The sequence below is a fragment of the Sodalis sp. RH20 genome (genome assembly GCF_047324205.1).
Classification (GTDB): Bacteria; Pseudomonadota; Gammaproteobacteria; order Enterobacterales; family Enterobacteriaceae; genus Acerihabitans.
Window position 1 is genome coordinate 2,131,781 of record NZ_CP178733.1, and the last position, 461,373, is coordinate 2,593,153.

The window sequence follows — 461,373 nt, forward strand, 5'->3', positions numbered from 1 at the left end:
AAAGCGGCTGTTTAAAAGGTTGAGCCATATCATTGCCTCCAGTTGGGGTGTTCGGCATCCAGTATATCTTCCAGCGCCCGGATGCGCGCCTGCATGCGCGCCGCCTGTGCGTTGAGTTCGGCCAGGCGGCGGCTGTCCTGCGCCTGCAATGCCGAACCCTGCCTGCGGCGGCTGTTGTAATGCAGCCACAGCCATATCGGCGCCACGAACAGGATGAAAATGGTCAGCGGAATGGCAAGCACAATCGACACGGCTTCCATGATGGCTCCTTTAAGTGGCTTTTATTATTCGCTTTGGTTCATTTTGGCCTTCAGCGCCGCCAGCTGGGCGCTGATTTCATCATCCGCCCGCAATTCGGCGAACTGTTGGTCCAGCGATTTCTGCTTGCCGAAACCGACGCTTTCCGCTTCCGCTTCCATATGATCGATGCGCCGCTCAAACTGCTCGAAGCGGGCCATGGCCTCATCAATCTTGCCGCTGTCCAGCTGGCGGCGGATATCGCGCGACGAGGCCGCGGCCTGGTGGCGCAGGGTCAGGGTTTTCTGGCGGGCGCGGGTTTCCGCGAGCTTATTTTCCAGCTCGCCGATTTCGCGTTTCATGCGATCGAGGGTTTCCTCGATAACCGCAACATCCTGGCGCAGGGTGGCGATAATGGTCGTCAGGCGCTGTTTTTCCATCAGCGCGGCGCGCGCCAGATCTTCTTTGTCTTTGGCCAGCGCAAGCTCGGCTTTGCCCTGCCAGTCGGCCTGCTGGGTTTCAGCCTGGTCGATGCGCCGCAGCAATTGTTTCTTTTCCGCCAGCGCCTGAGCGGAAGTGGTGCGTACCTCGACCAGGGTGTCTTCCATTTCCTGGATCATCAGGCGCACCAGTTTTTCCGGATCTTCCGCTTTATCCAACAGTGCGTTGATGTTGGCATTCACAATATCGGTAAAACGAGAAAAAATACCCATAGCTTGATCCTCTATAAACAGTCATGGCCGAAAGATGTCGTCATCCTTCACCACCCTATCATTACAATTACCGTGCCAAGAGCGCTGATAATTTAATTTATTGATTTAAAATAACTTTTAAAATTGACGGCGCCGATGCGTCAGTTATAGTGAATATTATTACCAATTATTGGCGAAATTAACCATGACCGAGACCCATGATAATCTGCTGGGGCAATCCAATAATTTCCTCGAGGTGCTGGAGCAGGTGTCCCGCTTGGCGCGCCTGACCAAGCCGGTGCTGGTGATAGGCGAACGGGGCACCGGCAAAGAGCTGATTGCCCGGCGGCTGCACTACCTGTCGCCGCGCTGGCAAGGCCCGTTTATCTCCCTGAACTGCGCCGCGCTCAATGAAAACCTGCTGGATTCGGAATTATTCGGCCATGAAGCCGGGGCGTTTACCGGCGCGCAAAAACGTCACCAGGGGCGTTTTGAACGCGCCGACGGCGGTACCCTGTTTCTTGATGAACTGGCCACCGCGCCCATGCTGGTGCAGGAAAAATTGCTGCGGGTGATTGAATACGGCGAGCTGGAACGCGTCGGCGGCAGCCGGCCGCTGCAGGTGGATGTGCGGCTGGTCTGCGCCACCAACGCCGACCTGCCCCGCCTGGCGAAAACGGGCGGCTTTCGCGCCGATCTGCTGGACAGGCTGGCGTTCGACGTGGTGGCGCTGCCCCCGCTGCGCGAACGGCCGCAGGATATCATGGTGATGGCCGAGCATTTCGCCATCCAGATGTGCCGGGAAATAGGGCTGCCCCTGTTCCCCGGCTTTACCGCCCGTGCGCGCCGCACCCTGCTGGATTATGGCTGGCCGGGCAATGTGCGCGAACTGAAAAACGTCGTCGAGCGATCTATTTACCGCCATGACACCACCGAACGGCCGCTGGACGCCATCCTGCTGGATCCGTTTGCGTCGGTAACGCCGCCGGCGGAGACGGCCGTCCCGGCGGCGGACGAACCGGCGTCCCTGCCGCTGGATTTGAAGCGCACCCTGGATCAGCAGGAGCGACTATGGGTGGAGCGCGCCCTGGCGCAAGCCCGTTATAACCAGCGCCAGGCAGCGGACCTGCTGGCGCTGACCTATCACCAGCTGCGCGGCATGATGAAAAAACACGGCATCAGGGTGGGCGGCGGGGAGTAACGATCAGGCAAAAAAAAAGCCAGCACCCAAGCTGGCTAAAATAATACTGGAAGCAATGTGAGCAATGTCGTGCTGACAACCGGCAAACGAGGCCTGTCGGTTGACAGCAAAACGATGATAATAGTTATCACTATCGTCTGTAAAGCATTTTGTTGATAATTATTCTCATTACCATACTATTATTGGGGTTCTTTTCGCCGCCTTGGCGCTTTTTAACCCGTTGCGTCAGCTATATTCGCGCCATGAATTGGGTGTCAAGGCAGAGTAAGGTAAACTGGGATCATTGCCCCATGAGATGTAAGTCGTATATGCGAATTAAATGGTTTTCCTGGCAGGCGTGTTTTGTGCCGGCATGGCGGCGCGCGTGGCGCCGGCATAGGGTGTCCCTGCGGTTACTGCCGTGGGCGCTCTTATTGACGCTGGGCGGCCAGTTCGCCGCGGCGGCGCCGCCGGATATACGTCAGAGCGGTTTTGTTTATTGCGTCAACGGACTGCTGAACACCTTTAATCCCCAGATGGCCAGCAGCGGATTAACGGTGGATACCCTTTCCGCCCAGCTCTACGATCGCCTGCTGGCCGTGGACCCCTACACCTACCGGCTGATACCGGAGCTGGCGCAAAGCTGGGAAGTGCTGGATAACGGCGCCACCTATCGCTTCCACCTGCGCAAAAACGTGCCCTTCCAGCATACCGCCTGGTTTACCCCGACCCGCGTGCTGAACGCCGACGACGTGGTATTCAGCTTTGCGCGCATGTTCGACCAGCGCCATCCTTATCATGACATCAACGGCGGCGCTTATCCCTACTTCGACAGCCTGCAGTTCCCCGACTCGGTGCACAGCGTGGTGAAGCTGGATAACGATACGGTGGAGTTCCGCCTGAACGCGCCGGACGCCTCGTTCCTGTGGCATATCGCCACCCACTACGCCCCGGTGCTGTCACAGGAGTACGCCGAACAGCTGAGCAAAGCCGGCCGCCAGGAGCAAATCGACCGCCAGCCGGTGGGCACCGGTCCTTTTATGCTGAACGAATACCGGGCGGGCCAGTATATTCGCCTGGTACGCAACGACCATTACTGGAAAGGGCTGCCGCGCATGGCGCAGGTGGTCATCGACCTGGGGGCCGGCGGCATCGGCCGGTTGTCTAAACTGTTAACCGGCGAATGCGACGTGCTGGCGTATCCGGCCGCCAGCCAGCTGACCATCCTGCGCGACGATCCGCGCCTGCGCCTGACGCTGCGCCCGGGGATGAATATCGCCTACCTGGCGTTCAACACCGCCAAACCGCCGCTGGACGATGCGCGGGTGCGCCATGCCATCGCGCTGTCCATCAACAACCAGCGCCTGATGCAATCGATTTATTACGGCACCGCGGAGACCGCGGCCTCGATTTTGCCCCGCGCCTCCTGGGCTTACGACAACGATGCCAAGGTGACTGAATATGACCCGGATAAGGCGCGCGCGATCCTGCGCTCCCTGGGCAAAGAGCGCCTGGAGATGAGTTTATGGGTGCCGACCGCCTCGCAGTCCTATAACCCCAGTCCGCTGAAAACCGCCGAGCTGATCCAGGCCGATTTGGCGCAGGTAGGCATTACGCTTACCATCGTGCCGGTGGAGGGCCGGTTCCAGGAAGCGCGGCTGATGGCCAACAATCATGACCTGACCCTGGCCGGCTGGTCTACCGACAGTAACGATCCGGACAGTTTCTTCCGGCCGCTGCTCAGTTGCGCCGCCATTCGCTCCCAAACCAACTACGCGCACTGGTGCCAGCCGCAGTTTGATAATTTGCTGCGCGCGGCGCTGCTGTCGCAGCAACTGTCGGGACGGATGGACACCTATCGCAACGTGCAGAAAATGCTGGAGCAGGAGCTGCCGGTGCTGCCGCTGGCGTCTTCACTGCGCCTGCAGGCTTATCGCTATGATATCAAGGGACTGGTGCTCAGCCCCTTCGGCAACGCTTCCTTTGCCGGGGTATACCGGGAAGATAACGAGGAAAAGAAACCATGATTATCTTTACCCTGCGCCGGCTGGTGCTGCTGCTGATCACCCTGATCCTGCTGACGCTGGTCGCCTTCAGCCTGAGCTATTTTACCCCGCACGCGCCGCTTGGCGGCGCGGCGCTGACCGACGCCTATCTCTATTATTTCAACAGCCTGCTGCACGGGAATTTCGGCGTGTCGAGCATTAACGGCCAGCCCATCGGCGAACAGCTGCGCGACGTGTTCCCGGCGACGCTTGAGCTGTGCATCCTGGCGTTTATCCTGGCGCTGATGGTGGGTATTCCGCTCGGCATTATCGCCGGCGTAACGCGTAATAAATGGCAGGATGCGGGCATCAGCGTTTTCGCGCTCCTGGGTCTGTCGATGCCGGTGTTCTGGCTGGCCCTGCTGCTGACGCTGTTTTTTGCCCTGCACCTTGGCTGGCTGCCGGTTTCCGGGCGTTACGACCTGCTTTACCAGGTCAGGCCGGTCACCGGTTTCGCCCTGCTCGACGCGTGGCTGTCCGATTCCCCCTACCGCCATGAAATGCTGACCAGCGCCCTGCGGCACATGGTCTTGCCTATCACCGCCCTGGCGGTGGCGCCCACCACCGAGGTCATCCGGCTGATGCGAGTCAGCACCGCCGACGTGTTCGGCAGCAATTATGTCAAAGCGGCGGCGACCCGCGGGCTGACCCTGTTCACCATTATTCGCCGCCACGTCCTGCATAACGCGCTGCCGCCGATTATTCCCAAGCTGGGCCTGCAGTTTTCCACCATGCTGACCCTGGCGATGATAACCGAGGTGGTATTCAGCTGGCCGGGTCTTGGGCGCTGGCTGGTCAACGCCATCCGCCAGCAGGATTACGCCGCCATCTCGGCCGGGGTGATGGTGGTGGGGACGCTGGTTATCTGCGTCAATGTGCTGGCCGACGTGGTAGGCGCGCTGGCGAACCCGCTGCGCCATAAGGAATGGTATGCTCTCAGATAATATTTACCGCGAAAAACGCATGCCCAGCCCGCTGCGCCATATCTGGCGCATATTTTATCATGACGCCCTGTCGATGATCGGCTTCTATGGGTTTCTCGCCCTGCTGTTATTATGCCTGTTTGGTACGGTGGCGGCGCCCTACGCGCTCGATCAGCAGTTTCTCGGCTACCAACTGCTGCCGCCGTCCTGGTCGCGTTATGGCGATGTGTCGTTTTTCCTCGGCACCGATGACCTGGGGCGCGACGTGTTAAGCCGTCTGCTGACCGGCACCGCGCCCACCTTCGGCTCGGCGCTGGTGGTGACCATCGCCGCCTCGGTATTTGGCGTCACGCTCGGCGTGCTGGCGGGCATCACCCGCGGCCTGCGCTCGGCGGTGCTCAATCATGTGCTGGACACCTTGCTGTCGATTCCTTCGCTGCTGCTGGCCATCGTGGTGGTGGCGTTTCTCGGCCCCAGGCTGGAGCATGCGATGCTGGCGGTATGGCTGGCCCTGTTGCCGCGCGTCGTGCGCACGGTCTATGACGCGGTGCATGACGAACTGGACAAGGAGTACGTGCTGGCGGTGCGCATCGACGGCGCGTCGATGATGCATATCCTGCGCTACGCGGTGCTGCCGAATATCGCCAGCGTCCTGGTATCTGAATTTACCCGCTGCCTGTCGATGGCGATACTCGATATCGCCGCGCTGGGATTTCTCGACCTCGGCGCCCAACTGCCCTCCCCGGAATGGGGCGCGATGATGGGCGATACCCTGGAACTGGTCTATGTCGCCCCCTGGACGGTGATGCTGCCGGGCGGCGCCATCATGGCCAGCGTGCTGATCGTCAATATCGTGGGCGACGGTCTGCGCCGCGCCATGATCTCGGGGGTGGAATAATGCCGTTACTGGATATCCGTAATTTAACCATTGAATTCATGACCGCCGAAGGGCCGGTCAAAGCCGTCGACCGGGTGAGTTTTACCCTGACGGAGGGCGAGGTGCGCGGCCTGGTGGGCGAGTCCGGCTCCGGCAAGAGCCTGATTGCCAAAGCCATCTGCGGCGTCACCAAGGATAACTGGCGCGTCACGGCGGACCGGTTCCGTTTTGACGATATCGACCTGTTGCAGTTGACGCCGCGCCAGCGCCGGCGGCTGGTCGGACATAACGTCTCGATGATTTTCCAGGAGCCGCAGTCCTGCCTCGACCCCTCGGAAACCATTGGCCGCCAGCTGAGCCAGGCCGTACCGGGCTGGACCTATAAAGGCACCTGGTGGCGACGGCCCGGCTGGCGCAAACGCCGCGCCATCGAGCTGCTGCACCGGGTCGGCATCAAGGATCACAAGGATATCATGGGCAGCTACCCCTACGAGCTGACGGAGGGGGAATGCCAGAAGGTCATGATCGCCATCGCCCTGGCCAACCAGCCCAGGCTGCTGATTGCCGACGAGCCGACCAACGCCATGGAGCCCACCACCCAGGCGCAGATATTCCGCCTGCTGGCGGGGCTGAACCAGAATAACAACACCACCATCCTGCTGATAAGCCATGATATTCAGATGATGAGCAAATGGGCCAACCGGATCAACGTGCTGTACTGCGGCCAGACGGTGGAAAGCGCCACCTGCGAGGAGCTGATCGCCGCGCCGCATCATCCCTATACCCAGGCGCTGATGCGCGCCATCCCCGATTTCGGCCGCTCCATGCCGCCTAAAAGCCGGCTGAACACCCTGCCCGGCGGCATACCGTCCCTGGAAAACCTGCCCATCGGCTGCCGCCTGGGGCCGCGCTGTCCCTACGCCCAGAAAACCTGTATCCAAATGCCGCCCCTGGTGCCGGTGAAAAACCATTGGTTCGCCTGCCATTTTCCGCTCAACATGGAGGGGCAATAAGCATGGAAACCCTGCTGGAAGCGCGCAACCTGACTAAAACCTTCCGCTATCGCACCGGACTCTTTACCCGCCATCAGGTCGAGGCGGTTAAACCCATCAGCTTTATCCTGCGCGAGGGCCAGACGCTGGCGATTATCGGCGAAAACGGCTCCGGAAAATCGACGCTTGCCAAAATGCTGGCCGGCACGCTGGCGCCCACCGCCGGCGAGCTGTTTATCGACGATCACCCCCTGACCTTCGGCGATTACCGCTACCGCAGCCAACGCATCCGTATGATTTTCCAGGACGCCAGCAACGCCCTCAATCCCCGGCAGCGTATCGGGCAACTGCTTGACGTGCCGCTGCGGCTGAATACCGATCTTCCCGCGTCCGAGCGCGAGCGCGCCATAGACAAAACCCTGCGCCAGGTTGGTCTGCGTCCCGATCACGCGTTTTATTACCCGCATATGCTGGCGCCGGGGCAAAAACAGCGCGTTGGCCTGGCGCGGGCGCTGATCCTGCAGCCTAAGGTTATCGTGGCGGACGAGGCCCTGGCTTCGCTTGATATGTCGATGCGCTCGCAAATCATCAACCTGATGCTGGAACTGCAGGCCAAACACGGCATCGCCTATATTTATGTTACCCAGCATCTGGGTATGATGAAGCATATCAGCGACCAGATTATGGTGATGCAAAACGGCGAGGTGGTGGAACGCGGCAATACCGCCGATGTTTTGGCCGCGCCGCTCCATGACCTGACCAAACGCCTGATAACCAGCCATTTCGGCGAAGCGCTGACCGCCGACGCCTGGCGGCGCGACGGGGTTATCGCCTGATCGCGCACCTGGCCTGCGCACGCCGGGGCGCGTCACGTCACGCTGGCACCGGCGGGGTCTACACCTCCCCCGGCGATATATGTTACACTTCGCCGGTTTATCAACGTCGAAACGCAGCGTCGCCGGCGTCATGCCATAAAGACGCGGCGCGCGCATGTAATAATGATCACAAGGATTAATGCTATGGGTTTTCTTACCGGTAAGCGCATTCTGGTCACTGGCGTGGCCAGCACCCGTTCTATCGCATTCGGTATCGCTCAGGCGATGCACCGTGAAGGCGCCGAACTGGCGTTCACTTACCAGAACGACAAGCTGAAGTCGCGGGTGGAAGGTTTTGCCGCCGAACTCGGCTCCAGCATCGTACTGCCCTGCGACGTGGCCGAAGACGCCAGCATCGAGGCGCTGTTTGCCGAGCTGGCCAACGTATGGCCAAATTTTGACGGTTTTGTGCACGCCATCGCCTTTGCCCCCGGCGACCAGCTGGACGGCGACTATGTCAACGCCGTCACCCGCGAAGGCTTCGCCATCGCCCACGATATCAGTTCCTACAGCTTTGTCGCCATGGCGAAAGCCTGCCGCCCTATGCTGAACCCGAATTCCGCGCTGGTGACCCTCACCTACCTGGGTGCCGAACGCGCCATTCCCAACTACAACGTCATGGGACTGGCCAAGGCATCCCTGGAAGCCAACACCCGTTATATGGCCAATGCCATGGGCCCGCAGGGCATCCGCGTCAACGCCATATCCGCCGGCCCCATCCGCACCCTCGCGGCATCCGGCATTAAAAACTTCAAGAAAATGCTGGCCCACTGCGAATCGGTCACGCCGATCCGCCGCGTGGTCACCATTGAGGACGTGGGCAATACCGCCGCGTTCCTGTGCTCCGATCTCTCCTCAGGCATCACCGGTGAAGTGATCCACGTGGACGGCGGTTTCAGCATCGCCGCCATGGGCGAACTCGACGCCGAATAAAACCAGGCCCATTCTATGGCATGGCATGCCGTAAGGTTTGTGTCGCCTCGTGCGAGGGGTCGCGGGCGGCGTGCTTGTAAGGTTTATGTCGCCCCGGCGAGGGTTTCGCGGGCGGCGTGCTTGTAAGGTTTATGTCGCCCCGGCGAGGGTTTCGCTTGCCATGCGTTGAGCTGTATATGTAACGCCGGGTGCCGGCAAGCGACAAGGCGGCCGTTTCGCGGCGGCCTCCTTGACCTCCGCGCGCCCGGCAGGTCGCGCGTCGCTGCGCGATGCCTTCCGTCACCCATGCCCCCGTTATGCACCGGCCCGGTTTGCGCTCCCAGCGCAACCGGGCCTTTCGCCGCTCCCGGCGGCTCATGCCGGGGTCACAGGCAACGTCAGCGCGCTTTATGCCGGGACCTGCGTCGCTGTTGGCAATGCACATTAAGAAGCGATAGCAGCGCTGTTGCTTAGGATCGGATCGGGCGTCAAGATACGGTTAACTATTATGAAAGGCCATTGGCATAGCGAAATATCAGGCCCACAAGTGAGACATAAATATTCACCTCATAGCACTCAGCACCCACCTCTTAGTTCTTAGTTCTTAGTTCTTAGTTCTTAGTTCTTAGCTATTGGATATTGGCATTTAGCCGTTGGGAATTAATATTCTGCCCCTGGCGATTGGGTAAAATCAGAACTGTTTTTTCCCGGTAGGTGCATACCCCATATAACCTCAAAGCGCTATTTTGCCAACAGGCGATGGTGTTGTGCCGGCATAGAGTGCGCCGGCAGCGCACATCTCGGCTGGATAAGCCGCCGGGAGCGGCGAAAGCCCGGTTGCGCCGGGAGCGCTACCGGGCGGTCCAATAGCCGGGATACGGCGCTGCCGGGGACCGCGCAGCGGCGCACGATCTGCCGGACGCGGGAAAATCAAAAAGGGTGGCGCGCACCACCCTTTTTGTCGCTTGCCGGCACCCGGCGATATATAGATCAACCGAACGCATGGCAAGCGAAATCCTCACCTGACTACCATAAAGCCCGGCCGCAAGCCGCCAGCGAAATCCTCGCCTGACTACCATAAAGCCCGGCCGCAAGCCGCCAGCGACACCCCCACCACCGTGCCCTAATTGCGTTGCGCCAGCCACTCCCGCGCAAACTCAAACAACGTCCTCGCCAGCGGCGTCGCCCGCCCGGCCTCCGTAATCACAATCGCGCTCTGGCGCTTCATCGCCGGCAGGCTTATCAGGGCCGAACGCAACTCAGGCGTCATCCCCGGCAACAAATGCCCGCGCGGCATCATCCCGCAGCCCAAGCCGGCGAACACCCCCTGCAACAACTGGAAAATCGACGCGCTCTCCAGCCGGATATGCGGCCGCAGCCCGCCGGCGCGAAAATGCTCGTCAAGATAACGCCGGAAATAACGACTCGGCTCGGCCAAACACAATGGCAACGCCGCCACCTCCGCAAGCGTCAGGGTACGCCCCTCGGCCAACTGCGGAAAATGCCGTGGATGGAATACCAGCTCAACGCCGCGATCGGCAATGGCGGCCACCTGATAATGCAGCTCGGCCAGCAGCCCCAGTTCAAAAAAACCGATCCCAATATCCACGCTATGATTGGTCAGCGCCTCCAGCAACGGATCGGCGCTCAGCACCGTCACCTGGAACTCCAGCGCGGGATACTTCAGACGCGCATCATACAGCAGCTGCGCCAGCGGAATACCGCACTGCGGCACGATACCGATACGCAACGTCCCCTCCAGCCCCTGCTTAAGAGACTCCACGTCCAGCTTCAGCCCCTGGTACACCGACACGATTTCCCGCGCCCATGTCAGCACCCGCTCCCCCTCGGCGGTAAAGCCCTGAAAACTGTTGCCGCGGTGGATCAGGGCCACGCCCAATTCACGCTCCAGATTTTTCAGACGGGCGGACAGCGTGGGCTGGCTGACAAAACTGGCCTCGGCGGCGCGGCCGAAATGGCGTTCACGCTCAAGGTTACATAAATAGATAAGCTGTTTAATATCCATAGATTCTGACTGGCGGGGGCGCAGGAAACCAGTATAACATCATCGCGCCCGATGCCATGCCGGAACAGGCCGCGCCGGCGGCCCGCCTCCGGCAATAGCACCGGACGGCCCTCAGGTATTCACGCCCAGCGAGGTCTTGACGTCCTGGGCGATTTTTTCCACCTGCGGCCCATAAATAACCTGGACATCGTTAGCGCTGACGCGCTTCACGCCGCTGGCGCCGGTCAGCATCAGCGTGCGGTCGATCACCAGGCGCATATCCTTCACCCGCACCCGCAGACGGGTAAAACAACAATCGACGTCAGCGATGTTCGGCTGGCCGCCCAAGCCGGTGATAATATTCCCGGCGCGCTCATCGGCGCTCACCGCCTTACGCGCCGGTTCCTCCACTTCCTCGGCCTCGCGTCCCGGCGTTTCCACCCGCATGCGGATGATGACCAGCCGGAAAATATAATAATAAAGAGGAAAGTAGATTACCCCCAGCATCACCGGATACCACCAGTGGGTTTTCGCCCCGCCCAGAATGCCGAAAACCACCAGATCGATGGCGCCGCCCTGCACGTTGCCGATCATCACCTGCAGTATATCCATCAGCATAAACGACAGGCCGCTCAGCGCGGCGTGCAGCAAGTACAGCACTGGCGACACGAAGATAAAGCAAAACTCCAGCGGTTCGGTAATGCCGGTGGTGAACGACGCCAGCATGCCCGCCATCATCAGCGCCTTGACGCGTTTTTTATGTTCGGGACGTGCGCAGTGATACATCGCCAGGGCCGCGCCGGGCAGGCCGAACATCATTACCGGGATCTTGCCCTGCGCCAGGAAACGGGTGGCGTCGCGCACCACCTGATCGCTCAGCAGCCCGGGATGGGTCAGCGCGGTATTAAAGATATTCAGCGCGCCGACGATGGTCTGGTTATCCACCGTCGTCATGCCGCCGATGGGGGTAAAACGCACGGTCTCGTTAAGAATATGATGCAGGCCGGTCGGGATCAGCAGGCGTTCGCCGAAGCCATATAAGAACATACCGTACTGGCCGCTTTTGCCAATCAGCTGGCCGACCCAGGCAATGCCCGCGCCCACGGTGGGCCAGATAAACGACAGGCCGAGCCCCACCAGCGGCAACACCACCACCGTCACGATAGGTACAAACCGGCGGCCGCCGAAAAAACCGATCGCCGTCGGCAATACCTGGGTATAAAAACGATTATGCAGCGCCACGGTGATAAGCCCGGCGATCACCCCGCCCAACACGCTCATGTTATAGGTAAAAATACCCAGCATCGGAATAAATTCGGCGGAATAGACCAACGCCGCATTCTGGGCCATGCCGTGCGCGGTCAAGGCCGGCACCGTTGTGGTGGCGGCGGTCAGGCCCTGTGCCGCCAGGCTGGCGCTGACGCCGACATGCATGGCGATAAACCCGATCACGGCGGCGAACGCCGCGGTGGGTTTTTCCGCCTTGGCAAGGCCAATGGCGCTGGCCACGGCGAAAAACAGCGGCAGATTGGCGAACACGGCGCCCGCCACCTGGCGGATAAACCCGATAACCAGTTGCGGATAATGCAGATTGGCGAACGCCTCGCCGGTAACCGCCGGATTCTGCATTGCCGCCGCCAGCCCGAGGAAAATACCGGCGGCGGCGATAACCGAAATCGGCATCATTAACGCTTTGCCAAATCCGTGGATTTGGCTGGCTAGGTCTTTCATACGGGGTAATCTCGTTGTGTCATCAAGAGGTTAATTATGCGTCAACCTGCGCCGCCGTCAGCCCGCAACGCGGCCCGATGAGCGGAATTTAGAGCGGGATCACAAATAACCACCCCCTGACCGCCCCCGCGATCGCCATAGTTCCGCTCTATGCTGCGATAACCGCATTCGATTAGACGCAACATACCGAACCGCTTAAACTTAACTTCATAAGAGCAAGGCGTTAAAGATTATTTAACATTCAGCCCGTATCATTCACCTGCGAATACCCATAATGAAATTTAAACCTGCGATAAAACCCTATACCGGCGCCGCGGGCGGCTGGGGCTCCCTGGAAGCCACCACCCGTTATGTCTTCGACAGTAAACAAGCCTTTAAAAATATCCGTAACCTGTTGCGGGTCAATAAATCCAAAGGGTTCGACTGTCCCGGCTGCGCCTGGGGCGACGACAATACCAGTACCTTCAGTTTTTGTGAAAACGGCGCCAAGGCGGTCAGTTGGGAAGCCACGCGCAAAGGGCTGGACGCGGCTTTTTTTGCCCAACACAGTGTCAGCGCCCTGTATCGGCAAAGCGATTATTTCCTCGAATACCAGGGCCGGCTGACCCAGCCGCTGCGTTACGATGCCCAGACCGATCGTTACGCGCCGGTAAGCTGGGAAGACGCGTTTGCCCTGATAGCGCAGCATCTGCGCGCACTGGACCATCCCAATCAGCTGGAGCTTTACACCTCCGGGCGCGCCAGTAATGAAGCCTCCTATCTTTACCAGCTGTTCGGCCGCATGTTCGGCACCAACAATTTTCCCGACTGCTCCAATATGTGCCACGAGGCCAGCGGCACCGGCCTGAAACACAGTATCGGCGTCGGCAAGGGCACCATCCACCTCAATGACTTCGAGCAGGCGGACGCCATTTTTGTCTTTGGCCAGAATCCGGGCACCAACCATCCGCGCATGCTGCACAGCCTGCGCCACGCCGCCGACCGCGGCGCCAGTATCGTCACGTTCAATACCCTGCGCGAACGCGGCCTGGAACGCTTTGCCGACCCGCAAAACCCGTTGGAACTGCTGACGCCCAAATCAGGACGCATCAGCTCGCGCTATTTCCAGCCCAACCTGGGCGGTGATATGGCGGCGGTGCGCGGCATGGTCAAGGCATTGCTGGAAACCCATCGCCGGCGCCTGGCGGACAACCAGCCGGGGCTGTTTGCCGCTGACTTTATCCAGGCGCATACCCAGGGTGTAGAAGCCTACCTGGCGGCGGTGGACGCCACCACGTGGGAGCACATTACCCGCCAGTCCGGCCTGAGTGAACAGCAGTTGCGGGAAGCGGCGGACATCTACCGCCGGGCCGAACGGGTGATCTGCACCTGGGCGATGGGCGTGACCCAGCATAAACATTCGGTGGCCACCGTACGGGAAATCGTCAACCTGCAGCTGTTGTTCGGCCAGTTGGGCAAGCCGGGTGCCGGCCTGTGCCCGGTACGCGGCCACAGCAATGTGCAGGGCAACCGCACCATGGGCATTGATGAAAAGCCCTCCGCCGCCATGCTCGACAGCCTGGCGGCGCATTTTGACTTCACGCCGCCGCGCGCGCCCGGCCACAGCACCGTCGAGGCGCTGGAAGCCATGCTGCGCGGCGAAATTAGGGTGCTGATTGCGCTCGGCGGCAACCTGGCGGCGGCGGCGCCCGATACCGCGCGCACCGAGCAGGCGATCCGGCGCTGCGCCCTGACGGTGCATATCGCCACCAAACTCAACCGCAGCCATCTGATTACCGGCGCCGACGCGCTGATCCTGCCGACCCTGGGCCGTACCGAACGGGATATGCAGGCCACCGGCAGCCAGTACGTCACGGTGGAAGATTCCTTTAGCATGGTGCATGCCTCGGAAGGGGTAAACCCGCCGATCTCCGGGCTGCAGCGCTCGGAAACCGCCATTGTCGCCGGCATCGCCCACGCGGTACTCGGCGGCGAAAAACTCGACTGGCCGCGGCTGGCGGGCGATTATAATCTGATCCGCGATCATATCGAGGCCACCCTGCCCGGGTTTGCCGATTTTAACCGCCGCTGCGAACAACCGGGGGGCTTTTACCTGGGCAACGCCGCCGCCGAACTGCGTTTCAACACTCCCGACGGCAAGGCGCATTTCAGCGCCGCCGCACTGCCGGACACGCTGTTCCCGCAAATCGGCGCACGGACGGCGCCTTTTACCTTACAGACCCTGCGTTCGCACGACCAGTACAACACCACCATTTACGGTATGGACGATCGTTATCGCGGCGTTTACGGCCAGCGGGACGTGGTGTTTGTCAATCCGGAGGATCTGGCGACGCTGGGACTGGCCGACGGCGACCGGGTGGATATCGAAACGCTATGGCACGACGGCGTCGACCGTAAAGTCTGCGGATTCAAGGCGATAAGCTACGATATCCCGCGCGGCAACCTCGCCGCCTATTATCCCGAAACCAATCCGCTGGTGCCGCTGTCAAGCTTTGGCGACGGCACCCATACCCCGACCTCCAAATCGGTGCCGGTGCGTTTGGTACGCAGCCCGGTGGCCGCCGACGCGCGCATTATTTAATCCCGTTTTCGCCGCTCAACCCGCCCGCCGTCCGCGCGGGCGGCTTTTTTCATCGGCAAGCGGGTGGTTATACTTGCCGCCGCCGGCCGATTCGCGTAAAACTGTCTGCCGTTATTGAAGCCTTTTTACCTTCTTATTTCTGGACATTATGTTTCAAGATAACCCGCTGCTCGCACAGCTAAAACAGCAACTTCACTCTCAGACGCCGCGTGTCGAAGGCGTGGTCAAAGGCACTGAGAAAGGGTTTGGCTTCCTTGAAGTCGATGCTCAAAAAAGCTATTTCATTCCGCCGCCGTTCATGAAAAAAGTCATGCACGGCGATCGGATCACCGCCACTGTGCGCTCTGAAAAAGACCGGGAAATTGTCGAGCCGGAAGAACTGGTGGAGCCGTTCCTGTCGCGCTTTGTCGGCCGCGTCCAGCTCAAGGACGACCGCCTGTCCATCGTGCCGAACCATCCGCTGATCCGTGAAGTCATCCCCTGCCGACCGGTGCGCGGCGTGGAGCATGCGTTCCAGACCGGCGATTGGGCGGTGGCGGAAATGCGCCGCCACCCGCTTAAGGGCGACCGGCAATTTTATGCCGAGATCACCCAACTGGTGACCGTCGGCGACGACCATTTCGCCCCCTGGTGGGTCACCCTCGCCCGGCATAACCTGGAGCGCGAGGCGCCGCCGATGCCCGCAGGGCTGGTGCTGGACGACGACAACCTGCCGCGCGAAGATTTAACCGCGCTGGATTTTATCACCATCGACAGCGCCAGCACCGAAGATATGGATGACGCGCTGTACGTCGAGGCGGGCGAAGGCGACGCGCTGGTGATGACTATCGCCATCGCCGATCCGACGGCCTATGTCAAGGCCGATAGCAAGCTTGACCTGATTGCCCGGGAACGCGCGTTCACCAATTATCTGCCGGGATTCAATATCCCGATGCTGCCGCGCGATCTGTCCGATAATGTCTGTTCGCTGCGTCCCAACGAACGCCGTCCCGTGCTGGCCTGCCGCGTGGTCATTAACGGCGATGGCTCGCTTGGCGACGAACCGCGCTTTTTTGCCGCCTGGATCGAATCCAAGGGCAAGCTGGCCTATGACGATGTCTCCGACTGGCTGGAAGCGGAAGGCAACAGCGCATGGCAGCCCGGCAATCCGGCCATCGCCGGACAGCTCCGGTTGCTGCAGCGCGCCTGTCTGGCCCGCGCCGCCTGGCGCCAGGCCCATGCGCTGGTCTTCAAGGATCGTCCCGATTATCGTTTTATCCTTGATGGTAAAGGCGACGTATTGTCCATACAGATTGAACCGCGGCGCATCGCCAACCGCATGGTCGAGGAAGCGATGATCGCCGCCAACGTCTGCGCCGCGCGCGTGCTGCGCGACGGCCTGGGTTATGGTGTGTACAACGTGCATAACGGCTTTGACGAGACCCTGGTGGAGCAGGCGGTGGCGATCCTTGCCGCCAATGATGTCGAGGCCGACGCCGCCACCCTGCTGACGCTGCCGGGCTTTTGCGCCCTGCGCCGCCGGCTGGACGCCATGCCGACCTCCTACCTTGACAGCCGCGTGCGCCGTTTCCAGACCTACGCGGAAATCAGCACCGAACCCGGCCCGCATTTCGGCCTGGGGCTGGACGCCTATGCCACCTGGACATCGCCTATCCGTAAATACGGCGATATGATCAACCATCGCCTGCTAAAGGCGTTGATAAGCCAGGGCAGCGCCGCGCGGCCGTCGGAAGAGATTACCGTGCAGATGTCCGAACGCCGCCGGTTAAACCGCATGGCGGAGCGCGATGTGGGCGACTGGCTCTATGCCCGCTACCTGGCGGATAAAGCCGGCGGCGATACCCACTATAGCGCTGAAATCATCGATGTCTCGCGCGGCGGCATGCGCGTGCGGCTTATTGAGAACGGCGCGGTGGCGTTTATCCCGGCGCCCTTTATCCACAGCGTGCGCGATGAACTGGTGTGCAGCCAGGAAACCGGCACCGTGCAGGTAAAGGGCGAGGAGCGCTACCGCCAGGGAGACACCATTGAGGTGACCGTGGCGGAAGTGCGCCAGGAAACCCGTTCGGTGATAGCCCGCCCGGTTTGATGGCGTAATAATTCAGGGAGGCTTACGCCTCCCCGGTTGGTTTGATAAACAGATGGGACGGGCAGTATTTGCCGTTAGATGTCAGTGATCCAGCCATGCATGGCGGGAGCGATCCAGTCACCCGTGTCGTTATTTTTTTGCGTCCATCTACCCATAGGATGTTCCACGCGGCCACCCTTACCATTTTCATCTGCAATCCATTTACCAAACGGGTCCTCTATTTTCCCAAAAATATCAGTCTTAATGAATTTCCTGACACTGTGAAAACCATTTTTGGGGTCTTGCTGTAAATTAGCAGGTATAAGATCACCCGGTTTTTCATTGTTCAGATATAGGAAAAGTAATAGGGGTCCCGTAAAACTTAAAGTACCTGTATATCTCACCAGCGCTCGTTCCCGCTTAAGGCCCCATGTGATATTCGCAAAATCGGCATCATCGCTGAATAAATTTCTATTATAATTACTCAATGCTTCCAGTCGTTTATTTTTCTCTGTTTCATCTAACAGATTTAATGCTTCTAACTTGGCTGATCCATTCAATTTTTCTTGCGTACGTAAAACTTCCCTAACTTTTATTTGTGCGGTTAGACTGTTGTCGCCAGAATAACCACTCCAAAAATGCTTAAAAAAATCCATGAATTTTGTTTTATTAGGTCCCAATGTAAACTCTTTGCCTGTGTAAACAGCTTTTATTGCTTCCAAGAGAAAATCGATATCCTTGGCGTCTTTAAGGGCAGCAATAACACCGTTGATTACACCCACCTCAAAATCGTCATCAGACGTAGTCACACTATCATATTTGAAGAGTGAATCTACCGCAGGTTGCCCAAACTGATTATCAATTAATATGTCGCCCAAAGATTCGCTCAAAGCAATGTCAACATCCATATAGATACCGCCAAAATCCCTGAGTACGGACAAGCGCAAAACATCAGACGCCGCTGCGTAATTCTTATAGGGGGTATCCGCGCATTCTCTTAAAATTATAGCTTCAAGTTCATAGGGTGCCGAGTACCTCAAAATCTCAACACGAGCAAAGATCGCTGATGTTAATCCGACGGTCATCAGTTCCGAGTGCGTGCGCTTAGGATTATCAACCCATAGCTTAATGACATAATCAGGATTTAAGTCTACATTTCGTACAAGATTTATCATCGCTTCATAAGGAAAAGGTGCGTCACCCAACCAAATATGATGGATAATTTTTGGGATAACAAAACAGAGTGGATTGTTACTAAGGTCAAGATGTTGCAGCGAACCTGCGGATTGTGGTTTTATTTTAATGAAGTTATCCGCTAAATATAACTCTTCCAATGATGATCCCGACGCAATTGCGGGAAACGTCATAAGCCTGTTATGGCTGGCTTTAAGTATCTTCAATGTATCTGGAAAAGAAGGCAATGTTTTCAGTACATTATTACCGACATTGAGCTCTTCGATATGCGGTGGTAAAACCGGCAGACTGGTTAAGTTAAGACCGCTTAAATTCAACTTCACGCTGCCCGTCTCGATGCAGTTTTTTATTATGTCAGCCGCTATATCGCGACGTTCCCCAAAGCCGTTCCGGGCTTCACTTTTCCACAGGTTCAGTGCCTGATAATAATCGCCCTTCTCGCCAAAATCAGTGCTTTCATGCCGTAATGGAAATAATTCATTGGAGATATATGATAAGGTAATCAACTTTTTTATCCATAAAAAAATAAAAAGAAAAAAGTCCATTAAAAATCGGCTTTCTGTTTATGATAAAAGAATGCAGGTAATAAATAATGTTACTCTTACTATACTTGCGCAGTAGATTTAAAATCCGGCAGATAATAACAAAATCCATCACGAATATTTCAATATAATATAAACAAGGTGGATTTAAGTACCTGGGTTTTATTCTCAAACCGACACTCGCACCACCCGGCTAAACGGAATGTGGGCGACTCGCCTGCGCCTGTATACGGCTAACACCGGAAAAAACGTTGTCGTATCTCCGGCATTTTATTTTGCCCCATAAGCAAAAACCCCTACTCGTTGGGTGTCCAACTTTCGGGGTTCACTTCACCTGCGGGGATTTTTATTTGCTACTGCTCATCGTCAGCGTTATCTTTCGGCGGCATTGGATTTCAGCGCGGCCTGCGCGGCCAGTTCTTCATCCATCAGGCTGACATGGCCTTTTCTCACGCGTTTGGAATACAGCGCGGTGATAATCGGCACGAGTATTGAGGTAACAATCACCGAGGTGGCCACCAGCGCGGTTGCCGCCGGCGCCATCGGCTTAAAGGCCGGCACCATTTCGGCAATCAGCACCGGCGTGGCCACCGCGGCCCCGGCGGAACTGGAGGCGGCAATACCCGCGGTACCGTCGCCGCCGCCGATAAACTTATCGGCCAGGATCAGCGGAATACCGGTGATGATAATCACCGAAACGCCCAGCAGCACGCCCAGCAGGCCGGTTTGCGCGATGACGTTCAGGTTAATGGTATTGCCGAGTGCGAAGGCGAAGAACGGGATCAGCGTCTGCACCGCTTTGCTGAAGAAATCCCGCAGCTCCGGGTCCAGGTTGCCCAGGGCAAACCCAATCAGGAACGGCAGCACCGCGCCGACGAACACATGCGGCTCGAAAGAAGCGATACCGGCGGTGCCCAAAATAATCATGGTCATCAACGGGCCGGATTCCAGCGACATCAGGACAAATGCCCCCGACTCTTCCTTAGTGCCGTATTGCTGCATTATGGAGGCGTACAGCCCGCCATTGGTCATATCCATGGAGGCGACCAGCGCCAGGGTGGATAAGCCGGCAAAGAAGCCGATTTCCACGCCGTTGGCCGGCAGTAAACGTGACGCTACCGCGGCGACCACCCAGGCAACGGCGATTTTGGTTACCACCAGCGTACCGGATTTACGCAAAACGGTGCCGGTGGCGCTGAGTTTAATTGACGCTCCCATGCAGAAAAACCACACCGCCAGAATAGGCACGGTGCCGGAGATCAGGCCGTTGGTAAATGATCCGAAATATTTACCCGCGTCCGGGGCAAAAGTATGACATAACGCGCCGATAAATAACGGCACGAGCATCATACCACCAGGGATTTTGTCAATTGCACGTTTGATTTGCATCGTGATTCCACCTAAGTTCGAAGTATTCCCATGAGTCGTAGGGCGCCGTTCCGTGGCCATGCCCCATTCATTGACGGGGTCAGTTGAGCGTTAAAGTAACCGGTTACATCCTGTAATACAGTGATCTGGAGCATAAAATGAAACAATGTTTCTTTTTTAAAAGAAGATCATTTTAATTGAATGGATATAAGGTTTCAAAATGAGATGAAGATCACGTTTCCGCCATCGTTCTGGTAAAGATAACTATCTGCCAGCCGGCGCGGCAAGGCGTTGCGCCTGGTGGCGCGGGTTTCCCGGGCTAAGTGTAGACAACGGCGCGGCGCTGCGCATCAATAACACCAGGGAGGGGAAAGCATGACACCTGACAAAAAGCCTGAGGAGAGTATTTAGCCGAAGTGAAAAATAATGCGGATTATATACGTATATAAAACAATAATTATTATATTAATTAATTTAAATACAATAATGATAACACCCACTCCGCCAATGGTTAATTAATCACCAGGGACCAAGCGGGTGTCGTAAAGCAGGGCTATTGACCGTAATAGGCATTCTTGCCATGTTTACGCAGATAATGCTTATCCAGTAATTCCGGCTGCATGGCCGGCAGTTGCGGCGTCAACTGACGCGAGAAAATACCCATATAGGCCACCTCCTCCAACACCACGGCGTTATGCACCGCCGTATCAGCATCTTTGCCCCAGGCGAACGGACCGTGGGAGTTGACCAGCACGGCCGGGATGGCGGTGGGTTCGATGGCGCGCGTTTTAAACGTTTCGACAATCACGCGGCCGGTTTCCCATTCATAACGTCCCTGGATTTCCGCCTCCGTCATCAAACGGGTGCAGGGGATGGCGCCATAAAAATAATCCGCATGGGTGGTGCCCCAGGCGGGGATATCCAGGCCGGACTGGGCCCAGATGGTGGCATGGCGGGAGTGGGTATGGACAATGCCGCCGATGCCGGCGAACTCAAGATAAAGCACCCGGTGGGTATCGGTGTCCGATGACGGCTTTTTGCCGCCTTCGACCACGCGCCCGGTCTCCAGCTCCACCACCACCATATCGTCGCGGGTCATGGCTTCATAACCGACGCCGGAGGGTTTGATCACCATTAGCCCCTGCCCGCGATCGACCGCGCTGACATTGCCCCAGGTGAAGGTCACCAGATGATGGCGCGGCAAAGCCAGATTGGCCGCCAGAACCTGTTCTTTTAATTCGTTAAGCATTGTGTTGTCCTCAGAAACGCCATGAGGACATTGTCCCGGCAGCCGGACGCCACCGGTATGGTCAAAACGGCTGAAGATCCGGTTGTCTTCTGCTATTGCCCCGTTTTAGCGTGCCCTGACCGGTCCGCTTTCGGCCCCGTCATAGCGAATGACTTTATTTATAGCAATACAAGCTAAACAACCGAGTCGGTACTATAATAAATACTTATTATTGACACCTATGGAGAAGTTGACGATGACGAATAATTCAACAAAACGTATTGCCGCCGCAGTATTAGCGGTCACCCTCGCCTTGTCGCTAAGTTCCTGCTCAAACTGGTCAAAACGTGACCGTAACACCGCCATCGGCGCGGGCGCCGGCGCCCTGGGCGGCGCGGTGCTCACCAATGGCAGCGGACTGGGCACGGTAGGCGGCGCCGCGGTCGGCGGTATTATCGGCCATCAGGTTCATTAATACCCTCACGGACGGGTAAAGCTTCATCCCCCATTGAGGGACGCGTTCCCGGCGCCGTCGGCGCCGGTATGACCGCCGTAGTCAGGCGCGCGTGCTTGGCGTGCCCCTCGCCACCCGCCGGCATCACATGCCGCCGCGCATCACCGTCATCCGCCGATGCTAGCCTCCGGCCAGTTTTACCTTCAGTCCCTTCGCTTCCAGCAATTGTTTTAACAACTCCCGCTTATCGCCCTGGATTTCGATAACCCCTTGTTTAACCGCGCCGCCGCAGCCGCATTTTTTCTTCAGCTCGGCGGCAAGCAGGGCCAGGGCGTTATCGTCCCCCGCAAGCCCGGTGATCAGGCAAACGCCCTTGCCTTTCCTGCCGCTGGTCTGGCGCTGGATACGTACGATACCGTCCCCGGCGGGGCGCGGAGCGGTCTGTGGCGGGTCGTCGATGCGCCCGCGGTCGGTGGAATAAACCAACCGGCTGTTGTCGTCCATCAGGCTTCTCCCGTTTGCAATTGGCGTAAAATGGCCTGCAGCGCGGCGGCCGGATCGGCGGCCTGGGTTATGGGGCGGCCGATGACCATATAATCCACCCCGGCGCGCCGGGCCTGCAGTGGCGTCATGATGCGCCGCTGATCGGAGGCGTCGCTGCCCTGCGGGCGTATGCCCGGCGTCACCAGGCGAAAATCGCGGCCGAAACGGGCTTTAAACGCCGCCGCCTCCATGGCCGAACAAACCACACCGTCCAGATGGCAGCGTTGCGTCAGCTCGGCCAGGCGCCCGGCATAGTCGGCGGCGGTATAAGGAATGCCCAGGCCGGCCAGATCCGCATCGGCCATGCTGGTCAGCACGGTGACGGCGATAAGCAGCGGCGCCTGGTCGCCATAGGGCGCAAGCGCCGCTTTGGCCGCGCTCATCATGCGTTCGCCGCCGCAGGCGTGGACATTTACCATCCACACGCCGAGCTCCGCCGCCGCCGCCACTGCCTTGGCCACGGTATTGGGGATGTCATGAAATTTCAGGTCGAGAAAAACATCAAATCCCCGGCGCCGCAGTTCACGCACCAGCTCGGGGCCAAACCGGGTAAACATTTCCTTGCCGATTTTCAGGCGGCACTCGTGGGGGGAAACCTGGTCGGCAAAGGAGAGCGCCTGCCTACGGTCGGCATAATCCAGGGCGACGATCACCGGCGAGGGGGTTGATATAAGATCGCTTGTCATGACGAGAACCTTTAATAATGCCTTAGCGGGGCAGCCTTGATTTATGGCGATATGTTACCTGCCGCCGGGGCAAATGCCTAGCCGTCAGCCGGCTTATTGCTCGTCGAGGCCGCGAATCGGCTTGATGGAGGCCCAGGATTTACAGGAAGGGCAATGCCAGTAAAGGCTGTGGGAGGTAAAACCGCATTTTATGCAGCGATAGCGGGGTTTGGTGCGGATTTGCTCGCCGACCATATCGCGCAGCACCTGCAGGCTCTCCTTGGCCCGGCCGTCTTCCGCCTCGTTAAGATGGAAATCCATCAAGCGGTGGAACATGCGCATGGTGGGGTGCTCGCGCAGCTGTTGGTTGATATAGATCTGGGTGACCTCGGTGCCATCGTTTTGCTCAATGACGTCGGCCAGCAGCAGCTCAGCCGCCGCGCCGGTATTGAGCTCGACGCAGCGCCGCAGGTAATCGGCCCAGGCCTGCGGCTGATCCAGATGCTGGTAGCAGGTCTGGAGGATCGGCAGGGTTTCGCTGACCATCTCTTTATCCTGATCCAGCACCCGTTGCAATACGGCCACCGCCGCCGGGTAATCCTCCCGCGCCATGAAAATACGCGCCATCATGATGGACACCCGCGCACAGTTCTTATCGGCCGCCGCGCCTTTTTTCAGCAACGCCATGGCTTTGTCCAGATCGTCGCTGCCCATGGCCTGCAGGGCCAGTTCGCAATAAAAATGGGCAACTTCGATGCGCTGGTGATCCTTACCCAGCTTGACCAGCTTTTCGGCCGTTTCTATGGCTTTGGTCCATTCGCTGGTGGCCTGGTAGATTTGCAGTAGTTGCTGCAAGGCGCCGGTGCGGAAATCCTCTTCCTCGATAAGCTGGTTGAACATTTCCTCGGCGCGATCGTAAAAACCCGCCGCCATGTAATCCCGGCCCAGTTGCTGGATGGCCAGCAGGCGCTGTTCAAAACTCAGGGCGGTACTTTCCATCAACGCCTGGTGAATACGGATGGCGCGATCCACTTCGCCGCGCGAGCGGAACAGGTTGCCCAGCGTCAGATGGGCCTCCACGGCGTTACTGTCTTCCTTGAGCATATCCAGGAACAGGTCCACCGCCTTATCCTGCTGGTTGGACAGCAGGAAATTGACCCCGGCGACATATTCGCGCGACAGGCGGTTGGCATCCTGTTGTTTATCCTGCTGCGCGCTCCTGCGCCCCATGTACCAGCCGTATGCGGCCGCCACGGGCAACAACAGAAACAGCAGCTCAAGCATAACCGGTTATTCCTTCGCGGCTGTGGGTACGGTCGTGGCGATGTCGGCGCCGGCCGCCGGCCGCTGCTCCAGACGCTTGATTTTGCGATCGGCGCGCAACAAGGCCAGACGCACGCGCAGGTAAAACAGGCCGCAGATCACCCAGCCGAGGATAAATCCCATCGCAAACAGGACCGTCAGCAACGTAGATACCCGGTATTGCCCCTGGGCCAGTAAATAATTAAAGGTAACGACCTGATCGTTATGGGCTCCAAAGGTGAAAGAAATAATAAAAATCACCAGAACCAGCAAAAATATCAGAGCATATTTCACATTTTTTCCCGCAAACCACGTTATTCGGATGGGCCGCGTCCATAAACCGGCGCCAAGATGGTATAAATTAGCATTTCCCGCGTTACGAAGGAAATGCTGTAGACAACATAACGGCATTATCTGTTGCCGACCTTCCTGGAAACCGTCTGCGCCTGCCCGATTCATGAAGCCGGTCTTAAAACTATAGGTGCCGCCGGCAGAAAACCCAACCGCAAGATCATGCACAGCTTGTTATTTATTCAGTTATGCATAAAAATGTAAGCATGAAAGGGACCCGTTGGAGAACGCCGCATGTCCAGACAAGACGAACAGCGTTTATTGGTTAAAATTGCGACGTTATATTACACGGAAAATAAAAAACAGGCGGATATCGCCGCCGCCCTCCATTTGTCGCAATCCTTCGTTTCCCGCGCCATCACCCGCTGCATCAAGGACGGCGTGGTGAAAATCAGCGTGGTGCAACCGCCGAATATGTTTATGGGCCTGGAGTCGGCCATCCAGCAGCGCTACGGCATCGACCAGGCCATCGTGGTGGATGTGCCCGATAACGCCGGGGCGCAGCAAATCAAGCAGGCCATCGGTTCCGCCGCGGCGCATTATATGCAGACCAGCATCCGGCCGGACGACCTGGTGGGCATTTCGTCGTGGAGCAGCACGCTGCGGGAAATGGTGGACAACCTTCATCCTCTGGCGGTCAAGGCGAGCGGCGTTATCCAACTGCTGGGCGGTGTCGGCCCCAACGGCAACGTTCAGGCCACCCTGCTCACCCAGCTGTTGGCCGATCAGCTCAACTGCAAGGCCTATCTTTTGCCGGCGCAAAGTATCGAGCGCTCGGTGGAGGACCGTATGCGGCTGGTCAACAGTAGCGAGGTGGCGGATGTGGTGGCTAAGTTCGGCGAGGTGGACGTGGCGCTGGTCGGCATCGGCGCCCTGGAGCCGTCGCAGCTGTTGATGAATTCCGGCAACTATTATCACGAAAAGATGCTGCGCCTGCTGGCGGAGCGCGGCGCGGTGGGCGATATCTGCCTGCATTATTTCAACGCCCGGGGCGAGGCGGTGCTCGAGGACGACGAGGATCCTGTCATCGGCATGCCGCTGCCGCAGGTGCGGCAATGCTCGCGGGTGGTGGCGCTGGCCGGCGGACAGGAAAAGGTCGCCGCGATTAAGGGCGCGCTGGAAGGACGGTATATCGATGTGCTGATAACGGATCGCCTGGTGGCGGAACAGCTGGTATAGCCCGCGGGCGCGTCATTGCCCCGTGGCCCGATGTGTGTAAATATTCCCGGTAACTTTCTGTTGTGGTGCCGCCGCCATGCTTTCTGTTCCCTTTCCCGTTATTACTGTATCCGCGCTGCTTTTCTTACTGGCACTGACGCTGTTTCCTAAAAAACAACGCCACGGCGGTACGCTACGTTTCCTGGTTGCCTGCATAGTCCTCCTGTCTGTAAGTACGCTGCGCTGGGAATATCATTCCGCCATGCTGAGGAATATCCAGTCGGGGCTGGCGCTGCTTTTGCCGCCTGTCGCCTGGCACAGCTTCATCTCAATGACTGAAATCAACAGGCAACGTCATTGGCTACTGCTGTTCGTCCCTGCTACCCTCGCCTTTTTTATCAGGATATTCTGGCCGGCAGCGACAGATTTTATCTTGTTTATGCTATTTGCCGGCTACGGATGCAGCTTGTTGCGTATGGCATGGCAGGGAGAGCATAACTTCACGCTGAGCCGACTGGGCGAGTCATCGCATACCACAAGGATGGCTTTTTTCGCCGGCTGCTTCCTGTGCCTATCCGCGCTGACAGATCTTGCGGTGTCATTTGACTTCAGCATCACCGGCGGCAAACAGGCTCCTGTTATGGTTGTTATTTTTCAGGTCATGCTGCTGCCGCTTATCGGGGCTGCCATTGTCAGTGCAAGAAGTACGGCGGCGCTATCCGGATCGGCTGCCCGGGAAGCAACGCCACCCGCACGCGCCGAGTTACCCGCGGGAGAACTGGCGGGACTATATCGCCTGCTGGAGAAACAGGTGCGTGAATCGCAAATCTACCTCAATCCCGATCTCACACTCAGTCTTCTGGCCAGGAAAACAGGGGTGCCCGCGCGGCAGCTTTCAGGTGCGGTAAATGCGATAAGTCAGTGCAACGTATCGCAGTGGATCAACGGTTTCAGGGTTGAACGGGCAAAGGAACTGCTGCTAAGCACCCCGATGCCCGTTACGGATATCATGCTGGAGTCAGGATTTATGACTAAATCTAATTTTAACCGCGAATTTCAGCGGGTTTCCGGCGTGTCTCCTACGGTGTTTCGCCAGCGGGCGCATGATAATCAAGCGACGCATTGAGAAATGCACTGATCTTACCCACCAGCGCCTGATGAATACCAGACCTGCTTGCTCCGCTACCGTCCCGGCAGACGATGCCATCGCCAGGGGATTCTTCATTGATAAGCGTTTCAGCGCCGGGCTTGCACAACGACATAAAACTGAAATGGGTAGCCCCATCAATGATGTCGAATTGTCTCCATTGCGGACGCATTGCGGCGGCAAGGTACCCTGATTCCTCTTCGGCTGGCAACGCCGCCAGCTGGTCCATCTGGGCCGCGAGGATCAGGACAGGCAGGCTAATATCATGCAGACTGCGGGGGGTAAACCCGGGGGCCAGTCCGAGATCGAGAGACACGACGGCTCTGATTCTTGCATCCCGGTGATCTGCAGATAATTTTTCCTGCGACAACGCTTCATCGATGCCCAGCTTGTCCGTTAACCGGCAGTCGCCCCGTTGTGGGTGTTGCCGGCAGTCGTGCAAAAACCGGGCAGGGTCAAAGCGTGCCCCCGCCAGCGACATGACGGTCCATCCTCCCAGGGAATGCCCCAACGCGGCAATCCGGTCTTTGTCCGTTGCCCCGAACAGTCCGGGAGAGTGAATGACTAGGTCGATAACCGCACTAAGATCGCGCGGACGCCGCCACAGCTGTTTAGCGTCTGCAGGATTCTGATTAAAGGTGGTGGTCCCCGGATGATCCGGGGCGGCGACAATATATCCCTGCGCCGCCATGGCCGCGGCAATCCAGGACAAATTCCGCCAGTTGCCATTGTAACCGTGTGAAATAACCAGGAGAGGGTGTGCGCCTGGCGCGGGCGGCGCATCGCGGATGACGGCAACGCCGATGAAAGCGGGATTATCCCCGGCCGATTCCGTTATTCCCGCGGAAGAAACCGGATACCACACCGCCACATTCAGCGCGTCCCCCTTCTGGTCCGACAACGGTAGCTGACGAAAGCCCGGGGCTGCTTGCACCTGTATACACAACAGCAAAGCAGACAATAAAAGAAACCCTCTGATGAACATCATTAATGACCCTGCGGTGATGAATTGTGCCGCAGTTATATTATGAAGTTCGGTATCAGGGCGCCCCGGAACACGATCGAGGTCGTGAATTCTGATTATTTTATTACCCTTTCCTAACGTCCGGCCATCGCCGGGCCTCCCTGCCCAGCCGGTGGTGAGTTAGGGTCTGGCATGCCAGTAACACTCTATGCCCAAATACTTGGTAAAGGCTTCATGCAGCACCGCCGCGGTGGCCGAATGGTTCATGGCCACATGGTGCTCGAAGCCCTGCTCGCAAATATGGCGCAGCAACGGTTCCATGGCCGGAATTTGTACCACCGCGCGACAGCCGACGGTATCAAGCGGATCGTTCACCACCGAGCCTTCACCGACGTAAGCCCGGACCTTACCGGTAAAATCATCCGACGACAGACGGAAATAGGTCAAGGGGCCGGCCTTCATGCGCCCATGCACCGCGCCGCAGGTATTTTCGCAGCCGACGGTGGTGCCGATAATGTCCGCCGTGCCCATGGCCGGGTTTTCCAGGCTTTCACTGGGGAAGTTGCCGCAGTGGAACAGCACGCATTTGTCCTGCTCATCGCCGAAGTTATTATTCCAGTCGGCGATGGAGGCGGGCGACAGCGAACAGCTGGCCAGCGCGTACATCGACAGCGCCCCCATCACGTCCACTTCGCAGGCGCTGGGCATCAACTGCCCCGACATGACGCTCATGATGGAGCACACGTTGATGCCGAGATTTTCCTGCAACGACGTCCAGCACTGGATGGCGGTGGTGTCGATATCATTCGCCTGCACCCATTCGCTTATCACCACGAACAGCTTCGCCATGGTATGCAGTTTTTCCGGGGGAATGGCCCCGGTATCCGCGTTGTCTTTTAACAGCGCCAGCTTTTCTCCCACCCGCAGGTCGTTATCGGCCAGGTTGCCGACGCGGGTAAAAATTTCGGATAAATCCAGCGTTTCCACCGAGACGTTCATGCGCTCCAGCAATTTTTCACTGTAGCGCACGGTGTTGAAGGCGGCGGGACGCGCGCCGATGGCGCCGATACGCACGCCTTTCATGGCGTGTACCAGCCGGCAAAGCTGGGTAAACTGACGCAGGTCCTGGGCAAACGCGTCGCCCGCCACGGTACAGACATGGCGTTGGGTCAGGGTAAACGGAATGCCGCACTGGCGCAGGTTGTTGCACAGCGAAATCTTGCCGCAGAAACTGTCGCGCCGGGTTGCCAGTCCCATTTTATCCAGACTGTCCTGCTCGGCCTGGATCAGCACCGGCACGGTCAGCCCCGACAGGCGAATCGCGTCCGCCACCGCTTTTTCGTCGCCGAAGTTGGGCAGCAGCACCACCACGCCGTGAATGTCGTCGCGTCGCTGGCGAAACAGCTGCGCGCAGGCCTTGGCGTCCTGCCAGGTTTCCACTCCGCCCAGTTTGCTTTGGGTTTCGTCCAGCCAGACGATATTGATGCCCAAGCGCTCGAATACCGCCGCCGCGTCGCGACGCGCCTCCGTCACCAGATAGCTGGGAAAAAATCCCCGATTGCCGACGATCACGGCCAGGGTCAGATTTTCAATTATTTTTGTCGACATTGCTTTACTCCAGATAGGGTTAGTCCGGCTGATAACGGGCGCGCGCGACGGCCGTTTGCCAGAGGATATAGTTCTCGCGCATCTCCGCGGTCTCGGCGCGCGGTTCGATGTATTCCACTTCACGGGGCAACGCCGCGATATGTTGGTTATCAGGCCACCAGCCCAGCGTCCTGCCCGCCAGATAGGCGGCGCCCAGCGCCGATACCTCGGCGTTCAGATTGCGGATCAGCCGGCGCTGCAATAAATCGGCCTGGAACTGCATCAGCCAGCGGTTTTGCGTGGCGCCGCCGTCCACCCGCAAGGCCGGCAGCCGTCTTCCGGCGGCCCGTTCCATGGCAAAAAACACATCGGCGACCTGATAGGCGATGGATTCCAGCCCGGCCCGCGCCAGGACGTCCGGCGTGGCGGCATCGGTCAGCCCGCAGATCAGGCCGCGCGCCCGGCTGTCCCAGTAGGGCGCGCCCAGGCCGGACAGCGCCGGGACAAAAAACACGCCCTGGTTGCCCGCCGGGCTTAAGGCCATCTCGGACAGCCGCGTCAGCGACGTCACGCCGAGCAGTTGCGCCACCCAGGAAAGCCCGGCGCCGGTGTGGGTAATATTGCCTTCGAGCGCATACCGGATTTCGCCGTCATGCCAGGCCACGGTGGCGCTTAACCCTTCCCCACCGGCGCCGACGGCGTCCACCGCCAGCATCAGGGATGAGCCGGTGCCATAGGTGGCCTTGACGTCGCCGGCCTGGTTGCCGCCCTGGCCATAGAGCGCGGCGTGGGAATCGCCGATCAGGGCAGCGACGGGAATGCCTTGCGCCAGTCCGGGTACCTGTCCGGCGCGGGTATGGCCGTGCACCGCCGCCGAAGGTTTAACCGCCGGCAGGCAGGCGGCGGGTATCGAAAAAATCGCCAGCAGCCTTTCATCCCAGCGGCGCTCGTGGATATTGAATAATTGGGTGCGGGAAGCGTTGGCGTAATCAGTGCTGAACGCCAGGCCGCCGGTCAGTTGCCAGTTCAGCCAGGCATCCACCGTGCCGACGCACAGTTCTCCGCGGGCGGCGCGTTCCACGCCTTGCGGCAACGCGGCCAGCATGCCGCGGATTTTCGCGGCGGGGAACAGCGGGTCGATGGGCAACCCTGTGAGCTGGTAAATCAGCGATGCGTGTTCGCTTGCGGCCAGCTCGCGGCAAAAATCCTGCGAGCGCCGGCACTGCCAGCTGACGACCGGCGTCAGGGGCTCGCCGGAGGCCCGCTCCCAAATCATCACCGACTCGCGCTGATTGCTGACGGCCACCGCGCTTACCAGCGCGTCGGGGACCTGCGCCAGGCAAGCGGCCACCGCCTGGCAGACCGCCTGCCAGATGGCAATGGGATCCTGTTCGGCCCAGCCCGGCCGGGGATGGTAAAGAACCAGGGGAACCGCCGCCTTAGCGAGGATCGCCCCCGCGCGATCGACGGCAATCGCCTTGGCGTTGGTGGTGCCCTCGTCAATGGCGAGGATGATGGGCGTCGTCATCGTCAGGCCCCCCGGCACACGCGCAGGGCGGTGCGCACCACGCCCGCGGCGTCAAAACCGTGATGGGCGCGCATCGCCGCCCGGTCCGCCGCGATGGCGTACTCGCCGTCGCCAATGCCCAGGCGCACCAGCGGAATGGCGCAGCCCGCCTCGGCCAGCACCTCTGCCACCAGGCTGCCGAGGCCGCCGTTGATATTGTGCTCTTCAAGCGTAATCACCCGTTGACTCTCTTTTAACAGCGCCAGGAGTTGGCGAGTATCGCACGGGCGAATCGAGGATACGTTGACGACCGCGGCAGAAATGCCCTGCTCCGCCAGCAGACCGGCGGCCTCCACCGCCTCGTGCACCGTCGAGCCCATGGCCACCAGCGCCACGTCGCCGCCGTGTTGCAGCATGTCGATTTGTCCCGGTTTAAAACGGTAACCGGCATCGTGCAGCGCGGGCAGCGCTTTGCCGTCAAGACGGATATAGACCGGCCCGACGTAAGACAGGGCATAATCGATAATCTGGCGGCATTCCTCAGGGGACGACGGCGCAAAGATCTGGATATTGCCGAAACCGCGCAGCACCGCGATATCATCGATACTATGATGGGTGCTGGCCAGCGGCCCATAGCTGGCGCCGGCGTTAAGCCCGAACAGCTTGACGTTGCAGTTGTTATAGCAGACATCGATTTTGACCTGCTCGTTGGCGCGGGAAATCAGGAACGGCGCGGCGTTGCAGGTCACGGCAATCTTGCCGCCGATGGACAGCCCCACCGCGGTGCCCACCATGGTTTGCTCGGCGATGCCGACGTTGACGATGCGATCCGGGAACCGCGCGATAAACGGGCCGATCTTGGCCGTGGAGGTGGAATCCGCCAGCACCGGCACCACGTCCATGCCATTGTCTACCGCCTTGATTAGCTGCTCCACCATCACGCTTGCCAAATGTTCTGCATTACTCATCTTTTAATTCCTCCAACGCCTGAGTGATTTCATCCCCTTTGAATACGCGGTGATGCCATTCGGCCCGTCCCTGCGTAAAAGAGATACCCGCGCCCTTTTCGGTATTGGCGATCACCACGTTAGGCTTGCCGTTGGCCGGCAGGTTTTCCAGCGTATCCACGACTGATTGCATATCGTTGCCGGCGCATTCGGTCACGTTCAGGCCGAAGGCCAGCCACTTGTCGGCCAGGGGATCGGTATTCATGATCGAGCACGTCAGGCCCGCCAGCTGCAGTTTGTTTTTATCGTTGATAATGACCAGGTTATCCAGGCCGTAATGGGCGGCCACCAGCGCCGCTTCCCAGTTGCTGCCCTCGGCCAGTTCGCCGTCGCCGGTCAGCGCGAACACTTTCCTGGCGCTATGGTCGCGTTTGGCCGCCAGGGCGATGCCCACGGCCACCGGCAGGCCGTGGCCGAGCGCGCCGGTATTGAGTTCGATGCCGGGCGTCTTATGGCGCACCGGGTGGCCGGGCAAATGGGAATTGGCATGCTGATAGGTCGGCAGCCAATCGATGGGGAAATAGCCGGCTTCGGCCAACGTGCAGTAATAACCGCCAACGCCGTGGCCCTTTGACTGGATATAGATATCCCGCGCGGGATCGTCCAGCCTGTCGGGCGCGCAGTTCAGCACGCGGAAATAAAGCGCCGTCAGGATTTCCACCTCGGAGAGGTCGGCGCCGGTATGGCCGCCGGCCGGGCTTCCGGCGTTCAACGCTACGATGCGGCGGCGAATCTGACGCGCCTTCTTGACCAGTTCATCGACTGATAATGAATAAGGGTTCATCACGTTACCTCTCTTTCGCTTAAAGCGAATTTTTACGCATAAAAGAATATTTATTCGAATAAGCCAAAAAAAACGCTACCCGCCGCGATGCGGGCGTAGCGTTATTCAGGCGCGCCCTCTTTAATGATTTTTTGCGAGACAATGGCCGCCTTGCGCTGCATGCGGTTTTGCATCTGATCGATAATCACCGCCACGATAATGACCATGCCCTTGATGACCATTTGCCAGAATTCACTGACGCCCATCATCACCAGGCCGTCCGCCAGGATGCCGATGACAAAGGCGCCGATCAGGGTGCCCACGATGGTGCCGCGCCCGCCGGCCAGGGATGTGCCGCCCAGGACCACCGCCGCGATGGCGTTCATTTCAAACGCGGTGCCGGTGGCGGGATGGCTGGCCACCAGCTGCGAGGACACCACGATCCCCGCCACGGCGGCGCACAGCCCCGAGATGGTGTACACCCAGACCTTGACCTGCTTGACCTTGATGCCGGACAGCTCGGCGGCGCGCTCGTTATCGCCGATGGCGTACACATGGCGGCCGAACGGCAGTCGGCGGGCGATATAGGCAATCGCCAGCGCCAGCACAAACATCATCCAGATGCTGTAGGGCACGCCGAACAGCGTTCCTGCGCCGATAAGATCAAATCCGGTGTTGCCCAGGCGCGGGTTGCCGTCAAGTCCCGGAAAGGTTTCGCCGTTGGAGAGCAGCATCGCCGCGCCGCGCACGATGTACATGGTGCCCAGGGTGCAGATAAAGGGCGCGACGTTATAGCGGGTGATAATCCAGCCGTTAATGGCGCCGATAAGGCCCCCCAGGAGCAGTACCGCCGGGACGATCACCCAGACGCTGGGAAATATGGCGATGCCGAACATCGGCAATACGATGCCCTGGGTCAGCATCCAGCCGGCGAACATGCCGCACAGGCCGAGGGTGGCGCCGATGGACAGATCAATGCCGGCGGTGATGATGACAAACGTGATGCCGAGCGCCAAAAAGGCGTTAATCGAGATGTGTTTCATCATGATGATGATGCTGCCGGTCTCGAGAAATCCGGGCACCGTGGTGGTAAAAAACCCCAGGATCAGGAATAACGCGATAAAAGTGCGCAATTTAAGCAGCAGCAGCAGCATATTTTCGCGCGAGCGAAAACGCCGGGTGCCCGTCAGGGGCGCTAATGTCGCGGTGTTGGTTGCTTTCATATCAAAACCCTTTTGCACTCGCCGAGACCAATGCCGATTCCTGGGCCGATTGACGCTCGACATTGGCCGTCAATTTACCGTTCGACATCACCAGAATACGGTCGGAGACCGCCATGATTTCTTTCAAATCCGAGGTGGAGAACAAAATGCCGATGCCCTTCTCCGACAACGCCACCATCATCTCGAACACATCCGCCTTGGCGCCCACGTCGATGCCGCGGGTGGGTTCGTCCAGCAGCAGCAGTTTCGGGTTGGTCAAAAGCGAGCGTCCGATCACCACCTTTTGCTGATTGCCGCCGCTCAGCGCCTGGATCTCCACATCCGGCGACGAGACCTTGATTGACAGATTGCCGATGGTGGTGGCCACCGCCTGCTGCTCCTGCTGGCGCATGATGCTGAAACCGTGCTGCAAGCGGCGCCACAGGCTGGCAATGGTCAGGTTGACCGCGACGCTCGAGGCCGGGAAAATGCCGGTTTTTTTGCGATCTTCCGGCACCAGGCTCATGCCGAGCTTGATACGGTTGGCGGTGGGCATACGCGTCGACACCGGCAAATCCCCCAGCCAGATTTTGCCCAGATAGTTTTTTTCCGTGCCGAGCAGGCATTCAAACAGCTCGGTGCGGCCGGCGCCCATCAGACCGTAAATGCCGACGATTTCGCCGGCGCGCACGCTAAAGGACACGTCGTTGACCACGGGATGCCCGGCATCGTTAACGCTGGTAATATGATCGACCTGCAACACCGGCAGGCCAAAAATGCGGCCCGGCTTGAGAAATGTTGTGACAGGGTCACCTCCCAGCATTTCCCGCACGATCCAGGGCACGTCGATTTCGCTGACCCGCGCCTCGGCCTGGAAACGCCCGTCGCGCAGAATGGTGATGTAATCGCCGATGGTCATCAGCTCTTCCAGGCGGTGGGAGATATAGATAATCGTCACCCCCTGGCGCGTCAGCTCGCGGATCACCCGGAACAGCACGTTGACTTCGGTTTTGCTTAACGCCGAAGTGGGTTCGTCAAGGATCAGAATATCCGCCTGTTCCGCCAGCGCCTTGGCAATCTCCACCATTTGCTGCTGGCCGACCTTCAGGTTGGCCACCAGTTCGCGCGGCGAGATCGGTTGATCTAGCCGATTCATCAGCTCGGCGGCAATGCGCTCCTGCCCGGCCTGATCGATGGGCCATAATCCCTTCTGATGCTCGCGTCCGAGAAAAATATTCTCCGCCACGTTCAGGTTTTCCGAGAGGTTCAGCTCCTGATGCACCATGCCGATCCCCTTGGCCGCCGCGTCCCGGGTATTACCGAAGCTTACCGGCTCGCCGTTAAGCAGCATCTGGCCGGAGGTAGGCTGCTGCACGCCGGCCAGTACGTTCATCAGGGTTGATTTACCGGCGCCGTTTTCGCCGATAATCACATTCACCTTGCCGCGATAGACGTTGTAGTCCACGTTATCCAGCGCCAGCGTGCCGGGATAAAGCATGGTGATGCCCTTGGCGCGCAGGATAATGTCCGGTGTCTCGCTCATTGTGCCGTCCCCCGTTTAAGCTCCAGCGCCACGGCGTCATCAATACTGTCCGCGCGCAGTGTCACCGCCGCCAGCACGTCCACCTGCTGCCCCACCCAGCCGCCATCCACCGCCGGCAGGCCGCTTAACGCCTGCTTATTGAGCGCCTTGGCCACCTGGGCAAACTGCACCTGGTTTTTAAAATCCTCAAAACGAAGAAAACCGGCGGCATCGCGCACGGCGTTGCCCCTGATAATCGGTCCCAACTGCAGGGTAACCGGCTCGTTGTTAACGCTAAGCGTCAGCTTGCGTTCCAGGCCGTCGGCATCCACCGCGGTCACCTTGCCGCTGAACCGGGTATAGACGCTCTTGCCGTCGACGCCCTTCACCTGCCCCTGGGCCTGCTTGAGCGCCGTCCAGTCAAGTGCCTGGGCGTGCGCGGCCGGCAGCACCTTCGGCGCCCAGAAGGCCTGCGCGATTTGCGCCGGCGTCTGGTTGGAATAATCCGGCCCGGCCGACGGATCGGCGGGGATAACAGGTTTGCCGTTACTGTCCAGACCGACCACGTCACAGGCCGTCAGCAGCAGCAGGATCACACATCCTATTCCCGTCTTGCGTAATGCGTTGAGCTGCATGTCGTCTCCCAATCAAGGGGCCGTCCGGCCCCTTGCCACAGGTGATTAGTTTTTCAGGCTAAAGGTCTTCAGGTTTTTGGCGTTGGTCTCGTCGATCAGCACGCAATCCATCAGTTGCTTCTCTTCTTTACCGGCTTTGCCGGTCTTCAGGTACACATCCGCCTGTTCCACCGCCATTTCGGCCTGCGCCGCGGCCGGCTGCAGCACCGTGGCCTTGATATTGCCCTTGGCGATTATCGAGTCGCGTACATAATCGCTGCCGTCAAAACCCACCAGGATCACGTCCTTGCGCCCGGCGGCCTTCAGCGCGGCTTCGGCGCCCAATGCCATGGTATCGTTGCCGGAGATCACGCCGGTAATATCCGGATTGGCCTGCAAAATGGATTCCATCCGGCTGAAAGCCTCGGTCTGGCTCCAGTTGGCGGTTTGCTGCGCCACCATCTTCAGCCCGGTATATTCGTCAATCACATCGTGGTAGCCCTGCGAACGCACGTGGGCATTGGTATCGGATTCCTTGCCCAGCAGTTCCACATACTTGCCTTTGCCGTTCATCAGCTTGACGAACTTCTCCGCGCCCAGCTGCGCGCCCTGGTAGTTATTGGACACGATCTGCGCCACCGCCACGCCGGTGGCATTGATTTCACGATCGATCAGGAAGGCGGGAATACCGGCCGCCTTGGCCTTTTTCAACGGCCCGATAGTGGCGTCGGACCCGGCGTTATCCAGCACGATTGCCTTGGCCTTACGGGCGATGGCGGTTTCAATCAGCTGGTTCTGCTTGCTGACGTCATCGTCATGGGACGCCACCAGCGTGGTATATCCCAGCTCGGTGGCCTTGGCCGAGGCGGCATCGGCTTCCGCCTTGAAGAACGGGTTATCATGGGACGGGGTAATGATGGCAATCAGGCCTTTATCCGCGGCGAAGGACGCCATGGATAATGACAAGAGGACGGCGGCAACGCAGGGTTTCAGTAGGAAGGTGTTCATTGTTGTTCTCCTGGATGAATACACGTGAATATATATTCACTTTTGATTTTATATTCAACTGGAGTGTGGCAAGTCCCCGCGATAATGTCCATTACGATTGTTGGGAATAGCGAGTGCTGTCACAAAAAGCAACAAGATGATTACATCGGATGCGGGGAAATGAAAACATGCCGCTGGGGTCGAATCGGGCGTGGTTCCCCCGCCCGCCCGCGACCTCGTGGCGCGCCAGGCTGGCCGGCACGGGACGGCATGCGATGAGGCTTATGTTTTTCCCGGTAGGGGTGCGTTTGCGAGAACGCGCCGCTGGGGCGGAAGCCGGCTACGCGCGGGATTTAATATCCCGCGCCTCGTCGATTTTCGGCGTCAGCGGGCCAATCCAGCGCTGCACCAGCCAGCAGGCTAGCGTTATCATCAGCCAGCTCAGCACGGTTCCCATGACCAAATCCCGCGGCCAATGCATCCCCAGGATCAGCCGGCTGCACATGACCGCCACCGCCCAGATCATGATAATCGCCACCGAGGCGAAATGCCGGCGCGGCCACAGCAGCCCCAGCGCCAGCAGCGCCCAGCTGGCGGCGAAAATCGTATGCCCGGAAGGGAAGGCAAAACCGGTATCATGCTGCCAGTGCTTACGCAGCCACGGCGGGATCTGCTCCTCGTTCTGCAGCTCCTTTTTCACCCATTGCGCGCGCGCTTTAGGCGGGAGCGAATAAAACGCCCGATCGTCGATGGCGAAGGCGTTCTCCAGCCACAGCACATAGGGCCGCGGCTCCTGCACCCGCTCCTTGATAACCGTTTTCAGGCCCTGGCCCGCTAAAATCGTCACGCCCAGGATACAGGCCAGTGCGAGGGCGGGCTTTAAGCGAAAGCGCAGGCACCAGAGAAACCAGCCCAGCAGCAGCGCGCTGGTAACCATGCCCCACGGCGCGCTGACGGTTTGGGTTATCCAGAACATACCCCGCCACCAGCCGGCCTCATCGCCGGGATGCCACTGCCAGCCACTGACCCAGACCAAAAGTGGTATTATCATAAGTATTACCGCGCCCAGGCCGGTGCGTTTCGCTATTTCAAACATAAAGATAATTTTCCGTTAAATGTCTTACCGCTGAACAGTTTAACGTCAGGGCGGCGGCAATTTTCCTAATAAGAACGATCGGTCGGTAAGCAATTGTGACAATCTAATGACTATTTTGCCAGCAAACAGGATTTTCAACCGTCAGTTTTCGGTAAATTTATGGCAAAATGCACTATTAATGAATCTTCGCGCACTCGACCGCACCATGCTTGGTCAGACGGCATCATCGAGAGTGAGATGAGCGACGATAAAGAAGTTTTGGAGAGCAACATGCAGCTTAAACGTGTGGCAGAAGCCAAACTGCCGACACCCTGGGGCGATTTCCTGATGGTGGGATTCGAGGAATTAGCGACCGGACACGATCACCTGGCATTGGTTTTCGGTGATATTACCGGCGTGGAACCGGTGCTGGCGCGGGTGCACTCCGAGTGCCTCACCGGCGACGCCTTGTTTAGCCTGCGCTGCGACTGCGGCTTTCAGCTTGAGGCCGCGTTAACCCACATTGCCGAGGAAGGCCGCGGCATTTTGCTCTATCACCGCCAGGAAGGCCGTAACATCGGCTTACTGAATAAAATACGCGCCTATGCGCTCCAGGATAAAGGCGCCGATACCGTTGAGGCCAATCACCAGTTGGGCTTTGCCGCCGACGAGCGGGATTTCACCCTGTGCGCCGATATGTTCAAACTGCTGGGCGTGGAATCGGTACGTTTGCTGACCAACAATCCGCAAAAGGTGGAAATCCTTACGGAGGCGGGCATTAACATTACCGAGCGCGTGCCGCTTATCGTCGGGCGCAACCCGGAAAATGAACGCTACCTGAACACCAAAGCGACCAAAATGGGTCATTTGCTGGATATTAAATAACGCCCCGCGGATGATGGGGCCGCGCCATCCGGCGCGCCCCTGGAGCCTGATTATGAGATCGGCCACCCGAATCCGGGCCCATGATTAAGGTATATTACTCTCTTTAAATACAGGGTTATAAACCATGAAGTTCAGTACCATGAACGACAGCGAAATCATTGCCGATCTCTGCTGCCGGATTAAGGATGCGCGCATTGAGCAGCGCCTGTCGCAAATTGATCTGGCGGAGCGTTCCGGGTTGGGCATCGCCACCATTAAGCGCGCCGAAATGGGCGGTTCGGTCACGCTCAGCACGCTTATCTGCATTCTGCGCGGCCTCAATCGCCTGCATCAGCTGGAAGGGGTGCTGTTCGACACCGAAGTGCGCGCCTTTAACGCCCAGGTCAGCGGCGAAAAAGCGAACACGCCGCTGCGGATCCGCAAAAAAGCCGCAACCGTGGATGAGGCGGACAAACCCCTGGTGGAAAAAAGCGCGGATGCCTCTGCCGTCGACTGGTATATCTCCGCCGCCGAAAACAATATCCTGTGGTGAACCCCGGCCCTCCCGGCGGCGGGAGCACCTATCGCGGCGGTCATCGCCGCCTTCCCCGGCCCTGAGGCCGCAATGCCCGTGGCGGACCCGGACGCGGCCATCCTTGCCGCCGGGTTCAGCTGATTTCATGCCCCGCGCTATTCACATAACACAACCTTGATCGCCAGTCCGCCGCGCGATGTTTCGCGGTATTTGGCGTTCATGTCCTTGCCGGTTTCATACATGGTCTCGATAACCTTATCCAGCGACACGCGCGGTTCCGTGGTGCGCCGCACCGCCATGCGCGCGGCGTTAATCGCCTTCATCGCCACAATGGCGTTACGCTCGATACAGGGTACCTGCACCTGGCCCGCCACCGGATCGCACGTCAGGCCGAGGTTATGCTCCATGCCGATTTCCGCCGCGATGCACACCTGTTCCGGACTGCCGCCCAGCAGCTCCGCCAGCCCCGCCGCCGCCATCGAGCAGGCCACCCCGATTTCACCCTGGCACCCTACTTCGGCGCCGGAAATGGACGCGTTCATTTTATACAGCGCGCCGACCACGCCGGAGGCCAGGAAATAGCGCAGGTACGCCTCCGGGGTCACCGGCTGGATAAAATGATCATAATAGGCCAGCACCGCTGGGATAATGCCGCAGGCGCCATTGGTCGGCGCGGTAACCACCCGCCCGCCGGCGGCGTTTTCCTCGGCCACCGCCATGGCGAACATATTGACCCAGTCCATGGCGTTCATCGGATCGCTGGAGAAACGATCATTGGTAAACAGCAGCCGGTGCAGGCTGGAGGCGCGGCGCGGCACCCGGATCGGCCCCGGCAGCACGCCCTCGGTATTCATGCCGCGCTGCATGGCGTTTTGCATGGTGAGCCATACCGCGCCGAAATAGTGTTCGATCTCCTCCCGGGTATGTAGGGCCAGTTCGTTCTTCATCACCACCGCCGAGAGCGACAGGCAATTATCGCGACAGTGGCGCAACAGGTTCTGCGCCGAAAAGAAAGGAAACGGCACCGCCTGCTCGGATGGGATCTTTTTGCCGAAGTTTTCCCGATCGACCACAAACCCGCCGCCGATGGAATAATAGGTTTTGCTGTAAACCAGCGCATTTTGCCGGTAGGCATTGAACATCATGCCGTTTTCATGCAACGGCAGGTTCTCATCGCGAAACACAATGGCCGAGGCCACGGCAAAATCCACTTCGTGGCCGTCCGCCAGGGGCAGCCGCCCACGCTGCCGCACTTGCTGGATAAACTGCGGGATGGCATCCACGTCAACCGTATCGGGCGCCTTGCCGGCCAGGCCCATGATGATGGCGATATCAGTATGATGTCCCCGGCCGGTTAATGACAGGGAACCATAGACGTCCGCGCCGAGGCGGTCGATCGAGGAAAGCAGCCCCTGCGCCTGCAAATCATCGGTAAACATTTTCCCGGCTTTCATCGGGCCGACGGTGTGCGAACTGGAAGGACCGATGCCTATCTTGAAAATATCAAAAATGCTAACCATAACCCTGTCCTTATTATGCGGCGCCGAAGGTTTTCCATCGACATCCTCGGCGCGAAAAGCGGACCGGGCCCGAAGGACCCGGCTTGGCCATCAGCCCATCAGGCTATAGATAATCGCCGACATGGCGATCAGGCCCATAAACACCACAAATACGTTGCTGAAGTGGCCGCTGTATTTTTTCATCGCCGGTACTTTCTGGATGGCGTACATCGGCATCAAGAACAACAGCATGGCGATAACCGGACCGCCAAGGGTTTCAATCATGCCGAGGATGCTGGGGTTAAGCGTCGCCACCAGCCAGGTGGTCAGCAGCATAAAGATGCCGGTGATGCGGTTAAGCTTTTCTTCGGAGGCGGTTTTGCCACGGCTGCGTAATGCTTTGATCATCATGCCGTTGAAGCCTTCGCGGGCGCCGAGGTAGTGGCCAAGAAAGGATTTGCTGATAGCGACCGTGGCGATAATCGGCGCCATCCATGCAATCAGCGGGTTGTTAAAATGATTGGCCAGGTAGGACAGGATGGAAATATTCTGCGCCTTGGCTTCCATCAGATCGGCGGTGGACAGGCTGAGCGCGCAGCTAAACACAAAAAACATCACCGTTACTACCATCATCACATGGCTGCAGGCCAGGATGCGGGAACATTTTTTCTCCGCGCCCACGCCATATTCCTGACGCTTGGCTACCGCAAACGAGGAGATAATCGGCGAATGGTTAAACGAGAAGACCATGACCGGGATCGCCAGCCATAGCGTGGTCATCAGACCATGGCCGGTGGCGGCGCCGGCAACGAACGCGTTATCGAATATGGCGGCGCTCCAGTTGGGAATAAGATAAAGCGCCAGCAACATCAATGCCGCGACAAAAGGGAAAACCAGGATACTCATCGCTTTGACGATCATGTCTTTGCCGAAGCGCACAATGGTCATCAGCCCGACAATTAATATCAGCGATAATATCGCCCGCGGCGGCGCCACCAAATGGAGCTGGTGGGTAATAAAGCTGTTAACGGTATTGGTGATGGCGACGCCATACACCAGACAAATAGGATATATTGCAAAAAAATACAGCAAGGTGATTAATTTACCCGCACCCACGCCAAAATGTTCTTCAACAACTTCAGTTATATCCTCGCCGCCATTTTTACCTGATAATACAAAGCGGCATAATCCGCGATGGGCATAAAAGGTCATGGGAAAGGCGAGAATCGCCATAATAATGAGCGGCAACAGCCCGCCGATGCCCGCATTAATAGGTAAAAACAGCACGCCCGCGCCGATGGCCGTGCCGTACAGGCCCAACATCCACATGGTGTCGCTTCTGCGCCAGCTGGAGGCGGAGGACGCCTCCAGCACCGATGCGCTTTCCGTGATGCTATTCATTATAGTGTTCTCCTCAGGGAACGATGAAATAAAAATGCCGCGAATATGTTAAAGATATTGCGCTAAGGTTAAAAATAACCACTCATGAAAATAGATTTTTATTTTCATTCGCAGGCGCTATCTTTCAGTGGCGGCATTCTATATCAAATGGAATTAATAATAACCCTGTAGGGATCACAAAATTGCAGGTATTAATTGAGAGGATAAAAAACGGTATTTAAATTAAAATGTCAATATTAATACTTTATCACCGGCGCGCTGTAAGGGTGCTAATTTGATACTTTATATGCCAACATAATAACAGAATAACCTTGTCAGGCCAATAAATAAAATAATTAAGTCTGGCGAGAAAAATAAATATGCCGGGGAAATAATATACCCGGCATCGCCAATGTCACGCAGATTCTGTCGTTTATTCGCATCGCGTCCTGTCCAGCGCGCTTCCCGCCGCCCTGGCGAGTGGCGGGAAGCGCCGGGAGATTACAACATTTTGCGGATCACGTAGTTTAAAATGCCGTCATGGCGGAAGTAGGTCAGCTCATTGCCGGTATCGATGCGGCAACGTGCCGGCACCACTTCAATACGTCCGTCGGCATAGGTAATGCGCACCGGTACCGTTTGGCCCGGCGCGAGTTCGTCCAGTCCGCTGATGCTGATGCTTTCGTCGCCGGTCAGGCCCAGCGTTTTCCGGGTAACCCCCGCCGGGAATTCAAGCGGTAAAATGCCCATGCCGATCAGGTTGGAGCGGTGGATACGCTCGAACGACTCGGCAAGCACCACCCGTATACCCAACAGCCGGGGCCCCTTGGCGGCCCAGTCGCGGCTGGAGCCGGAGCCGTACTCTTTCCCGGCGATAATCGCCAGCGGCACCTGTTCCTGCTGGTAACGCATGGCGGCATCGTAAATCGCCAGCTCCTCGCCTGACGGGATATGGCGGGTAATCCCCCCTTCTACGCCCGGCACCATCTCATTGCGGATGCGGATATTGGCGAAGGTGCCGCGCGCCATCACTTCGTAATTACCGCGCCGGGAGCCGTAGGAATTAAAGTTACCGGCTTCGACGCCGTTCTCGCGCAGGTACAGGCCGGCCGGGCTGTCCACCTTGATATTGCCCGCGGGCGATATATGATCGGTGGTCACGGAATCGCCCAGCATGGCCAAGATTCTGGCATGGGTGATATTTTCCACGGGCTTCGGCTGATGCTGCATATCGTCAAAAAACGGCGTCAGGCGGATATAGGTGGAATCCGGCTGCCAGTCGTAGGTCGGCGTGCGGTTGACCTCAATATTTTGCCATTGCGCGTTGCCGTTAAAGACCGCGCTGTATTCCTTGTGGAACATGGCGCTGTTGACCAGCGCTACCGCATCGGCGATTTCCGCCGAGCTGGGCCAGATATCCTTGAGATATACCGGTTGTCCCTGCGGGTCGGTGCCGAGCGGATCTTCGCTCAGGTTCACCTGCATGTTGCCGGCCAGGGCATAGGCCACCACCAGCGGCGGTGAAGCCAGCCAGTTGGTTTTCACCAGCGGATGGATGCGCCCCTCGAAGTTGCGGTTGCCGGAAAGCACCGCTCCCACCGTCAGGTCGCCGGATTTAATCGCCGCCTCGATGGATTCCTTTAACGGACCGGAATTACCGATACAGGTGGTGCAGCCGTAGCCCACCAGGTTGAAGCCCAGGCGATCCAGATAAGGCGTCAGGCCGGCGGCGGCGAGGTAATCGGTCACCACTTTGGAACCGGGGGCCAGGGACGTCTTGACCCAGGGCTTGGTCCGCAATCCCTTGTTGACCGCGTTGCGGGCCAGCAGGCCGGCGGCCATCAGGATATTGGCGTTGGACGTATTGGTACAGGAGGTAATGGCGGCAATCACCACCGCGCCCTGGTGCAGTTCATGCTGTTGTCCATCCAGTTCAAAGGTCTGGAAATCAGGATGGTGGGTGCGCCGGGTAAAATCCAGTTCGTCGCTGGCGCGAAACGCGGCGGGCACGCCCGGCAGCGCCACCCGGTCCTGCGGACGCTTCGGTCCGGCAAGGCTTGCCACTACGCTTCCCATATCAAGCGTCAGGGTGCTGGTAAAGCGGGGTTCGTCGCCGTGGTGGCGCCATAATCCCTGCTGCTTGCTGTAGGCTTCCACCAGGGCGATTTGCTCCTCGGAGCGGCCGGTCAGGCGCAGGTAATCCAGGGTAATGGCATCCACAGGGAAGAAACCGCAGGTGGCGCCGTATTCCGGCGCCATGTTGGCGATGGTGGCCCGGTCCGCCAGCGGCAGTACGTCCAGTCCGTCGCCGTAGAATTCGACGAATTTGCCCACCACGCCGTGTTTGCGCAGCATTTGGGTGACGGTAAGCACCAGGTCGGTGGCGGTGATGCCTTCATTGAGTTTGCCGATAAGTTTAAACCCGACCACATCGGGGATCAGCATCGAGACCGGCTGGCCCAGCATGGCCGCCTCCGCCTCAATGCCGCCTACGCCCCAGCCCAGCACGCCCAGGCCGTTGACCATGGTGGTGTGCGAGTCGGTGCCGACCAGGGTGTCGGGAAACGCCACCGCCTCGCCATCCTGCTCTTCATGCCAGACGGTGAGCGCCAAATATTCCAGGTTGACCTGGTGGCAGATGCCGTTTTCAGGCGGCACCACGCGAAAACGGCTGAACGCCTGTTGTCCCCAGCGCAGGAATTTATAGCGCTCGAGGTTGCGTTCCATTTCCAATTGGTTATTTTCGGCAAAGGCGCGATCGTCGCCATAGCTGTCGACGGTGACCGAGTGGTCGATAACCAGATCCACCGGCGAGAGCGGATTGACCTTATCGACGTCGCCGCCAAGGCGCTTTACCGCTTCGCGCATCGCCGCGAGGTCTACCACCGCCGGAACGCCGGTAAAATCCTGCATCAGCACCCGCGCCGGACGGTAGGCGATTTCACCGTCCGCGTGCGCGTGCTCAAGCCAGCCCGCCAGGGCGCGCAGATCCGCTTCGGTGACGATGTCGTCATCCTGGTTGCGCAGCAGGTTTTCCAGCAGGACCTTCATGGATTTGGGCAGCCGGTCGAGGTTGCCCAGCTGTTGGGCGGCGCGCGGCAGGCTGTAATAGCGGTAGGTTTTATCACGTATGACCAGTTGATCCTTACTGGCTTCTCGAATCGTTGTCGACATAGCTCTCCTCCAGACTTTTACTTCATTATAGTCATAACCCTATCCAGGTTGAGGCATTGCAGTAAACAATTTACAAGAATTACGCAACTTTTTCATAACATAAAGTGTGTTCACCGATGCGGTCATGCCGGTGCCGGCACCGGCGCGTCACTTTACCGGTAATTTAATATCCTTGAACATCGCTTCGATTTCTTCATTGGAGCGCAGGGCCACCGCCGTATCCACGACGTCGCGGGTGAGATGCGGCGCGAAGCGCTGGATAAAATCATACATGTAGCTGCGCAGGAAGGTGCTGCGGCGAAAGCCGATTTTGGTGGTACTGAGGGCAAACATGGCGTCGGCGTTGATTTTTACCAGATCGGGGTCGGCCTCGCTGCTGACCGCCATGTTGGCGATGACGCCAACGCCCAGGCCCATGCGGACGTAGGTTTTAATCACGTCGGCATCGGTGGCGGTAAAGACGATGCGCGGCGTGAGCCCGGCGCGGTTGAAGGCGGTATCCAGTTCCGAGCGGCCGGTAAACCCAAAGGTGTAGGTGACCAGGGGGAACGCGGCCAGTTCTTCAATGGTGATCTGGTCTTTGCCCGCCAGCGGATGGGTGGGCAGTACCACGATGGCGCGGTTCCAATGGTAGCAGGGCAGCATGACCAGGTCGTCGTAGAGGTGGAGCGCTTCGGTGGCGATGGCGAAATCCGCGATGCCTTTGGAGACCGCTTCGGCGATTTGCGTCGGCGAGCCTTGATGCATGTGCAGGGAAACGCGGGGGTAGCGTTCGATGAACCCTTTGATCACATCCGGAAGCGCGTAGCGCGCCTGCGTGTGGGTGGTGGCGACATAGAGCGAGCCTTTATCCGGATACGTATGTTCGCCCGCCACCGCCTTGATGGCGTCGACCTTGGAGAGGACTTCGCGGGCAATGCGGATGATTTCCTGTCCGGCCGGCGTAACCTGGGTGAGGTGTTTGCCGCTGCGGGCGAAGATCTGTACCCCGAGTTCGTCTTCCAGCATCCGTACCTGTTTGCTGATGCCGGGCTGGGAGGTGTACAGCCCCTCGGCGGTGGAGGAGACATTAAGGTTGTGGTTCACGACTTCAACAATATAGCGAAGTTGCTGCAATTTCATTTTTGTCATCCTGGCATAAATTTGGCGCAAGCGTTACTTGTCAGCGGCGCGGCCTGGGGGCGGTTTTTTTCCCCGGCGTCAGCGGGAAAGCTAATCTTGCAATTAATACTATTTAATCATAAAAAATCGCTATATATAACTTATTTATAAGACATAAAAAAACCAACCCGTAGGTTGGTTGATGATTGCCGGCCCGATTCGGCCCCACTGGCACGCTCTCCCTTGAACACGCCTGCATTAAGCGCAGTGTTGGCGGGCCTACCGCGCCATGGGGCGCTCGGTCGGGCGGGAACACCACGCCCGATTCGGCCCCATTGGCACGGTCTCCCTTGAACACGTCTGCTTTAAGCGCAGTGTTGGCGGGCCTACCGCGCCGTGGGGCTCGGTTTGGCGGGAACACCACGCCCGATTCGACCCCATTGGCACGGTCTCCCTTGAACACGTCTGCTTTAAGCGCAGTGTTGGCGGGCCTACCGCGCCGTGGGGCTCGGTTTGGCGGGGACACCACGCCCGATTCGGCCCCATTGGCACGCTCTCCCTTGAACACGCCTGCATTAAGCTCTGTGTTGGCGGGCCTACCGCGCCATGGGGCGCTCGGTCGGGCGGGAACACCACGCCCGATTCGGCCCCACTGGCACGCTCTCCCTTGGACACGTCTGCATTAAGCGCAGTGTTGGCGGGCCTACCGCGCCATGGGGCGTTCGGTCGGGCGGGAACACCATGCCCGATTCGACCCCACTGGCACGGTCTCCCTTTAACACGTCTGCTTTGAGTTCGGCGTTGGCGGGCCTAGCGCGCCGTGGGGCGCTCGGTCGGGCGGGAACACCACGCCCGATTCGACCCCATCGGCACGCTCTCCCTTGAACACGTCTGCATTAAGCTCTGTGTTGGCGGGCCTGGCGCGCCGCGGGGCGCTCGGTCGGGCGGGAACACCACGCCCGATTCGGCCCCACTGGCACGGTCTCCCTTGAACACGTCTGCATTAAGCTCTGTGTTGGCGGGCCTGGCGCATGGCTACTTTTTGGTGACCTGCCATTTGCCGTCGATGTAGAACGCCGTCCAGCCGGTGGCCTTGCCGTCTTTTTCGGAAGAAACGTACTGTTGTTTGGTCTTGCGGCTAAAGCGCACCATGGCTTTGTTGCCCTCGGGGTCTTTTGCCGGCGCGTCGGCCAGGTAGCGCAGTTTTTCCGGCAGGCGATCTTTGAAGCGCGCCAGTTCCTCCACCAGCGGTGCCCGGGTTTCACGTGATTTCGGGAACGTGTTGGCCGCAAGGAATACGCCAGCCGCGCCGTCACGCAGGACAAAATAAGCGTCCGATTTTTCACACTGCAGCTCAGGCAGCGGCACCGGATCTTCTTTTGGCGGCGCAACATCGCCGTTGCGCAGGATTTTGCGGGTGTTTTTGCATTCCTCGTTGGTACAGGCCATGTATTTGCCGAAGCGTCCCAGTTTTAAATGCATATCGGAGCCGCATTTTTCACACTCGACCACCGGGCCGTCGTAGCCCTTGATCCTGAATTCGCCTTGCTCGATTTCATAGCCGTCGCAAAGCGGATTGTTGCCGCAGACGTGCAGCTTGCGGCCGTTGTCAATCAGGTAGCTGTCCATGGCCATGCCGCATTTAGGGCAGCGGCGACGGGCGCGCAGAGCGTTGGTTTCGGCATCCTCGCCTTCCAGCAGATTGAGGGTTTCCGATTCCGGGATCAGATTAATGGTAGTCTTGCAGCGTTCTTTCGGCGGCAGTGAATACCCCGAACATCCCAAGAACACGCCGGTACTGGCGGTGCGGATGCCCATTTTGCGCCCGCAGGTGGGACAATCGATGCTGGTCATCACCATTTGGTTGAGGCGCATGCCGCCCTCTTCCGGATCTTTTTCCGCCTTTTCGAGCTGTTCGCTGAACTCCCTGAAGAATGAGTCCAGCACGGCTTTCCACTCGGCTTCGTTATTGGCCACCTGGTCGAGTTTGTCTTCCATGCGGGCGGTAAAGTCGTAGTTCATCAGTTCCCGGAAATTTTCTTCCAGGCGGTCGGTGACGATTTCGCCCATTTTTTCGGCGTAGAAACGGCGGTTTTCTACCTGTACATACCCGCGATCCTGGATGGTGGAGATGATGGACACATAGGTCGACGGCCGGCCGATGCCGCGTTTTTCCAGTTCCTTGACCAGGGACGCTTCGCTGTAGCGCGCGGGCGGCTTGGTGAAGTGCTGGCTGGGCAGTAATTTTTCCAGCCCGAGCGTCTGGCCCACGCTAACCGGCGGCAGGGTGCGATCTTCATCCCCTTTGCGCAGCGCGGGCATGACCTTGGTCCAGCCGTCGAAGCGCAGGATGCGGCCCTTGGCGCGCAGTTGGTAATCCGCCGCTTTGACCGTCAGGGTGGTGGAATCGTACTGCGCCGGCATCATCTGGCAGGCGACAAATTGGCGCCAGATCAGCTGATACAGCTTTTGCGCGTCCACTTCCATATCTTTTAGCTGTTCGGCCAGATTATTGACATCGGAAGGACGGATCGCTTCATGCGCTTCCTGGGAATTTTCCTTGCTGGCGTATTCATTGGCCTGCTTAGGCAGATATTTGGCGCCGAACTGTGCGCCGATGTAATCGCGCGCCATGGCCAGCGCGTCCTGGCTCAGGTTGGTGGAGTCGGTACGCATATAGGTAATATGCCCCGCTTCGTACAGGCGCTGGGCCAGCATCATGGTTTTTTTGACGCCGTAACCCAGGCGGGTGCTGGCGGCTTGTTGCAATGTCGAGGTGGTAAAGGGCGCGCCGGCCTTGCTGCTGGTGGGCTTGTCCTCACGGTCGGCGATAACATACTGCGCGTTTTCCAACTGCTTGACGGCGGCTTGGGTCTGCGCCTGGTTGACCGGCTTAAAGGGCTTGTCGCCATGATGGGTGACCTGCATCTGCAGTTGCGCCTTGTCCGACACCTTGAGGTCGGCGTGCAGTTCCCAATACTCTTCCGGCACGAAGGCTTTTATCTCGCGTTCGCGTTCGACCACCAGGCGTACCGCGACCGACTGCACGCGTCCGGCGGACAGGCCGCGGGCCAGTTTTTTCCACAGCAGCGGCGAGACCATGTAGCCCACCACGCGGTCCATAAAACGCCTGGCCTGCTGGGCGTTGACCCGGTCGATATTCAGCTCGCCTGGTTTTTTAAACGCCGCCGTAATGGCATTGCGGGTGATTTCATTAAATACCACCCGGCTAAAACGCTTGTCATCGCCGCCGATCACTTCCCGCAGGTGCCAGGCGATGGCTTCCCCTTCGCGGTCAAGGTCGGTTGCGAGATAGATATGGTCGGCGTTTTGCGCCAGCGCTTTGAGCTCGTTGACCACTTTTTCTTTGCCGGGGAGGATCTCGTAATGCGCTTTCCAGCCGTGGTAAGGATCAATGCCCATGCGATTGACCAGTGCGGTTTGCGCGTCGCTTTTCACTTTTTTCGTTTTGGTGGCGTCGGCGCTTTTTTTAGTGGCGGAACCGCTGGTGGGCAAATCACGGATGTGACCGACGCTCGATTTAACGACGTAGTCATTGCCTAAATATTTATTAATCGTTTTGGCTTTAGCCGGTGATTCAACGATAACGAGAGCTTTACCCATGTTTACCTTTACCTGAATGATTTCTTCTGTAATTAAGAAGCATTTTGTGCGCCAGACCCTGGCTGGGCATTTACTAATTTTATATTGCGGCAGCGCCGTCAAAAATCAACCTCTGTTCAGCCAGTCTGCTTTTTCGCCTTTGCCATGAGATTAACCTATTGAAAAATAAAATTAATTTATCAATACTTTCATTGAATATTGATAAATCAACTATTGATTGGGATGCGGTTATCCCCGCCAGTTGATGAAGGCCCACACTCTACATGATAAAAAAGTTGGTGCAACTTATTAGCGGCGCAAAAAATTTCCCGGGCGGCAAAAGCGTTTAAAAAGCCCGTTCGACGAATAAACCTTAGTCTGTTTGCAGCCAAACACAACCGGGGATTACAATAGGCCGGAAGACATCTAAGGAGTAATAGGTATGTACGCTAACACCACCCCCATTGATCGCAACAGCCTGCTTATTGAGGCTAACCGGATTATTCGCGCGCATGATGAATATATGCACGGCATGGAGGCCACCGAGGTAGAACAGAAAGGCGGCGTGCTGATTTTCCGCGGTGAATTCTTTTTCGATCAGGATGGATTACCCACCCGTAAAACCACGGCAGTGTTCAATATGTTTAAACATCTCGCCGTGGTGTTGTCAGAAAAGTATCACCTGGAGGAATAAATGACCCACGCCCGGGCCGGTTTCCCGTTCCCGGGCGGGCGCAAACCGCCGGACATACCCGCCCTCGGGGCGGGGAGCCGTCACAGCAGGGGTTTTTGGCCCCGTTGCCATAAATGCAACAGGCGCTGCTCGATACTTAACGCCGCACTGTCGGTAAAACGCGCAAGCAAACGTTTACGCCGCGTGAAACGCACGCTAATGACCTCATGGTTGGCCATTTCGGCAATCAGCAGATCATCGCTGGTGCCGATGCCGTCAACCAGACCATTTTCCCGCGCCTGGGTGCCGTACCAGTGCTCGCCGGTCGCCACCGCTTCAATATCAAGCGTGGGGCGCATGTCATGGACAAACTGCTTGAAGAGCTGATGCGTTTCGTTCAGATCCTGCTGGAACTTTTCCCGTCCTTCCGGCGAGTTTTCACCAAACAGGGTCAGGGTCCGCTTATAGGCCCCGGCGGTGTGCAGTTCCATGTCGATATCATTGCGCTTGAGCAGCCGGTTGAAGTTAGGAATCTGGGCCACGACGCCTATGGAACCGACAATGGCGAAAGGCGCGGCGATAATGCGATCGGCGACGCAGGCCATCATATAACCGCCGCTGGCGGCCACCTTATCCACCGCTACCGTCAGGCGGATGCCGCGATCGCGCAGGCGCTGCAGCTGCGAGGCGGCCAGGCCGTAGCCATGCACCACCCCGCCGGGGCTTTCGAGGCGCAGCAGCACCTCATCTTCCGGTTTCGCCACCGCCAGCACCGCGGACACTTCCTCGCGCAGCGAAGCGACCTCGCCGGCATCCATGCTGCCTTTGAAATCCAGTACGTACAAACAGGATTTCTGCGGCGTTTTTTCGCCATGCTTTGCGCGCGCGCGCGCCAGTTTCGCCTCGCCTTTTTCCTGCTTCTTATGCCGCTTGTGCCAGATACGCTGTTCGGCCTCGCCCATGCGCGCCAGCTGCATTTCGCGCTGCATCTCACGATACTGTTTACCCAGATCCGTTATCTGGATTTCGCCCTTGCGCCGGCGCTGCCGCTGACGCAATCCCATGACCAGCAGCAAAATCGCGCCGAAGGCCAGCACCACGGTGATGGTTTTTGCCAGGAAGAGTCCATAAAGAGTAATAAATTCCACGCTGTCGCCTTGCTGAATGTGTTTTCCGTTGCGGTCTATTCTAGCTAAGGCGCGGGTATACGTCGCCGGGAAAATCAGAATATTACGTAGGTTTACGTATATTAAGTCGGTAAACCGTTAACGATTGAAATGAGGTCAGGTTTCAGGCATAAAATGAGAGACCGTCGGGTAAAAAGAGCGCTAATATCACCTCCAGGGTGACGGGTTAGCAAAGGAGCGTCCCTTGTACTACCAGCCCAAACATGACTTATTGGCCGGCCGCATCATTATGGTGACCGGGGCCGGCGACGGCATCGGCCGTGAGGCGGCGCTGACTTACGCCCGCCACGGCGCCAGGCTATTGCTGCTGGGGCGCACCGAAGCCAAGCTGGCGGCGGTGGCGGGATTGATTGCCGGTGAAGGCGGCCAGCCGGCGCGGGTTATCCCCTTTGACCTGGCGGTGGCCGGAGCGGAGGATTACGCCTTGCTGGGCCAGCGGCTCGCGGCCGACTTTCCGCGCCTGGACGGCCTGCTGAACAATGCCGGCCTGTTAGGCGAAATCGTGCCGATGGCGCAGCAGTCCCCCGCCAGTTGGCAGCAGGTGATGGCGGTCAACGTGAACGCCGCCTTTATGCTGACCCAGGCGATGCTGCCGCTGTTATTGCAGGCGTCCCGGCCTTCCCTGATATTCAGCAGTTCCAGCGTCGGGCGCCAGGGACGGGCCAACTGGGGAGTGTACGCTGTCTCCAAATTCGCCACCGAAGGCATGATGCAGGTGCTGGCGGACGAATATCCCGCGGCTACCCTGCGGGTTAACTGCATCAACCCCGGCGGCACCCGTACCGGTATGCGCGCCAGCGCCTTTCCGGATGAAAATGCCGATCGCCTCAAGACCCCCGCCGAGATTATGCCCATCTACCTTTATTTAATGGGGGATGACAGCCGCCGCAAAACCGGGATCAGTTTCGATGCCCAGCCGGACCGTGCACCGGGCCCGGCGTAATCATACAGGACCAGCAAATGAGTGAAGACAGGCACCAGCAGCGCCAGCAGCGTTTAAAAGAACAGGTGGATGCCCGTATTGCCGCGGCCACGGAGCAGCGCGGCATCGTCATTGTGTTTACCGGCAACGGCAAAGGCAAGACCACCGCCGGCTTTGGCACCGTGACCCGGGCGATAGGCCACGGCATGCGCGCCGGCGTGATCCAGTTTATCAAGGGGCAGTGGCCGAACGGCGAAAGAAACCTGCTTGAGCAGCATGGGGTTGAATTCCAGGTAATGGCCACCGGTTTTACCTGGAATACCCAGAACCGGGTCACCGATCGGGCCGCGGCCCAAGAGGTCTGGCGCCACGGCCTGCGCATGCTGGCGGACGACAGCCTGGATCTGGTGCTGCTCGACGAGCTGACCTATATGATCACGTACGATTATGTGGATTTACCCGAAGTGATAGCGGCGCTGAACCATCGCCCGCCGCGGCAGACGGTGATCATCACCGGCCGCGCCTGCCACCGCGAACTGCTGGAGCTGGCGGATACGGTCAGCGAGCTGCGCCCGGTGAAACATGCGTTCGACGCGGGCATCAAGGCGCAACAGGGCGTGGACTGGTGAGGCGGCTGCGGGCCTGGCCCGGTCAATCAGACGGGGCCAGGCCGCGGCGGGATGGCGACCGGGAAGATGCATTGCGCGCCGCGGCCGGCCAAGCCGGCGTTTGGCGCGGGCGCCTGGACGGGCTTATTTGGTGCCGGAGTTGCGCTTGCTGCTCTGGCCGCCGCGCCGGGTAGGCGTGACCGTGCTGTGGCGTTTCACCGCCCGGCGGATTTGGTTGGCCTTCATACGGCGGCGCTCTTTCTCCACCGGCACTTTGGTGACGGTTTCCGGCGCCAGTTCCACCAGTTCGCGCAGATAGTTGATTTCACCCAGCGGCAGTTCAGTCCAGCCGCCGCGCGGCAAGCCTTTGGGCAGGGGAATGGCGCCGTAGCGGGTGCGAATCAGCCGGCTGACCTGCACGCCCACCGCTTCCCATAAACGCCGCACTTCGCGGTTGCGCCCTTCGGTCAGGGTCACGTTGTACCACTGGTTCAGCCCTTCCCCGCCCTGGAAGCTCAGGGTACGGAACGCGCCCGTGCCGTCTTCCAGGGTGACGCCTTTGGTCAGCAGCCGCAGTTTCTCGTCGTCCACCTGGCCGAAGACCCGTACCGCGTATTCGCGCTCCACTTCCCGGCTCGGGTGCATCAGGCGATTGGCCAGCTCCCCGTCGGTGGTGAATAACAGCAGGCCGGAAGTATTGATATCCAGACGCCCAACCGCTATCCAGCGCGAGCCGTTGAGTTTAGGCAAACGGTCGAATACCGTCGGCCGGCCGTCGGGATCCCGCCGGGTGCAAAGTTCGCCTTCGGGTTTGTAATAGGCCAGAATCCGGCACACCGCCTCTTCTGACGCGGTGATGGAAACCACCCGGCCATCGACGCGGATTTTCATGGAACTCACGGCGTCGACCCGATCGCCCAGCGTGGCGATTTTGCCGTCAACGCTGACGCGGCCTTGTTCAATCAGGGATTCAACTTCACGGCGGGAACCATGCCCGGCGCGGGCCAGGACTTTTTGCAGCTTTTCGCTCATTGAGCAACCTCGGCTGTCGCCTTCACAGGCGTCGAATGGTGGCTTTCGCCATAATTTAGTAAGCTTATCAGTAACTTAACTGAAAGATAGGGGGCTATTTTACACTATGGTCCCGCGGATCACAATCCATAGTTTACGGTAACGGGGGCGGCGGTGTAAAAACGCCGCCGGCCGGCCGTTAAAGGAAGGGGGAAACATCCCCGACGCCTTCACGCACCACCACCGGCGTGTCGTCGGTCAAATCGATTACCGTGGTCGGCTGCTGGCCGAGAAAACCGCCGTGAATCACCAGATCCACCTGTTTGCCCAGATGATCCTTGATCATTTCCGGGTCCGATTCCGCAAAATCGTTGCCGGGCAGCATCAGGGTGGTGGACATCATCGGCTCGTCCATGGTTTCGAGCAACGCCAGGGCAATGGGGTTGCTCGGCACGCGCAGACCGATGGTCTTGCGCTTGTCGTTCATCAGCCGCCGGGGGACTTCCTTGGTGGCTTTGAGAATAAAGGTATATTTGCCCGGCGTATTGTTTTTCATCAGACGGAACGCCTGGTTATCCACATGGGCATAGGTGGACAGTTCGGACAGGTCGCGGCAGACCAGGGTAAAATTATGGTTGCCGTCCAGCTGCCGGATGCGGCAGATGCGTTCCATGGCGGTTTTATCCTCCAGACGGCAGCCGAGGGCGTAGCCGGAATCGGTGGGGTAGACAATAACCGCGCCCTTGCGCAGCAGATCGACGGTTTGGTTAATTAACCGCGGCTGCGGGTTTTCCGGATGAATGGTAAAAAACTGACTCATTGTGACTCCTTATATAGTCTGGCGGGAGAACACCCCCGGCATACCGCGATTATCCTTCTGACAAGCCTTCTGCTACCGCCGACCGGCCGACCGGCCAATCGCGCCATATCGGCTCCACGCCGCCCGGCAGCCAAAGTTTACGGCCAAGCTCGATCCAGGCGCAGGGCTGGTGAAAATCGGATCCCTGGGAGGCCAGCAGCCCGCGCTCGCGCGCATACCCCGCCAGCGCGGTTTTTTCCTGCGGCGACTGCTGGCACATGGCCACTTCGATACCGTCGCCGCCCGCGTCGGTAACATGGTCCAGCAGGCGTTTAAGCCATTTGGTCGACAGCTGGTAGCGGCCGGGATGGGCCAGCACCGCCTGTCCGCCCGCCTGGTGGATGGCGCCGACCGCTTCCTCGATTGTACACCACTGCGGCGGCACATAGCCGGTTTTACCCTTGGACAGGTATTTTTTGAATACCTTGGTCACGTTATCGGCGGCGCCGATGCTGACCAGGTAACGGGCGAAATGGCCGCGCGTGACCAGTTCATCCTGGGCCAAACGGCTGGCGCCCAGCCAGGCGTCGTGAATACCGGCGCGTTCCAGCCGCTCGGCGATGGCATGGGCCCGGGCCAGGCGCCTTTCCCGCTGGGCGCGCAGCAGCCCGTCCATGGCCGGATGCGCGTCATCGATACCGAGGCCGACAATATGGATCTCATGGTTTTGCCACTGGGTAGAGACTTCCACTCCGGCCACCAGCGTGAGGGGCAGCGCGCCGTCGTCGATCGCCTGCCGCGCCCCGGCGAGGCCGGCCACGGTATCGTGATCGGTCACGGCCAGCACGTCGACGCCCATGGCCACGGCGCGCGCCACCAGATCCGCCGGCGAAAGCTGGCCGTCGGAGGCGGTGGTATGGCTGTGCAGATCGTATAGGGTCAGCAACGATGATTTAACGTAGATCTCAGTCAACGATAGGCTACCTTCCAAAATGAATGTTCCTATCATAACGTCAAATGCCCGTGAATCGAACCTGTTAAATATTTAACTGTTTTTAAGCGGTGACTGTTGACATTTCATTGCTGAACTAGTTTACTAGTACACATTAAGACAACCAATGAGAATCTGACGATGATAACCTTAACCGTGGTAACGCTTCGCTGGTGGCGCACTTCCCTTTAGCGGGTGGTGTTATCATGCGTCGCTGTCGTCGGACAGAGCAAGATCCCTACTAACCCGCCTTTCAAGCGGGTTTTTTTATGGGCGATAATCAGGGAACACACTATGCAAGCCACACAACCTCAATTAGAACTGCTGCAGGCCACCGCCACTTATCGCGACGATCCTACCGCGATGTTCAACCAGCTTTGCGGCGCCCGGCCGGCCACCTTGCTGCTGGAATCGGCCGAAATCGATAATAAGCAAAACCTGCAAAGCCTGATGGTGCTTGACAGCGCCATGCGCATTACCGCCCTCGGCCAGCGGGTTACGCTGCAGGCGCTGACCGCCAACGGCGCGGCGCTGCTGCCGCTGCTGGACGCCGCGCTGCCGGCCGGGGTTGAGGTGAACGCCCATCCCAGCGGCCGCGAGCTGGTGTTTCCGTCCGTCGGCAACGACATGGATGAGGATGCGCGGCTGCGCGGCCTGTCGGTATTCGATTGCCTGCGCCTGCTGCTGACCCTGGTGCCGGCGCCGGCGGATCAGCCGGATGCCCTGTTCCTCGGCGGCCTGTTCGCCTATGACCTGGTGGCGGGTTTTGAAACGCTGCCCGCGGTCAGCCAGGGGCAGCGCTGTCCGGATTTTTGCTTCTACCTGGCGGAAACCCTGCTGGTACTTGATCATCAGCAGCGCACCTGCCGGCTGCAGGGCAGCCTGTTCACTCCTCTGGCCGGCGAAAAACGCCGTCTACAGGCGCGCATCGAGCAGTTGCAGCATCAGTTGCAGCAGGCGCCGGGGCCGATCCCCCACCAGGTGATCGACAGCATGACCCTGGAAACCGATCGCAGCGACGAGGAGTTCGGCCGCATCGTGACCAGCATGCAGCAGGCGATCCGCGCGGGGGAAATCTTCCAGGTGGTGCCTTCACGGCGTTTTTCGCTGCCCTGCCCGTCGCCGCTGGCCGCCTACCATACTCTGAAAGAGAGCAATCCCAGCCCTTATATGTTTTTTATGCAGGATAACGATTTTACCCTGTTCGGCGCCTCGCCGGAAAGTTCGCTGAAATACGATGCCGCCAACCGGCAGATAGAAATTTATCCCATTGCAGGTTCCCGTCCGCGCGGGCGCAGGCCGGACGGCACGCTGGATCGCGATCTGGACAGCCGTATCGAGCTTGAAATGCGCACCGATCATAAAGAACTGGCCGAACACCTGATGCTGGTCGACCTGGCGCGCAATGATCTGGCGCGCATCTGCGAACCCGGCAGCCGCTATGTCGCCGATTTGACCAAGGTCGATCGCTACTCCTTTATCATGCACCTGGTTTCGCGGGTGGTCGGCACCCTGCGCGCCGATCTTGACGCGCTGCACGCCTACCGCGCCTGTATGAACATGGGCACGCTGAGCGGCGCGCCCAAAGTGCGCGCCATGCAGCTGATTGCCAAGGCCGAAGGCACGCGGCGCGGCAGCTACGGCGGCGCCATCGGCTATTTTACCGGCAGCGGCCTGCTGGATACCTGTATCGTTATCCGTTCGGCCTATGTCGAGGACGGCATCGCCACCGTACAGGCCGGCGCCGGCGTGGTGCTGGACTCGGTGCCGCAGGCGGAAGCCGACGAAAGCCGCAATAAAGCGCGCGCGGTGCTGCGCGCCATCGCCACCGCACATCATGCCAGGGAGGTGTTCTGATGGCTGATATCCTGTTACTCGATAATATCGACTCCTTTACCTACAACCTGGTGGATCAGCTGCGCGCCACCGGCCACCGGGTGATGGTGTACCGCAATCAACTGCCGGCGCAGACCATCATCGGCCATCTGATGGCCATGGATAATCCCATACTGATGCTTTCCCCCGGTCCCGGCACCCCCGCCGCCGCCGGCTGCATGCCGCAGTTGCTTACGCGGCTGCGCGGGCAGATGCCGATTATCGGCATCTGCCTCGGCCACCAAGCGATTGTGGAAGCCTACGGCGGCTACGTCGGCCAGGCCGGGGAAATCCTGCACGGCAAGGCGTCCCTTATCACCCATGATGGCGCCGGCATGTTCGCCGGCATGCCGAACCCGCTGCCGGTGGCGCGCTACCACTCGCTGGTGGGCAGCGAAATCCCGGCGGGACTGACGGTCAATGCGCACTTTAACGAGATGGTGATGGCGGTGCGTCATGACGCCGATCGCGTCTGCGGTTTTCAATTTCATCCCGAATCCATCCTGACCACCCAGGGCGCGCGGTTGCTTAACCAAACCCTGGACTGGGCGCTGGCCTGAACGATAGGAACCTGATCATGCAACAGATATTGGAAAAACTTTACCGCGCCGAGCGCATCAGCCGCCAGGAAAGTGAACAGCTTTTTAGCCAGATTATCCAGGGCGGGCTGGAACCGTCGCAGCTGGCGGCGGCGCTGATCAGCATGAAAATCCGCGGCGAGCATCCGGATGAAATTGCCGGCGCGGCCACCGCCCTGCTGGCGGACGCCCTGCCGTTCCCGCGCCCTGATTATCCTTTTGCCGATATCGTCGGCACCGGCGGCGACGGCAGCAACAGCATCAATATTTCCACCGCCAGCGCCTTTGTCGCCGCCGCTTGCGGCGCACGGGTGGCCAAGCACGGCAACCGCAGCGTGTCCAGCCGTTCGGGTTCCTCGGACCTGCTGGCGGCCTTCGGCATCCGGCTGGATATGCCGGCGCAAGCGTCGCGCCAGGCGCTTGACGAGCTGGGAGTATGCTTTTTGTACGCGCCCCAGTACCACACCGGTTTTCGCCATGCCATGCCGGTGCGCCAGCAGTTGAAAACCCGCACGCTGTTTAACGTGCTCGGGCCGTTGATTAACCCCGCCCGTCCCCCGCTGGCGCTGATCGGGGTCTACAGCCCGGAGCTGGTGCTGCCCATCGCCCAAACGCTGCGGGTGCTGGGCTATCAGCGCGCAGCGGTAGTCCATGGCGGCGGCATGGATGAAGTGGCGCTGCACGCGCCGACGCAGGTGGCCGAACTCAATGAGGGCGAGATCGCCAGCTATCAATTGACGCCGGAGGATTTCGGCCTGCGGGAACAGTCAATGGACGCCCTGCTGGGCGGCTCGCCGGAAGAAAATCGTGACATTTTGGCGCGGTTGTTACAAGGTAAAGGCGAACATGCCCATGAATTCGCCGTTGCCGCCAATGTCGCCTTGTTATTAAAACTATTCGGCCAGGAGAATCTGCGCGAAAATACCCAACAGGCGCTGGCGGCCATCCGCGGCGGCGGCGCCTATGAACGTGTTGTCGCGTTGGCGGCCAGAGGATAAGACATGCAGGATACGGTACTGACAAACATTGTCGCTGATAAAAAAGTATGGCTGGCCGAGCGTAAGCAACGCCAGCCGCTGGACGGGTTCATCGACGACGTGCGCCCCAGCACGCGCAGCTTCTATCATGCCCTCCAGGGTTCGCGCACCGTGTTTATCCTCGAGTGCAAAAAAGCATCGCCGTCCAAGGGCCTGATCCGCGAGGATTTTGACCCGGCCGCCATCGCCGGCGTGTACAAACACTACGCCGCCGCCATCTCGTGCCTGACCGACGAAAAATACTTCCAGGGCAGCTTTGATTTCCTGCGCCAGATTAGCCAAGTAGTACCCCAGCCGGTGCTGTGCAAGGATTTCATCATCGATCCCTACCAGGTTTACCTGGCGCGTTATCATCAGGCGGACGCTATTCTGCTGATGCTGTCGGTGCTGGACGACGACACCTACCGTCAGTTGGCCGCCCTGGCGCACAGCCTGGAAATGGGCGTGCTCACCGAGGCGATAACCGAAGAGGAGTGCCGGCGCGCCCAGGCGCTCGGCGCCCGGGTGGTGGGCATTAACAATCGCGATCTGCGCGATTTATCCATCGATTTAAACCGTACCCGCCGCCTGGCGCCCCTGCTGCCGGGAGTGACGGTGATAAGCGAATCCGGCATTACCGCCTATCGCCACGTCAGGGAACTGAGCCATTTCGCCAACGGCTTCCTGATCGGCAGCGCGTTGATGGCGGAACCGGATCTGGACGGCGCGGTGCGCCGGGTATTGCTCGGCGAGAATAAGGTCTGCGGACTGACGCGTCCCGAGGATGCCAGGGCGGCATATGACGCCGGCGCGCTCTATGGCGGCCTGATTTTTGCCGCCTCGTCGCCAAGGCGTGTGGATATCCCCCGCGCCCGCGCGGTGATGGCCGGCGCGCCGCTGCGCTACGTCGGCGTATTCCGCGACGCCCCCATCGAGGAGGTGGCAGGCAGCGCCGCCGCGCTGGCGCTGCATGCCGTGCAGCTGCACGGCGACGAGGACCAGGCCTATATAAGCGCCCTGCGTCTGGCGCTGCCTTCCGCCTGCCGTATCTGGAAAGCCCTGGATATGCGGACCCATGCGCCGGCGCGGGATTTTAGCGCGGTGGATCGTTATCTGTTCGATAATGGCGGCGGCAGCGGTAAACCCTTTGACTGGTCGCTGCTGGACGGACTGCGTCTGGATAACGTCATGCTCGCCGGCGGGCTGGCGGCGGATAACTGCGTGGCCGCCGCGCAATTAGGCTGCGTTGGGCTGGACTTCAACTCCGGCGTTGAAAGCGCCCCGGGTATTAAAGATCACCATAAACTGGCTACGGTATTTCAGACGCTGCGCGCCTATTAATCGATTGCCCAGATCAACAAGAGACAGGAACGCATGACACTATTAAATCCCTATTTCGGCGAATTCGGCGGCATGTATGTGCCGCAGATCCTGGTACCGGCGCTGCTGCAACTGGAGGACGCCTTTGTCAGCGCGCAAAGCGACCCGGCATTCCAGGCGGAATTCAGCGATTTGTTAACTAATTATGCCGGCCGCCCCACGCCGTTGACCCTGTGCCGTAACCTGACCGCGGGCACCAAGACCAAACTGTATCTTAAGCGCGAGGATCTGCTGCACGGCGGCGCGCACAAAACCAACCAGGTGCTCGGCCAGGCCCTGCTCGCCAAGCGCATGGGAAAAACCGAAATCATCGCCGAAACCGGCGCCGGTCAGCATGGCGTGGCTTCGGCGCTGGCCTCCGCGCTGCTGGGGCTGAAATGCCGCATTTATATGGGCGCCAAGGATATTCAGCGCCAGGAGCCCAACGTGTTCCGCATGCGTCTGATGGGCGCGGAAGTGATCCCGGTGCACAGCGGCTCCTCGACGCTAAAGGACGCCTGCAACGAAGCGCTGCGCGACTGGTCCGGCAGCTATGAGCGCGCCCACTATATGCTGGGCACCGCCGCCGGTCCGCATCCGTTCCCCACCATCGTGCGCGAATTCCAGCGCATGATTGGCGAGGAAACCAAGGCGCAGATGCAGGAACGGGAGCATTGCCTGCCTGACGCGGTGCTGGCCTGCGTCGGCGGCGGGTCCAACGCCATCGGCATGTTCGCCGATTTTATCGATGAGCCGTCGGTACGTCTGATCGGCGTCGAGCCGGGCGGCCTGGGCATCGAGACCGGCCAGCACGGCGCGTCGCTCAAACACGGCCGCATCGGCATCTATTTCGGCATGAAGTCGCCGATGATGCAATCCTCCGACGGGCAGATAGAGGAATCCTATTCCATTTCCGCCGGCCTGGATTTCCCTTCCGTGGGTCCGCAGCATGCCTATCTGGACAGTATCGGCCGCGCGGAATACGTCTCGGCGACCGATGAGGAGGCCCTGGATGCGTTCAAGGCCCTGTCGCGCCATGAAGGCATCATCCCGGCGCTGGAATCCTCACACGCGCTGGCGCACGCGCTGAAAATGATCAAGGCGGAGCCGGACAAGGAGCAGATCCTGGTGGTCAATCTCTCGGGCCGCGGCGATAAGGATATTTTTACCGTGTACGATATATTAAAAGCGCGAGGAGAAATGTAATGGAACGCTATCAGCAACTGTTTACCACGCTGCACAGCCGTAAAGAAGGCGCCTTCGTGCCCTTCGTCACGCTGGGCGATCCTAATCCCGGCCTGTCGCTGAAAATTATCGATACCTTAATCGAGGCCGGGGCCGACGCCCTGGAACTGGGCATCCCGTTTTCCGACCCGCTGGCGGACGGCCCGACCATCCAGAACGCCACCCTGCGGGCATTTGCCGCCGGGGTGACGCCGGATCAGTGTTTCGAACTGCTGGCCACTGTCCGGCAGAAATACCCCGCCATACCCATCGGCCTGCTGATGTACGCCAACCTGGTGTTTAACAAAGGTATCGATGCGTTTTATGCCCGCTGCGCCGAGGTTGGCGTGGATTCGGTGCTGGTGGCCGACGTGCCGCTGGAAGAGAGCCTGCCGTTCCGTACCGCCGCCATGCGCCACGGCGTGGCGCCTATCTTTATCTGCCCGCCCAACGCCGATAAAGACCTGCTGCGTGAAATCGCCTCCCACGGCCGGGCTTACACCTATTTATTATCCCGCGCAGGCGTAACCGGCAGTGAAAACCAGGGCCATGTGCCGCTGGCCCATCTGGTGACGACGCTTACCGAGTTCCATGCCGCGCCCGCGCTGCAGGGTTTCGGTATTTCCGAGCCGTCGCAGGTGCGCGACGCGCTGGCGGCGGGCGCGGCCGGGGCCATTTCCGGCTCGGCCATCGTCAAGATTATCGAGCGCAACCTGGAAGACCCGGCCGCCATGCTGACGCAGTTAAGCACCTTCGTCAGTAAAATGAAGGCCGCCACGCGCGGTTGATTTGAAAAAAATCATTTTATCCACAACACTCTAATGGCGGCGTATCAATTACGCCGCCATCCTGTAAGATGCGGGTGATATATTATAATAAATAATTCAAATCCAAGGAGAAAAAATGAAAAACTGGAAATCCCTTACGACACTTGCAGCAACCGCAATCGTCGCGGCCGTGCTGGCCGGCTGCGCGCCGACCGCCAAGACCGAAGGCACCGGCGGGTATATTGACGACACCGTGATCACGACCAAAGTGAAAACGCAGTTGCTTGCCGATGACCATTTAAAGGGCACCGAAATCAACGTCGAAACCTTTAAGGGCCGGGTGCAGTTAAGCGGTTTCGCCAGCTCGATGGCCGACGCCAACCGCGCCGTGACCATTACCCGCGGCGTCAAGGGCGTGCGTTCGGTGGAAAACGACATCAGTATCAAATAATCCCGTTGCCGGCGGCGCGCACGCGTCGCCGGCACGGTTTCAGATCCGGACCCTCGTTTTAGAAGCGATAGCCGACGCCGAACATAAATACCCAGGGATCGATTTGCGTATGCACTGATTGCTGCTGGCCGCCGGCCTTGAAACGCACGTCGGTGTCGATATCCATATACCATACCGACATATTCACCAGCCAGTTTTCATTGACGTTATAATCCAGCCCCGCCTGGCCGGCGATGCCCCAGGAGTGCTTGACGCTTAAATCGCTCAGTCCGGCGTCCTGCCCGGTTTGGTTAAAGTGCGCGTCGTAGAAGGTGGTATAGTTGATGCCCACCCCGAGGTATGGCCGCAGTTTATCCGGGGCGTCGCCAAAATAATACTGCGCCATCAGGCTTGGCGGCAGTTGTTTAACCGAGGCGATGTCGCCGGTGCTTTTCAGCCCGACATGGTGCTTGAAGGGCGTTGCCGCCAGCAGCTCCACGCCGATATTGTCGGTGACCAGATAACTGAACGTCAGGCCGAGCTGGGTGTTGTTACCCACGTTAAACTCGCCCATCCCCAGCACGTTATCCGAACTTTCACTCGGCCGTACCGTGGCGCTGCCCGCGCGAACAATAATATCACCCGCCTGATGCGCCTGCGCCGTTGCCGACAGCAGCGCGGCCGCCGCCGCCAAGCCCATAACACACTTGTTCATGTCCCGCTCCTTGTTGAGATAATGCCTTTGCCACGCAAAGTTGATTCAGTTCACAAATGTTACTTTGGCACATCGTAGGGTAAATTTGAGCTGAACCTTGTTTATCATGTTTTATACCAAGGGATTGACTTGATTGAGATTGATCCAAATCAACCAGGACCGAAACAGGACAAAAAAAATACTTTGGCCCGGGCAGTTGCTTTCCCGCGCACCGGGCGTAAGTTAACAGACAGGCAAATCTGATTCGGCGCCGTGGAGTCGGCGGGTGACACGATGAGCGATAACAGTAATCCCTGCATGAGCTGCGGCGCGTGTTGCGCGTGGTTCCGCGTATCCTTTTATTGGGCCGAGGGCGATGACGGCGGCGGCCCGGTGCCCCATGCCTTAACTGAACCCCTTACCCCTTTCTTACGTTGCATGCGCGGCACCAACGAGCGGACGCCGCGTTGCCATGCCCTGGCGGGCGAGGTGGGTAAAGCGGTCCGTTGCACCATTTATGCCGGTCGTCCCTCGCCCTGCCGAGAGTTTGCCATGGCCGGCGACGGCGGGCGGCCCAACGACGCCTGCGATCGCGCCAGGGCGCATTACGGCCTGCCGCCGCTCGCAGCGCCCGCGCAGACGCTTATTAGGGTGGAAAATCAGCATCATCATGTCGCGGGGTGCCCTCCGGGGCATTAACAGGGTAGAATACCGGGCTGATAATTTAGAACGTTCTGCCAAGGAGCTCTACATGCCAATTATGGCAAGTACCCTGTATCGCGACATGTTGAATTTTACCCGTAACCAGTTTACCAGCATCATCCTGCTGGCCCTGCTGGCGGCGCTGATTAGCGTGGTGCTCGGCCATGCCTTATCGCCCAGTAGCGATCAGCTGGTCATCCTGAGCGCCGACGGTCCCGACATGGCCGACTCATCCAGCCTCAGCCTGCAGGAACTGGTGCAGCAAATGACGCCTGAACAGCAAAAAGTGCTGCTGAAAGCCTCTGCGGCGGGCACTTTCGCCGGTCTGGTGGGCAACGTCATCCTGGCCGGGGCGCTGTTGACCATGATTCGCCTGGTATCCGACCGGCAGCCGGTCAGCGTGCTGCGCGCCATCGGGCTGTCCGCGCCCATCCTGCCCCGCCTGCTGTTATTGGTATTTATTACCACGCTGCTGGTGCAACTCGGGCTATTATTGATTGTGATACCGGGGATCCTGATTGCCATAGCGTTCAGCATGGCGCCGGTGATTGCCGCCAGCGACAATCTGGGCGTATTCAAGTCGATGCGCCTGAGTAGTAAACTGGCTTTCGCCAATGTACGGCTGGTTGCCCCGGCGGTGCTGGTATGGCTGCTGGCCAAGGCGGCGGTATTATTGCTGGCGGCACAGTTTACCCAGGTGTCGTCGCTGGTGGCCGCGGTGCTGCTTAACGGCTTAAGTAATATTATTTCCGCACTGTTGCTGATTTACCTGTATCGCCTGTATATGTTGCTGCGCCAGGCCTGAAACCAAGCCGGCGTCACTTAACCAACCACGGATTTTTTTATGAAGCAGTTTCTGGATTTTCTGCCGTTAGTGGTGTTCTTTGTCTTTTATAAGCTGTACGACATTTATATTGCCTCCGGCGCGCTGATTGCCGCGTCGGCGCTGGTGCTGATTTATACCTGGATCCGCTACCGGAAAGTGGAAAAAGTCACCTTGCTGACGTTTATCATGGTTGCCATCTTCGGCTCACTGACGATGTATTACCATAACGCCGAATTCATCAAATGGAAGGTCACGGTCATTTACGGCCTGTTCGCCATTGCGCTGCTGGTCAGCCAGTTCATGCTGGGCAAGCCGCTGATTCAGCGCATGCTTGGCAAGGAACTGACCCTGCCCGAGCGCGTCTGGAACAATCTTAATATTGCCTGGGCGCTGTTTTTCCTGGGCTGCGGCGCGGCGAATATCTATATCGCCTTCTGGCTGCCGCAAAACGTTTGGGTGAATTTCAAGGTGTTCGGCCTGACCGGCCTGACGCTGGTATTCACCCTGTTAAGCGGAGTGTATGTCTATCGTCATATGACGGAAGACCAGAAAAACTCCCGTTGATCCCCCGGTCCGCCGCGGGGCGGACCGATGTCAAACCAAGCGGAACCCCTGATGAGCGACAATCCTTTTTTACCTTCCGGCGAGCTGGTGCTGCGCACGCTGGCCATGCCCGCCGACACCAATGCCAACGGTGATATTTTTGGCGGCTGGCTGATGTCGCAAATGGATATGGGCGGCGCTATCCTCGCCAAGGAAATAGCCGAGGGCCGAGTGGTCACGGTGCGCGTCGACGGCATGACGTTTTTGAAACCGGTGGCGGTGGGGGACGTGGTCTGTTGTTACGCCCGCTGTACCGGCACGGGCAACAGTTCGCTGAGCATTAACGTGGAAGTCTGGATCAAAAAAGTCTCTTCCGCCCCCATCGGCCAGCGCTACCGCGCCACCGAAGCGGCTTTCACCTATGTCGCGGTGGACGACGAAGGCAAGGCGCGTCCCCTGCCCGACGGCAAGCGCCACTTCGCCCCCGGCGGCGCTTAGCCGCCCGTTTTGCCCCAGGCGGCGGCCCGTGCTGGGCCTTGCGCGTACACCGCGGCCCGGCCTAGCTGCTGCTGACGCCCGACAGCTTAAACTCGATGGTCGTGGTCTGGTTTTTGCCCGGTTTGCCGCTCTGGTAGCGCCAGCGCCGGATCACCTGGCGAATTTCGCGCTCGAACATATTGCGCGGCGTGGCGGAAATGATACGCAGGTTTTCCACCTGGCCGCTATCATCGACATCAAACTGGATCTTCACCGTTCCCTCGATGCCCAATGCCCTGGCGCGCTCAGGGTAGCCCGGTTCCGGGCGGCTGATGGCTTTCGGGCCGGTATCGGCCACCGGTGCGGACGGCGCCGGCGCGGGCGCCGGAGCGGCACGTACGGGCGCCTCACGGGGTGGAGCGGCGAGCGGTGTCGGTTCGGCGCGCGGCTCGGTCACCTTGGGCCTGGGTTTAGCCGCTTCTTTATGCACCGGCTTGGGCTTGGGCAGGGGTTTCGGCTGCTGTACCGGCGCGGGAGGCTCAGGCGCGGGGATGGGATCCGGTTCGCGCACAGGCTCCGGGGCGGGTTCGGGCGCAGCCGTCGGCTCAACCTCGGGCGGTTCCACCGGCGGCTGCGGCGGCGCGGCCACCGGCTCAGGCTCCGGCGCCACCAGCGTAACGCTCATCGGCTGCTCAACCGCGGTCGGCGCGGTTATCTGGTTTACCGACGTATACAGCAATCCCGCCACCAGCGAGGTATGCAGCCCTGCGGACAAGACAAACGGCCACGAAAATCGACGGGTCGGTTTCAAAATTATCAACGCCATATCAACAAAAGTTTCAGTAAAGGTGAAGTTTAAATGCAAATAGCAATCATATTCAATAACTCAAAACAAACTCTTGCCAGGTTAACAGGATAAACCGGCAATTATCCCTGTCTGAACAACCGTCAGCGGCCAGGAAAATTTTTTCATTGCGCCGCGGGGTTCAATGTCTTAACGTAAATTACTTGAAATGAATCCATTCCTTTGGGAGTAATGCCCTTGCTCTATGTTATCTATGCTGAAGACGTGCCCGGATCCCTGGAAAAACGCCAATCCGTACGCGCCACTCATGTCGCCCGGCTGCAACTGCTACGCGATGAGGGTCGTTTACTGACGGCGGGCGCGCTGCCGGCGATAGACAGTAACGAACCCGGGGCGGCGGGATTCAGCGGCTCCACCATTATTGCTGAATTCGATTCCCTCGAAGCGGCGCAGGCATGGGCGGATGCCGACCCGTATGTCGCCGCGGGTGTTTATAAGCAGGTGCAGGTTAAACCCTACCGTAAAACCTTCTGATTATTACCCTATTGCATCCCGGCGCCGCCACGCGGCCCGGGCGTGAAATAACGCTGATTGCCCGCTAGGTTAATTTACCCGGCGGCAAAACCCATCAATCATTATCCATGCTTATCATTTATCCTCTCTATTAAGGAGGCTGCGCCAACGGATTTACCGGCAAACAACGCCATTATTTTCTCTGTTGGCCAGACCTGGATATCGCCGGGGCTATATATAATGCGTGCCAACCCCTGCCGTCGGTGAATTTGCTTTTCCCTTAATGCTATTTTTTTTCTGCCGCCTATTTTGGTCGCCTCTTTATTATTTCGCTTGTTACTTAACGCCAACTAATACTTAACGGCAATTAATGAGCGTAACGGCTATTAACCCCTTAAAATTGATAGAAATTACCGTGATCGTCCCGGCATATCATTATCATTTAGGAATTATCTTAGTATAAAAAATAACCAACATTTAATCAGACTCTTACCGGCCAAGACAGCATAAATATTCAGTTAATACGCGCCAGGGCGCCAATATCCGGTTTGTAGGCGCCGGCAATTTCTAATACTTTGGAATTGCTGTACTCCCCGTTAAGAAGTTAACAACCGGAGGTAAGTATGTTGAAGAAAATCTTTATGGCACTACTTGTTATGTCCGCCGCCGGCACCGGTACTGCTTTTGCAGCCGGCGCCGCGGGAACCACGGAAGCGGCTACGCAAAGCGCTTCCGGTGCCGCGACGGTCACCGATCCGGGATTGGTTTCCGGCTCGGTGGCCGCCATGGCATCCGCCAGCGACCCGGAAGGCACTGGGACGTCTACGTCGACGTCGACATCAACGACCACCGCCACACAGTGACAGAGACATCATAAGGAAAGGGATAATCCTGATTAAAACCGTAATAAGGAACTCAAATACGGTAAACCGGCCAAAAGCCGGTTTTTTTATCGCTGTTATTTAGCGCGGATCACAGACCATAAGACGTTACGGAAAAGAGCAACGAACGGCGCTGCTGTTTCAACTGAAGATGCCGCAAACGCGTCAGATGCCGATAGGTGCGGGACTGTGCTTCCACCCACTGGCTACGCCGGCGCTGCGCCTGCCTTAACATGCGCCAGCGGCTGACTTCATTTCTGCTTCTTTTCATGGCACGAACGGACTCTTACCGGATAATAAGGGCGCCATTATAAACCATTTTCCCGGACTGCCAAGGCTGTAACGCCGGCGCGGCGGACTGGTAAAGGGCGCGCGCGGGGCGAAAAAATTTCCTCTTTTCGCCCCGTATGCGTACACTCATGCTTAACGCCTTGCGAACAGGATTTTTCGCCTCTATGACAACTTTTTATACTGTAATCAACTGGCTAATAGTATTCGGCTATTGGTTGCTGATCGCAGGTGTCACCCTGCGGGTGTTAATGAAGCGGCGCGCGGTCCCCTCCGCAATGGCCTGGTTATTGGTTATCTATATCCTTCCCCTGGTGGGCATCATCACCTACCTGCTGTTCGGTGAACTCAACCTGGGCAAGCGCCGCGCGGAACGGGCCAAGGCCATGTGGCCGTCCACGGCCAAGTGGATGCATGACCTCAAGCAGTGCACGCGGATTTTCGCCACCGAAAACAGCGAAGTCGCCCGCTCCCTGTTCAAGCTGTGCGAGTTACGCCAGGGTATGGGCGGACTGAAAGGCAACCAGCTGCAGCTGCTTACCGGTACCGACGCCACCCTTAAAGCCTTGATCAGGGATATCGGACTGGCGCAGACTAATATCGAGATGGTGTTTTATATCTGGCAGGCCGGCGGCCAGGTGGACCAGGTGGCGGAGGCGCTGATGGCGGCCGCCAGGCGCGGCGTGCGCTGCCGTGTGATGCTCGATTCCGCCGGCAGCGTCGCGTTTTTCCGCACCCCCTACCCGGCCATGATGCGTAACGCCGGCGTCGAGGTGGTGGAAACGCTGCACGTCAGCCTGCTGCGCGTCTTTCTGCGGCGCATGGATTTGCGTCAGCACCGCAAGATGGTGCTGATTGATAACTATATTTCGTACACCGGCAGCATGAACATGGTCGATCCGCGCTATTTCAAGCAGGATGCCGGCGTCGGGCAATGGATCGACCTGATGGCCAGGATGGAAGGCCCGGTGACGACCGCCATGGGCATTATCTATTCCTGCGACTGGGAAATCGAGACCGGTGAGCGGGTGCTCCCACCGCCGCCCGATGTCAATATCATGCCGTTTGAACAGGCGACGGGACATACTATCCAGGTCATTGCCTCCGGCCCCGGTTTCCCGGAAGGCATGATCCACCAGGCCCTGCTGACCTCGATTTATTCCTCGCGGCAGCAGTTAATCATGACCACGCCCTATCTGGTGCCGAGCGACGATCTGCTGCACGCCATTTGCACCGCGGCCCAGCGCGGCGTGGACGTGCATATCGTGGTGCCGCGCGATAACGACTCCCTGCTGGTCGGCTGGGCCAGCCGGGCCTTTTTCGCCGAACTGCTGGAAGCGGGCGTCAATATCCATCAGTTCGAGGGTGGCCTGCTGCATACCAAAAGCGTACTGGTGGACGGCCAGCTCAGCCTGGTCGGCACCGTCAATCTCGACATGCGCAGCCTGTGGCTCAATTTTGAAATTACCCTGGTGATTGACGATGATGACTTCGGCAGCGACCTGGCGCGGGTCCAGGAGGATTATATCGCCCGCTCCCGGCTTATCGACCCGCAGGTCTGGGCCAAACGCCCCTACTGGCAACGCATTGTCGAGCGCCTGTTCTACTTTTTCAGTCCATTGCTGTAAATTTAGCGAAGGCCATGATGTAATAGCGCCATGCAACGCCCTTGATGCCTCCGTGATACCCACACAGGACCCCGGTTATGGATTTGGACAATCGCCTGACAGATGATGAAACGCTGGAGCAGGCTTATGATATTTTTCTTGAACTGGCGCCGGATAACCTTGATCAGGCCGATCTGATTCTTTTTAATCTGCAGTTTGAACAACGCGGCGCGGCTGAGCTGTTTGACCCGTCGGAAGAATGGCACGAGCAGGTGGATTTTGATCTCAATCCGGATTTTTTCGCTGAAGTGGTTATCGGCCTGGCGGATGAAGACGGACAGGAGGTCAACGACGTTTTTGCGCGCATGCTGATCTGCCGCGATAAAGCGGAAAAAATCTGCCATATCCTCTGGAAAGAATAACTTCACAAGTGCCGCATGACATGCCAGGTCCGTTCTAGGCTGGGGGATTTCTGTTGCCGTGGCGGGGGTTATGCCGCTGCGATAGGGTTTATGTTGCCGTGGCGGAGGTTATGCCGCCGCGATAGGGTTTATGTTGCCGTGGCGGAGGTTATGCCGCCGCGATAGGGTTTATGTTGTTGTGGCGGAGGTTATGCCGCTGCGATAAGGTTTATGTTGCCGTGGCGGAGGTTATGCCGCTGCGATAGGGTTTATGTTGCCGTGGCGGAGGTTATGCCGCTGCGATAAGGTTTATGTTGCCGTGGCGGAGGTTTCGCTTGCCGTGCGTTCGGTGGTTATATGCAGTGCCGGGTGCCGGCAAGAGACAAAGAGGCCGTACCGCGACGGCCTCCTTGACCTCCGCGCGCCCGGCAGGTCGCGCGTCGCTGCGCGATGCCTTCCGCCGCCCATGCCCCCGTGATGCACCGGCCCGGTTAGCGCTCCCGGCGCCACCGGGCCTTTCGCCGCTCCCGGCGGCTCATGCCGGGGGCACTGGCGCCGTCAGCGCGCTTTATGCCGGGACATATGTCGCTGTTGGCAATGTATTTTCTGAAGCGATAGCGGCGCTTTTGCTTGGATAGAGTTTGGCGTCGGGATAGGATTGACGGTTATGGGATGCAACGCGTATGGAAAAAAGCAGCTGGCACAGCGAAAAGCAGGTCATACAGACATGGAGTCATGCAGTAAGGCGTGAGAGCCGTCATGTAATAAGGCAGTAAGGCATTCATCATTCAGTTTTAAGTTTTAATAGTAAGCATTAGCCATTAGCCATTAGCCATTAGCCATTAGCCATTAGCCATTAGCCATTAGCCATTAGCCATTAGCCATTAGATTGTAGACTTTAGCCCAAATTGGATGCTGATATTTTTCCCGGTAAACGCATACCGCTGAGAACCCTAAAACATTAATTTACTCACAGACGATGGTGTTGACGTGGTGCCGGCATAGAGTGCGCCGGCGGCGCGCATCGCGGCTGGATGAGCCGCCGGGAGCGGCGAAAGCAAAGGGCGCGCCGGGAGCGCGTCCCGTGCGGTCCAAAAGACGGGATGGGTGATGCCGGGAACCGCGCAGCGGCGCACGGTCTGCCGGACGCGCGGAAGTCAAGAAGGGTGGCGCGAACCACCCTTCTTGTCGCTTGCCGGCACCGGGCAAGACATAAAACAACCTAACGCACGGCAAGCGAAACCCTCGCCGCAGCGGTATAAGTCTCCCCCAACCACCAGCGAAACCCTCGCCGCAGCGGCATAAGTCTCCCCCAACCACCAGCGAAACCCTCGCCGCAGCGGCATAAGTCTCCCCCAACCACCAGCGAAACCCTCGCCGCAGCGGCATAAGTCTCCCCCCAACCACCAGCGAAACCCTCGCCGCAGCGGCATAAGTCTCTCCCACAAACGCCAGCAAAACCTCCGCCAAGGCGACGCAAACCGCCGGCGAAATCCTCTCCGCGGCGACATAAACGTGGCGACATCCATCCGGCGCTCCAAAATCACCAGACCATATCATTGGTACGCCCGCTGGCACCCTGCTGGCGAAAAGTGGGTTTTATTCCCGATTATTGCGCCAGTTGGCTCACATCCACCTTAATGCAGGAGCACGCATGCCGAAAACTGCCCTGCAGTATCGGCCGCGTCACCGCGCACGCCTCGCCGGCAATCGGGCACCGGGTACGGAACACACACCCCGACGGCGGATTGATCGGCGACGGCAAATCCCCTTCCAGCAGTTGAATGGCCTTATTACGTTCCTTATCCGGATCCGGTATCGGCACCGCCGACATCAACGCCTTGGTGTAGGGATGCTGAGGATTATGATACACCTGATCATACGTACCCAACTCCACCGCGTGGCCCAGGTACATCACCAGCACCCGATCGGAAATATGCTTCACCACCGCCAGATCGTGGGCGATAAAGATCAGCGACAGCCCCATCTCACGCTGCAGCTGCTGCAATAAATTCACCACCTGCGCCTGGATCGACACGTCCAGCGCCGACACCGGCTCGTCGCAAATCACCAGCTTGGGTTCAAGTATCAGCGCGCGGGCGATGCCGATACGCTGACACTGCCCGCCGGAAAACTCATGCGGATACCGATTGATAAGATTCGGCAACAGCCCCACCTTCAGCATCATGTTGCGCACCTTGTCTTTCACCAACTGGCGCGGCATCTTCGGATGATAGGTATGCAACGGCTCGGCGATGATATCGCCGATGGTCATGCGCGGATTAAGCGAGGCCAGCGGGTCCTGGAAAATCATCTGGATATCGTTACGCGTCTCGCGCCACTCATCGCTGCTCATCCCCTGCAATTCCTTGCCCAGCCAGGCGATACGCCCGCTGGTGGATTTCACCAGGCCAATCAGCGCCCGGGCAAAGGTCGATTTGCCACAGCCCGACTCGCCCACCACCCCCAGCGTTTCTCCCTCGTACAGCCGCAGGGACACGCCGTCGACCGCCTTTAGGCTCTTGGCCGGTTGCCAGAACCACTGTTTATCGCCTTTCACCTCGAAATACACTTTCAGGTTTTCGACATCCAGCAGCACCTTTTTATGTTCGTCCATGGCATTCATACCAATTCCTCCAGGGGCTTATAGCAGGCGCGCAGACGCTCCGTGGCGAACCGCTCAAGGGGCGGCATGTTGACGCAGATATCCATGGCGTAAGGACAGCGCGGCTGGAACGGACAGCCCTCCGGCAAACGCAGCAGATTGGGCGGATTGCCGGGAATGGTCACCATCATGGTGGAACCGTCGGCATCCAGCCGTGGCACCGCCGACAGCAGGCCGATGGAATAAGGATGGCTGGGCTGGTAAAAAATATCGCGCGCCGTACCGTATTCCATGGTACGGCCCGCGTACATCACCAGCACGCGATCGCAGATGCCGGCCACCACACCCAAATCGTGGGTAATCATAATGATGGCGGTGTTAAACTCGCGTTTCAGATCGTTTAGCAAGGTCATGATCTGCGCCTGGACGGTGACATCCAGCGCGGTGGTGGGCTCATCGGCTATCAGCAGTTTCGGCCGGCACAGCAGCGCCATGGCGATCATCACCCGCTGACGCATGCCGCCGGAAAACTCATGGGGATACATCCGCATCCGCTTGCGCGCCTCGGGCATTTTTACCGCGTCGAGCATACGCACCGACTCTTCAAACGCCTCATGTTTGCTGATTTTTTTATGCATCAACAGTACTTCAATCAGCTGTTCGCCCACCCGCATATAAGGATTAAGCGACGTCATCGGATCCTGGAAAATCATCGAGATTTCCGAGGCGCGCAGTTTGTTCAGCTGCTTCTCCGGCAGGTTGAGAATTTCACGGCCATTAAAGGCGGCGGAGCCCTCAATACGCCCGTTGGCGGCCAGCAGTCCCATCAGGGCAAACGCGGTCTGAGACTTACCCGAGCCGGACTCGCCGACAATACCCAGCGTTTCCCCGGCCCGCAGGGTAAAGTTCAGGTCGTTAACCGCGGTCACATCGCCGTCGGCGGTGGCGAAGGTCACGCGCAAATCCTTAACGGTCAGCAATGCCGGCGCGGACGCTGCCGACGCCAGGGAGGGCGTCGGCGTTTTTGGGTCGATTATGCTCATCACGGCACTCCTTAACGATCTTTCGGGTCGAGGGCATCACGCAGGCCATCGCCGATAAAATTAAAACAAAACAGCGTCACCACCAGGAAAAAGGCGGGAAACATCAGCAGCCAGGGCGACACTTCCATGGAATTGGCGCCGTCGCTTAACAAGGCGCCCCAGCTGCTCAGCGGCTCCTGCGTGCCCAGCCCCAGGAAACTGAGGAACGACTCGAACAGGATCATGCTCGGCACCAGCAGGGACGCATAAACCACCACCACGCCCAGCACGTTGGGGACGATATGGCGCAGGATAATATTGCGGGTACGCACTCCGCTGACCACCGCGGCCTCGATAAACTCCTTGCGTTTCAGCCCCAGGGTCTGGCCGCGCACGATACGCGCCATATCCAGCCAGGACACCATGCCGATGGCGATAAAGATCAAAAAGATATTGCGGCCGAAAAAAGTCACCAGCAGGATAACGAAAAACATAAACGGAAAAGAGTTGAGGATTTCCAGCAGGCGCATCATCACCGAGTCGGTTTTACCGCCGAGATAGCCGGACAGCGCACCGTAAAGCGTGCCCAGGATCACCGCCACCAGCGCGGCGGCGACGCCGACCATCAAGGAAATCCGTCCGCCGATGGCCACGCGCACCAGCAGATCGCGGCCGGAGGAATCGGTGCCGAAATAATGCGCGGATTCCATACTCGGCGCGGCCGACATCATGGCAAAGTCGGTATCGTCGTAACTGAATTGCGCCAGGGAAGGCGCCAGGGCGACAAACACCACGATCAGCGCCAGAACGATAAGGCTGGTTAGCGCGGCCTTGTTATGGATAAAACGCCGGCGGGCGTCCTGCCAAAGGCTACGGCCTTCCACTTGCAGCGTTTCGCTGAGTTTCTCCAGAGCCTCGCTATTTTTGTTACCAATCATCATGTGCGTGCTCCAGCTTAATAACGTATTTTCGGGTCGATAACCGCGTACAGCACATCGACAATCGCATTAAATAAAATCGTCAGCGCCCCGACCAGGATGGTCAGGCTTAACACCAGCGAATAATCACGGTTCAGCGCGCCGTTGACAAACAGCTGGCCGATCCCCGGCAGTCCGAAGATGGTTTCTATTACCATGGAGCCGGTAATGATGCCGACAAACGCCGGTCCCATATAAGAAATGACCGGCAGCAGCGCGGGTTTGAGGGCGTGGCTGAAAATAATGCGCCGCATGGGCAGTCCCTTGGCCCGGGCGGTGCGGATAAAGTTGGAGTGCAGCACCTCAATCATCGAGCCACGGGTGATACGGGCGATGCTGGCGATATAGGCCAGCGACAGGGCAATCATCGGCAGCAGCACAAACCTGGGCGCGCCGCCGTTCCAGCCGCCGCCCGGCAGCCATTTAAGCGTAATGGCGAAGATAAGCACCAGCAGCGGCGCCACCACAAAGCTGGGTATGACGACGCCGGTCATGGCAAAACCCATGGCCAGGTAATCCCATTTGGTATTTTGCCGCAGCGCCGCCATGACGCCGGCGAATACCCCCACCACCATCGCCAGTATAAACGCCGCCAGGCCTAGCTTGGCCGAGACGGGAAAAGAATTGGCCACCAAATCGTTAACCGAATAGTCTTTATATTTGAACGACGGGCCGAAATCACCGTGCGCCAGTTGGACCAGATACGCGCCGTACTGCTTTATCATCGGATCGTTGAGATGGTACCTGGCTTCGATGTTGGCCATCACTTCCGGCGGCAGGCCGCGCTCGCCGGTAAACGGACTCCCGGGCGCCAGCCGCATCATGAAAAATGAAATGGTGATCAATATGAATAGCGTCGGAATCGCTTCAAGCAACCGGCGGATAATAAACTTTAACATGCCCAATACCTATAACGTGCATTTATTCAAATCGTTCACTTGAACAGGAAAAACAGGGCACGGCCCGTGAAGACCCTGCCCTGTTGTCATCCATTACGCCTGGTTAATGTTTGATGATGTAAAGGTCTTTTACATACACATTATCCAGCGGATCTTTACCGGTATATCCACCAACATAAGGTTTCACCAGCCGGGCGTTCACATAGTAATACACCGGAACGATGGCGGAATCCTTATCCAGTTGCTGTTCAGCCTGCTGATACAAGGTTGTGCGCGCATCATCGCTCTTGGCGTCGACGGCGTCGGCAATCAGCTTATCAAAGGCCGGGCTGGAGTAATGGGCGGTATTGCTCGAACCATTGGTCAGCATAATGTTCAGGAAGGTGGTGGGTTCGTTGTAATCGGCACACCAGCCGGCGCGGGATACATCAAAGGTCCCCTGGTGACGGGTATCGAGGAAGGTTTTCCATTCCTGGTTTACCAACTTGACTTCCACGCCCAGGTTCTTTTTCCATATCGACGCAACGGCAATCGCCAGTTTCTTATGCAGATCGGAGGTATTGTACAATAAATCGAAGGTCAGCGGCTTATCCTTGGTGTAGCCGGCCTGCTCCAGCAGCTTACGCGCTTCGGCATTACGTTTGTCCTGGCTCCAGCCAAACCACTCCGGCGGGGTCAGCTTGGCGCCGTCGGTATACGGAGGCGTAAAACCAAAGGCGGGCAAGTCGCCCTGGGCTTTGACCTTGTTAACGATAATATCGCGATCCAGCGCCAGTTTCAGCGCGGTGCGCACGCGCACATCGGTAAAGGGTGCCTTTTGGTTATTGATTTCATAATAATAGGTACACAGATACGGATCGACATGCACTTCTTTCGGGATTTCGCGTTTCAGCTTCTGGAATAATTCGATCGGCAGATTGTTATAGGTCATATCGGATTCGCCGGCGCGATAGCGGTTCACGTCGGTTACTTCCGAGGAAATCGGCAGGTAGGTCACCTGGTTGATCACCGTCTTGGCATTATTCCAATAGGACGGGCTACGCTCCAGCACCAGACGCTCGTTGACGACCCAATCCTTTACTTTATACGCGCCGTTGCCGACCCAATTGGCGGGCTGGGTCCATTTTTCACCAAACTGCTCCACCACCTTTTGCGGCACCGGCGACATGGCGGGGTTGCTCAGTAATTTAGGAAAATAAGGCACCGGCTGGCTCAGGGTCACTTCCAGCGTCTTATCGTCCACGGCCTTAACGCCCAGGGTATCGGGTTTCATTTTGCCGGCAATGATTTCATCGATATTCACGATATGGGCGTACTGCGGATAGCTTTCATACGGCGACGCGGTCTGCGGGTCGGCCAGGCGACGCCAGCTATAGACAAAATCCTGCGCCGTCACCGGATCGCCGTTGGACCATTTGGCGTCTTTGCGCAGATGGAAGATCCAGACTTTCGAGTCCTTGGTCTCCCAGCTTTCGGCGGCGCCCGGCTGCGTATGGCCGTACAGGTCGTTAATGGTCAGCCCTTCCAGCACATCGCGGTTGATATTGGATTCCGGCACCCCTTCTATCTTATGGGGATCGAGGGACTGTATTTCGGCGCCGTTGCCGCGCACCAATTCCTGTTTGTCGCTAAGCTGCACGCCGGCGGGAACGTCCGCGGCGAAAGAGGATCCTACCGACACGACGCCCAGTGCGGCAATGATGCCCGCCGCCAGCAGTGTCTTTTTCGTGATGTTGGTCATTATCAGTGCACTCCAGTTTTTTATTATTGCGTGGCCCCGGCTTTGCGGCACGCAGGTTCCCGTTAAACGGGTATGACAACTCCCACGCCAATTATGGTGAACGAAACCACAAGGCAAAGAAGCGGTATTCCTTATTGGTGAAGGCTATAAAGGAAACAAGCCGGCGCGGCGCCGGCAAAAACAGCAATCGGGTGGGACACAGGCCTGGCAAGAAGTTATTTACAGTTATCATGGCATCAAAAAATATCAGCCTTACATGGAAAAATAATTATTATTTAATCATTTGTTACATAAAAACACATAAGGTCAATTTATGGCCTGTAAAGAGAATAAACGCCTAATGATGCGTGAATAAACACTAATAACATCTGAGTAGCATTGTGACAAGACCCTTTGCCGCTTAGGCTGAAAAAAAATCCGGAAAATTCCGATAAAACCCGCTATCGTTTTGAAATAAAGCACGATTAATTTCCCATTATGCCGACAAAATCCCATTGCGCAGTTAATATACGCTGATGCTTTATGGTGCATTTTGGCCAATTCCGTGCATGTTTTGTCCTATTTTGATGCTGACAGTTATGAGCATCGCTGCGCGGGGTTAGGCAGGCAATGTTAAGGTGGATTTTTCTGGCGGCCTGCCGTTTTGCTTTCTCCCCCGGCGGTAAATCGCTATTTGGGGCGAATTTTGCAGCCAGTTTGTTAATTAATTGTAATCGTATTTATCCCGACATTTCATCGGTTAACGTAATTAAGGCACCTGTGTAACTTTTGCGGCTATCCCTCCCTGCTGAATGGAGTCAGCATACATAATTTGTGATATGTATCACATATAACTGCGGTAATACTCTTTAAGATCCCTTTAACGCAAAGCCGGGTAAGCATAAAAAAGCGGCAATTTAACTGAATTTTTTGTTAAAGTAGGTGATTGAAGAAACTCATTAAGTAAAAAGCTCATTGTGCCAATGCATATCCCTGATTGGGCAGATAGACTAACTGATATAATATTAGTCATATATATCTTTGTGGGCGAGGCGGGCAGGCTTTTTACTTAAAGAGTTTAACAATCTAACCCAAAATTTTAACATTTATTAGGAGAGCATTATGGCTGTTACTAATGTCGCTGAACTTAATACGCTGGTAGAACGCGTCAAAAAAGCCCAGCGCGAATATGCCAATTTTACCCAGGAGCAGGTGGATAAAATTTTCCGCGCCGCCGCCCTGGCCGCCGCCGATGCGCGCATCCCCCTCGCCAAGATGGCCGTAGCCGAATCCGGTATGGGCATCGTCGAAGATAAAGTGATTAAAAACCATTTTGCCTCCGAATATATTTACAACGCCTATAAAGATGAAAAAACCTGCGGCATCCTGGCCCAGGACGATACGTTCGGCACTATCACCATCGCCGAACCCATCGGTATCATCTGCGGTATCGTGCCCACCACCAACCCGACATCGACGGCTATCTTCAAGGCGTTAATCTGTCTGAAGACCCGCAACGGCATCATTTTCTCGCCGCATCCGCGCGCCAAGAACGCCACCAACCGCGCGGCGGAAATCGTGCTTAAGGCCGCAGTCGCCGCCGGTGCGCCGAAAGACATCATCGGCTGGATAGACGAGCCGACCGTGGAATTATCCAACCAGCTTATGCATCATCCGCTGGTCAACTTGATCCTCGCCACCGGTGGTCCGGGCATGGTCAAGGCCGCCTACAGCTCCGGCAAGCCTGCCATCGGCGTCGGTGCCGGCAACACCCCGGTCGTGGTGGATGAAACCGCGGACATCAAACGCGTGGTAGCCTCCATCCTGATGTCGAAGACCTTCGATAACGGCGTCATCTGCGCCTCCGAACAGTCGGTTATCGTGGTCGACGAAATCTATGACGCCGTACGCGAACGTTTCGCCAGCCATGGCGGCTATATGCTGCGCGGCGAGGAACTGAAAGCCGTTCAGGGCATCATCCTGAAAAACGGCGCGCTTAACGCGGCCATTGTCGGCCAGGCGGCATCGAAGATTGCCGATATGGCCGGCATCAAAGTGCCGGGCAACACCAAGGTGCTGATCGGTGAAGTGACCGTCGTGGACGACTCAGAACCCTTCGCCCATGAAAAACTGTCGCCGATGCTGGCCATGTACCGCGCCAAGAATTTCGAAGACGCCGTGATCAAAGCGGAAAAATTGGTGGAGATGGGCGGCATCGGCCATACCTCTTGTCTGTACACCGACCAGGATAACCAGCCTGAACGCGTGAATTTTTTCGGCGACAAGATGAAGACCGCGCGCATCCTGATCAACACCCCGGCCTCCCAAGGGGGTATCGGCGACCTCTATAACTTCAAGCTGGCGCCGTCCCTGACGCTGGGTTGTGGTTCCTGGGGCGGGAACTCGATCTCCGAGAACGTCGGGGTCAAGCATCTCATCAACAAGAAAACCGTGGCCAAGCGAGCTGAAAATATGATGTGGCATAAGCTTCCTAAATCCATCTATTTCCGTCGTGGTTCATTGCCGATCGCCCTGGACGAAGTGGCCAGCGACGGCGCAAAACGCGCCTTTATCGTCACCGACCGCTATCTGTTCAACAACGGCTATGCCGACCAGATTACCTCGGTGCTGAAAAACCACGGCATTGAAACCGAAGTGTTCTTCGAGGTTGAGGCCGATCCGACCCTGAGCATCGTGCGCAAGGGCGCCGAGCAGATGATGTCGTTTAAACCCGATGTCATCATTGCCCTCGGCGGCGGCTCGCCGATGGATGCCGCCAAGATCATGTGGGTGATGTACGAACATCCGGGCACCCCGTTCGAAGAGCTGGCGCTGCGCTTTATGGATATCCGTAAACGTATCTACAAGTTCCCGAAAATGGGCGTAAAAGCCAGGATGATTGCGGTTACCACCACCTCGGGCACCGGTTCGGAAGTTACACCGTTCGCCGTGGTCACCGATGACGCCACCGGCCAGAAATACCCGCTGGCGGATTATGCCCTGGTGCCGGATATGGCGATTGTCGACGCCAACCTGGTGATGAACATGCCTAAATCCCTGTGCGCCTTCGGCGGCCTGGATGCGGTAACCCATGCGCTGGAAGCCTATGTGTCCATTATGGCCACCGAGTTTTCCGATGGCCAGGCGCTGCAGGCCATTAAGCTGCTTAAAGAATACCTGCCGGCCAGCTATCATGAAGGCGCCAAGAACCCGGTGGCCCGTGAACGCGTGCATAACGCCGCCACCATCGCCGGTATCGCGTTTGCCAACGCCTTCCTCGGCGTATGTCACTCCATGGCCCATAAACTGGGGTCGGAATTCCACATTCCCCATGGCCTGGCCAATGCTATGCTGATCTCCAACGTGATCCGCTACAACGCCAACGACAACCCGACCAAGCAGGCCGCGTTCAGTCAGTACGACCGTCCGCAGGCACGCCGTCGCTACGCCGAAGTGGCGGACCATCTGGGCCTGAGCAAACCGGGCGACCGTACCGCGCAGAAGATCGAGAATCTGCTCGCCTGGCTTGACGAAATCAAGGCAGACCTGGGCATCCCGACCTCTATTCGCGAAGCCGGCGTGCTGGAAGCAGACTTCCTGGCAAAAGTCGACAAGCTGTCGGAAGATGCGTTCGATGACCAATGTACCGGCGCCAACCCGCGTTATCCGCTGATTGCCGAACTCAAGCAAATCCTGATGGATACCTACTACGGCCGTAAATTCGTCGAACCCTTTGAAAACGCCGTCGCGGCGGCCAATGCGCCCGCCCCTGTCGGTAATATCAAAGCGACGATAAATGACGTCGTGAAATCCGAGAAGAAAGGCAAGAAAGTCACCAGCTGATACTGCTGATGCCTGTTAGTCCCCCGTTCCGGCGGGGGAAACGCCAAAAAGCCCCGTAAGGGGCTTTTTTGTGTCCGCAGCGCTATCACTGCGCCCCCGCCTGGGGATGCGCGCTACGGCCCGCCTGGGCCGTTTAACGCGCTATCGCAACGCCAGCGCCGTACGGGGTATTCATAACTCCGGGTGCCCTTGCCTGCCTTTTGCCGTCCCCGGCGCGTCCCACCGCCCAGTCCTCAATACCGTTCCCGGCTTTCGCCGGCAACGCCGCCACTCGTAGACAAAGACCGCTGAAGGCCCCTAAAGGCCCCGACACGGGATTCCCGGGCCTGGGCGCGGCCGACGCCCAGGCCCGGCCATTGGCAGCCGCTGCGCGCCGCCTGGGCGGTTTAAGCGCGCGGGCTGCCTGCCTGGCGGGTTCGCCGCCGGTCGGGACCGGCGCGAACCTAAGCCGACGGCGTCAGGCGCGTGTAACCTGGCACGGACACATCCTGTTCCAGCGCCTGTTTGTAATGTTTGCGGCAAACGGAGACATAACGCTCATCCCCGCCGATAACCACTTGTTGCCCATCATGCACGGGCTTGCCCTCGTCATTTAGCCGCAATACCCGGTTCGCCTTGCGACCGCAATAGCAGATAGTTTTCAGTTCAATCAATTTATCCGCCCAGGCAAGAAGATATTGACTGCCGGGAAACAATTCCGCGCGAAAATCCGTTCTTAAGCCGTAGCAGAGCACCGGAATATCGAGCTGGTCCACGACATCGGACAACCCGTTAACCTGTTCCCGGGTTAAAAACTGGCTTTCGTCGACTAACACGCAGTGCAACGGCTCAAGCTGATGCGCCTGCGTGATGACGGCCAGTAAATCGGTATCGGGGCGGTATAGCTCGGCCGGCGAGGAAAGGCCGATACGGGAACGGACCTGCCCGCGCGCGAAGCGATTATCTATTTCCGCGGTAAATACCAGCGTACGCATGCCCCGTTCCTGATAATTATAGGAAGATTGCAGCAGCGCCGTCGATTTACCCGCATTCATCGCAGAATAATAAAAATATAGTTGAGCCATCAGCCCCATACCCCGGTGAAAAATCATGACATAATTAATATGACCATAAGTGTATCATATTCTTTAACACAAAGGCCCACCCCGCCCCGCGTCGGATTCACTCCCCCCGCCCTGCGCGGCGGTTAGCCGGGCTGGGTCTAATAAGGCACCCCCGCCGCAATGAATAAAAATAGTGTAATTTTATTGAATCATTTACAGGCTACTTTACCATTCACCCTCCGGTCATTTGCCAGGCGCGCTTACCCCGGCGCCAGGTCGGACCTTCATTAACCGGCGGAGGTTAATGGGGGGCTTATAACCCTGCTATTTCCCCCTGATATAAACATGGCTCATAATGAAACGTCTTGTGCAATATGCGCTCCATAAAGTGCAGTAGGGGAAAAACGCAACATGGCGAATCAATTTGTCGTTACTCGCCCCAAGCCTTATATTTACTGTCGTTTGGCTGCGGTGGTTTAAAAAAAAGATTATTTTTTACTTTACTTACAAACTAGCTATTGCAGAAAAGAAACTACCGCTCTATTATTACCCCGACGCCCCATTTATATTATTCGAGATTAGGACAATGAGCGAAGCACTTAAAATTCTTAACAACATCCGAACTCTGCGTGCGCAAGCGAGAGAATGTACCCTGGAGACTCTGGAAGAAATGCTGGAGAAACTTGAGGTCGTTGTCAACGAACGCCGTGAGGAAGACAGCCAAGCACAGGCTGAAATCGAAGAACGCACCCGCAAATTACAGCAATATCGTGAAATGCTGATTGCCGACGGTATCGATCCGAATGAATTGCTGCAAACCATGAGCGCTTCTAAAGCAACGGGTAAAACCAAGCGTGCGGCACGTCCGGCTAAATATCAGTACACCGATGAAAACGGTGAAATCAAAACCTGGACCGGCCAAGGCCGTACGCCTGCCGTCATCAAGAAGTCTATTGAAGATGAAGGCAAGACGCTGGACGATTTCCTGCTTTAATCCAAATTACCGCTATTATAAATACCCGTTTGAATACTCAGCGGGTGTTTTTTTTACCGGTAAGCAAACCTCAGCTCATAATGTGCATAAATTATGAGCAGCATTATTAGCATAAGAAACATTTGGCGTTCGATCCGGGTGCCAGGCAATTTGTCCTTTACTGCCGCCGCCGGTGGAGTGATTAACCGTTAGCGGGCAGCGCTCACAAAAAGGCGACCTGAAGGTCGCCTTTTTGACATTAATCGCAACATCCCCCTAAAGTCATTGGTGATAATAATCACGATACCAATTGACAAAATGTTGTATTCCTTCCGCTACCTCCGTCTGCGGTTTAAAACCAATGGCTGCGTACAACGCCGCGGTATCCGCGCTGGTTTCAAGCACATCGCCGGGCTGCATCGGCAATAAATTCATCTCGGCCTTAATGCCCAGCGCATTTTCCAGCGCCTTGATGTATTCCATCAATTGGACCGGTTGACTATTGCCGATATTATATACGCGATACGGCGCGGAACTGGTGGCGGGAGACCCGGTTTCCACCGTCCATTGGCTGTCCGCCGTGGGAATGACATCCTGCAAACGGATAATGGCTTCCGCGATATCGTCTATATAAGTGAAATCACGCCGCATCTCGCCGCGGTTATACACATCGATAGGTCTGCCGGCAAGCATGGCTTCGGTAAATTTAAACAATGCCATATCCGGCCGGCCCCAGGGGCCGTATACGGTAAAAAAACGCAGACCCGTGGTTGGCAGTTGATAAAGATGTGAATAAGTATGAGACATTAACTCATTGGCTTTTTTCGTCGCCGCGTACAATGACACCGGATGATCCACCGTATCGTCAGTGGAAAACGGCATTTTACGATTCAGGCCATATACCGAGCTGGATGAGGCATAAAGCAAATGCCCGACGCCATTGTGACGGCACCCTTCCAGTATATTCAGATGGCCGATAAGGTTGGAGTCCGCGTACGCCAGGGGGTTTTCCAGCGAATAACGCACTCCCGCCTGCGCGCCCAAATGGATCACGCGTTCGAACCCTTCCCCGGCGAATAGGGACGCCATTCCCTGGCGGTCGGCTAAATCCAGCCGATGAAAGGTAAAGGCGGTGTCGCCCTGCAATTGCAGCAGCCGCGATTGCTTAAGGCGGACGTCGTAATAGTCGTTCAGGTTATCAATGCCGATGACCTGATGGCCGTCAGCAAGCAGGCGCCTGCTGACGTGATAACCAATAAAACCCGCGGCGCCGGTGACCAAAAATTTCATGGGGCCCCTCTTACTTATAAGACGCGAGCGAAGCCCCACGACCTATGGCGTAATACGTGAAACCACGGCTGGCCAGGCGTTCCGGATCGTACAGGTTGCGTCCATCGAAAATGACCGGCTGCTTTAACGCCGATTTCAGCATATCAAAGTCAGGCGCGCGGAAATTTTGCCATTCGGTACAGATAACCAGGGCATCAGCTCCCTGCAGCGCGGCTTCCTTGGTGCCCATTAGCTTCAGGTCGGCACGGTGGCCGTAGATGCGCTGGGTTTCGTCCATCGCTTCCGGGTCAAAAGCCTGTACCTGCGCCCCGGCCTGCCATAGCGCTTCCATTAATACCCGGCTGGAGGCTTCGCGCATATCGTCGGTGTTGGGCTTGAAGGAGAGGCCCCACAAGGCAAACGTTTTGCCCTCGAGATTGTCGCCGAAATGACGCTTGATAAACTGCGGCAGCTTATCCTTTTGCTGGTAGTTAACGTCTTCCACCGCCTGCAGCAGTTTGGGCTGGTAGCCGATATGCTCGGCGGTGCGGATCAGCGCCTGCACGTCTTTAGGGAAGCACGAACCGCCGTAGCCGCACCCAGGGTAGATAAAGTGATAGCCGATACGCGGATCCGAGCCAATGCCCTGGCGCACTTTCTCGATATCCGCGCCCAGCAGCTCCGCCAGGTTGGAGATCTCGTTCATAAAGCTGATCTTGGTGGCCAGCATGCAGTTAGCCGCATATTTGGTTAATTCCGCACTGCGGATATCCATCAGGATCATACGGTCATGATTGCGGTTGAACGGTTCGTAAAGTTCACGCAGCAGTTCAACCACGTCATCGTTATCGGTACCGACCACGATACGCTCGGGACGCATACAGTCGGCCACCGCGGCGCCTTCCTTAAGGAACTCGGGATTGGAGACCACGTCGAAAGTCAGCTTGCTGCCGCGCGCCTGTAGGGTTTCCTGCATAACGGCGCGAACTTTATCCGCCGTGCCGACAGGTACGGTGGACTTGTCCAGCACCACTTTATGATCGTCCATATACTGGGCAATGGTCCGGGCCACCGCGGTGACGTATTGCAGATCCGCCGAGCCGTCCTCGTCGGGAGGGGTGCCCACCGCGATAAACTGCATGATGCCGTGGCTAACGCCGGCCTTGGCGTCGGTGGTGAACTGCAGCCGGCCTGATTCGTAGTTCTGCTGCACCAGCGGGGTCAGCCCTGGTTCATAGATGGGGATGTTGCCGTTTTTCAGATTCTCGACTCTACGCGCGTCGACATCGACGCAAAGCACGTCGTGACCCACTTCAGCCAGTACCGCCGCTTGCACCAAACCAACATAACCGATACCAAACACAGTCACTTTCATGTTGAAATTCCTGGTAAAAAAATGCGCTCAAAAAAAAATCAATCCACGATGGTTTCTTTTAGCCATTGGGTAAATTCTTTGCCCAGGCTTTCATGACGAATGCCATATTCGACGAAGGCTTCCATGTAACCCAGTTTATTGCCGCAGTCGTGGCTCAGCCCCTTCAGGTGATAGGCTTCCACCGTTTCTTTTTCCATCAGCATGGCGATGGCGTCGGTGAGCTGGATTTCATTGCCGGCTCCCGGAGGCGTTTTAGCCAGCAGCGGCCAGATATCGGCGGACAACACATAACGGCCCACCACCGACAGGTTGGACGGCGCGTCCTCGGCGGCGGGTTTTTCCACCACGTTGACCATCGGCGCGCTTTCGCCGGGTTTCAATTCTTTGCCCTGGATATCCACCACGCCGTAGTTGGTTACGTCTTCCACCGGTTCAACCATGATCTGGCTGCGGCCCGTTTCGGCGAAGCGCGCCAGCATTTCGCTGAGATTTTCGGTTTTCAGGTTGGATTCGTATTCGTCGATAATGACGTCCGGCAGGATAACCGCCACCGGTTCGTCGCCCACCAGCGGATGGGCGCACATAACCGCATGTCCCAGCCCTTTCGCCAGGCCCTGGCGCACTTGCATGATGGTGACGTGGGGCGGGCAGATGGCCTGGATTTCAGCCAGCAGCTGGCGCTTAACGCGTTTTTCCAGCATGGCTTCCAGCTCAAAGCTGGTATCAAAATGGTTTTCGATGGAATTTTTAGAAGAATGGGTGACCAGGATAATTTCGTTAATGCCGGCAGCGATACATTCGTTGACAACATATTGAATCAGGGGCTTATCGACTAAAGGTAGCATTTCTTTCGGTATAGCCTTGGTCGCCGGCAACATACGCGTTCCCAAACCGGCCACAGGAATCACCGCTTTTCTTACTTTGGTATTAATTGCAGACATCAACCACCTCTCTCTTATCATCAAGATAATAAATTTTTTATCTAATTTTAAACCTATCAAGTATATCAGTTTACGAAGAAGGTGCCTGATGAAAGGAGGGGTTTGTGAAGAAATTAGGACAATTACCCATTTTAGAACGGGTTATAAATTAATAACTTGGCTGGTCAAATAAACGGCAACCTGCAACGCATGCCGCAGGATGCGATTATTCCGTGGACAGCATTAACCGTAATCTGCCGCCCGCGCCCCAGACCTGGCACTGCCAGGCGTCGCAATGCTGGCTCACCTGGTTTAAATAGGCGCCGCTCATCGTGCCCAGCGGCACCCCGCTATTGAGCTGGATTTGCTGCTCATTGGCGCTGAGGGTGGCGTTCAACCCCGCCGATACCAGAATCAGGTTATTCAGGCCGCGGTGGTAGTACCCCACCAGCAGGGGAAACTGTCCGTCCAGGTTGGCCTTGCGCAGCAGTTGGTTCACCTGTTTCAACAGGGTGGTAAGCTCCGGCAGGCGATGGGCGCGATTGGCCAGATGCGCCTGCAGCAGCCCGTTAAACAAGGCGCGCAGCAGCAAGGCGGCCAAAACGCCTTTTTCCTCCGCCCGTGTCACATCCAGGCAATAGAAGGCCAAATCGTGCTCGGATAAGGCGGCGATATCCAGCACCAGTCCAGGCTGCTCGGCCATGGTAAGCTGCCGGTAGGTCACCCGGCAGCGGGCAATATTCTGCTGCACCGGCGGCTGCAATTGCTTGAGCAGCTTAGCGGCGGCGCCGGGGTGCTGGCTTAAGGCGTCCCAGTCCTGGAACAGTTGCTCTTCTTCGTCCACCTGCGAGGTAAACATATCGGGGTAAAGGCAGCCAAGCACGGTTTCCCGCAGACGGACAAAATCATCAAGGGGCTTGAGCAGCACATCCTGCACCCCAAGCCGCAGGACCTTGGCGATATCGGTCATCTGATCGGTACCGGAAACCACCAATACCGGCGTGGCGGCATCCACCGAGCGGAAACGCTCCACAAACGTCAGGCCGTTCATTTCGGCCATTTCAAGATCGCAGATTACCAGGTCCGGTTTAGTGATAGGCAGCATGCTCAGCGCTTCGCCGCCATGGGATGCTTCATGAACAACGGCCCCCAGCGATTGAAGAAATTGCGTCAGTACGGAGCGAAAAACAGCCTCGTCCTCAACAACTAAAATTTGTTTGTTTACTAACGGCTTCGCCATCAAAAACCTCTTTTTCCAATCAGCTTAACAGCGGCTCAAGCAGACCACTTTTACTTTTAAGAAATCTCAGGGGCTGATTAGTGTGTTGCTTATAATTTATGCGTTCCTGCGTTTGAACAGCAATCGGCTACATTGGTTACCGACCTATCCCCTGATACCCCATTCAACAAGCCGGATAACCTTCTCGACGGCGTTAAAATGATGTTGCTTAAGTAAGGAGCGTAGTAGTCATTAGGTAAAAATGCACCCTTTCCGGGCAAAATGATGGCGGTTTCGGCATATTTTGACAAGGATAAATAGCCTTTTCGTTGTAAAACCATATGCTTTTTTGTTCAAAATCATTGATTTTTTGCCTTGGCTTGAGGTATGGCATAAAATAGCGTCTTTACAGTCCGCGCGCCGTACCCGGCGCCGGATCTGACCGTTAGCAATGGTAATACAAGGCGGCTTTGCCGTCGTGACAAGAGGTGTTGTGGATATTCTTTGCCCATGCGATAGCGGCCTGCCTCCGGACCAGTGTTGCGCTGCGTTTATCAGCGGCGCCCGCCCGCCCCGGACGCCGGGCCAGTTAATGCGATCGCGTTATACCGCGTTCACGCAACGTAACGTCGATTACCTGATTGCCACCTGGCATCCGGACTGCGAAGCGGCGCGCTGGCGCGCTGAATTAACCGCCCAATGCGCGGTAACGCAATGGCGCGGGCTTGTGGTCAAGGCGGAATCCGCCGGCCGGGACGCGCAGGAGGGCTATGTTGAATTCATCGCCCGCTTTTTTGATGAGCAGCGGCAGCGGCCGGGCTTTATCCATGAACGTTCACGCTTTGTCCGCATGGACGATCGCTGGTATTATGTCGACGGCCTGCATAAGCAGCCCGCCAGAAACGAGCCCTGCCCCTGCGGCTCGGGTAACAAATACAAGAAGTGTTGTGGACGCTGACCCGGCCGGTTCGTTCCGGTATGCTTTTCATGACATATCATCGGCTTCGACAGGATCAGCAAGTTAATGCAGTCGCAAACTATACAAAGAAAAATTTTACGCACCATTTGCCCGGATGAAAAAGGCCTGATCGCGCAAATCACCAGTATTTGTTTCAGCCATCATTTAAACATCGTGCAAAATAACGAATACGTTGATCATCGCAGCGGGCGTTTTTTTATGCGCACCGAGCTGGAAGGCGTATTTGACGACGCGCGGCTGCTGGCCGACCTAGATCGGGTTTTACCGGCCGGCACGGTGCGCGAGCTGAACCAGGCCGGGCGGCGCCGCATCGTGGTCCTGGTGACCAAGGAGGCGCACTGCCTGGGCGATTTGCTGATGAAAAGCACCTACGGCGGGCTGGATGTGGACATCGCCGCGGTGATCGGTAATCACGAGACGCTGCGCACGCTGGTGGAGCGGTTTGAAATTCCCTTTCATCTGGTCAGCCACGAAGGGTTTACCCGCGAAGAGCACGATGCGCGCATGGCGGAGCAGATCGATGGCTACCACCCTGATTATGTGGTCCTGGCCAAGTATATGCGCGTGCTGACGCCTACGTTTGTGCGCCGCTATCCCAACCAGCTTATCAATATTCACCATTCGTTCCTGCCCGCCTTTATCGGCGCGCGGCCCTATCACCAGGCTTACGAGCGCGGCGTAAAGATCATTGGCGCCACCGCCCATTACGTGAACGATAATCTGGACGAGGGGCCTATTATCAGCCAGGACGTGATTAACGTCGATCATACCTATACCGCGGAGGATATGATGCGCGCCGGCCGCGACGTCGAGAAAAACGTCCTGAGCCGGGCATTGTACCGGGTGTTGGCGCAGCGGGTCTTTGTTTACGGTAACCGCACCATTATCTTGTGAGGGGTTCCAGGGCGGTTTTGCCGCCTTGTGCCGAAAAAAACGGCAAGTGAATCATTTAACGCAAGTTTGTTCTTTACAGTGCCGTCTTATTTGATATGATGCGCCCCGCTTGACCAGATATTCATTTCTGAGCCAGGTGGGGTTCCCGAGCGGCCAAAGGGAGCAGACTGTAAATCTGCCGTCACTGACTTCGAAGGTTCGAATCCTTCCCCCACCACCATCTGCATACGCCGCATACATTCCCACAGCACCCAGGATTACCGACTTCCCGTTGGGGAAGGATGAGAACCTTCGGCCAAGGTTCGAGCCGAGCGCAGCGAGACAACGATGCGCCAGCATCGGCCCGCAGGGTGAGGAGCGCAGCGACGAATATTCCTTCCCCCACCACCATCTGCATACGCCGCATACATTCCCACAGCACCCAGGATTACAGACTTCCCGTTGGGGGGAGGATGAGAACCTTCGACCAAGGTTCGAGCCGAGCGCAGCGAGACAACGATGCGCCAGCATCGGCCCGCAGGGTGAGGAGCGCAGCGACGAATCATCCTTCCCCCACCACCATCTGCATACGCCTCATTATTTCCCACAGCACCCAGGATTACAGACTTCCCGTTGGGGGGAGGATGAGAACCTTCGACCAAGGTTCGAGCCGAGCGCAGCGAGACAACGATGCGCCAGCATCGGCCCGCAGGGTGAGGAGCGCAGCGACGAATATTCCTTCCCCCACCACCATCTTGTATACGCCTCGTTATTTCCCAAAGCACCCAGGATTACCGACTTCCCGTTGGGGGGAGGATGAAACCTTCGCCAGGTTCGCCATCGTTTATAACCGTTTTTTTTTCTGCTACCATCACGTATCACTTCCTTGATGGCGCACAAAATGAAGTTTGTCTCCTTTAACATCAACGGGCTACGGGCCAGGCCCCATCAGCTCGAGGCCATTATCGAGCAGCATCAGCCCGACGTTATCGGCTTGCAGGAAACCAAAGTGCATGACGATATGTTCCCGCTGGAAGAGGTCTCCCGCCACGGCTACCACGTCTATTACCATGGCCAAAAAGGCCACTACGGCGTGGCGCTGCTGTGCCGCGAACAGCCGCTGGCGCTGCGCCGCGGGTTCGCGACGGACGAGGCCGACGCCCAGCGCCGCATTATCATGGCCGATTTCGCTACCCCGAAAGGCATCCTGACGCTGGTCAACGGCTACTTCCCCCAAGGGGAAAGCCGCGATCATCCGGTTAAGTTTCCCGCCAAGCAGCGTTTCTACCAGGATCTGCAACACTACGTTGAACAACACCACAATGCGCAATCCCTGTTGCTGATCATGGGCGATCTGAATATCAGTCCCACCGACCTGGATATCGGTATCGGCGAGGAAAGCCGCAAACGCTGGCTGCGCACCGGCAAATGCTCATTTTTGCCTGAAGAGCGGGAATGGCTGGGACGTCTGCAGACCTGGGGCCTGGTTGATACTTTCCGCCAGCAATTTCCCGACAGCGCCGACCGGTTCTCCTGGTTCGATTACCGCTCGCGCGGCTTTGATGAAAATCGCGGGCTGCGCATCGATCTGCTGCTGGCGTCGCCGTTGCTGGCGCAGACCTGCACGGCCACCGGCATCGACTATGCTATCCGCGCCATGGAAAAACCGTCCGATCATGCGCCGGTCTGGGCGGATTTCACGCTGTGATTGCGCCGTCCCCGGTCATTGAGGTGGTGGCGGCCATTATCGAGCGCGACGGCCGCATTTTGGTGGCGCGGCGGGATGCCCGACGCGATCAGCCGGGCCTGTGGGAATTTCCCGGCGGCAAACAGGAGGCGGGGGAAAGCCAGCAGCAGGCGCTGCGGCGCGAGTTACAAGAGGAGTTGTCTATCGACGCCCTAATCGGCGCGTATATCGGCAGCGAACGCCTTACGCTGCCCGACCGCCATATCCAGCTGTACGCCTGGCACGTGACGGCTTTTAGCGGCAGGATATCGTTACACTGTCACAGTGAAATTGCCTGGCTTCCACCGGCGGTTGCCGCCACCTATGCGCTGGCGCCTGCGGATGGGCCGCTGTTACAGGCTTTTATACGTATACGCAGGCAATAAGGCGCGCGGCCAACGCCGGGCACAGGTATTTTTATGGCCATGCCGGCAAAAAAAATGTGACGTCGTCACAAAATGCCTCAGGCGGCGCCCGCCTGGGGTTTTGGCGTACCGCGGGGCGCGCGCCGGAAGGTTTTTTTGCCTGTCGCGCCGGTATTTCCCTTAGCAGCGGCAGGCGGCAGGCCGCGCAGTGACGGCGGCGCCGGCTGCTGTCGCGCCTGCTGGATAAGACTTTGCAGGGTAGCGGTCAGGGGCTGCATAAAATCCTCATAGCGGCACTGTTTTTCGCTGATTTTGGTCAGGGTCGCCTCCCAATGCGCGGTCATATCCGGGCTGGCGGCGCTGGGCGGCAGGGCATGGATCAGGCCGCGTCCCGTGGGGGTCGAGAGGATATTTCGCCCTTTTTTCACTAAAAACCCGCGGGTAAACAGCAGCTCGATAATGCCGGCGCGGGTGGCCTCGGTGCCCAGCCCGTCGGTGGCCCGCAGGATTTTTTTCAATTCCTTATCCTGCACAAACCGCGCGATACCGGTCATGGCGGACAACAGCGTCGCATCGTTGAACGGCCTCGGCGGCTGGGTCTCGCGGGACACCACTTCCCCCGACTCGCACAGCAGTTCATCCCCTTTCGCCACCACCGGCAGCGGCGTGCCGTCATTTTCCTCGTCGCGCTCCTTGCCGCCCAGCAGCGTGCGCCATCCTGCTTCCGCCAGAAAGCGCGCTTTGGCGACAAACTTGCCGCCGGCAATATCCAGATTGATCACGCAGCGGCGAAACATCGCATCGGCGCAAAACTGCATCAAATATTGCCGGGCCACCAGCGCATACACCTTATGCTCGTTCTCGGTGAGCGTCGTTTTGCCACCGCGGGCGGTGGGAATGATGGCATGATGCGCGTCCACCTTTTTATCATCCCAGGCGCGGTTTTTCTGGTCTTTATCCAGTGTTGCCTGCGTCATGAGGTCCGGCTGGTGGGCCTGGATGGCGTTAAGCACCGCCTGGCGCCCGGCAAAATGTTCTTCCGGCAGGTAACGGCAGTCCGAACGGGGATAGGTAATCAGCTTATGGGTCTCGTACAGGCGCTGGCAGACATCCAACACCTGCTGGGCGCTAAGTCCATAGCGCCTGGCCGCCTCGATTTGCAGGGTTGACAACGAGAACGGCAGCGGCGGCGCCTCGGCTTCCCGCTTATCCTGATACAGGGTTACGCGCGCCGGCTGGCCGGCGATACGGGTAACCACATGATCGGCCAGGGCGCGATGCAGCAGGCGTCCTTCCTCGTCCTGATAGGATTCGCAGGCCTCGCTGGGCACCCACAGGGCGACAAAGCGTTCTTGTGACGGTGTCACAATATGCGCCTTAACCTCAAAAAAAGTTTTCGGCACAAAGTTCTCGATTTCCTCATCGCGCTTGACCACCAGCCCCAGCACCGGCGTCTGCACACGACCTACGGATAATACGCCTTGATAGCCGGCGTTGCGGCCCAGGAGGGTATAAGCGCGGGTCATATTGATGCCGTAAAGCCAATCGGCGCGGGCGCGCGCCAGCGCGGAAACGCACAGCGGAATAAATTCGCGGTTTTCGCGCAGACGGGAAATAGCCTTGCTGACCGCCTGCGGATTGAGATCGTTGACCAGACAGCGTTTGGCATTGCGACGTTTATCCCCGCTCAGCGCCAGATAATCCAGCACCTCATCCACCAGCAGTTGGCCCTCGCGGTCCGGATCGCCGGCGTGGATCACTTCCGCGGCGTCGGCCAGCAGCTTTTTCACCACATTTAGCTGTTTTTGCACCGATGGCCGCGGCTGCAGCCGCCATTTTTGCGGCACGATAGGTAAATCGGCCAGCGACCAGCGGGCATAGCGGCTGTCATACGCGTCGGGCTGCGCCTGCTCAAGCAGATGACCGATACACCAGGTCACCACATGGTCCGGTCCGCAGGCTATATAGCCGTCTCCCCGGCGGTGGGGCTGCGGCAGGACATCGGCAATCGCCCGGGCCAGGCTGGGTTTTTCAGCAATAAAAAGCTGCATCGCGCACCCTCTATTTTACTCTTACACAGGCCGCCAGGGCCGGATCTACGGGCATCAGGATACCACTGTTGGCCAGGCCGCGCCACGCGCCGCCGGCGCGCGGCGCGGGCACATCGCGCAACGCCGGCCCGCCGGGAACGGCTAGAAGTGACGCACGAACGGCTCCGTATCCGGCGCCAGGATAGTGGTGGAGGCTTTCAACTGCGGGGTACCCAAATACAAAAAGCCGACGATCTCATCCTGTTCACGGCAGCCGAACGCCTGTTTCACAGCCGGCGCCGTCGCCCACAGGCCGGTGCGCCAGATGCCGTTGAAGCCTTGCGCCAGGGCGGCCATCTGCATCGCCTGCACTGCGCATCCCGCCGAAATGACCTGCTCCCATCGTGGAACTTTGGTCTGGGTATCGCACCAGGCCAGTACGGCGATAATCATCGGCGCCCTGAACGGCGCCTGCCGGGCTTTTTCAACGCCCTTTTCGTCCAGCCCGGCCTCAAGTGCCGACTGGTGCAGCAGTTCGCTAAAACGCGTACGCCCTTCCCCGTCGATGATGACAAAGCGCCACGGCTGCAGCGCGCCATGATCCGGGGCGCGCATGCCGGCGCGGATAATATTATCCAGGACGTCGCCGGCGGGCGCCGGCTCGGCAAGTCGTGACGCCGAACGCCGGTTTAACAAAAGTTCTAATGCATCCATTACCTTACTCCTGATGGTGGGCACGACCGCTACGGTAACATATGCCCTTGGTTGGAAACAGTATGACGCTTTTTAAGCGGATTTTTTCTTATCTTTAATGCTGACTTTTAGCGGGGGGATCTTTAGGATACCTGACAACACACTCTCATCGGCATCGTGACGACTATTCAGCCATCGTAACGTTGATGGTTAAACGTTGCTGAGTTGATTTTAGATTATGATTCCTGCACACGTAGTTTTTATGGAGCACACATGCGCACATTGTGGCGAATAATATCCGGCCCCTTCAGATGGTGCTGGCGTTTGTTAAATTTCATCCGCGAATTTATCCTGAACCTGTTTCTTATTTTCATTATTGTCGTCTGCGTAGGTATTTACCTGCAATTGCACCGGTCGGCGCCGGAGCCGGGCAAAGGCGCCTTACTGGTGGATCTTACCGGGGTGGTGGTCGAAAAGCCGTCGGTCAATAATAAATTACGGCAAATCGGCCGTGAATTACTGGGCGCATCCAGTAACCGTTTGCAGGAAAACTCATTGTTTGACGTGGTGGATATGCTGCGCCAGGCAAAATCCGATGGCAACATTACCGGCCTGGTGCTTTCGCTGAAGGATTTCGCCGGCGCGGACCAGGCCTCGCTGCAGTATATCGGTAAGGCGCTGCGCGAATTCCGCGACTCTGGCAAGCCGATCTATGCCGCCGGCGACAGCTACAACCAGGCGCAGTACTACCTGGCCAGCTTCGCCAATAAAATCTACCTTACGCCCCAGGGCGCGGTGGATCTTCATGGTCTGGCCACCAATAATCTGTATTACAAATCACTGCTGGATAAATTGAAGGTCAATACCCATATTTTCCGGGTCGGCACCTATAAATCCGCCGTGGAGCCGTTCCTGCGCGATGATATGTCCCCCGCCGCCCGTGACGCCGACAGCCGCTGGCTCGGCCAGTTATGGCAGCACTATGTAGATACCGTGGCCGCAAACCGCCAGATCACGTCTGATCAGCTGTTCCCCGGCGCCCAGGCGATGGTGGCCGGCCTGCGGTCCGTCGACGGCGATACGGCGCAGTTCGCGCTGGCGAATAAGTGGGTCGATACCGTGGCCTCCCGTGTGGCCATCGAAGCGGAAATGACCAAGGCCTTTGGCTGGAACAAGCAAAAAAACGCGTTTAACGCCGTCAGTATTTATGATTACCAGACGCCGCGGCAACCGCAAAAAGGCGGCCAGATTGCGGTGATTTTCGCCAACGGCGCCATTATCGACGGCCCGGAAACCCCGGGGTCGGTCGGCGGCGACACGACCGCCGGCCAGATCCGCGACGCCAGGCTGGATCCCGATGTCAAGGCCATCGTCTTGCGGGTTAACAGTCCCGGCGGCAGCGTCAGCGCCTCCGAGATGATCCGTTCCGAGCTCGAGGCGGCGCGCGGCGCGGGTAAACCGGTGGTGGTTTCCATGGGCGGCATGGCCGCATCCGGCGGTTACTGGATTTCCACCCCGGCCAACTACATCATCGCCAGTCCCAGCACCCTCACCGGCTCGATCGGTATTTTCGGCGTTATCAACACCTTCGAGGATTCCCTGGGCAGCATAGGCGTCCATACCGATGGCGTCGCCACCTCGCCATTGGCCGATCTGTCGATGACCAAGGCGCTGCCGCCGGAATTTTCGCAGATGATGCAGCTCAACATCGAGAACGGCTACAAGAACTTTATTACGCTTGTGGGCAAGGCGCGGAACAAATCTCCCGAGGAGGTCGATAAGATTGCCCAGGGTCATGTCTGGGTCGGCAGCGATGCCAAGACCAACGGCCTGGTCGATCAGTTGGGGGATTTTGACGACGCGGTGGCGAAAGCGGCCGAACTGGCGAAATTACAGCAATACTACCTGAACTGGTATCTGGATGAGCCGAGCCTGCTTGATATGGTCATGTCGCAAACCAGCGCCGCGGTTTATGCGCATCTGCCCGTCATGATCCAGGCGTTCCTGCCGGCGCCGGCCGCGCAGGTTTCCGCCCTGTTTTCCACCCAGGCCAACGCGTTTCCGAAATTGAACGACCCCCAGAACCGTTACGCCTATTGCCTTACCTGCGGTGACGTCCAATAACCTGGCCGCCCCAACCGATGCCAGCCCCGTCCGGGGCTGGTGTTATTGCCTGCAGGACGTATAATTAGCGTATTATCCCGTCAACGCCTGTCCCTTCATGTCAAAAAAATCCATTTATGTTGCGTATACCGGCGGCACCATTGGTATGCAACGTTCCGAAAACGGTTATATCCCGGTCTCGGGGCATCTGCAGCGTCAGCTGGCCCTGATGCCGGAATTCTATCGCCCGGAAATGCCCGATTTCACCGTGCATGAATACACGCCGCTGATCGACTCCTCCGATATGACGCCCGACGATTGGCAACATATCGCCCAGGATGTCGCGGAAAATTATCATCGCTATGATGGGTTTGTTATTTTACACGGCACGGACACCATGGCGTTCACCGCCTCCGCGCTGTCGTTTATGCTGGAAAACCTGAATAAGCCGGTGATCGTCACCGGATCGCAGATCCCGCTGGAGGAACTGCGATCCGACGGCCAGACCAATCTGCTCAACGCGCTGTACCTGGCGGCCAACTATCCCGTAAATGAAGTCAGCCTGTTTTTTAACAATAAGATGTTTCGCGGCAACCGCGCCACCAAAGCCCACGCCGACGGTTTCGACGCGTTTGCCTCACCCAATTTGCCGCCGCTGCTGGAAGCGGGCATCCATATACGCCGCATGGCCTCCCCGCTGCCGCCCGGGGGCGACGGCGTGCTTATCAGTCATCCGATCACGCCGCAGCCGGTCGGGGTGGTCACGCTTTATCCCGGCATTTCCGCCGATGTGGTGGGCAATTTTTTACGCCAGCCGGTGAAAGCGCTGATCCTGCGCTCCTACGGCGTGGGCAACGCCCCGCAGCACCCGGCGCTGCTGGATGAATTGCGCCAGGCGGTGGCGCGCGGAAGCATCGTGGTCAACCTGACCCAATGTTTTTCCGGCCGGGTCGATATGGGCGGCTACGCTACCGGCAACGCCCTGGCGCGGGCCGGCGTTATCAGCGGATTTGATATGACCGTCGAGGCCACCCTGACCAAACTGCACTTTTTATTGAGCCAGTCGCTGCCGGCCGCCGATATTTGCCGTCTGATGCAGCAAAACCTGCGCGGGGAGTTAACCGTTAAAGAGTGAACGGGAGAGATCTATGAACAGCGCCTTACTGTTGATCGATTTACAAAATGATTTTTGCCCGGGCGGCGCGCTGGCGGTCGCCGAGGGAGACGCGGTGATAAGCGTCGCCAACCAGGCGATGGCCTTTTGCCGCCGGTCGGGTTTCCCGGTGGCGGCCTCGCTGGACTGGCATCCACGCCAGCACGGCAGTTTTGCGGTCAACGCCGGCGCCCGGGTGGGCGATACCGGCATGCTGGACGGTCTCAGCCAGGTATGGTGGCCGGTGCACTGCGTACAGGATACCCCCGGGGCGCAGTTGCACCCGCAGTTGCATCAGCAATGGATTGATAAGAAGATCCTCAAGGGCCGCCAGCCCGAGATAGACAGCTACAGCGCGTTTTTTGATAACGGCCATCGCCAGCAGACCGAGCTGGATGACTGGCTGCGCGCGCTGGATATCACCCATCTGACGGTGATGGGGCTGGCGACCGACTATTGCGTAAAGTTCACCGTGCTTGACGCGCTGTCGCTGGGCTATCGCACCGACGTGCTCACCGAAGGATGCCGCGGCGTCAACCTGGACGCCGGCGACAGCCAAAGGGCGCTGGAGGAAATGCGCCGCCACGGCGCCAGGCTGGTGACCCTGGATGAGATGATGCGCGGCGTCTGAGCGCGAAGCGGCGCCGGCGAAGGATAGGCGTTTCCCGGCATGGTGACGCGGCCGCGCCTGCCGGGATGGCCGCGCTATTCGGGCTTGATACGCGCCACCGGTCGCCCGGTCAGCTCCTCAAGCAGCTCGCGCTTGCTTTTCATCACGATTTGCCCGTCGGTGCCGATGCTCATATGCTCCGGCTGATGATTATGACGCGCCTGCCACAGCATCACCATTTGCAGGCAGTTATCCTTTTGTTCGGCGGTCAGGGGAACGCCGTCGGGCCATTTGCCCAGTTCCACCGCCGTTTTCAGGCGCTGGTAGATGTCAGGCGTCAGGTTAGCCAGTAGCGCATCAACGTCCACGATTTATTCCTTATCATAAGAATAATTAGCTGAATCGATAAAGCTTGCCTCCGCCGGCAGCGATACGCGCGGGTGTGTTACGTGCGAATCAGCCGTCGATTTCTTCGCCATTTTCCTGGTCCTTAAAACGCAGCGAAGCGGAGTTAACGCAAAAACGGGCGCCGCCGGGCTGCGGCCCGTCCGGGAATACGTGCCCAAGATGGGCATCGCAATTGCCGCAGCGGATCTCCACGCGATGCATACCATGGGAGTTGTCGTCCAGATAACGGATGGCGGACTCGTTAACCGGCTCGTAAAAACTCGGCCAGCCGCAGCCGGAGTCATATTTGGTTGCAGAAAAAAACAGCGGCGCGTTGCAGCACAGGCAGTGGTACTGGCCGGTGCGCTTATTTTCCAGCAACTTACCGCTATAAGGCGGCTCGGTGCCCCGCTCCTGCGTGACGTGGCGCTGCATATCGGTCAGATGGTCGGGGACGATGCGATCGGGATCATTTTTAGCCATACGTGCGATTCTCAGGCGGTGAATGAATGATAAGGGTTTTGAACCGGCTTATTATAACAAATAATTAACAACACCGGGATGATTTTTAGCTTAAACTAGAGGGCGAGAAACGACGTGAGCGGTAAGTGTGATGCATATCACATTTAGCTGCCAGGTGCAGTTTAAATGGCGGGCTACGGCCCCCATCTTATTCGTAGCTGTGCGGGCGGCGGAACGGACAATTTACGTTCAAATGGTGTGATTACGTTTGATTTGCAGCAATAATTGACACGATTCCGCTTGACGCTGCGCGAGGTTTTTGTAAGTTTACAAGTAACCTTTTATTCACTAATAATTAGCTGGTGGAATATATGACTATCAAAGTAGGTATCAACGGTTTTGGCCGTATCGGCCGTATTGTTTTCCGTGCTGCGCAGGAACGTGACGATGTCGAAATCGTCGCCATCAATGACCTGTTAGACGCCGACTATATGGCTTACATGCTGAAGTATGATTCAACTCACGGTCGTTTCGACGGTACCGTGGAAGTGAAAGACGGCCATCTGGTTGTAAACGGCAAAACCATCCGTGTTACCGCTGAGAGAGATCCGGCTAACCTGAAATGGGGTGACGTTGGCGTTGACGTGGTTGCAGAAGCCACCGGCATCTTCCTGACCGACGAAACCGCCCGCAAGCACATCACCGCCGGCGCCAAGAAAGTGGTCCTGACGGGCCCTTCCAAGGACAATACCCCGATGTTCGTCATGGGCGTGAACCATAAATCCTATGATGGCCAGGATATCGTGTCCAACGCTTCCTGTACCACCAACTGCCTGGCGCCGCTGGCCAAAGTCCTTAACGATAAATTCGGTATCGTTGAAGCGCTGATGACCACCGTACACGCCACCACCGCAACGCAGAAAACCGTCGACGGCCCGTCCCATAAAGACTGGCGCGGCGGCCGCGGCGCGTCCCAGAACATCATTCCGTCCTCAACCGGCGCCGCCAAGGCCGTGGGTAAAGTTATCCCCGAGCTGAACGGTAAACTGACCGGCATGTCCTTCCGTGTTCCGACCCCGAACGTTTCCGTTGTCGATTTAACCGCGCGCATTGAAAAAAGCGCAACGTATGAAGAAATCTGCGCAGCGATGAAAGCAGCGTCCGAAGGCGAACTGAAAGGCGTAATGGGCTACACCGATGAAGACGTGGTTTCCACCGATTTCAACGGCGAAAAACTGACGTCGGTATTTGACGCCAAAGCCGGCATCGCGCTGAACAAGAATTTTGTAAAATTGGTAGCCTGGTACGATAACGAAACGGGTTATTCCAATAAAGTACTGGATCTGATTTCCCATATCGCCAAGTAATCATTGTCGATAAAGAACGGCTTATGGGGCGACAGCAATGTCGCCCTTTTTATTTGATTCCAATGCTTAACTTCACAAGGCTCATGTATGCATAACTCTGTTTTTGCGTTACCCGTCAAAGAGCAGCTCTCATCCTCCATCAGCTTGCGTCAGATGGATGAACTGCCGGTTATCGTCATCGATCATCCGCGCGTCAAGGCGGCGGTTACCCTGCAGGGCGCCCATTTGGTGGCCTGGCAGCCCGCAGGCGAAGAACCGGTGCTGTGGTTAAGCGACAGCAGCGAATTCAAGGATGGCGTGGCCATTCGCGGCGGCGTGCCCGTCTGCTGGCCCTGGTTCGGCAAGGTAGCCAGTCCCAACCATGGTTTTGCGCGTATCCTGCCCTGGCATCTCGACGTCCATCAGGAAAACGATCAGCAGGTCACTCTGTCCCTCAGCCTGCACGACAGCGCCGTTACCGAGCAATACTGGCCGAAACCCTTTACCCTGACCGCGACATTTGTCCTGGGCCGCACCTGCAGCATCGAACTGGAAGCCAAAGGCGATTTCCAGAACACCGCCGCCCTGCACAGCTATTTTAATATCAAGGATATTAACGACGTCAGCGTAAGCGGACTGGGCAACAGCTATATCGACAAGGTGAACGGCGGCGTTACCGCGCAACAGCAGGGCGACGTCACGTTCAGCGACGAAGTGGATCGGGTATATACCCACCCGCAGGACATCAGCCTGATTAATGACCGGGGCAATAAACGCGTCATCGAAATCCATCATCACCACTACAGCGACGTGGTAGCCTGGAATCCCGGCGCGGAATTGGCGAAAAAAATCAGCGATATCACGGACGAGGGCTATAAAACCTATGTTTGCGTGGAAACCGCACGCGTCAATAAACCGCTGGTAGCCACGCCGGCCGCCCCCGCGCGCCTGGCGACGGTTATCAGCCTACGTAAAGCCTGACCGCGGCTTACGGCCCCATGGCGGCCAGGGCCGCCCACGCTAAACTGCAGCGAACCTGTTACCGGGAAAGCGTGCCGGTGGGGCCGGGCCGGTCCTCTCGGGTCGTCGCTAAGATCAGACGATATCCAGATGGGTTTTGCGCTGGGGCGCGGGAAACGCGCGATCCAATTCATCAAGGTGCGCCGCGCTCAATACCACCTCCAGCGCCCTGGCATTCTCCTTCACATGCGCCCGGCTTCCCGCCTTGGGAATAGCAATCACCCCCGGACGCCGTATCACCCATGCCAGTAACACCTGGGCCGGCGTAAGCGCCAGTTCGCCGGCGATACGCTGTACCGCCTGATTGTCCATCAACCCGTTACGCAGCTTGCCGGCCTGCGCCAGCGGACAGTATGCCATCACCGGCATTCCCCGTTCCTGGCACCACGGCAGCAGATCGTACTCAATACCGCGCGAGGCCAGATGGTACAACACCTGATCCGTCATACAGGCATCGCCGCCCGGCAGCGACCACAGTTCCTCCATATCCGCCACGTCCAGGTTCGACACGCCCCAACGTTTGATCTTTCCCGCCTGGCGCAGCGTCTCCATGGCGGCGATGGTATCGGACAACGGAATGCCGCCGCGCCAGTGCAATAAATACAGATCAAGATAATCGGTTTGCAGACGGCGCAGGCTGTTTTCGCATGCCGCCTGCGCCTTGGCGCCACCGGCATTCTGCGGATAGACCTTCGACACCAGGAACACCTCTTCGCGCCGGCCCTGTATCGCCCGGCCCACCACGCGCTCCGCGCCACCGTCGGCGTACATTTCGGCGGTATCAATCAGGCTCAGCCCCAGGTCGAGTCCATACTGCAACGCGCGCGTCTCAGCCTGGATATCGCTGGACCGTTCGCCCATATACCAGGTGCCCTGACCTATCGCGGGCAGGGTATGCCCATCGGGAAAAATCACCTGTTTACTGGCCATAGTTCCTCCTGTTGTATAAAACACCGCGGGCGCACCTGATTGGTGCGCCCGCGCATAAATGCACCCCAATGAAGCATGGTGCGCACCATTTAAAAGCGGTAGGTCATCCCTACCCCGATAAGCGTCGTCGCGCTGGCATTCACCATCGGACTATCTTTCACTTCATCGCTCAACCGGGTATAGCGCGCCATCAGCGAGGCATTCCAGTTTTCGTTCAACGCGTAAACCGCCGTCAGCTCCAGGTACGGCGACCATCCGTCGTCGGCCTGGTATTCCGCTAAGCCGCTGCGCCTGGATTCATGCCGGCTGACGCCATAATAGTAATCGTTCTGGTTATCGCTTGCCCAGTTGGCGCCGATGCCGGGCAACAGGGTCAACCGGTCGAATGTAAAAGGATAAAGATAAGCGAGATCGGCGGTAAATCCATCGCTGTTATCCAGGATATCGCCCAGATAGGATGCGCGAACTATGCCCCATTGCGCCGTATACTTATAGCGCAGCCCCGCCATGGCGGTTCCGCGCCGCTTATCCAACTGCTTCATATAGCCGTAATCATTGTCGCTGGGCTTGAAGCCGAACGGCGAATATTCGGCCGTCAGCGACAGCTGGTTCTGCGCATCCTTCCACAGATAATAGCCGGCGCTCAGGCCTTGCAGGTAGACGCTGTCCCCGTCATAGTTAATGATGGGAAACGGGATTGTTCTGTCGTCGGCGCCTTTATAAGGGCTGGTGGCGTGCAGCGCGGATGCGCCCACGGACCAGGTGCCGGCCATTGCCACCGGGGCGCAGAGGCCCAGGGCTACCGCGAGACTCAGTAAGGATAATGGGTGAGTTTTCACAATGGATGCTTCCCGTAGTGTTAAAAAAACGAACAAACCGCAATATAAACGTGAAGTGTAAAGTAAACCAACGCCGTTTGCCGATTATTTACAGAAAAGAACAATTAACGTCTAAATTATATCCTAATTTTATATACACTATGCCAAAATCGGTCCACAGCCCTACAGGCCGCGCCACACAGGGCTTTGGTAAAAAAACGTTAACTGAGTCATTGATATATCTTAAAAAAAGCGGTAACACATAAATGACATTTGCCAGATGCCAACTAAACTTTATTATAGAGAAAGGTTTTTCCTGAGAGCGGTAACAATAAAGTGCAAACAAAGTTGGCATAGTGGTTGCTGTACTTAGGAGAGATCGATTTTTTCAGGAGCACTAAATACTTATCCTAGCTCCTTTTTAACCTGTGCTAATAACGAAGGACGGGCATCGCTATGAACATATTTGACCAGTATCGTCAGCGCTACGAAGCTGCCAAGGACGAAGAGTTCACACTGCAGGAATTCCTTACCATCTGCCGCCAGGATCGCAGCGCATTCGCCAACGCGGCGGAAAGACTGTTAATGGCCATCGGTGAGCCGGTCATGGTCGACACCGCCCAGGAGCCACCGCTTTCCCGACTGTTTTCCAACCGCGTTATAGCACGCTACCCCGCCTTTGAAGAATTTTACGGCATGGAAGAGGCTATTGAGCAAATCGTGTCATATCTCAGGCACGCGGCCCAGGGACTGGAAGAAAAGAAACAGATCCTGTACCTGCTCGGACCGGTTGGCGGCGGTAAATCTTCCCTGGCCGAGCGTCTCAAGGCGCTGATGCAGCGGGTGCCCATCTACATCCTGAGCGCCAACGGCGAGCGCAGCCCGGTCAACGATCATCCGTTATGCCTGTTCAACCCGCAGGAAGACGCCAACATCCTCGAAAAAGAGTATAGCGTGCCGCGCCGCTATCTCGGCACCATCATGTCGCCGTGGGCGGCCAAACGCCTGCACGAGTTCGGCGGTGATATCACCCGTTTTAAAGTGGTCAAGGTCTGGCCGTCCATTCTAGAGCAGATAGCCATCGCCAAGACCGAGCCGGGCGATGAGAACAACCAGGACATCTCCGCCCTGGTAGGTAAAGTCGATATCCGTAAACTGGAGGACCACGCCCAGAACGATCCCGACGCCTATGGCTATTCCGGCGCCCTTTGCCGCTCCAACCAGGGCATCATGGAATTCGTCGAAATGTTCAAGGCGCCGATCAAGGTGCTGCATCCCCTGCTGACCGCCACCCAGGAAGGGAACTATAACGGTACCGAAGGTATCGCCGCGCTGCCGTTCAACGGCATCATTCTCGCCCACTCCAACGAATCGGAATGGGTGCAGTTCCGCAACAATAAAAACAACGAGGCGTTCCTTGACCGTGTCTACATCGTCAAAGTGCCTTATTGCCTGCGGGTTTCGCAGGAAATCAAGATCTACGAAAAACTGTTGGTCAATAGTGAGCTGTCGGAGTCGCCCTGCGCGCCGGGCACGCTGGAAACGCTGGCCCGTTTCTCCATTCTTTCACGGCTGAAAGAACCGGAAAACTCCAGTATCTACTCCAAAATGCGCATCTATGACGGCGAGAGCCTGAAAGATACCGACCCGAAGGCAAAATCCTATCAGGAATACCGTGATTACGCGGGGGTCGACGAAGGCATGAACGGCTTATCCACCCGCTTCGCCTTTAAAATCTTGTCGCGGGTATTCAACTTTGATCACGGCGAGGTAGCGGCTAACCCGGTACACTTATTTTATATCCTGGAACAGCAAATTGAACGCGAGCAGTTTCCGCAGGATATTGCCGAAAAATATCTCGAACATCTCAAGGGTTATTTGATTCCTAAATATGCCGAGTTTATCGGTAAGGAGATTCAAACCGCTTATCTCGAATCCTATTCCGAATATGGTCAAAATATATTTGACCGGTACGTGTCCTATGCCGATTTCTGGATCCAGGACCAGGAATACCGCGATCCAGATACCGGCCAGTTATTCGATCGGGAAGCACTGAATGCGGAATTGGAAAAAATTGAAAAACCGGCGGGCATCAGCAACCCGAAAGATTTCCGTAACGAAATCGTCAACTTCGTGCTGCGGGCCCGCGCCAACAATAACGGACGTAATCCTAACTGGACCAGTTATGAAAAATTGCGCACCGTTATTGAGAAAAAAATGTTCTCCAACACCGAAGAGTTGTTGCCTGTTATTTCATTTAATGCGAAAACATCTACCGATGAGCAGAAAAAACATGACGACTTTGTGGATCGCATGATGGAAAAGGGTTATACCCGCAAACAGGTGCGCCTGTTATGTGAATGGTATCTGCGGGTGAGGAAATCGTCTTGATCGCAGTAGCCGACATTGTCGTCACGCCGCCGCATTTGTGCTGCGGCGTGGCTGGCCGTAGTGGCTTATTGTCGAGGATTTCGGCATAAGTAAAGCTGGTGGACAATGTCGCCCGGAGGAAATATATGGCCTACTTTATTGACCGACGACTTAACGGCAAGAACAAAAGCATGGTGAACCGCCAGCGCTTTTTACGCCGCTATAAGTCGCAAATCAAACAGTCGATTGCCGGGGCCATCAACAAGCGTTCGGTTACCGATATAGAAAGCGGGGAATCGGTGTCGATTCCCAATACTGATATCAATGAGCCTATTTTCCATCAGGGACGTGGGGGCATGCGCCATCGGGTGCATCCCGGCAACGATCACTTTATCCAGAACGACCGCATTGAGCGTCCGCCCGCGGGCGGGGGCGGCGGCAGCGGCCAGGGCAATGCCAGCCAGGACGGCGAAGGCGAGGATGAATTCGTCTTTCAAATCTCGAAAGACGAATACCTCGACCTGCTGTTTGAGGACCTGGCGCTGCCCAATCTGCAAAAAAACCAGCATAAGCAGCTGAATGAGTACAAGACGCACCGTTCCGGCTATACGTCCACCGGCGTGCCGGCCAATATCAGCGTGGTGCGTTCGCTGCAAAACTCCTTAGTGCGGCGCACCGCCATGACCGCCGGCAAACGCCGCAGCATCCGGGAGCTCGAGGAGGAGCTGGCCATGCTCGCCAACAGCGAGCCGGCCCAATTGCTGGAGGAGGAGCGGATCCATAAGGAGATAGCGGAGCTGCGGCAGAAAATCGCCCGGGTGCCGTTTATCGATACTTTTGATTTGCGATATAAAAATTTCGAAAGGCGCGCCGAACCGTCAAGCCAGGCGGTTATGTTCTGTCTGATGGATGTGTCGGGTTCGATGGATCAGGCCACCAAGGATATGGCGAAGCGGTTTTATATCCTGCTGTATCTGTTTCTCAGCCGGACCTATAAAAACGTCGACGTGGTCTACATCCGTCATCACACCCAGGCCAAGGAAGTGGATGAGCATGAGTTTTTCTACTCCCAGGAAACCGGCGGCACCATTGTCTCCAGCGCGCTGAAGCTGATGGAAGAGGTGGTGAAGGAACGTTATGACCCCGCGCAGTGGAATATCTACGCCGCGCAGGCCTCCGACGGCGATAACTGGGCGGACGATTCGCCGCTGTGCCACGAACTGCTGGCCGGCAAGCTATTGCCGATGGTGCGGTATTATAGCTATATCGAGATCACCCGCCGGGCGCATCAAACCCTGTGGCGGGAATATGAAGATCTGCAGGCCAAATATGACAATTTTGCCATGCAGCATATCCGCGATCAGGAAGATATCTATCCGGTATTCAGGGAATTGTTCCATAAACAGGTTAACGAAAGATAAACGCAACTGTAGGTAAATCAGCCAGACTGCGGTTTTATTCTGGCTGATTTAGGTTTTGCCCCGCCCCGTTGCCACAACGCCCGTTGCCAGGCGTAGCTCCCGCCTCAGTGATGCCCTTCGCGGTAGATTTCGATGCGATCCCGGCCGTTTTGTTTCGCCAGATATAACGCGTTGTCGGCTTTTTTAATTAAGCGCTCATAATCGGGATGGCCGTCGAATATGCACAGGCCGACGCTCACCGTCAGGGTGATATTGCCACCGTCCGCCGGCTGGACCGGCCGCTCCGCGATGCGGTTGCGAATAGTGTTCAGTATGGAAACCGCCTGGCTTTCGGACGTTTCCACAAACAGCAGCATAAATTCCTCCCCGCCGTAACGAAAAACATAATCGCTGCTGCGTACGCTCTCATAGAGGGTCACTGCAATTTTTTTCAGCGCCGCATCCCCGGCATCATGACCAAAGCTGTCGTTAATGCTTTTGAAATAGTCGACATCCAGTATGGCGATGACAAACGGCGTGCCGGAGCGCATCGCCAGGGCGATTTCCCGGCGCAGTATGGTGGGAATAAAGCGCCGGTTCAGCAGATTGGTCAGGGGATCTTTGCCATTTTCAAATTTCGCCAGCTCGTCGAACAGCGTCGCCAGCAGCGTGCTGATCTGCTTTACCTGGTTACGCACGGTGCGAAGCAGGGTGTGGCGCAGTTCCGCTACCGCCACCCGATCGGCGCTGTAGGAGGCAATAAACGCGTCGGCGCCGGCCAACAATCCCTCGATGGCGGCGACTTCGTCAACGGATTCAAACACGTGCCGTCCTTTGTGCTGAAACCACAGCCCGAATTCCGCGTCTGCCAGCGGCACGATCTCCGCCAGGGGAAGACCGGTGGCGATGTTGTAGATAAACTGGTTTTCCCAGTTCAGCAACGCCGCAAGCTGGCGCTCCCGTTCGACATGGACGTTGTCGAGAATGGAGAATAAGCGGAAATTCTCCTTGTCCTTGGTGGTATTTTCATGGGACCGGGAATACGCCGTGGTCATGACTTCGATAGCCATATCCATAGCCAGGGATGAAAAGCGCATGGCGTCGTAACATAAGGCCAAATCGGTAATATCGCGCCGCAGAAGGATATAAAGGGATCTTTTGGCACGGCGGGCGCCGCGCGCCACCAGATCAATGGGGATGCCGATGCGGGCATGCACGTCGCCGACCTTACGCTGGACGCTGATCAATGCCGGCAGATCGGCGGCGGAACTGCTCAATACCGCCTTTAGCCATTGAACCAGCGTGGCATGCAGACGATCCTTGACCTGCTGGCTGGAAAGAAATAGTCGGGCGCTATCATCCCCCAGCATATAATCGTAAAAATCGTCCACCAATAAATCAATATCTTCATTTTTCAATGAAATTAATAGCTTATGTGCGGCCTCGCTGGTGATGGCAATCAAATCCTGCCATTCCTTCACGATCAGCATGTCGTAATATTGCCCGTCAAATTTCATCGGAATTTTTATTCAGTAATTCATTATCAGCGGTAATTTATAGTAACATGAATGAAAAACCCAGGCATGCGCCATAGCATGGGCGCTCCATTCAGACCCCATTGTCCAGCCGCCGGCCGATGTCGATGATTATCCCGGCACGGCCATGGCATAAAACCCTTTGCGTCGATTTTTAGCCATTATCCCGCGTATTGGACGTGAAATGCCTAAAAACAGCCTTTTGGCAAAAAACGGCTTTGTGGTTGGCGTGAAAGGAGGTAGTTTGAAAGCCCCCTCCATGCATAAACAGCGGCACCCATCACCGCCCGGCAATATTGTCTGGAACAGTAGCCTCATATTTCCGTTCAGGATGAGCGGGAGCCGGCGAAAACAATAAAGGAGAGTTAGGTTGGACAGCAGCACCATCATCAGTTTATTTATTATTGGCTCTATTTTAGTGGGCGGCAGCATCCTGCTGAGTTCCCTCTCTTCCCGTTTGGGTATTCCAATCCTGGTTATTTTCCTGGCCATCGGCATGTTGGCCGGGGTGGACGGTATCGGCGGCATCGGTTTCGATAATTATCCGGTCGCCTACCTCATCAGCAACCTGGCGCTGGCGGTGATATTACTCGACGGCGGCATGCGCACCCGCGCCACCTCGTTTCGCGTGGCGCTGTGGCCCGCGCTGTCGCTGGCGACTGTGGGCGTACTGATTACCGCCGGACTGACCGGCATGGTGGCGGCCTGGCTATTTCACCTCAACCTGATAGAAGGGTTGTTGCTCGGCGCCATCGTCGGTTCCACCGACGCCGCCGCGGTATTCTCGCTGCTGGGCGACAAAGGCCTGAACGAGCGCGTCAACGCCACGCTTGAAATTGAGTCCGGCAGCAATGATCCCATGGCGGTGTTTTTGACCATTACGCTTATCTCGATGATCCAGGGACATGAATCCCATTTAAGCTGGATGTTCCTGGTGCATTTGATCCAGCAGTTCGGCCTGGGGATGTTGTTCGGCCTGGGCGGCGGCTGGCTGCTGCTGCAAACCATTAACCGAATTTCCCTGGCCCCGGGACTGTATCCGCTGCTGGCGGTAAGCGGCGGCATCATGATTTTCTCCCTGACCACGGCGCTGGAAGGCAGCGGCATCCTGGCGGTCTATCTCTGCGGCTTTTTATTAGGCAACCGGCCGATCCGCAACCGACACGGTATTTTGCAAACCTTCGACGGCATGGCCTGGTTAAGCCAGATCGGCATGTTTTTGGTGCTGGGGTTGTTGGTGACGCCCAGCGATTTGTGGATGATTGCGGTGCCGGCGCTGATCTTGTCGCTCTGGCTGATGCTGGTCGCCCGTCCGTTATCCATTTGGGTCGGGTTGCTGCCCTTTCGCAACTTTACCGCCCGGGAGCGGGTATTTCTCTCCTGGGTGGGCCTGCGCGGCGCCGTACCGATCATCCTGGCGGTATTCCCGATGATGGCCGGCCTGGACCACGCGCGCCTGTATTTTAACGTCGCGTTTTTTATCGTATTGATTTCACTTTTGCTGCAGGGAACGTCGCTGGGTTTTGCCGCCAGGCTGGCTAAGGTGGTGGTGCCGCCCACCGCCAAGCCTATCAACCGGGTGGGCATGGATATCCATCCCGAAAATCCCTGGGAACAGTTTATTTACCAGCTTAATGAGGATAACTGGTGTGTCGGCGCCGCGCTGCGCGATATGAAAATGCCCAAGCACACCCGTATCGCCGCGTTGTTTCGCGATAACGTGATGTTGCACCCCACCGGCAACACCCGGTTGAAAGAGGGCGATGTACTGTGCGTTATCGGCCGGGAACGGGATTTGCCGGCGCTGGGCAGGCTGTTCAGCCAGTCGCCGCCGGTGGCGTTGGATCAGCGTTTTTTCGGCGATTTTATTCTCGAGGCCAATGCCAGGCTGGAAGACGTGGCGGCCATCTATGGCCTCGATCTGCATGAGAAAGTGGAACATGAGCTGACGCTGGGCGCCTTTGTGATGCAATTATTGGGCGGCGGCGAACCGGTGGTGGGCGATAACGTCGTCTCGGAAGGATTGGTGTGGACCATCGCCGAAAAAGACGATCAGAAAGTGAGTAAAATCGGTATTAAAATCGCCGAAGAGCAGGTTTAACGGCGCCGCGGCAACGCAAAAACGTCGCCATCTGCCCGGATGGGCCGGTGCCAGCGCCGTCGGCACGGCGGACGGGGGCGTCAATCCAGGGATTCGGTGGCGGCGTAGATTTTGGTCAGCACCTGCATGGCAACCTGGATATCCTGTTCGGTCACGTTTTCCAAGATCTCCTTACCGATGGCATCGGCTTCCATGCGCACTTTTTCGTACAATGCCTTGCCTTCGGCGGTGACCACCAGCAATTTCTTGCGCCGGTCCTGGGCGGTGGGAATGCGCTGAACCAAATCCAGCTTCACCAGGCGGTCTATCATGGAGACGATAGTGGCGCCTTCGACGCCGAGGATCAGCGCCAGTTCGCTTTGCGACAGCGGCGACTGCGCGCCGGCTATCGCCGCCACCGCCACCCAGCTGGCCTGGCTGAGCCCGAGATATTTCAAACGCCGGTCAATCGCCATGCGCAATGCCCTGGAAGTCAAATGCAACAATTTGGAAAAACTTTTATATTCCGTTTTCATAAAGGCGGGTAACAACATCAGAAACAATGTGACAAAAATTATCATATATTAGCCTGGATGACCATTTTTCCTCTTTCCTTGCCCGCCGGCTGCCCCTATTCTTAAGCTCGTTCTTAATATGTGGTTATAGATGCGAAAATTTCTGCTGCTGTTGCTGTCATTAGTATTGCTGGGTCCGCTGGGTATCGATCTCTATTTGCCCGTGATCCCGGGCATCGCCAAAGGACTGGGTACTCCGGAGTCCCTGATCCAGTCCACTATCCCGCTGTTTATCCTGGTCATGGGCGTCGGTCAGCTGCTTACCGGCCCCCTGGTGGATTATTTCGGCCGCCGGCCCATGGCGCTGGCGGGCGTGGCGCTGTACGGCCTGGGGGCCGCCATGGCGGCCCTGGCCCAACTGCCCGCGGTGTTCCTGTGCTCGCGGGTGTTGCAGGGCCTGGCGGTATGCTGTACCACCGTCGCCTTGTTCAGCTGCGTGCGCGACCGGCTCAACGGCGACGACGCGGCCCGCGCCTTCAGCTTCCTGAACGGCACGCTGAATATCGTGCCGGCGCTGGCCCCGCTGGCCGGCGGGCTGCTGGCCGAGTGGTTCGGCTGGCGCGCGCCCTTCTGGGCGCTGACTGCTTATGCCCTGGTGGTGCTGGCGTTGATTGCCCGGGGATTGCCGGAAACGCGCCCGGGCAATACCCTGCGCCGCCTGGGCCTGCCGGTGAACGCCTATCTGGCGATCCTCGGTCAGCGGCGGTTTCGGGTGTTTTCCCTGGTCAATACCGGCGCCATGGCGATGGCGCTGACCTATGTGTCGCTTTCATCCCAGGTGCTGATGGGGGTGGCCCACTTGACGCCGCTGCAGTTTTCGCTGGCCTTCGGCGCCAATGGGGGCTGGATTATGCTGGTCAGCGTCATCGCCAACCGGGTGATCCGCAAAGCGGGCCGCCCCGCCTGCCTGACCATCGGTACCCTGCTGATGGGTCTGGGCAGCCTGACGTTACTGACCAGCGTCGCCTGGACGCCGCTGATATGGCAAACCCACTGGCTGAGCTATATGCTGCCGGTGGCGATAGCCTGTTCCGGACTGGCCTTTCTGTTGGGCCCCGCCGCCAGCTACGCGCTGGAGCCGTATCCCGACCAGGCGGGCGTGGCGGCCGCGCTGAACGGCTTTGTCCAGATGGCGGGCGCGGCCGCCATCAGCCTGGCGTTTATCGCCCTGCCGCTGCCGCCGCGCCTGTCGCTGTCGTTGGTGATGTTATTGGGCGCGGTATTTGCCGGCCTCGCCCGCCTGCATACCCGGCGCTTGTCGGGGAGGCTGACGTCATTGCAGCAATAGCACCGGCGGCGGCGGCCCCGCCGCGCGCTCGTCAGGCCATTTTCGGCTCCACGCCCGCCCTGAAATTGCCGTCATAGCGGGCGACCGATAAATCGTCATAGGGAATCTCCGGCCGCGCGCCGCTGATGATATCCGCCAGCAGCCGCCCCGACCCGCAGGCCATGGTCCAGCCGAGCGTGCCGTGTCCGGTGTTGAGATACAGGTTTTTCACCGGCGTGGCCCCGACGATGGGCGTGCCGTCCGGCGTCATCGGGCGTAGTCCGGTCCAGAATGTGGCCTGCTCGATATGGCCGCCGAACGGAAAAAGATCGCGCACCACCATTTCCAGCGTATCGCGCCGGGCTTTTTCCAGGCCGGTGTTGAAACCGACGATTTCCGCCATGCCGCCCACCCGGATACGCCGATCAAAGCGGGTGACGGCTATTTTATAGGTTTCATCCAGGACCGTGGATACCGGCGCGCCCTGTTCATCGGCCAGGGGGATGGTCAGCGAATAGCCCTTCAGCGGATAGACGGGTATGTCGATCAGATCGCGCAGCATGGCGGTGGAATACGAACCCAGCGCCATCACATACGCATCGGCCTGCAGCAGCTCGCCGTCGCAGACGACCCCGGCCACCAGGTTGCCGGTGCGCATCAGGCCGGTAATAGTGCAATTATACTGAAATTCAACGCCCTGCGCGGCGGCCATGGCGGCCAGACGCTGGGTAAACAGCTGGCAATCGCCGGTTTCATCGTTAGGCAACCGCAGCCCGCCGCTAAGCTTATGGGCCACGCCCGCCAGCGCCGGTTCGACGTCGGCCAACTGATGGGCTTCCAGCAGGGCGAAAGGGACGCCTTCATCGCGCAGCACGGCGATATCCCTGGCGGCGGCGGCATACTGCTGGTCGGTGCGAAACAGCTGCAGCGTGCCGCCCTGGCGGCCTTCATAGGCGATACCGGTTTCGTCGCGCAGCGCCTTGAGGCAATCACGGCTGTATTCCGCCAGGCGCACCATGCGGCTTTTATTAATATAATAATGGTGGCTGTCGCAGTTACGCAGCATTTGCCACATCCAGCGCAACTGGTGATCGCTGGCTTTCAGCCGGATAGCCAGCGGCGCATGGCGCTGAAACATCCATTTTATAGCCTTTAACGGTACGCCCGGCGCGGCCCATGGCGCGGCATAACCGGGGGAAATCTGTCCGGCGTTGCCGGCGCTGGTTTCCTGCGCCGGTCCGGGCTGCCGGTCAAGCACCCGCACTTCATGCCCCGCCCGGGCAAGATACCACGCGCTTGCCACGCCGATAACGCCACTACCCAGAATGATGACCCGCATGATTATCCAATCCTATGGCGCCCATTGCGCAGCACAATAATAATGTAGTAGGGGAGAAAAAACGGTTAACCGGCCAGCGTTTCCTTGGCCGGCGCAAGCCGCGACATTGCTGTTAGCCCATCCTAAAATACTCAGCCGTGGGGTTATTTCAAGGGCAATACGCCATTAACCGGGGATAATCGCGCCGGGATTAAATTTGGCGCGGCGCCTGCGTCATTTTCATCTTGCACTAGGATTAATTATAAGCCAGCATGATGAAGTGCTGTCTGTAACGATGAGGTGCGCTGATGACGATTTCTCTTGACGAAAGTTTTAAGGATACCACTTGTCTTAGCGATGGACCCGACTGGACATTTGAGCTGCTGCAGGATTATCTGGACGAGATCGACCGGGTGGCGAAGCTTTATCGGCTGGACACCTACCCCCACCAGATAGAAGTGATCACTTCCGAGCAAATGATGGACGCCTATTCCAGCGTCGGCATGCCGATTAATTATACCCATTGGTCGTTCGGCAAAAAATTTATCGAGACTGAACAACGTTACAAGCAGGGCCAGCAAGGGTTGGCGTATGAAATTGTCATTAACTCCAACCCTTGTATTGCCTATTTGATGGAAGAAAACACCATGACCATGCAGGCGCTGGTCATGGCGCATGCGTGTTACGGCCATAATTCTTTTTTCAAAAATAACTATTTATTCCGCAGTTGGACCGATGCCAGCTCCATCGTCGATTATCTCATCTTCGCCCGCGGCTATATTACCAAATGCGAGGAACGCTACGGCGTCGAGCAGGTGGAGCAACTGCTCGATTCCTGCCATGCGCTGATGAACCACGGCGTCGATCGTTATAAACGTCCGCAGAAAATCTCGCTGCAGGAAGAAAAATCGCGGCAAAAGAGCCGCGAGGAATATTTGCAAAGCCAGGTTAACGAACTGTGGCGCACCCTGCCCCGGCGCGAAAAAGAAGAGTTGCCGGCCCAGGCCAGCCGCTATCCCCATGAGCCGCAGGAAAACCTGCTGTACTTTATGGAGAAAAACGCCCCGCTGCTCGAGCCCTGGCAGCGTGAGATCCTGCGCATCGTGCGCAAGGTCAGCCAATATTTTTATCCGCAGAAACAAACCCAGGTAATGAACGAAGGCTGGGCCACCTTCTGGCACTACACCATTCTTAACCATCTCTATGATGAGAAAAAAGTCACCGATCGTTTTATGCTGGAGTTTCTGCACAGCCACACCAACGTCGTCTACCAGCCGCCCTATAACAGTCCGTATTACAGCGGCATCAACCCTTATGCGTTAGGGTTCGCCATGTTCCAGGATATCAAACGCATCTGCCAGTCGCCGACGGACGAAGATAAGCACTGGTTCCCGGATATCGCCGGCAGCGACTGGCTGGAGACCTTGCATTTCGCCATGCATAATTTCAAGGATGAGAGTTTTATCAGCCAGTTCCTGTCGCCGAAAATCATGCGCGATTTCCGTTTGTTTACGGTATTGGATGACGACCACAATAATTATCTGGAAATTGCCGCCATTCATAACGAGGAGGGCTACCGGGCCATACGCCAGGAGCTTTCATCGCAATATAACCTGAGCAACCTGGAGCCGGATATCCAGATTTGGAATGTCGATCTGCGCGGCGACCGCTCGTTGACACTGCGCTATACGCCGCAAAACCGCGCGCCGCTGGCTAAAAGCCGGCGCGAAGTGATGAAGCATATTCATCGGCTGTGGAGTTTTGATGTCTATATGGAACAGGTCAATGACGATGGCAATATTGAGTTGATTGAACGCTGTCCGCCGCGGTCTATACCGCTGTGATGGCATGGGCGCCGTCTTGTAGAGGCGCCGCGTTTCCAATAGCGCGGCTACGCTTTATCGTCTGTATTCTTTTCCCATAACATTCCAAACGCATACCGACGCGTGCGCGCCGGCCGGAAACGGTTCTGCGGGCCTGTCAGGCGTTGAGGTTAACGCCTGAATTCGGCGATATCGCGCGGAATGGCGGACTGCATGCTGCTCCAGATGACGCCGCTTTCATTACCGTAATGGCGGACCAGATCGATAACCTGATCGTACAGGCCGTCGCGGCACAGCGCCGCCAGATGCGTGTAAAAGTTACGCGCCAGCTCGCGGGCCTGGGGATTGGAGAAATAATAACGTCCCACCCGCAGGTACATGCCTTTCAGGCCGTTCAGGATCAGGCCATATATAGGATTGCCCGACGCATAGGCCAGCTCGTGGAAAATACGGTAATCCATTTCGGTGAAGGCATCCGCCTGATCCTCCAGGTCTTTCGCCTGGGCCAGCACGTTCTGCGCCTTATCCGGATAAAAGCGTATCGCCATGCGGATAAAGATCGAGGCGATATTGGTGCGCACCGACAATAAATTATCAATCAGCTGCGGCACGCTGTCATGGTCCAGGCGGGCCAGGGTTTCCAGGATATTCAACCCGGAGGTTTCCCAGACATTATTCACCCGGGTGGGCTTGCCGTGCTGGATTGTCAGCCAGCCGTCACGCGCCAGCCGCTGCAGCACTTCCCGCAGGGTGGTGCGCGTAACGCCTATCACATCGGACAGTTCGCGCTCCGCGGGCAGGATTGAACCTGGCGGGAAATGATTGTTCCAAATACTCTCAATCAGATACTCCTCCGCAAAACCGGCAGGACTCTGCGCCTTAATGACCATAATGTTATGTTCCGTAGCAGCATGCGTATGTGAGCTAAAAACGGCCTAATGATATCAGAACGCGTGAACCCGATATACAGCGTTAAGGGATAGTAACAGCAAAACCCTGCCATATCCGGCAATAAAATGTCATGTCCGCCGCATTACCGGCGGGGTTTTCCTCCCACTGCGCATAACGGCCTTATTCGGCATGATTCCGCTGCGGCGATTCCCGCGCAGGCGGCACGACAAAATAGCAGCGGAAAAAGCAGAACACCATCAGATTGAATAAAAGGGAAACAAGTATGATATCAAGTGGCATATTCCTAAAAAAGAGGCTGGCTTCTGGCTTTAATTGATTTAAACTGCCTGTTTAAAAGCAACCAACCGGCCTGGATAATAATGTATGTTGCAATTCTTTAACCGCTGCTCAAGAGGGCGTGGTGCCTGGGTATTGCTGGCGCTTACCGCCTTCGCCCTGGAGCTGGTGGCGCTTTATTTTCAGCATGTCATGTTATTAAAACCCTGTGTACTGTGCATTTACCAGCGCTGCGCGCTGTTCGGCATTATGGGTGCCGGCATCGTCGGCGCCGTCGCGCCGTCGACGCCCCTGCGCTACGGTGCGCTAATTATTTGGCTCTACAGCGCCTGGGAAGGCCTGATGCTGGCGATGAAGCATACGGATATCCAGCTTAATCCCTCGCCGTTTGTCACCTGTGATTTTTTTGTCAGCTTCCCCTCCTGGCTGCCCTTGGATAAATGGCTGCCGTCCGTATTCAGCGCCACCGGTGATTGCGCGGTCAGACAATGGCATTTTATGTCCCTGGAGATGCCGCAGTGGATGATCGTGATTTTTGGCGCTTATCTCCTGGTCGGCGTGCTGGTCCTGATCGCCCAGCCGTTTCGCCCCAAAAAACGCGACCTGTTTAACCGTTAACCGGAAATCGACCGCCGCGCCTTCAGCTCTTCAGGCAAAACGGTGAAGAGGCCTCAATAATCACGTAGAGGGCGCCATGACAAAGACGCCCTGAGCATCGCCCGATGGCGCGCAGGGACGTGCGGCGGCGTTTTATGAGCTGCGCCATGCCGGCGATGGCTGTTGTTACGTAAACCTGAGAGGGGGAACGAAATAAGTAAAAGTGAAATCGTACAAAAACACAGCGATTTCACTCGTGTCCGACCCCCTCGCCCGCTACTCTCCCTCCAGGTTTGCCCACATCGCCCCGCGGGGAGTCGCTCATGCCCGATACAGCCAAAAAAATTCAGTGGATTAATTCCCTTAAGGGGATCTGCATTCTGCTGGTGGTATTAAATCATGTCATTACCACCAGCTATATTCCCTCGCTCGCGCTGATTGACGCGCACCTATTTCTCACCCGCGCCTGGGTGGCGGTTAACCATTATCTGGTGCCGTTGCGCATGCCGGCGTTTTTCTTTATTTCCGGGCTGCTGGCCGCTGACAGCGTGATCAACCGCTCCTGGCATGAGGTGGCGACCAAGAAAGCGGTCAATCTCTTTTATCTTTACCTGCTATGGTGCGCCGTACAATGGCTATGCGTGAGTTTCATCAACCGCGAGCTGGCGTTTGACGACTGGCGGCTGATGGCGCATAACGCCGCCTACGCGGCCTCCACCGGCCAATTTCTGCTGTATGTGGCGACCGCGATGTCCAGCCCCTGGTATCTGTACGCCCTGGCCATGTATTTTGTCGTCTGCAAACTGTGGCGACGTCACTGGCTGGCGCTGCTTATCCTGGGCGCGCTGCTGAATTACGCCTGCGTCCTGGGGATGGTGCCGTGGTGGGGGCCGGCAAGCGTGGCGCAAAACGGGATTTTCTTTTTTACCGGCTGTTTCCTGGGCGCACGCATCGTCGCCCTGCTGGCCGAGAGCCGCTCGCGGCGGATACTGTTGGCATCCCTTGCCGTCTTGGCGCTGATTCACGCGGTGCTTGCCATGGATAAGAGCCTGTTTACCAGCGCGCTGGCGGTGTGTATCGCCATACTGTGCTGCCAGTGGGTGAACCGTAACTGGTCATGGCATAACGAAGCGTTGCGGATGCTTAACTGGATAGGCAAAAATACGCTGCAGATCTATGTGCTGCATAAACTGCTGACCGAGCTGCTGGCCGTACCCATGCTGGGCGCGCTGGCGCGTTACCACGCGTTTGACCATCGCCTGTTCTCGCTGTTTTGGCTGGCGGCGTATCCGCTGGCGGCAACCGCGTTATGCACCGCGGGCGCGATCGGCATCTGGTGGGCGCTTAACCGCGGCGTCGGACGCGTACTGTTCCAATACCCGTCGCTGATGCGCGCGGAAAAGGCCCTGGGCTAAGCCCGCGCCGGGCGGCAGCTTAACGCGCCCAGGCCGGTTTGTTCAGGATATGGTCCTGCCAGTCGGTAACCTCGCTTTCCCGCACCGCGATATAACGCACCGAAATGCGTTCGCCGTGCATGGCGGCCTTGGAGCCGGTGATCAGCGGATGCCACTGCGGCAGGGGCTTGCCTTCCTCCTGCAGCCGATAGGCGCAGGTGGGCGGCAGCCAGTCAAAGGTGAGGAGATTTTCGCGCGTCAGCTTGATGCAATCCGGTTCATATTCAAAGCGCGTGTCGTAATGACGGCACTGGCAGGTCTTGATATTCAGCTGGTTGCAGGCCACGTTGGTGAAATAGACTTCCTCGGTGTCATCGTCAATCAGCTTATGCAGGCAGCACCGGCCGCAACCGTCGCATAACGATTCCCATTCATCGTCGGTCATCTCGGCCAGGGTTTTTTCTTGCCAAAAGGGGCGGCTTGTCATAATGGTATCCGGTTAAACGACGGGCAGCTATTTTAGATGCCGGCTTGCCGTGACGCAAGGCGGCGATGAAATCAGATTCAGATAACCCGGGTTTCCAGGGCCAGCTCGTTAAGCGTCACGGTAAGCCGGTCGCCGGACTGCAGCTTTGCCACGCCCTGCGGCGTGCCGGTCAGGATAATATCGCCGGGGCGCAGGGTAAAAAAACGGCTCATATAGGCGATAAGCGGCAGTATGGGCGTGATCATATCCCGCGTGTTGCCCTGCTGGCGCACGTCGTCATTCACCTTAAGCGTCAGCGTAGCCTGCTGCGCATCGCCAAACTCCGCCACCGGGATAAAGCCGGAAATCGGGCAGGAACCGTCAAAGCCTTTGGCTTTTTCCCAGGGTTGCCCGGCTTTCTTGAATTTGGCCTGCAGCTCCCTGAGCGTCAGGTCGAGCGCCACACCATAGCCGGCGATGGCGCGGGCCACATGGGCCTCATCGGCGTGCTTGAGCGGCATGCCGATCAGGACCGCGAGTTCCACCTCATGGTGCACTTCCCCCCAATCGGCGGGAATGGCGATGGGTTGGTGGATATCGCACAAGGCGGTCTCGGGTTTGATAAACAGCACCGGCTCGGTGGGCGTGGCGCTGCCCATCTCCTTGATATGGTCGGAATAGTTGCTGCCGACGCAGACCACCTTACTCACCGGAAAATCCAGTAACGCGCCTTGCCAATCGCGATGTTGATACATGTCCACAGTCTCCTGCCGGTAAATGATGAGTCGATTACATAGTAGTTTCCGCTATTATCATACCCCAGTCGCCGCAAACCTTCACGGCGGTCGTTATTGACCCAGGGCATCCGCCAGCGTGCCGATACTGAGGGCAAAATAATAAGAGCGGTTCCAGCGCATCAGGGTGCGGAAATTATCATAGACCAGGAACGCCCGGCTTTGATTGTCGTCCGGGATAATCACCCAGGCGCGCTGCGCCGAAGCCGGCAGGGGACTGCCGTCGGCCAGGCGTATGCCCTGCCCGCTCCAGGCGTCCACCGTTTGCGCCTGCGTGTCCTTCAGTCCGGCAGCCTGCGCCGGGAACCCCGCCGGCAGGCGGACCTCTTGCCCCCATCCCTGCCCCGGCTTCCATCCTTCCGTGGCCAGATAATTGGCGGTGGAGGCAAACACGTCCATCACATTATTCCAGATATCTATTTTGCCGTCGCCGTCGCCGTCGGCGCCATAGCGCAGGTAGGAACTGGGCATAAACTGGCTCTGCCCCATGGCGCCGGCCCACGAGCCTTTCAGCTCACCGACGCCGATGTCGTTTTGCTCCAGGATACGCAGTGCGGCGAACAATTCACTTTTAAAGAACTTTTCACGCCGGCCCTCAAACGCCAGGGTAGACAGGGCGGAGACGACATCCTCACGTCCCTGAATCTTGCCGAAGCCGCTTTCCATGCCCCACAACGCCACGATAAAGCGCGCCGGCACGCCGTAACGGGCGCTGATGGTCGCCAGCTGCGGCTGGTAGTCCCGGTATTGGGTCCGCGCCTGTTCTATCTTCCAGGCCGGCAGCACGCGCTGCAGGTACTCATCCAGAGTGACTTTATTTTCCAGCTGGTTCCGATCGGAGCTGATGACCCGATCGACAAAGTGCGTTTGCGCAAAGGCCTGGTTCACGACGCCGGCATTAATGCCCTGGGCCAGCGCCTCGGTTTTTAACTGCTCCAGATAGGCGGGAAACTCGGCCGGATCGCGGCTCTGTTGCGAGAGCAGGGTTTTGCCGCCCTGGGCGTCGGCCGCGGGCTTTGCCGCCGGCTGCGGCGCCACGGCCGCCTGCCCGGCGTTGGCGGCATGGGGATGATGACTGCAACCGGCCAGCATAAGGCTGCTAACCAGGAGAGGGATGGCGGATAATTTCATAAGGCTATTTCCTTAGCGCGATATTTTTACGCGGAGCCGCCCGCGCAGCCGAGATATTACAGGAACGTTATAATGCCATCATGGCGCATTCGCCATTAAATAGTGGATCAATGAACAGTTATTTTGCGCGGGCGTTATGATGCTGCGCCAGTAAATTTTCAACAGGCGGGGGTAATTGCAGATAAAAACCCTGATCGACCAGGCTTTGTTTGACTTTATTTATATCCGCCGCGACCAGTTTTTTGCTACCATTTAGTGGGAATAACATTGATAGCACCGGTTTACCGAATCGGGCCATGAGGTCGGGCGGCACCCGGGAAAAGTCATCTTTTTTTTCGATATAAAGATAAGTTTGATCTTGTTTGGTACTTCTGTAGATCACACAAAACATATTTTTTACCTGGTTAACATGGTTTAGTGTCTTGCCTGTATATAGCAGTAACTATAACATGCATGCAGTGCTTCGGAATATCGCTTACCGGTAGCTTACCGGGAAAATACATGAGTCAAGACTGAGTCAGGATAGATGTCACAGACGCCCATTGAGTTAAAAGGCAGTAGTTTTACCTTATCGGTAATTCATGTTCATGACGCCCAACCTGAGGATATTCGTCAGGCATTACAGGAAAAAATCGAACAGGCACCTGCTTTTTTGAAGGATGCGCCGGTGGTAATCAATGTTTCCACCCTGACGCGGGACACCGACTGGGAAGCGTTGCGCCAGACCATCCTGTCCACCGGCCTGCATGTGGTCGGCGTCAGCGGATGCAAGGATGACCGGCTGAAAAAAGCCATTGTGCGTAGCGGCTTGCCGCTGTTGAACGAGGGCAAGGCGCCCAAACTCGCCGAAAAGGCGGCGCCTGCCCTACCGGCGACGGCCTTGAAGACCCGGCGCATCGACAGCCCGGTGCGTTCCGGTCAACAGATTTATGCGCGCGATTGCGATTTGATCGTCACCAGCAGCGTCAGCGCCGGCGCCGAACTTATTGCCGACGGCAATATCCATATTTATGGCATGATGCGAGGCAGGGCGTTAGCGGGTGCGTCGGGAGATGCGCAGTGCCAGATTTTCTGCACCCACCTCTCCCCGGAACTTGTTTCCATTGCCGGTCAGTATTGGTTAAGCGATCAGATCCCGGCTGAATACGCGGGTAAAGCCGCCCGTCTCAGCCTGCAAGATAATACGCTTACCATTCAACCTTTAAATTAAGCCCTTGACAAGGAATCCATTATGGCACGCATTATAGTTGTTACTTCGGGCAAAGGGGGCGTTGGCAAAACCACATCAAGCGCGGCCATTGCTACCGGATTGGCCCGGAAAGGTAAAAAAACCGTGGTGATCGATTTTGATATCGGTTTACGCAATCTGGACCTTATCATGGGCTGCGAGCGGCGCGTGGTGTATGATTTTGTTAATGTCATCCAGGGCGACGCCACGCTGAACCAGGCGCTGATCAAAGATAAGCGCACCGATAACCTGTATATCCTGCCGGCGTCGCAAACCCGGGATAAAGATGCGCTGACGCGCGAGGGCGTGGAAAAGATCCTCAACGACCTCGGCGAAATGAATTTTGATTTTGTGGTCTGCGATTCGCCGGCCGGCATCGAAACCGGCGCGTTAATGGCGCTGTATTTCGCCGATGAGGCCATTATCACCACCAACCCGGAAGTGTCGTCGGTGCGCGACTCGGACCGTATCCTGGGGATACTGTCGTCAAAGTCCCGGCGCGCTGAGAATGGCCAGGACCCGATTAAGGAACATCTGCTGCTGACCCGCTATAACCCCGGTCGCGTAAACCGTGGCGATATGCTGAGCATGGAAGATGTGATTGAAATACTGCGCATTCCCCTGCTGGGCGTCATCCCCGAGGATCAGTCCGTATTACGGGCCTCCAATCAGGGTGAGCCGGTAATACTCGATGCTGAATCTGATGCCGGCCAAGCCTATTCAGACACGGTTGACCGCCTGTTAGGAGAAGAACGTCCCTTCCGCTTCATTGAAGAAGAGAAGAAGGGTTTCTTAAAACGCCTGTTTGGGGGATAAACCATGGCATTACTCGATTTTTTTCTCTCCCGTAAAAAAACGACAGCCAATATAGCCAAGGAACGGCTGCAGATTATCGTTGCGGAACGCCGGCGGGGCGATAGCGAGCCTCATTATTTGCCGCAGTTGAAACGCGATATTCTCGAGGTCATTTGCCGATATGTGCAGATCGATCCGGAAATGGTCTCCGTGCAGCTTGAGCAGCGGGAAGGCGATATTTCCATCCTCGAGCTGAACGTAACGCTGCCGGAAGCGGAAGAAACGCCGAAATGATCACCAGCCAATAATCCCCCTGCCGGTGCAGGGGGAAAAGAGCGCCTGGGGATTTATAATGCCGCGGGCAGGTCGGTGGTTGCCGCCTCACCGTCGAGTATTGCGCGTAACCGCGCGCCAAACAGCGTTTCCCGCCAGCCGCTGAGCAATTCCGGCGTGCGCTGCCCCGGGGTCAGCCGCCAATGCCAGGTGAGTAATTGATTGATTTGCCTGCGCGACGCCAGCAGTTCCACGCTTAATCCGGATTCCGCGCTGGCAATGGCGATATGTTCCTTAATGGTTTTAAACAGCGCGCGATAGCCGGGTTTATCGATGAGATTAACCACCGGCTCCGGCAGCTGATCTTCCGTCATGGCCGCCGCCTCCTCCACCAGGGCGAGGAGCATTTTGCCGTGATAACGGATTTCCGGCCCGCTTAACCCCAGTTTGTCCAGTTCGCCCAGCGATCCCGGCATATAACGCGCCACCTGCCATAAATTTTCTTCCCGTACGACGAAGTTCACCGCCATATCCCGCTCGCGCGCTTTGCGCAGGCGCCAGGAGGCCAATTTTTGCAGGCACGCCAGTTGCCGGGTGCGCAACTGCCAGGCATTGCCGATATCGCGATAAGCCAGTTCCGGATCGACGATTTCCTGGCGCCGCTGGCATAAGGCGTCGCACTCCTGCCTGGCCGCGTCGGTCCAGCCCGCCGCTTCGGTTTCCCGGATCAGCTGATCGGCCATCGGCAATAGCCAGAACACGTCGGCCGCGGCGTAATCGCATTGCCTGGCGCTTAGCGGCCGCGCCAGCCAGTCGGTGCGGGATTCGCTTTTATCCAGCACCACCTGCTGGTAATCCGCCACCAGCGCGGCAAAGCCGCAGGACAGCGGGCGGCCGTTGAACGCGGCCAGCACCTGGGTATCAAGCATGGGCACCGGCATCTGATCAAAGGAATGCAGGAAAACTTCCAGGTCCTCGCTGCAGGCATGCAGAATTTTCACCACCCCCCGGTCGGCCAGCAGTTCCCGGAACGATTGCCATTGCGAAATAGCCAGGGGGTCGATGAGCGATAACGTGTCACCATCAAATAGCTGGATTAAACCCAACTGCGGATAGTAGGTGCGGGTGCGGACAAATTCGGTATCCAGCGCCACCCGATCGTGCTGGCGGGCAAGCGCGCATATCCTTTGTAAATCTTCATCGCGGGTAATTAATTGGTAATTGGACACAGAGTTCTCTTACTGTCAGTCATGGCGGCAAAAAGCGTTTATCCGTGCTCGACGCGTAATTGCTTGCGCAGAATTTTGCCTACATTGGATTTGGGTAACTCAGCGCGGAATTCCACCAGTTTTGGCACCTTATAGCCGGTCAGGTACAAACGGCAGTGGGCAATGAGTTCCTCGCGGGTCAGGGAAGGCTCTTTTTTCACCACGAAAATTTTTACCGCTTCGCCGGTGTCATCGCTGGGCACGCCTATCGCCGCCGCCTCAAGCACTTTCGGATGCCGGACCACCGCATCCTCTATTTCATTGGGGTAGACATTGAAGCCGGACACCAGGATCATATCCTTCTTGCGATCCACGATGCGCACGAAGCCTTGTTGATCCACTGTAACGATATCGCCGGTAGAAAGCCAGCCGTCTTTCAGCGTCTCGGCGGTGGCTTGCGGCTGGCGCCAATAGCCCGCCATGACCTGCGGTCCCTTGATCAGCAGCTCCCCGGGCGCGCCGGGCGGCACGTTATTGCCGGCCCCATCCACCAGGCGGATATCGGTGGAGGGCACCGGCAGGCCGATGCTGCCGCTGAAACGGTTCAAATCATAGGGATTGCCGGTCACCAGCGGCGAGCATTCGGTCAAGCCATACCCCTCCAGCAGGTGCTTACCGGTCAGCGCATGCCAGTCATCCGCCACCGGTTGCTGCAGCGCCATCCCCCCGCCCACCGACAAATGCAGCGAGGCAAAATCCAGGCGACGGAACGCCGCGTTATGCAACAGGGCGTTGAACAACGTATTCACCCCGGAAATCGCCGTAAAATGGTGACGCCGCATGGCGTCGACCAGGGAGGCGATATCGCGCGGGTCGGTAATCAGCAGGTTACAGCCGCCCATTTCCACAAACAGCAGGCAATTTATCATCAGGGCGAAGATATGGTACAGCGGCAGGGCGGTGACCATCATTTCGCGCCCCAGGGTCAAAATAGGCCCGTAGGCGGCTTTCGCCTGCTCGAGGTTGGCGAGGATATTGCGGTGGGTGAGCATGGCGCCTTTCGACGCGCCGGTGGTGCCGCCGGTGTATTGCAGGAAGGCCAGCGAGTCGCCGTTGATAATGGGCGGGCTGAACTCCAGCCGATGCCCCTGCGCCAGGGCGCGGCGATAGGAAACCGCCTGCGGCAGGCGGTATGGCGGCACTTTGCGCTTAAGGTGTTTTACCGCCGCGTTGACCAGCGTGCGCTTCAACAGCGGGAAATGATCGCCCAGGCGCGTGAGTATCACATGGCGAATGGCAACCTCCGCCAGCACCTTCTCCAGGGTATGGGCGAAATTGTCCACGATAACGATGGCCGCCGCGCCGCTATCGTTAAGCTGGTGACGCAGTTCGTCCGGGGTGTAAAGCGGATTGACGTTCACCACCACCATGCCGGCGCGCAGGACGCCGAACAGCGCCACCGGGTATTGCAGGAGGTTGGGCATCATCAGGGCTACGCGATCCCCTGGCTGCAGGCCAATGACCCGCTGCAGGTAAGCGGCAAACGCCAGGCTGAGCGCGTCGAGCTGGCGAAATGTCAGGGTCTCCCCCAGGTTGATAAATGCCGGCAAATCGGCAAAACGGCGCGCCGCGTTGGCGAACAGAACGGCGATAGATCGGTAATGATCGGGATCGATATCCGTCGGGACATCGGCAGGGTAACGCCCGGTCCATATCCGCGCCATGCCCTGCCCTGTATTATCAATAGCCGATGTGCTCATCGCCGCCCCATATTGCCTGGATTCTTATCTGTAATGGTAATGGAACTGGGCAATCGGGTGGAAATCGATATCAGGATTGAGCGTTTCGTCACTATTCGGTCAGTACGGTTTCAACCTGGGCATTGCCGTAACCGTAGCCGTAGCCGTAGCCGACGCCCCACTCCGGCCCCCAGCCGCGGCCGTAGCGGCCGCCCCAGCCCCACGGGGACATCGGCGGCCCCATCGGCGCCACCACCTGTTGCGTCAGCTGCCAGCGTTTATATCCGTCCGCGCGCACCACTACAAAGGTATACTCCGCCTTGTCGACGGCGCCCTTTTCCGTGCCGGTGATTGGGCCGACCACGGTGACCCACTGGTGAGTAAAGTCCATCGGTTCCAGGAAGCCGTTGATATAGGCCACCACCCTGCCGGTAGAGACTTGGTGCAGCCTGGGCCGCGCCGAATCATCCAGCGGCACAGAGGCTATTTCCAGCCGGGTGCGTCCGTTGAGATTGGTGACTTTAACCACTTTGCCGCCGAAACGGGCTTCCTGACCGACATACAGGGACGGCGCGTTAAGCACGCGCACCAGATCCTGCTGGGGGGTGGGCGAGGTGCCGCGCACGGCGTCCGGCACCGTGGCGCAGCCGGACAGCATCATGACCACGGCCAGGGCCGGCCAGGTAAAACGACGGCGCTGCGCGCTGCGGACAGTAGTTTGCTTAAACATCTTGCGCTAGATTCCTCATACCTTTAACGGTATACATGGGTTATTACTTTGACCCGTGGCGGCGGCATAAGTTGCTCTTTATTCGCGTCCCGGCAGCTTTTTCCACGTCACTTCATTGCGCAGATAGGTCGGCGCCTGCAATTCCACCGCCAAGGCCTCGCCCTGGCTTAAGCGTAGCACCGCCAGCGGCAACATATCCACGGCCGACGGCAGCAGGGTCTGGCCGTCCACGAGCTGCATGGCCGGCGGCGCGATAAGTCCGGGATAGGTTTGCCAGCCGGTGCCGGCCGTTGCCCACTGGCCGGCCAGTTCGGCGGCTTGCGGCGCCAGCTGATCGGGTTTAACCACTTTTTCGCCCGCTTCGCCCAACCATGCGCCGCTGTCGCCGCGCTGGTACTGCGCCCAGTAGACCTCGCCCATGCGGGCATCGATGGCGCACAGCACGCGGCTGATGCCGCACCGGCGCCAGGCGCCCTGCGCCAGCGCCGCCAGGGTCGACACGCCGATCATCGGCAGCCCGGCGCCAAGCGCCAGGCCCTGGGCGATGCCGATGCCGATGCGCACGCCGGTAAAGCTGCCGGGGCCGCGCCCATAAGCCAGGGCATCAAGCTGCGCCAGCTCGATGCCGGCCTCGGCCAGCAGGCTGTCGACCATCGGCAGAATGCGCCGGGTGTGCTCGCGGGGGGAAATTTCAAAACGTTCGCTGATTTCACCGTTGATCCAAAGCGCCGCGGAACAGGCTTCAGTTGCGGTATCGAGAGCTAAAATTCGCGTAGACATGCCAAACCTCAGGCGGGTGTAAAAGAGTGGTGCCGGACCGGGCGGGTATTGTAGCATACCCGCTGGGGCAAAGGGATACGGGATGCCTGCGGGGGCGAGGGGCAATATACGCCACCGGTCAGCGGTGTTGCAAAAAGTCGATGGCGCGCTGCAGCGAGCGGGTGCGCGGCGCCGGCGGCAGGCTGTTGAGGAAAATCTGGCCATAGGGCCGGGTCACCAGCCGCTGATCGCAGATGATCAGCACGCCCCGGTCGTCGCTGTCGCGGATAAGCCTGCCCACCCCCTGCTTTAGGGCGATGACCGCCTCGGGGATCTGCACCTCGGCAAAGGGATCGCCGCCGCGCAGCTGGCAATCCTCGGTGCGCGCCTTAAGCAACGGGTCATCCGGGGCGGTAAAGGGCAACTTGTCGATAATCACGCAAGACAGCGTATCGCCGCGCACGTCCACCCCTTCCCAAAAACTGTTGGTCGCCACCAGCAGCGCGTTGCCGGCGGTAACAAACTGCTGCAGCAGCTGGCGTTTGCCGGTCTCGCCCTGCAATAGCACCGGCAGGGTCAGCGTGGCGCGAAACTCCGCCGCCAGATCCCGCATCATCTGGTGAGAGGTGCACAGGAAAAAGCAACGCCCCCGATTGGCGATAATCACCGGCGCCAGCATCCGCGCCAGCTGCACCGCCGCCCCGCGCTGGTTCGGCTCCGGCAGGAAGCGCGGCACGCACAGCAGCGCCTGGGTCGCGTAATCAAACGGGCTGGGCAGCAGCAAGGTTTTTGCGTCTTCCAGGCCGATCCGCCGGGTAAAATGCTCCAGGCGATCGTTGACCGACAGGGTGGCGGAGGTAAAGATCCAGGTGCCCTCTTTTTCGCTCATCACCTCACGAAAGCGGGTCGAAACCGATAACGGCGTCAACGCCAGCACAAAGTGCCGGGCATTGCATTCATACCAATAGCTGAAACCCGGTTCCTGGGTATTCTTCAGACGCTTGAGCCGCGCGCGGTACAGGCTGGCGCGTTCAAAAGCGGCATCAAGCAGCGCCGACCGTCCCAGCGCCAGCTTCGCCACGTCGTGGCATAATTCCAGTGCGTCATCAAGCAACAGCAGCGCGCGCTGCAGCGAAGGCTGGGTCAGCACGTCGCGCAGGTTGCCGCGAAAACCCGGTTCGCCCAGCGCCAGCCGGAAATCCTGGGTGCGGAAGGTAAGCTGATCGGCGCTCTTTTGCAATTGGGCCATATCGCGCACGTCGGTGCGGTAGGCAAGCGTCATATCGCGCGCCAGATCCATGAGTTGACGGCTGGTGAGCTGCTGGCCGAAATACTGGCTGGCGATATCCGGCATCTGGTGCGCTTCGTCGAAAATCATCACCTCGCCGGTGGGGATAAGCTCGCCGAAACCGCCTTCCTTAACCACCATATCCGCCAGGAACAGGTGATGGTTTACCACGATCACGTCGGCCTCCATGGCTTTACGGCGCGCCTTGACCACAAAACACTCTTTGTAGAGCGGGCAATCGCCGCCCAGGCAGTTGTCGTTGGTGCTGGTGACCAGCGGCCATACCGGGCTGTCTTCGGCGATGCCGCCGCAGTTGGCCACGTCGCCATCCACCGTCTGCGACGACCAGTTGCGTACGCCCGCCAGCTCCGCCAGGGTTTCCGGCGCCATGCCGACCCCGCCGGCGAGCTGCTGCTCCATGCGCTCAAGGCACAAATAGTTGGAGCGTCCCTTCAGCAGGGCGACCTGACCCTGGTACGCCAGCGCCGCCGCCACTTTGGGCAGGTCGCGGGCATACAGCTGATCCTGCAGCGCCTTGGAGCCGGTGGAGATGATAACCTTGCGTTTTGAACGCAGCGCCGGCACCAAATACGCATACGTCTTGCCGGTCCCGGTGCCGGCCTCCACCACCAGCGGCTGTTTTGTGTCGATGGCCTGCGCTATCGCCTCGGCCATCAGGCGTTGCGACTCGCGCGGTTTAAATCCGGTGATGGCCTTGGCCAACGCGCCCTGCGGCGCAAAATCATCTGTCACGCTGTCTCTCTGTCATTCGGTTGCTGTCGGATTATGCCAAGGCCGGCGGTTGTCCACCACCTTCTTTGCTTAAAACGACACTATGTTATGCTGGCGGTTTACATGATGGCTTTAAGGCGAACAGTATGACCATTGAACGAATCGATCCCGGCGCGCGCATGTCCGAAGCGGTTGTCCACAACCAGACGGTATATTACACCAGCGTGCCGGAAAACCTGGATGGCGACGCCACCGCGCAAACCGCCGAGGCGCTGGCGATTATCGACCGGCTGCTAAAGCGGGTGGGTTCCAATAAAACGCGGCTGCTGGATGTGACCGTGTTCCTGGCCGACGGCGATGATTTCGCCGCCATGAACGCCGCCTGGAACGCCTGGGTGGTGCCGGGGAGCGCGCCGGTGCGCTGTACCGTCGAGGCGCGGCTGATGAACCCGCGCTACAAAGTGGAAATCAAGGTCATCGCGGCGATCTGACCGGCGCGCCGGTACCCGTGCGGCCGGCGGGGACGTTTACAGCGCCCCGTCCTCGTCGTCGTCGTCCTGTTCCAGGGCGGCGTTGCGGGCGTCGCGTTCATCGGCGTTGCGCTCGGCATAGGAACGATCGTCGTCTTCGTCGTCATCCCAGCGAATTGATACCCGTTCACCTGTATGGGTGGCGCGGATTTCATTGGATACCAGCCGGATGGCCTCGCCGCTGCTCATGCCGTCGGCCATCAGGGCCTGGATGCGCTCAACGGCCTGCTGCTGCTGTTCGTGATTTAACGCTGGCATATCGGTCAGCATGCGTGTTCTCCAGAGGGCGGGTCGATGCGTTATTATCTCACGCCGCCGCCCGCGATGCCAATCAATGCGCTTTATGTTCAGCCATGAAGCCGATATCATGCTGTTCGCACCTGCCAGGCGCTTATTGCCGGCAGACTGGACTGGATTACCTGGATCATAGTGTCGATATGTTGCCACAGCTGACTGCCTTACCCTATCACCGCGACGCCATTACCGCCCTGTTCGCCCCCCGCGCCGCCCGGCCCTGGTCGATGCTGCTGCACTCGGGCCATGCCGACCATCCGGACAGCCGCTTCGATATCATGGTCGCCGACCCGGTGGCGACGCTGACCACCCGCGGCGCCGTTACGGTGATTTCCCGCGACGGTCAATCGCATATGAGCGGCGGCGACCCGTTTATGCTGGTGCAACAGCAGGTGGACAGTATGGGGATGCGTCCGGAAGCCCGGGACGATCTCCCTTTCCTGGGCGGCGCGCTGGGCCTGTTCGGCTACGATCTCGGCCGGCGCATTGAAACTCTGCCTGCCCATGCCCAACAGGATTTAACGCTGCCGGATATGGCCGTCGGCCTGTATGACTGGGCGGTGATTGCCGACCATCGCCTTGGCCGCCTGACCCTGGTGAGCTACCGCGATCCGGAGGCGCTGAAGCGGGATTTGCTGGCGCCGCCGGCACCCGAACCCGACCGGCCCTTTCGTTTAAACAGCGGCTGGCAGGCCAATATGACCCGGGGCGAGTATGGCGAAAAATTCCGCCGCATCCAGGAACATCTTTTGGCGGGTGATTGTTACCAGGTCTGTCTGGCACAACGCTTCAGCGCGGCGTTCGCGGGCGATGAATGGCAGGCGTTCCGTCATCTGCTGGAGCATAACGCCGCGCCGTTTTCCGCTTTTTTGCGCCTGCCCGGCCAGGCGGTGCTGAGCCTGTCGCCGGAGCGGTTCCTGCGGGTAAACGCGGGACAGATCCAAACGCGGCCCATCAAGGGCACGCTGCCGCGCCTGGCGGATGCGGAGCAAGATCGGCTGCAAGGGCAAAAACTGGCGGCATCGCCAAAAGACCGGGCGGAAAACCTGATGATCGTGGATTTGCTGCGCAACGATATCGGACGGGTCGCCGTCCCCGGCAGCGTCCGGGTGCCGGAACTGTTTAAAATCGAGGCCTTTCCGGCAGTCCATCATATGGTCAGCACCATTACCGCGCGGCTGCCCCCCCATCGTACGCCTTGCGATCTGGTGCGCGCCTGTTTTCCCGGCGGGTCCATCACCGGCGCCCCCAAAATCAAGGCCATGACGTTAATCGACCAGCTCGAACCGCAGCGCCGTAATGCCTGGTGCGGCAGCATCGGCTACCTGAGCCGCTGCGCCACCCTGGACACCAATATCGCCATCCGCACGCTGCTCACGGAACAAGGGCGCATCTATTGCTGGGCGGGCGGCGGCATCGTCGCCGACAGTTGCGAGGAAGCGGAATACCAGGAAACCCTGGACAAGGTCGCCAAGATACTGCCGCTGCTGCTGGAGCTAAATCGCCCATGAACAGCACTGACAACACCCTGACGCTTACGGATTTCATCACCCGTTTCCAACTGCAGTTGCCGCAGCCCAGCGAGCCGGCGCGCAACCAGCGCCGGGCGGCGGTATTGATACCCATCATCTGCCATCACCAGCCGACGGTGCTGTTGACGCGCCGATCGGCGACACTGCGCAAGCATGCCGGCCAGGTGGCCTTCCCCGGCGGGGCGGCGGATAAGGAAGACGCGTCCTTAATCGCCACCGCGCTGCGCGAGGCCCACGAAGAAGTGGCCATCCCGGCCTCGTCGGTCAGGGTCCTGGGGCAACTGCCGCCGGTGGACAGCAGCAGCGGTTTCCAGGTCACGCCCATCGTCGGCCTGCTGGCGGCCGGCACCCGTTTCCGGGCCAGCCGCGACGAGGTGGCGGACATGTTTGAAATGCCCCTGCACCAGGCGTTATCCCTGGCCAGCTATACTCCCCTGCAAATACAGCGCCGCGCCAAAAACCTGCAGGTTTATTTTTCCTGGTATCAAAGCCATATGGTCTGGGGCATGACCGCGCAGATTTTGTATCGGCTGGGCCAACACATCCATCTTTAACGCACGTTCCTTCGTTCCCGGCCGCCGGTTGGGCCGCCGCTATCCCTACCAACCCGCGCCGTGATGGTCATCGCGCCCCGGCAATAAAAGACTTCCCAACGCGATGAAAACCGTTACAATCTCCTATCTTTGCCATATTTGCGAAATATAACTCCATATTAATAATTAAACATAGTCATTTATATAGGTTGTATATCTCATTATTTCTGACGACAAAAAACCGTCTCAGGCACGCACGTGAAAAGAGATGATCCACGGGCAACGGCTTGCTTTCAGATTAGCCATAACCAGCATGACGCCAGGCCGCCCCGGGGTAGAGGGCCGCTTCGTATCGGTCGTCAAACGCAAAGGAAGCGCTTTTTTGGATTAGTTTTTATCATGCGAAAGCGCAAGCCTAACCCGGCATGAGTCATTACAATTAACTGCATTACCCACGGGTATGCGTATTTTATCAGTTCTGAGGAGAGTCAACGTGATAAGCGTTTTCGATATGTTTAAAATCGGCATCGGCCCGTCCAGTTCCCATACCGTGGGTCCAATGAAAGCCGGTAAACAGTTCGTGGACGATCTCGTCGATAAACGGCTGCTCAATGATGTCACGCGCATCGCCGTGGATGTTTACGGTTCGTTATCGCTGACGGGCAAGGGACACCATACCGACATCGCCATTATCCTGGGCCTGGCGGGCAACCGTCCCGATACGGTGGATATCGACGCCGCGCCGGCCTTTATCCGCGACGTTGAGCAACGCCAGCGCCTGATGCTGGCCGGCGGGCCGCACGAAGTGGATTTTCCCCGCGAAGGCGGCATGGTATTCCACGGTTCCTACCTGTCATTGCATGAAAACGCCATGCGCATTCACGCCTTCGCCGGCGAACAGGTCATCTACAGCCAGACGTATTATTCCGTCGGCGGCGGTTTTATCGTTGATGAGGCCCATTTCGGCCAGCCGGTTATCGACCAGATCGCCGTGCCCCACCCTTTCGCCAGCGCCCAGCAGCTGCTCGACCAGTGCAAACAGACCGGTCTGTCGCTGTCGGGGCTGGTGATGCTTAATGAACTGGCGCTGCATAGCCGCGCCGATATCGGCAATTACTTCGCCGATATTTGGCAGACCATGCGCGCCTGCATCGATCGCGGGCTGAATACCGAAGGCGTATTGCCCGGCCCGCTGCGGGTGCCCAGGCGCGCATCGGCGCTCAGGCGCATGCTGGTCTCCACGGATAAGCTCTCCAGCGATCCGATGGTGGCGATTGACTGGGTGAATATGTTCGCGCTGGCGGTCAATGAAGAAAACGCCGCCGGCGGAAGGGTGGTCACCGCGCCGACCAACGGCGCCTGCGGCATCGTGCCGGCGGTGCTGGCTTATTACGATCATTTTATCGATCCGGTCACGCCCGAGGTCTACCTGCGTTATTTCCTGGCCTGCGGCGCCATCGGCATTCTTTATAAGCTGAACGCCTCCATTTCCGGCGCCGAGGTCGGCTGCCAGGGTGAAGTGGGCGTCGCCTGCTCCATGGCGGCGGCGGGACTGACGGAATTGATGGGCGGCAGTCCCGAGCAGGTCTGCGTGGCGGCGGAAATCGGCATGGAACATAATCTGGGGCTGACCTGCGATCCGGTGGCCGGCCAGGTACAGGTCCCCTGCATCGAACGCAACGCCATCGCCTCTGTCAAGGCCATCAACGCCTCGCGCATGGCGCTGCGGCGCACCAGCGCGCCGCGGGTGTCGCTGGATAAGGTGATTGAAACCATGTACGAAACCGGCAAGGACATGAACGCCAAATACCGCGAAACCTCGCGCGGCGGCCTGGCCATCAAGGTCCAGTGCGATTGATCGCATCACCCACACCCTGCTGGCCCGCTAACGCGGAACATAAAGCAGACGTGTTCAAGGAAAAACGTGCCAATGAGGTCGAATCGGGCATGGTCTTTTCGCCCGACCGAGCACCCCATAGCATGTAGGCCCGCCAACGCCGGACTCAAGGCAGACGTGTTCAAGGGAGAGCGTGCCAATGGGGTCGAATCGGGCGTGGTTTTCCCGCCCGACCGAGGCCCCATGGCATGCTAGGCCCGCCAACACCGGACTCAAGGCAGACGTGTTCAAGGGAGAGCGTGCCAATGGGGTCGAATCGGGCGTGGTTTTCCCGCCCGACCGAGGCCCCATGGCATGCTAGGCCCGCCAACGCCGGACTCAAGGCAGACGTGTTCAAGGGAGAGCGTGCCAATGGGGTCGAATCGGGCGTGGTTTTCCCGCCCGACCGAGGCCCCATGGCATGCTAGGCCCGCCAACGCCGGACTCAAGGCAGACGTGTTCAAGGGAGAGCGTGCCAATGGGGTCGAATCGGGCGTGGTTTTCCCGCCCGACCGAGGCCCCATGGCATGCTAGGCCCGCCAACGCCGATGCCGCATAAAACCTGTTAAAGGGAGAGCGGGTCACGTGTTTACTGTTCCTCTTCCTCCACCGGCGGCGCTATCCGTTCGATACGCACCAGCTCGATACGGTATTCCAGCATCTGCAAAATCGTAAACCGCCACTGGCCCAGCTCGATAACCTCACCCACCACCGGCAGCTGATCCCGCTCGGCCAGCAGCAATCCCGCCAGTGAAGCGACATTCTCGTGACCGCGGGTGAGTTCATTATCGTCCAACGCCTGACCCAAAGCGTGCAAATCAGTACCACCCTTTACCAGCCAGGCGTCCTCCTGCGCCACAATATCCGGCGTTTCGTCCTCATCCGGAAACTCGCCGGCAATGGCTTCCAGCACATCCAGCGGCGTTACCAGCCCCTGGATCACGCCAAATTCATTCGACACCACCACCAGGCTACCCCGCGCCCGGCGCAATACCCCCAGCAGGTTCAGCACATCCAGGGTTTCCGGCACCACGATGGCCGGATTCTGCGCGGCATACCCCTGCACATCTTCGCCTTTATCCAACGCCACCATCAGGTCCTTGGCGCGGACCACGCCGATCAACTGGTCCAGCTCGCCGTCGCACACGGGAAACATACTGTGCGGCGTGGCCAAAAGCGTAGCGCGCAGCTCCTCCACCGGACGCCGGCAATCCACCCAGGAGATTTCGTTGCGCGGCGTCATCACGCTGCGCAACGAACGCGACGCCAGGGACAACACGCCGGTAATCATATAACGCTCCTCGTCGGCAAACTCCGCCTTAGGTTCGTTTGGCATCTCCTGCGCCCCCTCCTCGCGCAGCCTGGGCCCGCCCATCAAACGTAAAATGGCTTCGGCGGTGCGCTGGCGAATCGGCCCGCGCGCCTGGTTTTTAACAAAATTGCGCCGGGCTATCTGATTAAACAGCTCAATAAGCACCGAGAAACCGATGGCCGCGTACAAATAACCTTTGGGGATGTGGAAGCCAAAGCCCTCGGCTATCAGGCTCAGGCCTATCATCAGCAAAAAACTCAGGCACAGCACCACGACGGTGGGATGGGCATTTACAAAACGGGTCAAGGCCTTGGACGCCAGCAGCATAATGCCCATGGCGATAACCACGGCGGTCATCATCACCGGCAGGTTGTTGACCATGCCGACCGCGGTGATCACCGCATCCAGGGAAAATACCGCGTCCAGGATAACAATTTGCACCACCACCGCCCAGAAACTGGCGTAACCGCGGTTGGCGTCATGCTGCACATCCTGGTTCTCCAGCCGTTCATGCAGCTCAGTGGTGGCTTTGAACAGTAAAAACAATCCGCCCAGCAGCAAAATCAGATCCCGGCCTGAAAAGCTGAACATGCCCACGCTCAGCAACGGTTTGGTCAGCGTAACCATCCACGAGATCAACGACAGCAGCCCCAAACGCATCAGCAGCGCCAGCGCCAGGCCGATAACCCGGGCTTTGTCCCGCTTTTTCGGCGCGACCTTCTCGGCCAGGATAGCGATAAATACCAGGTTATCGATACCCAGCACAATTTCCAGCAGTATCAACGTCAGCAGACCCACCCACAGCGTCGGGTCCATTAAGAATTCCATTGGGCGCTCCAGATCGACAGTCCATTAAAACGGCGCAATAAAACACCGCGGCAGCACGCGTGGGCAAGCGGCGTCATGTCCGCAAAGACCGTAGAACGCGCGGCGTTTTCCCACAGAGAGGACACAGGGATGACGGGTTGGATTCCCGGCGGTACGGGAAGGTGCGACCCGCGGCTGGCGCAACATGCCGGCGGAGCCTGGACGGGTAAAGGAGAAAACCATACATCAGGGGTGACGTTTTTTCGGTGACAGTCCATAGGGGGGGCTGTGGCCCATCGCTCCTTATCGATAAGTAAGACATTCAACTCTATCAGGTAACTTTGCAGGCGCATAAAACTATTTTTGTCTGCAAGTTGTCATGCATGTCTTCTACACTGATTTGTGAGCTCATTGTTTTCCTCATGCACAAATAACTGAGCGCCGTCACAATTTTTATTTTTTTACACACTAAAATAAATCGCGTTTAACCGCTATTGATTCACATCTTCACATGAATCGTTTCAACACACACAGCGGACATCAAACAGGGTGGCGAATAAAAATACCCTGGCTAAGAAGTTAAAACCGCCCGTGCTCACTGGTAGCAAACACGCCAGGCGGTCTGACTGCTTAACCCAATTAGTTAACAGAGGAGGTATCAGTGAGTATTGCTATCATAATTGGCACTCACGGGTCAGCAGCCGAGCAGTTGCTTAAAACGGCTGAAATGATATTGGGCGCGCAAGAAAACGTCGCCTGGATAGATTTTGTTCCCGGGGAGAATGCTGAAACACTGATTGAAAAATATACCGCGCGCCTTGCGCAACTTGATACCCAGGAAGGTGTGTTATTTCTGGTTGATACCTGGGGTGGCAGCCCGTTCAACGCCGCCAGCCGCATTGTGGTCGATAAGGAGAATTACGAAGTCGTCACCGGCGTTAATATTCCCATGTTGGCGGAAACCTTTATGGCGCGTGATGACAAGCCGGGTTTTGCCGCGCTGGTGAACATCGCCGTCGAAACCGGACGCGCCGGCGTCAAGGCCCTCAAAGCGCCCGAACCGCAGACGGCGGCCACCCCCGCGCCGGTTGCCGCGCCGACCCCTGCCGCCAAACCGCATCCCAATGCCGGCGGTCATATGACCATCGGTCTGGCGCGCATCGATGATCGTCTGATCCATGGCCAGGTCGCCACCCGCTGGACCAAGGAAACCAACGTTAAACGCATTATCGTGGTCAGCGATGAAGTTGCCGCCGATACCGTGCGCAAAACGTTATTGACCCAGGTCGCTCCTCCAGGCGTCACCGCGCATGTGGTGGACGTGGACAAGGCCATCCGCGTTTACAACAACCCGGCTTATGCCAAGGATCGCGTGATGTTGTTGTTTACCAACCCCACCGACGTTGAGCGCGTCGTGGAAGGCGGCGTCAAAATCACCACGGTAAATATCGGCGGCATGGCGTTTCGCCAGGGTAAAACCCAGGTTAACAATGCCGTATCGGTTGATGAGAAAGATATCGCCGCGTTTCGTAAGTTAAACGATCGGGGAATTGAGCTTGAAGTGCGTAAGGTCTCATCGGATTCGCCGCTGAAGATGATGGATTTGATAAATAAACTCGGTAAATAAATTCGCCGGAAAAACTAACACCTACGAGCGTATCACTTTCCTGAAAAAAAGATTTACCGCTCTCTTACGTTTGTCAGAGGAGAAGTACAATGGAGATCACCACGCTTCAGATTGTGCTGATTTTTATAGTGGCCTGTATCGCAGGCATGGGTTCAATACTCGATGAGTTTCAGTTCCACCGTCCGCTGGTGGCATGTACGTTAATCGGCCTCGTGCTGGGTGATATGAAGACCGGTATCATCATCGGCGGTACGCTGGAGATGATTGCCCTGGGTTGGATGAACATCGGTGCCGCCGTGGCGCCCGATGCCGCGCTGGCCTCCATTATTTCCACCATCCTGGTCATTGCCGGCAATCAAAGCGTGGGTGCCGGCATCGCGCTGGCTATCCCGCTGGCTGCCGCCGGCCAGGTACTGACCATTATCGTACGTACCATTACCGTGGCCTTCCAGCATGCCGCTGACAAAGCCGCGGAAAACGGCAACCTCAGCGCCCTGAGCTGGATCCACGTCGGCGCGTTGCTGTTGCAGGCCATGCGTATCGCCATTCCGGCCGTGATCGTCGGTGTTTCCGTCGGTACCGACGCCGTCCACGCCATGCTCAGTTCCATCCCGGAAGTCGTGACCAACGGCCTGAACATCGCCGGCGGCATGATCGTGGTAGTAGGTTACGCGATGGTCATCAACATGATGCGTGCCGGCTACCTGATGCCTTTCTTCTATCTTGGTTTCGTCACCGCGGCTTTCACCAACTTCAACCTGGTTTCCCTGGGTGTGATTGGCGTGGTCATGGCTGTCCTGTATATCCAGTTGAGTCCGAAATATAACCAGACCAACGGCGGAAACGGCGGCGGCGCCAGGGGCGTTAACGATCTTGATAATGAACTTGATTAATAGGTGAGCGAAATGGTCGATATAACAACTGCTCCAAAGAAACTGACTCCCGGCGATGTGCGTGCTGTCTTTATTCGCTCGAACCTTTTCCAGGGATCATGGAACTTTGAACGTATGCAGGCGCTGGGTTTTTGCTTCTCGATGGTGCCGGTAATCCGTCGCCTGTATCCTGAGAACAATGACGATCGCAAACAGGCGATTAAACGTCACCTGGAATTCTTTAACACCCATCCGTACGTGGCGGCGCCGGTATTAGGCGTAACCATGGCAATGGAAGAACAGCGCGCCAACGGCGCTCCCATCGACGATGCGGCCATCAACGGCCTGAAAGTGGGCCTGATGGGACCGCTGGCGGGCGTGGGCGACCCCATCTTCTGGGGTACCGTACGTCCGGTGTTCGCCGCGCTGGGTGCCGGCATCGCCATGAGCGGCAGTCTGCTTGGCCCCCTCCTGTTCTTTATCCTGTTTAACGCCGTGCGTCTGGCAACCCGTTATTACGGCGTGGCCTACGGCTACAAAAAAGGCGTGGATATCGTTAACGATATGGGCGGCGGTTTCCTGCAGAAGCTGACGGAGGGCGCCTCGATACTGGGGCTGTTTGTCATGGGGGCGCTGGTGAATAAGTGGACCCATGTGAATATTCCCATGGTGGTGTCGCGTATCACCGGTCCGGACGGCCAGACCACGGTGACCACCGTGCAAAGCATCCTCAATCAGCTGATGCCGGGCCTGGTGCCGCTGCTGCTGACCTTCGGGTGTATGTGGCTGCTGCGCCGCAAGGTCAATGCGCTGTGGATTATCGTCGGCTTCTTCGCCATCGGTATCTTCGGCTACTGGATAGGCCTGCTGGGACTGTAATCGTAGTGATGCACACGTGGTAATGCGCAACCGGGGGCCATCCCCCGGTTTTTTTATTTTTCGCAAGGAGTCAGGATGTCTGTTACCGATATTGTCCTGCTGGTTATCATCACGCTGGCATTGGCGTTCGCCCTTTACGACGAGTTTGTCGTAGCCGGCATGCTTAAGGGCAAAACCCGGCTGAAAATCGGGCTTAAGCGCCAAAGCCGTATCGATGGACTGATATTTATCGGCCTGGTGCTGATTCTGGTGTACCAGAACATCACTAATAAAGGTACGGTTTTTACCACCACTTTATTATTAATCCTGGCATTTATGGCGACCTATCTTGCCTATATCCGCCGGCCAAAACTCATTTTCAAAACCGCGGGTTTTTATTATGCCAATGTTTTTATCCGCTATGACCGGATTAAAAATATGAACTTATCCGAAGATGGTTTTCTGGCTATAGATTTGGAGAAAAGAAGGTTATTGATCCAGGTTCAGCATCTTGATGATCTTGAAAGGATTTATAATCAATTCATGGAAAATAATTAACGTAATAACAACCTATAATATAAGGTTATCACCGCCGATGGCCTTACTGCGATGGGCCATGGCGAAATTTTTAACCTTACAATGTATGCTATTAAATAACCCCAAGGTTGATGTTTTTATAGGTATGCGATAAATAAGCGTATGCAAAAATGCTATTTTATTTTTGTGGTTGTTATACGGTAAATACGATGTTATGGTTTTGCGGTCATTAGGGAGTAGCCGGTTTCCACCATAGCAGGCGGAAATGCCCGTATCAACATACTCGTTATACGCCGCTCAACCGGCGTAAACGTGGTGCGGGCGACCAGGACGGTCGGCGAGACTATAGACACGACGAACCATCGTGGGGTTGGGATGATGGGGAAGCGTGTATATTGGCTCCCAGCCGAGGCCTGATTATGATGAACCTGTCCGCGACCCTGATCCTTGCATTCGGCATGTCCATGGATGCCTTTGCCGCCTCCATCGGCAAAGGGGCCGCCCTGCATAATCCCCCCCTGCGTGAAGCGTTGCGCACCGGACTGATTTTCGGCGCTATCGAAACCGTTACGCCGCTGATCGGCTGGTCGCTGGGGCTGATGGCCAGCCGCTATATTCTGGCGTGGGATCATTGGGTGGCGTTTATCCTGCTGGGCTGCCTGGGCATGCGCATGGTGGCCGGCGGTTGGCGCCGTCAAACAGAGACCGCGCCGCGCCTGGGCCAGCATAGCCTGAGGGTGCTGGCGACCACCGCTTTCGCCACCAGCCTGGACGCCATGGCGGTGGGCGTGGGGCTGGCCTTCCTGGAAGTCAATATCCTGCATACCGCGATGATTATCGGCCTGGCCACCATGATCATGGCCACCCTGGGCATGCTGCTTGGCCGCTTTATCGGCCCATGGCTCGGCAAAAAAGCGGAAATTATCGGCGGCGCCATCCTGATCGGCATCGGCTGCAATATCCTGTATGCCCATTACGCCCAGGCCGCCCTGCCCGGCCTGTAGGGGCAGGTCTCAATCCTCCCGCCGCCAGGCGCGGATGATAAAATCGGTTTCGCAGGCAAACCGCCCCAGTCCGGCTAAGCGCGTCATGACCTCGGGCGTGGCGCGCCAGGCAAACGGGGTCATTTGCAGCAAACTGGCTGCGGCCTCGCCGGTCATCTCCATATCATAGCTCAGGCGGTGCGTCGCAAGCGCGGTGAAGCCGGCGAAATGCTCATCCTTTAACGGATGCAGCATGACCTGGGGATAGATGCGGGCTTTAAGCTGATAAAGATGCCGGGGTCCGGGCGCGACGGTGACCACCAGCCCGCCGGGCTTTATGACGCGATACATTTCAGCGGGATTGCAGGGCGCGTAAATACGCAATATGCCGCCGAGCGAACCGTCGATAAACGGCAGGCGCTGGGTGGACGCAACGCAAAACCGCGCCTGCGGGTAACGCTTCGCCGCCAGGCGCACCGCCGTTTTAGCGATATCCAGCCCATACACCCGCCCGCCTCCCGGACGTTGCGCCAGCGTCGCCGCAAGCGCCTGCGTATAATAACCTTCGCCACAGCCGATATCCAGCCAGTCGCCGCCCGGCGCCCACGGCAGTTCGTCGACCAGCGCCATAACCCGATCGCGCATCGGCTGGTAATAACCGGCATCAAGAAACGCGCGGCGCGACTGCATCATCTCCTGGTTATCACCCGGCGCCTTGCTGCGCTTGAACTGCACCGGCAGCAGATTGACATAGCCTTCGCGGGCGCAGTCATAGCGGTGCCGCTGCGCGCAGGACCAGTAATTATCGGCGCGCGTGAGCGGCAGGTGGCAAAGGGGGCATTGATAGCAGGGCATAACCGGTTCCGGACGTAAACGCAATCAGGTGCGCATCTTACCGTAAATCCGGCGCGCCGGCAGCGGGAATGTCATGCCGGCGCCTCAGGAGGCGCCGGAGCCCGGCCTCGATGCGGTCACCAGGCGATTGTTGTCTTCCGGCAAGGCGTCGGGCTCCACATTCATGATGCGCAGCACCTCAGCCATAATGGTGCTGAAGACGGGCGCCGACACCGCGCCGCCATAATACTTACCCGCCTGGGGATTATTGATCACCACCACCAGCGCGAAACGCGGGCGGCTGGCCGGCGCGATCCCGGCGGTATAGGCGATATACTTATCAATATAACGGCCGTCGGGGCCGATTTTTTTAGCGGTGCCGGTCTTCACCGCCACCCGGTATCCCCTGACGGCGGCTTTAACGCCGCCGCCGCCCGGCAGGGCAACGCTTTCCATCATATGTTTCACCTCATGCACCAACGCCGGGTCCATGACGCGCTGGCCGACCACCGGCGGGTCGATACGGGTAATGGACAAGGGCCGGTAAACGCCGTCGCTGGCGATGGTGGCGTAGACCCGCGCCAGTTGCACCGGGGTGACCATCAGGCCATAGCCAAACGAGAACGTCGCCCGATCCAGTTCGCCCCAACGCATACGATGCGGCATCAGGCCGGCGCTTTCACCGGTCAGGCCGAGGTCGGTGGGCTGGCCCAGGCCGAAAGCGCGATAGGTATTGAGCAAGGCGGTAACCGGCATTGCCAGCGCCATGCGCGAGACGCCGACATCGCTGGATTTTTGCAGGATGCCGGTCAGGGTTAACTGCGGATAAAACGCCACATCCCGGATCAGATGGCCGTCAAGCGTATAGGGATGGGTATCGAGCAGCGTGTCTGGCTTGACGATGCCCTGCTTGAGCGCCGTCATCACCACCATCGGCTTTACCGTCGATCCCGGTTCGAAAATATCGCTGATGGCGCGATTGCGAAAATCGTCTTCGCCGGCCCCGGCGCGGTTATTGGGATTAAAGGTGGGATAGCTGGCCATGGCCAGGATTTCGCCGGTATTGACATCCACCAGCACCGAGGCGCCGGAATCCGCCTTATTGAAAGCCACCGCGTTGCTTAACGCCTCCTCGGTTTCACGCTGCAGCCGCAGGTCGATGCTCAGCGCCACGTTATGCGCGGGCGAGCTGTCGGTGGAGGAAAGGGTTTCCACCACGCGGCCAAACCGGTCCTTGCGCACCACCCGCTGTCCGGCCACGCCGGTCAGCAGGCGGTTGAAACTTTTTTCGATACCCTCGATCCCCTGATCGTCGATATTGGTAAAACCCACCAGATTGGCCGCCGTCTCCCCCGCCGGATAAAAGCGTCTGGACTCTTCTTTGCAATAGATGCCGGGCAGCTTCAGTTGCTTGATATAATCGGCGACGTTGGGTTCGATCTGACGCGCCAGGTAGATAAAGCGCATATGGGGATCGTGATTGATCCGGGCGGACATCTCGTTGAAAGGCAGGTTAACCGTCTGCGCCAGCGCCTGCCAGCGGGAGGACGCCGTCACCCCGCCCTTTTGCGCCACTTCGTTCGGGTCGGCCCAGATGGCGTCAACGGGTACGCTGACCGCCAGCGGCTGGCCGTTGCGATCGGTTATCATCCCCCTGGGTATCGGCGTCTGCTCCACGCGCAGCGAGCGCATGTTCTGCTGCGCCACCAGATTGTCCGGTTTGATCACCTGCAGCCAGCCGATGCGCATCAGCAACACGGCCAGTATGGCCGAAATACCGATACACATCAGACCAAACCGCCATTGAATAAAATTCTGCTTACCCTGACCCGGCTTCGTTTTCACACTGCTCTCTTATACGGCTATTTTTATTATCAGACGCATTAAAACCTATTCGCCGGAGCATGCGCGCAAAAACAATGCTACAAGGCTTGCTAATTTGCAACAAAGCGCAAATTTCCCTCTCGCCAGCCACCGATTGTTGCTTTGTTACAAACACCGGCGCCAGGAACGGATAAAATTACGCTACTCTATGTTTTCAGCGCGGGACATTATCGCAGGACATTATGACAGCTTATTCTCCCCTCATTGACGGCATCGCCGGCGTAAAACATGGTTTTGGCGATAAAGCCCATCTGATGCCGGAAAGGTTGCTGCCCTGGCAGGATACCCTGGCGGTAAAAAAACAGGTGCATGGTATTCAAATCCGCGAGGTTACGGGACCGGGCGAGCAGTGCGGCGAGGCGGACGGCGTGGTGACTTCCACTCCCGGCGTACTGCTGAGTGTACTGACCGCCGATTGCCTGCCGCTGCTGTTCGCCCGCCGCGACGGCAAAAAGATCGGCGCGCTGCACGCCGGCTGGCGCGGGCTGGTGGCGGGCATCATTGAACAATTCGCCGCCATGCTGCTGGCCAGGGACGATAATCCGGCGGAGTGGGTGGCGGCCATCGGTCCGTCGGCCCGCCCGTGCTGCTACGAGGTCGGCGAGAGCCTGGTGGCGGATTTTTTAGCGCGCCTGCCGATACCCGGCGCTATCGTGACGCCGGCGTACCGGCGTCTGGATTTGGCCGCTATCGCCCGGTATAAGCTTATGGCGGCGGGATTCCAGGCGGTGGACGATATCGGGCATTGCACGATTTGCGCCACGTGCGCGAACGGGGACGGAATGACGCAGGCAGGCACGCGCTTCGCGTATACCAGTTTTCGTCGCAACAGCGTAAAGCGCGCCATCGACCCCGCCTATCCGACCATCAGCGGCCGCAATCAGCATTCGGGATTGGTGATTTTGCCCGGTTGAAGACGTGATTCATTCTTCGGCACCCGACAGCCAGCGTCGCGGGGCGGCACAGGTACGGAAAACAGGAACAGAGGGAAGTGCGGGGAAGATGTCGGGCAAGAATGAAACACCCTGCCAGTGGGGCACTGGCAGGGGGAATTACATGTTATCCATCGGCCAAATGGCCAATTGCTGCCGAAGCGGCGTGGATTACAGAGCAGTTACATTAACTGCTGAAGGGCCTTTCTGACCATCCTGGATTTCGAATTCTACGTTCTGGCCTTCGGCCAGAGTTTTGAAGCCGTTACCCTGAATAGCGGAGAAGTGAACAAACACATCTTTGCTACCATCGGCCGGAGTGATAAAACCAAAACCTTTAGACTCGTTGAACCACTTCACTTGACCTTTGATCTTTGCCATCTTGCATATTTCCTTTGGAGTGTTTAAATCGCCCTGAGGCGAGACAGAGACAAACTGGAGTCGTTACTGCTTGAGGCACTAAGATTAGGATCGGCAGAGAAGCGGTATGCAACGATATCGTCTTTACGCAAAACTTCTTTACTGAAAATGCCATTCATATACAGAACTGTACCTCGTTTTACCCAAATGCGTTATCACATACTCTGTTATCAATGGCAAGCCATTTTTGAGCAGGGCCGGATATGTCGCACATAATTAAATCGTTCAGTAGCATTGGGAAGGTTATCAGCGCATCCAATAGTTGAAAATTTCGCCCATTCGATTACGAGGTTAACCACCGCGATGATTTCTGTACCATTTATCGATAACCTTAGCGCAAACACTTGTCAACGTCCAATGCAATATTCAAGAATAACTATTCATTTACTTAGAAAAGAAAACAAGAGGCATGGCTCACATTTTTTCAGATTTGCTTATACCCTAATCTGCTATCCATGGAATAAAATTTACACTGCGGGTTTTACCGAAACGGGATCCGCAACATGCCCGCCGGGCTGCGGCGCGGCGACCATGGCGGAAACGATGCGCCATCAGTGATCCCCAATATTGTGCAGCGCCGCCGGCGCGCAATCACGCCGGCGTTTAACCCGCCATTGCCGCGAGCGCGCCAGGGTTAATTTATCGCCATGACGGCAAACAGGTAAATCGGTTAACTCGGCCGCTAATAGAAACTTATTAATATAGGAAAAGGGTTTAACCAGATTTTTTTTAATATATTTTATATGACTAGCGTCATTATAATGAAATAAATAACAGGATAATGTGGATCCGGGACGGGTGTTAACCCGGGCGCGGACGTCCGGTGATATCCACCGCCGCCCGGCGGTCGCGGCTATTTTCCCCGGGCGTTTAGCGCCGGGATTATATCCCGGCGGCTAGGGCATTGTTACAGCGCTATTTTCCCACCGATTTTCAGCGCACGGAAATGCGGGTCTTTAATGCCCGCGTTTAATAAAGCCTGCTCCAGCTCCAGCGGCGGTTCATCCAGCGCTTCGTCCGCCAGTTCAAATACTCCCCAGTGGATGGGGATCACCCGCGGACAGTGCAATTGCTGATAGACGTCTACCGCGCCGGCGGGACTCATATGGCTCTCGCCCATGAACCATTCTGGTGCATAGGCGCCGATCGGCAAGGCGGCGACGCTAAAGGGTCCGAGCCGCGCGCCGATTTCAGCCAGGCCCGGACTGTAGCCGCTGTCGCCGGAAAAATAAAAACGCCAGTCTTTGGTTTCCACTACCCAGCCGCACCACAGGCTGCGATTGTGATCTTTCAGGGTACGCTGGCTCCAGTGCCGCGCGGGAACGCTGTGCAAGCGGATGCCATGGCTATCGACGCTGTCCCACCAGTCGCACTGTTTCACCGTGCGCACGCCGCGTTTACGCAACCAGTCGCCCATGCCCAGCGGCGCCATGACCTGTATCGCCGGAAAACGCTTGAGCAGCTTTTTTAGGGTGCCTTTATCGAGATGATCATAATGGTTATGAGAATAGAGGATCATCTCAATGGGCGGTAAGCCGGCAATGTCCACCGGCGCCGGTGTTCTCCGGCGGGGTCCGATAAAGGGCAGCGGCGAGGCGCGATTGCCCAGGGCCGGATCGATAAGCAAATAGCGGCCCGCCGCGCGCACCATCAGGCAGGCATGTCCCAGCCACCATACGGCGTCCTCTTTGCCGCTGAAATCGGCAGGTTGCCACCAGCGCGCGATAAACCCCGGATAGCCGTCCCTGGGGGGTTTGGGCAGGCCTTGTTTTTTTCTCTCGTCCTGCCACTTCCTGTAGGCGCCGGGGGTTCTGGTCCCCGGTTCGATATTACGGAAACCTTCCGGGGTGTGGTGGGGTTTTGCGGCGTCATACCAGGGATTTTTCTTCGTCATCGTGTTCTCGATTCTCCCATTGGACGCTAGCCAACGGCAAAAATGCGCAGATTACCGGATTATGTGATGGCCGCCACCGCTGCGCCGGGCAGGATGGCATAGAATAGGCAAAAATTAGCGTTCGGCGATAAAATCTTTAAATAGAATGGGTTCGCCTGCCGGCAGCGCCTTGGCGCCGTTGTCGGAATTACCCGCCTGACCCAGGCGCAGCAGCAGTTCGGTCTGTTTTTTCTGCTGTTCAAGCAATTCATTGAGCAGCGCGATCTGTTCGTTGGCCCTGACGCTTGCGCGATTAAGGTAAAACCAGACCACCAGGCAAATAATAAAAAAAACCAATGCAATCGCCATCGAGGCGATATTAATGCTATCAAATCCAAATACGTTCATAAAGTGACCTTGCCACTGAAAAAACCAGAAGCTATCTTATCACTCCGCGGCCTTCATTGTACCCCGCAAGTCAAAATTGCCGCCCTCTTCGCCCCGCTTACCAGGGCATCCACTTGGTCACCAGGCATATGCCGCTGAAAAAATCACCGCCCTGATCGCAAAAACTGTTGAGGGCCGATAACCACAGCAGCAGGCAAAGCAGTAAAATGACCAGTATTGATATTGAAGTGTTTTTTTTCAAAACCCACGTCCTGTACCGTCGCAATACAAATATTCTAGCCAGCAAAACTTAAACGAATGATAACCACAGGGATTTCATTATCAGAATAATGATTTATAAAGCGGATGATATGGGTGGAAGAAAATAGGGTGCCAAGGATGTACCCCGGCAGACCCGCATCAGATTACGGACGCGCCGTCCGGTCAAACTTCAGATCGATAAGCGCGATCGCCTTTTCGATAGCCCGGCGGGTCACCGGATCCTGCGCGCCCGGGTGGGTGGCAAAATCAATATTTTTCAATTGGCCCGACATCTTTTCCCGGATCTCAACGGGTGCGATGACATCGATAACATCCAGTATCTGCTTGATAACCAACTGGCAGGCAACTAAATCGGAGACCAGTTCCTGGTTTTCCGAAAAGGGTTGGGACATGATTACGCCTCTCTGCGCTGGACCGCCGGTTAAAACGGATAGTGTTGATAGCCGATTTGCTGGGAGATATTCCGCGCCGCATCGTGCAGCATCTTCACATAATCGCTTTTACTCTCTTCCGAGAAGCGGATGGTCGGGAAGGATATACTCAAGCCGGCAATCACCACGCCGAAGCGATCAAAGATAGGCACCGCAATACAGCGCAGCCCCTCTTCCTGCTCTTCATTATCCTCGCCGAAGCCCTGTTCACGCACCAGATCCAATTCCGGCAGCAAAGCCGCGGCATTGGCGGCGGTACGCTGGGTGCTGCGATTAAACACCACGCCGGAAAGAATTTCCCGCGCCTCGTCCCGGTCGCGCCAGGCCAGCAGCACTTTGCCGATAGCGGTACTGTAAAGCGGATTGCGGCGACCGACCCGGGAGTACATGCGCAGGTTATACATGGAGTCGATTTTGTGGATATAGACAATGCTGTCCTCATCCAGCGAACCCAGGTGAATGGTTTCGCGGGTTAAGTTGGACAGCACGCGCATCTGGATATCGGCAATGCGAATCAAATCCACATTCTGCAAGGCCTTGGCGCCCAGCTCAAACAGCTTGAGGGTCAGAGAATATTTTTCCGACTCGCCTTCCTGCGACACGTAGCCAAGGGATTTCATCGTCTGCAAAAAACGATAGACCGTGCTTTTGGACATCATGACGCGCTGTGAAAGCTCGGTAATACCGATTTCCCGTTCTTCGCCCAAGGCTTGTAAAATGCCAAATACCTTTAATACAGACGATACGGAGTCGGGCTGTCTGTCTAAATCTGCTATCGCCATGGTGATAAAAGTCCTGATAATTGTTTTGTTTTAAAAAAAATAGAACATGATTTTTATTATAAAGGCAAGGCTGCAATTAACGCAATCACCATTGTCTTTGCAGGATGTTTTTAACCGGGCATGAACGTTTTATTACATTTATCCGAGTGCGCGGCGGTCGCCGATCCCCTGTTTAATGCTAGGATAATGCTTTTAACGGGATGTTAATCCTTCATGACCCAGAACTCTGCCGACGGCCTGCCTGTCCCACAACGTTACGGCGCAATATTAACCATCATCATCAGCATCAGCCTTGCCGTTCTGGACGGCGCCATCGCCAACGTGGCCCTGCCGACCATTGCCCGTGAACTGCACGCCAGCCCCGCCGCGTCGATTTGGGTGATTAACGCCTACCAGTTGTCCATCATCATGACGCTGCTGTCCTTCGCTACCCTGGGGGATATTTACGGCTACCGGCGGGTCTATCAATGCGGGCTGGCGGTATTTACCCTGATGTCGATGGTCTGCGCCCTGTCGGACAATCTCTGGATGCTGATTGGCGCCCGCGTGCTGCAAGGACTGGGCGCCGCGGCGCTGATGAGCATCAATACCGCCTTAATACGCATAATTTATCCCTCGCGCCTGCTGGGGCGCGGCATGGCCATTAATACGCTGGTGGTGGCGGTATCCACCGCCGCCGGTCCGACCGTGGCCGCCGGGGTGTTATCCATCGCCTCCTGGCAATGGCTGTTCGCCATTAACGTGCCTATCGGCCTGCTGGCGTTTTACCTGGGCCGGCGGTTCCTGCCGGTCAACGCGCTGAAAAACCGCGGACAGCGGTTTAACTGGTTCAGCGCCCTGTTGAACGCCCTGACCTTCGGACTGCTGCTCTCGGCGCTCGGGGGATTTTCACAACGCGTCGGCGGCCAATGGATACTGCTCGAGCTGGCCCTGGCGGCCGTCATCGGCGTGTTTTTTGTCCGGCACCAGCTGCGGCAGCCTTGGCCGCTGCTGCCGGTGGACCTGTTTCGCATCCCGTTGTTCGCGCTGTCGATGGGAACCTCTATTTGTTCTTTTTGCGCCCAAATGCTGGCTATGGTGTCCCTGCCCTTTTATCTGCAAAGCGTGTTGAACCGCAGCGAAGTGGCGACCGGGCTGCTGCTGACGCCCTGGCCGCTGGCCACCATGCTGCTGGCCCTGGTGGCCGGAAGGCTGATAGGCCGCGTACATTCGGGTCTGCTGGGGGCCATCGGCCTGGGCGCCTTTGCCCTGGGCCTGTTTTCGCTGGCCTGGTTGCCCGCCATGCCCGGGGATGGGGAAATCATCTGGCGGATGATGCTGTGCGGCGCCGGTTTTGGTTTATTCCAGTCGCCCAATAACCATACCATCATCACCTCGGCGCCGCGCAATCGCAGCGGCGGGGCCAGCGGCATGCTCGGCACCGCCCGGCTGTTCGGCCAAACCTCCGGCGCGGCGCTGGTGGCGCTGATGTTTAATCTGTTCGGCGCCACCGGCACTCACGCGGCGCTGGTGCTGGCCGGGTGCTTTGCGACGGCGGCGGCGCTGGTGAGCGCGCTGCGCATTAAGCAGGGCAACCCTCAGCGCCAGGAAGACGACAGCTTCTCCGGCGCCGACTAGTCCGCCCCGCCGTTATTTGAGATAGGTACCGGCCCGCAGCGCCTCGATACGCTTATCCAGCGGCGGGTGGGACATAAACAGCTCGCTGAACGAGTTGGTTTTGCCATTGATGCAAAACGCCAGCATGCTGCTTTCCTCCTGGGGCTCATAGCTGGTTTTTAAGCGCTGCAGCGCGGCAATCATTTTCTCGCGCCCGACCAGTCTTGCCGAACCGGCGTCGGCATGGAACTCGCGATGGCGGGAGAACCACAGGGTGATAATGCTCGCCAGTACGCCAAACACCAGTTCCAGCACCATGGACACGGCAAAATAAATCATCGGGTTGCCGTTGCTGCTTTCGCCTTCATCACGATTGGACGACAGGAAGCCCGCCGCCAATTGGGCCAGGATGCGCGAGACAAAGATCACGAAGGTATTCACCACGCCCTGGATAAGCGTCATGGTCACCATGTCGCCGTTGGCCACGTGGCTGATTTCATGGGCGATGACCGCCTCTGCCTCGTCGCGGCTCATATTTTGCAGCAGGCCGGTACTGACCGCCACCAGCGAGGCATCACGCCGGGCGCCGGTAGCAAAGGCGTTGATGTCCGGCGCCGGGTAGATAGCCACCTGCGGCATGGCGATGCCGGCCTGTTGCGACTGCCGCCGGACCATCTCCAGCAGCCAGCGTTCGGTCTCGTTGCGGGGCTGTTCAATAACCTCCCCGCCGACTGACCGCAGCGCCATCCATTTCGACATCAGCAGCGAAACCAGCGCGCCGCCAAAACCGAATAAACCCGCCATGATCATTAACCCGGTCACGCTGGAAGATTGTATCCCCGTCAGGCTCAGTACCAGACCGAATACCAGCATCACAGCCAGGTTGGTGAGTAGAAAGAGAGCGATACGCATCATAAGAAGGTGATTCCTTGAAAATAACGCCCATTGCGTTAGCCTTGATGGTATGGGCTTCCCTGGCGTTTTCAAGCATTGCGTGGCATTAAGTGCCTAAAAAGACATAACTTTACATTTTGTTAAGCTTTTTCCCGCCCGTATGCCGGTCATAAAAAAGGCGCCGTTAAGGCGCCTTGATAATCGACTCTATGTTACGTTACTTGACGGCAGCCGGCTGCGTTGCCGGTTGTGCGCTTTCGGCCTTAGCCAGATCCAATGCGATATGCACGGACTCGTCCAGGTAGGGATCGGGTTCGTGGTAATCCTTAGGGATAGCGTCCAGCGTCTTCACCGGTTTTTTACCCTGCCGCACCAGGCGTTCGTTGGTGCGCTGCAACCGTATGGCATCGTCCTCGTGATTTTCTTTCTCACGCTGTACCAGATTAAGGGAAACGATATTGCGCTTATCCTTCAAGGCGTGGAAACGGGCGATGTCCTGAGCGATATACTGGAATTCAGGATCGGCGGCAATCCTTTCCTGATGCGCTTTCAACAGCTCGGAGGAGAAAGGTTTCAGGTCACCGGTCTTGGTGAACGTGGCCGCCTTGATGCTGTCCCAGGGCAACGCGTTATCTTCAAATTTTTCACCGGTTTCAATCGTCTCGTCGCCGGTGGGCATGATGATGTCCGGCACCACCCCTTTACGCTGGGTGCTGCCGCCGTTAACCCGGTAGAACTTCTGGATGGTGTACTGGATGGAGCCCAGCGCCGGCCAGTCCGGGCGCAGCATCTGATCGTAGATCCGGTTCAGGGAGCGGTATTGCTGTACCGTGCCCTTGCCGAACGTCGGCTCGCCGACGATCAGCGCCCGGCCGTAATCCTGCATGGCGGCGGCAAAGATTTCCGATGCCGACGCGCTGAAACGATCGACCAGCACCACCAGGGGGCCTTTGTAATAAACAATGCCGTCGTTGTCGCTGTCCTCGCGGATTTTGCCGTTATTGTCGCGCACCTGCACCACCGGGCCGCTGGGAATAAACAACCCGGACAGGGAGACGGCCTCGGTCAGGGCTCCGCCGCCGTTGGTACGCAAATCGATGATGACGCTGCTGACGTTCTGTTTTTGCAGTTTCTGCAGCTGTACCTTGACGTCGTCGGTCAGGCCGACATAAAAACCGGGTATATCCAGTACGCCGACTTTTTGACCGCCCACCTCTTTGATGGTGAGTTTCACCGCGCGGTCCTCAAGACGGATACGCTCGCGGGTGACGGTGACGATGCGGGTCTTGGTGCCCTTGCCCGCCGGCAGTATTTCCAGACGGACCTTGCTGCCCTTCGGACCTTTGATCAGGGACACCACGTCGTCGAGCCGCCAGCCTATGACATCCACCATCGGCTTGCCGGTCTGGCCGACGCCCACCACGCGATCGCCGACGGTGATGGTTTTACTCTTCGCCGCCGGCCCGCCCGGCACCAGCGAATTAATCACCGTGTAATCGTCGTCCATTTGCAGCACCGCGCCAATGCCCTCCAGGGACAGGCTCATCTCGGTGTTGAACTGTTCGGTATTGCGCGGCGAAAGATAATTGGTATGAGGATCGATTTCATGGGCGAAGGCGTTCATGACCAGCTGGAACACATCTTCACTGTTGCTCTGCGCCAGGCGGCGGATGGCGAATTGATAACGTTTGGTCAGCACATCGCGGATTTCGTTATCATCCTTGCCGGTGAGCTTAAGGCTCAGCTGATCGTATTTAACCTTGGCGTCCCAGAGCTTATTTAGCTCCGCTTCGTTTTGCGGCCAGGGCGCCTTGCTGCGATCGAGCTCTATGGTATCGTTGCCGGTGAAATCCATCGGTTTGGCCAACTGGGCCAGGGCATATTCATAGCGTTCAAAACGCCGCTTCTGCGCCAGGTTGTAGAGTGCGTACGGCACGTCCAGCTTACCGCTTTTCAGTTCATCATCCAGCTGGTTTTTCTTATCCGCGAACTGCGCGATGTCGGAGGCCAGCAAGACATTATGGCTGTAATCCAGCATGTTGAGGTAGCGGTCGAAAATCTTGGCCGAAAACGCATCATCCAGATCAAACTGGCGATAATGGGATCGGGTGAAACGTGCGGTGACGCGTTCGCTGACGGTCTCTTGTTGCGCTTCTTCGTGAAGCTGGGGAATCTGGTCGGCGCGGGTGATTTTATTATCATTCGCCGATGCCGATCCCGCCAGTAACAACCCTGCAATTGCAGTTACTCTGACAAATTTGTTCATGCCCTGGTCGGCCTCCGTATCAGAACTGCAGGTGTTCTGCGCGCACAATCAAAGCCATCCCGGAAGAAAGCTGCACACGTACCCCTTCTTTGGCAATTTCCATAACCGTTGCTTCCATGGGATCTTTGCCCACCTTGACTTTGATTGCCTGGCCGATATGCAATTTTGATATATCGGTAACCGGTACCTGGCGCGCCGGAGCGGCCTGTTTAACCGGTTGTGATGCCCGGACGTTCTTAGCGTCGGTCTTGGCATCGCTCTTGGGACGATTGGCTGGGCGCGGCCTGCGCGGCGCGGCGGCGTCCTGGCCTTTTTTGGCTGCGGCGGCCTCGTTGGCCGGCGCGGCGCGGCGCGGTGCCGGCGCTTCGCCATTTTCGCGTTTTTTCGCCTGCTGGGCGGCACGTTGCTGCTGGACCCGTGCCTTGGCTTCCTCAAGCTGTTTGCGGGCATGTTCTACATGCTGCGCTTCCAATTCGCCACAGGGATTACCGTCAAGATCGACACGCTGGGCACCGAGTTTGATGCCGTACAGGTAACGCCAGCTTGATGTATAAAGCCGTAAAGCGGAACGCAACTGCGTCTTGCTCAGGCTGTCCTCCCCCTGGATGCGCGCGACCAGATCGGCAAAAATACCAATCTTCAATGGCCGTGCCTCGCCCTCGGCGGTGAAACAAAGCGGAAACCGCTCGGCCAGAAAGGCGATGACTTCTTTATTACTGTTCAACTTGGGTTGATTTTCCATGAATTTTCCTGATTACAACGGGTTTGCCAACCAGCGCAGGCATGAACAGGCGTCATTATAATGACGCCATCGGCAAATGCCACGTTATCTGTCTATCAATATAAAGTATTATTGATAAAACGTCGCAGATCGGTGTGCTCCAACTGCTGACAAAGCCGTTCCACCAAGGCTTTCAGCCCATCCTCGTCGTCCTGGTCGAAGCGATGGTAAATCGTGCTATCGATGTCCAGTACCCCAACCACGCGGCCGTCGAGGGTAATCGGCAACACGATTTCGGCATTACTGGCGGCGTCGCAGGCGATATGTCCGGGGAAGGCGTGTACGTCATCTACCCGCTGGATCCTGTTTTGCGCCACCGCGGTGCCGCAGACGCCCTTGCCCACCGGTATGCGCACACAGGCCACTTTACCCTGAAAAGGGCCCAGCACCAGTGTATCACCGTCAAGCAGATAAAAACCCGCCCAATTAACGCCATCAAGATGTTCGAAGAGCAATGCGCTGCAGTTGGCCATCGCCGCGATAAAATGCGTCTCGCCCTCGATCAGCGACGACATATTTTGTAGTAATTCAGCATAGCATTGTTGTTTTTTCATATTAAAACCAATAAATGAGCTAATCTTTCAAATGCCGGCCGTCAGGACCGGTCGCAATACCTTAAGCAATAAATGCCCACGGCCACAAGATTAACCCGTTATGACTTCACAAAGCCAGTATCCGCAGGTATGTTTGCGCAAACCTATCCGGCACTATCATGCCGGTGGCGATTGCCGTTTGATGGAATAAGAAAGGCAGGCATGATGGCGCGTAACCCCGCGAAGCGTCCCGGAATATGAAAATACAGCACATCCATTGCGCTCTCCCCCAGGGCCGCGATCAGCGCTGCGCCCAATGCGACGCGTTATTCATCCTGCCGGAATTAAGCCAATATCAGGATGCGTTCTGCCCGCGCTGCCGGGCAAAGGTGGCGGTGGGCAACGAGTGGGCCATTAACCGGCTGGCGGCCATGGCGGCGACCATGCTGCTGCTGATGCCGTTTGCCTACGCCGATGCACTGATTCGTGTGCGCCTGCTGGGAACCGCCATCAGCGCCAACCTGCTGCACGGCATCTGGCAGATGGCGATGCAGGGGGATCCCATCACCGCCAGCATGGTGGCCTTCTGCACCATCGGCGCGCCTTGCACGCTGGTGTTTTCCCTGCTGTACCTGTATTTCGGCCAACGGCTGGGCATGAACCTGCGCCCGGTGCTGCTGATGCTCAACCGGCTTAAAGAATGGGTGATGCTGGATATTTACCTGATAGGCATGGGGGTGGCGGCCATTAAGGTCAAGGATTATGCCGCCGTGACCACCGGCCTGGCGCTGCCGGCGTTTATCGCGCTGACGCTGTTAAGTATCATGACGCTGACGCATTTGAATATCGGCCAGTTATGGGAACGGTTTTATCCGCAGCCGGCGCGGCTGGCGTTTCGTACCAATACCGCGGCCCTCAGGGTTTGCCTGGCCTGTAATTTTACCGGCTTAGCCGATGTGCGCGGGCGCTGTCCGCGCTGTCACGTGCCCTTGCGCGCGAGGCGGCGCCACAGCCTGCAAAAATCCTGGTCGGCGCTGATTGCGGCGATGGTGCTGCTTATTCCCGCCAACCTGCTGCCGATTTCGATTATCTATATTAACGGCAGCCGCAACGAAAGCACCATCATGGCCGGCATCATTTCGCTGGCGGCGGACAATATCCCGGTGGCGGCCGTGGTGTTTATCGCCAGTATCCTGGTGCCGTTCATTAAAGTCGTGGTGCTGCTGACCTTATTAATCACGATTCATTTCAATGTCCGGCACGGCTTGAAAACACGTATTCGGTTATTACGTTTCGTGACCTGGATCGGGCGCTGGTCAATGCTGGATTTATTCGTTATCTCCATCACCATGTCGCTGGTGGATCGCGATCAGTTATTGGCCTTTACCATGGGACCGGCGGCGTTTTATTTTGGCGCCGCCGTTATTTTGACAATTCTTGCTGTCGAGTGGTTAGACAGCCGTTTGATATGGGATGCACATGCAACAAACGCCGACTACACCGACTAGCGCGGCCGTCAGGAATAAACGCCGCATATCGCCGTTCTGGCTGCTGCCTTTCATCGCCCTGCTGATTGCCGGCTGGCTGGTCTACAGCACCATCCAGGAACGCGGCTCCACCGTGACCATTGATTTTGTGTCCGCCGACGGTATTGTCGCCGGCCGCACCCCGGTACGCTATCAGGGCGTGGAAGTCGGCACCGTGCAAAATATCAAGCTGAGCGACGATTTGAAAAGCATCCGGGTCGAGGTCAGCATCAAGCGCGATATGCGCGACGCGTTGCGCAAAGGCACCCAGTTTTGGCTGGTGACCCCAAAGGCGTCGCTGGCAGGGATTTCGGGACTGGATGCGCTGGTCGGCGGTAATTATATCGGCATGATGCCGGGCAAAGGCGAAGAGGAAAATCATTTTATCGCCCTCGATACCCAGCCCAAGTACCGGGTGAATACCGGGGAACTGCTGGTGCATCTGCATGCGGATAACCTGGGTTCGCTTAATACCGGCTCGCTGGTGTATTACCGCAAGCTGCCGGTGGGAAAAGTCTATGACTACGATGTTTCCCGCGACCAAGGCGGCGTCAATATCGATGTATTGATTGACAGGCGCTTTACCGATCTGGTGAAAAAGGAAAGCCGCTTCTGGAACGTTTCCGGCCTGAAGGCCGATGTGGATTTCCATGGTGCCAAACTGGAGATGGAAAGCGTGGCGGCGCTGGTGAACGGCGCCATCGCCTTTGACTCCCCCGCCCAGGGCGAACAGGCCCGGTCCGACGACAATTATATCCTCTATCCCGACCTGTCCCACAGCCAGCGCGGCGTGATAATCACCCTCGACCTGCCTGATGGACAGAATCTCAGCGAGGGCCATACCCCGCTGCTATACCAAGGGCTGGAGGTGGGGACCCTGACCAAACTGACGCTGGGGAAAGATAAAAAAGTCACCGGCGAACTGACCATCAATCCGTCCATTGTCGATTTAATGCGCAGCGGCACTCGTATCGAAATGCATACGCCGCAGTTGTCGTTGAACAACACCAATCTCAGCAGCCTGCTTAGCGGCGTAACGCTGGAACTGGTGCCGGGCGGCGGCGAGCCGCAGCAGCATTTTACCCTGCTCGACAGCAATCATATGCTATTGCAGGAACCCGGCGTGCGCACCTTTAGCCTGACCGCGCCGCAAAGTTACGGCATCGACAGCGGCCAGCCGCTGACACTGCACGGCATCCCGGTCGGTAAAGTGGTGAGCCGCAAGCTGGTCGACAATCAGGTCGTGTTCGAGGCGGCGATCAAACCCGACTATGCGGATCTATTGCATAAAAACACCAAATTTATCGTTAACAGCCGGGTCGACGTGAAGTTCGGACTGGACGGCGTGCGGGTGCTCGGCACCAGCGCCCAGGAATGGCTGGACGGCGGCATCGTGGTCATTCCGGGCAACCAGGGGGCGCCGCTGGACCAGTATCCCCTTTATGGCAACCGGGAAATGGCGGAACAGGGTATTCAGGGCGACAAGCCCGCCCCGACGCTGACACTCACCGCCGATAGCCTGCCCGATATCCAGACCGGCTCCATTGTGATGTACCGCAAGTTCCAGGTGGGCGAAATCATCGACGTACGCCCGACGGCGAAAAGCTTCGATGTCGATGTCTATATCCATCCCCAGTATCGCAAATTACTGACGCCCAATAGTATTTTTTGGGCCGAGGGCGGCGCGCGCATGCAGATTAACGGCAGCGGCATTACCGTGCAGGCCTCGCCGCTCGACCGTGCGCTGAAAGGCGCCATCAGCTTCGATAACCTCGATGGCGCGGTGCTGGCGAAAGGCGCGCCGCGTAAACTGTATGGTTCGGAGAACGCCGCCCGCGCGGTAGGCAGCCAGATCGTCCTGCGCACCTATGATGCCAGTAAGCTGTCCCCGGGCATGCCCATCCGTTATCTGGGGATCGATATCGGCCAGTTGGAAACGTTAAAACTGTCCACCGAAAACAGCGAGGTTATGGCCCAGGCCGTGCTTTATCCGGAATATGTGCAAACCTTCGCCCGGGTGGGAACGCATTTTTCCGTGGTCACCCCGGAGATTTCCGCCGCCGGCGTCAATCATCTGGAAACGCTGCTGCAGCCCTATATCAACGTCGAGCCCGGCCGCGGCCAGGCGACGCGTAATTTCGAGCTGCAGCAGGCCACGATTACCGACTCACGTTACCTGGACGGCTTAAATGTCGTGGTCGACACTCCCGAGGCCGGCTCATTGCAAATCGGCACCCCGGTATTATACCGCGGCATCGAGGTGGGCACCGTAACCAATCTGTCGCTGGGTTCGCTGGCGGATCGGGTTTATGTCGCCCTGCGGATCAGTAAGCAATACCAGCATCTGGTGCGCAATAATTCGGTATTTTGGCTGGCATCCGGATATGATCTTAAATTCGGTCTCACCGGCGGCTCGGTAAAAAGCGGCACCTTCCAGCAGTTTATTCGCGGCGGCATTGCTTTCGCCACCCCGCCGACGACGCCGCTGGCGCCAAAAGCCGCCACCGGTAAGCATTTCGTCCTCAGCGAGGAAGAGCCTAAAGAATGGCATGAATGGGGCACCGCCATTCCTCCGCAGGGTTAAACAGCGCCGGTTGCGCTTGGAATAAGGTCAGAGTGCGCAAGAGACCGGAACGGGTGTGATGGGTAATAAGGCTAAAGGCGCCTTTACGATTATCCCGTCATACCCGCGCTTGCTGGTTTGCCCTCTTCCCATCGGGCGCGCGCTTTTAGCGTTTTGTGCGATCTTGGCTATGCTTAATACGTAGCTTGCCTCAGGAATGACCCTGGCGAGACAGCGTAGAAGGGCTAAAAATATGACCAAGACTACTGTCAAAATAGGAAGTTTCGAAGTCGACGACGCCGAACTCTCCGCCGGAGCGGATCGCAATGTCCAAAATCTCCTGCGCATTCCCTGTAAATCCGACCCCGATCTCTGCAAACAGCTTGACGGTTGGGATGAACATACCAGCATCCCCGCGATCCTCGACGGAAAAGAACAGGTGCTGTTCCGGCAACATTACGATCATGATAATGATGCCTGGATTATGCGCCTGGAATAATACGATCAACCCCGCTGCACGGGCGGGCTATTCCCGCCGGGATACACCGTCGCCAGGGTTATACCCCTTTGCCGACCACTATCCCTCCTTCGCTATTGTTGTGCCCCCGCTGCAGACCCAGGGCGTAGATGCGCGCCCCATTATCTGCCGCAGCTGGGCTATACTTCACGCTTACCAGAGATAAACCGGCAACAGGCCGGATGGCATTGTGTAAAGGGCTACCCGTCATGTATGCATTAATGATTTTTATCTGTTACCTGGGACAGGATTGTGAGGAAGTCTTCATTGGCGCCTATCGCAGCGAGACGCAATGTTTGTCGATCATGCGGGAACAGCGGTTGCGTTACGGCGGGTGTTATCCCATCGAACGGTTTATTGACGGCATCTGGCTGCCGGCCAGTGAATATGCCGATTTTTAAGCGGCAAAAAAAAAGTCAGCCCGAAGGCTGACGACTAAAGACAGTCAGGGAATATGTTACTGAGGGTTGAGTGCTATTCTACCGATCCCGGCCAACGCGGCAACCTATCGCTACGATAGCCGCGGGCGCCACGAACGGCCGCCTATGGGTATGTTTTATCAGCGCTACAGGAATACGTTATGATCAACAGTTTGGCTGAATTGGAACAGGTGCGCAGGGAATGTAAAAAAATGGTCACCCGCCGCGCCGGTTTATCCGCCGGAGCCGCGGTTATCCCCATCCCAGGTTTCGATATCGGCACCGATGTGTCGCTGCTGATGGCGCTGCTGCCGGCCATTAACGAGAAATTCGGCCTGTCGCCCACCCAGATTGAGCAATTGCATCCCAACCGCAAAAAATACACCCTGGTGGCGATCACCGGTATTGGCAGCCGGCTTATCGGCAGCACCGTCACCCGTGAGCTGGTAAAAATGGTGCTTAAACGAGTGGGTGTGCGGGTGGCCACCAAGTCGGTGGCCCGTTATGTGCCGATTATCGGCCAGGCCGCCGCCGCGGGATTGAGTTTCAGCGCCATGAAAGTCCTCGGCAACGCCCATATTGAGGATTGCTATGAGGTATTGAAACAGGTGCTGGAGACGCAGCCCGTGGAAAAGGCGGATTTTATCACACGGGTCAATACCCGTGTCGCCGGACCGGGCTCAGATAGACAGTAATGGCTTATGGTAACGTTTTACGATATTTGCCCACTCCATGCTGGCGACGGGCACATTTTCACCGGTAAACATGCTCTTCGCCTCGTTTACTGGTCCAATCAATTCATCGAGAACCACACCTATGCGACGCGAAGGGTGGATTTGTCCCTCTATCAAATAGGCGGTTGAGATACTTTTAACCCGGAAAAAACGATCGGGCTGGTAGATATGCTCGAGACCCACCATCTGATTATTATCGCCTCTGATTACCAAGGGTATCGCCTGCCGGGCGTTTTCAATTTTATAATACACAATGGCCTGCCTGCGTTGGTCGCCCGCCAATCCTTGCCGATCGGCGCTGGCGGTTATTAACCTGGCAAAATTATCCCCGGGCGCGACGGTCAGAAAGGTAGGATAATTGGTGACTATATCCCCTGGGGCGATGATATCCGCCCAGGGAATGCTCTCGGTTGCCGGATACTGTCCCACCGCCAGATAGCTTCCCTCTTGCCTGGGAAAAGGGTGTTGCAGAGCACCGGTTAAATCCTCGTAAAGTAACCGGTCCGTCTGCGCCCACCTCTCCAGCGGTACCTGATGCCACAGATTTTCATTGATGCTGCTTTTGGCGCGCGAAAAACCCGTCAGATCCAACAGCAGGTTATTGTATTTATATATTTTTATGCCATTGGCCTCCAACGACCACAAATGCAATGCGATGGTCTGGCTTACCGACAGGGTTTGATAGACAGCCTGATATTGCGCGTAATCCAGGGGAGCCTGGGTAAGGGGAATACCCATTTCAGGGAACAATAGCGCTTCGCTTCCCGGATCGCCATAACGCGAGATATGCGCCGTACACTCCACGCCATAAAGAGAATGAGTCACCAGGGTATCGACGCTGGCCTGTTGGTTCCAGAGTCTTGCCGCCCGGCCCGCGCCACGGCCGCTCAGACCGGTATGCAGAATATTTTTTAAGCGCGTCGCCGCCGCTACGGGCACGGCCTCTAACCTGTTACCTTGCGCCAGAATATATTTTATCCCGAAGCGGTCGCCGGTTTGCGGATTGATCCTGACATAGACCGGCTGGCCAAGATAACGATCACCCCCCAGCCTGACGATCGGGATATCACGCTCGAATCCCGCCAGGCGCCCGGTTTCAAAATGTTCGATACCGGCGGGCAGCGCGTCGCTCAGCGCACTGCCGTCCAGTTTCAGCATCAGCTTTTCCATGGTCGGGCTATGGCCGCGCAGTAATTTGGCGGCAAGACGTACCTGCAGCACTGACGCTTTACCCAGCATGCCCGCCATTTCAATACCGGGGTCTAAAGACCGGGCCAAAGCCAGCAGCATGCTGGTCAATGCCTTGCGGTCAAGCTCTTCGGCCAAGGTGGCCATGGCCACGTTGGCAAAGGATCGCAACCCCGCGCCCAAGGCTATTTTCAGGCTATTTCCACCTGCGAAGCCGGCCATCCCCACACGCATTGAGGCCAGGCCGCCCATCCCCGCTTTTGTCAGTATCCGTGATGACAACGCTGCGGATTGCCCCGCCAGTGGGATGAAATTCAGGCCGTCCACAACGCAGGAGATTAGGGCCTCCTCCTGCCGGTGCGGGTTCCATTCGACACAATGATAAAATGGAATAAACGACAGCAGGAAACGTCTGAATGCTTCATGCGTGGTTTCCTCATATCCCCGGGTATAGAGCTGTGCGGCCAGTTTTTTTCTATGCTGCTTCACCAGTCTTTCGCTAACCGCGGCCAACGTTTCTTCAGGGGTTTTATAGAGGCCTTGCGCATTTTCACCGGCGTAGATATTAAGCCGATAATTTTTATCCCCCCCGGCCAGATTTTTTTTCATCAAAGAATAATAATTTTGCTTATCACGATCGATGCGTCTGATCCAATAGCCCGATTCATCGCGCCCCAACGCAAAAATCCGTTCCTCGCCGTTGCTGGCGGCCAGCAAAAGTTCGATGCCCGGCAAAAGCGGCACAGCAGGTTTCGCCCCGACGATAAAATATTCTACCGGCAGGCCGGTCTGGGGATTAAGCTCGGAAAAATCCGCTCCCGCCCGGCGGATTGTCGACATGGTGAAAAATTGCAGCTCCGGCGCCGGCAGCGACGTGACGGCATCCAGGATCAGCAAACGGTCGATAATGGCGAATTTATCGGCAATATCCTGGTTTTGCGCCGCGAAAATCTTATTAAGGTCAGGAAGATTCTCCAAAGACTTAGCGCTCTGGCGGCTGGCGGCCCCGGGCGGACAGGCGTAGCCGCCGGGATAGCTTTTGTAAACGGCCACCCTGCGCGCAGATTCATCCTTCGTCTGGCCGCCACAATGTTTTGTTAAGAGGTCCCCGGCCAGCTCCGTGCGCGACTTATATCCACTTATAGCGTCGCCGAACTGTTTAAACGGATTAACCGCTTTTTCCCTGGCTTTGCCGGATGAAAAAAAAAGCATCAGCGCATCTTGTTGGGTAGCAGCCGCGCGCACATCAATCCTACGGGCGGCATCCCTGTCTTCATCCAGCCTGGCGCTCAGATAGTGCATCAGCGCGGGGAACGTAAAAAGATCAATCAGACCGGCGGACAGCGATCCCATCATCATCAGCGCCGATAATGTGCAGCCGATTTCGATGACTTCGGCCGCCGCCATATCGCCGATGTCCACCGTGCTTTTAGCGGCAAAAGTAAGTCCGATATGCAGATAACACCAGTCCAGCGTGCCGAATACAAGCGCATGCGGGGGGATATCCTCCCGGAAAAAAAATAATGTCGGCAGGACCGGCGCAACAATATGATCGATAAGGTAACGATAACAGGGTGATTCACCGGTTGCCGCCGAACCGGCCGAAGCCGCCCCGTCGCCATTGAATAAGGCAAGCATGCTGTTAATGACGCCGCGACCGGCCTCCATATTTAAACCTGCTGAACCAAAGGCCGGATCCCGTGCCCCGGACGCCAGGAGACCCAGCATCTTCCGGGCCATGAAGCTTTCGATATCCGCCCCGAATATATTTTCCGCCATCCAGTCACTCACCACCTTGCTCATGGCGTTTCTGGTCAGCCTTTCACCCGGAGAAGCGCCGTAGAGACCGGAATCCAGCAACAAAACATAGGCGATCCTGGCCCTTCCATCGGGTGTGGCGATAAGAAAACGCGCCGTTTGGGCCACGAGATTCATTGCCGGAGGGAGTTGAGGGTTGCCGGTAGCCATGGCATGCCCTGAAAGCTTATCCAGTAACCTGGCTATATTTTCATTTTGCCGCCTCAAGTCGATGATAGGTTTATTATTCGACCAGCCCTTATTACGCTGTTCAATATACCGTGCCGCACGGATATCCTCCGCAGTATGAGGATCCGGCCCTTCTCCGGTCAGAGGTAAATCACGCCGCACCCTGGTTTCGGTATATTCCGGCGACACATCGGTTGCCTGGGGCATTTTATACCCCGCCAGCGCGTTTTTCCCCGCGGCATCCTCCGGCGGCGCGCCGGATGATTGATGCGGGCGCGCCAGCAAACCATAGGCATAAAGCAGTCTCGCGCCGATGTTTTTCACAGAGTTATTTGCGTACGCTGCGGGCGGCGCGACCCATAAGCTGGAATCATTACGCGCGAAATCTAATACGCCGAAAAGCATTTCGGCACTTTGCCGCTGGCGGGAGGTGATGTCATTGGACAATAATAATTGATTAATAGCCGGCTGATTTGCTTGTCGATGAACTGTGAATAATCCCATTCGATTTCCTTATTAAATAAACAGCATGCCTTTTGAAGTTATTAACAAGTGATATATCTAGAATGTAATATTGTGCATTACGTGCTCGCCGGTGCGATAAGTCGCCGTATCGCTAGCGCTGGGTTATGGGAAATACCTGACATTAAGCCGACCCCTTTAAACATTGGTTACAATAAACGTAAAATAGCGTTAAGCCTGTTCGGCTCGGGGTTAAGGCGCGCCAGGCAGGTCAAAATGAATGGTTTTGCCGGTAAAAAGATTTTTGGCGGCGGCCACTGGCTGGCTAATTTCTCGCAACACTACCGCCACACGTTTGGCCGGATACATCTCACCACCGACCAATGTTACGCTGCTAACACTTTCTACGCGGAAAAACGACCGCGGCGCATAGAGATATTCCTGCTCGGTGACGACGGTACTGGCTATGGGATAAGGCAGCGGAAGGCACGTGGCACCGTCTTTGATTTTATAATAAATCAATGTCTGTACCTGATTTTCCGCCGCTTCTTCGGCGGTCTGTTCGGTAAACAAGCGTGCATAGGTATCCTGCGAGGAGACGCTCATCAATGCCGGAAAATTAGTCACAATTTCGCCCGGCCCCAGACTGTCGCCCCAGGGATTAACCTGATTGGCTTGGTACTCAGCCACGCGCAAATATTCACCGGCCTGGCGAGGCAGCGGGCTGGCAATCGCGTCCAGCAAGCCCATAAATACCATTTTCTCCGCATGATCCCAGCGTGATACCGGATGGTTTTGATGCAGATGAACATTGATTTCGGCGTTGATCGGGGACAGCCCTATTTGCGCCAGATTTTTTTGTCCATCGTGATAACGGGTTTTATCGCCTTCTATCAGGCTCCATACCCGCATGGCCAGTTTTTGGTTGTTAGGCAGGGCGTTAAACATCTCGATATAGGCCTTGCGTTCCAACGGCGTTTGCTGCAATGGGATGCCATGCTCGGGAAACAGGATGGTCTCAGCCTCGCGGGAGCCATAGCTTTCAATTTGAAGATATTGCGGATTAGGATACTGCGGCAATGACATCACGATTAAATCATCATAGCTGAGCTGCGTATTCCACACTCTTGCCGCCCTGCCGCTCCCTTTACCGCCTAGCCCTTCCTGCAATATATTTTTAAGGTTCACCGCCGCTTTTTTCGGTACCCTAACCAGTTCATTCTTGCGCGTCAGCGTATATTTTATGCCGCTCGCCTCCCCCGACCGGGAATCAACCAGGAGATAAATGGTTTTGCGCCGGTAAGTATCGCCGTTTAACGGGATGATGGGGAAATAGCGCTGGGTTCCTTTCAACCGTGCGGTTTTATAAACAACGGGCTTTACCGCGTTACCGCCGGCATGTGCGAGCACGTCTAGTTTTGGCAGGATGGGCGCAATGTCTGGCATAAACCCGGCGACGGTTTTTAACGCGACAACAAGCCGCCGGTTCACTGCCGCCCCGGCATGGAACATGACCTCCACCATGGCGGGATCGGCAAAGCGGGCTAAGTCCACCGCCAGGCTGATAAGCGCCTTTTGGCTCAGTTCGCCGGCGGCGGGCACCATGGCGTGGCGGACAAAATGTCGGGCACCGGCGGTTAACGCTTCGGTCAGGGACATCCTGGCCGCATAACTGGCCAGGCTGATACGCACCGCTCCGGCGGTCCCTATGCCGCCCTTCAGGGCCATACGGGAAACCAACGATCCCGCCTTACCCAGTAATGGCATCAGGCTGAAAACATCAAACAGGCAGGGAACTACCGCTTCCCTCGACTGGGCGATAATTCCGGAAATACAATCATGCAACGGTACTAAAGACGTTATCCCCTGCAGCACCTTTTCCTGAGTGGTGGCGTCGTAACCGCCTTTATCCAGTTGCAGTCGCAGATCATCCTGCGCCAGCCTGGACAAACTCAGAATTAAATCATCCAGTTGTTGCCCTATTTTTTTTAATATCGCGGCCTCGCTGGCGCCCGCGATGATTTTCAGGACATAATCCTGGTCTTTACGCGGCGTGATGTCATCCAGTAACGCATAATAATGACGCGGGTCGCGGTCGATGCGTTTTAAGCCGTAGGAAGTATCGCGTCGGTCAAGCGCAAAAATGTGTTCATCAGCGCCAGTAGTGGAGAACAATACCGCGCTTGCCGATAATGGAATGATATAAGTACTACGTGGAATGGTATGCGCTCCCAACACGCCTCGATATTGGTCATAAGCGGAAAAATGCGCGCTAGCCACCTTAACGGTGTTATTTTTAAGCAGTTGCAAATCCGTTGGGGACAGCGTGGCAAAGGCTTCCGCCAGCGTCAGCACGTCCACCGCGCGGAAACAGTCGACGATATGTTGATTTTGTTTACGAAACAGCTCATTAATATCAGGCAATAACTCAATGAGAGGATTAGCACCCGCGCTATTTTTTAAACAGCTATACTCATCGTGATTATTTTTATAGCTCTCCACATCAACGGCGTAATGACCGGTAGCCTCAGGCGCGCAGCGCTGATGTAAAATATCTTCGGCTAATTGGGTACGGGTGCGATAACCCCGCATGGCCTCGCTGAATTGGTTGAATGGATTATTACGTTCCTTTAGCAACCGGCTATCGTCGAAGAACTGCTCCACCGCCAGCCGCCTGACGGCGGGGTCGTCCATAACATACCTATCGTTTACCGGTTTGCCGTCAACAGTTTTATTTACCAGGAAATAAATGCAGGCGGGACGGATGAAAAAGCGGATCAGGCCGGGCGAAACCGTATCGGAAAGCAGCATGGCCTCCAGGGCTAAGCCTAAGGATGACAGCGCCTGTCTAGACCATTGCCCCACGTCAAGATGCATTTCCTGAGCAAATTGCGTGCCTGCGTGCAGGTAGACCCAATCAATATCCCCGATATCATTCATCTTTCCGGCGGCATTATCCGCCGGCAAGTCAAGCGTGGGCATAACAGGCACGATGATGTGGCTGAAAATATACTTGACCGAGGCCACCGTCAGGGTTTTAAACATCGCAAAATGCTGATCAATCTTACGGTTTAATCCAGCAATATCAATCGCACGACGGGGTTTTTCGCCATATTTCCCCGCCCCGGCATTAAGAATAATCTGCGCGATAAAATTATCCACCGTACCGTTGAGCACATTGCCGGCAACCCAGCTTTTTACCTGCCTCAATTGATAGTCAACGCTGAGATTTTCCCCCGGTTGGGCGCCAAACTCACCGGTATTACGCAATAATACCCGGGTTAATCCCGCTAAGCATTCTCCGGGCAGTGGCAGGCAATCGATCACCCGGTTTATCAGTGATTCTATTTGCGCGCCATCGTCCTTTCCCTGCCGGGAGACGACCTGCAAATAATTGGCGACATTTTCATTTTGTTTCGCCAGCGACGGCCTGTGTGCGGCTTTACGGCCCGCCGGCTGGCATTTGCCGCCAGGAAAAGATACCGCGCCGGTGTCTGTGCGGGCGGGGACGGCTAAGGTTGTAACAGACATTGCGTTGGCATCCACAGGATAATGAGCAGTGCTGTTCATCCTGTCCGGACGCGATAAGGCGTCATGATAGGCTCCCGGCACGGCGATAAACCGAGATGCGCTAGAGGCGTTACCATCAACCCTAGGGGTATCAGGCAGCATAGAGTGAGACAAGTACAAATAACGCAGCAGGTTATGCCCCAGCGTGGATTTGGATTTGCTGGGTCGGATGAACTGGTGGGCCGGTACTGGGTCGGTATTATTCAAAGATTTGATGGCGCTGAATAATTTCTTGGTTTCTACAATACCTTCATTGGTGGTTTCATTTTTTAGCAATTCATTTAACGATGTAATTGTTTCGGCGTTATTAGATATATACATATTAATCCTGAATAATGAGGAAAAATAGAAGAATGGCCATTATCACATAACTATTGGCGCTCATTAGAAATATCACACAAGCCAGTATTACAATAGTTATTCACCGAGACATAAAGCCATTTTGTCTATTTTTATAATCACTCAGTTTATTTTAATAATTATATATTCATCAAACAAATTGCATCAGCACCCTGGGAATTAACCCTTCACTTTATTCCGTTGTCCAGGCGTGCCTGAGCCGGGGAAATTCCGATCAACCACAAGCACGCCGCCTGTCCGCCTTAGCAGGCTTAATAGGGATGACGTGGCAAATTAACCTCGTGCCGGGCATCACGGCGCAATAGGAATTAAGTACCGATCGCGGGCGGCTAGCGGTAGATTGTGGCATGCCGCTTAAGTCCGCGCAGGAGGTGTTTCGCCTGGCATAGCGCGGTGTTTTAGTCAGCAGCTTCGTTACGCTGGTTAAAGTGCGAGAGCAATCGCGTTTTGGCACGCCGGATTTCATCGGCGTCGGCATACATGACCGGTATGCTCTCCTGTGCGCGGTAATTTTCGGCGCCGATTTTGCTTATCAGAGTTATGGTTAATAACTCACCGTTACTGGTTTTCTCGGTGGTAAATTCCACTGTTTTATCCTAAGTCGCGTTATTTTGTCTTGCCCATTATAGCACCGCTGTTTGGTAATACCGCACAGGTTCCCGTCTTACATTCACCCAACGGCTCAGCGGCAGCGCCGGAGAAGGTCGTTAAGGGATGCGGCGCGCCCGTTCAAAACCGGGTAATGAAGCGGGTCAATCCTTACGGACGGTCATCATCATGCCATATGCCGGTGCGTAATGTCGCCGCAGAAAACTCCACATTGCGCCCGCGCCAGGGCAATGCCTGTCGCATACGCCAGGCGCTGACCAGTTTAAAACACCAGTAGCGCTCCGCGCCCTGTACATTCTCGCCGCTTGCCAACTGCCAGACGATCCGGGTTTCTCCCTGCAGATGCAAAATATCCCCCTGGGCAAAATCGATAAATACCAGCGCCGCGCGCGGTTGCGCCAGTAAATTACCCAGCGTGTTCATATAACGGTTGCCGCGAAAATCCGGGATCCACAGCGTTTCGTCGTCCAGATAAATAAATCCCGGCTTGCCGCCGCGATGTGAGATGTCCACCCCGCCCTCCGCCAGCTCAACGTGTGCGGCGCTGGCGACAAAGCAGGTATCGGCCTGCGCGATAAGGGTTCTGGCATCCTGGTCCAGAGCGCCGAGGCGCTCGATGGGGAAAAGGCGCGCGGGCGCGGGGTACAGCTCGCGTCGCTGGATATATTGCGGGCAATTGCCGAAGCTCTGGCGCGCAATAATCTCAATGCGGTTTTTATCCGTGCGCCCGACGAAACCGTTAACACGATTGCGGCGGCGATTGCTGAAATCCAGCCCAAGCGCGCCGACTGGCCGGCCGGTTTGCAGCGCGGCCTGGGCGGGATCGTCCAACCGGCGCGGAGAACTGATACGCAAATGCGTAGCGTCCGGCGCGCGCACGAACCCTTTCGGACCGCTAAATACCGTGGCAACCGGCCAGTCATGATCATCAAGCGTCGCGACAAACAGGTATGGCAGCGCGGCAAAAAATTCGCGGTGTTGCTCGGGCATGGTGGAATAAATGCCGCCGCTGACGGCGGCAAAGCCGGCCAGCGCCTGGGCGCGCAATTCGTCGGGATGAAACATGCTCACTCCTCCTGGGCGGTTTGCGGCAGCGGCAGCGACGGCATGGCGAAGAAACCTGGCAGCGCGGCGATGCGGGTGATCCAACGTCGGATTGCCGGATAGGGCGCCAGCGAAATGCCGCCTTCCGGCGCCGCGGCCACGTAGCTGTAGCAGGCCAAATCGCCGATGGTGGGCTGGTCGGTGGCCAAAAACGCCCGTTTAGCCAGATGTCGTTCCATCTGCGGTAGAAAACGCCCGCTGATGGCCAGCGCCGCCGGATAATCCTCAGGCGCGGCAAATTGCACCACCATCCGGCTGGAGCCGGGACCATAGCGTACTTCCCCGGCGGCCCTGGACAACCATACCTGTACCTGCGCCGCCGCCAGGGCCTCCTCGGGCAACCAGTGGCTGCCCGGCGCGTAGCGTTTTACCAGGTACACCATAATGGCATTGCTGTCTGTCAGGATCTTATCCCCATCAATCAATACCGGAATCTGGCCAACCGGATTCAGGCGCTGGAAATCGACGGTGCGCCGTAGGGCGGCCGGGGCGTCGATAACATCATAAGAAAGCTTAAGCATACCTAGCAGCAAGGCCACGCGATGGCAGTGCCCGGAATGCGGGGTAGCGTAAAGTTGCAACGTTGGCATAAATACCTCCTGATGTGGTCTCTCCAGAATACTCTTGCGTTATGTGGAAAGAATGCGGGAATATGGCAATTGATAATTTCATTTATCGGAATAATTTATGGACCGGTTAGATGAACTGACTATTTTTGTGGCGGTAATCCAGCACGGCAGTCTGGCCGGCGCGGCCCGTAAGCTGCACCGCTCCGCACCGGCGATAACCCGTGCCATTGCCGCGCTGGAGCAACGGTTCGGCGCCAGATTGGTGGAGCGCACCACGCGGCGGCTGGCGCCGACCGAGGCCGGCCTGCGGCTGGCGGAGCGCGCCCGCGCGCTGTTGAACGATTACCAGGACGCGGTAATGGATACCGCGGAAATTCAGCTCACCGGTTTGCTGCGCATCACCTCTCCGGTACAGTTCGGCCGCCGGCATGTGGCGCCGGTGGTACTGTCCTTTCTTGAACGTTATCCGCATATCCAGATTGAGATGCTGCTGAACGACCGTAATCTCGATATGATCGATGAAGGGCTTGATGTGGCGATACGCATCGGCCATTTGCAGGATTCATCCAAAGTCGCGCGCAGGCTGGGCGAAGTCACACGGGTGATTGTAGCCAGCCCGGCGTATCTGGCCCGGTGCGGGGAGCCACGGGAACCTGGGCAGTTGGCCGATCACGACACTATCGTCGGCACCCTACGCCCCGTTTTGCGTGAATGGCGCTTCGGCCCGCATGAAAATAGCGACCGGGTAAGGTTAGCGCCGCGCCTGCTGCTCAATGATATAGAAACACAGCTGCTGGCGGCGCGCGCCGGTAAGGGCATTACCCGGCTGCTGTCTTACCAGGTGGCGGACGACCTGGCTGCCGGTACCCTGGTCCGGTTGCTGGCTGGATATGAACCTTTGCCGCTGCCGGTCCAGCTGGTGGCGAATAATGTGCAGCGCATGCCGCCAAAAGTCCGTGCGTTTTGGGATTATGCTTATCAGCAGCTCAGCCAATTGGGACCGATACAGCCGCAGGGAATGTAACCGCCGCCCCCCAGGCTGACAGATGATGCGGATCACGCCAGGCGGAAATGCGCATCAAAAAGGGGCCTACTTATGCAGACTGGCCGCAAACCTCGGCCAGTGCCATTTCCTCTGGTTCAATCATAGGGGATGCGCTTTAATTCCTTCACTCTCTCCTCGTTAAGTTTAGTGACGCATTCATTAGTAAAAACCTTATACGGATTACTATTTTTCTCGGCAACATGGGCCACCAGCTTGCAGTGATTCTCCCGGTAATTTAGCCAATCCCGCTGCGCCGCTAAAAATACGGCCTGGTATTCTTTTTTTACCTGCGCTTCGTTGGCGAAAACGTCGCGGATGCGTTTTTTCGCTGCGGCATATTCTCGGTTAAGCGCTTTCTCGGCGGCCACACGGTTATCCAACGCACAGATATATACCTCAGAATCGCTGTTTTTCTTCGAACAATCAGCCGCCGCATGCGCTGCCCCGCTTAAGCATGTGAAACAAACGATCGTTCCCATTACACATTTTCGTTCCATTTCAACCTCGATATTACTGATATTTCCTGAGGTAATTCGCGCGCTGGCGACCCTTTTCATAAACCTTTAGCTGATCGTTAGTTTCAATGAAATGAATTAAAGCTTTAATATCATTACCCATACAGGCTTTCATTGTTCTTTCGAAGCCCAGGCCCTGATATACAAAATCGACGGCGATGTCTCTGATAGCCGGTTTCAGCGCCTCCCAGGCGGTTCTTGCGGGGAAGCGCGCCGTTTTATATTCATAAATCGCTTTGGCCCGCAAAACATATGCCGGGTATACTATCTCGAACAAGCGAGCCTGCGCCTCGCGGCTAATAACGCCGCATTCTTTTTTATGTTTGAGTACAAATTGCTGCGCGGACACCCCCTGAAGCAAATTGGCACGCGAGATTATTTCTGCCCGGTCGGCGGGAATGCCCGCACGGATTAACTCTGCAAAAATCGTTTTCTTGTTGCGGCCGCCCATATCGTAGCCGCGGCCCAGGGTCACACCGGAAACACCCTGGGGCCAATGCAGCTGCCGGCTAAAATAGAGACTGGAGGGATCATCATTGCCTTCGGCGTCAAATGTCACCTGCCCGGCGCTGACCGTCAGGCGCCCAGAATCAGCATGTCCGCTTTCCTGGCCTGTCGCTGTTGGCGAGTCAGGTGAACGACCCGCGGATAATTCTTTTAGCGTTTTGCCGGTTGAAGTGATCATCCCGTCAGGATGAGGGGGAGACGTGGTCTGAAAACGCTTCATCGCCCGGATGGTTTCATGATTGCAAGCGCCATCATTCCTGATTGAAAACCCGTTGGCTTGCAGCAGAGTTTGCACTGCCGCCACTTCTGCCGGATTATTCACTCCCCCATGACCAACGGACCCTGATATACGCATCATCACCTCCATTTGACTGCTGCAATTATCGGATTTAGTTCCAATGTACTTAATGGCCGTGGCAGATACATCCCTAAATGTATTTTTCTACAAACCCGTTTCAGAAGCATTGATGAATAAACCGAATTTTTATATTTCCCCGGTTAATGTCCATCATCAATAATTCCGTTAATATTCACATGAATTACGGATCATTTAAAAACATGGTTACAGATTTCATGGCGACGTTGTTTATTGCGTCTTATTCACTATCATCGCGCGGAAGAAGACAACGGGGCTACGAGCAATACTGGCAGCGCCAGGTCCTTTGACCCAACCGTGCCTGAATCCCTGCGCTGCCCATGATCAAGCGCGGCTGTGGTGGAAAAAAGTCAACGCCGTCGCTGCCTAGAGAGGGTTGAATGCCAGAACCCTCAAGGCAGTTTGGCGAGCCGCACGGTTTATCCCGCAAACAAAATAAATTCGAGCGGCCCCACTATGCCAACATGGGCAACACTGTTTTACTATGCCGCGGGTTGATTCGGTGTATTAATATTTTGGTCGCAGGCTGCCTGCCGCAAGACAACATCCCGTAAGACCTGACTATTTTTTATACATAAAGTATAAATATTTCCCTTAAGTCGCATATTTGCCACTAATAAAATTATTTAATGAATTACTATGCACTCAAAATAAAAATCCGACAAAAAATTTTAATTTACAAGGGCTATGTGTGACTTTAATTTTTAATAAAAAATAGAAATATAAATCGGAAGGGTTAGCATCTGATTTGTATGATAATTATACGAAAAAAAAATTATAATTACACGATTTTATAGGGGAAATTAATTTTAATGCAAATTTCCCCTCGCAATAGGGCTATACTTAAAACATTAAGAAACATAATCATTACTCACTTTACATATGAACTTCATATGGGATGAGGAAAAGGAATCTTGAACGCTAAAACACCATCATTGCGCTAAATCGTCATACTACTAAAACGGTCACCTGTCAGCTCGCGCCACGGACACCTGCGTGAGAGCTGAGTTATGCGGTAAGCGTTGTTTTACGAAGAATGAAACAACCCTCAATAACGCCATGGCCCTGTGCTACGCCAAGCGCTGGCGTGTATTATACAAACAGTTGTTGCTGATAAATAGGATCATTGTGATTTTAAGGAGACAACAGAATGGATAGCAAAGAAATTTGTAAACATATTCATGATTTTAACTTCTCTTATTTATACCTGGCGCAACTCCTGATAAATCAGGACAAGGCCCTGGCAATGTTCCGCCTGGGTATTGATGACGCCATGGCTGATACGCTGAAAAATTTGCTGCCCTCCCAGATGACCAAATTATCGGAAGCCAGCCAGCTGTTATGCTTGTTTCGTTTCGATGAGCCTCAAACCATCAGATTGTTAACATGGGATTCCCGGGTGGACGACCTGCAACAACTTCATACGGGTATTTTACTGTCTGGGTCGTTAATAAAACATACAAGCGCAAAAATAATACCGTTGCCCCATAAAAAAGTACATCCATAATGAGCAAAAGCATTGTCCAGGAAGCAAAAGATATCCAGATAGCCATAGCACTTATTACCCTGGGCGCCAGGCTACAAATGCTCGAATGTGAAACGCAGATAAGCCGCGCAAGATTAGTCAACTTATATAAAGAGTTGCGCGGTAACTCGCCGCCCAAAGGGATGCTGCCATTTTCTACCGACTGGTATATGACATGGGAGCAGAATATGCACTCATCCACATTTTATAATATATTTCAGGTATTAAAGAAAAACGGTGACGCCGGCGATCTCGTGACAATTATCCAGGCTTACGGTTTATATCTTGAACAATGCCCGCTGTTGGATAATGAACCACCGCTTCTGAGCATAACCCGAGCCTGGATTTTGGTACGATTTATGAATAGCGGCATGCTGCAATTAACGTCGTGTAATCATTGCCATGGCAAATTTATTACCTATGCCCATCATCCAATTAATGGATTTGTCTGCAGCTTTTGTCAACCACCGTCGCGTGCGGTAAGAAAACGGCAAAGCATTTCGGCCTTGCCGATGGTACAGTACTAAATGCGTGCCAAATCGTCACATTCAATCATTCTTAATGAGAAGCATAAAGGCTATTTTAAATGGCCTTTTCCTTCTCTTCATAAAATCAAACAGGCCGGTCATTTCCCTTCAGGCCATTGTTATATATGTTAAGCTGTTAAATGCCGTTGATATTGACGTCATGTGAATTTTCAGGATTGGTTGCAGAAGATTCCGCGTCTATCAGGCTTAAAACACCAGGCTATTTATATTATGGGTGCATATCTCCTGCATCGGCCTCATGCACCCTTTCATTCACTGCCGTTTACAGCAATCCATACCCGTTTGCCAAGCCGTCTCGCCCCCCTTTACCGATCCCAGTTTGTCATCAATATCCAGCCTCCGGTTCCGTTTGATTGCTGAAGACGACTGAAACTGATAAACCACGTCGCTTCTTTCCATAAAAAAAGATCGAACACTCTTCACGCTGTTAAAAAAACTATAAATACAGTAAGTTAAATAGATCAATTGAAAAGGTGTCTACAAAATGGCTACCGTAAATCATGACGATGGCCGCCTTGCCTATACTCAACATTATTGAGGATGCCAAGGTTGTTCAGGCGGACGGTACGAATTATTATCTATGACACGCTTCTCCCAAACTAACTTGCCGAACCTAGTAACTCCCCTCCCGTAACATGCTCTGTACGTGATGATTCATAGGTAAGCGGATGACGAACTCGCCTTGCCGTTCGACATTGACCTGACGATGCTGACTGCCGTGCCCATCATACTGATTTGGCAATATAGGGAACCGTTATGGAACCATTGAGTCACGCTCTGTCATTATACAGCCTCACACATGTTTCTCTTTTTGCATTATTAGCGGGTTGTTTTTGCAGGCTAATCTTGTCGGCCGGGCCGTCGGGTCCGGCTATTTTTTGACACCCAGGCAGGTTCCGTTTGCGGTGTTCTTCCATCAGCGAGTGACGGGCCGGCAGAATGCCGCAGGTGACCCACCCGGATTACGTGAAGCTGTTTTCAGCGTAGGGCAACAGTGATCCTACCCAGCAATAACGGACACAGCCCTAAGCGAGAATCTTTCGTTCCTATTGTTCCGGGCTTAGCCAACCATTGGCACTGTGCCGACGGTATCGGCCAGTGGCAACGCTTGCTTGCGAAATTCGGGTGTGTATTAATTACGTGGCTTATTTTTAACAGCTGTCGATTTCGTCATGGATCACCTCCGTCAATGAGTTTACCCCACTTAACAGCGTGTCCGTCAAATCTGGGTAGGATCAGTTTAGACCGGATATCAGTTTTCGGACAAATGTCGGGCAACTTCGGATGTTCAAATCTTATTCATATAAATCAATGACATAAAAAAAGAGCGAATACTATTCACGTTGATGAAAATACAATAAATACAATAAGTTAAATAGATTATATCAAGAAGTGTCTACAAAATGGCTACCGTAAATCATGACGGTGGCCGCCTTGCCTACACTCAACGGCAAATCAGCAACTAGGCGGTCAAATATCGCGGTTACCAACAGTGAAATTGGTAGGCCTTGATGGCACGTCAATATCTTTCGCTCAGTTGGTTAGCACAGCTTAGGCTTAACCTTGGGTACCAGGCGGTCATGTCCCCTCAGTAAGGGCTACGGCAACGCATACTCGTCTTATCTTATTGATAAATATGTGATTAATAATGATAAGAAATTATGTTCCAGTACCCTACTCCCATAGCCGCATTTTCACTTGATAGGCTATATGCTATCATTGCGCTATACGATAAAGGAGGTGCCCATGAAATCAATATCCTATGAAGAATTTCAGCAAAACCTTCCCTACTGGCTGGCCTATTTACGCGATGGCGGAGAATTATCCGTCAAGCAGGCAGCGCAAAAAGCTGTTAAACCTTCTGCTAATGATGCTACCTCTGACCGAGGCAAAGACATAGCTATTTCATCTACGTCAGTTGGAGTGATGCATAGTAGAAAATTATCGTTTAAGGATGCGCTTGAGACCACAAGAACCCGGCATGCTAATACCATAAAGATTCTGGGTGATAAATAATGGATTTTGATTTTCTGACGCAAGAACAAGTGATTGAAATCCAATTTTTGACGCTGCCGCAATCAGGCCAACCGGATATCAATAAACTTGCCGGGGCGTTAAACCGCGTCGAGACTTTACATTATTATGAAAATTGCGATGACGTCTTTAAATTGGCCGCCATGTATTTGATCGGCATCGCTAAAGCGCATGCGTTTAATGATGCTAATAAAAGAACTGCGTTCCAGGCGACATCCGTATTTCTATTGATGAACGGCATTGAATTAAATGAATCACTTTATCTGGTGAAGCTGACTCTTTTTGCTGCTATGGATCAGGCCAATATAGAGGAAACTACCTTTGCTTTACGTTTGCTGTCTAATTATATGAACGAATTGCTGGAAGAAAATATTGATAACTATGCTGAGTAGTTTCACTGGTGTTATGGCTAATAATATAGTGCGGATTAAAGAAACGCTGCAAAGGTAAGTCTTCTCCGCTAACAAATTACCGAATACTATTATTATCCAATAAAGTACTTAAAAATCATGACTTGACATAACTAAATAATTAAGTGCCTACAAAATGGCTACACAATCTATCAGGGATTTTTATACCTGAAAATAGCTGGTAGCCATTCCATAAGATTCACGCGACTGCCAACGTCATCCTTTCCGCCCATTCGTCAGTACTCATCGCTTCACCAGTACTTCTAATGATCACATCATCTTCAATCGAATCGATGATGAAGGTTCGAAAACGTCGAGCTTTGTGACAATAACCTTCCAAGTAATAGCCATCAAATTTTTTAACATCCACTTCACGAAAACTATATTCACCTTTTGAGTTTGTATAGTTGAAAGCAATTTGCGCAATATCTTCGTCGATTAATGATTGCGAATGCTTGCGAGTCGGCGCGTTCGGTGATTTGGTGGATTTTCTGCGTTTTGTTGCCAGCGGTTCTTTCAAGTCTTTAACGTTCGGACTTATCTCTTTATCGGCGTAAGACACAGGCTGCGCTTGGCTTGGCTGAGGCCGCGATATGCTGGATTTCTGAATCGCTACGGGTAATCTAGACACTTCCGAGCCGTTGATGATACTGCTGTTCATATTCATTCGGCGACATTTGATCGCTTGAACCATGCCGACGCCACTGTTATAAAACATTTCGATGTAATCAAAAATATCGCTGCGGGCTTCTTCCCGCGTTCCATAGATCTTTTTCTTTATCCGCTCACGCTTTAAAAGCTGGAAAAAACTTTCTGCAACTGCATTGTCGTGGCAGTTGCCGCGTCGGCTCATGCTGCCTTCCAGACCATGTGACTTCAGGAATGACTGCCACTCATGGCTTGTATACTGACTGCCTTGGTCAGAATGTACCAGTACCTGTTTTCGTGGACTACGGCGCCACAGTGCCATCAGCAAAGCATTCAGAACGATATCTTTCGTCATTCGGGATTGCATCGACCAGCCAATGATTTTGCGGGAGAACAGATCGACGATCACTGCAAGATACAACCAGCCTTCATGCGTCCTGATATACGTAATATCTGTCACCCAGCGCTCATTCGGTGCCATCGGATTAAATTGCCGCTGGAGTCTTTTAGGCGTCACAATGCTTGCTTCGCCCTTGTACGATCTTGGACTGCGATAACCGACCTGAGCTTTTATTCCAGCGCCGTGCATCAAACGCCAGACCCGGTTTGCACCACACCGCTCACCCGTATCGCGCAGATCTAGGTGGATCTTGCGATAGCCATATACACATCCAGATTCAAGCCAAAACTGCTTAATCAGCCCGGTCAGCTTCTGGTCTGTGTGGTATCGCCGTGAATGTGGTTGCTGAAGCCAAGCATAAAAACCACTCGGATGAACATCCAGAACGCGGCAGAGCAAACGAACCGGAAAGTCACGACTGTTGTCACGAATAAAGACGTACCTCAGTCGGACAGCTTTGCGAAGTACGCCGCGGCTTTTTTTAATATATCTCGTTCATCAGTAACCCGTTTCAGTTCTTTCTGGAGCCGTCAGATCTCAACTTGAGCATCAGACTGGTCTTGATTTACCTAAGAATCTGGGCCGTACTTCTTTATCCACGCATAAAGACTGTGTGTGGTGATATCGAGGCGTGTTGCCACGCTTAAAACGGAATGGCCACGACCCCCGACCATCTGGAAGACGCGATCCATCTCAACCCATTAGCCGGTTTGAATGACTACAAAGTGTCTACAGCGCGTCATAGTGGGTAGAATACGGTAGAACAGGATGGGCTTAAGTGACTGATTTATTAGATAAGTAGTTGATTACCCTACCCTTATAAAAAAAGACCGAATACGATTCCTATATTCGGTCTAGGGAAATGGCTCTTGGGAGAGAGCCGTGCGCTAAAAGTTGGCATTAATGTAAGCTGTTTAGCCTTACACTTGATGAGTATAGAGACGCACAGGGATTTTTCCATCGCCGGCCTCGCATTACCGGCGCTATTGTTTCACCAAATGATAACTTTGTGATATCAAGCACACTTATAATTATTAACATATTAAACTATAAGCTCACTATACATATCCCTGCCCCGCAGCCGGCAAGTGGGTCCTATCCCGGCATCTCAGCCCGGTGCGTTGCACAATTGGCCGGCGCGCTCGACAAACGGCGCGATGCTCATCTTGTGCCCCGGATTAGCAGGGTCGTCCAGCAGGATGGCGTCAATGGGCGTCGCGTTGACCTGGCCGCTGGCCATGGCACGGGTGGCCGGTTCATTGAGGGGATACTGCATCAGGGTGCTCATATTCAGCGCAAACAGCGAGCCGTCCGGGCGGCAGAGCAATTGCACCTCTTCTTTGGTAAAGGCCCATTGCTTGCCGAACTGAAACTTGCTGACGGTGATAATTTGCGCCGCGCTGACCGCCTGGGCGGTAAAGGCTAACAGCAATAACGCGATACTCCGGGTTTTCATGTTTTATCCTACTATTGGACCTGACGCCTGGGCGGCGCCAGGATGTGATCAGGGTTCAAGCGTGGCGAAAATACTCACCAAAATCAGTACCAGATTACCAAGAATCATCTCCGCAAGCGTCAGCAAGGTCAAGATACGAATAGCCGCGGGATGGTGGCGCGCCATGGCGGGAACCACGGCATAACGATTGGTTACCGCCAGGATCACCATCACCGCCACCACGGCTATTTTTATCAGCAGCAGCCGCTGGTACGGCGCCGACCCATCGAGCGGCCAATGGCCCAGAACCAGCGCGGTATTGACGATACCGGTGAAAATGACCAGCGCCACCGCAGCATGTCCGCTGCGCGAAAAACGAATCAGCGCGCGCAGCGCGTCCGGACGCGCCGTCTCGCGTAGCAGCGGCAGACAAAACAGCAGCGGCAGCAGCCCGCCCAGCCACCAGGCGGCGGAAAACAGATGCGCCATTTGATTGAGCCGCTGCATGACGCCGCGCAGTCCCTCGCTCATCGCCGTGTGGCCCACCAGCGCCAGGCTTGCCAGCAGGCCGGCCATGGCGGCGAGCAATGCCCGCTGCCTGATGGCGGTCATCGGCCCATGGCCCGCGGCCAACACCGCCGCCAGCGCGATAGCCATATGCCACAGCCAGACAGTGCCGAAGGCAGTGCCGAGCACCGCCGCCCAGATGGCGGGGGAAAGGGTTTGCGTCCAGCCGTCCCCCATTTGCCCGGCTTGCAACCCCAGCAGGACAACCGCCGACGCCAGGGCGACCCAGGCCAGAACGCGCAAGGGCGCGCCCAGGGATGCGCGCAGGCCGGCGCGCAGTGCGGGCGGCGCCAGGTACTCGCAAAACAGGGCGGTACCGAACGCCTGCATCACCGCCGCGATATGGAGATAGCGGCAGGCGGAATAGCACTCCGCCAGGCTTAGCATCTATTTAACGCTGAATTGATAATTGCCTTGGGTTTTATGACTGTCCACCGATACCACATGCCATTGCACTTGATACTCGCCGGCGGCCAGGGGCTTTTCAATGGGCACGATGACCTGCTTAGGGTTGGCGGGGTCGACCTTGATGGCGCCGGTGGGGATGACGGTGTTGCCGGGGCCGGTTAGCGTCAGGCCGCTGAAGCCAGGCTCGATGCCCTCGCTGAAGGTGAGCGTTAACGCCTGCGGCGCGGCGGTCATGGTGGCGTTGGCCGCCGGATATTGCGTTTTCAGGTGCGCATGCGCCTGGGCCTGTTGCGATCCCAACAAAGTCAGGGCAGTGACTAACAGCGTCAACAGGGGCGCGGTAAAAGGTTGGCTTGACATCGATGTCGTTTCCTAAGACTGAACGGGTATCCTGTCGGTTAAACCGACGCTTGGCGGTCCACCGCGGGAGCATTGCCGGTTATTCGTTTATTCTTGGGAAACAAAAAACCCGGCGCTGCTACCGGTTTGCCTGGACGCAAACTGATGATAACGGCAGCCGGGGCTGAAGTCGAGCAAACCACTGTCCGCGCGGGGATTTACATCGGCGCGGCCGTATTGTCGCCACCGTTCATTTTTTTCAAATCCTGATCGATAAAGAACAGTCCGCTGTTATTGGTATCCACCAGCGCCAGCTTGTCGAGGATGGATTTAAACAATTTTTCTTCTTCGTGCTGTTCGGAGACGTACCACTGCAGGAAGTTAAACGTCGAATAGTCCTGGGAGATCATCGCCGCATGGACCAGTTCGTTGATTTTCACCGTGATCATCTGCTCATGTTCATAGGTGCGCTTAAACAGCTCGGCCAATGAGGTAAAACCGGTTGGCGGCGCCTCGATTGCGCCCAGCACCGGCATGGTGCCGGTATCGTTGAGATAGTCGAACAGGCGGCGCATATGGTCCATCTCTTCCAGAGATTGGGTCTTGAGAAAGGCCGATGCGCCTTCGTAGCCCTTATCACTGCACCAGGCGCTCATTTGCAGATAAAGATTGGCGGAAAAAAATTCCAGATTGAGTTGCTCGTTAAGCTTTATTGCCATTTCTTGTTTTAGCATGGGCAGGCTTCCTTATGATGATTACGCCAATACGAATATAAACATTATGCCCAAATGCTAACAAAAATTACACTATAATTTAACCAATGAGTAATTTAATATTTTTTATGTATTAAATTCATAAGGTTATTTATTTTTATAATGAGATTTTTTCTATAAAATCATTATTTATTAATGGTAGTGATAGGTATTCTTATTTGTATTATGAATACGCCAGGCCATTATTTCGGACAATGATAGCCATATTATTGCGTCGGCTGTTAATACAAACGATTATTATTTGTATCGCTGTCCCGCCGACCCTTGCGTTTTGCCGCGCAGTACCTTATTTTTAGCAGCATTGACCTTACAAGCGGCAGGAGGCGGTATGCAATATAATCTGGCCACACTGGGCAGCGAGGCGATGGACAAGATCAATGTCGATCTGGCCGCGTCCGGCGTGGCGTTCAAGGAGCGGTACAATATGCCGGTGGTCGCCGAGCATGTGGAACGGGAACAGCCGGAGCCTTTGCGCGCTTATTTTCGCGAACGGGTGGCCTTTTATCGCCAGGCGTCGCTGAATTTTTCCCGTTTGCCATATGAGCCACGAAAATAATTCGCCAATGGCCTATACTGGACTGGCAATGCCCCGGCACGTACCTGAACCAACGGCCGGAAGGCAAGCAGGCGCCGCGCGCCACGCCCGCGCTGCATGGCTTGCCGGCCCGCGCGGCGCTGTCCGCCGTGCGGCAAAATAGCACAAAATGACTTGATTATCAGTGCCAACAGGCAGTTAATCATTTCTACATTTCCGGTTCTTTTACAGAGAGGTAAATATGAGTAAGGGAATGGATCGTAAGAAAGACACCAAAAAGAAACCGCTGAAATCGCCGGAAGAAAAACGCGCCGACAAGCGTAACAGAAAGACCCAGCCTGATATCGTGTAAGGCTAACCCATATTAAACCCGCATCTGATGCGGGTTTTTTGTCGGCGCTATTCAGGGCATAATGGCTTTTTTATTTAGCCTTGGACAGGTAACGTCATGTCTTTTCGTGTTATCGATACCGAAACCTGCGGACTGGACGGCGGCGTCGTGGAAGTCGCCTCGGTGGACGTTGTTGACGGCCGGTTATGCAATGCCATGAGCGATCTGGTCAACCCCGACCGGCCCATCGGCTACGAGGCCATGGCCATCCACCATATCACCGAAGCCATGGTCGAGGATAAGCCGCGTATCGCCAAGGTGATTGGCCGCTATCACGGCAGCCCGTATTACGTGGCGCATAACGCCGCATTCGACCAGCGCATGTTGCCGGAAATGCATGGTCAATGGATCTGCACGGTCAAGCTTGCGCGCAAGCTCTATCCGGGTTTGAAATACAGCAACCAGTACCTGCGCTATGCGCTGGGTCTCGAGGTCGCCGTGCCGGAGGGTCTCTATCCCCATCGCGCCCTGTATGATTGTTACGTCACCGCGGCCCTGCTGGTGAAAATCATCGGGGATTCCGGCTGGAGCGCCGAGCAAATGGCGGCCTTAAGCAATGAAACCACCCTGCTTACGACGTTAAAATTCGGCAAATACCGGGGCCAGCCGATGGAACGGATCGCGCGCGAGGACCCCGGCTATTTGAAATGGATGCTCAACAACCTCAAGGACCTGTCGGCGGATATGCGTTACAGCATTAACCATTACCTGAAGCAGTCCTCAGACGCAGCGCATCAATAAATGAAATGCGCCGCCTGAGAGGCTTTCGCCGCCGTTTTATGCCGCCGGCGGCGCCTTGTCCGTCAGGGACAGGATAAAGGTATACTCCATGGCAATACCTTCGTAGCCTTTGAAACGCCCGGATTTGCCGCCGTGGCCGGAGTCCATGTCGGTACACAGCAGCAGCAGATTGTCGTTGGTCTTCACCGCCCGGAGTTTCGCCACCCATTTGGCCGGCTCCCAATACTGCACCTGGGAGTCATGTAAACCGGTGGTGACCAGCAGATGCGGGTAAGGCTGGGCGCTGACCCGATCATACGGACTGTAGCGCTTGATATAGTCGTAGTATTCTTTTTCCTGCGGATTGCCCCACTCGTCATATTCTCCGGTGGTCAGCGGTATGCTGTCATCAAGCATGGTGGTCACGACATCCACGAAGGGCACCTGGGCCACCACGCCTTTAAACAGATCCGGCGCCATATTGATCACCGCGCCCATCAGCAGGCCACCGGCGCTGCCGCCCATGGCAAAGGCTTGTTTTTCGTCCCCATAGCCGTTAGCCAGCAGATGCCGGCTGACGTCGATAAAGTCGTTAAAGGTGTTGAGCTTGTTGAAGAGCTTGCCGTCTTCATACCACTGCTGGCCTAATTCACCGCCGCCGCGGATATGCGCCAGGGCGAAGACGAATCCGCGGTCAAGCAGGCTCAGCCGGCTGGCGCTGAAATCGGGATCCATGCTGCTGCCGTAGGAACCATAGCCGTAGACCAGCAGCGGATTTTGCCCGCGCTGGAACAGATCCTTGCGATAGACCAGCGACACCGGCACCTCGACGCCGTCGCGGGCGGGAACCCATAGCCGCTCGCTGCGGTAGTGCTCGGCGTCGAAATTTTTCACCTGCGACTGTTTCAGCAGCCTGCGCTCCCCGGTATCCATATTCAGCTCAAACAGCGTGGTCGGCGTGGTCATGGAGGAATAACCATAGCGCAGCCACGCGCTGTGCGGATCGGGATTGTAGGCCAGCCAGGTAACATAGGTGGGGTCGTCAAAGGCGATGCCCTTCTCCTCCCCGGTCTGCCAATGCATCTGCCGCAAGCTGGTCAGGCCCTGGTGACGTTCCTCCACCACCAGCCAATCGCTGAATAAGGTAAAGTTTTCCAATACCACATCGTCCCTGGCCGGGATCACCGTTTGCCACAATTTCTCATCTCCCGTTTCGCAGCGGTAAAGGGCAAAATTCTTGCCTTCGCGGTTGGAGCGGACGTAAAAATGGCCCTGGAAGTGATCCAGCGAATACTCATGGTCATGGCGGCGGGTCAGGAATACCTGCGGGCTGGCCTGGGGATCGTCGGCGTCCAGCAGCAGGATCTCGCCCGATGTAGTGCTGCCCAGCGCAATAATAATATAACGTTCCGACGTGGTTTTATGCACGCTGACATAAAATGTGTCGTCTTTTTCCTCATACACCAGCTCATCCTGCGCCGGCGAGGTGCCGACCCGGTGACGGTAGACCTGGTAGGGCAGCAGCGTTTTTTTATGCTTGCGCACGTAGTAGAGGATCTGTGAATCGCTGGTCCATTCAAAACCCGACGAGGCATCCTCGAGCACTTCCGGATACCACGAATCGCGGGCCAGGTTCTTGAAACGAATACCGTACAGGCGCCGTGACAGAAAATCCTCCGCCGCCGCCATGATGGCGTTATCCGGACTGATCTCAAGCGACCCCATGGTATAGAACTCGCTTTGCGCCGCGCGCTTGTTGCCGTCAAGCAGGATCTCCCATTCGGCCGTTTCGGGCAGATCGGCGCGCTGGCGGGTATAGATGGCGTACTCATTGCCTTGCTCATAGCGGCTCTGGTAACGATAACCGCGCCGGACGTAGGGTACCGAGCGATCCTGCGGCGGTATGCGCTCCACCATTTCGGTAAATAAGCGGTGGCGCAACTCCTCATGGCCCTCCATCATGGCTTGGCCATAGGTATTCTCTTGGGCCAGGTAGTCCAGCACGGCCGGGTCTTCACGTTTGTCGTCGCGCAGCCAGTAATAATCATCGACGCGTGTCTCACCATGCACGGTCAGGTTATGCGGTCTTTTTTCAGCTATTGGGGGAAATCTCATACGCACCCTTCCTTATTTCTCATAAGAAACAGAGTGGCACGAATATGCCGGGTTGCCAAGCGCAGCCGATTTTATCGCCTGCGCCGGCAACGGGGGGTCAGCGTGGCGGGACGGCGGTTATCTGGGCTTTAAGCTGTTGTTCGAGGCCGGTTTTTACGTCATCAGGAATTTTCAGCGCCAGCGCCAGCGCATCCATATAGCTTCTTTCCATAAAATGATCGACGTCGACCACCGCGCAGCTGAGGTAATAGATCTCCAGGGCCTCGTCCTCGCTGTGAATATCCTGCGCCAGGCGCGCCGGGTCCAGCGGCTGGGCGATGGCGTCCTGGACCAGATGCTCCACATCCTCGCCCAGTCCCAACTGCTGCAGGTTGTCCCGAATGGCCCGTTGCTCATGGTCGTCGATGTGGCCGTCGGCCTTGGCGGCAAAGACCAGGGCCGTCACCAGCCGCTGCGTGCGACGGTCAATGGGCGTGGGAGGCTGGGTAAACTGCGCATCGTGCTGATGGGTTTCGCGCACGCGTTTTTTATATTGGTCCCACAGCACCGCGCCTATCGCGGCGCCGCCGCCGATAAATAGGGCGTTCTTGCCCACCGCGCCCATCATCTTGCGTGACGATTTATTGGCCACCAGCAGGCCGGCCAGCCCGCCAAGCGCTCCGGGCGCCAGCAGGCCCGCCAGGTTGCCGCCCTGATCCCCCGGCCCGCCCTTTTGCTGGACCAGGGTCTGGATTTTCTGCAGCCACTGATTCATTGCCGTTCCCCTTTAGGTGGTGTATGCCGGACGGTGCCCGGCGCCACATGTCCTAACCTAGCGGATATTGTGTCAAGTTGTTAAAAGGGTTTGCAAAGATAGCGTGGCCGCCGATGTCCGGACGCGCATTTCACGCCGCGCGTCCGGCAGGGAGTGTTATTGCTGGAGGGAATAACTTATTTCACCTTTTTCACAATCAAGGTTCACAGCATAGGCGCGATCGGCGGTTTGCCCGCGAATTTTCAGCGGCGCCTGCCAGTTGTCGCCGTTGCCGGTGATATCCTCGGGGTTGACCTGGGCGACAATGGTATCGCCGCCCAGGGCCTTTTTATCGTCGTCGGTGTGGGGAAAGCGATTCTGGGTGTAGTCCTGTTTAATCAGCTCCGCCACCTGGGGGGCGTTGAGATCGGGACAGGCCGCAACCTTATACGTCTTCCCGGGCTGGCTTTTTTTGGCCGGTTCCTTCGCCGTCGGCGTTTTATTATCGGCGGCGGCCGGCGCGGCTTCCGCCTTGGCCTTCTCCGCCGGGGCCTTTTTAGCCGGCGCCGGTTTATCGGCGGCCGGGGGCTCCTCCGGCTGTTTTTTAACCGGGGCGGCGGCCGGCGGCGTTGCCGGGGCCGGCGCGGCGTCATTAGCCGGCGGTGTCTGTGCCGGAGCGGCGTTATTCGCCGGCGCCGGGGCGGCGGTGCCCGGTTGCGTATTCTGCGTTTGTCCGGCGGGCTGCTGAGTGGTGGACGCGCCTTCCGTGGACGTTTGCGAGGCGGCGGCCTGCCCAGCCGCCTGCGGTGTTTGATCTTCCGCGGCCGCGAGTGACGGCAGCAACATGCCGATGACGATGACGCCTAACAGGCCGATTCCCGTTTTATGCATAAAACCTCCACTTGTTCTGATTATCCGTTCTCAAGGTATTGAATGATAATAGCCGGTTAAAATTACGTTGAGAACGGGAATTATACGAACTATAACAAAAGCCGGGCGTTTTTGGCGGCGTCCAGGCCGATTCCCACGTCCTGCACTCCCCTCTTCGTACCGGCGCTGCTGCACGCGCAATCGTTTTCGTTTATACTGCGCGCAATTTTTATCAGGTCAGGGGAAAGCGGATGTTAATCATAGGCACGGCGTTACGTCCCGGCGCCACGCGGGTCATGCTGCTGGGCAGCGGTGAACTGGGCAAAGAGGTGGCGATTGAGTGTCAACGGCTTGGCGTCGAGGTGATTGCCGTCGATCGTTATGCGAACGCCCCGGCGATGCATGTCGCCCATCGCGCGCACGTCATCAATATGCTGGACGGCGATGCGCTCAGGGCGGTGATTGAACTGGAACGGCCCGATTTTATCGTGCCGGAAATCGAAGCCATCGCCACCGACATGCTGGTAGCCCTTGAACATGAGGGCCATCATGTGGTGCCCTGCGCGCAGGCCACGCGCCTGACCATGAACCGCGAGGGCATCCGCCGCCTGGCGGCGGAAACGCTGGACCTGCCCACTTCCGCCTACCGTTTTGCCGCCGACCGCGCCGGGCTGGACCAGGCGGTATCGGCCATCGGCTATCCTTTGATTATCAAACCGGTGATGAGTTCGTCGGGTAAAGGCCAGAGCCTGGTGCGCGACGCCGCCGGCCTGGACGCGGCCTGGGACTATGCGCAGCAGGGCGGCCGCGCCGGCGGCGGCAAGGTGATTGTCGAGGGCCTGGTCCCCTTTGATTTTGAAATTACCCTGCTTACCGTCAGCGCCGTCGATGGTATCCATTTCTGCGATCCCATCGGTCATCGCCAGGAGGACGGCGATTACCGGGAATCCTGGCAGCCGCAGCACATGAGCGCGGTGGCGTTGCAACGGGCGCGGGATATCGCACAACAGGTCGTGACCGCCCTGGGCGGCCGCGGATTGTTCGGCGTTGAGCTGTTTGTGCGCGGCGACGAGGTGATATTCAGCGAAGTGTCGCCGCGTCCGCATGATACCGGCATGGTGACCCTTATCTCCCAGGATCTGTCCGAATTCGCCCTGCATGTGCGCGCCTTCCTCGGCCTGCCCGTCGGCGCGATCCGCCAGTACGGCCCGGCGGCGTCGGCGGTTATCCTGCCGGAGCTGACCAGCAGCGACGTGCGTTTCAGCGGCCTGGAGCAGGCGCTGAAAGCGCAAACGCAGATCAGGCTGTTCGGCAAGCCGGAAATCGGCGGCAAGCGCCGTCTTGGCGTGGCCCTGGCCATGGCGCAGACGGTGGAAGAGGCGGTAAAGGATGCCAAAGCCTGTGCCGCGGCGGTCAAGGTCAGCGGCTGATGCGCCAGGCCTGAACCAAAAAAAAGCTCCTCTTGCGAAGGAGCCCTTATTACCTGCCTGAATGGCGGGAGCGGATGCGCGCCGGCTTAAAGCTTGGCGCCGGCCACCGCTTCTTTAGCCAGTTCGGTGATGCGCGCATAATCGCCCGCTTCCAGCGCATCGTTAGGCACCAGCCAGGAACCGCCGATACACAGCACGCTTTTCAGCGCCAGGTAATCACGGTAGTTCTTCGGTGAAATGCCGCCGGTGGGGCAGAAACGCACCTGCGAGAACGGACCGGCAATCGCTTGCAACGCCTTAACGCCGCCGTTGGCCTCGGCCGGGAAAAATTTGAACTCGCGCAGGCCGTAATCCATACCGAGCATCAGTTCGGAAACAGTGGCGATACCCGGGATCAGCGGAATGGTGCCCGCGACGGCCGCTTTCAGCAAGGGTTCGGTCAGGCCAGGGCTGATGGCGAACTGCGCGCCGGCAGCGGTCACTTCCGCCAACTGCTCCACATTGGTCACGGTGCCCGCGCCAACGATGGCCTCGGGAACTTCTTTGGCGATGGCGCGGATGGCGTCCATCGCGCAGGGGGTGCGCAACGTGACTTCCAGTACGCGCACGCCGCCGGCGACCAGCGCTTTGGCTAAAGGAACCGCGTGTTCCAGCTTATTGATAACGATAACGGGTACTACCGGGCCTGAGGTCAGGATAGTTTCCGCGCTTGTTTTCCAATGCTTCATGACTTGCTGTCTCCGTATGAACATCATCACCGCGTGTTTAAGGCGTGGCACGCCAAAACACCGGGCTAAAAATTACCGGCGCGGGATCAACCCGGCACCGGTGGGGAATGCGGTGTTATTCAAACTCGTTCCAGGAACGGCCGTCCCGGGTAATCATGGCCACCGAGGCCACCGGCCCCCAGGTGCCCGCCTGGTAAGGCTTGGGCGCGTCATTGTCGGACGCCCAGGCTTCCATAATGGAATCCACCCAGGTCCAGGCCTCTTCCACTTCGTCGCGGCGCACAAACAGCGCCTGGATGCCGCGCATGGTTTCCAGCAGCAGCCGTTCGTAGGCATCCGCCAGATGTTCCTGGTTAAAGGTTTCACTGAAACTCAAATCCAGCTTGGTGGTTTGCAGGCGATGCTTATGATCCAGCCCCGGCACCTTATTGAGGATTTGGATATCCATGCCCTCGTCCGGTTGCAGGCGGATGGTCAGCTTGTTCTGCGGCAATTCCTGGTAGGAGTCGCGGAACAGATTCAGCGCCGGGTTCTTGAAATACACCACCACTTCGGAACATTTGGTCGGCAAACGCTTGCCGGTGCGCAAATAGAACGGCACGCCCGCCCAGCGCCAGTTGTCGATATCCACCCGGATAGACACAAAGGTCTCGGTATGGCTGGCCTTGTTGGCGCCCTCCTCCTCCAGGTAGCCCGGCACTTTCTTGCCCTGTACAAACCCTGCGGTATACTGGCCGCGCACCGTGGTATCGCGCACATTGGTGTGATCGATAGGCCGCAGGGAACGCAATACCTTCACTTTTTCGTCGCGGATGCGATCGGTGGTCAGATCGGATGGCGGCGACATGGCGATCATGGTCAGGATCTGCAGCAGATGGCTTTGGATCATGTCGCGCATCTGGCCGGCTTTATCGAAATAGCCCCAGCGACCCTCGATGCCCACTTCTTCCGCCACGGTGATCTGGACATGGTCGATAGTCCGGTTGTCCCAATTGCTGGCGAACAGGGAATTGGCAAACCGCAGCGCCAGCAGGTTGAGCACCGTTTCTTTACCGAGATAATGGTCGATGCGGTAAACCTGGCACTCTTTGAAATATTCCGCCACCTGATCGTTAATCACGCGCGAAGAGGCCAGATCGGTACCCAGCGGTTTTTCCATCACCACCCGGCTCGGCTCTTTATTCAGGCCGGCCTGGCCCAGGCCCTGGCAGATGGCGCCAAAGGTATTGGGCGGCATGGCAAAATAGTTAATGGTCACCCGGGCCTGCTGGTCGAGTTTTTCACCCAGCCGGTTGAAGTGCTTGGTCTCGTTAACGTCAAGGTTACAGAAATCCAGGCGGCCGCTGAGCGTTTTCCAGAGCTTCTCGTCGATGGTTTCCTTCATGAAGGTTTCCAACGCTTCGCGTACCACCTTGGTATAGGCTTTCACGTCCCAGTCAGCACGGCCAACGCCGATAATGCGCGTCTCCGGATGAATGGAGCCGGCTTTCTCCAGCTGATATAGCGAGGGCAGCAGTTTGCGCCGTGCCAGATCGCCTTTGGTGCCGAAAATCACCAGATCGCATGCCTGGGCTATGGATGTTACCGCCATGTTCCTCTCCTCGTACAGGATGTTTGTAATTTTATTACATTTTAAATGGTTTTATTTTGATGCCGGCCAAAAGAATGCCAAAAAAACCGCGTGTAAACGCTTTTTTTCACCATTAATCACACCATATCCGCCATGAAAATGTAATTTATTAACAGTTTTGTCAATACATTACACTTCTGAAAGTTAGACACAGCTCATAGTCTGGCAAAAAACCTGCCGTGCCGGTCAGATTAACTGCCTTTGCACCGCGCGTCGTAGTATATTTCATCAAATCGGTAATGATTTCTCCTTTGTGTGAAATCGGTTAAACCCATGAGCTATTAACTTATGAACATGCTGGAAAAAATTAACAGCCATATGGAATTGCTGAGTAAATCCGAGCGTAAAGTGGCGGACGTGATCCTGGCCTCGCCCCAGACCGCCATCCATTCCAGCATTGCCATACTGGCCAGGATGGCCGACGTCAGCGAGCCTACCGTCAATCGTTTTTGCCGCCGCCTGGATACCAAAGGCTATCCTGATTTTAAATTACATCTCGCCCAGAGTCTGGCTAATGGTACACCTTATGTAAACCGTAATGTCGATGAGAACGACGGGGTCGATTCCTATACTGTAAAAATTTTTGAATCCACCATGGCCAGCCTGGAACAGGTCAAAACCCGTCTGGACATCAGCGCCGTCAACCGGGCGGTGGATTTGCTGACCCAGGCGAAAAAGATTTCCTTCTTTGGCCTGGGCGCGTCCGCGGCGGTCGCCCATGACGCCATGAATAAATTTTTCCGCTTTAATATTCCCATCGTGTATTCCGAGGATATCGTCATGCAGCGCATGAGCTGCATGAATTCCAGCGAAGGCGATGTCGTGGTGCTGATATCCCATACCGGCCGGACAAAAATGCTGGTGGACCTGGCGCGGCTGGCGCGGGAGAATGACGCTACCGTTATCGCCATCACCTCCGAATACTCGCCCCTGGCCCATGAAGCCACGCTAACCCTGGCCCTTGATGTGCCGGAGGATACCGATGTCTTTATGCCCATGATATCGCGTATTGCCCAATTAACCCTGATAGATGTCCTGGCCACCGGGTTTACCTTGCGCCGGGGTGCGAAATTCAGGGATAACTTGAAGCGGGTCAAGGAAGCTTTACGGGAATCGCGCTTTGATAAAGCCGATTCAGCAGCGTATAAATTTGATTAATATCGTAAGATATGAACAATAACCCCTCATGGCAGCCCAGGCTACACCGGGCCGGTTCAAAGATGGGGAACGTCTCAACACAGCCGGACTGGCGGCAACGGGCGGCGATATCCAACCGCTGCCTGATAGTACCGCCGGTTTCGATGTTTTCGCTACACCAATAATGCCCAAGTCAACGGAGTTATCCATGTCCAGACGGCTCAGAAGAACCAAGATTGTAACCACCCTGGGGCCAGCCACTGACCGCGACAATAATCTGGAAAAAATTATTGCCGCCGGCGCCAATGTGGTTCGCCTTAATTTTTCCCACGGTACGGCGGAAGATCATTTCAATCGGGCCAACAAAGTACGTGAAATCGCCGCCAAGCTGGGACGACACGTGGCCATACTCGGCGATTTGCAGGGGCCTAAGATTCGCGTATCGACGTTCAGGGAAGGCAAGGTGTTCCTGAGCGTGGGCGATAAGTTTCTCCTTGATGCCAACTTGGGCATCGGCGAAGGCGATCGGGAAAGCGTAGGCATCGATTATAAAGGCCTGCCCGGTGACGTGGTGCCCGGCGATGTCCTGCTGCTCGACGATGGCCGCGTACAGCTAAAGGTGCGTGAAGTCCAGGGCATGAAGGTCTTTACCGAGGTGACCGTCGGCGGTCCGTTGTCCAATAACAAGGGCATCAATAAAATGGGCGGCGGCCTCTCGGCGCCGGCACTGACCGAAAAAGACAAGGCCGACATCATCACCGCCGCTAAAATCGGCGTGGATTACCTGGCGGTCTCCTTCCCGCGCACCGGCGAGGATTTGAACTATGCGCGCCGCCTGGCCCGCGACGCCGGCTGCAATGCCAAGATCGTCTCCAAGGTAGAGCGCGCCGAGGCGGTGGCAAGCGACGAGGCCATGGATGATATTATCCTCGCCTCCGACGTGGTGATGGTGGCACGCGGTGATCTGGGGGTGGAAATCGGCGATCCGGAACTGGTCGGCATCCAGAAAAAATTGATCCGGCGCGCCCGCAAGCTCAATCGCGCGGTGATTACCGCCACCCAGATGATGGAATCGATGATCACCAACCCGATGCCGACCCGCGCCGAAGTGATGGACGTGGCCAACGCGGTGCTGGACGGCACCGATGCGGTAATGCTCTCCGCCGAAACCGCGGCCGGGCAGTATCCGGCGGAAACGGTGGCGGCCATGGCGCGGGTGTGCCTGGGCGCCGAAAAAATCCCCAGTATCAATGTGTCCAAACATCGCCTGGACGTGCAGTTTGATAATATTGAAGAAGCGATTGCCATGTCCAGCATGTACGCGGCCAATCATCTCAAGGGGGTCAGCGCCATTATCACCATGACCGAATCCGGCCGCACGCCCCTGATGATGTCGCGCATCAGCTCAGGCCTGCCTATTTTTGCCCTGTCCCGGCACGAGCATACGCTCAATCTTACCGCGCTCTATCGCGGCGTCACGCCGGTATATTTTGACAGCGACGGCGACGGCGTGGCCGCGGCCACCCATGCCGCCAACCTGCTGCGGGATAAAGGCTTCCTGATGTCGGGCGATCTGGTCATCATCACCCAGGGTGATGTGATGAGCATGGTGGGCACCACCAATACCAGCCGCATCCTGCTGGTGGAGTAATACCAGCCGCCCCTTGGCATGCTATGCCCGCCAACCCCGAGCTCAACGCGGACGGGTTAAGGGAGAGCGTGCCGATGGGGTCGAATCGGGCGTGGTATTCCCGCCCGACCGAGCGCCCCATGGTGCGGTAGGCCCGCCAACCCCGAGCTCGACGCGGACGGGTTAAGGGAGAGCGTGCCGATGGGGTCGAATCGGGCGTGGTATTCCCGCCCGACCGAGCGCCCCATGGTGCGGTAGGCCCGCCAACCCCGAACTCAACGCAGACGGGTTAAGAGAGAGCGTGCCGATGGGGTCGAATCGGGCGTGGTATTCCCGCCCGACCGAGCGCCCCATGGTGCGGTAGGCCCGTCAACACCGCGCTTACAGCAGTCGTGTTTAAGGGAGAACGTGCCTATGGGGTCTTTTTTCTTGCCTGTTCTGGGCAATTAACGCTTATAGGGATCTTTATCGCCGGGCTTGCGCGTTTTCAGTAGTTTAAGGATCCAGGTATATTGCTCCGGATTCGGCCCCACCAGGTTTTCCACTTCCTCGTTCATCCGCCGGGCAATATAGCGATCGTCCTGGCCGGCAATATCGTCCATTGGCGGACGAACATAAATATCCAGCTGGCTGGTCTTACTGTTGTACACCGGAAATAGCGGGATTACCGCCGCCCGACAGATTTTCATCAAACGGCCGATTGCCGGCAGCGTCGCTTTATAAGTGGCGAAAAAATCCACGAACTCGCTATGCTCAGGCCCATGATCCTGGTCCGGCAGGTAATACCCCCACCACCCCTGCCGCACCGAGCTGACAAAAGGCTTAACCCCGTCGTTGCGCGCATGCAGCCGCCCGCCGAAACGGCGCCGCACCCGATTCCACATATAGTCCACCAGTTCGTTGCGCTGGTTATGGAACATACCGGCGACCTTCTGCCCGCGCGCCGACATCAGCATGGCCGGCACATCCACCGCCCAGCCGTGCGGCACCAGGAAAATAATATTGCGCTGCTGCGCCGTAGCCTGCGCAATGATCTCCTCGTGGTGCCAATGAACCCGGCTTGACAACCTGTCGGGATTGCGGCAAGCCAGCTCGGCCATCAGCACCGTGGATTGCGGTACCGTGGCGAACATATCGTCAATGATTTTTTCCCGCGCCGGTTCGCTCAGCTCGGGCATGCAGTACAGTAAATTGGCCCGGGCGCGATGGCGCGCGCCTTTGGCGAGTTTACCCACCATCCGGCCGATGCCGCCCAATACCGGATCGCGTAAACGCGGCGGGATAAAGGTCGCGCCGGCGATTAAGCCGATACCGCACCAGACGCCCCAGTAGCGCGGGTGATAGAACTCGGTTTTAAATTGCGGAATGAATTCAACGGCGGTGATCTTGTTATCGTTTTCCATGCAACTCTCTTTGCTTTCAATCGCCCTGACGGTCGAAAACCCGTGCTGTCGATTGATGAGGCGGGCTCTATGTCCCTTCTTGGCATAATGTAGCGGTAATCATAAACATAAAACGGCAGCCGATCATCTATCGGCTGCCGTTAAGATAACATATCAGTCGAATTGAAGCTGCGGCATGGCTTGCCTGACCTGCGCCAGATAGTCCAGGCGCTCTTTGCCGCTCAGGCCTTCGGTAACCGGCAGCTTGGCGGTCAGCGGATTGACCGCCTGCTGGTTGACCCAGATTTCATAATGCAGATGCGGCCCGGTGGAACGCCCGGTATTGCCGGAGAGCGCAATGCGATCGCCACGTTTCACCTTCTGGCCCGGCTTCACCAGCAATTTCTTTAAATGCATATAGCGGGTGGTATATTGGCGCCCGTGCCGTATGGCCACGTAATTGCCGGCGCCGTCGCCGTTTTTGCTGACCACCACTTCGCCGTCGCCCACCGCCAGCACCGGCGTGCCCACCGGCATGGCGAAATCCACGCCGCGGTGCGGAGCGATATGCCCGGTGACGGGATTCAGGCGCCGGGGATTGAAGTTAGAGGATACGCGGAACTGCTTCATGGTGGGAAAACGCATAAACCCGCGCGCCAGGCCGGCGCCGTCGTTGTTGTAAAATTTACCGTCCTCGGCGCGGAAGGAATAATAATCCTTGCCGCCGGTGTTGATGCGCACGGCCACCAGTTCGCTTTGCTCACTGCGCCCGTCGAGCATTTCCCGGGAGGTCAGCACGGCGAACTTATCCCCTTTTTGCAGCTTGCGAAAATCGAGCTGCCACTGCATAGCCTTAATGACCGCGCTGACTTCGGCGTTTGACAATCCCGAGGCGCGGGCGCTGTTGACAAAGCTGCCGTTGAGCTGGCCTGTCAGCGCTATATTTTTCCACTCGCCGGCCAGATTGGCCACGCTTTGTTTAAAACCGCCGTCAATACGGTCATAGGTGCGGGTTTCCCGGCGCGACATTTCCCAGGTCAGGCGCTGCAGTTCACCGGCGTCGTTCAGGGTCCAGGAAATTTGCTGGCCGATCTTCAGATTACGCAGATCGGGAAACTGCTGGGCCAGTTGGCCGATATCGGACATATCGATGCCATACTGCGTCAAAATACTGCCCAGGGTATCGCCGGTGGACACCACATATTCATGGACGCCCGTTTCATCCGTCACCTTCTCGTCCAGTTCATCTTCCGGCGGCACGTCGTCGTCGTTATCGGCGGCGGATTGATCGATAGGCTCGCTGGCCTCGGGGGCCAGAGTGCGGGCCGGCGCGTCGACCACCGGCGCGGGCCGGCTGACGGTGGGTTCCATAACAGGGGAATAGACGTATGGCCGCCATACCGCCACGGCCAGGGTAACCACGGTGAGCGACCCCAGCATGACGCGGTGGGGTCGGGGCAGATTATTATACGCCAGCGTGATAGAGCGAAGTATCTGCTGCACTTATTACTATCCTCATGAGTTCTTCTCCAGGCAGCTCACGTACTGGTTCGTCAATTGCAGCAGGAAGTCAATGTAGCTTGCCTTGCCCAATGCGATACCAGTCCCCAGCGGGTCGAGGGTGCCGATACGCACGCTCGTTCCCTGGGCCACAGCGTTGATAACGGCTGGCCTGAATTGTGGCTCAGCAAATATGCACACGGCCTTTTGCTCAACCAACTGTGTTCGAATATGGTGTAATGCCTGGGCGCCCGGTTGGATTTCGGGATTAACGGTGAAATACCCCAAAGGGGTCAGGCCATAGTGTTGTTCGAAATAGCCATAGGCATCGTGAAACACGAAATACCCTTCTCCGCTTACCGGCGCTAGCATTGTAGCGATATTTTTGTCATTTTTTGTCAATGCCGCGGTGAAAAACAGCAGATTCGCGTCCAATTGTGATTTTTTTTCGGGCATCAGCCGCAATAATTGGTCGTGGATGGCGAAAGCGGCCTGTTTGGCAATCTCCGGCGACATCCACAGATGCATATTATATTCGCCGTGATGGTGGTCGTCCGCGTGGGCCGAATCCGCCGGGTCGTCGTGCTCCGCACCTTTTATCAGCAGCGGGCGGACAGACGGCAGCGTGGACAGCAACAGGTTTTTGTCCGCCGGCAAGGCCGCCGCCGGCTTACTCATAAAGGCTTCCAGTTCCGGACCGACCCAGACCAGCAGGGAGGCGTTCTGGATACGTTTGATGTCGGAGGGCCGCAGCGCATAGTCATGAGGCGACGCGCCATCGGGCAACAGGACATCGGTCGGCATCACGCCGTCGCCGATGGCGGAGGCTATAAATCCCAGCGGCCTGATGGAGGCGACGATATTAGCCCAGGCCGGGGCACTGGTCGCGGCAAGCGTCAATACGCCGGCCAGCAGCAGGCGTGGGAATTTTTTACTGCGGGAATTCATAGCGATAATTCTCTTCGGCAACGGTTGGGGGTGTGATATTATAACATTTTGGCTGTTTCGCAACTGTAATTCACATGACCAATCTGGTAACGCTTGACGGTATTTCCGTCTCCTTCGGGCAAAAATACGTCTTGAGTCACATCTCTTTAACGCTGCGCGCCGGCCGTATCCTGACCTTAATGGGTCCGAACGGCGCCGGGAAATCCACGCTGGTGCGGGTAGTGCTCGGCCTGATCGCGCCCACGGCGGGCGCCTTGTCGCGTACGGCCCGGCTGCGCATCGGCTATGTGCCGCAAAAAATCCATCTTGACGTCACGCTGCCGCTGACGGTCGGCCGCTTTATGCGCCTGCGGCCCGGGGTCGGCAAAGACGATGTGCTACCCGCGCTGGCGCAGGTCCAGGCCGCTCATTTGCTGGAACAGCCGATGCAGAAATTATCCGGCGGGGAAATGCAGCGGGTGCTGCTGGCGCGCGCGCTGCTCAATAAACCGCAGTTGCTGGTGTTGGATGAACCGACCCAGGGCGTGGACGTGAGCGGCCAGGTGGCGTTATACGATTTGATCGACCAAATTCGCCACAGGTTTGGCTGCGGAGTGCTGATGGTCTCCCATGATTTGCATCTGGTCATGGCGAAGACCGACGAGGTCTTATGCCTGAACCAGCATATTTGCTGCTCCGGCTCGCCGGAAACGGTCTCCGCCCATCCGGAATTTATCGCCATGTTCGGTTATCACGGCGTCGAACAGCTGGCCGTTTACCGGCATCACCATAATCATGCCCACGATCTGCAGGGCCAGGTAGTGCGCCGGCGTGAGGACGGCCCGTTATGATTGAACTGCTGCTGCCCGGCTGGCTGGCCGGCGTATTGCTGGCCATGGCGGCCGGTCCCCTGGGGTCGTTTGTCGTCTGGCGCAAGATGTCCTATTTTGGCGACACGCTGGCCCATGCGTCGCTGCTTGGCGTCGCCTTCGGCCTGCTGCTGAATATCAATCCTTTCTACGCCGTCATCGCCGTGACGCTGGTGCTGGCGCTGATACTGGTATGGCTTGAGCGTTATCCTCAGCTGGCCATCGACACTGTGCTGGGCATCATGGCCCACAGCGCCCTGTCACTGGGGCTGGTGGTGGTAAGCCTGATGTCGAATGTACGAGTGGACCTGATGGCCTATCTGTTCGGCGATCTGCTGTCGGTGACCCTGTCGGATATTTTACTGATTGCCGCCGGCGTGGCGGTAGTGCTGATACTCCTGGCCTGGCAGTGGCGGGCGCTGCTGTCGGTGACCATCAGTCCGGAACTGGCCCATGTGGATGGGATTTCCCTGCCGCGGGTAAAACTCTTACTGATGCTGGTCACCGCCCTGACTATCGGCCTGGCGATGAAGTTTGTCGGCGCGCTGATCATCACCTCGCTGTTGATTATCCCGGCCGCCGCCGCGCGCCGTTTTTCCCGCACGCCGGAACAGATGGCGTTACTGGCGGTAGTGGCCGGCATGATTGCGGTGACCGGCGGATTGACGCTATCGGCGTGGTATGACACGCCGGCGGGGCCATCGGTGGTGTTGTGCGCGTCGGTATTGTTTGGGTTGAGCTTGTTGAGTCGGCAGAGGGTGTAGCGCCAACCAACGGCTGATTAATAGCAAATAGGTGCCAGCGGCGGCGGCAATCAAACAACCCATACGGTAAACTGAGCGTTGTCCATGGATGTTGCTTAACGATAGGAGATACACGTGATTATCGCCCAGGTAACAGACATTCATGCGGCCCAGGACAATGATAACCTGTCCCGGCTTGACCGCGCCCTTGCATGGCTGGACTTGATCAAACCCGACGGTTTGGTCCTCACTGGCGACCTGGTTGATGATGACTGGATCGACGGCTACACCGCGATTGCCGCCCGTCTGGGTAATCGGGCCTATCCTGCATTTATCCTGCCGGGTAATTCCGATAACCGCACCTCGATGCGGGCCATTTTCGGCTGTGCTTGCTGGGCCGACGATGCCGCTGGCGCACTGCATTTTGTGGCGGATATCGAGGGTGTTCGCCTTATCGGCCTTGACTCAACGGCTAAGGGAACGTCAGCGGGAAGCGTGGATGAACATCTTCCCTGGTTGGAAAAAACGCTATTATCTGAGGGGCCGGCAACGTCAATGTTGTTTTTGCACCATCATGTATTTGCGAGCGGCATCCCGCCTATGGATCAAATCATGTGCCACGGGTCGGTGGCATTGGGTGAGTTTTTGCGAAGACAACCGCGACGCCCCGTCGCGATAGCGACAGGTCATGTTCATCGACCTGTCGCGGGTACACTGGCGGGAATACCCGCCTATATCTGCGGACCCATTTGTCCCGCAAATCCTATGTGGTTTGGCGCGAAAACCGTCCCACCGGCTAACGACCCGCCCGCGCTCATGATCCATCGCTGGGTAAACGGTACCCTGGTTAGCCATCATATTTCCGTTTGAGTCCGTGAATTGGGTGCGTCTGCTTTCATTTTGCGTGCTCACGCCCATAGCCGATTCCATGCGATATGCGTCATTCTCCTTATAAAGCAGCCGGTTATAGGACTGAGAGCAGAAGTCAGCACGCAGCATAAAATTGCTTATTAAGCCGTTGCTTAGTCGTTGATATTGATTTTGCTTCTGACCTTGAACGTGCTTTTGACCTTAGACCGGCATCAAGCGCGCTGACGGCACGGTGCACGACCGGACGAGCCGCAGGGATGCGGCGAGAGCTAAGGCCCGCGCCGGGAGCGCGTGCCTTGTGGTCCAAAGGGCGTGAACCGGGACGGAAGGCACCGCGCAGCGGCGCGCGACCTGCCGGAAGCCCGGGGGTCGAGGGGGCCGGGGCGACTGCCGGCCCATCGTCGATTGCCCGCACGGGGCAATATATAACACCGCGACCTGTGGCAAGCGAAACTTTCCTCACTGTCGAAAAAGCATGTGCCCCACACGGCAAGAGAAACTCACCCAGCCGTCATTAAAAACATGTGCCCCACACCGGAAGCGAAACTTACTCAGCGTTCAAAAGGCGCCGACCCACACAACAAGCAAAGCAACGCCGCCTGTACCGTCGACGATTAATGCCTCTCTAAAGCTCCCCGCGCACTATGCCAAAATGCTTATACGCAAACGCCGTCGCAATTCTCCCCCGCGGCGTGCGCTGGATAAACCCCTGCTGGATCAAAAACGGCTCGATCACATCCTCGATGGTTTCCCGCTCCTCGCCGATAGCCGCCGCCAGGTTATCCAGCCCCACCGGGCCGCCGATAAACTTATCAATAATCGCCAGCAGCAGCTTACGGTCCATAAAATCGAAACCTTCGGTATCGACATTGAGCAAATTCAGGGCGTTGACCGCCACATCATCGGTAATATTGCCCTCGGCGCGAACCTCGGCAAAATCCCTTACCCGCCGCAGCAGGCGATTGGCGATACGGGGCGTGCCGCGGGCGCGTTTGGCAATTTCATGGGACCCGGCCTCCGTGATGCTAAGCTCCAGGCATTGGGCGCTGCGTTTGACGATATGCTGCAAATCCGCCACCTGGTAAAATTCCAGACGCTGGACAATGCCGAAGCGATCGCGCAGCGGGGATGTGAGGGAACCGGCGCGGGTGGTGGCGCCCACCAGGGTAAAGGGCGGCAGCTCGATTTTAATCGATCGGGCGGCAGGCCCGTCGCCTATCATGATATCCAGCTGGTAATCTTCCATCGCCGGGTAGAGTACCTCTTCCACCACCGGCGACAGGCGATGAATCTCATCGATAAACAGGACATCATGCGGCTCAAGATTGGTGAGCATGGCCGCCAGGTCGCCCGGTTTTTCCAGTACCGGGCCGGAGGTAGTGCGCAGGTTAACGCCCATCTCGTTGGCGACGATATGCGCCAGGGTGGTCTTCCCCAGCCCCGGCGGGCCGAAAATCAGCAGATGATCGAGCGCGTCGCCGCGCATTTTGGCCGCCTGGATAAAGATTTCCATCTGCTCGCGCACGTGGGGCTGCCCGATATAATCTTCCAGGGTTTTCGGCCGGATGGCCCGGTCGATAATCTCTTCTTCTATCACCACGCCGGCGGAAATCAAACGGTCTGCTTCAATCATCCTCTACCTCACAGCGCGGCGCGCAGGGCGTCGCGGATCATCGATTCGCAATCGGCATCCGGCCGGGCCACTTTACTGACCATGCGGCTGGCCTCCTGAGGCTTATAACCCAGGGAAACCAATGCCGCAACCGCTTCCGCTTCCGGATCGGTATCCGGCTTGCCGCTGGCCGGCGCGGTAAGCGGCATATCGCTGCCGCCGCCCAGGGCAAACAGTTCGCCGTTCATGCCCTTAAAGCGATCTTTCATTTCCACCACCAGCCGTTCGGCGGTTTTGGTGCCGACGCCGGGTAATTTGACCAGCGCGTTGATTTCCTGCCGTTCAACGGTGTTGACGAACTGCTGGGCCGACATGCCGGAAAGGATGGCCAGCGCCAGCTTGGGGCCGACGCCGTTCACTTTGATCAGCTCGCGAAACAACGCGCGTTCCTGTTTGTTGGTGAAGCCAAACAGCAGTTGGGCATCTTCCCGCACGATAAAATGCGTATAAATGATCGCTTCCACGCCGGTTTCGGGCAGCGCATAAAAACAGGTCATGGGCATATGGATTTCATAACCCACGCCGTGGATCTCAAGCAGCACCAGCGGTGGTTGTTTTTCCAGGATGATGCCTCTAAGACGTCCGATCACAGTAACCTTCCTTTCAGGGCTTATTTGTCATATGGCGATGGCATGTTTATAACATAATAAAGGCTGGATGAATATCCAGCCGGTTCGGGCCGGGGGCGGCTTTACCCCAGGCGGCCCCGGGAAAGATTAAGGCGGCTGTTGCCTAAGCGCAGCGCGTTCTGGTTGACATGGCAGTGAGTAATGGCAATCGCCAGGGCGTCGGCGGCATCCGCCTGGGGGCTGGCGGATAATTTGAGCAATACGCGCACCATATGCTGTACCTGGCTTTTGTCCGCCGAGCCGGTGCCGACCACCGTTTGTTTCACCTGGCGCGCGGCGTATTCAAACACCGGCAGCTCATGGTTCATCGCCGCCACGATGGCGACGCCGCGCGCCTGGCCGAGCTTGAGCGCCGAGTCGGCGTTTTTCGCCATAAACACCTGTTCGATGGCGAAAAAATCCGGCTGGAACTGGGTGATGATTTCGCTGACGCCGGCATAAATGAGCTTTAGCCGGGTGGGCAGGTCATCCACCTTGGTGCGGATACACCCGCTGCCAAGATAGGTGAGCACCCGTCCCTGCTGGCGTAAAATGCCGTAACCGGTGATGCGGGAACCCGGGTCGATACCGAGGATAATCGTCATATCCGGGCACCGCCCAGGCTGCCGTCACACCGGAAGTCCGTCACAGCGTTGCCGCCACCTCGTCGGAGATTTCGCCGTTATGGTAGACTTCCTGGACGTCGTCGGAGTCTTCCAGCAGGTCAATCAGCCTGAGCAGCTTGGGCGCGGTTTCCTCGTCCAAATCGGCCTTGGTGGAAGGGATTAACCCCACCTCGGAAGAATCGGCGTGTAATCCGGCGGCCTCCAGGGCGTCCTTGACCCGGCCGAAATCTTCCGGCGTGGTGTAGACATCGATAGCGCCGTCGTCGTAGGTCACCACATCTTCCGCGCCGGCTTCCAGCGCCGCGTCCATCACCTGATCTTCCGTCAGGCCCGGGGCATAGGAAATCACGCCTTTTTTGGTGAACAGGTAGGAGACCGACCCGTCGGTGCCCAGATTGCCGCCGGTCTTGGTAAACGCGTGGCGGACCTCGGCCACGGTGCGATTACGGTTGTCGCTCAGGCACTCCACCATGACCGCCGTACCGCCGGGACCGTAACCTTCGTACACAATGGTTTCCATTTGCGTATCGTCGTCGCCGCCGACGCCGCGCGCGATGGCGCGGTTAAGCGTGTCGCGCGTCATATTATTCGCCAGCGCCTTATCCACCGCGGCGCGCAGGCGCGGGTTGGATCCCACGTCGCCGCCGCCCAGGCGCGCGGCGGTCACCAGCTCGCGAATGATTTTGGTAAAAATCTTGCCACGTTTACTGTCCTGAGCCGCTTTACGATGCTTGGTGTTGGCCCACTTACTATGACCTGCCATAACTCTCTCCGAAATAAGCCTTCTCAGGCCGGATAAATAACAAATTCTTCAATCGCCTGCCGATTGCTCCAGGATTTGGTCAGTAAGGCCGCCTCGGCGGCCGGCAGCCAGCGGTAAGCCAGATGTTCGCTGATTGCGGGTACCCGTTCAGAGGGTAACGTTAAACTGAACCAATATTCTGTATTGCGCGTCACTCCCGGCGCATATCGGTGGCGCAAATGACTGAAAATTTCAAATTCGATACAACGCTCGCAGTCCCGCAGTTCAAGATGCTCGGCGTCGATATCGATGCCGGTCTCTTCCCTGACCTCGCGCCTGGCGGCGGCGGCCGGCGATTCACCGTCCTCAAGGCTGCCGGTCACCGACTGCCAGAACTGCGGGTCATCCCGCCGCTGCAACATCAATACCCGGCCGCTGTCGCCGGCGTAAATAACGATCAGCACCGATACCGGGCGTTTCCAGACCATTATTGCTGCCCGCGTTCCGCCGCTTCCTTGCCCTTGCCAATGACGGCAATAGACAATTCCGCCAGGGCGGCGGGGTTGCCGAAGCTCGGCGCGTCGGTCATCGGATCGGCGGCCGCGGTGGTCTTGGGAAAAGCGATAACGTCACGGATATTGTCGGTGCCGGTCAGCAGCATCACCAGGCGATCAAGGCCGAAGGCCAGGCCGGCATGGGGCGGCGTGCCGTATTTCAGCGCATCGAGCAGGAAACCGAATTTTTCCCGCTGTTCATGCTCGGTGATGCCGAGAATGCCGAACACCGTCTGCTGCATTTCGCTGCGATGGATACGCACCGAGCCGCCGCCGACCTCATAGCCGTTCAACACCATGTCGTAGGCGTTGGCGACGGCGTCCAGCGGCGCGGCCGCAAGCGCGTCGGGATCCATGGCCAGCGGCGCGGTAAAGGGATGGTGCATGGCCGCCAGGCCGCCCTCGTCGTCTTCTTCGAACATTGGGAAATCGATCACCCACAGCGGCGCCCAGCGCGTCTCGTCGGTCAGTTGCAGGTCGCGGCCCAGCTTCAGGCGCAGCGCGCCCAGCGCGTCGGTGGTGATTTTATAACGATCCGCGCCGAAGAACAGGATATCGCCGTCCTGCGCGCCGGTGCGGGCGAGGAGGGATTCAAGCACGGCGGCGTCGAGGAATTTGGCCACCGGGCTCTGTATTCCGTCGAGACCCTGGTCGCGCTTATTGACCTTGATGTAGGCCAGGCCGCGGGCGCCGTAGATTTCAATAAACTTGCCGTATTCGTCGATCTGCTTGCGGCTCAGCTGGCCGCCGCCGGGAACGCGCAGCGCCGCCACCCGGCCTTTGCTGTCGTTGGCGGGGCCGGAGAATACCTTGAACTCAAGGTCTTTCACCAGGTCGGCGACGTCGACGATTTCCATGGGGTTGCGCAGATCGGGTTTATCGGACCCAAAGCGGCGCATCGCCTCGGCATAGGTCATCACCGGGAACGCGCCCAGATCGACGCCTTTGATTTCCTGCCACAGGGTGCACACCAGACGCTCCATGACCTCGCGCACCTGTCCGGCGCTCATGAAGGAGGTTTCCACATCGATCTGGGTAAATTCGGGCTGGCGGTCGGCGCGCAAATCTTCATCGCGAAAGCATTTCACGATTTGGTAATAGCGATCAAAACCGGACATCATCAATAACTGCTTGAACAGCTGCGGCGACTGCGGCAGCGCATAAAACTTGCCTTTGTGCACCCGGCTGGGCACCAGGTAGTCGCGCGCGCCTTCCGGCGTGGCCTTGGTCAGCATCGGGGTTTCGATATCCAGGAAGCCCTCGCCGTCCATAAAACGCCGCACGACGCTGGTGATACGCGCGCGCGCCTTCAGGCGCTGCGCCATTTCCGGACGGCGCAGGTCCAGGTAGCGATATTTCAGCCGCTGCTCTTCGGTATTGGTTTGATTTGAATCGAGAGGCAGGGGTTCGGAGCGGTTGATGATGGTAAGCTGCGTCGCCAGCACTTCCACCGCGCCGGTGGCCATCTCTTTATTAATCTGGCTGTCGGGACGCGCCCGTACGATGCCGGTCAGCTGGATGCAAAATTCGTTGCGCAATTCGGCCGCGCGGCTGAACGCCTCCTGGCGATCGGGGTCGAAAAAAACCTGCGCCAGCCCCTCGCGATCCCGCATGTCGATAAAAATCAGACCGCCGAGGTCCCGGCGGCGGTTAACCCAGCCGCACAATGTCACTTCCTGGCCTACATGGGACAAATTGATCTGTCCGCAATATACAGTACGCATAACGATATCCTTGATTTTCAGCCCGTGCCGTCCCGCTCGGTAAAGCGGGCCAGGGCTGTTATTCATTAATGACGAAAGTGGCGGCGATGCATCGGTATTTTGCCGGCGTTCGAAAGGCGGCCATTATAAAGGAAATTCACCCGCAGGATAAGCCCGTCAGCACCCTGCGCGCCCCGGCTGGCTAAATAATTATTCATTAACATATTTATTAACAAAAATTCACCCTTGGGCGCTGTCATCCCCCCACCCGGATAACATACCCTCTTGCGGTGGCGATATGAACAGGCTGCGGCCTGGATCGAGGGTATTGTTATCAACCGGAGATATTTTATGCTTAAACTCGACCCCGCGCGCACCGCGCTGGTACTGATTGATCTGCAGCAAGGGATCCTGCCGTTTGCCGGCGGTCCATACAGCGGTGAACAGGTGGTGGCGAAAGCCGCCTCCCTGGCCGCGCGCTTTCGCGCCGCCGGCGCGCCGGTGTTCCTGGTGCGTGTCGGCTGGTCGCCGGATTTTGGCGATGCGCCGAAACAAACGGTGGATGCGCCCACGGGGGCAAGAAGCCTGCCGGAAGACTGGTGGGAATTCCCCGAACAGTTGGGCGTGCAGGACAGCGATATCCGCATCCAAAAACGCCAGTGGGGCGCATTCTACGGCACGGATTTGGATTTGCAGCTGCGCCGGCGCGGCATCGGCACCGTGGTGCTGGGGGGCATCGCCACTAATATCGGCGTGGAATCCACCGCGCGCAATGCCTGGGAAATGGGCTACGAGCTGGTGCTGGTGGAGGATGCCTGCAGCGCCCATAACCAGGAGCAGCACGACGGCAGCATGCAAAACATTTTCCCGCGCATTAGCCGGGTGCGCTCCACCGACGACGTTCTGGCCGCCTTCTAGCCTGTGCGGGGATACCGCGCCGGTACACCGGCGCAGGCTGGCGCCCGGACGGCCCGGTGCCCGCTCCAGCGTTTATCTTTCAGGCTATCAGGGGGATGGCCCGGCCATCCCCCTGATAGGCGAAAATAGGGAATGTATTGCTGACGGTGAGGAAAACTGGCCGCTTACGACATTGACGCCTGTTACCGCGTTGCGATTTTTACAGGCCAGCAAAAAATGGACTCTAAATGTAGCCTTTTTATATATTGGCTTTTTTTGTGCCGGAGATGTGGCACATCAATACCGCAGGCGTAGCTGCGGCGCTCGCAATAGCTACAGTAATTGCCGATGGCTTGGCCATAGGGGATATATTCCCTTTTCCCAGCGGTGAACACGCGGTATTACGCGGTCGCATTATCATCTTTTTTTCTCTCCGTGGTTAATAAATAGGCCGGGACAGGATTATCCATAAATTCGATTTTTCTCTATAATCCGTAAACCCAGCGACAACATGTTCTTGCCGGGTATGGCTGGGCGCCACGTTAAACGGCAGTTGGTCATGCAACGGGTTCCCCGTCCGGACGTTCCTGTTTTCCTGCTGTCGCAGCGTACGTATTGCCAGGGCGCCGGTGACTTTTCTGATGCCGATAAAAAAGTGCCCATGGCAAACGCGATGGCGAAGGGAATACGGGTTTTACCCGTGGCGTTATCGCCAATAATAACATTGAGGCGCTCCTCAAGTTGCAATTCCAATAATTCAAAGCATTTAAAATTTCTTAAAAAAGAGATTTAATTTTCATCGGACAATCCATTATGTCGTGTTTATTTTTATTATGCAGTAGTGTTGTATTAACGGCCATGGTAAAAATAGCAGCCTCGCTGCGCTCGGTATTAGCCCGTCCCCGGCGCGCGGGCAGCATAAATACGGGGCACCGTGCAGCTATAGCATTCATCTGTTATTATTAATATGCTAAGATATTTTATCAACCGCTTACGCTAAGGATGATTAACCCTCATGTTTATCGGCTTGCCGCAATGGCAACATAGCGCGTGGAACGCCATCGGCATTACCGGCCTGGCGGAGTATGCCCGTTATTTTAACTGCGTCGAGGGTAATACCACGCTGTATGCCCTGCCCGATCCGGCGCGGGTTTATGACTGGCACGCCATGACCACCGACGGTTTTCGCTTTTGCTTCAAGTTTCCCGCGGCTATCAGCCACCAGGGCGGCTTGCGCGATTTCCGCGCGCCGCTGGCGCAATTTTACCAGGTACTGGATCCCTTGGCCGGACGCATCGGCCAGTATTGGCTGCAGTTGCCTGCCGCCTTCGGCCCGGCGCAACTCGGCGACCTGTGGGCATTTCTCGATGCCTTGTCCGGCGCGTTCAGCTATGGCGTGGAAGTGCGCCACCCGCTGTTTTTCGCCAAGGGCGACGACGAACGGCGCCTTAACCGGGGATTGCAACAGCGCGGCGTCAGCCGGGTGATCCTCGACAGCCGCCCGGTGCATCAGGGCGCCGGCACCTCGCCCGCAATGCTGGCGGCGCGGCGGCAAAAGCCCAAGGTGCCGGTACATGCCGTGCTGACCGGCGATCGGCCGCTGGTGCGGTTTATCGGCAACGACGATATCGACGACAGCGCGCGGCTGTTTCAACCCTGGCTGGATAAACTGGCGTTATGGTCGCAAAGCCGCACCCCTTTTCTGTTTATCCATACGCCGGACATCGGCCACGCGCCGCGCCTGGCCCAACAAGTGTGGCCGTCCCTGGCGGCCAGGATCGGCGGACTCGGGCCGATCCCTCCCTGGCCGCAGCAGGACGCGTTGTTTTAACCTTGGCAAAACCGTTATTTTAAGCAGGATTTTAACGACAGCGCTGCACGGGCGGGATATTATTTGCCCGCTGCTCGTTTTCTGGGAAATGGAGTTAGAGATGGTGAGTGCGCTTTACGTGGTTTTCGGCGCCATGTTATTGATTAAATTATCATTGGATGTCGTTAAACTGCGAACGTTATATCGCGTGGCCTACGGCGACGGTGGATTTTATGAACTGCAGACGGCGATCCGCGTGCACGGCAATGCGGTGGAATATATCCCCATCGGTCTGGTGCTGCTGGTGATCATGGAAATGAACGGTACGCCGAACTGGACCCTGCATCTGTGCGGGCTGATGCTGATGGCAGGCAGAATCATGCACTCTCTGGGCCTGCGCCAGCGGGAATTCAGCTGGCGCCGCACCGGCATGAGCGCCACTTATGCGTCGCTTATCATGATGGTGTTGCTCAACCTCTGGTATCTGCCCTGGGAGCTGGTTTTCAGTTGGCGTTAAACCGCCGGCGGCATAGGGCGCGCAGACACATGCTTTGTGCCGCTAATCTGTTAGAATAACGGCTTACCCTGAACAACCCCGATATTCCGATGACAAACCACGATAATCTTTTCTGCGCGCCCATTGCCAAATTGGGCGACTGGACCTTTGACGAGCGGGTAGCCGAGGTTTTCCCGGATATGATCCAGCGCTCGGTCCCCGGCTACTCCAACATTATTGCCATGATCGGCATGCTGGCCGGACGATTCGCCACCCCCGGGTCGCAGGTGTATGACCTCGGCTGCGCGCTGGGCGCCGCCACCCTGTCCATGCGCCGCAACATCACCGCCGACGATTGCCGTATTATCGCCGTGGATAATTCCGCCGCCATGGTGGAGCGCTGCCGCCGGCATATCGAGTCGTTTCGCGCCGCGACGGCGGTCACGGTTATCGAAGCCGATATCCGCGACGTGCCGATTACCAACGCGTCGCTGGTGGTGCTGAACTTCACGCTGCAATTCCTTGAGCCGGCGGATCGCCAACGGGTGCTCGACCACGTGTTTGCCGGGCTTAACCCCGGCGGCGCCGTGGTGCTGTCCGAAAAGTTAAGTTTTACCGACGCGGGCATCGGCGAACTGCTGTTCAACATGCATCATGACTTTAAGCGGGCCAACGGCTACAGCGAACTGGAAATCAGTCAAAAGCGCAGCATGCTGGAAAACGTCATGCTCACCGACACGGTGGAAACCCATAAGGAAAGGCTGCGCCAGGCCGGTTTCGGCCATGCCGAGGTCTGGTTCCAGTGCTTTAATTTCGGTTCTTTGATCGCCGTGAAACCGGAGAACGCGGCGTGACGGATTTTGGTGATTTTTATCAGCTGATTGCCAAAGGCCCGCTGAGCCATTGGCTGAATACCCTGCCCGCGCAGCTGAGCGCCTGGCAGCATGACGCGCTGCACGGCAAGTTCCGCCAGTGGTTTAACGCCGTCGAGCGCCTGCCCCTGCTGACGCCCCGGCGCCTGGACCTGCTGCGCGGCGTGACGGCGCAGGGCGAAGCGCCGCTGCCCCCGGGGCAAAAAGAGGGCGTCGAGTCCTTATTGCGCCAGTTGATGCCCTGGCGTAAAGGTCCCTTTTCCCTTTACGATATCGAGATCGATACCGAATGGCGTTCGGACTGGAAATGGGAACGGGTCGCGCCGCATATCAGCCCGCTGGCCGGACGCGTTATCCTGGATGTGGGCTGCGGCAGCGGTTATCACCTGTGGCGCGCGGTCGGCGCGGGGGCGCAGCTGGCGGTGGGCATTGACCCGATGCAGCTGTTCCTCTGCCAGTTCGAGGCGGTGCGTAAACTGCTGGGCGGGGATCAGCGCGCCCATCTGCTGCCGCTGGGGATCGAGCAATTACCCGATCTGGCGGCCTTCGACACGGTATTTTCCATGGGGGTGCTGTACCACCGGCGCTCGCCGCTGGATCATCTGCTGCAGCTTAAGAACCAATTGGTCAGCGGCGGCGAGCTGGTATTGGAAACCCTGGTGGTCGAAGGCGACGACAGGCAGGTACTGGTGCCGGGGGAACGTTACGCCCAGATGCGCAACGTCTTTTTTATTCCTTCCCCCGGCGCGCTGATGTTATGGCTGGAAAAATGCGGCTTTGAACAGGTACGGCTGGCGGATATGTCGCTGACCACCACCAACGAACAGCGGCGCACCGCCTGGATGACCAGCGAATCGCTGGCCGATTTCCTGCATCCCGACGACCCCAGGCTGACGGTCGAAGGCTACCCCGCCCCGCTGCGCGCCGTGGTGATTGCCCGCAAGCCCTGACGTTGCCGCGCCGCGGATAAAAAAAAGCCCCAAGAAAGAGTCCGGGGCTTGGTACTTGCAAGCATCACGTGGGTTAGTTCGTGTGCGCGGCAAAATCAGCGGTCAGGCCGGCCGGTGCGCGGATGAAGGTGTTGACAGCGCATGCTTCATCGCCGCCACCATATCGCCGTCGACGCAATAGCGGGTAAATTCATCCGTTTCATTGTCGACGCTCATGCTTACACCCGCTTTGCGGTAACGCATCCCGGAAGCAACCACCTGTCTTGCGGAACTGTGCAGTTCACGGATGCCGATTTGCTGGAACTTATGCAAATTGGTCAATCGCACGCCAGCGCCTGCCATAATGATTGGACCACGGCTTTGGGCGTTCAGTTCCCTTAATAATGCTAAACCTGTTTCGGCGCTCTGCTGCTGGCCGGAGGTCAGGATGCGCGCCACCCCGAGATCGGTTAACTGCTGCAGGGCCTGGTAGGGGTTGATACACATATCGAAAGCGCGGTGAAAGGTCACCGCCACGCCGGTACATTGCGCCATGATGCGCCGCATGCGCGGCAAATCGATATGCCCCTCCTCGTCCAGCACGCCGACCACCACGCCGGGAAATCCCATGGCGCGTATGGCCGCTAAATCGTTAAGCATGCTGTCAAACTCAATTTCGCTGTAGCAAAAATCCCCGCCCCGCGGCCTCACCATGGGATGAACGGGCAGCGCCAGCCGCTCCCTCGCCAGCCGGAGCGTGCCGTGCGACGGCGTCAGCCCCCCTTCTTTCGGGGCCGAGCACAGCTCGATTCTGTCCGCTCCCGCTTGCTCCGCCGTTATTGCGCACTCAAGGCTATAGCAGCAGACTTCCAGTTTAGGCATTGTATACTCCTTATAGACGCCCCAGGATAACAGGCATTTAAAACACGGGCCTATGGCAGTCGCGATAATTTCTTATTTATCACCCAAGGAAATAACTATGGCATTCAACTTTGACGAAAGTATCGACCGACGTCACAGCGACAGTTATAAATGGCAAAAGTATCGCGATCGGGACGTGATCCCCCTGTGGGTAGCGGACACCGACTTTCGTTCGCCACCTTGTATTATCGAAGCATTGCACGCGCGCGTCGAGCACGGCGTATTTGGTTACGGCGCACCTCCCGCGGAGCTTGCCGCGCTGTTTGTCGAGCGCATGCTCACGCGTTATCAATGGCGCGTCAAACCCGAATGGTTGGTTTTTTTGCCGGGATTGGTAAGCGGCCTTAACCTGGCGGTACGCGCGCTGACGCAGGCGGATAGCAGCGTGGTGATTCCCGCGCCGATATATCCGCCGTTCCGCGCGGCGGCGCGCGGCGCGGAACGGGGACAGCGCCTGGCGCCGATGGTCCTGGCGGAGGAACGCTGGCGGGTGGATCTGGCGGCGATCGAACCGGAGATGGATGGATCGGAGCAATTGCTGATGTTATGCAATCCGCATAATCCGGGCGGCACCGTCTACCGGCGCGAGGAGCTGGCGCAGCACCTGGCGTTTGCGCAGCGCCACGATCTCCTGGTGTGTTCCGACGAGATTCACTGCGATCTGCTGTTGGAACCGGGCGTGGCGCATATCCCGTTCGGATCGCTCGGCGAGGATGCCGAACAGCGCTCCATCACCCTGATGTCGCCATCCAAGTCGTTTAATATCGCCGGCCTCGGCGCCTCGCTGGCCATTATCCCCAATGCGCGGCTGCGTATGAAATTTATCGCCCAGCGCAGCGGCATTGTGCCGAATGTGGATGTGCTGGCATATGTCGCCGCCACCGCCGCCTGGCGCGACGGCCAACCCTGGCTGGAGGAACAGCTCGACTACCTGCGCGGTAACCGCGATTGGCTGGCCGCGCGCATCAATACCCTGCCGGGGTTAAGCATGGCGGCGCCGGAAGCCACCTATCTGGCCTGGATCGATGCCGGCCGGCTTGGGGTGGACAATCCCCAGCGGTTTTTCGAGCAGGCGGGCGTCGGTCTTTCCCCCGGCGCGGATTTTGGCGATCCCCGGTTTGTCCGGCTGAATTTCGGCTGCCCCCGCGCTCTGCTGGTGCAGGCCGTGGAACGCATGGCACGGGCGGTGCAGGCGCTTGGCTAACGGCGCCCGTCCGCCTCATCGCTCACGATGGCGCGCAGGCTGTAGGGGTGGAACTTAATCGTGACCTGCCCATCGGTGACCGCCAGCGTCGGATTGGGCAACCGTTCTCCCGCCCCCGCCGGCGCGCTGTGTTTCAGGCTGATGTCGGGCGCCCCCAGGGCGGAATCGGCCAGCAGCGCCAGCGCCCGCCGCGCCAGCGTTTCCGGCGGTCCGGGCAGGACAATTTCGATATGCTCCCAGCCTTCATGGGGATAACGGCGCGGCCCCGGCCAGGGCAGTTCCACGCAGCCGATGCGCAGTGGCCCGACGGCGAGGGGCGACGGCAGCGCCAGCAGCGCGATGGCGCGACCATTGACGTCGTTTTTTTTCAGGCACTGGCCGCACTGCCGCCAGCCGTCGAACCAGCGCTGCGCCGTGGCGTCCTCATGGCAACGCAGCGCGATATGATCGACATAATGGTCGGCCAATTCCAGATGAAGGCGCGCGGCCAGCGCCGACAGCCGCTGTTCAAAATAGGTCAAATCAGTGACAAGATCCGCTAATTGCGGCACGGCGGTCCAATGCATCCTCATTCCCTTAATTAAAGTAGGACTAAAATTAACGCACCAAAATAACGCAGGCTAAGAAATATCTTATTTTGATACATAACTTAATGTTTCTTTAATGATGTTTACCAAAAACACTTTTTTATATTAACTTACCCGCTTGACGGCATGCGTAAGCGCCGCTGATGTCATTTATTAGCAATGAACTTTAAATGCTCAGTATTATCTTAAAGCGCTTTTGATGGATTGTATACGCCAGGTAATTACGTTATTTTCGAGATCGGTATTATTCTGAGTATATAATTATGATGTTATTAACATTGTGCATAATACTTGTTGTTATTGCGGTATTTTCAATACTTCAACATTTACGCACCCGGAATCGCAATCAGTTAGGCGCATCCAGAAAATCACGCAATCGTTAGCCCCCGCTTGCCCCACCGCGGGGTGAATCGCCTTGTTGCTGACCTTCTATCCAGCCCCCGCCCCACGTTAACTTGACACTGACCAGGCCGGTCATACTGACTCGACGCGCCGTTTATGGTATAAGCGGTGTTTCTTTTACTTTTCGACACGCGCCCGGCGGTTAGCCCCCCGCCGCGGCGCGCGGTCGGCTTATCAGGTAGCCGGAAACACGGGGAGGCGTTCCCCCCGCGTCCAGCGTTAGTAAGAAAGGTAATACGGTGAATATTCAGGCTCTTCTTTCAGACAAAGTCAGTCAGGCGTTGACGGCGGCCGGCGCGCCCGCGGCAAGCGAAGCGCAGGTGCGCCAGTCCGCCAAGGCGCAGTTCGGCGATTATCAGGCCAACGGCGTGATGTCGGTCGCCAAAGCCCTCGGCATGCCGCCGCGCCAGCTGGCGGAAAAGGTGGTTTCGCTGCTGGATCTTGGCGGCATTGCGGCGAAGATCGACATCGCGGGCCCCGGCTTTATCAATATTTTCCTGGACCGGGAATGGCTCGCGCGCCAGGTCGAGGCCGCGCTGGATTCCCCGCGGCTTAATATTACCCCCGTGCAACCCCAAACCATCGTGGTGGATTACTCCGCGCCGAACGTGGCCAAGGAAATGCATGTCGGCCATCTGCGTTCCACCATTATCGGCGATGCGGCGGTGCGCACGCTGGAGTTTCTCGGCCATAGGGTGATCCGCGCCAATCACGTGGGCGACTGGGGTACTCAGTTCGGCATGTTGATAGCCTATCTGGAAAGGATACAGTCGCGCGGCGAGCCGGAGATGCAGTTATCCAGCCTGGAAGAATTTTACCGCGCGGCGAAAAAAACCTATGACGAAGACGCCGATTTCGCCGAGCGCGCCCGCGGTTACGTGGTCAAACTGCAGGGCGGCGATGAATACTGCCGGCAAATGTGGCGCAAGCTGGTGGATATCACCATGGCGCAAAACCAGCAGGTCTACGATCGCCTGAACGTGACCCTTACCCGCAAGGACGTCATGGGCGAGAGCCTGTATAACGACATGCTGCCGGGCATTGTCGCCGACCTGAAAGCCAAGGGGCTGGCGGTGGAAAGCGACGGCGCCACCGTGGTCTATCTGGAAGAGTTCAGGACCAAGGAAGGCGAGCCGATGGGGGTCATCATCCAGAAGAAGGACGGCGCCTACCTCTATACCACCACCGATATCGCCTGCGCCAAATACCGTTACGAAACGCTGAAGGCCGACCGGGTGCTGTATTATATCGATTCCCGCCAGCACCAGCATTTGATGCAGGCCTGGGCCATCGTGCGCAAAGCCGGTTATGTGCCCCCGTCGGTTCCGTTGGAACACCATATGTTCGGCATGATGCTCGGCAAGGACGGCAAACCGTTTAAGACCCGCGCCGGCGGCACCATTAAGCTTGCCGATTTACTGGATGAAGCGCTGGAACGCGCCCGCCGGCTGATTGCCGAGAAAAATCCGGCCATGTCGCCGGACGAGCTGGAAACCCTGGCGCGGGTGGTGGGCATTGGCGCGGTAAAATACGCCGATTTGTCCAAGAGCCGCACGACCGACTATATCTTCGACTGGGACAATATGCTGGCCTTCGAGGGCAACACCGCGCCCTATATGCAATATGCCTATACGCGGGTGGCGTCGGTATTCAAACGCAGCGGACTGGATGAAAGCCAGCTGACGTCGCCGGTCCGGCTGGAGCAAGAAGAGGAAACGCTGCTGGCGGCGCGCCTGCTGCAGTTCGAGGAAGCCATCACCGTCTTGGCCCGCGACGGCACGCCTCATGTCATGTGCACCTATCTTTACGATCTGGCCGGATTGTTCTCCAGTTTCTACGAGCATTGCCCAATCCTGAACGCCGATAATGGCGGCGTTATGCAAAGCCGCCTGAAGCTGGCGCTGCTGACGTCACGCACCCTGAAGCAGGGCTTGGAGATGCTGGGCATCCAGACCGTCGAGCGGATGTAGCCGCGGGCGAACCCACGCCGCGCGGCGGGCATCATCGGCAATCGCGACGCCGCCGCCGGCGTACTTGGCGTGGCTCACAGGGATGTGAGCCACGCCCCTGTGAACAGCGTTAAACACCCAGGATCTCAGCGCAAGCTGGAGTCAGCTGACCGAGCGGGCAAAATCCCTGATACGAAACCCCAGCGCCGCCAGGGTGGCGAAATACGCCACCACGCCCACCGCCACCACCAGCGCCAGACGCAGCAGCCTGGCCAGCATCGTACCCTGCGCCCAGTCGGGCATCACCCACAGCATGCCCAGCAGCGCTGCCGCCATCACCACCACCGCGATGATCAGGCGCACCAAAAACGGCAACCAGCCCGGCTGGGGCTGGAACATGTCTTTCTTGCGCAATTGCCAGTACAGCAAACCGGCGTTCAGGCAGGCGGCCAGGCCGATGGACAGCGACAGCCCGGCATGCTTGAGCGGGCCGATAAACACCAGGTTCATCAGCTGCGTCATGATTAACGTCACGATCGCCACCTTGACCGGCGTCTTGATATCCTGGCGCGAATAAAACCCCGGCGCCAGTACCTTCACCATGATAAGGCCGATAAGCCCCACCGCGTACGCCATCAGCGCCCGTTGCGTCATGGCGGCGTCGAAAGCCGAGAAGCGTCCGTACTGGAACAACGATACGGTAAGCGCTTTCGCCAGGATCCCGAGCGCCACGGCGCTGGGCAGCGCCAGCACAAAACACAGCCGCAGCCCCCAGTCCATCAGGCGGGAATATTCGTCATGGTTGCCGCTGGAAAAACTGCGCGCCAGCGAAGGCAGCAAAATGGTTCCCAGCGCCACGCCCAGCACGCCGGATGGGAATTCCATCAGCCGATCGGCGTAATACATCCAGGAGACCGAGCCGGAGACCAGGAAGGAAGCGAAAATAGTATTGATAATCAATGAAATCTGGCTAACGGATACCCCGAGGATCGCCGGCCCCATCAGGCGCAGCACCCGCCAGACCCCCGCATCCTTAAACTGGATGCGCGGCATCACCAGCATGCCGATTTTTTTCAGGTGCGGCAGCTGATAGCCGAGCTGCAGCACGCCGCCCACCACCACCGCCCAGGCCAGGGCCAGCACCGGCGGATGGAAGTGCGGAGCGGCGAACAGCGCAAAACCGATCATGCTGACGTTAAGCAGCGTCGGGGCAAACGCCGGCACCGAGAAACGGTTCCAGGTATTGAGGATGGCGCCCACCAGCGACGCCAGCGAAATCAGCAGGATATAAGGGAAGGTAATGCGCAGCAGGGACGAGGTCAGGATAAATTTATCCGGCGAATCGGTGAATCCCGGCGCGGTGACCATGATAACCCAGGGTGCGGCCAGCATGCCGGCCAGCGTCACCAAGGCCAGCGCCAGGGTCAGCAGGCCGGCGATATAAGCAATAAAAGTACGGGTGGCTTCCTCGCCCTGCTGGGTTTTATATTCCGCCAGTATCGGCACGAACGCCTGGGAAAAGGCCCCCTCGGCGAAAATACGCCGCAGCAGGTTGGGCAGCTTAAAGGCGACAAAAAACGCATCCGTCGCCATACCGGCGCCGAAAATGCGGGCGACGATCGCATCGCGGGCAAAACCCAGCACCCGCGAGAACATGGTCATGGAACTGACAGCAGCCAGTGATTTCAATAAATTCATGGAGTTATTTTTCTACAGCGTCCGGATGCCGGAGTGAAGGGAACAACATCGCCCCCGCCGGCGCCCTGATCCTTTTATAAGTGCGCCTAGTCTACCCTGACTTCAGGAAATCGCTACTGCGAGTTGTTACGCGGCGTAAGTCCGCCCGCGGCAACCCGGAACCCCGGACCGGCGCGGACGGCAGATATTCCCCGTTCCCGGGGCAAGACCGCGTTATAACTTCAGCACCAGGTGATGGACGCCCCCATCGAGCGGCGCACGCGCCTGACGATCGCTAAGCGCCAGAGGCGCGTCGTTAAGTATCGCCTCGCTCACCCCGCGCGGATGCAGGCCGCTATTGGTGACTTCGATGGTGAAACGGGTGTCCAGCACCAGCACCTCGGCGTCGAAGCCCGGCCAGCCGGAAGGCAGGCACGGATTGATAATCAATACGTCGCCTTCCCGGCGAATACCGAGAATGCCTTCCACGCCGGCACGGTACATCCAGCCGGCCGAGCCGGTATACCAGGTCCAGCCGCCGCGGCCGACATGGGGCGCCACGGAGTAGACATCGGCGGCGATAACATAAGGCTCGACTTTGTAACGCGCCACCTGTTGCGGCGTGCGGGCATGATTGATGGGATTGAGCAAGGCAAACAGCTCATGCGCCTTATCGCCCTGCTCCAACCCGGCGAACGCCAGGATGGCCCACATGGCGGCATGGGTATATTGGCCGCCATTTTCACGCAATCCCGGCGGGTAGCCCTTGATATAACCCGGGTCGTGGGTGGTCTTATCGAACGGCGGCGTAAACAGCAGCGCCAGCTTATCCTCGCGACGGATCAACAAACGATCCAGCGCGGCCATGGCCGTCGCCGCGCGCGTGGGGTCCGCTTCCCCTGAAAGCACGGACCAGGTCTGGGCGATGGAGTCAATGCGGCATTCATCGTTATCCTTGCTGCCGAGCCAGGTGCCGTCGTCAAAGGTTGCCCGCCGATACCACTCGCCGTCCCAGGCGTCGCGCTCGATCGACTGGCGCACGGATTCCTTGTGCGCCTGCCAGCGCGCCGCGCGTTCAGGCTCGCGGGCCGCAACCCATGGCATGAACAAAGTCAGGGTGCGGATCAGCAGCCAGCCCAGCCAGACGCTTTCCCCTTTGCCCCCTTCGCCGACCCGGTTCATGCCGTCGTTCCAGTCGCCGGTGCCCATCAGGGGCAGACCGTGCGCGCCGGTAAGTTCCAGGCACTGCTCCATGGCCTGTACGCAATGCCGGTAGAGCGTCGCGCTCTCGGCGGCCACCATCGGCTGGAAGAAGGCGTCGTGTTCGCCCTCCGCCAGGAGTGGCCCCTCAAGATAGGGCAGCACTTCGTCCAGCACCGCTTCGTCGCGGCTGCAGTTGATATAAGTGGCGACGGCGAACGACAGCCATACCCGGTCATCGGAAATGCGGGTGCGCACGCCCTGGCCGGAGTGAGGCAGCCACCAGTGCTGTACATCGCCTTCCATAAATTGCCGGCCGGCGGCGCGCAGTAAATGTCCGCGCGTTTGTTGCGGCTGCGCGAAGGTCAGCGCCATGCCGTCCTGCAGCTGATCGCGGAAACCATAGGCCCCGCTGGCCTGATAAAAGCCGGAGCGGGCCTGGATACGGCAGGCCTGGGTTTGGTACAGCAGCCAGCCGTTAAGCATGATATCCATAGCCGGATCGGGCGTGGTCACCTGTATCGATCCCAGCCGCTGTTGCCAGTGGCCGGTCACTTCCGCCAGCACCGCGTCCAGATCGGCGGCGCGATAGCGTTCGATTAAGCGGCGGGCGCTTTCGGCCGAGTCGCTCTGGCCGATAAACCAGACCACCTCTATGCTTTGATCTACCCCAACCTCGATATGGGTTTGCAATACCGTGCAGGGATCAAAGCCCGCGCCGCAGGCGCCGCTCAGGCGACCACCGTTGACCAGCGCGGCGGGCGCCGCCATGGCGCCGTTGCGGCCGAGAAACTCGGTACGGTCCGCGCTGAACGCGTCCTGACGGCCGTCGAGGTCGGCAAACGCCACCCGGTTCTGGAAGGCGGTGCTCCATGAATTACGCACCAGCACCGCGCCGGTGCTTTCGTCATGCTCGCTGATGATAAACGGCCCGGACGCGCTGCGCGAAGTGCCCAGTACCCATTCCACATAGGCGGAGACGGACAGGTGCAGCGTTTGATCGCTCAGGTTACGAATGGTCAGCCGGGAGATCTTGATGGAATCCTCCAGCGGCACATACTGAAGCAGCGTTACCGCCGCCTCGAGGGTATTGTGTTCGAAGCGGGAGTAGCCGAAACCGTGGTGGGCGAGATAGCGACCGCCATCATTGATGGGATGCGCCGTGGGACTCCATAAGGCGCCGGTGACCTCGTTGCGGATATAGATGGCCTCGCCGCCGCTGTCCGCCACCGCATCGTTCAGCCAGGGCGTAAGCTGGTTTTCGCGGCTGTTTTGCGCCCAGGTATAACCGCTGCCCCGGGCCGACACCTGGAATCCGAAGTCCGGATTGGCAATCACATTGATCCAGGGCGCCGGCGGGCAGGTTTGCGCGTCAATCACAGTGACATATTCACGCCCCTGCCTGGCGAACCCGCCGGTGCCGTTGAAGAACGCCAGGTCCGCGGGCACGGGCAACGCGCCGGGCGTCGGCAGGCGCATCTTGCGCTGCGGCAGCAGGGAGACCTGCGGCAGTTCCAGCGAAGCCAGCTGCGAGCCGATGCTGCCGCGCCGCGCCAGCAGCGCCACCCGGGCGACGGACTGCAGCAGCATACGCGCTTCCTGGCTTATCAGATCCGCGCGCAGGGTATAGACGCCGCCGCGCGAGGCATCGCCGGTGTAACGCGGGTGGGACTGGCTGCTGCGCACCGCCGTCTCAATGGCGATTTGCAGATCCTGCAAATAGGACGAGGCGTGTTCATTAATAATCACCACGTCGACGCTGAGCAACTTCATATGCCAATATTCATGGGCGCGCAGCAGTTGCTTAACCTGGGCGATATCCTGGATATCGTCGATACGTAGCAAGACGATGGGGAGATCGCCGGAAATGGACAAGGGCCACAGGCCCGACTGGACGCCGGAACCGCGGATAATCGAGGCGGAAGGCGCGCGGAAACGCGAATCGGCATACAGCAACGGCGCGGCCAGGCGCTGGAAGTCGGCCGCTTCCTCGGCGTTGATATCCAGATGGCGCAACTGTACCTGCGCCTGGGTCCAGGCCAGCGTTTTCGCCCGTTTGTAAGCGCTGCGGTCGTGGTGCTTATCAATGAGCTTCATCAGCTCTTCTTCAGAAGAGGCCACCAGCGTCCAGTAGGTTACCCTGACCGAGGTGCCCGCCGGAATACGGACCTGTCGCCGCAGGGAGAAAATCGGATCCAGCACCGTGCCGACCGTATTGGACAACGGCTGCCGTCCCAGCACCGCGTCGGCATAGGTGGGCGACGAACCCTTGCCGATAAACCGCGCCCGGTCGGTTTCATACTGTGCGTCGGACAGGCTTTCGCCCTCCACAATAGCCAGATGCGCCGCCCAGACGTGGGGTTCCTGCGGGGTTCGGGTCCTGCGCGTGGCGACCAGGGCGGTAAATTCCGGCAGATAGCGCGTCTGCACAAACATTTTGGCAAACGCCGGATGGGCGGTATCGACATTCGCCGGCGCCAGCACAATCTCCGCATACGAGGTCAATTCAACTTCGCGGGTGCGGCGGCCGCTGTTGGTCAGCATGACGCGACGCACCTCGCCGTCATCCTCGCCGGACACCAGCACGTTAAGCGTGGTGGTCAACGTGCGGTCATGGTGGATAAAGGTGGCGTCGTCCTCGCTGAAGATCACCTGGTTGAAAGACTTCCCTTTCAACGCCCGCACGCGGCGTTCGCTCAGCGAATCCGTTCCCTGGATTTGCAGACCGGCCGACCAGATCTTGCCGCTGCGCAGATCGCGGAAACGAATAAATGAACGGCTGTCGTCGCGGGTGACATCCTCGCGCCAGCGGGTAATGGCGATATTGCCCCAGCGGCTGTAGCCGCCGCCGGAGACGGTCAGCATAACGGCGTAATGACCGTTGGAGACCAGATGGGTCACCGGCGCGCCGGCGGGCAACGCGGAATACCGGCGCTGCGTAAGATACTCGTGGCCGGATTTGACCACCGCTTTTTTCACTTCTTCGGCATGCGGTTTGGTCAGGGCGACTTCCCTTGGCATGCGTTCTTGCAACAGCAGCTCGCTGGCCTGGATCATCGGCTCGCGATGGAAACGCGCGCGCATGGCGCCGTCGAGCAGGGCGTTATCCAGCGCCACGATAGTCATGCCCTGATGATGGGCCATATAGCTGCGCACGATAGCCACTTTCTGGTTATCAGGCAGCCTTGCGGCGGTAAAGTCCAGCGCTTCGTAAAAGCCATAATCGCCGCGCGCCCCGATCTTCGCCAGCCGCCGGTAATTAAGCAGTGCGCCGCGCGCATCCACCATCGACGCCAGGCCGGTGGCATAGGGGGCGATAACCTGGTTTTGCGCCAGGCCGCGCTGCAGCCCCAGCCCCGGCACGCCAAAGTTGGAATATTGATAGGTTAAATCCAAATCGCGCGCGTTATAGGCGGATTCCGAGACGCCCCAGGGAATTTTCAGCATGCGGCCATAGGCCTGCTGATGGGCCACCACCACCCGGTTGGTCTGCTCCAGCAACGTGCCGGCGGCGGCGCGCATCACCAGGGACGGCATCAAATATTCAAACATCGACCCGGACCAGGAGATCAGCGCCGCGCCTTTACCGGACTGAATGGCGGCGCGGCTGAGGCGGAACCAGTGGCGCGTGGGAATGTCGCCCTTGGCGATGGCGAACAGGCTGGCCAGGCGGGCTTCGGACGCCAGTAAATCATAACAGCTGCTGTCGAGCTGGTTATCGGTGAAGGAGTAACCGATGGAGAGCAGTTTGCGCTCGTCATCCACCAAAAAGCGGAAATCCATGCCCAGCGCCAGCGCCCTGGCGCGATCCGCCAGTTGCTGCAGGCGTTCGTTATAGCTGTCCGCCGCCAACAGGCGATCGGCGTTAAGTCCGGCGATGCTGGTTCTCATCGCCTCCAGCCAGAACATCAGCCCCGGTTCCGGCGCGTCGTCGTGCGAGGCGTCATCAGTCGGTTCCGCCTCGGGGGATACGGCCAGATCGTTCATTAAACCGCAGGCCTCCTCGCTAAGCGTGGCGAGCGTGGGCAGCAAGGTATTATCGGGCTGCTGCCGCGCCAACTGGGCGGCGATTTCATCCAGCAGGGCGTCGAGCGGCAAGCCGTCGATTTCAGGCGCTTTTTTTAACGCCCTGCGGATTAACAACAGATGATCCATGGCGCCGGCGCGCCAGCCCGGCGCCACCGGCGCGCAGCGCCATTCTTCGCAGGCGTTGGCCAGGGCGATCAGGTGACCGGCCAGGTTGCCGCTATCCACCGACGATACGTAGGCCGGGGCCAGCGCCTCGAGATTGCGGGTCTCATACCAGTTGAAAAAGTGGCCGCGATAACGCTGCAGCTTATCCAGCGACGCGAAGGTTTCTTCCAGCCGGTCAAGCGTCGCCCCGGTGGACGCCCAGCCGAAATCGCGGGCCGACACCGTGGACAGCAAATACAGCCCGATATTGGTGGGCGAGGTACGATGGGCCACCACCGGCCTGGGTTCTTCCTGGAAATTATCCGGCGGCAGCATATTATCCACCGGGGTAACGAAGGTTTCAAAAAAGCGCCAGGTCCGGCGGCCAATCAGGCGCAGCGTCTGAATTTCCTTATCGTTCAACGCCACTTGCGGCGCAATCACCGGCTCCCGGCTGGCCCATAACGCCATGACGGGCGACAACAGCCATAAAAGGGCGAACACGGCGACAAGCGGCCAGTTCCACGGCGCCAGCGCCAGCGCCAGGGCCGCCATCAGCAGTCCCAGCAGGATGCCGGCGGACATTTGCCGGCAAAACCCGCCCAACCCCAGGCGCGGGCTGCCGCCGGTCTGGGCCGACGTGGTCCATTCCAGCAGCTTGCGATGGCTGAAAAATACCCGTGATAATGAACGCACAATGGCGTCCAGCATATGCCAGGCGTTGTCGGCTAAAAACACGATCTGCATCAGGATGCGCAGCAGCGCATAGCGCAAATCGATGGCGACGTTATGTAAATGCTTGTGCAGCGGGATACGCCGCCGGCGCGGCAGCAGATCGCAGAAAATCGGCAATAGCGATGGCACGGCGAAGGCAGCAATCAGCGTCAGTACGCCCAGCGCGGCCGCGGCCGGCGGCAGCAGCCAGCACCAACCCAGGGCCAGCAGGCTGAACGGCGCCAGCAGCGAACGGCGCAGGTTGTCGATCATCTTCCAGCGGCCGACGGCGGGCACCGGGCTGATGCCGTTGCGCCCGTTTATGATCCAGGGCAATAACTGCCAGTCGCCGCGCGTCCAGCGGTGCTGTCTTTTCGCCACCACGTCGTAGCGCGCCGGCGAGTCTTCCACCAGTTCCACATCCGAGGCCAGGCCGGCGCGGGCGTAGATACCCTCAAACAGATCGTGGCTAAGCAGGGTATTTTCCGGAATGCGCGCGTCAAGCGCGGCGTCGAATGCATCGACGTCGTAAATGCCCTTGCCGGTATAAGATCCCTCGCCGAACAAATCCTGATAGACATCCGAGACCGCCGAGGCATAGGGATCCATGCCGCCCGGCCCCGAGAAGACGCGCTGGTAGATAGAGCCGTCGTTGCCTAGCGGCAGGGACGGCGTAATGCGCGGCTGCAGGATGCCATAGCCGCTGACGATGCGCTTTTTGCCGGCATCGAATTTCGGCCGGTTCAGCGGGTGAGCCATTTTCCCCACCAGCAGCAGCGCGGTTTCACGCGGCAGCCGGGTATCGGCGTCCAGGGTGATCACATAGCGCACCCCTTCCGGCACCTGGCTGCCCGGCTGGAAGCTGGTATCACGCGCGCCGCGCAGCAAACGGTTCAGTTCGTGCAGTTTGCCGCGTTTACGTTCCCATCCCATCCAGCAGGATTCGCGTTCGTTATACAGGCGGCGACGGTGCAACAGCAAAAAACGCGCGCCGGCGGGTCCGGGGCCATGACGCTGGTTCAGCCGGTCGATGCCTTCCCTGGCGCAGGCGATAAGCTCCGCGTCCCCGGGCAGCGTTTCCAGCGGGGCATCCAGGCTATCGGAGAGCAGCGCAAAAGTGAGATCGCCTTCGCCGCTGGCCAGGTAGTGGACTTCCAGCCGCTCGATTTGCTCGGTGATGTCCTCCTGGTCAGTGAGCAGCACCGGCACGACGATCATGGTGCGCAACGCCGTCGGCACCCCGTCGGTTAACGCCAGGCCGGCCAGGGGCGACGCGCCGAGGCGCCAGTTGACCAGCCGGTTGACCAGCGCGCTGGCGGCATCGCTCAGGGCCGGCAGCGCCAGGATAATAAAGACCGCCAGGGCGCCAGCGCCGAGGCCGGCAGCCAAGAGCTTGCTCCCCGCCCATGCGGCCAGCAGCAGGCTTAACAGGATAATCGCCCCGCCGTAGCCGGCGATGCCAGGTTCAATGGCCATACGGCTGATGCGTAAGCGCCATGGCGGTTTAAAATCGATAGACTGCTCAAAGCGTCTGCGTCCGCCGGCAATCAGGTGATAACCAGGATCGCCGACGCGGGCGGCCTCGAGAGGATCGTTCTGGCTGGCCGCGGCTTCATGAGCGGCCGCCAGGACCTTATCCGCGATATCCAGCTCACTGTAGGACGATCCGCGCGACAACTGCTCGATGGCGCTGCGGTAAAGATTGCGGGTGGTAAAATTCATCTCGTCAAAGGCGCTGTGCCGGCGTAAACGTTCATCCACCAGGCTGATGCTTTCAAACAGCGTCGCCCAGTCGATATCCGAAATCAGGCGCATGCTGGTGATGATATTGCGCACCGTGACGTTGGAGGCGCCCAGGCGCTGCTGGGCGTTTTGCACAATCGATTCGATGGAACTGTCCTGCTGGTGAAGCTTTTCTTCCAGCCAGGCCAGGGACGGGGTGGTGCGGGGATCCTGGTTGCGCAGGCGTTTCGCCAGCTGCGCGGCAAAATGCTCATTAAGCGGCAAGGTATAGGCGGATAAATGCGCCGCCTCCATCGCCGCCTGGGCATTGCCTTTGGCCAGCAGCTTATTGGCCAGGTCCTCGGCCTCCTGCCGGGCCTGGCGCCCCTCGCTCATCTGATCCGCCAGCCGCCGCAGGTTCTCGATAAGCACGATGCGCAGGGTGATGGCCACCGCCCAGAGTTCACCGATGGTGAGCGGCTGTACCCGCTGGTAGGCGGCGATAAAACGCTTGAGGTTTTCCGGATCGAAATGACTGTCGGTATGGGCGATAAACGCCCATGCCACGCCGAAGACCCGCGGGTAACCGGCAAACGGCCCCTGCGCCAGCTTTGGCAGCAGCCGGTAGAAACTCGGCGGCAGATCTTCGCGGATTTCACGGATCTGAGCCTCGACCAGATGATAGTTATCCAGCAGCCACTCGGCGGCCGGCACCACGGTATGGCCTTTTTCCAGTTCCAGCGCGCTGGCGCGGTAGGCCGCCAGCAACACCGCGGCATTATCATTAAGGCGCTGGCGCAGCGGCGAGACGGTCGGCGGGCGGTCGGCGATCGCCTGGGCGGCCGCCAGGCTTTCCGCGTGCTGCTCAAGGCGTTCAACACCAAATAATTCTTTCCTGACCGGGGCAGGATCGTTCCACGGTGACGAGGCTTCACGAAAACGGTAGATCCCAGCAAGCAAATTTTTCATAGCAGCCTTAACCTGCGGCTTCATGCCACAGGCATTACGAAAATGTTATCGGTGCCAAATACGGCGTTATATCGCCAGCGCGCCAACTCGTTGCCGTTATCCATGACACGGCGAAATCCACCTTGCCATGGCGGCGATACAAACCCTGGAAAGAGGCGCTATGCGTCGCGCCTGGAATGAGACGCCCTTAAGGCTAAATAGGTATGTAGGAACTTATTGGGAGGCGCGTAAACGCCCCCCGGCCCGCCGCATTGCAGCGCGCCGATATCGGGTTCTCTGACTATGGACCATAAAGGTCATTTGCGCCAATAACCTGATGCAATTATGCCTGGGCCGTCATGACAATCGTTGCAAACAGGCTATGACGCTATGTCCCGTCCCGGAAGGGGTTCGGACGGACCGGCGGGAACGAGGGTTTAACCGGCCGGCAGGCGCTCTATCCAGGCCTGAGCCATCAGCGCCTGTTCGCCGCTGGTTTCAGGCTGGGTTTGATGGGACACCGCCGCGATAAAATGCGCCACCGCCCCGGTAAAACCACGCTGGGTCAGGATCGATTGCCAGGCGGGCACCGGCAGTTCGCTGATGACGCCCTGGCTTTCGCTGCGCCACGCGCGCATCTCCTCGACGCGGTACACCGCGCCGGCGGTCACCGCGATCACCGTTTCGCTCTGGCTGCCGGCCTGGCGATGCATACTGGTGGTGACGGCGCAGCCCCGGTGCATAAAATGATGCTCGGCGTACAACATCTGTCCGGCGGCGTTATCCCGCAGAATGCCGCCGGTCAGTCGGGGCCCGCCGGCGGCGTCATTGGCCGCAGCGGCGTGATCCCGCGCGCCGTCGGCAAGCCAGAGCGCGGTATCCACCACGTGCAGATAATCGTCCAGCAGCGTGAAGCCCATCGCTTCGGGACCGACGTTGTCCAGACGGTGTTTATCCATGCGGAGGGAGGCGGGCTGCTGCATCTGTTGTTTCAGCCTGAGGTAGAGCGGCGCGAAACGGCGGTTAAATCCTACCATCAGCGCCCGTTGTTTCCTGGCCGCCAGGGCGACCAGCCGTTCCGCCTGCTCAAGCGTTGCGGCCAGCGGCTTATCCACATAGACGTGCAGGCCCCGTTCCAGTAAATGGCTAACCACGGCAAAATGGCTGGCGGTGCTGGTATGCACGAACGCCGCGTCGCAGCGCTGCGCCAGGGCGTCCAGGCTGGGAAAGCTTTCGATGCGGTAAGCCGCGCACAGCGTGCGCGCCTTGGCCTGGTTGGGGGAAAACGCCCCGGCCACCTCCCAGTCCCCCGCCTGGCACAACAGCGGCAGGTAGACCTTTTGCGCGATGCCGCCGAGTCCGACAATCCCGATACGTAATGTCATAATGTCAATACCCCTGAAAAACGCTTACCGCCCGGGCTTCCAGGCGGCATAGGTCAGTGCCGTCAATATATGGTCGCGCCATTGCCCGTCGATCAGCAGGTAATCCTTGGCATATCCTTCCCGCTCGAACCCCAGGCGGGCCAGTAGATTACCGCTGCGCTGGTTGTGCGGCATATAGTTAGCCATGATACGGTGCATTTGCTGATGGCGCTGCATATAGCGGATGGCGGCCTGCAGCGCTTCGAACATAAGCCCCTGCCCTTGCCATTTTTCGCCCAGCGAGTACCCGAGAAAACAGGCATGGAAGGAGCCGCGCAGCACATTGCTGAAATTGGCCACGCCGTAGACTTCGTTTTCCCCGGGATCGAGCAGGATAAAATAGTAGGCGGTGCCCTGCCGGTGCATTTCGGTGATCATCCCCAGCCGGGCCTGCCAGCCCGACGGAAAACAGTGGCTTTCATCGCGCACCGGTTCCCAGGGTTTCAGGTACGCCTGGTTGCCGGCATAATACTCCGCCAGGCGGTAAGCATCGCGTTCGTGGACCAAACGCACCACCAGTCTGGCGGTAACCAGTCGCACTTTTGGCGACGCCTGTCGATAGCCAAACATCTTCCCTCCGCAGTCCGGGCGATTATTGAATCATGTTTACCTTAGGGTCTGGGTACCGGCGTGATGCGCGGCGATGATACAACCCGGCGTATGTCACCATCATACAATCTCCCGGCGCCGATGTTATCCTGTTAACGCGCGAGAAGATGATCCCTCTCATAAATTAGCGTTTCTATTAATAATTTTCGATAAAAAATTATCCTCTTTGCCGGGCTATCGTTATGGACGCATTACGTTCAGAATAAGTGTTCTCGTAAAATTTCTTTTTGGTTTGTGGTGAAGCATGTCCTCGGTGTCGCAAGCTCGGAGCTTGGGTAAATATTTTCTGCTTATGGATAATATGTTGGTGGTCCTGGGCTTTTTTGTCGTGTTTCCGCTGATTTCCATCAGGTTTGTCGATCAGTTGGGCTGGGCGGCGCTTCTGGTCGGTATTGCGCTTGGGCTGCGTCAGCTCATCCAGCAGGGCCTGGGTATTTTTGGCGGCGCCATCGCCGATCGCCTGGGCGCCAAGCCGATGATTATTACCGGCATGCTGCTGCGCGCACTGGGCTTTGCGCTGATGGCCGTCGCCGATCAACCCTGGATACTTTGGCTTTCCTGCCTGCTGTCGGGCCTTGGCGGTACGCTGTTTGATCCGCCGCGCACCGCGCTGGTGGTCAAGCTGACCCGGCCCCACGAGCGCGGCCGCTTCTTTTCGCTGTTGATGATGCAGGACAGCGCCTGTTCGGTGGTCGGGGCGCTGATCGGCAGTTGGTTATTAAAGTACGATTTCCATCTGGTGTGCTGGGCGGGAGCGCTGATGTTTATCCTGGCGGCGATGTTCAACGCCTGGTGGCTGCCGGCATATCGCATCTCATCGGTGCGCGCGCCCATGCGCGACGGCATGCGGCGGGTATTCAGGGATCGGCGTTTCGTCACCTACGTGCTGACGCTGACCGGCTATTATATGCTGGCGGTGCAGGTCATGCTGATGCTGCCGATCCGCGTTAACGAAGTGGCCGGCCAGCCCGCCGCGGTAAAATGGATGTACGCCATCGAGGCGGTATTATCCCTGACGCTGCTTTACCCTATCGCCCGCTGGAGCGAAAAGCGCTTTAGCCTCGAATTGCGGCTGATGGCGGGTTTGATGATCATGACGCTGAGCCTGTTCCCCATCGGCATGACCGACAGCCTGCAGACGTTGTTCTGCCTGATCGGCCTGTTTTACCTAGGTTCCATTATTGCCGAACCGGCCAGGGAAACCCTGAGCGCGTCGCTGGCGGACAGCCGGGCCAGGGGCAGCTACCTGGGTTTCAGCCGGCTTGGCCTGGCCCTGGGCGGCGCCATCGGCTATAGCGGCGGCGGTTGGTTATATGACGTCGGGCACCGGCTGGACGTTCCCGATCTGCCCTGGATAATGCTGGGCCTTATCGGGTGCGCAACCCTGTTCGGGCTGTACCGTCAATTCCATCAGCGCCGGATTGAACCGGCCATGCTGAGCGGTCGCTGAGGATTGGTGGCCCGGCCCATGTTGTCCCATAATGATTATTACCCTGTCCGGCGCGCGGCGGTATGGCGCGCCGCACGCATTTAACCAGGAGAACATGCTTCATTATGAAACTCTACATTTATGAGCACTGCCCGTTTTGCGTCAAAGCGCGGATGATATTCGGCCTGAAAAATATTCCTATCAGTCTCCAGGTATTGATGAACGACGACGAGGCGACACCTATCGGCATGGTGGGGAAAAAAGTGGCGCCGATCCTGCAGAAGGAGGACGGTGGCTATATGCCGGAGAGCATGGATATCGTCCATTATATCGACACCCATTATGGTAGCCCTTTGGTGACGGGGCCCGTCAATCCCGCTATCGGCAAATGGCTGGAAGCAAACCATCCGGCCGCCTATCCGCTGGTGTTGCCGCGTAACGTTAACGGCAAGTTTGCAGAGTTTGCCACTCCTGAGGCGCGCCATTACTTTATCAGGAAAAAAGAAGCGGCCAGCGGCAGCTTTGAGGAACTTCTGGCCCATACCCCGGGGCTGGTAAAAAAAGTCAGCCAGCAGCTGCGCGAGCTTGAGCCGTTGATCCAGCAGTCCAACGCCTGTAACGGCGAGCTGTCCGACGATGATTTCCATTTGTTTGCCCGCCTGCGTTCCCTGACCATCGTTGCGGGGCTGGAATGGCCGACGCGGGTGGCTGAATATCGCGATAATATGGCCAAGCAGACTCAGGTTAATCTGCTTACCAGCGTAGCGCAATAACCTGCTTGCCCGCGCCTGGCCGCGGTACGCCGGGCGCGGGGCGTTCCTGAGGCATAGTGAGTTTTTTCCGGTGCGTACGGCATGATCCGCCGGGGCGAGACGGTTATCCTGTAATGAGCAGACGCCACGGTATTGAGGGTAGAGGACAGCATGAAAAATCGTTTCGTTGCATGGATTAAGCTGCTTTTCAGCTGCGTGCTGGCCGGCAGTTTATTAAGCGGCTGCAATAATTTGACGCAGTACAGCATCAGTGAGCAGGAAATAAACGCTTATCTGCAAAAGCATAACGATTTCAGTAAAAATATCGGCGTTCCCGGACTGGCCAACGCCCATATCGTCGTCACCCATCTGGCCAGCGAGATCGGCCGCGCCGAGCCCGATAAGGTGCGGTTATCCGGTAACGCCACGGTCAATGTCGATACCCTGTTCGGGTCGCAGCAGGCCGAGGCGACGCTGACCCTGCAGGCGCAGCCGTATTATGATAAGTCGCAGGGCGCGGTGTTTCTGAAAGATATGCGTCTGGTGGATTATCAGGTTCAGCCGGCTGATGTCGACACCACCTTTCGCGCTTTGTCGCCTTATCTCGACCATGCGCTGAAATCCTATTTTGATAATACGCCGGCGTATGTGCTGGACGCCAATCGCAATAAAGATGAGGCGTTGGTGAAAAAGCTGGCGCAGGGATTGGAGGTTAAACCGGGCAAACTGGTTATCCCGTTTGGGTGAGTCCCATCGGCATGCTCTTCCTTGAACACGTCTGCCTTGAGTCCGGCGTTGGCGGGCCTGGCATGCCATGGGGCTCGGTCGGGCGGGAAAACCACGCCCGATTCAACCCCATCGGCATGCTCTCCCTTGAACACGTCTGCCTTAAGTCCGACGTTGGCGGGCCTAGCATGCCATGGGGCCTCGGTCGGGCGGAAAAACCACGCCCGATTCAACCCCATCGGCACGCTCTCCCTTGAACACGGCTGCCTTGAGTCCGGCGTTGGCGGGCCTAGCATGCCATGGGGCCTCGGTCGGGCGGGAAAACCACGCCCGATTCGACCCCATCGGCACGCTCTCCCTTTAACACGTCTGCCTTGAGTCCGGCGTTGGCGGGCCTAGCATGCCATGGGGCCTCGGTCGGGCGGGAAAACCACGCCCGATTCGACCCCATTGGCACGCTCTCCCTTTAACACGTCTGCCTTGAGTCCGGTGTTGGCGGGCCTAGCATGCCATGGGGCCTCGGTCGGGCGGGAAAACCACGCCCGATTCGACCCCATCGGCATGCTCTCCCTTGAACAGGGTTTATACGGCATGGGTGATGGCGGGCATACCCTGCCATGGGGCCTCGGTCGGGCGGAAAACCACGCCCGATTCAACCCCATCGGCAGGCTCTCCCTTGAACAGGTTTTATACGGCATGGGTGATGGCGGGCATACCCTGCCATGGGGCCTCGGTCGGGCGGAAAACCACGCCCGATTCAACCCCATCGGCAGGCTCTCCCTTTAACAGGTTTTATGCGGCATGGGTGATCGCCCTATTATTCAGCAGGGGTTTCGTCCAGTTCTTCGCGCAGCGCCTCAAGGGCTTCACGGCAGATTATCGCCAGTACCCGATAAAAGTCCCCGGTGGCGCAGGCCTCCACTTTACCCAAAAAGCGATCGCTCCAGGGCAGCAAATACAGATCGAACAGCTGGCTTTGGGCCTGGGTTTCATCCAATCGCGCATGATCTTCCAGCCACGAGCCGGCAAGAAGCAGCGCGCCGAAATGATCTGCCGGGCCGTCTCCGGCCGGCATGCCGAGCTGTTGCAGGAAGGCCCCGACCTCGCCCTCATCCGCCGCCAGCCACGCCGAGCGCAGTGGCGGGACTTTTGCTTCGTCGCCGGTAAATAGCAAAGCGTATTGCGCGGCCAGGGCCTGCGGTTCGCAGCTTTGCTGCAGGCGGGCCAGCAGAGCGTCTTGCTCCAGGGGCCAATGGGCCGTCAGCTTGCCCTCGCTGATAAGCGTCATCAGCGGCGCCAGCATGGCATCCTGCGGCTGGCGGTAAAATAACGTTCCCAGCACCCGGCAGACCATGGAAAAATCATTCATCGTGTTATCCGTTTTAGTAAGCAAAGTAAAACCGGCGCCGACCTTGTCATAAAACGTCCCCTGACGCAATGGTGTTAATACCCATGCAGGCGATCAACCAGGCCAAGCGGCGTCTGTCCGGTCTCGATACGACGTATGTTATCGGCAATGCTGTCCATGGCCTGCGACGGCAGTGTCGTGGCGGCAATATGCGGGGTAAGCGTAATGCGCGGCGCCGCCCAGAAAGGATGATCGCGCGGCGGCGGCTCCTGCCGGCAGACATCCAGCGTTGCCGCGGCAATCTGCCCCTGCGCCAGAGCGGCAAGCAGGTCGTCTTCCACCATATGCGCACCACGGGCAATATTGATGATATACGCGCCGCGATTGAGGCGCGCAAACAGCGCGGCGTTCAGGATGCCTGTCGTCTGCGGCGTGTTCGGCAGCAGATTCACGAGTACCTGTACGCCGTTGAGAAACGCGTCCAGGCCTTCCCGGCCGGCAAAGCTGGCCACTCCCGGGATGACCTTCGCGCGGCGGCTCCAGCAGCGCACCGGAAAACCCATGGCGCGCACCGCCATTGCCGTTTTACCGCCCAGCACCCCCGCGCCGGCGATGCCGACAAAAAAGGTTTCCCTGGCGGGCAGCGCCAGCTCGCGCCATTCTCCCAGGCTTTGCTGCAGGGCATATTCATCCAGGCGCCGGTAATAGCGCAGCACCGCGGCGACAGTATACTCAATCATCTGCTGCGCCATGCCGGTATCTTCAAGCCGCATCAGCGGTACATTCGCCGGCAGCATATCCGGGTGCAGGCGCACCTGATCCATTAAGGCGTCCACTCCCGCGCCGAGGGCAAACACGCCTTTAAGGCCGGGCCGGCCGGCCAGCATCGCACGGGGAGGATGCCAGACCACGGCATAATCGGCCGGCAGGTCTACGCCCTCTCGCCACAATCTGATATCAGCGTCAGGAAATCGTTGCCGCAAGCCGTCGATCCACACCGCCGCGTTGTCCGTCGGGTGATAAAAAATGATCCTCATAATAAAACGCCTTTCCATCCCAGCTTTTTTTCACCATTAACATACCGTTAGCCTGGGTAAAGCACAATCTTGCCAAACGGTATGACAGGTAACCACAGCGGTTGCCCATGCTAAAAATCGCAATCGCTAATACGCAGGCTGGCGCATATAGTCATTTTTTACTAGCAGTTAACATTTTGTGCCTTATTGCCTGGCCCTGTGACGGCAGATGCAGGCGTCATAACATAAAAAAGCTAAATTTAAGTGACAAAAAGTGAAATCATTAAGAATTATCTTATGCATGCGCTGGGTTGATTGCGGAATAAACATCGGGCGGTATTTGCTTGTGGAAAAGAATAAGCGAAAAAAAATTTACTCACTGGCCGATATTATTTTTCGCATTTTTTGTATGCGCTTGGACATGAATAATTATTCCGAACCGCTTAGGGTATAGCGTCATGATACGAATCAACTTTATGATCTTACGACAATAGTAGGACGGCTGGCGGTTGCACGCGTGTTTAGCCCGTCACCGCAAAAATCTGATATCAGGGCCTGCATGCCCTGAATGTAGGCTCCCTTATCCAGTCGGACATTTACAACTAAAAGTTTAAAATTAACGTTTATCTATTCCTCGGAAAAAGTAAATAAAACAATGAAATTTTATAAAAAAGCATGATTAACCCCATAAACTATTAGGTTTTGTAATTTCACTTGCGCAAAAAGGTACGATTTGATGTTTTTAAATTCAGATTTATTACCGTCGCGACTTCCCCGGTCTCGACTATTGTTTAAAAGGACTCAAAACGTACAACCTAACTACCAGGTATTGGAGAAATCTATGAGCAGGTAAATGAGTGATGAAAAAAATAAAATATCAGACAGTTACCCTTTATAACTCTTGAAAATTTTATGATCGCGTGTAGCTTGCGGATCAGCGATATGATAAGAAAAAAAATACTATTGAGGTATTTTGAGATGAAACTTACACAACCCATCACGATCAATCATCTTGATGTGACAATTGCGCCCAATATCCATAGTCGTCTGCGCTGGAAAGAGTACCAGATACTCAATTTATTAATCCAGAATTCACCAGCGGCGGTGACGCGTGCCGAGCTGGTTAATCAGATTTGGAAAGGAACCTATTGTTCGGATTCGACCATCAACCAAACGATAAAATCCATTCGCCAGAAGCTGGGGGATGAGAACCACGACATAATTAAAACCATACCGCGCATAGGCTATATCATTGAAGAAAAACAAATGGTTAATATTTTCTTTAACCCTCAATCCGTCGATGAATACGTACCTGAGCCCTTAAGACCGGAACCCGCGCAGGCCACAGCGGCTACGGCGGCCCGCGTGGCTTGCGAGCCCAATATCCAGGAAGCGGCCACCATGGAAGACGCGTTTTTTGACCAGCCCACCTGGGCATTGCCGCCGCCTTCGAGAATTACAAAAACCATTACCAGACCGACAGTAAATAGATCGAATCCGTTAAAAGATGTTTCTTCCGCTTTTGCGGCCAGGATTCAGCAAACCAAAAGTAAAATCATATTGGGATTAATGGCTTTTTTTATTTTATCTCCTTTGATAATGTATTTCTTTTCAACAATTAAAATCCCTTTCGCGTCTTATGCACTGGAACTGGCGCGGTTCAATAAAGTCAACGCGGTGACCCTGACGTGCCCGTTAGGTTATAATAGTTCTTCCAGTGACGCATTTTCCTGCAAAAGCCTGACGGTCAAATTCGACGGCGTTGCTTTCGATTGCCAGGCGTTAGGTGAAAAGTAGCGTTTCACTCCCTGACGCCCTCGTTATTTTCATAAAAAAGCCCGAATAGATATTCGGGCTTTTTTATCCGCTAATGAAATTTCTCCTGCCGTTAAGTGAAATGAAATTCAGGTGAAATTATCCTTTTTTCAGTCAATTCTTATATTCCATGAAACTAAAATTATTTTTCTAAAAATTATTTTACTTTTTTTTATTTGCCTAAGTAAGCATAAAGCTATATTTTTCAATTATTCGAGAAAGTTATATTTCGGATACGTGCCTGTAGCTACCTTGTTAAGCAACTTTTAACAGCTCTATTGACATCGGAATTTTAGCCATTTTTACCCGAAGAGGAACATGAGAGCTATCATTTATAATTCATTGTGGATCATACTTGAGAAGTTATGCTTTGCAGGCGCAGGCATCATTTCAGCAATGTATATAGCCCGTTATCTTGGACCTGAAAATTTCGGTACGCTGAGTTATTTAGTTTCGATTATCGCATTGATATTGCCTTTTATACAATTGGGCAGTGACAATGTCTTATTCAATCGCATAGCAAAAAAACCGCACAGTGGCATGAACCTGATGGCAGCCTCGTTGCGTATAAAGTTTCTGCTGTTTATCATTTTCAGCGCGGGACTGCTCTTCTGGGCATATTACTCTGTCCCACGGCAACACTTTTATATTTTATTGATTTTATTACTGGGAACGTTTTTTACCTTAAGGGATATTTACAAACTGTATTACGACGCGACTCTGGCGTCCAAGGTTAACCTGATTATCAACAACACGGTATTGGTTATATTTGTGCTAGCCAACCTGCTGTTTGCCTGGTTGCAGCTAAGCTTGATATGGTTTGCGGTTTCCTTGGCGGGCAGAAGCTTTGTACCTTATATTGTGCGCAGGGTTCTATTTTATCGCCATCAACAGGCTAAAGGGATTCATTATAAAAGAAAGCTGAAGGCCAAATACAGCCGCTTTTATAATATCTATTTGCTGAAGGTGGGTTTGCCACTGGCTATATCCAGCCTGGCGATAGTGATCTATACCCGTATCGATCAGATAATGCTGGCGAAATTCATTGGTTATCATGCGGTGGGTATTTATAGCGCGGCACTGGCGATAAGCGGTGGCTGGGTGCTGGTTCCCATGGCGCTGATTACCTCGTTTATGAGCACCATCGCCAGCGAGCGCGATGCCAAAAGGGCCGCGGACCGTGTGCGCATGCTGTATATGGTCACCCTGGTAGTGTGCGCGCCGGTGATAATCATCATAGGTTTTTTTAGTCACGATATCATACAGTTAATTTATGGTGCCGCCTATAAAGACTCGGCGTCCATCCTGTTGATATGTGCATTGACATCCCTTTGCAGCGTATTGGGCACCATTTCGTACCGGATAATATTGATGCATTCCGGCTATCATTTTGTCGCATTAAAGATGCCGGTTATCGCCTTACTGAACATAGCCCTCAATTATCACTTTATTCCGCTATTCGGCATAAAGGGCGCGGCGCTATCAACCTTATTATCCGAGGTCCTATCTCTGTTCGTGCTCAATGCGTTGTTCAAAAAAGGGTTAGTCACTTATCAGTTGCTCAGTGCCTATAAAAGTATTCCAAATTTTATAATTGAGGTGCAAAACTATGTTAAATCCACTCGTCAGGCAAGCGTTTAAAATGTTGCCAGATTTCTTGTATCATCAATTAAAATATGCGCGTGTATTCAAAAAATGGCCGAACATGACCCAGCCAACGACCTTTAGCGAGAAAATCACTATACGTAATTTTCGGCCTAAGCAGATTTACACAAACTTAGCAGATAAATACAAAGTTCGAGATTATATTGCTAACACCATAGGCGAAAAATATCTCATCCCGCTGCACGCAGTGTTCGATGTACTCACGGAAGAAATTTATGCGGCTCTTCCGCAAACCTTCGTTATCAAGGCCAACCATGGATGTGGTTTTAACTTAGTCGTGCACGATAAAGCGGATACCACCTTCGCCCAACTCAGTGCGTTAACCCGTTATTGGACTAAAACCAATTATTACAAAACCAATCGAGAAAAACATTATAAAAAAATCCAGCCCCGCATCCTGGTGGAGCACCTGCTGCAGGACGAGGGCCATATACCCAACGATATCAAGTTCCACTGCTTTAACCAGCAGGGTGAGATGCATATTTTTATCCAGGTTGACTACGACCGTTATGGTCTGCATCGCCGCGACGTATTTGATACTGAATGGCACAAGACCGATATCAGGATGGGCTTGCCGAACAACCCTATCCCTATGCCCGCGCCTAAGAATTTACCGGAAATGGTGACGCTGGCAAAACGTCTGGCGGCGGATTTTAATTATGTCAGGGTGGATTTTTATGAAGCCGAAGGCAATGTCTATTTTGGTGAGCTGACCTTTACGCCGGGCGGTGGCCTGTGCAAAATGTATCCGGAAGGGGTGCAGCACCAATGGGGCAGTTTTTTTACCGAGTAACGCCGGGGCCTGTGGTAGAAATGATAATAAATATAAGATGTCATTAAATGGTATTTTACTGCACCGATATCGCTGAGAGGCGAACCGGGAATAGCATTGTCTGCACACATGAACGGGCGGGCTATTCCCAGCTTTTTCGGCTGGGCGTTGCCGGCGGCATAATACTGAGGCTTGCCGCGCGAAATACCCCCTGCCCTCCCCCGCGCCGCACATTATTCACCCCTGACGGCAGGCCCGATGGCATCGCCACCGCCGCCAGACAAGCGATGCGCTCAAACCCTGAGCAAACAACGCATCCCTGATAAATTATACTTGACCGGAATGGGACGAATCCCTATAGTACCGCCCCGTTGACCCTTGGTTAACAGCGTGGTGAGGTGTCCGAGTGGCTGAAGGAGCACGCCTGGAAAGTGTGTATACGAGAAATCGTATCGAGGGTTCGAACCCCTCCCTCACCGCCAAAATTATTAGGGTCAAGCTGTTGTTAACAGCCTGGCCTGGCGGTAATAAAAAGCCCGGATGATTATCCGGGCTTTTTTTAACTCAATGATAAGGCGCCATACTGACGCCGCGTGCGTAGCGACCGTCAGCGATAGGCATTCAGCGTACGCTGGCACAGCGCGGAGCGAACGCAATCCTGTTTGCCGAAACGCACCACACCGATCATTTCATCCTCCTCGTTAAACCGCTCCAGAGCATCCGCCAGTCCGGATTTTACCCCTCTGGGCAAATCACATTGCGTAATATCGCCGTTGACAATAACCGTGACATTTTCTCCCAGACGGGTCAAAAACATCTTCATTTGGTTGACGGTAACATTCTGCGCTTCATCCAGAATAACTACCGCATTTTCAAAGGTACGTCCGCGCATATACGCAAAAGGAGCGATTTCCACCTTGCCAATTTCAGGGCGCAGGCAATATTGCATAAAGGACGACCCCAGCCGGCGCAGCAAAATATCATAAACCGGTCGGAAATAAGGGGCGAATTTTTCAGCAATATCCCCCGGCAGAAAACCCAGGTCTTCGTCGGCCTGTAATACCGGCCTGGTAACGATAATACGGTCAACCTCTTTGTGGATTAACGCATCGGCAGCCTTAGCGGCGCTAAGGAAGGTTTTACCACACCCTGCCTCGCCGGTTGCGAAAATTAACTGTTTGGTCTCAATGGCTGTTAAATAAGCTTCCTGGACTTCATTACGTGCCTCTATTAACCTGGTGTCGCGACTGTCGCGCGCCATGCCTATCGATTCAATCCCGCTCATATGAACAAGAGAAGTGACCGAGTCCTCTTCACGCATTTTGTGATTGCGTGATTCACGCCGGATAACGCGTTTAGCTTCGCGACGAGCTTTGATCACTACTTTTTGTCTTCCCATAAGTGGCACCTTACAGTTTGTTTCACCATTCACACAGGCATAGGCCTGGTGATTACGCTTCACATTCAGATGAGGTTGTGGCTTCCTTTAAAGCCAATAATAGCCATGAGATAAGATGACACGGCCCGTTGCATTCGCATGGACAATACGGACGTACCGGAGTGCGCATCAGTTGGAAAAAAGCAACGGAGTTGAGAACACAAGGGAACAATTACATTGCCGGTCGGCAAAAACGAAGTTGGAAACGAAGCGTTGAAATTACAACCGCCGACTGTTCCGGAGGCGATTGGTGCAGAACCTGGTATTGCCATCAGCCCATAAAAGGACACTGTCATTAGCGATCCCCGCAGTGAGGTTATGAATTTCGCATCTGAACAACTTTCTGAACTAGCTTGATGTCTTGAGTATAATGACATTGCATCACTTTGCGCTGGGATTGCAATATTTTTTTTAGCATTCGAACAAATAATAAGCAATAGCCGTTACGCTTGAACTGGATGACCTTAACCCAATAGCGCCCCCCGACTTTATCGCCTGCTGATATATCGCCCCACAGAACGCTTTTTCCCGCTGCGCTGGTAAATAACCCGCGGCTTACGTAAAACATCAATTATTACAAATTTAATCAAATAATCCCCGTCACGCCGTTCTTGCGCCATCATGCCGGTGCGGTTTACGGCGTCCAGGCGTCGCCCGCGCCAGGATTGCAACCTTATTAACTATAAGTTAATTGTTTATTAACCCGGTTGCACTTAGTTGCAACATTGGCGATAGTGATATCTCACATGCTCGCCGGGGATACAGCGATGGTAACCACTACGATGGGGGTAAAGCTTGACGATGCCGCCAGGGAAAGGATTAAGAACGCGGCGCGGCTGATTGATCGCACTCCGCATTGGTTGATTAAGCAAGCTATCTTCCATTACCTGGATGAGCTGGATAAGGGTCATGCCCTTGGGCAAGACGCCGCGTCCATGCCCGGGGACAACGACCCGGCGGAGCCGCCGGCAATGGAAACGCGCCAGCCGTTTCTGGAGTTCGCCGAACAAGTATTGCCGCAATCGGTATTGCGCGCCGCCGTCACCGCCGCGTGGCGCCGTCCGGAAACCGAAGCCGTGCCGTTGCTGATTGAACAGGCGCGCCATCCCGCCGCCGCGGCGCAGATAAGCCAATTAGCCCGCCGCCTGACCGAAACGCTGCGCCAGCAGCACAGCGCCGGCGGCCGCGCCGGCATGGTGCAAGGATTTCTGCAGGAATTTTCCCTGTCGTCGCAAGAAGGGGTGGCGTTAATGTGCCTGGCGGAGGCGCTGCTGCGCGTGCCGGATAAGGCCACCCGCGATGCGCTGATCCGCGATAAAATCAGCCGCGGCAATTGGCAGCCCCATATTGGCCGCAGCCGGTCGGTATTTGTCAATGCCGCCACCTGGGGACTGCTGTTTACCGGCCGTCTGGTGGCCACCCATAACGAGGGCAGCCTGTCGCGCTCCCTGAACCGTATTATCGGTAAAAGCGGCGAGCCGTTGATCCGCAAAGGCGTGGATATGGCCATGCGCCTGATGGGCGAACAATTCGTCACCGGCGAGAATATCGGCCAGGCGCTGGCCAATGCCCGCCGGTTGGAACAGCGCGGCTTCCGTTATTCCTATGATATGCTGGGCGAAGCCGCCCTGACCGAGGATGATGCCCAGGCCTACCTGCTCTCTTATCAGCAGGCCATCCATGCCATTGGCAAGGCCTCCAACGGCCGTGGCATCTATGAAGGACCGGGCATTTCCATCAAGCTTTCCGCCCTGCATCCGCGCTATGCCCGTTCTCAATACGCGCGGGTGATGGACGAACTCTATCCCCGGCTGCTGGCGCTAACCCTGCTGGCGCGCCAATATGATATCGGCATTAATATCGACGCCGAGGAGTCGGACCGCCTGGAGCTATCCCTGGATTTATTGACCCGACTGTGTTTTGAACCGGTGCTCGCCGGCTGGAACGGCATTGGTTTTGTCATCCAGGCTTACCAAAAACGCTGCCCGTTTGTTATCGACGAGCTGATAGACCTGGCGCAGCGCAGCCAACGGCGCCTGATGATCCGTTTGGTGAAAGGGGCGTATTGGGACAGCGAAATCAAACGCGCCCAGGTGGAGGGACTGGAAGGGTATCCGGTCTATACCCGTAAGGTATATACCGACGTCGCCTACCTTGCCTGCGCGCGCAAGCTGCTGGCGGTGCCGCATCATATTTACCCGCAGTTCGCCACCCATAACGCCCAGACGCTGGCGGCCATCTATCATTTCGCCGGGCAGAACTATTATCCTGGCCAATACGAATTTCAATGTCTGCACGGTATGGGCGAGCCGCTGTATGACCAGGTGGTGGGACCGGTGGCCGACGGCAGGCTGAACCGCCCTTGCCGCATCTATGCCCCGGTGGGTACCCATGAAACCCTGCTGGCTTATCTGGTGCGCCGGTTGCTGGAAAACGGCGCCAATACCTCATTTGTTAACCGTATTGCCGACAGCGCCCTATCCCTGGATCACCTGATTGCCGATCCGGTGGACGAGGCGCTGGCCATCGGCGAACGGGAAGGCGGCGTTGGCCTGCCGCACCCGCTGATTCCCCTGCCCCGTCGGCTGTACGGTCCGTTACGGCTTAATTCGGCCGGGATCGATCTGGCCAATGAACATCGTCTCGCCTCGCTCTCCAGCGCCTTGCTCAACAGCGCCAACCTGCACTGGCGCGCCCACGCCGGCGATAGCACATCACGCGACGGCGAGTTATGGCATGCGGTGCTTAACCCGGCCGACGCGCGCGATAATGTCGGGGAATGCCGCGACGCCACCGAAGACGACGTCGAGCGGGCCATTGCCTGCGCGGATCACCACGGCGCGATATGGTCGGCCACGCCCTGCGCCGAACGAACCGCGGTTTTAAACCATGCCGCGGATCTGTTGGAACAGCGTATGCCCACCCTTATCGGCCTGCTGATACGCGAGGCCGGTAAAAGCTTTGCCAACGCCATCGCCGAAGTGCGCGAGGCCGTCGATTTCCTGCGCTACTATGCCGGCCAGATCCGGGAATTCGATCGCGACGGCTGCCGTCCGCTGGGGCCGGTGGCCTGTATCAGCCCCTGGAACTTCCCCTTGGCCATCTTTACCGGCCAGGTGGCGGCGGCGCTGGCCGCAGGCAACAGCGTGCTGGCAAAGCCCGCCGAACAAACGCCGCTGGTGGCCGCGCAGGCCGTCGGCATCCTGCTGGAAGCGGGCGTGCCGCCCGGCGTACTGCATTTCCTGCCGGGCGACGGCGAGACCGTCGGCGCGCGGCTGGTGGGCGACCATCGGGTGCGCGGCGTGATGTTTACCGGGTCCACCGCCGTCGCCCGACTGATACAGGCGACGCTCGCCCAACGGCTGGACCCGCTGGGACGTCCGGTGCCGCTGGTGGCGGAAACCGGCGGGATTAACGCCATGATCGTTGACTCTTCCGCTTTAACGGAACAGGTGGTGAACGATGTCATCGCCTCCGCGTTCGACAGCGCCGGGCAACGGTGTTCGGCGCTGCGTTTATTATGTATTCAGGAAGAGGTGGCCGAACGCACTCTGCGCATGCTGCGCGGCGCCATGGCGCAGTGCAGCGTCGGCGATCCGCAATGGCTTGCCACCGATATCGGTCCGGTGATTGACGCCCGGGCCCGGCAGGCGATAGAGGAACATATCGCCGCCATGCGCGAAGCCGGCCACCCGGTATGGCAGGGCGCCCATAACGACGGCGCCGGACGGCAATCCCTGGGCGCCGGTACCTTTGTCATGCCCACGCTGATTGAGCTGGACAGCGTGGCGCAGCTGGATAAGGAAGTGTTCGGTCCGGTCCTGCACGTGGTCCGCTACCGCAGCCGCGACCTGAACACCTTGCTTGAGCAGATTAATGCCGGCGGGTATGGCCTGACCCTGGGCCTGCATACCCGCATCGATGAAACCATAAACCGGGTAATGGAACAGGCGCGGGTAGGCAACTGTTATGTCAACCGCAATATGGTCGGCGCCGTGGTCGGCGTGCAGCCCTTCGGCGGAGAAGGACTCTCCGGCACCGGGCCCAAAGCCGGCGGCCCGCTGTATCTTTATCGCCTGTTATCCCAACGGCTGCCCGAGGCACGGCCCGACGCGCTGCGCGCCGGGGACGCGACCGGCAGCCCGTGCGCGCCGCGGCCGGCTTATGACGCCCTGATGATATGGGCCGGGGAGAATATGCCGGCGGAGAAGGTGCGCGCGCTCAGGCGCTTTGGCGAGCTGTCATTGGCCGGCACGGTCAGGATGCTCACAGGCCCGACCGGCGAGCAGAACAGCTACCGCTTATTGCCGCGCGCACGCGTATTGTGCCTGGCCGAAGACAATAATGACCGGCTAACGCAACTGGCGGCGGTGTTAAGCGTCGGGTCCCAGGCACTGTGGCAGGACGGGCCGGAGACCCGCGTGCTGTATGACGGTCTGCCGGAGGCGGCGCAGGCGCGCATTGTCCTGCACGATGATTGGCTCAAGGCGGCGGATCCGTTTGACGCCGTGCTGTTCCATGGCGACTCGGACCGGCTGCTGGCGCTCTGCGGCACGCTCGCGCGGCGGCCCGGCCCCATTATCCAGGTGCATGGCTACGCGCGCGGCGAGACGGCGATTTTACTGGAACGCTTATTAGTGGAACGGTCGGTCAGCATTAATACCGCCGCCGCGGGCGGCAACGCCAGCCTGATGACCATCGGCTAAACCTTTATCCCCCGTCCGCCGCCATGGTATAGGCATGGCGTGGACGGGCAACCGGCCTGGCTTTTAAAAATTACGCTGCCAATTGAGGTACTGATCGTATTTACGCAGGGCGATGCGGTAATTGCTTTGGCCTGCGTCCGGAACGTCCTCAATAAGCATTTGCGGGCCACTGGGGCGCTCGAATTTATCATGGGGATAATTCCTGGCCGCCAATATTTCATCAAGGCGCCGCAGGCGTACCACATATTCACGAATAGTACTGTGACTCATCGCCGTCTGTTCAAATAAATACTGCTTGAACGCTTTGATATCGAAATAGTTGGCTTCACTATTGCAAGAAATTACGCTGCAAAACCGGCACAGCGCCGTCAGCTCTTTATTCAGGCTTTGCCAGACGAGATCGTCGATAAGCTGGTCCATACCGGCGATGGCTTCTTTATTGATAATCTGCCCGCGAAACACCAATGTCATACGATCCAACGGCTTGCCGCACTGGCAGCAATGGGTTTGACAGTGCTTGAAATCTTTCAGGTAACGGCTCAAGGGCCGTTTTTTACCCACTTTGGCTAACATGTCGTTTTCCCTAGTGCTAAGAATAGGGCTTTCAATAGCGCGTTGGACTTGCGCTATGGAAAGCTAATTAATATGTTTTAATATCTCTATCAGCGTGCTTAACAACGGGGAATGTATTATTCCCCTACCCGGCCGCTAATGATCGTTATTCAGGCGCGCGCGCAAACGTTTAATCGCCTGGCTATGCAATTGACTTACCCGTGATTCACCCACCTCCAGCACCGCGCCAATTTCCTTCAGGTTTAATTCCTCCTGGTAATACAGCACCAGGACCATTTTTTCCCTTTCCGGCAAACCGTCGATGGCCTCGATGACCCTTTCACGCAAATTGTTCTCCATTAATATCTGGAGCGGATTAGCGTCTTCGTGTCCCGGCATTAGATTATCGGCACTGTCGCCGTGATCTTCACACCATTCGTCATAAGAAAAGAGCTGACTGTTGTTGGTGTCGAGCAATATCTGCCGGTATTCCGCAAGCGTAATATTGAGCGTCTGGGCGACTTCCTGTTCAGTGGCCACCCGGCCCAGCTGCTGTTCGGCCTGATGAATGGCCTGCGCCACCTCCCGCGCATGGCGCCGCACGCTCCTGGGCACCCAGTCCCTGCTACGCAGCTCATCAAGCATAGCGCCGCGAATGCGCTGCACCGCGTAGGTGGTAAAGGTCGTGCCCTGCAGGCAGTCGTACCGTTCCACCGCGCTCAACAGGCCTATCCCCCCCGCCTGCAGCAGATCGTCGAGTTCCACGCTTGCCGGCAGCCGCACCTGCAGACGCAAGGCCTCGTGACGGACCAACGGAATATAGCGTTGCCATAGGGACTGTTTATCTATTACGCCCGTGGCAGTATACAGATCGCTCACCATGACTATCCTACATTGATCCTCTTATCGATGTTATTATCCGGTTAGCCGGCAAGGTCAATCGGCTGAATAGTCGCTTAAATACCCCTCTATTTATATCCTGCCGGATCGAACGCAATTTACTTTATATAAACAGTGGTTTATCTTCGTCCGCGGCGGTATTTATTTCACATTGGCCATGATATAGCGAAAAAAAACCCCGCCTGGGCGGGGTTTTTACGCATTACAATGCGATGAACAAATTATTGCAGCAGTTTCAGCACGGTCTGCGGAACCTGGTTAGCCTGGGCCAGAACCGAGGTACCGGCCTGTTGCAGGATCTGCGCCTTGCTCATGTTGGACACTTCCGTCGCGTAGTCGGCATCCTGGATACGGGATTGTGCTTCGCTCAGGTTGCTGTTGGTGCTGGCCAGGTTGTTGATAGTGGAGTCAAAACGGTTTTCCACCGCACCCAGCTTGGAGCGCAGGGTATCAACGGTGGACAGCGCGCTGTCCAGGGCTTTTAACGGATCGGTGGTGGCGACGGCCAGCGATTTGCTTGAATCGTAAGCGGCGCTGGTAATCTTGCCGTCATCATCAGTGGTGACGTCAGCGGCGTAATACTTAACTTTATCAGCCGTGGTGCCGTCTGTCGTATCTTTGATAAAGTAATGGTTATTTTTATCTTGAACAATACTGACATTGGCCGAATCAATTTTCGAGTCTTTATTGGTATCGGTGGCAACGGAAACTGCAGCGGTAGTCGCAGCTTCAACCTTCGCGGTTAATACGCCAGAGCCGTCGACAGAAACGGTGGCGGCATAACTTTTACCTGCGGAAGTCACGACGGAGTAATTGCCCTTGGCGTCTGCAACCAGGGTACCGGCACCGATATTGGTCGCGTCGGCGTTACCGGCGGCATCCACGGTGGCAGCCAGTGAGGTGTAGGCAGCGGTGCTGCCGGCGGTTACGGTATTGACGGTTTTACCGGTCAAGTCGGTATTAGTCACACCGGCGCCTACGGTAGCCGTTAATTTACCGGTTTTATCAATTGTGGTGGTGGCTTTATAAGCCTTGCCGTCATCACCTTCGATATAATAATCGGTACCGTCGGAAATTACCTTGGTGCTGGCGCCGATGGCTGCCTTGACAGGTGCATCAGCACCGGTCGCATCAGCGGCGGTCGCAGTAAGTGCGACGGTGCCCGTGGCGGCAACAGCGGTACCGGTTGACAAGGCGGCGGCGGACGTGGTGCCGTTCGGGCCGTTAACATTAAAGGTATTCAGTGTCAGCGTGGTGGAATCAATTTTTTGCAGATCGATATTGATCACTTCACCATCGTTGGAACCCACCTGGATTGACAGGGTTTTATTCTGGCTCAACACTTTCACGCCGTTGAAGTCGGTTTGCTGGGAGATACGGTCGACTTCAGAGAGGCGCTGCGTGACTTCGTCCTGGATGGACTGCAGGTCGCTGGCGGAGTTGGTGCCGGTCTGCGACTGCACGGTCAGGGTACGAATGGCCTGCAGGTTGGTATTGATTTCGTCCAGCGCGCCTTCAGTGGTCTGCGCCAGGGAGATACCGTCATTGGCATTACGCGACGCCTGGGTCAGGCCGTTGATATTGGAAGTGAAACGGTTGGAGATCGCCTGACCGGCGGCATCATCTTTAGCGCTGTTGATGCGCAGGCCTGATGACAGACGTTCGATAGCGGTACTCAGTTTGGACTGAGACTTGTTCAGGTTGTTCTGAGCCAGCAGGGAAATGCTGTTAGTATTGATAACTTGAGCCATGGTATATTCCTTTGAAATCATGCATCAGGACTGAGTAATTAATTCGGGCATCAATACGAGTAAGTGTTAATGGCCGTCCCACAAGGTATCGGCGAGCCGTCGGTAACCTTTAATGAAAAATGCAAATTTCGCCCTACCATTCCCCGCAAGACCTTAATAGCCGGAATTAACCCCCTTCTTTTCCCCTCTACCCCCCATGACGCTGCAAAAATCGCGGTAAACTTCTTGCCGCCGGTGCCGATAACCGCTTCGCCTACCGCGTAATTATCAGGAGAGCAACATGACCAACATCAGTTCACTCGGCGTCGGGTCCAACCTGGACCTAAGCACCCTGCTGGATACGTTAACCACCGACGAAAACAAGCGGTTAACACCGATAACCAACAAGCAGACCAATATCAATGCCAAAGTGGCGGCCTACAGTACGCTGCAAACCGCGCTGGAAACCTTTAATACCGCCACCAAGGCCCTGTCCGATAACACGCTTTATACTAAAAAAGTGACCAGCACCACCGATGGGTTTACCTCGACGGCGGGCGACACGGCGGCCAGCGGCAGCTATAGCATTAAAGTGACCCAACTGGCGACGGCGCAGTCGCTGGCCACCAAACAAGTGTTTACCGATACCACCTCGCTTATCGGCGCCAGCAGCACCACCCGTAGCCTCAGCATTCAGGTGGGCAGCGGCAAGGCCGTGGCCATTCCCCTGACCGACGCGCAAACCACACTCGGCGGAGTGCGCGACGCCATTAATAAGGCCAACGCCGGCGTCACCGCCAGTATCGTCCAGTCCGGGGACAGCGGTTACCAGCTGGTCGTCACGTCCAACACCACCGGTACCTCCTCCAATGTCACCATGAGCGTCACCGGCGACGCTACCCTGAACGGCATCCTGGGCTACGACAGCAACGGCACCGACGCCGATAAAACCGCCGCCGGCATGAATGCCGCCGTGACGGCTCAGAACGCCAAGCTAACGCTGAACGGTATCGACGTCGAACGCAGCAGCAACACCATTACCGACGTGCCCCAGGGCGTTACCCTGACCCTGACGGCGGAAAATACCACCGCACAGAACCTGATAGTGCGCCAGAGCGCCACCGATTCAACCAAAGCCGTCGAGGAGTGGGTCTCAGCGTATAACACCCTGCAAACCACCTTTACCACGCTAACAAAATATACCCCCGTAACGGCCGGCACTGCGCCGGACGCCAGCAATGGGGTTCTGTTAAGCGACAGTGTTTTGACGTCGGTAAAAAATCAGCTGCGCAGCGTGCTGGGCGCGGGCCAGAGCAACGACGGCATCAAGGCGTTAAGCCAGGTCGGCATCACGCTGAATAAAGACGGCACCCTGGCCACCGATGAGGCCAAACTGGTCAAAAACCTGGCGGACAATCCATCGCAGGTGGCGGGCTTTTTCGCCGGCGACGGCAAAACCACCGGAATGGCGACCCAAATGTCGTCCATTGTCACCTCGTTCACCGAGGACAGCGGCACCATCAGTGATACCAAGGACAGCCTGGCCGACGTGCTGACCGGACTGAACAAGCAGTACACCCAGGTTCAGACCAGCATCACCAATAATATTGCCCGCTATAAAAAACAGTTTACCCAACTGGACGTGCTGGTTTCGTCGCTGAACAATACCGCGACGTATTTAACCCAGCAGTTTGATGCCATTTCTAACATATCATCCAGCAGCAACTGATTGCCGCGGGCGTAAATTTCTGGGAGAAGGATAGTAACAATGTACGGTTCACATGCGTATGCCGTCGTGGGCTTGCAGAGCAGCGTCATGAGCGCCAGCCCGCATAAGCTTATCACCTTGTTATTTGACGGGGCGCTCAGCGCACTGGCGAAAGCGGACATCTTCATGGCGCAGGGCAATATCGCCGCCAAAGGCACTGCGTTGTCCAAAGCGATCGAGATCATCGATAACGGACTGAAAATGGGTCTGGATATGGAAAACGGCGGCGAACTGAGCCATAACCTGGCCGGTCTGTATGATTACTTCTGCCGACAGCTTATCCAGGTCAATCTGCATAACGATCGCGACCTGCTGCAGGAAATCCGTCTGATGCTCACCGGGATCGCCGATGCCTGGAAGCATATTTCCCCGGGCGGCCCGCAACCTTAATGAGGAATATTCTGATTATCAGATTCATGTTTCGTTTCTAATAATGGTTATCCCGACACGTCAGGGTGTGTGATAAAAATAGCTAGGAAATGAGCAGAATTAACCCAATTTATATGTCCGATACCTACTAGGATAGCCATAATGGATGCTTGCCCTTCTCTTTTAGCCCATTATCAGCAAATTCTTGCGCTAAGCGAAAATATGTTGTCGATGGCCCGTCAGTCAGAATGGGATGCCTTGGTCTATATTGAAGAAAAATATGTTCAGGCGGTGGCCAAGATCGCCGAACTGAATTCTTTGTTGGAAAATCCACTTTCCACCGTTATCCAGGATAATATTGCCTTGGTATTACAGCAGTTGCTGAAAAATGAACATGAAGTAAATCAATTGCTTCAATCACGCCTTGATCAGTTGAAAGAGCTCATCGGCCAGTCAAACCGTCAGCAATCCATTAACTCGGCCTACCATAAGTTTTCCGATCGGGCGTCGATGCTGCCGGGTGAGATAAAAAAATAACCGCCTGCGACGATATCAGGCGGGAATCATCCTAAAAAATGCGTCCAGGCCCACGTGGGAGGCAAAATTGTCATTTTCGCCTATATTTACAGGGTGAACACTCAATAAGGATGATAACAATGTTTGATAGAGCCAAAGATAAAGCGGAAGAAATTGCGGGCAAGGGCCAGGAAGAATTCGGCCGTGCTACCGGGGACAACGCGCTCCATCTGGAAGGGAAACTGCGTAAACGCGCCGCGCAGGCGTCTTACAGCGTGAACGACTGTATTGATCAGATTAAAGAAAAAACCGTCAATGATCCGATTCCGGCGCTGCTGATTGCCAGCGGCGTGGGTTTCCTGCTGGCTAAAATTTTAGGCCATCGCCGTCATTGATTCTGCCCGGTTGGCGCCGGGCGACGGCGTGTCCCACATGCGGTTGCCCGGTGTCGCGGTAAGCCCGCGGTTGTAAAAGCAGCAAGAGCTATACGGGTGGCGAAGTGTTATCATCATCGTCTCTTTATAGCCGCGGCGATTATTATGTCTATCCTTGATGCGCTTAAGGCGTTCGGCAGTACTTCAGTTAAAGTCACGTGCCCGGAATGCGGCAACGCAACCCAGCAACCCGCCCAAAAAGTACGCAAAAACATCACGTTAGTTTGTCCCAAATGCGGTCACTATTTTCTGCCGAAAGACAAATAGGCTTTGCCCTATTGAGAAATTCGCCCGCGCTATACCGCGAGCAACCCTATCGCCACGCCGATAAAAAAACGCCGGGTTTCGTCGCTTTCCCGCTCCTGCTCGGCGGCCAGGTACGCCATGATGGCGGCCGGGTGAATCTTGGCGCCGCGCCGGTGGAGCGCCAGGCTGGCCTGGCCTATCAACAGACTTACCGTATCATGGGTGTGCCGCAACGCCTCTGCGGGTATTGTCATCGCCGTCTCCTATTTTCTCTTTATCATTTTGCCGGCGTAATGTTGCAGAAAAATGAACAGAGAATGAATAACGGCGCAGGGGATATGACGGCACACAACGGCGCCAGGCGAATAGAGTCATGATGGATAAAATCCGTTTTTTGGCCTGTCTGCGTATAAGTACGTTTTTTCAGCAAAATTTCTTAACAAAATCTATGCCGATCGCTTTAATCGTTTTCGTAGCAGCTCCCTTCAACGTGCTACGAAAGGCATATTGCCCCTTCTCTTCCATGCAGGAATCATTACCACCAATACCACGTTAACCCACGGAGCGACCGCCTGGGCCGTCATTGACATTCGCATGCGCGCGTAGAACGCAGAGTGCCTGCATTGACGCCATGAACAGAGCCTATTTATCTTAAAGACAACAATCCCCCGGTAAACCGACGTAATGGCCTCCCAATCTGGTTTAGCCAGTTATTCTCGTAACCTTTTTATTCTGGTTGCCGATAAGCTATTAAACGAATAAGGGGAAATATATGAATTACGTATTTATTACTTTGCTGGGTTTACTTGGGTGTTGTTATGTTTGGTCTTGGTTGACCATCGGGAGTTACGGCCGTTTCAGATACACGAATAAGCGCAAAAAAGATGTTGGTTTGCATTTAATTCCTTGCAAGACGCCAAGGAATCGCGCTAAATCAGCAGCGATTTATAGCTCTTTGCGTAGTATTTTGAAAAAGCTCAAGGCCGACGGTTATGAGACTGTTTCTTTTGAGTCGCATCTCCTTGATCAGCGTGGAACAGATATCATTCAAAAAATCGTCACTCAAGAACATATTTCAATACTTTCAATATCCTACAGAAAGACACCGCTATGGCGGAAAGTTGTGATTCCCTACATCACATTTATTTTCAGAGCTAAGCGCGTGAAGATAAATAAAATGAGTGGGAAAATTGTCATCAAGTTGTGATACCTGATTCAGCCGCCCTGGGGCGACGTTTCAATGTAATATTGTAAGGAGTGGATCAATGTTATTAATTTCCTCATCGGCATGGAACGGGCAGAGCGGCTGGGCAGATGCAATCATGCCGCATTGGCCCTCTAGGGCGTTGCAACGGATAAAAAAATAAGCATCATTTACAGGAACAGTTACCCCGGCTATGACACTGCGGTCATAGGGTATAGGCACATTAGCACTCAGTTTGTCTGAATCCTCGACCGTGCTGCCACTATCAATCAGCACGCTCACACCTCGGCGCCCTTTTAACTGAGGAACGCCTGACGGCGCGGCGATAGATTATTGTCCAATGTCCGGGCGCTGGGCTTTAGGATGCAAAATCGGATATTTAAACTAATATTAATATTCCAAGGGGCAATATCAGTTTTCAACACAAGCAAAGGAGTTAATCATGAGCCTTTTCAGTTTTGTCAAAGAAGCAGGCGAAAAATTATGGGATGCCGTCAGTAATAGTGATGATGCGAACAAGAAACTGCAAGAACACATCAGCAAGCTGGGATTACCAGGCAGTGATAAAGTTGAGGTCAAAGTCAACGGTGATACGGTTACAGCTACCGGTGCCGGGATTTCACAAGAGCTTAAAGAAAAAATTCTTATCGCTGCTGGCAATGTTGCCGGGATCACGAAAGTGGAAGACAACGTTACCGCGGTCGATAACGTCCCCCAATCGGAACTCTATACCGTCAAGAAAGGCGATACATTAAGCGCCATCTCAAAGCAGGTTTACGGGACTCCCAACGAGTACAACAAAATTTTCGCAGCCAATAAACCCATGCTCTCCCACCCCGATAAAATCTACCCCGGTCAGGTTTTGCGTATTCCAAAATAACCGGCTGCGTGGCTAACCGTTATATTCGGGGCAACCCTAACGCCATGACCTGAGAGCAGGAAACCGCCAGGCCCTCTTTTGAGGGATGAATTTATCCGGGTTCTTTAGTTCGTTGAACCCGCATTGCCTGTTGTACTCGCCCCCATTGACCGCCATACACGCGCGGGACAACACGTCATCTGACATTATCGTTCTTTGCCCCACCCATGCCCCATGGAGAAACAGCGTGAGGGAATGGACATTACTATCAGTACGTCAGTGCCCCTACACGGACATGTTCATGATGTCCTGATAGGCCGCCACCATTTTATTTCTCACCTGGACGGCGGTTTGCAACGAAATGGAAGATTTTTGCATATCCACCATCACATCATTGAGTCCTAAAGCCGAATTGCCGGTGGCGAAGGCTTCCGACTGGACGCGAACCTGGTTTTGCGTATCGCTGGTTTTATCCAGCGCAGCGCTGAGCATGCCGGCAAAACCGCCGCCGGACTCGGGGGCTTCGCTAAAGCCGCCCGCAGCCCTGGCGGCCTGCTGCAGTTGTTGAACCGCTGATTCAATCCCCTGAATAGCCATGACGTTTCCTCAATTTTAACGTTGGCTGCTACCTTAGCAGAACCCTTGGCGGCCTAAGGCGCTAAATAACGCTAAAACACCCGGTTATTTCAGCCATCGATTGTGTTGCTAAAGGCAAATAATGGCATCCACATTTATATGATGACCGCCGGCTATGCCCGTTAAGCACCGCAGGGAGAGTGATTTGTTATCAGCGATTAAGCAATACCGTTCAACTCATGGCGGAATGATGCGATGAGTACGGTTAAAAACGGTTCTACCGGACAGGGCAAGAATCCGTTCATGCCGATGCTGGAGCGGCTGCGCAGCCATCCTAAAATATCCGCGGCAATTGCCGCCGCCGCGATGATAGCGGTTGTGGTGGTACTGGCACTATGGGCAAAAAGCCCCGATTATCGGGTGCTGTACAGTAATCTCGGCGATCGCGACGGCGGCGATATCGTCGCGCAGCTGACGCAGATGAATATCCCCTACCGTTTTACCGAACAGGGCACCGCCGTGCTGGTGCCGAGCGAGTCGGTGCATGAAACCCGCCTGAAACTGGCCAGCCTCGGCCTGCCGAAGGGCGGCTCGGTGGGCTTCGAGCTGCTTGATCAGGAAAAATTCGGCATCAGCCAGTTCAGCGAGCAGATCAATTACCAGCGGGCGCTGGAAGGCGAGCTGGCGCGCACCATCGAAACCCTGGGACCGGTACAGTCGGCGCGGGTGCATTTGGCGCTGCCTAAGCCGTCGCTGTTTGTGCGTGAACAGAAAAACCCCTCCGCGTCGGTGACCCTGAACCTGCAGCCGGGCCGCGCGCTGGATGACGGCCAGGTTAACGCCATCGTCTATATGATCTCCAGCAGCGTGGCCGGTTTGCCGCCGGCAAGCGTCACGGTATTGGATCAGCAGGGGCATCTGTTGACCCAAGCCGACGCCAACGGCCGCGCGCTGAACGCGACCCAGCTGAAATTCAACAATGAGCTGGAAAACCGCTACCAGCGCCGCATCGAAACCATTCTGGCGCCGGTGGTGGGCAGCGCCAACGTGCATGCCCAGGTGACGGCGCAAATCGATTTCGACAGCCACGAACAGACCGAGGAACAGTATCAGCCGAACGGGCGCGACGATAACTCGGCCATTCGCTCCAAACAGGTGGCGCAAAGCGAGCAATTGGGCGGTTCGCCGTTGGGCGGCGTGCCCGGCGCGTTATCCAACCAACCGGCCCCCACCGCCGTGGCCCCCATTGATAAGCCGCCGGTGGCCAATACTAACGGCCAGACTACCGCGCCTGGCGCCCGCGCCGGCGTCAGTGGGCAAAACGCCGCCCAGTCCAAGGCCACCGCCACACCGTCCAATACCCGGCATGATGAAACCATCAATTATGAGCTGGATCATAAGGTAGTGCATGTAAAACGCAGCGAGGGTAACTTGCAGCGTCTGTCAGTGGCGGTGGTGGTCAACTACCTGCCCGGCGAGGCCGGTAAGCCCGGCACGCCGCTTACGCCGGACCAGATCAAGCAGATTGAGGATTTAACCCGCGAGGCGATGGGGTTCTCCGCCGATCGCGGCGATAGTCTTAACGTGGTGAATACGCCGTTTGTCACCACCGAAGACAATGGCGGCGTGCTGCCGTTCTGGCAGCAGGCGTCCTTCTTCGACAGCCTGTTGACCGCGGGACGCTGGCTGCTGGTGCTGCTGGTGGCATGGATCCTATGGCGTAAGCTGGTTAAACCGCTGCTTCGGGTTAAACCCGAGGCGCCGGTGAAGGAGGCGGGCGCAGGCGCGATGGCGTCGGCATCCCCCGCCGCCGAGGATGTGGTGGTCAGGCTCAGCCGCGATCAGCAAGAAGATCAGAAACGGGCGCAGCAGCGGGAAAACACCGAGGCGCGTACCCAACGGATCCGCGATATGACGGATCAGGATCCCCGTATCGTGGCGTTAGTTATCCGCCAATGGATGAGCAGCGAACAATGAGCATGACCGGAACCGAAAAAAGCGCCGTGTTATTGATGACCCTGGGCGAAGACCGGGCGGCGGAGGTTTTCAAACATCTGTCGGCCCGGGAAGTGCAGCAGTTGAGCAACGCCATGGCCAATATGCACCAGACCTCGCATCAGGAACTGCTGGAGGTGCTGAAAGAGTTCGAAGCCGAGTCCGAGCAGTATGCCGCGCTCAGCGTGAATGCCGGCGATTTCCTGCGCACTGTGCTTATCAAGGCGCTCGGCGAGGAACGCGCCTCCAGCCTGCTGGAGGATATCCTCGAAACCCGCGAAACCACCACCGGCATGGAAACCCTCAACTTTATGGAGCCGCAGAATGCGGCGGATTTAATCCATGAAGAGCATCCACAGATTATCGCCACCATCCTGGTCCACCTGCGGCGCTCGCAGGCCGCCGATATCCTGGCGTTGTTTGACGAAAAACTGCGCAACGACGTCATGCTGCGTATCGCCACCTTCGGCGGCGTGCAGCCGGCCGCGCTGGCGGAGCTGACCGAGGTGCTAAACGGCCTGCTGGACGGCCAGAACCTGAAACGCAGCAAAATGGGCGGCGTGCGCACCGCGGCCGAGATTATCAACCTGATGAAAACGCAGCAGGAAGAATCCGTCATCGACGCGGTACGCGGCTACGACCACGAACTGGCGCAAAAAATCATCGACGAAATGTTCCTGTTCGAAAATCTGGTGGACGTGGACGACCGCAGCATCCAGCGGTTGTTGCAAGAAGTGGAATCGGAGTCCCTGCTGATTGCCCTGAAAAATGCCCAGCCGCCGTTGCGCGAGAAGTTCCTGCGCAATATGCCGCAGCGCTCGGCCGAGATCCTGCGCGACGATCTGGCCACCCGTGGCCCGGTACGTATGTCGCAGGTAGAGAACGAACAAAAGGCGATTTTGCTGATTGTCCGCCGCCTGGCGGAAAGCGGCGAAATGGCGATCGGTGGCGGGGAGGATACGTATGTCTGATGCATTTAACCACTTACCCTGGCGCCCTTGGGCATTAAACGACCTGGCAAGTCCGGTGCCGGCGGACATGCTGCCGATCGCACTGGACGCCCAGGCGGACGATACGCAAATCCAGCAGGCGGCAATCAACGCCCTGCGCAACCAGGCCAAACAGGAAGCGCACCGCAGCGGCTACGCGGAAGGCGTTAAACAGGGGCAGCAGGAAGGTTACCAGGCCGGGCTGCGCGCCGGGCAAGAGGAAGGCCTGCTGCAGATACAGCGCGACCAGCAGCCCGCCGTCGCGCAAATGCAAATGCTGGTCAACGAGTTCCAGCATTCCCTTGACTCCCTTGACACCGTGGTGGCCGAACGGCTCGCACAGCTGGCGCTGACCGCCGCCCGCCAGGTGTTGGGCCAGGAGCCGGCCGGCGGCGGAGACGCCATGCTGCGCCTTATCCAGCGTTTACTGCAGCAGGAGCCGCTCCTGAGCGGCAAACCGCAGCTGCGCGTGCATCCGGCACAGGTGGCGCTGGTGGAACAGCATCTGGGCGCGACACTGAAACTGCACGGCTGGCGGCTGATCCCCGACGACGAACTGCATCCCGGCGGCTGTAAAGTCACCTCGCCGGAGGGCGATATCGACGCCAGTCTCGCCACCCGCTGGCATGAACTATGCCGCCTGGCCGCGCCGGGAGACGTCTAATGGCCACCCGTCTGGGCCGCTGGTTGGACGCCATGGATACGCTGGAGCAACGTTTGTCCGCCACGCCGCAGATCAGGCATTACGGCAGGCTGACCCGCGCTACCGGCCTGATTATGGAAGCCACCGGCCTGCAGTTGCCTCTGGGCGCGCCCTGCCTGATTGAGCGCCAGGGCGACGCCGGCATGGTCGAGGAAATCGACTGCGAGGTCGTTGGCTTCAACGGCGATAAGCTGTTCCTGATGCCGCTTGAGGAAGTGGAAGGCATTGTGCCGGGCGCGCGTGTCTATGCGCGCCGGCGCGCAGACGGCCAGAACGGCAAGCAGCTGCCGCTCGGCACCGCCCTGCTTGGCCGCGTGCTGGACGGCAGCGGCAAGCCGCTGGACGGATTGCCGCTGCCGGATACCGGATACCGCGCGTCATTGAACACTGCGCCGGTCAATCCGCTGCAGCGCACGCCGATTTACGATGTGCTCGACGTCGGCGTGCGCACCATCAATGCCCTGCTTACCGTCGGGCGCGGTCAGCGTATGGGGCTTTTTGCCGGCTCCGGCGTAGGTAAAAGCGTACTGCTGGGCATGATGGCGCGTTATACCCAGGCCGATGTGATCGTGGTGGGGCTTATCGGCGAGCGCGGACGCGAAGTGAAGGATTTTATCGACAATATCCTGGGCCGGGAGGGCCTGGCGCGCTCGGTGGTTATCGCCGCCCCGGCGGACGTGTCGCCCCTGCTGCGCATGCAGGGCGCCTCCTACGCCACCCGCATCGCCGAGGATTTCCGCGATCGCGGCAGCCATGTCCTGCTGATCATGGATTCCCTGACCCGCTACGCCATGGCGCAGCGTGAAATCGCCCTCGCGGTCGGCGAGCCGCCGGCCACCAAAGGGTATCCCCCGTCGGTGTTCGCGCGCCTGCCCGCGCTGGTGGAGCGCGCCGGCAACGGTATCAGCGGCGGCGGCTCCATTACCGCCTTCTATACCGTGCTGACCGAGGGCGACGACCAGCAGGATCCCATCGCCGACGCCGCGCGCGCCATACTTGACGGCCATATCGTGCTATCGCGCCAGCTGGCCGAGGCCGGCCATTATCCGGCCATCGACATCGAGGCCTCCATTAGCCGCGCCATGACCGCCATCGTGCCCGCGGCGCAGGAAACGCTGGTCAGGCAGTTTAAGCAACTGCTGTCGCGTTACCAGCGCAACCGGGATTTAATCAGCGTCGGCGCCTACGCCGCCGGCAGCGACGTGCAGCTCGATCGCGCCATCGCGCTTTATCCGGCCATCGAGGCTTTTTTACAGCAGGACATGCATCAGCGTTGCGAATATCTGTCGGCCTGCGAGCAATTGCAGGGATTATTCAGTTAAGCCGGTTAACGAGGATCAATGAAAAGTAATGCACCGCTGGACGTTTTGCGCGAACGGGCAAAAGAAGAACTGGACAAGGCGGCGATCCGCCTGGGGCAAATCCGCCAATCCCATCAACTGGCCCGTAAACAGCTGGAGCAGCTACAGGAATATGAACGGGAATACCGGCAGAAACTACAGCGTGGCATGACCGAAGGCATGGCTTCGGCCAGCTGGTACAACTATCAGCAGTTTATCATCACGCTGGAAACCGCCATCGAACAGCACCGCACCCTGCTGGAACAATGGAGCCTGCGGCTGCAGCAGGCGGTTCAGGTCTGGCAGAACAAACATCAGCGCCTTAACGCATTGGTGACGTTGCATACGCGTCATCAACAGCTTCAGCTGGCGCATGATAACCGCCAGGATCAAAAACGAATGGATGAGTTCGCCCAACGGGCGTGCGCGAGGAAACACTCATGATAGTCGCAGTCAGTGACATTGCTTCCATGCAGGATACGGCCGGCGGCAACGGCGCTAAAAACACCGGCAACGCCGCCCCGGATTTCAGCGCCATGCTGAGCGGCAAGGTTAACGACCGCCAGCGGCCGGCGCCGGCAGCCGACGCCGGCAGCGCCCAGGCCGACGCCGCAGAGGACGCTCCCGTCGCGACCACGGCCGAACCGGCACGTCCCGACCTGCTGGCGGAAAAGCTGGCGGCCAAGCTGACCGGCGATGTCCCGGCCGGCGCCGTGAACGAGACGTTGCCGCCATCCGCCGGCGATACCGCCACCGCGCCAGCCGCCATGCCGGCGGCGACGGCACAGGAAGCGGACCCGGTCCTGAACAGCGACGCCGCCGCCCTGATGGCGTTGCTGGCATTGACCCGCCCGACGGTTGCTGACACGTCCGTGGCCGCCGCCGGCGTCACCGCGAATACCGATAGCGCCGCTGCCGCCTTGAGCGCCGCTGCCGCCCAGAACAGCGACATCGCCGTGGCGACAGTGCCACTGGCCCAGGCCGAAAACGCCGCCGCCCCGAGCGTCGGGACGAATAACGCCGCCGCCACGGCGGACAACGCGCAGAATACCGTTATCACCCCGGACGACGCCGCCGCGACGCCGCCGTTGACGTCGCCGGCAGCCCTGGTGGCGGGTTTCGTTTCCGCCAAGACCGTCGACGCCACGGCGCCTGAGTTGAAAACCGTCCCCGCCGCCACGGCGACCAAGGGCAAGCCATCGCCCGTCGCCGATGCGGGATTACCGCCGCCGGCCGCCACCGCCGCCACCGGCTCGCCGGTCAATCCGGCGATCGCCGCCGGCACCGATAGCGCTAAAGAAGGGACCGACCCGGCGGCCGTCACTGCCCTGCTCCTGAAAAAAACCACCGGCGTCCTGTCCGACGTGTCCATGCCTGGCGCCACGGCGCCGGTCACACCTACGCTGAGCGCCGCCGATGCGGCCGTCACCACCCCCGCAGCGCCTGCCCCCGCGCTTATCAGCGCCCAGCTTGGCAGCGACGAATGGCGCCAGGCCATCGGCCAGCAGGTATTGATGCAGTTGCGCAACGGCCAGCAGAACGCCGAGCTGCGTTTACACCCGGACAATCTGGGCGCCCTGCAGATCAGCCTGCGCATGGACGGCAACAACCAGGCGCAAATCCATCTGGTCTCGGGACATAGCCAGGTGCGTTCCGCCCTGGAAGACGCCCTGCCGCAGCTGCGCGCTTCCCTGGCGGAAAGCGGTATCCATCTGGGCCAGAGCAGCGTCGGCAGCGATGCCACGCCCAATTGGGGCGGCGCCGGGCACGAGGCCGCAGGCAATGCCCGCGCGGCATCGAGATTCACCATTGACGCCGTCGCCGGGAACGCCAGCGGCGTTGTTGCGCCCGCGGCCACCGGCCGTCGCGCCGCCGGCATAGATACCTTCGCCTGATGCTGCAAACGGGCAAGTTAAGGCAAATTACCGCGCCTATTCGCGCTATTGAATTACGCGGGAGACGGGATAATTACCGTCAATAACCGGCATTTTACGGCAGTCGCCATGGAAAAATGCCGTCACGCTTACAGGAATACCTAATCGTTATGTCACAAAATGTGCTTCCTTCGGCTCGGAAAAAATCAAAATGGCTGATGGCCCTGGTGGTCATTGCCCTGGCTGCTGGCAGCGCGGCGGGTTACCTTTGGTGGCAGCATCGCCTGCCCGGTCAGACAGCTTTGGAGGCCCCGGCGCCCGTGGCGCCGATACCGATATTTTTATCGCTGGACACGTTCACCGTGAACCTGGTCAATCCGGCCAACGATCCCGATCGCGTGCTCTACATCGGCCTGACGCTGCGCCTGCCCGACGAACCCACACGCAAGGCGATGATTGATTTTATGCCGACGGTACGCAGCCGCATGCTGCTGCTGCTGTCCCGCCAGGACGCGGAGGCGCTGGCAAATGATAAGGGTAAACAGCAGTTGGTCGAGCAGATTAAATTGACTTTGAGTGAACCCTTGGTGGCGGGCCAGCCTCGGCCCGTTGTGAATGATGTCCTTTTCACTGCCTTTATCCTGCGCTGAACATCATGGGCGATAGCATATTATCCCAGGCCGAAATCGATGCGCTGCTCAATGGCGACGACGGTGAACAGCAGCCGGTCAGCGCGGGTATTGAAAACGATGTCAAACCCTATAATCCCAATACCCAGCGGCGGGTGGTGCGCGAACGGCTGCAGGCGCTGGAAATCATCAACGAACGTTTTGCGCGTTCGTTTCGCATGGGATTATTTAACCTGTTGCGGCGCAGCCCGGATATTACCGTCGGCGCCATCAAGATCCAGCCTTATCATGATTTCGCCCGTAACCTGCCGGTGCCCACCAATCTGAACCTTATCCACCTCAAACCGCTGCGCGGCACCGCCCTGCTGGTGTTTTCGCCCAGCCTGGTGTTTATCGCGGTCGATAACCTGTTCGGCGGCGACGGCCGTTTTCCCATCAAGGTCGAGGGCCGGGAATTTACCCATACCGAGCAGCGGGTGATCCGCCGTATGCTGAAACTGGCGCTGGACGGCTATGAAGACGCCTGGAACGCCATTTATAAACTGCATGTGGAATACGTGCGCGCCGAAATGCAGGTGAAATTCACCAATATCACCACTTCGCCTAACGATATCGTGGTCACCACGCCGTTTCATGTGGAAATCGGCTCGATGGTGGGCGAATTCTATATCTGCATTCCGTTTTCCATGATTGAACCGTTACGGGAACTGCTGACCAATCCGCCGCTCGAATATTCCCGGGTGGAAGACCAGGGCTGGCGGGAAAACCTGGTGAAGCAGGTCCAGCATACGCAGCTGGAGCTGGTGGCGAATTTTGCCGAGGTCTCGCTGCGGTTGTCGGAAATCCTCAAACTGGCGCCCGGCGACGTGCTGCCAATCGACAAACCCGATTACCTGATTTCCCATGTGGACGGCGTGCCGGTGCTGACCAGTACCTACGGCACCCTGAACGGTCAGTACGCGCTCAGCGTAAAACAACTTATTAACCCCGTATTGAACTCCCTTAATGAGGAACAGCCCGATGAGTGACCCTAAGAATCCGTCCGGCGCAGATACGCCGTCCGCCGACGATCTGTGGGCGGAGGCATTCGACGAGCAGCAGTCCGCCGGCAAGGAATCACCGGCATCCACCGACGGTATTTTCCACCAGTTGACCGCCGAGGATAATGCCGGCCCCTTGCAGGATATCGATATGATTATGGATATCCCGGTCAAGCTTACCGTTGAGCTGGGACGGACCAAAATGACCATCAAGGAACTGCTGCGGCTGTCGCAGGGCTCGGTGGTGGCGCTGGACGGCCTGGCCGGCGAGCCGCTGGATATTTTGATCAACGGCTATCTGATTGCCCAGGGCGAGGTCGTGGTGGTGGCGGATAAATACGGCGTGCGCATTACCGATATCATTACGCCCTCCGAACGCATGCGCCGGTTGAGCCGCTAAATGACCGCCGCCCAGCCCCTCGTCACGGCCCACGCCTCGCCTCCCGCCGCCCATGAATTTAACGGCGCGGGCGCCCTTACCCAGGTAGCGGGCGCCTTGGGCGCCATCCTGCTGGTTATCCTCCTCGGCGCCTGGGTGGTGCGTAAGCTGGGCCTGGCGCCCGCGGCAAGGCAATCGCAACGGCTGAAAATACTGGCCAGCTGCTCCCTGGGCCAGCGTGAGCGCGTGGTGATGGTGGAGGTCGAGGGCACCTGGCTGGTGCTGGGGGTTACCGCGCAGCAGATTACACCGCTGCATACCCTGCCCGCGCCGCCCGACGCCACGGACAACGGCGTTGCGCCGCCGGACTTTCGCCAGCGGCTGCGCCAGGTGATGCAAAGGACGGGGAACGCCCGATGAACAGGTTGTGTCTCTGCCGGCCCGGAAACGGCCGGCTTATCGTTCTTGGGCTGGCGCTGCTGGCCGTCGCCCCGTGCGGTTGGGCGCAACTGCCCGGCATCATCAGCCAGCCGCTGGCGGGCGGCGGGCAAAACTGGTCGCTGCCGGTGCAGACGCTGGTATTCCTTACCTCGCTGACCTTTATCCCGGCCGCGCTGCTGATGATGACCTGCTTTACGCGCATCATTATCGTGCTGGGCTTGCTGCGCAGCGCCATCGGCACGCCTTCCGCGCCCCCCAACCAGGTTTTGCTGGGGCTGGGGCTGTTCCTGACTTTTTTTATTATGGCGCCGGTATTCAATACCATTTACGACGAAGCCTACTTGCCGTTAAGCGAAAACAAAATCAGCATGCAGGCCGCGCTGGAAAAAGGGGCGCAGCCGCTGCGCGCCTTTATGCTGCGCCAGACGCGCGAAGCGGATCTGGCCCTGTTTGCCCGGCTGGCCAAGGCGCCGCCGCTCGATGGCCCGGAAGCGGTGCCCATGCGCATCCTGCTGCCGGCTTATGTCACCAGCGAGTTGAAAACCGCCTTTCAGATCGGGTTTACCATTTTTATTCCCTTCCTGATTATCGATCTGGTGGTCGCCAGCGTACTGATGGCGCTGGGCATGATGATGGTGCCGCCCGCCACCATCTCCCTGCCCTTTAAACTCATGTTATTTGTGCTGGTGGACGGCTGGCAGCTGCTGCTGAGTTCCCTGGCGCAGAGTTTCTATACTTAACCCTTAACAAGACAGGCAAGATTATGACGCCGGAATCGGTAATGGCCCTGGGCCACGAGGCAATCTTAGTGGCGCTGGCGCTGGCCGCCCCGCTGCTGATGGCCGCCCTGTTCAGCGGCCTTATCATCAGCCTGCTGCAGGCCGCCACCCAGATCAATGAAATGACGTTATCATTTATCCCCAAAATACTGGCGGTGGTGGCCACTATCGTGATTGCCGGTCCCTGGATGCTCAACCTGATCCTGGACTATATGCGCACGCTGTTCACCAGCCTGCCCGCGCTCGCCGGCTGACGATGCTGCAACTGGATACCACGCAGCTCGCATTCTGGATCGGCCAGTATTTCTGGCCGCTGGTGCGTATCCTCGCGCTTATCGGCACCGCGCCGCTGTTTAGCGAAAAAATCATTCCGGCGCGCGTCAAGCTGGGCCTGGGCCTGATGGTGACCCTGGTGCTGTCGCCCGGCCTGCCGCCCATCAACACGCCGTTGTTTTCCATCGCCGGCTTTTGGCTGGCGACGGAGCAAATCCTGATCGGCACCGCGCTGGGGCTGACCATGCAGTTTGCTTTTGCCGCCATCCGCATGGCCGGCGAAGTGATAGGTCTGCAGATGGGGCTGTCCTTCGCCACCTTTTTCAACCCGGCCAGCGGCCTGAATATGCCGGTGCTGGCGCAATTGCTTAATCTGCTTTCCCTGCTGGTGTTCACCAGCCTGAACGGCCATCTGTGGATGCTTTCACTGCTGGCGGACAGCTTTCATTCCCTGCCGGTATCCGGCCTGCCGCTGAACGCCAACGCGTTTATGGCGTTGTCCCGCGCCGCCGGCATGATTTTCATCAACGGCCTGATGCTGGCCCTGCCGATGATTACGCTGCTGTTGACGCTGAATATCGCGCTCGGCCTGCTGAACCGCGTTTCGCCGCAGCTGACCGTGTTTGTGGTGGGTTTTCCGCTCACCCTGACCATCGGCATCCTCACCTTCGGCCTGCTGCTGCCGCTGCTGGCGCCCTACAGTGAAAAACTGATGGGGGAAACCTTCGATTTGCTGGCGGATATCCTGGCGGAAATGCCCAAGGGATAAAAAAAGGTATGCCATCCGTCGTTACCCGAATGGCATACCAACAGGGCCGGCACACATGATTACCCGCCCAAAATTACCCGCCAGAGCCACCGGACGGGTTTGGTGCCTGGTTATTGATTGGTCTGGAACAGCGACAGCTTCTGCATGGCGTTAAACGTGGCGTAGGACGCCTGCAGCGCCACCTGCTGTTTGCTGTAATCGGAAATCACCTGGTAGGGGTCCGCGCCAATCAAATCGTTAAGCCGGGTGGTATAGATAGTGGTCCGATCGGTGCCGATGGTATCGAGCGTGTCCAGTTCATTGAGTTTGCTGCCTGTCGACGACTGCACCGACAAGACGTTATCCAGCGAGTTGGCCATGCCGCGCTGGGCCTTGGCCATATCGGCGGTGTACTGGGCGCGGGTGGCGTCATCCGCGTCGTCCTGGGGCGTGTTCAACGCGTTCAGCGCCAGGTTGATGGAATTGAATACGTTGGTTTCACTGGCAGTACTGTCCGGTTCGACGGTATAACCGGCGGCCAGACTGTCAAAAACCGTCTTGCCGGTATCGCCGATAGTCATGGTGCGGCTCGAATCCACGTCCTGGCTGACCGGCTCGGTGCCGCCGACGTAGGTGACGTTGCCGTCGGCATCCTGCACAAATGGCGCGGTCTCGGTCTTATATCCGGCGAACATATAGTTGCCGTTGGAATCTTGGGTATTGGCCAGCGTCAGCAGCTGATCCTTATAGGATTGCAGCTTGGTCGCCAGCGACTGCCGGTCCGAATCGCCCTGGGTACCGTCCCCGGCCTGCACCAGCAGCGTCTGGATACCCTGGATCGCGGTGGTCACCTGATCGAGAACGGTGCTCTCCAGCGACAGGCTGGCCTCGGATGTGCTGCGCGCCGCGGAATATTGCGCACCCTGCGCCTGCATCTGGTTGACGGCCACCGCCTGCGATGCGGCGATGGGATCGTCGGCCGGGGAATTCACCCGGTTGCCGGTGGCCAACTGGGTGCCGGTGGCCTGCCATTTGCCGTAGGCGTTGGTAATGCTGTTCAGATTCTGCTGATAAATCATGCTGGTACTTAAACGCATGGTGTTTATCCTTTCCGCTTAGACGTAAATGAGTGGCCCGCGGGCCGTTTAACTGAGCGCCGACAACAGCGAATTAAACACATCGCTGGCGGTATTGAGCACTTTGGCATTGGCCTGGTAATACTGCTGATAACGCGTGAGGTCGATATACTCCTCATCCAGGTTAACGCCCGAGATGGATTGTTGCCGCTCGGTCAGTTGATCGACGATATTGGATTGCGCGGTGCTGGTCACGTCGGCGTTGCTGGTACTAGTACCGATATTGCTCACAAGCGTCGCGTAGGCCGTGCTGATCGTCGCCGTTCCGCCGATCACTTTGGTGGTTTGCAGCGCCAGCAGCGCCTTCGCGTTGCGGTTGTCGCTTTCACCGCCGGCGCTGTCGTCGAGACCGGCGGCAATCTTGGCCGGGTCGGTAATCGCCACGTTCAGGCTGTTGATGACATTGCTGACGGTATTGATAGTGTATTTATCGTTGCTCGCCGCCCCGCTGCTGATGGCGACGCTAAGCCCGTCGAAACTCATGGTGGTATTGCCCGCGGCGTCGGTGACGGGCGCGGGCGTGAGGGCGACGGCAGCACCGTCGCTGGCGCGCGTTACCTGCCAGGCGCCGCCGGAATATTTGACATTATAATCGCTGGCCTTGACCGCGCTGGTATCGCTGTAGGTGACGGTCATCACCGCGGTGCCGGTATTTTTGCTGTTGGCGCTGACGGTAGGGTCGCTGAAGCTGAAAAAATCCTCACCGGCATCGCCGTTAAGATCAACACCGAGTTTATGCGTCTCATTAAAGCTGCCGGCCAGTCCCAGGGCAATCTGGCCGAGGCGGTTGCGGGCATCGTCCAGGGCGCCGGAGCGGAAGCTGAGCAAACCGCCGACGCTGCCGGTGGTCAGACTTTTTTCATCAATTTCGCTGGGGGTGCCGGTGCCACGGTCGTAAGCAAGGGTGCTGCGCGACGGGTCGGCGCTTGACGTCACCGCCTTGACCTGGTAGGCGCTGCTGCCCTGCACCAGCGTCAGGCCGTTGCCGAAGGTCAGGTTAACCGAATTATTATCCTGGACGCTGGCCGTTACCCCGACGATGCCGTTAAGCTCGCTGACCAGTTGATCGCGCTGATCCAGCAGGGCATTGGACGTGTCGCCCCCGCCCTGGCGCACGATTTGATCGTTAAGATTGGCGATTTGCTTGGCGTAAACGTTGATCTGATCGGCGCTGGAGGAAAGCTGCTGATTGATGCCGTCGTCCATATTCTGCAGATAGGTGTTGGCGCTTTTAAACTGGTTGACCAGGCTTTGCGAGCTGCTGATCACCGTCTGGCGCGCCGCGTTGTCCTGCGCGTTGCTGCTCAGCGACTGGATACTGCTGAAAAACGTGCTGACCATGGTGGACAGATCGCTGTCGGTGTTCGACAGCAGGGTGTTGATTTGCGAAATCTGGTCGTAATAACTGCTGGAGGCGGCATAAGTAGACGACGCGGAGCGCAGCTGGTTCACCACCAGGGAATCATAAGCGCGGCTGACGCCGGTCACCGAGACGCCGTTGCCGGAAATGCCGCTGGTCAGTTTTTCCGACAGCTGCGCAGTCTGGCGATTATAACCCGGGACGTACACATTGCTGATGTTGTTCGCCACCGCGTTCTGCGCGGCCTGCGCGGCCTGGATGCCGCTGGAGGCAATATTCACTAACGTATTGGACATCGTTTTTCCTTATGCCGGGGAGACGATGACGCCCGGTTCACCTGCGACGGCGCGCTCCACCCTTTATATCTATATATCTATATCGTCCGCACCGGGACAAACTTGAGCGCCGCGGCAAAAAAACCACGCGCCCCCGCTCGCCTAGAACAGCCCGCCCAGATCGCTACCGTAAGATTTGGCCGCCTCCTGGGCGCCGTGCTTCAATTGGGTGATAATCCGGATAAGCTTGGCGGCGTAGGCCGGATCGGTGGCGTAGCCGGCGCGCTGCAGCGCATAGGCCCCGGCCTCCGGCTGGACGGCGTTCACCACCTCGCGATAACGCGGGTTGTTCGTCAGGACATGAATATAGTCGCCCAGGGCGTCCAGGTAGGAGTCATAGACCCGGAATTTCTGCTGCACCTTCACCGCCTGGCCGTTCTGGTATTCCGTCGTGGTGATGGTGGTGGTCTTGCCCTGCCAGTCGTCGGACGCTTTGATGCCGAACAGGTTGAAGCTGGTCTTGCCGTCGCCGGCGGGAATTTCCCGCTTGCCCCAGTCTGATTCCAGCGCCGCCTGCGCCATAATCAGGTGATGGGGAATGCCGCTTTGCCGGCTGGCAATCATCGCCGGGATCGACAGGCGTTCGGTAAAACTTGCCCCGCCGGGCGTTGCCGCCACCGGCGCCGGCGCGGATTGCTGACGATCGCGTCGCCAGTATTCCCCCAGCAGCGCGGGCGACATAAATTGCGCGTTAATGACGTTGGCGCTGACCGGCGTATCGGCCTGGGAAAGGGCTGCGGGAACGGGATTTTTCGCCGCCTCCGCCGCGGCGTTCTGACCGCCAAGCTGTTTAACCATCATATCCGCCAGGCCTAGCCCCTTGGCGGTGAGCTGTTGGGACATCTGCTGGTCGTAGAGGCTGGTGAACAGTTCCGTTTGGTCGCTTGAGAATACCCCGCCCTTGGGCAGCGCGGCGCGCATGCTTTTCAGCATCATCTGTACAAACAGACCCTCCACCTGTTTCGCCACCGCATTCAGCGCCTGCGGCGAGGACTGCGCCGCCTGGTTATGCAGCTTTTGCAGCGACTTGACGTCATAGGCGGCGGATGAAAAATCGGTGGTGGCGTTAAGCTCCATCAGATGATCTCCAGCGTCGCCTGGAGGCACCCGGCGCTGTGCATAGCCTGCAAAATCGACATCAGGTCATTGGGCGTGGCGCCCAGGGAGTTAAGGGTACGGATAACGTTGTTCAGGCTGGCGCTGGAAGTGACCTGCTGCAGCGAGCCGCCGCTTTGGTTAACCGAAATCTGCGTTTGATTGGTCACCACCGTTTGGCCGCCGCCAAACGGGGTATCCGGCTGGCTGACGTTTTGCTGGTTATTCACCACCACCGACAGGTTGCCCTGGGCCACGGCGCAGGTGTCCAGCATCACGTTACGGTTCATCACCACCGAACCGGTGCGTGAATTGATAATCACCTTGGCATCCATCTCACCCATGGCAATATTGATATCCTGGATTTGCGCCAGGAAACGGACCTGGCTGCTGTTATTGGCCGGCATCTGCAGCTCGATGGTGCGCGCATCCAGGGCGCGGGCGATCCCCATGCCGTTCTGGCCGTTAATGGCGTCGCTGATGCGCTGCGCCAGGCTGAAATTTTCCTGCTTGAGCTGCAGCGTCAGGACGCGGCTGGCGCCGAAGGTACTGGGCAGCTCGCGCTCAATCACCGCGCCGTTGTTAATGCGCCCGCCGGCCAGCTGGTTGATTTGCACTTTGCTGCCGCCGGACGAGGCGCCCGAGCCGCCCACCAGCAAATTGCCCTGCGCCAGGGCATAGACCTGGTTATCCGATCCCTTTAGCGGCGTCATCAGCAACGTGCCGCCGCGCAGGCTTTTAGCCGATCCCATGGACGAAACCACGATGTCGATATTCTGGCCGGCGCGCGCAAACGCCGGGAAATTGGCGGTCACCATTACCGCAGCCACATTTTTCAGCTGCATATTGGTGCCGCTGGGGACCGTAATGCCCATCTGCGAAAGCATATTGGTCAGACTTTGGGTGGTAAACGGCGTTTGCGTGGTCTGGTCGCCGGTGCCGTCCAGCCCCACCACCAGCCCGTAGCCGATCAAGGGGTTATCGCGAACACCCTGAATATCCACCAGATCGCGCAGGCGCTCCGCGCCGGCCGGTTGTAGGCACATTGCCAGCGCCAGCGCGCAGGCGAGATACCGCCCGGCGATGGCGGCGGTTAACCGTAAGGGTAAAGTTGAAATCCGCATGGTGCCGGCCGCCTGTTAAAAGGGTGAAATATTAAGGAAGAAGCGCTGCAGCCAGCCCATTTCCTGCGCTTCGTTGATATAGCCTTTGCCGACGTATTCGATGCGCGCGTCCGCCACCTGGGTGGATACCACCGCATTGTTGCCGTTAATGGTGCGCGGGTTGACGATGCCGGAAAAACGAATATATTCGGCGCCCTGGTTAATGGCGATCTGCTTTTCGCCCACGACTTTCAGGTTGCCGTTGGCCAGTACCTGCTGCACGGTCACGGTAATAGTGCCGGTAAAGGTATTTTTGGCGGTGGCGCCACCCTTGCCGTCAAAATCATTGGTGCCGGCGGCGTCCAGATCCACCTTGCCGTTGCCGATGGCGCCGGTCAGCATGGCGGGCGTGGTGGCCAGGTTGAGCGTATTGGACGACTTGCGCGCCGTATTGGCGGAGGAGCTTTTGCTGGCGCTGACGTTTTCCTGCAAGGTGATGGTCAGGATATCGCCGACGTTGCGCGGCCGCCGGTCCTCGAACAAGGGCTGGTAACCGTAGTTCATCGGCTGCACCGCCTGGAAAATCGATCCATTGGCAATGGGCATTGAAGCCGGCGCCGGCTGGGCGCTGGTTTCGCCTTCCACCAGGTTTTTATGGGGCATATACGCACAGCCCTGCAGCGTCAACAGGCCGAGCGCCGCCAGTACGCGCGCCAGAGGCCGGCCCGGAAACGCCGGCCTGGCTGCTGGCGATGCAAAGGTACTCTTTTTCAGTTTCATATGACCTGTCTATCCTGGCCGGCAAATCAGCCGCCGCGAAGCGCGGTTAATAGTGACACCGTCACTTAAAAAAATCCGCCATGATCGGCGATATGTTACGTTGTAACGAAATGCTGATTTAATGTTACAACGTAACCTATGCCTTTACCCGGTTTAGAGCTGCGTCAGCTTTTGCAGCATGGCATCAGAGGCGGTAACGGCTTTGCTGTTGATTTCATAAGCGCGCTGCACCTGGATCATGTCCACCAATTCCTCCGCCACATTGACGTTGGAGGTTTCCACGTACCCCTGGTACAACAATCCGACGCCATTCTGGCCCGGCGTGGATTCATTCGGCGCGCCGGAGCTGTCGGTTTCCTGATAGAGATTTTCGCCCAGGCTCTGCAAACCGGCCTCGTTGATAAAATTACTCAACGTGAGCTGGCCGACCTGGCTGGCGGCGGCCTGCCCCTGGGTGGTGACGCTCACCACCCCGTCACGGGCCACTGCGACGGTCAGGGCATTTTCCGGCACGGTAATCGCCGGCTGGATAAGATAGCCGCTGGAGGTCACCAACTGGCCGTTTTGATTGACCTGGAACGAACCGTCGCGGGTATAGGCGGTGGTGCCGTCGGGCATTTGCACCTGAAAAAAACCTTTGCCGTTAATGGCGACGTCTTTGGTGTTTTCCGTCTGCTGAAGATTGCCCTGGCTGTGCAGGCGTTCGGTAGAGACAGGCCGTACCCCGGTGCCCAGCTGTAATCCGGAAGGCAGGGTGGTTTGTTCCGACGACTGCGCGCCAGGCTGGCGTACCGTTTGGTACAGCAAATCCTCGAATACCGCCCGCTGGCGTTTAAAGCCGTTGGTGCTGACGTTCGCCAGGTTATTGGAAATCACATCCATATTGGTCTGCTGTGCATCCAGACCCGTTTTGGCAATCCATAATGAACGGATCATCCGTTAATACTCCCGAAAATTAGCTAAGTGAAAGCAACTGGTTGGCATGCTCCGCGTTTTGATCGACATCGGCGATAACCTTCATCTGCATTTCGAAACGCCGGGCGCTGCCAATCATATCCACCAGGGTTTCCGCGGTGTTGACGTTACTGCCTTCAAGCACGCCGGGCATGACCTTAATGGTCTCGTCGTTGGGCAAGGTTCCTCCCGTCGCGGCGCTGGCGGCGGCGGTAAGATGAAATAAGCCGTCGTCGCCGCGCTCCAGCTGGCTGTCGTCGGCGGGTTTAACCCGCTTAAGCTGCCCTACCGGCCCGATGGTGTTGGGCGCGTCGCCGTCGCCCAGCGCCGAAACGGTACCGTCGGCCGCAACCGTAATGGCCGATTGGGTCGGCACCGTCAGCGGACCGCCTTGCCCCATGACGGGATATCCCTGGATCAGCAATTGGCCGGTAGCGTCCACCTGCATATTACCGTTACGGGTATAGGCCTCGGTGCCGTCGGGCAGTTGCACCGCCAGCCAGCCCTGATCCTGAACCGCCACATCCAGGGGGCGATCGGTGTTATCCAATGGCCCCTGGGTCATCAGCGCGCCGGGGGTCGAGGCGACCACCAGCGTGCGCGTCGGCAGGGTCTGGCCCTCGATGGGCACCGCCCGCATGGCGAACAGCTGCGCGCGAAACCCCGGCGTCGAGGCGTTGGCCAGGTTATTGGTAATGATCGCCTGCTGGTCAAGGGTCTGGCCGGCGGCGCCCATAGCGGTATAAATTGCGTGATCCATTGGCTTATTCCGTCAGAGTGGTCAGCTTAAGTTGACCAGCGTTTGCATAATCGTGTCCTGCGCCTTGATGGTCTGCGCGTTCGATTGATAATCGCGCTGGGCGACAATCAGATTGACCAGCTCCTTGCTCAGATCGACGTTGGAGCTTTCCAGCGCTTCCGGGGTCAGCGAACCGAAATTACCGCTGCCGGCGGTGCCGACCACGGCCTGCCCTGACGCGGACGTGGCGGTCCAGACGTTATTGCCGTCGGATTTCAGCCCCTGAGGATTGGCGAAGTTGGCCAGCACGATTTGTCCCAGCAACTGGTTCTGGCCGTTGGAGTAGGTGCCGGTGATGGTGCCGTCGTCATTGATGGCATACTTGGTCAGATCGCCGGCGTAATAGCCGTTCTGATCCTGGCCGCTGACGCTGCTGGTCGTGGTGTACTGCTGCTGGGAACCCTTAAAGCTGATATTGAATGCGCCGGCGAGGGAGCCGTTAACGCCGCTCATAGCGACATTAAAATTATCGGTGCCGGTCAGTTGGCCGTTGGTGTCGAAGGACAGGGTGCCAAGATCGTCGACCGTGCCGGTGCTGTCGCTGCCGTCGATGCTATGCACTTTCCAGGTGTTATCCGCGGTCTTGACAAAATAAAAGCTCATATTATGCGGATTGCCGAGACTGTCGTAGGTGGTCAGCGGCTGCGCAAAACTATAGGAGGTGGTATCGGCGGCGCTGAACTTGGTGTCGTCGAGTATCGCCGAGCCGGAGTTGAGTTTCAGCGTCATAGAGCCGGTGGTGGTGGCTTTCGCCGTCATGCCGGTGGTCGGGATGGTGAGATTAACCGGATTGGCGCCCTGCTGTATGGTCGGCGGCGTGCCGGTGGCGGCATAGCCGGTCACGTTCAGGCCGCTGGTGGTAACCAGGTTGCGCTCAGGATCCAGATGCCAATCGCCGTTTCGGGAGTAATACACCGAACCGCTGGCGTCCGTCAGGCGGAAAAAGCCGCTGTTGGAAATCGCCACGTTCAGATTATTATCGGTGGTGTTCACCGTGCCGTCCTTGAAATTCTGCGACACCGAGGCCACCTTGACCCCCAGCCCCACCTGGGAGCTGGCGTAGACATCGGCAAAGGACACGGAAGCTGATTTAAAGCCGCTGGTTTCGGAGTTGGCGATATTGTTACCGATAACGTTTAAATTATTTGAGGCGGCATTCAACCCGCTGACCGCTTGTGAAAAACCCATTTGACTCTCCTGTGGTAAAAACACCCGGCCTGCCGCGCTCGACGGCGCCCGTGCCCATTAGATGATTTGACGAACCTTATCCAGCGTGATGTTGCCGGCCAGGCCAAGGTTCAGCTCCGTGCCGCCGGTGGCATTGTTGTTCACGCCATAGACCGCGGCGTATTGCAGCGGCGTGCTCACCACGCTGGCGCCGGCCGCCGTTGTCGCGGCCACCGTGAAGGTGTAGGCCCCTTCCGGTACGGCGGCGCCGGCATCGTTGGTCCCGTCCCAGGAAAAGCTATGCACGCCGGCGGTCTGCGCGCCGAGATCGACGGTGCGCACCACGGTGCCGGCGGAATCCTTAACGGTGACGGTGGTGGTGGCGGACGCATTATCCAGCGACACGCCGAACGGCGTGGTGGAGCTATCGGCGCCCACCAGAATGCCGCTGCCGTCGATCATCACGCCGTGGCCGACCAGGGTGGACGCCTGCAGCGACTGGCTGGTGGTCAGCTGACCGGAAATCGACCCCAGGGTGGTATTGAGGTTTTCAATGCCGCTGAGGGTGCTGATCTGCGCCAGTTGCGTGGTCAGTTGCGCGTTGTCCATGGGATTGGTCGGGTCCTGGTTTTGCAACTGCGCCACCAGCAGCTTCAGAAACTGATTCTGCAGGTCTGCGCTGCTGCTACTGGTACTGGTGGCGGCGGACGTAGCGGTGGTGTTATTGGTGTTAACGGTGGTGCTCATGGGTTGCTCCGATTATTGACCCAGCGTCAGGGTTTTTTGCATCAGGGTTTTGGCGGTGTTCAGCACTTCAATATTGGCCTGGTAGCTGCGCGAGGCAGACATGCTGTTCACCATCTCATCGACCACGTTGACATTCGGCATCCGCACATAGCCTTTTTCATCCGCCATGGGGTTGCCCGGCTGGAAGACCAGTTTTTCCGCTTCCGACGATTCCACCACCCCGCTGACCTGCACGCCCCCTATTTCTTGCCCGGCGGGCGCCGCGACCTGGAACACCACTTCCTTGGCATGGTAGGGCTGGCCGTCCGGCCCGGTGACGCTGTCCGCGTTGGCCAGGTTGCTGGCGGCCACGTTCATCCGCTGGGATTGCGCGGTAAGCGCCGATCCGGAAATAGCAAAAATCGAAGTCATACCCATGGGCTATTTACTCCTGTAGCACCGACATCATGTTTTTAATCTGTCCGCCCAGTACCGTCAGGTCGGTTTGATATTGCAGGCTGTTTTCGGCAAACTGCGTTCTTTCGCGATCCATGTCCACGGTATTGCCGTCCAGTGCCGGCTGGTCCGGCACGCGGTATAATAGTTCCCTGGCGGCGGGGGTGGAGGTGGACGCCTCGATATGGCGCGTCGACGTGGTGGTCAACGACAGTGAGTTGCCGCTGGCGCGTCCCTGCGTGATCGCTTTGTTTAATTCGCTGGCAAAATCGATATCGCGCGCCTGATAGCCCGGGGTATCGGCATTGGCGATATTGGCGGCAAGAATTTCCTGACGCTGCGCGCGCAGGTTGAGGGCTTCCTGCTGGAATTGCAGGGCGGCATCAAGCTTATCGATCATCATTATCCTAAGAAGGCTATACTGATTTATGCTTGCCAGCTTAGACGCAACATTCCCTTCCCTATCGTTGGAATAAGCATGAATTGCAGCGCTAATTTACCCATTGGCGGCAAACGGGGACCGGTACACTTGTTTTCCGGGGTTATCGCGCAAAGAAGCGGATAACAGCAATTCCTCCACCGACAAGGTCATGGCGTGAGCGGACAAAACAGACAACAGCCGGAGGGCGAACCCACGCGGGCGCCGGCGCGCGGTGCTTGGCGTATGGCGGCGCGGCGCGTAGCCAACGGTTTTTTGTATGGCATGGCGGGCGCCCTGCTGTTGTCCACCGGCGCCCGGGCGGCCGATCGCCTTACCGAGGGACTGACCGATTTTTTACTGCGGCAATATGCCTCGCCGCCGGTCGAGCTAAAGGTGGTGGTAAAAACGCCGGCCGCCCGCAGGCCGGACTGCGAACAGCCGCAGTTTTCATTGCCCGCCAATAATCGCGCCCGGGGGAATATCAGTGTCCAGGTGATCTGCGGCAATCAAAAACGCTATGTGCAGGCCGAGGTGCAGGTCACGGATCGCTATCTGGTCACCGCCCGCGCCATTTCCGCGAACCAGACGCTGGCGCAGGGCGATGTCGTCTGGCAGACCGGGCGCGTGGACAACATGTCCGTGACGCCGCTCACCGATATGGCCTGGGTCTACGGAAGTCTCAGCGAACGTGCCCTGGGCAGCGGTCAGGTGTTGACCGCCGCCATGCTGCGTCGTCCCTGGCTGGTCAAAACCGGCCAGCCCGTGCAGGTCACGGCGCAGGGCGATGGATTTTCGGTGCAAGGCACCGGCAAGGCGATGGGCAACGCGGCGGTCAACGATCGCCTGCGGGTGCGGATGGAGTCCGGCCAGATGGTCGTCGGCCAGGTCACCCCTGATGGCGGCATCCGCATTGAGCCTTAACGGCCGCGCTGATTAAAAATTAAAGCTTTGGGTAATTTGACCGATAATTCAGGATAAGCCTTTAGCACCATTTATCCCCTACCTAAGCGAGATTGTATGAGTATTGAAAGTACGCGCCCGATACGACCCCTGTCCACCCTGCCGGGTAACGACCAGGGTACTGTCCAGTCGCCGAAAGCCAAGGCCGCCGCTCCCGCCGTCACGCCCGGCGAAGAGACGCGGGTTAAGCTGAGCGATGCCCAGGCGCAACTGCGCCAGCCCGGCAGCAATGACATCAACGTCGCCAAGGTGGAAAGCCTGAAGCAGGCGATCCGCAACGGCGAATTAAAAATAGATACCGGCAAAATTGCCGATGCGCTGATCGCGCAAACGCAATCGATGCTGGATGAATAAGCGACCGCCATGAACGAACTGGAACAGATCTGCGCCCGGATGCTGGGTATTTTGCAGCAATTGGAACTGACCCTGGTGGAAGAACAGCGTTTACTGAGCGCCGGCCAGGTGAATACGGCGTTGCTGCACCGGGTGACGGAAAACAAAAACGAGCAGTTAACCACCCTGCAGTATGTGGATCACCACCGCCAGCAGCAGGCGCAAGCCAGCGACGCCGGCAATCCTCCTTATGAGCCGCATCCCGGCCTGCACCAGATTTGGCTGGCCATCACGCGCCTGACGGAAGATCTCAGCCGCAATAACTACCGTAACGGTTTATTGCTGGCGCAGCACCTTAAGCATAACGATCAGGTATTATCGGTATTGGATGAATATCAAACCCAGCGCCGCATGTACGGCCCCGACGGCCAGGCCCTGGGCGGCAGCGCGCTCGGGCGCAAATTCAGCGTTTAATGTCTCCCTGGTAATTCACCAGCACCTGGTAGCGGTTTACTATCAGCGGTTGATTTATCACCCCGCGCCCAGCGACTTGTATCAATAGCGTCACCGGATTGTCCGCGGGCTGGCCAGCCATGGCGTCGCTGCGCCCGGCCAGGCCGTCCAGATAAACACATTTCCCCGGCATGCAGAGCGCCAGAACAACCTGTGACGGCAATGGCCGCCCGGTTTCTATCCGCCAGTTGATCGACGTGACGCGCACCCCGGTCGGTAAAGGCGCGAAGGGGCGCATCGGCGGGCTGCTTTTGGCGCTGCCGCGCTGGGAAAGCACCAGCATTTGCCCTGTCCCCTGCCATCCTCCCTGCGCGCCGCCCTTGATCTGATGGCCAAAACCCGCGGGGGCGTCCGGCGCCGCGCGCCGCGCGGCAAGATCCGCAGGCGGCATACGGACAGGGCCCGTACCGCCCCCCGGCGCCACCACTCGCGCGCTGACGCCAAGCGCCGCCCCGGCGACCGGCACGCCATTGCCCGGTGCGGGCATGGCGGCGGCCAGCGGCGCCAGGCCGGTTAGCGCGCCCGCAACCAGATACCCCGCAACCAGATACCCCGCCAGCGGACGACGCCTGACCCGCTGCCGCCGCCCGGTCACTGGGTGGCGCCCAGCATGGAGGTCATGCGGATTTGCCGCTGGTCGCTGACCTCCAGGTTGGAGAGCACCGCCATCTGCGGCAGAGTACGGCGCAGAAAGCGCGCCAGCAGCGGGCGCAGGCTATGGTTGACCAGCAATACAGGCGGCGCGTTCAGGTTTTCCTGCTGCGCCAATACGTCCCTGGCCTGGGCCAGCACGCGATCCGCCATGCCCGGCTCCAGTCCGCCGCCGCTTTGCAACGCCTGCAGCAGGACGCGCTCCAGCGCCAGATCCAGGCCGATAACCTGGATTTCGCTGTCGCCCGGAAACCAGCGCTGGGTAATAGCCCGTCCCAGAGCCACCCGCACCACGACCGTCAACTCCGCCGGATCTTTTTGCACCGGGGCATGTTCGACCAGGGTTTCGATAATAGTGCGCATATCGCGGATCGGCACGCTTTCCGCCAGCAGGTTTTGCAATACTTTATGAAAAATCGTCAGCGACAGGGTGCCGGGAATAAAGTCTTCGGTCAGTTTCGGCATTTCCTGGGTAACGCGTTCCAGCAACTGCTGCGTCTCCTGACGGCCCAGCAATTCGCTGGCATGGATGCCGATCAGATGGTTGAGATGGGTGGCCACCACCGTACTGGCCTCGACCACGGTGTAGCCTTGTATCTGCGCCTGCTCTTTCAGGGCGCTGTCAATCCAGACCGCCGGCAGGCCGAACGCCGGATCGCGGGTCACGTCGCCGGCCAGTTCTCCCGCCGCGCCGCCGGGATTAATCGCCATCCAGCGACCGGGGTAGGCTTCGCCGCGCCCCATTTCAACGCCTTTCAGCAGGATACGGTAACTGGCGGGCTGCAGCTCCAGGTTATCGCGGATATGCACCACCGGCGGGAGATAACCGGTTTCCTGGGCGAATTTTTTGCGGATACTGCGGATACGGCCCAACAGCTCGCCGTTCTGCTGGAAATCCACCATGGGGATCAGACGGTACCCCACCTCCATGCCCAACGGATCCTCCAGCTGCACATCGCTCCAGCTGGCTTCCTTGGCGAAGGCGTTTTCCTGCTGCGCCACCGCGGGCGGCGCCTCGGCCGCGGGACCGTCCATGGTCTTGCCACGCAGCCACCAGGCCAGTCCCAGCAGCATGGCGGTAAAGAATAAAAACACCAGGTTGGGCATACCGGGAACCAGCCCGAGCAGCCCCAGCACGCAGGCGCTCAGCAGCATCACCCGCGGATTATTGAACAGCTGGCCGACCATTTGCTGGCCGACGTCCTCGTTGCTGCCCACGCGGGTGACGATAACGCCCGCGGCGGTGGAGATCACCAGCGCCGGGATCTGCGCCACCAGGCCGTCGCCGATGGTCAGCAGGGTATAACTTTCCGCCGCGTTGCCCAGGCTCATGCCGTGCTGGATCATGCCCACCAGCAGCCCGCCGATCACATTGATCACCATGATCATCAGGCCGGCGATGGCGTCGCCGCGCACAAATTTACTGGCCCCGTCCATGGAGCCGTAGAAATCCGCTTCCTGGGTCACTTCGCTGCGCCGGCTCTTAGCTTCCTCCTCGCCGATCAGGCCGGCGTTGAGGTCGGCGTCGATGGCCATTTGTTTGCCGGGCATGCCGTCGAGCACGAAACGCGCCCCAACTTCGGCGATACGTCCCGCCCCCTTGGTGATCACCATAAAGTTGATCACCACCAGGATAATAAACACCACGATACCAATGGCGAAATTGCCCCCCACCAGGAAATGGCCAAACGCCTCGATGACCCGGCCCGCCGCCGCGGTGCCGGAATGGCCGTGCAGCAGGATGATGCGCGTCGAGGCGATGTTCAGGGACAGCCTGAGCAGAGTGGAAAACAGCAGGATGGTGGGAAAGGCCGCGAACTCGAGGGTTTTGCGGGTAAACATCGCCACCAGCAGCACCATGATCGACAGGGCGATATTAAAGGTAAACAGCAGATCCAGCACCAGGGCCGGCAACGGCAGCACCATCATCGACAGGATCATGAGAATCAATACCGGCCCGGCCAGGATCTGCCATTGGATAGTCTTGAAATTCGAAGGCAAACGTAATAATGCTACCAGATTGGCCATATCACTCTTTCTCGTGGGCAAAATCCAGTGCCGCCGGCACCGGTAAATGTTCAGGTTTTTTCGGAATCAGGCCGCCCTGGCTGCGCCAGCGCTTGAGCTGGTAAACCCAGGCCAGCACCTCGGCCACTGCCGCGTACAACTGGGCCGGAATGGCCTCGCCGATGTCGCTGTGCCGGTACAACGCGCGGGCCAGCGACGGCGCCTCCAGCATCGGCACATGATGGGTTTCCCCCAGCGCGCGGATGCGCATGGCGATGTCGCCGGCGCCTTTGGCCACCACCTTCGGCGCGCTCATTTTACTGTCTTCATAACGCAGCGCGACGGCGTAATGGGTCGGGTTGGTGATGATAACGTCCGCCGCCGGCACGTCGCGCATCATGCGCCGGCGCGACATGGCGCGCTGCTGCTGGCGAATATGGTTTTTGACGTGCGGGTCCCCTTCCTGGTCCTTGAACTCGTCGCGGATTTCCTGGCGGGTCATGCGCAGCTTCTTGATATGGCTCCACAGTTGCCAAAAGGCGTCGAACGCCACGATGGGAATAAATGACAGGATAACCATCAGCGCGCAGGTGGCGATCAGGCCCAGGGCATCTCCCAGCGCCGCGATCGGCGATTCCAGCACCAGATGCAGCATGCGCGGCCAGTTATGCCACAGGAACCAGCCGGTGACCCACCCCGCCAGCAACGCTTTCAGAATGGCCTTGAACAGCTCCGACAGCGACTGGGCGGATACCACCCGTTTCAGGCCCGGCAGCGGATTAAGTTTTTTTAAATCAAATTTTATCGAGCCGGGATTAAACATCACCCCGCCCAGCAGCGACGGCGCTACCAGCGCCATCACCACCAGTCCGGCAAACACCGGCAGCAGCGCCCAGACGGTTTGGCCGATAAGCGATTCCACCTGGAACAGGATTTGCCGGTCGTCGCTGATAATACCGTGGTCAAAGCGCAATCCCTGGGCCAGCATCGCCGCCAGCTGACGCGCCAGCGGCTCGCCGCCCATCCATAACACGGCCAGCCCGGTCACCAACATCAATACCGAGGTTAATTCACGCGATCGGGGGATCTGTCCCTCTTCACGAGCCTTATCCAACCGGTGGGCGGTGGGGGCCTCGTTTTTTTCCTGATCGCTGTCTTCCGCCATCACTGTTCCCGAATGCGTTTTGCCATGGGCATTATCTTACCAGCATGACAAATTACGCCCGGACCGATGGCGGGAACAGCGCGTTAAAGCGACGGTTATTTGGCGCATAGGCGTAGCCCGGACGACGGTCCGGGCCGGGAGAAAGGATTTAAAAACCGAGGCTGTCGAGCAGGTCGTCCACCTGGCCCTGGTTGGCCACCACGCCGTCGACGCTGTGATCAAGCTGCGGGCCGTTGAGCAGGCCGTCGCTGGCGCGTTTGCCCTTCGCCGGCTCCGGCATGTTTTCCAGCAACACCATCAGCAGCTGCTTTTCTATTTCCTGGATCACATCCATCATGCGCTTGATCACCTGGCCGGTCAGATCCTGGAAGTCCTGCGCCATCATGATCTCCAGCAATTGGGCATGGGTAAAGGCGGTATGGCCGGGCACCTCGGCCAGGTAGTGCCGGGTATCGGTCACCAGCTCGCGCGCGTCGGCCAGCTCAATGGGGCTGTCGAACCACTGGTCCCAACGGGTGGTCAGCCCCTTGGCGCCACGTTCCATGGCGGTCTGCCGTGGTTGCGCCGCCTCGACGCAGTTCAGCGCGCGCTCAGCCGCCTGGGCGGTCATCTGCACCACATAATCCAGCCGGTCGCGGGCGTCGGGGATGGCTTCGGCGGCCTGGGCGATGGCCTGGTCGAGGCCCAGTTCCTTCAGGCTGTCGCGCAGCATACGCGTCAATTGTCCGATACGGGAGATGATATCCGTGGCGGTGGCGTTAACATTCGGCATGGTCGGTGTATTATTCATATCCCCTCCTGATTACATCCCCAGCTTTTCGAAGATCTTATTAAGCTTTTCTTCCAGTGTCGCCGCGGTAAACGGCTTAACCACATAGCCGCTGGCACCCGCCTGCGCGGCGGCAATGATATTTTCCTTCTTGGCTTCCGCGGTCACCATCAGCACCGGCAGCGCGGCCATCGCGCCATCGGCGCGGATATTCTGCAGCAGGGCCAGTCCGTCCATATTCGGCATATTCCAATCGGAAATGACAAAATCAATCTTGTTGGCGCGCAGCTTGGTGAGAGCGTCGACGCCATCCTCGGCTTCGTCCACATTGTTAAAGCCAAGTTCCTTTAGCAGGTTACGGACGATGCGACGCATTGTCGCGAAATCGTCCACCACCAGAAACCTGAGTTCTTTGTCCGCCATACCTACTCCTGTTATTAACATGTAACCCGCTCGCGGGCCGCTAAATACGTAATGCCTGACCGCTGCTGATTTGCGCCATCATTCTCTGGCTCATCTGATGCAGCGGCACGGTTTCGTTGCTGGCGCCCATGGCAATCGCCTCGCGCGGCATGCCGAACACCACGCAGCTGGACTCGTCCTGCGCCAGGGTATAGGCGCCGGCGTTGCGCATCGCCAGCATGCCGGCGGCGCCGTCATTGCCCATGCCGGTCAGGATCACCCCGACGGCGTTGCGCCCGGCGAATTGCGCCACCGAATGAAACAGGACGTCCACCGATGGGCGGTGCCGGTTGACCGGCTCGCCGTCATGCAGCCGGATCTGGTAGTTGGCGCCGCTGCGGGCCAGCTCCATATGCCGGGCCCCGGGTGCGATATAGGCGTGCCCCGGCAATATCCGCTCGCCGTCCTCGGCTTCCTTTACCGTTATCTGGCAGAGCTTGTTCAACCGTTCGGCAAAGGAGCGGGTAAATCCCGGCGGCATATGCTGGGTAATCAGCAGCGCCGGGCTATTGGCCGGCAACGGCTCCAGAACGTGGCGGATCGCCTCCGTTCCGCCGGTGGACGCGCCGATGGCAATCAGCTTCTCGCTGCTCAGCAGCGGGACATGGATGATCGGCGCGGCATCGGTCGAGCGCCGCTGCGGCAGCCTGGCGCGGGAGGCGGTGCGGATCTTCTCGGCAATGGCTTCGCTATAGGCCAGCATGCCGTCGCGCAGGCCGGTCTGGGGTTTGGTCACAAAATCAATCGCCCCCAGCTCCAAAGCCCGCAGGGTGATTTCCGAGCCGCGCCCGGTCAGTGACGACACCATCACCACCGGCATCGGCCGCAGGCGCATCAGTTTTTCCAGGAAATCCAGCCCGTCCATGCGCGGCATTTCCACATCCAGCGTCAGCACTTCCGGGTTTAATTTTTTAATCAGATCGCGGGCCACCAGCGGATCGGGCGCGGTGGCCACCACTTCCATATCGGGAAAACCATTAATGATTTCAGTCATTAATTGGCGCATCAGCGCGGAATCATCTACGCAAAGCACTCTGATTTTTCTCATATTCTTTCCTTAGTAAGCTGATAGACCGTTTGTCCGCGCAGCTTGAAATCCTGGCTTATCTGACTAAAGTTTTCCGAATGGCCGGCAAACAGCAACCCGCCGGGCTTCAGCAACGGCGCGAAGCGGCGCAAAATGCGCTCCTGCGTCTCCTTATCAAAATAAATCATTACATTACGGCAAAATATCGCGTCGAAAGGCCCGGGCAACGCCCACTCTGCCGCCAGCAGGTTCAGGTACTGAAACCGCACCATGGCGTTCAGTTCGGGCCTGACCCGCGCCAGCCCGTCATGGGGACCGGTGCCGCGCAGAAAGAACCGCTGCCGCTGCACGGTGCTCAGCCCGCGCAGTTCTTCATGGCGGTACACGCCGGCGCGGGCTTTGTCCAACACCTGGGTATTGATATCGCTGCCGATAACCGACACCTGCGCCAGCGAACCCGTCAGGGTTTCCATCAGCGTCATGGCGATGGAATAAGGCTCCTCGCCGGTGGAAGCCGCGGTGCTCCAGACGCTGTAGGGTCCCGGCCGCTCCTTGGCGTGCCGCGCCAGCACCGGGAAATGGTGCTGTTCACGGAAAAAGGCCGTCAGATTGGTGGTCAGCGCATTGACGAATATCTCCCACTCCGGCCCCTTGACATCGGCATCCAGCAGCGCCAGATAGGTGCCGAAGTCCGCTATATTCAGCGTACGCAGCCGCCTGACCAGGCGGTTATACACCATCTCCCGCTTATGGCTGGCCAGCACAAGGCCGGCCCGCTGGTAGATCAATTGGCAGATGCGCTGGAAATGCGCATCGGATAAGGGCACCTGCTGTGCCCAGTTAGACCATTTTGCGGCAATTTCAGCTTGGTTTGACATAGGGTTTCTCGCTGCGCCGCGCTTGCGTTTGGCGTTAGGTTATGGACCCGAGTTGCCGGGTGCTGAGGTCTGAAGCCATTGGTTCATCCTGGTTTTCCTGCAGCTCATGCTGCGTTAGCCTGAATACCCGTACCGCCTGCATTAATGCTTCCGCCTGTGATTCCAGCGCATGGCCGGCGGCGGCTGATTGTTCCACCAGCGACGCATTCTGCTGGGTTGCCGCGTCCATTTGATTGACGGCGGTGGCGACCTGTTCAATGCCCCGGCTTTGCTCATCCGACGCCGAGGCGATTTCACCCATGATATCGGTGACACGGGCCACCGAACGCACGATCTCATCCATGGTTTCACCGGCGGAGGCCACCAGCTCCGATCCCTGCTGTACCCGGGTCGCCGACTCGTCAATCAACCCCTTGATCTCTTTGGCCGCCTGGGCGCTGCGCTGCGCCAGGCTGCGCACCTCGCCCGCCACCACCGCGAACCCGCGGCCCTGCTCGCCCGCGCGTGCGGCTTCCACCGCCGCGTTCAGCGCCAGTATATTGGTCTGGAAGGCGATGCCGTCTATCACGCTTGTGATATCGCTGATTTTGCGCGAGCTTACGGCGATATCGGCCATGCGTTTAACCACGTTGCCGGTCAGCGTGCCGCCTTTTTGCGCGGTGCTGGATGCATCGCTGGCTAGTTTGCTGGCCTGGCGGGCATTTTCGGCGTTCTGCTTCACCGTCGAGGTCAACTGCTCCATGCTGCTGGCCGTTTCCTCAAGCGCCGCAGCCTGTTGTTCGGTACGTGACGACAGGTCGTTATTGCCGCTGGCGATTTCCTGGATGCCGCTAAGCATGGCATCGGTGCCCTGGCGTACGGTCATCACCGTTTGCGCCAGTTCATCGCGCATCGTCTCCAACTGATGAAACAGCTGGCTGATTTCGTTGCGTCCACTGACCTCGATACGGTTACCCAAGTCGCCGCCGGCAATGGCGTTGAAATGGCCGCTCATTACGGCCAGCGGCCGCAGCAGCATACGTTTCAGCCACAGCAGGGCCACCAGCGTCAGCAGCGCGGTCATGCCGGTCATCAGCCCCAGCATCCAGCCCGAACGGCCATAGGCGATGCGATTTGCCTCGCTGGCTTCGCCAATCACCCCGGAAAGCTGGGTCATATAGGCGTTGTACTGCAGTTCGAACGCATCCTGGAACTTCTGCGTGGGCTGGCCCATAAAGGCCTGGACATTACCGTTGTCCAGCATCTCTATCGCCTCATGCATCGCCTGGTCGAATTCCTTGAAACTCTTCACGGTCTTGACGCGCAGCGCCTGCTCCGCTTCGTTGTCCGCCGGATAGGCGTTGAATTCCTTAAACACCGCTTCCCCATGGCTCAGCCTTTTTTTGGCGTCCGCCATCAGGGGCAGGATCTGCTCAAGCGGTGTATAAGACGCAAAACGCGTTGCCGCCCGGTTCAGGGAATTACGGGTTTGCAGCATCTCCGACCAGCTCATGCTTAGCGAGTTACGTTTCAGGTTGTCCGCCTCTACCTGATGAAAGTTCTCGCTGCTGCGCCTGAAATTTTCAAACGAGAGTCCGCTGCTGACCAGCTGCATCAGGCCAAAGATCAAAACAATCATGATCAGGCTGGTGGAAATCCGTATACGCGTTAACATCATTAACCTCATGCCGGTGTGTGGCTTATATAATGCGTAGTTAGAAGGTTTCCCAATTTTCCTGCGACGTGCTTTCCGTGGTTTTTTTTGCCGTCGCGGACGACGGCGTTTGCGGCAGAGGGACCACCGCCTTTTCCGTCGCGGGCACCGCCGCCGTCTCCAGCCGGAATACCGACACGGCCTGGGTCAACAGGCCGGCCTGCGCTTCCAGTTGGGCAGCGGCCTGGGCCGACTGCTGCACCAGGGCGGCATTCTGCTGCGTGGTGCGATCCATTTCCGCCACCGCCTCGCCCACCTGGTCGATACCGTGGCTTTGCTCATCGGACGCGGAAGAAATTTCGCCCATGATATCGGTCACGCGTGTCACCGCGTCGACAATCTCCGACATGGTTTCGCCGGCGCTTTCCACCAGCGCCGAACCCACGTCGACACGATTAACCGAATCGTCAATCAGTCCCTTGATTTCCTTCGCCGCCTGGGCGCTGCGCTGCGCCAGACTGCGCACCTCGCCCGCCACCACTGCGAATCCGCGCCCCTGCTCCCCGGCGCGCGCCGCCTCTACCGCCGCGTTCAGGGCCAGGATATTGGTCTGGAAAGCAATGCCGTCGATAACACCAGTAATATCGGCTATCTTCTGCGAACTTCCGGCAATTTCATGCATGGTAGTGACCACGTTATCCACCACCTTGCCGCCCTTTTGCGCGGTTTCCGACGCGCTCAGAGCCAGTTGCCGCGCCTGACGGGCATTCTCGGCGTTCTGTTTCACCGTGGCGGTCAACTGCTCCATGCTGGCGGCCGTTTCCTCCAGCGCCGACGCCTGCTGCTCGGTACGCGCGGACAAATCGTTATTGCCGGCGGCGATTTCGCCGGCGCCGCTGTAAATGGCGTCGGCGCTTTGGCGCACGGTATGCACGGTGGCGGTCAGCGCATGCTGCATATCCCGCAGGCTCTCCGCCAGCATGCCCATTTCATTACGGCTGTTTAATGTCAGCGCCTGGGTAAGATCGCCCGCGGCGATACCGCGGATATGGCTTATCAGATAGCGCAGCGGATGCAGCAGGATGCGGCGGATGCCGACCCACACCAGCAGGGAAATCAGAATAAAAATGACCAGAACACCGCCCAGCACGCCGAGGGACTGGTTATAGGACTGCTGGTTCATGTCCACCGCGTCGTTATAGAGGCGGATATTCCCGGCCAGGTAACGGCCATAGGTATCCTCGAAATTATTTTGCACCGCCTGGGTAGGCTGCGCGTAAAAATCAACGATATTGCCGTTGCTCAATTGGGTATTGAGCTCAGCCAACGCGGAGTGCAGGGCATCATAGCGCTGTTTCATGGCCTGAATATTGGCTTCGTCCTGCCCTTCCTCGCGCGGCATCGCCATGAAATTACCGAAGGTCTGCTCCGAACGCCGCAGGGTCCCCACCGCTTCGGATAATAATTCGGTCACCGTTGCGCCGCTGCCCATTTTATTCTCGTCCATCAGATAACGCACCGCCGCCCGGTTAAGGGTATTACGGGTCTGGACCAGGGCAACCCAACTGGCGCTCAGCGCGGTCTGCTGCTTACGCAGATTCTGATACACGCCAAAATAGTGCTGATCTTGTTTCAGCGAATGATAAAACACGCCTCCGGAGGAGAGTTGTAATAAACAAAAAATTATCAACACAAGAACTAAGCCGGTCACTACTCTTATTCGGTTAAACATGCCTGTTTTCCCACTACAACTGGTGCTAATTGTATCGGCAGGCAACCGCCAAACTTTACCGCTATCGTCAGAAATTAGCGCCAGGCCCGCGAGCACCCAGTACCAAACCGAGCCTGTTCAAGGAATAGCGTGCCAATGGGGTCGAATTGGCCTGCCCAACCGAGCGCCCCATGGCACGGTATGCCCGCCAACACCGGGCCTAAAACAAACGTGTTAAAGGGAGAGCGTGCCGATGGGGTCGAATTGGGCATGGTGTTCCTGCCCAACCGAGGCCCCATGGCACGGTATGCCCGCCAGCACCAAACCTAAAGCAATCGTGTTAAAGGGAGAGCGTGCCAATGGGGTCGAATCGGGCGTGATTTTCCCGCCCGACCGAGCGCCCCATGGCACGGTATGCCCGCCAACACCGCGCTTAAAGCAGACGTGTTCAAGGGAGAGCGTGCCAATGGGGTCGAATCGGGCGTGATTTTCCCGCCCGACCGAGCGCCCCATGGCACGGTATGCCCGCCACCACAGGTCCTAAAGCAATCGTGTTAAAGGGAGAACGTGCCAATGGGGTCGAATCGGGCGTGATTTTCCCGCCCGACCGAGCGCCCCATGGCGCGGTATGCCCGCCACCACCGGGCTTAAAGCAGACGTGTTCAAGGGAGAGCGTGCCTATGGGGTCGAATCGGGCGTGATTTTCCCGCCCGACCGAGCGCCCCATGGCACGGTATGCCCGTCACCACCGGGCTTAAAGCAGACGTGTTCAAGGGAGAGCGTGCCAATGGGGTCGAATCGGGCGTGATTTTCCCGCCCGACCGAGCGCCCCATGGCACGGTATGCCCGTCACCACCGGGCTTAAAGCAGACGTGTTCAAGGGAGAGCGTGCCAATGGGGCTTATTTACGCCATGGCGACGCTATCCACCAGCGCCATTTCCTCGCTATTCAACAACCGCTCAATATCCACCAGGATAAGCATCCGTTCGCCCAGCGACCCCAGGCCCGTCAAATACTCAGTCGCCAGTGTCACGGCAAATTCCGGCGCCGGGCGGATCTGCTCGGCGGTCAACGACAGCACGTCGGAAACGCCGTCGACAACAATGCCCACCACCCGCTGGTACAGGTTCAGCACAATCACGACCGTATTGTCATTGTACATAACATCCGACTGCGCGAACTTAATGCGCAGATCCAATATCGGCACAATCACGCCGCGCAGATTGGTAACGCCTTTGATAAAGGCCGGCGTATTAGCGATCCGCGTCACCTGATCATAACCACGGATCTCCTGTACCTTCAGGATATCAATACCATATTCTTCATCGCCCAGCGTAAAGATCAGAAACTCCTGACCCACGGTTTCTCCGTTCAGCGCGGTGACGCTTGCAAGTCCTGCCATGGTTTTCACCTTTTAATCAGTCGGCTAAATAAGATAAATTAAGCAGCACCGGCCAACCGTTTACTACGGTTCAGGGCCTGTAGTGCGGACACATCGATAATCAGCGCCACGCTGCCATCGCCAAGAATGGTGGCGGCGGAAATTCCCGGTACCTTGCGATAATTGCTTTCCAGGTTTTTCACCACCACCTGATGCTGGCCGATAAGCTGATCCACCAGCAGGGCATAACGTCGCCCCGCGCTTTGCAGGATCACCACGATGCCCTGGGTCGGATCGGTCTTGGCGCCGTTGATATCAAACAAATGGTGCATTTCCACCAGCGGCAGGTATTCGCCGCGCACCTGCAAGACCTGCTCGCCGCCGGCAAGCGGGTGCAAATCGTCCGCCTGCGGCTGCAACGACTCCATCACGGTATTCAGCGGCAGGATAAACACATCCTGGTTTACCCGTACCGACATACCGTCCAGGATCGCCAGCGTCAGGGGCAGCAGGATGCGGATGGTGGTGCCTTTGCCGGCCTGGGACAAAATATCCACATGGCCGCCCATCGCCTGAATGTTGCGTTTCACCACATCCATGCCCACCCCGCGTCCGGAAACATCGGTCACCTGTTCGGCGGTGGAAAATCCCGGCGCGAAAATCAACATGCCCACTTCTTCGTCGGTCATGCTGTCGCTCACCGGCAGTCCCTGGGACAACGCTTTGGCCAGAATTCTTTCGCGGTTAAGGCCGGCGCCATCGTCGATCACCTCGATACAAATGTTGCCCCCCTGATGCTCGGCGCGCAGCTGCAGGTTGCCGACGGCCGGCTTGCCGAGCGCCGTACGGATATCCGGCGACTCAATCCCGTGATCGAGACTATTACGCACCAAATGGGTCAACGGATCGATAATACGTTCGATCAGGCTCTTATCCAGCTCGGTTGAACTGCCCTCAAGCGTCAGCTCCACCTGCTTATCCAGCTTGGCGGCGAGATCCCGCACCAGGCGCGGGAAACGGTTAAAGACATACTCCATCGGCATCATGCGGATCGACATCACCGATTCCTGCAGATCGCGGGCATTGCGTTCCAATTGCCCCATGCTGATCATTAAATCGCTATGTTCCACCGGATCCAGCGCGCCGGCGCGCTGGGCAATCATGGACTGCGTAATCACGAGTTCGCCGACCAGATTGATCAACTGGTCCACTTTCTCTACCGCCACCCGGATACTGGTATCAGCGGGTTTGACTCGTGCCGCGCCGGTATCGGCCTGTCTGGCCGGCGCGCCCGCGGCGTTGATGGGCGTGACATTGTCGGCGTGGCCGGCGTGCGCGATTTCGCCGACCTGGGCCTGGCCGGCGGCGGCCGGCAACGGGTTGGCATCGGGGGCTTCGGGGGCTTCGGCTACGGTCGCGGCGTCGGGCTCGGCGTCAAAATGAATCTGATCGGCATCCAGCACAAAACACAGCACTGCGCAGATGTCATCCTCGCTCACCGTGGTTTGCAGGCTGGCGCTCAGGCCGTCGGGCGTTTCCTCGTGAGCCAGCACCGTGCCGAGATTGCCCAGTTCCTCAAGCATCAGCGGAATTTCACTGGCTTTAAGGCCGCTAAGCCGTATGCGCAGCGCAGCATCCGCCGCGTCCGTTTGACCGGGACGCGGCGCCGCGTTCTGCTGGACATTGTCCGCCGCCTGTGCGACGGCGCCGTCGGCCGGCGCCACGGCGCCTTTAGCTTCCAAAGCCAGCTGGCGCAGCGCTTCGCAGATATAAGCAAAGCTTGCCGCATCAGGCTCCTGAGCCGTTTTGTAGGCATCTAATTGATCCTGCATGATATCTTTGGTTTCCAAAAACAGGTTAACAATCTCCGTGCTGAGGGACATCTCCCCCCGCCGCGCCTCGTCCAGAAGGTTCTCCAGCAAATGCGTGGTTTCCTGCAATACCGTAAAACCGAAGGTTCCCGCCCCGCCTTTAATCGAATGGGCGGCGCGAAAAATCGCATTCAGCTGTTCGCTATCCGGATTTTGCGGATCCAGTACCAGCAGGTGCTGTTCCATATCCGCCAGCAGTTCGGCGGCTTCATCAAAAAAAGTTTGGTAAAAAGCGCTTAATTCCATGCTCACGAAATCACCTCTGCTGTGAATCACGTTCGTTAAACGGCGAGGCAGCCGGAACGGAGGCCCCGGATGGCAAAGTAGCCGGGGCTGCGGCCGGTCCCCCGGATGATGAACTCGCCGGCGCCGCGTTGACGCCGGCATTGGTCTGCCGGGCGGTGGACGGCACAGGTTCCGCGGTTCCTGGCGGGGTTACCGCCGGCTCCCCTGCCGCTGGCGGCGCCGCGGGTTTCACTGGCGTCGATTCCGGTGTTCCCGGCGCCGCCGGGTCCGGAACCGGCGGCGTATCGGTAGCGTCCTTAAATGACGGCTGCTGCGTTAATCCTTTCGAGTTATTGATTTCCATCCCCTGGCTTTGCACGTTTTCATGTGCAATGCTCAGTTCCGTTTGCTTATTCAGCACCAGCAGGCTGATGCGGCGGTTAATCGCCGCGTCGGGCTGCTGCGGCGCAAGGCTCATGGTGGCGGCCATGCCCACCACCCGCAGGATTTTGCCTTCCGACAGCCCGCCGGTGATAAGTTCCCGCCTGGACGCGTTGGCGCGTTCAGCCGATAATTCCCAGTTACTGTAGCCGCGTTCGCCATTGGCGTAGGGGGCGGCGTCGGTATGCCCCGATATGCTGATTTTATTGGGAATATCATTGAGGATCGGCGCGATGCCGCGCAGCACATCCCGCATATAGGGTTCCACCCGCGCGCTGCCGGTTTCAAACATCGGCCGGTTCTGGCTATCGAGGATCTGGATACGCAGCCCCTCGTCCACCAGATTGATAAGCAACTGGGGACGCAGCACCCGCAGGCGCGGATCGGATTCAATAAGCTGGTCCAGGCGCTCGCGCAGCTTGTTCAGCCGTTTCTTTTCCAGCTTGTCCAACAGATCGTTAATGTTCTTATGCACATCGCCCTGCTGACGCGTCGGATCCGCGCCGCCGCCGGGGATGGGACTGGTATCCGAACTGCTGCGATTGCCGCCGGTCAGCGCCACGCTCAGCGGGGTGCGGAAATACTCGGCGATGGAAACCCGCTCCTTTGGCGTGGCGATGGCCAGCAGCCACATCACCAGGAAGAACGCCATCATGGCGGTCATGAAGTCGGCATAGGCGATTTTCCAGGAGCCGCCGTGCTCGGCATGGCGTTTGGACCCACGCCGTTTGCGTACCACGATGATCGGCTGGTTTTTCATGCATCCTCTTCCACCGGCTGCTGTTTAATCGGTTCCCTGGCCAACCTGACATGCGCCTCCAGTTCGCTGAACGACGGGCGCTCGGCGGAGAACAGCGTTTTTCGCCCAAACTCCACGGCGATTTGCGGCGCATAGCCATGGATACTGGAGAGCAGAGTAATTTTGATGCATTGCATCATTTTGGTGCTTTCATCTTTCTTTTGCCGCAGCAGCGACGCCAACGGCGAGACAAAACCATAAGCCAGCAGTATGCCTAAAAAGGTACCTACCATGGCCTCAGCTATCATCGCACCCAGCTCAACGGCCGAGCGGTCCGCTGCGGAAAGGGCGTGCACCACCCCCATAACCGCGGCGACAATACCGAAGGCCGGCAGCGAATCGCCTACCTGCCCCAGACTGCTGGCCGGTATATCGCATTCATGCTCATAAGTTTCGATTTCCTCATCCATCAGCGTTTCAATTTCAAACGCGTTCATATTGCCGCCGATCATCAGGCGTAAATAATCCGTAATAAAGTCCATCAGATGTTTGTCGGCAAGAATACGCGGATAGAGTTTAAAGATGTCGCTCTCATTGGGGGAATCGATATCAAATTCCAGTACCAGCATTCCGTGCTGGCGCGCCTTGGCCATTAAACGGAATAATAATGCCATGAGGTCCATATAGAGGGATTTGTTATATTTAGAGCCACGAAATAACTGCGGGAAGGCCTTTATTGTCAATCTGATCGCTTTGCCGTTATTGCCGACAATAAAGGCGCCAAGGCCAGCGCCGCCAATCATAAGAAACTCGGCAGGTTGATACAGCGCGCCCAGATGGCCGCCGACTAAGGCATAACCGCCAAATACGGCGCCCATTACCACAAGGTATCCCACTATCACTAACACATCCGTTCTCCCGGTAAAAAGATGTCGGCCTGCACGCAGCACATCCGGGAAACCGAACGACGACAGTCTTGGCAAGCTTATGCCAGGATATCGTCGTGGATGTCGTCATCCGTTAGGATTGCCCATCACACCGCATGCTGCGCCTGCTCATCCAGCAGCTTGGTATTGATATCGGCCGCTACCGGCAAAAGTTTACGTCTTTTTACCGCCCGGGACGGCGGCTGGCACAAACTGCAGACAAACCCGTAAATGGGCTGATGAGCATAAGTGATAAAGTGGCCATGGCAGTGGCTGCACGGGGTTAGCTGCAGCATGCCGCTTTCGACAAACCGCACCAGGGTCCAGGCGCGGGTCAGCGCCAGTATCGGCTGTTCACCGTCCTGCTGGGGACACTGCTCAAGGTATAACCGGTAGGCCCTGATCACCGCTTCAACACCGGTGCATTGCCCGTTTTGCAGCAACACCTGGAAAATATTGTAAAACATCGACGAATGAATGTTCTGTTCCCAGGTCATGAACCAATCGGTTGAGAACGGCAGCATACCCTTGGGCGGAGGACTGCCGCGCAGCTCCTTGTACAATTTGATCAGTCGACCGCGACTAAGCTGCGTTTCGCTTTCCAACATTTGCAACCGGGCGCCCAACGTAATCAGCTCCATAGCCAGCTGAATATCCTTCGCTTCCTGGACAATACTTTTGCCGGCCATCGCTATGCCCTTTTCTTCGGCAGATGGTTGTCTTTTGCCGCCAGCCGTTCCTGTAGTTGACTAGATAGCAATATGCCGGTGTGGATTTGCTGTAATTCGTCCACGCGGGAATCCTGCGTTAATTGCGTAATGGTTTGGTGATCGTCAAAACGAAACAGGCACAATAGCTGATTCGTTTCGGCCAGTTTAACCATTTGCGGCAAGGTCAGTTTCAGTAAAACATCGGCCATGGTATCGTTAATCCCCAGCCGAAACATTGCCGACGCTTTTTCCTGGTTGATCAAACGCTGCGCCAATAATAAATATGATAAATTTATATCGTAAACATGTTTACGTATTTCACTCGTATTCATTTTCCCATCCCTCTAGACTATGTTTAAAAACATAACTTGGGTGATAAAATATCGCCCGGTATCCGGGGATTTTTCCCCTGGGTGGCTAATGAAATCAACGATACCGTACATACTTAAATTGTCCGGTAATCGAAGCGGCTAATTATAAAAGCCGTACCGTTAAATATTCTTGGTGTAAAATATGCCCAAAATTAACATGAATCATTAAGGTTTCTTCCGTGAAACATTTTTACAATTTAGTGAGATTATTCCTAATTGCGCCGCAACTCTAACGCCGATTCTGTCGTTCATACAATCTACCCCTGGGCAAATTTTAGATAAAGTGTGATCTAGATCACAGAAATTTAGCTTACTTGATCAGAATTGCTACTGGTCTGATGTGATTGCTGATCAAAAAATGAACACAAAAAAAGATTGCAACAAATTTTTAGCAAAAATCCCCGCACAATCAGCGGATTCATCTGATCATATTGATTTTGACAGAATATCATTCGAAAAAACAAATTCGCACCCTAAAATATCTTTTAAAATTAAATTCATCAGTATTAATGCTGTTTTTCCAGGATAAACGTCATGGATACATCAATAACATTATTGAAACATACCAACGGCTTTTGCCCGTCAGGGTCAGATTCTTTTGTATTAAAAATGAACGATTTTACAGGGGAATGTTAACAATGGAAGGAATGAGATTGGGGAGGGAAATGATACGTAAACATTTATGTGGCTGTTAAAAGGATGAGGGCGTGCCCACAACCCAAAATAGCCATGTATGATTATCATCGGCATACTTATTCAAAACTTGAGATAAAACTGATCAAAATATTCGCAAAATATGCAGTAACTCTTTATTTTAGATCGTTTTTTATACCAGGGGATTTGCAACGCCGCGACGGGTATTTATGTCCACGTCTGTTAGGGAAAATAATGGTGATAACGCATAACGTTATCATACAGCTACAAAAATGCCGCCGTAATTCCGGTCCGGGTTTACGGCGGCGATACGTTGAGCAGGGCTATGTCACGGACCCCGGGGCAAGCGTCCCGCTGGCCGGGACCTATGCCGTTCCCTCCGCCCCCGGCCAGCGTAAGGGCGCGGCGGAGGGTACGGGACGATAGGCTTTAATGCGCCGCCGTGGTGGCCGGAACGGCTTTTAAGTCATTCAGGAACGATTGACGCCAGTGTACGATGTCATTTTTATTAATCACCTTCATCATTTCCGCATGGCGAGAAATGCGCTCTTCCAGCGGCATACAGAGCGCTTTATCCAGGGCGGCGGCGACACCGTCGCGGTCATAAGGATTCACCAGCAACGCCGAGGTAAGCTCATTGGCGGCCCCGGCAAAACGGGAAAGAATCAGTACGCCCGGATTGGCGGGATCCTGCGAGGCGACATACTCTTTCGCCACCAGGTTCATCCCGTCGCGCAGCGGGGTGACCAGGCCGACTTCGCAATGGCGGAAAATCTTCATCAGCAGGCTGCGTTCATAATGCTGGTTAAGATAGAATAACGGGGTCCATTCCAGCGTTGAAAAATGGCCGTTAATCCTGCCGGCTTCCGTCTCCAGTTCGTGACGAATATCCTGGTAGGCCTGGACGTCGCCGCGCGAAGTGGGCGCTATCTGGAAAAAACGTATATTGCCGCGGTGCTGTGGATAGTTCTCAAGCAGGGTCTCGAAGGCCTGGAATCGCTCCGGCAAACCTTTGGAATAATCCAGGCGATCCACGCTGATAATCAGCTTGCCGTTCATTTTATCCCGCAGATGCGCAAGCTTAGGCGGCAGCGCCCCTTCCGCCAGTTCACGGATACTGTCCGGTTCCACGCCTATGGGATACACGCGCACCGTGACCGATTTGCCATAGGCGGCAAAGCGGTCTTCATCCAGTTGCTCCACGTCGGTCACCAGCGACAGGTTTTCAATAAAGGCCAAACGGTCGGTTTCCGCCTGGAAACCGATGAGATCATATTCGCACAGCATTTCCAACAATTCTTTTCGCGGCGGCAAGGCATTGAATATTTCCGAGGTCGGGAACGGGATATGCAGGAAAAAACCAATGCGATTGGTCATGCCCAGCTTGCGGCAGGCGGCGGCGAAGGGTAACAGATGATAATCATGGATCCACAGGATATCGTCGTCTTCCACGAGAGGCTGCAAACGTCCCGCCAGCTTCTCGTTAACATGGCAATAACCGTCATAATCCTCACGCTGGTATTGCACCAGGTCCAGGCGGTAATGAAACGCCGGCCAGATAACGGTATTGGAAAAATTGAGATAATATTGATCATATTCGCTTTGGTTCAATGTGAACGCAGCAAACGTAATGTTGTCCTGCTGGTGTTTCTCCAAAGGAAGCTCTTCTTCGCTGATTTTGCCGTTCCAGCCGAACCACAAGCCGCCCGCGTCCTTCAGCGAATCCATAATGCCGACGGCCAGGCCGCCCGCGCTTTCTTTTTTACCTTCCATAGCCGCAATACGGTTCGATACTACTATTAAGCGACTCATAAATCCTCCCCAACCGAGCTTTTGGTTTTAATAGAATAATTATCTTGTTGTTTAAGCAATGACAATAGCCAAAGATGAACGTGCCCCACATCGTCCAAATGATAACGCGCCGCGGTAGCGCCCGGTCCGACCTTTATTGAGATGCCGTTCAGGGCGTTGACCTGGATAAATCCGGCTTCGTCCGTCAAGTCGTCGCCGATAAACAGCGGCGTTCTTCCGGCAAAAGGGCTTTCCTGCATAAATGCCTGGATGGCGGCGCCTTTGTCGACGCCCTTCGGCTTGAGCTCCACGACGCATTTGCCCGGCTGCAGGGCCAGTTCCGCATAACGGCGGGCAAAGGTTTCAGCCACCGCCATGATCGCGTCTTGATATTGCGGCGCCTGGCGATAATGCAAGGCATAGGCCATGCCTTTTGCTTCAACATGGCAGCCGGGAAATGCGGCGATGGCCTGCGTCAGTTCCCGTTCAAGCTTCATCGCCAGCTCCGGCGATAAGTCGGTGCGGTGGATTTCTCCGCGCGCGTCCCGGCGTTCAGCGCCGTGCACGCCGGCCGCAGGGCCATGCAGTGGCGCGCTGAGGGCGTCGAGTTCCGTTAAGGAGCGGCCCGATACCAGCGCCACGGCGCCCCCGCCGACGCTGGAGATGGCATATAAAGTCTGTTTGATATTATCGGGGATGGACACTAATTCGGGCCGTTTTTCAATGGGAGCCAGGGTGCCGTCCACATCAAAAAAACAGGCGAAGGTGTCCAAGGGTATCGGGGGTAGCGAATCACTGTCTGTCATACCTGTTATCCTCCTGTTACCGCGAGCGAGCAGCATTCCGGGCGCATCGCTGGATAAGTGGTTGCGCTACAGCGCATTAGCGCAGCCCGGATGACAAGTGGTAAGCGGTAACAAAGGAGTGAGAAGCATTGAGGTGAATTTTAAAATCGTCGTTCTCCTTGAAACTGCGCTGGCGTTATCGCGGAACATAAGGCGCAAAGAAAACGCTTTTGCATGGCCGGTAAGGCATGCTTTCTGTCCCACCTGTCCTTCGGGCGGCAGTGAACACTTTAGTTAGTATAGACAATAATTTTTGATCTGTCATAAATGGCGGCAAACGCCCCGCCCGGCCAAGCAATGGCAGGCAATACTTCAACGTTATAGATAGGTTCCATTTCATGATAGCGTCTCTGCTGGCCTAAATGCGGTAAAAGCGGCCCGGAAAAGTCAAAAATTGTATATAAAGTTAAATACGCCTTGACGTATAAGGCTAAAAAAAAGGCATTTTGCTCAAAAATCAGACAAATATAAACGATAATCAGTTTCATTTATACGCACATATCACTTAAGTAATTAATTATTAATAGAAAAAATCTGAAATAGCCATAGATCGGCGTCATATTGTCAACCGCCATGAACATAAAAAATCATACAAAAAAGTCCATGAATTTTTCTTATGTTTATTTTGACTAATTTGTAATATCATTTTCCGAACAAACCGCTTGCCTTTAAACGGAAGCGCCTGCCGCTTGGCAAAACGTGCGCAGTTCCTTCGCGTGGCGGCCAGCAAAAGCGTTACCTGCCTTGAACGGTGCATCGTTAGACTTAAGTCAAATTTATCGATTCACTTTTGGGAGAGCGGTCTCAAAAAAATATCGTTGAACTTAATTGTGAATTGTTGTTAAAACATTAGGTAACTGTGAAGCTTTATGAAATCTACAGGCCAATAAGAAGCATTTTATCGTTGCTAAAAACAGATAATCAAATTAAATGAGGGTGCGCTATGCCAACGATCATCATGGATTCATGCAGCTATACCCGCCTTGGTCTTACCGGATTTTTGACGGATACCGGTGTAAAAAAGCGCAATATCAATATCGTAGCTGATATCGGCCAGTTGCAGACAAAATGCACGCGCGTGAAGCCTGATGTGGTTTTTGTGAATGAAGAGTGTTTTATCCATGAACCGGATGCGACGGATAGAATCAAAAAGATCATTACCCAGCATCCCGATACGCTGTTTTTCATTTTTATGGCAATGACCAACATCCATTTTGAAGATTATCTGTTTGTGCGTAAGAACCTGATTATCACCTCGAAATCGATTAAGCCCGAGACGCTCAATTCGCTGCTTACGGGCTGCAATAAACATAAATGCCTGGATGACGGCGCCCACAAGTCGCCGGTGGATTTGAACCCGGTGCGGTTAAGCCAGACCGAATCCAATATGCTGCGCATGTGGATGTCCGGTCACGACACCATCCAGATATCGGACCGCATGCAGATCAAGGCCAAGACGGTCTCTTCGCATAAAGGCAATATCAAGCGGAAAATCAAGACTCATAACAAGCAGGTGATTTATCACGTCGTGCGGCTGACGGACACCGTGACCAACGGCATTTACGTTAACGTACGCTGACCATAGGCCCCGTCGCTTTAATGCCTGGGCGCGCGGGGGCTTTTCGGTATCAGGGCGCCGCCTGATACCGTTTTTTTACGTCGTACTAGCGCTCCTCCAGCAAGGGTTCAACAAAAATGCCGTCAGGATGGCTGGTCTCGTTAAAAAACCAAATGGCGGTAGGATAATCATCCAACGCCACCAGATACATCACCCCTTCGCTGAATTCTTCTATGGCCTGGATTTTGCCTTTACGCCGTGGCCCGCCATCGGTTTTCACCGTCACCCGATCGTGTAATTTCATGACTTACCTCTAAATATGCCCGATAGCTAGTTTAGTATAAAACACCCCGTCCAGTCAGCCCGTACCCGATCGGCCGGGACATTTATTCCACCCCGGCCAACGTACGCAAGGCGATCCAAACCCGCGGCAAAAGCTATACTTAACAGGTACGTTTTTGCTGGTCTTCACAGAGGGGAAACATCATGGCCTTTGCCAAAGAATTCAATGAACAGCTGCAGCGAGAAATAAGTATAGACGTGGATGCGTTGCTACAGGCGGTCAGGGAGGCGGCGCAAGGGGAAATACATGAACACCAGAGCAATGAACACGCCCATATGGTCACGGCCGACGGGCGCGAATTTAACACCTACGGCGCCCTGGCGGAAGCCTATGACCTGGATATACGCGATTATACCGTGGCGGAAGTCAATCGGTGACCATGGCGGCCTGGCGGCAGCGATAAACACAGAAAAAGACCCCGGCCGATCAGGCCGGGCGAAAAAAAGCATATTCCTTTGCGGGGTGCATAAGGAATTTTAAAGTTCGTTACACTAGGAAATCAAATTACCCGCCCATAGTAGCGGCATCACTTAATTTGGCAAGTAACATAATGGTTGCTACTCTATCGCATTACGCACCACAACCGCGCCAAAAAGGGTCATCACGATGAAAAACACCTGACCTCCCCGATAATAATTGTTTATTTTCATATGATTATTAAAAATAATTAGATTTTGCGCCCAATTTTTCCACGCTGGCCCAGCCGGTATTACGCGCTGTTTTTTAGGATTATTCTTAATGATACTTTAGGAAAAATGCTGCTTTACAGCACATCGGCACGATTAGCTTGACCCGAATCCGGCGAACATTTGCCGCTTTCGCGGCAATCCATCGTATATACTCAGTTTTATAAGATGACGTCAGCCCATTGTCACAACTGTCAAAAAGGCGGGAAAAACATGCCAAGTCTCACCGACCCGTTAGTGGTCATAACCGATTTGGACGGGTCGCTGCTCGACCATCATACCTACAGTTGGCAACCTGCCGCGCCCTGGCTTGATAGGCTTAAGGCCCATCATATCCCCGTGGTGTTTTGCTCAAGCAAGACCACCGCCGAGATTGTGCCGCTGCAAGAGAGCATGGGGCTGTCGGGAACGCCATTTATTGCCGAAAACGGCGCGTTGTTACAGCTTGACGGCGAACTGTCCGGCAGGATCATGGGACAGGACTATGCCGCGGTACGCGCGGCGATGGAACGGCTGCGGCAGGAATACGGTTTCAAATTCTTCGGCTTCGGCGACGTTGATGAGAAGCTGGTCGGCGAATGGACCGGGTTATCCGCCCAAGACGCGCTGCTGGCGCAGCGTCGGCAGGCCTCGGAGGCCTTTATCTGGCGTGAAAGCGACGAGCGGCTGCGCGACTTTACCGACCTCCTGGCCAAGGAGGGCCTGGCGGTGACCCAGGGAGGACGGTTTTATCACGTGATGTCGCAAGGCAGCAGCAAAGGCGCCGCGGTGCGCCGGCTTTTGCAGCACTATCGTCAGCAGGACGGCCGCCCGTGGCAATCCATAGGCCTGGGCGACGGGCCAAACGATATTTCGCTGCTGGACGCGGTGGACTATGCGGTCATCATTCGGGGTTACACGAAAACGCCGGTCACCGTCAGCCCGCAGCAGCGGTATGTTTATCGCACCAACGCCTATGGACCGGAAGGCTGGTGCGAAGGGATGGATTATTTTATTACCTCGGCTTAATCAGAGTCGGATAACAATTTTAAGAAAAAAAAAGCTTGGGGAGAAAACGCATGAGTGATTTTCATCAAAATGGAATTATCGCCAATTTTCACAACCTCTCCGATCGCAAGGTCGAGGAGTTAGAAACAGAGCTGCTGGGGTTTGCCAAAAAGCGCAAAATGGGTCTGATCCTGCCGTCGCTGTTTTCTGAGCTTGAAGGACCGGCGCTGGCCCATATCGTTGATGAATTGGCCAAAGTGCCCTATCTGGAGGAAATCGTTATCGGGTTGGATCGCGCCGACCGCGATCAATTCCTTTTTGCCCGGGATTTTTTTTCCCGGCTGCCTCAGCATCACCGCATTCTTTGGAATGACGGACCGCGGTTAAAGGCTATTGACGCCGAGCTGGAAAAAGAAGGACTTTCTCCCACCGAACCGGGAAAAGGACGCAACGTCTGGTTCTGCACCGGCTATACGCTGGCGTCGGATCGTACGCTGGCGGTGGCGCTGCACGATTGCGATATCGTCACCTACGATCGCGGCATGCTGGCCCGGCTGCTGTATCCCGTGGTCCATCCCAAATTCAGTTATGAATTCTGTAAAGGCTTCTATGCCCGGGTGGCCAACGGCAAGATGAACGGACGCGTCGTGCGCTTACTGGTGGGGCCGCTGCTGCGTTCGCTGGAAAACGTCTACGGCCAATCCCCTTACCTGGATTATCTCAACAGCTTCCGCTATCCCCTGTCCGGCGAATTCGCCATGCGCACCCGCGTCATGCATGATATGAAAATCCCGGGGGATTGGGGGCTGGAGATTGGGTTATTGTCCGAGATTTACCGCAACTACTCGCCAAATCATATTTGCCAGGTGGAAATCGCCGATAATTATGACCACAAGCACCAGCCCCTGGCGGAAGAGGATGGCTCCGGCGGCCTTAAGCGCATGAGCAACGATATTATCCAGTCCCTGTACCGTAAGCTGGCCACGATGGGCGTCAATTTAACCAGCGACTCCTTCCGGGTGCTCAAGGCTACCTATTACCGCAATGCGCTGGACATCCTGGAGTTTTATCATCATGACGCCATCATGAACGGACTGAAATTCGACCAGCACAGCGAGGAGGCGGCGGTGGAATTGTTTATGCAATGCATCCTTGACGCCGGACAAGCCTTTATCGAACGCCCGAACGATAAACCCTTTATCCCGAGCTGGAGCCGGGTGCAATCCGCTTTCCCCGATATTATGCAGCGCATCTATGATGCGGTGGAGGAAGATAATAACGGCGACGTATAGTCGCGGCTGGCGGCAAACAGCGGGGCCGCTGGCATGCTGCCCCCGGTTTGGCCGCCACCGGCTTTCGTTATGCCGCAGGGTGATGAGTCATGCGCGGTGATACCCTGCTCATCATGTGGCTGGCTGTGCCATTAACCCGTTATTGTCTTTGTGCTAAACCGGTCATCGTCCGGGCGGAAAAGAATGATTATGCGCGAACTGAAACCGAATGAACCTCTGGTCGCCGCCCTTGCGCAGTGGATCGAGGATCATCTGGACCGGGATATCGCCTTGCCTGAGCTCGCCGCCCGGTCAGGGTATTCGGTATGGCATATGCAGGGCGTGTTCCGCGCGACCACCGGCATTGCCGTCGGTCGTTATATCCGCGAGCGCAAATTGACGGAAGCCGTCTATCGCCTGCGCAATAGCGACAACAGAATCATGGACATCGCCCTCGATTATGGCTTTAACTCCCAATCACAGTTCACGACGTTGTTCAAAAAATATTTTGGCATCACGCCGCAGGCGTGCCGTAACGATTGCTCGCTAATATTGCCATTAACGCCGCCGCTGCGTTATTAAGCAGGAAGGTCAAGGATCGCCCGGACGAGGGCCTGTCTATTTCTGGATAAAAGTGTTATTACAAATGAATTAATTTAATTCACGCCACACGCGGATCACGGCATTAGCGAGACTGCATGATGCTAATTAAATCAACGTCTTTGCTCTTTTAAATATTCACTTCATTATGTGATATTCAAATAAGCATATCGTTATTCAATTTTAATTTCCGCTTACACGCTAAAACATGACTGAAATAAATAGTAATTCCCCAAGTTTAGCGTACTATGTATAAGTAAGATTAATTTCCCTGGTGTAACTTAAGAAGTAATGTTGCCCGCTTTTTTCGGCGGGCTTTTTTACCACGCCCATAACGCATTGATATACCACTCCTTTTTTCTGCCTCTTTTCTTGGAAGTTGCTAAGATTTTATTTTTTGAAATCATCATTTGTCTCTACAGGCGACTTTAAATATCAGCAACACTAATCACACATCACCACGACACTGCCCGGCGTAGGCAAAATGCCCGTCGTTATCCAATTTATTATGCCGCGGGCGATCTTTCCAGCATACCGGGGAAGGCGCCTGGCATAATGTCAGGCGCTGTGGACAAAAAAGCTTAAATTTTACAGCCTTCACAATCGTCCTCTGCCGAAAAGGCTTCCGGCACTTCCTTGGCTTTTTGTTCGGCATGTTCCTGCGCCTTGGCCAATTCGGCATCAATATCAAATTCAAAAATATCATCGTTCATGGTTCAAATATCCCGTTAGTGAGCACCGAGGACAGTATAACCAATTGCGTATAAAAACGTTAACCCTGCGAGCCCTGGATAAAAAAACCCGGCCATTGCCGGGTTACGTCGCGAAAAAAATACAGGGTCAGATTTCGAGCCCTTTCTTGCTCTTCTTGTCCGCGCGCTTTTCCTTCAGTGTCTTCTCCGGTCTCTTCTTGGCTGACTTGTCCTTACCTCTACTCATAAACACCTCGCTTACTTGTCAGATTTAGGGGGTTGACCAAAAGACTTCCCGATAACACCCGGGCCACCTAGAGTTATCAAACCTGGACGCTAAATGCAAGAAGGAACGATTACCGCGCTTTATCGGGATGATCCTTCAGCCAGTTGTTCATGGTATCGATCTCGGCTTTTTGCGCTTTAATCACCCTCTCCGCCATCTGCCGCATCCGGGGGTCCTTACCGTATTTTAATTCGGTCTCCGCCATGGCGATAGCGCCCCGGTGGTGTGGAATCATACCGCGGGCAAAAGCGACGTCGGGGTCTTGGGCTTTCACCCCTTCCGCCATATCCTTATGCATGTCCTGCATGGCGGCCATATAGTCCTGGCTGGACTTACTGAGCCCGGCCGCCGACCCATGATCCATGTTCATGCCGGGCATGGCGTCGTCAGCCCAAACGGAAGACGACGCGCACGGCAAGGTTAACATCAACAGCGACAGCATCACGTATTTGCTCATATTCCCTCCTGTTATTATTTATGCCCGGTCTCGGTCGCGGCGTCATCCTGACCGATGATATAAGACTTGAACTGCGGCGACATCCAGGCGGTAAAACCATCGGCGGAACGGGTGATAAGATAAACCGCCAGACCCTGCTGCTCGGCCAGCGCCTGGGCTTTTTCGGTGCCCAGCACCATCAGTCCGGTATCCCAGCCGTCCGCTTCCAGGGCGGTGGGCGCGATAACCGTGGCCGACACCAGCTTATGTTCAATTGGCCTGCCGGTCGCCGGGTCGATGATATGCGAGAGCCGTTTTCCCTGCAATTCATAGTAATTGCGATAACTGCCCGACGTACTGATGCCGTGTCCCTGCAAATCGACTATAGCCTGGGCGCCGATTTCCCGATCGGTCGGCCGCTGGATCGCCACGCGCCACGGTATTCCCTGCGGCGAAAGTCCGCGCGAGACCACGGCGCCCCCCACCGAGACCAGATAGCGGGTAATGCCGCGCCGTTCCAGCAGCGCGGCGAGATGATCGGTGGCGGCGCCCTCGCCCAGCGTGGACAAATCCACATACAGGTCCGGCAGATCTTTTTGCAGCCATTGCCCCTGGCTATCTTCGATAAGCCTCAGGTGGCGCAGCCCGACCCGGGCGCGGGCACTGTCGATGTCCTGCTGTTCGGGCAACGCCCGCGGCTGTTTATCCGGACCGAATCCCCAGAGATTCACCAGCGGCCCGACGGTGATATCCATGGCGCCGCCGGTTTTCACCCCGATACGCAGCGCGGTGGTGACAATATCGGCCATATTGGCGGTAATGGGCTGCGCATCGGTGCCGCGGTACTGGTTGAATCGCGACAAAACCGTGTCCTGTTGATAAGTCGACAATTCATGGTTGTCCTGCTCCAGTTGCCGGGCGATGCTGTCTTTTAATCCCTCGAGGGCCGCCGGCGGAGGCGCGGCCAGGGTGACGCGGTAAAAGGTTCCCATTGTCCGCCCTTCGGCGACCCACGCCTGCGCGGCGTCCGGCGGCGCGGGTCGGTCGCACCCGGCCAGCGTCAGAACCACCGGAGCCCCGATGATCAACAGTATTGCTGCATATCGCTTCATGAATTTCCCTGTTCCACCCTGAAATAAACCGGCCAGCGCCGCCAGCGCTATCTTAATACGTCTGACTGGCTTTGCAAAAATCAGACCGTCATCGGCGGGTATAATTAAGAAAGCGCGAGCCCGGCGGGGGAACCGGGATCGTGCTGGGTGGAAACGGGACGGGCCGGCAAAAAACGCGGGATCAATGGTCCGGCTGCGTGCCGCCCTGCGCGTAGTTAAACATCCGCTGGACGATTTCGTCGGCACCTTTGATAATTTCGGAGAGATGTTTATCGCTGCGGTTCACTGCCTGGGAATAGGCAATCTCATGTGCCTCGTCGACCATGGTGATGATACGATCGCGGGTTTCGGCATCGATATTGCCCAATATCGTGGTAATCACCACTTGATAGGCATGGGACGTGACGGTAAGCAGCTCTTCACGGGCTTCCAGTGCCTCGATGCGTTTGAGCAGCGCGTCATAAAGCGGATCGTTGGCCATATTTTCTCTCCCAGTGTCATTCGGGCAGGCGCCCGACACCCGCGGCCGCATTGGCCGGCGGATGATGTATCGGCTTTTTATTGTTATTGCCAACAGCCAGTATAGTCAACAAAAGATGGCGGGAGCGTGCAACGCCCGGCGGCGTTGCGCTGACGATCGCATGAGCGGCGCTAATCGGCAGAGACGGTGGGCGCATGGGCGCCGTCTTGTCCCCGTCTGGCCCATTTGGCCCACAGCGCGGTGAGGATAGGCACCAGCACGGAGGTGACGATAACCGCCGTGGCCACCAGCGCCGTGGCCGACGCCACCTGGCTTTTAAATACCGGATTCATCTCGGCGATTAAAAACGGCGTGGCCGCCGCCGCGCCGGCCGAGCTGGAAGCGGCAATCCCGGCGGTGCCGTCGCCGCCGCCAATAAATTTATCAGCCAGGATCAAGGGAATGCCGGTAACGATAATAACGCCCACGCCCAGCAGGATCCCCAGCAGTCCGGTATCGCGGATCACCGATAAATCAATGGCGCTGCCTAGCGAGAAGGCAAAAAAGGGAATCAGCGCCGGCACCGCGCGGCCAAAAAACGCGCGCAGCTCATCATCCAGATTGCCCAGGATAAACCCGAGAATGAACGGTAGCACCGCGCCCAGGAATAGCCTGGGTTCAAACGACGCCACGCCGGCGGACCCGAGGATAATCATCGTTAACAGCGGACCGGATTCGATGGACATCAGCACAAAGGCGGCTGAATCTTCTTTACTGCCGTATTGCTGCATCAGCGAGGCATAGAGCCCGCCGTTGGTCATGTTCATCGACGCGGCCAGCACCAGGGCGGAAATGCCGGTAAAAAAGCCGCTTTGCACGCCGTCCAGCGGCAGGAAGCGTGAGGCAACCAGCGCCACCACCCAGGCAGTGAGGGTTTTAACCGCCACCAGGGTACCGGATTTTTTCAACACGACGCCGGATGCGCGTAATTGAATGGTGGCGCCCATGCAAAAGAACCAGACCCCCAGAATGGGCACCGTGCCTTTCAGGATGCCGTTCGTAAATGATCCGAAATACGCGCCCGCGTGCGGGTAGAAGGTATTGATAATCGCCCCGATGAACAGGGGAACCAACATTAACCCGCCGGGAATTTTATCTAAGCTTTGTTTGATTTTCATACCGCACCTTTTAGAAATGCCATGCCTTAAAAAATGAACCAATATTTCATTTTTGCATGATACGACGTATTTCTTCAGGCAAAATGTGATTTGCATCACAAAATATTTGTGACGCAAATCACCATTTGGCGCTGACAGCATGAAAGGATCATGTGACGTACATCACATTAGAGATGATCACCACTCTCGGCGCGCGGGTCCTGTGCCGCGACAGGGCGTTCGCGGGTTGTCAGCCAGCAGAGCAGCGAGCCGCAGCACACCAGCGCCACGCCCTGCCAGAACCTACCGGTCAGGTGGATATGGAGCAACGTGGCGGCAAACAGCGAGGACAACACCGGGGTAAAATAGGAACAGGCGGCCAGCAGGGTCATATTGCCGTTGATGATGCCGATATTCCAGGACGCATAGGCGATACCCATCACCGCGCCGGTCACCAGCAGGGCGACGACGCTCGCGCCGCTGAACACCAGTCCCGGTTCGTTGCTGAACAAGTATTTCACCCATAGCAGCAGCGCGGTCAGGATAAAAAACAGCGTAACGCCATGTTGTCCGCCGGCAAACCGACGGGTAACATTGCAGTAGACCGCCCAGATCAGTGCGCCGCCCAGCGCCAGGCCATAGCTTAGTGGATTGGATAATACATTATCCAGCATATGCCGGGGCGTCCATCCGCCGTCGCCGCACATCAGCCAGACGATACCCGTCAGCGCCAGCAGCAGGCCGGTATAAACACCGGCACCGCCCTTTGCGCCGTTCATCATCATCGCCAGCAGTACGGTCAGGCTGGGCCAGAGATAGTTAATCATGCCCACCTCAATCGATTGTTCCCGGCTGGCGGCGTAGCCGAGCGACAGGGAGGAGCAGATCTCATAGCTGGCAAACAGCAGTCCGGCGGTGAGCATATACTTAAGCCTAAAGCCGGCAACACGCGGACGCGCCGCCAGCGCCAGCAGGAATACGGCGCTGACGGTGTAGATCATGGCCGCACCGCCGGTGGGGCCGAACTGCTCGCTCAGGCTGCGGATTAAGCCGGCCAGGGTGCTCCACAGCACGATTGCCAGCAGACCCAGCAGCGTGGCGCGCGTTTTGCGCGCGCCGCCACAAAGCGCTGCCACTAGGCTCGCACGGCCAACAGGCACAGCTTGCGTGTCAGTTCATAACTGGCGACAAAGGCGCTGACCGGCAGAAATTCAAATTGCGAGTGAAAATTGTGCGCGCCGGTAAAATAGTTGGGCGTTAACAGCCCCCGGGCGGACAGGGCTGCGCCGTCGGTGCCGCCCCGCATCGGCGTCACTTTCGGCGCGATGCCCAGTTCCTTCAGACCGGCGAACAGCAAATCGATGGCGCGACGATCGTCGCCGATGGCGTTGCTGATATTACTGTAGATATCGGTTATCTTGAACTCGACCTTTCCCGTTGGATAACGCCGGGCAATTTCTTCCGCCACCTCGCCGATACGCTGCTTGCGCGCTAAAAAACGATCCCGGTCAAAATCGCGGATCGAAATATTCAGCCGCGCCTGGCGCGCATTCGCCGCCATATCGTTAAACCAGAAATAGCCTTCCCGGCCCTCGGTATTTTCCGGTGTTTCCCGCCGGTCAAAATGACTGATGAACTCCTGCGCCATTAAAATCGGATTCACCAGCACATTTTTCGCCGACATCGGGTGCGCGGTCACCCCGGTCAGGGTCACCGCCGCGCTGGCGGCATTAAAATTTTCATAGACCACTTCGCCCAGTTCGCAGCAATCGATGGTGTAGGCGAAATCCACGGCGAAACGGGCCGGATCCAGCGCTTTGGCGCCGCGCAAGCCGATTTCTTCGTCCGGCACGAAGGCAACGACAATATCGCCGTGGGGCGTATCCGCGTCCAGGTTTTCCAGCATGGTCATGATGGCGGTGACGGCGGCTTTATTATCGGCGCCGAGCACGCTGGTACCATCGCTGAAAATAATATCCTGGCCGCGATAGGGCATGATCTCGGGATGTTCGGCCACGCGCAGCCAAATATCTCGCCCGGCGTTCAGGCAAATATCTTCGCCGGTGAAAGGCAGCAACTGCGGATGAATCTCCGGCGACAGGCCGACATCCACCGTATCCAGATGGGCGATAAATCCGATGCGCGGCGCAGCCGGCGTGTTGCCGCGTTTCAACGCGGTGACGGTGGCGCGGTCATCGACCTGGATATCCTCCAGGCCTAAAACGCGCAGCTCCTGCGCCAACATATCCGCCAACTGTTGCTGTCCCGGCGTGCTGGGCAACGTGGTCGCCGCGGCATGGCTTTGGCTGGTCACCGCCAGGTAGCGGTAAAAACGTTGAATCAACTGTCCGGCGATATCTTGTGGCATAACGATCCCCTGGCAAAAATGCAGTCTGCAAAAAATAAACGCCGCCCAATCGCGGTTGATCGCCCGGTGCGGGCGCCCCGTATTGATTCCGGCCGGGAGATAATATAAACGCTCCGGGCGCAGGTCTCCAGCCGGAATACGCCGGAGAAGCCCGCTTCTGCCGGTCCGCCTACGCGCACCGGCGATAACGTACCGGGCCCCAGACAGCACAATGCCCGCCGGAGCGGGCATTGTGGCGACAGGTGCAACCGCCGGTTTGCGAACCGGCGCGCGGTCCAGGCTTATAAGCCGGCCGGACGCGGCACTTCCAAATACTGGCCGTTGATACTACGACGATAATAATGCCCCTGGTTAACGTAAAAGCGTTCACCATTGAGGTCAAGCACCGTCATATTGCCGCTCATGCCGCCGGAGGCGTAAACCTGCGGCTGCGGCGGCGCGTCGACCACCACATATTGATTTTCCTGCCGCTGGTAGTAGATACCGTCAAGCACATAATACGTCAGGCCAGCGACCAGCACCGTTGCCGCCACGCCGGGCAGGAAATCAAATCTTGCGCCGCGATGCGGACCACCCCAACCGGGTCCCCGTCCGCCCCATCCATGGCCGCCGTGACCCCCGTCGTGCCAGCCGGGAGCGGCAAAACCCGCCACCGGCGCCAGGAGGCTAAGCGATAACACAAGGCTCAATAATTTTTTCATAAGGTACCTTTAACCTTCCCGCTTAAAAACACATGCTTAAAAAAAGTCGCCGATGCTCTCATAACAGACCTAAACGGATGAATTCGCAAGTGCATTTACGCATCTTTAGCCGGCTATAACAGAATCCTTACCATCCATTAATAATTGATCGCAACTGCAGGGTGCCTGCTCTGGACGCCCATTATGCAACGCCTGCAATGCAAATAAAGGGTTAAGGATGCAAGGAGTTGTAAACATATAATTTATATGAATATTGATAACGCTGCGATTAGCCGTTCTCATTGGAAGCCGACGACCGGCAATGTTATTTTTTAACCGTCCGCTCGCTCCAGAGCCGGCATATGTGATGTTGGGCACCCACAGTTTTTTTCGGTGGGTGTTTTTTTTATCCGCCCTTGGCGCGCGCGTTATTTTACCAGATCGTCAAGACGCTCGTCGACGATCCCGGCCGGTTCAAGATGCGCCAGTACCTCCGCCGCGGGAAACAGTTTCCTGACCGCCGCTTCCGCCGCGTCGCCGATTTCATGGCCCACATCTACCGACAGTTGGCCGTCCACCTCGACATGCAGTTCGACGAAAACCCGATCGCCGCCGTTGCGGGTGCGGATATCATGCACCCCGCGCACCCCCTCGCAGCCCAGGGCGGCGTCGCGGATACGCCGGCGATCCTCAGCGCCAAGCTCCTGGTCCAGCAGTTGCCGCAGGGCGGTAACGACCATGCCGCGCGCGTTCCAGATCATATAGCAGGAAATGGCCAGGGCGCCGATAGCGTCCGATCGGGTCCAGCCGAAGGCGCTGTCAAGCACCAGGGCGCACAGCACCGCCAGGTTTACCGCGATATCGGTAACGTAATGCGCGCGATCGGCGGCGATGGCCGTGGAGGCCGTTTGCCTGACGACAAAGGTTTGCATTGAAACCAGCACGGCGGTGCACAGGGTGCTGCCGATGATAACCCAAATGCCCAGCCCGTGCTGCATCAGCGGCTGCGGGTGGAACAGGCGCTGCGTGGATTCCATGCCCAGCACCAGCCCGGCGCCGCCCAGCAGCAGCGCCTGCACAAACGCCGCCACGGCCTCGGACTTGCCGTGCCCGTAGCGATGGCCTTTGTCAGCGGGACGTTGGGCGTAAAAGACGCCAATCAGCGTAACCACCGAGGCCAGAACGTCGACCAAACCGTCCGCGGCCGACGTCAACAGCGCCATGGACCCCGTCAGCGTCCACGCCCAGATTTTTACGACCACCATCACCAGAGCCAGGCTAAGCGACATCAGCGACGCCATGCGCGTCAGCGTCTTACCGGGAAGATTAAACAACATGACACTCTCTCCCACGGCTATTCTTTTTCTTCATATAGCTAACCGTTTGATATTGCGATGTAAGCGGGAATACGGATAAGACCGGACCGGGCTAGGTTATCATCAACCCCTGCCGCTGCCTATGGGATGCCATCAGGGTTATCGGTGCGTTTTTTTTTGGGGTGTGGTGGCCAGCGTGGCGCCAGTCACAGACCGGCAGGGGGATAACTGTTTGAATAGTGGCGGAGAGACAGGGATTTGAACCCTGGGAAGGATCGCTCCTTCAACGGTTTTCGAGACCGTCCCGTTCAGCCGCTCCGGCATCTCTCCTTTTTAGCGGTTGCTATCATGCCCTGTTTTACGGCATTTTAATAGTCCTAAACCTCGCCTGGCGATTCAAGTGACGACTTATCGAGCAACACGATGATAAAATGGCCATGGAAAAGTTCTACGCCATCCGCTGCAACCCTTGCCTTATGGCAAGAGGCGCTGGCGATCCCGTTATTTTCACCCCTCTGCGCCGCGGAGCGGCACGCTCTGGTAATGCTGGCCGGTAAGTTTCTCCAGCAGAAGAAATTAGTCCCCTTGCAGGGCCTGACCCTGGATGACGCGATGGAGGCACGTATCGCCCTGATGTTTGCCCTGCCGGTCTTGGGGCTGGGCATTGAGTGGCTGGACGGTTTTCATGAAGTGGTTATCTATCCCGCGCCGTTCGTGGTGAATGACGAATGGCAGGATGAGTATGGCCTGGTGCATCGCGGCGAAGCGGTGCACTCCGGGCAAAGTTGGGATCAGGGCCCTATCGTCCTTAATTGGCTGGAGATCCAGGACTCGTTCGATCTCAGCGGTTTTAACCTGATTATCCACGAGACCGCCCATAAGCTGGACGCGCGTAACGCCGGGGTGGTTAACGGCGTGCCGCTGATTTCCATCAGGGACGTGGCGCGCTGGGAAACGCTGCTGCACGCGGCCATGGAGGATTTGCAGGATGAGGTTGACCTGGTCGGCGAAGACGCCGCCAGCATGGATGCCTACGCCGCCAGCGATCCGGCCGAATGCTTTGCGGTCTTGTCCGAGTATTTTTTCAGCTCCACCGAGCTGTTAAACGAACGCTTCCCCGAACTCTATCGCTGCTTTACGCAGTTTTACCGTCAGGATCCCCTGGCGCGCCTGGACGCTCAGCGGCATGCCGGCGCGTGATTTGACCAAGGGTTGCGCAATCGCGCCGTAACATTTGTTTTTACGTTGACACGCCTGGAGGGGCCGGATATGATTCGCCCCGTTCTCGCAATTCCTCTGTAGTTCAGTCGGTAGAACGGCGGACTGTTAATCCGTATGTCACTGGTTCGAGTCCAGTCAGAGGAGCCAATTTCTTGTTTTCATGCCTCTTTGCGAATCCCTATATGATTTTGATTCAATAAGTTAGTGTGAAAAATCTTCCCGATGCGTTTTTAGTTTTCCCTCTGCATCGGGAAAAATTGGTGGTCAGATTTGGGGTCAGGTTGGTTCGATTATGGAGTGACCCCCATATGTCTCTTAACGACACGAAAATCCGCAGCATTAAATCCCTGGCAAAACCTTTCAAACTGTCCGATTCACACGGGTTGTATCTGTTGGTCAATCCCGGTGGCTCCCGTCTCTGGTACCTCAAGTATCGTATTAATGGCAAAGAATCTCGTCTCGGTTTAGGCGCTTATCCGCTGGTATCCCTTGCCGACGCCCGGCTACAGCGTGACGGCATCCGAAAATTGCTAACGCAGAATATCAACCCGGCTCAAGTGCGTGTCGCGGAAAATTCCGTCTGTTCACCGGAAACGTATTTTAAAGCCGTGGCGCTGGGCTGGCATAAAAGCAATAAAGCTTGGTCGGAGAACCACGCCGCCCGCCTGCTTGCCAGCATGAACAATCATATTTTCCCGGTGATTGGGCATCTGCCGGTAATGGAACTGAAAACACGACATTTCACCGCTCTGCTGAAAGGGATTGAGGAAAAGGGACTGCTGGAAGTCGCGTCCCGCACCCGACAGCACCTATGCAGCATTATGCGTTACGCAGTGCAGCAAGGACTGGTGGAACACAACCCGGCGCTGAATCTGGAAGGCGTGACGGCTCCGCCCGTTAAACACCACTATCCTGCCCTGCCGCTGGAACACCTGCCCGAACTACTTACTCGCATCGACAACTATCAGCATGGACGAGAATTGACAAGGCTGGCGGTGACATTGACCCTGCATCTGTTTATCCGTTCCAGCGAACTGCGTTTCGCCCGCTGGCGCGAGATCGATTTCAGAAACAAAATCTGGACCATCCCCGCCTCAAGGGAAACCATTGTAGGTGTTCGTTATTCCGGGCGTGGCGCGAAAATGCGCACACAGCATATCGTGCCGCTGTCCCGGCAGGCTGTTGCTATTCTGAGGCAGATACAGGAAATCTCAGGGCATCTGGAACTGGTATTCCCCGGCGACCATAACTCATATAAGCCAATGTGTGAAAACACGGTCAACAAGGCACTACGGCTGATGGGTTACGACACGAAAACTGATGTCTGTGGCCACGGATTCCGGGCAATGGCCTGTAGCGCCTTAATGGAATCAGAGCTTTGGTCACGGGATGCCGTTGAACGCCAGATGAGCCATCAGGAACGCAACAACGTGCGGGCGGCGTACATCCACAAAGCGGAACATCTTGATGCCCGCAAAGCCATGATGCAGTGGTGGTCGGATTATCTGGATGCATGCCGGGATGCATTTGTCCCACCCTATGTCTGGGGCAGATTGGAGAAAGCATAAGGTTGCCTAATCAGTAATGGTCGTAATTGACGAGAAAAGTAAAAGCAGATCCGACCTATTAATGATCTGCTTTTTCTATGTTTATCAGGATTTACATTTGTATTTTCGCTCTCTCTACTGACGATTTCGAGTCCGGGCACCACTTCTTCTTTTTTTATGCTTTCTTATGAATCCCTATATATCTTAAATTCAATAAGTTAGCGTAAAAACCCTTTCCGATACGTTTTGATTTATCCCTAGGTATACGGAAAATGTGGGGTCAAATTGCGGGTCATTCAGTTCGATGAATGGAGTGACCCTCACATGGCTCTAACTGACAGTAAAATTCGCGCTGCAACAACCTTCGCAAAATCCTACAAAATCACCGATGCCCAGGGTCTGTATCTACTGGTATCCACCAGCGGCTCGCGTCTGTGGTATTTCCACTACAGCTTCGGCGGCAAAGAATCCCGCCTGGCCTTAGGCGCCTATCCGCAGGTCACGCTGGCGGAGGCCCGTGAAAAGCGCGACGCTGCCCGCAAGCTGCTGGCATCCGGCATCTGCCCTTCCCTGCCCCGTGAATCCGAAAAAACCGCTGTAGACGAAACCCGCACCTTTAAACACATCGCAACCTCATGGCACACCAGCAGCCTCAGACTCTGGTCGCAAAGCCACGCCGATAAAATCCTTACCTGCCTGAAACGCTATACCTTCCCTATGATTGGCGAAATGGATATCGCAGAGATCGAAACCCGTCATCTGGCACAGCTAATCAAGGCTATCGACGACAAAGGCGTGCATGACGTTGCAGGGAGAATGCGCCAGTACCTGACCAAAATCATGCGTCACGCCGTGCAACAGGGCCTAATCAAATACAACCCCGCGTTCGATCTGGGTGGCGTCGTGACGCCGATTGTGACCCAACATCTTCCCGCTTTGCCGCTGCGACGCTTGCCTGAGCTACTTGAGAACATTGATAACTACAAAGGTCGAATGCTAACTCGCCTAGCGCTGGAACTGAATCTGCACGTCTTTCTGCGCTCAAGCGAATTGCGCTTCGCCCGCTGGGAAGAGTTCGACCTGAAAGCACGTATCTGGACGGTGCCCGCGCAGCGCGAAGCCGTAAAGTGCGTGAGATTTTCAGAGCGTGGCGCAAAGATGAAGGACGAGCATTTGGTGCCGTTATCCAATCAGGCAGTTGCTCTGCTAAAACAAATCAAGGCGCTTACCTGCGGGTCGGTCTTCGTTTTTCCGGGTGCGCGTGGTCTGTACAAACCGATGAGCGAAAACACCATTAATAAAGCGCTACGTGTGATTGGGTATGACACCAAAATCGAGGTTTGCGGCCACGGATTCAGAACGATGGCCTGTAGCGCCCTAAACGAGTCAGGGCTGTGGTCAAAGGACGCCATTGAGCGACAGATGAGTCATAAGGAGCGCAACGGCGTGCGGGCGGCCTATGTGCATAAAGCGGAATATTTGGAAGCCCGCATGGAGATGATGCAATGGTGGTCGGATTTTCTGAATGTGAATCACATGGCGTATATTGCACCATATATCTATGCTCGACAACATATGGCCGCCGGAATAGACTGATCGATAAAACGTTGATAAAAGCAGATTTCGATGAAAGGGATCTGCTTTTTATTTTTATATTATTGCTCAGCTTGAACACCAACTCCGCTCAAAATTAAATGCTGGTTCTGATAAGATATTCAGATTCTCAGGCTAACGATGCCTTTCAAGGTAAAATGGAGAATACCAGTGAATTTACTATATTTACGAGATTAAATTCGTTTTTTTCAAATGCCTCTTGAAACACGTCAACACCAATAAAGATCTTTCAAAAAAATATCGTAATAGTTTGCTGCAAGGATGAGCGCTAAAGTCGATGAAACCCCAGAGAAACTTTCCGTTATATTATCACTACTCCATAGCAATTGCTTGAGATGGAGTAGACACACACCTGATAAATTGGGCACTCGCTGCGAATGAAATGAGACGCGATTGTAAAAAATAATATTAGCAAAATCATCTAAAGTACCTTCAATAACTTGCGTAACGCTGTAATATGCTTCGACTTGACTATTAAATTTAGCAAGGGATACTACTTCGTCATCTGTTAAAGTTGGTCGATCAACCATGTTTTGATGAAAATCTCCGGAGATAACACCCCTTGAAAATTCTGATTATTTTTTTGCATTCTATGCTACAAAACCATTTAGTATTTTCTGCACTTATGGTGTTCATCAACCCAAAAAAACCAACATCTGATTTTTCCTGAACCACTCCTTTGTCAATTCTATAGGCTGCCTCTATTATAAATCTATTATCACCATTTTTCGGATAACGAGTAAATGCTACGCATGAACGTACCCCATGGATCATTATTTGAATGCCGACAGCAATCCTAGCGCCCAGTGGTGGAAGTCCCCGTGCTCTACGATAAATAATCATTTCTAGATTAAATGCTGAAGCCCAGCATTCGACGACCGCCTTAATAACGTTTTCCTGAGTGACGAAAAGAAAACTATCGGATAATCCAGCAAAAGGATCGGATGCCGAATCCTCACCTACCCCTTGTTCATCTGCAACTGAACACGCCCGAACCGCCAATAATCCTGAATCACCAGATAAGTGGCCACATGCTTCTGTAATATCATCTCGAAGATTTTCGGGGAACGGCCTCGACCTCATATTTCTCTAGACATATTCTGACCAGTGATTAATATCAGCGACGATTGTGTTAGATGAAAAAACTAACTCACCGAATTCTTCATATAAATCATGAATAACAGAATCGAATATCTCAGCCGGGATAAAATAAAATGGTGGCACAGGAAAACCTGCATTACGTAATTCCTTTTGTCGGGAGAATTTTAATCCTACGACACTGAGATCGAGACATTGATTTCAGTTAATAGCATGAATGTTTCGCACTAGTAGTTTCAGCAATTTTCAAGATGTGCCGCCTTTACCAGACACTATGGAATACATGGTTTTTTTCCTAACACTAAAATCCTATAACTTATAACTAAGTGCTGGATTCACTATTGTTATCACCTTAGAGCCTCACAGCGCTGTCAGTGTCAAGTATGATTTTTGTTGAAAAAAACTATTGACTTTAACAGCGATGGCAAGGCTTAACCTGTCATTCGAAGTACAGATGCCTAACTAAACTGTGCTACTTGCTGAACATTTTTTTCATGGGGGAAGAACATGAGATTCATGGTTATTGGTACAGGCTTTGCGGAAGCCCATATACAGTGGATCCAAGAATCTAATGTCGCAACCGTTGCGGCCTTGGGGTACATGAACAACCCAAGCCGTGCAAAAAAATTAGCAACTCAATATGGGATTCCACTAATCAGCAACAACCCGCTCGACATTATAGATAGTGGAAAAATTGACGCTATTTCCATAGTGACCCCTCCCGATACACATGAACATTTCATAATTCCGAGCTTAAATAAAAATCTACTCGTCATTTCTGATAAACCACTTGCCCATTCAGCGGCAGCAGCAAAATCTCTTGCTGAAAAAGTCAGGCAAACGGGAGGAAATGCATCAATTACTTTCCAATGGCGTACTCACCCAGTGTTCAAACGCTTACGAGAACTGTGTCATTCGCCAGAATTGGGAGCATTGGTACATATCGACCTACAGTTTTATCATGACTTCCTTGCGGGTCCATCAACTCTTTGGTCCTGGCGCCATAATTCTAAGCAAAGTGGCGCCGGCACGTTAGGGGATCAGGGGGTACATTTATTTGACCTTCTACGTTATATAACATCAGATGAATGGCATGTGTCCGGCGCCACAAAGGTTATCGCATGGCCACAACGAAATGCAGGAAGTATACCAATAAGTTGTAATACCGATGATATTGCTGATGTACTGCTCGCAAACGACCGCACAACTGCAAAAGCACGAATATTGACGTCCCGAGTCTGCATAGGCCGTCGTGAAATATATGCACAGATCCAAGGAACATTGGGCTCAGCAAATATAACTGTAAATCCAGACACTGGCGCAGGGAAATTGGCTTATATAAAAATTTCTGATCCCAAAATACACTCCGAGTCATTCAATAATTCGGGAAATATATATAGGCTCATTGTTGGCAGCCACCAAAACAATGTTAAACAGGCAGAAGTAGCTAACTTTGACGATGGCTATGCTGCTCAAATTTTATTGGAAGAAGCATTACTGCTTGCCGAGTAACCGGACCGCTCAGTAAGTTTGATATTCCTTGGTCCTTAATATATTGGAGTATTCAACCATGACTACCAGACTTCGTCTTGCCGTAGCTGGCGTAGGTAATAATATTTCAGCTCTTTATCAAGGCGCTTCTTATTACGAGAAACTGGCTTCACAAGGTGTGAAAGAAACCGACTTCGTGGGAATTACTCGGCCACGAATCGGTGGGCTTGGCGTCAGTGACATTGAGTTTGTCGCCGCCTTCGACATTCATCCCAACAAAGTAGGTAAACCTTTTAGCCAAGCGGTTCTCGCAGAACCCAATAACTATCCATTGTTAGACGTATCCCTTCCCACGGTAGATTTTATTGTCCTTGAAGGTTTTACACAACAAAATAGCAATTCTACTTCTGCGAAGTTTAAAGAAATAGTCAGCCGTTTACGTGAAAGCAACGCGGAGGTATTGCTATACTCCCTGCCTACCGGATTACAATGGGCAGTTGACATTTATGCTAGGGCCGCACTTGAGGCCGGGGTGGCGTTCGTTAATGCAACTCCTGACATTGCTGCCCGCTCTCCCGAGTTGCTGGCAAAATTTGAAAAGAACAATGTACCTCTAATCGGTGACGACTTAGCTAGTCATTTTGGTACGTCTATCGTTCACCGCGAATTACTCGGACTACTCAGTGAACGCGGTATAACACTTTCAAGTTCGTATCAATTAAATTTTGGTGGTAATGAAGACTTTCGCAATCTGCGAGACCACGGCGCAAGCAAACGTGAGTCAAAAATCAATGCCCTCACACAAGACGGTGTCGATACCAGCAATGTCGAAGTCATTCCCTCCGCGGGCTTTATTTCACATCTCAAGGACAATAAGGTTGCCATTCTTAATATCGAAGGCCAGGGGTGGGCTGGCACGCCAGTATCAGTCGACCTTAAGCTGAAGGTGCAGGACTCTAGTAATGCAGCCGGGGTCATTATCGACCTCATTCGGATTGCCGCAGCCGCGAGAAGGATAGGCCTCGGCGGTTTTTCTGCGGCTGCAACCCGTCGCCTTAAGTCTCCCGCGGGCGGGCATCCAAAGTACACTCCGGAAATTATTGCAAAAAGTTTCAGCCAACTTGACGCATCTGCAAATTAATATTACCAGGAGTTATGAATGAATACGGTCCCAAAAACAATCAAAGTGGCACTGCTATCATATAACGGCGTCGATGAGCTAGATCTCTTTGGGGCCTATTCTGTGTTGAAGAAAGCAGCGGACGTTACGCCCGAAGAATATCAACCCGATATCGACATATATTTGGCGTCAACATCTAACGAGACTATCGGCTCGTCCGGGATACGATTCCGAACGACTAATAATCTTGAACAAATTGTATCTGCGTCCGCCGTGGTAATCCCCGGAGGAAAAGGGGCCAGCGAGGCAGCAAAAGACGAAAGGATAATATCTTTACTTGTTAAAGCATTTGAGAATGGGAGTACTCTATATGGCATTTGTACCGGGTCACTACTTATTGCGGCAACAGGAAAAGCCAGTCACAGCTCTTTGGCAATTCACCACAATAAACGACAAATGTTGTCTGACCACCCACTTATCCATATTAAAACTGGATTAGTTCGTGATGGAAGAATAATAACAATCGGCGGGGACATGCAACCGTCGCTTAAATCAATAGATTTGGCTTTTGCCATATTGACAGATATTGCCCCTTATACAATCTCACCGGTTTCGCTGCGTATGGAGGTGATTCCCGGCCGCGGGGTAAGCACCTACGAAGCGATTTCAGGGGGACGGCAATGAGCGTGCCAGGACGTGTCTTAATCACAGGTGCAAGCCGTGGGATTGGCAGAGCCACAGCACTAACATTGGCCGCTAAGGGCCACGATCTCGTTCTTTGGGCGCGTTCGGATTCCGAACTAATATCGCTGGCTGAGGAATGCCTGAAATTTGGTATAAAAGTGGAGTATTCTACTGTAGATATTAGCGATCCTATAGCGGTTACAACCGCAGCGAAAGAAAGCCTTTATAATGGCGCGAATTTATCCGCAGTAGTGCTGAATGCCGGACAAGGGCTGTGGACAGGATTGGAGGAGCTTTCAGAAACCGAATGGAAAAAAACGCTCGACATAAATCTTAACGGCACATTTTACACGCTAAAAGCCTGTATTCCACTTCTTACGAAGGTAAAATACAGCCTAGTTATCGGCATACTTTCTGATTCCGCTTTATATCCTTTTGTTTATCGTTCAGCTTATTCTGCCGCCAAAGCTGGTATACGATCTTTGCTTGATATAACAAGGCTAGAATTAAGATCTCATAGTATAAGAGTGAGTCTTTTATTTCCCAGTCGAGTAGATACCTACTTCAACGGTAGCCACGTGGATGCAAAGCCCGGAACCCGCGCTGACGCCCTCAGTGCGGATGATATTTCTCAAGCCATCCTAATGCTTTTCGAGCTTCCGGAAACTATGGAGATCAGGGAGATGCAAGTCTGCTCAATTTCTTCTAGCTTTGGGCCTTACAAATAAAATGAGGTGGGATGATGAACGACAGAGATATTATTTTGCCAACAAGCCATTCTAAACCAATAGGAAAATATTCGCCTGGTATATCAGTTTCAATCTCCGGTGCATCTAGGTTGATTTTTATCAGTGGACAAGTATCCACTGACGTTCATGGTCATGTCCTGGGACTTAATGATCCAGAACACCAAACAGAAATCGTTTTTCAGCGTATCAATAGCATTCTTTCTCATGCAGGCGCCAGATTATCCGAGCTAGTAAGTCTTGTGATATATCTCGTTGACAGAGAGCATTTTTCCGCCGTCTCGGAAGTGCGTAACAGAATCCTGCAGCAGCCTGCTCCGACCAGCACTTTAGTAATAGTATCCCAACTCGCAGAAAAGGGTTGTCTGGTCGAAATAAGCGGGATAGCAGTAATCAGGGATAGTGAGGGACGCCTAAAATGAATAATTCTGTAGAAAAAAATGAATCAAGGGAGCAGAAATTTAACACCTTGAAGGGGCTTTCCCTCACAAAGACAGAAGTTACTAGTTTATACCAGGCTTGCAGATCTGCTCGAATATTAGTAATCGGTTCGCTAAATATTGACCTTATACTGGAAATAAACGGTTGTCCCGAAGATGATAGTACTCTGACCATTCGCTCAGAGTCAACGTTGCCCGGCGGTCATGCCGGCAATTGTGCGGCCGCGCTTGCAAAGTTGGGTGTATCAGTCGCTATTTTAGGGGCAATTGGAACTGATTCAAACGGAGACATCCTTATCAACGATTTAGCCCAGAGAGGCATTGATGTTTCATATGTTCAGAGAGTTAGTGAAGCCCCTACAGGTAGGGTGATAATACCTTTATTTTCTAATCAGCACTTCATGCTAATGTCACGAGGTGCCAATGAATACTTAACTGCAAATGATATAGAAGAAGCAATAAGCAATGCCGACGCCATAATCACCTTCGACCCGACTCCAATTGCGCTACATGCTCTAATGAAGGTAATGATTTCAAATCCCAAAAAACCTCCTCTTTTTTGGAACCCTGGAGGGATTTATGCTGGCGACAAGCTGGTAGACATGATCATACCAGCATGTCATACCCTGATCGTTAACAGACACGAATATTCGCTTATTACCTGTGATAGCAGTCGATTATCGATTCACGAAGACATCCCGGAAATTATCACCACGCTTGGTTTCGAGGGCTCACAATTGCAGGCGAATAACATGCTAACAAAGGTTCCCTCGCCATCAATTAATGCCGTCGATCCCACTGGTGCAGGAGATACATTTACTGCCGCCTATGTAGTTAGCTTTATTGCCGGACTAGAGGCAATACAACGGTTGAGATTTGCAAATATCGCCGGAGCCATAGCAACGATGGCCAAAGGTGCTCGGGGTAACTTGCCGACTTTGGCACAGCTCGTTACCACTAATATTACGATACCCACTCACTGATTTGATTACTATGAGGTAATTATAATGAGGCTTGAAAACAAAACTGCAATTGTTACTGGTGCCGCAGGTGGTATAGGACGTGCAATCGCTGATGCTTTTGCCAAAGAGGGTGCTAGGGTCCTGCTCGGAGATATTCGCTCCACCCCTTATGATCCATTACACGATAGGCAATCGTATTTGCAATTCGACGTATCTGATGCCGTTGCTTGGGATAATGCCATCGCTGATTTTTACAAAGAATATAATGGAATTAAAATTTTGGTCAATAATGCGGCGATTACCAACTATCAACCTCTGGACGAAATCAATCTGGATGACTGGAACCGTGTGATCAGTGTCAATCAAACCGGGCCTATGCTCGGAATTCGCGCTGTCGTGCCATTGATGCGTAAGGACGGTGGCGGTTCTATCATCAACATAACATCCAGTTGGGCTCATGTGGCAGCGCCTGGCGTCGCCGCATATCACGCCACAAAGGGAGCGCTAAGCATGATTACACGTAACGCCGCTGTGACTTTTGCCAAAGATAAAATTCGCGTTAATTCAATCGTTCCCGGCATAGTACGAACCCCTCTGGTTAATGCTCAAGATCCAGACATCACGGCATCAATTGTCAATATGACCCCGTTCGGGCTGACCGAACCTTATGAAATAGCCGCCGGAGCCGTTTTCTTAGCCAGTGACGAATCAAGTGCAATCACGGGCTCCGACCTCATGATGGATGGCGGTTATACCGTGGTGTAACGAGTATGGTCATGTCACATAGAAATTTTTTTTGGAAACATACAAAACCTTACCAAGCTCTAATTTTCGATATGGATGGTACTTTAATTGATTCGAGCGCTGTTTTTGAACGCATATGGCGAGCATGGTGTGCTCGTCATCATTTAGATTTTAACCTTGTACAATCTACGGCCCATGGACGCAGAACGCGAGATACGGTCAGAATGCATTGCCCGCCAGGTATCGACGCCGATTTGGAGGCGGATGCACTGATTTCCCGAGAAGAAGCGGATGTTAGAGGAATTGTTGCGATAAAGGGTGCGGCTGTTTTTTTGAACAAAATACCCTTCACAAAGTGGGCAATTGTCACTTCAGCAAATACAGAGCTGGCTCATAAACGCTTGAAGGCAGCAAATTTACCTATCCCGCCAATCCTAATCTCAGCAGAGCTGGTCACCAAAGGGAAACCAGACCCGCAAGGATATTTAACCGCTGCGGAAAAGCTAGGTATCGAGCCTCAAAGCTGCCTTATTTTCGAAGATGCGCCAGCTGGAGTGGAAGCAGCTACATTGGCAGGAGCAAGCGTATTAGTCATCACTCAAGTCAATAATCACGCTGCTATAAGTGGTGTGCCAAAAATTTCCGATTATCGACATATCCACATCATTATCGATGAAACGGGAATATATCTTTCAAAAAGGAAATAATTTATATAATGGTCAAATCTTCCATAAGTACGCCATTAACTTTATCTACGCTGGCATTTGGGGCCTTCGTTGCACAGACAACGGAGTATCTTCCTATTGGCCTTTTGTCGCAAATTAGTGATGCGTTCAAAGTGAGCGACGCGCGAGTTGGATTATTGGTAACAGGCTACGCATGGATCGCCGCCATAACAGCAATTCCATTTACACTACTGACCAGGAAAATGGAGCGGAGAAAGCTTTATTTGCTATTGCTATTGGTTGTCACTTTAGCAAACGTGCTATCGGCAATATCACCCAATTATTGGGCACTTGCAATATTCAGGATAATTGTCGCTTTAACTCATGGCGTTTTTTGGTCAATTATCGCTGCATTCGCCATGCGTGCGTCGCCCAATATGGCAGCAGGGCGCGCTACAGCATGGGTTTTTTTTGGAATTTCACTTGCAGTCGTCGGCGGCGTACCTTTTGCAACAGCGGTAGGCCAATCATTTGGCTGGCGTATATCTTTCGGTATATTTGCGGCATTAGGTTTTGTTGGAATTATAGCCGGTACATTTCTCCTACCAATTCTTCCCGCGCATCAAAAAAACCATCATTCCGCCGCTCCAGTTAATAATAAACCATTATATGGTGCAGCGTTGGTGACCGGACTCAGCTTAACTGCGCATTTTTGCGCCTACACATACATAGTTCCGCTGCTTAAAAGTGTTGCCAGGGTCCCCATAAGCATGATTCCATTGGTGTTTTTAGTCTTCGGCGTAGCAGGCCTGGTGGGAAATGCGGGGGGAGGATGGCTGAGCCGAAAGATAAAGCTTGTCGTGGCAATCGCCATTTTGGGAATTGTTTTTTCTCAATTAACTATACTTATTGCAGGTCGAGCGGCAGTGACAACCTGGTTCGCAATGACGTTATGGGGAGCGTCAATTACTATGCTTATTGTCGGTCTGCAGAGTTGGATCTTAGAAATAGCGCCACATCAGGCCGACGCCGCTTCCGCGCTGTATGTCGCGACATTTAACGGAGGTATAGGCCTCGGTGCGCTTACAGGCGGTTTAGCACTAGATTATAGCGGTCCTTCATTAGTTATAATCATGGGTATCATTTGTGGGACTACTGCCCTTCTTTCTTTGGCCGTCAATTCAAGGATCCGTTCGTCCGCATAAATAATACCCTCAATATCGTCGCTTGGTATTGGCAATTACCGATTACGAGTGAACGTTAATGATCACTTTTCCAAAATGGGCCCTACTGCGTAAATATTCATAAGCTAATTGCGTATTTTCGAACGAAAATACTTTGTCCAGAACCGGCGAAATCTTATAGTCTGATATGAACTTAAGCATTTCCATAAAATGATAAGCAGATCCAACGGTTATACCTAAAATATCGGCATTTTTATTTTGCAACTGCATCAGGTTCGATGATGGGCCAAAACCTGTCAAGACCCCTATTTGGGCAATTCTCCCACCTGTAGAGAGAGCATTGAGAGAACGATCAAACGTCCCTGGGCCGCCATTTTCCAGGATAAATGATACACCTTTGCCATTGGTCACTCTGGCAATCTCCTTATCCCAGTGAGGAATATTGATATAATTTATCGCATGTGTTGCGCCCAAATTTTTCGCCTTTTCAAGCTTGTCATCCTGTGAAGAGAGAATAATTACACTTGCACCAGCCGCGTTCGCAAACTGAAGAGCAGACAACGCGACACCGCCGGTACCTTGGATTAAAACCCTCTCATCTGGCACAATCCGAGTTCGTACAAACATAGCTTGCCATGCCGTCAATGCCGCGCATGGTAAAGCGGCTGCTCGCGCGAATGACAGCTCATGACCGATGCCGATAACACTGTTCTCAGGAAAAACCACATACTCGGACAATACGCCATTTTGTGTATTTCCACCTAGGGCATTTGCGCCATAATTTCTGTCATAAGCCCCATCTAACCAATCGGGAAAAAATAGACTCGCTACACGATCTCCTGCTTTCCAGCGTTTTACAGCCTTCCCGGTCTCACATACAATACCAGCAGCGTCAGAAAGTGGTATCAGCCCGTCAGTGGCAAAAATGAGCCCATCTTGGATCATAAGATCTCGATAGTTTAAGCTTACTGCCTTTATAAGCACAAGAATTTCCTTCGGCCCTGGTTTCGGAATTGGTCCAGACTCCAAGGACAACACTCTTTTTTTATTTACTATTCTCAATCTGTATAAACGCATCATATTATCATCCATTGCTACTCGGCCTGAATCATTGAAATTTCAATCGTAACCTTTACAGCCATGTCAAAGTCAATCTTCCGATAAATAACTCTTGACTCTCACAGTGCTGTTAAACTGCAAAATCATCAAGACGCGCTAGATGTGTACACAAAGATCGCTCCTGCGCAAAGTCACTGGCATATTCATAGTCAAAATGGGGGTTTGCGATGAAGCAGGAAATACGTTCTCTAACGGGTTTGCGTGGACTCGCGGCGGTCCTGGTAATGTTTTATCACTATAATTCTTATAATCTTATTCCTCAGGGATTTGCTTATACTTTCGTGAGGCATGGATACCTAATGGTCGACCTTTTCTTCGTATTGTCAGGGTATGTCATGGCCATGACGTATGGTCGAATGTTCCAAGGACACTTCAGCTGGGTAGTCTTTTACACATTTTTAACCCGACGGATTGCACGTATCTATCCGCTCTATATATTAATGATCATCCCCGCCGCGGTGCTTATAGCTACCGGATGGATGGATCGCTGGCCAGGCCCACCTGTTCACGTTTCAGCGATAATCAACTTAACTATGTTACAGTCCTTAATCAATATTCCCACACTCAACACACCAGGTTGGTCCATCAGTACAGAATGGTTCGCATATTTAATTTTTCCGTTACTAGCATTTTTTTGTTTGCGCAGTACAAAATGGGCAGTAGTGATAATTTCGTTATTTTTACTTTTTGCGCTTCCCTATATGACGACGATTAATACCCTCGTTGATGAACCGAAACGCGCAGGCATACTTGACATATGGAATTATGGTACTGTTTATCCAATTGTTAGATGCCTTATCGAATTTAGTATGGGTATGATCGCATATAGAGCAACACAGATTAAGTCTGTAAGAAATTTATTAGGCAGCAATGCAATCTCTTTGGTTATTGCAATAGGTATAATAATTACTATGTGTATCAAACAAGCGGATATATTGTTTGCATTTCTACTCCCTTTATTCATGATTGCCATTTCCCAGAGCTATAACATTACCTCGAAATTTCTTTCTATAAGACCCATTTATTGGCTTGGCGAATTATCATTCGCTATCTATATGATTCATGATGTAATGATATATTTTATTGTTGCACTTGCTCGATGGCTAGCAGCGAAAGGTGTAACAGAGCATACTGCAATGCTAATATTTACACTGCTATTTGGGTTTATAGTGATTGGACTTTCTCAAATTGCTTATAGCTATATTGAAAAGCCTGCACGTAAATGGACTCGTCGTCTTTTAAAAAGTGATCAGTTGCAGTCACGATTACCAGACGAAGCAAAATTTACTTAGGTCAAACAGCACAATTCCACCAAATTTTATAGGCAGTGGATGTAATCTTTAATTAATACTGAATCGTCTAATTTTGATTGATCAATTCAAGCCATGAAAGTAGGCGATTCAATATCTATTGCGACGCAATTCTGAACGCATTCGCTCTAATCTCCGCAAGCGGCTTGATGCATATCACATTCCTATCAGGATAAAAAGTTATATATCATTTAACAATATATTCTTCTCATCCACAGAAACTTATTGTAGATATAGCTATCTGCTATATCCCTTTCCACAATATAGAGTTTCCTTAGGGAAACGATGTCTGGCTCATAATGCTTGTCTATTAAATAAATTCAGAAAAAGCTTGACTCTAACAGAACTGATAAGGTTTAAAATAAACTTATAAAATTATCTATCGTACATATTTTAGGAGAATAGTATGCCAACAATCAAACTTGAGGCGTCAGAGGTTGAATATTTTATAGATGGTTCTGGATTTCCTCTTGTATTAATTCATGGCACAGGAGGTAATGCTGATACCAACTGGGGGCATTTAGTAGATCGTTTAAAAAATTATCGCAAAGTAATCAGGCCAAATTACTCTGGCTCAGGCAATACAACTAGTGATTTAGAGCCTTTGTCGATAGAGAAAATTGCCGAACAAATAATTTCTTGTGCGGATGCCGCCGGAGCAAAGAAATTTGATCTCATAGGATATTCCCTAGGCGCAAGCGTTGCTACATTTATTGCAGGCGAGCATCCTGATCGTGTTAGAAGTCTTGTCCTATTAGCTGGTTTCGCTTCATCAAATGATTCCCGGCTCAAACTTCAATTCCATTTATGGAAAAGGCTCATTGAAACCGATTATCAGTCAGCTGCGGAAATGATAATACTAACAGGGTTCAGTCCATCTTACCTTTCATCTCTTCCATTGAGCACCATCAATGAAGCAAGTGAATCAATTATTTCCAATAATAATTGGGAAGGAATGAAACTTCAGGTTGATCTCGATCTTAATGTCGATGTTAAGCGGTACGCAAAAAAAATAGTTTGTCCAACATTAAGTATAGGTTGTACCCATGACTATATGATTGCACCAAAACATGCAAAGGAATTACATAAATTAATATCTGGTTCCTCATACGTAGAGCTTTCAAGTGGCCATCTTGCACCACTTGAAGTCCCTGAACAATTCCTTGATGTTACGATACAATTTTTAGAAACCCTTTGATTGATATTTAAGATTCGTCGGTATATGGTTGTTTTTTATATGATCATATACCGAATCATTGGCAATAGAAGAAAATCCAGCTTCTTCTATATATTTTCCCAAGATTTCCAAAGATTCTTCTAGTATTTCCACTCTTCTCTTTATCTTTTCTTTTTCAGAATTTAAAACTTTAAGAACAAGCGGGCAATCATCAAAATGAATAGTCTCTCCATCTATGCATGGAAGCAAACTATGAATTATTTTCAAAGTAAGGCCTGCATCCTGAAGTATTTGGATTCGTCCCAATCGACATACATCATCTTGTGAAAAGTTCCGATAGTTTGATTCGGTTCTTTGAGGGACTAAAAGCCTTTGTTCTTCATAATAGCGAATCATACGTTGACTTATGCCACTTTTTTGAGATAGTTCACCAATTTTCATTTTATCCTCCAATCTTTATACATTGCGTTGTAAATAATTGAGTAATGTTTTCAATCAGTTAACACCAAGCCCTTGCCAAGCATCAATTAAATCAATAGCAAATGTGATAGTCTCTGTCAATTGCACTGCACTATTTTCTTTGAATCATTTTTCATATACATATTAATTCTGAGCATTAAGAAACTTGTTATTCTGTTATCTTATGAGGTTATTCATTTTTACATTTAGTTAGCACTTCCTGGTGAAATAAGCATTTTTTACCTTCCATTCGTACTGGTTTCCCTCCCCTATTCACTCTCAGGTGTGTCGGTATTCCTAAGCAGTTTAAGCGCAAGCACAGCGACATGTTATTCACTAATGTCAAGATACGAATGCGTGTCAGATATAATTAATACTTGGTATTTGCTTCCCGCGATCCTTTGAGCCACCAGCAGTCAACCTCGATTAACAATCAATTTATTGACCTATTTACACCGCTCAGTGCTGTTCACCTATCTATTCATACAATTTTTAAAAAAATTAATTTAATTTTCAATAAAACCACTTCACTCAACCAACATTTAATCCAAATCGAAACAACACATTCAAGATCAAATTAAATAATGTTTTTCTTTTTAATAAAAAAATCATGCATGAAAGGAGATATACTATGCCAATGAATAAACACCTCTTTAGTACTCCCAACAAAGCGCCGGACTGGATAACTATACGAGAGGCTATTGGAATAGCAAATCAGTTTACACATACGAAAATCACAGAAAGTGATATTTATCGTAATGCCTTATATGGAAATATATTACTTTCCATCTATTTCCAGTCTCCTATCGTATTACGTAAAATACGAACATCCGGATTCAAAGTGAAGATGAGACCAGTAGGACATTCATTTATACGCCGACTCTGCCTTCTTGACAGTAAATGCTTCCTTAGTGGACGTAATTTAACCATAAGTACTTATGGTGAATACTTTTCCCCTTCACTGAGCATCATTGACACAACATTGACAGGATATGAATATGTTCTCGTACAACGCTTATTGGCTCGTTCCCTGAACATTCCATTACCCACAGCAGGGGAAAATGATGTCAATTATGGTATTTCAGTTACCTTCTCGGGCGAGATATTTCAAGTATTTGAAAAAATTACATGGCAGCAAAGGATAAAAAAGCAAATTATGAAACTACCTGAGAATATTGTACCGGATATTTATAAGCAAATTTCACTTAAGGGCATGCATGGATATAACCACAAAGACTATTTCCCGGTTCATGACTTGCCGCAAGATGCTTGTTTTGTCATCCGTCATGCTGAACTTGAGAAGTTAATTAATATGCCTGTTAAAAACAGAACACCTCCATCGTCTTCAACACGGATATCCACGCCATTATCCCGCCTGTTCTGGCTTGCCTGCAAACATAATGAGACTATCAGCCCGTTAATCAAACAACCTTATAAGCTGCTTTCTATTTTCGAGCAATGGGCATCAGACGAGGGGATTACCGATCGCCTCAGTGGCGACACACTGAAAACCGCGCTTGAACGCGGTTCCCCCAATTCTGTTTCGGTATTGCGATGACAATTATCTGCATTTTTGAAAGTCCGTATTAAGGACTATGGTACCCGTAATACGGGCTTATCAACTTTCTCTCCGCCCCTCTTATGTGTTGTCGTGTCATCTCCGGGCATATCCCATTTCTGCCACAGGAGGAAACCGTGACATCCTATCAGTTATTACGTCTGAAGCAGGTTGAAGAAAAAACCGGTCTGAAACGCTCGCAGATCTACCTGTATATGAACAACGGCACCTTTCCCCGATCAATTAAGATTGGCCCGGTCAGTGTGGCCTGGCTCGAATCTGAGATTGATGAATGGATTACCCTGAAATTGACCAACCGCTAAAAGTGTTTAAAGGAGAATGATTATGAAAGGTAATCACGGCACGCTTTTGCCTGTCAGGCCGAACTATAGAATTTTTTTTGAGTTCAGCGTCGGAATCATCCGTAATCCTAATGACGATGAAATCAGGACATCAATTAAAAACCGTGGGTCTGGTTATTTTCCGAAAACATTTCTACGGCCAGGTGAATCTTATTTGATCCCCTTGTTGCGCCGACTTCACGGAAAACAGCGGGAGGAGTCCTTATCATGATCCCGTCTCTGAATTTCGCTGTATTAACCGACGCCCTGCACGCCCTTAAGGAAGGCAACATCCGCCACTGCGAAGCACTGGGTTTCACTTTCGACGAAATGAACGCCCTCAATCAACTGTCCCTGGATGAACTGTTTATCATCAGCCGCGCATCAGCGCAGTTTATGGCTGTCACTGTCCATCATGACGCTTTACACCAAATCCTGGCATTATCGCGTCAGGAAGTTCAGCGCCAACAACAGATTAACCGGGCCATGACGCTGGGCGGTTCGATTGCGCTGCTGAACCAATATTTTGGCCTCACCTCCAATGAAATCTGCATCCGTCGCCGGTTGCTGGGGATCACTATTCCCCATGGCCGCACACCCATACCAGATGAAGAGACCGATGCCGAGATCTGGCGACAATGGCAGAAACGCCATCCGGGAAATATTGCATCGCTCGACGCATTAGATGTCATGATGCAGATCGCTGAAGAGTTGTCCTCACTGGGGAATGGTCCGTCCCTCACTGCCGTCTTGAACCGTATTACGCTTTGCGAAAAAGAAGCGTTGGACAGGAGGTCATCGCATGCCGGATGAAATCGATCGCGATCAGGAATTTAATGAACAGCGTCTGGAGGATATGATTGAACAGAACCGTTTCAAATCAACAGCAACGCCATCATTGCCCAACTGTCGCCTGTGCGGTAAGTCCATTCCCGATAAGCGGCGTCAGACTTTGCCGGGCGTGACAACCTGTATTGAATGCCAGACAGTACTCGAACGCGGTCAACGCTGAGAAAACGACGCTTTGCGTGCGGAGCGATATTCTTATCCGCACGCTTTTTATTATCTGCTTAAATCACTATGCATATTTGCATTGATTCAAATACAAAAGAACCCGTCTGAATATTTCAGCCCCCCCCTTCACTCAAGTATTTAATCAAATTCAAACACCGTTAATTCCTCGCTATTTTTCTTCTAATTCCTCGTTTGATTTTATTGTTACCCGCCTGAATCAGAAAGCGCACCCTGACCACGCCATCATTCGCTGGCAGGCCTTATGGACGTTTATTCGTCCGGGCCGGGTATTCGCTCTTTAACAACAGGGTCGGGCTGTCACGTAACCACAATTCAGGGTGCCGCTGAATGTCCTCGCTGACCCGTTGAAACCGGAATGCAGGATCGGGATGTGATTCATTTATTTAATCCACTGCTGTTTTCATTCAAGGGAAACAAGATGCGAAAACCCGTCTATCTCGCCTATGTCACGCAGGAAAGCCAGCCTGACCCGCAGGGTGAAAAAACCACATACTGGACGAAAGTCGGCGTGGCGTTTGCTCATAGAGGCAAACCCGGTCTGAACGTGATGCTGACGCCCGGTATTGCCGTCTCCGGCAAGCTGGTACTCCTGGAGCCCAGAGACGATAACAATACACCGCAGGAAATTCAGCCCGGCTAACATCCGAACAGGATCACCCCACATCCCCACGCTTTTCTTCCTTCACCCGGCATAGCATATCAAGTAACCGCACACACTGCCGGACTGACTTTACCGAGGCCACCATGCTTTCCCCCACTGCCTTTCTGGCGGCGGCCATCCAGTGCGCCGCCAGTGTTCATCCGTCCACATCGTTCGATGTCGCCCGCGTCGAATCAGGTTTTAACCCTTTAGCCATCGCGGAGATAGTGCCGCAGAATGAGCGCCACCATGGCCGCAAAGGCGTTATTTCCCATCTGCCCACTAACAAAGCGGACGCAGTCAGTATCGTCAGACGACTGGAGGCAAAAGGCCGCCGCTATTCGGTCGGGCTGATGCAAATCACCAGCACCAATTTCCGCCATTACGGTGTGACCGGCGGTGACCTGCTTGACCCCTGCACCAATCTTTCCGTCTTTGAGCGCATCCTCACCGACTGCTACCGACGCGGTGGCTCCCTGAAACGTGCGCTCAGTTGTTACTACTCCGGCAATTTCGATACCGGCCAACAGCCGGAGTCCGCCTTTAACCAGTCCAGCTATGTGCAGCGTATCGGTTACGTCGTCCCGTCAACACAGGAAGATAAACCACACCAGGTCGCCATAAAAGCGGGGCCGGAGATGGGTTATCCCGCTACCGTCCTGCGCGGTGACATTGCCGATACAACCCCATCGATTCTGACTTCCCTACGCTACCCGAACACCGTTATTCGCGGCGATTTACCCGTCCCTGTTGTCACCCAAGAGGAGAAATGACCATGCAAAAACGTCAATACTGGCCTGCGGTCGCTTACCTGTTACCCGCCTCCCGCGTGCTGGCGGCGGACAGCGGATTTGATAAAGCCAGCGATACGCTGAGCAACACCTCCACCGGCCTGCTGGGGCTGGCCGCCGTCACCATCACGCTGGCCACCATGTGGATTGGCTACAAGGTGCTTTTTGACGGCAAAAGTCTTTCTGACATGCGCAACGTCATTATCGGCGCCATCCTGATTGTCGGCGCCTCGGGCTTCGGGGCCTACTGGGCGGCGTAGGAGGAACGAATGACTACGCTGAATAAAGCGCTGACGCGCCCCGCCGCCATCATGGGCATTCCCCTCGTGCCGTTCGTTATCGTCAGCGGGACTCTCGTCCTGCTGTCGGTCTATCTCAGCTATTACCTGGCGTTGTTGCTTATTCCTGCCTGGATGGAAATGAAGGCCAAAGCCCGAACGGATATCCATTATTTCGGTCTGCTATGGCTGGCGTTTAAAACCCGTGGCCGGTTTGCCACCAACCGACATTACGGCGCGAACGCCATGCTGGCCAATCGCTATGATGCCGTCGATGTTTCGGAGTTCACCCATAAGATGAAGTTAAACGAGCGCATCACGCTGGATAAATACATCCCGTATTCCTCTCATATTCATCCCCAGGTGATAAGGAACCGCCATGGCGACCTGGTTGCCACCTGGGAGCTGGCTGGAGCCGTATTTGAATGCGAGGATGAACACCACCTGACCTTTCTGGCAACCCATCTCAACAATGTTATTCGTTCGTATGAAGGACTGCCGGTCACTTTCTATATTCACCGCATAAGAGAGCAATACCGGGATGCGTTTGAGGCCCATTCGGGCATTCCCTTTGCGGATGAGGTCTCCGAGCGTTATTACCGGCCGATTAAAGAAAAGCCGTTCTGGCGTCACCGGCTGTTTTTCACCGTCTGTTATGCGCCATTCTCGCGGCTTGAGAAAAAGGTCATGAAGACGCAGCCGGTGGGGAAAAGGCACGCCGCACTGGATAATGCCCTGAAAGCGATGCTGGAGCATCAGGAAGCGCTGACTTCCGCCCTGTCCCGCTATATGGCAACGCCCTTGGGAGTTTATGAGGAAAACGGGCGGGTGTACTCCTCGCAACTGGCTTTTTATCACCGACTGATTACCGGCAAATGGCAGAAGGTGGCGGTGACCCGCTCACCGTTTTACAACACGCTCAGCACGCCGGATGTTTTCTTTAGCACCGATACCGCCGAGTGCCAGACAGTCGGCGGCTCCCGTTTTTTTCGCAGTCTGGAAATCAAAGACTACTCGCCCCAAACCCATACGGGTTTACTGGATGCGCTGCTGTATGCCGAAACCGAGTATGTGCTGACGCAATCCTTTACCTGCATGGCGCGGGATGAAGCGCAAAATCACATCCGCCTGGCGGAAAAGCGCCTGAACTCGGCGGATGATGACGCCCTTTCGCAGCGCGAAGAGCTGATTGTCTTGCGTGACCTGCTCCAATCCGGGCATATCTCGTGCGGGAAATACCACTTCTCCCTGCTGGTCTCCTCAGACAACGCCGACCAGGTGGTAAAAGACACCAACGCGCTGGCCCAGCCCTTTGCCGACCTCGGCATCATGACGTCCCTGTCCACCCTGTCGTTACCCGCAGCGTACCTCGCGCAACTGCCGGGGGTATACACGCTGCGGCCCCGGCTGGTTGCCCTCAGCAGCCAGAACTATGCCGATATGGCAAGCCTGCATAACTTCCATCCCCACAAACGGGACGGTAACCCCTGGGGCGAGGCAATCGCCATCCTGACATCGCCGGGCGGCGGCGGTTATTACCTGAACCTGCACGACAGTCAGGCCGGGCGGGATGATTTCAATGAAAAAACGCCGGGCAATACGGCGATTATCGGGAAAACGGGGTCCGGCAAGACGCTGCTGATGACGATGATGCAACAACTGATGCAGAAGTACCGCAACCCGGCGACGTTTGCCGCGTCGGCCACGATTAAACGACTCACCACTGTCTACTTTGACAAAGACCGGGCGGCAGAGATGTCGATACGCCAGATGGGCGGGCGTTACTTCCGCATCCGGACCGGTGTCCCTAGCGGGTTTAATCCGTTTTCACTGGCGCCGAGCCGGCGCAACATCAGCTTTATTAAACGGCTGGTGCGGATGCTGTGTCGCCGTAACGGCAAGCCGCTCGACCCACGCGACGAAGAGCGTATCAGCACCGCCGTGGATACCATTATGCTGGACTACCCGCCGGAATACCGTCGCTGCGGGATTACACGACTACTGGAAGTGCTGCCGGAGCCGCCGACCAAAGACGCCCGCACCAATGGGCTGCGCATCCGGCTGAAACAATGGGCGCAGGGTGGCGAATTCGGCTGGGTATTTGATAACGAGAATGACACCTTCAACATTAGCGACATTGATAATTTTGGTATTGACGGCACGGAATTTCTGGACGATGACGACATCCGCGGCCCCATCACCTTTTATCTGTTGTACCGCGTCACCAGCCTGCTGGACGGACGCCGCCTGGTGATGTTTATGGACGAGTTTTGGAAGTGGCTGACTGACGTCGAGTTTTCCCGGTTCTCGCTCAATATGCTGAAAGTCATTCGCAAGCTCAACGGCATCTTCATCCCCGCCACCCAGTCGCCCGATGAAATCGTTAAGCATCCCATCGCCCCGGCAATCATCGAGCAGTGCGGCACACAAATTTTCCTCGCCAACCCGAAGGCCAGCCATGCGGATTACGTGGAAAAAATGAAAGTGCCGGAAAGCGTGTATGACATCGTGCGTAATATTGATCCGGGCGAACACTACATGGTGGTACTGAAAACACCCCTGCGCGCCGGTGAAACTCGGCCTTTCGTGTCGATGGCAAAAATGGACCTGTCCGGCCTGGGGAAAATCACCAAATTGCTGAGCGGGAGTGAAGACAACCTGAAAATATTCGACACCCTTTATCAGGACGGCATGACGCCAGAGGAATGGAAAGAGGCATTTCTTGAACAGGCAATATGACATTCAAACCGGAGATAAAATCAATGCGTATCCGATATAAAATCCTGGCGTTATCGTTCTTTATTTCCACCCAAGCGATAAGCGCCGGGATACCCGTTTTCGACGCTGTTCAGAATACCGAATCCATTACCCAGTGGACTGAAAAACTCAAGCAATGGGAAGAAACCGTGACTCACTACAAAAGCGAGCTTAACGCCTATAAACAGCAATTAGCCACGGCGACGGGCGTACGGGATATTCAGGGTTTTCTCAGCGACGCCAGAAGCCTGAAAACCGATATTGATGCGCTACGTAAGAATGGCATTTCGCTGGATGACCTGCTCACGAATCAGAGCAGTTCCTATTCCTCTGAACTGCAAAGTCTTTACAGTAAATATAACTCTTTCGATGTCTGCAATCAGTCCAGCACGTCACAGAGTTACCTGGCCAGTTGCAAACAAATTGTTCTCAATCAGGCGGTATCCATTGAGAACACCAGCGATGTGGAAAACAGGATCACCAGCACACTCAGCGATATATCAGACTTATCTGACCGCATAACGAACGCGCAGGACACGAAAGAGTCACAGGACCTGGCTAACGCCATGGCGGCCAAAAGCGTACAATTAAATGCGCTGACCAGCCAGTGGGAAATGTCTGTCAAGCAGTCAGAGCAGCGAACAAAACTGCTGGAGCAGCAAAGACAGAAAGCCTTTGAGCAGCAGCAATTAACAGCACCGGTTGCTGATCTGAACACTTTATAGGGAGCTTAAACATGTCTAAATCCTTATTAACCTTATTCGTCGCCTCAGGCGTTATCGTTTTATCCGGTTGTAAAGAGACAAAGTCCGAAGCCTGGTATAAGCAACATCCGGATGAGACGTATACAGTTTATACGCAATGTCTCAAAGACGGCGAGGCCAGCGATAATTGCGAATTTGCCCACAGGGCAGCCATTATGTACGCGCAAATAGGCAAGCCAGGGATAAAGGAAAAATTCGAAGCACTGTTTCAGCAGGAAGCTAGAAAAATAAAATCCGTTACCGAATAATATCCCCGCCAGTAAAAACAGGGACGCTTCCCTGTTTTTTATTCCCTGTCTATTATTATATCAAGCGAGGCATTATGTCCGGTGGTATTTTTGTTGGCATGGATAAAAACATCATGGATGGACTCAACGCCGTTTTAGAAGGTCAGTCTTCCACCTACGGCTCGATGATAAGCATTATAGTTGTCAGCTCATTCACCTTATTCATCGTTTATCGGGGGTATCAGACACTGGGAGGGAAATTACAGACCCCGGTTGAAGATGTCGTCTGGGATGTGGGCCGAATGTTGCTCATTACCACCTTTGTGTTAAATCGCGATAGCTGGCTGGATGCCGTGATTGCTGCTATCGAAGGACTAAAGGATGGCGTAAGCGGCGATGATAATGTCTGGGTCCTGCTCGATACCGTATGGGAGAAGGCGCAGACGCTGGGGCAGACACTGTTTAATCTGGATACCTCCACCTATGTCCAATTGAGCGGAGGCTTCGCCGAAGTGCTGGTATGGGGTGGCGCAATCGTGCTTTTACTCGCCGCAACGTTTGTCAACCTGCTCGCCGAAATCACCCTACTGTTAATGACCACAACTGCCCCCCTGTTTATTTTCTGTCTGCTGTACGGTTTCCTGAAACCCATGTTTGATAACTGGCTAAAAACCATTTTTACGGCGATATTGACGATAATGTTCTCTGCCTTATCTATCCGGATCGCCATCAATTATCTGAATAAAATACTCGATGCCGCTATAGGTACATCCAGCGACAGCAATATGGTGACGCTGGCGGCGCAATGTTTGCTGGCCGGGATCGCGTCGGGAGTTGTCGTTTATTTCTCCGCAAAGATTGCCAGTGCGCTGAGTGGCGCAGCCGTTCAGGCCACATTACAGGGCGCGGTGATGAGTGGGCTGGGCGGACTGGTCAGTAAGTCTGCTGACGCGACCAGAACCGGCATGAAGGCCGGGGCGACCGAAATCAAACTGGCGGCAAAAGGCGGTGTCAGTGCTGCCGGCGCAACCGGCAAACTCATCGCCGCCGGCACCAGCAAAGCCGTATCGGCATGGCAAAAACGCACAGCCGCCATCGAGAATATGAAACGTTTTAATCAGCAGCGTAACCGCTAACTCCTATTTGGATTAAGCCACCACTCAACCCGAAACTTTCCAATAGCAGAGCATGACGAGACCTGACAGAGTGCTAAGAGCGATACGGACGTTAACACTTGAATAACCGCGCGCGAAGCGGCGCGGCTTGAATGGATTGTTAGATCTTACTACGCAGTTTCTCAATATATTTCGAACTACCAAGTAGAATGAATTGGCGAATACCGTGCGTATCTTTTAGCCAGCGTCCGTACTTTCCCAGATTCTCGATGGGGGAATCGTTGCTGTTATCGGCTTGAAATCCAAGATCGGAACTAATCTTAGCGATTCTTTCTGCTAGTTCTCCCTGCGGAAGCATCGAGTCTGGTTCATTTATCGCCGACAGGAAGAGCTTAACTATGAAATCGGAAAGTCGGCTTGGCTCCCTTTCAACGATTTCTGGGGAGTGCCAGCTTATGTCAACGCCCGTCTCGGAATATGCATAGTAGTGATTGTGATCTGCGACCCTTTCATGTGGAGGAATCGAAATATGTTCTCGTAGAAAGGGGGTTGCACCAAAATAGCTCGTCCAATGTCGCTGATGGATTGAATGTCTAATTCGATAATAAAACGGATCGAGCAAAAATCTGTTCGTTGACTCATGTAACGCTGCGTGATAACTAGTTTTGTCGAGCAGTAGTGGGGCCACGTAGATTGCACGCGACCAAGGCGGACACTCATATCCAAGTAGCACATTATGCTGAAGGTCGCTGGCGGTCTTTGCCTGCGCGCGTAGTTGAAAGAAGAGGGTAGGATCTTGTTCTAGATCATGCTTTTCACGAAACTCGCGAATGCCCTCCAATGGGCTTCGCCCCTTCCGAGTAGAAGGCCTCACATCGTGCGTAGATTTCAATCCAGAGGACTTTTTGAACTGCATGTAGATTGCTGTTGCGCGGTCGTATAATTTATCTGCGCCTGTCTTCTGTTCATCAGTATCCAAAAGCCTGAAAGGAAAGATCTCTTCTGGCGGAGTGCACCAACCAAAGAATGACGCAACATCTGCCTCAATCTGTTTTTCCGACAAATTTCCTTTGATGTAATACTTGGGTGATGTCGCCATGATTGTAATTCCTAGTAAATATAACGTTTATTTGACGGAATAAAACCACATCTTGTGGACTGCCTCCACACCATTAGACGGTTCCTGTCTTCAAGCCAGGACTACTGCTGGTCTATAAGCATCTATGTCAAAATACGATGAAATTGGTCAGCACCGGCAATCATGATAATCTGTCTGTAACATAATCAGGGAGGGTATTGAACTGATTGAAAGAGAAATATTATCTAACTTTCGCGTTGATGAATATATGGTGGGGTGAGGTGAAAATACCCAATGTGATGTGGCCATGGTTGATTTGGAAGGGATGTATTGAACCAAATCAGTACTGACGGCATAGGAGCACACCATGGCAGTTTACTATTTTTATGGAGCCTTCCCGGAAAGCTTCAAAACCTGGAAAAATGGGGATAAAACCCAGCCCCTGATCGACCCTGATAATGGCATCGTGGCGATGTGGTTCGGAGGCCGCTACCGCATCCGCAACCAGTACGGGAGTTGGGCCACTCTAGGGAACAACCATTACGCGCCGAATTACAGCTCTTACTTTGTTGAGTTGCAAAGTTCAAATGAAGACTGGCGCTCTGATGTTTATCTCGATCTAGTGCTGGACAAGCAAATGCCACCTGATGTGCAAATATACGTTGTAATGCCTGCAGCCGACAAATACCGTGAGATCCAATCACTTGCTCGTCGCCAGCAGTCACAATGGGCCAAGGCCATCAAGGCACGTGCGGATGGTCGCTGCTACTTGACCGGTTCTATGCTGGCGCTGGAGGCAGCCCACATCAAGCCGTTCTGTATCTGTTCGAATGAGGATGCCATATCGCTTGATAACGGCGTCTGCTTGACTGCGACGGTACACAGACTATTTGATTCCATATCGACCGTGACCGACATTCCCAGAGTCGATCCGCTCTATAATCTGATCGACCTCAAAAAAATGGAAGAACTGATCACCCGCCGCGATGAGATGAATGGCTGATGGACACTGATATTCCAATATTTTCTGATCTAACGACTAAATTTAGCTTTGCCGCGAAGCGGCATCGGCTGGAATGAATTATGAATCGTCAAATGTTTAACAGACACAATGTGGCTGATCTTGGACTGACCCCGCTGCGTTATTGCGCTCTTAGTTTATGAACGTCCGCTTCATAGGCTGTGTAAAAACGTTTTTGGTCGCAGAAACTACTAAAAACAGAGCTGAAAACCGCGATCATACGTAAAATTCGGCTCTACACCTAACCATTCGATCAATTTCAGATTTTGCGTAGACGCGCGCATTTCAGTTTTTAGTCAGGGTTTTCACACAGCCTGAGCACGGTGTCGACTGTCAGATTAGATTTAAGATCGCAACTAGAAACTGCAACCAGAAATTGTTACATCGAGGATGACTTACTACACCTAAACTCTTCCCTGCTCATCACATCCGCACTCGTATCGCGCCGTGGCGATAACACTTACGCCACCGCATCCGTTAAATAAAGGGCCTGATATGAAACTCAGCATCGCCTTTCTGATGCTGTGCGCGCTCATGGGCTGCACACAGCATAACGTCACCCTCCCGCCGGTATCCGGCGAACCACAACCGGTGAACACTCCGGCCATCATTCAGGAGCTGACAAAACATGTCTGAAACAGAAAAAGTCCTTGCGTCGTCCCGAACGTTTGAAGCCATCATTCTGGAAAAGGATGCGCGTGAAAAAAAGGTTGCCTGGCTGATGGCAGCGGTCGGCTTTATTCTTGCCGCGATGGCCATTGCGACCCTGATTATCCTGCTGCCACTGAAAACCACCGACATTGAGTTATGGTCGGTGGATACACAGACCGGTCGCTATGACTATATGACCCGTATTAAAGAGCGGGATATTTCCACGGAAGACGCCCTTGCGCATTCATTAGCGGCGCATTACGTCAGACTCCGCGAAGGGTATAACTATTTTTCACTCCAGCGCGATTATGACGATGTGCAGTTATTCAATAGCGACAGCGTGAATAAAGATTATCTGGACGGGTTCAACAGCGACCAGGCTCCGGATGTCATTTTCAATAAGGCGGAATATGTCGTGTATATTGACATTATTTCTAACGTTCACGCCCTCGCCACAGCGCCCGACCATCTGGCGACACTGCGCATCAGACGCACCATTCGCCGCATTGCGGATAACTCGGTCAAAACGGATGTCTGGAATATCCGCCTGACGTACCGCTACCTCCCACGCAAACAACTCACCGACAGCCAGCGCGAAGTGAACCCGATGGGCTTCATCGTCACCAGCTACCAGCGCGATAAAGAACTGAGGACTGAATGATGCTGAAAAATAGTCTGGGCCTTGCCCTTATCCTGGCGTCATACATGGCCTGGGGGGCCGCCATGCCACGTGGAAGTGCCTGGGACAGCCGGATGCAGAATGTCTTTTACAACAGCCAGAACGCCACGGTCGTCAATACCCGCCCCGGCTACGTCACCACGCTGCTGTTTGACGATGATGAGGAGGTTATTGATGCGCAGGCGGGCTTTCCCAAAGGCTGGACAGTCACGAAAAGTGATAACCGGGTGGGCGTCAGCCCGAACCCCATTACCCAGCCGGTGACGGACGCCAACGGCAATAATGTCAGTCAGGTCTTTCTGCCGACCGCGAAAGACTGGAAAACCAATCTCTTTGTGGTGACGTCAAAACGCGATTACAGCCTGGAGCTGAACGTACTGGATAACGACTCGCCCTCGCAGGCTTTTGTCATCCGCTATCGCTATCCAGATGAGGCCCGCCGGCAATCAGACGCTGCCAGCGCGACCCGTCTGAAAATGCTGCGCGAAACACAGGAAAAACAGCAGATAGCAACGGCATTCAAACAAGCCACCACACCACGCAACTGGCGCTATACCAAACAGGTGGCGGCAGGCTCGGCGTCCATAGCGCCGGACTTCACTTACGATGATGGCCGCTTTATCTATATCGGCTTTTCACCGGTCAAAATCCTGCCCTCTCCCTTCCTGATGGTTAACGGTCAGGAGCAGGCGGTCACGCCTCGGATCGTCAGTCAGGGCAATTACACCGTGATGGTGGTGCGTACGTTGTCGCCGCGCCTGGTACTGCGCTACGGCAATGCCGTGGTCGGGATTGAAAACGCGGCATACGGGCAAGCCACGGTCGCCAATGGCGACACCGTATCACCCGCCGTCACGCTGGAGGACAAATGACAGACAAATCCTTCCCGGAAGCAACGGAAAAAACCACGGCAGAACTGGAGGCAGAAGCCCGCGAGCGCGCCCGGCTGGCGATGGCGAGCCCGGAGTCGGAACAAAAAACGCCTCCCGGTCAGCCCGAAGTGACCCGCTTTCGAAAAGCGTCCGGTCGCCGGACGCTGCTGGTCTGCTTGCTTAGCCTGGCCTTGCTGATTGCTCTGGCGCTCGGCGGCGATCGCTTGCTCGGGGCACTGAAAAAGGGTGACGAAAAGGAAGCCGACACCGCGCCTCCGCCTTCGACCGGCGCGGGACAACATGCACGAACCAACCTTGGCATGGATAATAATCCGTTCGGTTTGTTCGGACAAAACAAGCCGGAAACGACGGCGGACAAGGACAAGACGCAAACCGCCGTGCCACCCTCACCACCGGAACCGCCCACGTTGAACAAGGCGACGGCGCTGGCTGACGGGCTGAGCAACGCCACCGGGACCGCGCAGCGAGGCAACACGCGAATCACCCGAATCGAACCGCGCGACAGCGCGGTGCCGACCGGCGGTCCGACAACCGCCTCCGATACCAATGGCAACAATGAAAAGCCTGGGGTGGCTAAGGTCACCGGCGTCAGGCGGCTGAACCTCGATCCTGATCTCTACATCCCGGTTGATCGCTATATCCCCTGCTCAATGATGCGGCGGTTTGTCTCCGATGTGGGCGGTACGATTTCGTGTCTTATCAGCGAGGATGTCTACAGCGCCAGCAACCATGTGAAGCTGCTCCCGGCGGGCACCGTCGCCAGGGGCGTGTACCGCGCCGGGGCGTTGCAACACGGACGCAGCCGGATGTTTATCATCTGGACGGAGTTACGCACGCCGGAGCCCGGTAGCCTGCAAATTCCGCTTACGGATACCGGGGCCACCGGCCCGCTGGGCGAGGCGGGTATTTCAGGCTGGATTGATACCCACTTCTGGGCGCGTTTCGGTAATGCCCTGATGCTGAGCACCGTGCAGGATGTGGCTGCGGCAGCGGCGGATTCAGCTCCGGGAAAAGACCGTAACACCGACTATACCGAAAACACCCGCGCAGCCGCGTCGGAAATGGCGAAAACGACGCTGGAGAACAGCATCAATATTCCACCCACAATGTATCTGAACCAGGGCGACGTTATCAGCATCATGACCGGCACCGATATTGATTTTTCCTCCGTCTATCAACTGCGCATAAAACAGAGAGGGGTGTATGACGACTGAAAACCTGTCTCTTGATTTTATGAAAAATCAGCTGTTCGGTGATTTTCTCCCGCTGGAGGGTCTGACCGACATCGCCATTAACCGCCCCGGCGAGATCCACACCAAAATTCGCGGAAAATGGCAACGGCACGACGCCCCGGTCACGCTGCGTCAGTGTTACGCTTTTGCCAAAGCACTGGCTTCATGGAATGAGGACAACGTGGATGATACGTCGCCAATCCTCTCCGCCACGCTGGGATCCGGTGAACGTATCCAGACTATTATTCCCCCGGCCTGTGAGCGTGATACGGTTTCCATCACGCTGCGCAAACCATCATTCGAACAGAAAGCGCATCAGTCCTGGATTGATGCCGGTTTTTATAACCGGGTGGCGGGTAAGGAGCGAACTGAAAGCAAGGACGATGAACTGGCCCGATATTATAACGGCGGGGATGTCCCCCGCTTTATTGAAAAGGCCGTTGAGTACGGTAAGACGCTGTTTATTGTCGGTGAGACCGGGTCAGGTAAAACGACCTATATGAAAACGCTGCTGCATTATATACCGCAACACTTGAGACTCATCACCATTGAAGACAACCCCGAAATCCGGTTTTACCACCACGCCAATTACGTTCATCTGTTTTATCCGGCGGACGCCGGGGACAATGCCATCGTCACCCCCGGCAGACTTATCCGGGCCAATTACCGGATGAACCCAGACCGCATTCTGCTGGCGGAAATTCGTGGCAGGGAAGCCTGGGACGCGCTGAAAATCATCGGCTCCGGTCATGAAGGACTTATCACCTCCCTGCACGCGGGCAGCCCGCAAGACTGTATTGAAGGCATTATTGACCGCTGTTTTGAGAACCCTGATTGCCAGAATATTCCGTTTGCGGTACTGCTGCGCAAGGTGCTTAAAAGCGTAGATATTATCGTCAGTATTGATATTCACGGCGATATTCGTCGGATGGGTGATATCTATTATAAATATCTTCACCTGGATAAAATGAAGGAGACCTTCAACGATGCGAACGATTGACCTGTTTTTAATCAGCGCGATGATAGTTATCATTTCTGGCTGTTCATCCCCACCGGAGCCCGTTCAGCCCGAATGGGATAAACCCGGCGTGGAAATGAATACAAGTCTTCCACAGTGGTCAGAGAACCGGGTTATTTTGCCGTCTCCCACAATCGATGACCACTGGTCAATAAAAATGAGCTTCAACCCTAATGTGGTCTATCCGCCCAATCTCTGGTATGCCGTGGTACATTCCAATCAGGTTATCGTTAACGCACCGGATGGTGACGGTTATTTCAGGGCGAAAACCTGGCTACGACATAACGGTTACTCCGGCGCCATTACCTTCCTGCCAAAACTGAATAATTGCCTAACATGTAATACAACAAATATTGAGTTTTATCGGTAACACCATATACACCCTAGCTTATCCAGATAACCCCTCCCGTCGATTCAATAGCTCATTTTCAACCAAAGGTCATTAACATGAAATCGATCATGCTACCTGCATTTTTTTTCTGTATTGCGTCGTTATTGTCATCCCCTGCGATGGCTGCTGATGCCTGTGAAGTCAATTTATGTATGTACGGTAAAACGACGGGAAACGGCGGTGGAAATGAATGCCGCTCTGCCGAGCGTTCTTTCTTTAATATCGTAAAAAAGAACAAACACGGCTTTCTGCCTAGCCATACAGCCGATGCCCGCAAGGAATTTCTGCTTGAATGTGAATCAGCGGACCCGACGATTATCAACCAGATTATTAGTAAATTTGGCCGTGTACGCAGTTGATCAATTACCGGCATGTTTACCGGGTGAGCTCATTATGACGTCAAAGCTATGAAATGGAACGCTTTGCCAAAAAATCAAGAAAAGCCCGTAATGGTGGGATCATTTGCCGGCGGCTGGTGTAGTACACATAAAAACCAGGGAAAGCGGGCGTCCAGTCTTTTAAAAGTTGTATCAGCTGTCCATTTTCCAGAAAGGGATCGACCTGGTGTGCAAACTGATACGCTATTCCTGCACCATCCAGTGAGATTTGAGTAAGCATCGCCGGTTCATCGACAATCAGAGCGCCCTTGACGTTCACTTCCAGTTGTTCACTCTGACGCTGGAATTCCCACCGGTAAACGCTGTTGTCGCTTGGACGGCGATAGGTCAGACACCGGTGGCGAACCAGATCCTGTGGTTTGCGTGGATACCCTGCCTTCGCTAGATAAGCAGGGCTGGCAACGACTTTCATTTCCAGATCGCCGCTGAGCCTGACAGCCACCATATCACGATGCAGCTTTTCACCAAGCCGTATCCCGGCATCGAAACGTTCGGCCACGATATCAATCAGTCGGTCATCCGTCACCACATCCACTGTGATATCCGGGAAAGCGCTAAGAAAGCCGCCTAATATTGGCGCCAGGTAGTGTATTGCAGCCACTCTCGCAACGTTAAGCCGCAGTAGGCCAGACGGGCGATCTGCCTCCTGAACCGCATCGGTCACTGCACCTTCGAGCTCTTCCAGCGCGGGTCCCAGCCGTTGCATCATTCGTAACCCCGCACCACTCACCGCCACGCTGCGCGTTGTCCTATGGAGCAGACGAACCCCCAGGCGCTCTTCAAGCTTGCGGATAGTGAGGCTTAACGTCGAAGAAGTGATACCGAGATGGGCCGCAGCCTTGGAAAAACTGCCATGCTCAACAACTGCCGCAAAAGCCCTGAGTTCTGCGTATTCGCTACCGCGCATTATGCTTGAATTCTCAAACAGTTCGATTGATATAAAGGTTATTATCAAACAAAAGAACAAGGTTTACCATTTCCGGTAGAGGCTTCACAAAGCGGGAAACAAAAAATGAACAGGTTCTCTGGAAAACAAATCCTTGTCACTGGCGCCACCAGCGGTATTGGTCTGGCGGGAGTTAAACGTATTGCGGCTGAAGGAGGTTCGATCATAGCCACGGGACGCGATCCTGAACAGCTTGAAAAGTTGCGTACTCTGTTGCCCGATGGATCGGTGGTTTTACAGAACGATGCGTCAGATCCCACTGCTGCTGACGCATTGGCGTACAAAATCCGCGAACATGGGCGAATTGATGGACTCTGGCTTAATGCTGGATATGCAACGGTCGGCAAGATTGAGCACATAGACGCCGCCGCATTTGATGCGTTGATGGCTGCTAACGTACGAGGTCCCGTGCTCCAGTTGGCAAAGTTAGCCGACCATCTCAATAATGGGGCATCCGTCGTCGTCACCGCGTCGACATCGGCCTATGAAGGCGCAGAGATGGCAAGTTTGTATGCGGCGACCAAAGGCGCGCTGATATCGCTCGTTCGTTGCTGGGCATCAGCGCTGGGTCAGCGCGGTATCCGCGTTAATACGTTGGTGCCCGGCCCCATCGATACCAATTTCCGGAATTTCATGAGCGACAACTTCCGAAGAGAGTTTGAAGCCGATGTGGTAAATCGATTATCGCTGGCGCGGGTGGGTTCGGCTGAAGAGGCGGCGGCTGTCGGCCTCTTTCTGCTGTCGGACGACGCCTCATTTGTCACCGGTAGCCAGTACTTTGTTGATGGCGGTTTGACGAAACGTTGAATTGACTGGCGCTTCTCATGCTCGTGATCAAGCCCCCCTGAAAGCGTTATCGCGCAGCGCATGAATGGTGTGTCGTTATCGCTAAAGGACTCTAGCTTCCGGTTTCCTTAGTCGCCGGATCAGTTATCTTTTGTTTTTTTTAAAATAAAATAGCAAAGCCGATGGTCATATGTGGTCAGAACCGACTCAAAAGAAACGGGCTTATAGCCCCTCTTGAGATACATACCACAGGCAGGTAAAGATGCATCCAGTCTGATTTCGTTACTGTAACCGAACACCAGTGTCTCAAGCTTGTCCATCATGTAACTGCCCAGTCTTTTACCCTGAAATAATGGTAAAACAAACAGCCTGCATATTTCATTATCTTTTATGCTCCCTGTGGCGACTGTTTTTCCTTGAGCGGTGAGAATATAAACCCCTCCAGCATCAACTGCATTCCTGATACTGTCAGTAGAATGATAATTCAAAAAAAATTCAACCACACCATCTGGATAATATTTCGGATAAGTAGAGGATATGGTCTCCCTAACAATTTCTGCGATGGTGTCAATATCCTTTCTTTCAGCCATGTAAAACATCGAATCAGTCCCTCTCGTTTTGCATTTTCTGATAGCATTCACCGGGTAAAGGTACAGGCCGGGTAAGAACGCTCATACGCCGAGCGTACTCACTAAGCGGCAGTGTGGATGACTATTCACCCCGCTGTAACCGGCGAGGAATAGGCTGTATCTCTCAAGTATATAATTGTCTGAAAAACAGTCGAATACAATCAACTTTAACTATCGATTGATAGTTTTTTGCCGCTTTGAGTTCATGGATGAGTCGCATAATAACGCCGCAGCCGCCGCTCTTTGTTCCAAGGAACGAACAATAACCAGATTCGACGCCAGGTAATTCCGGTTGAGGCTGCCAGGGTTAATGACAGTCCACTTATAAGCACAATGCTACATCTCAAGAAAGTGACCTGTATGGCTGGGAATCCATACGATGTTACCATTACTTTGGATATTGAATATCCAATGACATAAAGAAGAGTCGATAGCACCACCAAAAAAATCGCCAAAACCTGATAGCGATGACGTTCAACAGATAAATCCGCAAACTTGGCCATTTTTAACCTCAAAAAAAGGTACTTTAACAGGTTGTACAATATTCATCTTACATTGCCGGATATCGCCACGACTTTTTTTTAACGGACAATTCGGCTACGGCATTATCACAATAGTTTCGCCGACGGCACACATTAGGGATCTCGGTTTGATTGCCAGTGAGAAAGTTGGCCCCCATGCGGTTTGATATACAAAAATATTGTCAGATAATGACGCTTAGTCACATGCTATATTCGCTCCGGTCAGAATAGCAGCGACCGGGCCAGAGCGTAACGCAGGTTCCTCTGGCAAATGTGACAAAATGCCAGCCAGGGATACCGCGCCGGAAGGCTCTAATATAAGCCCGGCATACTTAAGCGCATAACGTGTCGCCACGGCTATCTGCTCCTCCTCAACCAATATCATTTCATCCACCAAATCGCGCATATCTTCCAGCGCCTGCGGCACCGGCACGCGCACAGCCAGGCCGTCGGCCTGGGTATTCACCACTTCGCCGATCACCACCCGATTCGTCAGCCAGCTTTGGTACATGGCGTCAGCGCCGCGCGGACACACGCCAATAATGCGGATATCCGGCGCCGACGCTTTGATCCAGCGTGCCACACCGCCAACCAACGCACCGTTGCCGACCGGGATATAGATTGCACGGAACGGAACACCGGCTGACAACAACTCCAGAGCGATAGTACCGGCCCCTTCGCTCACTTCCGGCTCTAGGCCGTCTTCGATAAACCAGCCGCCGATACTGGCGCAATATCGTTGGCCCTGTTCCTTGGCGCTATCAAAATCGACGCCTACCTGCCTGATATCGGCGCCATAGGCTGCAATGGCCCCAATTTTCAGCGGGTTGGCATTTTGCGCGACAAATACCGTCAACGGCAGGCTGGCCTTATGGCAATAGTACGCCAGCGCCAGACCCCAATTGCCCGCGCTGGCGCAGACCAGCGGACGCAATTCGCCACGGGCAAGCGCGCCGGCGATAACCAGGCCCGCACCGCGCCCTTTAAAGCAGCGCAGCGGATTAAGCGTTTCCACTTTGAGCCATACGGCGCGCCCGAGCTGAGCCGATAACTGGGGGCATTCGTACTGCGGCGAATTAAGGAATACCGGGTCGATGGCATCGGGCGCCTGGCGAATATGGTCCAGGCTGAGCCGGTGCGCGGGCCGCTGTCCGTCGATCAGGGCTGAACGTTCGGCTATGGGTCGGATGGCATCGGCACCTATCGCCCGGTCGGTCATCAAGATGCCGTCGAGGTGATCGATTTCATGCTGGATCAGTTCCGACATATCCGGCGGCAGCTTATCCCATTGATGAGAGAAACCCTGTTCGTCTTGCCATGCCACGCTGATGCTCATATGACGCAGCACCCTGACGATCGCCTCCGGTACGCTCAGGCAATCATCCCAGACTTCCTGCATAGCGTCGCTGCGCCATAAAATACGGGGATTTATCATGGCAAAAGGACGGGCGCCCAGTTGCAGCACGATAATCCGCAGCGGGATATCAACCTGCGGCGCGGCCATCGCCCGGCCAAAACCAGCCCCCAGGCGAAAATCCGCCAGCGTGGCCTGCAAATCGCCGATAATCCGCCGCAGTTCGGAATCGAAATCAATGACCGGACCGGCAATGCCATGCAATCCCGGCGCGTTGTCGGTGATAATAGTGAGCACTCTGGACATCTTTTCCCCCTCTGCCGTTAGTGTTAACGTAGTTTAACGGCGTTGCAGCGCCTGGTGACGGCATATTCAGGCACTTTCTTGCGGACTAACGGATAAATGAGCGATAAAAAAGCGGCTAAACCGCAACTGAGCCACAGCATAACCGCTATCGACGAGTTCGACCGCCGTATCTTGGCGCGTTATCAACGCGATACCCGCCATATTGCGCAAAGCATCGGTGAAGAGGTTGGCCTGTCGGCTGCTGCGGTGCAACGGCGGCTTAAACGGATGCGCACGGATGGCATCATTGAGCAGGAAACCGCTACACTGAACCCTCACGCTCTCGGCTACCCCGTGACTTGCCTGGTGGGTATCGATTTGCTTGAAGAACGCAACGAACAGATCAAATCTTTCAAACAAGCGATGCTTAAGCAAGCACAAGTCCAACAGTGTTATTACGTCACCGGAGAGTATGACTTTATTTTGACGGTAGTCTGCCGCGATCTTCTGGATTATGAACGTTTTACGCAAGAGGTCATAATGGCCGAACAGAACGTACGTAGTTTTACTACCTGGGTAGTGATGAGCAAAGTAAAATCCGGCACAGCCCTGCCCCTCGCACCAGATTAAGCCCCACAAATGCTGGAGTCATGCTTGCAAACACACCTGAGTATTTGCCGATAATACAATGCTGATAGTATAAAAGAGTAAAGGCGCATTTTAAATAAAAGGATATGACAAAAACAGCCAATATAAGAACTTCGTGGATATCATAAAATAAAGCGCAAAAAGAATTTGCATCATCGAATGTCAGGACAATAAAACATATGTGGCAAAAATTAAACACTCTCCAAGAAAAATCACATTACCACAATGACTTTATCATCATTCAAAGCCAGAGATATTTTACCAAGGGTGAGATCTTCGCGCAACGGTTTTAGCCGTGAAAATCAACCCCACTATATTAATTATTAATTCCGGCACAGGAATAGGGATCGAAGTTATTACTTTGAGGTTGATTGTCTTTTCAATATATAATTACGCTGCCGTAATTCGCATTTCACCAGCGCAAAATTTTTTGCCCGCATTGAATTATATCTATCCATAAAATTTCAAATCGAAGGCTATTATATTTTCATTACTACCGAACTCAGCGTTGAAATTCAATCTACAAGATTGTTAATTTCATCGCATCTAAAACGTCAACCAGTAATGGTAATAACGATACTCACAGACGGTTTTTTTTGGCTTTTAATCCTAGGCTCCAGCATAGGATTAAAATTAGCGTGAGGGGAGTAAATTCAATTTCGACGAAATTGCTAATTTGCGTCGCCGAACCCACCGGCGAGCGTTCACCCCCAGGTGAACCGAGCTGGCCGGGGGGAGCCGAATAAATTTCGCCGCCCCAGCGAGCGAAAAGCTATCGCCTACGATAGCGGTTTATTTGGGGGGCGCTAGCCCCGCACACCGTCGCGGCTAAGTCTCCGGCCAAAAGCCGGTAGCGTGGCGCGACCACCCTCTTTGAAGGCGTTTTCCCATTTTTTCGCTTGGCCGGAACGGACAAAAGAAAAAATAGGCGAAAAACGGCGTCTCAAAGGGGGTGGTCGCGCGTAGCGGGCGACGGTGTGCCGCCGTTGACGTCGGGGGTTTTGGCGCGGCGTCCAGCCGCGACATTACCCCCATGCGACAGGTAAGTAGGGCGTCCAGCCCGCGTGAACTGGCGCACGCCGTGACGTGCAGGGAAGCATGCTTTCCTGCATATGGCCGCACAGCGGCCACCATCTTTACCCCATACGCTCGCCCCGCCTTTTCGCCCGACACCGTGGGGCGAACTGATGGGGCGATGTCATGGGGCGAACCGCTGATGAAGGAGGCAACGTGATTTTAAATAAGCTGGCCGTTTCACTGTCGCCGATAGTGAATGGCGCGCTTAGCTTCATTGCTTTTATGCAACAGCATCAGCTGATGCTGGCGCTGTTATCGGGGCTGACGATGCCATTTTTCGCGTCGATGAAAAGCGATGAACGGCAAAAAGCCCCGCTGTGGCAAAAGCTGATGATTGCTTTTTCCCTGCTGTGTTTTCTTTGCGGTACGATGGCCCCGGTTGTTATCTGGATTTTCCAGTGGCTTTATAAAGGCCGTGTAGTCGCCAGCATTCCCGTTCTGGCATGGCCGGTGCTGATTGCCTTTACCGTAACGGGTTTTATTTTGCATATTCTGTTGCGCAGGGTATTAACCCCTGAATTAGACAAAATAAAGAAACGCCTCGTCAGAAAAACCACGCTTGAACGGGAATTACGCACCGATGTCCGTACGGTGAAATCACTGCTGCCGGAAACACTGCATTATGACCCGCTGGATTATATCGACCTGAACAAAGGGTTATTTATCGGCATGGACCGCGATGTTCAGCCGATGTATCTGCCTTTAAAAGACTGGCAAAAACAACACGCAGATATTATCGGCACCACCGGAGCGGGCAAAGGCGTTGCCACCGGGATATTACTTTATCAAAGTATTCTGGCCGGTGAAGGCGTATTTGTGATGGACCCCAAGGATGATGAATGGGCACCCCACCTTTACCGCAAAGCCTGCGAGGATGCAGGAAAACCTTTTGCACTGATTGACCTGCGGAAACAACAATACCAGTTAAATCTGATTGAAGGCATCACGCCAGATGAACTGGAAGAATTGTTTGTTGCCGGTTTCAGCCTGGCGGAAAAAGGGCAGGAATCTGACTTTTATCGGATTGACGACCGGAAGGCGGCGCGGATAGCCGCGCAGTTTGTCACCCGTAATACGGCCTCAACCATTCGGGATGTGTATAACGGAGACTACGTTCAGGGTACTGCAGATAAGATAAAAGCCTTTTTCGGGAAAATTGAAGAGCTGGCTTTACTCAATGCCATTAATGCCCCCACTGGATTTTCGCTTAATACGATATTTAAGGAAGGCGGTTGCTGTTATGTGATTGGTTCAATGCGCAACAGCAAAATCATTACCACTCAGCGCATGCTGTTGGTACGCCTGTACCAGCTGGCAGAGAGGCGCGAGCGGGTGAAAGACGTGCCCCGCCCCATTGCTATTTATCTTTCCGAACTGAAATACCATTTATCCAGGCCCGCGCTGGAAGGTTTAGGCGCGGCACGCGATAAAGGCGTGCATATTATTATGGACCACCAGTCGATTGCCGATTTAAAAGACTGTCCGGCAGATTTGAAAGGTGACGCCGTTGTCGGCGCGGTCGTTGAGAACGCCAAATTCAAACTGGTTTACCGTGTCATGGACCCGGACACCGCGGAATGGGTGGCCAGGATGTCAGGCACCATATTAGTGGATGACGAGGTCCGCAAAGCGAAAACCGATGCCGTGCTGACAGAGACTATCGACGACGAACGCACCATCAGGCAGGCCGAGCGTTTCTTTACCGACAGCAATATGATCCTGAATCTACCCGATTTTGTTAGCTTCATTTTTACGACAAAAACACTCCCCTCTGCTTCGCTGATTTCGCCCATCAGGGTGAAGAAACGCGAACTGGAGATCTGCGCCGTGTCGCCCGCGATTGCCGCCACCGCCGCAACGGTAAACATCACCCTGCATTTTGGCGAGGAGGAAGCCTCCCCCGGACCGGCATCAACGCCGGATATCACCATAACGCGGCGCGATCTTTTTTTTGATACGGACGAAAAAGACACAACAACACCGAATGCCGATAAAGAGGAAAACCCGTCATTGCTGGATTTTTAAAGGGGGGAATGATGCTTATCACCGCATACAGCGAACGCCAGACGCGACACCACGAAAAAATACAACGACTGCTGAATTTTCTGAAGGAGGAAACGTACAGTGACTTTAAAACACTGATGCTGCTGTTCGGTTTCAGGGATCATAAATCACTGTATTCCCTGCTTTCAAAAGCCGAGGGTATGGGCTTGATACAAAAACATGTCCTGGTATCGCGCACGATGAAAATTTCATTATGGGGCATAACCACTGACGGGCTGGCCGTTGTATTAACCCCCGACGATGCGCTTTTCCCGGCGCGGTTTGAGCCTTCAAAAATCACCGGCTGGACGTTGGAACATCACCTTGATAATCAGGCAGCCCGGATTATCCTTGAGCAAAAAGGCGCATCCGGGTGGATAAATGGCGATCGCACAACCTTCCTCAGTCGTTATCAGGTCAGCCACCGCCCGGACGGACTAATCACCCTACCCGGCGGCACCGTGATCGCCATTGAGACAGAGCGCCGTCTGAAAACCAAAGCCCGATATCAGTCGATCATCGCCAGTCATTTGCTTGCCCGAACCCGTAAAGACTGGATTTACGTTTTTTATATCGTGCCGGACCCGCAGAAAAAGCGCGGTCTTGAACGGCTGTTTGATAGCATCAGGCACGTCATCGTTAACCATCAGCACATCCCGCTGGAAACCCGCCACCGGAATGTCTTTCGCATCTATACGCTCGACGAGTTGCAACGGATCGATTTAGACCACGGCATATAGTTCTTCTCTATCACTTACAGTCCCAACCGACCCAACCAGCAGCGCAACGACCTGAAATAATACCCCTCGAAATACCCCCCAAAAAATCAGAACAGACAGGACACCAAAATGAACAGAGAAACTGACCGACTTGCGGACGTACTGACTGAAATGAGCGCAAAAGCGCTGGTCACATGGATGACGCATTCCGCACAGCAAGGCATGCCACGCGAAGAACTGCTGATACGCGGCAACGATTTTGTGTATGCTCTACAAGCAAATTTTGTGCTACTGCGTGATGTTCTGTCAGAAACACTGGAAAATATTGAGCAGCAGAGTCATGGCCTTCAAGAAAGACTGGATAATCTGGAACGGCGGCTACATGCACTCCGAGGAGATATTAATCTATCTTAGTTCAGATTTTATCTAACACCATGATGGTACAGAGCTAAACCTAGTCTGAAGAGCTACTTTGTGCTAGGTACGGACCAGAGCATTGTGGAAGACTTCAGTTCATCATCCCTTTTGTTGACTCAAGTTACTGGTTAAATTCTCAGGCATATGGTATGAGTAAAATCTCGGTGAATGGGACATTAGTTGCAAGGAGATGTATGGCGACTAGTTACATAAGTGAACATAGCGCTGAGTACTATTTAGTACCAGCACTAAAGAAGATTTTGCAGGAACAATATAGCCATGTTGCTCCTCTTTTTCCGTAGATATCTCGAGAGTTTAGTAAGATCTCAAGACAACTTCATAAAGATGACCTGTTTCATGTGCTAGTAATGTTTCCGCGCAGGCCAAAACTTAATGACCCAGATAGTGGTGAAATATATGTCACCATTAATTGGGAGCTTGAAGCTTTTAATAAAGCAGGGGAAGAAAAAGGAGTTCCAGTGATAGCTGGTTGCCCTAGAGCAGTAGATATATGGGAACTATCTAATTGTCAGAATTACGCATGGTTAGCTCTAGCACAAAGTAATTATCATGAATATTTAAATCCAATAAGTAAGATGGAAAAAAATGGATATTTGCTAGAAAAAGAGGACATTCTAGCCCTTGTAAGGAACAGTCCTGTTTTTAACTTGGAGTCTTTTAAGAATTTCTTTCGTGATGCAAAAGAAACTCAACCTTACAGGATGTATGGCAGTCAATATAAGGCTGTATACTTTTTGATTAAGACACACTAACACATAACAATGCAACCGCTTTCAGCCACTCATTAACTCGGCGTTAATGTGCGCCTTTCGCTCATAGCTGACTATCATCTTTGTTTGTGTGCTGTACGAGGAAGCTGTACAGCGATATAAGCTAATGCAATTAATCACATGGAGTAACTACACATCAATCCCTCCTTAGGGTTGTTTTAATTCCACTGCAGGAACATGACTGTTCGGTGCTCGCCCTGTCTGCGCTCCGCCTCACTCATGTCCCTACAGCGTTACTGTTTTAAAAGCCCCCTACACGCAAAGCCGCATTCCTTTGCAGTTCATTCCCGCTCAAAGCTTATCCATCAAATAACGATGCGCTTTGGATGCCGCGCTGGCGGCCTTGAAAATATAGCGTTTGTCGTTCTTCAGTGCTTTCAGCCAGGAAGCGATATAGCTTTCATGCTGCACCTCTCCAACGATCCCCAGATCCGCCATCAGGAACGCGCTTCCCAGTTCGGCGATCAACTCCTCAAACGCATATCCCTCACTGCCAAACTTCCCTTTCATTTCACGGTTCAGTCGGCTTTTTGCCCCGCTCCAGTGAACCAGCTCATGCAGTCCGGTGCCGTAGAAATTGGCCGCATCGGTAAAAAGACAACGTTCAGGTAAACGGATTTCATCGGTTGACGGTGCAAAAAAGGCGTTTTGTCCCTTCTCAATGATGGTTGCACCACTGTTACGGAAAAGCGCTTCCACCTGCGGTAACGGCTCAAAGCTCTCTGCCGGGAAAACGGCTTCGTCACTCAGAGGCAAACCATCAATTTGCTCAACATTAAACACGGTGAACGTCTTCAGCATCGGGATATAGTCAGTTTCTCCGTCGTCATTTTCCTTTTCCAGTGTGGTATAGAAAATGGCGGTAGTGCCGTGTTCCCCTTTACGCACCTGCCCGCCTTCCGCTTGCGCCTGTTTGTAAGTCATCCAACGTGAATCACTGAATCCCTGCTCGGACGCACTGCTCCACAACAACATGATATTCATTCCACTGTAAGCAGCACCAGTCGCGTAATTTGAAGGTAATCCTGACATGCCCGGTACACGCTGCCACGGGCAGGACCACGGCTTAATGCCTGCTTCTAGCGCAGAAATGATGCTATCAGTGACGGTCTGATAAATATCAGTTTTGGTTTTGGAAAATTTCGTTTTTGAGGAGCCTGACGGGTCCAGCGGGGATACGCTGGTCGCCGCTGCGGTGTTAGGGGCGCTTGTCTGGGTATGCAGGTAAATCGTCATGGTTTTTCTCCGTCAGTGTGTGATTTTCGTCTTCGTATCGCCTGACGGTTCGCTTTCCCGGCATCGTTCCAGCCTGCAAGGACGCAGAATGCGTGCTATTTATCCTTGCGGGATGGGTTGTGCTGGGAAACGATTAACCGGAAGCTGATTCGGGAACGGAAGGCACACGGGAGAAAAAACTGACCTGCACGAACGGATGTAGCGCCACTTACTCCACAGCGGTGAAAAGAGGTTTGGGGTTTGGGGTAACGCCAGCAAAATAATCAAGGTCATTAAATCATGACTATTTTTAAACCTTGTGTATAAAATACAATCAGAAAACAGATGATCGGTTTCTCACATTTGCAGTAAAAAAATATAAGAGCTGTTTTATTTTTTCTCCAATGGAGAGCTAACCGTATAGCTACAGGCTTCGGGAGCATAGATGGACTGAAGTTATGGACGAACAGACTGATTAAAGTGCGACATAATCCACTTGATCACATTTGAAAACTATAACTAGCGTTAATCAACAATCCCAAAACGGCTGATACCGAGGGTATCCATGCGTATTCAGCAGGTTAAAATCAAGAATTTTCGCTGTTTACCAGATGTAGCGCTAATGCTGGCAGAACAGACAACCATAATCGTTGGACGAAATAATAGTGGGGATTTTTAATGTCCGAAACCTTGCATGAAAAATATTTTTCGCTCTCTCATTAGTGCACAATGGATTGAAAAAAAACCACATAATAAAAATGTCTTTCCCAAGAGGTCTAACACCCTACTTCTCTAATGTATGTATAGCCCACTATTTCTCACGCAATTTACCATAAGTGTAACGTCATAAATTAACTACAAAATATCAATAAATCACCAAACTACTAGGAGGTTGATTATCAGCAAAAATACATACTTTTTAGTCTACCTTGGTATTAAAAGCTCAGTGGTCAATTGTAATAAGAAAACTTTTATTCCCGGAACAGACTTGGTATGTGAGTTGAAATAAAAATCGGGCGAAGTTCAACTGTACTTCTTCGCTGATAATTTAAATCACTGGCCTCTGAAATATTTTTCATCACGTATTTTTACGTTAAAACTCAAACCCAGTGTATACGTCCATTCTTTAGCCAGAAATGCGATTTACAGCCTGTGTTTAGCCAGATTGAGGGATAAAGAGAGGGAATATTTTTTTCATCAATACTATAACGCCAGTGTGGCTTGGCCTCTTTAAGAAGAAGCAACTCTATGACCGAACCGCATCCGCAGGGGCATTTAAAACCCACACTCCAGTCTTCTCCCCCATCTCTTGTCAAAATGACCCTCCGCCAGGGTATTTTATTAGGCAATATATCCCCATCAACAATAACCAGACGCCTTGCAGGGAGGATAGGTTCGGCCTTAAGCATTAATGCTGCGAACATTTTTTTCATAAGATTCATTTTTCAGCCCTCAGTTCAGGCATACCAAGCAGGGGTTCGTTACATCCCTCGGCAAGGAGCAGATTATTCTTTTTTGAAAATGCATTTTCCTTATAAAAATCCTCATCAGCTGCAGAGAGACTAAAACGCGTACGGGAAAAGTGATCATTAGGGTCTTCACGGAAAGGGAAGCATCTGGCAATAAACTCCGAAACACATGCAGAGGCAGCCCGCATGTTAAGTGTAATGACCGATGGCGCTTCCTCCTGAATGCCGGTGATGTATCCCTGAGCCACTTGCTGCTCATAAAGTTCAGGCTGCCTCTTTGCGATCATCTCTTCATGCAAAAGTGCTGGCGTGTAAACTTCGCGATCAAGCAGCGTTGCTCCACCGGGTTTTACATAGTCAATTCTGCCGCTAACATCGGTAATCTTTAAACCGTCTTCGGGTTCTATGTGAGTGGGTATTATTACGCCCACATCAAGAAGCGGGATCAGGAAGGCAGAAGAAATTCGATCAACAACCATTCGTCCCTGGTAGCTGTCCACACAGCAGAAAATAACGTCAGCATCAGCAACCGCTAATACCGCTTCCCTAGCTAATATTGAGCTGTGGATTGCAGTCGCGACGTTTTCTCCACGTATCCTGCTAACAGCAGCGGCAAACATCTCAACCTTAGACACATTGTGTGAGGCATCTTCTTGCGTAGCGTTCAGGATCCGGTTCAAATTCTTCTTTTCAATATGATCATCGTCAACGAGTAATATTTTACCAAAACCCAGGCGAGTTACCTGCTCCGCGACAATTGAACCGGTACCTGAAACGCCTATAACCGCGGCGGTCAGATGACTAAAACACGAAGTCATTCCAGAGGTGAATGCAATGACTTCTTTTTGCGGCACTTCATCATCGGGCCGCCAGAGGCAGATGTCATCCCCCGGTACACTGACAAGATCTACGTCTTGTACGTTGATACCTTCACTATAGAAACGGGCCCGTATTCTGCCATCAGGTATCATGATTGCAGAACCATGGAGTGCATTGACACCCTGATAAAGAGCAGGAATTGTGATGGCATCGCTCGCATCATCAAACTGTGAAAATTCAAAGAGGCCGCCTGGGTGTGAGTGAACCAAAATGATAGACATTGAAGCTGTTTCCGCAGCATCAATTGCTTTTTCCAGGTAAAGCCCTGGCCAGGAGATGAAATCATTTTTACGTGATCCGCATTCGTCGTCCGGCACTGAAATGATCTCTTTTACGAGCAGCTTAAGGCGGCTTCCTTCATTGCGATTACAGAGCAATATTGCAGCAGATTCCTTGCCATCACCTGGAAAGAGGTGTTTATGAAGCTGCTGGTGAATACCTTCTGGTATCACCATATTTGTGTTTGCGCTCACTGGCCCACCTCCTTAAGTAAACACCCGTTAGCCATGGCTAGCTGTGAAATGATGGAGTCAGTGTCCGGATCCCATTGACGATGGCGAGACCATCCTTGGAAAGTGTTCCGATCAATAACCGCTACAATTTGAGTCGCCGGGATTTCAGCACCATTTGATAGTTTAAGTGCTGGGAAAACATAAAACATATCCAACAGGCTTATGGGATACCCCTCAGGGATAAGTAAAGCGAGTTGGATCTGTTTTTGGTTGTAGCCTTCAGGCAATACATAATCGTTTATGATGAGCCAGCGTGATTGTTCATTGACACACGTTTCCCACTGAAACCCCATCTCATTAAGATACTTCTCGTCATTGGTGAGAAGTTCAAAATCGCGACGCAGAGCAACCGCAGCTTCACCGTTTGAAACATTGCGTGGAGTCAAACGCAGTTTCTCAATGCCTGGGGTTGTCAGATCAAGATGGTCGTTAATAGTTTTTTCCTCTTTAGGCCTCCCTTCAACATTGAAGAAGATATGCCAAGCCTGATCAGGGTTTAGTCCAGCTCTCACAACGGCATCCCTGACGCTGATAATGGGGGTTTCAAAAGAATAAACTTTACCCTGCACATTGAGCTTCCAGACCGGATCGCGGCTGATGAATCGCTCAACCCCTTCTGGCTCAAGCGAAACAAACTGATGCCCTTGGATCTCTTCATCAGCGGAATCCTCTTTTTCGAGTAATAGGCGCTTTCCTTCTGCGACCTCTCCAAGCTTACGGACAGTGTGTCCCGTGATCTGATTAAGCGGCCACTCCAGGCGTTCCCCATCAACGGAGAAGAAGTAGGTCCGGTCAGATATAACAACAATAAATTTATTATTGTCAGCCCCCGGACGAGCGAGTTCAGCAGGACTGAGGCTTTCGAGTGTACCGTTAGCCAGCAACTGCAGGATCACAGGCAACTGGTCGGGTTTGTAACCCGCCGCAGCGCCAATCTGGTTACCAGTAAGAGTTAAATCATCGACATTCACCTGTCGGAACTGCAGGTCTTCACCAGCAATTTCAATGTAGTGATGTGGTTTACTGCTTAGGGTATCGAGAGAGTTCATGGGATTCAGTCTCATTGGATAGTTATCTCAATGACATCTGATAAACTTTAAGAGATTTATCAGATATCACACAAGTTGGCGAACCAACATGCAGGACAATACCGCTAGATTCTGGTTAACGCAAGCAGATTTATCAGAATTATTTTATCGGAACATACACAAACTCATGCCCGCCGGACTCCGCGACCTCTTTTTTCCCCAGAATAAACCCCTGCCGATAAAGCTTTTTGAGCTTCCCACTGGCATTTTGCGTAGAGAGGTCGAACTCTGATGCCACCATGCTAGTCGTGGTAAATTCATTTCGCATAATGAAATCAATGAGCTGTTTTGTTCCTTCGGTCAGCACAGGACCGATGATGCTATAAGTGCTGCCATAGACAAAAATCGGCTGGTCTTTTGCTGTCGCGGCATATGACCAGTTATCCAGTAGGTCCTTAGACGTAACTCCTGTGAGGTAAAAGCCTTTATCTTCACGAAGCAACTTTGCAAGTGAAACGACGCTTTCTCTGGGGAAGGATGCATCGGTGGCATCAATTCCTTCAAGAGAAATGCCGAACACATTCTGCTGAGGATTATTGTCCACTATCTGCTGGAGCTTACCAAAGACCTCTCTTCCCATTTCGTTACCGAATGCAAAAGAGTCGCCGACAAGATCGAAAAGTTTGATGATAAGTGATTTCTGTTTCATCTGATTAAGTTAATCTGTTTTATTTAGGGGTGTCAATAAAGAAATCGAAGCAGATATGAGTACCGTTTATCAAACTAAGATTTTCCTTAACCTCAGCTGTGACAAGTTCACCATCTTTGTAATTCAGTTCAATGCTGAAATGTGTTTGTCTGATGATGAGCAACGCTTCGTTTTTGGACGCTTGCTTTCGAGAACTTTCAAAACCAAGGCCCCGCCCTTCTTTTGAACCATGGCGGCTAATCCCGCCGTTAGAAAAAACGTGTTTAACCAGATCTATGTCGGAACGCAATAAACCAGCAGGGAATTTTGCATATAATTCAGGATAATTACCCTGGAGCGTTGCGCGTAAGGTTGTCACTACTCCAAGCCCGCTATCCGAAATCACCGTCTGTATATGCTTCCTCCTTCCCTTGCCATTGTAGCTCTGCAGAGCTGCAAAACCAGGAATATGGCTATTACTGTGATCCTTAACATTGTTAATGAGTTCGCTAAAGACCGTCATAATGACAGTAAGATAATCTTTGGAGGCTTCAGAAACGAAGCGTTGTCCCAGTCTCTTGATAAGTTCACTGATTTCGGCCTTTGTTGAACCCATGTCTATCGCGCCGAATTCAACCAGACTCTCACTGTTATCAACATATTTTACAGCATCAGAATTGCCAAGCTGAGGTCTGAAGGGTAGAACGGTAATCTTTTGATCCAGCAGATCGTAAAAACCAGAGCGATTGAGGAAAGTTCTTGTTCTTTTACATTTAGTTAAATCGATAGTGACCGCGATATTTCGGGATGACAGTTGATTAAGTAAAGACAGCATCCTGGCAATAGCCACCATCATCAGAGAACAGTTATTGGGGAAGATTATGTCGGCTGCTTTGTAGGTCCCATCTAAAGGATTTCCACTTTTAGAAAGAGCTTCCTCAAAGTCATCCTGGGTAAGCCAAGTGTCACCAGGAAGAGAAAGTACAAAAGTTCTGTTCGTGGACTGGAACCACTTATAATTCTCATCTTGATTAAATAAATGCCCACTTCTACTCAGGAATGAATTGACCTTTTTTTTATCAAACCCAAGTTGCTTGGCGATCTCACGCCCCGTCAGGCCTGGGTTAGCGTTAAGTAGCTTATCAATGTCACTGAACATTATTATATTTTTTTCCTGTCAATCCCCAGCGGAGGTCTTGCCAGTTATTCTAATGAGTTGTTTATGAAATCGCTATAGTTTCAGCCTGCAAGGAAACTTAAGCGGGCTTTTAGTTTTAAAATAACGACAGATATTTAACGTCAAATAAAGAGAAGTGGTTAGTTTCTCACAGATCCAATCCAGCCCCACGGCCCCTGAGCCACTCTTTTCTTTCGCGATAATCCGGCAATACCTTGTCTACCTCGTTCCAGAACGCATCCGAGTGATCACGATAACGCAGATGGCAAAGCTCGTGGACGATGATATAGTCAATGACGCTTAGCGGCGCCATCAGGCATTTCCAGTGGAAATGGAGTTCTCCATTCGTGCTGCATGAAGCCCAGCGGTAACCCAGATCTTTAATTTGTACTGTACCGGGGTTCACACCCACTTTGGCTGCAAACAAGGCCACTCGGCTACGGATACGGGGCAAACCTTTAACCTGGTAAAAAAGTACGAACGCCTGATGGGCCGCGAAGTCATCTCCCTGTTGGACGATATCGCGCCGCAGGCAGAAGCGACCATCCTTAAGCTTGAGATCGTCGTTCTGTCCCGCGACTAACTGAAGTCGAAAGCCTCTCCCCAGATAGAGAAAAGTCTCACCGTTAACCCATTCGCGCACTACTCGAGTAGCATTAAGATCGCGCCACTCAGCCAGATTACGGTAGATCCACATGCGCTTGCTGAACACGGTTTCATCTACCTGCTCAGGTGTCATTCGCTGGGGAGGCCGCACGGTAATAGCACCGTTGCGTTCAATCACAATGTCGGTAGTCTGACGATCGCTTCCTGGCAATAATTGATATTCAATATCGCGAATCTGGCGGCGTTGCATTATATATCCTCCGTCCGTACCATGTTAATCAATTCATCATGGCGATTTTTAGCCAGTTTCATGATTTCCACGGCCACTCGCTCACGATTCAGCTTCAATTCCTCGATTCCGGTCCTGGCGATCTCGGTTTTGATCAAACCGCGCACACGTTTTTGTTTGTCAGGATTCAGCCAGAAGTCGATGCTGGCGATGCTTTCTTGCAGTATTGTCACCGAGGTACCCATCAATACCTTAAACGCGGGTTTATCCGCATCATTAACAGTACCACTGGCAAAGCCAAGCCGAGCAATGTGCTGGTAAAAAGTGGTCACTTCCTTACTCATCCCCCCTTCACCTTGCTGTCGACCTGCAATAGCCTCCTTACGTAGATCAATCAGTTTTTCAGCCAGCAATTCCCATTCGTCGTGGTGCTTCTCGATCAGTGCATTCACCTTTTCAGACAGGCTCTTATAGAAGGCAGGATCCTCATCGTGGTGGACGGTACAGTGCTTGCGGATAGCATGTTCCATCTCGCTCGCTTTGGCTTCACTGTTCTGCCCAGCATGACTGGCCAGCTTCTCAAGAAAGTCTTCTGATAACAACTCTACCGGTGGCACCTTCGGGTTGATTCCAAGACTGATCAGATGCTCATTAATCAGGGTTTTAACCTTTTCACCTGCGCTACCAAGGTCAAGACTTGTGTCCTTATAACGCTCTCTGGCGACCTGCAAAATGTAGCCGAACCGTTTTGCCGGTACACGATAAGCCTGAGCAGAGTGATGCGGCAGGATGATATCCAGACTCATCAGAAATTTTTTGAGGTAGATCTCAAAGTCTGCACGTTTTTTCTCATCTTTAAGCGCCCTGACTGCCTCGTGCACAACGTCGACCTCGGCCTCCAGATCAGGTAGCTCACCATTAACGAAGGCCCTAATCTGCCTGATTCCCAGGGCGCTGAAATGTTGCAGCAATCGCTGATAGCGTTCGTCCAGCACCGGCAACTCTGACGTGATATTCTGCATTCCGTCGTGGAGTTCCTGCAACTCATCGCTGGCGGCGTACAGCGTCAGTGCCTCGGTCAGATGATTGGCCAGACCGATATAATCAACGATATATCCCCGCTGTTTACCCTTTTTCACACGGTTGGTACGCGCGATAGCCTGTAACAAATTGTGCTCACGTAATTTTTTATCGATATACATCACCTGCTCAATCGGCGCATCAAAGCCCGTTAGCAGCATGTCACACACGATCAGAAAGGCAATGCCGGTATTTGCTTTGTCGGGATCATTCAAATCGAAGCTACGGCAGAAGTTCTCCACCGCATTCATGCGCTGTGCCTGTTTGCGCGCAGAGGTGATAAAGGCTGCTTCGTTAGTGCCATCGCTGGAGATCACCACCGCAGTTTTCAGAAAACGCAGGCGCTCAATCAACGCTGTATCTGGCAGAATCAGCCCTTCTTCCCTGGCTATTCGTTCAGCTAATGCCGCTTCGATACCGTTGCGGTAACGCACACAGGCCAGCTTGGAATGGCACACCACCTGTGCCTTAAAGCCATTTGGCAGGATGTTGTCAACATAGTGCGCAACCAAATCGCGAGCAATGGCGTTGATCCGGTTTTCTGCCTCCAGAATGTCGCCGGTAGCGCCGTATTTCTTCTTGATCGCCAGCAACTCCTCATCACTGCGGTCTTTGAATAAATCTTCAAACGCCGTATCAAAAGCATGCTTCTCGTTCAGCGCACTGTCAGCGGTTTTGCCCTCATAGAGGATTTGTAGCGTAGCGCCATCGTTCACCGCATCCATCAACCGGTAGGTATCAATGTACTCGCCAAAACGCTTGTGGGTTTTCTTTTCGCCATGACGATCGGTAATCAAGGGCGTGCCAGTGAATGCAATCCGGGCCGCATTGGGAAAGGCCTCAAACAGGTTATCACCCAGGTCCGAACTTTGCGTACGGTGCGCCTCATCAATCATCAAAATGATGCGTTCAGAGCTGTTCACCACGCCAAAGGTCTTACCTGCGGGCATGGCCAGATAGGTACCCAGCGCCTCGGCGACTGCATTAGTCAACGTCTGCTTTTGCTCCTGAAACTTGTGCACCATGACCATGCTAACGTCCGAGCTATCAGTGGCAAGATGTGCACGCAAGCCCTGGCGGCTTTCAATCACATTCACCCGCCCGCCGATCAGGGTAGCGGTGTTGCACAACTGTTGTTCCAAATCCTGTCGGTCATTCACCAGAACCAGCTTGTAATCGCTAAGGTCGAGACTGGCACGGATCGTTCGGGCCAAAAAAACCATGGTCAACGACTTGCCTGAGCCCTGGGTATGCCACACCACACCGCTACGCTCCAGCACTGTATCGCCTTGACGCAGGCGCTCGATGATCTTGCCCGCGGCACGAAACTGCTGATAGCGGCATACCACTTTGACGCGTGGCCCACCGTCGGTATCCATAAAAACCGCACTGGTGCGCAAAATCTTTAGCAGATTGGTCTTATTCAGCATCCCGGCAATCAGTTGCTGCTGGGCATTCATGCCCTCGCGGGCGGCATCATCTTGCGGGTAAAGCGTTTTCCAGGCGTAGTAATATTCTTCGCCAGAGGTAATACTGCCGTAGTCCGCTTCCAGGCCACAACTGCGGATCAGCAACAGGTTGTTGTGGAACAGGCGCGGCTCCCCCTCTTTCAGGCCCGCGTTTGTGGTTTCCTTCCGTCGTCCCATATAGCGCTGTAACTGCACAAAGGCTTCCTGCATCGGGTTAGCGCAGGTTTCCGACCCTATCTTGCATTCCACCACCGCCAGCGGGATGCCATTCACGAATAACACAATATCGGGGATGATAAATGCCTTCACACAGCCCGGCGTGTCGATGCGAAACTGGTTGATGGCGTGGAACTGATTGTTTGCAGGATCGTGAAAATCGATCAGGCGCACCACCGGATCGGCTTCGCCAGTCAATTCGTTGCTGTCAGTCTGCGCCTTAAACAGCAGCGACTGCACCGCCTCGTTAGCCTCCAGCAGGGTACGATTAGGCTGGCGCAGCAGTTGACCACGTAAGTCTTCCAGTTGTCTGTCCGTCAACCATTCACGATTATCGTCTGTGCGGTTGATAGCTCGAACAGCCTGGTCGAAAATTTCGGGTAAAAGCCATTGGCGAAAGTTGCTGCGCAGGCTGGGCCCCGCCTGCTGCGGGATGCCGCTGCCCTGGTCGATCACCGTCCAGCCCTGTTCAGCCAGTTGGTCCAGAAACGGCTTTTCGACTTCGCTATATTCGCTCATACAGAGTCCTTCTCTGCATTCCCTGCCAATTCCCGCTCCAATTGTTCGATGCTGGGTAAACTGGTTTGCAACTCCAACGGCAGCGATTCAACTAACTTGTATTCAGCAATGCCCATCGGCTGAGACTTATCCCCTAAGGCATATTCGGCAACGACTTTGTTTTTGCTCTTACAGAGCAAAAGACCAATGGTCGGGTTGTCCTGCTGGTCTTTCACCTGCCGATCCACCGCCGTTAGATAGAATCCCAATTGCCCCAGATGCTCGGGTTTGAACTTACCGCCTTTGAGCTCGATTACCACATAGCAACGCAGCTTGAGATGGTAGAACAGCAGGTCGATAAAGAACTCGTCGCCGCCTACGTCCAGCAACACCTGTCGCCCGACAAAGGCGAAGCCCGCGCCCAGCTCCAGCAAAAACTCGGTCACATGCTTTACCAAGGCATTTTCCACCTCACGTTCCTGCGCTTCCTCAGTCAGCCCGAGGAAATCGAAACGGTACGGATCTTTCAGTGACTCCCGCGCCAGGTCAGACTGCGCCTGAGGCAGGCTGATATCGAAGTTAGTTACTGCGCTGCCGCTACGCTGCAGCAAACCGGTTTCGATTTGCATCACCAATATGTTGCGCGACCAACTGTGTTCGATAGCTTTGGTGGCATACCAGCGGCGATCTTCCGGGTGGTTCAGTTTGTCCAGCAGGGCCAGTTGGTGATACCAGGGTAATTGTGCAAGCACCGCTTGCACAAATTCCGCATCCGGCCAGGCTTCGGCAAAAGCGCGCATATACTTGAGGTTACGCGGTGAGAATCCCTTCATTTCAGGAAAGGCAGAACGTAAGTCATGCGCCAGCCGTTCAATGACTTTGGCACCCCAGCCTTGATCCGCCTGTCGCACCAGAATATCCCGGCCTATCTGCCAGTACAGCCCCACTAGCTCCCGGTTGACCGCCATTGTGGCACGCTGCTGGGCGCTGTGGATACGGCCCTTCAGGTCGACCAGCCAGTCGGCGTAGTCGCTGGGCATTGGGGTCAGTGAAGCCGGGAACTCCTGAGTCATGCGGATACCTCCATGTCGAGTTCGTTAACCTGTACCGGCACTTTTCCGGTGAGCAAGTCTTGCATCAGGCCACGCTTTTGTTTTCTGAGCTTTTTCAGTAGCGAACTTTCCTGCTGAATTTGCGCCGAAACCTTGACATACCGAGCATAAATTAATGTTTGCTCGTTAATATCTGGAACTGGCAAATGCAGAGTCTTTAATGTGCTGGACTGAATTGCATCCATTATCCCCCCCTGCATTGCACGACGAAACCACGCTTTAGCCCAAGCTGAATGATTAAGCTGCCAGCAGATCAATTCAGGGATAACTTTCTCAAGATCAAATGTCATCGTCCAAAGGTGCTTGGAAGAGAGCCCTAGTTCAAGATTATCAGGTATGACGCAACATCTACCGACAGTTCCCATAATGGTGATGACCACATCACGGGGACGAACTCTGTACTTGGCTAACTCTTTAAATTTCCGTTCATTTACAAACCGACGAAACTCAGGTTCAAAGCGCTCTACATGAACATTATCGATACCTAATAATGGAATACCATCCTCAACCAGTTCATGTTTAAGTAAGGCACTACCAAATGGTCCGCTGCGGATATTGTTCGGTAGTGGTGCAAGCAATTCTTCGAGAGTGGGGACCTTCCACTCTCTCGGAATCCAACCAATCGCCGTTTCCTGATATAGTTCGGGAGCCTGAATACGCGGGGGACGGAGTTGACCGTTAGGCAACACACCTCGGGTGAACAGGTCGTGCATGAGGCCTGCTTTGATTTGTTGATATTTCGCGATCAAGGTTTCAGTTTTTTCGATTGCATTGTCGATAGTGGTTAGAATGGCGGCGATTTTTTTCTGCACCTCAACATCAGGAACCTTTGCTTTTGCCTTTGCGAGATCTTTTACAGATAGGTGCTTAACTGTTGTGGCTGCGGTTATATCGTTAACTTTTTTTATAAATGGGCCAAGCCAGTGGAACAAGTAATCCAAAGTAATAACAAATTCATTCTTAACTTCTACTTTAAGCACTCGTTGATTTAGAAGTGCATCATTGCCACGCCACTTGACAACGTGGAAGTCGCCATCCATGCCAATGAGAATATCGCCTTTCTTGATGATATAGCCGGGAGGAAACGTGCCACTAAAACATGTTTCTGTCTGCGAAGTTAAGATATCTCGAATCCGAATAAGTGGAAAACCTTCATTCGAGAATTTAGATGAGGCAAATGGAAATCCGCTTGTAAGTTTTAAATTAGCACCAACAGCGACTTCTTTGAACTCACTCATAACCCAACTCCACCAAAAACGCCTGCAAGGCTTTGGCTGCCTCATCACGCTCGACCTCAATCTGCTTAGCCGTGACCGCGTACTTACTCCACAGATTTTCGATCGCCGCAATGCAGGCACGTTGATCGGCACGCAAATACTGGCGATAGCTGTCGAACAGTACTTTGCCTAAGCGTTCGACAATAACCTTCCTCGCGTCATCCTTACTGATCTTCAGACGCGCCTGCTCAACCAGTTCATACTTTTTCGACTCAGTGGATTTGATCGCCGTCTTTAGCCCTTTAGCTTCGTCTTCCAGCGCCTTATGGCGAGCTAGTTGCGCTTCGATGCGTACGGCTTCCTGCTGGTGACTTTGCCAGTTACCAAAGGCGCTATCGCGCCGGGCCAGTTTCATCATGCTCTTAGCTTCTTTCAGGCTGGCTTTGAGGGACTTCACTTCGTCGGCAGGCAGTACGCCAGTATTGTCAGTGTCTTCAAAATCTTCTTCGCCGGCGGCAGCAAACAGGGCCTGCAGTTCAGCCAGGCGGGCATGTTGCTGCTCCAGTTCGGCCAGTACCTGCGGGAACTGGCTTTGCAGGATGTCCTGATCGGGGATCAGCTCAGGTCCCCAGCCGCTGGCGGCGATGGATTTAAAATCAGAGGCAAGCAGTTTGAAGTAATTGGCGAAGGCGCCCCGTACCTGATAGTTATTGAGCAGATGCTGGCTGGCAAAAGTGCGCTCAATGCTATCGAGCAGCATGGCACGCATCTGATAGACATTGGTGGCCCTGGCCTGTTGGTTGTCGGCATCAGGTGCCAGCGCTTCAACCACGGGCAGGTATTGCTGCCACCAGCTTTGCAGCTCGGCCATAAATTGCGCTTGTCGCAGGGAAACGCCAGGGTGGCTATCAATATGTTCGGCAATAGCGCGTTTGTCTTGCAACGCCGGCGAAAAATCGGCATAGGCCACCGCTCCATTACCTGAATGCAAACTAGCGGCACGCGGCACAAAGCAGCTTTCTCGCAGACCGGCATAGTTCTGCCAGAAGTGGCCTAGGGCATCCACCTCGCTGACTGGTACGCCACCGTGCAGATGAGCACGTACATCATGCGGTTCAGGCGGCGGGGAGTTATCGACATAGCGGCGGATATTACAGTTGTAGTCCTCGGCCTGGATATCTGCCACCGCTATGCGTCTAGCGTAGGCCGGAATATCTTGCCCGGCACGGTAGGCCTGCACGATCTTGTCGATATCTTCCGGACGTAGGTGATTCTGCGCCTTACCTTCACGGTATTCGCGATCGGCGTTAATAAACAGCACATGCTTACGCTCTGCAGCACCCGCCTTGTTGAGAACCAGAATGCAGGCCGGGATACCTGTACCGTAAAACAGATTGCCGGGCAGGCCGATCACAGCCTCAAGATAGCCGCGTTCAATAAAATAATGGCGCGCCTCGCGCTCTTCCCCACCTCGGAACAGCACGCCGTGCGGCATCACGGTGGCCATACGACCATCGCTCTTAAGCACCGCCAGCATGTGCTGTACGAACATCAGATCGGCTTTTTTTCCTTTTTCCGGCATCCACACGTGGAAACGGCCAGGGTAGGCGATGGGGACTTTTTTCTTAGTACCCGTACCATCGTCCTTGGTCTGACTACGTGCGTAGTTCTGGCTGAACGGGGGATTAGCTAGTACGCGGTCGAAGCGCCTGAGTTCGTTATCTTCGGTTTTATGCCGCGGGTCAACCAGCGTATCGGCATTACGAATATCGGCATGCGAGATTCCGTGCAGCAGCATGTTCATCTTGCAGATGGACCATGTGGTGCCCATTTTTTCCTGTCCGTTAAGCGACAGTTCGCTGGCATCCGTACCGCACTCACGCAGATAGTCACGCGCCTGAATCAGCATACCGCCCGAGCCTACCGTCGGATCGTAGACACTCATGCCTGCTTGCGGGTCACAAATCTCGACGCAGATACGCACCACCTCTGCCGGGGTGTAAAATTCACCCGCCTTCTTACCCGCTGAATCTGCGAAGTGCTTAATCAGCCATTCATAGGCGGCACCGAGCAGGTCAGGGAATTCAAAATCGTCATCACGCAGCGGAATCTTTTCGAAGTTCTGAATGAAATCAACCAGAGTGTCGTCATCAAGCGTGTTTTGGCCAATCTTGCGGTTGAAGTTGATGGTGCCCTTAAGCACATCCTGCAGAGCGTCAGTGTTACAGTCTTCCAGTTCCTCCAAAGCCTTAGTAAGCGCGGAGCCAACGTTGTCTTTGACGTGTTTTAGTGCCGGCTGAGGTTTGCCCGCGGCATTTATCCAAGGGTCGTTCCAGCGCGCACGCGGCGGAACGTAAAAGTACTTGCCGAAATACTGGTCCGGATCTTCCAGATTAAGGGCGATATCTGCTTCCGACAGATCCGCGGCTATGCCTTCTTTTCTGATTTCTTCACGACGCTGATCGAATAGGTCACTGGCACGCTTCAAGAACAGCATACCAAAGATATATTCCTTGTATTCACTGGCGTCCATATTGCCGCGCAGATCATCACATGCAGTCAACAGCAGGCTTTCAAGACGGGCGAGTGTAAGTTTAGGGGACGGCATTGTTGAGTCTGTTCCTCGGTTTTTGTTCTCGCAGGGGTACAATCCAGCACCACCAGAAAGTCAGTCGCCATCGCACTGAGGCAGTTTTGTTGGCATTTTTTCAACACCGCCAGCAAGATCATGGTCTTTGTTTTCAACTTTCGGATCGACCACTTCATTGCCCTCCGACAAACGTCTGAAAACCTGTTTTTAGTGCGATGCGACGGTTTATGGCGGATAATTTGAGCTGCACAATAATACACACCGAATTGTACCAGCCGGACAACTTGATGACGAGGGCACGGTTAGGGAGATTTACTGTTAAAGCCGCCTAGCTTGTTGATCGACCAACGCTTGAATGGCACATTTTTAGACTGTTCCCACGGCCAAAGACATTTCATGCTCTCGCTATGAGGCCTGCTTGATAGCTGTTGAGCTGAAGTCACCGAGATGACTGATGCGGATACTTCTGTTTTAAAACGGTCCGATTCAATCAAAGGAATAACGTCAATTCTTGGCCCTTTCTCTTGTCACATTACCGCCGCATCGGCATCATTCTATTTGGTGGTCATTCTGGTGGTCTTGACAGACTAGCAATTCAGGTTTAGCTTACTTATTAGCCAGTTACTGGCAAAGGCGATCCCAGTCAGAGGAGCCAAATTTATGTTTTCATGCATCTTCACGAATCTTTATACGATTTAGATTCAACAAGTTAGTGTGAAAAGTCTTCCCGATGCATTTTCAGTTTCCCCTCCGCATCGGGCAAGATTGGTGGTCTGATTTGGGGTCAGGGGGGTTCGATGACAGAGTTCCCCCCAAATATCTCTTAACGACGCAAAAATCCGCAGCTTAAAACCATCCGCTAAACCTTTCAAAGTTTCCGATTCTCATGGCCTGTACCTTTTAGTCAATCCAGGTGGTTCACGCCTTTGGTATCTCAAATATCGCATCAATAAAAAAGAATCTCGCTTAGCTCTAGGTGCCTACCCTCTCATCTCTCTTGCCAAAGTGACATGACTAACAGCGCGTTGAATCTAATCTTGGGGACAGGTCAAGGGAGTGATTTCAGGTTTAGCTTGTTTATTAGCTAGTTACTGGCAAAGGCGATCCCAGTCAGAGTTTTGTCATCTTCGTTTCTAAACCAGTTGAATAATGGGGGGATTATACCTGTAATTTTTGCAGCTGTTCCAGTTTGCGTCAAAGCAAGGTGGTTGCGGAGCAATCTCCCCCTCTCTTGCTGTTGCCTCTCGCGAATGATTATCATTTAATAATGAAAGATTAGAAGATTTATGCGTAATATAGGCAACGCAGAAGATCCCTGTATTTCATCATTAGAGAACCAAGTGCCTGCTTTCGAAAAATATTATACTGAATTATATAGGTTTATTAACCGGAAGCTTCGTGACCGCGAACATGCAGAAGACATGGCGCAGGAAACGTTTATCCGCGCACTGACCGTCACGCAACCAGTCCGATCACATCGGAGTCTACTGTATCGCATCGCGCGTAATTTGCTGATCGACCACTATCGACGCCCCGAACGTCTAATGGATGATGTAGCTGAAGACACCGAAAGTGCGCATTTCGCGGCACCGTCACATCTTCAACCTTATGAATGTCTTGAAAAGAATCAATATGATGATTTAATGACGCGCACTATCGAAGCCTTGCCGCCGCGCTGCCGTGAAGCCTTTATCCTTCACCGTTTCGATGGCCTGTCACAAAAAGACGTCGCGCGCCATATGGGAATATCCATCAACATGGTAGAGAAACATATTATCCGCGCCATGACCGCCCTTCGCAGCAGTAACGAACACTGGCAGCAGGAACACTTCGCCGCGAGTACCAGCAACAGGAATAAGGATGGCCGTGATGAATAGCGCCATTGGAAAACACTTGTCAGCCGATGAGCAGGCTGCACGCTGGCTGAGTAAAAAACAGTCCGGTATGTCTGCCAGTGAACAACGCCAGTTTGCCGACTGGCTATTGCTGGATGAAAACGCCGCACGCTATCAGGCCATGCAGTCTTTGTGGCAACGCATCGGTGATTTGCCCCAGGAAAATGTAGCCCGCCTGCGTGATTCACTGCCGTGGAATATCCGTGAGACTTCACGTGGTACTTTTTGGCGTCCTGGACTGGTCGCTGCCGTGCTTTGTCTGGTGCTGGTGTGGCCGCTGTGGCAATGGCTGGCCCCTCCCGTTATGACGACAGCATTCCATACCGGTCGCGGTGAAACAAAACAGCTCACCCTGCCGGATGGCACCGTGCTCAGTCTGGATGCTGAAACACAGGTGCAGGTAGCCTATTATCCGCAGCGCCGCGAAGTCACGCTCGTCAAGGGTCAGGTCTTTTTTCAGGTCAACCATCAGCAAGATAAACCCTTTGTGGTGCTGAGCGGGCCGTCGCGCGTCACGGTGCTGGGTACCAGTTTCGGCATCCGCTATATCCCGCAGTCGATGAGCGGTGATGGCGTGGACGTTGCCGTTAGCAGCGGCGTGGTACGTGTCGGTCCGCGAGCGTGGCTTGACAATATGCGCTGGCGAGCAATGGCAACCCTGCATCTGGGCGCAGATGAACCACACCTGATGGTGCTGCGCGCCACCCAGCGGGCAACCAGCGATGCTAACGGTAGCCTGACGCGTCAGTTGCCATTAGAACCGGACGCCATCGCCGACTGGCGGCAGTCACGAATTAATTTCAATAACACCCCGCTAAGCCTGGCCTTGGCTGAGTTCTCGCGCTACGGCGATGTGCCCTATAAACCGGCCTCCGCCGACGTTGCGGCACTGCGCATTAGCGGCAGTTTTAACACTCATCGTCCGGACAGTTTTGCCCGTGCGTTGCCGAAGGTATTACCGGTAAAAATCAATATTCAGGCAGGAGAGACGCAGATTCTTAAACGCTAAGCTCCTCGCCTTTAAGGACGACCTGCACCAAAACGACTGCCCCGAAAAAAAAATTAAAAATATTCAGGACATGACGTCAGGGTTTTGGCGTCAGTCTCGTCTTCAGAAAAGATAATGATTCTTATTTAATTTATTTCTGGGGAAAATTGCATGTCTATTTTTACTGTTTATCGGGGTAACCGCGTTAAATCCAGCCTCACCGCCATCGCGCTGGCCGTCTGTGCGCCGATTGCCGTATCTCACGCCGCCGCCGCGATGGCCGTTTCACTGCCAGCTCAGCCGCTGATCAACTCACTGAATGCGCTAGCACAGCAGGCCGGAGTTCAACTGATTGCCGCACCGGACTCCGTTGCACGTAAAAATGCCCCAGCCGTGAAGGGTAATATGACGCTGGAAGCCGCCCTCGGGCGACTGTTAAGCGGCAGCGGTCTGGGCTATAGCCTCGACAACGGCACTGTGGTGGTTGCACCACAAACGTCCGCTGGAGATACCCTGACCGTGACCGGCCAATACGGCGCCAGCGTCACCGTTCCACAGCAGAGTAGCTCCGCCACCAAAACCGACACACCGCTGCTGGAAGTACCTCAGTCAGTATCGGTAGTGACTCGCGAGCGAATGGACAGGCAAAACGTGCAGAGCGTCACGGAAGCGCTGCGTTATGTCCCAGGCGTAAAAACGGAAACCTACGGTGTCGATCCGAAAGGCTATGACTGGATTTATATTCGTGGATTCAATGCGCTGACGACCAACGATTACCGTGACGGCCTGCGCCAGTTGAATAACAGTTACAGCTATTTCCGCACTGAACCTTACGCGCTGGAGCGTATTGATATCGTGCGCGGACCGTCGTCAACCCTGTTTGGCCTCGGCGATGCGGGCGGTATTGTAAACCGCATCAGCAAACTGCCTTCCGCGCAGGGCGTGCACGATGTGCAAATCGAACTGGGCAATTTCAACCGCCGCCAGGCGCAGTTTGATATGAGCGACAAAATTGACGATGACAGTCACTATCTTTATCGCGTCATTGGCCTCGTGCGTGACAGCGATACTCAGTTCCAGTACCGCGATGGCCCGGATGTTGAAAATAACCGCGTCTATCTCGCGCCCTCTTTCACCTGGCTACCCAACAGCGATACCAGCCTGACAGTACGCGCGGACTACCTGCGCGATACCTCCGGCGGCACCCTTGCCGTGCTTACCGAGCCGGACCACAAGGTGACCGATACCCTGTTGGGGGACTATAACTATAACCGTTTTCGTCAGGAGCAGTTCACCGTGGGGTATGAGCTGAGTCATCAGTTCAACGACGTTTTCCAGGTGCGCCAAAATGTGCGCTACGGGCAAACCGACAACGTTTTGAATAACTTGCTGCCGGGCTCCGTGAATTTCAACACCGGCACGCTGTCGCGCAATGCCATTCGTTTTGATGAGCACATGAACGCGTTCAACATCGATAACCAGCTGCAGGCCGACTTCTCAACCCTGTCAGTCACACACCGTCTGTTGAGCGGTCTTGATTACAGCCGCCTTGACGGTAATGCTAAACGCTTTGGTGCCGTTGGGCCGACGCTGAATATCTATAATCCAGTATACAGCTTGAACATTGCCGACCCTACCTATGCGCTCAATAACAACGACCAGACTACCTCACAGCTGGGCCTTTACATGCAGGACCAGATTTCGCTGACGCCAAAATGGCTGCTGACCTTAGGCGGCCGCCACGATGACATCAGTTTAAGCACCCAAAACAATCTGACCGACAACACCAGCTGGGTGGATAAAGGCGCCTGGACCGGACGCGCTGGCCTGACCTATCTGGCAGAAAACGGGCTAGCGCCTTATATCAGCTATGCCGAATCCTTTGTCCCCAACAGTGGCACCGACAGTAAGAACCGAACATTTGACCCGAGCAAGGCACATCAGTACGAAATCGGTGTGAAATACCAGCCTGATGCCAACATGTTGATGACGCTCGCCGCCTTTGATATCACCAAAACTAACGTACTGACCAATGAAATTGTGAATAATCTGATCACCGGTTATCAGGTCGCGTCCGGCGAAGTGCGTTCGCGCGGTGTTGAAGCGGAAACTACGGTGAAATTGACCGAAAGTCTGGATTTACTGGCGTCATACACCTATACCGCAACGGAAATCACCGCCAGTAACAATGGTGACCGCGGTAATCAGCAGGCAAATGTGCCTAAACATATGGCATCAAGCTGGCTGAACTATGGGTTCCATCAGGGCGCGCTGGACGGCCTGCTGCTGAGTGCCGGTGTGCGTTACGTCGGCAGCATGTACGGCGATAATGCGAATACCATACCGGTGAAAAACTTTGCGCTGGTCGATGCAGGGGCAAAATATCAGGTCAATCGACACGTTTCCGTCGGTTTTAATATACAGAATCTGCTGAATCATCATTATGTTGGGACTTGTGATGACGACACCAGTTGCTATCCGGGGCAGGATCGTACTTTTATCGGCTCACTGAAGTACAGCTTCTGATGCCACGTTTGCTACTGAGTCGTCGTGACTGCCTGAGGGCGTTGCTGGTATTGCCCTGGTTCAATGCTTCGGCGATGTCAGCAACGCCCACGCAACGCATTGTCGCTATTAACTGGCTGGCGGCCGAAACGCTGCTATCGCTAGGCATTACGCCGCTTGCCGTTTCTGACGTGGGGTACTTTCGCAGCAGAATTGCAGACCCCGTTTTACCGGCCAACGTTCAGGATATCGGCCCTTACTGGGAGCCGAACATTGAACGAGTCGCCGCTTTGAAACCGACGCTTATTCTCAGCGATATGCTCGCTCCCGCCCTTCTCGACAGTCTGCAGCGCATCGCGCCGGTGCAGGTCGTGTCGGTGTACCCTGCCACAAACGATTTGTGGCAGGCATTACTGACCTTTACGGGCGCTCTGGGCACAAAATTATCCGCTTCCGCGCAGGCAGCACGGCTTATTGACCACGCAACCACTGCACTAAGCAACTGCCAGCAAAGGCTCGGGCACGCCGCAGGCCAGCGTATTCTGGTAGTGGTTCGCAGCCAGGACGGCAAATACGCTACGGTGTATGGCAAGAACAGCCTGCCGGACGCGATGCTAACGCGACTTGGGCTGCAAAATGCCTGGAATAGACCGGTGGGTGCGATGGGAACGGCCAACGTCAGTATCGAAAAGCTGGCGTCGTTGTCCGCCGATTGGCTGTTTTACACCGAATTACCGACAACGCTGACGCGGTTTACCCGCCTGCGTCAGCCGGACGGACTGTGGCAACAACTGCCGCAGGTGTCGAGCGAGCGCGCAAAGGAACTGACCCATTTCTTCCCTTTTGGAGGAATTGGAACGGCGGTGAGTCTGGCACAACACATCACACAAGTGCTCTCGGAAACTGAAAAGAATGCGTAAATTACCGGTATTGCCGTGGCTAATTGTCATTTCGCTGGTGCTTACCTGCGCCCAGCTGCTGGTGAGTAACCTGTGCCGGATCCATGCCAGTAACCTTCCTTCCACCGCCAGTTTACTGCTGCATTACAGTTTTCTGCCCCGACTGGCGACAGGTATTCTCTGCGGAATGGCGCTGGCGACGGCTGGCCTGCTCTTTCAACAGGTGCTGCGTAATCCGTTGGCAGAACCGACCACGCTTGGTATTGCGGCCGGTGCCAATCTGGCGATGTCGGCAAGCATTATTGTATTTCCCGCCTTGCTGGTTTTCGGTCTGACAAATTTGGCTCTCGCCGGGGCGACGCTAACATCGCTGGTGCTGTATCTGCTGATTGTCCGTCAGAGACTCGATCCGCTAAAAATTATCCTTACCGGTATGGTGTTCAGCCTTTACGGCAACGGTATCAATACGTTGATGGTGTTGTTTAATCATGATTATCTCAGCGATCTCTTTAGCTGGCAGGCGGGCTCCCTGAACCAGAACGGCTGGTCGGTCACACAGTTCTTACTGTTACCGGTGCTAGTGCTCATGACAGTGTGTATTTTACTGGCAAGGCCGCTCATGCTAATTGGGCTGTCAGACCAGAGTGCCGGTGCACTGGGTCTATCGGTGGTGAAAATCCGGGTAGCAACTCTCGCCGTAGCCGTGGCGCTCAGCGCGCTGGTCACCAGCCAAGTCGGGATTATTGGTTTTATTGGTCTGGCAGCCCCTGCCCTTGTGCGACTGTCGGGGGTGCGCCGCTTCACACATCAGCTGGTCTGTACCCCGCTGGCAGGCGCAGGGCTGCTGACACTGGTCGATCAGTTGGCGCAATTTCTCTCTCCTGCCGGGGGAGACTTACCGACTGGGGCACTCGCGGGGTTGCTCAGTGCGCCGCTGATGCTCATGTTACTGTTTCGTCAGCGCAATACTAATATCGCCGCTGCGCCATTGAGTACATCGGTCATTCGCCCCATAACGTGCAGCCAGTTGATAGCTCTGATGCTGTTATTACTGGGTGGCATCGCTGTTTCATTATTCTTAAACCGCCCCCTCGACACCACTGCGGTATGGCAACTGCTAGAATGGCGCTGGCCACGAATGCTCGGCGCACTTAGCGCGGGCGCGATGTTGGCTGTTGCAGGCGTGCTTATCCAGCGCCAAAGCGGCAATCCGCTGGCCAGCCCAGAATTACTCGGCATCAGCAGCGGCGCATCGCTGATGGTGGTGTTGCTGGTTGTTCTGTTCAATCAGCCACTTTCGCAGCTTTTTCCCGCTGCGCTGGCGGGAAGTCTGCTGGCTATATTCACTCTGTTTATGTTCGGACTGCGTTCGCGTTTTCAGCCGCAGTCAATGGTGATGGTCGGGCTGTGTCTAACCAGCCTGAGTATGGCGCTGAGTATGCTGTTGCTGATGAGCGGCGACCCTCGGGCGATGATGTTGCTCAATTGGAGTACAGGCTCCACGGCAGGCATCACGCCTGAACGGGCGATGTGGGGTGCGGCTCAGGCACTGCTGCTGATCCCCCTCGCCTTGCTGTTACAACGTTGGGTCACATTATTGAGCCTCGGACATCAAACAACGCGGGCACTGGGGGCAGGACTTCGGCTCAGTAACATGCTAATCCTGCTGCTTGCCGCCGCGTTAACAGCGGGCGGCACGTTGCTTATCGGCCCACTCAGTTTTGTCGGGTTGATTGCCCCACAGCTTGCACGCTATAGCGGAGCATACCGCTTTGTGCGGCAATGTCTGGTAGCGGCACTGTATGGCGCACTGCTGATGGTTCTCGCCGACTGGCTCGGCCGCAACATCGCCTGGCCGTGGCCCGTTTCGGCCGGTTTGCTCTGTGCACTAATCGGTGCACCGTGGTTTTTGTGGTTGCTGATAAAATCAGGGAAATGAACTCATTCCTGTGATTAATATTAAGATTTTTTTCCTTTCAGCCGCATCCACGGCTGATGAAAGTTAGGCATAAATCGACTCCAATGATTTATTCATATATAGGTAAGTTTTACCTATAATTTAGAGTAGGTTTTAACACCCTAAAATAATTAAGGCATTCCAATAGAGATATACCATTGATGTGTTAAGATTAAAAAAAAATTAAATTTAAATTATATATAAGAAAAAATGAAAATAGATGCTTTATCCTAAAAGTAAGTGATGAGATGGTCTTCCCCCTTCTTCACGACAATCCCTGGTGAAAGAAATGCTTTCAAAGGCCGTAATACGATTAAAGGATCATGAACATCCAATATTACATAGTGACCAAGGGTGGCATGACCAAATGCCTCGATGGCAACGCTGGCCAAAAGAACATGGAATTATTCAGAGTATGTCCAGAAAAGGCAACTGTCTAGATAATGCGGCCATGGAGAGTTTCTTCAGCATATTAAAATCGGAATGTTTCTATCTTAAAAAATATCAAATGCTAAGTGTATCAAAACGAAATCTCATCAAATTTATTCATTACTATAATTATGATAGAGTAAAAAAGAAGCGTAATGGCCTAAGTCCGGTTCATTTCCGTCTTGGGGAAGCAACATACAATGTCCAAAATCTGGGCGCAGATCATAACGGTGTGGCGGAAAGCTTCGTCAAGACGACGAAGCGTGATTATATCGGCATGATGCCTACGCCGGACAGCCAGACGGCGGTATTAAATCTGTCATTGGCGTTCGAACATTACAACGAATATCACCCGCACAGCGCTTTAGGATATCGCTCGCCAAGAGAATATCGGCGCCGGGGGAAACCATCAACCTAAGCGGGAATAGGTGCATGGATATAGGGGCTCAAAACCAATATACAAATTTTATTGTATATCCAGGAAAAAAATTGCAATAATCTGGACGCTGGAACCGCCGCTTATATAAGATGAATTAATACTTATTGCACCGCGCCATAGAGTGAACGCGTACCGACCACACCGGTAGCGAACAGCCGGCTACGTCAATATTCTCTTTTATCGTAAAAAGGATGCCGTAGAGAGCAAGGAAGGTTCGCTAACGCTAAGCGACTAAAATCCATAATTACTCGCCCCATGTCGCTTCCAATACCCTAAGCCAATTGCCATGGCAGATTTTTTGCAATAGCGGCTGGTCATAGCCGTGACGGCGTAAGGCCGCCACCAGCACCGGCAGGCCGGCCACATCCTTAAGATCGCTGGGGATGGTGGTGCCGTCAAAATCCGAGCCAAACCCCACGCCGTCTTCCCCCAGCGCGTTCACCAGGTAATCCACGTGCCGCACGATTTCATCCACCGTGGCGTCCGGCGCCTTTTTCCCGTCCTGGCGCAGGAACATGGTGCCGAAGTTAACACCGACAAAACCATTGCGCTCGTGGATGACCGCCAGCTGTGCGTCGGTCAGGTTGCGCGACTGCGCGCACAGCGCATGGGCATTGGAATGGCTGGCGACCAGCGGCGCGTCGGAAATAGCGGCCGTTTGCCAGAACCCCTTTTCATCCATATGCGAGACATCCACCATGATGCGTTTGGCATTGCAGGCGCGCACCAGCCGCAGCCCCGCATCGGTGAGCCCCGGTCCGGTATCGGGTGAGGAAGGAAAACGAAACGGCACGCCGTGGCCAAAGATATTCGGCCGGCTCCAGAGCGGCCCCAGGGTCCGCAAACCCGCCTGGTAGAGCACATCCAGCAGATGCAGATCGGGATCAAGCGCTTCCGCCCCTTCGATATGCATGACCACCGCCAGCACGTCCCGCGCCATGGCGTCGCGGATGTCCGCCGCGCTGCGGCAGATTTTCACCCGTCCGTCCGAGGCCGCTTCGATGCGCAGCAGCAGGGATAGCATGGCAAAGGTCATTTCCCGCGCCGACTCCATGCTGGGCGCTACGGGAATATTAGTGAAATCAAGCAGATCTGGCGCGCTTTTTGCTGCATTAGATACCGAGGGCACCCAGGTGGCAAATAAACCGCCCGCCAGGCCCCCCCGGCGGATGCGCGGTAAGTCCATCTGACCGGCCGCGGGGCCGCTCAGGAAGCTTTCAACCGCATTTTCGGGCTGTGCGCGCCATAAACGGCACAGCACGTCGTTGTGGCCGTCAAAGATGGGCATCATGTCGGGCATTTGCTGCGCTGTTACAGGCATAAATTATTATTCCGGTGCAATTTTAGGCGGTTCAGCCGGCTCCCACCCCATTTTGACGCGGGCGCGCACCAGACGGGTGCGCTGGGCCGGGGCAATCCGTGCGTTTGAGGTTAGGCGATATCCACAGTAGAGCCCCCCGCATAAGGGAATGTCAAGCGGAAAGTGGTAAAAAAAACGTATAATAATCTTATTTATCAATATATTAGGAGTTAGTATGCTTACCAGAAGACATTTTATCGCCGGCGCCGGCGCACTCCCTTTCCTGTCTTATCTCAGCCTGGAGTCGGCGTTTGCCGCCACCCCGACCTCGATCCTGGTGATGGCGATGCAGCTCGACAATATGACCAGCCTGGATCCCCATGAAAGCTTCGAGGGAACCGGCAACGAAATCTGCGGTAATTTATATCAGCGCCTGGTTGCCCCCAACCCGGCCAAGGCCGATGAAATCATCGGCGAGCTGGCAACCCGCTGGGACGTCGGCAACGACGGCAAAACCTTTACCTTCCACCTGGATCCGGCGGCCAAATTTGCCGACGGCAGCCCGGTCACCGCCGAGGATGCCGCATTTTCCCTGCAGCGGGTGGTGATGCTGGATAAAAGCCCGGCGTTTATTATCAACCAGTTCGGTTTTACCAAGGACAACGTCGCCGAACATATCAAGGCCGTTGATACCCAGACCCTGGTGATCAATACCGACCAGCCGGCGGCGGAAACCTTCCTGCTGTACTGCCTGTCGGCGCGGGTCGGCAGCATCGTGCAAAAATCCCTGGCCCTGGCCAACCAGCAGGGCAACGATTTGGGCAACGGCTGGATAAAACAGCACAGCGCCGGCTCCGGCCCCTTTACCCTGCGCGCCTGGAAAGCCAGCGAAAGCGTGATACTCGAGAGCAACCCCAATTCCCCGCTAGCCGGCAAGATCAAACGCATCATCCTGCGGCATATCATCGATCCCTCCTCCCAGTTGCTGATGCTGCAAAAGGGCGATGTGGACATTGCGCGCAACCTGACCACCGAGCAGCTGCGGCCGCTGTCGCAGGATGGTAATTTCCACCTGGTGCGCGAGCCGGTATCGCGCATCATGCATTTATCCTGTAATACCGCCCACGAACACCTGTCCAAACCCCAGGTCTGGCAGGCGATCAAATGGGCGCTGGATTATGACGGCATCCAGAAAAACATCGTGCCCCTGACCCATGAGGTGCACCAAAGCTTCCTGCCCAAGGGTTTCCCGGCGGCGCTGAACGACACTCCGTTCCACCAGGATGTCGCCAAGGCCAAGGCGTTAATGGCCGACGCCGGCCTGGCCGGGGGTTTTGACATTACCCTCGATCATTACTCGCCGCAGCCGGGCCCGGATATTGCCCAGGCGATACAGACCCAGCTCGGCGCCATCGGCATCAGGGTGGAGCTGATTGCGGCGGAAAATCGCCAGGTGCTGACCAAGATGCGCGCCCGCCAGCAGCAGTTGGCCCTGACGATCTGGGGCGCGGATTATTTCGATCCCAATTCCAATACCGAAGCCTTCTGCGTCAATACCGACAACGGCGACGGCGCGCGCAACCGCACCCTGGCCTGGCGCTGCTCGTGGTCCAATCCGCGCTTTAACGAACTGACCGTGCAGGCGCTGCACGAAACCGACGGCCAGAAGCGTATTGCGCTTTATGAGCAGTTGCAGCGCGAACACCGCGAAAACAGCCCGTTTACCGAACTGCTGCAGGAGTCGATCACCGCCGCCTGCCGTAAAAATATCAGCGGGGTGCAGATAAGCGTGCTGCTCGACAGCCCGTACGAGAAGGTACAAAAAACCTGATGCTGGCGTTAAAACGTATGGTGAACACCCTCGGCAGCCTGTTGCTCACGCTATTCGGGCTGGCGCTGCTGACCTTTTTTATCGGTCGCGTAATGCCCACCGACCCGGTGCTGGCGGCGGTGGGCGATAACGCCCCGCAGGCGGTGGTGGAAAGGGTGCGGCAGGAAATGGGGCTGGACCAGCCGATCTGGTATCAGTTCGGCCATTATCTTAACCAGTTGCTGCATGGGGATTTTGGCCGTTCGGTGCTGACGTCCAATCCGGTGCTGACCGACATCGCGCGCTTTTTCCCGGCGACGCTGGAGTTGGCTACCGCGGCGGTGATGGTCGCGGCGCTGCTCGGCATCCCGCTCGGCGTTTGGGCGGCGGTGCGGCAGGGAAAATGGATCGATCAGGTGATCCGCGTGATCTGCCTGGCCGGTCATTCGCTGCCGGTGTTCGTGCTGGCGCTGCTGAGCCTGCTTATCTTTTACGCTGTGCTGGGTATCGCGCCCGGTCCGGGGCGGCAGGATATTATTTTCCAGGATATGGTGCCGCAGGTGACCGGGCTGCTGACCGTCGATTCGCTGCTGGCTGGCGATTACGACGCCTTCCGCGACGCGCTGGCGCATATGGTGCAGCCGGTGTTGATTATGGCCTACTTCAGCATGGCCTACATTACCCGTATGACCCGTACCTTTATGCTTAACGCGCTCGGCGGTGAATTTGTGATTACCGCGCGCGCCAAGGGCTTGTCGTCGGCCAGGGTTATCTGGCGCCACGCCTTTCCCACCGTGGTGGTGCAGTTGATTACCGTGCTGGCGCTAACCTATGCCGGTCTGCTGGAAGGCGCGGTGATTACCGAAAACGTCTTCGCCTGGCCCGGCCTGGGGCAGTATCTCACCACCTCGTTGATGAACGCTGATATGAACCCGGTGATCGGCGCCACGCTTATCGTCGGTTGCGTCTATGTGGTGCTCAACCTGCTGGCTGATATTCTTTACCGACTTTGGGATCCCCGCGTAAAATGACACTGTCCGCCGCACGAGCCTGGCTGCTCGACGAAACCCCCGCCACCCGCCGCCAGGCGGTTTGGAGCCGTCGTTACCGCATGTGGCTGGGACTGTGCGCCAATCCGATGGCGCTGACCGGGCTGCTGATCATTATGGCGGTCATGACGCTCTCCCTGGCCGCCCCGTGGCTAACGCCCTATAACGCCGGTTTCCAGGATTTGGCCAACCGCCTGGCGCGCCCCTCGGCCGACCACTGGCTGGGCACCGACGAGCTGGGACGTGATATCTATACCCGTATCCTGTTCGGCGGGCGCACCACGCTCGGCATGGTCTGCGCGGTGGTGGCGTTGATCGCCCCGCTCGGCCTGTTTATCGGCTGTATTGCCGGCTACGTCGGCGGCTGGCTGGATAAGGTACTGATGCGGGTGACCGATATTTTCCTGGCGTTCCCGCGCCTGATCCTGGCGCTGGCGTTTGTCGCCGCGCTGAAACCCGGCATCGAAAGCGCGGTGCTGGCGATCGCGCTGACCGCCTGGCCGCCCTATGCGCGGCTGGCACGGGCGGAAACGATGCAGTTCCGTCACAGCGATTTTATCGCCGCCTGTCGTTTGACCGGCGCGACGCCGCTGCGCATTATTCTGCACCATGTAATGCCGTTGTGTATTCCCAGTCTTATCGTGCGCATCACGCTGGATATGAGCGCGATTATCATTACCGCCGCCAGCCTGGGATTTTTGGGCATGGGCGCGCAGCCGCCGTCGCCGGAATGGGGCACCATGATCGCCACCGCTCGGCGTTTTCTGTTCAGTGAATGGTGGGTACCGCTGATGCCATGCGTGGCCATTTTTATCACCTCGCTGGCGTTTAATTTTCTCGGCGACGGTCTGCGTGACGTCCTCGACCCCAAGGAGCGCTGAATGCTGGTTGAAATAGAAAATTTGCGCATCGCTTTTGCGCAGCGTGGCGGCGCGGTCGAGGCGGTGCGCGGCGTCTCCTTTGCCATGGACAAGGAAAAGTTCGCCATCGTCGGTGAAAGCGGGTCCGGCAAATCGCTCACCGCGCGCAGCCTGATGCAGCTATTGCCCGGCAACGCGCGCTGCCAGGCCGATAAGCTGATGTTCGACGGCATCGACCTGCGCGGCGCCGACGAAAAAACCATGCGCAAAGTGCGCGGCAAGCGGGTCGGCTTTATTCTGCAGGATCCCAAATATTCACTCAATCCGGTGATGACCATCGGCCAGCAGGTGGCCGAATCCTGGCGCGCCCATAAGGGTGGCGGCAGGCGGCAGGCCATGACGGCGGCCATCCGGCTGCTTGAGCAAGTGCAGATCCGCGACCCGGAGCGGGTGGCGAAACGTTATCCGCACGAGGTATCGGGCGGCATGGGCCAGCGGGCGATGATTGCCATGATGCTGGCGCCCGACCCGGAGCTGCTGATTGCCGACGAGCCGACCAGCGCGCTGGACGCCACGGTGCAGGCCGAAATTCTGCGGCTGATTGATATGCTGGTCTCGGATCGCGGCATGGGGCTGATCCTGATCAGCCATGATTTGCCGCTGGTGTCGCATTTTTGCCATCGGGTGGCGGTCATGTACGCCGGACGTATCGTCGAAACCCTGGCGGCCGGCGATTTGACGCGGGCGGTCCATCCCTATACGCGCGGCCTGCTGGAATGCCTGCCGTCCCTGCGCCATCCCCGCACGCGCCTGCCGGTGATGACGCGCGACGCCGCCTGGAACCAATAATGATTGTTTTGGATAAGTTACGCATTGCCTTCGGGGATACCGACGTGGTGAAGGGGGTCTCCTTTACCGTGGCCGACGGCGCCAGCTTTGGCATTGTCGGTGAAAGCGGATCGGGCAAATCCACCATACTGCGCGCGCTGGCCGGGCTGAACCCGCACTGGTCCGGCGGCATGTCTTTCGGCGGCGAGGCGCTGACGCCCAGGCGGGATCGCCGATTCTTCCGCCAGGTGCAGATGGTGTTCCAGGATCCGTACGGGTCGCTGCATCCGCGCCAGACCGTCGATCGCATCCTGCACGAACCACTGCTGGTGCATGCCTTCGACCGGGCCGAACAACGCATCGCCCAGGCGCTGGCGGAGGTCGGCCTGTCGCCGGCGGTACGCTTTCGTTTTCCCCATCAGCTGTCCGGCGGCCAGCGCCAGCGGGTGGCAATCGCCCGCGCGCTGATTGCCGAGCCGGACGTGCTGCTGCTTGATGAGCCGACCTCTGCGCTGGATGTGTCGGTACAGGCGGAAATCCTTAACCTGCTGACCGATCTGCGCGCGCGCCGCCATCTGACCTTTATCATGGTCAGCCATAACCTGGCGGTGGTCACACACCTGTGCCAGCAGATCGGCGTAATGCAAAACGGCGAGATGGTGGAACAGCTCAGCGCCGATGATTTGCGCGCCGGTCGTATCCGTCATCCGCATACCGCCGAACTCTTTACGTTAAGCATGAACCTGGAGGAGCCGCTATGAGCGGGCAAACAGCGCGGCCGGATTGGCAACGCGCCGGCGAGGCGGCGGCGGCCATCGCGGCGCAATGGGCGCGGCCGGGCGAACCGGGCGGCACCATCGTACTGTTCGACAGCGAACGCATCCAATCGGTGGCCTGCGGCGGCCTGGCGGATCTGGCGCGCGGGGAGCCGTTCAGCCTCGACAGCGTGACGCACTTCGCCTCGGTGAGCAAACATTTGTTCGCCGCGCTGGTCACCGGCAATTCGGGAACGCTGCCGTCCCTGGACGATGCGCTGGCGCGCCATCTGCCTCAACTGACTGGTGCGCAGCGACGGGTGACGGTCGGCCAGGCGCTGGACATGACCTCCGGTTTGCCCGATGTGCGCGAGACGCTGTCGCTGCTGGGCATCTCGGCCTTCCAGCCGTTCAGCGCGGCGCAGGCGCTGGATTTTCTCGCCGGGCTCGCCACACTCAACTACCCGGCCGGCAGCGAAATATCCTACACCAATACCGGCTACCGCCTGGTGGAGGAAGCGCTGAGAACCCAGGGCATCGGCTTTAACGATCTATTGCAACGCCATATTAGCCAACCGCTGGATATTGCCCTGCGGGCGCCGGAAACCTGGTTTGATATCGTGCCCGGGCTGGCGCCCGGCTATTGGCGCGGCGCACAGGGCTGGCAACTGGCCGGCGCCGGATTACATCTCTCCGCCGCCGGCAGCGTCATGGGCAGCGCACGCCACCTCACCGTCTGGCTACAGTCGCTGCTGGCCGATAGCGGCCCGGGCCGTGGCGTGCTGGACCGGCTCTGCGCCCCGCGTTTCCTGGCGGACGGCAGGCAGACCGACTATGGCCTCGGCATCGCCCACAGCCGGGTCGGCGACCGTGATTGGGTGGGCCACGGCGGCTCCCATCTCGGCTACAAAAGCTATTTTTTGCTCGATCGCGCGGACAAAACCGGCATGGCGATGCTGGCCAACCGCGACGACGCGGCCAGTTACCCCACCGCGCTGGCGGTGATGTCGGCGCTCTATGGCCAGCCCCTGCCCGCGCCGGGCCACGATCTGCGCCCCGGCCTGTACGCGGCTTTGACCGGCGGCGATTGGCTGGAAGTAAAAAATGACAGTGTCATATGGATGAATGCGGACCAAACGCTGTACCCCAGCGGGGAACCGGGCGTGGCCCGTTCGCTGACTGCCCACCTGCCGATGCGCCTGTTCCAGGACGGCGCGGCGATCCGCGGCGAGATTGGGCTCGTCCCGCGTGTATTGTACCCGGTTGCGCCGGACGACTGCCTGCAACAGGCGCAGGGGGCCTGGCGTCATAAACACTATCGCAGCGAGCTGGTGATTATGGGCGATAGGCTGGAGATGGGCATCGGTCCGGCGGCACTCCAGGCCGCGTTGACACCGCTGGGCGGCGGACGACTGCTGGCCAGCGCCGGGGACGGCGCAGGGTGCAGGAAATTTGTTCTAGTGTTTAACGATAATTTCCTGCAAGTACAGGATAATCGCAGCAGGATATTAACGTTTCAACGACAATAGGGCCTGAGTTACGAGCAGCTCTTTACCCCCCTGGTGGAGCTGGCGCTCAAGCGTCGCCGGCAGAGTAATCAGCTACACAGCCTGCATCCGCCATCGCCGGGATCATAAACCGCGCTTCACTCTCGCGGGCGATCTGCCCCAGCTTATTCCTGATCACCTGCTTGAGCCGCGCCCCCGCCCTTGACTGGGCATGGTCGCGGCGACTTATCAGCATGACTTCAAAAGGCAGTGGTTCGGCGATGGGCAAAATCTTCAGTTGATCGGCGTAGCGGCGGGCGGTAAACAAATCGACCACCCCCACGCCGCCGCCCGCCAGCACCATATCCGCAATCACCGAATAGGTCTTAATATACAGCGATCCCACGGGCTTGAGAGCCTGCTGTCGCAGGGCCCGGTGCAGTACCTGCCCCAGGGGATCCTGGCTTTGCATCATCAGCAGGTTGTTTTCATACAGCCAGGTGAGGGAGACCGGGCCTTCTACCCGGCTGTCCCTGGGCAGCAGCGCCACCATGGATGATTGGAACAGCGGCTCGGCCAGCAGTTCACCGGGCACCTGCTGGGCGAAGACCAGGGCAAAATCCAGCCTGTTTTCCAGGATATCCCGGCATAGCGTGCTGAAATGCTCCGTGACCAGCTCGACGTTGACCTGCGCCGACTGTTGGTGAAACACTACCATGGCCGGCGCCACCACCATCTGGCCAAACGCATGCGCCGCGCCAAGGCGCACCAACTGCCCTTCCCCTTTGCGCATCTGCTCGGTCAGGGCGCTAATTGATTGCAGTTGACTGTACAGCGCCTGCACCTCGGGCAGCAAGCGACATCCCTCGGCAGTGGTCACCATGCCCTGGGCGCGCCGCTCGAACAGGGAAAAACCCAGTTGCTGTTCGGCATGGCCGAGCACCCGGCTGATATTGGGCTGCGACACATTAAGCAGCCGGGCGGCGCCGCTGATTGTGCCGGCCTGCACAATCGCCTGAAAAACTTCGATATGACGTAAACGCATCAGGCTTATGCTCCATGTGGCGGAATCTCCGTTAACATGTGCAATTTTCAAGCCAGCTTGTTGCGGATGGCGGAATAAAATGCCAGTACCGTACTGGCGCGCCAACACTTTCCATGGTCAATCGACGGCGGCGACCAAACGATGCGCGGGCGTGGTAGTCGCGCGCCACACCAGGTTCCGGATAATCAACGCAACGGGCTAATAACACGACGAGACGCCGGCACACAGCCCCGCCCGGGCCGTCTATCCTCAGCTCTGCGTGGTCGCCAGATAGGAAAACGCGCTCAGTAAACTGATGATATCGGCCACGGTCTGGCTAGAGTAACCGACTGTCACCGCATCCTGGCGCTCAACGCCCGGGATCAGGCAGAACAGATCGGCCAGCACCGGCCGCGCCGTCATCAGTTCCAGCCGATATGGCGGTTGGATACGCGACGTGCAGTGGTTTCCCGCGCGACCGACCGTCTGCGCCGCCTGTTCACGGATGGCGCTGCAAGCGGCCGCGGGACTTAAGGATTCCGCCGCATTTTGGGAAATAGCCCGTTTCACGCACACATAGTCCGCGTCGGGATAATAACGCTCTACCCAGCCCTGCAACCTATCGTCGCCGCTGACCAGCCACAGCGGAGCGTGGTATTCGGCGCCGGCGGCGGCGTAGATATCGCACTCGCCCATGACTTCGCCATTGATTTTTACCCGATAAAAGGCCCGGCCGTTGATGGTGTGTGCCAGCACGCCGAACTCGCCGGCGGCGCTGTGATAACCGATAAACATCATGCCGTCGAAGCTCTGCCGCTCCAGCCCTTCGACCATCGACAGCCCGCGCGGTTTTCCCTGCACCAGCCGCGCCCGGCCGTCGATATTGCCGGCCCGCAGGTTGGTCATCGCCGCGTGGCTGTCCGCCACGACCACCTCGGTGGCTCCGCCGGCGAACGCCCCGTCGATGGCCGCGTTTACTTCCTGCTCCATCAGGCCCCGCGCCAGCTGATATTCCGCCGTGCCCGGGCTACACTGTTCCGGACGCATGACCCCGGCGATGCCTTCGATATCCGCTGAAATAAATACCTTCATTATCACGTCCTCAATCGGGTAAAGCCTGTGCCAGCCGATCCAGCACCTGGCAAAGTGACGGGCGAAAATGCCCGCGAAAACCGCTTACCGCGTCGGCGCTTAGCAACGCATCCAGCACCGCGTGCTCGGTCGCGTCCGCCGCCGCGGCCAGCAGCGGCTCGAGCGCCGCGTCCGGCGGAGGTTCAGGCCGGCGCTGGGTGGAAAAGGCCACGGCGATATCCCCTGAGCCATGCCCCCAATAGCTGCCCAGGCGCCCCAGGCCGGCCCCGGCCCGTTTGGCGATGCGCCCCAGTTGCCGGGCATCCAGCGCCGCATCGGTGGCCATGATAATAATGATGGAGCCTGCGTCGTCCTGCGGCGCCAGGTCCGGCAGCAGGGGTTCAACGGCCTCGCCGACGCGCACCCCGTCCAGCGTCAGGGCGGCAAGCGCGCCAAAATTCGCCAGCACCAGCACCCCCAGAGTGGCGTTCAGCGCCGGAATGGGGCGTGATGCGGTGCCGATGCCCCCTTTCAGGCCAAAACAGCTCATCCCGCGCCCCGCGCCGACGCTGCCGCGGGCAAACGCCGGACCGGCGCCCGCCAGCGCCTCGCGCGCCATCTCCTCTGTCACCGCCAGCGCCTGAATATCATTCAGCCAGCCGTCGTTACACTCCAGCACCAGTGGATTGACGGTGGGCAAGGCGCGGCCCAGCTCCGGATTACGGCCGATGGCGTCGCGCGCCAGCGCGGTAAACAGCGTCCCGACCGCCAGCGTATTGCCGAGCAGAATGGGAGTTTGCAGCTCGCCCAGTTCTGCTATCTGCACCAATCCGGCCGGCTTGGCGAAACCGTTGAGCACCGCCGCGCCGCAGGGCAGCGGCCGGGCAAATAAATTGTCGCCCGGAGGGATAATCGCCGTCACGCCGGTTTGGATGGCGCCCCGTGCCAACGTGCTGTGGCCCACGCTCACCCCGGGCACATCGCTGAGGCTATTGCCCGGGCCGCAGGCGAAGCGCGGCGTCGCCAGCCGCCGTTCGGTCCGCCAGCGGCGCAGCAGCAGATGCATCTGGGCCAGTTGCCAGGAGTCCATGGTCGTTCCTCAGGTTTTCAGTTTCGGGTCCAGGGTATCGCGCAGCGCGTCGCCCAGCAGGTTAAACGCCAGCACCGTGACAAAAATCGCCAGTCCCGGGAATACGCTGACGTGCCATAAGCCGGCCATCATCATATTACGGCTCATCGCCAGGATATTCCCCCACTCGGGCACGTCCGGCTCTGGCCCCAGTCCGATAAAGCTCAGGCCGGCGGCGGTCAATATACTGGTGCCTATACGCATGGTGAAATAGACAATCACGTTCGACAGCGTTCCCGGCAGGATATGGCGCAGCAGCACAATGCGGTCCGGCGCGCCGGCACAGCGCACCGCCTCCACATAGGCGGTCTGTTTTAACGCCAGCGTGGAGGCACGGACGATGCGGGCGAACACCGGCACACTGAACACCGCAACGGCGATAATGACGTTATTCAGCCCCGGGCCCAGGATTGCCACCACCGCAATGGCCAGCAGCATGCCGGGAAAGGCGAACAATACGTCGGATCCCCGCATGATGAGCATATCCACCCAGCGGCCGTAATAGCCCGCCAGCAGCCCCAGCGCCACACCCGCCATCATGCCCAGGGTTACCGACAATACGCCGATATACAACGAGATGCGCGCGCCGTAGATAATCAGGCTCATGACATCGCGGCCAAGATCGTCGGTACCCATCCAGTGGGCGGCGGAAGGCGGCGCGGACAGCGCCATCCAGTCCGGCGTCATCGGATCCCAGGGCGCCAGCCAGGGCGCAAAAACCGCCACCATGACCAGCAGCAGGATAATGCCGCCGGACACCAGCGCGACCGGATTGGCCAGGAACGTCTGGATAAAATCATGCCAGGGCGATCGGATGGCGCCGTTGGCCGCGCTTGAGGCGGCTGCCGGGTCGGAAGAGAGGTTCATGCTAGCTCCTAGCGTAAGCGAATCGCCGGATTGACCACGGCGTACAGCAGGTCCACCAGCAGGTTAATCAGGATAAATTCAACTACAAACAGCATAACCAGCGCCTGGATCACCGGCTGGTCCTGGGTCTTGATCGACTCAATCAGCAGCCAGCCGAGCCCCGGCCAGCTGAAAACGCTTTCGACGATAATCGACCCGCCGAGCAAAAAGCCAAACTGTAGCCCAAGCATGGTAATCACCGGGATCAGGGCGTTGCGCATCACGTGTTTCCAGGTTACCAGCCGGTTGCGCAGTCCCTTTGACCGGGCGGTGCGCACATAATCCTCCTGGGCGACCTCCAGGAACGCGGAGCGGGTAAAGCGCGCCATCACCGCCGCCACCGAGGCGCCCAGGGTCAGCGCCGGCAGGATGATGTCGGCGGGTTTGTTAAACCCGCTGACGGAAAAAATCCCGAACGGCATGGCGACAAACTGGATCAGCAGCAAACCCAGCCAGAACGTGGGCATGGAAATACCCCCGACCGCCATGCTCATCAGCGCCCAATCTTGCCATTTCCCCCGCTTAAGCGCTGAAACCACGCCTATCAGCAATCCCAGCCCCACCGACCAGACAAAACCGGCCAGCGCCAGCCATAGCGTGGGCATAAAAGCGGCGGAAATCACCCGGCTTACCGGCTGCTGGGTGCGATACGTCGTGCCCAGATCCCCCTTGAACGCGCCCGCCAGCCAATGCAGGTATTGCTGGGGCAGCGGATCGTTGAGGCCCAGATGAACTCGGGCCGCCGCCACCGCCTCCTGGGACGCGTCATCGCCGGCATAGATGCGCGCCGGATCGCCCGGCAGCAGCTTGATAAAACCAAAAACCAACAAGGAGATCGCCAATAGCACCGGAATCATTTCCAGCATACGTCGGGCAAAATAGGTCAGCATGGCGCCTCCACCGGCTTACTTGAATTCCGCCTGGTCAAAGACCAGCGAACCATCGGCCAGCATATAGACACCGGACAGGTTTTTCTTTTTGCCCACAAGATTGTCCGGCGAACCGAGAAACGCGATCGGCGCATCCTGCCAGATCAGCTTCTGCGCGTCGGCGTAAGCGGTGGCGCGCTGGGCCGGATCGGCGGTTTTCAGGCCGGCCATGATGGCGGCATCCACGGCGGGGTTGCTGTAATAAGAAACGTTATAGGCGGTCGGCACCCAGGACTCGGTGGCAAACAGCGGACGCAACGCCCAGTCAGCATCGCCGGTGGAAGGCGACCAGCCGCCGTAATAGAGATCAAATTCGGCTTTTTTCGGATCGGTGACGCCCCATAACTTATCATTACGAGTGCCCGAGTCCATCGGCACCACCTTCACCAGGATCCCCACCGCGCCGAGCTGTTGTTTCAGGAACTGCGCGCTACGCACCGCACTGGTCTTATTGGAGACCCACAGCTGCAGCGTCTGGCTCTGGTCATAACCGGCCTCTTTCAGCAATGCCCGGGCTTTTTCGGGATTATAGGCATAATCCGGCACGGTCTGCTTCTGGTGGAACTGCACATTCGGCGACATAGCGGAGTCTGCCGGGGTGCCCATGCCGGCAAAACCCACTTTCAGCCAGATATCGCGGTTGATGGCGTAATTGATCGCCTGGCGCACGCGGATATCCTGCAACGACTTGTGCTGGGTATTGAGCGCCAGGTAATAAAGATAAATACCGGCGTCGCGCTGGATATCCAGCTTGGCATCGTTCTTTACCGTCTCCACCAGATCAGACGGCAACGGGTAGACCGCGTCCACCTCTCCGGCCTTCAGCTTAGCCACCTGGGTGGAGTCTTCCGGCGTGGGATAGAAAGTAATGCCGTCTACTTTTGGCCAACCTGGTCGCCAATAATGGTCATATTTCACTAGCTTGACATCTTTGCCCTGCTGCCATTCGGCGAAGGTGAACGGCCCGGTGCCCACCGGATGCAGCCGCAACTGGGCCTCTTGCGGATACGCCTTAAGGGATTGCGGGCTGTGCATCACCGCCGAAGGATGGGCCAGCGTATTGATAAAGGCGCCGAACGGCTCGTTAAGCTCAAACTTAACCCGATCGGGTGCCAGCACAGTGACGGTTTTGATCACTTTGAACAGGCTGTTGCGCTTTAACCCCTGGGTTTGGTCCGCCAGCCGCTCGAGGTTGGCCTTTACCGCCTGCGCGTCAAACGGCGTGCCGTCCTGGAAGGCCACGCCCTGGCGCAACGTCACCTCGAACTCGGTGGCGGTCGCGTTGCTGGTATAGGAGATCGCCAGCTGCGGCACGATTTTCATCTGACTGTCGAACTGGAACAGGCGCTCAAAAATACCGCTCTGGATCGAATAGCTCAGCGTATCGGTAGTATCGTGCGGATCCAGTCCGGTAATATCGGCGTACATGGAAATATGCAGTTCCTGCGCCCCCGCGCCCAGGGCCAAACCCATTGACAGCCCGAGGGCGAGGATCGATCGACAAAATAAAGGCTTCATGACATCTCTCCAGAAAAGGTTGATTAATAAAAAAACAGGCACGAAAAACCGTTGCATCGTTATTTATACCGCCGGGCTTATCGCGGCTGATCCACATCCTCGGCCACCCAATGATGCGGGCCGGCCTGGCGATAGCGCGTTTTCGGCACCTTCACGCCGTTTTTTTTCAATGACGACGGCATTTCACTGTCATCCAGCCGACGCTCACCGCGCAGGGCGGGATCGGCTATCGGCACCGAAGACAACAAACGGCGGGTATAAGGGTGCTGGGGTGAATTAAATATCGCCTGGCGTGGCCCAATCTCAACGATCCGCCCGAGGTACATCACGGCGACCCGATTGGCTATACGCTCTACCACCGCCATATCATGCGAGATAAAAATCCACGCCACGCCGGTTTTGCGCTGCAACTCCATCATCAGGTTGATCACCTGCGCCTGGATCGAAACATCCAGCGCGGACACCGCCTCGTCGGCGATAATCACTCTGGGCTTCAGCGCCATGGCGCGGGCAATGGCGATACGTTGTCGTTGACCGCCGGAAAACTCATGGGGGTAACGCGCGGCGTGTTCGGGCAGCAGCCCCACGCTTAACAACAGTTCCCGCACCCGTGGCGTAGCCTCCCGCAGCGACCCGGCCAGTCCGTGCAGCAGCATCGGCTCGGCGATGGTGAACCCCACCGTAAGTCGGGGATTTAACGAGGCGTAGGGATCCTGGAAAACCATCTGCATCTCGCGGCGCAACTGTTGGAAGGCACTCCTCGATAACAGGGTGATTTCCTCGCCCTGGAAATGGATGCTCTCCGACTCGCTGTCGGTCAGGCGCAGCAGGGCACGGCCGGTGGTGGATTTGCCGCAACCGCTCTCCCCCACAATGGCCAGGGTTTCGCCCGGCCACAGGCTGAAATCGATCTGTTCCAGCGCATGGACCTGGTGGGTGAGCGTGGAAAAAATGCCGCTGCGCACCGGGAAGTAGACGCGCAAGCCGCGCACATCCAGTAGCGGCGGGCCGCCATAGCGCGCGGTTTTATGGTCACCTCCGTCGACCGGCTGATTGACCAGGGGAAAGGGCCTGGGCCAAGCGTGCTCGCGCATGTCCCCTAGTTTCGGCACCGCCGCCAGCAGGGCGCGGGTATAAGGATGTTGCGGCGCCGAAAAAATATCGCCTACCGGGCCTTGCTCCACCACTTCGCCCCGGTACATCACCACGACCCGGTCGGCGATTTCCGCCACCACACCCATATCGTGGGTGATAAACAGCACCGCCATATCGCTTTGCCGCTGCAGGTCGCGCAGGATCTGTAAAATCCGCGCCTGCACAGTGACGTCCAGCGCCGTGGTCGGCTCATCGGCAATCAGCAACTGCGGATCGCAGGCCAGCGCCTGGGCAATCATCACCCGCTGGCGCATGCCGCCGGACAGCGAGCTCGGGTAGCTTTCCATCACCCGCTCCACATCGGCAATACTCACCTTTTGCAGCAGTTCCCGCGCCTTCAGCCTGGCCGCCGCAGCATCGCACAGTCCGTGGTCCAGCAGCGCCTCGGTCAGTTGATCCGCCACTTTCAGCACCGGATTGAGCGACGACATCGGCTCCTGGAAAATCATCGCCATTTCGCGGCCACGCAGCTTACGTCTGGCCTCGGCCTTCATGCCTGCCAGGGCATGTTGCCGCCCGGCGCGATCGGTAAACACAATATCGCCGCGTTCAATGCGCGCCGACGCAGACAACAATCCCATCACCGCCAGCGAGGTGACCGATTTACCCGAGCCGCTCTCACCGACGACCGCCACCACCTCGCCTTTGTTCACCGTAAAGGACACGCCGTTGAGCGCCGACTGGCGGCCCGAGCGCCCGCTAAAACTCACGCTTAGATCCTTCACGGTCAATACCGGACGCGTTTCAATTTTAGTCACCACCAGCGAGTCAGTGAGTGTGTTTTCCGTCATCGTCACTCCGCGTTGCCCGATTACAGCCAGATGCGGCCACGGTTATAGTCCAGATAAGGGGAGCTGTCGGTCACCAGCCAGATTGGGCCATCCAGAACCACATGTTCGGCGGATAGCGCCACCGGCATTGCGGCTTCCATTGCCAGTGATGAGCCCGGCATGCAGCCCACCATCAGACGCATGCCCTGACGTTTAGCTTCTGTCACCATGGATAGCGCCGCCGTCAGGCCGCCGCATTTATCCAGTTTGATGTTGATCAGATCGTCAAGACTGAGGGTTTCGGCCGTCACCATTGACTCGGGGGGCGCATTAGCCGCGCTCGTTTAGCAAGATCGCTATGGCGTCAATACCGAAGCGCACTGGATCGGTTGCCGGCACGCCGAATTGTTTGGCAACCTGCCGGCAGTATTCCCGTGCCTCCTCTTCGCTGACGTTACTGGTGTTAATGGCAAAGCCAGCCAGTTGCACATCCGCACTTGTAACACGGGAAGCCTGTAGATTGGCCTGGACACAATCTTCCAGACTTACCAGCGGATGGTGCGGTAAATGGCGGGTATGTTGGCGGCCCAGTTCATGGCACATCACCAGCCAGTGTGGCTGCGCGCCATGCAACAATCCCAGGCTAACGCCAGCATAGGATGGATGATAGAGCGATCCCTGTCCTTCGATAATATCCCAATGGTCATGCTCGTTGGCAGGTGAAAGCGCTTCAGCCGCGCCCGCGATAAAATCGGCGATCACGGCATCTATCGCGATACCCTCGCCGGCGACCAGAATCCCGGTCTGGCCGGTGGCTCGGAAATCCGTCTTCATGCCCAGTTTACGCATGGCGGCCTCGAGCGCCAGGGAAGTATACATTTTCCCCACGGAGCAATCGGTTCCCACCGTCAGAACCCGCTTGCCACTGCGCCACTTGCCGTTACCCACCGGCAGCGCCGGACGCATATGCCGAATATCAAACAGTTCAACCTGGAACTCAGCGGCCAGGGCAGCCAGTTCAGGAATGTCCGTCAGACGCTGGTGCAGGCCACTAGCCACATTCATTCCGGCCTTGATCGCGCTGCGCACCCGATCCAGCCAATGCCCCGGCAGAAATCCGCCCGCGTTAGCTGTGCCCAGTACCAGAGTTTTTGCACCACGGGTCACAGCGGTGTCAATATCCAGGTCTTCCAGCCCGAGGGAAACAGTACAGCTGGGCAGGCGGTTTTGGCCGACGCACTGTTCGGGACGCCAAACGTGAATGCCGCGTGCCGTTTTCGCCGCCAGCGGATCGGTTACATCGCCAAGAAATAACAGATAAGGTTGTGGGATCGCCATGATAGTTCTCGTGTTAGCGTGCAGGTTGCAAATGAAGAATTAAGAGAAATATTTCATTAAATGGGCAGCGGGGGTAATGCTTGTTTGGCGGTAGGCTATAACCTGAGGTTATAGCCTACCATTGAGTTAGGTGCCAAAATTCTATTTTTGAATGAAACAGGACTTTGGGATAGAGTCAAATACCGGCATTTCAGTTCTGAGTGGAGCAGAATTATAAAACGAGATGAAAAAAAATAGACATACACATAATCCTTAAATAAACAGACGATATTATTTACAGGGTTACCAAGAGTCCCCCTCTTTCGGCTATCCGCAGCTAGATTTCTTTAATTTATACATCGCGTCCGGGACACTGACCGGAACCTGCGCACCGCGACCAATGTCGATGGCTGAAAGTGAGGGATAATCATGAAAATGAAAATCTCTTGCCGCTCTATTTGAATAAGTCCAGAATTGAGTCCTGTCTCATTTGGCTAATATATAAAATTATTTATTCAACAATTGGTTAGTGCATGGATTCAGGTTCAGTCAGAGGAGCCAAATTTATGTTTTCATGCATCTTCACGAATCTTTATACGATTTAGATTCAACAAGTTAGTGTGAAAAGTCTTCCCGATGCATTTTCAGTTTTCCCTCCGCATCGGGAAAAATTGGTGGTCAGATTTGGGGTCAGGTGGGTTCGATGACAGAGTTCCCCCCAAATATCTCTTAACGACGCAAAAATCCGCAACTTAAAACCATCCGGAAAACCCTGTAAATGACCTCACCGGGACAATCACCACCTCCCGGGGAGGTGGCTTAACGCTGACAATAAATAAGCGCGACTTAACGCCACGCTCTGATTTAAATGCAGAATCCGTTTTCACTCGGTTACTACGGAATAGGTGTCAACAACGGCTCGCCAGCAAAATAGGTGCTGACATTTTCCAGCACCAGACGCAACATCTCTTTGCGCGTCGCCCAGGTAGCGCTGGCCATATGCGGCGTGACAACCACATTTGCCCGGTGTAACAATGCTTGCGGGACTAGCGCTTCGTCGGTGAAAACATCCAGACCGGCTCCCCGAGAGCCCCCTCTCCGATGACTTCAACTAGCGCCCGCGCTCATCTACTATCGATCCACGGGAAATATTGATCAGAATGCCTTCTGCGCCCAAGGCATTAAATACATCTCGGTTAACGAGGCTGCGGGTTTCTGCACCACCGTTGGTACAGCCCACCAGAAAATCACGCGCCCCGGCCAGCGATAGCAATGTTGCATGGAAGGTGTAGTCCATGTCGGCAAGTGCGGCGCGATCCGTATAGCGATCGACATGTTAAATGCAACCGCGCGTTTGGCGATAGCACGCCCAATACGCCCCATGCCAATAATGCCTAACCGCGCCCCTGAGACTTTGCGGGTCCACGTATAACCGCCCTTCTGCCATGCACCCTGTTCGATAAAACGTTGTGCTCCGGGGAACTGGCGTGACGTTGCCAGTATCAACCCCATGGACAGATCTGCAACGTCATCCGTCAATACGCCGGGGTATGGGTCACAGCGATCTGACGCTCTCTTGCCGCGGCAACATCAATACCGTCATAGCCAACACCAAAATCGCTGATGAGTTCAAAGTTAGGTAATCATAATGCGCGCAATCCCGATGCGTGCACCACCACAAACGGAAGTTCGTAAGATACTACTAACACCGCGTGATGTTAATCAACGGGGAGCAGGTCACAGGGGCAAAAGATAGTCTGCCCCTGTGACCGAAAATTACGCGTCAGCACCACCTAAAACGTTGTCTAGTTGCATTTCTTTCAACACACGGTCTTGAATGGGTTGTTTAGCCGCGTTAATTTCATCAACCCCCCAAACTAAGCCAACCGCTGTGCGTGTTGGGCGTTTGCCTTTAGGCATATCGGCTAGCGCTAAATAGGCATCTACGACCATTTGTGGATCAGGTGCTTGATCGCTCTGCATAAATTTACCGAATTCTTCGAACATAGCAGCAGGAATATCTGCTAATTCACCGTAGCTGTCCAGTATGTCTGTGCGTGACGGTTGTTGTCCTGCTGCACTTAGACCTGTAGGGAATGGGCCAGGTTGTACGATGGCGATATCGATGCCGAATGGTGCCACTTCGTAGCGTAACCCCTGGAGGTAGCCTTCCAAAGCGTGTTTAGTTGCGGCGTAGGTAGAAAAATATGGCGCTGAAATTTGGCCAACCATGGATGAGGTGTTGATGATCAGGCCTGACTTGGCTTCACGCATCGCAGGCAAAACTGCCTGAATAGTACGCATAGCGCCATAGTAGTTGGTTTCCATCTGCTCGCGAGCTTGGGCAATGCTAAATGCTTCTGTAATGCCAAGGTACATTACACCAGCATTGTTTAGCAAAACATCAATTTTGCCCGCTTTATCTAGTACGCTTGCAATGGCTGTTTTGACCGATTCGTCATTGGTAACATCCATATCGACTACTTGGATGGAATCGCTATACGCTTCCAATTCAGCCTTAACTGCAGCGTTCTTGCCTTCTGGGCCACGCATCGTGGCAAACACTTGGTAGCCTTTATCTGCAAAATCTTTTACTGACTTTTGACCAAATCCACTGCTGCTTCCTGTGACCACGATGTTTTTCTTTGCTTCACTCATCTTTACTTTCCTACTGGATTGAAAATTAAATACCGGCTGGTATAATAAAAGTTAGTATACGATCTGTCAAATTAAAATACCGGGCAGTATAAAATGAATTTAAATCCAATCAAACCTTCAAGAGGGCGACCTAAGACCCTTGATCGTGACCATGTTTTAGATGTAGCAATGGATTCTTATTGGAAAGAGGATATAGGCAGTTTATCCCTCAATGAAATTTGCAGGAGATCTGGTGTATCGAAGCCTGGCCTTTATCGTGAATTTTCGAATGAAGATGGCTTGATGAAAGCTGTTCTTATCAGGTACCAGGAACAAGTGCTAAGTCCTGTGCAAGAGATGTTAAATAGTGACTCTCCGTTTCGAGAGGTACTTGACAATCTCGTGTCATTTGCCACGTCAGTGAGTTGTAACCATGAGTCTCCAATGGGGTGCCTTTTTGTAAAAATGCGTGAGGCACGGATGCAATTAGGCGAAGCAACTCGCGCACAAGTCGATTTCCTTGAGGAGCAAGGCTTATCCACTTTCAAAGAATGGGTGAAGCGCTCAAAAGCCAAAGGAGAGTTTTCTGCCAATATGTCTCCAGAGTTTGCAGCTACTTATATCGACGCACAGTTGATTAATGCTTCGTCACTGCTAGCTCATGGAGAAGATCCGCAAACTGTGAAGAAGATATTATTAGTCGCTTTTTCTATGCTGGGATGACTATTTCAGCCAGTTCAGAATATCTGAAAAAAGAACGCATTTTTATATCTGGGTTACATTAAAAGAGTGCTTACTTAACAATCTAGTGCACAGGGAAATTTTAGTAGCTTCGCCCCCTCCTAATTTCGTGAGAGGGGCGTTAACTTTGTAGTGGTCAAGCAAAACTGGCCACGGTTTTGGGGGGCAGTCCAGGAAACGCCTCAGGCCAAGATGGACTGGCGTTCAGCGCCTCGCCAGTTCCACTCTCCAGAACTGAAGTTAAAGCCGGTCCAGCTTGCTCTACAACCAGGTACATCCGTTGCCGAGGTCGCTTGCCGTCACAACGTGAATGACAATGTTTTGTTCAGGTGGATACGCCTGTTCCAGCGTGATTTTGGTGGCTTAGATTGAAACGCCGCCGTCGATGATGATTTCTGAACCCACGGTCCAGGCTGACTCATCAGATGCGAAGTAAAGTACCGCTTGCGCTACTTCCTGAGGCTTACCAAAACGACCTGCAGGGATGGTTGCAACGATATCTTTCATCACTTGATCATGATATTCCACTGGGATCCCCGCCTTATCGTAAAGCGGTGTATCAACAGGGCCTGGGCTCACTGCGTTGATACGGATCCCACGAGAAAGTAACTCGTTAGAAAGTGTTTTCGACATGTTCAGTAATGCTGCTTTGGTTGAGCCATAAACTGAAGAGTTCACTGGTCCCGTGTGAGCATTTACAGATGTATTAAAGACCACTGATGCAGAGCTTGCGAACACTGGCAGCAGCGCCTGCATTAGGAAGTAAGGACCTTTAACGTTGATATCATAAATGCGGTCGAACATCTCTTCTGTCCATACCTCAATTGGCATATACATTGATATACCCGCATTCAGGAAAGCGATATCCAGTTGTCCAAAGTGTTCCTTAACCGTTTGAGCCAGAGCTTTCTGTGCGTTCACATCAGCGGAATCAGCGCTCACGACTAACACATCATTACCAAGTTCTACTTTCGCCTTTGCGATAGAATCAGGGTTAACACCAGTAACAATTACGCGTGCACCTTCTGCAACAAACAGCTTCGCTGTTTCAAGACCAATACCACTTGTTCCACCCGTAATCAGTGCGCGCTTACCTTGTAATCTAGACATGTAAATATCTCCTGTTAGTTTTACAACTGATCGGCGAATGACCGATTTGATAGCCACTATATGCTCATGCTCATATTGTGATAAGATTGTGTTTTTAAATATGTTTCATGCATTAAAAGCATAAATTGGTTTTAGGATGGATAGATTACTTTTGATGACATGCTTTGTCCGTACCGCTGAAACAGGCAGCTTTTCCGCAGCCGGTAGGGATTTAGGCTTAGGGCAACCGAACGTGAGTCGTCATGTTGCAACCCTCGAAGAGCATTTGCAGACCAGATTACTTCACAGATCAACCCGCAAGCTTTCCCTAACTCCTGAAGGAGAACGTTATTATTTGGAAGCAAGGCGTATTCTGGAAGCCGTCGAAGAGTCAGAGTCTTCTTTCAGAGAAAATGTTACACCCACAGGGCTATTACGCGTTGCCTGCCCCACAGCATTGGCTCACACATTCTTAGTCCCGCACATCCCAGATTTTTTAGAACGCTACCCTGAGCTAACACTCGATCTACAGATTAATGACCGCTATATCAATCTCGTTGATGAAGGGGCTGAGCTGGCAATCCGCATTGGACACCTGGAGGACAGTGCTATGCGTGCCCGCAGACTTGGCATGTTTGAGCGAGTCTGTGTTGCCAGTAACAAGTACTTAGCTAAACACGGAACCCCTAATACCCCAGAGGATTTAAAAAAACATGATTGTTTGATCTATACCTTGCTAACAACAGGAGCTACCTGGAGATTTCAGGATATCAATGTTCCTATTTCTGGTCGGCTCAGGGTCAATTCACCAGAAGCAGTACAGAAATTTGTCAATGCAGGGATTGGGATCGCACAGGGCCCAGAATGGCTTTTCGAGGAGGGACTGGAAAATGGCAACCTACAATTATTACTGACTGATTACACTGCATCCCCCGTTCCCATTCAGGCCGTTTATGTTGCTAATCGACTTTTACCAAAACGGGCGATTGTGTTCATGGATTTTGTTGCTGAAATTTTTGAAAAAAATCCCGCCTTCAAAGTGTACAACTCAATGAAATGAGCCTGAGATAACGAACATATCTGAATCATTAGTAAAATTTAGTCAATCTTAGGCTGTGTCCCTTAACCTAACAGTCGCCTGAGAAATAACCTTAAAGAATCCCGGCTTGGCTTAGGGTAAGCGTCAACTCAGTGACGTATTGACGCTTATTCGGCAGGTATTATAAGGTTCCACGGCAGGAGATCTTTGATCTTATTGATGGGATGATCCGCGATTGTCGCCAGTACATGGCTCAGATAGGCTTCCGGCTCCACGCCGTTCAGTTTGCAACTGCCGATCAGCGTATACATCAGCGCGGCACGTTCGCCGCCGTTATCAGAACCGAAGAACAGATAATTTTTTCGCCCCAGGCTCACCGCTCTTAACGCGTTTTCCGTGATGTTATTGTCGATCTCCCCCCAACCATCGGTGCTGTAATAACACAACGCCTGCCAGTGGTTCATCAGGTAGTTGAACGCCTTGGCCGTATCGGCCTGTCGCGGCAATGTGGCGAGCTTTTCCCGGATCCCGCTCTCCAGGCCCATCAGTAACGGCCGGGAGCGCGCTTCGCGCACCTGTTGTCGTTCTTCTGCCGGACGCCCCCGGATGTCGGCTTCGATCGCATACAGCTCGCCGATCCGGTGCAGTGCCTCGGCGGTGGTCGGCGACGGATGCCGCACATGGATATCATGGATCTGACACCGGGCGTGGGCCATGCAGCCGACCTCGCGGATAGGGCCTTCTTCATACAGCGGGTTGAAGCCCGCATCCGCCAGCAACATTCCGCTGAACCGCGCCGGATAGGTTTGCGGATGCACCCCCTTGCGGTCCGGGCTGTAGGCGAACCACACCGCGGGCGGCAGTACCGAGCCGGCATTGCGGTCGTCACGCGGATTGCGCTTTATCCGATGAGAATGATTATCCAATTCATTTTGGCTGAATTGGATAACAGATAGGCCATATTGTGCAATGACACATTAGCATTCTATCCATATCATTTTAGCAGGCCATTTCCATTTTGACCCTATGCGCGAACTGCCGTGCCTCGCAATGCCAACGGGGGACGGCACCGGCAATACTAATAAGATGATCAATGCGACAAACATTATGTGTAACGCGTTGACGCCTACAAATACGGAAATTCAGCATGTTCAACAGGCACATCGCCCTTCTATTCGTATCACACCGCTATTATCCGCGCCCTGCGAAAGTCGCAACGTGCATGATGTATACGTTGGCTATAATCTCCCTGACATGCTTCGTTCTCTTTTCGCGCATGCTGCAAGCCGAAGAGATCACCGTTCATCATACTCAAGGGGTGACCCGCGTCCCGGTCAATCCCAGGGTCGTGGCTATTCTTGATATCGCCGCGCTAGATACCCTTGCCTCCATCGGGGTCGATGTCGCAGGCGTTCCCACGCTCAACTATCCACCTTATCTCGCTAAATTTGGAGAAAGCCGGTACCGGAAGGTTGGCTCTCTTTTCGAGCCCGATTACGAAGCACTTAACGCGCTTTCACCTGATCTGATCATCGTGGGCGGGCGTTCATCGCCGAAGTACGCTCAGGTGGCGAAGCTCGCCCCTACCATTGATCTGACTCCTGACTTTCAACACCGCGTTGACAGCGCGATAGCGCATGCGCAGATCCTTGGAAACATTTTCGGTAAACAAGCTGAGGTCGCCCGTCGTGCCAGCACGTTGCGGGCATCGGTCGACGCGCTTCGGGCACGCACGGCAAAGATGGGGACAGGACTGCTGGTGATGACCAGCGGTGGTCGCATCGGAGCGCTCGGCCCGAAATCTTGGTTTGGGACACTGTATAACGACTTCGGCGTGCAACCCGTGACGCGCAAGCTTGATGAGGGTCCGCACGGTCAGGTGATCTCCTCCGAGTTCATTCTCGAAACTAATCCTGACTGGCTTTATGTCATCGATCGTGATGCAGCCATTGGGGAAAAGGGAGCATCCGCCAGACAGCTGCTGGATAATGAACTGGTTCGACAAACCAAGGCCTGGAAGGCTGGCCACATCGTCTACCTCGATCCTGTCGCGTGGTATATTGTTGGCGACGGACTGACCGCGCTTCAGTCGATGGCTGATGAAGTTTCCTTGGCAATAACCAAGACAAAATGACGCTTTCAGCACGCAAAACGTCAATGAAGGGACTTGTAATCGCACTGATCGTGGTCGGGTTGCTTTCCCTGATTAGCCTATTTATCGGTGCGACGACAATTTCGCCTGCATCGCTTTTAGCAGGCTATACCACGTCTACCACAAACATTTTACTGGCGAGCCGCATTCCGCGGACCGTTGCATTGCTCCTCGCTGGAAGTTCCATGGCGGTGGCTGGCCTGATCATGCAAATGCTTTCGCGCAATCGCTTCGTGGAGCCAGGCACAGCAGGGACGATTGAGTCCGCCACACTTGGGTTATTGCTGGCTGCTCTGCTGGCTCCCGGACTGCCTGTGCCCGCGCGCATGCTTGTGGCGTGTTTTACCGCCCTGCTGGGAACGCTACTGTTCCTTGTCATACTGCGGCTGTCACCCATGCGCTCGCCATTGATGGTCCCGCTCGTCGGTCTGATGCTCGGCGGCATAATTAACGCAGCGGCGACATTTCTTGCCTACCGGTTCGATCTTATTCAGTCGCTGGTCACATGGTCTACTGGGGACTTTTCATCGGTGCTGCGCGGCCGCTATGAACTGCTCTGGACCTCGTTTGTCGCCGCTGTCGTCGCTTATGTTGCAGCCGACAGATTCACGGTGGCAGGACTTGGGCAGGATTTCACAAATAACCTGGGCCTGAACTATCGGGTAACACTCATGACCGGGCTTGTTATCGTTTCGATCGCAACAGCTGCTGTGGTCGCGACAGTAGGCGCGATCCCCTTTGTCGGTCTGGTCGTGCCGAATATCATCAGCATGGTGATCGGCGACAACCTGCGCAGAGCAGTACCGTGGACCGCCACTCTCGGCGCCGGTTTCGTACTGAGTTGCGACATTATAGGCCGCTCCGTAACCCAACCCTTCGAGATCCCCGTGGGCCCCATTATCGGGATTGCTGGCAGCGTGATTTTCCTTTTCATCCTCAAACGAGGAGTTGCACGATTTGGCTGAATTTCAAGAAATGAGGCCCGGTATGGTCATCATTCTGCTCGTTATACTGACGATAATCGCATCAGTTGCATTCATGACCGTTGGTGCCGGAGGACATTGGTCTTTTGTGCTACCGCTTCGTGCGCAAAAGCTCGCAGGGCTGTTGTTGATTGGCTACGCAATGGCAGTGTCGACCGTACTGTTCCAGACCATTACCCAGAATCGTATCCTGACGCCATCGATCATGGGCTTTGATGCGCTGTACGTTCTTATCCAGACCCTGGTGGCATTCACCATCGGCTACGTCCACGGCGCCGCCATCAACCCATATCTGCGCTTTGCCGTGGAGACATTCGTCATGGTCAGTTCAGCGGCCCTGCTCTATCACTGGCTCTTCGCCGGAGGTCGCAGAGACCTGATGTTCCTGGCGCTGGCCGGTCTCGTGTTCGGCGGGCTACTGCGTAGCCTGTCGAATTTCCTACAGCGTGTCATCGATCCGGGTGAATTCGCCGTCCTGCAGGATCGCCTCTTTGCAAGCTTCAATCTTATCGACTCAAGCCTGCTGTCCATCGCAGCAATACTTGTCTTCAGCGTCTCGGTGATAGGCTGGAGAATGCGGCGTAGCTTTGATGTGCTGGTGCTTGGGCGAGACTCGGCAATCAATCTCGGCATCGATTACACCCGGACTGTTAGAACCATCCTGATGATAATTGCTATTCTCGTATCGGTCTCTACAGCGTTGGTAGGGCCGGTCACTTTCTTCGGCCTACTGGTCGCCAACCTGGCTTACCGTTTTGTCGGGAATGCGCGGCATGCTCTGATGCTCCCTGCCTCCGCGCTGACCGCGATGATATGTCTGGTTGGCGGGCAGCTTGTTCTGGAGAGGCTGTTTGGTTTTAATACCAGCCTGAGCATTGTCATTGAGTTCTTTGGCGGTATTGCTTTCATTATATTAATCATGCAGAGGGCGCGATGATCGAAACACACGCACTCACTAAACGCTATGGCACAACTACCGTCGTGGACAACGTCTCGGTGAGGATCCCCAAAGGCGGACTGACATCCATCATCGGCCCCAATGGTGCCGGTAAATCCACGCTCATGATGCTTATTAGCAGGCTACTGCCGGCAACGAGTGGGACCGTGAAGGTTGACGAGATGAATGTCGTTAACACTCCCACGGCCCTACTTGCGCAACGTCTGGCGATCCTGCGACAGGATAACCATATCAGCGTGCGCCTGTCCGTCAGTGACTTGGTCGCTTTTGGCCGCTACCCGCACTCGAAAGGACGTTTCACCCACGATGATCGAGGGCATATTGAGCGTGCACTGGAGTATCTGGGCATCACATCGTTGCGCGACCGTTTCCTTGACGAGCTTTCCGGTGGACAACGCCAGCGCGCCTTTATCGCAATGGTCCTATGTCAGGACACCGACTATCTGCTACTGGATGAGCCCCTAAATAGTCTAGACCTCAAGCATGCGACCGCTACAATGAAGATTCTTCGAAGAGCAGCAGACGAACTTGGTAAAACCGTCGTATTGGTGCTTCATGATATCAACTTTGCTTCGTACTATTCAGATCACATTATTGCGATGTCTGCGGGCAGAGTACACTATGAAGGTTCTCCTAATCATGTCATTACCGCTGAGCGTCTCGGTCAACTTTATGATATGAATATTAATGTCCATGAACTGTGTGGACAACGGATAGTGACTTACTACGAATAATACCCAGAATATTTTTTTAAACTTTGCCATTTTCAGAGGTCTGAATCGATGCTGATCGGTCAGGCATAACGTTATACCCATGCGCTTGAACAGCTTCCTTATTATTGAAATGAAATCCTTTTACTTTTCTGTGCGCGCTTTCTGAAAGAAACAGACACCCTCCTCCTTGTGCTCTATGGGCCGCATCAGGCCCGGCCTGGGTGTGAAAAGGATAAATACATTCCTCTTATAGCCAAACTATGGGGCAGGATCGTCTTATGGATGAGGGCAGTCCATTGTTTCTCAGGATTCGTGTCCGCAACAATAAATGTGTGAAAACGTAGTCAACAAATGGCTACGAATGATGGGCGACTACACCAAGACCGGTATCTGCGATCACGCATTTCAAGCTATGTCCTGACAAGGAATGACACAAGAAGCGTACTAACGAAGACCGGGGTAGAAAAACGACAAATAGGCTGAAAATGAATATAAAACGGCCGGATTTCCAAACTAAAATCAAAACACCAATGGTAATATTTATCATTCTCATATTCCATAAAGGACATGGCAATGCTTGTAATAGATGATTCAAGATTCCCTTTAGTGTGGTTGAAACAGGTCAATGATGAAAAGGAATTAAACAATAACAGTTATGATGTTGAAAACACTTTTTCTCAGCTAAAAGCACTTTTTGCAAGGAAAACGCCTTTTATATTGATCAATGGAGATGATTATGGAAATGAGGAAAATCACGCGCATTCTAAAGAAGAAAAAATGATTATTGTTAAATGGATGAAAAACAACAAACCTGATGTTAGAAATTATATAATAGCTCAGGTCCAGGTCATCCCAAAGGAGAAGCAAACGATATTACTCAGCGCTTTTTCAAAAACATTTTCTAAATTTTGGGGCTTTCCTTTAATTATAGCCAGCAATAAAGACGCAGCAATTGAAAAGGCTCACGAATTACTTAAACGCATTGAAGATAAAAATTAAAAGCCATTGTTAATTTGAAAAAGCATGCTCAGTATGAGAAATAATTTTATGAAGAAAATATTACGATACACCATCCCCAGAGCATATGTATTAGACGTTATGCAAAAGCATCAGGATGCTTTTCTGGAGGTAAGGGATATCTATATTAATATGTACGATGAAAAAAAGATTAGTCTAAGCGTGGTTTATCGCGCATCCCGAGAATTGTATGAAGCCGGTCTATTGGAGAGACAACTGAATGAGAGAAGTGGACGAATCTCATACCGACATAAATCATCATATAGTTCACAAAAATTACATAACAGTGCAAATCATCAACTATTGACTACGCCAAGTCAATTAAATTCAGCTTAACCGCTGATTTTTAAAACCGACACAATAACACTCTTTGATGGAACCCATCATTCAGGCAATTGCACAATGCAGTGCTTTCGAAAAACAACATTTAACAACACGTAAAGAATGACATTAATAAAAATAAAACATGATTAACATAAGCGAAATAAATTACATCTAAAAAAGCAAGAACACCTCTCATATAATCACCTTTATAAAAGCAGTACCTAATTGTATTCTTTTATTGTATCAACACACCCATTAATATATTAATTCTCCAAAATACCGATAATTCCGCCATCCGTGTGTAAGCCTCAATGACCGCCTAGGGATAAAATCAATTAATTGTCTAATTGACCATCTGAATAAAATGAAGTTGAATATTAAATGGTAGACATAGATGAATCCACTATTAAGATTTATCAACTCGATTAGATGCTTTTGAACCATCAGATTTTAATGAATAAAATTGTTAATTAGTAGAGCACAATGGTGAAGATGATAATAATTTAAATAAAGCATATTTTAGCAAAAACCTTAAAAAAATCACAACAATTTAGTTATTATAATTGGAGATTTTTACGCTCACCTAGCTTAAAACTTTCCACTTCATATGGTTAATGTTATAATCTTAGTTATTCGACCAAGAGGTTTGAATTCTATGACAACTGATCGCTCATTTAATACAGTAAACCATTACGAAATTTCTGAAGTGAGAAATCCCTTTTTACCAGTTTTATCCATTAAATCAGATAATTTTACAGATTGCTGGGAACTCAAGCCACATCAGCATCCTGAAGCTCAACTAATATTTTCGCCAAAAGGAATTATAATATGTGAAGTAAAAAAATCAATCTACCTAATACCACCGCAATGTGCTATATGGATACCAACTAATACAGTTCACTCTACAAGAGGAGCCGGCAATACTAGCTGTTACTGCTTATTCATTGACACTACTAAAATAAAGGGGCTTCCTGAAGAATGTGCAACTCTTTCTGTACATCCTCTTTTGCGTGAATTGATTTTTTTTGCCTCAAATTTTAACGGCAAATCTACATTATCAGAATCCGAAAAAAAAATAATAGATGTATTAGTCGATCAGTTAAAAGCTACGACTAAACTCGAAGTTAGTCTTCCAATGCCTTCAGAATCGCGCTTATATTCAGTAACCAATGAGCTTATTAAAAGTCCGAATAATTCACTTAAACTTCATGAATGGGCGCTAAGAGTCAATATGAGTGAAAGAAGCTTCACCAGGTTAGTGCAACATGAGCTGGGCATGAGCTTTGGCAGATGGAAGCAGCAACTTCATATAGTTATAGCACTTCAGCGAATTTCCGAGGGGGATAGTATTACCGCTATTGCACTTGACCTGGGTTATGAAAATGCAAGCAGTTTTGTTACCATGTTCAAAAAAATATTAGGTAAACCACCGCTGAGTTATTTTAATGATTTAAAAAATTCATCTTCAAAACTTATCGATTTGCATGAAATTAAAAAATAGAAAGGGGGTGCCGTCCTCCCCCGTTTTTATTACCTAAAAAGAATAATTCACAGCAAGCCAGTATCGTCTGCCATCTTCAACATAACCATAATCATCATAACGAATTTTTTTGTCGAGAATATTTGAAACACCAGCCTTAATATCTACATTTTTGGCGACTGCATAATCCGCTCCGATATCTAACATGGCAAATGAAGGTGCCTGGATAGGTAATATAGTCGCTTGTGCACCACCTACATTATCACTATCCTTTCCGCGAATATTTATTGCCAGCCAGGTTTTCAACCTCTCACTATATTGATAATTAACAGTACTATTGAATTGATGTTTAGGCAGTTTATTAAGTGGCTTCCCTTTATTTTCACCAGACTGCTGTTTTGAATAGGTATATGTATAGTTATTCGCAATGCTTACTTTTTCAGTAACAGGAAAAGCAAGTGAGGCTTCAACACCCCGAGTTACTGCTTTACCAATATTTGTATAGATAAGTGGGTAAGCACCATAAACATTAGGTACTGACAGACATTGGTTTTCTGGGCAAGATACTGTATCTATCTTGTCCTTGAACTGGTTATTAAATAATGTAATACCTCCTGTTAATCCTTCATCGTTGTCATAAAGGAGTCCCATTTCTTGGGTTATTGACTTTTCTGGTTTCAGATCAGGGTTTCCGTAAACGTTGCCAACATAAGATACGGTACCAAACGATGTTGAAGTTTCTGTAATAGCCGGTGCTTTGAAACCACTACTGACGCCCCCTTTAATCGTCCAGTTTGTGGCAACATTCCAGACACCATAAATTCTCGGGCTCCAGTGACTCCCAAACTGATCATCATCATCAAAACGTACACCTGAAGTTAAAGTGAAATCTTCAGTAGCCAGCCATGCGTCTTCCAGGAACAAGGACTTTTCGGTACGTTTTAGATCTGTCTCACTGGATAGCTGATTTGATGTTCCATCATGTAACTTTTTAATACTAAGTTCTCCACCAAAGGTCAGGATATGGCTGCCTATATTTGAAGAAAGTGAGGATCGCATGTTTAAATTCTTTAGCCAAACATCCTCAGAACCTATCGTATAATCTTCGCTTTGGATATACGATTCTGTTTTTCCAATGGGCAAATAGCCAATATGATTTACAGAAAAACGATTAACCTCAGTCTTTTTCCTGTAATCTGTCGGCACGCCAGTGACATAATTATATGCTGGGCTAATAGACTTCCCTACGGTCTGAGTTATATCCTGTTGTGTATGATTAGCTGTAAAAGTAATTTCTTGTTTATCCGAAGGGATTAGTGTTATCTTGCCTGTTATGTTATCTCTTTTGCTACCTCGATAACCGTTATAGATATCGTCTTCGTCTCGCTTAGAATAATTTCCATAAGCCTGCATTGAAAGGATATTGTCAATCAATGGACCGGTTAAAAAGAAATTATTCTGAAATATATTACCCGAATCACTATGCTCCTGCATTGTAAAATCGGCGCCAATACTTCCTTGCCATTTATTTGAATTTTTACGTGTTATTATATTAATTACACCACCCATTGCATCTGATCCATATAAAGCGGACATCGGCCCTCGTATAACCTCAATATGATCTATTGCAGAAGCAGGAGGCATCCAGGCATTCATCTGACCATAGCCATCAAATAAACGGCTCGTATCCCTGGAGTCAATTCTCATACCATCGACCATATATAAGGTATAATCGGATCCCATGCCACGAATATTTATCTCCTTGTGATCCCCTCCAATCGTGGTAGTGATACCCGGAACCCCTTGGAGCAAATCTGCGATATCACGATAAGGTTTTTTTTGGATTTCTTCACTTGATATCGAAGTGACAGACGCAGGTGCCTGGCTTGTAGATTTATCCATTCCATTGGCGCTTGCGCTTACAACCATCGTTTCGTCTTTATTATTGTTATTAAGTTTATTTTCACTACCTTCATCAATCGGTGTTGCATGTGCCTGGGAAAAACAAGTAAGAAAATAAAAAACACTTAATTTCAATCGAAATGGGGCTGTTACTCGCGCTTTATTGAGATACATTTTACACGCCTTTATATGATAATGATACTCATTATTATTCAAGAGAAGGTAATATAATTAAATAAATTACAAAGCACATTGCTAAATTCGGTCATTTTATTCTTCTTTTCGGCCATTCTTCGGCTTCACAAAACAAAAGCAGCCATCATTCACGTGATACGTTTTTTGTTTTAAACTAAGCATGTCCAGCCAAAATGATAGCTTCAGGAAGAAATTTGACTGGATGAGGCACTGGTAAGGTTTGTGAAAGTCGTATAATCGATTTTTCCATTCATAGACAAGGCAACAGCATGAAATTATATAGCCATAATTTTAAAGATGGCGGTGCCATCCCCGGCAAGAATAGTTTTGCCGTTTACGATCCTGAAAATAATATCCGTTTATCTGATAACCTTAACCCACACCTCCGCTGGGAAGATGTTCCCGCGGGTACGCAGTCGCTGGTGCTCCTTTGCCACGATCCCGATGTTCCTACCAGTGCTGAAAATGTAAATCAGCCAGGTAAGAGGGTCCCGGCATCGTTGCCCCGCGCCGATTTTTTTCACTGGTTACTGTTAAATATCCCGGCGGGTCAGAGCGAAATCGTTGAGGGGTCACAATCCCATGGCATTTCCGCTGGAGGCAAACAGGGTCCCTCTGCGCCAGATGGACTGACCCATGGCATAAATGATTATACCGGGTGGTTTGCCAATGATGAGTCGATGGCGGGCACCTACTATGGCTATGATGGTCCTTGTCCGCCGTGGAATGATGAAATAATCCATCATTATGTATTCACATTATATGCGCTCCCGACCCCGACATTGAACGTAGCAGGAGAGCTTACTGGTGCTAACATCCGTCGCACGCTGGAAAACAGCGACGTTTTGGCCAAAGCTACGCTGACTGGAGTCTACAGTCTTAACCCGGACGTGAAAGTGTAACGCTCAGCGTCTAAGCAGCAGGTAAACCATGACCAGAGAAAATAGGTTATTCGCATCAGATGAGAAATACGCCTTGAGCAGTGAACAATTTTCCTGGTCTGGTTTTTATGGCAGCAACACCAGCCGTAATAATCTGGTTTCGGTGGCTTATCCGCAACTCAGGGTGGAGCAGAGTACCCCCTCTTTTTTCTTCTTTGAACCGACGGTGCTGATCGTATTAGCGGGAAGAATTGAGTTCCTGGCTTCGGGGGAAAACCATACATTAGCTGATAAGGCCGCCGTAGGTTTTATAGATCAGGGCGTGATTGCCGATTATACCAAATATCCCCCGAGTAATGACTCTCCGTTCCGGTCAATATTTCTCACTTTCAGTGCAGATGTGTTGGAATATTTTTATCAGTTTTTTCAGGGCGACATTTCCAGTGCTAAAAAGAAACCTCAGTTCACCACGGTTGATCTTAATAGCGCTCTACACGAATCATTGCGAACGTTACTGAAAAACCTGGATCAGCCGAGTCTTAGCGATGCAAGGATCCGGTTAAGAATTTTTGACTTACTGTTAGTCCTTGCCGAGCAAAATATTCATTTTACCCTTCCACAACGACAGGGCGTCTTCCCACGTTTAAGCCATCTGCTACGCGCCTCACCAGAAATCGGCTGGACTGCCCGCTCCGCCGGTGAAGCATTGGCTATGAGCGAATCAACCCTGCGAAGGCGGTTGCGCGAAGAGGGTATCCGCTTTGAGAAGCTTCTCGTGGATATACGCATGCACCACGGCTTATTGCTGATACAAACCACCAACTGGAACATGACGCAGGTGGCAGATGCCTGCGGCTACAAATCGGTTTCACGCTTCGCTGAAAGATTTACACAGCGCTTTGGCCTGTCTCCATCGCGGTTACGTTAGTACTTTCATTAGGGCCATACGTTTTATAGGTAATAAGCATCAGATAAATTATCTTATTCATTGCGAATGTTATGAATAATTTGATTAACGTTCATTTTCATCAATATTGGATGAGGAGATATCTTTAACGTAGTGTCTGATGACACGCCGTATCTACCGATTGAAGAAAGCAATATTTTCCTGCAGCCAATCTGACAATGAGCGCGGGGGCAATCCAGTTAATTCTTCAACAGTCAAAGTGCGCTCAATCAGCACTGAATGGTTGAAAATCCGGTCAAGTCCAATAAGCAGTTCAGTGACAAACGGTGAAAGACCGTCAGCAAGTAATGCAGCGCGCTGTTCATTGGGTGAGCGGTCAATATAGGTGACCGTACGACCTAAAAGATCGGATAATTTCTCAGCAACCTCAGGCATTGTCCAGTTACGCGGACCCGTTAGGTGATAAGCACGTTGGGAGTTATCTGCTTCTTTTTCAAGCAGCGCTACACGTGCCGCCCCGGCTACATCGCGGGTGTCAATCAGATTGACGCGCCCGTTACCTGCAGCGCCCCCCCAGGTTCCCGCAGCGACCTGGCTTCCAGCACGCTTGAGTATATCCATGAAAGTAGTGGGTCTCAATACGGTTGAGGCCACAGGTTGTCGGGCCAGATGAGCCTCTATCACTGCATGCCATGCAAAAGGATTTATGGGCGTTGCTGGCCCCATCACCGAAAGTTTAACAATATGTCGCACGCCTGTTTTTACAGCAGCATCAATCAGTGCTATCTCATTAGCCACCTGTTGAGATGATGTCCCATGAGCGATGAAAAGCTTATCGGCACCTGCTAGCCCCCTTTCGAGCGTTGAGGGTTTATCAAAATTGACAACAACAGATGATACCCTGTCGGAAATATTTTCAGGTGTCTTCTGACGCGTGAGTGCAATGACCGTTACGGGATCTGATGCGAGCATATTGATTAAGTGTGAGCCGACCCGACCCGTGGCACCCGCAACAGCGATGCGAAGTTCAGGAACTTGAGTATTCGATTGATTAAGCATGGTGAACCCTTATTATATGATGGAACGATCAGTCCATCAATCTTGGTACGATCATTCCAGATTGTCAACGGGGGATTTATGAGCGGTAAACCGCAATACGATGAAAGTGCCGTGTTGAATGCGGCGATCGGCGTTTTCTGGAGTCATGGTTATGCAAACGCCTCCATCAGCGACCTTACTGAAGCAACAGGTCTGTCCCGCTCCAGCCTTTATCAGCGATTTAAGGATAAGGACGGGCTCTTCAATGAGTGCCTCAGGCTGTATACGGACCGCGTCCTGTCTCGCATGAATTCAATTCAACTTGCGTCCCCAAGAGCAAGGGTTGAAGCATTGCTGCGTGAATTCCTTCCGGATAACGCTGGACTGGATAACCTCAGAGGTTGCCTGCTGTCTCGTAGCCTCAGTGAGCAAGCCGATCTTACCGCCGCAGGGAAAATGACGATGAACGTGGGGATTCGCCAACAGCGACAGATATTGTTAAACATTCTGGCGAAGGGGCAACAAACGGGAGAAATCGCGCAGGATATCAATCTGGAACTGCTGGCCTGGTATTACTTTGGCATTCTGCAGTCGGTGGTAAATCTGCCTTCAGCAGGCGCAAGCCGACAGACACTTTCACAGCTCATTGATATTTCAATGTCGGCCTGGCCAAAAAAACGAGATTACCCTCCGGATTCTGATGGATAACCTAAATGTGTATCATTAATAATATCAGGACTCGCGCTTAGCGGAGTTTAAGATCAGAAAGGGGTAGCGCGTCAGCAGGCAACGTTTTTCTTAAACAACACATTGGGTTGCCCACCTTTTCTCATTTCATTCCAGCAACCTGATTAAATTGCCGCCTGGCTGCTTCGACTTCAGGCAACTTATTAAGCGTCCATTGGCGTAGTCCACGAAGCGGCATCCCTTTTTCCCTTTTTCCATGGTGAAGCGGCATTTTGGCTGGAAAAACGTTATTGATGCTGTGCACAGTGCAGGCGGCCGCATGGCGCCGCAGATCTGGCATACCGGTGCAGTGCGTTATATCAACGGCTGGGAGCCGGCAGCCCCTGTTGAAAGCCCGTCAGGTTTTGATGCGCCCGGAGACCCACGCGGCGTTGCAATGAGTGAAGAAGATATTGCGGATACCGTTTCGGCGTTCGTAAAGGCAGCGGCGGATGCCAAACGTCTGGGCTTCGACACGGCCGAAATCCATGGCGCTCATGGATTTTTAATCGACCCGTTCTTCTGGGCCGGTACTGATCTGCGTACGGACCGCTACGGTGGCCCAACAATCAAAGAACGTTCGCGCTTTGCCAGTGAGATTATCTCTGCCGTTCGTCACGCAGTCGGTCCTGATTTTCCGGATATCATGCGTGTCAGCCACTGGAAGCAGCAGGACTTCGGGGTACGAATTGCCGAAACCCCGGCGGTGATGGAAGAATGGTTATTACCGCTGGTTGAGGCTGGCGTCGATATCCTACACTGTTCGCAATGTCGATTCTGGGAGCCGGAATTCCCTGAGATTGATGGCGGAAACGGCCTGAACTGTGCGGATTAGGCGAAAAAGTGACAGGCGCCGCGACGATTAGCGTAGGTTCGGTTGGTCTGGATAACGATGTGACTAATGCTTTCGCCGGAAAGGGATCGGCTTCTGCGAGCCTTGAGCGCCTTATTGAGCGCATGGAGCGTGAAGAGTGTGATCTCATCGCCGTGGGCCGTGCCCTGCTAAGCGATCCGGATTGGGTAACGAAAGTGGAAGATGGCAATTACACAGCATTGAGCGGATTTACTCCGGCATCCCTGGCTGAATGGGTTTAAGACTGCACGACAGGTGTTTCAAGTCTATTCATAAGGCGGCCCTGTAAATCGGGACCGTCTGGCAGGACTGACCCCGCCCAGATGGCCGTGCCGGCGGGTACGGTTGTAGAACACTTACACATAATCGAAGGTAATGGACGCAAAAAACAGGCCGTTAAAGTAACCGGCCTGTATAGGGATTAGGGTAGCGCCACCGCCTTCGACGCCGTCTGCGCAGAGGATTTATTACTGAAGCCGGTCAAAGCGGTCAAGATGACGGCGATCACCAGTGAACCGCCCATAAAAACATAAGACGCCTGCGGCCCCTGGAAAACGCCATTCAGGTAGCCGACAATCCACGCCCCGACAAACGAGCCCAGCGCGCCGAAGCTGACGATAAACGCCATCGCCCCCGCCATGACATTGCGCGGCAACAACTCCGGCACCGCGGCAAAAAAAGGCCCATAAGGGGTGTACATCGCTCCGCCGGCGATCACCAGCAGCACGTAGGACAACCAAAAATGGTCGGCGCCCAGGGTAAAGGATCCGCAAAAACATACCGCCCCCAGTCCCAGGAACAACAGCACCACTAGCTTACGCTGCTGAAATTTATCGGAGAAATAGGAGGCGGTCAGCATCAGCGGCACCGCCAGCAGGTAAGGCGCGGCGGATAGCCAACCGGTGGCCACGATGCCCAAACCCGAGGCGGTCTTCAGGATCGAAGGCAGCCACATAATGAAACCGTACATGCCGATATTCCAGAAGAAATGGATAAACGACAGCGCCAGCACCTTCTTCGAGCGGAACGCCTCGGCGTAATTTTTCACGGGTTTCATTTCCACCTGCTCGGCCGCCAGCGCAGCCTCAAGATCCTGCTTCTCTTGGTCTGTCAGCCATTTGGCGTCTTTCGGCCGGTCAACAAAGATAACCCACCAGATAACCGCCCAGACGATCGCCGGCACGCCTTCGATGATAAACATGCCGCGCCAGCCGAAGGAATTCACCAGATAACCTGACACAATCGACATCCACAACACCGTGATCGGGTTGCCTAGGAACAGGAACGTATTGGCTTTGGAACGCTCGCGCTTGGTAAACCAGTGGCTGAGGAACACCAGCATCGCCGGCATCACCACGCTTTCGGCCACGCCCAGCAGGAAACGGATCACGGCCAGCGCCGCCACGCTATGCACTATGCCGGTTGCAGTCGCCAGAATCCCCCACAATACCAGGCTCCAGAAAATCAGTTTTTTGGCGCTGCGCCGTTCCGAATAGATGCCGCCCGGCACCTGGAAGAAAAAATAACCCAGGAAAAACAACGCGCCCAGCAACGATGATATGCCCGGCGTGATATTCAGATCGTGCGCCAGTCCTGAGGCGGCACCAAAACCGTAGTTGGCGCGATCGAGATAGGCCAGGCTGTAGGTTATAAAAGCCAGCGGGATCAGTTTACGCCAGCGTACCGGCGCTAGGTTCTGTGGCAAAAGTTGACTCATGTCGATATTCCAAGGGGGTTAATTATTACCGGTCAGTACCTGAAGCCGGAGTGTTTATCTTTCTTCATTGCCAAACACACCTGTCACACAACATCTTGTATGACATCATTCATGTTTAAAAATGCGGCATTCTCCATCGCCGATCAATGACCAATCCGCCAAAATGAAGTGACGATCACATATTTTATTTTCAGCGGCTGGTTTCGGCCTGACAGCATGAAAATGCGCTTTTTGGCTTCACAGCCCCCGCTGGGCGTGCTATACACAGGCATGTTGTAGGACAACGTATGCGACGGACACCATGAGCATTCAATCAATACAGAAACACAACGTGGTTAACGCGGTTTATGATCAAATCAAGGAAAAGCTGCTGGACGGAAGTTGGCCCCCGGGCAGCAAGCTACCTTCCGAGGCCGAACTGACCGCCTCGTTCAACGTCAGCCGCGTCAGCATCCGCAGCGCGGTACAGCGCCTGCGCGATCTGGGCATTGTCATCACTCACCAGGGCAAAGGCAGCTTTGTCACCAAGGACCTTAACCAGCAAAGTCTGTTAAACGAACACCAACCCATCATGCACCTGAGCCGCGAAGAGTTTCACGATATGATGGTGTTCCGCCAAACGGTGGAGTTCAAATGCATGGAGCTGGCGGTATGCAACGCCACGCCCGACGACATCACCGCCCTGGAACAGGCGTTGAACCGCATGCTGGTGAACAAGGACGACTACAAAAAGTATTCACAGGCCGACTTTGATTTCCATCTGGCGATCGCCAAGGCATCGCAGAACAAAGTGTTTTACAACGTCATGAATTCCATCAAAGACATCTACTACTACTATCTGGAAGAGCTGAACCGCGCACTCGGCATCTCGCTGGAAAGCGTCGAGGCCCATATCAAGGTGTTCATGGCGATCAAGAACCGAGACTCCTCCACCGCGGTGGCGGTGCTCAATGAAGCGATGTCGGAAAACGTGGCGGCGATTGAGAAATTGAAACAGTCGGCGCCGGACGCATAAGCGCCCGGCCGCTATAAGAGGATGCCATCCTCCTATGCCGCGCGTTCCCTATGGCCGCGACGCAGTCCCATCAGGAGTACGCGCCAGGGTCCAGGACGGGATACCACCGATACAGGGGTATTGCGCCGCTTTTTCCTCATTGATATCAATGCCCAGCCCCGGGCGGTCGCTCAGGTACGCATAACCCAGCTCGATTTCCGGGCAGCCGGGGAACACCTCTCGCAGCGCGTCGTTGACCGGCGTGTATTCCTGGATGCCGAAGTTGGTCACGCTCATATCCAGGTGCAGGTTGGCGCAAACGCCCACTGGCGAAATGTCACCCGGGCCATGCCAGGCGGTGCGCACGCCGTGGATTTCGCTCAGCGTCGCCAGCTTTTTCGCCGGAGTGATGCCACCGATGGTGCTGACATGGCAACGGATATAATCGATCAGGTTGTGAGTAATCAGCGGTCTCCAGTCATTGACGCTGGTAAACAATTCGCCCATCGAAATCGGCGTGGACGACTGTTGGCGCAGCATCTTCAGCCAATCGATATTTTCCGGCGCCACGGGGTCCTCAAGATAAAACATCTGGTACTGTTCCAGATTCTTGGCCAGCTGGATGGCGGCCATCGGCGTCACGCGCTCGTGCACATCATGGATAAATTCGATGCCGAAGCCGAGTGTATTGCGCAGATGGTCGAACAGGCGCGGCACGCTTTTCACGTAGGCATCCGGATCGAAATAAATCCCCGGCGTGCTGGCGCGCGGCGAGCGTTTCGGCTGAATGTTCTTTGCCCGGGCCAGCCGGGTGGCGATAAGCTTCAGGTCGTCGGTACCCGCGCCGCCATACATGCCCATCTGGCAGCGGACGTACTGATAGCCCTCTTCCATGCGTGCGCGGACATTGTCCTCCACTTCAAATTCGTCGCTGCCGTCGGTATGCACGTACAGCGGAATGCCATCGCGGCATTTGCCGCCCAGCAGCTCATACACCGGCATGCCGGCCAGCTTGCCTTTGATATCCCATAACGCCATGTCCACGCCGGACAGCGCGTTATTCATGATGGGGCCGCTGCGCCAGTAACCGCTTACGCAGGCCGATTGCCAGATATCCTCGATGCGCGCCGGGTCCTTGCCAATCAGGAACGGCGCCATGTAGCCGTCGATGGCGCTTTTCACCGCCTGGATACGCTGGGTAAAGGTGGCGCAGCCCAGGCCATATAATCCCGGCTGATTGGTTTCTACCTTCACCACCGCCAGATCGATGCCGCCCGGGGCGGTCAGAATGGTTTTCACCGCGGTGATTTTCAAATTACTCACAGTCACTCCTTAAATTTAATGTTTGCCCGTTAACATCCGTGTTCATTTCACGGCGGCGTGTTCCCTCGCCTTAACCGCCCGGACACCCAACCGGCTAGTGTTATCAGATCTAGCATCTCATATGTTGTCCTACAAGTATTTTTCGTTATACCAGTGAAAATGCACGATGCAAAGCCTGCGAATCCAAGAATGTGCACCCGGTCATAAAATTAACAATAATATATTATCTAATTGTTTTAAAACGTATTTAACGAAATAAATAACATAAAAATAAATTATTCTGTGATCTTCACCGCAAAAAATATGTATGTGTATTGCTTTAAAAAATTCATTACTTCACTTTAAATATGAATGATGTCATACAAGTTAACGAGCGATATCTATCGCCATGACCCCATAATGAGGAATTGCTATGTCTGCACTGTTTGATTTAACCGGGAAAACGGCACTGGTGACCGGTTCGGCACGAGGTTTGGGATATTGTTACGCCGAAGGGCTGGCCGCCGCTGGCGCCAGCGTAGTCCTGAACGATATCCGCGCGGAGCTGCTGGATGAATCGGTACAAAAACTCCGTGCTAAAGGTTATCAGGCGCAGGGCGTCGCCTTCGACGTCACCAATGAGGATGCGGTGGAAAGCGCGTTCGCCGCCCTGGAACAACAGGGGCTGCCGGTGGATATCCTGATTAACAATGCCGGCATCCAGTACCGCAAACCCATGGTGGAGCTGGAGCTGGAACAGTGGCAACGCGTCATCGACACTAACCTGACCAGCGCTTTTATCGTTTCGCGCGCGGCCGCGAAACGGATGATTGCCCGCGGCAACGGCGGCAAGATCATCAATATCGGATCGCTGACCAGCCAGGCCGCCCGCCCCACCGTGGCGCCCTATACCGCGGCCAAAGGCGGTATCAAGATGCTGACCTGCTCAATGGCCGCCGAATGGGCGGAATTCAACATTCAGACCAACGCCATCGGCCCCGGTTATATCCTTACCGATATGAACACCGCGCTTATCGACAATAAACAGTTCGACGCCTGGGTCAAAGCCAGCAACCCGTCAAAGCGCTGGGGCAAGCCGCAAGAACTGATCGGCACCGCGGTGTTCCTTTCCTCCACCGCGTCCGACTACATCAACGGCCAGATTATCTACGTCGACGGCGGCTGGCTGGCCGTGCTGTAACCCGCCCAGCCTGATCTGAATATACCTACGCCCACAGCATCGCCGCTGTGGGCTATATCCCTGTATCCGTCTGCTTATAAAAAAATGGTACCTTTTGACCAGGAAAATAAAATGAAAGCAACCAAGTCGCGATTCTTTATTTTGTCGCTGTTATTTATCGTAACGGCAATTAATTATATGGACCGGGCCAACCTGTCCGTCGCCGGCAGTAAAATCCAGGCCGATTTCGATTTAAGTCCCACCCAGCTTGGGCTGCTGTTCTCCATGTTCACCTGGTTCTACGCCGCCAGCCAGATCCCGGTAGGTTATGTGCTGGACCGCATCGGCTCACGCGTCCTGTACGGCAGCGCCATCATCCTGTGGAGCGTGTTTACCTTCCTGATGGGGTTTGCCTCGCATCACCTGTTTGCCACCGCTACCGCGTCATTCCTGATGTTACTGGGCTGCCGGGCCTTGATCGGCATAGCCGAAGCGCCCTCTTTCCCGTCCAATACCAAGATAATCGCCACCTGGTTTCCCGATCATGAACGGGCGCGCGCCACCGCCATTTATTCCAGCGCGCAATACATCGGGCTGGCGCTGCTCACTCCGGCACTGTCGTTTATCGTGGCGGAATTCGGCTGGCAAATGTCATTTTACCTGTCCGGCGCCGCCGGCGTCCTGTTCGGCATCTTCTGGCTGATGAAATACCGCGATCCGCAGCATAGCGTCAAGACCAACCGGCAAGAACTGGATTATATCCGCGACGGCGGCGGCTACGGTTCACTAAACCAGGCTAACGTCAGCGAAAAAGTACGCTGGGCCGATATTCGCTTCTTCCTGAAAAAACGCACCATCTGGGGTCTGTTTATTGCCCAGTTCGCCTGTTCCTCCACGCTATATTTCTTCCTGACCTGGTTTATCGTCTATCTGGAAAAGGGGCTGCACCTGTCGATCGCCAAAGCGGGCCTGGGAGCTTCCTTTCCATACCTGATGGCCATGGCCGGCGTGCTGTGTGGCGGCACCCTGAGCGACATGCTGCTGAAAAAAGGCGCATCGCGTACGCTGGCCCGTAAACTGCCCGTGATGTCCGGGCTGTGCCTGACCATGGTGATTTGCCTGGTCAACTATTTTGAAGACCAGCCCCTCATCGCCATTGCCATCCTGTCCATCGCCTTTTTCGCCAACGCCTTCTCCAATCTGGGTTGGGTGGTATGGAGCGACGTTATCCCGCGCAACTTTCTCGGCACCATGGGCGGCTGCCTGAATATCTGCGGCAACCTGTCCGGCATCATCAGTCCGATTGTCATCGGCGTGATCCTGCAGCGCACCAATAATTTCCAGTACGCGATGTGGTATATCGCCGCGGTCGCACTGGCCGGCCTGCTGGCCTACACCTTCCTGGTCGGGAAAATCGACGTGATCGTCCCGCCGAAATCAACTGAACCTGTCCGGCCGCAACCCGGCCCAGACGCACTCAAAATCGAGGTTAAATAATGAGCACCCATACAATCAGCTGCAAAGCCTGCTTTGCCTACGGTGAGAAAGATATTCGCGTAGAACAACGCGAGCTGGAATACCAGGATGAGGATGTGCTGGTGAAGGTGGACCGCGGCGGCATTTGCGGGTCCGATATCCATTATTACCAACATGGACGCGCCGGGATGTCGGTACTCAAACATCCCATGGTGGTCGGCCACGAGTTCGTTGGCGTTGTAAGCAAGGCGCCGGTGGGCTCTAACCTGCGGGTCGGCCAGCGCGTGGCGGTCAATCCTTCGCAACCCTGCAACCATTGCGTGTTCTGCCTGGAGGGCAAGCAAAACCTGTGCTCCGCCATGCGTTTTATGGGCAGCGCGCAGTTCGATCCGCATGTAAACGGGGGATTCTCCGAATATGTGGTGGCTGCTGTAAAACAGTGTATTCCTTATGATGAGCACGCCGAACCGAAAGTCATCGCCTTTGCCGAACCGCTGGCGGTGGCGATCCACGCCGTTAACGCGGCGGGCACGCTGGTCGGCAAAAAAGTGCTGGTGATCGGCGCCGGGCCGATTGGCTGCCTGATCCTGGCCGCGGCGTTAAGCGCCGGGGCGGCCGAAGCCGTGGCGTGCGATGTCAGCGACCGCTGCCTGACGCTGGCCGCTCAGATGGGCGCCACCGCGACATTTAATCCGATAAATAAAGACAGCGCCGCTTTCTATCAGCGGGACCGGGGCTATTTTGACGTGGTGTTTGAAGCTTCCGGCAGCCCGGCGGCCATCAGCTCTACCGTCGCCCTCACCCGCCCGGCCGGCACCGTGGTGCAGGTGGGCATGGGCGCCAGCAGCGTAGAATACCCGGTGATGCCGATGCTGGTGAAAGAAATACGCTGGGTCGGATCTTTCCGTTTTATAGATGAGTTCGACACCGCGGTGAAATGGCTGCAGGACGGTCGCATCAATCCGCTGCCGCTGCTGAGCGGCGAATATCAGCCGGAAGCCATCGAGAGCGCGTTGATTGCCGCCGCCGATAAAACGATATCGTCAAAGATACAAATCAAATTCTAAGATTTCATCAATCTATCTCTGGGAAAAACCAACCTCAGGTTTTCAACATGGGGCTGGTTCGCATATAACAAATCAGGTTGTGTGTAGTCCCCCCGAAATTTAGTCTTACCGCTTGATGAAGTTCTCTGATTAAAATGCAACCAACGGGAGCCTCATTATGAAGAAAGCGCGTTTCACTGAAACTCAGATCTTTATACGGGTTCCCACTGATAAGCCCAAAATACCGCCATGGTCATTATTGCGGCGATCGGTGGGCGAATTACTGTAGCCAATGCTGGGCATTAACGGAGCCGCTGCTCCCCACCGGGAGAAACGGCCGTTCCGCCTGTTGCAGCCGATGCAGCATCGCCATTTGCGTCATGCCCGGATGGGATTCCAGGCGTGGGCTTGAGGCAACTATGCCAACGTCTGAACATTGCCATCGCGTGTCCTCCGGCAAGGCCAGCACCACCGGGCCGGGGCGGCCGCCCTGCTTTCTGGCGAGCTCGGCCTGGCGACGGATGCCCTTAGTCATGCGCTGACGCGTCGCAGCCATCAGACCCAGCGCATGGACCTGACCATTTTTCGCGAGCAGCAGGCAATTGCCGGCCGCTTCTACGCGCTGGGTCTGCCCCCGGGCCATTGAAGTCCGCGACGCGGTGTGGCGGGAATGATTTAACCCCTTACCCAGGCGCACCGGATACGAAGTGTATTACTCTCCGGTGACTTTCCGCAGGACCGGAACCGGTGGTATTTCCTCGGCGTGTTCCAGACTCCCGGGGTCCAGGCGGAACGCTTGCGGATAAAACCGGGGATCGGAACGGCGCGGCGGCTCGGTCGAACGCCAGGTGTAAAGGCATTGCCCGCATTGAAATACGGTAAATACGCCCGGGACCGGGCTTTCAAACAAAACGTCCGTCTCCGGATGCTGGCAACGAGGACAAATCATCATATGTTCCTTTTCATTTATTATCGGATCAACGGTTGTTGGCGATCAGCGTGTTCAGCCGCTCGATCCAGCGGCCCGTTTCGGGAAGATCGCGCACCGGTAGACCGTAATTGCCGCGCGTGTCCGGAACGACGGGGGTCGTCGCATCAATGACCAGCTTGTCGGTCACGCCTGCAGGCGTCGAGCCGGGGTCAAGCGCGACCACCGACATATTGGGCAGTTGTACCAGATCGCCCGCGGGATTCACCTTGGTGGACAAAGCCCACATCACCTGGGGTAAATTGAAGGGATCGACGTCCTCATCCACGACAATCGCCATTTTTACGTAACCCAATCCATGGGGCGTCGTCATGGCGCGCAGTCCTACCGCTTTCGCGAATCCGCCATAACGTTTCTTGGTGGAAATAATCGCCAGCAGGCCATGGGTATACATGGCATTAACGGCCTGCACCTCGGGAAAATCGGCCTTGAGCTGCTTGTAAAGCGGGACACAGGTTGCCGGACCGATGAGATAGTCCACCTCCGTCCAGGGCATGCCAAGATAAAGGGACTCGAAGATCGGCTGCGTTCTATAAGAAACCCGGTCGATCCTTATCACCGGCATCCGGTGCCCGCCGGAATAATTGCCCGTGAACTCGCCGAACGGGCCTTCCAGTTCGCGCTTGCGGCTTTCGATCACGCCTTCGATAACCACCTCCGACCCCCATGGGACGTCAAATCCGGTCAGCGGGGCCGTGGCGATCGGATAAGGCGCCTGCCGCAGCGCGCCCGCCATTTCGTATTCCGACTGGTCATAGCCCAGGGGCGTCGACGCCATAAGCGTGATGATCGGATCGTTGCCAAGGGTGATAGCGATAGGCAGGTTCTCGCCCCGCTCCTCCGCCGCCTTGAGGTGGATGGCGATATCGTGCACCGGCACGGGCTGGATGGCGAGACGGCGTTTGCCCTTGACCTGCATACGGTAAATGCCGACATTCTGCTTGCCGAAATTATCGGGGTCCTGCGGGTCGCGCGAGACCACCGCGGCTTTGTCCAGATAAAAACCCCCGTCGCCATCGTTGAGGCGAAACAGTGGCAGTATTTCAAAAAGATTGATATCGTCGCCTTCGACGCTGTTTTCCCGCCAGGGCGGATTTGCGCGGCGCTCCACCGATACGGGGAACTCGTCCCAGCGCCGGATGAATTCCGCAACCTGATCCTTGGTGGAGGTACCGGGAGCCTGCCCAAGGCGATAGCGTGGTTAGGCCACGAACCCAGGGTATTAAGCGCAACCTTGGCGTCGGTAAAACCCGCGATATTATCGAAATAAAGCGCCGGCGCTTTATCCCCGATCCGACCGGCCGCATTGGCCGCCGCCGCCAGGTCCGGCTCGGCCTGGACGGAGTCTTTCACATGCAGCAGCTGGCCATGTTCATCCAGCGCCTGCAGAAACTGGCGCAAATCGTCGAATATCATGTTAAATCCCGTATCCAATGTGAAAAGGCGGGTCGACTCATCTACCCTGCCGTTTTACCCGGCGCCGGTCAGCCCTTCCCCAACGTCAGCGGCCCGCGATATAACGAGGATAAGTCGCATAAACGAAGCAAGGTAACAACATATAGTTCGTATACGAACTATATGTTCGGACGAACAGACTCCGCCCCAGGCTTCACGGAAAATTCTATTTAGTTCGTATACGAACGTCAAGCCCGGCATGCATCAATGGCGGGATTTGCTTGTGCACGCCAAACGTAGCGGAGATAATACCCGCCCCGCCAAACGGGCGTGAACGGGGAACTACCGGACAGGATATAGAGCGGATGTTTGACAAGACCTTATTCCACCTCATGCGCGTTGTCCTGCAGGAGCATACCGCCCGCTGGACCTTGCTGATGCCCGAACTAACCAAACCGCAATATGCGGTTTTGGAAGCGCTCGCCACCTCGCCCGAAGGACTCGATCAGGCCGCGCTCGGGCAGGCTAGCGCCACCACCAAGGCAACCCTGGCGGAAATGCTTGGACGCATGGAAACCAGGCAGCTGATTGTCCGGCACCCGGATGCCGCCGATAGCCGCCGGCGTCTTATCCGGCTCACCAAGCAGGGCCGCACTATGCTGAATCTTGCCCGGCCCGTGGCTGAACAGGTCTCGGACAGCTTATTGCAGACGTTGTCCCCCGAAGAACGCGAGGCCCTGGTGCAAATTCTGGCCAAGATGAGACGCGGCATCCACGCCAAGGACACCTAGGACGGACCGGCGCTGCGGGAACGGCGCGCCAACCGCGGCCGCGGTGACCCATCTGCAGCAACGCCCCCACCACGATGATCCCGGAAATAGCGTTGGTTACCGACATCAAGGGCGTATGCAGCGCATGGCTGACGTTCCAAACCACCTAATCGCCCACCACGCACGCCAGCGCGAATACGGTAAAATGCGACAAGAACGCCTGCGGCGCCACGTTGGCCAGCCGACCAAACAGCACTATTCCTACCACCAGCAGAACGTATTTTTCCCAGGGCGCAATCGGCTTAGCCAAGGGTTTAACGATGGCTGCCGGCAGGGGCTTCGCCGGCTGCGCAGAGACCTCGATGGGCGGCGCCGGCCATGTAATCTCGCCGAGTTTAACCACCGTCACCCCACGGATCGTGCCAGTTCCGCCCGCGCATCCAGACTGAGGAAGTGCATTTCGCTCGACTGACACACCGCGAATAATGCATCGACGCCTTTCTCCAGATACCAGTCAATCAGGCGCGCCAGGCCGTCATAGTCAATGTGGTTATCGGGGGTAAAGGGAGTCAACATAACCGGCACAATACCTCCAATTTTAGTCATCTCATTCTCCTTGCACCACCGACTCGCCGCGGGCCAGTGCTGCCGCAAACGCGCCGTTAAAAGCGTCACCGGCGCCGGTGGTGTCAGCACTCAGCGCCGGAAAGCTGTGAGGCCTCGGTTTTATTCGGAGTGATCACATCGACATATTCCAGGCATTCCAACGCATGTGGCGAGAAAGAATTGACCTGCCCCCCGACTTTGCTCCGCTCATTATTGGGGTAGGGTCACACGGCCCGGCCTCAGGGGCGCAATCACCGTTCCCGGCGCGGGTCATTCCAAAATTTCTTATAAGCTTAGCGAATTTTGTCACTTGTGAAGGTCGTCGGTATTCCATGACAATCTATTAATGAGTGGACAATATGCCGAAACCGTTGCCAGACCGACGTTTGCCTAAGCGCCCTGACCGCTTCCGCCTTTATCTAATTTGAATGTTTATCTATCTAAGGTCTGCACGCAGGCCCCTTTGTCATATTTCATCTGGAGAGAAGCCTTTAATGAAGTTATCCCATGGTTTTATATCGCTTTTCATGATGGCGGGCGCGCATAACGCCTGGGCGGCCGAGCAGAATGTTCCCACGGCCAGTTCGTTTCACGTCAAGAGCGATGAAAGGCTGAAAAATAAACTGCCCGCCGATATTGTGACCCGGGGCTATATTATTGCCGGCACCAACCCCAATACGCCGCCCACTACTTTTTTCCAGGAAGACAACCGCACGCTGGCGGGACGTGAAATCGATATCATGAACGCCGTTGCCGAACGGCTGGGCGTGACGGTGCACTGGCAGGATACCGGCGGGTTCGACAACATTATTCCCGGGCTGAAGTCGGGCCGGTATGACGTGGCGCTGTCCAATATCAACGCCACCAAGGCGCGCTTGCAGCAAATCGATTTTATCGGCTATTACAACGCTTCCCGGCTCGGGGTTATTTCCCGTAAAGACGCCAATGTCGCCCCTTTTACCTCGTTATTGGCGGTGTGCGGCAAACAGGTCGGCGGCGGGGCCGGCACTACCCAGCTGACCCGTCTCGACGCCGCCAGCAAACAGTGCGTGGAACAGGGCAAACCGCCGATTAACATCGCGGTGTTCCCAGACCGCCCCGCCGGGGTGCAGGCCGTGGTCAGCGGGCGCGTGCCGCTGTTTTTCGGCCCTTACGAAGGACTCACCTGGCAGGTCAACCTGGTGAAAGCGCTGGCCATGAGCGGCGAGATCAGCGTGGATGACGCGCCGGTTTCCATCGCTTTCCCCAAACAGTCGCCGTTGGAAGAACCGGTGCAGGCCGCGCTCAATTCCCTTATCCAGGACGGCAGCTATCAAAAAATCCTCGATCGTTGGGGGATCGGCTATGGCGCCGTGAAAGAAGCAAAACGAAACGAAGAGATATTCCAATGAACAGTACACCGCAGGAAACCGAAGCCGATGAGCTGAGGATCGTCGGCAAACGCTATTACGGCCGCTGGGTCAGCGCGTTTTTCGTGCTGCTCCTGCTGTGCGCCGCCATCCATTCTATGATGTCCAATCCCCGCTTCGAGTGGCAGACTATTATCGGGAGCTTTACCGAGGAATCCATCCTGCGCGGCGTGCTGATGACGCTGCAACTGACCGTCATTTCAGTCTTGTTCGGTTTTGCCTTCGGCACCGTGCTGGCGCTGATGCGCCTTTCGTCCAATCCGCTGCTGGTGGCGGTAAGCTGGGCTTATACCTGGTTCTTTCGCGGCGTGCCGATGCTGGTACAGCTGTTCCTCTGGTACAATATCGCCGCGCTCTATCCCAAGATTTCCCTGGCCCTGCCCGGCGTCGGCGCGCTGTGGAGCGCCGACGCCAACACCCTGATAAGCCCGTTCAGCGCGGCGGTGATCGCGCTGGTGATGCACCAGTCCGCCTATGCCGCGGAAATCGTGCGCGCAGGGATCCAAAGCGTCGGGCATGGCCAACTGGAAGCGGCGCGGGCGCTGGGCTATCGCCCGGCGCAGATCTTTCGCCACACCATCTTGCCGCAGGCGATGCGAGCCATTTTGCCGCCGGCCGGCAACGAAATTATCGGCCAGTTGAAGACCACCGCGGTGGTCTCGGTGATCGCGCTGCAGGATGTGCTGTTCTCGGCGCAAATTATCTACCAGCGCACCTACCAGGTAATCCCGCTGTTGCTGGTGGCGACGCTGTGGTATCTGCTGATGACCTCGGTCCTGTCGGTGGGCCAATATTACGTTGAGCGTTATTTTAGCCGCAGCGTTATCCGCCAGCCAAGCCAGGATCGGGCGAAACGCAATCTGTTGTTTTATAGCCTGAAGATCGGGAGGCTAAACAATGGCTGAGACTATCACCCTGCGCAAAGTCACCAAACGCTTTTCCGGCAACACGATCCTCGATAATGTTACCCTCGAGATTCCCGCCGGCTCGGTGACGGTGATCCTCGGGCCGTCCGGATCCGGCAAATCTACCCTGCTGCGGTGCATCAACCATCTGGAAAAGCTTGATGGCGGTACCATTCTTATCGGCGGAGAACTGGTGGGCTACCGGCAGAAAGGACAGGCGCTCCATGAATTAGGCAGCCGCGAGATTGCGCTTCAGCGCAGCCGGATCGGCATGGTGTTCCAGCAATTTAACCTCTTTTCGCACCGCACGGTGCTGCAGAACATCATCGATGCGCCCATGCTGGTGAAAAAACTGAGCCGCCAGCAGGCTACCAGCAAGGCGCGGCTGCTATTGCGGCAGGTCGGGCTGGCCGAACGGGAAAACGACTGGCCGCAGCAGCTTTCCGGTGGGCAGCAGCAACGCGTCGCCATTGCCCGTGCGCTGGCAATGGATCCGGCGGTTCTGCTGTTTGATGAGCCGACATCGGCGCTGGATCCGGAGCTGGTGGGAGAAGTGCTGCAGGTGATTAAAGCGCTGGCGCACTCAGGCATCACCATGGTAATTGTTACCCACGAAATTGGTTTCGCGCGTGAAGTGGCGGATAACGTCGTTTTTATGGAAGAAGGTAAAATTATCGCCGCCGGTCCGGCGAACCGTGTGCTGGACGATCCGCAAAATCATCGCGTGCGGCACTTTCTGGCAACCGTGCTGTAAATCACGGGCTTGCTATTTCACCTGGATACCCATGATGACCTCGACCCATCACAAAACCCACAGCTCCCATTGGGGGGCTTTCACCGCCCGCTGGCAGGATGACCGGCTGGTCATTACCCCGTTCAGCGGCGATCCCGATCCCAGCCCGCTGCTGCAGAACATTGCCAACGCCCTCAGCCATCAGGCGCGTATCGCGGGTCCGATGGTGCGGCGCGGTTGGCTGGAACAGGGCCCGGGCCCCGATAACCGCCGGGGCGCGGACGAGTATGTCGCCCTGAGCTGGCCGGAGGCCTATGAGCGGGTGGCCGCCGAGTTGCAACGGGTAGCGGGTGTATCCGGACCGGAGGCGATATTTGGCGGTTCCTACGGCTGGTCCAGCGCCGGACGCTTTCATCACGCCCAAAGCCAGGTGCATCGTTTCCTTAATACCACGCTCGGCGGTTACGTCCGCTCGGTCAACAGCTATAGCTCCGGCGCGTCGTCTGTCCTGCTGCCGCATATCATCGGCGATATCAACGAAATCGCCCGCCGCGGCGTCAGTTGGCAGGAAATCGCGCAGCACACCGAGGTCATGATCTCCTTCGGCGGCCTGGCGTTAAAAAACTCCCAGGTGGCCAGCGGCGGGATGAGCGAACACACTGAGCGCGGTTTTATAGACCAGGCGGCGCGGCGCGGCGCAACTTTTATCTCGGTCAGCCCGCTGGAAAGCGATCTGCCCGCCGAGGCCCGGGGTGAGTGGCTGCCGATACGTCCCGGCACCGACGCGGCGCTGATCCTCGCGCTGCTGCACATATTGGCAAACCGCCAGTGGATTGATGCGGCGTTCCTGGCACGTTACTGCGTCGGTTGGGAAAAGCTGGTGGCCTATATCCGCGGCGACGTGGACGGACAGGTCCGCGATGCCGCCTGGGCGGCGCCCATCTGCGGCATCCCCGCAGCGCGTATCGACGCGCTGGCGGCCCAGTTACATGGACGCAGGGTGATGGTGACCGTGGCGCACTCGCTGCAGCGGGCGGAGCACGGCGAGCAGCCGGTATGGCTCGGGCTCGTGCTGGCGGCGGCGTTGGGGCAGCCGGGACTGCCGGGCGGGGGCTACGCTTATGCGCTGGGCGCGCTGGGCCATTACGGCAAGCACCACAACCAGGTGGCATTCCCGGCGCTGCCGCAGGGTAAAAACGGTATCGACCGGTTTATCCCGGTGGCGCGCGTGGCCGATATGCTGCTGCATCCCGGTGAAAAATTCGTTTACAACGGGCGCCATCTTACCTATCCGACCATCCGGCTAGCCTATTGGGCGGGCGGCAATCCGTTCCATCACCATCAGGACTTGGCGCGCCTGCGCCGGGCGTTTTGCCGGCTTGATACGCTGATCGTGCATGAGACCGCCTGGACGGCAACGGCGCGTCATGCCGATATCGTGCTGCCCGCCACCATGACGCTGGAGCGGGAAGACATCGGCGGCGCACCGACGGACCGGTATCTGGTTGCCATGCAGCAGGCGGCCACGCCTTACGGCGAAGCGAAGGATGATTACGCCATTTTTACCGAACTGGCTCGGCGGCTCGGCCGGGAAGCGGCGTTTACCGAGGGACGCAGCGCCCGAGAATGGCTGGCGCATCTCTATCAGCAGATGCGTGAACGTCTGCGTGAACGTGACGTCAGCGTGCCTGATTTTGCCACATTCTGGCAGCAGGGCATCCTGGAACTGCCGCAGGATCGGGATGGAGGCCGGCTGCTGCGGGCATTTCGCCAGGATCCGGAGCGCAATCCGCTGCCGACCCCGAGCGGCAAAATCGAGATTTTCTCCCAGACCATCGCCGGCTTTGGTTATGCGGACTGTCCGGGACATCCGGTGTGGCTTGAGCCGCAACAACGGCCCGACGAACAGCATCCTTTTTATCTGATTGCCAACCAGCCCGAATCGCGTCTGCACAGCCAGCTTGATTTCGGACAGTACAGCGTCAGCCGCAAACGCGGCGGGCGCGAGATATGTTGCCTGAATCCCGACGACGCGCGGCGCCTCGGCATAACCACCGGCGACGTGGTTGAGCTGGTCAACGGCCGCGGCACGGTGCTGGCTAGCGCTGAGGTGAGCGCGCGTATTATGCCGGGGGTGGTACAGTTGCCGACCGGCGCCTGGTACGATCCGGTGGATCCGTTGGCGGAGAGACCCGTCTGCCGCCATGGCAATCCCAATGTGCTGACGCTGGACATCGGCACCTCTTCGCTCAGCCAGGGCTGCGCCGGTCAGATTACCGTGGTGCGCGTCGGCCGTTTTGCGGGCGAGGCGCCGGAAGTCAGGGTCTTTGAGCCGCCGGTCGCGGTGTCACGTCGGCCGGAAAGCAGCGGTGGGTAAGCATCGATTGCGGCACGGACATCATTAAGCGTGCCGGGGCGCGGCGGGCAGGGAGCGGCCGCGGCGCGCAAGTGAAACGCGGAGGCCGGCGGGATGAGTCAAGCGTAAAGCGCGTCTATCGGCGGGGCTGATGAAGCGCCGACAGGAGTAACGTCCCCAGCCGGGACAGCGCCGAGGGTGAATCCAGGCGGCTCAGGCTTTCGATGGCGTCGATCGTCGCATCCGTTTCACCCGCCAGGCAGCGCCGCAGCTTATGCGACAGGTCCACCGGATGGGACAGGCTCTCCCGGCGCGTCACCTTACAACGCAGCGGCGCATCGTGATGGAAAAATAGCGTCACCTGATGGAAACGGGCGGAGGGGTCCAGCTCATCGGGAGGCGCCAGTGGGTCGGGACAGCGGCTGACCCGCTGCGCCAGCGCCGAAATCGCCGGATTCACCGGCCCTTCGGCAAATTCCGCAAGGGTAAGATCATCAAGCAACAGGCCGGCGGCGATAACGTATTCCAGGCTAAAGCGCGCTTCCATACCGTTACGGGGCCGGCGCACCGAGGGCGCGAGATCGCCGCCCGGCGGAAACGCCACCTCGATATGATCAAGCCTATCCAGCAGCGCGTCGAGGGTATGGCCGCTGTCCAGCCACTGCCGGCGTAACCGGCGCGCCGCATCGGCGGCGCTGTGGGTACCGCTGCAGGCGGCATACGGCTTGAACTCCAGCCCGGGAGTGACAATGCGCCAAGGTTCGCCCCAACGGTCGGTCAACAGGTCCGGATCCTGTCGGCCGCCACAGCTGGCCGCCAGAAAATCCTCGATAATCCCGTCAGGCTGTCCGGAAAACCCCGCCAACGCGAGCTGGCAAGCGGCCACCGCGGCCTGCGCCGCCAGTCCGGCATGCAAGGGTTTCGCTGCGGAACCGGTCTGCGCGCGCAGCCCGCTGGCTTGAGTGGCGGCAATGCCCAGCATCACCGCCGTCGCACCGGCGTCGGCCTTCACCAGCCGCGCCGCCGCCGCCGTTGCCGCCAGCGTGCCCAGGGTGCCGGTGCTGTGAAAACCCATGGCGTAATGCCGGCGGCCGGCGGCCAATCCCAGCCGCCCCGCCGCTTCCACCCCGACGGCATAGGCGTCGAGAAACCTCGCGGCGCCGACCGTCGGATGCTCTGCGGCCAGGGCGAACAGCGCCGGCAGGATCACGGTGCTGGGATGGCCACGAAAGTCGGGGTGAAAATCATCATAGTCCAGCGCATGGCCGGCATAACCCAGCAGCAGCGCCCGCGTGCGCGCATCCCGGCCGTCATAGACCCGGCGCAGGCAAACCAGGCCGCTGTCAGCCACGCGTCCAAGCAGCACCGGGAGGGTCACCGCCAGATAGTCCAGCACTCCGGCCCGGGATTTTCCCCGCGCCGTTTCGTCTGGCCGGGTGTCGACGATAAGCGTCGCCAGCCGCCGGGTGAGCGTTTCGCTCATGCTACGCCAGCGACTTCAGCGCTTCGCCGGCCAGGCGCGCAAGATAACGGGCGGTGGGGAATAAAGCGCGATCGTCCACGCGAAATTTCGGGTGGTGCAGCGCATGGGGGCCGCCGGATCCGACCATCATGAAGGTGCCGGGCAGTTTCTGCTGGTAAAAGGCGAAATCCTCGCCGATGGGGCTGGCGTCGACGCGCCTTGCCTCAAAGCCGGTCTCGGTGGCCTGTTCCAGGGCAAAAGCCACCCATTCCGGCGTATTCACGACCGACGGCGGCCCGGCGTGCCATAAAAATTCCAGCTGCGCCCCATAGGCCTCGGCGATGCCTTGCACCAGCTGGCGGAAGCGCTGCTCGATAAGATCGCGCACGTCCTGGCTGAAGGTCCGCACCGTGCCCTCGATATAGGCGGTATCCGGGATCACATTCCATGTGCTGCCGCTGTGGACCTGGGTGATGGATACCACGGCATTGTTGTTGGACGGCACGTTGCGGCTGATCAGGGTTTGCACCGCGCCAATCAGCTGGCCGAGGATAATAATGGGATCGTTGCCCTCGTGCGGCTTGGCGGCATGGGAGCCTTTGGCGGCGATCTTGATCTCGAACCTGTCCACGCCCGCCGTCAGCGCGCCGTCCTTGCCGCCCACCACGCCCACCGGCAGGGTGGGATCGTTATGGATGCCGAAAATGACCGCGGCGTCGTCCAGCGCGCCGGTGGCAATCAGATCCGGCGCACCCAGGCCGGTTTCTTCCGCCGCCTGGAACAGCACGCGCACCCTGCCCTGTAATCCCTCCTCCCGGCGCTTGAGCAGGATGGCGGCGCCGAGTGCGGCCGAACTATGAAAATCATGGCCGCAGGCATGCATCACGCCGGGGTTTTCGGAGGTGTACTCGACGCCGGATTCCTCGTTGATTGGCAACGCGTCGATATCGGCGCGCAGTACTACCAGCGGGCCGGGCTGCAGACCGCCGATTTCCGCCACCAGGCCGGTTTTTAACGGCAAGTCGAGAATGCGGATGCCCTCACGCTCGAGCGCGGCGCGGATTTTCGCGGTGGTTTCAAATTCCTGGTTGGACAGTTCGGGATGCCGGTGCAGGTGGTGGCGAAAGTCCTGGATCTGTTGCGCCAGGTCCTGATACTCGGGAGGGATGGTCATTGGGTTACTCCATCAGTCAAAAAGCGTATTGGCCCACAGCCTGGCGGGCGCTGGCCGGACACGGCCTGCCAGCATACCGCCGGGGGGATGCGGGCGCTGCGCCGGTAAATCACCTAAATAGAAAACTCGCTGGGGGTTTCGATATTGATCAACTGCCTCAGGAAGCGCCGGGTCTGCGGATTGTCGGAAAAATTGATGATCTGTTCCGCCGGCCCCTGTTCAATAATGTGTCCGTCCGCCATAAAGATCACCCGGTCGGCCACCTCTTTGGCAAACTGCATTTCATGGGTGACAATCACCATGGTGGTCTTGCGCTTGGCGAGCGTCTGAATCACCTGCAAGACCTCATGCACCCGTTCAGGATCCAGCGCCGAGGTGGGTTCGTCAAACAAAATCGCTTTCGGGTTGACCGCCAGCGCCCGCGCGATGCTGACCCGCTGTTGCTGGCCGCCGGACAGGGTCACCGGATACTGATGCGCCTGATCCGCCAGGCCGACCTGCTCCAGCAGCGACATGCCCATTTCCACCGCCTGCCTGCGGGGCAGCTTTTTCACCACCAACAGGCCTTCGGTGATATTTTCCAGCGCGGTTTTGTTTTTAAACAGGCTGTAGTTCTGGAACACCATCGCCGTCTGGCTGCGCAGGGCGTACTCTTCCCGGGTGGTATAATGCTCGGTATCAAGAGTGACGTCGTCAATCTGGATGATGCCGGATTCGGGTTTTTCCAGCAGGTTCAGGCAGCGCAGCAGCGTTGATTTCCCCGAGCCCGAAGGTCCGATAATGGCAACCACTTCGCCGGCGGCGATGTCGATGCTGATATTGTCCAACACTACCTGGTCACCAAAACGTTTATAGAGATTTTTGGCTGTGATCATAATGTCATCCTAGCGTTGCAGCGAGTGGCTAAGTTTTTTCTCAAGCAGGGCCTGCAGACGAGCGTAGCAGATGATTACCAGCCAGTACACCAGACCCACCACCAGGAAGGTTTCAAAATAGCGCAGGGACTCGGCCGCGATCATTTTGCCTTCCGCAAACAGTTCGGACACGCCCAGGGCAAACGCCACCGACGTTTCTTTGATCAGCGAGATAAAAGTGTTGCCGGTGGCCGGCAGCGCATTGAGCATCGCCTGCGGCAGCACGATGCGACGATAAATTTGCCCCTTGCGCATGCCAATCGACAGCCCGGCCTCGGTTTGGGTCGGATCTACAGAGGCCAGCCCCGCGCGATAGATTTCCGCCATATACGCCGACGTCTTGAGGCTAAAGCCGATGATGGCCGCCGCAGTGGCCGTCAGACCGGTCAGCGAGGGAATAAGCTGCGGTAAGCCAAAGTAGATTATAAACAGCTGCACCAGCGCCGGCATGCCGCGAAACAGGGAAATATACAGCTCGACCGCTTTACTGAGCAGCCAGATTTTACTGGTGCGCAACAGCGACAGCATCAGGCCGACAACCATGGCGATGATCATGGATACCACCGCCAGAAACATCGTCATCGGCAAATAGCTGATGATGAGCGGGAAGACTTTAAGCAAATAGCTGATATCGATATTCATGCAGAAGCACTCAGATAACGCCCGCCGTCTGATACCTTGGCGGGCGTGAAAACGAGAACCGGCCTAGTGAGCCGCGCCGGCTGGAGGAGTGGTGATATCCTCGCCAAAATACTTAATTGACAGCGTCTTGAGACGACCATCCGCGCGCATGGCGTCAATTTGCCGATCAAACGCCGATTTAAGCGCCCGGCCGCTATCATCCTTATGGAACGGATACCCCACCGGCTCGACCACCAGCGGCGCGCCGACCAGTTTCAGCGGCAGGCTCTTTGCCTTGATCTCCGCCAGCAGTATCGGCCGCGCATTGACATAGGCGTCGACGCGCTTATTCATGGTGTCGGTCATGGCCCCGTCGCGATTTTCATACGTGCGGATGGTGATGGTATTGTCCCCGAACGCCTTCTTGAGGTTGGCCACGTGGTTGGAACCCAACACCCCGGCCACGGTTTTGCCTTTCAGATCGTCGAGGGTATTGATATTGGTGTTGGTACTGCTGGTGACCAGTTGGCTGCCGTAATAACTGTACGGACCGGAGAAATCATATTTCTCCCGGCGCGCCGGCGTGATGGCGACGGCGTTAGCCACCGTATCAAGCTTGCCGCCTTCCAGTTGCCCCATCAGACCGCTGAAATCAGCGTTGACCCATTCGACGCGATAATGGAGGTCTTTGGCGATTTGTTCGGTTAACTCCACATCAAAGCCCACCAGCTTACCGTCTTTTTTATAGGCGGTGGGGAAACTCAGCCCGGTGGCGCCGACGCGGATGGCTTTGGCGTCGGAACTCCCGCCATCGCCCGGCTTGTCACAGCCTGACAGCAGGGTGGCGGCCAGCAGCGCGGTTAATACCATAGAACCTGTTTTCATTTTACCGCCTCTTGTGCCGCTGTGCGTTGCAGCCATATCGCATGGCGTGTTTCATCAAGTATTTTTTTCATATAAAGGGTGATATGACCTTTGCCTAAATCCGTCTTGTGCATCGGTTTGAAACCGCGCGCCTGATACATCTCGGCCAGCCAGGGGTGACTCTCGGCCGTGCCCAGCGAGACCGCCGGCGCCCTGAGCTGGCCCAACAGTATAGCCTGCTCCAGCCATTGCAGCATCTGGCTGCCCAGGCGCTGGCCGCGATAATCCGGATCGGCGCCGAACCAGCCGATATGCGGCAGGCCGAACGGACCGGGCAAAGGTCCCCACGGATAGCGCAGCGTCGCCGAGGCCACCAGCTTACCGTCGAGAAACATGCCGTAGACGCCATGCTCATCCAGATGACGGCTGACCCGCGCCAGATCCGCCGTGGCGGCGTCGAAGTGGATGCCCAACTCGCGGATAGGCGCATAGGCGGCGTGCATCAGCGCCAGAAATGGCTCCGCGTCCGCCACCGTGAGTTGGCGATACCCCGCGCTCATCTGGCCTCCAGGTCCGCAGCCGGCAGCAGGCCGGACGCGTTGGCGGCCAGGATCACCTCGTCGACCTTCTCCGGCGCGCTGCCGAGATAATTAGTCGGGTCGAGCCAATGGTCCAGCTGGTTTTCCGTCACCGTGGCGCGCAGCGTCGGGTGCGCCAGCAGCACCTCTTTAAACGGGCGTTTTTGTTCATAGGCCTGCATCGAGCATTCATAAACCAGGTGATGGGCGGTTTGTTTGCCGAGCGTCTTGCCGAGTTCAAACATCACCTTTTCCGACAGCAGCAGCCCGCCCTGCAGATGCAGGTTAGCCAGCATTTGCGCTTCATTGACGGTAATGCCGCGTAGGATGCCCAGCGCGTTCTGCAACTGGGCGGACAGGTAAATGCAGATTTCCGGCAGGGCGATCCATTCCGCGCGCCAGCTCATGGCGTCACGCTCATGTTCCACATGCATCGATTCATAGATCAGGGCGGCGCTTTTCAGCACCGGCGCCGTCAGGCTGGCGAGACCTTCCAGCGCCGCCGGGTTGCGTTTATGCGGCATGGTGGTGGAACCGATTTTACCGGCGGAGAACGCCTCTTCGATTTCATTGATCTCGGAACGCATCAGGTTATAGAACTCATTGCCTATCTTACCCAGCGTTCCGCTGATCAGCACCGCCACCGAGGCAAACTCGGAAAAACGGTCGCGCGCCGCCTGCCAGCCGATATTGGGGGTGTTCAGCCCCAGCTTGTCGAGCGTGAGCCGCTCAATCGCCGGACCCTGCGGGCCGAAAGAGGCGTAGGTACAGATCGCGCCGCTGATATTACCGGTCAGCGCGCGCGCTTTGATTTCCTGCAGGCGCGTCAGGTGGCGGACAAACTCATCCAGCCATACCGCGACCTTAAAGCCAAACGTTGTTGGCAACGCCTGCATGCCGTGGGTACGGCCGGTCATGGGGGTGTGCTGGTATTTTTTTGCCAGGCGCCTGAGTTCCACCGCCAGCAACGTCGCATCGCGTTCGATGATGCCAAACGCCTGGCGCAGTTGCAGCACGGTGGCGGTATCGACGATATCCTGGGTGGTGGCGCCATAATGAATATATTCACCGGCGTCGCCGCACTGTTTTTGCAGGGCGGCGAGGGTCGGCATCAGGGAATGTTTCATCTCGGCGGCGGATTGGGCAATGTCGTCAAGATTGAGCTGGCTGGCATCGGCGCGCCGGGCGATGGCTTGGGCCGCGGCCTCGGGGATCACACCCAGCTCGCCTTCCGCCAGGGCGAGGGCGACTTCTACCTCGATTTGCCGGGCCAGGCGGCTGTTTTCCGACCACACCTCGCGCATTTCCGGGGTGCCAAAGTTATTACCAATCAGGACAAAGTCAATCAAATGGGACGCCATACACTTCTCGGATTAAATAATTTTTTAAGTGTGGGACTATAGCACGGAAGAATAATGCGCCTTATAACAGAAATATATATCCTAATCCCAACGGGATATAGCAACACCGGCCGGGGAGCCGATGGCGCATTAGCCTGGGATATAATCCTAAGGAATGTGGCGTTATTTCACCTGGCTCAAATCGTCGCCGAAATACTTTTCCGACAGCGCCTTCAACCGGCCGTCCTGGCGCATTTTATCCAGTTCTTGGTTATACAGGCCCAGCAGCCGATCGCCTTGCGGCGTTTTGGCAAACGGGAAGCTGACGCCTTCGTCCGTCAGCGCCGGGCCCACTAGCTTCAGCGGCAGCTGATGCTTGTTGATTTCTGCCAGCAGCACCGGCTTGGAGTTAACATAGCCCTGCACCCGGTTATTCAGCGTATCGCTCATGGCGCCGTCGCGGGTTTCATAAGTACGTATTACAATGCTATTGTCCGGGAACGCCGCGCGCAGGTTGGTAATATGATTCGACCCCAGCACCCCGGCCACCGTCTTGCCCTTCAGGTCGTCCAGCGAGTTGATATCTTTATTCTGCGTGCTGGTGACGATCTGCGACGAGTAGGTCAGGTAGGAAGTGGAAAAATTATATTTTTCCTGGCGTTTGGCCGTTACCACGAAATTATTGGCGATGCTATCCAGCTTGCCTGCTTCCAATTGTCCCAGCAGGCCGCTGAAATCGGCCGTGGTCCAGACGACTTTATAGCCCAGGTCGTGCGCGATGGTTTCCGCCACTTCCACATCGTAGCCCACCAGTTTATCGTTTTCTTTATAGGAACTGGGGAAACTTTGTCCCGTGGCGCCGATGCGGATCACCTTATCCTGCCCCGCCGAACCCGAATTATCGCAGCCTATCAGCATAGTAACCACGCCCATAACCAGCGCCAGCGCGGCCCATCGCGTATTAAAAGCCATTTTCATTGTCCTGTATGAAGAATGGCCGGGAATATACCATGTCGCGCCGGGCGCTTTTATATTCACCCGCTATAAGTTATATCTTCTAATAAGGTTACAAATGAGTGAGGAGATTTTATTATTTCTTGCTGACTTATGGTAAGCACTCCTAAGAAATCGACTAAGGTAATACCGTGCTCGCAATTAAATCGCCCCAAACCTATTACTCCCGACCGGGACTGTGCGCCGGTGTGGGCGGCCTTATCGCGCCCTTTGCCGACCGGGTCGCCATCATTACCAGCCCGCGCGCCTGGCAGGCGGTGGCGTCGCAGGTCGCCGCCAGTCTTGAGGCCAGCGGCATCGGTTATGACGTGAGTTATCTGCAAGGCGAATGTACCCGGGCTGCTGTGGCTGAACATCAGGCGCGGCTGGCCGGGCAGCCGGCGCCGTTTGTGATTGGCATCGGCGGCGGACGCGTGCTGGACTGCGCGAAAGCGGTGGCGGACGGCCTGGAGGGCGGCAATGTCGCCACCATGCCCACCATCGCCGCGACCTGCGCGGCCTGGTCCCCGATCAGTATTATGTATAACGAACGCGGCGGCCATGAAGGAACCCTGGCACTTAAACGCATGCCGGCGCTGGTGCTGGTGGACAGCGAAATCATCGCGCGCAGCGATGTGCGTTACCTCAAAGCCGGCATTGTCGACGCGTTGGCCAAATGGTATGAATTCCAGCCCTACCAGGCGAAAAACGGTGACAGCCTGGCGCTCAATTTTAAAATCCACGCGGCGGCCTTTGCGCGCGATATCTTTAACACCTGGGGCGAGCAGGCGTTGGCGGCCAACGCCCGCCAACAGGTAACGCCCGCGCTGCAAAAAGTGATCGACGCCAATATCGCCGGGGCAGGCCTGGCCAACAGCATGCGCGACGACAGCCCGTCGCCGGGAGTTGCTCATGCCATTCACAACCGGATGACCCATCTGCCGGAACTGCACGGATGGTTGCACGGCGAAAAAGTCGGGTTCGGCCTGCTGGTGCAATCCTTGCTGGCGCGGGGCAACGACGGGCCGGATGCCGAACTGCTGACACAACTGCGCCGCTATGACGCGCCGCTGCATCTTATCCCCCTGGGCGATCGTCTTACCGAAGCGGCGCGCTATATTGCCGCCAGTTTTAAGTTTCCGTCCGCCAGCGCGGCGTTGTTGCCCTTTTCGCTTGCGCCCGCGGCCATCGAACGGGCTGTTATCACCGCCGCCGACCAGACGTTCTGACGAGGGCGGCCGGCGGATACGCCGGCCGAACCTGACCTTACAGGAGTGTGTATGTCATCTCAACTTTCCCCGCCGCGTCAACTGAGGCTGGGACTGTTTGTCCAGCCGCTTGGCCATCATGTCGGCGGCTGGCGCGCCACCGGCGACCTTGGTTCGCCCACGGATATCGCCTGGTTGACGCGCATCGCGCGTAAGGCCGAAGACGCCAAATTTGACCTGTTTTTTGTCGGTGACGCGCTGGCCACCAGCGTACACCGCCTGCCGTCCACCATGGCGCGGCTGGAGCCGCTGACGCTGCTGGCCGCCCTGGCGGTCTCCACCCGTCATATCGGTCTGGCGGCTACCGCCTCCACCACTTTCAGCGATCCCTTTACGCTGGCCCGCGCATTTTCATCACTGGATCATATCAGCCGGGGCCGGATCGCCTGGAACGTGGTGACCTCGTATTCCACTGATGTGGCGCGCAACTTCAGCCGGGAAGATATGCCCGACCACGCGACGCGCTACGCCCGTGCGCGTGAATTCCTCGAGGTAGCCTTTAAGCTGTGGAACGGCTGGCGGGATGGGGCGGTGGTGGCCGATCGGGCCAGCGGCCGCTATTTCGACGACGACAAGATCCAGCCGATCAACCATCACGGCGAACATTTTTCAGTGCAGGGACCGCTGAACATTTCCCGCTCCCCCCAGGGGCGGCCGGTGATTATTGAAGCCGGGTCCTCGGCCGATGGCCAGACGCTGGCGGCGCAGACCGCCGAGGTGGTGTTCACCGCCAGCGCCTCCCTGGAGGAAGGACGGGCGTTTTATCGCAGCCAGAAACAGGCGGTGGCGGCCGCCGGACGCGATCCCAAAGCAGTGCTGATCTTGCCGGGGGTGATGCCGATCGTCGGCCGCAGCCGTGAGGAGGCCCGGGAAACCTGGCGTCAGCTTAACGCGCTGGTGGATATCGACAACGGGCTTGACCAGCTCTCCGCCCGCTTTGGTCTGGATCTGCGCGCCTACCCGCTGGACGGGCCGGTACCGCCGGTGCCGGACGGCGAGGGAAATCAAAGTCGCATCAAGCTGTTGACCGATTTGGCGGCGCGCGATGGCTTGACCCTGCGCGAGCTGGCGGCGGTGGCCGCCGGTTCCCGTGGACACCGGGTGGTGGTGGGCTGCGCCGGGGATATCGCCGACGACTTCCAGCAGTGGCTGGAGGCGGACGCGGCGGACGGCTTTAACGTGATGCCCGCGATCATGCCGGAACAGCTGGATCTGTTTATTGAACTGGTGATCCCGGAACTTCAGCGCCGCGGATTGTTCCGTACCGCCTACCCTTTCGCCACTCTGCGCGAGAACCTGGGGCTACCGGCGGCGACCTGAGCGCGGCCCAAGAGCCCCGCCCGTAAAGAACGTTTTTCAGAGGAACCACAATGAGTATCCAACTTTCGCGCCGTGTCCAGCGGGTGACCCTCTCCGCCAACGCCGCCGCCAAGCAACGTACCAATGAATTGAAAAGCGCCGGGGTGGATATCCTTGACCTGACAACCGGCGAACCGGATTTCGATACTCCCGACGCCATCAAGCAGGCGGCTTACCGGGCCATCGCCAAAGGTGAAACCAAATACACCGCCACCCCCGGGGTGCGCGCACTGCGGGAAGCCGTTGTGCGCAAGCTGGCGCGGGAAAACCGGCTGATCTATCCCCTGGCGGAAGTGGTTATCGCCAACGGCGCCAAGCAAATCATTTTCAACGCATTCGCCGCCACCCTGGATGATGGGGATGACGTGCTGGTACCTACCCCATACTGGCCCACCTTCCCCGACAGCGTGCGTTTTAACGGTGGCGAGCCGCGTTTCCTGCCCTGCCCTTTGGAGCAGGGCTACAAGCTGCTGCCGGCGCAGCTGGAACAGGCCATCGGGCCGCGTACCCGCTGGCTGGTGCTGAATACCCCGGGCAATCCCAGCGGCGCGGTCTATACCCACCAGGAGCTGGAGGCGCTGGCGGCGGTGCTGCGCCGCCATCCCCAGGTACTGGTGATGCTGGATGAACTGTACGAACATATCCTGTTCGACGGCCGCCGGCATATCGGGCTGCTGAACGTCGCGCCGGATTTGCGCGACCGCGCGCTGCTGGTGGGCGGCGTGTCGAAAACCTATGCCATGACCGGCTGGCGCATCGGCTACGGCGCCGGTCCGGCCACGTTGACGCAGGCCATGGTGGTCACCCAGTCGCAGATCTCCTCGGGCGCCAGCTCGGTGAGCCAGGCGGCGGCCCTGGCGGCGTTTGAAGGCGGCCTGGATTTCCTGCCGCCGCAGGTGGCCAGCTATCAGCGGCGCCGGGATACGCTGGTGGAATATCTTAGCGCCGTGGATGGACTGGAACTGCTGCCGCCCCAAGGCAGTTTTTTTGTATTTTGCCGTTGCGCGGGGTTGTTGGAACAACGGCGACCGGACGGCCGCCGGCTGGAAAACGAGGCGGATGTGCTTGATTACCTGCTGGAGCGCGGCGTATCAGGCATTGGCGGCAGCGCTTATGGCTTGTCACCTTATTTCCGCCTTTCCATCGCCACCGATGATGCCACCGTTGCCGAGGCGGGGCGCCGTATAGCCGCCGCCTGCGCCGCGCTTAAAAGCTAAGCCCTGCTACCCAGGCCTCCATCGCGTCGTTACAGGGCGGCCTTAACGCCACTCTCCGGCCCGTCGCCCCGTCCGGCCCACCTGCCGCGCGAAGAGCGCTGCCTGGGGCCGCACGAGCCGGCCTGTCCGCCTGCGGCGGCACCTCAAGCCGCTGGTTTTCTTGCGTTCTTTGAGGAGAATAAACCGCTTGGATCCCCATCATTTCATCTATTTCCCATCATGCCAGCGGCCCCATGCAGTCGGTATTACGTCGTAGATTTGTTTTCAGCGGACGCCTGTTGATCGGGACGTATTCTGAACCAGATGGTATACATTGCGGGCAGGAAGACCAGCGTGATAATGGTGCCGCCAAGCGTCCCGCCAATCAGGGTATACGCCAGCGTTCCCCAGAACACCGAGTGCGTCAGGGGTATAAACGCCAGAATGGCCGCCATCGCCGTCAGCAATACCGGTCGGGCTCGCTGCACCGTCGCCTCGACTACCGCATGGAATGGCGCCAACCCTTCCTGCTCGTTGTGATGGATCTGCCCTATCAGGATCAGGGTGTTACGCATCAGGATGCCCGACAGCGCGATCAACCCCACCAGCGCATTGATGCCAAAAGGCTGGTTGAACAGCAACAGCGTTGGCACCACCCCAATCAGCCCCAGGGGCGCGGTGAGAAATACCATCACCATTGCCGACATTGACCGCACCTGCAGGATAATAATCAACAGCGTCATGGCCATCATGATAGGGAACAACGGCGCCATCGCTTTGGTGGCTTTGCCTGATTCTTCTATCGGGCCGGCCTGCTCTATCCGGTATCCTGCCGGAAGCGTAGCGATGACAGGCTGCAATGCCTTCATGATTACCGTGGAGACATCCGGCGGCTGCAGGTTTTCAGCAATATCCCCCCGTACGGTAATGGTCGGGGTACGATCACGACGACGCAGAACGGGATCTTCCATTTGCACGTCCACATGACCAATCTGAGACAACGGGATACGCTGACCTGATGACCCCACCAGGGTAAAACCGGCTATTTTTGCCGGATCGAGCCTTATATCTCCTGCCGCACGTCCCATAACCTGCACCGAACGGATATCTTCACGCACCGACGTGATGGGTACGCCGGAGAGCAGGAACTGCAGCTGCTGAGCAACGGCATTTGATGTCAGCCCTACCGCCTGGAGACGGTCCTGATTGAGCGTAAAATGCAGCGTCGGCACCCGCGGCCCCCAGTCGGTGTTGACGGTCCTCATCATCGGGCTGGCCTGCATCACCCTTTCCACCTGGTCTGCGATTTCGCGCAGTGTGGCGGGATCAGGCCCCATGACACGGTAAGCTACCGGATAAGGTGAATACGGACCGAACACCAACTGAGTCACGCGCACGCGCGCCGCAGGAGCCAACCCGCCGGCGGCCGCGTCACGGAGTCGAAACTTGAGCGTCTCACGCGCCTCCTGACTGTCCGTCAGCACGACAATTTTCGCAAACGACGGATCGGGCAGCTCTGGCGCCATGGCCAGATAAAAACGCGGCGAACCCTGCCCTATGTAGGACGTAACGATTTTTGCCTCTTTCTGTTGTTTCAGCCAGCTTTCGATTTTCGCCGTTGCGGCACTGGTCTGCTCAATAGAGGTGCCATAAGGCATCTGCACTTCTACCAGCACCTCCGGTCGATCAGAGGTGGGAAAGAATTGTTTTTTTACCAGCCCCATACCGAGGATAGCGACAGTAAAGACGGCGATAACGGTACCAGCCACGAGCCATTTTCGCGCGATGACGCGAGTCAGCACGCGGCGAAAGCGGTTGTAATGACGCGTGTCGTAGATGGCCGCGTGTCCGCCCTCGACCGTTTTGATCTCTGGCAGCATTTTCACGCCCAGATAAGGCGTAAACACCACCGCCACCACCCAGGAAGCAATCAGGGCGATACCCACTATCCAGAACATATTGCTGGTGTATTCACCGGCGGTGGACTGCGCAAACCCATTAGGCATAAACCCGACGGCCGTGACCAGCGTGCCGGCAAGCATGGGGGCGGCCGTATGGCTCCAGGCATAGGCCGAAGCTTTGATGCGGTCGTAGCCCTCCTCCATTTTCACCACCATCATTTCAATGGCGATGATGGCATCATCCACCAGTAATCCCAGCGCCAGGATCAGGGAACCCAGCGTAATACGGTCAAAGTTTTTGCCGGAAGCCTCCATCACCACAAAAACCACAGCCAGCGTCAGCGGCACCGCAGCGGCGACCACCACCCCCACCCGCCAGCCCATGCTGACGAAACAGACCACCATCACCACGAGCAGCGCGACAAAGAATTTGATCATGAACTCGTCAACGGCGGAGCTGATGTTGACTGACTGATCGGTCACCTTCGTCAGCGTCATGCCCAGTGGCATGCCTTCATTGATTTTAGCCGTTTCCGCATCCAGCGCCTTACCCAGATCCAGACCGTTCCACCCCTCACGCATAACGATACCCAGCAGTAGGGCCGGCTCGCCCTGGTTTCTGACCATGAAGGTCGCCGGATCTTCGTAACCCCGTTCAACGGTTGCCACGTCCGAAAGCTGCAGCGTCCTGCCCTGAACGACGATGGGCGTTTTGCGGATTTTCTCCAGTTTGTCAAAGGCGCCATCCAGACGGATAAAGACCTGCGGTCCGCTGGTGTCAATGGAACCGGCTGGCGTCAGTACGTTCTGGCTGTTAAGGGCGGCGAAAATATCCTGAGGAGAAATGCCCAGCGTAGCCAGACGGTCATGCGAGAAGGAGACAAAGATGCGCTCGGCCTGCTCGCCAATAATATTGACCTTCTTAACCCCCGGCACATGCAGAAGACGCTGGCGCAACGATTCCGCATCGCGGACCAGCAGCCGCTGCGGCTCCCCTTTCGCCTTCAGCGCAAAGAGTGCGAAGGTCACGTCGGAAAATTCATCATTGACCATCGGCCCGATCACGCCTGCCGGCAGGTTCTTTGTTTCATCGCCGAGCTTCTTACGCGCCTGATAAAATTCTTCCTGAACCTGTGAAGGCGGCGTGCTGTCCTGCAGCGACAGCATGGTAAACGCCAGACCCGGACGCGTGTAAGTCTCACTACGGTCATACCACTTGAGCTCCTGCATACGTTTTTCAAGCGGTTCGGCCACCTGATCCTGCATTTCCTGCGCTGTCGCGCCCGGCCAGGCGGAAATAATCGTCATCTGTTTTACGGTAAACGGGGGATCTTCCGCCCGCCCCAGTGCAAAGAACGACACAATACCGGCGATCGTAATCAGGATAATCAGGAATAAGGTAATGGATCGCTCGCGAACGGCCAGCGCCGAGAGATTAAAGCGCCCGCTACTCATGGCTTACTCCCCGCAACGCTGTCATCGCCTTGCTGAGCCGTGCGTACGGTTTCACCGTCATGCAGCAAGTGCGCCCCCAGGGCGACCACCTGTTCACCCGGCTTAAGACTCCCGGTCACCCTTGCGGCGTCATCCCCAAGGCCGAGCACCTGAACCGTTCGCCAGGACACCCTTGCGGGCTGACCGGAAATGCCCCAGACGCCCGGCCCTTTACCAGGATCATAGAGTGCCGCTAAGGGCACCTGCATGACCGGCAGCGTTGTTTTGTCTTCGGCAATGTGAAGCGTCACGGTAGACCCCAGCGGGGCATTAGCCAGCGCGCCCTCCAGCACATATCTCGCCTCAAAGGTGCGCGTCACCGGGTCAGCCGCATCGGAAAGAAGGCGAAGTTTTGCCGCAACCTGCTGATTACCGGTGCCGTAGAGCGTTGCCTGAGCCTCGCTGCCCGGCGCAGGTCTTAGCGTCTCAGGTAACTGTACGTCGGCCTCGCGCTGGCCCGCCCTGGCCAGCCGGATGACAGGCTGCCCGGCGCTGACCACCTGACCCGGTTCAGCCAGCGTATCCATGACCACTCCATCGGCGTCGGCCAGCAGCACGGCATAACCCGTCGCGTTTTGCGCCACATTAGCCTGAGCCTGGGCAGCGCTGAGTTCAGCTTTAGCCGTATCTGCCGCGGCCTTTATCTGATCGTAGGCCGATGCGGAAACGGCACCGGCAGCGACCAGACCACGGTAACGGGCTGCGTCATCAGCAGTTTGTCTGGCGCGCGCGCGCGCCGCCGCGGCAGCCTGTTGCTGCGCCTGCGCCTGCAGGCCCAGGTCCACGGGATCCAGACGCATCAGCGGCTGACCGCGTTTAACGGCCTGACCGGCATCCACCAGACGTTCGAGAATTTTACCCTGTACCCTGAAGCCGAGATCGCTTTGAATACGGGCGACAACAACGCCGGTGAATGCGCGGGAGACGTCGACAGCGCTCACCACGGTCGCAGCCCTGACCAGAGGAGGCTGAGTACGTGGATCGTCGGTGCCGGTAGTGTCGCCGCATGCCGCCAGGGCAAGCGGCAGCAGGCAAACAGCTAAGGTGGCGGGTTTAAGCCTGAGCATGGGTTCCCTTAATGAAGTCAACTGGACAGTAACCTCATTCTCAGACTAGTGACTAATAATGTCAATAGTCACAATCTAGGGCGATAGGCTTCTCAGTATGAGTGAGGACAAAAGTGCAGCGGCCGCCGGGGCCGTCTCCAGGTTGTATTGCAGTTGTACCGGACTGATATAAGGTCGCATGACCAGATATATGGCATGGGTAGCCTCATCGAGCGGCGTTTTCCGCTCAAATTCGCCCGTAAGCCGCCCTTCCTGAATGATCTGTTGAATGAGTTGCCGCAAACGTTCTTCATGTATTTGAGCGGAAGGCCATTTATCCTGCGCTGCCACAGCCGCGATGTCATAAAGCTTGCGATCGTGAAAAAATAAATCGCTGCCAGCTTCAGTGAGCGCCCTGAACAGGCGCCTTAACTTTTCGGATGCCGTCGGCGCCCCGGCGATCGCTGAATTGACAATCGCCATGATCATGTCCAGCCGGTTAGAGCAGATCACCTCGCCGATTGCCTGCTTGGAATCAAAAAACTTATAAATATAAGCCTTTGAAAAACCAATTGCTTTAGCCAGGTCTGACACGGTGGTTTTCTCATAGCCGAAATGCCCGAAGTGCTCCGTGGCGGCTTCCACGACCTGATCCCGAACGCTGTGGTCCGAAGGTCCCCGTGGGGGATGTACCGTTGTGTGTTTTGTCATTTTTCCAGCTTAGCTCAATAGCCCCCGATTGACAACACGTGACCATTTGGTAATGTAGTCACAATACAAAATTGACTCAAGGCTTACCAATGTTCCTCCTGCGTACTCTTGCCCTGGCGGTAAGTACCGGCTTACTGGCAGGTTGTGCCGTCGGGCCGGATTATCATCGTCCCGATGCACCGCTTTCAAAGCAATATCTTTCTCAGCCCGCCGTGACGCAGAGAGAGGTATCCCGCCCCGCCAGTTTTGCTGTCTGGTGGGAAGGTTTTAACGACCCCCTGTTAAGTACGTTCGTGTCTGACGCGCTCGCCCAGAATCTCGATCTCGCTCAGGCAACGGCCAGAATGGCACAGGCCCGCGCCGGGCTTGGCGCGGCAACCGCTGCCCTCCTGCCTTCCGGTAACATCAGCGGACAGGCCGCGCAGGCGTATCAGTCGGTCGAAACGCCGCTGGGCCAGGTCCTCAGCTCAACGCCGGATTATAATCGCTACGGCAACAGCTATGAAACCGATTTGAATGCCAGCTGGGAGATTGACGTTTTCGGGGGACTGCGACGCGGTCGCCAGGCCGCACTGGCTGATTATCAGGCCTCCGAGGCAGGCGTTACCGCGGTCCGCCTTGCCGTTGCGGCCCAGACTGCCGATATCTATATCACCCTGCGCGGGTTACAGGCCCGGCTGGCCATCGCGAATAAGCAGATCAGTACGCAACAGGCGCTGCTGGAGAAAGTGCGACTGCTCCACTATAAAGGACTGGCTCCCGAGTATCAGGTGCGCCAGACCGAAGGGGCGCTGGCACAGGTTCAGGCCACCGTGCCGGTTCTGCGGACAGGCATCGATGCCGCGATGAATGCATTAGACGTTATGCTTGGCACCCCGCCCGGCACCCATCGCACCCAGTTGGCTACGCAGGAGGCCATCCCGCAGGCCCCGCAGATCACCGCAACGGGCACACCTGCCGACCTGCTGCGCCGCAGACCCGATATTATCGTGGCGGAGCGCCATCTGGCGGCCTCCAATGCACGTATAGGCGCCGCCGTCAGCGAGTATTACCCGACGTTTTCTCTCAGCGCATTACTCGGCAGCGCGACGGCGGTTTCCGGCGACAATCTGTTCTCCAGCGGCGCCAGCCAGTCGGCAGGAATACTGGGACTACGCTGGCGGCTCTTCGACTTTGGCCGTATCAACGCCCAGATAGACCAGGCGAAAGGCCAGGAAGCGGAGGCGCTCGCCGCCTACCGTCTTTCGGTGTTACGCGCCACTGAAGATGTTGAAAATGCCTTCTCCGCTCTGGTCAACCATGAAACGCAGACCGCCTTGCTGATGAGCGGTGAAAACGCCCTGGCAAGCGCTCGCCAGTCGTCTTTTATCGCCTACCAGCAAGGGACGGCGAGTCTGATTGATGTTCTCCATGATGATGAAACTCTGCTGCAGGCTTCCGACACCCGTGCGCAGGCTCAGACTGAGTCTGCCCGCGCCGCTGTCGCCGCGTTCAGGGCGCTCGGAGGAGGCTGGCAGCCGCCAGCAACCCGAACGGAGACGCCATGAGATGCAGCCTATTTTCAGGGACCCGAGTGCATTTACCGCCGCAGAGGTGGCCCACTTTTACCGCTGATAACACAGCGGAAAGATACTGATAGCCGGGGGCGTCATGAGCAGGATAGGGATTCTTGGTGTAGATGCGTTATCCGAAAAAATAATAACAGCATTATTTCTGGCCGTGCCCGACCTGCAGGTATTTCTCTCGCCCGGAAACGGTGAGCGGGCTCAAAGGCTGGCAAGGGCATTCCCATGCTGGACATTGGACGATCATCAGGCGGTAACTGATGAAGTTGAAATCATCATTCTCAGCGTTGCCCCCCACGCCTTAGCGGATATGGCAAAGCAGCTGAAAATGCGCAGTACACAGACATTAATTTCTCTGGTACCGGATGTTTCCTGTCAGACCCTGCGCATTTTGTTCCGGCACTCTGACTGCGTCAGGATAAAGCTGGCTTATGGCTTAGACATCGATAAACCGATAGTGCTCCTGACAAACGCCAGTGAAAAAACACAGCGTTTTTGTTCCCTGCTGGGCCAGGCCTGCGTAATGACTACCGATGCGGAATTTGATTTTTTGGCCGGTATTCAGCCGTAGATGACCAGTGAGGGATAGGTAGGGTTTCACGGCAATGACAAAGTACAGCCTTTATCAAAGAAAATAACACCGGCCAATGACGTAACCGTACGCGGTGAACGCAACAGCTTCCGGCACACCTTACACGACACAACTTGAGTGATTAATATGACAACCATCAATAAGGGATGGGTACTTATTACCGGAGCCTCTGGCGGATTTGGTGAAGAGTGTGCGCGTCAGTTTACCGCTCAGGAAAAATCGCTCATTCTGGTGGCACGGCGACTGACTAAGCTTGAATCTATGGCACAGGAATTACGCGAAAGTGACAAAACTGAAGTGATCGTTGAACAGGTAGATCTATCCGATATGTTTGCTATCAGCGATCTGCACAGTCGATTAAAGCAACGAAATATTGTGGTTGATACTCTTATTAATAATGCTGGCCAAGGTTTACAGGGCAGCTTTCGGGATCAACCACTCAATGAGACGCTGGACATGATTAATCTGGATATCGTGAGTGTGACTGCCCTGCGGCCTTGTAATCAGATAGCAGAACACGAAAACAGAGTCAGTAGTGCAACATTAGTTAGTTAATTATGTTCTTTGACATCTTTTACCTTACCCGACGACAATCTCCCCGGGCGGATTGCAACCCGCGAAAAACAATGGCCGATCCTGAACATGACGAATACTGAAAATCTGGATATTGAATTGTTACGAACCTTTGTCGCGGTGGCCGATTTACAAACCTTTTCCCGGGCGGGTACCCAGGTCGGCCGTACCCAGGGGGCCGTCACCCAGCAAATGCAGCGGCTGGAAACGCTGGTGGGCACCACCTTGTTTCAAAAAGAAGGGCGCAATAAGCAGCTCACCCAGCAGGGCCGGCAATTATTAAGCTACGCCCGGGATCTGTTGATCCTCAACGATGACGCCTTCCGATCGCTGAAAGACAGCCGTTTTTCCGGCGTGCTGCGCATCGGCTCCCCGCACGATGTATCGGAAACGCTGCTGCCCCCGCTGTTAAGCCATATCGCCCGCTGGGCGCCGAAGCTGAGTTTGCAACTGGACGTCGGGCGCAGTCCGTTTTTAATGGAAGCGCTGCACCGGGGCGAAATCGACATGACCATTTCCACCCGGCTGGACCCGGCGCTGGACGGGATTTTGCTGCGCACCTCCCCCACCGTCTGGGTGTGCGCCGCCCAGTATGTGCATGTGCCGCAGGAGCCGCTGCCGCTGGTGCTGGCGGATTATCCCAGCATTTTTCGCCGGGTGGCGGTGGAGGCGCTGGATGCGGCCCAGGTGCGCTGGCACCAGGCTTACACCACCTCCAATTTGCTGGGCATCAAGGCGGCAATCAAAGCGCGGCTGGGCATCACCGCGCGCAGCATCGAGATGCTGGACGGCGATATGCGCGTACTCGGCGAAGGGGATGGTTTGCCGCGCTTGCCGGACACGCAGTTTTATCTGTGGTGCCGGCCGGGCAGCGGTAATACCCTGGTGCGGCAAGCATTCGACGTGCTGGCCAACAGCCTGTCGGGGCAAAAACGGCTGCATGCCAATCGTTAAAGGAATGGTTAAGGGAAATAAATTTATCTATTAGCATTCCGGATGTATATCCGTCATGATCGCTCAAAACGATTTTATTTTTATCTATTAAAAACAGAATGTTATTAAGTCCTCTCTGCATTGCTGGCCCTTTAAGCGGTAAAAACGCATAAATATATCCGTTATTCGCATTTTCCGCTTTTCCCGGCCGCCTCTAGTATTGCTTCACCTTAAAAAAGGCCCATGTTGGCCGTGTGGAGCGGTATGAACAGACACTTATCCGGCGCAGAACGTGCAACCCGCGCCAGGACACCCGCGGAGATCCCGGGCAGTCCGCTTTATGAAGTGCTTAAACAGCCTTTCCTGCTGGGGTTATTTCTACCCATCCAAAGCGGCGGCTGGAGCCCGTCGACGCTGCCCCGCACCACCGACTGGCACTTTGAATACAACAAAGCCCTGACCCTGAAAGCCGAAGCGCTAGGGCTGGATCTGGTGTTCGGCCTGGCGGAGTGGAATCAAAAAGGCGGCTATGGCGGCGAGATCGGCTACCGGGCCAACAGCCTGGACCCGTTTATCACCACCGCGGCCCTGGGGGCGGTAACCAGCCGCATCCTGCTGATATCCACCCTGCATATCCTTTATGGGCCATGGCATCCCCTGCATCTGGCGCGCTTTGGCGCCACCCTTGACAGTATTACCGGCGGCCGCTGGGGACTGAATATGGTGACCGGCAACCAGGACAGCTATGCCAGAATGTTCGGCAGTCCGCAGATTGAACATGATACCCGCTACCGCATGGCGGAAGAATTTATCGACTTCCTCAAAGCTTACTGGAGCAGCGAGGACAATATCACCCTTACCGGGGAATTCTGGTCCACCGAACAGGCGTATATTTCACCGCAGCCCAAATACGGACGGCCGCTGCTGGTTAACGCCACCGGCTCGGCGGCGGGCATAGAATATGCGACGCGCCATTCCGATCTGGTGTTTATCACCAGCCCGGCGGGAGCGGAGATCGAAGCCTCCCTGGCCGCGCTGCCCGCCCATACCGCCAAAATCCGGGCCGCCGCCGCCGCCCGCAACCGCACCCTGCGCACGTTAATCAACCCTATGGTGATTTGCCGGCCGACGGAGCGGGAAGCCTGGGAGTACCACGACGCCATTGTCGCCGCACAGGACCACGTGGCGGTGGACAACTTTTTCGCCTCATTGAAAAAGCGCGACAGCCAGGCCTTCCTCGGCCACCAGCGCGATCAAAAAGCCGTCGGCGGCAATATCCAACTGGTGGGCGACCCCGCGCAAATCGCCCGTTATCTCCAGCGCCTGAAAGCCGCCGGGTGCGATGGCGCGCAGCTGACGTTTTATGATTTCGAACCTGACCTGGCGTATTTCGGCGAGGCGGTACTCCCCCTGCTTAAAGACGCGGGTTTACGGCGCTGAACCGGCTGGGTAACCATGATGACAGTATTATATTTCATAGCTCGGCGGATACTGCAGGCCGTTCCCATCGCCCTGATGGTGGTGGTGCTCAATTTTTTCCTGCTAAAAAGCGTACCGGGCGATCTGGCGGATGTTATCGCCGGCGAGGCCGGCGCGGCGACGCCCGAGTTTATGGCCCAGTTGCGCGCGCAGTTCGGCAGCGATCAGCCCCTGGCCGTGCAGTTCGTTTCGTATTTAAAACACATCGCGCAGTTTGATTTAGGCTGGTCGTTCCGCTATAGCGCGTCGGTCAGCCAGTTGATCCTGGAACGGCTGCCCGCCACGCTGCTGCTAATGGGAGTATCGCTGGTGCTGGCGGTGATCCTGGGCATGATACTGGGGGTGATATCGGCGGTCACCAAACGCCCGTATGTTGAACGACTGATCGCGCTGTTGGAGACCCTAGGGTTTTCCATGCCGGTATTCTGGCTGGGCCTGATGATTGTCGTACTGTTCACCGTGCACCTGGGCTGGCTGCCGTCCAGCGGCATGAGCGAAATGGGGGCCGATCACCGCGGCTTCGCCCGCGTTACCGATACCGTAAAACATTTGGCGATGCCTGCCGGCTGCCTGACCTTCAGCTATCTGGCGCTGTATATCCGGCTGATGCAGGAATCCGTACTTACCGTGGCGCTGCAGGATTTCATCCGCACAGCCAAGGCGAAAGGCTGTAGCCGCCGGCGCTTGATTTGGCGGCATATCGTGCCCAATGCCCTGCTGCCCATCGTCACTCTGACCGGCCTGCAATTCGGCGCCATGCTCAGCGGCTCGGTGACCATTGAAACCGTGTTTGCCTGGCCTGGCCTTGGTCAGCTGGCGCTGTCCGCCGTCACGACTCGGGATGTCAATTTGCTGCTGGGCATTTTGTTCGTCACCTCCCTGTTTGTGGTGATGGTGAATGTGCTCACCGAGGTGGTGCACGCCGCGCTGGACCCCCGCACCGGATTGGCGGGTAGCCGATGACTGAATTGTTGAGCGCCCTGCCCGGCGCATTACGCAAACGGCCCCGCGCCTGGCTGGGGGGATTGAGCCTGTTGCTGGTGGTCGCTATCGCGGTGTTCGCCCCACTGCTGGCCGGGGACGATCCGCAGGCCATGGTGGCGCGCCCTTATCTGTTCCCCGGTCAGGATATCGCCCATGTTTTGGGCACCGATACCCTGGGGCGGGATATCTGGGCCGGCATCGCCTACGGCGCACGGCTATCGCTGCGGATCGGTTTAACCACCGGCTTGCTCACCGCGCTGGTCGGGTTGTTGATCGGCGCGGTCGCCGGCTATTTCGGCGGCTGGGTTGACAATCAGCTTATGCGGCTCACTGAACTGTTTCAAATTATGCCGTCGCTGATTTTTACTCTGGTGCTGGTGATTATCCTGGGCCCGACCGTCAATACCCTGACGCTGGGCATCGCCGCCACGTCCTGGCCGAACGTGGCGCGCCTGGCCCGGGGGGAAGCCCGTCGCCTGCGCAACAGCGACTTTATTCAAGCCGCCCACGTGATGGGGATGAGCGATTATCGCATCTTGATTGTCCATATCCTGCCCAACGCCCTGATGCCGGTGGTGGCCATGCTGGCGATGCTGGTGGGCCACGCAATCCTAACCGAAGCCGCGTTATCGTTCCTGGGACTTGGCGATCCGAACGTCGTGT

Annotated in this window: 412 protein-coding genes, 4 tRNA genes, 3 other RNA genes, 15 pseudogenes, 1 riboswitch and 1 other annotated feature (2 of these 436 only partly in view); of the genes and pseudogenes, 220 read left to right on the forward strand and 214 right to left on the reverse strand. The window is 55.8% G+C overall.

Annotation, left to right across the window (positions count from 1 at the left end; all coding sequences use genetic code 11):
- The 3 genes in view from pspC to pspA are tightly spaced (at most 33 nt apart) and all read right to left on the reverse strand, a layout consistent with a single transcriptional unit that may run on beyond the window.
- Positions 1–28 carry the 5' portion of an envelope stress response membrane protein PspC gene (gene pspC, locus ACL2XM_RS09855; protein ID WP_410015184.1) on the reverse strand. It extends 332 nt beyond the left edge of the window, so only the first 28 of its 360 coding nucleotides appear in the window; it begins with the start codon at positions 26–28; the stop codon falls past the left edge of the window.
- Between the two features lies 1 nt (position 29).
- Positions 30–251, reverse strand: a complete 222-nt coding sequence (pspB, locus tag ACL2XM_RS09860) for an envelope stress response membrane protein PspB (RefSeq protein WP_410016551.1) — start codon at positions 249–251, stop codon at positions 30–32.
- Between the two features lie 33 nt (positions 252–284).
- A complete protein-coding gene (gene pspA, locus ACL2XM_RS09865) occupies positions 285–950 on the reverse strand; it encodes a phage shock protein PspA (RefSeq protein ID WP_413722801.1) in 666 nt (221 codons plus the stop codon).
- 184 nt (positions 951–1,134) lie between these two features.
- Between pspA and pspF the strand changes: the two genes are divergently transcribed.
- From pspF to fabI, 7 genes are all read left to right on the forward strand, one after another.
- On the forward strand, positions 1,135–2,130 hold the full coding sequence (gene pspF / locus ACL2XM_RS09870; protein ID WP_413732821.1) for a phage shock protein operon transcriptional activator: 996 nt from the start codon (positions 1,135–1,137) through the stop codon (positions 2,128–2,130).
- Between the two features lie 386 nt (positions 2,131–2,516).
- Positions 2,517–4,136, forward strand: coding sequence for an ABC transporter substrate-binding protein SapA (gene sapA, locus ACL2XM_RS09875; protein WP_410016552.1), 1,620 nt, complete (start codon positions 2,517–2,519; stop codon positions 4,134–4,136).
- The gene (gene sapB / locus ACL2XM_RS09880; protein WP_410015187.1) at positions 4,133–5,098 is read left to right on the forward strand and encodes a putrescine export ABC transporter permease SapB; all 966 of its coding nucleotides are present in this window, start codon (positions 4,133–4,135) and stop codon (positions 5,096–5,098) included. The genes sapA and sapB overlap by 4 nt, the downstream gene beginning before the upstream one ends.
- The gene (sapC, locus tag ACL2XM_RS09885; RefSeq protein ID WP_410015188.1) at positions 5,085–5,975 is read left to right on the forward strand and encodes a putrescine export ABC transporter permease SapC; all 891 of its coding nucleotides are present in this window, start codon (positions 5,085–5,087) and stop codon (positions 5,973–5,975) included. The genes sapB and sapC overlap by 14 nt, the downstream gene beginning before the upstream one ends.
- Positions 5,975–6,967: a putrescine export ABC transporter ATP-binding protein SapD gene (sapD, locus tag ACL2XM_RS09890; protein WP_410015189.1), complete on the forward strand. Its 993-nt coding sequence runs from the start codon at positions 5,975–5,977 to the stop codon at positions 6,965–6,967. Before sapC ends, sapD begins: the two co-directional genes overlap by 1 nt.
- Positions 6,968–6,969: 2 nt before the next feature.
- Positions 6,970–7,782: a putrescine export ABC transporter ATP-binding protein SapF gene (gene sapF, locus ACL2XM_RS09895; protein ID WP_410015190.1), complete on the forward strand. Its 813-nt coding sequence runs from the start codon at positions 6,970–6,972 to the stop codon at positions 7,780–7,782.
- Positions 7,783–7,965: 183 nt separating this feature from the next.
- Positions 7,966–8,754, forward strand: coding sequence for an enoyl-ACP reductase FabI (fabI, locus tag ACL2XM_RS09900; protein WP_410015191.1), 789 nt, complete (start codon positions 7,966–7,968; stop codon positions 8,752–8,754).
- A gap of 1,102 nt (positions 8,755–9,856) precedes the next feature.
- Here the strand turns inward: fabI and ACL2XM_RS09905 are convergent.
- Positions 9,857–10,759: a LysR family transcriptional regulator gene (locus tag ACL2XM_RS09905; protein WP_410015192.1), complete on the reverse strand. Its 903-nt coding sequence runs from the start codon at positions 10,757–10,759 to the stop codon at positions 9,857–9,859.
- A 111-nt stretch (positions 10,760–10,870) separates the two neighbouring features.
- Entirely contained in the window at positions 10,871–12,469 is a 1,599-nt protein-coding gene (locus ACL2XM_RS09910; RefSeq protein ID WP_410015193.1) for a PTS transporter subunit EIIC, read from the reverse strand.
- 274 nt (positions 12,470–12,743) lie between these two features.
- On the opposite strand from ACL2XM_RS09910, the gene ACL2XM_RS09915 reads away from it, so the two are divergent.
- Entirely contained in the window at positions 12,744–15,050 is a 2,307-nt protein-coding gene (locus tag ACL2XM_RS09915) for an FdhF/YdeP family oxidoreductase (RefSeq protein WP_413728460.1), read from the forward strand.
- Positions 15,051–15,198: 148 nt separating this feature from the next.
- Positions 15,199–17,139 (forward strand): exoribonuclease II, encoded by a 1,941-nt coding sequence (locus ACL2XM_RS09920; RefSeq protein WP_413732823.1) that lies wholly within the window; start codon positions 15,199–15,201, stop codon positions 17,137–17,139.
- 74 nt (positions 17,140–17,213) lie between these two features.
- Here ACL2XM_RS09920 and ACL2XM_RS09925 read toward each other — a convergent pair whose 3' ends face one another.
- The 3 genes from ACL2XM_RS09925 to araD form a co-directional block, all read right to left on the reverse strand.
- Complete coding sequence (locus ACL2XM_RS09925) at positions 17,214–18,818, reverse strand: TcdA/TcdB catalytic glycosyltransferase domain-containing protein (RefSeq protein WP_413732825.1); 1,605 nt, start codon at positions 18,816–18,818, stop codon at positions 17,214–17,216.
- 408 nt (positions 18,819–19,226) lie between these two features.
- Entirely contained in the window at positions 19,227–20,243 is a 1,017-nt protein-coding gene (gene kdgT, locus ACL2XM_RS09930) for a 2-keto-3-deoxygluconate transporter (protein WP_410015197.1), read from the reverse strand.
- 532 nt (positions 20,244–20,775) lie between these two features.
- On the reverse strand, positions 20,776–21,471 hold the full coding sequence (gene araD / locus ACL2XM_RS09935; protein ID WP_410015198.1) for an L-ribulose-5-phosphate 4-epimerase: 696 nt from the start codon (positions 21,469–21,471) through the stop codon (positions 20,776–20,778).
- A gap of 235 nt (positions 21,472–21,706) precedes the next feature.
- Between araD and osmB the strand changes: the two genes are divergently transcribed.
- Complete coding sequence (osmB, locus tag ACL2XM_RS09940) at positions 21,707–21,925, forward strand: osmotically-inducible lipoprotein OsmB (RefSeq protein WP_410015199.1); 219 nt, start codon at positions 21,707–21,709, stop codon at positions 21,923–21,925.
- A gap of 159 nt (positions 21,926–22,084) precedes the next feature.
- Here the strand turns inward: osmB and yciH are convergent, their stop codons facing one another.
- The 4 genes from yciH to ACL2XM_RS09960 all read right to left on the reverse strand — a co-directional run bounded on the left by yciH (position 22,085) and on the right by ACL2XM_RS09960 (position 24,708).
- A complete protein-coding gene (gene yciH / locus ACL2XM_RS09945) occupies positions 22,085–22,411 on the reverse strand; it encodes a stress response translation initiation inhibitor YciH (RefSeq protein ID WP_410016553.1) in 327 nt (108 codons plus the stop codon).
- Entirely contained in the window at positions 22,408–23,133 is a 726-nt protein-coding gene (gene pyrF / locus ACL2XM_RS09950; protein ID WP_413732827.1) for an orotidine-5'-phosphate decarboxylase, read from the reverse strand. The genes yciH and pyrF overlap by 4 nt, the downstream gene beginning before the upstream one ends.
- Before the next feature lie 93 nt (positions 23,134–23,226).
- Positions 23,227–24,396, reverse strand: a complete 1,170-nt coding sequence (gene lapB, locus ACL2XM_RS09955) for a lipopolysaccharide assembly protein LapB (RefSeq protein WP_413732829.1) — start codon at positions 24,394–24,396, stop codon at positions 23,227–23,229.
- Between the two features lie 6 nt (positions 24,397–24,402).
- Positions 24,403–24,708, reverse strand: coding sequence for a LapA family protein (locus ACL2XM_RS09960; protein ID WP_410015202.1), 306 nt, complete (start codon positions 24,706–24,708; stop codon positions 24,403–24,405).
- 291 nt (positions 24,709–24,999) lie between these two features.
- Here ACL2XM_RS09960 and ACL2XM_RS09965 point away from each other — a divergent pair, with 291 nt between their 5' ends.
- Both ACL2XM_RS09965 and ACL2XM_RS09970 read left to right on the forward strand, forming a co-directional pair.
- The gene (locus ACL2XM_RS09965) at positions 25,000–25,944 is read left to right on the forward strand and encodes a sugar-binding transcriptional regulator (protein ID WP_410015203.1); all 945 of its coding nucleotides are present in this window, start codon (positions 25,000–25,002) and stop codon (positions 25,942–25,944) included.
- Positions 25,945–26,020: 76 nt separating this feature from the next.
- Complete coding sequence (locus ACL2XM_RS09970; RefSeq protein ID WP_413732831.1) at positions 26,021–27,049, forward strand: helix-turn-helix domain-containing protein; 1,029 nt, start codon at positions 26,021–26,023, stop codon at positions 27,047–27,049.
- Here ACL2XM_RS09970 and ACL2XM_RS09975 read toward each other — a convergent pair.
- From ACL2XM_RS09975 to pgpB, 10 genes are all read right to left on the reverse strand, one after another.
- On the reverse strand, positions 27,003–28,055 hold the full coding sequence (locus ACL2XM_RS09975; protein ID WP_413728799.1) for an alpha/beta hydrolase family protein: 1,053 nt from the start codon (positions 28,053–28,055) through the stop codon (positions 27,003–27,005). The genes ACL2XM_RS09970 and ACL2XM_RS09975 overlap by 47 nt on opposite strands.
- 159 nt (positions 28,056–28,214) lie before the next feature.
- A complete protein-coding gene (locus ACL2XM_RS09980) occupies positions 28,215–29,642 on the reverse strand; it encodes an L-fucose/L-arabinose isomerase family protein (protein WP_410015205.1) in 1,428 nt (475 codons plus the stop codon).
- 19 nt (positions 29,643–29,661) lie between these two features.
- Positions 29,662–31,149 carry an FGGY family carbohydrate kinase gene (locus ACL2XM_RS09985; RefSeq protein ID WP_413732833.1) on the reverse strand — a complete coding sequence of 496 codons (1,488 nt, stop codon included), beginning with the start codon at positions 31,147–31,149 and terminating at the stop codon, positions 29,662–29,664.
- Between the two features lie 2 nt (positions 31,150–31,151).
- Complete coding sequence (locus ACL2XM_RS09990; RefSeq protein WP_410015207.1) at positions 31,152–32,096, reverse strand: transketolase family protein; 945 nt, start codon at positions 32,094–32,096, stop codon at positions 31,152–31,154.
- Positions 32,089–32,919 (reverse strand): transketolase, encoded by an 831-nt coding sequence (locus ACL2XM_RS09995; RefSeq protein ID WP_410015208.1) that lies wholly within the window; start codon positions 32,917–32,919, stop codon positions 32,089–32,091. The genes ACL2XM_RS09990 and ACL2XM_RS09995 overlap by 8 nt, the downstream gene beginning before the upstream one ends.
- Positions 32,920–33,020: 101 nt before the next feature.
- Positions 33,021–34,121: an ABC transporter permease gene (locus ACL2XM_RS10000; RefSeq protein WP_410015209.1), complete on the reverse strand. Its 1,101-nt coding sequence runs from the start codon at positions 34,119–34,121 to the stop codon at positions 33,021–33,023.
- A gap of 1 nt (position 34,122) precedes the next feature.
- Positions 34,123–35,643, reverse strand: coding sequence for a sugar ABC transporter ATP-binding protein (locus ACL2XM_RS10005; RefSeq protein ID WP_413732835.1), 1,521 nt, complete (start codon positions 35,641–35,643; stop codon positions 34,123–34,125).
- Positions 35,640–36,257 (reverse strand): DUF2291 family protein, encoded by a 618-nt coding sequence (locus ACL2XM_RS10010; RefSeq protein ID WP_410015211.1) that lies wholly within the window; start codon positions 36,255–36,257, stop codon positions 35,640–35,642. Before ACL2XM_RS10010 ends, ACL2XM_RS10005 begins: the two co-directional genes overlap by 4 nt.
- Before the next feature lie 45 nt (positions 36,258–36,302).
- A complete protein-coding gene (locus tag ACL2XM_RS10015) occupies positions 36,303–37,244 on the reverse strand; it encodes a D-ribose ABC transporter substrate-binding protein (protein WP_410015212.1) in 942 nt (313 codons plus the stop codon).
- 319 nt (positions 37,245–37,563) lie between these two features.
- Positions 37,564–38,319, reverse strand: a complete 756-nt coding sequence (gene pgpB, locus ACL2XM_RS10020; RefSeq protein ID WP_413732836.1) for a phosphatidylglycerophosphatase B — start codon at positions 38,317–38,319, stop codon at positions 37,564–37,566.
- A gap of 270 nt (positions 38,320–38,589) precedes the next feature.
- On the opposite strand from pgpB, the gene ribA reads away from it, so the two are divergent.
- Together ribA and ACL2XM_RS10030 are read left to right on the forward strand one after the other, a co-directional pair.
- Positions 38,590–39,183, forward strand: coding sequence for a GTP cyclohydrolase II (gene ribA / locus ACL2XM_RS10025; RefSeq protein ID WP_410015214.1), 594 nt, complete (start codon positions 38,590–38,592; stop codon positions 39,181–39,183).
- Positions 39,184–39,307: 124 nt separating this feature from the next.
- On the forward strand, positions 39,308–39,715 hold the full coding sequence (locus ACL2XM_RS10030) for a helix-turn-helix domain-containing protein (RefSeq protein WP_410015215.1): 408 nt from the start codon (positions 39,308–39,310) through the stop codon (positions 39,713–39,715).
- A gap of 137 nt (positions 39,716–39,852) precedes the next feature.
- Here ACL2XM_RS10030 and ACL2XM_RS10035 read toward each other — a convergent pair whose 3' ends face one another.
- The 5 genes from ACL2XM_RS10035 to topA form a co-directional block, all read right to left on the reverse strand.
- Positions 39,853–41,217 (reverse strand): L-serine ammonia-lyase, encoded by a 1,365-nt coding sequence (locus ACL2XM_RS10035; RefSeq protein ID WP_410015216.1) that lies wholly within the window; start codon positions 41,215–41,217, stop codon positions 39,853–39,855.
- Between the two features lie 90 nt (positions 41,218–41,307).
- Positions 41,308–42,597: an HAAAP family serine/threonine permease gene (locus tag ACL2XM_RS10040; RefSeq protein WP_410015217.1), complete on the reverse strand. Its 1,290-nt coding sequence runs from the start codon at positions 42,595–42,597 to the stop codon at positions 41,308–41,310.
- A gap of 480 nt (positions 42,598–43,077) precedes the next feature.
- A complete protein-coding gene (gene acnA, locus ACL2XM_RS10045; RefSeq protein ID WP_410015218.1) occupies positions 43,078–45,750 on the reverse strand; it encodes an aconitate hydratase AcnA in 2,673 nt (890 codons plus the stop codon).
- 147 nt (positions 45,751–45,897) lie between these two features.
- Positions 45,898–46,872, reverse strand: a complete 975-nt coding sequence (cysB, locus tag ACL2XM_RS10050) for an HTH-type transcriptional regulator CysB (RefSeq protein WP_410015219.1) — start codon at positions 46,870–46,872, stop codon at positions 45,898–45,900.
- Positions 46,873–47,886: 1,014 nt separating this feature from the next.
- Positions 47,887–50,475, reverse strand: coding sequence for a type I DNA topoisomerase (topA, locus tag ACL2XM_RS10055; RefSeq protein WP_410015220.1), 2,589 nt, complete (start codon positions 50,473–50,475; stop codon positions 47,887–47,889).
- Positions 50,476–50,896: 421 nt separating this feature from the next.
- On the opposite strand from topA, the gene ACL2XM_RS10060 reads away from it, so the two are divergent.
- A complete protein-coding gene (locus ACL2XM_RS10060) occupies positions 50,897–51,148 on the forward strand; it encodes a YciN family protein (protein WP_410015221.1) in 252 nt (83 codons plus the stop codon).
- A gap of 80 nt (positions 51,149–51,228) precedes the next feature.
- Here the strand turns inward: ACL2XM_RS10060 and sohB are convergent, their stop codons facing one another.
- Positions 51,229–52,275, reverse strand: a complete 1,047-nt coding sequence (gene sohB / locus ACL2XM_RS10065) for a protease SohB (RefSeq protein WP_413722790.1) — start codon at positions 52,273–52,275, stop codon at positions 51,229–51,231.
- A gap of 223 nt (positions 52,276–52,498) precedes the next feature.
- Between sohB and ACL2XM_RS10070 the strand changes: the two genes are divergently transcribed.
- Positions 52,499–53,257 carry a YciK family oxidoreductase gene (locus ACL2XM_RS10070; RefSeq protein WP_413732838.1) on the forward strand — a complete coding sequence of 253 codons (759 nt, stop codon included), beginning with the start codon at positions 52,499–52,501 and terminating at the stop codon, positions 53,255–53,257.
- Between the two features lie 17 nt (positions 53,258–53,274).
- Positions 53,275–53,865: a cob(I)yrinic acid a,c-diamide adenosyltransferase gene (gene cobO / locus ACL2XM_RS10075; RefSeq protein ID WP_410015224.1), complete on the forward strand. Its 591-nt coding sequence runs from the start codon at positions 53,275–53,277 to the stop codon at positions 53,863–53,865.
- A gap of 123 nt (positions 53,866–53,988) precedes the next feature.
- Here the strand turns inward: cobO and rluB are convergent, their stop codons facing one another.
- The 3 genes from rluB to rnm form a co-directional block, all read right to left on the reverse strand.
- The gene (rluB, locus tag ACL2XM_RS10080; RefSeq protein ID WP_410015225.1) at positions 53,989–54,876 is read right to left on the reverse strand and encodes a 23S rRNA pseudouridine(2605) synthase RluB; all 888 of its coding nucleotides are present in this window, start codon (positions 54,874–54,876) and stop codon (positions 53,989–53,991) included.
- Positions 54,877–55,054: 178 nt separating this feature from the next.
- On the reverse strand, positions 55,055–55,675 hold the full coding sequence (locus ACL2XM_RS10085) for an L-threonylcarbamoyladenylate synthase (RefSeq protein ID WP_410015226.1): 621 nt from the start codon (positions 55,673–55,675) through the stop codon (positions 55,055–55,057).
- Positions 55,676–55,724: 49 nt separating this feature from the next.
- Positions 55,725–56,627 (reverse strand): RNase RNM, encoded by a 903-nt coding sequence (gene rnm, locus ACL2XM_RS10090; RefSeq protein WP_410015227.1) that lies wholly within the window; start codon positions 56,625–56,627, stop codon positions 55,725–55,727.
- A gap of 183 nt (positions 56,628–56,810) precedes the next feature.
- Positions 56,811–56,916: a sequence feature (Trp leader region), on the forward strand.
- A gap of 23 nt (positions 56,917–56,939) precedes the next feature.
- Between rnm and ACL2XM_RS10095 the strand changes: the two genes are divergently transcribed.
- From ACL2XM_RS10095 to ACL2XM_RS10120, 6 genes and pseudogenes are all read left to right on the forward strand, one after another.
- Positions 56,940–58,502 carry an anthranilate synthase component 1 gene (locus tag ACL2XM_RS10095; RefSeq protein WP_410015228.1) on the forward strand — a complete coding sequence of 521 codons (1,563 nt, stop codon included), beginning with the start codon at positions 56,940–56,942 and terminating at the stop codon, positions 58,500–58,502.
- Positions 58,502–60,096 (forward strand): annotated as a pseudogene (gene trpD, locus ACL2XM_RS10100) (bifunctional anthranilate synthase glutamate amidotransferase component TrpG/anthranilate phosphoribosyltransferase TrpD). Before ACL2XM_RS10095 ends, trpD begins: the two are co-directional and overlap by 1 nt.
- A 3-nt stretch (positions 60,097–60,099) precedes the next feature.
- A complete protein-coding gene (gene trpCF, locus ACL2XM_RS10105; protein WP_413732840.1) occupies positions 60,100–61,455 on the forward strand; it encodes a bifunctional indole-3-glycerol-phosphate synthase TrpC/phosphoribosylanthranilate isomerase TrpF in 1,356 nt (451 codons plus the stop codon).
- Between the two features lie 33 nt (positions 61,456–61,488).
- Positions 61,489–62,679: a tryptophan synthase subunit beta gene (gene trpB / locus ACL2XM_RS10110; protein WP_410015230.1), complete on the forward strand. Its 1,191-nt coding sequence runs from the start codon at positions 61,489–61,491 to the stop codon at positions 62,677–62,679.
- Positions 62,679–63,485: a tryptophan synthase subunit alpha gene (trpA, locus tag ACL2XM_RS10115; protein WP_413722783.1), complete on the forward strand. Its 807-nt coding sequence runs from the start codon at positions 62,679–62,681 to the stop codon at positions 63,483–63,485. The genes trpB and trpA overlap by 1 nt, the downstream gene beginning before the upstream one ends.
- 115 nt (positions 63,486–63,600) lie before the next feature.
- A complete protein-coding gene (locus tag ACL2XM_RS10120; RefSeq protein ID WP_410015232.1) occupies positions 63,601–63,915 on the forward strand; it encodes a BON domain-containing protein in 315 nt (104 codons plus the stop codon).
- A 58-nt stretch (positions 63,916–63,973) separates the two neighbouring features.
- On the opposite strand, the gene ompW is transcribed toward ACL2XM_RS10120, so the two are convergent.
- Positions 63,974–64,609 (reverse strand): outer membrane protein OmpW, encoded by a 636-nt coding sequence (ompW, locus tag ACL2XM_RS10125; protein ID WP_413732842.1) that lies wholly within the window; start codon positions 64,607–64,609, stop codon positions 63,974–63,976.
- 273 nt (positions 64,610–64,882) lie between these two features.
- Here ompW and ACL2XM_RS10130 point away from each other — a divergent pair, with 273 nt between their 5' ends.
- From ACL2XM_RS10130 to yciA, 4 genes are read left to right on the forward strand one after another with little or no spacing between them, the layout of a single operon-like run.
- Positions 64,883–65,287, forward strand: a complete 405-nt coding sequence (locus ACL2XM_RS10130) for a YkgJ family cysteine cluster protein (RefSeq protein WP_410015234.1) — start codon at positions 64,883–64,885, stop codon at positions 65,285–65,287.
- Between the two features lie 52 nt (positions 65,288–65,339).
- The gene (locus tag ACL2XM_RS10135; protein ID WP_410015235.1) at positions 65,340–66,095 is read left to right on the forward strand and encodes a YciC family protein; all 756 of its coding nucleotides are present in this window, start codon (positions 65,340–65,342) and stop codon (positions 66,093–66,095) included.
- 39 nt (positions 66,096–66,134) lie between these two features.
- Positions 66,135–66,680, forward strand: coding sequence for a septation protein A (locus tag ACL2XM_RS10140; RefSeq protein WP_410015236.1), 546 nt, complete (start codon positions 66,135–66,137; stop codon positions 66,678–66,680).
- 51 nt (positions 66,681–66,731) lie between these two features.
- The gene (yciA, locus tag ACL2XM_RS10145; RefSeq protein WP_413722781.1) at positions 66,732–67,157 is read left to right on the forward strand and encodes an acyl-CoA thioester hydrolase YciA; all 426 of its coding nucleotides are present in this window, start codon (positions 66,732–66,734) and stop codon (positions 67,155–67,157) included.
- Positions 67,158–67,218: 61 nt separating this feature from the next.
- Here yciA and ACL2XM_RS10150 read toward each other — a convergent pair whose 3' ends face one another.
- Positions 67,219–67,962, reverse strand: coding sequence for an energy transducer TonB (locus tag ACL2XM_RS10150; RefSeq protein WP_413722780.1), 744 nt, complete (start codon positions 67,960–67,962; stop codon positions 67,219–67,221).
- Positions 67,963–68,178: 216 nt separating this feature from the next.
- Between ACL2XM_RS10150 and ACL2XM_RS10155 the strand changes: the two genes are divergently transcribed.
- Positions 68,179–68,475 carry a YciI family protein gene (locus tag ACL2XM_RS10155; RefSeq protein ID WP_410016555.1) on the forward strand — a complete coding sequence of 99 codons (297 nt, stop codon included), beginning with the start codon at positions 68,179–68,181 and terminating at the stop codon, positions 68,473–68,475.
- Between the two features lie 620 nt (positions 68,476–69,095).
- Positions 69,096–69,317, forward strand: coding sequence for a hypothetical protein (locus tag ACL2XM_RS10160; RefSeq protein WP_410015239.1), 222 nt, complete (start codon positions 69,096–69,098; stop codon positions 69,315–69,317).
- Positions 69,318–69,426: 109 nt separating this feature from the next.
- On the opposite strand, the gene ACL2XM_RS10165 is transcribed toward ACL2XM_RS10160, so the two are convergent.
- Positions 69,427–69,606, reverse strand: a complete 180-nt coding sequence (locus tag ACL2XM_RS10165; RefSeq protein ID WP_410015240.1) for a YciY family protein — start codon at positions 69,604–69,606, stop codon at positions 69,427–69,429.
- A gap of 184 nt (positions 69,607–69,790) precedes the next feature.
- Between ACL2XM_RS10165 and cls the strand changes: the two genes are divergently transcribed.
- Together cls and ACL2XM_RS10175 are read left to right on the forward strand one after the other, a co-directional pair.
- On the forward strand, positions 69,791–71,251 hold the full coding sequence (gene cls, locus ACL2XM_RS10170) for a cardiolipin synthase (protein WP_410015241.1): 1,461 nt from the start codon (positions 69,791–69,793) through the stop codon (positions 71,249–71,251).
- A gap of 77 nt (positions 71,252–71,328) precedes the next feature.
- On the forward strand, positions 71,329–71,652 hold the full coding sequence (locus tag ACL2XM_RS10175; protein ID WP_410015242.1) for an HI1450 family dsDNA-mimic protein: 324 nt from the start codon (positions 71,329–71,331) through the stop codon (positions 71,650–71,652).
- Positions 71,653–73,240: 1,588 nt separating this feature from the next.
- Here the strand turns inward: ACL2XM_RS10175 and oppF are convergent.
- From oppF to oppA, 5 genes are all read right to left on the reverse strand, one after another.
- Positions 73,241–74,257: a murein tripeptide/oligopeptide ABC transporter ATP binding protein OppF gene (gene oppF / locus ACL2XM_RS10180; RefSeq protein ID WP_410015243.1), complete on the reverse strand. Its 1,017-nt coding sequence runs from the start codon at positions 74,255–74,257 to the stop codon at positions 73,241–73,243.
- Positions 74,254–75,279, reverse strand: coding sequence for an ABC transporter ATP-binding protein (locus tag ACL2XM_RS10185; RefSeq protein ID WP_410015244.1), 1,026 nt, complete (start codon positions 75,277–75,279; stop codon positions 74,254–74,256). Before ACL2XM_RS10185 ends, oppF begins: the two co-directional genes overlap by 4 nt.
- An 11-nt stretch (positions 75,280–75,290) precedes the next feature.
- Positions 75,291–76,199 (reverse strand): oligopeptide ABC transporter permease OppC, encoded by a 909-nt coding sequence (oppC, locus tag ACL2XM_RS10190; protein ID WP_410015245.1) that lies wholly within the window; start codon positions 76,197–76,199, stop codon positions 75,291–75,293.
- A 14-nt stretch (positions 76,200–76,213) separates the two neighbouring features.
- Entirely contained in the window at positions 76,214–77,134 is a 921-nt protein-coding gene (gene oppB, locus ACL2XM_RS10195) for an oligopeptide ABC transporter permease OppB (RefSeq protein ID WP_410015246.1), read from the reverse strand.
- A gap of 103 nt (positions 77,135–77,237) precedes the next feature.
- Positions 77,238–78,875, reverse strand: a complete 1,638-nt coding sequence (oppA, locus tag ACL2XM_RS10200) for an oligopeptide ABC transporter substrate-binding protein OppA (RefSeq protein ID WP_410015247.1) — start codon at positions 78,873–78,875, stop codon at positions 77,238–77,240.
- Between the two features lie 1,101 nt (positions 78,876–79,976).
- On the opposite strand from oppA, the gene adhE reads away from it, so the two are divergent.
- Positions 79,977–82,697, forward strand: a complete 2,721-nt coding sequence (gene adhE, locus ACL2XM_RS10205) for a bifunctional acetaldehyde-CoA/alcohol dehydrogenase (RefSeq protein ID WP_410015248.1) — start codon at positions 79,977–79,979, stop codon at positions 82,695–82,697.
- 443 nt (positions 82,698–83,140) lie between these two features.
- Here the strand turns inward: adhE and ACL2XM_RS10210 are convergent, their stop codons facing one another.
- Positions 83,141–83,761 (reverse strand): thymidine kinase, encoded by a 621-nt coding sequence (locus ACL2XM_RS10210; RefSeq protein WP_410015249.1) that lies wholly within the window; start codon positions 83,759–83,761, stop codon positions 83,141–83,143.
- Positions 83,762–84,326: 565 nt separating this feature from the next.
- Between ACL2XM_RS10210 and hns the strand changes: the two genes are divergently transcribed.
- Complete coding sequence (gene hns / locus ACL2XM_RS10215; protein WP_410015250.1) at positions 84,327–84,734, forward strand: histone-like nucleoid-structuring protein H-NS; 408 nt, start codon at positions 84,327–84,329, stop codon at positions 84,732–84,734.
- 261 nt (positions 84,735–84,995) lie between these two features.
- Here the strand turns inward: hns and ACL2XM_RS10220 are convergent, their stop codons facing one another.
- From ACL2XM_RS10220 to rssB, 4 genes are all read right to left on the reverse strand, one after another.
- Positions 84,996–86,003 carry an NAD-dependent epimerase gene (locus ACL2XM_RS10220; RefSeq protein WP_410015251.1) on the reverse strand — a complete coding sequence of 336 codons (1,008 nt, stop codon included), beginning with the start codon at positions 86,001–86,003 and terminating at the stop codon, positions 84,996–84,998.
- A 10-nt stretch (positions 86,004–86,013) separates the two neighbouring features.
- Entirely contained in the window at positions 86,014–87,357 is a 1,344-nt protein-coding gene (locus tag ACL2XM_RS10225) for a UDP-glucose dehydrogenase family protein (RefSeq protein ID WP_410015252.1), read from the reverse strand.
- 38 nt (positions 87,358–87,395) lie between these two features.
- A complete protein-coding gene (galU, locus tag ACL2XM_RS10230) occupies positions 87,396–88,298 on the reverse strand; it encodes a UTP--glucose-1-phosphate uridylyltransferase GalU (RefSeq protein ID WP_410015253.1) in 903 nt (300 codons plus the stop codon).
- A gap of 205 nt (positions 88,299–88,503) precedes the next feature.
- Positions 88,504–89,517 (reverse strand): two-component system response regulator RssB, encoded by a 1,014-nt coding sequence (rssB, locus tag ACL2XM_RS10235; RefSeq protein WP_410015254.1) that lies wholly within the window; start codon positions 89,515–89,517, stop codon positions 88,504–88,506.
- Positions 89,518–89,947: 430 nt separating this feature from the next.
- Here rssB and ACL2XM_RS10240 point away from each other — a divergent pair, with 430 nt between their 5' ends.
- From ACL2XM_RS10240 to ACL2XM_RS10275, 8 genes are all read left to right on the forward strand, one after another.
- Complete coding sequence (locus ACL2XM_RS10240) at positions 89,948–90,454, forward strand: YchJ family protein (protein WP_413722777.1); 507 nt, start codon at positions 89,948–89,950, stop codon at positions 90,452–90,454.
- Between the two features lie 66 nt (positions 90,455–90,520).
- Positions 90,521–91,369 carry a formyltetrahydrofolate deformylase gene (purU, locus tag ACL2XM_RS10245; RefSeq protein WP_410015256.1) on the forward strand — a complete coding sequence of 283 codons (849 nt, stop codon included), beginning with the start codon at positions 90,521–90,523 and terminating at the stop codon, positions 91,367–91,369.
- A 135-nt stretch (positions 91,370–91,504) separates the two neighbouring features.
- Positions 91,505–91,589: transfer RNA gene (locus ACL2XM_RS10250), tRNA-Tyr, on the forward strand.
- 40 nt (positions 91,590–91,629) lie between these two features.
- Positions 91,630–91,759: non-coding RNA, RtT sRNA (locus tag ACL2XM_RS10255), on the forward strand.
- A gap of 41 nt (positions 91,760–91,800) precedes the next feature.
- Positions 91,801–91,930: non-coding RNA, RtT sRNA (locus ACL2XM_RS10260), on the forward strand.
- Positions 91,931–91,971: 41 nt separating this feature from the next.
- A non-coding RNA gene (locus ACL2XM_RS10265) (RtT sRNA) lies at positions 91,972–92,101 on the forward strand.
- Positions 92,102–92,249: 148 nt separating this feature from the next.
- Entirely contained in the window at positions 92,250–93,056 is an 807-nt protein-coding gene (gene xthA, locus ACL2XM_RS10270) for an exodeoxyribonuclease III (protein ID WP_410015257.1), read from the forward strand.
- Positions 93,056–93,460: a pyrimidine (deoxy)nucleoside triphosphate diphosphatase gene (locus ACL2XM_RS10275; protein WP_413733215.1), complete on the forward strand. Its 405-nt coding sequence runs from the start codon at positions 93,056–93,058 to the stop codon at positions 93,458–93,460. Before xthA ends, ACL2XM_RS10275 begins: the two co-directional genes overlap by 1 nt.
- A gap of 77 nt (positions 93,461–93,537) precedes the next feature.
- Here ACL2XM_RS10275 and ACL2XM_RS10280 read toward each other — a convergent pair whose 3' ends face one another.
- Both ACL2XM_RS10280 and ACL2XM_RS10285 read right to left on the reverse strand, forming a co-directional pair.
- Positions 93,538–95,490 carry a DNA topoisomerase III gene (locus ACL2XM_RS10280; RefSeq protein WP_413730488.1) on the reverse strand — a complete coding sequence of 651 codons (1,953 nt, stop codon included), beginning with the start codon at positions 95,488–95,490 and terminating at the stop codon, positions 93,538–93,540.
- Between the two features lie 141 nt (positions 95,491–95,631).
- Complete coding sequence (locus ACL2XM_RS10285) at positions 95,632–96,183, reverse strand: NAD(P)H nitroreductase (protein WP_410015259.1); 552 nt, start codon at positions 96,181–96,183, stop codon at positions 95,632–95,634.
- A gap of 252 nt (positions 96,184–96,435) precedes the next feature.
- Here ACL2XM_RS10285 and sppA point away from each other — a divergent pair, with 252 nt between their 5' ends.
- The 3 genes from sppA (at position 96,436) to pncA (ending at position 100,049) form a co-directional block, all read left to right on the forward strand.
- Positions 96,436–98,286 (forward strand): signal peptide peptidase SppA, encoded by a 1,851-nt coding sequence (gene sppA / locus ACL2XM_RS10290; RefSeq protein ID WP_413722773.1) that lies wholly within the window; start codon positions 96,436–96,438, stop codon positions 98,284–98,286.
- A gap of 97 nt (positions 98,287–98,383) precedes the next feature.
- Positions 98,384–99,400 (forward strand): asparaginase, encoded by a 1,017-nt coding sequence (gene ansA / locus ACL2XM_RS10295; RefSeq protein ID WP_410015260.1) that lies wholly within the window; start codon positions 98,384–98,386, stop codon positions 99,398–99,400.
- A 13-nt stretch (positions 99,401–99,413) separates the two neighbouring features.
- Positions 99,414–100,049: a bifunctional nicotinamidase/pyrazinamidase gene (gene pncA / locus ACL2XM_RS10300; protein WP_410015261.1), complete on the forward strand. Its 636-nt coding sequence runs from the start codon at positions 99,414–99,416 to the stop codon at positions 100,047–100,049.
- A 74-nt stretch (positions 100,050–100,123) separates the two neighbouring features.
- On the opposite strand, the gene ACL2XM_RS10305 is transcribed toward pncA, so the two are convergent.
- Together ACL2XM_RS10305 and msrB are read right to left on the reverse strand one after the other, a co-directional pair.
- Positions 100,124–100,396 carry a YeaC family protein gene (locus tag ACL2XM_RS10305; protein ID WP_410015262.1) on the reverse strand — a complete coding sequence of 91 codons (273 nt, stop codon included), beginning with the start codon at positions 100,394–100,396 and terminating at the stop codon, positions 100,124–100,126.
- A gap of 88 nt (positions 100,397–100,484) precedes the next feature.
- The gene (gene msrB / locus ACL2XM_RS10310) at positions 100,485–100,898 is read right to left on the reverse strand and encodes a peptide-methionine (R)-S-oxide reductase MsrB (protein ID WP_410015263.1); all 414 of its coding nucleotides are present in this window, start codon (positions 100,896–100,898) and stop codon (positions 100,485–100,487) included.
- Between the two features lie 350 nt (positions 100,899–101,248).
- Here msrB and gapA point away from each other — a divergent pair, with 350 nt between their 5' ends.
- Together gapA and ACL2XM_RS10320 are read left to right on the forward strand one after the other, a co-directional pair.
- The gene (gene gapA / locus ACL2XM_RS10315; protein WP_410015264.1) at positions 101,249–102,244 is read left to right on the forward strand and encodes a glyceraldehyde-3-phosphate dehydrogenase; all 996 of its coding nucleotides are present in this window, start codon (positions 101,249–101,251) and stop codon (positions 102,242–102,244) included.
- 87 nt (positions 102,245–102,331) lie between these two features.
- Positions 102,332–103,204, forward strand: a complete 873-nt coding sequence (locus ACL2XM_RS10320) for a D-hexose-6-phosphate mutarotase (protein WP_413732844.1) — start codon at positions 102,332–102,334, stop codon at positions 103,202–103,204.
- Positions 103,205–103,318: 114 nt separating this feature from the next.
- On the opposite strand, the gene ACL2XM_RS10325 is transcribed toward ACL2XM_RS10320, so the two are convergent.
- Both ACL2XM_RS10325 and ACL2XM_RS10330 read right to left on the reverse strand, forming a co-directional pair.
- The gene (locus ACL2XM_RS10325; protein ID WP_413730491.1) at positions 103,319–104,173 is read right to left on the reverse strand and encodes an aldo/keto reductase; all 855 of its coding nucleotides are present in this window, start codon (positions 104,171–104,173) and stop codon (positions 103,319–103,321) included.
- Positions 104,174–104,262: 89 nt separating this feature from the next.
- Entirely contained in the window at positions 104,263–105,012 is a 750-nt protein-coding gene (locus ACL2XM_RS10330) for a MipA/OmpV family protein (protein ID WP_410015267.1), read from the reverse strand.
- A gap of 435 nt (positions 105,013–105,447) precedes the next feature.
- Between ACL2XM_RS10330 and ACL2XM_RS10335 the strand changes: the two genes are divergently transcribed.
- Both ACL2XM_RS10335 and ACL2XM_RS10340 read left to right on the forward strand, forming a co-directional pair.
- Positions 105,448–107,382, forward strand: coding sequence for a PrkA family serine protein kinase (locus ACL2XM_RS10335; protein ID WP_410015268.1), 1,935 nt, complete (start codon positions 105,448–105,450; stop codon positions 107,380–107,382).
- 125 nt (positions 107,383–107,507) lie between these two features.
- Complete coding sequence (locus ACL2XM_RS10340; protein ID WP_410015269.1) at positions 107,508–108,782, forward strand: YeaH/YhbH family protein; 1,275 nt, start codon at positions 107,508–107,510, stop codon at positions 108,780–108,782.
- A gap of 104 nt (positions 108,783–108,886) precedes the next feature.
- On the opposite strand, the gene ACL2XM_RS10345 is transcribed toward ACL2XM_RS10340, so the two are convergent.
- The gene (locus ACL2XM_RS10345; protein WP_413732846.1) at positions 108,887–110,278 is read right to left on the reverse strand and encodes a diguanylate cyclase; all 1,392 of its coding nucleotides are present in this window, start codon (positions 110,276–110,278) and stop codon (positions 108,887–108,889) included.
- A gap of 388 nt (positions 110,279–110,666) precedes the next feature.
- Here ACL2XM_RS10345 and ACL2XM_RS10350 point away from each other — a divergent pair, with 388 nt between their 5' ends.
- The gene (locus tag ACL2XM_RS10350) at positions 110,667–112,397 is read left to right on the forward strand and encodes a potassium/proton antiporter (RefSeq protein WP_410015271.1); all 1,731 of its coding nucleotides are present in this window, start codon (positions 110,667–110,669) and stop codon (positions 112,395–112,397) included.
- Positions 112,398–112,477: 80 nt separating this feature from the next.
- Here ACL2XM_RS10350 and ACL2XM_RS10355 read toward each other — a convergent pair whose 3' ends face one another.
- Positions 112,478–112,912: a MarR family winged helix-turn-helix transcriptional regulator gene (locus tag ACL2XM_RS10355; RefSeq protein ID WP_410016557.1), complete on the reverse strand. Its 435-nt coding sequence runs from the start codon at positions 112,910–112,912 to the stop codon at positions 112,478–112,480.
- A 130-nt stretch (positions 112,913–113,042) separates the two neighbouring features.
- Here ACL2XM_RS10355 and ACL2XM_RS10360 point away from each other — a divergent pair, with 130 nt between their 5' ends.
- Positions 113,043–114,239: a multidrug effflux MFS transporter gene (locus ACL2XM_RS10360; RefSeq protein WP_413722770.1), complete on the forward strand. Its 1,197-nt coding sequence runs from the start codon at positions 113,043–113,045 to the stop codon at positions 114,237–114,239.
- A 31-nt stretch (positions 114,240–114,270) separates the two neighbouring features.
- Here the strand turns inward: ACL2XM_RS10360 and ACL2XM_RS10365 are convergent, their stop codons facing one another.
- A complete protein-coding gene (locus tag ACL2XM_RS10365; protein WP_413722769.1) occupies positions 114,271–115,557 on the reverse strand; it encodes a D-amino acid dehydrogenase in 1,287 nt (428 codons plus the stop codon).
- Positions 115,558–115,844: 287 nt separating this feature from the next.
- Here ACL2XM_RS10365 and ACL2XM_RS10370 point away from each other — a divergent pair, with 287 nt between their 5' ends.
- Positions 115,845–117,380: a SpoVR family protein gene (locus ACL2XM_RS10370; RefSeq protein ID WP_410015274.1), complete on the forward strand. Its 1,536-nt coding sequence runs from the start codon at positions 115,845–115,847 to the stop codon at positions 117,378–117,380.
- Between the two features lie 149 nt (positions 117,381–117,529).
- On the opposite strand, the gene fadR is transcribed toward ACL2XM_RS10370, so the two are convergent.
- Positions 117,530–118,249: a fatty acid metabolism transcriptional regulator FadR gene (gene fadR, locus ACL2XM_RS10375; RefSeq protein WP_413722768.1), complete on the reverse strand. Its 720-nt coding sequence runs from the start codon at positions 118,247–118,249 to the stop codon at positions 117,530–117,532.
- A 385-nt stretch (positions 118,250–118,634) separates the two neighbouring features.
- Between fadR and dsbB the strand changes: the two genes are divergently transcribed.
- Positions 118,635–119,165: a disulfide bond formation protein DsbB gene (dsbB, locus tag ACL2XM_RS10380; protein WP_410015276.1), complete on the forward strand. Its 531-nt coding sequence runs from the start codon at positions 118,635–118,637 to the stop codon at positions 119,163–119,165.
- A 302-nt stretch (positions 119,166–119,467) separates the two neighbouring features.
- Positions 119,468–120,559, forward strand: a complete 1,092-nt coding sequence (locus ACL2XM_RS10385) for an acyltransferase family protein (protein ID WP_410015277.1) — start codon at positions 119,468–119,470, stop codon at positions 120,557–120,559.
- A gap of 19 nt (positions 120,560–120,578) precedes the next feature.
- On the opposite strand, the gene ACL2XM_RS10390 is transcribed toward ACL2XM_RS10385, so the two are convergent.
- From ACL2XM_RS10390 to ACL2XM_RS10405, 4 genes are all read right to left on the reverse strand, one after another.
- Entirely contained in the window at positions 120,579–121,025 is a 447-nt protein-coding gene (locus ACL2XM_RS10390; RefSeq protein ID WP_410015278.1) for a YcgN family cysteine cluster protein, read from the reverse strand.
- 77 nt (positions 121,026–121,102) lie between these two features.
- A complete protein-coding gene (locus ACL2XM_RS10395; protein WP_410015279.1) occupies positions 121,103–121,759 on the reverse strand; it encodes a fumarylacetoacetate hydrolase family protein in 657 nt (218 codons plus the stop codon).
- A 93-nt stretch (positions 121,760–121,852) separates the two neighbouring features.
- Positions 121,853–122,929, reverse strand: a complete 1,077-nt coding sequence (locus ACL2XM_RS10400; RefSeq protein WP_413732847.1) for a lytic transglycosylase domain-containing protein — start codon at positions 122,927–122,929, stop codon at positions 121,853–121,855.
- A gap of 118 nt (positions 122,930–123,047) precedes the next feature.
- Positions 123,048–123,320: a YcgL domain-containing protein gene (locus tag ACL2XM_RS10405; protein ID WP_410015280.1), complete on the reverse strand. Its 273-nt coding sequence runs from the start codon at positions 123,318–123,320 to the stop codon at positions 123,048–123,050.
- Positions 123,321–123,455: 135 nt separating this feature from the next.
- Between ACL2XM_RS10405 and minC the strand changes: the two genes are divergently transcribed.
- From minC to minE, 3 genes are read left to right on the forward strand one after another with little or no spacing between them, the layout of a single operon-like run.
- Positions 123,456–124,139, forward strand: coding sequence for a septum site-determining protein MinC (gene minC / locus ACL2XM_RS10410; RefSeq protein ID WP_413732848.1), 684 nt, complete (start codon positions 123,456–123,458; stop codon positions 124,137–124,139).
- A 21-nt stretch (positions 124,140–124,160) separates the two neighbouring features.
- On the forward strand, positions 124,161–124,973 hold the full coding sequence (minD, locus tag ACL2XM_RS10415; protein WP_331120874.1) for a septum site-determining protein MinD: 813 nt from the start codon (positions 124,161–124,163) through the stop codon (positions 124,971–124,973).
- A gap of 3 nt (positions 124,974–124,976) precedes the next feature.
- Positions 124,977–125,246: a cell division topological specificity factor MinE gene (gene minE / locus ACL2XM_RS10420; protein ID WP_162365215.1), complete on the forward strand. Its 270-nt coding sequence runs from the start codon at positions 124,977–124,979 to the stop codon at positions 125,244–125,246.
- A gap of 53 nt (positions 125,247–125,299) precedes the next feature.
- On the opposite strand, the gene rnd is transcribed toward minE, so the two are convergent.
- The 5 genes from rnd to ACL2XM_RS10445 form a co-directional block, all read right to left on the reverse strand.
- Positions 125,300–126,454, reverse strand: coding sequence for a ribonuclease D (gene rnd, locus ACL2XM_RS10425; protein ID WP_413732849.1), 1,155 nt, complete (start codon positions 126,452–126,454; stop codon positions 125,300–125,302).
- A 38-nt stretch (positions 126,455–126,492) separates the two neighbouring features.
- Positions 126,493–128,157, reverse strand: a complete 1,665-nt coding sequence (gene fadD / locus ACL2XM_RS10430; RefSeq protein ID WP_413723438.1) for a long-chain-fatty-acid--CoA ligase FadD — start codon at positions 128,155–128,157, stop codon at positions 126,493–126,495.
- 127 nt (positions 128,158–128,284) lie between these two features.
- A complete protein-coding gene (locus tag ACL2XM_RS10435; RefSeq protein WP_413732851.1) occupies positions 128,285–128,902 on the reverse strand; it encodes a Slp family lipoprotein in 618 nt (205 codons plus the stop codon).
- 78 nt (positions 128,903–128,980) lie between these two features.
- On the reverse strand, positions 128,981–129,682 hold the full coding sequence (gene tsaB / locus ACL2XM_RS10440; protein ID WP_413732852.1) for a tRNA (adenosine(37)-N6)-threonylcarbamoyltransferase complex dimerization subunit type 1 TsaB: 702 nt from the start codon (positions 129,680–129,682) through the stop codon (positions 128,981–128,983).
- 118 nt (positions 129,683–129,800) lie between these two features.
- Positions 129,801–131,702, reverse strand: coding sequence for an ATP-dependent DNA helicase (locus tag ACL2XM_RS10445; protein ID WP_410015285.1), 1,902 nt, complete (start codon positions 131,700–131,702; stop codon positions 129,801–129,803).
- A 125-nt stretch (positions 131,703–131,827) separates the two neighbouring features.
- Here ACL2XM_RS10445 and ACL2XM_RS10450 point away from each other — a divergent pair, with 125 nt between their 5' ends.
- A complete protein-coding gene (locus tag ACL2XM_RS10450; protein ID WP_410015286.1) occupies positions 131,828–132,172 on the forward strand; it encodes a RidA family protein in 345 nt (114 codons plus the stop codon).
- A gap of 126 nt (positions 132,173–132,298) precedes the next feature.
- Here ACL2XM_RS10450 and ACL2XM_RS10455 read toward each other — a convergent pair.
- Positions 132,299–132,481 (reverse strand): annotated as a pseudogene (locus ACL2XM_RS10455) (YoaH family protein); the annotation flags it as partial.
- 167 nt (positions 132,482–132,648) lie between these two features.
- On the opposite strand from ACL2XM_RS10455, the gene pabB reads away from it, so the two are divergent.
- From pabB to ACL2XM_RS10470, 3 genes are all read left to right on the forward strand, one after another.
- Complete coding sequence (gene pabB, locus ACL2XM_RS10460) at positions 132,649–134,016, forward strand: aminodeoxychorismate synthase component 1 (RefSeq protein WP_413722765.1); 1,368 nt, start codon at positions 132,649–132,651, stop codon at positions 134,014–134,016.
- On the forward strand, positions 134,013–134,591 hold the full coding sequence (locus ACL2XM_RS10465) for a CoA pyrophosphatase (RefSeq protein ID WP_413728502.1): 579 nt from the start codon (positions 134,013–134,015) through the stop codon (positions 134,589–134,591). Before pabB ends, ACL2XM_RS10465 begins: the two co-directional genes overlap by 4 nt.
- A gap of 472 nt (positions 134,592–135,063) precedes the next feature.
- Positions 135,064–136,428 (forward strand): L-serine ammonia-lyase, encoded by a 1,365-nt coding sequence (locus ACL2XM_RS10470; RefSeq protein WP_413722763.1) that lies wholly within the window; start codon positions 135,064–135,066, stop codon positions 136,426–136,428.
- Between the two features lie 607 nt (positions 136,429–137,035).
- Here the strand turns inward: ACL2XM_RS10470 and ACL2XM_RS10475 are convergent.
- Positions 137,036–138,586 carry a TerC family protein gene (locus ACL2XM_RS10475; RefSeq protein WP_413732853.1) on the reverse strand — a complete coding sequence of 517 codons (1,551 nt, stop codon included), beginning with the start codon at positions 138,584–138,586 and terminating at the stop codon, positions 137,036–137,038.
- A gap of 640 nt (positions 138,587–139,226) precedes the next feature.
- Here ACL2XM_RS10475 and manX point away from each other — a divergent pair.
- The 5 genes from manX (at position 139,227) to mntP (ending at position 143,463) form a co-directional block, all read left to right on the forward strand.
- The gene (gene manX / locus ACL2XM_RS10480) at positions 139,227–140,192 is read left to right on the forward strand and encodes a PTS mannose transporter subunit IIAB (RefSeq protein ID WP_410015291.1); all 966 of its coding nucleotides are present in this window, start codon (positions 139,227–139,229) and stop codon (positions 140,190–140,192) included.
- A gap of 89 nt (positions 140,193–140,281) precedes the next feature.
- The gene (locus ACL2XM_RS10485; protein ID WP_410015292.1) at positions 140,282–141,085 is read left to right on the forward strand and encodes a PTS mannose/fructose/sorbose transporter subunit IIC; all 804 of its coding nucleotides are present in this window, start codon (positions 140,282–140,284) and stop codon (positions 141,083–141,085) included.
- Positions 141,086–141,097: 12 nt separating this feature from the next.
- Positions 141,098–141,943, forward strand: a complete 846-nt coding sequence (locus tag ACL2XM_RS10490; protein ID WP_410015293.1) for a PTS mannose transporter subunit IID — start codon at positions 141,098–141,100, stop codon at positions 141,941–141,943.
- A 75-nt stretch (positions 141,944–142,018) separates the two neighbouring features.
- Positions 142,019–142,480 carry a DUF986 family protein gene (locus tag ACL2XM_RS10495; protein ID WP_410015294.1) on the forward strand — a complete coding sequence of 154 codons (462 nt, stop codon included), beginning with the start codon at positions 142,019–142,021 and terminating at the stop codon, positions 142,478–142,480.
- A 198-nt stretch (positions 142,481–142,678) separates the two neighbouring features.
- Positions 142,679–142,878: riboswitch (yybP-ykoY riboswitch) on the forward strand.
- Positions 142,879–142,881: 3 nt separating this feature from the next.
- Entirely contained in the window at positions 142,882–143,463 is a 582-nt protein-coding gene (mntP, locus tag ACL2XM_RS10500) for a manganese efflux pump MntP (protein WP_410016559.1), read from the forward strand.
- Positions 143,464–143,472: 9 nt separating this feature from the next.
- Here the strand turns inward: mntP and rlmA are convergent, their stop codons facing one another.
- Together rlmA and ftsI are read right to left on the reverse strand one after the other, a co-directional pair.
- Positions 143,473–144,297, reverse strand: coding sequence for a 23S rRNA (guanine(745)-N(1))-methyltransferase (rlmA, locus tag ACL2XM_RS10505; RefSeq protein WP_413732854.1), 825 nt, complete (start codon positions 144,295–144,297; stop codon positions 143,473–143,475).
- Positions 144,298–144,381: 84 nt separating this feature from the next.
- The gene (gene ftsI / locus ACL2XM_RS10510) at positions 144,382–146,121 is read right to left on the reverse strand and encodes a peptidoglycan glycosyltransferase FtsI (protein ID WP_413722761.1); all 1,740 of its coding nucleotides are present in this window, start codon (positions 146,119–146,121) and stop codon (positions 144,382–144,384) included.
- Between the two features lie 221 nt (positions 146,122–146,342).
- Here ftsI and pgeF point away from each other — a divergent pair, with 221 nt between their 5' ends.
- On the forward strand, positions 146,343–147,074 hold the full coding sequence (gene pgeF, locus ACL2XM_RS10515) for a peptidoglycan editing factor PgeF (RefSeq protein WP_413722760.1): 732 nt from the start codon (positions 146,343–146,345) through the stop codon (positions 147,072–147,074).
- A gap of 189 nt (positions 147,075–147,263) precedes the next feature.
- Here the strand turns inward: pgeF and cspE are convergent, their stop codons facing one another.
- The 7 genes from cspE to kdgR all read right to left on the reverse strand — a co-directional run bounded on the left by cspE (position 147,264) and on the right by kdgR (position 151,267).
- A complete protein-coding gene (gene cspE, locus ACL2XM_RS10520) occupies positions 147,264–147,473 on the reverse strand; it encodes a transcription antiterminator/RNA stability regulator CspE (protein ID WP_005968829.1) in 210 nt (69 codons plus the stop codon).
- A gap of 23 nt (positions 147,474–147,496) precedes the next feature.
- Positions 147,497–147,631, reverse strand: coding sequence for a DUF2627 domain-containing protein (locus ACL2XM_RS10525; RefSeq protein ID WP_132921323.1), 135 nt, complete (start codon positions 147,629–147,631; stop codon positions 147,497–147,499).
- A 788-nt stretch (positions 147,632–148,419) separates the two neighbouring features.
- Positions 148,420–149,406 (reverse strand): MBL fold metallo-hydrolase, encoded by a 987-nt coding sequence (locus ACL2XM_RS10530; RefSeq protein WP_413732856.1) that lies wholly within the window; start codon positions 149,404–149,406, stop codon positions 148,420–148,422.
- 114 nt (positions 149,407–149,520) lie between these two features.
- Positions 149,521–149,793 carry a YebO family protein gene (locus tag ACL2XM_RS10535; protein WP_410015299.1) on the reverse strand — a complete coding sequence of 91 codons (273 nt, stop codon included), beginning with the start codon at positions 149,791–149,793 and terminating at the stop codon, positions 149,521–149,523.
- Between the two features lie 97 nt (positions 149,794–149,890).
- Positions 149,891–150,034, reverse strand: coding sequence for a PhoP/PhoQ regulator MgrB (mgrB, locus tag ACL2XM_RS10540; protein WP_410015300.1), 144 nt, complete (start codon positions 150,032–150,034; stop codon positions 149,891–149,893).
- A 163-nt stretch (positions 150,035–150,197) separates the two neighbouring features.
- Positions 150,198–150,446 (reverse strand): DUF2766 family protein, encoded by a 249-nt coding sequence (locus ACL2XM_RS10545; RefSeq protein WP_410015301.1) that lies wholly within the window; start codon positions 150,444–150,446, stop codon positions 150,198–150,200.
- 29 nt (positions 150,447–150,475) lie between these two features.
- Positions 150,476–151,267 (reverse strand): DNA-binding transcriptional regulator KdgR, encoded by a 792-nt coding sequence (gene kdgR, locus ACL2XM_RS10550; protein ID WP_410015302.1) that lies wholly within the window; start codon positions 151,265–151,267, stop codon positions 150,476–150,478.
- Positions 151,268–151,480: 213 nt separating this feature from the next.
- Here kdgR and ACL2XM_RS10555 point away from each other — a divergent pair, with 213 nt between their 5' ends.
- Positions 151,481–152,884, forward strand: a complete 1,404-nt coding sequence (locus ACL2XM_RS10555) for an MFS transporter (RefSeq protein WP_410015303.1) — start codon at positions 151,481–151,483, stop codon at positions 152,882–152,884.
- A gap of 12 nt (positions 152,885–152,896) precedes the next feature.
- On the opposite strand, the gene htpX is transcribed toward ACL2XM_RS10555, so the two are convergent.
- The 4 genes from htpX to ACL2XM_RS10575 form a co-directional block, all read right to left on the reverse strand.
- Positions 152,897–153,778 (reverse strand): protease HtpX, encoded by an 882-nt coding sequence (gene htpX / locus ACL2XM_RS10560; RefSeq protein ID WP_413728505.1) that lies wholly within the window; start codon positions 153,776–153,778, stop codon positions 152,897–152,899.
- A gap of 196 nt (positions 153,779–153,974) precedes the next feature.
- A complete protein-coding gene (prc, locus tag ACL2XM_RS10565; protein WP_410015305.1) occupies positions 153,975–156,023 on the reverse strand; it encodes a carboxy terminal-processing peptidase in 2,049 nt (682 codons plus the stop codon).
- 19 nt (positions 156,024–156,042) lie between these two features.
- Positions 156,043–156,765 (reverse strand): RNA chaperone ProQ, encoded by a 723-nt coding sequence (gene proQ, locus ACL2XM_RS10570; protein WP_413722757.1) that lies wholly within the window; start codon positions 156,763–156,765, stop codon positions 156,043–156,045.
- A 95-nt stretch (positions 156,766–156,860) separates the two neighbouring features.
- Positions 156,861–157,358, reverse strand: coding sequence for a GAF domain-containing protein (locus ACL2XM_RS10575; protein WP_413722756.1), 498 nt, complete (start codon positions 157,356–157,358; stop codon positions 156,861–156,863).
- Positions 157,359–157,594: 236 nt separating this feature from the next.
- Between ACL2XM_RS10575 and yebS the strand changes: the two genes are divergently transcribed.
- The 5 genes from yebS (at position 157,595) to ACL2XM_RS10600 (ending at position 163,057) form a co-directional block, all read left to right on the forward strand.
- Positions 157,595–158,845 (forward strand): membrane integrity lipid transport subunit YebS, encoded by a 1,251-nt coding sequence (yebS, locus tag ACL2XM_RS10580; RefSeq protein WP_410015308.1) that lies wholly within the window; start codon positions 157,595–157,597, stop codon positions 158,843–158,845.
- Positions 158,817–161,447 carry an MlaD family protein gene (locus ACL2XM_RS10585; protein ID WP_410015309.1) on the forward strand — a complete coding sequence of 877 codons (2,631 nt, stop codon included), beginning with the start codon at positions 158,817–158,819 and terminating at the stop codon, positions 161,445–161,447. The genes yebS and ACL2XM_RS10585 overlap by 29 nt, the downstream gene beginning before the upstream one ends.
- Before the next feature lie 232 nt (positions 161,448–161,679).
- Entirely contained in the window at positions 161,680–161,925 is a 246-nt protein-coding gene (locus ACL2XM_RS10590; protein WP_410015310.1) for a DUF1480 family protein, read from the forward strand.
- 227 nt (positions 161,926–162,152) lie between these two features.
- Positions 162,153–162,344 carry a YebW family protein gene (locus ACL2XM_RS10595; RefSeq protein ID WP_410015311.1) on the forward strand — a complete coding sequence of 64 codons (192 nt, stop codon included), beginning with the start codon at positions 162,153–162,155 and terminating at the stop codon, positions 162,342–162,344.
- Between the two features lie 179 nt (positions 162,345–162,523).
- A complete protein-coding gene (locus tag ACL2XM_RS10600; protein ID WP_413722755.1) occupies positions 162,524–163,057 on the forward strand; it encodes a hypothetical protein in 534 nt (177 codons plus the stop codon).
- Here ACL2XM_RS10600 and ACL2XM_RS10605 read toward each other — a convergent pair.
- From ACL2XM_RS10605 to ACL2XM_RS10625, 5 genes are all read right to left on the reverse strand, one after another.
- Positions 163,043–166,594 (reverse strand): hypothetical protein, encoded by a 3,552-nt coding sequence (locus ACL2XM_RS10605; protein WP_413732858.1) that lies wholly within the window; start codon positions 166,592–166,594, stop codon positions 163,043–163,045. The two genes, ACL2XM_RS10600 and ACL2XM_RS10605, sit on opposite strands and share 15 nt — an antisense overlap.
- 390 nt (positions 166,595–166,984) lie before the next feature.
- The gene (locus ACL2XM_RS10610) at positions 166,985–170,263 is read right to left on the reverse strand and encodes a hypothetical protein (protein WP_413732859.1); all 3,279 of its coding nucleotides are present in this window, start codon (positions 170,261–170,263) and stop codon (positions 166,985–166,987) included.
- 797 nt (positions 170,264–171,060) lie between these two features.
- Entirely contained in the window at positions 171,061–171,249 is a 189-nt protein-coding gene (locus ACL2XM_RS10615) for a hypothetical protein (protein WP_410015315.1), read from the reverse strand.
- 172 nt (positions 171,250–171,421) lie between these two features.
- Positions 171,422–172,336, reverse strand: a complete 915-nt coding sequence (locus tag ACL2XM_RS10620; RefSeq protein ID WP_413732860.1) for a pyridoxamine 5'-phosphate oxidase family protein — start codon at positions 172,334–172,336, stop codon at positions 171,422–171,424.
- Positions 172,337–172,338: 2 nt separating this feature from the next.
- Complete coding sequence (locus ACL2XM_RS10625; RefSeq protein ID WP_413732861.1) at positions 172,339–172,965, reverse strand: glutathione S-transferase; 627 nt, start codon at positions 172,963–172,965, stop codon at positions 172,339–172,341.
- 97 nt (positions 172,966–173,062) lie between these two features.
- Between ACL2XM_RS10625 and ACL2XM_RS10630 the strand changes: the two genes are divergently transcribed.
- Positions 173,063–173,968: a LysR family transcriptional regulator gene (locus ACL2XM_RS10630; protein ID WP_413722750.1), complete on the forward strand. Its 906-nt coding sequence runs from the start codon at positions 173,063–173,065 to the stop codon at positions 173,966–173,968.
- 116 nt (positions 173,969–174,084) lie between these two features.
- Here the strand turns inward: ACL2XM_RS10630 and ACL2XM_RS10635 are convergent, their stop codons facing one another.
- Both ACL2XM_RS10635 and ACL2XM_RS10640 read right to left on the reverse strand, forming a co-directional pair.
- Positions 174,085–174,468 carry a lysozyme inhibitor LprI family protein gene (locus tag ACL2XM_RS10635; protein ID WP_413732862.1) on the reverse strand — a complete coding sequence of 128 codons (384 nt, stop codon included), beginning with the start codon at positions 174,466–174,468 and terminating at the stop codon, positions 174,085–174,087.
- A 31-nt stretch (positions 174,469–174,499) separates the two neighbouring features.
- Positions 174,500–175,378: a hypothetical protein gene (locus tag ACL2XM_RS10640; RefSeq protein ID WP_413732863.1), complete on the reverse strand. Its 879-nt coding sequence runs from the start codon at positions 175,376–175,378 to the stop codon at positions 174,500–174,502.
- Between the two features lie 1,159 nt (positions 175,379–176,537).
- Between ACL2XM_RS10640 and flhD (ACL2XM_RS10645) the strand changes: the two genes are divergently transcribed.
- From flhD (ACL2XM_RS10645) to ACL2XM_RS10660, 4 genes are all read left to right on the forward strand, one after another.
- A complete protein-coding gene (flhD, locus tag ACL2XM_RS10645) occupies positions 176,538–176,894 on the forward strand; it encodes a flagellar transcriptional regulator FlhD (protein WP_410015321.1) in 357 nt (118 codons plus the stop codon).
- Complete coding sequence (gene flhC, locus ACL2XM_RS10650; protein ID WP_413733216.1) at positions 176,891–177,439, forward strand: flagellar transcriptional regulator FlhC; 549 nt, start codon at positions 176,891–176,893, stop codon at positions 177,437–177,439. The genes flhD (ACL2XM_RS10645) and flhC (ACL2XM_RS10650) overlap by 4 nt, the downstream gene beginning before the upstream one ends.
- 1,767 nt (positions 177,440–179,206) lie before the next feature.
- Entirely contained in the window at positions 179,207–179,476 is a 270-nt protein-coding gene (locus ACL2XM_RS10655) for a hypothetical protein (protein ID WP_203521212.1), read from the forward strand.
- Positions 179,476–179,886, forward strand: coding sequence for a type II toxin-antitoxin system death-on-curing family toxin (locus ACL2XM_RS10660; RefSeq protein WP_413732865.1), 411 nt, complete (start codon positions 179,476–179,478; stop codon positions 179,884–179,886). The genes ACL2XM_RS10655 and ACL2XM_RS10660 overlap by 1 nt, the downstream gene beginning before the upstream one ends.
- Before the next feature lie 217 nt (positions 179,887–180,103).
- On the opposite strand, the gene ACL2XM_RS10665 is transcribed toward ACL2XM_RS10660, so the two are convergent.
- From ACL2XM_RS10665 to ftnA, 6 genes and pseudogenes are all read right to left on the reverse strand, one after another.
- Positions 180,104–180,565 (reverse strand): hypothetical protein, encoded by a 462-nt coding sequence (locus ACL2XM_RS10665; protein ID WP_413732867.1) that lies wholly within the window; start codon positions 180,563–180,565, stop codon positions 180,104–180,106.
- Positions 180,528–181,644, reverse strand: a pseudogene (locus ACL2XM_RS10670) (IS3 family transposase). The gene ACL2XM_RS10665 and the pseudogene ACL2XM_RS10670 overlap by 38 nt, the downstream one beginning before the upstream one ends.
- Positions 181,645–182,060: 416 nt before the next feature.
- Positions 182,061–182,408 carry a YebY family protein gene (locus ACL2XM_RS10675; RefSeq protein ID WP_410015325.1) on the reverse strand — a complete coding sequence of 116 codons (348 nt, stop codon included), beginning with the start codon at positions 182,406–182,408 and terminating at the stop codon, positions 182,061–182,063.
- Between the two features lie 48 nt (positions 182,409–182,456).
- The gene (copD, locus tag ACL2XM_RS10680) at positions 182,457–183,341 is read right to left on the reverse strand and encodes a copper homeostasis membrane protein CopD (protein ID WP_413722654.1); all 885 of its coding nucleotides are present in this window, start codon (positions 183,339–183,341) and stop codon (positions 182,457–182,459) included.
- On the reverse strand, positions 183,342–183,722 hold the full coding sequence (gene yobA, locus ACL2XM_RS10685) for a CopC domain-containing protein YobA (RefSeq protein ID WP_413722653.1): 381 nt from the start codon (positions 183,720–183,722) through the stop codon (positions 183,342–183,344).
- Positions 183,723–183,919: 197 nt separating this feature from the next.
- A complete protein-coding gene (gene ftnA / locus ACL2XM_RS10690) occupies positions 183,920–184,435 on the reverse strand; it encodes a non-heme ferritin (protein ID WP_410015328.1) in 516 nt (171 codons plus the stop codon).
- Positions 184,436–184,802: 367 nt separating this feature from the next.
- On the opposite strand from ftnA, the gene ACL2XM_RS10695 reads away from it, so the two are divergent.
- Positions 184,803–185,030: a DNA polymerase III subunit theta gene (locus tag ACL2XM_RS10695; protein WP_410015329.1), complete on the forward strand. Its 228-nt coding sequence runs from the start codon at positions 184,803–184,805 to the stop codon at positions 185,028–185,030.
- Positions 185,031–185,457: 427 nt separating this feature from the next.
- Complete coding sequence (gene exoX, locus ACL2XM_RS10700; RefSeq protein WP_413732868.1) at positions 185,458–186,141, forward strand: exodeoxyribonuclease X; 684 nt, start codon at positions 185,458–185,460, stop codon at positions 186,139–186,141.
- A gap of 36 nt (positions 186,142–186,177) precedes the next feature.
- On the opposite strand, the gene ACL2XM_RS10705 is transcribed toward exoX, so the two are convergent.
- From ACL2XM_RS10705 to ACL2XM_RS10715, 3 genes are all read right to left on the reverse strand, one after another.
- On the reverse strand, positions 186,178–188,235 hold the full coding sequence (locus ACL2XM_RS10705; protein WP_413732870.1) for a S9 family peptidase: 2,058 nt from the start codon (positions 188,233–188,235) through the stop codon (positions 186,178–186,180).
- Positions 188,236–188,332: 97 nt separating this feature from the next.
- Entirely contained in the window at positions 188,333–188,989 is a 657-nt protein-coding gene (locus ACL2XM_RS10710) for a tellurite resistance TerB family protein (RefSeq protein ID WP_413732871.1), read from the reverse strand.
- A gap of 156 nt (positions 188,990–189,145) precedes the next feature.
- The gene (locus ACL2XM_RS10715; RefSeq protein ID WP_413732873.1) at positions 189,146–189,859 is read right to left on the reverse strand and encodes a YebF family protein; all 714 of its coding nucleotides are present in this window, start codon (positions 189,857–189,859) and stop codon (positions 189,146–189,148) included.
- 230 nt (positions 189,860–190,089) lie between these two features.
- Here ACL2XM_RS10715 and purT point away from each other — a divergent pair, with 230 nt between their 5' ends.
- On the forward strand, positions 190,090–191,268 hold the full coding sequence (purT, locus tag ACL2XM_RS10720) for a formate-dependent phosphoribosylglycinamide formyltransferase (protein ID WP_413732875.1): 1,179 nt from the start codon (positions 190,090–190,092) through the stop codon (positions 191,266–191,268).
- An 86-nt stretch (positions 191,269–191,354) separates the two neighbouring features.
- Here purT and ACL2XM_RS10725 read toward each other — a convergent pair whose 3' ends face one another.
- Positions 191,355–191,996, reverse strand: coding sequence for a bifunctional 4-hydroxy-2-oxoglutarate aldolase/2-dehydro-3-deoxy-phosphogluconate aldolase (locus ACL2XM_RS10725; RefSeq protein WP_410015335.1), 642 nt, complete (start codon positions 191,994–191,996; stop codon positions 191,355–191,357).
- A gap of 115 nt (positions 191,997–192,111) precedes the next feature.
- On the reverse strand, positions 192,112–193,587 hold the full coding sequence (gene zwf / locus ACL2XM_RS10730) for a glucose-6-phosphate dehydrogenase (protein ID WP_410015336.1): 1,476 nt from the start codon (positions 193,585–193,587) through the stop codon (positions 192,112–192,114).
- A gap of 327 nt (positions 193,588–193,914) precedes the next feature.
- On the opposite strand from zwf, the gene ACL2XM_RS10735 reads away from it, so the two are divergent.
- Together ACL2XM_RS10735 and pyk are read left to right on the forward strand one after the other, a co-directional pair.
- Positions 193,915–194,784 (forward strand): MurR/RpiR family transcriptional regulator, encoded by an 870-nt coding sequence (locus ACL2XM_RS10735; protein WP_410015337.1) that lies wholly within the window; start codon positions 193,915–193,917, stop codon positions 194,782–194,784.
- A gap of 187 nt (positions 194,785–194,971) precedes the next feature.
- Positions 194,972–196,414: a pyruvate kinase gene (pyk, locus tag ACL2XM_RS10740; protein WP_410015338.1), complete on the forward strand. Its 1,443-nt coding sequence runs from the start codon at positions 194,972–194,974 to the stop codon at positions 196,412–196,414.
- A 425-nt stretch (positions 196,415–196,839) separates the two neighbouring features.
- Here pyk and lpxM read toward each other — a convergent pair whose 3' ends face one another.
- From lpxM to znuA, 3 genes are all read right to left on the reverse strand, one after another.
- Entirely contained in the window at positions 196,840–197,796 is a 957-nt protein-coding gene (gene lpxM / locus ACL2XM_RS10745) for a lauroyl-Kdo(2)-lipid IV(A) myristoyltransferase (protein WP_413732877.1), read from the reverse strand.
- 153 nt (positions 197,797–197,949) lie between these two features.
- Positions 197,950–199,278: a murein DD-endopeptidase MepM gene (gene mepM, locus ACL2XM_RS10750; protein ID WP_413722647.1), complete on the reverse strand. Its 1,329-nt coding sequence runs from the start codon at positions 199,276–199,278 to the stop codon at positions 197,950–197,952.
- A gap of 12 nt (positions 199,279–199,290) precedes the next feature.
- Positions 199,291–200,223 carry a zinc ABC transporter substrate-binding protein ZnuA gene (gene znuA, locus ACL2XM_RS10755; RefSeq protein WP_413722646.1) on the reverse strand — a complete coding sequence of 311 codons (933 nt, stop codon included), beginning with the start codon at positions 200,221–200,223 and terminating at the stop codon, positions 199,291–199,293.
- Between the two features lie 74 nt (positions 200,224–200,297).
- Between znuA and znuC the strand changes: the two genes are divergently transcribed.
- The 3 genes from znuC (at position 200,298) to ACL2XM_RS10770 (ending at position 202,684) form a co-directional block, all read left to right on the forward strand.
- Positions 200,298–201,053 carry a zinc ABC transporter ATP-binding protein ZnuC gene (gene znuC / locus ACL2XM_RS10760; RefSeq protein WP_413732879.1) on the forward strand — a complete coding sequence of 252 codons (756 nt, stop codon included), beginning with the start codon at positions 200,298–200,300 and terminating at the stop codon, positions 201,051–201,053.
- On the forward strand, positions 201,050–201,835 hold the full coding sequence (znuB, locus tag ACL2XM_RS10765) for a zinc ABC transporter permease subunit ZnuB (RefSeq protein WP_413722644.1): 786 nt from the start codon (positions 201,050–201,052) through the stop codon (positions 201,833–201,835). Before znuC ends, znuB begins: the two co-directional genes overlap by 4 nt.
- A gap of 114 nt (positions 201,836–201,949) precedes the next feature.
- On the forward strand, positions 201,950–202,684 hold the full coding sequence (locus ACL2XM_RS10770; protein ID WP_410015344.1) for a metallophosphoesterase: 735 nt from the start codon (positions 201,950–201,952) through the stop codon (positions 202,682–202,684).
- Positions 202,685–203,309: 625 nt separating this feature from the next.
- On the opposite strand, the gene ruvB is transcribed toward ACL2XM_RS10770, so the two are convergent.
- The 6 genes from ruvB to aspS form a co-directional block, all read right to left on the reverse strand.
- The gene (gene ruvB, locus ACL2XM_RS10775; RefSeq protein ID WP_410015345.1) at positions 203,310–204,317 is read right to left on the reverse strand and encodes a Holliday junction branch migration DNA helicase RuvB; all 1,008 of its coding nucleotides are present in this window, start codon (positions 204,315–204,317) and stop codon (positions 203,310–203,312) included.
- Positions 204,318–204,325: 8 nt separating this feature from the next.
- Entirely contained in the window at positions 204,326–204,946 is a 621-nt protein-coding gene (ruvA, locus tag ACL2XM_RS10780; RefSeq protein WP_410015346.1) for a Holliday junction branch migration protein RuvA, read from the reverse strand.
- A gap of 101 nt (positions 204,947–205,047) precedes the next feature.
- Positions 205,048–205,569, reverse strand: a complete 522-nt coding sequence (gene ruvC / locus ACL2XM_RS10785; RefSeq protein ID WP_410015347.1) for a crossover junction endodeoxyribonuclease RuvC — start codon at positions 205,567–205,569, stop codon at positions 205,048–205,050.
- Between the two features lie 40 nt (positions 205,570–205,609).
- On the reverse strand, positions 205,610–206,353 hold the full coding sequence (locus ACL2XM_RS10790) for a YebC/PmpR family DNA-binding transcriptional regulator (RefSeq protein ID WP_410015348.1): 744 nt from the start codon (positions 206,351–206,353) through the stop codon (positions 205,610–205,612).
- Positions 206,354–206,376: 23 nt separating this feature from the next.
- Positions 206,377–206,820 (reverse strand): dihydroneopterin triphosphate diphosphatase, encoded by a 444-nt coding sequence (gene nudB, locus ACL2XM_RS10795; RefSeq protein WP_410015349.1) that lies wholly within the window; start codon positions 206,818–206,820, stop codon positions 206,377–206,379.
- Positions 206,820–208,610, reverse strand: a complete 1,791-nt coding sequence (gene aspS, locus ACL2XM_RS10800) for an aspartate--tRNA ligase (RefSeq protein ID WP_410015350.1) — start codon at positions 208,608–208,610, stop codon at positions 206,820–206,822. The genes nudB and aspS overlap by 1 nt, the downstream gene beginning before the upstream one ends.
- Positions 208,611–208,940: 330 nt before the next feature.
- Between aspS and ACL2XM_RS10805 the strand changes: the two genes are divergently transcribed.
- Positions 208,941–209,507 (forward strand): hydrolase, encoded by a 567-nt coding sequence (locus ACL2XM_RS10805; RefSeq protein WP_410015351.1) that lies wholly within the window; start codon positions 208,941–208,943, stop codon positions 209,505–209,507.
- A gap of 441 nt (positions 209,508–209,948) precedes the next feature.
- Here ACL2XM_RS10805 and ACL2XM_RS10810 read toward each other — a convergent pair whose 3' ends face one another.
- Positions 209,949–210,275 (reverse strand): AAA family ATPase, encoded by a 327-nt coding sequence (locus ACL2XM_RS10810; RefSeq protein ID WP_413733217.1) that lies wholly within the window; start codon positions 210,273–210,275, stop codon positions 209,949–209,951.
- A gap of 226 nt (positions 210,276–210,501) precedes the next feature.
- On the opposite strand from ACL2XM_RS10810, the gene ACL2XM_RS10815 reads away from it, so the two are divergent.
- The 4 genes from ACL2XM_RS10815 (at position 210,502) to cmoB (ending at position 213,614) form a co-directional block, all read left to right on the forward strand.
- Positions 210,502–211,317: a DUF72 domain-containing protein gene (locus ACL2XM_RS10815; protein ID WP_410015352.1), complete on the forward strand. Its 816-nt coding sequence runs from the start codon at positions 210,502–210,504 to the stop codon at positions 211,315–211,317.
- Between the two features lie 100 nt (positions 211,318–211,417).
- The gene (locus ACL2XM_RS10820; RefSeq protein ID WP_410015353.1) at positions 211,418–211,813 is read left to right on the forward strand and encodes an MAPEG family protein; all 396 of its coding nucleotides are present in this window, start codon (positions 211,418–211,420) and stop codon (positions 211,811–211,813) included.
- Between the two features lie 89 nt (positions 211,814–211,902).
- A complete protein-coding gene (gene cmoA / locus ACL2XM_RS10825) occupies positions 211,903–212,646 on the forward strand; it encodes a carboxy-S-adenosyl-L-methionine synthase CmoA (RefSeq protein ID WP_410015354.1) in 744 nt (247 codons plus the stop codon).
- Positions 212,643–213,614, forward strand: coding sequence for a tRNA 5-methoxyuridine(34)/uridine 5-oxyacetic acid(34) synthase CmoB (gene cmoB / locus ACL2XM_RS10830; protein WP_410015355.1), 972 nt, complete (start codon positions 212,643–212,645; stop codon positions 213,612–213,614). The genes cmoA and cmoB overlap by 4 nt, the downstream gene beginning before the upstream one ends.
- Before the next feature lie 102 nt (positions 213,615–213,716).
- Here the strand turns inward: cmoB and cutC are convergent, their stop codons facing one another.
- The gene (cutC, locus tag ACL2XM_RS10835) at positions 213,717–214,475 is read right to left on the reverse strand and encodes a copper homeostasis protein CutC (RefSeq protein WP_410015356.1); all 759 of its coding nucleotides are present in this window, start codon (positions 214,473–214,475) and stop codon (positions 213,717–213,719) included.
- Positions 214,476–214,572: 97 nt separating this feature from the next.
- Here cutC and ACL2XM_RS10840 point away from each other — a divergent pair, with 97 nt between their 5' ends.
- Positions 214,573–215,718, forward strand: a complete 1,146-nt coding sequence (locus ACL2XM_RS10840) for a MalY/PatB family protein (RefSeq protein ID WP_410015357.1) — start codon at positions 214,573–214,575, stop codon at positions 215,716–215,718.
- Here ACL2XM_RS10840 and ACL2XM_RS10845 read toward each other — a convergent pair.
- Positions 215,715–216,284 carry a VOC family protein gene (locus tag ACL2XM_RS10845; RefSeq protein WP_410015358.1) on the reverse strand — a complete coding sequence of 190 codons (570 nt, stop codon included), beginning with the start codon at positions 216,282–216,284 and terminating at the stop codon, positions 215,715–215,717. The two genes, ACL2XM_RS10840 and ACL2XM_RS10845, sit on opposite strands and share 4 nt — an antisense overlap.
- Positions 216,285–216,946: 662 nt before the next feature.
- On the opposite strand from ACL2XM_RS10845, the gene argS reads away from it, so the two are divergent.
- Positions 216,947–218,677, forward strand: coding sequence for an arginine--tRNA ligase (argS, locus tag ACL2XM_RS10850; protein ID WP_413722634.1), 1,731 nt, complete (start codon positions 216,947–216,949; stop codon positions 218,675–218,677).
- A gap of 141 nt (positions 218,678–218,818) precedes the next feature.
- On the opposite strand, the gene murJ is transcribed toward argS, so the two are convergent.
- From murJ to rimJ, 4 genes are all read right to left on the reverse strand, one after another.
- On the reverse strand, positions 218,819–220,354 hold the full coding sequence (gene murJ / locus ACL2XM_RS10855) for a murein biosynthesis integral membrane protein MurJ (protein WP_410015360.1): 1,536 nt from the start codon (positions 220,352–220,354) through the stop codon (positions 218,819–218,821).
- 213 nt (positions 220,355–220,567) lie between these two features.
- Positions 220,568–229,111, reverse strand: a complete 8,544-nt coding sequence (locus tag ACL2XM_RS10860) for a GH36-type glycosyl hydrolase domain-containing protein (protein WP_413732880.1) — start codon at positions 229,109–229,111, stop codon at positions 220,568–220,570.
- Between the two features lie 416 nt (positions 229,112–229,527).
- A complete protein-coding gene (locus ACL2XM_RS10865) occupies positions 229,528–230,478 on the reverse strand; it encodes a Gfo/Idh/MocA family protein (RefSeq protein ID WP_410016562.1) in 951 nt (316 codons plus the stop codon).
- Between the two features lie 21 nt (positions 230,479–230,499).
- The gene (gene rimJ, locus ACL2XM_RS10870; RefSeq protein ID WP_410015362.1) at positions 230,500–231,084 is read right to left on the reverse strand and encodes a ribosomal protein S5-alanine N-acetyltransferase; all 585 of its coding nucleotides are present in this window, start codon (positions 231,082–231,084) and stop codon (positions 230,500–230,502) included.
- A 283-nt stretch (positions 231,085–231,367) separates the two neighbouring features.
- Here rimJ and mdtH point away from each other — a divergent pair, with 283 nt between their 5' ends.
- The 4 genes from mdtH (at position 231,368) to ACL2XM_RS10890 (ending at position 234,816) form a co-directional block, all read left to right on the forward strand.
- Positions 231,368–232,573, forward strand: coding sequence for a multidrug efflux MFS transporter MdtH (gene mdtH, locus ACL2XM_RS10875; RefSeq protein ID WP_413722631.1), 1,206 nt, complete (start codon positions 231,368–231,370; stop codon positions 232,571–232,573).
- A gap of 104 nt (positions 232,574–232,677) precedes the next feature.
- The gene (gene grxB / locus ACL2XM_RS10880; protein WP_413732882.1) at positions 232,678–233,325 is read left to right on the forward strand and encodes a glutaredoxin 2; all 648 of its coding nucleotides are present in this window, start codon (positions 232,678–232,680) and stop codon (positions 233,323–233,325) included.
- A gap of 150 nt (positions 233,326–233,475) precedes the next feature.
- Positions 233,476–234,051 (forward strand): lipoprotein, encoded by a 576-nt coding sequence (locus tag ACL2XM_RS10885; protein ID WP_410015365.1) that lies wholly within the window; start codon positions 233,476–233,478, stop codon positions 234,049–234,051.
- Between the two features lie 471 nt (positions 234,052–234,522).
- Positions 234,523–234,816 carry a hypothetical protein gene (locus tag ACL2XM_RS10890; RefSeq protein WP_413730542.1) on the forward strand — a complete coding sequence of 98 codons (294 nt, stop codon included), beginning with the start codon at positions 234,523–234,525 and terminating at the stop codon, positions 234,814–234,816.
- Between the two features lie 31 nt (positions 234,817–234,847).
- Here ACL2XM_RS10890 and ACL2XM_RS10895 read toward each other — a convergent pair whose 3' ends face one another.
- Positions 234,848–235,399, reverse strand: coding sequence for a molecular chaperone (locus ACL2XM_RS10895; protein ID WP_413730543.1), 552 nt, complete (start codon positions 235,397–235,399; stop codon positions 234,848–234,850).
- 74 nt (positions 235,400–235,473) lie between these two features.
- Positions 235,474–236,415: a glyoxylate/hydroxypyruvate reductase GhrA gene (gene ghrA / locus ACL2XM_RS10900; RefSeq protein WP_413732884.1), complete on the reverse strand. Its 942-nt coding sequence runs from the start codon at positions 236,413–236,415 to the stop codon at positions 235,474–235,476.
- 957 nt (positions 236,416–237,372) lie between these two features.
- On the opposite strand from ghrA, the gene ACL2XM_RS10905 reads away from it, so the two are divergent.
- The 4 genes from ACL2XM_RS10905 (at position 237,373) to ACL2XM_RS10920 (ending at position 241,128) form a co-directional block, all read left to right on the forward strand.
- A complete protein-coding gene (locus tag ACL2XM_RS10905) occupies positions 237,373–238,191 on the forward strand; it encodes a winged helix-turn-helix domain-containing protein (protein ID WP_413722627.1) in 819 nt (272 codons plus the stop codon).
- A gap of 336 nt (positions 238,192–238,527) precedes the next feature.
- Positions 238,528–239,850 carry a flippase gene (locus ACL2XM_RS10910; protein ID WP_413732885.1) on the forward strand — a complete coding sequence of 441 codons (1,323 nt, stop codon included), beginning with the start codon at positions 238,528–238,530 and terminating at the stop codon, positions 239,848–239,850.
- Positions 239,819–240,667 (forward strand): ATP-grasp fold amidoligase family protein, encoded by an 849-nt coding sequence (locus ACL2XM_RS10915; RefSeq protein ID WP_413722625.1) that lies wholly within the window; start codon positions 239,819–239,821, stop codon positions 240,665–240,667. Before ACL2XM_RS10910 ends, ACL2XM_RS10915 begins: the two co-directional genes overlap by 32 nt.
- Before the next feature lie 371 nt (positions 240,668–241,038).
- A tRNA-Ser gene (locus ACL2XM_RS10920) sits at positions 241,039–241,128 on the forward strand.
- Between the two features lie 125 nt (positions 241,129–241,253).
- Here the strand turns inward: ACL2XM_RS10920 and phoH are convergent.
- Positions 241,254–242,045: a phosphate starvation-inducible protein PhoH gene (gene phoH / locus ACL2XM_RS10925; protein ID WP_410015371.1), complete on the reverse strand. Its 792-nt coding sequence runs from the start codon at positions 242,043–242,045 to the stop codon at positions 241,254–241,256.
- Between the two features lie 806 nt (positions 242,046–242,851).
- Between phoH and putA the strand changes: the two genes are divergently transcribed.
- Positions 242,852–246,790 carry a trifunctional transcriptional regulator/proline dehydrogenase/L-glutamate gamma-semialdehyde dehydrogenase gene (putA, locus tag ACL2XM_RS10930; RefSeq protein ID WP_413732887.1) on the forward strand — a complete coding sequence of 1,313 codons (3,939 nt, stop codon included), beginning with the start codon at positions 242,852–242,854 and terminating at the stop codon, positions 246,788–246,790.
- 63 nt (positions 246,791–246,853) lie between these two features.
- Here the strand turns inward: putA and fliZ are convergent, their stop codons facing one another.
- The 3 genes from fliZ to ACL2XM_RS10945 all read right to left on the reverse strand — a co-directional run bounded on the left by fliZ (position 246,854) and on the right by ACL2XM_RS10945 (position 249,993).
- A complete protein-coding gene (gene fliZ / locus ACL2XM_RS10935) occupies positions 246,854–247,363 on the reverse strand; it encodes a flagella biosynthesis regulatory protein FliZ (protein WP_410015374.1) in 510 nt (169 codons plus the stop codon).
- A 135-nt stretch (positions 247,364–247,498) separates the two neighbouring features.
- Positions 247,499–248,221, reverse strand: a complete 723-nt coding sequence (locus ACL2XM_RS10940; protein WP_413733218.1) for an RNA polymerase sigma factor FliA — start codon at positions 248,219–248,221, stop codon at positions 247,499–247,501.
- Positions 248,222–248,463: 242 nt separating this feature from the next.
- Positions 248,464–249,993, reverse strand: a complete 1,530-nt coding sequence (locus tag ACL2XM_RS10945) for a flagellin (protein WP_410015375.1) — start codon at positions 249,991–249,993, stop codon at positions 248,464–248,466.
- Positions 249,994–250,273: 280 nt separating this feature from the next.
- On the opposite strand from ACL2XM_RS10945, the gene fliD reads away from it, so the two are divergent.
- The 5 genes from fliD to ACL2XM_RS10970 all read left to right on the forward strand — a co-directional run bounded on the left by fliD (position 250,274) and on the right by ACL2XM_RS10970 (position 253,326).
- A complete protein-coding gene (fliD, locus tag ACL2XM_RS10950) occupies positions 250,274–251,701 on the forward strand; it encodes a flagellar filament capping protein FliD (RefSeq protein WP_413732888.1) in 1,428 nt (475 codons plus the stop codon).
- Positions 251,702–251,740: 39 nt separating this feature from the next.
- Positions 251,741–252,130, forward strand: coding sequence for a flagellar export chaperone FliS (gene fliS / locus ACL2XM_RS10955; protein WP_413730555.1), 390 nt, complete (start codon positions 251,741–251,743; stop codon positions 252,128–252,130).
- Positions 252,131–252,271: 141 nt separating this feature from the next.
- Entirely contained in the window at positions 252,272–252,646 is a 375-nt protein-coding gene (fliT, locus tag ACL2XM_RS10960) for a flagellar protein FliT (RefSeq protein ID WP_410015378.1), read from the forward strand.
- Positions 252,647–252,765: 119 nt separating this feature from the next.
- On the forward strand, positions 252,766–253,020 hold the full coding sequence (locus tag ACL2XM_RS10965; protein ID WP_410015379.1) for a CsbD family protein: 255 nt from the start codon (positions 252,766–252,768) through the stop codon (positions 253,018–253,020).
- A gap of 144 nt (positions 253,021–253,164) precedes the next feature.
- A complete protein-coding gene (locus ACL2XM_RS10970) occupies positions 253,165–253,326 on the forward strand; it encodes a YnfU family zinc-binding protein (RefSeq protein ID WP_410015380.1) in 162 nt (53 codons plus the stop codon).
- Positions 253,327–253,355: 29 nt separating this feature from the next.
- Here the strand turns inward: ACL2XM_RS10970 and ACL2XM_RS10975 are convergent, their stop codons facing one another.
- The gene (locus tag ACL2XM_RS10975; RefSeq protein ID WP_410015381.1) at positions 253,356–253,559 is read right to left on the reverse strand and encodes a hypothetical protein; all 204 of its coding nucleotides are present in this window, start codon (positions 253,557–253,559) and stop codon (positions 253,356–253,358) included.
- A gap of 518 nt (positions 253,560–254,077) precedes the next feature.
- Between ACL2XM_RS10975 and ACL2XM_RS10980 the strand changes: the two genes are divergently transcribed.
- The gene (locus ACL2XM_RS10980; RefSeq protein ID WP_410015382.1) at positions 254,078–254,512 is read left to right on the forward strand and encodes a hypothetical protein; all 435 of its coding nucleotides are present in this window, start codon (positions 254,078–254,080) and stop codon (positions 254,510–254,512) included.
- A 30-nt stretch (positions 254,513–254,542) separates the two neighbouring features.
- Here ACL2XM_RS10980 and ACL2XM_RS10985 read toward each other — a convergent pair whose 3' ends face one another.
- Positions 254,543–254,791: a hypothetical protein gene (locus ACL2XM_RS10985; RefSeq protein WP_413732889.1), complete on the reverse strand. Its 249-nt coding sequence runs from the start codon at positions 254,789–254,791 to the stop codon at positions 254,543–254,545.
- A 160-nt stretch (positions 254,792–254,951) separates the two neighbouring features.
- On the opposite strand from ACL2XM_RS10985, the gene lysM reads away from it, so the two are divergent.
- Positions 254,952–255,389 carry a peptidoglycan-binding protein LysM gene (lysM, locus tag ACL2XM_RS10990; protein WP_410015384.1) on the forward strand — a complete coding sequence of 146 codons (438 nt, stop codon included), beginning with the start codon at positions 254,952–254,954 and terminating at the stop codon, positions 255,387–255,389.
- Positions 255,390–255,653: 264 nt separating this feature from the next.
- Here the strand turns inward: lysM and fliE are convergent, their stop codons facing one another.
- Positions 255,654–255,965, reverse strand: a complete 312-nt coding sequence (gene fliE, locus ACL2XM_RS10995) for a flagellar hook-basal body complex protein FliE (protein WP_413732890.1) — start codon at positions 255,963–255,965, stop codon at positions 255,654–255,656.
- A gap of 234 nt (positions 255,966–256,199) precedes the next feature.
- Between fliE and fliF the strand changes: the two genes are divergently transcribed.
- From fliF to fliR, 13 genes and pseudogenes are all read left to right on the forward strand, one after another.
- The gene (gene fliF / locus ACL2XM_RS11000; protein WP_413730560.1) at positions 256,200–257,921 is read left to right on the forward strand and encodes a flagellar basal-body MS-ring/collar protein FliF; all 1,722 of its coding nucleotides are present in this window, start codon (positions 256,200–256,202) and stop codon (positions 257,919–257,921) included.
- Positions 257,918–258,910, forward strand: a complete 993-nt coding sequence (fliG, locus tag ACL2XM_RS11005; protein WP_413722617.1) for a flagellar motor switch protein FliG — start codon at positions 257,918–257,920, stop codon at positions 258,908–258,910. Before fliF ends, fliG begins: the two co-directional genes overlap by 4 nt.
- Positions 258,903–259,592, forward strand: a complete 690-nt coding sequence (gene fliH, locus ACL2XM_RS11010) for a flagellar assembly protein FliH (protein WP_410015388.1) — start codon at positions 258,903–258,905, stop codon at positions 259,590–259,592. Before fliG ends, fliH begins: the two co-directional genes overlap by 8 nt.
- Entirely contained in the window at positions 259,592–260,953 is a 1,362-nt protein-coding gene (gene fliI / locus ACL2XM_RS11015) for a flagellar protein export ATPase FliI (RefSeq protein WP_410015389.1), read from the forward strand. Before fliH ends, fliI begins: the two co-directional genes overlap by 1 nt.
- Before the next feature lie 18 nt (positions 260,954–260,971).
- Positions 260,972–261,415, forward strand: a complete 444-nt coding sequence (fliJ, locus tag ACL2XM_RS11020) for a flagellar export protein FliJ (protein WP_410015390.1) — start codon at positions 260,972–260,974, stop codon at positions 261,413–261,415.
- On the forward strand, positions 261,412–262,866 hold the full coding sequence (locus ACL2XM_RS11025; RefSeq protein WP_413732891.1) for a flagellar hook-length control protein FliK: 1,455 nt from the start codon (positions 261,412–261,414) through the stop codon (positions 262,864–262,866). The genes fliJ and ACL2XM_RS11025 overlap by 4 nt, the downstream gene beginning before the upstream one ends.
- Positions 262,867–263,015: 149 nt before the next feature.
- Entirely contained in the window at positions 263,016–263,495 is a 480-nt protein-coding gene (gene fliL, locus ACL2XM_RS11030) for a flagellar basal body-associated protein FliL (RefSeq protein ID WP_410015392.1), read from the forward strand.
- Between the two features lie 5 nt (positions 263,496–263,500).
- The gene (fliM, locus tag ACL2XM_RS11035; RefSeq protein WP_410015393.1) at positions 263,501–264,502 is read left to right on the forward strand and encodes a flagellar motor switch protein FliM; all 1,002 of its coding nucleotides are present in this window, start codon (positions 263,501–263,503) and stop codon (positions 264,500–264,502) included.
- Positions 264,495–264,914, forward strand: a complete 420-nt coding sequence (gene fliN, locus ACL2XM_RS11040) for a flagellar motor switch protein FliN (protein ID WP_410015394.1) — start codon at positions 264,495–264,497, stop codon at positions 264,912–264,914. Before fliM ends, fliN begins: the two co-directional genes overlap by 8 nt.
- Positions 264,915–265,280, forward strand: a pseudogene (fliO, locus tag ACL2XM_RS11045) (flagellar biosynthetic protein FliO); the annotation flags it as partial.
- A 29-nt stretch (positions 265,281–265,309) separates the two neighbouring features.
- A complete protein-coding gene (fliP, locus tag ACL2XM_RS11050) occupies positions 265,310–266,074 on the forward strand; it encodes a flagellar type III secretion system pore protein FliP (protein WP_410015395.1) in 765 nt (254 codons plus the stop codon).
- 23 nt (positions 266,075–266,097) lie between these two features.
- Positions 266,098–266,367: a flagellar biosynthesis protein FliQ gene (gene fliQ, locus ACL2XM_RS11055; protein ID WP_410015396.1), complete on the forward strand. Its 270-nt coding sequence runs from the start codon at positions 266,098–266,100 to the stop codon at positions 266,365–266,367.
- Between the two features lie 2 nt (positions 266,368–266,369).
- Complete coding sequence (gene fliR / locus ACL2XM_RS11060; protein ID WP_413732892.1) at positions 266,370–267,155, forward strand: flagellar biosynthetic protein FliR; 786 nt, start codon at positions 266,370–266,372, stop codon at positions 267,153–267,155.
- Positions 267,156–267,265: 110 nt separating this feature from the next.
- On the opposite strand, the gene flgL is transcribed toward fliR, so the two are convergent.
- The 11 genes from flgL to flgB form a co-directional block, all read right to left on the reverse strand.
- Positions 267,266–268,231, reverse strand: a complete 966-nt coding sequence (flgL, locus tag ACL2XM_RS11065; protein ID WP_410015398.1) for a flagellar hook-associated protein FlgL — start codon at positions 268,229–268,231, stop codon at positions 267,266–267,268.
- A gap of 48 nt (positions 268,232–268,279) precedes the next feature.
- Positions 268,280–269,926: a flagellar hook-associated protein FlgK gene (gene flgK, locus ACL2XM_RS11070; RefSeq protein WP_410015399.1), complete on the reverse strand. Its 1,647-nt coding sequence runs from the start codon at positions 269,924–269,926 to the stop codon at positions 268,280–268,282.
- 141 nt (positions 269,927–270,067) lie between these two features.
- Positions 270,068–271,042 carry a flagellar assembly peptidoglycan hydrolase FlgJ gene (flgJ, locus tag ACL2XM_RS11075; RefSeq protein ID WP_413730562.1) on the reverse strand — a complete coding sequence of 325 codons (975 nt, stop codon included), beginning with the start codon at positions 271,040–271,042 and terminating at the stop codon, positions 270,068–270,070.
- Entirely contained in the window at positions 271,042–272,106 is a 1,065-nt protein-coding gene (locus ACL2XM_RS11080; RefSeq protein ID WP_410016564.1) for a flagellar basal body P-ring protein FlgI, read from the reverse strand. Before ACL2XM_RS11080 ends, flgJ begins: the two co-directional genes overlap by 1 nt.
- Before the next feature lie 93 nt (positions 272,107–272,199).
- Positions 272,200–272,826, reverse strand: a complete 627-nt coding sequence (locus ACL2XM_RS11085) for a flagellar basal body L-ring protein FlgH (RefSeq protein ID WP_410016565.1) — start codon at positions 272,824–272,826, stop codon at positions 272,200–272,202.
- Positions 272,827–273,096: 270 nt separating this feature from the next.
- Positions 273,097–273,879, reverse strand: coding sequence for a flagellar basal-body rod protein FlgG (gene flgG / locus ACL2XM_RS11090; RefSeq protein ID WP_410015401.1), 783 nt, complete (start codon positions 273,877–273,879; stop codon positions 273,097–273,099).
- A gap of 19 nt (positions 273,880–273,898) precedes the next feature.
- Positions 273,899–274,657, reverse strand: coding sequence for a flagellar basal body rod protein FlgF (locus ACL2XM_RS11095; protein WP_410015402.1), 759 nt, complete (start codon positions 274,655–274,657; stop codon positions 273,899–273,901).
- A 21-nt stretch (positions 274,658–274,678) separates the two neighbouring features.
- Entirely contained in the window at positions 274,679–275,884 is a 1,206-nt protein-coding gene (flgE, locus tag ACL2XM_RS11100; RefSeq protein ID WP_413722611.1) for a flagellar hook protein FlgE, read from the reverse strand.
- Between the two features lie 57 nt (positions 275,885–275,941).
- Entirely contained in the window at positions 275,942–276,610 is a 669-nt protein-coding gene (flgD, locus tag ACL2XM_RS11105; protein WP_410015404.1) for a flagellar hook assembly protein FlgD, read from the reverse strand.
- A 12-nt stretch (positions 276,611–276,622) separates the two neighbouring features.
- Positions 276,623–277,027, reverse strand: coding sequence for a flagellar basal body rod protein FlgC (flgC, locus tag ACL2XM_RS11110; protein ID WP_410015405.1), 405 nt, complete (start codon positions 277,025–277,027; stop codon positions 276,623–276,625).
- A gap of 7 nt (positions 277,028–277,034) precedes the next feature.
- On the reverse strand, positions 277,035–277,445 hold the full coding sequence (gene flgB / locus ACL2XM_RS11115; RefSeq protein ID WP_410016566.1) for a flagellar basal body rod protein FlgB: 411 nt from the start codon (positions 277,443–277,445) through the stop codon (positions 277,035–277,037).
- 195 nt (positions 277,446–277,640) lie between these two features.
- Between flgB and flgA the strand changes: the two genes are divergently transcribed.
- From flgA to ACL2XM_RS11130, 3 genes are all read left to right on the forward strand, one after another.
- Complete coding sequence (gene flgA / locus ACL2XM_RS11120; protein ID WP_413732894.1) at positions 277,641–278,387, forward strand: flagellar basal body P-ring formation chaperone FlgA; 747 nt, start codon at positions 277,641–277,643, stop codon at positions 278,385–278,387.
- 96 nt (positions 278,388–278,483) lie between these two features.
- Positions 278,484–278,780, forward strand: coding sequence for a flagellar biosynthesis anti-sigma factor FlgM (gene flgM / locus ACL2XM_RS11125; protein WP_410015407.1), 297 nt, complete (start codon positions 278,484–278,486; stop codon positions 278,778–278,780).
- 9 nt (positions 278,781–278,789) lie between these two features.
- Positions 278,790–279,233 (forward strand): flagella synthesis protein FlgN, encoded by a 444-nt coding sequence (locus ACL2XM_RS11130; RefSeq protein ID WP_413732895.1) that lies wholly within the window; start codon positions 278,790–278,792, stop codon positions 279,231–279,233.
- On the opposite strand, the gene ACL2XM_RS11135 is transcribed toward ACL2XM_RS11130, so the two are convergent.
- The 18 genes from ACL2XM_RS11135 to ACL2XM_RS11220 form a co-directional block, all read right to left on the reverse strand.
- Positions 279,223–279,867: a flagellar protein FlhE gene (locus tag ACL2XM_RS11135; RefSeq protein ID WP_413732896.1), complete on the reverse strand. Its 645-nt coding sequence runs from the start codon at positions 279,865–279,867 to the stop codon at positions 279,223–279,225. The genes ACL2XM_RS11130 and ACL2XM_RS11135 overlap by 11 nt on opposite strands.
- A complete protein-coding gene (flhA, locus tag ACL2XM_RS11140) occupies positions 279,864–281,951 on the reverse strand; it encodes a flagellar biosynthesis protein FlhA (protein WP_410015410.1) in 2,088 nt (695 codons plus the stop codon). The genes ACL2XM_RS11135 and flhA overlap by 4 nt, the downstream gene beginning before the upstream one ends.
- 1 nt (position 281,952) lies before the next feature.
- Entirely contained in the window at positions 281,953–283,095 is a 1,143-nt protein-coding gene (flhB, locus tag ACL2XM_RS11145) for a flagellar biosynthesis protein FlhB (RefSeq protein WP_413730565.1), read from the reverse strand.
- A gap of 148 nt (positions 283,096–283,243) precedes the next feature.
- Positions 283,244–283,885 (reverse strand): protein phosphatase CheZ, encoded by a 642-nt coding sequence (gene cheZ, locus ACL2XM_RS11150; RefSeq protein WP_413722606.1) that lies wholly within the window; start codon positions 283,883–283,885, stop codon positions 283,244–283,246.
- 12 nt (positions 283,886–283,897) lie between these two features.
- Positions 283,898–284,287 carry a chemotaxis response regulator CheY gene (gene cheY, locus ACL2XM_RS11155; protein WP_410015413.1) on the reverse strand — a complete coding sequence of 130 codons (390 nt, stop codon included), beginning with the start codon at positions 284,285–284,287 and terminating at the stop codon, positions 283,898–283,900.
- 40 nt (positions 284,288–284,327) lie between these two features.
- Positions 284,328–285,374: a chemotaxis response regulator protein-glutamate methylesterase gene (locus ACL2XM_RS11160; RefSeq protein ID WP_410015414.1), complete on the reverse strand. Its 1,047-nt coding sequence runs from the start codon at positions 285,372–285,374 to the stop codon at positions 284,328–284,330.
- Positions 285,371–286,231 (reverse strand): protein-glutamate O-methyltransferase CheR, encoded by an 861-nt coding sequence (gene cheR / locus ACL2XM_RS11165; protein WP_413732897.1) that lies wholly within the window; start codon positions 286,229–286,231, stop codon positions 285,371–285,373. The genes ACL2XM_RS11160 and cheR overlap by 4 nt, the downstream gene beginning before the upstream one ends.
- Positions 286,232–286,265: 34 nt before the next feature.
- Positions 286,266–287,885 carry a methyl-accepting chemotaxis protein gene (locus ACL2XM_RS11170; RefSeq protein WP_413723429.1) on the reverse strand — a complete coding sequence of 540 codons (1,620 nt, stop codon included), beginning with the start codon at positions 287,883–287,885 and terminating at the stop codon, positions 286,266–286,268.
- Positions 287,886–287,925: 40 nt separating this feature from the next.
- Positions 287,926–289,596: a methyl-accepting chemotaxis protein gene (locus ACL2XM_RS11175; RefSeq protein WP_413732899.1), complete on the reverse strand. Its 1,671-nt coding sequence runs from the start codon at positions 289,594–289,596 to the stop codon at positions 287,926–287,928.
- 884 nt (positions 289,597–290,480) lie between these two features.
- Positions 290,481–290,978 carry a chemotaxis protein CheW gene (gene cheW, locus ACL2XM_RS11180; protein ID WP_410015417.1) on the reverse strand — a complete coding sequence of 166 codons (498 nt, stop codon included), beginning with the start codon at positions 290,976–290,978 and terminating at the stop codon, positions 290,481–290,483.
- A 38-nt stretch (positions 290,979–291,016) separates the two neighbouring features.
- Entirely contained in the window at positions 291,017–293,074 is a 2,058-nt protein-coding gene (cheA, locus tag ACL2XM_RS11185; RefSeq protein ID WP_410016568.1) for a chemotaxis protein CheA, read from the reverse strand.
- A gap of 10 nt (positions 293,075–293,084) precedes the next feature.
- Complete coding sequence (motB, locus tag ACL2XM_RS11190) at positions 293,085–294,254, reverse strand: flagellar motor protein MotB (RefSeq protein ID WP_413732901.1); 1,170 nt, start codon at positions 294,252–294,254, stop codon at positions 293,085–293,087.
- On the reverse strand, positions 294,251–295,141 hold the full coding sequence (motA, locus tag ACL2XM_RS11195; protein WP_410015419.1) for a flagellar motor stator protein MotA: 891 nt from the start codon (positions 295,139–295,141) through the stop codon (positions 294,251–294,253). The genes motB and motA overlap by 4 nt, the downstream gene beginning before the upstream one ends.
- A gap of 125 nt (positions 295,142–295,266) precedes the next feature.
- A complete protein-coding gene (flhC, locus tag ACL2XM_RS11200) occupies positions 295,267–295,848 on the reverse strand; it encodes a flagellar transcriptional regulator FlhC (protein WP_410015420.1) in 582 nt (193 codons plus the stop codon).
- A gap of 2 nt (positions 295,849–295,850) precedes the next feature.
- On the reverse strand, positions 295,851–296,201 hold the full coding sequence (gene flhD / locus ACL2XM_RS11205; RefSeq protein WP_410015421.1) for a flagellar transcriptional regulator FlhD: 351 nt from the start codon (positions 296,199–296,201) through the stop codon (positions 295,851–295,853).
- Positions 296,202–297,323: 1,122 nt separating this feature from the next.
- On the reverse strand, positions 297,324–298,706 hold the full coding sequence (otsA, locus tag ACL2XM_RS11210) for an alpha,alpha-trehalose-phosphate synthase (protein ID WP_410015422.1): 1,383 nt from the start codon (positions 298,704–298,706) through the stop codon (positions 297,324–297,326).
- The gene (otsB, locus tag ACL2XM_RS11215) at positions 298,703–299,491 is read right to left on the reverse strand and encodes a trehalose-phosphatase (protein WP_410015423.1); all 789 of its coding nucleotides are present in this window, start codon (positions 299,489–299,491) and stop codon (positions 298,703–298,705) included. Before otsB ends, otsA begins: the two co-directional genes overlap by 4 nt.
- Positions 299,492–299,760: 269 nt before the next feature.
- Positions 299,761–300,018, reverse strand: a complete 258-nt coding sequence (locus ACL2XM_RS11220) for a hypothetical protein (protein ID WP_410015424.1) — start codon at positions 300,016–300,018, stop codon at positions 299,761–299,763.
- A 455-nt stretch (positions 300,019–300,473) separates the two neighbouring features.
- On the opposite strand from ACL2XM_RS11220, the gene rcsA reads away from it, so the two are divergent.
- Positions 300,474–301,109, forward strand: a complete 636-nt coding sequence (gene rcsA / locus ACL2XM_RS11225; RefSeq protein WP_410015425.1) for a transcriptional regulator RcsA — start codon at positions 300,474–300,476, stop codon at positions 301,107–301,109.
- An 85-nt stretch (positions 301,110–301,194) separates the two neighbouring features.
- Here the strand turns inward: rcsA and dsrB are convergent, their stop codons facing one another.
- Positions 301,195–301,392 (reverse strand): protein DsrB, encoded by a 198-nt coding sequence (dsrB, locus tag ACL2XM_RS11230; protein WP_410015426.1) that lies wholly within the window; start codon positions 301,390–301,392, stop codon positions 301,195–301,197.
- A gap of 182 nt (positions 301,393–301,574) precedes the next feature.
- Here dsrB and ACL2XM_RS11235 point away from each other — a divergent pair, with 182 nt between their 5' ends.
- The 4 genes from ACL2XM_RS11235 (at position 301,575) to ACL2XM_RS11250 (ending at position 304,957) form a co-directional block, all read left to right on the forward strand.
- Complete coding sequence (locus ACL2XM_RS11235) at positions 301,575–301,808, forward strand: DUF2525 domain-containing protein (protein WP_410015427.1); 234 nt, start codon at positions 301,575–301,577, stop codon at positions 301,806–301,808.
- Between the two features lie 522 nt (positions 301,809–302,330).
- Positions 302,331–303,125 carry a mannosyl-3-phosphoglycerate phosphatase-related protein gene (locus ACL2XM_RS11240; RefSeq protein WP_410015428.1) on the forward strand — a complete coding sequence of 265 codons (795 nt, stop codon included), beginning with the start codon at positions 302,331–302,333 and terminating at the stop codon, positions 303,123–303,125.
- A gap of 50 nt (positions 303,126–303,175) precedes the next feature.
- The gene (locus ACL2XM_RS11245) at positions 303,176–304,396 is read left to right on the forward strand and encodes a glycosyl transferase (RefSeq protein WP_410015429.1); all 1,221 of its coding nucleotides are present in this window, start codon (positions 303,176–303,178) and stop codon (positions 304,394–304,396) included.
- A 189-nt stretch (positions 304,397–304,585) separates the two neighbouring features.
- On the forward strand, positions 304,586–304,957 hold the full coding sequence (locus ACL2XM_RS11250) for a helix-turn-helix domain-containing protein (RefSeq protein WP_410015430.1): 372 nt from the start codon (positions 304,586–304,588) through the stop codon (positions 304,955–304,957).
- A gap of 599 nt (positions 304,958–305,556) precedes the next feature.
- On the opposite strand, the gene ACL2XM_RS11255 is transcribed toward ACL2XM_RS11250, so the two are convergent.
- The 10 genes from ACL2XM_RS11255 to ACL2XM_RS11300 form a co-directional block, all read right to left on the reverse strand.
- A complete protein-coding gene (locus ACL2XM_RS11255) occupies positions 305,557–305,688 on the reverse strand; it encodes a hypothetical protein (protein ID WP_410015431.1) in 132 nt (43 codons plus the stop codon).
- A 335-nt stretch (positions 305,689–306,023) separates the two neighbouring features.
- Positions 306,024–306,410 (reverse strand): DUF305 domain-containing protein, encoded by a 387-nt coding sequence (locus ACL2XM_RS11260; protein ID WP_410015432.1) that lies wholly within the window; start codon positions 306,408–306,410, stop codon positions 306,024–306,026.
- A 14-nt stretch (positions 306,411–306,424) separates the two neighbouring features.
- Entirely contained in the window at positions 306,425–307,501 is a 1,077-nt protein-coding gene (apbE, locus tag ACL2XM_RS11265) for an FAD:protein FMN transferase ApbE (protein WP_413732903.1), read from the reverse strand.
- A 181-nt stretch (positions 307,502–307,682) separates the two neighbouring features.
- The gene (locus ACL2XM_RS11270) at positions 307,683–307,982 is read right to left on the reverse strand and encodes a hypothetical protein (RefSeq protein ID WP_410015434.1); all 300 of its coding nucleotides are present in this window, start codon (positions 307,980–307,982) and stop codon (positions 307,683–307,685) included.
- Positions 307,983–308,152: 170 nt separating this feature from the next.
- Positions 308,153–309,139, reverse strand: a complete 987-nt coding sequence (gene kdgT / locus ACL2XM_RS11275; protein WP_410015435.1) for a 2-keto-3-deoxygluconate transporter — start codon at positions 309,137–309,139, stop codon at positions 308,153–308,155.
- Positions 309,140–309,306: 167 nt separating this feature from the next.
- On the reverse strand, positions 309,307–310,254 hold the full coding sequence (yddG, locus tag ACL2XM_RS11280; RefSeq protein ID WP_413732904.1) for an aromatic amino acid DMT transporter YddG: 948 nt from the start codon (positions 310,252–310,254) through the stop codon (positions 309,307–309,309).
- The gene (gene pepT, locus ACL2XM_RS11285) at positions 310,254–311,486 is read right to left on the reverse strand and encodes a peptidase T (RefSeq protein ID WP_413732905.1); all 1,233 of its coding nucleotides are present in this window, start codon (positions 311,484–311,486) and stop codon (positions 310,254–310,256) included. Before pepT ends, yddG begins: the two co-directional genes overlap by 1 nt.
- Positions 311,487–311,767: 281 nt before the next feature.
- Positions 311,768–312,187 (reverse strand): DUF6515 family protein, encoded by a 420-nt coding sequence (locus tag ACL2XM_RS11290; protein ID WP_410015438.1) that lies wholly within the window; start codon positions 312,185–312,187, stop codon positions 311,768–311,770.
- 407 nt (positions 312,188–312,594) lie between these two features.
- The gene (locus tag ACL2XM_RS11295; RefSeq protein WP_413728541.1) at positions 312,595–313,503 is read right to left on the reverse strand and encodes a cation diffusion facilitator family transporter; all 909 of its coding nucleotides are present in this window, start codon (positions 313,501–313,503) and stop codon (positions 312,595–312,597) included.
- 219 nt (positions 313,504–313,722) lie between these two features.
- Positions 313,723–313,812 (reverse strand) — tRNA-Ser (locus tag ACL2XM_RS11300).
- Positions 313,813–313,905: 93 nt separating this feature from the next.
- Between ACL2XM_RS11300 and mtfA the strand changes: the two genes are divergently transcribed.
- The 4 genes from mtfA (at position 313,906) to ACL2XM_RS11320 (ending at position 317,846) form a co-directional block, all read left to right on the forward strand.
- Complete coding sequence (mtfA, locus tag ACL2XM_RS11305) at positions 313,906–314,682, forward strand: DgsA anti-repressor MtfA (RefSeq protein ID WP_410015440.1); 777 nt, start codon at positions 313,906–313,908, stop codon at positions 314,680–314,682.
- Between the two features lie 92 nt (positions 314,683–314,774).
- Positions 314,775–314,850: transfer RNA gene (locus ACL2XM_RS11310), tRNA-Asn, on the forward strand.
- Positions 314,851–315,011: 161 nt separating this feature from the next.
- On the forward strand, positions 315,012–316,271 hold the full coding sequence (locus tag ACL2XM_RS11315) for a tyrosine-type recombinase/integrase (RefSeq protein ID WP_413732907.1): 1,260 nt from the start codon (positions 315,012–315,014) through the stop codon (positions 316,269–316,271).
- A gap of 303 nt (positions 316,272–316,574) precedes the next feature.
- Positions 316,575–317,846, forward strand: a complete 1,272-nt coding sequence (locus ACL2XM_RS11320) for a tyrosine-type recombinase/integrase (protein ID WP_413732909.1) — start codon at positions 316,575–316,577, stop codon at positions 317,844–317,846.
- A gap of 227 nt (positions 317,847–318,073) precedes the next feature.
- Here the strand turns inward: ACL2XM_RS11320 and ACL2XM_RS11325 are convergent, their stop codons facing one another.
- Positions 318,074–318,394 (reverse strand): hypothetical protein, encoded by a 321-nt coding sequence (locus ACL2XM_RS11325; protein ID WP_413732910.1) that lies wholly within the window; start codon positions 318,392–318,394, stop codon positions 318,074–318,076.
- Positions 318,387–318,947, reverse strand: coding sequence for a PEP/pyruvate-binding domain-containing protein (locus tag ACL2XM_RS11330; protein ID WP_410014890.1), 561 nt, complete (start codon positions 318,945–318,947; stop codon positions 318,387–318,389). The genes ACL2XM_RS11325 and ACL2XM_RS11330 overlap by 8 nt, the downstream gene beginning before the upstream one ends.
- Positions 318,948–319,469: 522 nt before the next feature.
- On the opposite strand from ACL2XM_RS11330, the gene ACL2XM_RS11335 reads away from it, so the two are divergent.
- From ACL2XM_RS11335 to ACL2XM_RS11375, 9 genes are read left to right on the forward strand one after another with little or no spacing between them, the layout of a single operon-like run.
- Positions 319,470–320,474, forward strand: coding sequence for a Gfo/Idh/MocA family protein (locus tag ACL2XM_RS11335; RefSeq protein ID WP_413732912.1), 1,005 nt, complete (start codon positions 319,470–319,472; stop codon positions 320,472–320,474).
- Positions 320,475–320,532: 58 nt separating this feature from the next.
- Positions 320,533–321,594, forward strand: coding sequence for an inositol-3-phosphate synthase (locus ACL2XM_RS11340; RefSeq protein ID WP_413732914.1), 1,062 nt, complete (start codon positions 320,533–320,535; stop codon positions 321,592–321,594).
- Between the two features lie 18 nt (positions 321,595–321,612).
- Positions 321,613–322,257: a DJ-1/PfpI family protein gene (locus tag ACL2XM_RS11345; RefSeq protein ID WP_413732916.1), complete on the forward strand. Its 645-nt coding sequence runs from the start codon at positions 321,613–321,615 to the stop codon at positions 322,255–322,257.
- Positions 322,254–322,985 (forward strand): SDR family oxidoreductase, encoded by a 732-nt coding sequence (locus ACL2XM_RS11350; protein ID WP_413732918.1) that lies wholly within the window; start codon positions 322,254–322,256, stop codon positions 322,983–322,985. The genes ACL2XM_RS11345 and ACL2XM_RS11350 overlap by 4 nt, the downstream gene beginning before the upstream one ends.
- 11 nt (positions 322,986–322,996) lie before the next feature.
- Positions 322,997–323,425, forward strand: a complete 429-nt coding sequence (locus tag ACL2XM_RS11355; RefSeq protein WP_410014885.1) for a RidA family protein — start codon at positions 322,997–322,999, stop codon at positions 323,423–323,425.
- Entirely contained in the window at positions 323,422–324,426 is a 1,005-nt protein-coding gene (locus tag ACL2XM_RS11360; RefSeq protein ID WP_413732920.1) for a carbohydrate kinase family protein, read from the forward strand. Before ACL2XM_RS11355 ends, ACL2XM_RS11360 begins: the two co-directional genes overlap by 4 nt.
- Before the next feature lie 24 nt (positions 324,427–324,450).
- Positions 324,451–325,170 carry an SDR family NAD(P)-dependent oxidoreductase gene (locus tag ACL2XM_RS11365; RefSeq protein WP_413732921.1) on the forward strand — a complete coding sequence of 240 codons (720 nt, stop codon included), beginning with the start codon at positions 324,451–324,453 and terminating at the stop codon, positions 325,168–325,170.
- 5 nt (positions 325,171–325,175) lie between these two features.
- Positions 325,176–325,856, forward strand: a complete 681-nt coding sequence (locus tag ACL2XM_RS11370; RefSeq protein WP_413732922.1) for an HAD-IA family hydrolase — start codon at positions 325,176–325,178, stop codon at positions 325,854–325,856.
- 8 nt (positions 325,857–325,864) lie between these two features.
- The gene (locus tag ACL2XM_RS11375; RefSeq protein ID WP_413732923.1) at positions 325,865–327,019 is read left to right on the forward strand and encodes an MFS transporter; all 1,155 of its coding nucleotides are present in this window, start codon (positions 325,865–325,867) and stop codon (positions 327,017–327,019) included.
- Positions 327,020–327,061: 42 nt separating this feature from the next.
- Here ACL2XM_RS11375 and ACL2XM_RS11380 read toward each other — a convergent pair whose 3' ends face one another.
- Positions 327,062–328,078: a zinc-dependent alcohol dehydrogenase family protein gene (locus ACL2XM_RS11380; RefSeq protein WP_413732924.1), complete on the reverse strand. Its 1,017-nt coding sequence runs from the start codon at positions 328,076–328,078 to the stop codon at positions 327,062–327,064.
- 206 nt (positions 328,079–328,284) lie between these two features.
- Between ACL2XM_RS11380 and ACL2XM_RS11385 the strand changes: the two genes are divergently transcribed.
- Together ACL2XM_RS11385 and ACL2XM_RS11390 are read left to right on the forward strand one after the other, a co-directional pair.
- Positions 328,285–329,409 carry an acyltransferase family protein gene (locus ACL2XM_RS11385; RefSeq protein WP_413732925.1) on the forward strand — a complete coding sequence of 375 codons (1,125 nt, stop codon included), beginning with the start codon at positions 328,285–328,287 and terminating at the stop codon, positions 329,407–329,409.
- A gap of 424 nt (positions 329,410–329,833) precedes the next feature.
- Positions 329,834–330,625: an alpha/beta fold hydrolase gene (locus tag ACL2XM_RS11390; RefSeq protein ID WP_413732926.1), complete on the forward strand. Its 792-nt coding sequence runs from the start codon at positions 329,834–329,836 to the stop codon at positions 330,623–330,625.
- Here ACL2XM_RS11390 and ACL2XM_RS11395 read toward each other — a convergent pair.
- On the reverse strand, positions 330,611–331,045 hold the full coding sequence (locus ACL2XM_RS11395; RefSeq protein WP_413732927.1) for a MerR family transcriptional regulator: 435 nt from the start codon (positions 331,043–331,045) through the stop codon (positions 330,611–330,613). The genes ACL2XM_RS11390 and ACL2XM_RS11395 overlap by 15 nt on opposite strands.
- A 649-nt stretch (positions 331,046–331,694) precedes the next feature.
- Between ACL2XM_RS11395 and ACL2XM_RS11400 the strand changes: the two genes are divergently transcribed.
- From ACL2XM_RS11400 to ACL2XM_RS11455, 12 genes are all read left to right on the forward strand, one after another.
- The gene (locus tag ACL2XM_RS11400) at positions 331,695–332,621 is read left to right on the forward strand and encodes a hypothetical protein (protein WP_413732928.1); all 927 of its coding nucleotides are present in this window, start codon (positions 331,695–331,697) and stop codon (positions 332,619–332,621) included.
- 137 nt (positions 332,622–332,758) lie between these two features.
- Positions 332,759–332,944 (forward strand): AlpA family transcriptional regulator, encoded by a 186-nt coding sequence (locus ACL2XM_RS11405; RefSeq protein WP_413732929.1) that lies wholly within the window; start codon positions 332,759–332,761, stop codon positions 332,942–332,944.
- 22 nt (positions 332,945–332,966) lie between these two features.
- A complete protein-coding gene (locus ACL2XM_RS11410; protein WP_413732930.1) occupies positions 332,967–333,194 on the forward strand; it encodes a hypothetical protein in 228 nt (75 codons plus the stop codon).
- Complete coding sequence (locus ACL2XM_RS11415; protein WP_413732931.1) at positions 333,191–333,775, forward strand: DUF2857 domain-containing protein; 585 nt, start codon at positions 333,191–333,193, stop codon at positions 333,773–333,775. Before ACL2XM_RS11410 ends, ACL2XM_RS11415 begins: the two co-directional genes overlap by 4 nt.
- A complete protein-coding gene (locus ACL2XM_RS11420; protein ID WP_413732933.1) occupies positions 333,765–333,974 on the forward strand; it encodes a TraR/DksA family transcriptional regulator in 210 nt (69 codons plus the stop codon). Before ACL2XM_RS11415 ends, ACL2XM_RS11420 begins: the two co-directional genes overlap by 11 nt.
- A 441-nt stretch (positions 333,975–334,415) precedes the next feature.
- A complete protein-coding gene (locus ACL2XM_RS11425; protein WP_413733219.1) occupies positions 334,416–334,637 on the forward strand; it encodes a hypothetical protein in 222 nt (73 codons plus the stop codon).
- 104 nt (positions 334,638–334,741) lie between these two features.
- Positions 334,742–335,410 (forward strand): lytic transglycosylase domain-containing protein, encoded by a 669-nt coding sequence (locus ACL2XM_RS11430; protein WP_413732935.1) that lies wholly within the window; start codon positions 334,742–334,744, stop codon positions 335,408–335,410.
- A complete protein-coding gene (locus ACL2XM_RS11435) occupies positions 335,407–335,688 on the forward strand; it encodes a TrbC/VirB2 family protein (protein ID WP_136157281.1) in 282 nt (93 codons plus the stop codon). Before ACL2XM_RS11430 ends, ACL2XM_RS11435 begins: the two co-directional genes overlap by 4 nt.
- A gap of 9 nt (positions 335,689–335,697) precedes the next feature.
- Positions 335,698–338,445 carry a VirB3 family type IV secretion system protein gene (locus ACL2XM_RS11440; protein WP_413732937.1) on the forward strand — a complete coding sequence of 916 codons (2,748 nt, stop codon included), beginning with the start codon at positions 335,698–335,700 and terminating at the stop codon, positions 338,443–338,445.
- Between the two features lie 23 nt (positions 338,446–338,468).
- Complete coding sequence (locus tag ACL2XM_RS11445; RefSeq protein ID WP_413732939.1) at positions 338,469–339,188, forward strand: type IV secretion system protein; 720 nt, start codon at positions 338,469–338,471, stop codon at positions 339,186–339,188.
- An 11-nt stretch (positions 339,189–339,199) separates the two neighbouring features.
- Complete coding sequence (locus tag ACL2XM_RS11450; RefSeq protein WP_413732940.1) at positions 339,200–339,475, forward strand: EexN family lipoprotein; 276 nt, start codon at positions 339,200–339,202, stop codon at positions 339,473–339,475.
- A 74-nt stretch (positions 339,476–339,549) separates the two neighbouring features.
- The gene (locus ACL2XM_RS11455; protein WP_413732942.1) at positions 339,550–340,590 is read left to right on the forward strand and encodes a type IV secretion system protein; all 1,041 of its coding nucleotides are present in this window, start codon (positions 339,550–339,552) and stop codon (positions 340,588–340,590) included.
- Between the two features lie 139 nt (positions 340,591–340,729).
- On the opposite strand, the gene ACL2XM_RS11460 is transcribed toward ACL2XM_RS11455, so the two are convergent.
- Positions 340,730–341,668, reverse strand: a complete 939-nt coding sequence (locus ACL2XM_RS11460) for a hypothetical protein (protein ID WP_413732944.1) — start codon at positions 341,666–341,668, stop codon at positions 340,730–340,732.
- Positions 341,669–342,014: 346 nt separating this feature from the next.
- On the opposite strand from ACL2XM_RS11460, the gene ACL2XM_RS11465 reads away from it, so the two are divergent.
- The 8 genes from ACL2XM_RS11465 to ACL2XM_RS11500 all read left to right on the forward strand — a co-directional run bounded on the left by ACL2XM_RS11465 (position 342,015) and on the right by ACL2XM_RS11500 (position 347,891).
- Positions 342,015–342,650: an HNH endonuclease gene (locus ACL2XM_RS11465; RefSeq protein ID WP_413732945.1), complete on the forward strand. Its 636-nt coding sequence runs from the start codon at positions 342,015–342,017 to the stop codon at positions 342,648–342,650.
- Between the two features lie 513 nt (positions 342,651–343,163).
- Positions 343,164–343,304: a hypothetical protein gene (locus tag ACL2XM_RS11470; RefSeq protein WP_413732946.1), complete on the forward strand. Its 141-nt coding sequence runs from the start codon at positions 343,164–343,166 to the stop codon at positions 343,302–343,304.
- A complete protein-coding gene (locus tag ACL2XM_RS11475) occupies positions 343,297–343,980 on the forward strand; it encodes a virB8 family protein (RefSeq protein WP_413732947.1) in 684 nt (227 codons plus the stop codon). The genes ACL2XM_RS11470 and ACL2XM_RS11475 overlap by 8 nt, the downstream gene beginning before the upstream one ends.
- Positions 343,977–344,870, forward strand: a complete 894-nt coding sequence (virB9, locus tag ACL2XM_RS11480) for a P-type conjugative transfer protein VirB9 (RefSeq protein ID WP_413732948.1) — start codon at positions 343,977–343,979, stop codon at positions 344,868–344,870. The genes ACL2XM_RS11475 and virB9 overlap by 4 nt, the downstream gene beginning before the upstream one ends.
- Positions 344,867–346,105 carry a VirB10/TraB/TrbI family type IV secretion system protein gene (gene virB10 / locus ACL2XM_RS11485; RefSeq protein ID WP_413732949.1) on the forward strand — a complete coding sequence of 413 codons (1,239 nt, stop codon included), beginning with the start codon at positions 344,867–344,869 and terminating at the stop codon, positions 346,103–346,105. The genes virB9 and virB10 overlap by 4 nt, the downstream gene beginning before the upstream one ends.
- Positions 346,095–347,123 carry a P-type DNA transfer ATPase VirB11 gene (gene virB11, locus ACL2XM_RS11490; RefSeq protein ID WP_413732950.1) on the forward strand — a complete coding sequence of 343 codons (1,029 nt, stop codon included), beginning with the start codon at positions 346,095–346,097 and terminating at the stop codon, positions 347,121–347,123. The genes virB10 and virB11 overlap by 11 nt, the downstream gene beginning before the upstream one ends.
- Positions 347,110–347,511, forward strand: a complete 402-nt coding sequence (locus tag ACL2XM_RS11495) for a cag pathogenicity island Cag12 family protein (protein ID WP_413732952.1) — start codon at positions 347,110–347,112, stop codon at positions 347,509–347,511. Before virB11 ends, ACL2XM_RS11495 begins: the two co-directional genes overlap by 14 nt.
- Positions 347,512–347,588: 77 nt before the next feature.
- On the forward strand, positions 347,589–347,891 hold the full coding sequence (locus ACL2XM_RS11500; RefSeq protein WP_413732953.1) for a TrbM/KikA/MpfK family conjugal transfer protein: 303 nt from the start codon (positions 347,589–347,591) through the stop codon (positions 347,889–347,891).
- A gap of 46 nt (positions 347,892–347,937) precedes the next feature.
- On the opposite strand, the gene ACL2XM_RS11505 is transcribed toward ACL2XM_RS11500, so the two are convergent.
- Positions 347,938–348,837: a LysR substrate-binding domain-containing protein gene (locus ACL2XM_RS11505; protein ID WP_413732955.1), complete on the reverse strand. Its 900-nt coding sequence runs from the start codon at positions 348,835–348,837 to the stop codon at positions 347,938–347,940.
- 105 nt (positions 348,838–348,942) lie between these two features.
- Here ACL2XM_RS11505 and ACL2XM_RS11510 point away from each other — a divergent pair, with 105 nt between their 5' ends.
- Positions 348,943–349,683: an SDR family oxidoreductase gene (locus ACL2XM_RS11510; protein ID WP_413732957.1), complete on the forward strand. Its 741-nt coding sequence runs from the start codon at positions 348,943–348,945 to the stop codon at positions 349,681–349,683.
- Positions 349,684–349,802: 119 nt separating this feature from the next.
- On the opposite strand, the gene ACL2XM_RS11515 is transcribed toward ACL2XM_RS11510, so the two are convergent.
- Positions 349,803–350,252 carry a GNAT family N-acetyltransferase gene (locus ACL2XM_RS11515; RefSeq protein ID WP_413732959.1) on the reverse strand — a complete coding sequence of 150 codons (450 nt, stop codon included), beginning with the start codon at positions 350,250–350,252 and terminating at the stop codon, positions 349,803–349,805.
- 756 nt (positions 350,253–351,008) lie between these two features.
- Positions 351,009–352,472: a pyridoxal-phosphate dependent enzyme gene (locus ACL2XM_RS11520; RefSeq protein WP_413732960.1), complete on the reverse strand. Its 1,464-nt coding sequence runs from the start codon at positions 352,470–352,472 to the stop codon at positions 351,009–351,011.
- 96 nt (positions 352,473–352,568) lie between these two features.
- Between ACL2XM_RS11520 and ACL2XM_RS11525 the strand changes: the two genes are divergently transcribed.
- The 5 genes from ACL2XM_RS11525 (at position 352,569) to ACL2XM_RS11545 (ending at position 358,128) form a co-directional block, all read left to right on the forward strand.
- The gene (locus tag ACL2XM_RS11525) at positions 352,569–353,081 is read left to right on the forward strand and encodes an Lrp/AsnC family transcriptional regulator (protein ID WP_413732961.1); all 513 of its coding nucleotides are present in this window, start codon (positions 352,569–352,571) and stop codon (positions 353,079–353,081) included.
- Between the two features lie 1,248 nt (positions 353,082–354,329).
- Positions 354,330–356,201, forward strand: coding sequence for a type IV secretory system conjugative DNA transfer family protein (locus ACL2XM_RS11530; protein ID WP_413732963.1), 1,872 nt, complete (start codon positions 354,330–354,332; stop codon positions 356,199–356,201).
- Between the two features lie 11 nt (positions 356,202–356,212).
- Complete coding sequence (gene mobC, locus ACL2XM_RS11535) at positions 356,213–356,959, forward strand: MobC family replication-relaxation protein (RefSeq protein WP_413733220.1); 747 nt, start codon at positions 356,213–356,215, stop codon at positions 356,957–356,959.
- A gap of 108 nt (positions 356,960–357,067) precedes the next feature.
- The gene (locus ACL2XM_RS11540; RefSeq protein WP_413732964.1) at positions 357,068–357,352 is read left to right on the forward strand and encodes a hypothetical protein; all 285 of its coding nucleotides are present in this window, start codon (positions 357,068–357,070) and stop codon (positions 357,350–357,352) included.
- 362 nt (positions 357,353–357,714) lie between these two features.
- Positions 357,715–358,128: a hypothetical protein gene (locus tag ACL2XM_RS11545; protein ID WP_413732965.1), complete on the forward strand. Its 414-nt coding sequence runs from the start codon at positions 357,715–357,717 to the stop codon at positions 358,126–358,128.
- Positions 358,129–358,437: 309 nt separating this feature from the next.
- On the opposite strand, the gene ACL2XM_RS11550 is transcribed toward ACL2XM_RS11545, so the two are convergent.
- The gene (locus ACL2XM_RS11550) at positions 358,438–359,382 is read right to left on the reverse strand and encodes an ArdC family protein (protein WP_413732967.1); all 945 of its coding nucleotides are present in this window, start codon (positions 359,380–359,382) and stop codon (positions 358,438–358,440) included.
- 544 nt (positions 359,383–359,926) lie between these two features.
- Between ACL2XM_RS11550 and ACL2XM_RS11555 the strand changes: the two genes are divergently transcribed.
- Positions 359,927–360,040 (forward strand): AAA family ATPase, encoded by a 114-nt coding sequence (locus tag ACL2XM_RS11555; protein ID WP_413732968.1) that lies wholly within the window; start codon positions 359,927–359,929, stop codon positions 360,038–360,040.
- A gap of 421 nt (positions 360,041–360,461) precedes the next feature.
- Here the strand turns inward: ACL2XM_RS11555 and ACL2XM_RS11560 are convergent, their stop codons facing one another.
- From ACL2XM_RS11560 to ACL2XM_RS11605, 10 genes are all read right to left on the reverse strand, one after another.
- Entirely contained in the window at positions 360,462–360,794 is a 333-nt protein-coding gene (locus tag ACL2XM_RS11560) for a DUF6527 family protein (RefSeq protein ID WP_413732970.1), read from the reverse strand.
- Positions 360,795–360,799: 5 nt separating this feature from the next.
- The gene (locus ACL2XM_RS11565) at positions 360,800–362,182 is read right to left on the reverse strand and encodes a ThiF family adenylyltransferase (protein WP_413732971.1); all 1,383 of its coding nucleotides are present in this window, start codon (positions 362,180–362,182) and stop codon (positions 360,800–360,802) included.
- On the reverse strand, positions 362,179–363,270 hold the full coding sequence (locus ACL2XM_RS11570; RefSeq protein ID WP_413732973.1) for a multiubiquitin domain-containing protein: 1,092 nt from the start codon (positions 363,268–363,270) through the stop codon (positions 362,179–362,181). Before ACL2XM_RS11570 ends, ACL2XM_RS11565 begins: the two co-directional genes overlap by 4 nt.
- Positions 363,271–363,409: 139 nt before the next feature.
- Positions 363,410–363,958, reverse strand: a complete 549-nt coding sequence (locus ACL2XM_RS11575; protein ID WP_126124240.1) for a MarR family transcriptional regulator — start codon at positions 363,956–363,958, stop codon at positions 363,410–363,412.
- A 19-nt stretch (positions 363,959–363,977) separates the two neighbouring features.
- Positions 363,978–365,096, reverse strand: a complete 1,119-nt coding sequence (locus ACL2XM_RS11580) for an ATP-binding protein (protein ID WP_413732974.1) — start codon at positions 365,094–365,096, stop codon at positions 363,978–363,980.
- 166 nt (positions 365,097–365,262) lie between these two features.
- Positions 365,263–365,970 (reverse strand): M48 family metallopeptidase, encoded by a 708-nt coding sequence (locus ACL2XM_RS11585; protein ID WP_413732976.1) that lies wholly within the window; start codon positions 365,968–365,970, stop codon positions 365,263–365,265.
- On the reverse strand, positions 365,970–369,233 hold the full coding sequence (locus ACL2XM_RS11590; RefSeq protein ID WP_413732978.1) for a type I restriction endonuclease subunit R: 3,264 nt from the start codon (positions 369,231–369,233) through the stop codon (positions 365,970–365,972). The genes ACL2XM_RS11585 and ACL2XM_RS11590 overlap by 1 nt, the downstream gene beginning before the upstream one ends.
- Complete coding sequence (locus ACL2XM_RS11595; protein ID WP_413732980.1) at positions 369,230–370,285, reverse strand: PDDEXK nuclease domain-containing protein; 1,056 nt, start codon at positions 370,283–370,285, stop codon at positions 369,230–369,232. The genes ACL2XM_RS11590 and ACL2XM_RS11595 overlap by 4 nt, the downstream gene beginning before the upstream one ends.
- The gene (locus ACL2XM_RS11600) at positions 370,282–371,562 is read right to left on the reverse strand and encodes a restriction endonuclease subunit S (protein WP_413732981.1); all 1,281 of its coding nucleotides are present in this window, start codon (positions 371,560–371,562) and stop codon (positions 370,282–370,284) included. The genes ACL2XM_RS11595 and ACL2XM_RS11600 overlap by 4 nt, the downstream gene beginning before the upstream one ends.
- Positions 371,555–374,149 carry an N-6 DNA methylase gene (locus ACL2XM_RS11605; protein ID WP_413732982.1) on the reverse strand — a complete coding sequence of 865 codons (2,595 nt, stop codon included), beginning with the start codon at positions 374,147–374,149 and terminating at the stop codon, positions 371,555–371,557. The genes ACL2XM_RS11600 and ACL2XM_RS11605 overlap by 8 nt, the downstream gene beginning before the upstream one ends.
- Before the next feature lie 798 nt (positions 374,150–374,947).
- Here ACL2XM_RS11605 and ACL2XM_RS11610 point away from each other — a divergent pair.
- The 8 genes and pseudogenes from ACL2XM_RS11610 to ACL2XM_RS11645 all read left to right on the forward strand — a co-directional run.
- Positions 374,948–375,133, forward strand: a pseudogene (locus tag ACL2XM_RS11610) (Arm DNA-binding domain-containing protein); the annotation flags it as partial.
- A gap of 284 nt (positions 375,134–375,417) precedes the next feature.
- Complete coding sequence (locus tag ACL2XM_RS11615; RefSeq protein WP_410015441.1) at positions 375,418–376,008, forward strand: RNA polymerase sigma factor; 591 nt, start codon at positions 375,418–375,420, stop codon at positions 376,006–376,008.
- Positions 375,992–377,035, forward strand: a complete 1,044-nt coding sequence (locus tag ACL2XM_RS11620) for a FecR family protein (protein ID WP_413732984.1) — start codon at positions 375,992–375,994, stop codon at positions 377,033–377,035. Before ACL2XM_RS11615 ends, ACL2XM_RS11620 begins: the two co-directional genes overlap by 17 nt.
- A gap of 150 nt (positions 377,036–377,185) precedes the next feature.
- Positions 377,186–379,540 carry a TonB-dependent siderophore receptor gene (locus tag ACL2XM_RS11625; RefSeq protein ID WP_413732986.1) on the forward strand — a complete coding sequence of 785 codons (2,355 nt, stop codon included), beginning with the start codon at positions 377,186–377,188 and terminating at the stop codon, positions 379,538–379,540.
- Positions 379,540–380,439: an ABC transporter substrate-binding protein gene (locus ACL2XM_RS11630; protein WP_413732987.1), complete on the forward strand. Its 900-nt coding sequence runs from the start codon at positions 379,540–379,542 to the stop codon at positions 380,437–380,439. The genes ACL2XM_RS11625 and ACL2XM_RS11630 overlap by 1 nt, the downstream gene beginning before the upstream one ends.
- The gene (fhuB, locus tag ACL2XM_RS11635) at positions 380,432–382,357 is read left to right on the forward strand and encodes a Fe(3+)-hydroxamate ABC transporter permease FhuB (protein ID WP_413732989.1); all 1,926 of its coding nucleotides are present in this window, start codon (positions 380,432–380,434) and stop codon (positions 382,355–382,357) included. Before ACL2XM_RS11630 ends, fhuB begins: the two co-directional genes overlap by 8 nt.
- 385 nt (positions 382,358–382,742) lie before the next feature.
- A pseudogene (locus ACL2XM_RS11640) lies at positions 382,743–382,973 on the forward strand (IS3 family transposase); the annotation flags it as partial.
- Positions 382,974–383,030: 57 nt separating this feature from the next.
- Positions 383,031–383,222, forward strand: a pseudogene (locus ACL2XM_RS11645) (integrase core domain-containing protein); the annotation flags it as partial.
- Between the two features lie 265 nt (positions 383,223–383,487).
- On the opposite strand, the gene ACL2XM_RS11650 reads toward ACL2XM_RS11645, so the two are convergent.
- Positions 383,488–384,564, reverse strand: coding sequence for a dipeptidase (locus ACL2XM_RS11650; protein ID WP_413732991.1), 1,077 nt, complete (start codon positions 384,562–384,564; stop codon positions 383,488–383,490).
- 214 nt (positions 384,565–384,778) lie between these two features.
- Here ACL2XM_RS11650 and ACL2XM_RS11655 point away from each other — a divergent pair, with 214 nt between their 5' ends.
- The 6 genes from ACL2XM_RS11655 to ACL2XM_RS11680 are packed head-to-tail and all read left to right on the forward strand — an operon-like array spanning position 384,779 to position 391,374.
- Positions 384,779–386,374 (forward strand): ABC transporter substrate-binding protein, encoded by a 1,596-nt coding sequence (locus ACL2XM_RS11655; protein WP_413732993.1) that lies wholly within the window; start codon positions 384,779–384,781, stop codon positions 386,372–386,374.
- Positions 386,374–387,384: an ABC transporter permease gene (locus tag ACL2XM_RS11660; RefSeq protein ID WP_410015448.1), complete on the forward strand. Its 1,011-nt coding sequence runs from the start codon at positions 386,374–386,376 to the stop codon at positions 387,382–387,384. The genes ACL2XM_RS11655 and ACL2XM_RS11660 overlap by 1 nt, the downstream gene beginning before the upstream one ends.
- The gene (locus ACL2XM_RS11665; RefSeq protein WP_413732995.1) at positions 387,381–388,283 is read left to right on the forward strand and encodes an ABC transporter permease; all 903 of its coding nucleotides are present in this window, start codon (positions 387,381–387,383) and stop codon (positions 388,281–388,283) included. The genes ACL2XM_RS11660 and ACL2XM_RS11665 overlap by 4 nt, the downstream gene beginning before the upstream one ends.
- A complete protein-coding gene (locus tag ACL2XM_RS11670; RefSeq protein ID WP_413732997.1) occupies positions 388,284–389,111 on the forward strand; it encodes an ABC transporter ATP-binding protein in 828 nt (275 codons plus the stop codon).
- Complete coding sequence (locus ACL2XM_RS11675; protein WP_413732999.1) at positions 389,111–389,851, forward strand: ABC transporter ATP-binding protein; 741 nt, start codon at positions 389,111–389,113, stop codon at positions 389,849–389,851. The genes ACL2XM_RS11670 and ACL2XM_RS11675 overlap by 1 nt, the downstream gene beginning before the upstream one ends.
- Entirely contained in the window at positions 389,848–391,374 is a 1,527-nt protein-coding gene (locus ACL2XM_RS11680) for a serine hydrolase domain-containing protein (RefSeq protein WP_410015452.1), read from the forward strand. The genes ACL2XM_RS11675 and ACL2XM_RS11680 overlap by 4 nt, the downstream gene beginning before the upstream one ends.
- Before the next feature lie 46 nt (positions 391,375–391,420).
- Here ACL2XM_RS11680 and ACL2XM_RS11685 read toward each other — a convergent pair whose 3' ends face one another.
- The 11 genes and pseudogenes from ACL2XM_RS11685 to ACL2XM_RS11735 all read right to left on the reverse strand — a co-directional run bounded on the left by ACL2XM_RS11685 (position 391,421) and on the right by ACL2XM_RS11735 (position 403,809).
- Positions 391,421–392,377, reverse strand: a complete 957-nt coding sequence (locus tag ACL2XM_RS11685) for a LysR family transcriptional regulator (protein ID WP_410015453.1) — start codon at positions 392,375–392,377, stop codon at positions 391,421–391,423.
- A 249-nt stretch (positions 392,378–392,626) separates the two neighbouring features.
- A complete protein-coding gene (locus ACL2XM_RS11690; protein ID WP_410015454.1) occupies positions 392,627–393,448 on the reverse strand; it encodes a M55 family metallopeptidase in 822 nt (273 codons plus the stop codon).
- Between the two features lie 10 nt (positions 393,449–393,458).
- Positions 393,459–394,517: a P1 family peptidase gene (locus tag ACL2XM_RS11695; RefSeq protein ID WP_410015455.1), complete on the reverse strand. Its 1,059-nt coding sequence runs from the start codon at positions 394,515–394,517 to the stop codon at positions 393,459–393,461.
- 9 nt (positions 394,518–394,526) lie between these two features.
- The gene (locus ACL2XM_RS11700; protein ID WP_413733000.1) at positions 394,527–395,423 is read right to left on the reverse strand and encodes an ABC transporter permease subunit; all 897 of its coding nucleotides are present in this window, start codon (positions 395,421–395,423) and stop codon (positions 394,527–394,529) included.
- Between the two features lie 8 nt (positions 395,424–395,431).
- Positions 395,432–396,352: an ABC transporter permease gene (locus tag ACL2XM_RS11705; RefSeq protein ID WP_413733001.1), complete on the reverse strand. Its 921-nt coding sequence runs from the start codon at positions 396,350–396,352 to the stop codon at positions 395,432–395,434.
- A gap of 15 nt (positions 396,353–396,367) precedes the next feature.
- The gene (locus tag ACL2XM_RS11710) at positions 396,368–397,909 is read right to left on the reverse strand and encodes a glutathione ABC transporter substrate-binding protein (protein ID WP_413733003.1); all 1,542 of its coding nucleotides are present in this window, start codon (positions 397,907–397,909) and stop codon (positions 396,368–396,370) included.
- A 77-nt stretch (positions 397,910–397,986) separates the two neighbouring features.
- A complete protein-coding gene (locus ACL2XM_RS11715) occupies positions 397,987–399,855 on the reverse strand; it encodes a dipeptide ABC transporter ATP-binding protein (protein WP_413733004.1) in 1,869 nt (622 codons plus the stop codon).
- Positions 399,856–399,875: 20 nt separating this feature from the next.
- Positions 399,876–400,118: pseudogene (locus tag ACL2XM_RS11720) on the reverse strand (dipeptide epimerase); the annotation flags it as partial.
- Between the two features lie 46 nt (positions 400,119–400,164).
- Positions 400,165–401,172: an N-acetyltransferase DgcN gene (dgcN, locus tag ACL2XM_RS11725; RefSeq protein WP_410015459.1), complete on the reverse strand. Its 1,008-nt coding sequence runs from the start codon at positions 401,170–401,172 to the stop codon at positions 400,165–400,167.
- Positions 401,173–402,045: 873 nt separating this feature from the next.
- Positions 402,046–402,794: pseudogene (locus ACL2XM_RS11730) on the reverse strand (2-hydroxyacid dehydrogenase); the annotation flags it as partial.
- Between the two features lie 133 nt (positions 402,795–402,927).
- Complete coding sequence (locus tag ACL2XM_RS11735; protein ID WP_410015460.1) at positions 402,928–403,809, reverse strand: SDR family oxidoreductase; 882 nt, start codon at positions 403,807–403,809, stop codon at positions 402,928–402,930.
- 93 nt (positions 403,810–403,902) lie between these two features.
- Here ACL2XM_RS11735 and ACL2XM_RS11740 point away from each other — a divergent pair, with 93 nt between their 5' ends.
- Together ACL2XM_RS11740 and ACL2XM_RS11745 are read left to right on the forward strand one after the other, a co-directional pair.
- Positions 403,903–404,511, forward strand: coding sequence for a TetR/AcrR family transcriptional regulator (locus ACL2XM_RS11740; protein ID WP_410015461.1), 609 nt, complete (start codon positions 403,903–403,905; stop codon positions 404,509–404,511).
- 210 nt (positions 404,512–404,721) lie between these two features.
- Positions 404,722–404,901 carry a transposase gene (locus ACL2XM_RS11745; protein ID WP_410015462.1) on the forward strand — a complete coding sequence of 60 codons (180 nt, stop codon included), beginning with the start codon at positions 404,722–404,724 and terminating at the stop codon, positions 404,899–404,901.
- Here the strand turns inward: ACL2XM_RS11745 and ACL2XM_RS11750 are convergent.
- A complete protein-coding gene (locus tag ACL2XM_RS11750) occupies positions 404,893–405,639 on the reverse strand; it encodes an SDR family oxidoreductase (RefSeq protein WP_413728544.1) in 747 nt (248 codons plus the stop codon). The two genes, ACL2XM_RS11745 and ACL2XM_RS11750, sit on opposite strands and share 9 nt — an antisense overlap.
- 136 nt (positions 405,640–405,775) lie before the next feature.
- Between ACL2XM_RS11750 and ACL2XM_RS11755 the strand changes: the two genes are divergently transcribed.
- Positions 405,776–406,678, forward strand: coding sequence for a LysR family transcriptional regulator (locus tag ACL2XM_RS11755; protein ID WP_413728545.1), 903 nt, complete (start codon positions 405,776–405,778; stop codon positions 406,676–406,678).
- A 146-nt stretch (positions 406,679–406,824) separates the two neighbouring features.
- Here ACL2XM_RS11755 and tnpC read toward each other — a convergent pair.
- A pseudogene (gene tnpC / locus ACL2XM_RS11760) lies at positions 406,825–407,547 on the reverse strand (IS66 family transposase); the annotation flags it as partial.
- Between the two features lie 257 nt (positions 407,548–407,804).
- Between tnpC and ACL2XM_RS11765 the strand changes: the two are divergent.
- The 7 genes from ACL2XM_RS11765 to ACL2XM_RS11795 all read left to right on the forward strand — a co-directional run bounded on the left by ACL2XM_RS11765 (position 407,805) and on the right by ACL2XM_RS11795 (position 414,305).
- The gene (locus tag ACL2XM_RS11765; RefSeq protein ID WP_413722597.1) at positions 407,805–408,791 is read left to right on the forward strand and encodes a siderophore ABC transporter substrate-binding protein; all 987 of its coding nucleotides are present in this window, start codon (positions 407,805–407,807) and stop codon (positions 408,789–408,791) included.
- Positions 408,792–408,814: 23 nt separating this feature from the next.
- Entirely contained in the window at positions 408,815–409,774 is a 960-nt protein-coding gene (locus tag ACL2XM_RS11770; protein ID WP_413733005.1) for an ABC transporter permease, read from the forward strand.
- Complete coding sequence (locus tag ACL2XM_RS11775; RefSeq protein ID WP_413733006.1) at positions 409,767–410,729, forward strand: iron chelate uptake ABC transporter family permease subunit; 963 nt, start codon at positions 409,767–409,769, stop codon at positions 410,727–410,729. The genes ACL2XM_RS11770 and ACL2XM_RS11775 overlap by 8 nt, the downstream gene beginning before the upstream one ends.
- A complete protein-coding gene (locus ACL2XM_RS11780) occupies positions 410,726–411,484 on the forward strand; it encodes an ABC transporter ATP-binding protein (protein ID WP_410015468.1) in 759 nt (252 codons plus the stop codon). Before ACL2XM_RS11775 ends, ACL2XM_RS11780 begins: the two co-directional genes overlap by 4 nt.
- Positions 411,485–412,036: 552 nt before the next feature.
- Complete coding sequence (locus ACL2XM_RS11785) at positions 412,037–412,462, forward strand: hypothetical protein (RefSeq protein ID WP_413728548.1); 426 nt, start codon at positions 412,037–412,039, stop codon at positions 412,460–412,462.
- A 48-nt stretch (positions 412,463–412,510) separates the two neighbouring features.
- Complete coding sequence (locus ACL2XM_RS11790) at positions 412,511–412,816, forward strand: transcriptional repressor (RefSeq protein ID WP_413723584.1); 306 nt, start codon at positions 412,511–412,513, stop codon at positions 412,814–412,816.
- A 643-nt stretch (positions 412,817–413,459) separates the two neighbouring features.
- On the forward strand, positions 413,460–414,305 hold the full coding sequence (locus ACL2XM_RS11795; protein ID WP_413722593.1) for an AraC family transcriptional regulator: 846 nt from the start codon (positions 413,460–413,462) through the stop codon (positions 414,303–414,305).
- A 33-nt stretch (positions 414,306–414,338) separates the two neighbouring features.
- Here the strand turns inward: ACL2XM_RS11795 and ACL2XM_RS11800 are convergent, their stop codons facing one another.
- Positions 414,339–416,360 carry a TonB-dependent receptor domain-containing protein gene (locus tag ACL2XM_RS11800; RefSeq protein ID WP_413733008.1) on the reverse strand — a complete coding sequence of 674 codons (2,022 nt, stop codon included), beginning with the start codon at positions 416,358–416,360 and terminating at the stop codon, positions 414,339–414,341.
- 290 nt (positions 416,361–416,650) lie between these two features.
- Between ACL2XM_RS11800 and ACL2XM_RS11805 the strand changes: the two genes are divergently transcribed.
- Entirely contained in the window at positions 416,651–417,283 is a 633-nt protein-coding gene (locus ACL2XM_RS11805; RefSeq protein ID WP_410015473.1) for a YbhB/YbcL family Raf kinase inhibitor-like protein, read from the forward strand.
- A gap of 28 nt (positions 417,284–417,311) precedes the next feature.
- A complete protein-coding gene (locus ACL2XM_RS11810) occupies positions 417,312–418,190 on the forward strand; it encodes a helix-turn-helix transcriptional regulator (protein WP_413733009.1) in 879 nt (292 codons plus the stop codon).
- A gap of 153 nt (positions 418,191–418,343) precedes the next feature.
- On the opposite strand, the gene ACL2XM_RS11815 is transcribed toward ACL2XM_RS11810, so the two are convergent.
- Positions 418,344–419,228 (reverse strand): NmrA family NAD(P)-binding protein, encoded by an 885-nt coding sequence (locus ACL2XM_RS11815; RefSeq protein WP_413733011.1) that lies wholly within the window; start codon positions 419,226–419,228, stop codon positions 418,344–418,346.
- Between the two features lie 78 nt (positions 419,229–419,306).
- On the opposite strand from ACL2XM_RS11815, the gene ACL2XM_RS11820 reads away from it, so the two are divergent.
- Entirely contained in the window at positions 419,307–419,915 is a 609-nt protein-coding gene (locus tag ACL2XM_RS11820) for a TetR/AcrR family transcriptional regulator (RefSeq protein WP_413722588.1), read from the forward strand.
- 225 nt (positions 419,916–420,140) lie between these two features.
- Positions 420,141–421,028, forward strand: a pseudogene (locus tag ACL2XM_RS11825) (12-oxophytodienoate reductase); the annotation flags it as partial.
- A 179-nt stretch (positions 421,029–421,207) separates the two neighbouring features.
- On the opposite strand, the gene ACL2XM_RS11830 reads toward ACL2XM_RS11825, so the two are convergent.
- Complete coding sequence (locus ACL2XM_RS11830) at positions 421,208–422,503, reverse strand: MFS transporter (RefSeq protein ID WP_413733013.1); 1,296 nt, start codon at positions 422,501–422,503, stop codon at positions 421,208–421,210.
- Positions 422,504–422,804: 301 nt separating this feature from the next.
- On the opposite strand from ACL2XM_RS11830, the gene ACL2XM_RS11835 reads away from it, so the two are divergent.
- The gene (locus ACL2XM_RS11835) at positions 422,805–423,518 is read left to right on the forward strand and encodes a FadR/GntR family transcriptional regulator (RefSeq protein ID WP_410015478.1); all 714 of its coding nucleotides are present in this window, start codon (positions 422,805–422,807) and stop codon (positions 423,516–423,518) included.
- A 48-nt stretch (positions 423,519–423,566) separates the two neighbouring features.
- Here the strand turns inward: ACL2XM_RS11835 and ACL2XM_RS11840 are convergent, their stop codons facing one another.
- A complete protein-coding gene (locus ACL2XM_RS11840; protein ID WP_410015479.1) occupies positions 423,567–424,820 on the reverse strand; it encodes an enolase C-terminal domain-like protein in 1,254 nt (417 codons plus the stop codon).
- A 412-nt stretch (positions 424,821–425,232) separates the two neighbouring features.
- Here ACL2XM_RS11840 and ACL2XM_RS11845 point away from each other — a divergent pair, with 412 nt between their 5' ends.
- The 4 genes and pseudogenes from ACL2XM_RS11845 to ACL2XM_RS11860 all read left to right on the forward strand — a co-directional run.
- The gene (locus ACL2XM_RS11845; protein WP_413728554.1) at positions 425,233–426,000 is read left to right on the forward strand and encodes an SDR family oxidoreductase; all 768 of its coding nucleotides are present in this window, start codon (positions 425,233–425,235) and stop codon (positions 425,998–426,000) included.
- Between the two features lie 111 nt (positions 426,001–426,111).
- A complete protein-coding gene (locus tag ACL2XM_RS11850) occupies positions 426,112–427,476 on the forward strand; it encodes an MFS transporter (protein WP_413728555.1) in 1,365 nt (454 codons plus the stop codon).
- Positions 427,476–428,522: an L-idonate 5-dehydrogenase gene (gene idnD, locus ACL2XM_RS11855; protein WP_413733014.1), complete on the forward strand. Its 1,047-nt coding sequence runs from the start codon at positions 427,476–427,478 to the stop codon at positions 428,520–428,522. The genes ACL2XM_RS11850 and idnD overlap by 1 nt, the downstream gene beginning before the upstream one ends.
- A 448-nt stretch (positions 428,523–428,970) precedes the next feature.
- Positions 428,971–429,175, forward strand: a pseudogene (locus tag ACL2XM_RS11860) (AAA family ATPase); the annotation flags it as partial.
- Between the two features lie 38 nt (positions 429,176–429,213).
- On the opposite strand, the gene ACL2XM_RS11865 reads toward ACL2XM_RS11860, so the two are convergent.
- Positions 429,214–429,453 (reverse strand): non-oxidative hydroxyarylic acid decarboxylases subunit D, encoded by a 240-nt coding sequence (locus ACL2XM_RS11865; protein ID WP_413728557.1) that lies wholly within the window; start codon positions 429,451–429,453, stop codon positions 429,214–429,216.
- 25 nt (positions 429,454–429,478) lie between these two features.
- Positions 429,479–430,905: pseudogene (locus ACL2XM_RS11870) on the reverse strand (non-oxidative hydroxyarylic acid decarboxylases subunit C).
- On the opposite strand from ACL2XM_RS11870, the gene ACL2XM_RS11875 reads away from it, so the two are divergent.
- Complete coding sequence (locus ACL2XM_RS11875) at positions 430,843–431,118, forward strand: hypothetical protein (RefSeq protein ID WP_413733274.1); 276 nt, start codon at positions 430,843–430,845, stop codon at positions 431,116–431,118. The pseudogene ACL2XM_RS11870 and the gene ACL2XM_RS11875 sit on opposite strands and share 63 nt — an antisense overlap.
- A gap of 131 nt (positions 431,119–431,249) precedes the next feature.
- A complete protein-coding gene (locus tag ACL2XM_RS11880) occupies positions 431,250–431,675 on the forward strand; it encodes a MarR family winged helix-turn-helix transcriptional regulator (RefSeq protein ID WP_410015485.1) in 426 nt (141 codons plus the stop codon).
- Between the two features lie 37 nt (positions 431,676–431,712).
- Here the strand turns inward: ACL2XM_RS11880 and ACL2XM_RS11885 are convergent.
- The 3 genes and pseudogenes from ACL2XM_RS11885 to ACL2XM_RS11895 all read right to left on the reverse strand — a co-directional run.
- Positions 431,713–432,072 (reverse strand): annotated as a pseudogene (locus ACL2XM_RS11885) (proton-translocating transhydrogenase family protein); the annotation flags it as partial.
- Positions 432,066–432,260 (reverse strand): annotated as a pseudogene (locus tag ACL2XM_RS11890) (dihydrodipicolinate synthase family protein); the annotation flags it as partial. The pseudogenes ACL2XM_RS11885 and ACL2XM_RS11890, both read right to left, overlap by 7 nt.
- A gap of 1 nt (position 432,261) precedes the next feature.
- Positions 432,262–432,384 (reverse strand): PfkB family carbohydrate kinase, encoded by a 123-nt coding sequence (locus tag ACL2XM_RS11895; protein WP_413723594.1) that lies wholly within the window; start codon positions 432,382–432,384, stop codon positions 432,262–432,264.
- Between the two features lie 370 nt (positions 432,385–432,754).
- On the opposite strand from ACL2XM_RS11895, the gene ACL2XM_RS11900 reads away from it, so the two are divergent.
- From ACL2XM_RS11900 to ACL2XM_RS11915, 4 genes are read left to right on the forward strand one after another with little or no spacing between them, the layout of a single operon-like run.
- On the forward strand, positions 432,755–433,651 hold the full coding sequence (locus tag ACL2XM_RS11900) for an ABC transporter substrate-binding protein (RefSeq protein ID WP_413722580.1): 897 nt from the start codon (positions 432,755–432,757) through the stop codon (positions 433,649–433,651).
- On the forward strand, positions 433,648–434,574 hold the full coding sequence (locus ACL2XM_RS11905) for an amino acid ABC transporter permease (RefSeq protein WP_410015487.1): 927 nt from the start codon (positions 433,648–433,650) through the stop codon (positions 434,572–434,574). The genes ACL2XM_RS11900 and ACL2XM_RS11905 overlap by 4 nt, the downstream gene beginning before the upstream one ends.
- Entirely contained in the window at positions 434,567–435,328 is a 762-nt protein-coding gene (locus tag ACL2XM_RS11910; protein WP_413722578.1) for an amino acid ABC transporter ATP-binding protein, read from the forward strand. Before ACL2XM_RS11905 ends, ACL2XM_RS11910 begins: the two co-directional genes overlap by 8 nt.
- Positions 435,329–435,359: 31 nt before the next feature.
- Positions 435,360–437,684 (forward strand): molybdopterin-dependent oxidoreductase, encoded by a 2,325-nt coding sequence (locus ACL2XM_RS11915; RefSeq protein ID WP_413722577.1) that lies wholly within the window; start codon positions 435,360–435,362, stop codon positions 437,682–437,684.
- A 115-nt stretch (positions 437,685–437,799) separates the two neighbouring features.
- Here ACL2XM_RS11915 and ACL2XM_RS11920 read toward each other — a convergent pair whose 3' ends face one another.
- The 8 genes from ACL2XM_RS11920 to ACL2XM_RS11955 form a co-directional block, all read right to left on the reverse strand.
- Entirely contained in the window at positions 437,800–439,146 is a 1,347-nt protein-coding gene (locus tag ACL2XM_RS11920; protein ID WP_410015490.1) for an MmgE/PrpD family protein, read from the reverse strand.
- 1 nt (position 439,147) lies between these two features.
- Complete coding sequence (locus ACL2XM_RS11925; RefSeq protein ID WP_410015491.1) at positions 439,148–440,299, reverse strand: amidohydrolase; 1,152 nt, start codon at positions 440,297–440,299, stop codon at positions 439,148–439,150.
- A gap of 113 nt (positions 440,300–440,412) precedes the next feature.
- On the reverse strand, positions 440,413–441,174 hold the full coding sequence (locus tag ACL2XM_RS11930) for an amino acid ABC transporter ATP-binding protein (protein ID WP_410015492.1): 762 nt from the start codon (positions 441,172–441,174) through the stop codon (positions 440,413–440,415).
- 9 nt (positions 441,175–441,183) lie between these two features.
- Positions 441,184–441,855, reverse strand: a complete 672-nt coding sequence (locus ACL2XM_RS11935) for an amino acid ABC transporter permease (RefSeq protein WP_162364154.1) — start codon at positions 441,853–441,855, stop codon at positions 441,184–441,186.
- 63 nt (positions 441,856–441,918) lie between these two features.
- Entirely contained in the window at positions 441,919–442,719 is an 801-nt protein-coding gene (locus ACL2XM_RS11940; protein ID WP_410015493.1) for an amino acid ABC transporter substrate-binding protein, read from the reverse strand.
- On the reverse strand, positions 442,716–443,258 hold the full coding sequence (locus ACL2XM_RS11945; RefSeq protein WP_410015494.1) for a GNAT family N-acetyltransferase: 543 nt from the start codon (positions 443,256–443,258) through the stop codon (positions 442,716–442,718). Before ACL2XM_RS11945 ends, ACL2XM_RS11940 begins: the two co-directional genes overlap by 4 nt.
- Positions 443,255–444,637 carry an adenylosuccinate lyase gene (gene purB, locus ACL2XM_RS11950; protein ID WP_410015495.1) on the reverse strand — a complete coding sequence of 461 codons (1,383 nt, stop codon included), beginning with the start codon at positions 444,635–444,637 and terminating at the stop codon, positions 443,255–443,257. The genes ACL2XM_RS11945 and purB overlap by 4 nt, the downstream gene beginning before the upstream one ends.
- A gap of 162 nt (positions 444,638–444,799) precedes the next feature.
- Complete coding sequence (locus tag ACL2XM_RS11955) at positions 444,800–445,594, reverse strand: amino acid ABC transporter substrate-binding protein (RefSeq protein ID WP_410015496.1); 795 nt, start codon at positions 445,592–445,594, stop codon at positions 444,800–444,802.
- Between the two features lie 167 nt (positions 445,595–445,761).
- Between ACL2XM_RS11955 and ACL2XM_RS11960 the strand changes: the two genes are divergently transcribed.
- The 3 genes from ACL2XM_RS11960 to ACL2XM_RS11970 are packed head-to-tail and all read left to right on the forward strand — an operon-like array spanning position 445,762 to position 449,453.
- Complete coding sequence (locus tag ACL2XM_RS11960; protein WP_410015497.1) at positions 445,762–446,838, forward strand: iron-containing alcohol dehydrogenase family protein; 1,077 nt, start codon at positions 445,762–445,764, stop codon at positions 446,836–446,838.
- Between the two features lie 51 nt (positions 446,839–446,889).
- Entirely contained in the window at positions 446,890–448,197 is a 1,308-nt protein-coding gene (locus ACL2XM_RS11965; RefSeq protein ID WP_410015498.1) for an LLM class flavin-dependent oxidoreductase, read from the forward strand.
- Between the two features lie 50 nt (positions 448,198–448,247).
- Positions 448,248–449,453 carry an aminotransferase class I/II-fold pyridoxal phosphate-dependent enzyme gene (locus tag ACL2XM_RS11970; RefSeq protein WP_413722575.1) on the forward strand — a complete coding sequence of 402 codons (1,206 nt, stop codon included), beginning with the start codon at positions 448,248–448,250 and terminating at the stop codon, positions 449,451–449,453.
- Positions 449,454–449,698: 245 nt separating this feature from the next.
- On the opposite strand, the gene ACL2XM_RS11975 is transcribed toward ACL2XM_RS11970, so the two are convergent.
- The 3 genes from ACL2XM_RS11975 to ACL2XM_RS11985 form a co-directional block, all read right to left on the reverse strand.
- Entirely contained in the window at positions 449,699–452,788 is a 3,090-nt protein-coding gene (locus ACL2XM_RS11975) for an efflux RND transporter permease subunit (RefSeq protein ID WP_413733016.1), read from the reverse strand.
- Positions 452,785–453,894 carry an efflux RND transporter periplasmic adaptor subunit gene (locus ACL2XM_RS11980; RefSeq protein WP_413730957.1) on the reverse strand — a complete coding sequence of 370 codons (1,110 nt, stop codon included), beginning with the start codon at positions 453,892–453,894 and terminating at the stop codon, positions 452,785–452,787. The genes ACL2XM_RS11975 and ACL2XM_RS11980 overlap by 4 nt, the downstream gene beginning before the upstream one ends.
- Positions 453,895–453,969: 75 nt before the next feature.
- Positions 453,970–454,584 carry a TetR/AcrR family transcriptional regulator gene (locus ACL2XM_RS11985; RefSeq protein WP_410015502.1) on the reverse strand — a complete coding sequence of 205 codons (615 nt, stop codon included), beginning with the start codon at positions 454,582–454,584 and terminating at the stop codon, positions 453,970–453,972.
- Positions 454,585–454,673: 89 nt separating this feature from the next.
- Between ACL2XM_RS11985 and ACL2XM_RS11990 the strand changes: the two genes are divergently transcribed.
- The 7 genes from ACL2XM_RS11990 to ACL2XM_RS12020 form a co-directional block, all read left to right on the forward strand.
- Positions 454,674–456,131: an efflux transporter outer membrane subunit gene (locus tag ACL2XM_RS11990; protein WP_413733017.1), complete on the forward strand. Its 1,458-nt coding sequence runs from the start codon at positions 454,674–454,676 to the stop codon at positions 456,129–456,131.
- Positions 456,132–456,234: 103 nt separating this feature from the next.
- The gene (locus tag ACL2XM_RS11995) at positions 456,235–456,720 is read left to right on the forward strand and encodes an NAD(P)-binding domain-containing protein (RefSeq protein ID WP_413722571.1); all 486 of its coding nucleotides are present in this window, start codon (positions 456,235–456,237) and stop codon (positions 456,718–456,720) included.
- Positions 456,721–456,867: 147 nt separating this feature from the next.
- Positions 456,868–457,296, forward strand: coding sequence for an SDR family NAD(P)-dependent oxidoreductase (locus ACL2XM_RS12000; RefSeq protein ID WP_413722570.1), 429 nt, complete (start codon positions 456,868–456,870; stop codon positions 457,294–457,296).
- An 87-nt stretch (positions 457,297–457,383) separates the two neighbouring features.
- Positions 457,384–458,268: a LysR substrate-binding domain-containing protein gene (locus ACL2XM_RS12005; protein WP_410015506.1), complete on the forward strand. Its 885-nt coding sequence runs from the start codon at positions 457,384–457,386 to the stop codon at positions 458,266–458,268.
- A gap of 243 nt (positions 458,269–458,511) precedes the next feature.
- Complete coding sequence (locus ACL2XM_RS12010) at positions 458,512–459,687, forward strand: LLM class flavin-dependent oxidoreductase (RefSeq protein ID WP_413733019.1); 1,176 nt, start codon at positions 458,512–458,514, stop codon at positions 459,685–459,687.
- A 15-nt stretch (positions 459,688–459,702) separates the two neighbouring features.
- Positions 459,703–460,689, forward strand: a complete 987-nt coding sequence (locus ACL2XM_RS12015; protein WP_413728566.1) for an ABC transporter permease — start codon at positions 459,703–459,705, stop codon at positions 460,687–460,689.
- A protein-coding gene (locus tag ACL2XM_RS12020; RefSeq protein ID WP_410015509.1) for an ABC transporter permease crosses the window boundary here: on the forward strand, positions 460,686–461,373 show its 5' portion. It continues 161 nt past the right edge of the window; only the first 688 of its 849 coding nucleotides appear in the window; it begins with the start codon at positions 460,686–460,688; its stop codon lies off the right edge, out of view. The genes ACL2XM_RS12015 and ACL2XM_RS12020 overlap by 4 nt, the downstream gene beginning before the upstream one ends.

Coding starts and splice junctions, on each gene's coding strand:
- virB11 (WP_413732950.1), top strand. CDS start 346,095: ATGACGACTGAAAACCTGTCTCTTGATTTTATGAAAAATCAGCTGTTC.
- ACL2XM_RS11435 (WP_136157281.1), top strand. CDS start 335,407: ATGACCATGCAAAAACGTCAATACTGGCCTGCGGTCGCTTACCTGTTA.
- ACL2XM_RS11910 (WP_413722578.1), top strand. CDS start 434,567: ATGGCTGAGACTATCACCCTGCGCAAAGTCACCAAACGCTTTTCCGGC.
- znuB (WP_413722644.1), top strand. CDS start 201,050: ATGATTGAACTGCTGCTGCCCGGCTGGCTGGCCGGCGTATTGCTGGCC.
- ACL2XM_RS11660 (WP_410015448.1), top strand. CDS start 386,374: ATGCTGGCGTTAAAACGTATGGTGAACACCCTCGGCAGCCTGTTGCTC.
- gapA (WP_410015264.1), top strand. CDS start 101,249: ATGACTATCAAAGTAGGTATCAACGGTTTTGGCCGTATCGGCCGTATT.
- proQ (WP_413722757.1), bottom strand. CDS start 156,765: ATGGAAAATCAACCCAAGTTGAACAGTAATAAAGAAGTCATCGCCTTT.
- fliT (WP_410015378.1), top strand. CDS start 252,272: ATGGATGCTTGCCCTTCTCTTTTAGCCCATTATCAGCAAATTCTTGCG.
- cheY (WP_410015413.1), bottom strand. CDS start 284,287: ATGGCGGACAAAGAACTCAGGTTTCTGGTGGTGGACGATTTCGCGACA.
- ACL2XM_RS10225 (WP_410015252.1), bottom strand. CDS start 87,357: ATGAAAGTGACTGTGTTTGGTATCGGTTATGTTGGTTTGGTGCAAGCG.
- otsA (WP_410015422.1), bottom strand. CDS start 298,706: ATGAGTCGCTTAATAGTAGTATCGAACCGTATTGCGGCTATGGAAGGT.
- ACL2XM_RS10535 (WP_410015299.1), bottom strand. CDS start 149,793: ATGAACGTATTTGGATTTGATAGCATTAATATCGCCTCGATGGCGATT.
- ACL2XM_RS11350 (WP_413732918.1), top strand. CDS start 322,254: ATGAGCGTGCCAGGACGTGTCTTAATCACAGGTGCAAGCCGTGGGATT.
- ACL2XM_RS11345 (WP_413732916.1), top strand. CDS start 321,613: ATGAATACGGTCCCAAAAACAATCAAAGTGGCACTGCTATCATATAAC.
- ACL2XM_RS11410 (WP_413732930.1), top strand. CDS start 332,967: ATGAAAGGTAATCACGGCACGCTTTTGCCTGTCAGGCCGAACTATAGA.
- fliQ (WP_410015396.1), top strand. CDS start 266,098: ATGACGCCGGAATCGGTAATGGCCCTGGGCCACGAGGCAATCTTAGTG.
- msrB (WP_410015263.1), bottom strand. CDS start 100,898: ATGGCTAAAAATGATCCCGATCGCATCGTCCCCGACCATCTGACCGAT.
- znuA (WP_413722646.1), bottom strand. CDS start 200,223: ATGAATTCCCGCAGTAAAAAATTCCCACGCCTGCTGCTGGCCGGCGTA.
- ACL2XM_RS09985 (WP_413732833.1), bottom strand. CDS start 31,149: ATGACGACGCCCATCATCCTCGCCATTGACGAGGGCACCACCAACGCC.
- ACL2XM_RS10945 (WP_410015375.1), bottom strand. CDS start 249,993: ATGGCTCAAGTTATCAATACTAACAGCATTTCCCTGCTGGCTCAGAAC.
- copD (WP_413722654.1), bottom strand. CDS start 183,341: ATGCTAAGCCTGGCGGAGTGCTATTCCGCCTGCCGCTATCTCCATATC.
- oppA (WP_410015247.1), bottom strand. CDS start 78,875: ATGACCAACATCACGAAAAAGACACTGCTGGCGGCGGGCATCATTGCC.
- putA (WP_413732887.1), top strand. CDS start 242,852: ATGGTAACCACTACGATGGGGGTAAAGCTTGACGATGCCGCCAGGGAA.
- ACL2XM_RS10895 (WP_413730543.1), bottom strand. CDS start 235,399: ATGAATGATTTTTCCATGGTCTGCCGGGTGCTGGGAACGTTATTTTAC.
- ACL2XM_RS10340 (WP_410015269.1), top strand. CDS start 107,508: ATGGCCTACTTTATTGACCGACGACTTAACGGCAAGAACAAAAGCATG.
- pspF (WP_413732821.1), top strand. CDS start 1,135: ATGACCGAGACCCATGATAATCTGCTGGGGCAATCCAATAATTTCCTC.
- araD (WP_410015198.1), bottom strand. CDS start 21,471: ATGCTTAACGAATTAAAAGAACAGGTTCTGGCGGCCAATCTGGCTTTG.
- fliH (WP_410015388.1), top strand. CDS start 258,903: ATGTCTGATGCATTTAACCACTTACCCTGGCGCCCTTGGGCATTAAAC.
- ACL2XM_RS11420 (WP_413732933.1), top strand. CDS start 333,765: ATGCCGGATGAAATCGATCGCGATCAGGAATTTAATGAACAGCGTCTG.
- ACL2XM_RS11875 (WP_413733274.1), top strand. CDS start 430,843: ATGCAGCAGCTGGCCATGTTCATCCAGCGCCTGCAGAAACTGGCGCAA.
- aspS (WP_410015350.1), bottom strand. CDS start 208,610: ATGCGTACTGTATATTGCGGACAGATCAATTTGTCCCATGTAGGCCAG.
- ACL2XM_RS10705 (WP_413732870.1), bottom strand. CDS start 188,235: ATGAGATTTCCCCCAATAGCTGAAAAAAGACCGCATAACCTGACCGTG.
- ansA (WP_410015260.1), top strand. CDS start 98,384: ATGTCAAAAAAATCCATTTATGTTGCGTATACCGGCGGCACCATTGGT.
- ACL2XM_RS11390 (WP_413732926.1), top strand. CDS start 329,834: ATGCCAACAATCAAACTTGAGGCGTCAGAGGTTGAATATTTTATAGAT.
- sapB (WP_410015187.1), top strand. CDS start 4,133: ATGATTATCTTTACCCTGCGCCGGCTGGTGCTGCTGCTGATCACCCTG.
- lapB (WP_413732829.1), bottom strand. CDS start 24,396: ATGCTTGAGCTGCTGTTTCTGTTGTTGCCCGTGGCGGCCGCATACGGC.
- ACL2XM_RS11605 (WP_413732982.1), bottom strand. CDS start 374,149: ATGCCGTCCCCTAAACTTACACTCGCCCGTCTTGAAAGCCTGCTGTTG.
- ACL2XM_RS10325 (WP_413730491.1), bottom strand. CDS start 104,173: ATGGCCAGTAAACAGGTGATTTTTCCCGATGGGCATACCCTGCCCGCG.
- ACL2XM_RS11520 (WP_413732960.1), bottom strand. CDS start 352,472: ATGTCCAGAGTGCTCACTATTATCACCGACAACGCGCCGGGATTGCAT.
- topA (WP_410015220.1), bottom strand. CDS start 50,475: ATGGGTAAAGCTCTCGTTATCGTTGAATCACCGGCTAAAGCCAAAACG.
- pyrF (WP_413732827.1), bottom strand. CDS start 23,133: ATGACAAGCGATCTTATATCAACCCCCTCGCCGGTGATCGTCGCCCTG.
- ACL2XM_RS11500 (WP_413732953.1), top strand. CDS start 347,589: ATGAAATCGATCATGCTACCTGCATTTTTTTTCTGTATTGCGTCGTTA.
- ACL2XM_RS11595 (WP_413732980.1), bottom strand. CDS start 370,285: ATGACTCAGGAGTTCCCGGCTTCACTGACCCCAATGCCCAGCGACTAC.
- flgD (WP_410015404.1), bottom strand. CDS start 276,610: ATGAGCACCACCGTTAACACCAATAACACCACCGCTACGTCCGCCGCC.
- ACL2XM_RS11650 (WP_413732991.1), bottom strand. CDS start 384,564: ATGCCTGTAACAGCGCAGCAAATGCCCGACATGATGCCCATCTTTGAC.
- lysM (WP_410015384.1), top strand. CDS start 254,952: ATGAGCCTTTTCAGTTTTGTCAAAGAAGCAGGCGAAAAATTATGGGAT.
- ACL2XM_RS10435 (WP_413732851.1), bottom strand. CDS start 128,902: ATGTTTAAGCAAACTACTGTCCGCAGCGCGCAGCGCCGTCGTTTTACC.
- ACL2XM_RS10635 (WP_413732862.1), bottom strand. CDS start 174,468: ATGGGAACGATCGTTTGTTTCACATGCTTAAGCGGGGCAGCGCATGCG.
- flgL (WP_410015398.1), bottom strand. CDS start 268,231: ATGCGTTTAAGTACCAGCATGATTTATCAGCAGAATCTGAACAGCATT.
- kdgT (WP_410015197.1), bottom strand. CDS start 20,243: ATGCAAATCAAACGTGCAATTGACAAAATCCCTGGTGGTATGATGCTC.
- ACL2XM_RS10400 (WP_413732847.1), bottom strand. CDS start 122,929: ATGAAATTATCCGCCATCCCTCTCCTGGTTAGCAGCCTTATGCTGGCC.
- ACL2XM_RS11455 (WP_413732942.1), top strand. CDS start 339,550: ATGTCCGGTGGTATTTTTGTTGGCATGGATAAAAACATCATGGATGGA.
- cheR (WP_413732897.1), bottom strand. CDS start 286,231: ATGTCAAACCAAGCTGAAATTGCCGCAAAATGGTCTAACTGGGCACAG.
- ACL2XM_RS11475 (WP_413732947.1), top strand. CDS start 343,297: ATGTCTGAAACAGAAAAAGTCCTTGCGTCGTCCCGAACGTTTGAAGCC.
- ACL2XM_RS11330 (WP_410014890.1), bottom strand. CDS start 318,947: ATGAGGTCGAGGCCGTTCCCCGAAAATCTTCGAGATGATATTACAGAA.
- ACL2XM_RS10185 (WP_410015244.1), bottom strand. CDS start 75,279: ATGAGCATAATCGACCCAAAAACGCCGACGCCCTCCCTGGCGTCGGCA.
- ACL2XM_RS11905 (WP_410015487.1), top strand. CDS start 433,648: ATGAACAGTACACCGCAGGAAACCGAAGCCGATGAGCTGAGGATCGTC.
- ACL2XM_RS11685 (WP_410015453.1), bottom strand. CDS start 392,377: ATGCGTTTACGTCATATCGAAGTTTTTCAGGCGATTGTGCAGGCCGGC.
- ACL2XM_RS10625 (WP_413732861.1), bottom strand. CDS start 172,965: ATGCCAACGTTGCAACTTTACGCTACCCCGCATTCCGGGCACTGCCAT.
- ACL2XM_RS11690 (WP_410015454.1), bottom strand. CDS start 393,448: ATGAAGGTATTTATTTCAGCGGATATCGAAGGCATCGCCGGGGTCATG.
- flgM (WP_410015407.1), top strand. CDS start 278,484: ATGAGTATTGAAAGTACGCGCCCGATACGACCCCTGTCCACCCTGCCG.
- pncA (WP_410015261.1), top strand. CDS start 99,414: ATGAACAGCGCCTTACTGTTGATCGATTTACAAAATGATTTTTGCCCG.
- ACL2XM_RS11835 (WP_410015478.1), top strand. CDS start 422,805: ATGAGCATTCAATCAATACAGAAACACAACGTGGTTAACGCGGTTTAT.
- ACL2XM_RS10695 (WP_410015329.1), top strand. CDS start 184,803: ATGCAATATAATCTGGCCACACTGGGCAGCGAGGCGATGGACAAGATC.
- ACL2XM_RS10715 (WP_413732873.1), bottom strand. CDS start 189,859: ATGCATAAAACGGGAATCGGCCTGTTAGGCGTCATCGTCATCGGCATG.
- ompW (WP_413732842.1), bottom strand. CDS start 64,609: ATGAACAAGTGTGTTATGGGCTTGGCGGCGGCGGCCGCGCTGCTGTCG.
- ACL2XM_RS10885 (WP_410015365.1), top strand. CDS start 233,476: ATGAAAAATCGTTTCGTTGCATGGATTAAGCTGCTTTTCAGCTGCGTG.
- ACL2XM_RS11780 (WP_410015468.1), top strand. CDS start 410,726: ATGATCGAAACACACGCACTCACTAAACGCTATGGCACAACTACCGTC.
- cheZ (WP_413722606.1), bottom strand. CDS start 283,885: ATGAATAATACACCGACCATGCCGAATGTTAACGCCACCGCCACGGAT.
- osmB (WP_410015199.1), top strand. CDS start 21,707: ATGACGAATAATTCAACAAAACGTATTGCCGCCGCAGTATTAGCGGTC.
- minE (WP_162365215.1), top strand. CDS start 124,977: ATGGCATTACTCGATTTTTTTCTCTCCCGTAAAAAAACGACAGCCAAT.
- ACL2XM_RS10405 (WP_410015280.1), bottom strand. CDS start 123,320: ATGTTTTGTGTGATCTACAGAAGTACCAAACAAGATCAAACTTATCTT.
- ACL2XM_RS10490 (WP_410015293.1), top strand. CDS start 141,098: ATGGTCGATATAACAACTGCTCCAAAGAAACTGACTCCCGGCGATGTG.
- ACL2XM_RS11375 (WP_413732923.1), top strand. CDS start 325,865: ATGGTCAAATCTTCCATAAGTACGCCATTAACTTTATCTACGCTGGCA.
- fabI (WP_410015191.1), top strand. CDS start 7,966: ATGGGTTTTCTTACCGGTAAGCGCATTCTGGTCACTGGCGTGGCCAGC.
- ACL2XM_RS10970 (WP_410015380.1), top strand. CDS start 253,165: ATGTCTATCCTTGATGCGCTTAAGGCGTTCGGCAGTACTTCAGTTAAA.
- zwf (WP_410015336.1), bottom strand. CDS start 193,587: ATGGCGGTAACATCCATAGCCCAGGCATGCGATCTGGTGATTTTCGGC.
- rcsA (WP_410015425.1), top strand. CDS start 300,474: ATGCCAACGATCATCATGGATTCATGCAGCTATACCCGCCTTGGTCTT.
- oppB (WP_410015246.1), bottom strand. CDS start 77,134: ATGTTAAAGTTTATTATCCGCCGGTTGCTTGAAGCGATTCCGACGCTA.
- cheW (WP_410015417.1), bottom strand. CDS start 290,978: ATGGCAGGACTTGCAAGCGTCACCGCGCTGAACGGAGAAACCGTGGGT.
- ACL2XM_RS10860 (WP_413732880.1), bottom strand. CDS start 229,111: ATGAAAAATTTGCTTGCTGGGATCTACCGTTTTCGTGAAGCCTCGTCA.
- flhB (WP_413730565.1), bottom strand. CDS start 283,095: ATGGCGGAAGACAGCGATCAGGAAAAAAACGAGGCCCCCACCGCCCAC.
- ACL2XM_RS11555 (WP_413732968.1), top strand. CDS start 359,927: ATGCGTATTCAGCAGGTTAAAATCAAGAATTTTCGCTGTTTACCAGAT.
- ACL2XM_RS10175 (WP_410015242.1), top strand. CDS start 71,329: ATGGATTTGGACAATCGCCTGACAGATGATGAAACGCTGGAGCAGGCT.
- ACL2XM_RS10140 (WP_410015236.1), top strand. CDS start 66,135: ATGAAGCAGTTTCTGGATTTTCTGCCGTTAGTGGTGTTCTTTGTCTTT.
- hns (WP_410015250.1), top strand. CDS start 84,327: ATGAGCGAAGCACTTAAAATTCTTAACAACATCCGAACTCTGCGTGCG.
- ACL2XM_RS11495 (WP_413732952.1), top strand. CDS start 347,110: ATGCGAACGATTGACCTGTTTTTAATCAGCGCGATGATAGTTATCATT.
- fliG (WP_413722617.1), top strand. CDS start 257,918: ATGAGCATGACCGGAACCGAAAAAAGCGCCGTGTTATTGATGACCCTG.
- ACL2XM_RS10280 (WP_413730488.1), bottom strand. CDS start 95,490: ATGCAGCTTTTTATTGCTGAAAAACCCAGCCTGGCCCGGGCGATTGCC.
- adhE (WP_410015248.1), top strand. CDS start 79,977: ATGGCTGTTACTAATGTCGCTGAACTTAATACGCTGGTAGAACGCGTC.
- tsaB (WP_413732852.1), bottom strand. CDS start 129,682: ATGTCTACGCGAATTTTAGCTCTCGATACCGCAACTGAAGCCTGTTCC.
- fadR (WP_413722768.1), bottom strand. CDS start 118,249: ATGGTCATTAAGGCGCAGAGTCCTGCCGGTTTTGCGGAGGAGTATCTG.
- ACL2XM_RS11540 (WP_413732964.1), top strand. CDS start 357,068: ATGAACAGAGAAACTGACCGACTTGCGGACGTACTGACTGAAATGAGC.
- ACL2XM_RS11430 (WP_413732935.1), top strand. CDS start 334,742: ATGCTTTCCCCCACTGCCTTTCTGGCGGCGGCCATCCAGTGCGCCGCC.
- trpB (WP_410015230.1), top strand. CDS start 61,489: ATGACACTATTAAATCCCTATTTCGGCGAATTCGGCGGCATGTATGTG.
- ACL2XM_RS11335 (WP_413732912.1), top strand. CDS start 319,470: ATGAGATTCATGGTTATTGGTACAGGCTTTGCGGAAGCCCATATACAG.
- yebS (WP_410015308.1), top strand. CDS start 157,595: ATGAAAATACAGCACATCCATTGCGCTCTCCCCCAGGGCCGCGATCAG.
- ACL2XM_RS11440 (WP_413732937.1), top strand. CDS start 335,698: ATGACTACGCTGAATAAAGCGCTGACGCGCCCCGCCGCCATCATGGGC.
- ACL2XM_RS10790 (WP_410015348.1), bottom strand. CDS start 206,353: ATGGCAGGTCATAGTAAGTGGGCCAACACCAAGCATCGTAAAGCGGCT.
- nudB (WP_410015349.1), bottom strand. CDS start 206,820: ATGGTCTGGAAACGCCCGGTATCGGTGCTGATCGTTATTTACGCCGGC.
- cheA (WP_410016568.1), bottom strand. CDS start 293,074: ATGGAATTAAGCGCTTTTTACCAAACTTTTTTTGATGAAGCCGCCGAA.
- pgpB (WP_413732836.1), bottom strand. CDS start 38,319: ATGTTTGAAATAGCGAAACGCACCGGCCTGGGCGCGGTAATACTTATG.
- ACL2XM_RS11800 (WP_413733008.1), bottom strand. CDS start 416,360: ATGTATCTCAATAAAGCGCGAGTAACAGCCCCATTTCGATTGAAATTA.
- ACL2XM_RS11715 (WP_413733004.1), bottom strand. CDS start 399,855: ATGACGGAAAACACACTCACTGACTCGCTGGTGGTGACTAAAATTGAA.
- flgG (WP_410015401.1), bottom strand. CDS start 273,879: ATGATCCGTTCATTATGGATTGCCAAAACGGGTCTGGATGCACAGCAG.
- apbE (WP_413732903.1), bottom strand. CDS start 307,501: ATGAAGCGATATGCAGCAATACTGTTGATCATCGGGGCTCCGGTGGTT.
- ACL2XM_RS10005 (WP_413732835.1), bottom strand. CDS start 35,643: ATGAGCGAGACACCGGACATTATCCTGCGCGCCAAGGGCATCACCATG.
- ACL2XM_RS09905 (WP_410015192.1), bottom strand. CDS start 10,759: ATGGATATTAAACAGCTTATCTATTTATGTAACCTTGAGCGTGAACGC.
- flgC (WP_410015405.1), bottom strand. CDS start 277,027: ATGGGTATGACTTCGATTTTTGCTATTTCCGGATCGGCGCTTACCGCG.
- exoX (WP_413732868.1), top strand. CDS start 185,458: ATGTCTTTTCGTGTTATCGATACCGAAACCTGCGGACTGGACGGCGGC.
- ACL2XM_RS10665 (WP_413732867.1), bottom strand. CDS start 180,565: ATGAACAGCAGTATCATCAACGGCTCGGAAGTGTCTAGATTACCCGTA.
- ACL2XM_RS10975 (WP_410015381.1), bottom strand. CDS start 253,559: ATGACAATACCCGCAGAGGCGTTGCGGCACACCCATGATACGGTAAGT.
- ACL2XM_RS11175 (WP_413732899.1), bottom strand. CDS start 289,596: ATGTTTAACCGAATAAGAGTAGTGACCGGCTTAGTTCTTGTGTTGATA.
- ACL2XM_RS10710 (WP_413732871.1), bottom strand. CDS start 188,989: ATGAATCAGTGGCTGCAGAAAATCCAGACCCTGGTCCAGCAAAAGGGC.
- ACL2XM_RS11360 (WP_413732920.1), top strand. CDS start 323,422: ATGAATAATTCTGTAGAAAAAAATGAATCAAGGGAGCAGAAATTTAAC.
- ACL2XM_RS11990 (WP_413733017.1), top strand. CDS start 454,674: ATGTTCCTCCTGCGTACTCTTGCCCTGGCGGTAAGTACCGGCTTACTG.
- flhA (WP_410015410.1), bottom strand. CDS start 281,951: ATGGCCAATCTGGTAGCATTATTACGTTTGCCTTCGAATTTCAAGACT.
- cls (WP_410015241.1), top strand. CDS start 69,791: ATGACAACTTTTTATACTGTAATCAACTGGCTAATAGTATTCGGCTAT.
- mntP (WP_410016559.1), top strand. CDS start 142,882: ATGAACCTGTCCGCGACCCTGATCCTTGCATTCGGCATGTCCATGGAT.
- ACL2XM_RS11815 (WP_413733011.1), bottom strand. CDS start 419,228: ATGCTTAATCAATCGAATACTCAAGTTCCTGAACTTCGCATCGCTGTT.
- otsB (WP_410015423.1), bottom strand. CDS start 299,491: ATGACAGACAGTGATTCGCTACCCCCGATACCCTTGGACACCTTCGCC.
- ACL2XM_RS09990 (WP_410015207.1), bottom strand. CDS start 32,096: ATGAGTAATGCAGAACATTTGGCAAGCGTGATGGTGGAGCAGCTAATC.
- ACL2XM_RS11320 (WP_413732909.1), top strand. CDS start 316,575: ATGGCTCTAACTGACAGTAAAATTCGCGCTGCAACAACCTTCGCAAAA.
- oppC (WP_410015245.1), bottom strand. CDS start 76,199: ATGATGATTGGTAACAAAAATAGCGAGGCTCTGGAGAAACTCAGCGAA.
- motB (WP_413732901.1), bottom strand. CDS start 294,254: ATGAAAAACCAGCCGATCATCGTGGTACGCAAACGGCGTGGGTCCAAA.
- fliM (WP_410015393.1), top strand. CDS start 263,501: ATGGGCGATAGCATATTATCCCAGGCCGAAATCGATGCGCTGCTCAAT.
- ACL2XM_RS10335 (WP_410015268.1), top strand. CDS start 105,448: ATGAACATATTTGACCAGTATCGTCAGCGCTACGAAGCTGCCAAGGAC.
- ACL2XM_RS10030 (WP_410015215.1), top strand. CDS start 39,308: ATGAAGTTCAGTACCATGAACGACAGCGAAATCATTGCCGATCTCTGC.
- ACL2XM_RS11255 (WP_410015431.1), bottom strand. CDS start 305,688: ATGAACGATGATATTTTTGAATTTGATATTGATGCCGAATTGGCCAAG.
- ACL2XM_RS11515 (WP_413732959.1), bottom strand. CDS start 350,252: ATGGCTGAAAGAAAGGATATTGACACCATCGCAGAAATTGTTAGGGAG.
- ACL2XM_RS11615 (WP_410015441.1), top strand. CDS start 375,418: ATGCGTAATATAGGCAACGCAGAAGATCCCTGTATTTCATCATTAGAG.
- ACL2XM_RS10575 (WP_413722756.1), bottom strand. CDS start 157,358: ATGAAAAAACAACAATGCTATGCTGAATTACTACAAAATATGTCGTCG.
- ACL2XM_RS11450 (WP_413732940.1), top strand. CDS start 339,200: ATGTCTAAATCCTTATTAACCTTATTCGTCGCCTCAGGCGTTATCGTT.
- ACL2XM_RS10365 (WP_413722769.1), bottom strand. CDS start 115,557: ATGCGGGTCATCATTCTGGGTAGTGGCGTTATCGGCGTGGCAAGCGCG.
- ACL2XM_RS11630 (WP_413732987.1), top strand. CDS start 379,540: ATGCCACGTTTGCTACTGAGTCGTCGTGACTGCCTGAGGGCGTTGCTG.
- ACL2XM_RS11470 (WP_413732946.1), top strand. CDS start 343,164: ATGAAACTCAGCATCGCCTTTCTGATGCTGTGCGCGCTCATGGGCTGC.
- rimJ (WP_410015362.1), bottom strand. CDS start 231,084: ATGTTTGGCTATCGACAGGCGTCGCCAAAAGTGCGACTGGTTACCGCC.
- ACL2XM_RS11880 (WP_410015485.1), top strand. CDS start 431,250: ATGTTTGACAAGACCTTATTCCACCTCATGCGCGTTGTCCTGCAGGAG.
- ACL2XM_RS10210 (WP_410015249.1), bottom strand. CDS start 83,761: ATGGCTCAACTATATTTTTATTATTCTGCGATGAATGCGGGTAAATCG.
- ACL2XM_RS11735 (WP_410015460.1), bottom strand. CDS start 403,809: ATGAGTGAAGCAAAGAAAAACATCGTGGTCACAGGAAGCAGCAGTGGA.
- ACL2XM_RS10165 (WP_410015240.1), bottom strand. CDS start 69,606: ATGAAAAGAAGCAGAAATGAAGTCAGCCGCTGGCGCATGTTAAGGCAG.
- ACL2XM_RS10600 (WP_413722755.1), top strand. CDS start 162,524: ATGATCAACAGTTTGGCTGAATTGGAACAGGTGCGCAGGGAATGTAAA.
- ACL2XM_RS11240 (WP_410015428.1), top strand. CDS start 302,331: ATGCCAAGTCTCACCGACCCGTTAGTGGTCATAACCGATTTGGACGGG.
- ACL2XM_RS11315 (WP_413732907.1), top strand. CDS start 315,012: ATGTCTCTTAACGACACGAAAATCCGCAGCATTAAATCCCTGGCAAAA.
- ACL2XM_RS10910 (WP_413732885.1), top strand. CDS start 238,528: ATGAGAGCTATCATTTATAATTCATTGTGGATCATACTTGAGAAGTTA.
- ghrA (WP_413732884.1), bottom strand. CDS start 236,415: ATGAGGATCATTTTTTATCACCCGACGGACAACGCGGCGGTGTGGATC.
- ACL2XM_RS11625 (WP_413732986.1), top strand. CDS start 377,186: ATGTCTATTTTTACTGTTTATCGGGGTAACCGCGTTAAATCCAGCCTC.
- acnA (WP_410015218.1), bottom strand. CDS start 45,750: ATGTCGACAACGATTCGAGAAGCCAGTAAGGATCAACTGGTCATACGT.
- ACL2XM_RS10120 (WP_410015232.1), top strand. CDS start 63,601: ATGAAAAACTGGAAATCCCTTACGACACTTGCAGCAACCGCAATCGTC.
- ACL2XM_RS11250 (WP_410015430.1), top strand. CDS start 304,586: ATGCGCGAACTGAAACCGAATGAACCTCTGGTCGCCGCCCTTGCGCAG.
- ACL2XM_RS10000 (WP_410015209.1), bottom strand. CDS start 34,121: ATGAAAGCAACCAACACCGCGACATTAGCGCCCCTGACGGGCACCCGG.
- ACL2XM_RS11160 (WP_410015414.1), bottom strand. CDS start 285,374: ATGAGAAAAATCAGAGTGCTTTGCGTAGATGATTCCGCGCTGATGCGC.
- ACL2XM_RS11820 (WP_413722588.1), top strand. CDS start 419,307: ATGAGCGGTAAACCGCAATACGATGAAAGTGCCGTGTTGAATGCGGCG.
- ACL2XM_RS10620 (WP_413732860.1), bottom strand. CDS start 172,336: ATGTTTCATCCCGACGAATTGCGCGCCCAGGCGCTGGCCGGCTTTGCC.
- fliS (WP_413730555.1), top strand. CDS start 251,741: ATGTACGGTTCACATGCGTATGCCGTCGTGGGCTTGCAGAGCAGCGTC.
- murJ (WP_410015360.1), bottom strand. CDS start 220,354: ATGAATTTATTGAAATCACTGGCTGCTGTCAGTTCCATGACCATGTTC.
- sapC (WP_410015188.1), top strand. CDS start 5,085: ATGCTCTCAGATAATATTTACCGCGAAAAACGCATGCCCAGCCCGCTG.
- ACL2XM_RS11590 (WP_413732978.1), bottom strand. CDS start 369,233: ATGAGCGAATATAGCGAAGTCGAAAAGCCGTTTCTGGACCAACTGGCT.
- pabB (WP_413722765.1), top strand. CDS start 132,649: ATGTTGCCACAGCTGACTGCCTTACCCTATCACCGCGACGCCATTACC.
- ACL2XM_RS10395 (WP_410015279.1), bottom strand. CDS start 121,759: ATGTATCAACATCGCGATTGGCAAGGCGCGTTACTGGATTTTCCGGTG.
- sapF (WP_410015190.1), top strand. CDS start 6,970: ATGGAAACCCTGCTGGAAGCGCGCAACCTGACTAAAACCTTCCGCTAT.
- rssB (WP_410015254.1), bottom strand. CDS start 89,517: ATGGCGAAGCCGTTAGTAAACAAACAAATTTTAGTTGTTGAGGACGAG.
- ACL2XM_RS11290 (WP_410015438.1), bottom strand. CDS start 312,187: ATGAAAAAATTATTGAGCCTTGTGTTATCGCTTAGCCTCCTGGCGCCG.
- ACL2XM_RS10320 (WP_413732844.1), top strand. CDS start 102,332: ATGCATAACTCTGTTTTTGCGTTACCCGTCAAAGAGCAGCTCTCATCC.
- pgeF (WP_413722760.1), top strand. CDS start 146,343: ATGACAGCTTATTCTCCCCTCATTGACGGCATCGCCGGCGTAAAACAT.
- mobC (WP_413733220.1), top strand. CDS start 356,213: ATGCTTATCACCGCATACAGCGAACGCCAGACGCGACACCACGAAAAA.
- fadD (WP_413723438.1), bottom strand. CDS start 128,157: ATGGCGCGGATATGGACCGGGCGTTACCCTGCCGATGTCCCGACGGAT.
- ACL2XM_RS10345 (WP_413732846.1), bottom strand. CDS start 110,278: ATGAAATTTGACGGGCAATATTACGACATGCTGATCGTGAAGGAATGG.
- rlmA (WP_413732854.1), bottom strand. CDS start 144,297: ATGCCCTGCTATCAATGCCCCCTTTGCCACCTGCCGCTCACGCGCGCC.
- sppA (WP_413722773.1), top strand. CDS start 96,436: ATGCGCACATTGTGGCGAATAATATCCGGCCCCTTCAGATGGTGCTGG.
- fhuB (WP_413732989.1), top strand. CDS start 380,432: ATGCGTAAATTACCGGTATTGCCGTGGCTAATTGTCATTTCGCTGGTG.
- flgK (WP_410015399.1), bottom strand. CDS start 269,926: ATGTCCAATACGTTAGTGAATATTGCCTCCAGCGGCATCCAGGCCGCG.
- ACL2XM_RS10240 (WP_413722777.1), top strand. CDS start 89,948: ATGGTAATACAAGGCGGCTTTGCCGTCGTGACAAGAGGTGTTGTGGAT.
- ACL2XM_RS11680 (WP_410015452.1), top strand. CDS start 389,848: ATGAGCGGGCAAACAGCGCGGCCGGATTGGCAACGCGCCGGCGAGGCG.
- fliJ (WP_410015390.1), top strand. CDS start 260,972: ATGAAAAGTAATGCACCGCTGGACGTTTTGCGCGAACGGGCAAAAGAA.
- xthA (WP_410015257.1), top strand. CDS start 92,250: ATGAAGTTTGTCTCCTTTAACATCAACGGGCTACGGGCCAGGCCCCAT.
- ACL2XM_RS09995 (WP_410015208.1), bottom strand. CDS start 32,919: ATGAACCCTTATTCATTATCAGTCGATGAACTGGTCAAGAAGGCGCGT.
- ACL2XM_RS11805 (WP_410015473.1), top strand. CDS start 416,651: ATGAAATTATATAGCCATAATTTTAAAGATGGCGGTGCCATCCCCGGC.
- ACL2XM_RS10845 (WP_410015358.1), bottom strand. CDS start 216,284: ATGCATTGGACCGCCGTGCCGCAATTAGCGGATCTTGTCACTGATTTG.
- ACL2XM_RS11745 (WP_410015462.1), top strand. CDS start 404,722: ATGGACTGGCGTTCAGCGCCTCGCCAGTTCCACTCTCCAGAACTGAAG.
- fliD (WP_413732888.1), top strand. CDS start 250,274: ATGACCAACATCAGTTCACTCGGCGTCGGGTCCAACCTGGACCTAAGC.
- ACL2XM_RS11920 (WP_410015490.1), bottom strand. CDS start 439,146: ATGAGCGAAACGCTCACCCGGCGGCTGGCGACGCTTATCGTCGACACC.
- ACL2XM_RS10530 (WP_413732856.1), bottom strand. CDS start 149,406: ATGACGAAGAAAAATCCCTGGTATGACGCCGCAAAACCCCACCACACC.
- ACL2XM_RS09970 (WP_413732831.1), top strand. CDS start 26,021: ATGCTTTCTGTTCCCTTTCCCGTTATTACTGTATCCGCGCTGCTTTTC.
- ACL2XM_RS10725 (WP_410015335.1), bottom strand. CDS start 191,996: ATGAAGCATTGGAAAACAAGCGCGGAAACTATCCTGACCTCAGGCCCG.
- virB10 (WP_413732949.1), top strand. CDS start 344,867: ATGACAGACAAATCCTTCCCGGAAGCAACGGAAAAAACCACGGCAGAA.
- ACL2XM_RS10095 (WP_410015228.1), top strand. CDS start 56,940: ATGCAAGCCACACAACCTCAATTAGAACTGCTGCAGGCCACCGCCACT.
- ACL2XM_RS10630 (WP_413722750.1), top strand. CDS start 173,063: ATGGACCGGTTAGATGAACTGACTATTTTTGTGGCGGTAATCCAGCAC.
- prc (WP_410015305.1), bottom strand. CDS start 156,023: ATGAACAAATTTGTCAGAGTAACTGCAATTGCAGGGTTGTTACTGGCG.
- ACL2XM_RS11655 (WP_413732993.1), top strand. CDS start 384,779: ATGCTTACCAGAAGACATTTTATCGCCGGCGCCGGCGCACTCCCTTTC.
- ACL2XM_RS11665 (WP_413732995.1), top strand. CDS start 387,381: ATGACACTGTCCGCCGCACGAGCCTGGCTGCTCGACGAAACCCCCGCC.
- ACL2XM_RS10805 (WP_410015351.1), top strand. CDS start 208,941: ATGCTTAAACTCGACCCCGCGCGCACCGCGCTGGTACTGATTGATCTG.
- purU (WP_410015256.1), top strand. CDS start 90,521: ATGCAGTCGCAAACTATACAAAGAAAAATTTTACGCACCATTTGCCCG.
- dgcN (WP_410015459.1), bottom strand. CDS start 401,172: ATGGCGATCCCACAACCTTATCTGTTATTTCTTGGCGATGTAACCGAT.
- ACL2XM_RS10390 (WP_410015278.1), bottom strand. CDS start 121,025: ATGACAAGCCGCCCCTTTTGGCAAGAAAAAACCCTGGCCGAGATGACC.
- fliZ (WP_410015374.1), bottom strand. CDS start 247,363: ATGTTAGCCAAAGTGGGTAAAAAACGGCCCTTGAGCCGTTACCTGAAA.
- ACL2XM_RS11080 (WP_410016564.1), bottom strand. CDS start 272,106: ATGTGCCTACAACCGGCCGGCGCGGAGCGCCTGCGCGATCTGGTGGAT.
- ACL2XM_RS10370 (WP_410015274.1), top strand. CDS start 115,845: ATGACGATTTCTCTTGACGAAAGTTTTAAGGATACCACTTGTCTTAGC.
- ACL2XM_RS11985 (WP_410015502.1), bottom strand. CDS start 454,584: ATGACAAAACACACAACGGTACATCCCCCACGGGGACCTTCGGACCAC.
- ACL2XM_RS09980 (WP_410015205.1), bottom strand. CDS start 29,642: ATGTCGACAAAAATAATTGAAAATCTGACCCTGGCCGTGATCGTCGGC.
- znuC (WP_413732879.1), top strand. CDS start 200,298: ATGACCAATCTGGTAACGCTTGACGGTATTTCCGTCTCCTTCGGGCAA.
- ACL2XM_RS11620 (WP_413732984.1), top strand. CDS start 375,992: ATGGCCGTGATGAATAGCGCCATTGGAAAACACTTGTCAGCCGATGAG.
- ACL2XM_RS11580 (WP_413732974.1), bottom strand. CDS start 365,096: ATGTTCAGTGACATTGATAAGCTACTTAACGCTAACCCAGGCCTGACG.
- ACL2XM_RS11355 (WP_410014885.1), top strand. CDS start 322,997: ATGATGAACGACAGAGATATTATTTTGCCAACAAGCCATTCTAAACCA.
- ACL2XM_RS10610 (WP_413732859.1), bottom strand. CDS start 170,263: ATGTCTGTTACAACCTTAGCCGTCCCCGCCCGCACAGACACCGGCGCG.
- ACL2XM_RS10010 (WP_410015211.1), bottom strand. CDS start 36,257: ATGCAGCTCAACGCATTACGCAAGACGGGAATAGGATGTGTGATCCTG.
- lpxM (WP_413732877.1), bottom strand. CDS start 197,796: ATGGAAAACGATAACAAGATCACCGCCGTTGAATTCATTCCGCAATTT.
- ACL2XM_RS11785 (WP_413728548.1), top strand. CDS start 412,037: ATGCTTGTAATAGATGATTCAAGATTCCCTTTAGTGTGGTTGAAACAG.
- ACL2XM_RS10555 (WP_410015303.1), top strand. CDS start 151,481: ATGACCCAGAACTCTGCCGACGGCCTGCCTGTCCCACAACGTTACGGC.
- ACL2XM_RS11700 (WP_413733000.1), bottom strand. CDS start 395,423: ATGAACCTCTCTTCCGACCCGGCAGCCGCCTCAAGCGCGGCCAACGGC.
- ACL2XM_RS11385 (WP_413732925.1), top strand. CDS start 328,285: ATGAAGCAGGAAATACGTTCTCTAACGGGTTTGCGTGGACTCGCGGCG.
- fliF (WP_413730560.1), top strand. CDS start 256,200: ATGAGTACGGTTAAAAACGGTTCTACCGGACAGGGCAAGAATCCGTTC.
- rluB (WP_410015225.1), bottom strand. CDS start 54,876: ATGAGCGAAAAGCTGCAAAAAGTCCTGGCCCGCGCCGGGCATGGTTCC.
- virB9 (WP_413732948.1), top strand. CDS start 343,977: ATGATGCTGAAAAATAGTCTGGGCCTTGCCCTTATCCTGGCGTCATAC.
- flgE (WP_413722611.1), bottom strand. CDS start 275,884: ATGGGTTTTTCACAAGCGGTCAGCGGGTTGAATGCCGCCTCAAATAAT.
- ACL2XM_RS10595 (WP_410015311.1), top strand. CDS start 162,153: ATGTATGCATTAATGATTTTTATCTGTTACCTGGGACAGGATTGTGAG.
- trpA (WP_413722783.1), top strand. CDS start 62,679: ATGGAACGCTATCAGCAACTGTTTACCACGCTGCACAGCCGTAAAGAA.
- ACL2XM_RS10465 (WP_413728502.1), top strand. CDS start 134,013: ATGAACAGCACTGACAACACCCTGACGCTTACGGATTTCATCACCCGT.
- flgJ (WP_413730562.1), bottom strand. CDS start 271,042: ATGGAGCTTAACGCCACCACCGATTTTTCATCCGCCGCCTATGACGTC.
- ACL2XM_RS11845 (WP_413728554.1), top strand. CDS start 425,233: ATGTCTGCACTGTTTGATTTAACCGGGAAAACGGCACTGGTGACCGGT.
- ACL2XM_RS11340 (WP_413732914.1), top strand. CDS start 320,533: ATGACTACCAGACTTCGTCTTGCCGTAGCTGGCGTAGGTAATAATATT.
- ACL2XM_RS10640 (WP_413732863.1), bottom strand. CDS start 175,378: ATGGAGGTGATGATGCGTATATCAGGGTCCGTTGGTCATGGGGGAGTG.
- minC (WP_413732848.1), top strand. CDS start 123,456: ATGTCACAGACGCCCATTGAGTTAAAAGGCAGTAGTTTTACCTTATCG.
- ACL2XM_RS10085 (WP_410015226.1), bottom strand. CDS start 55,675: ATGAGTCAGTTTTTTACCATTCATCCGGAAAACCCGCAGCCGCGGTTA.
- pspA (WP_413722801.1), bottom strand. CDS start 950: ATGGGTATTTTTTCTCGTTTTACCGATATTGTGAATGCCAACATCAAC.
- ACL2XM_RS11260 (WP_410015432.1), bottom strand. CDS start 306,410: ATGAGCAAATACGTGATGCTGTCGCTGTTGATGTTAACCTTGCCGTGC.
- fliP (WP_410015395.1), top strand. CDS start 265,310: ATGAACAGGTTGTGTCTCTGCCGGCCCGGAAACGGCCGGCTTATCGTT.
- grxB (WP_413732882.1), top strand. CDS start 232,678: ATGAAACTCTACATTTATGAGCACTGCCCGTTTTGCGTCAAAGCGCGG.
- dsbB (WP_410015276.1), top strand. CDS start 118,635: ATGTTGCAATTCTTTAACCGCTGCTCAAGAGGGCGTGGTGCCTGGGTA.
- ACL2XM_RS10660 (WP_413732865.1), top strand. CDS start 179,476: ATGGATTTTGATTTTCTGACGCAAGAACAAGTGATTGAAATCCAATTT.
- ACL2XM_RS11380 (WP_413732924.1), bottom strand. CDS start 328,078: ATGATGCGTTTATACAGATTGAGAATAGTAAATAAAAAAAGAGTGTTG.
- ACL2XM_RS11570 (WP_413732973.1), bottom strand. CDS start 363,270: ATGAACTCTCTCGATACCCTAAGCAGTAAACCACATCACTACATTGAA.
- cobO (WP_410015224.1), top strand. CDS start 53,275: ATGAGTGAAGACAGGCACCAGCAGCGCCAGCAGCGTTTAAAAGAACAG.
- fliL (WP_410015392.1), top strand. CDS start 263,016: ATGTCACAAAATGTGCTTCCTTCGGCTCGGAAAAAATCAAAATGGCTG.
- fliE (WP_413732890.1), bottom strand. CDS start 255,965: ATGGCTATTCAGGGGATTGAATCAGCGGTTCAACAACTGCAGCAGGCC.
- oppF (WP_410015243.1), bottom strand. CDS start 74,257: ATGAATGCCATGGACGAACATAAAAAGGTGCTGCTGGATGTCGAAAAC.
- trpCF (WP_413732840.1), top strand. CDS start 60,100: ATGCAGGATACGGTACTGACAAACATTGTCGCTGATAAAAAAGTATGG.
- ACL2XM_RS11505 (WP_413732955.1), bottom strand. CDS start 348,837: ATGCGCGGTAGCGAATACGCAGAACTCAGGGCTTTTGCGGCAGTTGTT.
- ACL2XM_RS12005 (WP_410015506.1), top strand. CDS start 457,384: ATGACGAATACTGAAAATCTGGATATTGAATTGTTACGAACCTTTGTC.
- ACL2XM_RS11395 (WP_413732927.1), bottom strand. CDS start 331,045: ATGAAAATTGGTGAACTATCTCAAAAAAGTGGCATAAGTCAACGTATG.
- ACL2XM_RS11810 (WP_413733009.1), top strand. CDS start 417,312: ATGACCAGAGAAAATAGGTTATTCGCATCAGATGAGAAATACGCCTTG.
- ACL2XM_RS11970 (WP_413722575.1), top strand. CDS start 448,248: ATGAGTATCCAACTTTCGCGCCGTGTCCAGCGGGTGACCCTCTCCGCC.
- flhC (WP_410015420.1), bottom strand. CDS start 295,848: ATGGCCGGCAAAAGTATTGTCCAGGAAGCGAAGGATATTCAGCTGGCT.
- ACL2XM_RS11550 (WP_413732967.1), bottom strand. CDS start 359,382: ATGACGATTTACCTGCATACCCAGACAAGCGCCCCTAACACCGCAGCG.
- ACL2XM_RS10965 (WP_410015379.1), top strand. CDS start 252,766: ATGTTTGATAGAGCCAAAGATAAAGCGGAAGAAATTGCGGGCAAGGGC.
- ACL2XM_RS11365 (WP_413732921.1), top strand. CDS start 324,451: ATGAGGCTTGAAAACAAAACTGCAATTGTTACTGGTGCCGCAGGTGGT.
- ACL2XM_RS11295 (WP_413728541.1), bottom strand. CDS start 313,503: ATGTTGTTTAATCTTCCCGGTAAGACGCTGACGCGCATGGCGTCGCTG.
- purT (WP_413732875.1), top strand. CDS start 190,090: ATGTTAATCATAGGCACGGCGTTACGTCCCGGCGCCACGCGGGTCATG.
- flgB (WP_410016566.1), bottom strand. CDS start 277,445: ATGATCGATAAGCTTGATGCCGCCCTGCAATTCCAGCAGGAAGCCCTC.
- ACL2XM_RS11425 (WP_413733219.1), top strand. CDS start 334,416: ATGCGAAAACCCGTCTATCTCGCCTATGTCACGCAGGAAAGCCAGCCT.
- ACL2XM_RS11400 (WP_413732928.1), top strand. CDS start 331,695: ATGCCAATGAATAAACACCTCTTTAGTACTCCCAACAAAGCGCCGGAC.
- ACL2XM_RS11525 (WP_413732961.1), top strand. CDS start 352,569: ATGAGCGATAAAAAAGCGGCTAAACCGCAACTGAGCCACAGCATAACC.
- ACL2XM_RS10360 (WP_413722770.1), top strand. CDS start 113,043: ATGCGAAAATTTCTGCTGCTGTTGCTGTCATTAGTATTGCTGGGTCCG.
- ftnA (WP_410015328.1), bottom strand. CDS start 184,435: ATGCTAAAACAAGAAATGGCAATAAAGCTTAACGAGCAACTCAATCTG.
- ACL2XM_RS10035 (WP_410015216.1), bottom strand. CDS start 41,217: ATGGTTAGCATTTTTGATATTTTCAAGATAGGCATCGGTCCTTCCAGT.
- mtfA (WP_410015440.1), top strand. CDS start 313,906: ATGATAAAATGGCCATGGAAAAGTTCTACGCCATCCGCTGCAACCCTT.
- cutC (WP_410015356.1), bottom strand. CDS start 214,475: ATGCCTAAACTGGAAGTCTGCTGCTATAGCCTTGAGTGCGCAATAACG.
- ACL2XM_RS10485 (WP_410015292.1), top strand. CDS start 140,282: ATGGAGATCACCACGCTTCAGATTGTGCTGATTTTTATAGTGGCCTGT.
- ACL2XM_RS10160 (WP_410015239.1), top strand. CDS start 69,096: ATGGCACTACTTGTTATGTCCGCCGCCGGCACCGGTACTGCTTTTGCA.
- ACL2XM_RS10040 (WP_410015217.1), bottom strand. CDS start 42,597: ATGAATAGCATCACGGAAAGCGCATCGGTGCTGGAGGCGTCCTCCGCC.
- cspE (WP_005968829.1), bottom strand. CDS start 147,473: ATGGCAAAGATCAAAGGTCAAGTGAAGTGGTTCAACGAGTCTAAAGGT.
- ACL2XM_RS11830 (WP_413733013.1), bottom strand. CDS start 422,503: ATGAGTCAACTTTTGCCACAGAACCTAGCGCCGGTACGCTGGCGTAAA.
- ACL2XM_RS10905 (WP_413722627.1), top strand. CDS start 237,373: ATGAAACTTACACAACCCATCACGATCAATCATCTTGATGTGACAATT.
- ACL2XM_RS10220 (WP_410015251.1), bottom strand. CDS start 86,003: ATGAAATTTTTGGTCACCGGCGCCGCGGGTTTTATTGGTTATCACGTC.
- ACL2XM_RS11585 (WP_413732976.1), bottom strand. CDS start 365,970: ATGCAACGCCGCCAGATTCGCGATATTGAATATCAATTATTGCCAGGA.
- ACL2XM_RS11995 (WP_413722571.1), top strand. CDS start 456,235: ATGAGCAGGATAGGGATTCTTGGTGTAGATGCGTTATCCGAAAAAATA.
- ACL2XM_RS11415 (WP_413732931.1), top strand. CDS start 333,191: ATGATCCCGTCTCTGAATTTCGCTGTATTAACCGACGCCCTGCACGCC.
- ACL2XM_RS10060 (WP_410015221.1), top strand. CDS start 50,897: ATGTACGCTAACACCACCCCCATTGATCGCAACAGCCTGCTTATTGAG.
- ACL2XM_RS11850 (WP_413728555.1), top strand. CDS start 426,112: ATGAAAGCAACCAAGTCGCGATTCTTTATTTTGTCGCTGTTATTTATC.
- idnD (WP_413733014.1), top strand. CDS start 427,476: ATGAGCACCCATACAATCAGCTGCAAAGCCTGCTTTGCCTACGGTGAG.
- ACL2XM_RS11795 (WP_413722593.1), top strand. CDS start 413,460: ATGACAACTGATCGCTCATTTAATACAGTAAACCATTACGAAATTTCT.
- ACL2XM_RS11370 (WP_413732922.1), top strand. CDS start 325,176: ATGGTCATGTCACATAGAAATTTTTTTTGGAAACATACAAAACCTTAC.
- ACL2XM_RS10525 (WP_132921323.1), bottom strand. CDS start 147,631: ATGAATGGCATTTTCAGTAAAGAAGTTTTGCGTAAAGACGATATCGTT.
- fliI (WP_410015389.1), top strand. CDS start 259,592: ATGGCCACCCGTCTGGGCCGCTGGTTGGACGCCATGGATACGCTGGAG.
- kdgT (WP_410015435.1), bottom strand. CDS start 309,139: ATGAAAATCAAACAAAGCTTAGATAAAATTCCCGGCGGGTTAATGTTG.
- ACL2XM_RS10675 (WP_410015325.1), bottom strand. CDS start 182,408: ATGAAAACCCGGAGTATCGCGTTATTGCTGTTAGCCTTTACCGCCCAG.
- ACL2XM_RS10655 (WP_203521212.1), top strand. CDS start 179,207: ATGAAATCAATATCCTATGAAGAATTTCAGCAAAACCTTCCCTACTGG.
- ACL2XM_RS11220 (WP_410015424.1), bottom strand. CDS start 300,018: ATGAAACTGATTATCGTTTATATTTGTCTGATTTTTGAGCAAAATGCC.
- ACL2XM_RS11560 (WP_413732970.1), bottom strand. CDS start 360,794: ATGAAAAAAATGTTCGCAGCATTAATGCTTAAGGCCGAACCTATCCTC.
- ACL2XM_RS10820 (WP_410015353.1), top strand. CDS start 211,418: ATGGTGAGTGCGCTTTACGTGGTTTTCGGCGCCATGTTATTGATTAAA.
- ACL2XM_RS09915 (WP_413728460.1), top strand. CDS start 12,744: ATGAAATTTAAACCTGCGATAAAACCCTATACCGGCGCCGCGGGCGGC.
- ACL2XM_RS11755 (WP_413728545.1), top strand. CDS start 405,776: ATGGATAGATTACTTTTGATGACATGCTTTGTCCGTACCGCTGAAACA.
- dsrB (WP_410015426.1), bottom strand. CDS start 301,392: ATGAAATTACACGATCGGGTGACGGTGAAAACCGATGGCGGGCCACGG.
- ACL2XM_RS10980 (WP_410015382.1), top strand. CDS start 254,078: ATGAATTACGTATTTATTACTTTGCTGGGTTTACTTGGGTGTTGTTAT.
- ACL2XM_RS11935 (WP_162364154.1), bottom strand. CDS start 441,855: ATGAATATCGATATCAGCTATTTGCTTAAAGTCTTCCCGCTCATCATC.
- ACL2XM_RS10285 (WP_410015259.1), bottom strand. CDS start 96,183: ATGGATGCATTAGAACTTTTGTTAAACCGGCGTTCGGCGTCACGACTT.
- sapD (WP_410015189.1), top strand. CDS start 5,975: ATGCCGTTACTGGATATCCGTAATTTAACCATTGAATTCATGACCGCC.
- ACL2XM_RS11235 (WP_410015427.1), top strand. CDS start 301,575: ATGGCCTTTGCCAAAGAATTCAATGAACAGCTGCAGCGAGAAATAAGT.
- ACL2XM_RS09975 (WP_413728799.1), bottom strand. CDS start 28,055: ATGTTCATCAGAGGGTTTCTTTTATTGTCTGCTTTGCTGTTGTGTATA.
- ruvB (WP_410015345.1), bottom strand. CDS start 204,317: ATGATTGAAGCAGACCGTTTGATTTCCGCCGGCGTGGTGATAGAAGAA.
- ACL2XM_RS11085 (WP_410016565.1), bottom strand. CDS start 272,826: ATGCCCCATAAAAACCTGGTGGAAGGCGAAACCAGCGCCCAGCCGGCG.
- ACL2XM_RS12000 (WP_413722570.1), top strand. CDS start 456,868: ATGACAACCATCAATAAGGGATGGGTACTTATTACCGGAGCCTCTGGC.
- ACL2XM_RS11930 (WP_410015492.1), bottom strand. CDS start 441,174: ATGATCACAGCCAAAAATCTCTATAAACGTTTTGGTGACCAGGTAGTG.
- ACL2XM_RS11945 (WP_410015494.1), bottom strand. CDS start 443,258: ATGAGCGCGGGGTATCGCCAACTCACGGTGGCGGACGCGGAGCCATTT.
- ACL2XM_RS10450 (WP_410015286.1), top strand. CDS start 131,828: ATGACCATTGAACGAATCGATCCCGGCGCGCGCATGTCCGAAGCGGTT.
- ACL2XM_RS10585 (WP_410015309.1), top strand. CDS start 158,817: ATGCAACAAACGCCGACTACACCGACTAGCGCGGCCGTCAGGAATAAA.
- purB (WP_410015495.1), bottom strand. CDS start 444,637: ATGGCGTCCCATTTGATTGACTTTGTCCTGATTGGTAATAACTTTGGC.
- ACL2XM_RS11325 (WP_413732910.1), bottom strand. CDS start 318,394: ATGGTTGATCGACCAACTTTAACAGATGACGAAGTAGTATCCCTTGCT.
- ACL2XM_RS10495 (WP_410015294.1), top strand. CDS start 142,019: ATGTCTGTTACCGATATTGTCCTGCTGGTTATCATCACGCTGGCATTG.
- ACL2XM_RS11270 (WP_410015434.1), bottom strand. CDS start 307,982: ATGGCCAACGATCCGCTTTATGACGCGCTGCTCAAACGCATCGAGGCA.
- ACL2XM_RS11575 (WP_126124240.1), bottom strand. CDS start 363,958: ATGAAACAGAAATCACTTATCATCAAACTTTTCGATCTTGTCGGCGAC.
- yciA (WP_413722781.1), top strand. CDS start 66,732: ATGAGCGACAATCCTTTTTTACCTTCCGGCGAGCTGGTGCTGCGCACG.
- ACL2XM_RS10590 (WP_410015310.1), top strand. CDS start 161,680: ATGACCAAGACTACTGTCAAAATAGGAAGTTTCGAAGTCGACGACGCC.
- ACL2XM_RS11510 (WP_413732957.1), top strand. CDS start 348,943: ATGAACAGGTTCTCTGGAAAACAAATCCTTGTCACTGGCGCCACCAGC.
- ACL2XM_RS11790 (WP_413723584.1), top strand. CDS start 412,511: ATGAAGAAAATATTACGATACACCATCCCCAGAGCATATGTATTAGAC.
- ACL2XM_RS11170 (WP_413723429.1), bottom strand. CDS start 287,885: ATGTTAACGCGTATACGGATTTCCACCAGCCTGATCATGATTGTTTTG.
- ACL2XM_RS11765 (WP_413722597.1), top strand. CDS start 407,805: ATGTTCAACAGGCACATCGCCCTTCTATTCGTATCACACCGCTATTAT.
- minD (WP_331120874.1), top strand. CDS start 124,161: ATGGCACGCATTATAGTTGTTACTTCGGGCAAAGGGGGCGTTGGCAAA.
- ACL2XM_RS11940 (WP_410015493.1), bottom strand. CDS start 442,719: ATGAAAACAGGTTCTATGGTATTAACCGCGCTGCTGGCCGCCACCCTG.
- ACL2XM_RS10815 (WP_410015352.1), top strand. CDS start 210,502: ATGTTTATCGGCTTGCCGCAATGGCAACATAGCGCGTGGAACGCCATC.
- ACL2XM_RS11900 (WP_413722580.1), top strand. CDS start 432,755: ATGAAGTTATCCCATGGTTTTATATCGCTTTTCATGATGGCGGGCGCG.
- ribA (WP_410015214.1), top strand. CDS start 38,590: ATGCAGCTTAAACGTGTGGCAGAAGCCAAACTGCCGACACCCTGGGGC.
- ACL2XM_RS11465 (WP_413732945.1), top strand. CDS start 342,015: ATGGCAGTTTACTATTTTTATGGAGCCTTCCCGGAAAGCTTCAAAACC.
- ACL2XM_RS11925 (WP_410015491.1), bottom strand. CDS start 440,299: ATGACCATCCCTCCCGAGTATCAGGACCTGGCGCAACAGATCCAGGAC.
- ACL2XM_RS11865 (WP_413728557.1), bottom strand. CDS start 429,453: ATGATGATTTGTCCTCGTTGCCAGCATCCGGAGACGGACGTTTTGTTT.
- ACL2XM_RS09965 (WP_410015203.1), top strand. CDS start 25,000: ATGTCCAGACAAGACGAACAGCGTTTATTGGTTAAAATTGCGACGTTA.
- phoH (WP_410015371.1), bottom strand. CDS start 242,045: ATGGGAAGACAAAAAGTAGTGATCAAAGCTCGTCGCGAAGCTAAACGC.
- ACL2XM_RS11740 (WP_410015461.1), top strand. CDS start 403,903: ATGAATTTAAATCCAATCAAACCTTCAAGAGGGCGACCTAAGACCCTT.
- flhD (WP_410015421.1), bottom strand. CDS start 296,201: ATGAATACGAGTGAAATACGTAAACATGTTTACGATATAAATTTATCA.
- ACL2XM_RS10355 (WP_410016557.1), bottom strand. CDS start 112,912: ATGAAAACGGAATATAAAAGTTTTTCCAAATTGTTGCATTTGACTTCC.
- ACL2XM_RS11095 (WP_410015402.1), bottom strand. CDS start 274,657: ATGGATCACGCAATTTATACCGCTATGGGCGCCGCCGGCCAGACCCTT.
- ACL2XM_RS11600 (WP_413732981.1), bottom strand. CDS start 371,562: ATGAGTGAGTTCAAAGAAGTCGCTGTTGGTGCTAATTTAAAACTTACA.
- ACL2XM_RS10385 (WP_410015277.1), top strand. CDS start 119,468: ATGCCCGATACAGCCAAAAAAATTCAGTGGATTAATTCCCTTAAGGGG.
- ACL2XM_RS11675 (WP_413732999.1), top strand. CDS start 389,111: ATGATTGTTTTGGATAAGTTACGCATTGCCTTCGGGGATACCGACGTG.
- ACL2XM_RS09920 (WP_413732823.1), top strand. CDS start 15,199: ATGTTTCAAGATAACCCGCTGCTCGCACAGCTAAAACAGCAACTTCAC.
- fliR (WP_413732892.1), top strand. CDS start 266,370: ATGCTGCAACTGGATACCACGCAGCTCGCATTCTGGATCGGCCAGTAT.
- ACL2XM_RS11705 (WP_413733001.1), bottom strand. CDS start 396,352: ATGCTGACCTATTTTGCCCGACGTATGCTGGAAATGATTCCGGTGCTA.
- ACL2XM_RS10015 (WP_410015212.1), bottom strand. CDS start 37,244: ATGAACACCTTCCTACTGAAACCCTGCGTTGCCGCCGTCCTCTTGTCA.
- ACL2XM_RS10545 (WP_410015301.1), bottom strand. CDS start 150,446: ATGTCCCAACCCTTTTCGGAAAACCAGGAACTGGTCTCCGATTTAGTT.
- ACL2XM_RS11980 (WP_413730957.1), bottom strand. CDS start 453,894: ATGCTCAGGCTTAAACCCGCCACCTTAGCTGTTTGCCTGCTGCCGCTT.
- ACL2XM_RS10135 (WP_410015235.1), top strand. CDS start 65,340: ATGCCAATTATGGCAAGTACCCTGTATCGCGACATGTTGAATTTTACC.
- ACL2XM_RS11770 (WP_413733005.1), top strand. CDS start 408,815: ATGAAGGGACTTGTAATCGCACTGATCGTGGTCGGGTTGCTTTCCCTG.
- ACL2XM_RS11670 (WP_413732997.1), top strand. CDS start 388,284: ATGCTGGTTGAAATAGAAAATTTGCGCATCGCTTTTGCGCAGCGTGGC.
- ACL2XM_RS11245 (WP_410015429.1), top strand. CDS start 303,176: ATGAGTGATTTTCATCAAAATGGAATTATCGCCAATTTTCACAACCTC.
- ACL2XM_RS10915 (WP_413722625.1), top strand. CDS start 239,819: ATGTTAAATCCACTCGTCAGGCAAGCGTTTAAAATGTTGCCAGATTTC.
- fliN (WP_410015394.1), top strand. CDS start 264,495: ATGAGTGACCCTAAGAATCCGTCCGGCGCAGATACGCCGTCCGCCGAC.
- ACL2XM_RS12015 (WP_413728566.1), top strand. CDS start 459,703: ATGATGACAGTATTATATTTCATAGCTCGGCGGATACTGCAGGCCGTT.
- ACL2XM_RS11915 (WP_413722577.1), top strand. CDS start 435,360: ATGATGACCTCGACCCATCACAAAACCCACAGCTCCCATTGGGGGGCT.
- ACL2XM_RS10130 (WP_410015234.1), top strand. CDS start 64,883: ATGAGCGATAACAGTAATCCCTGCATGAGCTGCGGCGCGTGTTGCGCG.
- htpX (WP_413728505.1), bottom strand. CDS start 153,778: ATGATGCGTATCGCTCTCTTTCTACTCACCAACCTGGCTGTGATGCTG.
- ACL2XM_RS11750 (WP_413728544.1), bottom strand. CDS start 405,639: ATGTCTAGATTACAAGGTAAGCGCGCACTGATTACGGGTGGAACAAGT.
- pyk (WP_410015338.1), top strand. CDS start 194,972: ATGTCCAGACGGCTCAGAAGAACCAAGATTGTAACCACCCTGGGGCCA.
- ACL2XM_RS10150 (WP_413722780.1), bottom strand. CDS start 67,962: ATGGCGTTGATAATTTTGAAACCGACCCGTCGATTTTCGTGGCCGTTT.
- ACL2XM_RS11445 (WP_413732939.1), top strand. CDS start 338,469: ATGCGTATCCGATATAAAATCCTGGCGTTATCGTTCTTTATTTCCACC.
- ACL2XM_RS11460 (WP_413732944.1), bottom strand. CDS start 341,668: ATGGCGACATCACCCAAGTATTACATCAAAGGAAATTTGTCGGAAAAA.
- ACL2XM_RS09910 (WP_410015193.1), bottom strand. CDS start 12,469: ATGAAAGACCTAGCCAGCCAAATCCACGGATTTGGCAAAGCGTTAATG.
- yobA (WP_413722653.1), bottom strand. CDS start 183,722: ATGTCAAGCCAACCTTTTACCGCGCCCCTGTTGACGCTGTTAGTCACT.
- cmoA (WP_410015354.1), top strand. CDS start 211,903: ATGACAAACCACGATAATCTTTTCTGCGCGCCCATTGCCAAATTGGGC.
- ACL2XM_RS10840 (WP_410015357.1), top strand. CDS start 214,573: ATGGCATTCAACTTTGACGAAAGTATCGACCGACGTCACAGCGACAGT.
- ACL2XM_RS12010 (WP_413733019.1), top strand. CDS start 458,512: ATGAACAGACACTTATCCGGCGCAGAACGTGCAACCCGCGCCAGGACA.
- cysB (WP_410015219.1), bottom strand. CDS start 46,872: ATGAAATTGCAGCAACTTCGCTATATTGTTGAAGTCGTGAACCACAAC.
- mdtH (WP_413722631.1), top strand. CDS start 231,368: ATGTCCTCGGTGTCGCAAGCTCGGAGCTTGGGTAAATATTTTCTGCTT.
- ACL2XM_RS11975 (WP_413733016.1), bottom strand. CDS start 452,788: ATGAGTAGCGGGCGCTTTAATCTCTCGGCGCTGGCCGTTCGCGAGCGA.
- ACL2XM_RS11955 (WP_410015496.1), bottom strand. CDS start 445,594: ATGAAAATGGCTTTTAATACGCGATGGGCCGCGCTGGCGCTGGTTATG.
- ACL2XM_RS11710 (WP_413733003.1), bottom strand. CDS start 397,909: ATGAAGCCTTTATTTTGTCGATCGATCCTCGCCCTCGGGCTGTCAATG.
- ACL2XM_RS10735 (WP_410015337.1), top strand. CDS start 193,915: ATGAACATGCTGGAAAAAATTAACAGCCATATGGAATTGCTGAGTAAA.
- ACL2XM_RS11025 (WP_413732891.1), top strand. CDS start 261,412: ATGATAGTCGCAGTCAGTGACATTGCTTCCATGCAGGATACGGCCGGC.
- pepT (WP_413732905.1), bottom strand. CDS start 311,486: ATGCCACAAGATATCGCCGGACAGTTGATTCAACGTTTTTACCGCTAC.
- ACL2XM_RS11695 (WP_410015455.1), bottom strand. CDS start 394,517: ATGGACTCCTGGCAACTGGCCCAGATGCATCTGCTGCTGCGCCGCTGG.
- ACL2XM_RS10475 (WP_413732853.1), bottom strand. CDS start 138,586: ATGGAATTCTTAATGGACCCGACGCTGTGGGTGGGTCTGCTGACGTTG.
- ACL2XM_RS11965 (WP_410015498.1), top strand. CDS start 446,890: ATGTCATCTCAACTTTCCCCGCCGCGTCAACTGAGGCTGGGACTGTTT.
- flhD (WP_410015321.1), top strand. CDS start 176,538: ATGGATAGCAAAGAAATTTGTAAACATATTCATGATTTTAACTTCTCT.
- ruvC (WP_410015347.1), bottom strand. CDS start 205,569: ATGACGATTATCCTCGGTATCGACCCGGGTTCCCGCATCACCGGTTAC.
- galU (WP_410015253.1), bottom strand. CDS start 88,298: ATGTCTGCAATTAATACCAAAGTAAGAAAAGCGGTGATTCCTGTGGCC.
- ACL2XM_RS11130 (WP_413732895.1), top strand. CDS start 278,790: ATGAACGAACTGGAACAGATCTGCGCCCGGATGCTGGGTATTTTGCAG.
- kdgR (WP_410015302.1), bottom strand. CDS start 151,267: ATGGCGATAGCAGATTTAGACAGACAGCCCGACTCCGTATCGTCTGTA.